The sequence below is a fragment of the Pseudomonas sp. 5C2 genome, from assembly GCF_034314155.1.
GTDB lineage: Bacteria > Pseudomonadota > Gammaproteobacteria > Pseudomonadales > Pseudomonadaceae > Aquipseudomonas.
This window is the reverse complement of sequence record NZ_JAVIWH010000002.1, coordinates 1,666,917-2,128,289: the sequence shown is the minus strand read 5'-3', so window position 1 is coordinate 2,128,289 and position 461,373 is coordinate 1,666,917. Positions and strand designations below refer to the sequence as shown.

At 57.6% G+C, this 461,373-nt stretch carries 416 protein-coding genes, 3 tRNA genes and 11 pseudogenes (1 of these 430 cut by a window edge); 234 read left to right on the top strand and 196 right to left on the bottom strand.

Annotated features, from left to right (window positions below; all coding sequences use genetic code 11):
• Positions 1-17: 17 nt before the first annotated feature.
• From RGU44_RS10485 to bkdR, 23 genes are all read right to left on the bottom strand, one after another.
• A complete protein-coding gene (locus RGU44_RS10485) occupies positions 18-1,097 on the bottom strand; it encodes an FUSC family protein (RefSeq protein ID WP_322178535.1) in 1,080 nt (359 codons plus the stop codon).
• A 74-nt stretch (positions 1,098-1,171) separates the two neighbouring features.
• A complete protein-coding gene (gene hypE, locus RGU44_RS10480; RefSeq protein WP_322178536.1) occupies positions 1,172-2,239 on the bottom strand; it encodes a hydrogenase expression/formation protein HypE in 1,068 nt (355 codons plus the stop codon).
• Positions 2,236-3,375 carry a hydrogenase formation protein HypD gene (hypD, locus tag RGU44_RS10475; protein WP_219063233.1) on the bottom strand — a complete coding sequence of 380 codons (1,140 nt, stop codon included), beginning with the start codon at positions 3,373-3,375 and terminating at the stop codon, positions 2,236-2,238. Before hypD ends, hypE begins: the two co-directional genes overlap by 4 nt.
• Entirely contained in the window at positions 3,372-3,605 is a 234-nt protein-coding gene (locus tag RGU44_RS10470; RefSeq protein ID WP_322178538.1) for a HypC/HybG/HupF family hydrogenase formation chaperone, read from the bottom strand. Before RGU44_RS10470 ends, hypD begins: the two co-directional genes overlap by 4 nt.
• Positions 3,596-4,759, bottom strand: coding sequence for a carbamoyltransferase HypF (locus RGU44_RS10465; protein ID WP_322217056.1), 1,164 nt, complete (start codon positions 4,757-4,759; stop codon positions 3,596-3,598). Before RGU44_RS10465 ends, RGU44_RS10470 begins: the two co-directional genes overlap by 10 nt.
• Before the next feature lies 1 nt (position 4,760).
• Positions 4,761-5,759 carry a hydrogenase nickel incorporation protein HypB gene (gene hypB / locus RGU44_RS10460; protein ID WP_322178540.1) on the bottom strand — a complete coding sequence of 333 codons (999 nt, stop codon included), beginning with the start codon at positions 5,757-5,759 and terminating at the stop codon, positions 4,761-4,763.
• Between the two features lie 35 nt (positions 5,760-5,794).
• Complete coding sequence (locus RGU44_RS10455; RefSeq protein WP_219063229.1) at positions 5,795-6,142, bottom strand: hydrogenase maturation nickel metallochaperone HypA; 348 nt, start codon at positions 6,140-6,142, stop codon at positions 5,795-5,797.
• Complete coding sequence (locus tag RGU44_RS10450; protein WP_322217054.1) at positions 6,135-7,220, bottom strand: nickel-dependent hydrogenase large subunit; 1,086 nt, start codon at positions 7,218-7,220, stop codon at positions 6,135-6,137. The genes RGU44_RS10455 and RGU44_RS10450 overlap by 8 nt, the downstream gene beginning before the upstream one ends.
• On the bottom strand, positions 7,217-7,723 hold the full coding sequence (gene hybE, locus RGU44_RS10445) for a [NiFe]-hydrogenase assembly chaperone HybE (protein WP_322217052.1): 507 nt from the start codon (positions 7,721-7,723) through the stop codon (positions 7,217-7,219). Before hybE ends, RGU44_RS10450 begins: the two co-directional genes overlap by 4 nt.
• Positions 7,710-7,940 carry a rubredoxin gene (locus RGU44_RS10440; protein ID WP_322178543.1) on the bottom strand — a complete coding sequence of 77 codons (231 nt, stop codon included), beginning with the start codon at positions 7,938-7,940 and terminating at the stop codon, positions 7,710-7,712. Before RGU44_RS10440 ends, hybE begins: the two co-directional genes overlap by 14 nt.
• Before the next feature lies 1 nt (position 7,941).
• Positions 7,942-8,784 carry a hydrogenase expression/formation protein gene (locus RGU44_RS10435; RefSeq protein WP_322178544.1) on the bottom strand — a complete coding sequence of 281 codons (843 nt, stop codon included), beginning with the start codon at positions 8,782-8,784 and terminating at the stop codon, positions 7,942-7,944.
• Between the two features lie 14 nt (positions 8,785-8,798).
• On the bottom strand, positions 8,799-9,281 hold the full coding sequence (locus tag RGU44_RS10430) for a hydrogenase (protein ID WP_322178545.1): 483 nt from the start codon (positions 9,279-9,281) through the stop codon (positions 8,799-8,801).
• Positions 9,278-9,637, bottom strand: coding sequence for a HypC/HybG/HupF family hydrogenase formation chaperone (gene hypC / locus RGU44_RS10425; RefSeq protein WP_322217048.1), 360 nt, complete (start codon positions 9,635-9,637; stop codon positions 9,278-9,280). Before hypC ends, RGU44_RS10430 begins: the two co-directional genes overlap by 4 nt.
• A gap of 1 nt (position 9,638) precedes the next feature.
• The gene (locus RGU44_RS10420; protein WP_322217045.1) at positions 9,639-10,274 is read right to left on the bottom strand and encodes a HyaD/HybD family hydrogenase maturation endopeptidase; all 636 of its coding nucleotides are present in this window, start codon (positions 10,272-10,274) and stop codon (positions 9,639-9,641) included.
• A 20-nt stretch (positions 10,275-10,294) separates the two neighbouring features.
• The gene (gene cybH, locus RGU44_RS10415) at positions 10,295-10,978 is read right to left on the bottom strand and encodes a Ni/Fe-hydrogenase, b-type cytochrome subunit (protein WP_322178548.1); all 684 of its coding nucleotides are present in this window, start codon (positions 10,976-10,978) and stop codon (positions 10,295-10,297) included.
• Between the two features lie 56 nt (positions 10,979-11,034).
• Positions 11,035-12,891 (bottom strand): nickel-dependent hydrogenase large subunit, encoded by a 1,857-nt coding sequence (locus tag RGU44_RS10410; RefSeq protein WP_219063220.1) that lies wholly within the window; start codon positions 12,889-12,891, stop codon positions 11,035-11,037.
• Between the two features lie 6 nt (positions 12,892-12,897).
• Positions 12,898-14,001, bottom strand: coding sequence for a hydrogenase small subunit (locus RGU44_RS10405; RefSeq protein ID WP_257604422.1), 1,104 nt, complete (start codon positions 13,999-14,001; stop codon positions 12,898-12,900).
• Between the two features lie 316 nt (positions 14,002-14,317).
• Complete coding sequence (locus tag RGU44_RS10400) at positions 14,318-15,388, bottom strand: HoxN/HupN/NixA family nickel/cobalt transporter (RefSeq protein WP_322178549.1); 1,071 nt, start codon at positions 15,386-15,388, stop codon at positions 14,318-14,320.
• 179 nt (positions 15,389-15,567) lie between these two features.
• A complete protein-coding gene (locus tag RGU44_RS10395) occupies positions 15,568-16,893 on the bottom strand; it encodes an ATP-binding protein (RefSeq protein WP_322217042.1) in 1,326 nt (441 codons plus the stop codon).
• Between the two features lie 14 nt (positions 16,894-16,907).
• The gene (locus RGU44_RS10390; RefSeq protein ID WP_322178551.1) at positions 16,908-18,365 is read right to left on the bottom strand and encodes a nickel-dependent hydrogenase large subunit; all 1,458 of its coding nucleotides are present in this window, start codon (positions 18,363-18,365) and stop codon (positions 16,908-16,910) included.
• 9 nt (positions 18,366-18,374) lie between these two features.
• On the bottom strand, positions 18,375-19,382 hold the full coding sequence (locus RGU44_RS10385; protein ID WP_322217041.1) for a HupU protein: 1,008 nt from the start codon (positions 19,380-19,382) through the stop codon (positions 18,375-18,377).
• Positions 19,382-20,845: a sigma-54 dependent transcriptional regulator gene (locus tag RGU44_RS10380; protein WP_322178553.1), complete on the bottom strand. Its 1,464-nt coding sequence runs from the start codon at positions 20,843-20,845 to the stop codon at positions 19,382-19,384. Before RGU44_RS10380 ends, RGU44_RS10385 begins: the two co-directional genes overlap by 1 nt.
• A 139-nt stretch (positions 20,846-20,984) precedes the next feature.
• Positions 20,985-21,473 (bottom strand): Bkd operon transcriptional regulator BkdR, encoded by a 489-nt coding sequence (bkdR, locus tag RGU44_RS10375; RefSeq protein WP_322178554.1) that lies wholly within the window; start codon positions 21,471-21,473, stop codon positions 20,985-20,987.
• A 209-nt stretch (positions 21,474-21,682) separates the two neighbouring features.
• Between bkdR and RGU44_RS10370 the strand changes: the two genes are divergently transcribed.
• From RGU44_RS10370 to lpdA, 4 genes and pseudogenes are all read left to right on the top strand, one after another.
• Positions 21,683-22,915 (top strand): 3-methyl-2-oxobutanoate dehydrogenase (2-methylpropanoyl-transferring) subunit alpha, encoded by a 1,233-nt coding sequence (locus RGU44_RS10370; RefSeq protein ID WP_322178555.1) that lies wholly within the window; start codon positions 21,683-21,685, stop codon positions 22,913-22,915.
• 1 nt (position 22,916) lies between these two features.
• Positions 22,917-23,975 (top strand): alpha-ketoacid dehydrogenase subunit beta, encoded by a 1,059-nt coding sequence (locus RGU44_RS10365; protein WP_322217038.1) that lies wholly within the window; start codon positions 22,917-22,919, stop codon positions 23,973-23,975.
• Positions 23,976-25,265, top strand: a complete 1,290-nt coding sequence (locus RGU44_RS10360; RefSeq protein ID WP_322178557.1) for a dihydrolipoamide acetyltransferase family protein — start codon at positions 23,976-23,978, stop codon at positions 25,263-25,265.
• Positions 25,266-25,267: 2 nt separating this feature from the next.
• Positions 25,268-26,667: pseudogene (lpdA, locus tag RGU44_RS10355) on the top strand (dihydrolipoyl dehydrogenase).
• A gap of 97 nt (positions 26,668-26,764) precedes the next feature.
• Here lpdA and RGU44_RS10350 read toward each other — a convergent pair.
• Positions 26,765-27,982 carry an MFS transporter gene (locus RGU44_RS10350; RefSeq protein WP_322217036.1) on the bottom strand — a complete coding sequence of 406 codons (1,218 nt, stop codon included), beginning with the start codon at positions 27,980-27,982 and terminating at the stop codon, positions 26,765-26,767.
• 324 nt (positions 27,983-28,306) lie between these two features.
• Positions 28,307-29,209, bottom strand: a complete 903-nt coding sequence (locus RGU44_RS10345) for a formate/nitrite transporter family protein (protein ID WP_322178560.1) — start codon at positions 29,207-29,209, stop codon at positions 28,307-28,309.
• Between the two features lie 152 nt (positions 29,210-29,361).
• Here RGU44_RS10345 and RGU44_RS10340 point away from each other — a divergent pair, with 152 nt between their 5' ends.
• A complete protein-coding gene (locus RGU44_RS10340) occupies positions 29,362-29,844 on the top strand; it encodes a GNAT family N-acetyltransferase (protein WP_322178561.1) in 483 nt (160 codons plus the stop codon).
• Positions 29,845-29,875: 31 nt separating this feature from the next.
• Here the strand turns inward: RGU44_RS10340 and RGU44_RS10335 are convergent, their stop codons facing one another.
• Both RGU44_RS10335 and RGU44_RS10330 read right to left on the bottom strand, forming a co-directional pair.
• Positions 29,876-30,841: a D-2-hydroxyacid dehydrogenase family protein gene (locus RGU44_RS10335; RefSeq protein WP_322217033.1), complete on the bottom strand. Its 966-nt coding sequence runs from the start codon at positions 30,839-30,841 to the stop codon at positions 29,876-29,878.
• Positions 30,842-30,928: 87 nt separating this feature from the next.
• Entirely contained in the window at positions 30,929-31,582 is a 654-nt protein-coding gene (locus tag RGU44_RS10330; RefSeq protein ID WP_322178563.1) for a DUF1345 domain-containing protein, read from the bottom strand.
• Between the two features lie 228 nt (positions 31,583-31,810).
• Here RGU44_RS10330 and RGU44_RS10325 point away from each other — a divergent pair, with 228 nt between their 5' ends.
• Both RGU44_RS10325 and RGU44_RS10320 read left to right on the top strand, forming a co-directional pair.
• Entirely contained in the window at positions 31,811-32,914 is a 1,104-nt protein-coding gene (locus tag RGU44_RS10325) for a sugar diacid recognition domain-containing protein (protein WP_322178564.1), read from the top strand.
• Between the two features lie 117 nt (positions 32,915-33,031).
• The gene (locus RGU44_RS10320) at positions 33,032-34,171 is read left to right on the top strand and encodes a glycerate kinase (protein ID WP_322217032.1); all 1,140 of its coding nucleotides are present in this window, start codon (positions 33,032-33,034) and stop codon (positions 34,169-34,171) included.
• A gap of 55 nt (positions 34,172-34,226) precedes the next feature.
• Here the strand turns inward: RGU44_RS10320 and RGU44_RS10315 are convergent, their stop codons facing one another.
• A complete protein-coding gene (locus tag RGU44_RS10315; RefSeq protein ID WP_322217030.1) occupies positions 34,227-35,756 on the bottom strand; it encodes an MFS transporter in 1,530 nt (509 codons plus the stop codon).
• Positions 35,757-35,875: 119 nt separating this feature from the next.
• On the opposite strand from RGU44_RS10315, the gene RGU44_RS10310 reads away from it, so the two are divergent.
• From RGU44_RS10310 to RGU44_RS10300, 3 genes are all read left to right on the top strand, one after another.
• Positions 35,876-36,760, top strand: coding sequence for a LysR family transcriptional regulator (locus RGU44_RS10310; RefSeq protein WP_322217027.1), 885 nt, complete (start codon positions 35,876-35,878; stop codon positions 36,758-36,760).
• 86 nt (positions 36,761-36,846) lie between these two features.
• Positions 36,847-37,125: a Fic family protein gene (locus RGU44_RS25020; protein WP_323565942.1), complete on the top strand. Its 279-nt coding sequence runs from the start codon at positions 36,847-36,849 to the stop codon at positions 37,123-37,125.
• A gap of 126 nt (positions 37,126-37,251) precedes the next feature.
• On the top strand, positions 37,252-37,629 hold the full coding sequence (locus tag RGU44_RS10300) for a VOC family protein (RefSeq protein ID WP_322217025.1): 378 nt from the start codon (positions 37,252-37,254) through the stop codon (positions 37,627-37,629).
• A gap of 55 nt (positions 37,630-37,684) precedes the next feature.
• Here RGU44_RS10300 and RGU44_RS10295 read toward each other — a convergent pair whose 3' ends face one another.
• The 5 genes and pseudogenes from RGU44_RS10295 to RGU44_RS10275 form a co-directional block, all read right to left on the bottom strand.
• A complete protein-coding gene (locus RGU44_RS10295) occupies positions 37,685-39,148 on the bottom strand; it encodes a mannose-1-phosphate guanylyltransferase/mannose-6-phosphate isomerase (protein WP_322217022.1) in 1,464 nt (487 codons plus the stop codon).
• Positions 39,148-39,486, bottom strand: a pseudogene (locus RGU44_RS10290) (sugar transferase); the annotation flags it as partial. The gene RGU44_RS10295 and the pseudogene RGU44_RS10290, both read right to left, overlap by 1 nt.
• An 844-nt stretch (positions 39,487-40,330) precedes the next feature.
• A complete protein-coding gene (locus tag RGU44_RS10285) occupies positions 40,331-40,987 on the bottom strand; it encodes a response regulator transcription factor (RefSeq protein WP_322217020.1) in 657 nt (218 codons plus the stop codon).
• On the bottom strand, positions 40,984-41,874 hold the full coding sequence (locus RGU44_RS10280; RefSeq protein ID WP_322217017.1) for a sensor histidine kinase: 891 nt from the start codon (positions 41,872-41,874) through the stop codon (positions 40,984-40,986). The genes RGU44_RS10285 and RGU44_RS10280 overlap by 4 nt, the downstream gene beginning before the upstream one ends.
• A gap of 481 nt (positions 41,875-42,355) precedes the next feature.
• Complete coding sequence (locus RGU44_RS10275; protein ID WP_322217015.1) at positions 42,356-42,859, bottom strand: hypothetical protein; 504 nt, start codon at positions 42,857-42,859, stop codon at positions 42,356-42,358.
• A 574-nt stretch (positions 42,860-43,433) separates the two neighbouring features.
• On the opposite strand from RGU44_RS10275, the gene RGU44_RS10270 reads away from it, so the two are divergent.
• Together RGU44_RS10270 and RGU44_RS10265 are read left to right on the top strand one after the other, a co-directional pair.
• A complete protein-coding gene (locus tag RGU44_RS10270) occupies positions 43,434-44,363 on the top strand; it encodes a chemotaxis protein CheV (protein WP_322178573.1) in 930 nt (309 codons plus the stop codon).
• A gap of 87 nt (positions 44,364-44,450) precedes the next feature.
• Positions 44,451-45,260 carry an MOSC domain-containing protein gene (locus RGU44_RS10265; RefSeq protein WP_322217012.1) on the top strand — a complete coding sequence of 270 codons (810 nt, stop codon included), beginning with the start codon at positions 44,451-44,453 and terminating at the stop codon, positions 45,258-45,260.
• Positions 45,261-45,363: 103 nt separating this feature from the next.
• On the opposite strand, the gene RGU44_RS10260 is transcribed toward RGU44_RS10265, so the two are convergent.
• A complete protein-coding gene (locus RGU44_RS10260; RefSeq protein ID WP_322217009.1) occupies positions 45,364-47,292 on the bottom strand; it encodes a transglycosylase SLT domain-containing protein in 1,929 nt (642 codons plus the stop codon).
• Positions 47,293-47,520: 228 nt separating this feature from the next.
• On the opposite strand from RGU44_RS10260, the gene RGU44_RS10255 reads away from it, so the two are divergent.
• A complete protein-coding gene (locus tag RGU44_RS10255) occupies positions 47,521-49,431 on the top strand; it encodes an ATP-binding cassette domain-containing protein (protein ID WP_322217007.1) in 1,911 nt (636 codons plus the stop codon).
• Between the two features lie 105 nt (positions 49,432-49,536).
• Here the strand turns inward: RGU44_RS10255 and RGU44_RS10250 are convergent, their stop codons facing one another.
• Positions 49,537-49,977 (bottom strand): universal stress protein, encoded by a 441-nt coding sequence (locus RGU44_RS10250; protein WP_322217004.1) that lies wholly within the window; start codon positions 49,975-49,977, stop codon positions 49,537-49,539.
• Between the two features lie 101 nt (positions 49,978-50,078).
• Here RGU44_RS10250 and RGU44_RS10245 point away from each other — a divergent pair, with 101 nt between their 5' ends.
• The 7 genes from RGU44_RS10245 (at position 50,079) to RGU44_RS10215 (ending at position 58,528) form a co-directional block, all read left to right on the top strand.
• Positions 50,079-50,516: a hypothetical protein gene (locus RGU44_RS10245; protein ID WP_322217001.1), complete on the top strand. Its 438-nt coding sequence runs from the start codon at positions 50,079-50,081 to the stop codon at positions 50,514-50,516.
• Between the two features lie 633 nt (positions 50,517-51,149).
• Positions 51,150-53,297 carry a fatty acid oxidation complex subunit alpha FadB gene (fadB, locus tag RGU44_RS10240; protein ID WP_322216998.1) on the top strand — a complete coding sequence of 716 codons (2,148 nt, stop codon included), beginning with the start codon at positions 51,150-51,152 and terminating at the stop codon, positions 53,295-53,297.
• A gap of 24 nt (positions 53,298-53,321) precedes the next feature.
• Entirely contained in the window at positions 53,322-54,497 is a 1,176-nt protein-coding gene (gene fadA, locus RGU44_RS10235) for an acetyl-CoA C-acyltransferase FadA (RefSeq protein ID WP_219063185.1), read from the top strand.
• 103 nt (positions 54,498-54,600) lie between these two features.
• Positions 54,601-54,837: a DUF1653 domain-containing protein gene (locus RGU44_RS10230; RefSeq protein WP_219063249.1), complete on the top strand. Its 237-nt coding sequence runs from the start codon at positions 54,601-54,603 to the stop codon at positions 54,835-54,837.
• A gap of 113 nt (positions 54,838-54,950) precedes the next feature.
• The gene (gene topA / locus RGU44_RS10225) at positions 54,951-57,563 is read left to right on the top strand and encodes a type I DNA topoisomerase (protein ID WP_219063184.1); all 2,613 of its coding nucleotides are present in this window, start codon (positions 54,951-54,953) and stop codon (positions 57,561-57,563) included.
• A 140-nt stretch (positions 57,564-57,703) separates the two neighbouring features.
• On the top strand, positions 57,704-58,225 hold the full coding sequence (locus RGU44_RS10220; RefSeq protein ID WP_322178579.1) for a DUF6586 family protein: 522 nt from the start codon (positions 57,704-57,706) through the stop codon (positions 58,223-58,225).
• A 69-nt stretch (positions 58,226-58,294) separates the two neighbouring features.
• The gene (locus RGU44_RS10215; protein WP_322216995.1) at positions 58,295-58,528 is read left to right on the top strand and encodes a hypothetical protein; all 234 of its coding nucleotides are present in this window, start codon (positions 58,295-58,297) and stop codon (positions 58,526-58,528) included.
• A 13-nt stretch (positions 58,529-58,541) separates the two neighbouring features.
• On the opposite strand, the gene sulA is transcribed toward RGU44_RS10215, so the two are convergent.
• Entirely contained in the window at positions 58,542-59,015 is a 474-nt protein-coding gene (gene sulA / locus RGU44_RS10210) for an SOS-induced cell division inhibitor SulA (RefSeq protein WP_322178581.1), read from the bottom strand.
• 10 nt (positions 59,016-59,025) lie between these two features.
• Positions 59,026-59,634: a transcriptional repressor LexA gene (gene lexA / locus RGU44_RS10205; protein WP_219063180.1), complete on the bottom strand. Its 609-nt coding sequence runs from the start codon at positions 59,632-59,634 to the stop codon at positions 59,026-59,028.
• 264 nt (positions 59,635-59,898) lie between these two features.
• Here lexA and RGU44_RS10200 point away from each other — a divergent pair, with 264 nt between their 5' ends.
• The 3 genes from RGU44_RS10200 to RGU44_RS10190 all read left to right on the top strand — a co-directional run bounded on the left by RGU44_RS10200 (position 59,899) and on the right by RGU44_RS10190 (position 62,569).
• Entirely contained in the window at positions 59,899-60,606 is a 708-nt protein-coding gene (locus tag RGU44_RS10200) for a TetR/AcrR family transcriptional regulator (protein WP_219063179.1), read from the top strand.
• Between the two features lie 212 nt (positions 60,607-60,818).
• Positions 60,819-61,817 carry a beta-N-acetylhexosaminidase gene (nagZ, locus tag RGU44_RS10195; RefSeq protein ID WP_322183090.1) on the top strand — a complete coding sequence of 333 codons (999 nt, stop codon included), beginning with the start codon at positions 60,819-60,821 and terminating at the stop codon, positions 61,815-61,817.
• 11 nt (positions 61,818-61,828) lie between these two features.
• The gene (locus tag RGU44_RS10190) at positions 61,829-62,569 is read left to right on the top strand and encodes an S-methyl-5'-thioinosine phosphorylase (protein ID WP_322178582.1); all 741 of its coding nucleotides are present in this window, start codon (positions 61,829-61,831) and stop codon (positions 62,567-62,569) included.
• 112 nt (positions 62,570-62,681) lie between these two features.
• Here the strand turns inward: RGU44_RS10190 and RGU44_RS25015 are convergent, their stop codons facing one another.
• The 4 genes and pseudogenes from RGU44_RS25015 to mfd form a co-directional block, all read right to left on the bottom strand.
• Entirely contained in the window at positions 62,682-64,211 is a 1,530-nt protein-coding gene (locus RGU44_RS25015; protein WP_416194639.1) for a DEAD/DEAH box helicase, read from the bottom strand.
• A gap of 642 nt (positions 64,212-64,853) precedes the next feature.
• Positions 64,854-65,375, bottom strand: a pseudogene (locus RGU44_RS25010) (SWIM zinc finger family protein); the annotation flags it as partial.
• Between the two features lie 67 nt (positions 65,376-65,442).
• On the bottom strand, positions 65,443-65,967 hold the full coding sequence (locus tag RGU44_RS10180) for a CsiV family protein (protein WP_322178584.1): 525 nt from the start codon (positions 65,965-65,967) through the stop codon (positions 65,443-65,445).
• Between the two features lie 10 nt (positions 65,968-65,977).
• Positions 65,978-69,430, bottom strand: coding sequence for a transcription-repair coupling factor (gene mfd / locus RGU44_RS10175; protein ID WP_322216990.1), 3,453 nt, complete (start codon positions 69,428-69,430; stop codon positions 65,978-65,980).
• A gap of 169 nt (positions 69,431-69,599) precedes the next feature.
• On the opposite strand from mfd, the gene RGU44_RS10170 reads away from it, so the two are divergent.
• Positions 69,600-71,063 (top strand): glyceraldehyde-3-phosphate dehydrogenase, encoded by a 1,464-nt coding sequence (locus tag RGU44_RS10170; protein WP_322178586.1) that lies wholly within the window; start codon positions 69,600-69,602, stop codon positions 71,061-71,063.
• A gap of 308 nt (positions 71,064-71,371) precedes the next feature.
• Positions 71,372-75,988 carry a dermonecrotic toxin domain-containing protein gene (locus tag RGU44_RS10165; protein WP_322216988.1) on the top strand — a complete coding sequence of 1,539 codons (4,617 nt, stop codon included), beginning with the start codon at positions 71,372-71,374 and terminating at the stop codon, positions 75,986-75,988.
• Positions 75,989-76,009: 21 nt separating this feature from the next.
• Here the strand turns inward: RGU44_RS10165 and RGU44_RS10160 are convergent, their stop codons facing one another.
• A complete protein-coding gene (locus tag RGU44_RS10160) occupies positions 76,010-76,570 on the bottom strand; it encodes a chalcone isomerase family protein (RefSeq protein ID WP_322216986.1) in 561 nt (186 codons plus the stop codon).
• 141 nt (positions 76,571-76,711) lie between these two features.
• Here RGU44_RS10160 and RGU44_RS10155 point away from each other — a divergent pair, with 141 nt between their 5' ends.
• Positions 76,712-77,707 (top strand): FAD:protein FMN transferase, encoded by a 996-nt coding sequence (locus RGU44_RS10155; RefSeq protein ID WP_322178589.1) that lies wholly within the window; start codon positions 76,712-76,714, stop codon positions 77,705-77,707.
• 196 nt (positions 77,708-77,903) lie between these two features.
• Positions 77,904-79,298 carry a Si-specific NAD(P)(+) transhydrogenase gene (gene sthA, locus RGU44_RS10150; protein WP_322178590.1) on the top strand — a complete coding sequence of 465 codons (1,395 nt, stop codon included), beginning with the start codon at positions 77,904-77,906 and terminating at the stop codon, positions 79,296-79,298.
• Between the two features lie 42 nt (positions 79,299-79,340).
• Here sthA and RGU44_RS10145 read toward each other — a convergent pair whose 3' ends face one another.
• Positions 79,341-80,063 (bottom strand): glycerophosphodiester phosphodiesterase, encoded by a 723-nt coding sequence (locus tag RGU44_RS10145; RefSeq protein ID WP_322178591.1) that lies wholly within the window; start codon positions 80,061-80,063, stop codon positions 79,341-79,343.
• 95 nt (positions 80,064-80,158) lie between these two features.
• Complete coding sequence (locus RGU44_RS10140) at positions 80,159-80,746, bottom strand: PilZ domain-containing protein (RefSeq protein WP_322178592.1); 588 nt, start codon at positions 80,744-80,746, stop codon at positions 80,159-80,161.
• A gap of 93 nt (positions 80,747-80,839) precedes the next feature.
• On the opposite strand from RGU44_RS10140, the gene RGU44_RS10135 reads away from it, so the two are divergent.
• The 3 genes from RGU44_RS10135 (at position 80,840) to RGU44_RS10125 (ending at position 84,091) form a co-directional block, all read left to right on the top strand.
• Positions 80,840-82,090 (top strand): lipoprotein-releasing ABC transporter permease subunit, encoded by a 1,251-nt coding sequence (locus tag RGU44_RS10135; RefSeq protein ID WP_219063169.1) that lies wholly within the window; start codon positions 80,840-80,842, stop codon positions 82,088-82,090.
• Positions 82,091-82,097: 7 nt separating this feature from the next.
• Positions 82,098-82,781, top strand: a complete 684-nt coding sequence (gene lolD / locus RGU44_RS10130; protein ID WP_322216983.1) for a lipoprotein-releasing ABC transporter ATP-binding protein LolD — start codon at positions 82,098-82,100, stop codon at positions 82,779-82,781.
• 65 nt (positions 82,782-82,846) lie between these two features.
• The gene (locus RGU44_RS10125) at positions 82,847-84,091 is read left to right on the top strand and encodes a lipoprotein-releasing ABC transporter permease subunit (RefSeq protein ID WP_322178593.1); all 1,245 of its coding nucleotides are present in this window, start codon (positions 82,847-82,849) and stop codon (positions 84,089-84,091) included.
• 27 nt (positions 84,092-84,118) lie between these two features.
• Here the strand turns inward: RGU44_RS10125 and RGU44_RS10120 are convergent, their stop codons facing one another.
• A complete protein-coding gene (locus RGU44_RS10120) occupies positions 84,119-85,474 on the bottom strand; it encodes a heavy metal sensor histidine kinase (RefSeq protein ID WP_322178594.1) in 1,356 nt (451 codons plus the stop codon).
• Positions 85,474-86,154 (bottom strand): heavy metal response regulator transcription factor, encoded by a 681-nt coding sequence (locus RGU44_RS10115; protein ID WP_322178595.1) that lies wholly within the window; start codon positions 86,152-86,154, stop codon positions 85,474-85,476. The genes RGU44_RS10120 and RGU44_RS10115 overlap by 1 nt, the downstream gene beginning before the upstream one ends.
• A gap of 165 nt (positions 86,155-86,319) precedes the next feature.
• On the opposite strand from RGU44_RS10115, the gene RGU44_RS10110 reads away from it, so the two are divergent.
• Together RGU44_RS10110 and queF are read left to right on the top strand one after the other, a co-directional pair.
• Positions 86,320-86,859 carry a cupredoxin family protein gene (locus tag RGU44_RS10110; protein WP_322216981.1) on the top strand — a complete coding sequence of 180 codons (540 nt, stop codon included), beginning with the start codon at positions 86,320-86,322 and terminating at the stop codon, positions 86,857-86,859.
• A 61-nt stretch (positions 86,860-86,920) separates the two neighbouring features.
• On the top strand, positions 86,921-87,751 hold the full coding sequence (queF, locus tag RGU44_RS10105) for an NADPH-dependent 7-cyano-7-deazaguanine reductase QueF (protein WP_322178597.1): 831 nt from the start codon (positions 86,921-86,923) through the stop codon (positions 87,749-87,751).
• Positions 87,752-87,817: 66 nt separating this feature from the next.
• On the opposite strand, the gene RGU44_RS10100 is transcribed toward queF, so the two are convergent.
• Both RGU44_RS10100 and RGU44_RS10095 read right to left on the bottom strand, forming a co-directional pair.
• A complete protein-coding gene (locus RGU44_RS10100) occupies positions 87,818-88,081 on the bottom strand; it encodes a DUF4404 family protein (protein WP_322178598.1) in 264 nt (87 codons plus the stop codon).
• Between the two features lie 121 nt (positions 88,082-88,202).
• Complete coding sequence (locus RGU44_RS10095; protein WP_322178599.1) at positions 88,203-88,871, bottom strand: HAD family phosphatase; 669 nt, start codon at positions 88,869-88,871, stop codon at positions 88,203-88,205.
• Between the two features lie 208 nt (positions 88,872-89,079).
• Between RGU44_RS10095 and RGU44_RS10090 the strand changes: the two genes are divergently transcribed.
• Positions 89,080-89,781 (top strand): VacJ family lipoprotein, encoded by a 702-nt coding sequence (locus RGU44_RS10090; protein WP_322178600.1) that lies wholly within the window; start codon positions 89,080-89,082, stop codon positions 89,779-89,781.
• A 72-nt stretch (positions 89,782-89,853) separates the two neighbouring features.
• On the opposite strand, the gene RGU44_RS10085 is transcribed toward RGU44_RS10090, so the two are convergent.
• Positions 89,854-90,153 (bottom strand): PilZ domain-containing protein, encoded by a 300-nt coding sequence (locus RGU44_RS10085; protein ID WP_322178601.1) that lies wholly within the window; start codon positions 90,151-90,153, stop codon positions 89,854-89,856.
• Between the two features lie 268 nt (positions 90,154-90,421).
• Between RGU44_RS10085 and rssB the strand changes: the two genes are divergently transcribed.
• Positions 90,422-91,603 carry a two-component system response regulator RssB gene (gene rssB / locus RGU44_RS10080; protein WP_322178602.1) on the top strand — a complete coding sequence of 394 codons (1,182 nt, stop codon included), beginning with the start codon at positions 90,422-90,424 and terminating at the stop codon, positions 91,601-91,603.
• Positions 91,603-92,085, top strand: coding sequence for an anti-sigma factor antagonist RssC (gene rssC, locus RGU44_RS10075; protein WP_219063157.1), 483 nt, complete (start codon positions 91,603-91,605; stop codon positions 92,083-92,085). Before rssB ends, rssC begins: the two co-directional genes overlap by 1 nt.
• 64 nt (positions 92,086-92,149) lie before the next feature.
• Here the strand turns inward: rssC and tal are convergent, their stop codons facing one another.
• The 3 genes from tal to RGU44_RS10060 form a co-directional block, all read right to left on the bottom strand.
• Positions 92,150-93,076 carry a transaldolase gene (tal, locus tag RGU44_RS10070; protein WP_322178603.1) on the bottom strand — a complete coding sequence of 309 codons (927 nt, stop codon included), beginning with the start codon at positions 93,074-93,076 and terminating at the stop codon, positions 92,150-92,152.
• 152 nt (positions 93,077-93,228) lie between these two features.
• A complete protein-coding gene (dusA, locus tag RGU44_RS10065; RefSeq protein WP_322216980.1) occupies positions 93,229-94,230 on the bottom strand; it encodes a tRNA dihydrouridine(20/20a) synthase DusA in 1,002 nt (333 codons plus the stop codon).
• Between the two features lie 465 nt (positions 94,231-94,695).
• Positions 94,696-95,457, bottom strand: coding sequence for a hypothetical protein (locus RGU44_RS10060; protein ID WP_322216978.1), 762 nt, complete (start codon positions 95,455-95,457; stop codon positions 94,696-94,698).
• 276 nt (positions 95,458-95,733) lie between these two features.
• Here RGU44_RS10060 and RGU44_RS10055 point away from each other — a divergent pair, with 276 nt between their 5' ends.
• From RGU44_RS10055 to RGU44_RS10040, 4 genes are all read left to right on the top strand, one after another.
• Positions 95,734-96,741 (top strand): NAD(P)-dependent alcohol dehydrogenase, encoded by a 1,008-nt coding sequence (locus RGU44_RS10055; protein WP_322178606.1) that lies wholly within the window; start codon positions 95,734-95,736, stop codon positions 96,739-96,741.
• 141 nt (positions 96,742-96,882) lie between these two features.
• Complete coding sequence (locus RGU44_RS10050; RefSeq protein WP_322216976.1) at positions 96,883-98,007, top strand: alkene reductase; 1,125 nt, start codon at positions 96,883-96,885, stop codon at positions 98,005-98,007.
• 83 nt (positions 98,008-98,090) lie between these two features.
• A complete protein-coding gene (locus tag RGU44_RS10045) occupies positions 98,091-98,396 on the top strand; it encodes an ArsR/SmtB family transcription factor (RefSeq protein WP_219063147.1) in 306 nt (101 codons plus the stop codon).
• Between the two features lie 156 nt (positions 98,397-98,552).
• Positions 98,553-99,500, top strand: coding sequence for a diguanylate cyclase domain-containing protein (locus tag RGU44_RS10040; protein WP_322178608.1), 948 nt, complete (start codon positions 98,553-98,555; stop codon positions 99,498-99,500).
• 129 nt (positions 99,501-99,629) lie between these two features.
• On the opposite strand, the gene RGU44_RS10035 is transcribed toward RGU44_RS10040, so the two are convergent.
• The 8 genes from RGU44_RS10035 to RGU44_RS10000 are packed head-to-tail and all read right to left on the bottom strand — an operon-like array spanning position 99,630 to position 108,554.
• A complete protein-coding gene (locus RGU44_RS10035) occupies positions 99,630-100,769 on the bottom strand; it encodes an FAD-dependent oxidoreductase (RefSeq protein ID WP_322178609.1) in 1,140 nt (379 codons plus the stop codon).
• Between the two features lies 1 nt (position 100,770).
• Positions 100,771-102,285, bottom strand: coding sequence for a M81 family metallopeptidase (locus tag RGU44_RS10030; protein ID WP_322216975.1), 1,515 nt, complete (start codon positions 102,283-102,285; stop codon positions 100,771-100,773).
• A complete protein-coding gene (locus tag RGU44_RS10025) occupies positions 102,286-103,266 on the bottom strand; it encodes an oligopeptide/dipeptide ABC transporter ATP-binding protein (RefSeq protein WP_322178611.1) in 981 nt (326 codons plus the stop codon).
• Positions 103,263-104,222: an ABC transporter ATP-binding protein gene (locus tag RGU44_RS10020; protein ID WP_322216973.1), complete on the bottom strand. Its 960-nt coding sequence runs from the start codon at positions 104,220-104,222 to the stop codon at positions 103,263-103,265. The genes RGU44_RS10025 and RGU44_RS10020 overlap by 4 nt, the downstream gene beginning before the upstream one ends.
• 4 nt (positions 104,223-104,226) lie before the next feature.
• Positions 104,227-105,087: an ABC transporter permease gene (locus RGU44_RS10015; protein ID WP_322216972.1), complete on the bottom strand. Its 861-nt coding sequence runs from the start codon at positions 105,085-105,087 to the stop codon at positions 104,227-104,229.
• The gene (locus tag RGU44_RS10010) at positions 105,084-106,013 is read right to left on the bottom strand and encodes an ABC transporter permease (RefSeq protein WP_322216971.1); all 930 of its coding nucleotides are present in this window, start codon (positions 106,011-106,013) and stop codon (positions 105,084-105,086) included. The genes RGU44_RS10015 and RGU44_RS10010 overlap by 4 nt, the downstream gene beginning before the upstream one ends.
• A gap of 33 nt (positions 106,014-106,046) precedes the next feature.
• Complete coding sequence (locus RGU44_RS10005) at positions 106,047-107,636, bottom strand: ABC transporter substrate-binding protein (RefSeq protein WP_322216969.1); 1,590 nt, start codon at positions 107,634-107,636, stop codon at positions 106,047-106,049.
• A 48-nt stretch (positions 107,637-107,684) separates the two neighbouring features.
• Positions 107,685-108,554 carry a MurR/RpiR family transcriptional regulator gene (locus RGU44_RS10000; protein ID WP_322216967.1) on the bottom strand — a complete coding sequence of 290 codons (870 nt, stop codon included), beginning with the start codon at positions 108,552-108,554 and terminating at the stop codon, positions 107,685-107,687.
• Between the two features lie 318 nt (positions 108,555-108,872).
• Here RGU44_RS10000 and RGU44_RS09995 point away from each other — a divergent pair, with 318 nt between their 5' ends.
• Positions 108,873-109,304, top strand: coding sequence for a universal stress protein (locus RGU44_RS09995; RefSeq protein WP_322216965.1), 432 nt, complete (start codon positions 108,873-108,875; stop codon positions 109,302-109,304).
• Between the two features lie 72 nt (positions 109,305-109,376).
• Here the strand turns inward: RGU44_RS09995 and RGU44_RS09990 are convergent, their stop codons facing one another.
• Entirely contained in the window at positions 109,377-110,084 is a 708-nt protein-coding gene (locus tag RGU44_RS09990) for a murein L,D-transpeptidase catalytic domain family protein (RefSeq protein ID WP_322178618.1), read from the bottom strand.
• An 84-nt stretch (positions 110,085-110,168) separates the two neighbouring features.
• On the opposite strand from RGU44_RS09990, the gene RGU44_RS09985 reads away from it, so the two are divergent.
• From RGU44_RS09985 to RGU44_RS09955, 7 genes are all read left to right on the top strand, one after another.
• Entirely contained in the window at positions 110,169-111,941 is a 1,773-nt protein-coding gene (locus tag RGU44_RS09985; protein WP_322178619.1) for a L,D-transpeptidase family protein, read from the top strand.
• Positions 111,942-112,095: 154 nt separating this feature from the next.
• Positions 112,096-112,809: a GntR family transcriptional regulator gene (locus RGU44_RS09980; protein ID WP_322178620.1), complete on the top strand. Its 714-nt coding sequence runs from the start codon at positions 112,096-112,098 to the stop codon at positions 112,807-112,809.
• On the top strand, positions 112,806-113,696 hold the full coding sequence (prpB, locus tag RGU44_RS09975; protein WP_322178621.1) for a methylisocitrate lyase: 891 nt from the start codon (positions 112,806-112,808) through the stop codon (positions 113,694-113,696). The genes RGU44_RS09980 and prpB overlap by 4 nt, the downstream gene beginning before the upstream one ends.
• Positions 113,697-113,774: 78 nt before the next feature.
• Positions 113,775-114,902: a 2-methylcitrate synthase gene (prpC, locus tag RGU44_RS09970; RefSeq protein ID WP_322178622.1), complete on the top strand. Its 1,128-nt coding sequence runs from the start codon at positions 113,775-113,777 to the stop codon at positions 114,900-114,902.
• A gap of 78 nt (positions 114,903-114,980) precedes the next feature.
• Positions 114,981-117,575, top strand: a complete 2,595-nt coding sequence (gene acnD, locus RGU44_RS09965) for a Fe/S-dependent 2-methylisocitrate dehydratase AcnD (RefSeq protein ID WP_322216961.1) — start codon at positions 114,981-114,983, stop codon at positions 117,573-117,575.
• A gap of 59 nt (positions 117,576-117,634) precedes the next feature.
• Positions 117,635-118,825: a 2-methylaconitate cis-trans isomerase PrpF gene (gene prpF, locus RGU44_RS09960; RefSeq protein WP_322216958.1), complete on the top strand. Its 1,191-nt coding sequence runs from the start codon at positions 117,635-117,637 to the stop codon at positions 118,823-118,825.
• Between the two features lie 220 nt (positions 118,826-119,045).
• Complete coding sequence (locus tag RGU44_RS09955) at positions 119,046-120,677, top strand: diguanylate cyclase domain-containing protein (protein WP_322216955.1); 1,632 nt, start codon at positions 119,046-119,048, stop codon at positions 120,675-120,677.
• An 86-nt stretch (positions 120,678-120,763) separates the two neighbouring features.
• Here RGU44_RS09955 and RGU44_RS09950 read toward each other — a convergent pair whose 3' ends face one another.
• From RGU44_RS09950 to RGU44_RS09925, 6 genes are all read right to left on the bottom strand, one after another.
• Complete coding sequence (locus RGU44_RS09950; protein ID WP_322216952.1) at positions 120,764-121,204, bottom strand: CBS domain-containing protein; 441 nt, start codon at positions 121,202-121,204, stop codon at positions 120,764-120,766.
• Between the two features lie 95 nt (positions 121,205-121,299).
• Positions 121,300-121,695 carry a nitrite reductase small subunit NirD gene (nirD, locus tag RGU44_RS09945; RefSeq protein WP_322178628.1) on the bottom strand — a complete coding sequence of 132 codons (396 nt, stop codon included), beginning with the start codon at positions 121,693-121,695 and terminating at the stop codon, positions 121,300-121,302.
• The gene (gene nirB, locus RGU44_RS09940; RefSeq protein WP_322216949.1) at positions 121,695-124,253 is read right to left on the bottom strand and encodes a nitrite reductase large subunit NirB; all 2,559 of its coding nucleotides are present in this window, start codon (positions 124,251-124,253) and stop codon (positions 121,695-121,697) included. The genes nirD and nirB overlap by 1 nt, the downstream gene beginning before the upstream one ends.
• A 526-nt stretch (positions 124,254-124,779) precedes the next feature.
• Entirely contained in the window at positions 124,780-125,484 is a 705-nt protein-coding gene (locus RGU44_RS09935) for a YoaK family protein (RefSeq protein ID WP_322178630.1), read from the bottom strand.
• 252 nt (positions 125,485-125,736) lie between these two features.
• Complete coding sequence (locus RGU44_RS09930; RefSeq protein ID WP_322178631.1) at positions 125,737-127,098, bottom strand: OprD family outer membrane porin; 1,362 nt, start codon at positions 127,096-127,098, stop codon at positions 125,737-125,739.
• Between the two features lie 273 nt (positions 127,099-127,371).
• On the bottom strand, positions 127,372-127,722 hold the full coding sequence (locus RGU44_RS09925; RefSeq protein WP_322178632.1) for a hypothetical protein: 351 nt from the start codon (positions 127,720-127,722) through the stop codon (positions 127,372-127,374).
• A 319-nt stretch (positions 127,723-128,041) separates the two neighbouring features.
• On the opposite strand from RGU44_RS09925, the gene RGU44_RS09920 reads away from it, so the two are divergent.
• Complete coding sequence (locus RGU44_RS09920; protein ID WP_322216946.1) at positions 128,042-130,663, top strand: cation-translocating P-type ATPase; 2,622 nt, start codon at positions 128,042-128,044, stop codon at positions 130,661-130,663.
• Here RGU44_RS09920 and RGU44_RS09915 read toward each other — a convergent pair.
• On the bottom strand, positions 130,641-131,573 hold the full coding sequence (locus tag RGU44_RS09915) for a universal stress protein (protein ID WP_322183093.1): 933 nt from the start codon (positions 131,571-131,573) through the stop codon (positions 130,641-130,643). The genes RGU44_RS09920 and RGU44_RS09915 overlap by 23 nt on opposite strands.
• A gap of 320 nt (positions 131,574-131,893) precedes the next feature.
• Here RGU44_RS09915 and RGU44_RS09910 point away from each other — a divergent pair, with 320 nt between their 5' ends.
• Entirely contained in the window at positions 131,894-133,831 is a 1,938-nt protein-coding gene (locus RGU44_RS09910) for a DNA topoisomerase III (protein WP_322216943.1), read from the top strand.
• Between the two features lie 213 nt (positions 133,832-134,044).
• On the top strand, positions 134,045-136,111 hold the full coding sequence (treS, locus tag RGU44_RS09905) for a maltose alpha-D-glucosyltransferase (protein WP_322178635.1): 2,067 nt from the start codon (positions 134,045-134,047) through the stop codon (positions 136,109-136,111).
• 46 nt (positions 136,112-136,157) lie between these two features.
• Here the strand turns inward: treS and RGU44_RS09900 are convergent, their stop codons facing one another.
• Together RGU44_RS09900 and RGU44_RS09895 are read right to left on the bottom strand one after the other, a co-directional pair.
• Positions 136,158-136,856, bottom strand: a complete 699-nt coding sequence (locus tag RGU44_RS09900; RefSeq protein WP_322216941.1) for a glutathione binding-like protein — start codon at positions 136,854-136,856, stop codon at positions 136,158-136,160.
• Positions 136,849-137,463 carry a TetR/AcrR family transcriptional regulator gene (locus tag RGU44_RS09895; RefSeq protein ID WP_322216939.1) on the bottom strand — a complete coding sequence of 205 codons (615 nt, stop codon included), beginning with the start codon at positions 137,461-137,463 and terminating at the stop codon, positions 136,849-136,851. The genes RGU44_RS09900 and RGU44_RS09895 overlap by 8 nt, the downstream gene beginning before the upstream one ends.
• A 334-nt stretch (positions 137,464-137,797) precedes the next feature.
• Here RGU44_RS09895 and RGU44_RS09890 point away from each other — a divergent pair, with 334 nt between their 5' ends.
• The gene (locus RGU44_RS09890; RefSeq protein WP_322216936.1) at positions 137,798-138,727 is read left to right on the top strand and encodes a LysR family transcriptional regulator; all 930 of its coding nucleotides are present in this window, start codon (positions 137,798-137,800) and stop codon (positions 138,725-138,727) included.
• Between the two features lie 12 nt (positions 138,728-138,739).
• Here the strand turns inward: RGU44_RS09890 and RGU44_RS09885 are convergent, their stop codons facing one another.
• From RGU44_RS09885 to pbpG, 5 genes are all read right to left on the bottom strand, one after another.
• Positions 138,740-139,468, bottom strand: a complete 729-nt coding sequence (locus RGU44_RS09885; RefSeq protein WP_416194638.1) for a substrate-binding domain-containing protein — start codon at positions 139,466-139,468, stop codon at positions 138,740-138,742.
• Between the two features lie 87 nt (positions 139,469-139,555).
• The gene (locus RGU44_RS09880; RefSeq protein WP_322178640.1) at positions 139,556-140,854 is read right to left on the bottom strand and encodes an MFS transporter; all 1,299 of its coding nucleotides are present in this window, start codon (positions 140,852-140,854) and stop codon (positions 139,556-139,558) included.
• A gap of 226 nt (positions 140,855-141,080) precedes the next feature.
• Positions 141,081-141,503, bottom strand: coding sequence for a DUF3010 family protein (locus RGU44_RS09875; RefSeq protein ID WP_322178641.1), 423 nt, complete (start codon positions 141,501-141,503; stop codon positions 141,081-141,083).
• 57 nt (positions 141,504-141,560) lie between these two features.
• Positions 141,561-142,019, bottom strand: a complete 459-nt coding sequence (locus RGU44_RS09870) for a DUF2214 family protein (RefSeq protein ID WP_322183095.1) — start codon at positions 142,017-142,019, stop codon at positions 141,561-141,563.
• A gap of 229 nt (positions 142,020-142,248) precedes the next feature.
• Positions 142,249-143,184, bottom strand: coding sequence for a D-alanyl-D-alanine endopeptidase (gene pbpG / locus RGU44_RS09865; protein WP_322178642.1), 936 nt, complete (start codon positions 143,182-143,184; stop codon positions 142,249-142,251).
• Between the two features lie 259 nt (positions 143,185-143,443).
• Here pbpG and RGU44_RS09860 point away from each other — a divergent pair, with 259 nt between their 5' ends.
• Positions 143,444-144,004, top strand: coding sequence for a hypothetical protein (locus tag RGU44_RS09860; protein ID WP_322178643.1), 561 nt, complete (start codon positions 143,444-143,446; stop codon positions 144,002-144,004).
• A 124-nt stretch (positions 144,005-144,128) separates the two neighbouring features.
• Here RGU44_RS09860 and RGU44_RS09855 read toward each other — a convergent pair whose 3' ends face one another.
• The 4 genes from RGU44_RS09855 to RGU44_RS09840 form a co-directional block, all read right to left on the bottom strand.
• Entirely contained in the window at positions 144,129-144,311 is a 183-nt protein-coding gene (locus tag RGU44_RS09855) for a hypothetical protein (protein WP_322178644.1), read from the bottom strand.
• A gap of 130 nt (positions 144,312-144,441) precedes the next feature.
• The gene (locus RGU44_RS09850; RefSeq protein WP_322178645.1) at positions 144,442-144,636 is read right to left on the bottom strand and encodes a hypothetical protein; all 195 of its coding nucleotides are present in this window, start codon (positions 144,634-144,636) and stop codon (positions 144,442-144,444) included.
• 193 nt (positions 144,637-144,829) lie between these two features.
• The gene (locus RGU44_RS09845) at positions 144,830-145,216 is read right to left on the bottom strand and encodes a hypothetical protein (RefSeq protein ID WP_322178646.1); all 387 of its coding nucleotides are present in this window, start codon (positions 145,214-145,216) and stop codon (positions 144,830-144,832) included.
• Between the two features lie 195 nt (positions 145,217-145,411).
• Positions 145,412-146,065, bottom strand: coding sequence for a YceH family protein (locus RGU44_RS09840; protein WP_322216929.1), 654 nt, complete (start codon positions 146,063-146,065; stop codon positions 145,412-145,414).
• A 118-nt stretch (positions 146,066-146,183) separates the two neighbouring features.
• Here RGU44_RS09840 and RGU44_RS09835 point away from each other — a divergent pair, with 118 nt between their 5' ends.
• Positions 146,184-146,693: a DUF1993 domain-containing protein gene (locus RGU44_RS09835; protein ID WP_322178648.1), complete on the top strand. Its 510-nt coding sequence runs from the start codon at positions 146,184-146,186 to the stop codon at positions 146,691-146,693.
• A 147-nt stretch (positions 146,694-146,840) separates the two neighbouring features.
• A complete protein-coding gene (locus RGU44_RS09830) occupies positions 146,841-147,995 on the top strand; it encodes an MFS transporter (RefSeq protein ID WP_322216927.1) in 1,155 nt (384 codons plus the stop codon).
• Here RGU44_RS09830 and nhaR read toward each other — a convergent pair.
• Positions 147,992-148,894, bottom strand: a complete 903-nt coding sequence (nhaR, locus tag RGU44_RS09825; RefSeq protein WP_322216925.1) for a transcriptional activator NhaR — start codon at positions 148,892-148,894, stop codon at positions 147,992-147,994. The genes RGU44_RS09830 and nhaR overlap by 4 nt on opposite strands.
• A gap of 151 nt (positions 148,895-149,045) precedes the next feature.
• Here nhaR and RGU44_RS09820 point away from each other — a divergent pair, with 151 nt between their 5' ends.
• Positions 149,046-149,801, top strand: coding sequence for a TerC family protein (locus RGU44_RS09820; protein WP_322216923.1), 756 nt, complete (start codon positions 149,046-149,048; stop codon positions 149,799-149,801).
• Between the two features lie 64 nt (positions 149,802-149,865).
• Here RGU44_RS09820 and RGU44_RS09815 read toward each other — a convergent pair whose 3' ends face one another.
• The gene (locus RGU44_RS09815; RefSeq protein WP_322216921.1) at positions 149,866-150,048 is read right to left on the bottom strand and encodes a hypothetical protein; all 183 of its coding nucleotides are present in this window, start codon (positions 150,046-150,048) and stop codon (positions 149,866-149,868) included.
• 219 nt (positions 150,049-150,267) lie between these two features.
• On the opposite strand from RGU44_RS09815, the gene RGU44_RS09810 reads away from it, so the two are divergent.
• A complete protein-coding gene (locus tag RGU44_RS09810; RefSeq protein WP_322216917.1) occupies positions 150,268-150,957 on the top strand; it encodes a PA2778 family cysteine peptidase in 690 nt (229 codons plus the stop codon).
• A gap of 59 nt (positions 150,958-151,016) precedes the next feature.
• On the opposite strand, the gene RGU44_RS09805 is transcribed toward RGU44_RS09810, so the two are convergent.
• Positions 151,017-152,300, bottom strand: a complete 1,284-nt coding sequence (locus tag RGU44_RS09805; protein WP_322216915.1) for an FAD-binding oxidoreductase — start codon at positions 152,298-152,300, stop codon at positions 151,017-151,019.
• A 183-nt stretch (positions 152,301-152,483) separates the two neighbouring features.
• On the opposite strand from RGU44_RS09805, the gene RGU44_RS09800 reads away from it, so the two are divergent.
• A tRNA-Val gene (locus tag RGU44_RS09800) sits at positions 152,484-152,560 on the top strand.
• A gap of 114 nt (positions 152,561-152,674) precedes the next feature.
• Here the strand turns inward: RGU44_RS09800 and RGU44_RS09795 are convergent.
• From RGU44_RS09795 to RGU44_RS09770, 6 genes and pseudogenes are all read right to left on the bottom strand, one after another.
• The gene (locus RGU44_RS09795; protein ID WP_322178655.1) at positions 152,675-152,965 is read right to left on the bottom strand and encodes a tyrosine-type recombinase/integrase; all 291 of its coding nucleotides are present in this window, start codon (positions 152,963-152,965) and stop codon (positions 152,675-152,677) included.
• A gap of 101 nt (positions 152,966-153,066) precedes the next feature.
• On the bottom strand, positions 153,067-153,255 hold the full coding sequence (locus tag RGU44_RS09790; protein WP_322178656.1) for a hypothetical protein: 189 nt from the start codon (positions 153,253-153,255) through the stop codon (positions 153,067-153,069).
• Positions 153,256-153,398: 143 nt separating this feature from the next.
• Positions 153,399-153,602, bottom strand: coding sequence for a hypothetical protein (locus RGU44_RS09785; protein ID WP_322216910.1), 204 nt, complete (start codon positions 153,600-153,602; stop codon positions 153,399-153,401).
• Between the two features lie 89 nt (positions 153,603-153,691).
• Entirely contained in the window at positions 153,692-153,919 is a 228-nt protein-coding gene (locus tag RGU44_RS09780) for a hypothetical protein (protein WP_219062022.1), read from the bottom strand.
• Positions 153,920-153,950: 31 nt separating this feature from the next.
• The gene (locus tag RGU44_RS09775) at positions 153,951-154,175 is read right to left on the bottom strand and encodes a hypothetical protein (protein ID WP_322216908.1); all 225 of its coding nucleotides are present in this window, start codon (positions 154,173-154,175) and stop codon (positions 153,951-153,953) included.
• 41 nt (positions 154,176-154,216) lie between these two features.
• Positions 154,217-154,444: pseudogene (locus tag RGU44_RS09770) on the bottom strand (NAD-dependent DNA ligase); the annotation flags it as partial.
• A gap of 76 nt (positions 154,445-154,520) precedes the next feature.
• Here RGU44_RS09770 and RGU44_RS09765 point away from each other — a divergent pair.
• From RGU44_RS09765 to RGU44_RS09755, 3 genes are all read left to right on the top strand, one after another.
• Positions 154,521-156,073 (top strand): IS3-like element ISPpu4 family transposase gene (locus tag RGU44_RS09765; RefSeq protein ID WP_250690811.1). Its coding sequence is split into 2 segments (ribosomal slippage): positions 154,521-154,983 and positions 154,983-156,073, totalling 1,554 coding nucleotides; the frame shifts between segments, so codons are not numbered across the junction.
• A 214-nt stretch (positions 156,074-156,287) separates the two neighbouring features.
• The gene (locus RGU44_RS09760; RefSeq protein ID WP_322216906.1) at positions 156,288-156,680 is read left to right on the top strand and encodes a helix-turn-helix transcriptional regulator; all 393 of its coding nucleotides are present in this window, start codon (positions 156,288-156,290) and stop codon (positions 156,678-156,680) included.
• 391 nt (positions 156,681-157,071) lie between these two features.
• Positions 157,072-157,140 (top strand) — tRNA-Ser (locus RGU44_RS09755).
• Between the two features lie 1,523 nt (positions 157,141-158,663).
• Here the strand turns inward: RGU44_RS09755 and RGU44_RS09750 are convergent.
• Both RGU44_RS09750 and RGU44_RS09745 read right to left on the bottom strand, forming a co-directional pair.
• Positions 158,664-158,810 (bottom strand): annotated as a pseudogene (locus RGU44_RS09750) (group II intron reverse transcriptase/maturase); the annotation flags it as partial.
• 899 nt (positions 158,811-159,709) lie between these two features.
• Positions 159,710-159,844: a hypothetical protein gene (locus tag RGU44_RS09745; protein WP_322178661.1), complete on the bottom strand. Its 135-nt coding sequence runs from the start codon at positions 159,842-159,844 to the stop codon at positions 159,710-159,712.
• A gap of 330 nt (positions 159,845-160,174) precedes the next feature.
• Here RGU44_RS09745 and RGU44_RS09740 point away from each other — a divergent pair, with 330 nt between their 5' ends.
• Both RGU44_RS09740 and RGU44_RS09735 read left to right on the top strand, forming a co-directional pair.
• Positions 160,175-160,531: a helix-turn-helix transcriptional regulator gene (locus RGU44_RS09740; protein WP_322216904.1), complete on the top strand. Its 357-nt coding sequence runs from the start codon at positions 160,175-160,177 to the stop codon at positions 160,529-160,531.
• Between the two features lie 329 nt (positions 160,532-160,860).
• Complete coding sequence (locus RGU44_RS09735; RefSeq protein WP_322178663.1) at positions 160,861-161,754, top strand: phosphohydrolase; 894 nt, start codon at positions 160,861-160,863, stop codon at positions 161,752-161,754.
• Positions 161,755-162,436: 682 nt separating this feature from the next.
• Here the strand turns inward: RGU44_RS09735 and RGU44_RS09730 are convergent.
• Together RGU44_RS09730 and RGU44_RS09725 are read right to left on the bottom strand one after the other, a co-directional pair.
• Entirely contained in the window at positions 162,437-162,676 is a 240-nt protein-coding gene (locus RGU44_RS09730) for a hypothetical protein (RefSeq protein WP_322178665.1), read from the bottom strand.
• 292 nt (positions 162,677-162,968) lie between these two features.
• Positions 162,969-164,521, bottom strand: a protein-coding gene (locus RGU44_RS09725; protein ID WP_250690811.1) for an IS3-like element ISPpu4 family transposase whose coding sequence is annotated in 2 segments (ribosomal slippage) — positions 162,969-164,059 and positions 164,059-164,521 — 1,554 coding nt in all. Because the reading frame shifts where the segments join, the coding sequence is not laid out codon by codon here.
• Positions 164,522-164,647: 126 nt separating this feature from the next.
• Here RGU44_RS09725 and RGU44_RS09720 point away from each other — a divergent pair.
• From RGU44_RS09720 to map, 5 genes and pseudogenes are all read left to right on the top strand, one after another.
• Positions 164,648-166,099: pseudogene (locus tag RGU44_RS09720) on the top strand (diguanylate cyclase); the annotation flags it as partial.
• Between the two features lie 307 nt (positions 166,100-166,406).
• Positions 166,407-167,141 carry a metallophosphoesterase gene (locus tag RGU44_RS09715; protein ID WP_322216901.1) on the top strand — a complete coding sequence of 245 codons (735 nt, stop codon included), beginning with the start codon at positions 166,407-166,409 and terminating at the stop codon, positions 167,139-167,141.
• Positions 167,142-167,449: 308 nt separating this feature from the next.
• A complete protein-coding gene (locus RGU44_RS09710; protein ID WP_322216899.1) occupies positions 167,450-167,779 on the top strand; it encodes a helix-turn-helix transcriptional regulator in 330 nt (109 codons plus the stop codon).
• A gap of 122 nt (positions 167,780-167,901) precedes the next feature.
• A complete protein-coding gene (locus RGU44_RS09705; protein WP_322178668.1) occupies positions 167,902-168,153 on the top strand; it encodes a ParD-like family protein in 252 nt (83 codons plus the stop codon).
• Positions 168,153-168,944 (top strand): type I methionyl aminopeptidase, encoded by a 792-nt coding sequence (gene map / locus RGU44_RS09700; protein ID WP_322216896.1) that lies wholly within the window; start codon positions 168,153-168,155, stop codon positions 168,942-168,944. The genes RGU44_RS09705 and map overlap by 1 nt, the downstream gene beginning before the upstream one ends.
• A 165-nt stretch (positions 168,945-169,109) precedes the next feature.
• On the opposite strand, the gene RGU44_RS09695 is transcribed toward map, so the two are convergent.
• The gene (locus RGU44_RS09695; protein WP_322178670.1) at positions 169,110-169,337 is read right to left on the bottom strand and encodes a DUF6555 family protein; all 228 of its coding nucleotides are present in this window, start codon (positions 169,335-169,337) and stop codon (positions 169,110-169,112) included.
• Between the two features lie 415 nt (positions 169,338-169,752).
• On the opposite strand from RGU44_RS09695, the gene RGU44_RS09690 reads away from it, so the two are divergent.
• Complete coding sequence (locus tag RGU44_RS09690) at positions 169,753-169,941, top strand: hypothetical protein (RefSeq protein ID WP_219062004.1); 189 nt, start codon at positions 169,753-169,755, stop codon at positions 169,939-169,941.
• Between the two features lie 59 nt (positions 169,942-170,000).
• Here RGU44_RS09690 and RGU44_RS09685 read toward each other — a convergent pair whose 3' ends face one another.
• The 3 genes from RGU44_RS09685 to RGU44_RS09675 all read right to left on the bottom strand — a co-directional run bounded on the left by RGU44_RS09685 (position 170,001) and on the right by RGU44_RS09675 (position 172,169).
• Positions 170,001-170,690, bottom strand: a complete 690-nt coding sequence (locus RGU44_RS09685; RefSeq protein WP_322216893.1) for an endonuclease I family protein — start codon at positions 170,688-170,690, stop codon at positions 170,001-170,003.
• A 4-nt stretch (positions 170,691-170,694) separates the two neighbouring features.
• The gene (locus RGU44_RS09680) at positions 170,695-170,946 is read right to left on the bottom strand and encodes a DUF1654 domain-containing protein (protein ID WP_322216891.1); all 252 of its coding nucleotides are present in this window, start codon (positions 170,944-170,946) and stop codon (positions 170,695-170,697) included.
• A 179-nt stretch (positions 170,947-171,125) separates the two neighbouring features.
• Positions 171,126-172,169: an asparaginase gene (locus RGU44_RS09675; protein ID WP_407074670.1), complete on the bottom strand. Its 1,044-nt coding sequence runs from the start codon at positions 172,167-172,169 to the stop codon at positions 171,126-171,128.
• A gap of 426 nt (positions 172,170-172,595) precedes the next feature.
• Here RGU44_RS09675 and RGU44_RS09670 point away from each other — a divergent pair, with 426 nt between their 5' ends.
• The 7 genes from RGU44_RS09670 to RGU44_RS09640 all read left to right on the top strand — a co-directional run bounded on the left by RGU44_RS09670 (position 172,596) and on the right by RGU44_RS09640 (position 179,574).
• Positions 172,596-173,555 carry a sugar ABC transporter substrate-binding protein gene (locus RGU44_RS09670; protein WP_322178674.1) on the top strand — a complete coding sequence of 320 codons (960 nt, stop codon included), beginning with the start codon at positions 172,596-172,598 and terminating at the stop codon, positions 173,553-173,555.
• 49 nt (positions 173,556-173,604) lie between these two features.
• On the top strand, positions 173,605-175,155 hold the full coding sequence (locus tag RGU44_RS09665; RefSeq protein WP_322178675.1) for a sugar ABC transporter ATP-binding protein: 1,551 nt from the start codon (positions 173,605-173,607) through the stop codon (positions 175,153-175,155).
• Positions 175,155-176,150: an ABC transporter permease gene (locus RGU44_RS09660; protein WP_322216888.1), complete on the top strand. Its 996-nt coding sequence runs from the start codon at positions 175,155-175,157 to the stop codon at positions 176,148-176,150. Before RGU44_RS09665 ends, RGU44_RS09660 begins: the two co-directional genes overlap by 1 nt.
• Before the next feature lies 1 nt (position 176,151).
• Positions 176,152-177,174 carry a LacI family DNA-binding transcriptional regulator gene (locus tag RGU44_RS09655; RefSeq protein WP_322216885.1) on the top strand — a complete coding sequence of 341 codons (1,023 nt, stop codon included), beginning with the start codon at positions 176,152-176,154 and terminating at the stop codon, positions 177,172-177,174.
• Positions 177,175-177,197: 23 nt separating this feature from the next.
• Entirely contained in the window at positions 177,198-178,118 is a 921-nt protein-coding gene (gene rbsK / locus RGU44_RS09650; protein WP_322216883.1) for a ribokinase, read from the top strand.
• Positions 178,115-178,519 (top strand): D-ribose pyranase, encoded by a 405-nt coding sequence (gene rbsD, locus RGU44_RS09645; protein ID WP_322216881.1) that lies wholly within the window; start codon positions 178,115-178,117, stop codon positions 178,517-178,519. The genes rbsK and rbsD overlap by 4 nt, the downstream gene beginning before the upstream one ends.
• Positions 178,520-178,590: 71 nt before the next feature.
• Entirely contained in the window at positions 178,591-179,574 is a 984-nt protein-coding gene (locus RGU44_RS09640) for a nucleoside hydrolase (protein WP_322216878.1), read from the top strand.
• Between the two features lie 25 nt (positions 179,575-179,599).
• Here the strand turns inward: RGU44_RS09640 and RGU44_RS09635 are convergent, their stop codons facing one another.
• Positions 179,600-179,806 carry a hypothetical protein gene (locus RGU44_RS09635; RefSeq protein ID WP_322178680.1) on the bottom strand — a complete coding sequence of 69 codons (207 nt, stop codon included), beginning with the start codon at positions 179,804-179,806 and terminating at the stop codon, positions 179,600-179,602.
• Positions 179,807-179,974: 168 nt separating this feature from the next.
• On the opposite strand from RGU44_RS09635, the gene RGU44_RS09630 reads away from it, so the two are divergent.
• Together RGU44_RS09630 and RGU44_RS09625 are read left to right on the top strand one after the other, a co-directional pair.
• Positions 179,975-180,280, top strand: a complete 306-nt coding sequence (locus RGU44_RS09630; protein WP_322216875.1) for a hypothetical protein — start codon at positions 179,975-179,977, stop codon at positions 180,278-180,280.
• 177 nt (positions 180,281-180,457) lie between these two features.
• Positions 180,458-180,775 carry an I78 family peptidase inhibitor gene (locus RGU44_RS09625; RefSeq protein WP_322178682.1) on the top strand — a complete coding sequence of 106 codons (318 nt, stop codon included), beginning with the start codon at positions 180,458-180,460 and terminating at the stop codon, positions 180,773-180,775.
• Between the two features lie 70 nt (positions 180,776-180,845).
• Here RGU44_RS09625 and RGU44_RS09620 read toward each other — a convergent pair whose 3' ends face one another.
• Genes RGU44_RS09620 through RGU44_RS09610 form a run of 3 tightly spaced genes read right to left on the bottom strand, consistent with a single transcriptional unit; the run spans position 180,846 to position 181,640 of the window.
• A complete protein-coding gene (locus RGU44_RS09620; RefSeq protein ID WP_322178683.1) occupies positions 180,846-181,058 on the bottom strand; it encodes a cold-shock protein in 213 nt (70 codons plus the stop codon).
• Positions 181,031-181,366: a hypothetical protein gene (locus tag RGU44_RS09615; protein WP_322178684.1), complete on the bottom strand. Its 336-nt coding sequence runs from the start codon at positions 181,364-181,366 to the stop codon at positions 181,031-181,033. The genes RGU44_RS09620 and RGU44_RS09615 overlap by 28 nt, the downstream gene beginning before the upstream one ends.
• Complete coding sequence (locus RGU44_RS09610) at positions 181,341-181,640, bottom strand: hypothetical protein (RefSeq protein ID WP_322178685.1); 300 nt, start codon at positions 181,638-181,640, stop codon at positions 181,341-181,343. The genes RGU44_RS09615 and RGU44_RS09610 overlap by 26 nt, the downstream gene beginning before the upstream one ends.
• 365 nt (positions 181,641-182,005) lie before the next feature.
• On the opposite strand from RGU44_RS09610, the gene thrS reads away from it, so the two are divergent.
• From thrS to RGU44_RS09565, 9 genes are all read left to right on the top strand, one after another.
• A complete protein-coding gene (gene thrS / locus RGU44_RS09605; protein ID WP_322216872.1) occupies positions 182,006-183,928 on the top strand; it encodes a threonine--tRNA ligase in 1,923 nt (640 codons plus the stop codon).
• Positions 183,928-184,479, top strand: coding sequence for a translation initiation factor IF-3 (gene infC / locus RGU44_RS09600; RefSeq protein WP_172668659.1), 552 nt, complete (start codon positions 183,928-183,930; stop codon positions 184,477-184,479). The genes thrS and infC overlap by 1 nt, the downstream gene beginning before the upstream one ends.
• Positions 184,480-184,538: 59 nt before the next feature.
• A complete protein-coding gene (gene rpmI / locus RGU44_RS09595; protein WP_003442181.1) occupies positions 184,539-184,733 on the top strand; it encodes a 50S ribosomal protein L35 in 195 nt (64 codons plus the stop codon).
• 28 nt (positions 184,734-184,761) lie between these two features.
• Positions 184,762-185,118 carry a 50S ribosomal protein L20 gene (gene rplT, locus RGU44_RS09590; protein WP_047275143.1) on the top strand — a complete coding sequence of 119 codons (357 nt, stop codon included), beginning with the start codon at positions 184,762-184,764 and terminating at the stop codon, positions 185,116-185,118.
• A gap of 105 nt (positions 185,119-185,223) precedes the next feature.
• Entirely contained in the window at positions 185,224-186,240 is a 1,017-nt protein-coding gene (gene pheS, locus RGU44_RS09585) for a phenylalanine--tRNA ligase subunit alpha (RefSeq protein ID WP_322178687.1), read from the top strand.
• A 36-nt stretch (positions 186,241-186,276) separates the two neighbouring features.
• Positions 186,277-188,655 (top strand): phenylalanine--tRNA ligase subunit beta, encoded by a 2,379-nt coding sequence (gene pheT / locus RGU44_RS09580; protein WP_322178688.1) that lies wholly within the window; start codon positions 186,277-186,279, stop codon positions 188,653-188,655.
• Positions 188,656-188,658: 3 nt separating this feature from the next.
• A complete protein-coding gene (gene ihfA, locus RGU44_RS09575; RefSeq protein ID WP_002553164.1) occupies positions 188,659-188,961 on the top strand; it encodes an integration host factor subunit alpha in 303 nt (100 codons plus the stop codon).
• Complete coding sequence (locus tag RGU44_RS09570; protein ID WP_219061984.1) at positions 188,942-189,298, top strand: MerR family transcriptional regulator; 357 nt, start codon at positions 188,942-188,944, stop codon at positions 189,296-189,298. The genes ihfA and RGU44_RS09570 overlap by 20 nt, the downstream gene beginning before the upstream one ends.
• A 90-nt stretch (positions 189,299-189,388) precedes the next feature.
• A tRNA-Pro gene (locus RGU44_RS09565) sits at positions 189,389-189,465 on the top strand.
• Between the two features lie 304 nt (positions 189,466-189,769).
• Here RGU44_RS09565 and RGU44_RS25005 read toward each other — a convergent pair.
• The 4 genes from RGU44_RS25005 to RGU44_RS09550 all read right to left on the bottom strand — a co-directional run bounded on the left by RGU44_RS25005 (position 189,770) and on the right by RGU44_RS09550 (position 191,748).
• Positions 189,770-189,919 carry an OprD family outer membrane porin gene (locus tag RGU44_RS25005; protein ID WP_416194637.1) on the bottom strand — a complete coding sequence of 50 codons (150 nt, stop codon included), beginning with the start codon at positions 189,917-189,919 and terminating at the stop codon, positions 189,770-189,772.
• 71 nt (positions 189,920-189,990) lie between these two features.
• A complete protein-coding gene (locus RGU44_RS25000; RefSeq protein WP_407074679.1) occupies positions 189,991-190,161 on the bottom strand; it encodes a hypothetical protein in 171 nt (56 codons plus the stop codon).
• 142 nt (positions 190,162-190,303) lie between these two features.
• A complete protein-coding gene (locus RGU44_RS09555; RefSeq protein ID WP_084317873.1) occupies positions 190,304-190,780 on the bottom strand; it encodes a MarR family winged helix-turn-helix transcriptional regulator in 477 nt (158 codons plus the stop codon).
• A gap of 110 nt (positions 190,781-190,890) precedes the next feature.
• Positions 190,891-191,748, bottom strand: coding sequence for an MFS transporter (locus RGU44_RS09550; RefSeq protein WP_322216869.1), 858 nt, complete (start codon positions 191,746-191,748; stop codon positions 190,891-190,893).
• Here RGU44_RS09550 and RGU44_RS09545 point away from each other — a divergent pair.
• A complete protein-coding gene (locus RGU44_RS09545) occupies positions 191,734-192,714 on the top strand; it encodes an AraC family transcriptional regulator (protein ID WP_322216867.1) in 981 nt (326 codons plus the stop codon). The genes RGU44_RS09550 and RGU44_RS09545 overlap by 15 nt on opposite strands.
• 18 nt (positions 192,715-192,732) lie before the next feature.
• Here RGU44_RS09545 and RGU44_RS09540 read toward each other — a convergent pair whose 3' ends face one another.
• The 7 genes from RGU44_RS09540 to RGU44_RS09510 all read right to left on the bottom strand — a co-directional run bounded on the left by RGU44_RS09540 (position 192,733) and on the right by RGU44_RS09510 (position 201,088).
• Positions 192,733-194,304 carry a methyl-accepting chemotaxis protein gene (locus tag RGU44_RS09540; RefSeq protein ID WP_322216865.1) on the bottom strand — a complete coding sequence of 524 codons (1,572 nt, stop codon included), beginning with the start codon at positions 194,302-194,304 and terminating at the stop codon, positions 192,733-192,735.
• A gap of 15 nt (positions 194,305-194,319) precedes the next feature.
• Positions 194,320-195,084 (bottom strand): class II aldolase/adducin family protein, encoded by a 765-nt coding sequence (locus RGU44_RS09535; RefSeq protein ID WP_322178795.1) that lies wholly within the window; start codon positions 195,082-195,084, stop codon positions 194,320-194,322.
• 23 nt (positions 195,085-195,107) lie between these two features.
• A complete protein-coding gene (locus RGU44_RS09530; RefSeq protein ID WP_322178796.1) occupies positions 195,108-196,094 on the bottom strand; it encodes a 2-dehydropantoate 2-reductase in 987 nt (328 codons plus the stop codon).
• 107 nt (positions 196,095-196,201) lie between these two features.
• Positions 196,202-196,996, bottom strand: a complete 795-nt coding sequence (locus RGU44_RS09525; protein WP_322178797.1) for an ABC transporter ATP-binding protein — start codon at positions 196,994-196,996, stop codon at positions 196,202-196,204.
• Entirely contained in the window at positions 196,993-198,795 is a 1,803-nt protein-coding gene (locus RGU44_RS09520; protein WP_322216862.1) for a branched-chain amino acid ABC transporter ATP-binding protein/permease, read from the bottom strand. Before RGU44_RS09520 ends, RGU44_RS09525 begins: the two co-directional genes overlap by 4 nt.
• On the bottom strand, positions 198,792-199,829 hold the full coding sequence (locus RGU44_RS09515) for a branched-chain amino acid ABC transporter permease (protein ID WP_322216859.1): 1,038 nt from the start codon (positions 199,827-199,829) through the stop codon (positions 198,792-198,794). The genes RGU44_RS09520 and RGU44_RS09515 overlap by 4 nt, the downstream gene beginning before the upstream one ends.
• 107 nt (positions 199,830-199,936) lie before the next feature.
• Positions 199,937-201,088 carry an ABC transporter substrate-binding protein gene (locus RGU44_RS09510; RefSeq protein ID WP_322178800.1) on the bottom strand — a complete coding sequence of 384 codons (1,152 nt, stop codon included), beginning with the start codon at positions 201,086-201,088 and terminating at the stop codon, positions 199,937-199,939.
• A gap of 777 nt (positions 201,089-201,865) precedes the next feature.
• Here RGU44_RS09510 and RGU44_RS09505 point away from each other — a divergent pair.
• The 14 genes from RGU44_RS09505 (at position 201,866) to RGU44_RS09440 (ending at position 215,147) form a co-directional block, all read left to right on the top strand.
• Positions 201,866-202,978, top strand: coding sequence for an amidase (locus tag RGU44_RS09505; protein ID WP_322216856.1), 1,113 nt, complete (start codon positions 201,866-201,868; stop codon positions 202,976-202,978).
• A gap of 26 nt (positions 202,979-203,004) precedes the next feature.
• Positions 203,005-204,177, top strand: a complete 1,173-nt coding sequence (locus tag RGU44_RS09500) for an acyl-CoA dehydrogenase family protein (RefSeq protein ID WP_322178802.1) — start codon at positions 203,005-203,007, stop codon at positions 204,175-204,177.
• A 26-nt stretch (positions 204,178-204,203) separates the two neighbouring features.
• A complete protein-coding gene (locus tag RGU44_RS09495) occupies positions 204,204-204,563 on the top strand; it encodes an IacB protein (protein ID WP_084317862.1) in 360 nt (119 codons plus the stop codon).
• Between the two features lie 16 nt (positions 204,564-204,579).
• Positions 204,580-205,113, top strand: coding sequence for a nuclear transport factor 2 family protein (locus RGU44_RS09490; RefSeq protein WP_322216854.1), 534 nt, complete (start codon positions 204,580-204,582; stop codon positions 205,111-205,113).
• A gap of 53 nt (positions 205,114-205,166) precedes the next feature.
• Positions 205,167-206,441 (top strand): aromatic ring-hydroxylating dioxygenase subunit alpha, encoded by a 1,275-nt coding sequence (locus RGU44_RS09485; protein WP_322216852.1) that lies wholly within the window; start codon positions 205,167-205,169, stop codon positions 206,439-206,441.
• 15 nt (positions 206,442-206,456) lie between these two features.
• The gene (locus tag RGU44_RS09480; RefSeq protein WP_322178805.1) at positions 206,457-206,936 is read left to right on the top strand and encodes an aromatic-ring-hydroxylating dioxygenase subunit beta; all 480 of its coding nucleotides are present in this window, start codon (positions 206,457-206,459) and stop codon (positions 206,934-206,936) included.
• Positions 206,937-206,946: 10 nt separating this feature from the next.
• A complete protein-coding gene (locus RGU44_RS09475; RefSeq protein ID WP_322216850.1) occupies positions 206,947-207,687 on the top strand; it encodes an SDR family NAD(P)-dependent oxidoreductase in 741 nt (246 codons plus the stop codon).
• Positions 207,688-207,766: 79 nt separating this feature from the next.
• Positions 207,767-208,726, top strand: coding sequence for a PDR/VanB family oxidoreductase (locus tag RGU44_RS09470; RefSeq protein WP_322216848.1), 960 nt, complete (start codon positions 207,767-207,769; stop codon positions 208,724-208,726).
• Between the two features lie 19 nt (positions 208,727-208,745).
• The gene (locus RGU44_RS09465; protein ID WP_150632634.1) at positions 208,746-209,246 is read left to right on the top strand and encodes a flavin reductase; all 501 of its coding nucleotides are present in this window, start codon (positions 208,746-208,748) and stop codon (positions 209,244-209,246) included.
• 225 nt (positions 209,247-209,471) lie between these two features.
• Positions 209,472-210,749 carry an OprD family porin gene (locus tag RGU44_RS09460; RefSeq protein ID WP_322178808.1) on the top strand — a complete coding sequence of 426 codons (1,278 nt, stop codon included), beginning with the start codon at positions 209,472-209,474 and terminating at the stop codon, positions 210,747-210,749.
• A gap of 140 nt (positions 210,750-210,889) precedes the next feature.
• Positions 210,890-212,071 carry an alpha-hydroxy acid oxidase gene (locus RGU44_RS09455; RefSeq protein WP_322216846.1) on the top strand — a complete coding sequence of 394 codons (1,182 nt, stop codon included), beginning with the start codon at positions 210,890-210,892 and terminating at the stop codon, positions 212,069-212,071.
• Positions 212,072-212,286: 215 nt separating this feature from the next.
• The gene (locus RGU44_RS09450) at positions 212,287-213,393 is read left to right on the top strand and encodes an NAD/NADP-dependent octopine/nopaline dehydrogenase family protein (protein ID WP_322216843.1); all 1,107 of its coding nucleotides are present in this window, start codon (positions 212,287-212,289) and stop codon (positions 213,391-213,393) included.
• Positions 213,390-214,388 (top strand): 3-hydroxybutyryl-CoA dehydrogenase, encoded by a 999-nt coding sequence (locus RGU44_RS09445; protein WP_322178810.1) that lies wholly within the window; start codon positions 213,390-213,392, stop codon positions 214,386-214,388. Before RGU44_RS09450 ends, RGU44_RS09445 begins: the two co-directional genes overlap by 4 nt.
• Positions 214,389-214,523: 135 nt before the next feature.
• Positions 214,524-215,147, top strand: coding sequence for an NIPSNAP family protein (locus RGU44_RS09440; protein WP_322216841.1), 624 nt, complete (start codon positions 214,524-214,526; stop codon positions 215,145-215,147).
• 70 nt (positions 215,148-215,217) lie between these two features.
• Here RGU44_RS09440 and RGU44_RS09435 read toward each other — a convergent pair whose 3' ends face one another.
• Positions 215,218-215,532, bottom strand: coding sequence for an ATP-binding cassette domain-containing protein (locus RGU44_RS09435; RefSeq protein ID WP_322216839.1), 315 nt, complete (start codon positions 215,530-215,532; stop codon positions 215,218-215,220).
• Between the two features lie 64 nt (positions 215,533-215,596).
• Positions 215,597-216,079: pseudogene (locus RGU44_RS09430) on the bottom strand (IS5 family transposase); the annotation flags it as partial.
• 335 nt (positions 216,080-216,414) lie between these two features.
• Here RGU44_RS09430 and RGU44_RS09425 point away from each other — a divergent pair.
• On the top strand, positions 216,415-218,097 hold the full coding sequence (locus tag RGU44_RS09425; protein ID WP_322216837.1) for a penicillin-binding protein 2: 1,683 nt from the start codon (positions 216,415-216,417) through the stop codon (positions 218,095-218,097).
• 390 nt (positions 218,098-218,487) lie between these two features.
• Here RGU44_RS09425 and RGU44_RS09420 read toward each other — a convergent pair whose 3' ends face one another.
• The 3 genes from RGU44_RS09420 to RGU44_RS09410 form a co-directional block, all read right to left on the bottom strand.
• Complete coding sequence (locus tag RGU44_RS09420; protein ID WP_322216835.1) at positions 218,488-219,429, bottom strand: IS5 family transposase; 942 nt, start codon at positions 219,427-219,429, stop codon at positions 218,488-218,490.
• 104 nt (positions 219,430-219,533) lie between these two features.
• Complete coding sequence (locus RGU44_RS09415; RefSeq protein ID WP_322178815.1) at positions 219,534-219,911, bottom strand: cupin domain-containing protein; 378 nt, start codon at positions 219,909-219,911, stop codon at positions 219,534-219,536.
• 29 nt (positions 219,912-219,940) lie between these two features.
• Positions 219,941-221,977, bottom strand: a complete 2,037-nt coding sequence (locus RGU44_RS09410; protein WP_322178816.1) for an NADH:flavin oxidoreductase — start codon at positions 221,975-221,977, stop codon at positions 219,941-219,943.
• A 135-nt stretch (positions 221,978-222,112) separates the two neighbouring features.
• Here RGU44_RS09410 and RGU44_RS09405 point away from each other — a divergent pair, with 135 nt between their 5' ends.
• From RGU44_RS09405 to RGU44_RS09380, 6 genes are all read left to right on the top strand, one after another.
• Complete coding sequence (locus RGU44_RS09405; protein WP_322178817.1) at positions 222,113-222,772, top strand: TetR/AcrR family transcriptional regulator; 660 nt, start codon at positions 222,113-222,115, stop codon at positions 222,770-222,772.
• A 33-nt stretch (positions 222,773-222,805) separates the two neighbouring features.
• Positions 222,806-223,645 carry a pyrroline-5-carboxylate reductase family protein gene (locus tag RGU44_RS09400; protein ID WP_322178818.1) on the top strand — a complete coding sequence of 280 codons (840 nt, stop codon included), beginning with the start codon at positions 222,806-222,808 and terminating at the stop codon, positions 223,643-223,645.
• Positions 223,646-223,686: 41 nt separating this feature from the next.
• Positions 223,687-224,385, top strand: a complete 699-nt coding sequence (locus tag RGU44_RS09395) for a glycine betaine ABC transporter substrate-binding protein (protein WP_322216832.1) — start codon at positions 223,687-223,689, stop codon at positions 224,383-224,385.
• Positions 224,382-224,600, top strand: coding sequence for a glycine betaine ABC transporter substrate-binding protein (locus RGU44_RS09390; protein WP_322216829.1), 219 nt, complete (start codon positions 224,382-224,384; stop codon positions 224,598-224,600). Before RGU44_RS09395 ends, RGU44_RS09390 begins: the two co-directional genes overlap by 4 nt.
• A 154-nt stretch (positions 224,601-224,754) precedes the next feature.
• Entirely contained in the window at positions 224,755-225,618 is an 864-nt protein-coding gene (locus tag RGU44_RS09385; RefSeq protein ID WP_407074621.1) for an ABC transporter permease, read from the top strand.
• Positions 225,608-226,717, top strand: a complete 1,110-nt coding sequence (locus RGU44_RS09380) for a glycine betaine/L-proline ABC transporter ATP-binding protein (RefSeq protein ID WP_322216825.1) — start codon at positions 225,608-225,610, stop codon at positions 226,715-226,717. The genes RGU44_RS09385 and RGU44_RS09380 overlap by 11 nt, the downstream gene beginning before the upstream one ends.
• A 746-nt stretch (positions 226,718-227,463) precedes the next feature.
• Here the strand turns inward: RGU44_RS09380 and RGU44_RS09375 are convergent.
• Positions 227,464-227,658 (bottom strand): LysR family transcriptional regulator, encoded by a 195-nt coding sequence (locus RGU44_RS09375; protein WP_322216821.1) that lies wholly within the window; start codon positions 227,656-227,658, stop codon positions 227,464-227,466.
• A gap of 21 nt (positions 227,659-227,679) precedes the next feature.
• On the opposite strand from RGU44_RS09375, the gene RGU44_RS09370 reads away from it, so the two are divergent.
• Entirely contained in the window at positions 227,680-228,183 is a 504-nt protein-coding gene (locus tag RGU44_RS09370; protein WP_322216818.1) for an ABC transporter permease, read from the top strand.
• Between the two features lie 155 nt (positions 228,184-228,338).
• Here the strand turns inward: RGU44_RS09370 and RGU44_RS09365 are convergent, their stop codons facing one another.
• The 3 genes from RGU44_RS09365 to RGU44_RS09355 are packed head-to-tail and all read right to left on the bottom strand — an operon-like array spanning position 228,339 to position 232,767.
• Positions 228,339-230,729, bottom strand: coding sequence for a serine hydrolase (locus RGU44_RS09365; RefSeq protein WP_322216816.1), 2,391 nt, complete (start codon positions 230,727-230,729; stop codon positions 228,339-228,341).
• Positions 230,681-231,952 carry a putative glycoside hydrolase gene (locus tag RGU44_RS09360; protein ID WP_322216814.1) on the bottom strand — a complete coding sequence of 424 codons (1,272 nt, stop codon included), beginning with the start codon at positions 231,950-231,952 and terminating at the stop codon, positions 230,681-230,683. Before RGU44_RS09360 ends, RGU44_RS09365 begins: the two co-directional genes overlap by 49 nt.
• Positions 231,949-232,767, bottom strand: coding sequence for a polysaccharide deacetylase family protein (locus tag RGU44_RS09355; RefSeq protein WP_322178825.1), 819 nt, complete (start codon positions 232,765-232,767; stop codon positions 231,949-231,951). Before RGU44_RS09355 ends, RGU44_RS09360 begins: the two co-directional genes overlap by 4 nt.
• Before the next feature lie 342 nt (positions 232,768-233,109).
• Here RGU44_RS09355 and RGU44_RS09350 point away from each other — a divergent pair, with 342 nt between their 5' ends.
• Positions 233,110-233,670, top strand: coding sequence for a nitroreductase family protein (locus tag RGU44_RS09350; protein WP_322216812.1), 561 nt, complete (start codon positions 233,110-233,112; stop codon positions 233,668-233,670).
• Positions 233,671-233,749: 79 nt separating this feature from the next.
• Here the strand turns inward: RGU44_RS09350 and RGU44_RS09345 are convergent, their stop codons facing one another.
• Complete coding sequence (locus RGU44_RS09345; protein ID WP_322178827.1) at positions 233,750-234,769, bottom strand: helix-turn-helix domain-containing protein; 1,020 nt, start codon at positions 234,767-234,769, stop codon at positions 233,750-233,752.
• Positions 234,770-235,406: 637 nt separating this feature from the next.
• Between RGU44_RS09345 and tssA the strand changes: the two genes are divergently transcribed.
• The 28 genes and pseudogenes from tssA to RGU44_RS09205 all read left to right on the top strand — a co-directional run bounded on the left by tssA (position 235,407) and on the right by RGU44_RS09205 (position 275,108).
• A complete protein-coding gene (gene tssA / locus RGU44_RS09340) occupies positions 235,407-236,960 on the top strand; it encodes a type VI secretion system protein TssA (protein ID WP_322216809.1) in 1,554 nt (517 codons plus the stop codon).
• A 99-nt stretch (positions 236,961-237,059) separates the two neighbouring features.
• A complete protein-coding gene (gene tssB / locus RGU44_RS09335) occupies positions 237,060-237,557 on the top strand; it encodes a type VI secretion system contractile sheath small subunit (RefSeq protein ID WP_219060056.1) in 498 nt (165 codons plus the stop codon).
• 3 nt (positions 237,558-237,560) lie between these two features.
• Complete coding sequence (gene tssC / locus RGU44_RS09330) at positions 237,561-239,045, top strand: type VI secretion system contractile sheath large subunit (RefSeq protein WP_322216807.1); 1,485 nt, start codon at positions 237,561-237,563, stop codon at positions 239,043-239,045.
• 160 nt (positions 239,046-239,205) lie between these two features.
• A complete protein-coding gene (locus RGU44_RS09325) occupies positions 239,206-239,694 on the top strand; it encodes an Hcp family type VI secretion system effector (RefSeq protein WP_322178830.1) in 489 nt (162 codons plus the stop codon).
• Positions 239,695-239,765: 71 nt separating this feature from the next.
• Positions 239,766-240,185: a type VI secretion system baseplate subunit TssE gene (gene tssE / locus RGU44_RS09320; protein ID WP_322178831.1), complete on the top strand. Its 420-nt coding sequence runs from the start codon at positions 239,766-239,768 to the stop codon at positions 240,183-240,185.
• Positions 240,186-240,188: 3 nt separating this feature from the next.
• Positions 240,189-241,904 carry a type VI secretion system baseplate subunit TssF gene (gene tssF, locus RGU44_RS09315; RefSeq protein ID WP_322178832.1) on the top strand — a complete coding sequence of 572 codons (1,716 nt, stop codon included), beginning with the start codon at positions 240,189-240,191 and terminating at the stop codon, positions 241,902-241,904.
• Positions 241,868-242,875, top strand: a complete 1,008-nt coding sequence (gene tssG, locus RGU44_RS09310) for a type VI secretion system baseplate subunit TssG (protein ID WP_322178833.1) — start codon at positions 241,868-241,870, stop codon at positions 242,873-242,875. Before tssF ends, tssG begins: the two co-directional genes overlap by 37 nt.
• Positions 242,876-245,608 carry a type VI secretion system ATPase TssH gene (tssH, locus tag RGU44_RS09305; RefSeq protein WP_322216805.1) on the top strand — a complete coding sequence of 911 codons (2,733 nt, stop codon included), beginning with the start codon at positions 242,876-242,878 and terminating at the stop codon, positions 245,606-245,608. It abuts the gene before it with no gap.
• A 36-nt stretch (positions 245,609-245,644) separates the two neighbouring features.
• Complete coding sequence (locus tag RGU44_RS09300; protein ID WP_322216803.1) at positions 245,645-248,224, top strand: type VI secretion system Vgr family protein; 2,580 nt, start codon at positions 245,645-245,647, stop codon at positions 248,222-248,224.
• A gap of 38 nt (positions 248,225-248,262) precedes the next feature.
• Entirely contained in the window at positions 248,263-250,857 is a 2,595-nt protein-coding gene (locus RGU44_RS09295; protein ID WP_322216800.1) for a DUF2169 family type VI secretion system accessory protein, read from the top strand.
• On the top strand, positions 250,850-251,812 hold the full coding sequence (locus RGU44_RS09290; protein ID WP_322216798.1) for a pentapeptide repeat-containing protein: 963 nt from the start codon (positions 250,850-250,852) through the stop codon (positions 251,810-251,812). The genes RGU44_RS09295 and RGU44_RS09290 overlap by 8 nt, the downstream gene beginning before the upstream one ends.
• Positions 251,809-252,456 carry a DUF3540 domain-containing protein gene (locus tag RGU44_RS09285; protein ID WP_322216796.1) on the top strand — a complete coding sequence of 216 codons (648 nt, stop codon included), beginning with the start codon at positions 251,809-251,811 and terminating at the stop codon, positions 252,454-252,456. Before RGU44_RS09290 ends, RGU44_RS09285 begins: the two co-directional genes overlap by 4 nt.
• Positions 252,457-252,464: 8 nt before the next feature.
• Positions 252,465-252,869 (top strand): DUF4150 domain-containing protein, encoded by a 405-nt coding sequence (locus tag RGU44_RS09280; protein ID WP_322216794.1) that lies wholly within the window; start codon positions 252,465-252,467, stop codon positions 252,867-252,869.
• Positions 252,870-252,910: 41 nt separating this feature from the next.
• A complete protein-coding gene (locus tag RGU44_RS09275) occupies positions 252,911-253,507 on the top strand; it encodes a type VI secretion lipoprotein TssJ (protein WP_322216791.1) in 597 nt (198 codons plus the stop codon).
• 63 nt (positions 253,508-253,570) lie between these two features.
• Positions 253,571-254,953 (top strand): type VI secretion system baseplate subunit TssK, encoded by a 1,383-nt coding sequence (gene tssK, locus RGU44_RS09270; protein ID WP_322216789.1) that lies wholly within the window; start codon positions 253,571-253,573, stop codon positions 254,951-254,953.
• Positions 254,950-255,618, top strand: a complete 669-nt coding sequence (locus RGU44_RS09265) for a DotU family type IV/VI secretion system protein (protein WP_322216786.1) — start codon at positions 254,950-254,952, stop codon at positions 255,616-255,618. Before tssK ends, RGU44_RS09265 begins: the two co-directional genes overlap by 4 nt.
• Positions 255,618-259,562 carry a type VI secretion protein IcmF/TssM N-terminal domain-containing protein gene (locus RGU44_RS09260; protein ID WP_322216784.1) on the top strand — a complete coding sequence of 1,315 codons (3,945 nt, stop codon included), beginning with the start codon at positions 255,618-255,620 and terminating at the stop codon, positions 259,560-259,562. The genes RGU44_RS09265 and RGU44_RS09260 overlap by 1 nt, the downstream gene beginning before the upstream one ends.
• Positions 259,559-262,744 carry a response regulator gene (locus RGU44_RS09255; protein ID WP_322216781.1) on the top strand — a complete coding sequence of 1,062 codons (3,186 nt, stop codon included), beginning with the start codon at positions 259,559-259,561 and terminating at the stop codon, positions 262,742-262,744. The genes RGU44_RS09260 and RGU44_RS09255 overlap by 4 nt, the downstream gene beginning before the upstream one ends.
• Positions 262,737-263,384 (top strand): response regulator, encoded by a 648-nt coding sequence (locus tag RGU44_RS09250; RefSeq protein ID WP_322216779.1) that lies wholly within the window; start codon positions 262,737-262,739, stop codon positions 263,382-263,384. Before RGU44_RS09255 ends, RGU44_RS09250 begins: the two co-directional genes overlap by 8 nt.
• A 156-nt stretch (positions 263,385-263,540) precedes the next feature.
• Positions 263,541-264,887 (top strand): coproporphyrinogen III oxidase, encoded by a 1,347-nt coding sequence (locus tag RGU44_RS09245; RefSeq protein WP_322178846.1) that lies wholly within the window; start codon positions 263,541-263,543, stop codon positions 264,885-264,887.
• Between the two features lie 22 nt (positions 264,888-264,909).
• Positions 264,910-266,298: an oxygen-independent coproporphyrinogen III oxidase gene (hemN, locus tag RGU44_RS09240; protein WP_322216777.1), complete on the top strand. Its 1,389-nt coding sequence runs from the start codon at positions 264,910-264,912 to the stop codon at positions 266,296-266,298.
• Between the two features lie 189 nt (positions 266,299-266,487).
• Entirely contained in the window at positions 266,488-268,593 is a 2,106-nt protein-coding gene (gene nosR / locus RGU44_RS09235) for a transcriptional regulator NosR (protein WP_416194636.1), read from the top strand.
• A 66-nt stretch (positions 268,594-268,659) separates the two neighbouring features.
• Positions 268,660-270,578 (top strand): annotated as a pseudogene (gene nosZ / locus RGU44_RS09230) (TAT-dependent nitrous-oxide reductase).
• A 27-nt stretch (positions 270,579-270,605) separates the two neighbouring features.
• Positions 270,606-271,913 carry a nitrous oxide reductase family maturation protein NosD gene (locus RGU44_RS09225; RefSeq protein WP_322216772.1) on the top strand — a complete coding sequence of 436 codons (1,308 nt, stop codon included), beginning with the start codon at positions 270,606-270,608 and terminating at the stop codon, positions 271,911-271,913.
• A complete protein-coding gene (locus tag RGU44_RS09220) occupies positions 271,910-272,848 on the top strand; it encodes an ABC transporter ATP-binding protein (RefSeq protein WP_322216771.1) in 939 nt (312 codons plus the stop codon). Before RGU44_RS09225 ends, RGU44_RS09220 begins: the two co-directional genes overlap by 4 nt.
• The gene (locus RGU44_RS09215; protein ID WP_322216769.1) at positions 272,845-273,675 is read left to right on the top strand and encodes an ABC transporter permease; all 831 of its coding nucleotides are present in this window, start codon (positions 272,845-272,847) and stop codon (positions 273,673-273,675) included. The genes RGU44_RS09220 and RGU44_RS09215 overlap by 4 nt, the downstream gene beginning before the upstream one ends.
• Before the next feature lie 33 nt (positions 273,676-273,708).
• Positions 273,709-274,236, top strand: a complete 528-nt coding sequence (locus tag RGU44_RS09210; RefSeq protein ID WP_322216767.1) for a nitrous oxide reductase accessory protein NosL — start codon at positions 273,709-273,711, stop codon at positions 274,234-274,236.
• Positions 274,237-274,364: 128 nt separating this feature from the next.
• Positions 274,365-275,108, top strand: a complete 744-nt coding sequence (locus tag RGU44_RS09205) for an SDR family oxidoreductase (protein ID WP_322216765.1) — start codon at positions 274,365-274,367, stop codon at positions 275,106-275,108.
• Positions 275,109-275,247: 139 nt separating this feature from the next.
• Here the strand turns inward: RGU44_RS09205 and RGU44_RS09200 are convergent, their stop codons facing one another.
• From RGU44_RS09200 to RGU44_RS09150, 11 genes and pseudogenes are all read right to left on the bottom strand, one after another.
• Entirely contained in the window at positions 275,248-276,753 is a 1,506-nt protein-coding gene (locus tag RGU44_RS09200; RefSeq protein WP_322216763.1) for a cytochrome D1 domain-containing protein, read from the bottom strand.
• 80 nt (positions 276,754-276,833) lie between these two features.
• Positions 276,834-277,589 (bottom strand): annotated as a pseudogene (gene cobA, locus RGU44_RS09195) (uroporphyrinogen-III C-methyltransferase); the annotation flags it as partial.
• Positions 277,590-277,659: 70 nt separating this feature from the next.
• Positions 277,660-278,838, bottom strand: a complete 1,179-nt coding sequence (gene nirJ, locus RGU44_RS09190; protein WP_322216758.1) for a heme d1 biosynthesis radical SAM protein NirJ — start codon at positions 278,836-278,838, stop codon at positions 277,660-277,662.
• A gap of 26 nt (positions 278,839-278,864) precedes the next feature.
• Complete coding sequence (locus RGU44_RS09185) at positions 278,865-279,368, bottom strand: nitrite reductase (protein WP_322216756.1); 504 nt, start codon at positions 279,366-279,368, stop codon at positions 278,865-278,867.
• The gene (locus RGU44_RS09180) at positions 279,343-279,786 is read right to left on the bottom strand and encodes an Lrp/AsnC family transcriptional regulator (protein WP_322216753.1); all 444 of its coding nucleotides are present in this window, start codon (positions 279,784-279,786) and stop codon (positions 279,343-279,345) included. Before RGU44_RS09180 ends, RGU44_RS09185 begins: the two co-directional genes overlap by 26 nt.
• The gene (locus tag RGU44_RS09175; RefSeq protein ID WP_322216750.1) at positions 279,779-280,294 is read right to left on the bottom strand and encodes an AsnC family protein; all 516 of its coding nucleotides are present in this window, start codon (positions 280,292-280,294) and stop codon (positions 279,779-279,781) included. Before RGU44_RS09175 ends, RGU44_RS09180 begins: the two co-directional genes overlap by 8 nt.
• Positions 280,291-280,749, bottom strand: a complete 459-nt coding sequence (locus RGU44_RS09170; protein ID WP_322216748.1) for an Lrp/AsnC family transcriptional regulator — start codon at positions 280,747-280,749, stop codon at positions 280,291-280,293. The genes RGU44_RS09175 and RGU44_RS09170 overlap by 4 nt, the downstream gene beginning before the upstream one ends.
• 1 nt (position 280,750) lies before the next feature.
• On the bottom strand, positions 280,751-281,929 hold the full coding sequence (locus tag RGU44_RS09165) for a cytochrome D1 domain-containing protein (RefSeq protein ID WP_322216747.1): 1,179 nt from the start codon (positions 281,927-281,929) through the stop codon (positions 280,751-280,753).
• A complete protein-coding gene (locus RGU44_RS09160; RefSeq protein ID WP_322216744.1) occupies positions 281,926-282,252 on the bottom strand; it encodes a cytochrome c in 327 nt (108 codons plus the stop codon). The genes RGU44_RS09165 and RGU44_RS09160 overlap by 4 nt, the downstream gene beginning before the upstream one ends.
• A 16-nt stretch (positions 282,253-282,268) precedes the next feature.
• The gene (locus RGU44_RS09155; RefSeq protein ID WP_322216742.1) at positions 282,269-282,583 is read right to left on the bottom strand and encodes a c-type cytochrome; all 315 of its coding nucleotides are present in this window, start codon (positions 282,581-282,583) and stop codon (positions 282,269-282,271) included.
• Positions 282,584-282,607: 24 nt separating this feature from the next.
• Positions 282,608-284,299, bottom strand: coding sequence for a cytochrome D1 domain-containing protein (locus RGU44_RS09150; protein ID WP_416194620.1), 1,692 nt, complete (start codon positions 284,297-284,299; stop codon positions 282,608-282,610).
• A 212-nt stretch (positions 284,300-284,511) separates the two neighbouring features.
• On the opposite strand from RGU44_RS09150, the gene RGU44_RS09145 reads away from it, so the two are divergent.
• Genes RGU44_RS09145 through RGU44_RS09135 form a run of 3 tightly spaced genes read left to right on the top strand, consistent with a single transcriptional unit; the run spans position 284,512 to position 286,154 of the window.
• Complete coding sequence (locus RGU44_RS09145; RefSeq protein WP_322216740.1) at positions 284,512-285,315, top strand: CbbQ/NirQ/NorQ/GpvN family protein; 804 nt, start codon at positions 284,512-284,514, stop codon at positions 285,313-285,315.
• Positions 285,299-285,886 carry a cytochrome c oxidase subunit 3 family protein gene (locus RGU44_RS09140; RefSeq protein ID WP_322216738.1) on the top strand — a complete coding sequence of 196 codons (588 nt, stop codon included), beginning with the start codon at positions 285,299-285,301 and terminating at the stop codon, positions 285,884-285,886. The genes RGU44_RS09145 and RGU44_RS09140 overlap by 17 nt, the downstream gene beginning before the upstream one ends.
• Before the next feature lie 10 nt (positions 285,887-285,896).
• Positions 285,897-286,154 (top strand): cytochrome C oxidase subunit IV family protein, encoded by a 258-nt coding sequence (locus tag RGU44_RS09135; protein WP_322216736.1) that lies wholly within the window; start codon positions 285,897-285,899, stop codon positions 286,152-286,154.
• 16 nt (positions 286,155-286,170) lie between these two features.
• Here the strand turns inward: RGU44_RS09135 and RGU44_RS09130 are convergent, their stop codons facing one another.
• Positions 286,171-286,431, bottom strand: coding sequence for a hypothetical protein (locus RGU44_RS09130; RefSeq protein WP_322216733.1), 261 nt, complete (start codon positions 286,429-286,431; stop codon positions 286,171-286,173).
• Here RGU44_RS09130 and RGU44_RS09125 point away from each other — a divergent pair.
• Complete coding sequence (locus RGU44_RS09125; RefSeq protein ID WP_322216731.1) at positions 286,415-287,131, top strand: hypothetical protein; 717 nt, start codon at positions 286,415-286,417, stop codon at positions 287,129-287,131. The genes RGU44_RS09130 and RGU44_RS09125 overlap by 17 nt on opposite strands.
• 576 nt (positions 287,132-287,707) lie before the next feature.
• Here the strand turns inward: RGU44_RS09125 and RGU44_RS09120 are convergent.
• Positions 287,708-288,085, bottom strand: a complete 378-nt coding sequence (locus RGU44_RS09120) for a helix-turn-helix domain-containing protein (RefSeq protein WP_322178851.1) — start codon at positions 288,083-288,085, stop codon at positions 287,708-287,710.
• Positions 288,086-288,133: 48 nt separating this feature from the next.
• On the opposite strand from RGU44_RS09120, the gene RGU44_RS09115 reads away from it, so the two are divergent.
• On the top strand, positions 288,134-288,949 hold the full coding sequence (locus RGU44_RS09115; RefSeq protein WP_322178852.1) for an SDR family NAD(P)-dependent oxidoreductase: 816 nt from the start codon (positions 288,134-288,136) through the stop codon (positions 288,947-288,949).
• A gap of 18 nt (positions 288,950-288,967) precedes the next feature.
• Here the strand turns inward: RGU44_RS09115 and RGU44_RS24995 are convergent.
• From RGU44_RS24995 to tnpB, 3 genes and pseudogenes are all read right to left on the bottom strand, one after another.
• Positions 288,968-289,447, bottom strand: a pseudogene (locus RGU44_RS24995) (IS66 family transposase); the annotation flags it as partial.
• A 15-nt stretch (positions 289,448-289,462) separates the two neighbouring features.
• Positions 289,463-289,618 (bottom strand): annotated as a pseudogene (locus RGU44_RS24990) (transposase domain-containing protein); the annotation flags it as partial.
• 187 nt (positions 289,619-289,805) lie between these two features.
• Positions 289,806-290,141: an IS66 family insertion sequence element accessory protein TnpB gene (tnpB, locus tag RGU44_RS09105; protein WP_322178854.1), complete on the bottom strand. Its 336-nt coding sequence runs from the start codon at positions 290,139-290,141 to the stop codon at positions 289,806-289,808.
• A gap of 559 nt (positions 290,142-290,700) precedes the next feature.
• On the opposite strand from tnpB, the gene RGU44_RS09100 reads away from it, so the two are divergent.
• From RGU44_RS09100 to RGU44_RS09090, 3 genes are all read left to right on the top strand, one after another.
• On the top strand, positions 290,701-291,141 hold the full coding sequence (locus tag RGU44_RS09100) for a cytochrome c (RefSeq protein ID WP_322178855.1): 441 nt from the start codon (positions 290,701-290,703) through the stop codon (positions 291,139-291,141).
• A 3-nt stretch (positions 291,142-291,144) separates the two neighbouring features.
• Entirely contained in the window at positions 291,145-292,572 is a 1,428-nt protein-coding gene (locus RGU44_RS09095) for a cbb3-type cytochrome c oxidase subunit I (RefSeq protein ID WP_322216726.1), read from the top strand.
• 78 nt (positions 292,573-292,650) lie between these two features.
• Positions 292,651-294,492 (top strand): nitric oxide reductase activation protein NorD, encoded by a 1,842-nt coding sequence (locus RGU44_RS09090; RefSeq protein ID WP_322178857.1) that lies wholly within the window; start codon positions 292,651-292,653, stop codon positions 294,490-294,492.
• A gap of 27 nt (positions 294,493-294,519) precedes the next feature.
• Here the strand turns inward: RGU44_RS09090 and RGU44_RS09085 are convergent, their stop codons facing one another.
• Positions 294,520-294,711: a protein DnrP gene (locus RGU44_RS09085; protein ID WP_322217798.1), complete on the bottom strand. Its 192-nt coding sequence runs from the start codon at positions 294,709-294,711 to the stop codon at positions 294,520-294,522.
• Between the two features lie 5 nt (positions 294,712-294,716).
• Positions 294,717-295,400, bottom strand: a complete 684-nt coding sequence (locus RGU44_RS09080; RefSeq protein ID WP_322178858.1) for a Crp/Fnr family transcriptional regulator — start codon at positions 295,398-295,400, stop codon at positions 294,717-294,719.
• 532 nt (positions 295,401-295,932) lie between these two features.
• On the opposite strand from RGU44_RS09080, the gene RGU44_RS09075 reads away from it, so the two are divergent.
• Together RGU44_RS09075 and RGU44_RS09070 are read left to right on the top strand one after the other, a co-directional pair.
• Positions 295,933-297,123 (top strand): NnrS family protein, encoded by a 1,191-nt coding sequence (locus tag RGU44_RS09075; protein ID WP_322178859.1) that lies wholly within the window; start codon positions 295,933-295,935, stop codon positions 297,121-297,123.
• Positions 297,124-297,151: 28 nt separating this feature from the next.
• Complete coding sequence (locus RGU44_RS09070) at positions 297,152-297,589, top strand: hypothetical protein (protein ID WP_322217796.1); 438 nt, start codon at positions 297,152-297,154, stop codon at positions 297,587-297,589.
• An 87-nt stretch (positions 297,590-297,676) separates the two neighbouring features.
• Here RGU44_RS09070 and ytfE read toward each other — a convergent pair whose 3' ends face one another.
• A complete protein-coding gene (gene ytfE / locus RGU44_RS09065) occupies positions 297,677-298,351 on the bottom strand; it encodes an iron-sulfur cluster repair protein YtfE (RefSeq protein ID WP_322178860.1) in 675 nt (224 codons plus the stop codon).
• Positions 298,352-298,502: 151 nt separating this feature from the next.
• Between ytfE and norR the strand changes: the two genes are divergently transcribed.
• The 7 genes from norR (at position 298,503) to ubiT (ending at position 305,194) form a co-directional block, all read left to right on the top strand.
• Complete coding sequence (gene norR / locus RGU44_RS09060; protein WP_322216723.1) at positions 298,503-300,032, top strand: nitric oxide reductase transcriptional regulator NorR; 1,530 nt, start codon at positions 298,503-298,505, stop codon at positions 300,030-300,032.
• Positions 300,033-300,131: 99 nt separating this feature from the next.
• The gene (gene pdxH / locus RGU44_RS09055; RefSeq protein ID WP_322178862.1) at positions 300,132-300,779 is read left to right on the top strand and encodes a pyridoxamine 5'-phosphate oxidase; all 648 of its coding nucleotides are present in this window, start codon (positions 300,132-300,134) and stop codon (positions 300,777-300,779) included.
• 136 nt (positions 300,780-300,915) lie between these two features.
• Positions 300,916-301,470, top strand: a complete 555-nt coding sequence (gene moaB / locus RGU44_RS09050; protein WP_322178863.1) for a molybdenum cofactor biosynthesis protein B — start codon at positions 300,916-300,918, stop codon at positions 301,468-301,470.
• Positions 301,467-302,702: a gephyrin-like molybdotransferase Glp gene (glp, locus tag RGU44_RS09045; protein WP_322178864.1), complete on the top strand. Its 1,236-nt coding sequence runs from the start codon at positions 301,467-301,469 to the stop codon at positions 302,700-302,702. The genes moaB and glp overlap by 4 nt, the downstream gene beginning before the upstream one ends.
• 131 nt (positions 302,703-302,833) lie before the next feature.
• Positions 302,834-303,829 carry a ubiquinone anaerobic biosynthesis protein UbiU gene (gene ubiU, locus RGU44_RS09040; protein WP_219060025.1) on the top strand — a complete coding sequence of 332 codons (996 nt, stop codon included), beginning with the start codon at positions 302,834-302,836 and terminating at the stop codon, positions 303,827-303,829.
• A gap of 10 nt (positions 303,830-303,839) precedes the next feature.
• Positions 303,840-304,730, top strand: coding sequence for a U32 family peptidase (locus RGU44_RS09035; protein WP_322178865.1), 891 nt, complete (start codon positions 303,840-303,842; stop codon positions 304,728-304,730).
• The gene (gene ubiT, locus RGU44_RS09030; RefSeq protein WP_322178866.1) at positions 304,724-305,194 is read left to right on the top strand and encodes a ubiquinone anaerobic biosynthesis accessory factor UbiT; all 471 of its coding nucleotides are present in this window, start codon (positions 304,724-304,726) and stop codon (positions 305,192-305,194) included. Before RGU44_RS09035 ends, ubiT begins: the two co-directional genes overlap by 7 nt.
• Before the next feature lie 137 nt (positions 305,195-305,331).
• Here the strand turns inward: ubiT and RGU44_RS09025 are convergent, their stop codons facing one another.
• From RGU44_RS09025 to RGU44_RS09010, 4 genes are all read right to left on the bottom strand, one after another.
• Positions 305,332-305,742 (bottom strand): putative zinc-binding protein, encoded by a 411-nt coding sequence (locus tag RGU44_RS09025; protein ID WP_322178867.1) that lies wholly within the window; start codon positions 305,740-305,742, stop codon positions 305,332-305,334.
• Positions 305,743-305,822: 80 nt separating this feature from the next.
• On the bottom strand, positions 305,823-306,500 hold the full coding sequence (locus RGU44_RS09020) for a Crp/Fnr family transcriptional regulator (RefSeq protein WP_322178868.1): 678 nt from the start codon (positions 306,498-306,500) through the stop codon (positions 305,823-305,825).
• An 86-nt stretch (positions 306,501-306,586) separates the two neighbouring features.
• The gene (narL, locus tag RGU44_RS09015; protein ID WP_322178869.1) at positions 306,587-307,234 is read right to left on the bottom strand and encodes a two-component system response regulator NarL; all 648 of its coding nucleotides are present in this window, start codon (positions 307,232-307,234) and stop codon (positions 306,587-306,589) included.
• On the bottom strand, positions 307,231-309,033 hold the full coding sequence (locus RGU44_RS09010) for a HAMP domain-containing protein (protein ID WP_322178870.1): 1,803 nt from the start codon (positions 309,031-309,033) through the stop codon (positions 307,231-307,233). The genes narL and RGU44_RS09010 overlap by 4 nt, the downstream gene beginning before the upstream one ends.
• A gap of 314 nt (positions 309,034-309,347) precedes the next feature.
• Between RGU44_RS09010 and RGU44_RS09005 the strand changes: the two genes are divergently transcribed.
• The 11 genes from RGU44_RS09005 (at position 309,348) to RGU44_RS08955 (ending at position 323,917) form a co-directional block, all read left to right on the top strand.
• Positions 309,348-310,652: a nitrate/nitrite transporter gene (locus RGU44_RS09005; RefSeq protein ID WP_322216720.1), complete on the top strand. Its 1,305-nt coding sequence runs from the start codon at positions 309,348-309,350 to the stop codon at positions 310,650-310,652.
• Complete coding sequence (locus RGU44_RS09000) at positions 310,630-312,027, top strand: NarK family nitrate/nitrite MFS transporter (protein WP_322178872.1); 1,398 nt, start codon at positions 310,630-310,632, stop codon at positions 312,025-312,027. Before RGU44_RS09005 ends, RGU44_RS09000 begins: the two co-directional genes overlap by 23 nt.
• A 68-nt stretch (positions 312,028-312,095) precedes the next feature.
• Complete coding sequence (locus RGU44_RS08995) at positions 312,096-315,869, top strand: nitrate reductase subunit alpha (RefSeq protein ID WP_322178873.1); 3,774 nt, start codon at positions 312,096-312,098, stop codon at positions 315,867-315,869.
• A 1-nt stretch (position 315,870) separates the two neighbouring features.
• A complete protein-coding gene (narH, locus tag RGU44_RS08990) occupies positions 315,871-317,409 on the top strand; it encodes a nitrate reductase subunit beta (RefSeq protein WP_322216717.1) in 1,539 nt (512 codons plus the stop codon).
• A gap of 2 nt (positions 317,410-317,411) precedes the next feature.
• Positions 317,412-318,167, top strand: a complete 756-nt coding sequence (narJ, locus tag RGU44_RS08985) for a nitrate reductase molybdenum cofactor assembly chaperone (RefSeq protein ID WP_219060015.1) — start codon at positions 317,412-317,414, stop codon at positions 318,165-318,167.
• Positions 318,160-318,840: a respiratory nitrate reductase subunit gamma gene (gene narI / locus RGU44_RS08980; protein ID WP_322178875.1), complete on the top strand. Its 681-nt coding sequence runs from the start codon at positions 318,160-318,162 to the stop codon at positions 318,838-318,840. Before narJ ends, narI begins: the two co-directional genes overlap by 8 nt.
• Positions 318,841-318,850: 10 nt before the next feature.
• Positions 318,851-319,837, top strand: a complete 987-nt coding sequence (locus RGU44_RS08975) for a peptidylprolyl isomerase (RefSeq protein WP_322216714.1) — start codon at positions 318,851-318,853, stop codon at positions 319,835-319,837.
• 23 nt (positions 319,838-319,860) lie between these two features.
• Positions 319,861-320,853: a GTP 3',8-cyclase MoaA gene (moaA, locus tag RGU44_RS08970; RefSeq protein WP_322178877.1), complete on the top strand. Its 993-nt coding sequence runs from the start codon at positions 319,861-319,863 to the stop codon at positions 320,851-320,853.
• A gap of 151 nt (positions 320,854-321,004) precedes the next feature.
• Positions 321,005-323,023 (top strand): ribonucleoside triphosphate reductase, encoded by a 2,019-nt coding sequence (locus RGU44_RS08965; RefSeq protein WP_322178878.1) that lies wholly within the window; start codon positions 321,005-321,007, stop codon positions 323,021-323,023.
• 31 nt (positions 323,024-323,054) lie between these two features.
• Complete coding sequence (gene nrdD / locus RGU44_RS08960) at positions 323,055-323,222, top strand: anaerobic ribonucleoside-triphosphate reductase (RefSeq protein ID WP_219060010.1); 168 nt, start codon at positions 323,055-323,057, stop codon at positions 323,220-323,222.
• On the top strand, positions 323,219-323,917 hold the full coding sequence (locus tag RGU44_RS08955; protein ID WP_322216711.1) for an anaerobic ribonucleoside-triphosphate reductase activating protein: 699 nt from the start codon (positions 323,219-323,221) through the stop codon (positions 323,915-323,917). The genes nrdD and RGU44_RS08955 overlap by 4 nt, the downstream gene beginning before the upstream one ends.
• 28 nt (positions 323,918-323,945) lie before the next feature.
• Here the strand turns inward: RGU44_RS08955 and RGU44_RS08950 are convergent, their stop codons facing one another.
• The 5 genes from RGU44_RS08950 to RGU44_RS08930 form a co-directional block, all read right to left on the bottom strand.
• Positions 323,946-325,322: a 4Fe-4S binding protein gene (locus RGU44_RS08950; protein WP_322216709.1), complete on the bottom strand. Its 1,377-nt coding sequence runs from the start codon at positions 325,320-325,322 to the stop codon at positions 323,946-323,948.
• On the bottom strand, positions 325,310-326,164 hold the full coding sequence (locus RGU44_RS08945) for an FTR1 family iron permease (RefSeq protein ID WP_322216707.1): 855 nt from the start codon (positions 326,162-326,164) through the stop codon (positions 325,310-325,312). The genes RGU44_RS08950 and RGU44_RS08945 overlap by 13 nt, the downstream gene beginning before the upstream one ends.
• A 23-nt stretch (positions 326,165-326,187) precedes the next feature.
• A complete protein-coding gene (locus tag RGU44_RS08940) occupies positions 326,188-326,565 on the bottom strand; it encodes a cupredoxin domain-containing protein (RefSeq protein WP_322216705.1) in 378 nt (125 codons plus the stop codon).
• Positions 326,566-327,096, bottom strand: a complete 531-nt coding sequence (locus RGU44_RS08935; protein WP_322178882.1) for an iron transporter — start codon at positions 327,094-327,096, stop codon at positions 326,566-326,568.
• Between the two features lie 96 nt (positions 327,097-327,192).
• Positions 327,193-327,546: a hypothetical protein gene (locus tag RGU44_RS08930; RefSeq protein ID WP_322178883.1), complete on the bottom strand. Its 354-nt coding sequence runs from the start codon at positions 327,544-327,546 to the stop codon at positions 327,193-327,195.
• 218 nt (positions 327,547-327,764) lie between these two features.
• Between RGU44_RS08930 and RGU44_RS08925 the strand changes: the two genes are divergently transcribed.
• The 14 genes from RGU44_RS08925 (at position 327,765) to RGU44_RS08860 (ending at position 340,420) form a co-directional block, all read left to right on the top strand.
• On the top strand, positions 327,765-327,980 hold the full coding sequence (locus tag RGU44_RS08925; RefSeq protein ID WP_322178884.1) for a DUF3079 domain-containing protein: 216 nt from the start codon (positions 327,765-327,767) through the stop codon (positions 327,978-327,980).
• A 98-nt stretch (positions 327,981-328,078) separates the two neighbouring features.
• Positions 328,079-328,378 carry a hypothetical protein gene (locus tag RGU44_RS08920; RefSeq protein WP_322178885.1) on the top strand — a complete coding sequence of 100 codons (300 nt, stop codon included), beginning with the start codon at positions 328,079-328,081 and terminating at the stop codon, positions 328,376-328,378.
• 152 nt (positions 328,379-328,530) lie between these two features.
• Positions 328,531-328,983 carry a hypothetical protein gene (locus RGU44_RS08915; protein WP_322178886.1) on the top strand — a complete coding sequence of 151 codons (453 nt, stop codon included), beginning with the start codon at positions 328,531-328,533 and terminating at the stop codon, positions 328,981-328,983.
• A gap of 221 nt (positions 328,984-329,204) precedes the next feature.
• Entirely contained in the window at positions 329,205-329,690 is a 486-nt protein-coding gene (locus tag RGU44_RS08910) for a hypothetical protein (protein ID WP_322178887.1), read from the top strand.
• Positions 329,691-329,738: 48 nt separating this feature from the next.
• Positions 329,739-330,722 carry a zinc-dependent alcohol dehydrogenase family protein gene (locus RGU44_RS08905; protein WP_322216702.1) on the top strand — a complete coding sequence of 328 codons (984 nt, stop codon included), beginning with the start codon at positions 329,739-329,741 and terminating at the stop codon, positions 330,720-330,722.
• Positions 330,723-330,838: 116 nt separating this feature from the next.
• Positions 330,839-332,455: a chaperonin GroEL gene (gene groL, locus RGU44_RS08900; RefSeq protein WP_322216700.1), complete on the top strand. Its 1,617-nt coding sequence runs from the start codon at positions 330,839-330,841 to the stop codon at positions 332,453-332,455.
• 259 nt (positions 332,456-332,714) lie between these two features.
• Positions 332,715-333,605, top strand: coding sequence for a universal stress protein (locus tag RGU44_RS08895; RefSeq protein WP_322216698.1), 891 nt, complete (start codon positions 332,715-332,717; stop codon positions 333,603-333,605).
• Between the two features lie 89 nt (positions 333,606-333,694).
• Complete coding sequence (gene acsA / locus RGU44_RS08890; protein ID WP_322216696.1) at positions 333,695-335,458, top strand: acetate--CoA ligase; 1,764 nt, start codon at positions 333,695-333,697, stop codon at positions 335,456-335,458.
• Positions 335,455-336,444: a pyruvate dehydrogenase (acetyl-transferring) E1 component subunit alpha gene (gene pdhA / locus RGU44_RS08885; RefSeq protein ID WP_322178892.1), complete on the top strand. Its 990-nt coding sequence runs from the start codon at positions 335,455-335,457 to the stop codon at positions 336,442-336,444. Before acsA ends, pdhA begins: the two co-directional genes overlap by 4 nt.
• Positions 336,441-337,421 carry an alpha-ketoacid dehydrogenase subunit beta gene (locus tag RGU44_RS08880; protein WP_322216694.1) on the top strand — a complete coding sequence of 327 codons (981 nt, stop codon included), beginning with the start codon at positions 336,441-336,443 and terminating at the stop codon, positions 337,419-337,421. The genes pdhA and RGU44_RS08880 overlap by 4 nt, the downstream gene beginning before the upstream one ends.
• Before the next feature lie 46 nt (positions 337,422-337,467).
• Complete coding sequence (locus tag RGU44_RS08875) at positions 337,468-338,604, top strand: dihydrolipoamide acetyltransferase family protein (RefSeq protein ID WP_322216692.1); 1,137 nt, start codon at positions 337,468-337,470, stop codon at positions 338,602-338,604.
• Positions 338,605-338,630: 26 nt separating this feature from the next.
• The gene (locus RGU44_RS08870) at positions 338,631-338,906 is read left to right on the top strand and encodes an acyl carrier protein (RefSeq protein WP_322216689.1); all 276 of its coding nucleotides are present in this window, start codon (positions 338,631-338,633) and stop codon (positions 338,904-338,906) included.
• 137 nt (positions 338,907-339,043) lie between these two features.
• The gene (locus tag RGU44_RS08865; protein ID WP_322216687.1) at positions 339,044-339,727 is read left to right on the top strand and encodes a phosphoribosyltransferase; all 684 of its coding nucleotides are present in this window, start codon (positions 339,044-339,046) and stop codon (positions 339,725-339,727) included.
• Between the two features lie 18 nt (positions 339,728-339,745).
• Positions 339,746-340,420, top strand: coding sequence for an alpha/beta hydrolase (locus RGU44_RS08860; protein WP_322178896.1), 675 nt, complete (start codon positions 339,746-339,748; stop codon positions 340,418-340,420).
• A 23-nt stretch (positions 340,421-340,443) separates the two neighbouring features.
• Here the strand turns inward: RGU44_RS08860 and RGU44_RS08855 are convergent, their stop codons facing one another.
• The gene (locus RGU44_RS08855) at positions 340,444-341,811 is read right to left on the bottom strand and encodes an erythromycin esterase family protein (protein ID WP_322178897.1); all 1,368 of its coding nucleotides are present in this window, start codon (positions 341,809-341,811) and stop codon (positions 340,444-340,446) included.
• A gap of 235 nt (positions 341,812-342,046) precedes the next feature.
• On the opposite strand from RGU44_RS08855, the gene polX reads away from it, so the two are divergent.
• The 3 genes from polX (at position 342,047) to RGU44_RS08840 (ending at position 344,846) form a co-directional block, all read left to right on the top strand.
• Positions 342,047-343,897, top strand: a complete 1,851-nt coding sequence (gene polX / locus RGU44_RS08850) for a DNA polymerase/3'-5' exonuclease PolX (protein WP_322216684.1) — start codon at positions 342,047-342,049, stop codon at positions 343,895-343,897.
• Between the two features lie 97 nt (positions 343,898-343,994).
• A complete protein-coding gene (locus RGU44_RS08845) occupies positions 343,995-344,237 on the top strand; it encodes a hypothetical protein (protein ID WP_322178899.1) in 243 nt (80 codons plus the stop codon).
• A 69-nt stretch (positions 344,238-344,306) separates the two neighbouring features.
• Positions 344,307-344,846 carry a flavin reductase family protein gene (locus tag RGU44_RS08840; RefSeq protein ID WP_322178900.1) on the top strand — a complete coding sequence of 180 codons (540 nt, stop codon included), beginning with the start codon at positions 344,307-344,309 and terminating at the stop codon, positions 344,844-344,846.
• A 51-nt stretch (positions 344,847-344,897) separates the two neighbouring features.
• Here the strand turns inward: RGU44_RS08840 and ftsH are convergent, their stop codons facing one another.
• Positions 344,898-346,739, bottom strand: coding sequence for an ATP-dependent zinc metalloprotease FtsH (ftsH, locus tag RGU44_RS08835; RefSeq protein WP_322178901.1), 1,842 nt, complete (start codon positions 346,737-346,739; stop codon positions 344,898-344,900).
• A 351-nt stretch (positions 346,740-347,090) separates the two neighbouring features.
• Here ftsH and RGU44_RS08830 point away from each other — a divergent pair, with 351 nt between their 5' ends.
• The 5 genes from RGU44_RS08830 to RGU44_RS08810 all read left to right on the top strand — a co-directional run bounded on the left by RGU44_RS08830 (position 347,091) and on the right by RGU44_RS08810 (position 351,982).
• Positions 347,091-347,810: an ABC transporter ATP-binding protein gene (locus RGU44_RS08830; RefSeq protein WP_322178902.1), complete on the top strand. Its 720-nt coding sequence runs from the start codon at positions 347,091-347,093 to the stop codon at positions 347,808-347,810.
• On the top strand, positions 347,807-348,694 hold the full coding sequence (locus tag RGU44_RS08825) for an efflux RND transporter periplasmic adaptor subunit (protein ID WP_322178903.1): 888 nt from the start codon (positions 347,807-347,809) through the stop codon (positions 348,692-348,694). The genes RGU44_RS08830 and RGU44_RS08825 overlap by 4 nt, the downstream gene beginning before the upstream one ends.
• Positions 348,694-350,199, top strand: a complete 1,506-nt coding sequence (locus RGU44_RS08820; protein ID WP_322216681.1) for an efflux transporter outer membrane subunit — start codon at positions 348,694-348,696, stop codon at positions 350,197-350,199. The genes RGU44_RS08825 and RGU44_RS08820 overlap by 1 nt, the downstream gene beginning before the upstream one ends.
• Positions 350,196-351,338 carry an ABC transporter permease gene (locus RGU44_RS08815; protein WP_322178905.1) on the top strand — a complete coding sequence of 381 codons (1,143 nt, stop codon included), beginning with the start codon at positions 350,196-350,198 and terminating at the stop codon, positions 351,336-351,338. Before RGU44_RS08820 ends, RGU44_RS08815 begins: the two co-directional genes overlap by 4 nt.
• Before the next feature lie 149 nt (positions 351,339-351,487).
• On the top strand, positions 351,488-351,982 hold the full coding sequence (locus tag RGU44_RS08810) for a BCAM0308 family protein (RefSeq protein WP_322178906.1): 495 nt from the start codon (positions 351,488-351,490) through the stop codon (positions 351,980-351,982).
• Between the two features lie 51 nt (positions 351,983-352,033).
• Here the strand turns inward: RGU44_RS08810 and glgA are convergent, their stop codons facing one another.
• A complete protein-coding gene (gene glgA / locus RGU44_RS08805; protein ID WP_416194619.1) occupies positions 352,034-353,614 on the bottom strand; it encodes a glycogen synthase GlgA in 1,581 nt (526 codons plus the stop codon).
• Between the two features lie 228 nt (positions 353,615-353,842).
• The gene (locus RGU44_RS08800; protein ID WP_322178907.1) at positions 353,843-354,184 is read right to left on the bottom strand and encodes a c-type cytochrome; all 342 of its coding nucleotides are present in this window, start codon (positions 354,182-354,184) and stop codon (positions 353,843-353,845) included.
• 325 nt (positions 354,185-354,509) lie between these two features.
• Between RGU44_RS08800 and RGU44_RS08795 the strand changes: the two genes are divergently transcribed.
• From RGU44_RS08795 to RGU44_RS08780, 4 genes are all read left to right on the top strand, one after another.
• Positions 354,510-355,097: an Hsp20/alpha crystallin family protein gene (locus tag RGU44_RS08795; RefSeq protein WP_416194635.1), complete on the top strand. Its 588-nt coding sequence runs from the start codon at positions 354,510-354,512 to the stop codon at positions 355,095-355,097.
• A gap of 118 nt (positions 355,098-355,215) precedes the next feature.
• Positions 355,216-356,175: a universal stress protein gene (locus RGU44_RS08790; RefSeq protein WP_322178909.1), complete on the top strand. Its 960-nt coding sequence runs from the start codon at positions 355,216-355,218 to the stop codon at positions 356,173-356,175.
• A gap of 113 nt (positions 356,176-356,288) precedes the next feature.
• The gene (mgtA, locus tag RGU44_RS08785) at positions 356,289-359,885 is read left to right on the top strand and encodes a magnesium-translocating P-type ATPase (RefSeq protein WP_322216675.1); all 3,597 of its coding nucleotides are present in this window, start codon (positions 356,289-356,291) and stop codon (positions 359,883-359,885) included.
• Between the two features lie 159 nt (positions 359,886-360,044).
• Positions 360,045-360,953 carry a universal stress protein gene (locus tag RGU44_RS08780; RefSeq protein WP_322178911.1) on the top strand — a complete coding sequence of 303 codons (909 nt, stop codon included), beginning with the start codon at positions 360,045-360,047 and terminating at the stop codon, positions 360,951-360,953.
• A gap of 19 nt (positions 360,954-360,972) precedes the next feature.
• Here RGU44_RS08780 and fnr read toward each other — a convergent pair whose 3' ends face one another.
• The gene (gene fnr / locus RGU44_RS08775) at positions 360,973-361,716 is read right to left on the bottom strand and encodes a fumarate/nitrate reduction transcriptional regulator Fnr (protein WP_322178912.1); all 744 of its coding nucleotides are present in this window, start codon (positions 361,714-361,716) and stop codon (positions 360,973-360,975) included.
• A gap of 544 nt (positions 361,717-362,260) precedes the next feature.
• Here fnr and RGU44_RS08770 point away from each other — a divergent pair.
• Both RGU44_RS08770 and RGU44_RS08765 read left to right on the top strand, forming a co-directional pair.
• Positions 362,261-363,175 (top strand): universal stress protein, encoded by a 915-nt coding sequence (locus RGU44_RS08770; protein WP_322216673.1) that lies wholly within the window; start codon positions 362,261-362,263, stop codon positions 363,173-363,175.
• Between the two features lie 202 nt (positions 363,176-363,377).
• Positions 363,378-363,632: an Lpp/OprI family alanine-zipper lipoprotein gene (locus RGU44_RS08765; RefSeq protein ID WP_322178914.1), complete on the top strand. Its 255-nt coding sequence runs from the start codon at positions 363,378-363,380 to the stop codon at positions 363,630-363,632.
• A 120-nt stretch (positions 363,633-363,752) separates the two neighbouring features.
• On the opposite strand, the gene RGU44_RS08760 is transcribed toward RGU44_RS08765, so the two are convergent.
• Together RGU44_RS08760 and RGU44_RS08755 are read right to left on the bottom strand one after the other, a co-directional pair.
• On the bottom strand, positions 363,753-364,949 hold the full coding sequence (locus RGU44_RS08760) for an MFS transporter (protein ID WP_322178915.1): 1,197 nt from the start codon (positions 364,947-364,949) through the stop codon (positions 363,753-363,755).
• An 84-nt stretch (positions 364,950-365,033) separates the two neighbouring features.
• Positions 365,034-365,579: a cytochrome b gene (locus RGU44_RS08755; RefSeq protein ID WP_322178916.1), complete on the bottom strand. Its 546-nt coding sequence runs from the start codon at positions 365,577-365,579 to the stop codon at positions 365,034-365,036.
• 176 nt (positions 365,580-365,755) lie between these two features.
• Between RGU44_RS08755 and RGU44_RS08750 the strand changes: the two genes are divergently transcribed.
• The 5 genes from RGU44_RS08750 to arsJ all read left to right on the top strand — a co-directional run bounded on the left by RGU44_RS08750 (position 365,756) and on the right by arsJ (position 370,301).
• Entirely contained in the window at positions 365,756-366,112 is a 357-nt protein-coding gene (locus RGU44_RS08750) for a metalloregulator ArsR/SmtB family transcription factor (RefSeq protein WP_322178917.1), read from the top strand.
• 78 nt (positions 366,113-366,190) lie between these two features.
• On the top strand, positions 366,191-367,264 hold the full coding sequence (gene arsB, locus RGU44_RS08745; protein ID WP_322178918.1) for an ACR3 family arsenite efflux transporter: 1,074 nt from the start codon (positions 366,191-366,193) through the stop codon (positions 367,262-367,264).
• Positions 367,257-367,973, top strand: a complete 717-nt coding sequence (gene arsH, locus RGU44_RS08740) for an arsenical resistance protein ArsH (protein WP_322178919.1) — start codon at positions 367,257-367,259, stop codon at positions 367,971-367,973. The genes arsB and arsH overlap by 8 nt, the downstream gene beginning before the upstream one ends.
• 90 nt (positions 367,974-368,063) lie before the next feature.
• Positions 368,064-369,068, top strand: a complete 1,005-nt coding sequence (locus RGU44_RS08735; protein ID WP_322178920.1) for an ArsJ-associated glyceraldehyde-3-phosphate dehydrogenase — start codon at positions 368,064-368,066, stop codon at positions 369,066-369,068.
• Positions 369,069-369,080: 12 nt separating this feature from the next.
• Positions 369,081-370,301 carry an organoarsenical effux MFS transporter ArsJ gene (gene arsJ, locus RGU44_RS08730; protein WP_322216671.1) on the top strand — a complete coding sequence of 407 codons (1,221 nt, stop codon included), beginning with the start codon at positions 369,081-369,083 and terminating at the stop codon, positions 370,299-370,301.
• Between the two features lie 22 nt (positions 370,302-370,323).
• Here arsJ and RGU44_RS08725 read toward each other — a convergent pair whose 3' ends face one another.
• The 6 genes from RGU44_RS08725 to RGU44_RS08700 all read right to left on the bottom strand — a co-directional run bounded on the left by RGU44_RS08725 (position 370,324) and on the right by RGU44_RS08700 (position 377,539).
• Positions 370,324-372,807, bottom strand: a complete 2,484-nt coding sequence (locus RGU44_RS08725; RefSeq protein WP_322216669.1) for an arsenate reductase (azurin) large subunit — start codon at positions 372,805-372,807, stop codon at positions 370,324-370,326.
• Between the two features lie 13 nt (positions 372,808-372,820).
• On the bottom strand, positions 372,821-373,318 hold the full coding sequence (locus RGU44_RS08720) for an arsenate reductase (azurin) small subunit (protein ID WP_322178923.1): 498 nt from the start codon (positions 373,316-373,318) through the stop codon (positions 372,821-372,823).
• Positions 373,319-373,627: 309 nt separating this feature from the next.
• On the bottom strand, positions 373,628-374,989 hold the full coding sequence (locus tag RGU44_RS08715; protein ID WP_322216667.1) for a hypothetical protein: 1,362 nt from the start codon (positions 374,987-374,989) through the stop codon (positions 373,628-373,630).
• Positions 374,990-375,120: 131 nt separating this feature from the next.
• A complete protein-coding gene (locus tag RGU44_RS08710; RefSeq protein WP_322178925.1) occupies positions 375,121-375,357 on the bottom strand; it encodes a thioredoxin family protein in 237 nt (78 codons plus the stop codon).
• A 20-nt stretch (positions 375,358-375,377) separates the two neighbouring features.
• Positions 375,378-376,415, bottom strand: a complete 1,038-nt coding sequence (locus tag RGU44_RS08705; RefSeq protein ID WP_322216664.1) for a permease — start codon at positions 376,413-376,415, stop codon at positions 375,378-375,380.
• Positions 376,416-376,447: 32 nt separating this feature from the next.
• The gene (locus tag RGU44_RS08700; protein WP_322216661.1) at positions 376,448-377,539 is read right to left on the bottom strand and encodes an ArsO family NAD(P)H-dependent flavin-containing monooxygenase; all 1,092 of its coding nucleotides are present in this window, start codon (positions 377,537-377,539) and stop codon (positions 376,448-376,450) included.
• A gap of 252 nt (positions 377,540-377,791) precedes the next feature.
• On the opposite strand from RGU44_RS08700, the gene RGU44_RS08695 reads away from it, so the two are divergent.
• Together RGU44_RS08695 and RGU44_RS08690 are read left to right on the top strand one after the other, a co-directional pair.
• A complete protein-coding gene (locus RGU44_RS08695; protein ID WP_322178928.1) occupies positions 377,792-378,472 on the top strand; it encodes a class I SAM-dependent methyltransferase in 681 nt (226 codons plus the stop codon).
• Positions 378,473-378,640: 168 nt separating this feature from the next.
• Positions 378,641-378,826: a hypothetical protein gene (locus RGU44_RS08690; protein WP_322178929.1), complete on the top strand. Its 186-nt coding sequence runs from the start codon at positions 378,641-378,643 to the stop codon at positions 378,824-378,826.
• Positions 378,827-378,911: 85 nt separating this feature from the next.
• On the opposite strand, the gene RGU44_RS08685 is transcribed toward RGU44_RS08690, so the two are convergent.
• From RGU44_RS08685 to RGU44_RS08670, 4 genes are all read right to left on the bottom strand, one after another.
• Positions 378,912-379,613 carry a VIT family protein gene (locus RGU44_RS08685; protein ID WP_322178930.1) on the bottom strand — a complete coding sequence of 234 codons (702 nt, stop codon included), beginning with the start codon at positions 379,611-379,613 and terminating at the stop codon, positions 378,912-378,914.
• 76 nt (positions 379,614-379,689) lie between these two features.
• On the bottom strand, positions 379,690-380,673 hold the full coding sequence (locus tag RGU44_RS08680) for an FAD:protein FMN transferase (protein ID WP_322217793.1): 984 nt from the start codon (positions 380,671-380,673) through the stop codon (positions 379,690-379,692).
• Positions 380,663-382,888 (bottom strand): PepSY domain-containing protein, encoded by a 2,226-nt coding sequence (locus tag RGU44_RS08675; RefSeq protein WP_322216657.1) that lies wholly within the window; start codon positions 382,886-382,888, stop codon positions 380,663-380,665. The genes RGU44_RS08680 and RGU44_RS08675 overlap by 11 nt, the downstream gene beginning before the upstream one ends.
• Positions 382,889-382,913: 25 nt before the next feature.
• The gene (locus RGU44_RS08670; RefSeq protein WP_322216654.1) at positions 382,914-383,384 is read right to left on the bottom strand and encodes a DUF2271 domain-containing protein; all 471 of its coding nucleotides are present in this window, start codon (positions 383,382-383,384) and stop codon (positions 382,914-382,916) included.
• A gap of 275 nt (positions 383,385-383,659) precedes the next feature.
• Here RGU44_RS08670 and RGU44_RS08665 point away from each other — a divergent pair, with 275 nt between their 5' ends.
• The 3 genes from RGU44_RS08665 to RGU44_RS08655 all read left to right on the top strand — a co-directional run bounded on the left by RGU44_RS08665 (position 383,660) and on the right by RGU44_RS08655 (position 387,802).
• Complete coding sequence (locus tag RGU44_RS08665; RefSeq protein WP_322178933.1) at positions 383,660-384,319, top strand: response regulator transcription factor; 660 nt, start codon at positions 383,660-383,662, stop codon at positions 384,317-384,319.
• Positions 384,316-385,650 carry a HAMP domain-containing sensor histidine kinase gene (locus RGU44_RS08660; protein WP_322178934.1) on the top strand — a complete coding sequence of 445 codons (1,335 nt, stop codon included), beginning with the start codon at positions 384,316-384,318 and terminating at the stop codon, positions 385,648-385,650. The genes RGU44_RS08665 and RGU44_RS08660 overlap by 4 nt, the downstream gene beginning before the upstream one ends.
• 526 nt (positions 385,651-386,176) lie before the next feature.
• Entirely contained in the window at positions 386,177-387,802 is a 1,626-nt protein-coding gene (locus tag RGU44_RS08655) for a sensor domain-containing diguanylate cyclase (protein WP_322216650.1), read from the top strand.
• A gap of 27 nt (positions 387,803-387,829) precedes the next feature.
• Here RGU44_RS08655 and RGU44_RS08650 read toward each other — a convergent pair whose 3' ends face one another.
• The 6 genes from RGU44_RS08650 to RGU44_RS08625 form a co-directional block, all read right to left on the bottom strand.
• Positions 387,830-388,954 carry an HDOD domain-containing protein gene (locus RGU44_RS08650; RefSeq protein ID WP_322178936.1) on the bottom strand — a complete coding sequence of 375 codons (1,125 nt, stop codon included), beginning with the start codon at positions 388,952-388,954 and terminating at the stop codon, positions 387,830-387,832.
• A gap of 123 nt (positions 388,955-389,077) precedes the next feature.
• The gene (locus RGU44_RS08645) at positions 389,078-389,503 is read right to left on the bottom strand and encodes a potassium channel family protein (protein WP_322178937.1); all 426 of its coding nucleotides are present in this window, start codon (positions 389,501-389,503) and stop codon (positions 389,078-389,080) included.
• A gap of 314 nt (positions 389,504-389,817) precedes the next feature.
• Positions 389,818-391,521 (bottom strand): class I poly(R)-hydroxyalkanoic acid synthase, encoded by a 1,704-nt coding sequence (gene phaC / locus RGU44_RS08640; RefSeq protein ID WP_322216647.1) that lies wholly within the window; start codon positions 391,519-391,521, stop codon positions 389,818-389,820.
• A gap of 88 nt (positions 391,522-391,609) precedes the next feature.
• On the bottom strand, positions 391,610-392,788 hold the full coding sequence (locus tag RGU44_RS08635) for an acetyl-CoA C-acetyltransferase (RefSeq protein WP_322216644.1): 1,179 nt from the start codon (positions 392,786-392,788) through the stop codon (positions 391,610-391,612).
• Between the two features lie 64 nt (positions 392,789-392,852).
• Positions 392,853-393,599, bottom strand: a complete 747-nt coding sequence (gene phbB, locus RGU44_RS08630; RefSeq protein ID WP_322178938.1) for an acetoacetyl-CoA reductase — start codon at positions 393,597-393,599, stop codon at positions 392,853-392,855.
• Positions 393,600-394,017: 418 nt separating this feature from the next.
• Positions 394,018-396,426: a DUF3141 domain-containing protein gene (locus RGU44_RS08625; RefSeq protein WP_322178939.1), complete on the bottom strand. Its 2,409-nt coding sequence runs from the start codon at positions 396,424-396,426 to the stop codon at positions 394,018-394,020.
• 263 nt (positions 396,427-396,689) lie between these two features.
• Here RGU44_RS08625 and RGU44_RS08620 point away from each other — a divergent pair, with 263 nt between their 5' ends.
• On the top strand, positions 396,690-397,250 hold the full coding sequence (locus RGU44_RS08620) for a phasin family protein (protein WP_322178940.1): 561 nt from the start codon (positions 396,690-396,692) through the stop codon (positions 397,248-397,250).
• A 41-nt stretch (positions 397,251-397,291) separates the two neighbouring features.
• Here RGU44_RS08620 and phaR read toward each other — a convergent pair whose 3' ends face one another.
• The 5 genes from phaR to RGU44_RS08595 form a co-directional block, all read right to left on the bottom strand.
• The gene (phaR, locus tag RGU44_RS08615) at positions 397,292-397,825 is read right to left on the bottom strand and encodes a polyhydroxyalkanoate synthesis repressor PhaR (RefSeq protein ID WP_322178941.1); all 534 of its coding nucleotides are present in this window, start codon (positions 397,823-397,825) and stop codon (positions 397,292-397,294) included.
• Positions 397,826-397,996: 171 nt separating this feature from the next.
• On the bottom strand, positions 397,997-399,169 hold the full coding sequence (locus RGU44_RS08610; RefSeq protein ID WP_322216642.1) for an AraC family transcriptional regulator: 1,173 nt from the start codon (positions 399,167-399,169) through the stop codon (positions 397,997-397,999).
• Between the two features lie 554 nt (positions 399,170-399,723).
• The gene (locus RGU44_RS08605; protein WP_322178943.1) at positions 399,724-401,397 is read right to left on the bottom strand and encodes a cation acetate symporter; all 1,674 of its coding nucleotides are present in this window, start codon (positions 401,395-401,397) and stop codon (positions 399,724-399,726) included.
• Complete coding sequence (locus RGU44_RS08600) at positions 401,397-401,723, bottom strand: DUF485 domain-containing protein (protein ID WP_322178944.1); 327 nt, start codon at positions 401,721-401,723, stop codon at positions 401,397-401,399. Before RGU44_RS08600 ends, RGU44_RS08605 begins: the two co-directional genes overlap by 1 nt.
• Before the next feature lie 161 nt (positions 401,724-401,884).
• Complete coding sequence (locus tag RGU44_RS08595; protein WP_322178945.1) at positions 401,885-403,507, bottom strand: acyl-CoA synthetase; 1,623 nt, start codon at positions 403,505-403,507, stop codon at positions 401,885-401,887.
• 226 nt (positions 403,508-403,733) lie between these two features.
• On the opposite strand from RGU44_RS08595, the gene RGU44_RS08590 reads away from it, so the two are divergent.
• The 3 genes from RGU44_RS08590 (at position 403,734) to RGU44_RS08580 (ending at position 407,221) form a co-directional block, all read left to right on the top strand.
• The gene (locus RGU44_RS08590; protein ID WP_322216639.1) at positions 403,734-406,019 is read left to right on the top strand and encodes a PAS domain S-box protein; all 2,286 of its coding nucleotides are present in this window, start codon (positions 403,734-403,736) and stop codon (positions 406,017-406,019) included.
• Positions 406,016-406,651: a response regulator transcription factor gene (locus RGU44_RS08585; RefSeq protein ID WP_219059954.1), complete on the top strand. Its 636-nt coding sequence runs from the start codon at positions 406,016-406,018 to the stop codon at positions 406,649-406,651. Before RGU44_RS08590 ends, RGU44_RS08585 begins: the two co-directional genes overlap by 4 nt.
• 126 nt (positions 406,652-406,777) lie before the next feature.
• Entirely contained in the window at positions 406,778-407,221 is a 444-nt protein-coding gene (locus RGU44_RS08580; protein ID WP_322178947.1) for a hypothetical protein, read from the top strand.
• A 38-nt stretch (positions 407,222-407,259) separates the two neighbouring features.
• Here RGU44_RS08580 and RGU44_RS08575 read toward each other — a convergent pair whose 3' ends face one another.
• Positions 407,260-407,892 carry a response regulator transcription factor gene (locus tag RGU44_RS08575; protein ID WP_322178948.1) on the bottom strand — a complete coding sequence of 211 codons (633 nt, stop codon included), beginning with the start codon at positions 407,890-407,892 and terminating at the stop codon, positions 407,260-407,262.
• A gap of 51 nt (positions 407,893-407,943) precedes the next feature.
• Complete coding sequence (locus tag RGU44_RS08570; RefSeq protein WP_322178949.1) at positions 407,944-409,302, bottom strand: cache domain-containing protein; 1,359 nt, start codon at positions 409,300-409,302, stop codon at positions 407,944-407,946.
• A 245-nt stretch (positions 409,303-409,547) separates the two neighbouring features.
• Here RGU44_RS08570 and RGU44_RS08565 point away from each other — a divergent pair, with 245 nt between their 5' ends.
• The 10 genes from RGU44_RS08565 to RGU44_RS08520 all read left to right on the top strand — a co-directional run bounded on the left by RGU44_RS08565 (position 409,548) and on the right by RGU44_RS08520 (position 426,348).
• A complete protein-coding gene (locus tag RGU44_RS08565; protein ID WP_322178950.1) occupies positions 409,548-411,608 on the top strand; it encodes a carbon starvation CstA family protein in 2,061 nt (686 codons plus the stop codon).
• A 27-nt stretch (positions 411,609-411,635) separates the two neighbouring features.
• The gene (locus RGU44_RS08560; RefSeq protein ID WP_322178951.1) at positions 411,636-411,839 is read left to right on the top strand and encodes a YbdD/YjiX family protein; all 204 of its coding nucleotides are present in this window, start codon (positions 411,636-411,638) and stop codon (positions 411,837-411,839) included.
• 369 nt (positions 411,840-412,208) lie between these two features.
• Complete coding sequence (locus RGU44_RS08555) at positions 412,209-413,246, top strand: zinc-dependent alcohol dehydrogenase family protein (protein WP_322178952.1); 1,038 nt, start codon at positions 412,209-412,211, stop codon at positions 413,244-413,246.
• A gap of 37 nt (positions 413,247-413,283) precedes the next feature.
• Positions 413,284-414,552 (top strand): acetate/propionate family kinase, encoded by a 1,269-nt coding sequence (locus RGU44_RS08550; RefSeq protein WP_322178953.1) that lies wholly within the window; start codon positions 413,284-413,286, stop codon positions 414,550-414,552.
• A gap of 102 nt (positions 414,553-414,654) precedes the next feature.
• On the top strand, positions 414,655-416,838 hold the full coding sequence (locus RGU44_RS08545) for an ornithine decarboxylase (RefSeq protein WP_322178954.1): 2,184 nt from the start codon (positions 414,655-414,657) through the stop codon (positions 416,836-416,838).
• A gap of 84 nt (positions 416,839-416,922) precedes the next feature.
• Positions 416,923-418,263 (top strand): putrescine-ornithine antiporter, encoded by a 1,341-nt coding sequence (gene potE / locus RGU44_RS08540; RefSeq protein ID WP_322216638.1) that lies wholly within the window; start codon positions 416,923-416,925, stop codon positions 418,261-418,263.
• Positions 418,264-418,393: 130 nt separating this feature from the next.
• Positions 418,394-420,895 carry a phosphoketolase family protein gene (locus tag RGU44_RS08535; protein ID WP_322216637.1) on the top strand — a complete coding sequence of 834 codons (2,502 nt, stop codon included), beginning with the start codon at positions 418,394-418,396 and terminating at the stop codon, positions 420,893-420,895.
• Between the two features lie 75 nt (positions 420,896-420,970).
• Positions 420,971-423,487, top strand: coding sequence for an alpha-glucan family phosphorylase (gene glgP / locus RGU44_RS08530; RefSeq protein WP_322178957.1), 2,517 nt, complete (start codon positions 420,971-420,973; stop codon positions 423,485-423,487).
• Positions 423,488-423,588: 101 nt separating this feature from the next.
• A complete protein-coding gene (locus tag RGU44_RS08525) occupies positions 423,589-425,883 on the top strand; it encodes an Orn/Lys/Arg decarboxylase N-terminal domain-containing protein (RefSeq protein WP_416194618.1) in 2,295 nt (764 codons plus the stop codon).
• A gap of 129 nt (positions 425,884-426,012) precedes the next feature.
• On the top strand, positions 426,013-426,348 hold the full coding sequence (locus RGU44_RS08520) for a DUF190 domain-containing protein (RefSeq protein ID WP_322178958.1): 336 nt from the start codon (positions 426,013-426,015) through the stop codon (positions 426,346-426,348).
• On the opposite strand, the gene RGU44_RS08515 is transcribed toward RGU44_RS08520, so the two are convergent.
• The 7 genes from RGU44_RS08515 to RGU44_RS08485 are packed head-to-tail and all read right to left on the bottom strand — an operon-like array spanning position 426,341 to position 432,642.
• Positions 426,341-427,708: an ATP-binding protein gene (locus RGU44_RS08515; protein ID WP_322216635.1), complete on the bottom strand. Its 1,368-nt coding sequence runs from the start codon at positions 427,706-427,708 to the stop codon at positions 426,341-426,343. The two genes, RGU44_RS08520 and RGU44_RS08515, sit on opposite strands and share 8 nt — an antisense overlap.
• Positions 427,705-428,367 carry a response regulator gene (locus tag RGU44_RS08510; protein WP_322178960.1) on the bottom strand — a complete coding sequence of 221 codons (663 nt, stop codon included), beginning with the start codon at positions 428,365-428,367 and terminating at the stop codon, positions 427,705-427,707. The genes RGU44_RS08515 and RGU44_RS08510 overlap by 4 nt, the downstream gene beginning before the upstream one ends.
• 12 nt (positions 428,368-428,379) lie before the next feature.
• Positions 428,380-429,024 carry a tetratricopeptide repeat protein gene (locus RGU44_RS08505; RefSeq protein ID WP_322178961.1) on the bottom strand — a complete coding sequence of 215 codons (645 nt, stop codon included), beginning with the start codon at positions 429,022-429,024 and terminating at the stop codon, positions 428,380-428,382.
• Between the two features lie 5 nt (positions 429,025-429,029).
• Positions 429,030-429,830: an SDR family oxidoreductase gene (locus RGU44_RS08500; RefSeq protein ID WP_322178962.1), complete on the bottom strand. Its 801-nt coding sequence runs from the start codon at positions 429,828-429,830 to the stop codon at positions 429,030-429,032.
• Positions 429,817-430,497 carry an iron-containing redox enzyme family protein gene (locus RGU44_RS08495; protein WP_322178963.1) on the bottom strand — a complete coding sequence of 227 codons (681 nt, stop codon included), beginning with the start codon at positions 430,495-430,497 and terminating at the stop codon, positions 429,817-429,819. Before RGU44_RS08495 ends, RGU44_RS08500 begins: the two co-directional genes overlap by 14 nt.
• Entirely contained in the window at positions 430,494-431,975 is a 1,482-nt protein-coding gene (locus tag RGU44_RS08490) for an AMP-binding protein (protein WP_322178964.1), read from the bottom strand. The genes RGU44_RS08495 and RGU44_RS08490 overlap by 4 nt, the downstream gene beginning before the upstream one ends.
• Positions 431,965-432,642 carry a thermostable hemolysin gene (locus RGU44_RS08485; RefSeq protein ID WP_322216634.1) on the bottom strand — a complete coding sequence of 226 codons (678 nt, stop codon included), beginning with the start codon at positions 432,640-432,642 and terminating at the stop codon, positions 431,965-431,967. Before RGU44_RS08485 ends, RGU44_RS08490 begins: the two co-directional genes overlap by 11 nt.
• A 191-nt stretch (positions 432,643-432,833) precedes the next feature.
• Between RGU44_RS08485 and RGU44_RS08480 the strand changes: the two genes are divergently transcribed.
• On the top strand, positions 432,834-433,385 hold the full coding sequence (locus RGU44_RS08480) for a cytochrome b (protein WP_322178966.1): 552 nt from the start codon (positions 432,834-432,836) through the stop codon (positions 433,383-433,385).
• 57 nt (positions 433,386-433,442) lie between these two features.
• On the opposite strand, the gene RGU44_RS08475 is transcribed toward RGU44_RS08480, so the two are convergent.
• The gene (locus tag RGU44_RS08475) at positions 433,443-434,705 is read right to left on the bottom strand and encodes an arsenic transporter (protein WP_322216633.1); all 1,263 of its coding nucleotides are present in this window, start codon (positions 434,703-434,705) and stop codon (positions 433,443-433,445) included.
• A gap of 510 nt (positions 434,706-435,215) precedes the next feature.
• Here RGU44_RS08475 and RGU44_RS08470 point away from each other — a divergent pair.
• The 3 genes from RGU44_RS08470 (at position 435,216) to nahK (ending at position 440,311) form a co-directional block, all read left to right on the top strand.
• A complete protein-coding gene (locus RGU44_RS08470) occupies positions 435,216-436,400 on the top strand; it encodes a porin (protein ID WP_322178968.1) in 1,185 nt (394 codons plus the stop codon).
• Positions 436,401-436,575: 175 nt separating this feature from the next.
• Positions 436,576-437,742 (top strand): nitric oxide-sensing protein NosP, encoded by a 1,167-nt coding sequence (nosP, locus tag RGU44_RS08465; RefSeq protein WP_322178969.1) that lies wholly within the window; start codon positions 436,576-436,578, stop codon positions 437,740-437,742.
• Positions 437,669-440,311: a hybrid sensor histidine kinase/response regulator NahK/ErcS' gene (nahK, locus tag RGU44_RS08460; protein WP_322216632.1), complete on the top strand. Its 2,643-nt coding sequence runs from the start codon at positions 437,669-437,671 to the stop codon at positions 440,309-440,311. Before nosP ends, nahK begins: the two co-directional genes overlap by 74 nt.
• On the opposite strand, the gene RGU44_RS08455 is transcribed toward nahK, so the two are convergent.
• From RGU44_RS08455 to RGU44_RS08430, 6 genes are all read right to left on the bottom strand, one after another.
• On the bottom strand, positions 440,312-440,977 hold the full coding sequence (locus RGU44_RS08455) for a response regulator transcription factor (RefSeq protein WP_322178971.1): 666 nt from the start codon (positions 440,975-440,977) through the stop codon (positions 440,312-440,314). It lies immediately after the preceding gene.
• Positions 440,978-441,031: 54 nt separating this feature from the next.
• Positions 441,032-441,595 carry a PQQ-dependent catabolism-associated CXXCW motif protein gene (locus tag RGU44_RS08450; protein ID WP_322216630.1) on the bottom strand — a complete coding sequence of 188 codons (564 nt, stop codon included), beginning with the start codon at positions 441,593-441,595 and terminating at the stop codon, positions 441,032-441,034.
• Positions 441,596-441,716: 121 nt separating this feature from the next.
• Positions 441,717-442,508 (bottom strand): ABC transporter permease, encoded by a 792-nt coding sequence (locus RGU44_RS08445; RefSeq protein ID WP_322216628.1) that lies wholly within the window; start codon positions 442,506-442,508, stop codon positions 441,717-441,719.
• Complete coding sequence (locus RGU44_RS08440) at positions 442,505-443,263, bottom strand: ABC transporter ATP-binding protein (protein WP_322216626.1); 759 nt, start codon at positions 443,261-443,263, stop codon at positions 442,505-442,507. Before RGU44_RS08440 ends, RGU44_RS08445 begins: the two co-directional genes overlap by 4 nt.
• Complete coding sequence (locus RGU44_RS08435; protein ID WP_322216624.1) at positions 443,260-444,219, bottom strand: YVTN family beta-propeller repeat protein; 960 nt, start codon at positions 444,217-444,219, stop codon at positions 443,260-443,262. The genes RGU44_RS08440 and RGU44_RS08435 overlap by 4 nt, the downstream gene beginning before the upstream one ends.
• A 35-nt stretch (positions 444,220-444,254) precedes the next feature.
• The gene (locus RGU44_RS08430) at positions 444,255-445,439 is read right to left on the bottom strand and encodes an ABC transporter substrate-binding protein (protein ID WP_322216621.1); all 1,185 of its coding nucleotides are present in this window, start codon (positions 445,437-445,439) and stop codon (positions 444,255-444,257) included.
• A gap of 314 nt (positions 445,440-445,753) precedes the next feature.
• Here RGU44_RS08430 and pedF point away from each other — a divergent pair, with 314 nt between their 5' ends.
• The 12 genes from pedF (at position 445,754) to RGU44_RS08370 (ending at position 458,449) form a co-directional block, all read left to right on the top strand.
• Entirely contained in the window at positions 445,754-446,191 is a 438-nt protein-coding gene (gene pedF, locus RGU44_RS08425; protein ID WP_322178976.1) for a cytochrome c-550 PedF, read from the top strand.
• Positions 446,192-446,196: 5 nt separating this feature from the next.
• Positions 446,197-447,072, top strand: a complete 876-nt coding sequence (locus RGU44_RS08420) for a substrate-binding periplasmic protein (RefSeq protein ID WP_322216619.1) — start codon at positions 446,197-446,199, stop codon at positions 447,070-447,072.
• A gap of 40 nt (positions 447,073-447,112) precedes the next feature.
• On the top strand, positions 447,113-447,898 hold the full coding sequence (locus RGU44_RS08415; RefSeq protein ID WP_322216617.1) for a quinoprotein dehydrogenase-associated SoxYZ-like carrier: 786 nt from the start codon (positions 447,113-447,115) through the stop codon (positions 447,896-447,898).
• Between the two features lie 29 nt (positions 447,899-447,927).
• Positions 447,928-448,866, top strand: a complete 939-nt coding sequence (locus RGU44_RS08410) for a quinoprotein relay system zinc metallohydrolase 1 (protein WP_322178979.1) — start codon at positions 447,928-447,930, stop codon at positions 448,864-448,866.
• 132 nt (positions 448,867-448,998) lie between these two features.
• Complete coding sequence (locus RGU44_RS08405) at positions 448,999-450,774, top strand: PQQ-dependent methanol/ethanol family dehydrogenase (RefSeq protein WP_322178980.1); 1,776 nt, start codon at positions 448,999-449,001, stop codon at positions 450,772-450,774.
• Between the two features lie 210 nt (positions 450,775-450,984).
• A complete protein-coding gene (locus tag RGU44_RS08400; RefSeq protein WP_322178981.1) occupies positions 450,985-452,505 on the top strand; it encodes an aldehyde dehydrogenase family protein in 1,521 nt (506 codons plus the stop codon).
• Between the two features lie 229 nt (positions 452,506-452,734).
• Complete coding sequence (gene pqqA / locus RGU44_RS08395) at positions 452,735-452,806, top strand: pyrroloquinoline quinone precursor peptide PqqA (RefSeq protein WP_010209364.1); 72 nt, start codon at positions 452,735-452,737, stop codon at positions 452,804-452,806.
• Positions 452,807-452,918: 112 nt separating this feature from the next.
• Complete coding sequence (gene pqqD / locus RGU44_RS08390) at positions 452,919-453,245, top strand: pyrroloquinoline quinone biosynthesis peptide chaperone PqqD (RefSeq protein ID WP_407074671.1); 327 nt, start codon at positions 452,919-452,921, stop codon at positions 453,243-453,245.
• A 175-nt stretch (positions 453,246-453,420) separates the two neighbouring features.
• A complete protein-coding gene (gene ercA / locus RGU44_RS08385; protein WP_322178982.1) occupies positions 453,421-454,584 on the top strand; it encodes an alcohol dehydrogenase-like regulatory protein ErcA in 1,164 nt (387 codons plus the stop codon).
• A complete protein-coding gene (locus RGU44_RS08380; RefSeq protein WP_322216614.1) occupies positions 454,568-456,298 on the top strand; it encodes a NahK/ErcS family hybrid sensor histidine kinase/response regulator in 1,731 nt (576 codons plus the stop codon). Before ercA ends, RGU44_RS08380 begins: the two co-directional genes overlap by 17 nt.
• Before the next feature lie 195 nt (positions 456,299-456,493).
• Positions 456,494-457,492, top strand: a complete 999-nt coding sequence (locus tag RGU44_RS08375; protein WP_322216612.1) for a response regulator — start codon at positions 456,494-456,496, stop codon at positions 457,490-457,492.
• Between the two features lie 3 nt (positions 457,493-457,495).
• Complete coding sequence (locus RGU44_RS08370) at positions 457,496-458,449, top strand: diguanylate cyclase (protein ID WP_322178985.1); 954 nt, start codon at positions 457,496-457,498, stop codon at positions 458,447-458,449.
• Positions 458,450-458,514: 65 nt separating this feature from the next.
• Here the strand turns inward: RGU44_RS08370 and RGU44_RS08365 are convergent, their stop codons facing one another.
• From RGU44_RS08365 to RGU44_RS08355, 3 genes are all read right to left on the bottom strand, one after another.
• Positions 458,515-459,558 carry an LLM class flavin-dependent oxidoreductase gene (locus tag RGU44_RS08365; RefSeq protein WP_322178986.1) on the bottom strand — a complete coding sequence of 348 codons (1,044 nt, stop codon included), beginning with the start codon at positions 459,556-459,558 and terminating at the stop codon, positions 458,515-458,517.
• Positions 459,559-459,618: 60 nt separating this feature from the next.
• Entirely contained in the window at positions 459,619-460,104 is a 486-nt protein-coding gene (locus tag RGU44_RS08360; protein WP_322178987.1) for a flavin reductase family protein, read from the bottom strand.
• Positions 460,105-460,276: 172 nt separating this feature from the next.
• On the bottom strand, positions 460,277-461,373 hold the 3' portion of the coding sequence (locus tag RGU44_RS08355; RefSeq protein WP_322178988.1) for an ABC transporter ATP-binding protein. The gene runs 58 nt beyond the window's last position; 1,097 of the gene's 1,155 nt are visible here — the last part of the coding sequence; its start codon lies off the right edge, out of view; the stop codon is at positions 460,277-460,279.

Here is a 461,373-nt window from a genome sequence, read left to right as displayed (position 1 = left end):
GGTCCAATGAGTAACAGTCAGATCTTCCATTTCCTTGCAGTGTTCGCCAGTTGCTGGCGCAGATCGTCGACGGTGGCGGCAAGTTGCAGGGTCAACAGTCGGTAGCCGTCCAGTGCCGAGTAGACCGGGGCACTCAACGCGGCCGTATTGTCTGCCCCGCCGACAGGGCGCTCGATCCGCTCCGAGACACCGGTTTGCAGTGCGCGCGCCATTGCAATCAGCTGTACGCGTATCTGTTTGTGTTCGGCGTTGAGGGACAGCTGCAACACGGCCATGGCCTGTTCGTCGTTGGCGGTGGGCCGGGTGTTGGCGAGGATCTCCAGGGTGCTGATGCACAGCCGCAGATTGCGCTGGATGGCGTCGAGTTTATTGAGTGATATCCGCACCTCCTTGGACACGGAGGGCATCAACGAACGCAGTTGCACCATGGCGCCGGTCAGTCGGTTCATCAGCTTGAGGTACTCGTCGTCGCTGACCGATTGGCCACTGATGATGCGGCTGTGGATCGCGGCACAGTCACGCAGTGCGCTCGCCAGGTTGTAGCGCCAGGAAAAGACCGCGTACAGGGGCAGCGCGAAAGAGAACGCCAGGGCCAGGACGATGCCAATGAGGATATCGACAGTGCGCCAAAGGCCATCGGATATCGGGTTATCGCCATGACCGGCGACGATGAACACGGTGATTGCCGACAGCAGCGCCGTGTAGCCGCCTTTGCCGATCGCGTGATAAGCAAAAAAGCCGCATACCGCAGACATGCCCAGGTACGTGAGCAACGGTATGCCCAAGTACGCTTGCTGGGCGACCAGCAACAGGCCAACGGCGGCGCCTATCAGCGTTCCATACGCCCGCTCGGCCGCTTTTTTGCCGATATTACCATGGTGCTGAAGTCCGCCGATTACCACCAGCATGGTGACCGAGGCCCATTCCCCGTGGGGCAGGTTGATGCCGGTGGTCAACAAGATCGACGCGAGCAACCCCAGCGATACGCGCACGGCGTGGATAAGCCTGGCGTTACGGTAGCGTCGATAGGGATCCAGCAGCGGTCGCAGGAATTTGCGTAGAAGCGGGGGGAGTCGCGATGATCGAAGGTCATACATCGGTTCAATGAGACTCTTGGTCTGTGGGTCGAGGCCGTTCAGTCACGGGCTGTCCGGCAGCTCGAACCCTATGATCAACAGATTCTAGGCAACTGCTCTCCGGTCAGCCAGTCTACTATTCTGCGCCCACCGAAACGGGTCTGCATTTGCACGAAGCCGTGCGAGTCATCCAATACGGTGCCGATGCGCACCGCGTCTTTCCCCTGCGGGTGTTGGCGCATGGCGTGCAGCAACGGTTCAGCGTCGGCCTCGGAACAGATGGCGATCAACTTGCCTTCGTTGGCGATGTACAGCGGGTCGAGGCCGAGCAGTTCGCACGCGGCTTCGACCTGTGGTAGCACCGGGATCATGGCTTCGTCGAGGAGCATGCCAACCCCGGATTGACCGGCAATCTCGTTCAGCGTTGTCGCCAAGCCACCACGTGTCGGGTCGCGGAGCACGCGCAAACCGGGGGCGGTCGCGAGCATATGGGCAACCAGTTCGTGCAGGGCGATGCTGTCGGAGATGATCTCGGTGTCGAATTCCAGCGCCTCACGCTTGGACATGATTGCCACGCCGTGTTCGCCAATGCTCCCGGACAGCAAAATGGCATCGCCAGGGCGAGCACGATGGCCGCTGGTATTCACCCCGGCGGCGACCACGCCAATCCCGGTGGTACTGATGAATACGCCGTCGCCCTTGCCGCGCTCGACCACCTTGGTGTCGCCGGTGACGATGGGGACGCCCGCCTGACGGGAGGCACGGGCCATGGAGTCGACAATGCGTTTCAGGTCTGCGAGTGGGAAACCTTCCTCAATGATGAAGCTGGCGGCGAGGTACAGCGGTCGCGCACCGGTCATGGCGACGTCGTTGACGGTGCCATGCACGGACAGGCTGCCGATGTCGCCGCCGGGGAAGAATAGCGGCGAAACCACATGCGCGTCCGTCGCCATAACCATGCGCTCGCCGGGGGCGAGTTCGGGTGTGAAGACCGCGCCGTCGTTGCCCTCACGCAGCCAGGTGTTATCGAAGGCGGCGACGAACAGTTCTTCGATCAATTGCGCCGAAGCACGGCCGCCAGCGCCGTGACTCATGTCGATGCGTCCTTCTCGCAGGTTCAGGGGGCGGACATAGCCGCGCTTGACGGGGGAACCAGCGTTCATAAAGCCACTACCTCAATGTCTTTGTAGCGCCCGTAGGCGTAATGCGCGGCGCAGGCGCCTTCGTTGGACACCATGCACGAGCCCATTGGATTTTCGGGTGTGCACACGGTGCCGAACAGGCGGCAATCCGTGGGTTTTTTCTGCCCGCGGAGGATGGCGCCACATTCGCAGGCCTTGTGATCCGGCACCGCCTGGTACTCCAAGTCGAAGCGCACTTCGGCGTCGTAGCGGGCGAAGGCCGGACGAATGCGCAGGGCGCTGAGGGGGACTTCACCGAGCCCGCGCCATTCGAAGCTGGGGCGCAACTCGAAGACCTCATCCATCAGCGCCTGGGCGCCCGTATTGCCATAGCGTCCGACAGCGCGGATGAACTCGTTCTCGACTTCAGCCCGACCTTCATTGACCTGGCGCACCAGCATCAAGATCGCCTGCATCACGTCCAGCGGCTCGAAACCGGCGATGACCACTGGCTTGTGGTATTGGCGGGCGAAGGCTTCGTAAGGCGCCGAGCCGATGACGATGCTGACATGCGCCGGGCCGACAAAACCATCCAGTTCCACCGCCGACGCGGCGTCCTTTTCCGGCGCGGCGAGGATGTGCGAAATCGCAGCCGGAGTCAGGACATGGCAGCAGAGCACGCTGAAATTATCCAGGCCACGTGCCGCCGCTTCGCGAATGATCAGTGCCGTGGGCGGTGTGGTGGTTTCGAAACCGATGGCGAAGAACACCACCTGCCGTTCCGGGTTCGCTTCGGCGATTTTCAGTGCATCCAGCGGCGAATAAATCATGCGGATATCGGCGCCGTGGGCCTTGGCGCGGAGCAAGGAAAGCCCTTCAGACGCGGGCACACGCAAGGTGTCGCCGTAGCTGCAAAGGATTGCTCCGTGTTCCAGGGCCAGCTTCACCGCCAGGTCGATACGTCCAATCGGCAGCACGCAGACCGGGCAGCCGGGGCCGTGGATCATGCGCACGTTGTCGGGCAGTAGCTCGCTGACGCCGTAGCGGGAAATCGCGTGGGTGTGGCCGCCGCAGAACTCCATAAACCGATAGGATCGGTCGGGATGGGCTTCTTCGCGGATGCGTGCGGCGATGCGTTGAGCCAGCTCGCCGTCGCGGTATTCGTCGATGTACTTCATGAGGCTTCCCGTTGCGTGCGGTTCAACTCGTCGAACATGTCCAGCGTGCGCTGGGCTTCTTCTGGATCAATCAGGCCCAGGGCATAGCCGACGTGGATAATCACGTAATCGCCGACCTGTGCCTCGGGCACCAGCGCTATAGAGATTTCTTTGCGGATGCCGCCGAGATCGACCAGTGCGGTGTCGCCACTGCGCAGTTCGACCACACGGGCGGGAATAGCTAGGCACATGACAGAGGTTCCTCCAGCGGCAACGCCGCTTGGCTTTCAAGTTCGGGCCAGTGGGCGGCGATCCAGCCTTGGCCGAGGGCCAGTCCGGCATCGCCGCAGGACACGCTCTGTGCGCTGAAGACCGGCACGCCGTGGGTGCCGAGCAGATGGCTGAGGCGCGCACTGAGCAGACGGTTGGCGAAGCAGCCACCGCCGAGCAGTACCGGCAGTTTTGCAGGCTGTTGCAGCACCCAGTCAGTCAGGGCCGCCGCGAGTGTCAGGTGGAACAGTGCGGCACCTTCGGCGCTACGGCCATGATCGGCCAAGTCGAATAGACGTGTGAGCAGCGGCCGTAGATCAAGCACGCCGTCAGCGCGGATGCGCCATAGGCCTTCGACCGTTGGCTCGGCATTCGCTGCCAGATAGTCGCTGGCCAGACGTTCCAGGGCGATGGCGGCTTCTGCCTCGGCTTGCTGGCGCACACTGATCCCGAGAATACCGGCGGCGGCATCGAACCAGCGTCCCGCGCCACTGCTGGGTGGGCAGTTGAGGTTACGGCGGAGCATGCCTGCAACGGTGCCAGCGCTTTGCTCGCCGACCAGCGCGCCGAGGCGAGTAATGATTTCTTCATTGCGGCCCAGTAGATGCAACGCGGCTGCGGCCAGACGCCAAGGCTCACGGGCGGCGATGTCGCCGCCCGGCAGTGGCAGTGGCAGCAGATGCCCGAGTCGGCGCCAGGCGTGGGGCGCGACCCATAGCAACTCACCCCCCCAGGCGGCGCCGTCACTGCCGAGGCCGACGCCGTCCAGCGCCAGACCCAGCACCGGGCCGTCGAGCCCATGTTCGGCCATGAGTGCGCCGATATGCGCATGGTGGTGCTGGACCGCCAGCGCGGGCACGTCCAGCCGAGCGGCCAGGCTCACGGCCAGTTGGGAGCTGTAGAAGTCCGGGTGCAGGTCATGGACGATTGCCTGCGGGGTAGCGTCGGCATGCGCGAGCAAACGCTCCAGCGAGGCTTCGAGGTCCAGACAACTTTGTGGATCGCCCAAATCGCCATGCACTGGGGACCACAGCACTTGATCGCGTTGCAGCAGACAGGCTGCGTTTTTCAGCCAGGCACCGCAGGCCAGTACGGGCGGCCAGACGTTCGCGTTGGGGAGTTTTTGGCTATGCACGTCAGGCCCCCTTGGCCGGCGCTTTCAGCGCTGCCAGTTCGGCTTCGAGTGCGGCGATGCGTGCAGCCTTGCGGTCACTCTCCGGCGCACCCGCCAGTAGCCAGTCGAGCCAGGCGTCCAGGCCGGTGCCGTCACGGGCACTGAGCTGAATGATCTGCAACTGCGGATTGACCTGATGGGCATAGTCCAGGCAGCGCTGCACGTCGAAGTCCAGATGAGGCAGCAGGTCGATCTTGTTGAGGATCATCAGCTTTGCAGCGGCGAACATGTCCGGGTATTTGAGCGGCTTGTCCTCGCCCTCGGTGACTGACAGGATCGCCACTTTACCGGCCTCGCCGAGGTCCCAAAGTGCCGGGCACACCAGGTTGCCGACGTTCTCGATAAACAGAATGCCCGCCGGTTCGCCTGCGCCGTGTGCATGATGATCGTGGGCGGCGTGGTGATGATGGTGGTTGGAGAGCAGCGGGGCCTTTGGGTGGTGATGCTCATGCCCTGCGGCATGCAATGCGTCGTGCAGCGGCAGGCGCGCGTAAGCTTCGGTGATCATCCGTGCGTCCAGGTGGCAACCCTTGCCGGTGTTTATCTGGATCGCCGGCACCCCTGTTGCGCGGATGCGCTCGGCGTCGTTGCGGGTCTGCTGGTCGCCTTCAATCACCGCGATTGGCAACCCGGCTCGGCGCTCGCGCAGGGCGAGGAGGGTGGCACACAGCAGGGTGGTTTTGCCGGAGCCGGGGCTGGACACCAGATTGAGGGCCAGCACGCCGTGGGCGATGAAATTCTCTCGGTTGCGTGCGGCGTGGCGGTCGTTCTCGCCGAGCACATCTTGCTCGATGCGGATCGTCCTTGCCTGGCTCAGGCCGGGCACCGAGACCCGCGCTTCGCCCGCGCCGTAATGCAGATCGCCCGTGGCGTCGACCCGCGCTTCGCTATCGGTGGTTGACTCGTTGCTTGGGTGTTGCTCGTGTGAATGGCCGGTACCGCAGCCGCAAACGACGCACATGGCGTTCCTCCAGATTTCAAATCAGAAATCAACTATCAGTGATCCTCGACCTGCAGGTCGAGGATGCGTAATTCGGTGCCGCCGGTAGGTTGCAGCCAGAAACCGCCGCAGGTCGGGCACGGTGCGCCGCGCTCGACTAATGGCACAGTGGCGGCGCAGTCCAGGCACCAGGCCTGTCCGTGCGGTTCTTCGATGTCGATCTGCGCACCGGCCAGCAAGGTGCCCGGTGCCAGCGCTTCCAAGGCGAAACGCAGCGCGTGTACCTCGACCCCTGCCAACTTTCCGGCTTCCAGGCGCAAACGGCTGACGCGCACGAACGGATCAGCGGCAGCCGCTGCTTCCACGGCGCTGAGAATTCCGCCCGCCAGACTCAGTTCATGCATGGCTTGATTGTCCTTGGTGGTTGTCTTTGTCTGTTTCCAGCGTAAAAGCGATGCAGGGATCGAAGGCTGCCATCAACAGTTCAGCCTGGCGCTGGCTGCGTGGATCGGCGCTCGGCAGCGATGACAGCGCCAGGGCCAGAGCACCCTGCGGATGAAGGTTCCACTCGGTGGGGGCGACGATCTGATAGTCGGCTATCTGCACGGTGCCGCCGCTGCGTTCCAGACATACCCGATGCAGCAACAGACCGCGAGCGGTTTCGCTCCAGGCCAGGGCTTCGTTCTGACCCAACGCTATCACCCCAAGCGCCGGTGGGCGGGCATCGGGCAGTGACAGTCGTGCCAATTCGGCGACCCGCGCCCCCAACCTCAGCCAGGCGCTGGTGTAGCGTTCCGGATGTGTTTCGCCGAACCGGGTCCAACTGCCGGTTTCGCACGGCTGTCCATTCAGCTCAGGGCGCAGGGCAAAGTCGGTGGAACGGCGCAGGTGATCTGCCACGGCGTGCAGCGCCGGGGTATCGGTGATCAGTTGCAGTGCATGCACCGGCAATTGCAGGGCGTCTGCGTCTCTGCGGCAGTTGGCAAGTATGCGGCTCAGCCAGTGTTCGTTGCGCTGGGTCCATTCCAGCAACGCGTGATGAGGGTCGTCTTCCCACTGCTGTAGCCAGGCGCGTACCGGGCCGCCAAGCCAGAAAGTCATGGCCGCTTCGGGTGCCTGATCCCACGCGCGCATTTCCCCTGGAGAGGGGCGCGGAGCGCCTGGGTCGAGTAGCGGCGGCCAGTCCAGCAAGACGCGTCGCAAGTGTTCACGGCGAGTTTCGGCCAGCAACGCCTGGCTGGCGGCCACGAGGGTGTTCGTCTGGCCCTGCAGTGCTGCGCGGATGGCCAGTTGTGCAGTCAAACGATGGGCCTGACCGCACAGGCTGTAGAGCAGGGGCAGTCGTTGCGCGGCGGCCTCGGGTGGCTGGCCTCGCAATATCCGAGCCGCCAGTAATGGCCGACCGCCAATGATCGCCGGTTGCTGACCGGGACGCACTCTCAGCGATCCACCGAGTGGCGACAAACTGCTTGAGGCATTCATTCCGAGGCACCAGGCCGACGCCCGAACAGCAGGGCGCGACGACTGAGCGCCGGGTGTTGCGGCTCTTCCTCTTTGGGGGTGTCGCGCAACAGGCTGAGCACCTGTTCGGCGGTAGCGCGGGCCGCCGCTTGATCGGCGAACTCGAACATCGGGGAAAACAACGAACAGCTTTGGTAAACGCCGAACGCCTCGTCGACTGCGCCTATGAATGTCAGACGCTGGCCACCGAAAAAATGCTCTCGGGAGGCACCTTGGGCCAGCGGTGCACTCAAGGCGGGCGCGAGCCACATCAGGTTCATGAACCAGGGCGTGATCAGAATGCCGAGTACGCCAGAGGTCGCATCTTCACCCGCAATCTGCACGGCGAAGCCTACCGCCTCGACGTCCAGCCTTGGGTTGAGAAAGGGCAGGCCGCGCATGCGGGTGTCGGCGATGTCTCTGAAGTGGGCAGCCAGCGCCTCACCCCGCAGGGTCGGGGAGGGTGGCGATTCAGACTGTGTCATTGATCACCATGAACTGCTCGGCGGCACCATCGCAGTTCGGGCAGCACCAATGGTCCGGCAGCGCTGAAAACGGCGTGCCGGGCTCGATTTGCCAGACCGGGTCGCCCTCGCTCGGGTCGTACACCCACCAGCAGATTTTGCACTCCAGACGGGTGGTATCGCTGATGCGCGCGGAGTCGCCCCTGTAGCTGCCTTCGAAGCTGGGTCTGTCGGTCATGTTACTGCCCTTCGAACCATTGGATGACATCCTCGAAGCGTTCCAGCGAATCGCTGAGGTCTTCCGGCGCAGCACAAATCACTTCTGGCAAGTCGGTGATCTCGATGGTGTCGAGGATTTGCGCGTCCTGGGAATTGAAGTAGGTGACGCGCCAGCAATTGTGCACCAGTGTGCTGCTGATCCGGCAATTGCCGTAACCGCGAGCCAGTGCCCGCACCGGGCCGACCGGCAAATAAGCGTCGAGGAAGGCAATGTCTTGTTCGGACAGCGGCAGCAGTGTCAGGTTGATCACGTGCGCGGGGCTACCGGTTTGCCAGTGCCGGGTCTGGTCTTCCACCTCGGTGAGAATCGCCGGAGCGTTCATCACGCCAGGCGGTAGTTGTGACGGCAGGTCAAACGCGGCTGGTCGGGCCGCGGCATGGGCGGTAGTGCGCAGTTGCACAGGTGCGGCGCCGACTTCGACATAGTCGTGGCCCTCACCGTAAATTCGCCAGACCCCGGCGAAGATCGATTCCTGGATGCGCAACGGGGTTTGCACGACAACGCGTACGCTGACTTCGCCCTCACCGAGCAGTTGATCGAGCAGCGTGCGGTCGCCGGCTTCAAGTCCGCTGAGGTCGAGGCTCCGGGTCACTTCACCGCGATTGCAGGTGTGGAGCATTTGCAGCAGGTCCTGCAAGGCTTGGCGGGCGCCTGGCAGCGTGTCCAGTTCTTCCGGTTCGGGCAGTATCGGGGCGCTGTGGGTGTACATACCTTGCGGCATGCTGATGTATTCGAGGACCTCGTCTTCCACTTGAGAGCCTGGGCCTAGATCGACCACCGGGATGTACATTTGCGGGGCCATGGGCGTTCCTCTGTTCACTGGCAGCCGCCGGTAGCGCCGCTGGGCGTTTCGGCGAACAAGGGGATGCGGGCGTTGCTCAGGTTCAAGGCCTTGTCGGCCAGGCTGAGGTATTCGTCCCAGTCATGCATGCCGTCGATGGTGGTGACGTAGCCACCGTCGCGCAGCCAGACTAGGGTTGGCCAGCGACGCAGGGCAAAGCGTGCCGCGATGGCTTCTTCCTCGGCGCGATGAACCACGCCCAACCGCAGGGTGCAGCCATGGCGCCTGGCAACTTCCTGGCGCAGTTCGGGCAACACCACCGCCACATCCAGGGATTCAGGGTGGCGCACCGGGTCACCGCACAGCAGTAACAGACAGTCACCGCTTTCAGCGAGCCAGGCGTCGAGGTTGTCGCTGCCAATCCAGGTGGCATCGAATTGCTCTACCAGACGGGTGATCAGTGGCGGGATAGCAGGGGTGGCGGGAATGGGCGCCATGAAGGCGGCGGATTCACTCATATGGGTTCCTTGAGGTTAGGCCGCGTACGCGCAGCAACGGGTGGCATCTGGCCCAGCAGGGCGGCGAGCTGTTCGGCGTTCATCGCGGAGGGCAGACTGAAACCGGGCGCGCTGTCGGGTGTTGGCGGGGTGCCGTACAGTGCGGCTTCGAGCATGGCGAGGGTCGAGTCGATCTCCGCTGCCCGTCGTGCATCGAGGTGTTCGCGCGCTGCGTCGAGGAAGATCAGCAACCAGTCACCGACGGTGCAGGTATCGACCAGCGCCGTATCGATGAGCCGTTCCTCGCCGTGTCGGTCACGGCACAGCGCTGAGCCAGGGTTTACGGCAACCACTTGCATGGGCAGTCCGATGCACATATCAGGCGCGCCTGGCGAGGATGCGTTCGTCACCGATCCGGCAGGCGGTCTGCGCGGACGGGCGTTCGCCTTCGTAGCGTTGCAATTCCAGGTGCGGCAGGGTCACAGCGTCGTCCCCGTTAAGCGGCGAAGCACGTTTGCGCGGCTCGGCACCCCAGGTTTCAAGCACCCGAACGGCTTCGTCCAGCGCGCCTTCCATGGCTGCCTTGACGCTGGGTCGTAAGCTGCCGCCATAGTCCATCATCTGCTCTGGCTGGCAACCAATCAGCAGGACTCGTTGAGGATAGTGAGCAGTCAGTTGGGCCAGCATCAGCACTTCCTGAAAGCCGGTCTGGTGCAGACTGAGCTTTTTGATCCCGAGAAACTTGGGCACTTCGTCATCGGCGATGAATTTCAATTCACCGGGGGCGAGGTTGTAGTCGACGGCGTCGAAAATCAGCAGGTAATCGGCTTCCTGTACATGCTGGATCAGGTACAGACCCTGGGTTCCGCCATCGATCAGCGCGACGTTGTCGGCGAACTCATAGCGTTGTTGCAAGGCCTCGACACAGCGCACGCCGAAGCCTTCGTCGGCCCACAGCAGGTTGCCGATTCCCAATACGGTGATGCGCGGACGGGGCGATTCTGAGGTGATCATGTGCGACTCTGTCGGTGTGTTCATTTTTTGAAGGTCTTGTAGCCGGAGATCATCCCGCCTATTAGGCTGAGGCGACCGTTGATTTCTTCGCGCACAGCGGCGTACACATGCAGGATGATGAACACCACGATGACCCACATGCCCACGTGATGCAGGGTGTGGACTTGTTGGGATTGCCCGAGCAATGGCAGTACCCAGCCGAACATCCGTTCCTGCCATGAGCCCATTTGCGAGCCTTCGCCGTAGAGGGCGAAACCGGTCAGTACCATGAACAGCGAGCTCAGCAGGAAGACAAAAAACATTGCAAAGCGCGACAGTGGGTTGTGCCCGAATGTGGGCTCCGGCGTAGGGCCAATGAACAGGTAATAGCGCAGCCAACTGAGGAAATCGGTCCAGTAGGCTTTGCTCAACACCGGAACCGAGAACAGCTCGCGGGCGTGATGGTTGCCCACCAGCGCCCAATAGGCGCGGCCCAGGATGCCAATGGCAAACACATACCCTGCGCTGAAGTGCGCAAAACGGATGTAGCCCATCAGGAAGTGTGCGCTGGCCTCGCCTGGCTGGGTAGCCAATGGGGAGCCGATCAAGTACCCGGTTACCGCCAGTACCAGAATGCAGGCGGCGTTGATCCAATGCCACAGGCGCACCGGTGCCTCGTAAACGTACTCCGGCAGGCCCATGGGTGTTTCGGTCTGGAGGGTCATATCTTCACCTTTGGAAGGGCAGGTGCCTTTTCGCACCTGCCGGATGCCTTGATTACTCAGCTCACCTTGACGGTGCTCAGCTCTGCGCCGTCCTCGCTCATCACGTGGGTCGCGCAGGCCATGCAAGGGTCGAAGGAGTGCAGGGTGCGCAGGATTTCCACTGGCTGATCGGGAATGGCCACGGGGGTGTTCATCAAGGCGGCTTCGAAAGCCCCGATCTGTCCCTTGGCGTCACGCGGGCTGCCGTTCCAGGTGCTCGGCACGACGCACTGGTAGTTTTCGATGCGACCGTCCTTGATGCGTATCCAGTGGCCCAGCGCGCCACGCGGTGCGGCGACGATGCCGACACCTTTGGCTTCGGACGGCCAGGTGGCAGGGTCCCATTTCTCGACGTTGGCGGTGGAACGGTCGCCGTTGCGGATGTTGGTCATCAGCTCGTTCCAGTCGTCGACCATCATCTCCGCGCAGTATTCGGCCTCCAGCGCGCGGGTCAGGGTGCGGCCGATGGTACTCGGCAACAATATCTTGGCGCTGTAGTCGGTCTCAGGCATGCCGAGGGTCTTGGGCAGGCTGTGGTTGACCGCCTGCAACGCGCCCTCAAGTTGCTCTTTGACTCGCTGACAGTGCGGGTTGCCTTTGAGTGCGTGGGCATACCCAAGGATGTAGCGAGCCAGTGGCCCGACCTCCATGGCATGCCCACGCCAGCGAGGCGATTTGACCCAAGAGTACTTCGCGCTTTCGTCGACTTCTTCGATGGCAGTCCGTGTGCCCTTGGTCTTCGCCCCCAGCTCGTAATTGGCTTCGGTGATGCCGTCCCACGGGTGCAGGCCTTTATCGTTGTCCGGGTAGTTGTACCAAGAGTGGGTGACGAACTCCTGCACTTGCTCCGGATCGCGAGGATCAACCGGAAGGATCTCGTCCCAGTTGCCATTGAGAATCGCGCCGCCCGGCAACTGGTTGGTACTGTCGTCGTAATTGACCTTGGCGTAAGTGCCATAGTCCATCACGTTGGTCGCGGCCAGACCGCCGCCATGCAGCCAGCCTTTCTGTTTGTAGATGGTGCCGATGGCCAGCACGTCCGGTACATAAACGTTGCGGCAGAAGGTCAGCGCTTCATCGATGCGGGCGCGGACGAAGTTCAGCCGTTCCATGTTCAGCGGGGCACCGGCGGCCAGGTCGCCGTCGATATTGATCGCGCAGGGCACGCCGCCCACCAGGTAGTTCGGGTGCGGGTTCTTGCCACCGAAAATGGTGTGGATCTTCACCCATTCTTTTTGCAGGTCGAGGGCTTCGAGGTAATGGGTGACCGCCATCAGGTTGGCTTCAGGCGGCAATTGGTAGGCAGGGTTGCCCCAATAGCCATTCATGAACGGCCCGAGCTGGCCGCTTTCGAAAAACTTCTTCAGCCGATTCTGTACGTCGCGGAAATAGCCGGGCGACGACAACGGGTGAGACGGCGAGACTTGTTGCTGCAATTCCGAAGTACGCTTGGGGTCCGCCTTGAGTGCGGACACCACGTCCACCCAGTCCAGCGCATGCAGGTGATAGAAGTGCACTGCGTGGTCGTGGATCTGCAGGGTCTTGGCCATCATTTCGCGTATCAGGTGCGCGTTCGGCGGAATGCGGATGCCCAGTGCATCTTCGACTGAACGTACCGAGGCCAGCGCGTGGCAGCCGGTGCACACGCCGCAGATGCGCTCGACGAACGCCCAGGCGTCACGCGGGTCGCGGCCCTTGAGAATGACTTCGAGGCCGCGCCACATGGTGCCGGTGGAGACCGCGTTGCGAATGATGTTGTTGGCGTCGAGGTTGACCTCTACGCGCATATGGCCTTCGATGCGAGTGACAGGGTCAACGACGATGCGTCGGCCAGTGTTGTTCAGGTCGAAACCCTGGGTCGAATAGTTGCTCATCGATGGTTATTCCTGTCTTGTCGCTGGGGCGTCATGCGGTGCAGTGGGCGTTTTGCCGTTGCTGGCGCGTTTGAGGGCGGTCACTGCGGCATGGGCAGTGACCGCAGCGCCGACCGTGACACCTGCGGCAAGACCGATTTGATCGGCATTGGCCTCCACACCAAAGGCGTTGACGTCAGTCAGGTGTTGGTAGAACGAACCTTTGTCCCAGAACCCTTCCTCGGAACAGCCAATACAGCCGTGCCCGGATTGAATCGGGAAGCTGGTGCCGCCATTCCAGCGCACGGTCGAGCAGGCGTTGTAGGTGGTCGGGCCCTTGCAGCCTACTTTGTAAAGGCAGTAGCCCTTGCGTGCGGCATCATCGTCCCAGGCCTCGACGAACTGGCCGGCGTCGAAGTTCGGACGGCGATAGCACTTGTCGTGGATACGCTGGCTGTAAAACATTTTCGGCCGACCCTGACGGTCCAGTTCAGGCAAACGGTCGAAGGTCAGCATGTAGGTGATCACCCCGGTCATGACTTCGGCGATCGGCGGGCAACCCGGCACTTTGATAATCGGTTTGTCGGTGATGACCTTGTGGATCGGCACCGCTTGGGTCGGGTTGGGTTTGGCCGCTTGCACGCAGCCCCAACTGGCGCAGGAGCCCCAGGAAATGATCGCCTTGGCATCGCGGGAAACGCGCTTCAATTGTTCGATGAACGGCTTGCCACCGATGATGCAGCTCATGCCGTCCTGATTCAGCGGCGGGTTGCCCTCAACGGCGAGGATGTAGTTGCCTTTGTATTTGGTCATGACCTCGTCGAGGATGGCTTCGGCCTGGTGCCCGGCAGCAGCCATCAGGGTGTCGTCGTAATCCAGGGAGATCATCGACAGCACCACGTCCTTGGCCAGCGGGTGCGCGGAGCGGATGAACGACTCGGAACAACAGGTGCATTCCAGGCCATGCAGCCAGAGCACCGGCGTGCGCGGCTTGTTCTCCATCGCCCAGGCGATTTTGGGCATGAACGCCGGGCCGAGCCCCAGTGACGTCGCGGTTAGGGAGCAGAACTTGAGAAAGCTCCGACGTGAGATGCCCTGTCTGCGCATCACTTCATAAAATGTTTCGGTCACCTGTTTTCTCCTCCCCAGGAATATTCTTCGAGTGGGGTTGCACGCCACGTACTGAAAGTAATGCCTGGTAACTACAAGACCTGTGCCATTTCGTCGCGGCCTTGCCGGGTAGCGCTTAATTTCATGTATATGGTTGTTTTTTAAGGAGTTTTTAATCGTATTCGAGCGTTGCGCTTTAGGGTCGAACGCGCAGTAGTGGATACTTGGTTTCCACTGGTCTTCTTTACTGGTAACGGGCTGATCGGTGAGGGCAGCGCTGTCGCTCAGCCAACGCTGCCCCGAAGGCTCCGACCTGTTTGTCAGGCGGGGACCCGCTTTAAGCCGCGGGGTAGTCGAGGTCCAGCCGGTCGTAGCCTTTAAGGCGGTAGAACAGCAGGGAGAGGGTCCACGTGAGGATGAAGAGCCCGATGATCAGGTAGCCGATCAAGCCGAAGTCGTCGTTCAGGGACGCGATAACGTCCCATGCGCCACCTTCCAGACCCAGGCGCGAGGCAATCAGGTGCAGCACTTCCAGGCCACCCACCAGCAGCGCCACCAACACCGAGACCGAGGTGATGGTCAGGTTGTAGTAGAGCTTGCGCGCAGGTTTGATCAGCGCCCAGTGGTAGGCGCCGGTCATCATCACGCTGTCGGCGGTATCGACCAGCGCCATGCCAGCGGTGAACAGCGCGGGGAAGACCAGGATCGACCAGATGGGCAAGTCCTGCGAAGCCTGTGCCGCTGAAATGCCCAGCAAACCTATTTCCGTGGCGGTATCGAAGCCCAGGCCAAACAGAAAGCCCAGTGGGTAAAGGTGCCAGCTGCGGCTGATCAGGCCGAACAGTGGGCGTACCAGTCGCGCAATCAGGCCGCCGCCCGCCAGCATTGCATTCATCTCTTGTTCGCCGACCCGCTCGCCGCGCCGAACCCGGCGAAAAGCCAGGTACACCGAGCGCAGGATGATCAGGTTGATCAGCGCCACCAATAGCAGGAAGACGGCGGAAACCGAGGTGCCAATCAGGCCACCGATACCGTGGAACGCCTCAATGTCCGCCTTGAACGTCGAGGCGGTCAAGGCGATGACCAAGGTCGCGAGGATCACGATGGTGCTGTGTCCCAAGGAAAAGAACAGGCCCACGGTGGCGGTCTGTTGACCCTCTTGAATCAGCTTGCGAGTGACATTATCGATGGCGGCGATATGGTCCGCATCGACGGCATGACGCAGGCCGAAGCTGTAGGCGAGGAACGCGGTGCCGAGCAGCAACGGGTAGTCGCGGAAGGCAATGAAGGCCCAGAGCCAGGCCATAAGATTGACGGCGAGCAGGCCACCGAAAATCATCACCACGTGGCGCTTGAAGATCAAAGGTGCCGCGCTTTTGGCGGTTCCGGCGGCGTTGGATACAGGCATGGGTACTCCGCAAGGAAGGGGGGCTGGCTGGAAATCAAAGAGAATGTCATACAAACCCTGTGCCAGCCCTGTTCGAACGCGCTGCAGCCGTGTTTGTGTGCCGTGCGCTGGACACTGTTCTTGCACTGTTCGTGGGTAAACGGATACTCGCTTTGCAGTGGCGCTAGGCGCGTCTGCGCTTAGTCAGCGGACTGGCTGGGGATGATCAGGGTGAACTCGGCCCCGCCTTTAGGATGATTGCCTGCGATCAGACGGCCACCGCAGCGTTCGACAATGCTGTAGCTGATCGACAGCCCCAGGCCTGTGCCCTTGCCAACCGGTTTGGTGCTGAAGAAGGGGTCGAACACTTGGGTCAGATGTTCTGCGGCAATGCCGCTGCCGTTGTCGCGCAGGCGCAGGGTGACCCAGCCGGGTTCCTGTTCGACGCTTATCCACACTTCCGGTGTTTCGCGCTCGGCAGCCTGGGCGGCGTCGTAGGCGTTTTGCATCAGGTTCATCAGCACTTGCAGCAACTGCCCGCTGTTGCCGTGCACACAAGGTGCACCTTCGGGGTGCCAGTGCACGCGCAGATCTGGTGCGATGCCGCGGGTGATCCAGTGAATGGCCCGCTCGATTACTTCGTTCAGCGCAACCTCGCCCAGCGTCTCGCGATCCACCGCCGAAAAGCGCTTCAGCGCGCTGACAATGTCGGCGGTCCGTTGCGCGCCTTCCAGCGTACCTTCGATCAGCGACGGCAGGTCGGCCAGCAGTGGGTCAATGCGCAACTGTCGGCGCAGGGCTTCACGTATCTCCCGTGGTTCGTCGGCGTTGACCGCCTCCAGATACTGCTCAAGACGCTCTCGGTAACCCCCCAAAACATGGGCATTGGCGAGTACGAAGCTGATTGGGTTGTTCAGTTCGTGGGCGACCCCGGCGACCAACCGACCGAGGGAGGCCATTTTCTCCGCATGCAGCAGTTGTTGCTGGGTGCGCTTAAGGGCTTCGTGGGCTTCGTGCAACTGGCGGTAGGCGTGTTTCAGCTCACCCAGCGGGCGCCCCACCAGCACGTGACCGATGCAGCGTCCGTTGCCAGTACTGCGCACGGTGCAACTGATATCCACTGGCACCGGCGCGCCGAGGCTGTCTTTGAAATTCAGTTCGAGGCTGGCGCTGGCATTGGGTCTGCGCAGGCCGGCCAATGTCTTGCGCAGCTGTTCGTCACTTCGCGCGTCGGCCAGCAAGGCGTAGACCGGGCTGCCGAGGAGTGTCTGTTCGTCGCGTCCTACCAGTGTGCGCAGGGCATTGTTGGATTCTTCGATGCGTCCGTCCGGGTCGCAGGCCAGTAGCACGTCGGACATGGACGACAGCAGCCCGGCGATGAATTGCTGCGACTGCTCCAGCTCGGCATTTTTTTCTTCCAGGGCGATTTCGTCCTGCACCAGCTGTGAATAGACTTCATCCATCTTGCCGATCACTTCCAGCCAGGCGTCCTCGTCGAGGTTGCCTGGCGCTGCTTTGCGCGCCATGACGTTCTCCAGGTTCAATGCACCGTGCAAACCATGCACGGGTCGAAAGAACGAACGATATGCTGCACCGCAACCGGCGTTTTCTCGCCGGGCAGCACGGGTGCGCCCTCCAGGGCTTGCTCCAGTGCACCGGGCCGACCCTGAGCGTCACGCGGGGAAAAATTCCAGGTGGTCGGCGCGATGATCTGGTAGCTGGCGATGCGTCCGTGCTCGACCCGAAGCCAATGGCCGAGGGCGCCGCGCGCCGCTTCAGTGAGGCCCACGGCGCTGCCGTTGTCGGGCAGTTCTGCGGCGCGATAATAGGGTTCGCCGGGGCGCAGGGCCATCAGCCACTGCTCCATCAGCGGCACTACACGGGCCAGTTCCACCAGCCGAGCCAGTACACGGGTGTAGACGGTTGCCCCGCAGCGGGCGACAGCGTCGCGCAGCAACGGTTGACCCGCGATCAGTTGACGGGCCAAGGCGCCGGTTTCGAGCACGGCGCCTGCCAGTCGTGGGGCCTTGTTCCAGGTATAGGCGGCAAGTTTTTCTGCCAGCGGCTCGGTTTGGCCTTGGGCCGGATGCAGCGGGCCGCCGCTGTCATCCAGCCAGGCGTGGGCGGCGTCCTCGCTGATATCCGCCAGCTCCAGGCTTTCTACCCGCTGCTTAGCAGCGTTCCACAGGCCTTGTGGGAACACCATATGTCCGTCGGGCTGCGGATAGGCGCCATAGGACAGGTAGAGCCCCGGTCCCGGACCGAGATGCTCCAGACCGCTGTCCAGCGTGATATCGAGGAACTGGCGCAGATCGCCTTGGCCTGGCGCTTCTGCCTGCCAGGCCCAAAGTTCGTTTTCGCTGCCAAGCCCGACGATGCGCTCCAGTGGGGTGGCGAACAGCTCGGTTTCGAGAAATTGGCGGAACTCGCGCACCCGTGTCAGCAAACGCAGGCGTTCGGCCGCATCAATGGCACGGGTCGAGCCGCCGGGCTGGATGGAGCCAGTGTGCGGCCACTTTCCGCCCAGGGTGCCGATCAGATCCAGCCAGCGTTTGCGGGCGGACACCGCCAGACGTTGCTGGCTGCCCTGGCCCGGCGTAAAGCGCGCCTGAGCCGCCGCGTACCACGGTCGTTCTGCATACGCCGGGCGCACGAAGTCGGGCATGAAAAATAAATAGAAATGAGTCAGGTGGTCAGCGAGATTCTCTGTCGCCGCCATGAGATTAATCGTCAGCAGACCGTTGTCAGGCGGTTGCACGCCAGCCAGTGAGGCCAGTGCACGGGCGGCGGCAATCGACTGCGATACCGAGCAAATCCCACAGATACGTGGGGCATAGACCAGCGCATCAAGCGGGGCGTGTTGTAGCAGTATTTGCTCGAAGCCGCGAAACATGGTGGCGTTGACCTGCGCCGAACGCACGCGGCCGTCTTCCACCTCAAGCTGCACTTCGAGGTCACCTTCGACACGATTGAAAGGACCCACCACCAGACGTGACATAAGGCTTTCCTAACGCCGTGGGATAAGCACAACGGGCGCGATGAGTTGATGGTCGGACGTAGCGTTCTGCTTGACCCGCTTGGGCGTTGCCGATTTGGACAGCGCTGACAGGGCGACAAACCAGGCTTTGGGCATGTCGGTTGGCAGGCCGATGGGAATGCCTGCCACCTTGGGCGTGAGGTTGAACGCATGCCCCGGTTCTTCGAAACCAGGGGCGGTGCAGTTGATGCAGGCATAGCCGCCACGGGTGCAGGAGCCTTCGCCGTTCCACAAGCGCGTATTGCAATCAGCGTGGGCCTGGGTGCCCTTGCAGCCGAGGTTTTCCATCATGCAGCCGAGGTCCGAAGGTTTCTCGGCGCTGGCCTTGTATTCGTAGAACTCGTTACGCGTGCAGCCGTGGTGAACCAACTGATCGGCGTAGAAGCGCGGCCGCCCCAGGATGTCCAGGTCGGGCTCGGCGAACAGGCCGGCGGCCAGTGACATGAGGGTGTCGGTGACCCAGCCAGGGTGAGTCGGGCATCCGGCAACGTTGATCACCGGCAGGCCGCGACGTGAATGGTAATCGGCACCCAGCAAGCCGCCCAGGCGATGGCCGTCGTATTGCAAGCCGCAGGCGTCCGTCGGGTTATTACCGGCAGCGGTGATGCCGCCATACGCGGCGCAGGTACCGATGCCCAAGGTGTATTCGGCTACTTCGGCCAGGTCCCGAACCCAGTCGATCATTGCCCGACCCGTGCCGGCCAGCATGTGAAAGCGCCCGGTGCCGTTGGGGCCGCGAAGCATGGAGCCTTCGATACACAGCGCGTCGAGACGGGTACGTCCCTGCAAGCAGTCGTTGAGGATACTGACCATTTCGTCGCCGGTTTCCAGCGACAGCGACGGGTGCCAGAGCAGTTCGATTCCGGCACTGCGCCACATGCCTGCGAAGTCCTGAGTGTCGGCGCACAGCAGCGACATCGTGCAGCCCCCACAGCCACCCGATTGCAGCCAAAGCACGTTGAACGCGTTGTCTTTCATCAGGACTCCTCCAAACCGAAGCGGCGCAGTTTCTGCCGCAAGCCTACGCGGGACAGGCCCAACTCACGGGCCGCGTGGGTCTTGTTCCAGCGATGACGCAACAGCGACTCTTTTAACAGGGTTGCCTCGATGGCGTCGAGTTGCTCTTGCAATGTCCCGCTTGGGCTTGAGGTCGGTGTACTGGTGGACAGGGCAAGTCTGGCCTGGCCTTGCAATACGCGCCAGGAGAAGGCCCGCGCGTTGATTTGCGCGCCATCGGACAAGGCGGCGGCGCGGTAAATCTCGTTGCGCAGTTCGCGGATATTACCGGGCCAGGAATAGCCGATCAGGCTGGCCAAGGCATCGTTGGCGAAGTTCAATTCGGGCAGATCGAGTTCCTGGCGGGCGTCATCCAGCAACTTGTTGGCAATCGGTAATACGTCAGCGCTGCGTTCGCGCAGTGGCGGCAGCGCCAGGCTGACGCCCGCCAGCCGGTAATAAAGATCGCTACGGAAACGTCCGGCGCGCACGTCCTCTTCAAGGTCGCGGTGGGTCGCGGCAATGACCCGAACGTCGACTCGCACTGTGCTGGACGCGCCGACCGGACGCAGCTCGCCTTCTTGCAGAACCCGCAATAACTTGACCTGAAACGCCGGTGAAGTATCACCGATCTCGTCGAGCAGCAGGGTGCCGCCGTTTGCCCTCTGGAACAGGCCGATGTGATCCTGGTGGGCGCCGGTGAAGGCGCCACGCTTGTGACCGAAAAGCTCGGACTCAAGCAGGGTGTCGGGCAGCGCCGCGCAGTTCTCCATGACAAACGCGTTGGCCGCTCGCGGGCTGGCATAGTGAATGCCGCGAGCGAGCAGTTCCTTGCCGGTGCCCGACTCACCCAGCAGCAGCACTGGAAGGTCGTAGCGGGCAACGCGCGCGGCCATTTCACAGAGCGCATCCAGCGGTCCGCCAACGGCGCGCACAATGCGTGAAAAGTCGAAGGTTTCACGGACCCTGGAAAGGGTCTCCTGGTTGCGCCGTCGCAACACTGGCGTGCCGGCGCGCAGCTCCAGATCCAGTCGTTGCATATGATTTTGTAGGGCCTGGCTTTCCACCGCGTTGCGTACGGTGCTCAGCAAGTGCTCCGGTAACCAGGGTTTGAGCAGATACTGATAGATCCCGGCGAGGTTGATGCCGTTGATGATGTCTTCCGAATCGGTGTAGCCGGAAAGAACAATACGCACGACTTCCGGCCAGCGCTCGCGAGCTTCCTGGAGGAACTCGATGCCACTCATGCCGGGCATGCGCTGGTCGCAGATAATCACCGAGACCGGGTGCTCTTCGAGCAGCTTGCGGGCCTCGATCGCCGAGTCGGCCAGGAGCACTTCAAACTCTTGATTCAGCACCCGACACAGCGACTCCCGCGAGCGCAACTCGTCATCGACAACAAGAATTGTCGGCAAGTCGGGTTGGGTATCGGACGTCGAGGTCATGGGCAAAAAAAGAAGAGAAGAGAAGATTTCACGACGATGCCAGACGGCTGCGAATGAGGGGCGATAGTAACACGGCCGTGGCTGACGGGCGGTTCGTTTGCAGCGGGTCAGACGCTGACAAGCGTCCGTACCAGGCTCACTAACGCTCCAGACTCAGCCCATTGGCTGGCAATGGCAACGCCGTTTTGTAGCGCACCTGCTTGAGCGCGAAGTTGGAGCGAATGTTGGCCACTCCTGGCACTTTGGTCAGGAAATCCAGCAAAAAACGCTCCAGTGCCTGAATGGTCGGCACCAGCACCCGGATCAAATAATCTGGGTCGCCCGCCATCAAATAGCACTCCATCACTTCGGGACGATTGGCGATGGCCTCTTCGAACTCGTGCAAGGCTTCCTCAACCTGCTTTTCCAGGCTGACATGGATAAACACGTTGACGTGCAGTCCTAATAGTTCCGGGTCCAGCAGGGTGACTTGTTGCCGGATGAGCCCCAGGTCTTCCATTGCCTTGACCCGATTGAAGCAGGGGGTAGGGGAGAGATTGACGGAGCGTGCGAGGTCGGCATTGGTGATTCTGGCATTCTCTTGAAGACTGTTGAGAATCCCTATGTCAGTACGATCAAGCTTTCTCATGAGACAAATACGCCTGTTTATTCTATTTATTCAGAATAAATATCTTTAAATGGCTCTGCACGCAACGAAGTTGAGAAAAATATTCTCCACGCTCAGGCCTATGATTTGTGTAGGACAAGATTTTCCAAAGGGGATATCGGCGTCCAATGATTGAACAAGCTCCAGCGCCCAACAAAAACACATGACAAAAGCGAGCGTAGAGAAAGCCCATGAACGAATACGAACCCCTGCGCCTGCACGTTCCTGAACCTTCTGGCCGTCCAGGCTGTAAAACCGATTTTTCGTACCTGCATCTGAACGATGCCGGTCTCGTCCGCAAGCCCCCGATTGATGTCGAACCCTCCGATACCGCTGACCTCGCCAAAGGCCTGATTCGGGTGCTCGACGATCAAGGTCAGGCACTCGGCCCATGGGCTGAAGGCGTTTCTGTCGAAATCCTGCGTAAAGGCATGCGTGCCATGCTCAAGACGCGGATTTTCGACAACCGCATGGTCGTTGCCCAGCGCCAGAAGAAAATGTCGTTCTACATGCAGAGTCTTGGCGAAGAGGCCATTGGCAGCGCCCAGGCTTTGGCATTGAACGTAACCGACATGTGTTTTCCAACCTATCGTCAGCAAAGCATCCTGATGGCCCGCGAAGTGCCGTTGGTGGATCTGATTTGCCAACTGCTGTCCAACGAACGCGACCCCCTCAAAGGACGGCAGCTGCCGATCATGTACTCAGTACGTGACTTCGGATTTTTCTCCATCTCCGGCAATCTGGCCACCCAATTCGTCCAGGCGGTTGGCTGGGGCATGGCGTCGGCGATCAAGGGCGATACTAAAATCGCGTCGGCCTGGATCGGCGATGGCGCCACCGCCGAATCGGATTTCCACACCGCCCTCACGTTCGCCCACGTCTACCGTGCGCCAGTAATCCTCAACGTGGTCAACAATCAATGGGCCATCTCTACCTTCCAGGCCATTGCCGGCGGCGAAGCAACGACTTTTGCCGGTCGCGGTGTGGGCTGCGGTATTGCCTCGTTGCGGGTGGATGGCAACGATTTCGTGGCGGTCTACGCGGCCTCGGCCTGGGCGGCTGAACGCGCACGACGCAACCTGGGCCCGACTCTGATCGAGTGGGTGACCTACCGTGCCGGCCCGCACTCGACGTCGGATGATCCGTCCAAATACCGTCCGGCCGATGACTGGAGTCACTTCCCGTTGGGCGACCCGATCATGCGCCTCAAGCAACACCTGATCCGCATCGGCCAATGGTCCGAAGAGGAGCACGCGGCCACCAGCGCCGAGCTCGAAGCCGAAATCATCGCTGCGCAGAAAGAAGCCGAACGCTACGGCACCTTGGCGGGCGGGCAAATGCCCAGCGCCGCGACCATCTTCGAAGACGTCTATAAAGAGATGCCGGAGCACCTACGCCTGCAGCGCCAGCAACTGGGGATCTGACATGAACGATCACAACAATAATATTCAGTTGGAAACCGCCATGACCACAACCACCATGACCATGATCCAGGCCTTGCGCTCGGCCATGGACATCATGCTTGAGCGTGACAATAACGTGGTTGTGTTCGGCCAGGACGTGGGCTATTTCGGCGGCGTTTTTCGCTGCACCGAAGGCCTGCAAGGCAAATATGGCACCTCGCGAGTGTTCGATGCGCCGATCTCCGAAAGCGGGATCGTCGGCGTCGCGGTGGGCATGGGGGCTTACGGATTGCGGCCAGTGGTCGAGATTCAGTTCGCCGATTACGTTTACCCGGCGTCGGATCAGATCATTTCTGAAGCCGCACGTTTGCGCTATCGCTCGGCCGGCGAGTTCACCGCCCCATTGACCCTGCGCATGCCCTGCGGTGGCGGCATTTATGGCGGTCAGACTCACAGCCAAAGCATTGAGGCGATGTTCACCCAAGTCTGCGGTTTGCGCACGGTCATGCCGTCCAACCCCTATGACGCCAAGGGCCTGTTGATCGCCTCCATCGAGAATGATGATCCGGTGATTTTTCTTGAACCCAAACGCCTGTATAACGGCCCGTTCGATGGTCACCACGACCGCCCGGTAACGCCGTGGTCGAAACACCCGGCGAGTGCCGTGCCTGACGGTTATTACAAAGTGCCGCTGGACGTGGCGGCGATTGCCCACCCCGGCAACGACGTCACCGTGCTGACCTATGGCACCACTGTGTATGTGTCTCAAGTGGCGGCCGAGGAAACCGGCATTGACGCTGAAGTCATCGATCTGCGCAGCCTCTGGCCGCTGGACCTGGAAACCATTGTCAATTCGGTGAAGAAAACCGGTCGCTGTGTGGTGGTTCACGAAGCCACGCGCACCTGCGGCTTTGGCGCTGAACTGGTGGCGTTGGTGCAAGAACACTGCTTCCACTATCTGGAAGCACCTATCGAGCGCGTCACCGGATGGGATACCCCTTATCCTCATGCTCAAGAGTGGGCGTATTTCCCCGGTCCATCCCGAGTGGGTGCGGCTTTGAAACGGGTCATGGAGGTCTGAATGGGCACGCACGTTATTAAAATGCCGGACATTGGTGAAGGCATTGCAGAAGTTGAATTGTCTCAGTGGCACGTCAAGGTCGGCGATATGGTCGTTGAAGACCAGGTGCTGGCCGATGTCATGACCGACAAGGCGATGGTCGATATCCCGTCCCCGGTACATGGCAAGGTGATCGCCCTCGGCGGGCAGCCCGGTGAAGTCATGGCCGTAGGCAGTGAGCTGATTCGGATCGAAGTCGAAGGCGCCGGTAACCTCAAGGAGACCGCCTCGGGTGCCGTGGCCGAATCCGCCCGTGAGCCCGTGCTTGTCGCCCCGCCCAAGGTCGATGTCAGCGTCGTGGCTGAAGCCAAACCTCAAGCCGCGCCTGTCCCCGGTGTAAAACGCTCGCTGGAAGCCCGGTCTACTCGGCAGGCCAATGATCGTCCGTTAGCCTCGCCAGCCGTGCGCAAGCGTGCCCTGGATGCCGGTATTGAATTGCGTTTTGTGCAGGGCAGTGGTCCGGCCGGCATTATTCGGCATGAAGATCTGGACGCGTATATCGAGCAGAGCCAGCAGGCCAGTGCAGCCCCCGCAGCCGCTTACGCCGAGCGCAATGACGAACAGCAGATCCCGGTGATCGGCCTGCGGCGCAAAATCGCCCAACGTATGCAAGACGCCACCCGCCGTGCGGCGCACTTCAGTTATGTCGAAGAAGTGGACGTCACCGCGCTCGAAGAACTGCGTGTCCACCTCAACGAAAAATGGGGCGCCAGTCGCGGCAAACTGACGTTGTTGCCATTTCTTGTACGCGCCATGGTGGTGGCCCTGCGCGACTTCCCGCAGATCAACGCTCGCTACGACGATGAAGCGCAAATCATCACTCGTCACGGCGCGGTGCATGTCGGTGTTGCGACCCAAAGCGATAACGGTCTGATGGTGCCGGTAATCCGTCACGCCGAAGCCCGGAGTCTGTGGGCCAACGCTGAGGAGATCTCCCGGCTCGCCAGCGCTGCACGTACAGGCAAAGCCAGTCGCGACGAGATGTCCGGCTCCACGATTACCTTGACCAGTCTCGGCGCATTGGGCGGCATCGTCAGTACGCCGGTACTTAATCTGCCGGAAGTGGCCATCGTCGGGGTTAATCGCATCGTCGAGCGGCCGATGGTGATTAAAGGCCAGATCGTGATTCGAAAAATGATGAATCTCTCCAGCTCCTTCGACCATCGCGTGGTCGATGGCATGGACGCGGCGCAATTCATCCAGGCCATTCGCGGCTTGCTCGAACAACCCGCCACCCTGTTTGTGGAGTAATCATGCAGCAGACTCTGAGCACCACCTTGCTGATCATCGGCGGCGGCCCCGGCGGTTATGTCGCGGCGATCCGTGCCGGGCAGTTGGGCATACCGACTATTTTGATCGAAGGCCAGACACTGGGTGGCACCTGCCTGAACGTCGGCTGCATACCGTCCAAGGCGCTGATCCACGTCGCGGAACAGTTCCATCAGACCACGCGCTTCAGTCAAGGCTCGGCGCTGGGTATCAGTGTCCAGCCGCCCACCCTGGACATTGGCCAAAGCGTGAACTGGAAGAACGGCATCGTTGACCGCTTGACCGCTTGACCTCGGGCGTCGCGGCGTTGCTGAAGAAAAACAAGGTTCAGGTCATTCACGGCTGGGCGCGGATCATTGACGGCAAGACCGTCGAGGTTGAAGGCGCTGGCATGCGTATTCAGTGCGAGCACCTGCTGCTGGCCACCGGATCGACCTCGGTCAATCTGCCGATGCTGCCCCTCGGTGGGCCGATCATTTCGTCCACTGAAGCGCTGACACCCAGCGCCATCCCCAAGCGTTTGATCGTGGTCGGTGCCGGTTATATTGGCCTGGAGTTGGGCATTGCCTACAGCAAGCTGGGCGCGGACGTCAGCGTGGTCGAGGCTCGCGACCGGATCTTGCCGGCTTACGATCAGGAACTGACCCAGCCGATTGCCGAGACCCTGAAAACCCTGGGTGTGAAGCTGTACCTGCAACACAGCGTCGAAGGTTTCGACCCCGTCACGCAGACCTTGCAGGTGCGTAATCCAGAGGGCGAGACCCTCGAGCTGGAAGCTGATCAGGTGTTGGTCGCTGTCGGTCGTCGTCCGCACACCCAAGGCTGGAACCTTGAAGCCCTGGCGTTGGACATGCACGGCGCGGCGATCAAGATCGACGAGCGTTGTCAGACCAGAATGCGTAATGTCTGGGCCATTGGCGACTTGGCGGGGGAGCCGATGCTCGCTCACCGCGCCATGGCTCAAGGCGAAATGGTCGCGGAGCTGGTCGCGGGCAAACACCGAGAGTTCAATCCGCTGGCGATTGCCGCCGTGTGCTTTACCGACCCGGAGCTGGTGGTGGTCGGCAAGACGCCTCAGGAGGCCAAGGCCGAAGGACTGGACGTGCTGGTCGCCAACTTCCCGTTCGCTGCCAACGGCCGGGCGATGACCCTGGAATCGAAAAGCGGTTTCGTGCGGGTGGTCGCGCGAAGTGACAATCACCTGATTCTCGGCTGGCAAGCCGTCGGGGTCGGCGTGTCGGAACTGTCTACGGCCTTTGCCCAATCCCTGGAAATGGGCGCTCGCCTGGAAGACATCGCAGGCACCATCCACGCCCACCCGACACTCGGCGAAGCGGTTCAGGAAGCGGCGCTACGTGCGCTGGGGCATGCGTTGCATTTCTGACGATCTGAACCTGTGGGGCACCCCGGCACGCGCAGTGTAGTGCGCGAAGGCATTCGAGCCGGGCGCCCCTCATGTTCCGGACGGGTCAATGCGCTGATCAGCCAGCGATGACAGCGTCGCGCCGTTCGCCTGACGCGTCTTTCAGAAAACTGAGCAACGCAACCACCGGGAACGCGCTGCCGGCAACGACGATCCATAGCCAGCCGCCGCGGTCGTACAGCACGCTGGCAATCGCCGAACCGAAGGCTCCTCCGATGAAAATACTGGTCATGTACAGCGCGTTCAGGCGGCTGCGGCTGGCGGCATCCAGGGCGTAGACCGCACGCTGCCCCAACACCATGTTCATCTGCACGCAGAAGTCCAGGACCACACCGGTCACGGCCAGTCCGATCACGCTGTAAATCGGGTGAATCAGCGCCGGCAAGAAACTCAGCGCAGCCAGAACCAATGCCCCGAGGCTGGCAATGCGGGTGTGTCCGGCATCGGCCAGACGCCCACTGATGGGCGCTGCGATCGCGCCGATGGCACCGACCAGCGCGAACAAGGCGATCTGTGTCTGCGACAGGCCATGGTTGCGTGCCAGCTCCAGCGGTACGGCGGTCCAGAACAAGCTGAACGCAGCAAACATCAGCCCTTGGTAGAACGCCCGCTGACGTAACACGGGTTGCGTACGCAGCAAGGTCCACAGTGAAAACAGCAGTTGCCCGTACGAGGCGCTATGGTCAGGTTGGCGTTTGGGCATGGTGGTGGCAAGCACCACACTGATGATCATCATTAGTACCGATGCCGAGACAAACACCGCGCGCCAGCCGAAGTGGTCGGCGATCACGCTGGACAGTGGCCGTGCCAGCAGAATCCCCAGCAGTAACCCGCCCATGATCCCGCCAACGACCCGCCCCCGAGATTCCTCAGGTGCTAGATGCGCCGCCAGCGGAATCAGGATTTGCACCGACACTGAACTGAACCCCACCAACAACGACGCGAGCAAAAACACATTCGGTTGTTGACTGAACGCTGCGCCCAACAAGCTGATGATGGCCAACAGGGAGGTCATGATCATCAACCGTCGGTTCTCCAGCAGGTCGCCCAACGGCACCAGGAAGAACAGCCCAAGCGCGTAGCCGATCTGAGTCAGCGACACGATCACGCTGGCCATGGTGCTGGACAGGCCGATGTCGGGCGCAATCAGCTCGATGATTGGCTGGGCGTAATAGATATTGCCGACAATAGCGCCACAGCAAAACGCGAACAGCATTACCATGCCTCGCGTCATCGTGGGGGCCTCGGCGTGGCGGGTTTGGGTCGTGGTACTCATAAGAAAAGCGTTCTCGGGCGGACAAGTGAACCAAACACGCCTGCAACATGCGCGCGAAAGGCTGTCTGGTAATAGATTGCGCGCAGGCTAATTGTTCTGCCGCGAGGTGAGAAGGGGGGTGAGGGTGATAGCGACTATTCCTGAAAATAATGATGGGGTGCTTACCCTTTATTTCCGCCTTCCAACTCAATGTCCAACCGCTTCAACCTTGAAGCCAGGGTTGTAGGTTTAAGCCCCAACAGCTCCGCCGCGCCGCCTTTGCCGAACAGTTTTCCGTTGGCGGCGTTGAGGCGCGACGCTCCGTTTCCAGATAGGCGCGCGCTCTTATCCGCGCTTTATCTCTTCATTCTTGTGTTTGTCAGGCTGACCCAGGTCCTTGCTTCCTCGTTGCTTGGGTGGACCGCTTTCGCTGCGGATTTGGGCATGGCTGATCAGGGCGAAAATAAAACTGCCGCCGATAATGTTGCCAGCCAGGGTCGGCCCGGCAAAGGTCAGCCAGAAGTCTTTCCACGGCAGTTGGCCGGCGAACACCAGGTATGAAACCTCGGCCGAACCGACGACGATGTGGGTGAAATCGCCCAGCGCCATCAGGTAGGTGATGAGGAGGATGATCCAGATTTTTGCGCTCTCCATGGACGGGATCATCCAGACCATGGTGGCGATCATCCAGCCGGAAATGATGCCCTTGGAGAACATCTGGCTGACGTTGTTTTCCATGACCTTACGGCCAATATCGAGAAACGCTGCATCGGTTTTTGCATCGAAAATCGGCAAGTGCAGCATGACGTAGGCCACCAACAGGGTGCCGGTCAGGTTGCCGATCAATACCACGCCCCACAAACGCAAGAGCCGGCCGAAGTTGCCCAGCGTTGGTTTGGTCATCACCGGCAGCACGGCGGTCAGGGTGTTTTCGGTGAACAACTGCTGACGTGCCAGAATTACCGCAAGAAACCCCGCCGAATAACCCAGGCTGGCGATTACTTTGCTGGTATCGCCTTCGGGCAGTCGAGCATCGAGCAGGCCCATGGCCATCAGCGATAAGCCCATGGTCAGACCAGCAGCGAGGGCCGACCACCAAAGAGCGGCGATGCTGCGCTCAAGCTCCTGATCACCCTGGAGGCGAATGGTTTCGTGCAGCACGGCGGCACGTGGGGGCTGGTTTTTGTCGACCTCTCTTTCTTCTTCAGCGGACAGACCAGGGGTCTTGCCATCTTTTTCACTGTCCATAAGCGCCTCGGGTCGAATTTAGTAATGTCGCTAAGTCGTGCATCGAATGCTGCACGGCACTGATGGTTGAGACACAATTCGCTGCTGAGCGTTCGCCCTCCGGGGTGAGAGCATTTCGTTAAGTAAAACCGTTCAAATTCAGGAGCGTGACCGTGAGCATCCATATCCGCGAAGCGACCAGGGCCGATGCCAGGGTTATTCTGGGTTTTATCACCGAACTGGCGATCTACGAAAAGGCCGAGCATGAAGTGTTGGCCAGTGTGGCGGACATCGAGCGCAGCCTGTTCGACGAGCCGTCGCCAGCACGGGCGCTGATCTGCCTGCAGAATGATGAACCGATTGGTTTCGCCGTGTACTTCTTGAGCTATTCCACCTGGCAGGGGCGCAAGGGTTTGTACCTGGAAGACCTGTTCATCTCGGCCAGCCATCGCGGCGGCGGGGCGGGCAAGAAAATGCTCCGGCATCTGGCGAAGCTGGCATACGACAGCGGTTGTGGTCGTTTCGAATGGAGCGTGCTGGACTGGAACACACCGGCTATCGATTTTTATAAAGCCATCGGCGCCGCGCCGCAGGATGAGTGGGTGCGCTACCGGCTGGACGGCGAAACCCTGAAGAGCTTTGCGTTAGGCGAGTAGGTGCTGCGCACGCTTGCCCCGCCGGTCATGATCAGCCAAGCACCCGAATCGGTGTGCCACCGTGCCATGCCTGGATGTCTTCGATCATTTGGCTGAAGAATGTCCGGTAGTTGTTCTCGGTGACATAACCGATGTGTGGTGTCGCCAGCACGTTGTCCATGTGCCGGAATGGATGGTCAGCGGGCAGGGGTTCAGGTTCGTAGACATCCAGAGCCGCTCCGGCGATTCGGCGTTGTTGCAGTGCATTGATCAATGCCGCTTCGTCGATGATCGGGCCGCGTGCGGTGTTGATCAGGTACGCGGAGGGCTTCATCCAGCTCAGTGCCTGTGCATCGACCATCCCGCGACTGCGGTCGCTGAGCACCAGGTGCACCGACAATACATCCGCCTGTTCAAACAGCGCTTGCTTGCTGACGTACGTCACGCCCGATTCCGCGGCACGCTCGGGCGTGAGGTTTTCGCTCCAGGCGATCACCCGCATGCCAAAGGCCTGGCCATAGCGTGCAATCCAATTACCAATGCTGCCCAGACCGAGAATCCCCAAGGTCTTGCCGTATAAATCGCCGCCCAGGCCGACCTGCCAGCCGCCATTGCGCAACGAGTTGGCTTCGCCTACCAGATTGCGGGTAATCCCCATGATCAGGGCCCAGGTCATTTCCGGGGCGGCATGCTTGTAGCTGTCAGTGCCGCACACCTGAATGCCTAGTCGTGCAGCCGCCGGAAGGTCGATTGCGGCATTGCGCATGCCACCGGTGACCAACAATTTCAGGCGCGGCAACTGGCTCAATAAGGCTTCGTTGAACAGGGTGCGCTCACGCATGACACACACCACGTCAAACGACTCCAGGCGCGCCACCATGCTGGCGGTATCTGCCGGGAACTCGTGCAGAAAACTGACTTCGCCGATCAGGTCGAGAACGGTCCAGTCCACCACGTTACTCGCCACCGACTGCCAGTCATCGAGCACGGCGATCTGTAAGAGGGAATGTTCAGCCATTGTGGTTTTCCTCGCCAAAAACACAGTGAAATTATTCGTGAGACTAACAGTGCCGCCAGGTAGCTTGCGATTGAAGCAGGGTCCCGCTCAACCAAACAGCCCCGCAGCGATGTTGATCGAGAACCCCAGGATCGCGGTGTTGAACACAAAACCAATCAGTGATTGGGCCAGTACGGTTTTGCGCAGGTCTCGGCTTGCGACCCCTACGTCTGCTGTCTGTACCGCGACACTGATGGTGAATGAGAAGTAAAGAAAGTCCCAATAGTTCGGGTTCTTCTCGCCATCGGCGAAGCGCAGAGGGGGTTTACTGGTAGTGGCGGTGTAGAACAGGCGAGCGTAATGCAGGCTGAATATTACACCGGTGAGCAGCCAGGAACCGACAATGGTCAGGCCGGTAAAACCGTAATGCAGCAACCTGATGTGGACGCTCAGGTCTTTACTGCCAGCCAGTTCCAGGGTAATCGCTGCAAGGCTGGCAATCGCCGCCACGCATACTGTCGCCAACACCAGTCCGGCATTTTCGTCCTCGATCATAGCGAAGCGTTTGACGTCCTCGGCTTGTGCGCGAAACGTCAGCCAGATCATCAGGATCAGGTAGGTCCACACCCCAACGTTCCAGCCAATCAATATTTGGGTGGTGGGCGCGAGATCGGGAACAACGTAGCTGGAAAGAAAACCACCGACACAACCGAGCAGTGCCGCAGCGGTCAGGCGAGGGTGGGTGTGGGCGAGATGGGGCATTTGAGGGCATCGTGGTCAGAGTCTTGGCGAACCTTAGCACGGCCTCTGCGCCAGAAGAAAAAACGGCGCGGAAGTGATTCCGCGCCGCGCGCCACGTTGGGAATAGCCTTACCGCATTTGCAACTTATAGGCTCTGCAACTTACCGAACCAGGCAGACTCCTCACCATCTAATTTAAAAGTGTTTCTATAAACACCTTCACCGCAACCCACCTTCTCCGGAGTCCACCATGTTTGCTCTTGATCACGACCTTGCGCAGGACATCGTCGACCGTGCCATGGCGATCCTGCCGTGCAACGTCAATGTGATGGACTGTCTGGGCATCATTATTGGTAGTGGCGAGGCTGATCGGTTGTATACCCGGCATGAAGGTGCTCAGTTGGTGTTGGCCAACAGCCGGGTGGTGGAGATTGATTCGCAGACGGCCAAGCATCTGAATGGTGTGCGTCCGGGGGTCAATCTGCCGCTGATGCTTGACCAGAAATTGATGGGCGTACTGGGGATTACCGGTGAGCCGGACGAGGTCCGGGTCTATGGCGAGCTGGTGAAGATGACCGCCGAGATGCTCATGGAGCACCGGCGCCAGCAGGCGGATCAACAGTGGAGGCATCAGCGCAGCGAGGACCTGCTTTCGCGGTTGTTGCTGGTCGACTGCCCCGACAGCCAGGTCGACGAAGCCGAGCATTTGGGGCTGCAACCGCAATTGCCGCGTCAGTCGGTATTGATCGAGCTGCCTGCGCAAACGCCTGCGGCCAGCCAGATTGCCACTTGGTTGAACGCCCGTTATGCCCATAGTTGGTGTGTGGTGCGCGAGCCGACGTTGTTGCACTGGTGCCGCGCCGCAGGCAAGGAACGCGACGATACGCTGCTGCTGGAGCAGTTCGACGAGCAGGGCTGGCCCGTGGTGCGGATGGTCACGGTCGAGCAATCGGCCGATCTGGCGACGTTGCAACAGGCCTGTGCTGCGGGGCGTGATTTGCTCGATTACGCCCGCCATGTCCATCCGCAGCGGCGGCTGTTGCGTCTGGCCGTTCATCGTCCGGCCGTGCTGTTCTGGCGTTATCGCAACGATTGGCTCGCCCAAGGCGTGGCCGCCCCGATCATCCGGCTGCAAGAAAGCAACAGCGGGCAGTTGCTGGAAACCCTGCGCAGCTGGTTCGACTACAGCGGCGAAAGTCAGGCCTGTGCAGACGCGCTGGGCATTCACCGCAACAGCCTGCGTTATCGACTGGAAAAGGTCGCGGAGCTCAGCGGTTGCGACCCCTACAAAACTGACGACTTGTTGCGCCTGTATCTGGGCGTACAAATGACGCCTCGAATCACTGCGGACTAAAATCCAGTATGTTGTTTTGGTCCAATGACCAATAACTGCCTACGTTTCTTGGGCGAAGGTCAGGCGGAAAACGTCGATTAGGGTGAGAACATCTACTCATTACGGATAGGAGCCTCCATGAAAATCGTCATCGCACCCGACTCTTTCAAGGACAGCCTGAGTGCCCAGGCTGTCGCCAATGCTATTGCCGGGGGCCTGGCCGAAGTCTGGCCTGACGCCGAGTTAGTTCAATGCCCGATGGCCGATGGCGGTGAGGGCACCATCGAAGCGGTTCTGGCCGCCTGTGATGGGCAGTGGATGAGCACCACTGTCAGCGGACCGTTGGGCGTTGCGGTCGAGGCTCAGTGGGGCTGGCTGGAACAGACCCGGACCGCAATCATTGAAATGGCCATGGCCAGCGGCTTGCAGTTACTGACCCTTGAGCAAAGGGACGCTTGCCTGAGTAGCACGCATGGCACGGGCGAGTTGATTCGTGCGGCGCTGGACGCTGGCGCGCAACGTATCATCCTGGCGATTGGCGGCAGCGCGACCAATGATGCGGGCAGTGGCATGCTGTCGGCGTTGGGTGCGCGTTTTCTCGACGGTAATGATCAGCCTCTGATTCCGAGTGGTCAGGCTTTGGCGCAGGTACAGCGGATCGAACTGGGCGGTCTTGATGCACGTTTGCGTGACGTGCGCTTTGAGGTTGCGGCGGATGTCGACAACCCATTGTGCGGTCCGCAGGGTGCCTCTCATATTTTTGGCCCACAAAAGGGGGCATCTCCGCAGCAAGTTCTGGAGCTGGACGCCGCGTTGGGGCATTTCGCCGACCATTCGGCTCAGGTTCTGGGTCATGACGTGCGCGACCAACCCGGTTGCGGGGCGGCAGGGGGCATGGGCTTCGCTGCCAAGGCTTACCTGAACGCGACTTTTCGCCCTGGCGTAGAGGTGGTGGCCGACCTTGTGGGCCTGGCCTATGCACTGGACGGTGCCGATTTGGTGATCACCGGCGAAGGCTGTTTTGATGCTCAGACGCTGCGTGGCAAAACGCCGTTCGGTGTCGCCCGCATTGCCCGGCGCAAGGGGGTGCCGGTGATCGTGTTGGCCGGGACGTTGGGTGAGGGCTATGCCGATCTGTACGCGCATGGCATCAGTGCGGCGTTTGCGTTGACCAGTGGCCCAATGACGCTCGGTTATGCCTGTCGCAACGCCGCGAGCTTGTTGCATGATCGAGCTCGTGATCTGGCGCGGGTCTGGCGGCTGGCTGTGTCGCGCTGATGCGTGTTCCTTCCCCGACCGAGTTCGCTGCGCGACAGAGTGGTGTCATGAGGGTTTATGCAGCACTCAACTGAACCGCGGGTATCGGGTTGCGCATAAGGGTGCCCACCAGCAGGGCTCCAAGCAGCGCCATCAATCCGGCCACCCACAGGACCGTGCTGAAGCCTGAAACAAATGCCTGTTGCGCCAGCGGCTGGACGATCAGCCGCGCATTCTCCGTCAGCGGCTGCATCGCCGCGACCATGTCACCGGCTACCACGCGGGACACGATGTGATCAGTCTGAGCCAGCCAGCCGGGAGCATTGAGTTGCAGGCTACGGGTCAAGACCTGTTGTGAGTGGCTGGCCAACAAGGCGCCGAACACACCGATGGCGAGCATGATCGCGCTGAAACGCATCGTGGTGCTCATTCCTGACGCCATGCCTGCGCGGTCACGCGGTACGCACGCCATGATGTTCTTCTGGGTATCGCCATTGAGTAGTCCTGCGCCAGCCCCGGTGACGGCGATGGCGCAGGCAAAGCTCAGGTAGCCGCCCATCGACACCGCCCAGGCGCTTAGCAGGTTGCCGCAACCGACCAGAATCAGCCCGAGGGCCATCATGCTGGCTGGCGATAACAGGCGAGATAACCGCGTGCCGATCTTCGGGAAGGTGAGCATGGTCAGCGCGAACGGCAACATGCCCAGCCCGGAGGCGATGGCAGTGAACCCTAGGCCATTCTGCAAGTAGAACGGTAATAGCGTCATCATCACTTGGGCACAACCTGCGTAAGCGAACATGCCCAGGAGCGCACCAACGAACCGCGGGTGTTTGAACAATTGCAGATCGACCATAGGCCGAAGCTGTAGCCGCTGAACCACCACGAACAGGACCATCAACAGTACGCCGGCCAGCAAGCGCAGTGTGGTCAATGAAGTGTCCCAGCCAATGCGATTGGCCTCGATCAGGCCCCAGATAAGACACAGCAGACTGCCGCTAAACGCCAGACTGCCCCAAGGGTCGAGCCGCGCTGATTGTTCGTTGCGCGACTCGTCGATGTTGCGCCATACCATGCTCACCAGCAGCAAGCCCAGCGGCAGGTTCAGGTAGAAAATCCAGCGCCAGCCCACGAATGAGGCAATCAGACCACCCACGGTGGGCGCGGCGGTCATGGCTACGCCCATGCAGGCCCCCCAGAACGCCCAGGCTTTGGCCCGTTCGGTCTCGTCATGGAACGCATGGCCGATAGTCGCCAGTGCCGAGGTCAATAACAGCGCGGCCCCTACACCTTTGATCGCTCGAGCAATGTCGAGGAAGAGGATGTTTGGCGCCGCGCCACAGCCCAGTGAGGCCAGAATGAACAGCGCCAGGCCGCAGAGTAGGGTCTTCTTCCTGCCAAAACGATCAGCAATGCTGCCTGCGGGCAATAGCAGTGCGGCGAAGGCCAGCATGTAGGCGCTGACCACCCATTCGATGTCGGCGAAATTGGCCCCCAGGTCACGGGCAATACTGGGCAAGGTCACGGCGACAATATTGGTGTCAAGAACGATAAGCGAGCAGACCGCCGAGGCGGCCAACAGAGTCATGCGCGGGCTGGGCGTTTTCATGTCATTCCTCGCAGATACACGATTGCTTTATGGGTAACGTGCTAGCAAGCTTATTGCAATGCCTTAGGCGCTTTGTTACTTGGGCTTGAGCACTTCATTACCTTTGAGCTAATGCAGTCATGGAAATACGCCACTTTCGTTACTTTCTGGCTGTCGCCAAGCACAGGAATTTCAGCCGTGCCGCAGCACAACTGGGCATTGCTCCGCCGACGCTTACCCGACAGATTCAGGACATGGAAAGCGCCTTGGGCACGCGCTTGTTCCTGCGCCTGCAACGCGAGGTCAGCCTGACGGATGCGGGCAGGGCCTTGCAGGCAGAGGCGGAGCCGACCGTGCGTCAGTTCGAAGCCGCGCAGCTCAATGCGCAACGTGCGGGGCGCGGTGAGACGGGTCACATCGAGCTGGGTTATGTGGCTTCGGCGGTGTTTTCCGGGGTGCTGCAAAAACAGGTCAGCAGCTTTCGCCTGCGTTATCCGGACATTGGCTTCACCATCAGCGAGAACCTGATGTCGGCCTTGCCAGAAATGATCGAGGAGGGGCGGCTGGATGTCGGTTATGTTCGCTCGCCCATGCATTTACCCGAAGCCCTGAGCACCGTCAGTCTGTTGGTAGAAGGCTTTGCGCTGGCGCTGCCAGGCAGCTCATGGCTGTGTCGTCTGAAAGAAATCAATGCGGCGCATTTGCAGAATGAAATCTTCATTCTCCCCGAACAGATCTCTGGCACCTTGCAGGTCGCCGCGCAAGGCGGCTATGCGCCAACGCTTGGGCCTCAACCGGGTGGGTTAGTTGCTGTTGTGGCGCTGGTGTCTCTCGGCCAGGGTGTGGCCGTGGTGCCGGAGTCAATGGTGGACCACATCAAGTTGCCCAATGTGGTGTACCGGCGTATTCAAGACTGCCAACCTTCGTCATTCTTGTCGCTGGTTTATCGCCGTTTTGAAAAGGCTCCGGCGGTGGCGCGCTTCATCGAACACGTAAAGGATTTCAGCGAGAAACCCACTCTGTAACATGAAGATTGATCATGGACTTTAGTAAATGAAGAAATACCAGCCACCGTTGACACTGACTTCACGGATGCTCGCCCTCGTCGCAGATATCAGCGAAGAGGTCGGTCGCTTGTCGTCGTTGCGGGAAACGACAAACCGACCCGGTAAAAAAACTACTCAAGGTTCTCGCAAGCCATCCTTCGTTCAAGTCCGGCGAGCTGATGGATCAATTGGGCCTCGCGCATCGGCAATCATTTCGTCGCACGTACCTCAACCCGGCATTGGCGGCAGGGCTGGTAGAAATGACCGATCCCGACTCGCCCCGCAGCCCTGTGCAGATGTATCGGTTGACTGAGCGTGGCCATTCAATGCTTAAACATCCCTAAAGTCGTCAGTCGACTTCGCCAGCCTCTGCAAGGCATTCGGGACATTGTGCTCGGGCACCTGATTCCCGCCCGTGTCACTGGCATGCACCAGCAAGTGCCTTCGACCCTATTCAAGGAGCTCACCCCATGATCGATCATCTTGACCATTTGGTCCTGACCGCCAGCGATGCCGATGCCACCCGGGATTTCTACACCCGCGTGCTCGGCATGCAACTGGAGACCTTTGGTGCCGGACGTATGGCGTTCACGTTTGGCAACCAGAAAATCAACCTGCACATTCGCGGGCACGAATTCGAGCCCAAGGCGCATCTGCCGGTTCCGGGCGCGCTGGACTTGTGCTTTATTGCGTCGATCCCGCTGGAACAGGTGATTGAGCGCCTGGCTGAGGCCCGCTGGCCAATTGTCGAAGGCCCGATCATGCGCACGTGCGCCACCGGGCCGATTCGCTCGGTATACGTGCGTGACCCGGACCTGAACTTGATCGAGATTTCCGAACAGACCTGAGCGGGTACAGCCGTCGCTACAGGCCTGCTGTTCTCTCAAGGGTGATGTCGACCTTCTAGGTATTGAGCGTTTCCACGGGCACGCGACCATAAACGTCGGTGAAACGAACAATGTCGTCTTCACCCAGGTATTCGCCGCTCTGTACTTCGATCATGACCAAATCGACCACGCCGGGGTTGATCAGACGATGAGTGCGGCCAGGTTTGATAAACGTCGACTCATTGGTATCGAGTAGAAACTCACTGTCGCCGTTGGTCACCCGCGCCATGCCGCTGACCACAATCCAGTGTTCGCTGCGGTGATGGTGCATTTGCAGTGACAACGATGCCTGAGGGCGGACCATGATGCGTTTGATCTTGAAGCGCTTGCCTTCTTCGAGCACGGTGTAGGTCCCCCACGGGCGGGTGACGGTACGGTGCAGGCGATAAGCATCATGTCCCTGGCGCTTGAGCTCCTTGGCAATGATTCTGACGTCCTGGCTACGATTGGCGTCGGCAATCAGCAGCGCGTCGGGGGTATCGATGATGATCAGGTTATCCAGGCCGACGCCGCCCACCAGGCGTCGTGGCGAGTCGATGTAGCAATTGGTCACCTCATGCAAGACGGTCTGGCCGTTGCATTGGTTGCCATCGGTGTCGGCCGGGCTCAGTTCGCGCATGGCCTGCCATGAGCCGATGTCGCTCCAGCCCAGCTGGCATGGCACCACCGCGACTTTTTGCGAGGGTTCCATCACGGCGTAGTCGATGGAAATGTCCGGGGCCAGCGCAAACAGTTCACTGTCCAGTTCCAGCTGCAATTCGTGATTGCCTTCCTTACTCGGGCTTCGCTCCAGGCAAGCTTTGACCGAGGCCAATACCTGCGGCGCGTGCTCTTGCAGCTCGCGCAAGATCGTGTCGGCGCGCATGCAGAACATGCCGCCGTTCCACAGGTGCAATCCACCGTCGAGGTAACCCTGAGCAGTATCAGCGTCTGGTTTTTCGACAAAACGGGCCACTTGATAGGCTGTGGCTGTCGAATTCAAGGACTGACCTTTTTCGATATAACCAAACCCGGTTTCAGCCTTGGTCGGCACAATGCCGAATGTCACAATCCAGCCTTGGTCGGCCAGTTCTCGAGCGGTGCTCACGGCTTGAGCGAACGCCTCCACATCCTTGATCAAATGATCGGCTGGAAGAATCAATAGGTGAGCATCGTCGCCGTACAAACGAGCGACATGCAGCGCCGCAGCCGCGATGGCCGGGGCAGTATTGCGCCCGAACGGTTCGAGGATAAAGTCCAGGCTTACGTGGTTCTTATTGAGTTGGCGGTAGTCGTCCACCGTCCGGAAATACACGTCACGGTTGGTCACGGTCAAGATTCGGTCGACGTCGGCCAACCCGACGGCCCGAACGAAGGTTTTTTGCAGCAGGCTTTCTCCATCGGGAAGACGCATGAAGGGCTTGGGCATGGCTTCGCGGGAAACCGGCCACAGTCGGGTGCCAGCGCCGCCAGCGATAATGCAAGGGATGAGAGTGCTCATCAATAGGCCTCACGAGTGAACAGCACTGCAGGAGCAGTGCGGAAAAGGATGTACAAATCGAACCAGACCGACCAGTTTTCTATGTATTCAAGGTCGAATTCGACGCGCTTTTCGATTTTTTCCAACGTGTCCGTTTCACCACGATAGCCGTTGATTTGCGCCAAGCCAGTAATGCCTGGTTTGACCCGATGGCGAGCCGTGTATTCTTTGACCGCTTCTTCAAAAAGAATGCCCGCAGCTTTGGTTGCCGTGGCGCGGGGGGGGCGCGGCACGACCATGGACATACTGCCGGTGAAGACGTTGAGCAGTTGTGGCGGCTCGTCAAGGCTGGTCTTGCGTTAGGCATGCGTCCGATACGGTCGTTGATAAGCTCGGAAACGCCGGAACGGATGTCCTGACTCTTCGCCAGGTACTCGGCCAGGCGCTGACCGTTTTCAGTTGCACCGGGAATGATCGCGTTCTGCAGGAAAAAGCCTTTTTGCATGAGACGCTGGAACATCAGCACCGTTAAATAGCTCTGCAGTGCAATGGGGCGGTCAGTTTGCCAGAGCGCCAGAATCAATAATCCCGGGAAAATGCAGGTCATACCGTGCACGAGGCGAATATCGAACAAAAAATATTCGACCAAGCTGGAACGCGTAAGCAGAAGACTGTCAACAGGTTGCAAGCGCATAACTGTCCATTCCTCGAGCCATGAATTCAGTGCCAAATCCCGCGGTACTGAGATGGATATTCATGAGTAAAGTCAATAAAATGACTTATGTGAATTCCTTTTTCGATATAGCCAATATTCTGTCGAATTAAACACAGCCCTTGATAGCATTTCAATGGCAATTTGTATTTAGGCAGTGTTTTTTCTACAAAATATTTCAGACCTCTCTGTTTTATCTCCAGGGTCAATTCAACTGGATTGATTTTATGGCGTAAGGCGGCTGAAACAGAGGGTGTCGTTTTGTGATGGCGTTAAGGGATTAACCATTTTTTTTGGTCGAAGGAGCCTTTTTGCCTGCCGCATGGTCAATAGTCTGCGCAAGCCACATGGGTATTGAGTCCCGAGAGGGAGAAGACAGTAATGAGATTGCGCAAGACATCTTGGTTTTGCGCGGTAAGCAGGCCCTCAACGAAGAGGTTCGTTCCGCTGTGAGGGCTGCGCTCGTCAAGGCTCGGTACGGCGGAGACGAATCAGTCGTCGAGGCTGATGATCCGCTCTCGTACGCAGAACAACACCAGGCCAGCGACATCGTAAATGTGCAAGCGTTTCATGATTTGCGAGCGATGGGCCTCCACCGTCTTGATACTCAGGCCCAGACCGCCAGCGATCTCGCGCGTGGATTTACCGCGCACTATCAACCTCAGAATTTCCAGTTGGCGTGCTGTCAGGTTGTGATTTTCAATCCGCTCGGGTCTGTTCGCCTGTACGCTGATCAGGGCCTGATCGATCACGGTGTGGGCGATTGCGGGGCTCAGGTAGCGTTCATTATTGTGTAGCGCATTCAGGGCCTGCTCCAGCTCAGTGCCGGTGGCGTCCTTGAGCAGATAGCCATGGGCGCCCATCTCAAGCGCTCGCATGATCAGTTCGGGGTCTGTGTGCATCGACAGGATAAGCACTTTGCTGTGGGGCAGCTTCAGGAGCAGCGTTTCTAGTGCGTCCAGGCCACTGGTCTCCTTCATGGAGATATCCAGAAGAATGATGTCAGGGCGCAGTTGCTGTGCAAGATCGAGCAACTGCGCGCCATCGTTGGCCTCGCCGATCACGGCATAACCAGGGATGTCTGAGACCAGTGCACGTACGCCGGCCCTGATGAGCGCGTGGTCATCGACCAGAAGCAGGTTGATCATAAGCCCTTACTTTTGTTGGCTCGTTCGCGGACACGTGGTGCCCAAGGGAAAAGTGCTTCTATCTGGGTGCCTTTGCCGGGTTCGCTATGGACTGTCAGTGCGCCTCCCAGCAATGCTATCCGTTCGGCCATGCCAGCCATACCACGCTGGCCTTCCTGGCCCGGATTTTCTGCCGGAGTAAAGCCAAGGCCATCGTCTGCGATATGCAGCAGCAAGCCCTCGGACGAGCGTTCCAGACGCACTAATACATTATCGGCCTGAGCATGACGCAACATGTTGGTGACGGCTTCCTGAGTGATCCGATACGCGGCGACTGCCATGTCGTCCGGGATACCCGCCAGGCGTTGATGGCATTCCATACTCCAGCTCACTGTTGTGTTCCCCAGTGTGCGCACTAAATGCGCACGCAAGCTGGCTTCCAGCCCCAGGCTGGCCAATTGGCGAGGATTGAGAATGGCAGACACGTCGCGCACTTTGGCCAGGGTTTCATCCAGCGTGCTGCACAGTACCGCGCATTGCTTATGCCACTCGGGCGCCACGCGACGCTGGAGCCAGTCACTTTGCATCTTGGCGGCGGTGAGCATCTGGCCGATGTCGTCGTGCAATTCACGACTGAGCCGATGGCGCTCGGTTTCTTGCACCTCAAGCATGCGTTCGGCCAGCTCTCGAGGCTGGAATTTGATCGAGTTGCCAGATTGTCGCTGAACGTGCCAAACGCTGGCGATGGTTGCAAGGTTCAGTGCAAGCAAGCCGGCTGGTAATGCCATGCCGTTGAAATAGACCGTAAGGTTGCCCGCGACTGAACCCATGCAAAGTAAGGCGGTAAGCCGACGGGTGCTTTTTTTGCTGAGGGGCCAAAGTTTGAATGACTTGATGCTGGCATGCATAGCTGATGGAGCTATTGGATGTTCGCTGCGGATAACCTGTTTCGGCTGCTATCAGGTCAGTGTGAGGGAGCTCGACGGTGCCGACGCATCACCTTCGGATCATCATTCGTCCAGCCAGTGGCTGGTCAGGTGACGATGGAGTTTATGCCTCTCTGGATAAAAAACTTCGACCGTCAATTCGAACGCGTGGAGCTTACCTCAATTGTTTGAATAATTAATTGTTTTGGGTGTTGTCGGCAGAAAAACCCGGTCAATGCATGTCTGGCTGGTCAGTAATATGCCTGTCGAACGCAGTCGCTCAGTTCGTCCTTCAGCGGGAAGACAGGCAATCAGTGCAGCGCTTGAAACATCGTGGTGCACGACGAAGTTGATGCTTTTATGTGGCTAATTGATCCACAGGGTTGTTATTGATACAGGCAACCCTGTGTCGCACCGCAGGGGACCGTACAGTTGACCAGGCGCTTATTTCCAGCTCGCGGCGTCAGGCAATCCTTGAGGCGGCGATGCTTTCTGGTGCTACTTCGGATTTCAGTGTCAGGGCAGCAGGCCAGCGCGTGGGCGATATAGCACTTGCCAATTGATCTTCAAATCCTACGATAGTCGCGAATGTGTTCAGTAGTTCCAATTGTTCGCTGTCGTCGAGTAATAGTATTCCTGTGTCGGTATCGACCAGTTCCAGTTGCCAGGCGAGAAGAGCGAAACAGTCCCTGAGGGTGGACAATGCATCGCCCTGAAGGCTGGTGTGTGGGGAGGCGAGAGCCAGGAGGTGACGAATCTGCCGGGAGAAGTCAGCAATACTCTCAAGGGACAGCGCGTCAGCCTCGTGGGAGAGGGTGAACAGGGTGCTGAGCAGGCATTCGATAGCGTCCTTATCGTTAATGAACAGCTCCAGATGACACAGGCACTCTTCGGACTTGGCGAGAAGCGCCTGCGATGTGATCAAAAAATCAGGGAGCGAATGTTGCCACTCGTTGCCGTTCAACATGTTTTATCTCCACAACTCATGGACAGCGATCGTAGGTCGCGCTCGGCGAGTGGCTTCAAGTTAATGTTGAAAGCAAACAGATGTCTGTAGTCTATTTCCGAATATTGTTTTTTGATCGCGTTCTGCGACACCGCCTCCCGCTTTTGCGAATGCGTTGCAAAGTACCGGGCGAGTTGTTTTTGGCCTGTGACATACCTTGATACGCGATCAAGGAAGGCCGAGACCCTTATGGTGTTGTCTGAACGTGGTCCTGCGATAGCAAACAAGAGCCTGACTCCATTCATGCAATGAGAATGGCGTCACAATAATGGCTATTAGATATTACTCATATCAGGTTGGGCCTGATTGCCACTCAGGGTTTCCCCTAGAGAATGATTTGGGAGTCAGTTGCCATCGCTGGATAAGCACCGTCGTGACCGAAAGTTCGATCGTTGGAAATGCAAATTGAGTAAACCATGATATCAATATGACATCAATTGCTTTGCGCCTCATTTTGTTGCAATTAAGGTCCTGCTCACTTCGGCCGATAACGGGTTGAGCGCTCTCAATACGAACTATCCCCCAGGAGTCATTAATGGCTGGCATTCTCGACACGGTAGATCAACGCACGCAGCTGGTGGGTGAGAATCGCCTGGAAATTCTGATGTTTCGTCTGGCCGGGCGACAACTGTTCGCGATCAACGTTTTCAAAGTTCAGGAGGTTTTGCAACTGCCCAAACTGACCTTGATGCCGCAGCGTCATCCCTTTGTCTGTGGTGTGGTCAACCTGCGTGGTCAGACGCTCCCGGTCATCGATCTTTCCCAGGCAATTGGTATGCGTCCGCTGATACCAGGGCCCACCAGTACAATCATCGTCACTGAGTACAATCGGTCGGTGCAGGCGTTTTTGGTCGGGGGGGTGGATCGCATCGTCAACATGAACTGGGAGGCGATCCTGCCACCGCCTGCCAGTGCTGGCCGCCAGCATTACCTGACCGCCATCAGCAAGGTCGATGATCAGTTGGTGGAGATTATCGACGTCGAAAAAGTCCTTGCTGAAATCGTGCCTTACAACGCCAAAGTGTCTCGTGACAAATTGCAGGATCCCGTCCTGGAGCTTGCCCGTGGTCGCGAAGTGCTGTTGGTGGATGATTCGAATGTGGCATTGGCGCAACTGCGTGACACCTTGTCCCAGCTTGGGGTGAAGATGCACATCGCTCGTGATGGTCTGAAGGCGTTGAATATGCTCAAGGCATGGGCTGATACCGGCGAAGTCATGACTGACAAACTGTTGATGGTATTCACCGACGCCGAGATGCCGGAGATGGATGGTTATCGCCTGACCACCGAGATCCGCAACGATCCGCGCTTGCGCGGTCTGTATGTGGTGCTGCACACCTCGTTGTCGGGCAGCTTCAACGAATCAATGGTGAAGAAGGTCGGTTGCGACAATTTCCTCTCCAAGTTCCAGCCGGACAAATTGGTCGACGTGGTGCGTGAGCGTCTGATGCTGGATCAGGCCTGACGGATTTTTGGTTTCGAGGTGGGTTTGGGGTGTCGTACGGGGTGTTAACTCGTATAGATTAACGCTTTGCCCATTACGGAGCTGACCATGTTGCGTCTCAGCGCGCTTTATCGATTTCCACTCAAATCTGGCATGGCCGAACCTCTGCAACAAGCCCGGTTCGATGGGCTGGGCCTGGCTGGGGATCGACGCTGGATGTTGGTGGAAGAGGCTTCTGGGCGTTTCTTTACTCAGCGAGCCATGCCGCACATGTCACAGTTGTCGGTGTTGTGGAATGCCGACGGTGGGGTGACCCTCAATGCTCCTGGCTTCCAGGCCCTTGATGTGCCCCTGCCTGAAGACACTGAGGCGTCGCTGCGTGGCGTGACCGTGTGGCGCGACACCCTGCGTGTGCCCGATGCGGGGGATGAGGCGGCCCGCTGGCTCAGCGAGTTCATGGGCAAGCCTACGCGCATGGTTCACGTGCCCGACAACCGGGCTCGCTGGTTGCCCAGCGGTTACGGCACGGTTGAAGACAGGGTGGGTTTTGCCGACGGCTTCCCCTTGCTGCTGATCGGTCAGGCTTCGCTGGATGATTTGTCGGCAAAGGTCGGCTGGCCACTGGAGATGCTCCGGTTCAGGCCCAATCTGGTGGTCGAGGGCAGTGAAGCGTTTGCCGAGGATGGCTGGAAGCGCATCCGTATAGGCGACATCGAGTTTCGTCTGCTAAAGGGCTGCTCGCGTTGCATACTCACGACCATCGACCCCAAGACCGGTGAGCGCACCCAGGATCGCGAACCACTGACCACCCTCAAGACCTATCGCGAGCGCGAAGGGGAGGTGTGGTTTGGACAGAACATGGTCAGCGACGGTCTTGGCACTCTCGACGTCGGGATGCCGGTGACAGTGTTGGAGTAGGGCGAAAGCGGGTGCGCATATCTACTGTGTGCCCATCATTCACACGCGCGCGAAGAGAAGATAAGGTGTCAGGCAGCGAAGAGCCGCCTGACACCATCAGTGCTCACTGATCGTCGAAAAACCGCTCATGCCAATCCACTAGAGGCTGCGGGGAGTTGAGTTTTTCGCCGTAGATCACCGAATAAGACAGTACGTTCTGCACATACTGGCGGGTCTCATCGAAGGGGATGCTTTCAACCCACACATCGAATGCCAGGTGGTTCGCGCCCTTGAGCCATTGGCGAACGCGGGCGGGGCCTGCGTTATAGGCGGCCGATGCGAGTACGCGGTTGCCGTTGAACTGGCTGTGTACCTGGCTCAGATAGGCAGCGCCCAGCTGGATGTTTTTATCCGGATCGAGCACTTGCTGGGGCGATGCCAGCGGGATGCTGAACTTGCGAGCGGTCTCCTTGGCAGTGGTTGGCATAAGTTGCATCAGGCCACTGGCGCCGACGCCGGAACGCGCGTCGTCCATGAAGGCGCTTTCCTGACGCGTAATGGCAAACACCCAGCTGGAGTGCAGGCCGCGGACATTGGCTTCACGTACCAACGTGTCGCGGTGGGCCATCGGGAAGCGAATATCCAGATCGTCCCAGTATTGCGCCTGACTGATGGTGCGGATGGCCGGAAAGTACCAGTGCATGTCGTAGGCCAGTTTGGCCTGAGCGACCATTTCATCGCGGCTGAACAGGCGGCTGACGTGGTACCACTCGCGCCGACCGTCGACCACCTGACCACGATCGTGAAACTCCAGTGCCCGACGTACGCCAGGCGTGGTGCGGACCTTGTTGATGAGCTGCTGACTGAGCATCAGCGGCTTGTTGTTCAGCTGATAAGCGGTCTGCGTACGATCGGCGGCAAGGAAGCCATAGAAGTCGCGCTCCTTGGCGACCGCTTTGTAGAGCGTTGGCACCAGCGGGCTAGTCGGTTGTGACAGCTCCAGAGAGCGCGCTTGCCAGTAACGCCAGCGATTGGTGATCGCCAGGTCCTGCGGCAGTTTGCGGGTCAACTGGTACGCATCGTCCCAACGGCCCAGGCGCAGCAGCAGGCGCAAACGCCATTCGGTGACCGTGTTGTCGCGCAAGTCCGGGTCATATTTGGTCATGACCTCGAGCGCCCGGCCATCGAAGCGGCGGGCCAGCGTCAGACCGATCTCCTTGGCGATTTCCACTTGCTCATCGCGTGAGAAATGCATCTTCGCCGAGTAGCTGTCGAGCATGTCCATGGCTTTCTGCGGGTCCAGCTTGGCCAGACGTCGCAGGCCAAGACCGACCACATCGGACATGGCTTCATCGACCGGCATGAAGCGGGAAGGGTCGTTGAGCAGTTCGGGTTTCTGTGCGACCGCGATTAGCAGCTTGCCTTGCGGGGCCAGTGTAACGAGGCTGTCGACCAGGGAATTGGCCAGGTTGTAATTGCGTGCTTGTGCGGCCAGCTTGGCACGCTGCCAGCGTTTCTCTTCCGGTAACTGGCCCTCTGCTGCCCAGCGCGAGAATAATGCATCGCACGCGGCAGGCTGAGTCTTACCAGTCATCCACAGCTTCTCGGCGTTGGCATAGCCTTCTGCGCGCAGGTTATGGCTCAGTTGGTATTGGCCGTAGAGGCAGTCGAGTTCGGTGAAATTGAGCTTTGGGTCGTAATACTGGGCGAATGTCTGCCAATCGCCACGTTCTGCCAGCCAGCGCAACCAGCGTAGCTTCATCCAGTTGGCCTGAGGCAGGTCGCCGTGAGCCGAGAGAAATCGTTCAATTTCCGGGTTGGTCGCGGTCTTGAGTCGTGCGGTCAGCTCGTCATAGGCCAGATAAGGTTCCAGCGGATAATCGGCGAGCGCCTGGCTATAACGCACGTAGGGGCCGGAATCACCTTTGGCCAGTGCGCGCTTTGCCTCGTCGTAATACTGACGCTGAAGGGTGAGATCTGCTGCTTGGGCCGACTGCGCAGCGGTCGCAGAGAGAAGCAGGCAGGATAAAAAACTGAACAAACGACTGCGCATGAGACTTCCGTGCAGATGAACCGTGAAAGGTACTACTAGCTTAGCCCTTTGCCAGCTCTGGGTGAAAGCATTGCCGACTATGCGACGTGCGACAGAAATATTCATCCGCGTCTGTTCCAGGGCGAAAATCAGGAATTTGCGTTCAGCCGCGGCGGGTTGTTCGTCATTGAATGCCGACATAGCCTGGGTATCTCAGGTAGAATGCGCGCCCAGTTTTTGGAGAAACTCATGACCCTGCTCAAATTCAGCGATGTGTCCCTTGCTTTCGGCGCTATGCCGTTGTTGGACAAGGTGTCCTGGCAGATCGCCCGTGGTGAGCGGGTGTGCATCATCGGCCGCAATGGCACTGGCAAGTCCAGTATGTTGAAACTCGTCAAGGGCGTGCAAAAGCCTGACGATGGTTCTGTGTGGCGTGCCCCGGGCCTGAAAATCGGCGAGTTGCCGCAGGAATTGCCGGTGGCCGACGATCGGACAGTATTCGATGTGGTTGCTGAAGGCCTGGATGGCGTCGGCGCATTGCTTGCCGAATACCACCACCTGAGCCAGAACATCGTCACCGCCGAGGATCTGGACAAGCTGATGCATGTCCAGCACGACCTTGAGTCCCGCGACGGCTGGCGTCTGCAGCAATTGGTCGACAGCACCTTGAGCCGCCTGCAATTGCCGGCCGACAAAACCCTGGCTGAGCTGTCCGGTGGCTGGCGTCGTCGGGTCTTGCTGGCCCAGGCGTTGGTCTCCGAGCCCGATCTGCTGCTGCTCGACGAACCGACCAACCACTTGGATATCGGCGCGATCGCTTGGCTCGAAGAGGCCTTGATGGGCTTCCAGGGCGCGGTTCTGTTCATTACCCACGACCGGTCCTTTTTGCAGAACCTGGCCACTCGCATTCTTGAGCTGGACCGTGGCGGTCTGATCGACTGGGATGGCGACTACGCCAGCTTCCTGGTCCATAAGGAAGCCCAGTTGTCGGCTGAAGAAACCGCCAACGCGTTGTTCGACAAGCGCCTGGCGCAAGAAGAAGTCTGGATTCGTCAGGGCATCAAGGCTCGTCGTACCCGTAACGAAGGTCGCGTACGCGCCTTGAAAGAGTTGCGTGTGGAACGTGGCGAGCGTCGTGAGCGCACGGGCAAGGCCAACATTCAGCTGGATACATCCGACAAGTCCGGCAAGCAAGTGATGGTTCTGGACAACGTCAGCTTCGCTCACCCGGGCGGCCCGTTCCTGATCAAGGATTTTTCCATGGTCCTGCAGCGCGAGGACCGTATCGGACTGTTGGGCGCCAACGGTACCGGCAAGACCACCTTGCTCAAGCTGATGCTCGATAACCTGCAACCCTCCAGCGGCACCGTGGAAGTGGGGACGCGTCTGGAAGTGGCCTATTTCGACCAGTTGCGTCACCAGCTCGATCTGGAAAAAACCGTTATCGACAACGTGGCCGAAGGTCGGGACTTCATCGATATCGACGGTCAAAGCCGGCATGTACTGAGCTATCTGGGCGACTTCCTGTTCAGCCCGCAACGTGCCCGTACGCCAGTGAAGGCATTGTCCGGTGGCGAGCGTGCGCGTCTGTTGCTGGCCAAACTGTTCAGCAAGCCAGCCAACCTGCTGGTACTCGACGAACCTACCAACGACCTCGATGTGGAAACCCTCGAGTTGCTTGAAGAAGTGCTGTTGACCTTCAAAGGCACCGTGTTGATGGTCAGTCACGACCGGGCATTCCTCGATAACGTCGTGACCAGCACCTTGGTGTTCGAAGGTGAAGGCAAGGTTCGTGAGTACGTCGGTGGTTATCAGGACTGGCTGCGTCAGGGCGGCTCGCCGCGCCTGCTGGGTGTGACCGAGAATAAATCCGGTAAAGCCGAACTGGCGACTGCGGTTGTTGCTGCGACGCCGGTGGCTGCGCAGGAAATGCCAGTGGCCAAGAAGAAGCTCAGCTATAAGCTGCAACGCGAGCTGGAAGGGCTGCCTGCGCAAATCGACGAAGTCGAGGCGCAGATGGCTGCTCTGACGGCTGAAATGGCTCATGCCGGTTTCTATCAGCGTCCAGCCGAACAGACTGCGGCAGTGCTGGCGCAAATGGAAAACCAGCAAGCGCAACTCGATGCATTGCTGGAGCGCTGGGCCGAGCTGGACGCGTAATGCGTTTTGCTTTGCTGAGCTGAATAAAAAAGCCCGGGCCATTTTGCAAATGGCCCGGGCTTTTTACTGAAGGCTGGTCGCACCGGCCTTCAATTTACATCCCGGTTACTCAGGGCGCTTCAGGCGCACGGCAAGAACGTCGCACGGCGCACCGTGGAGGACGTCGTTGGCGGTCGAGCCGAGCAGCAACGCCAAGCCATGCCGGCCATGGCTGCCGACAACGATCAGGTCGCAGCCCTGTGTCTTGGCCAGTTGATGGATCTCCTGTCGTGGCTGGCCATAGGTGAGATGGCTGTCGCCGATCCGGACTTCCGGGTACTTCAGCTTCAAGGCTTCGAGTTTCTCTTTGGCCTGGTCGAACTGCTGCTGTTGCAGTTGGGAAAGGTCCATCGGTACATCGCCACCAAAGGCCATGGCCATGGGTTCAACGATATGCACCAGGGACAATTTGGCGCCATTGCTGACGGCGAGTTCGCGAGCGCGGCGGATAACAGGATCGCACTCTTCAGTGAGGTCTATAGCGACCAAAATGTGTTCGTATGGCATGAGGAGTTCCTCTTTAGGATTGCGATAACTGTAAGTATGGCTCTTTTCACCCTGGGCTGGGTGCGCGGTTAAATTGATAATTACTTCTGGGAATAAGAAATATGACGGTCTGGATAGTGTTGTCAATCCTTGCGCTGGTCCTGAGCCCTTTGGCGTGGCTGCGACCTTCGCGCCACCAGAGCGGCAAGATGGCCCTGCGCATGGAGGCACGGCGTATTGGACTTGGCATGCAGCTGGCCCCTCAAGAATGGCCGCACTGGCTGCCAGAAGAGCCGCCAAGCCCCTGCGCGCAATACCACCGACCGCGCCGTAGCGAACGGGCCGCGTGCTGGGTCTATTGGCAAACCACGCCGGGCGTCTGGCTCAACCAATGGCGTGAGCCCTGCGAGGATGCGCAACTGATGGCCCAGTTCAGTACGCTTCCAGCCAACGTGTTCAAGGTCGAGGCGGGTCAGCAGATGATCGCCTTGTACTGGGGCGAGCGCGGCGAACCCGAAATACTGCAACGCATTTCCGTCGTGCTTAAGGCGCTGGCTTGATGATTCTGCCGGTATTGGTAATCAGCCACACCTCAAAATTCAGGCAATAAAAAGCCCGACAACAACATCGGGCTGGGGGTGGCCAGGCAGGCCGATAATCTGTAGCGATCCCTGTGACGAGACTGGGAAGGCACTGTGCTGCGCGATGTTTCGGCCGGACGTGTTTGGCCTGAAACGTTCGGTGCGCTGAATGTAGTCGCTCCCGAAGCGTTTGTCGCTGTCGCTTCCATCATTTTATTCGCAAAAGATGCCCGTCACCTCAAGCGTGCAGGGTTTGCCTGACACTTTGCGTCAGTCTGTTCGTCATAACGGGCATGAATACTTCCCCATTAAGCATGCATCAAACCTGTGATGGGTGCTGATGAATGATCATGTGCCCCCATAATTCGCCGTTTTTATTGGTGTTTTGTTGATTTGACAATTGCCAGGATTTCCGTGAAGGTGTGTTACCCAAATCAAACGGGCGTATGAATTGAGCGTTTGCATTGTCAGAAGGCTCTTACAGAATCCCGACTAACACGTCGGCGGGTGTGTCTGGCGGTTTGGCGTTAGCATTGACGGAAACGTCGTAGTCACGCCGGCCTCCAGTGTCCGACGTGTATTGTTCAGCTTCCATATCGTGGAGATCAGTTGATGATTTACGAAGGTAAAGCCATCACGGTTAAGGCTCTTGAAAGTGGCATCGTCGAATTGAATTTCGATCTCAAGGGTGAGTCCGTCAACAAGTTCAACCGTCTAACCCTCAACGACCTGCGTCAGGCCGTTGACACCATCAAGGCAGATGGTTCGATCAAGGGCGTGATTGTCACCAGCGGCAAGGACGTCTTCATCGTCGGCGCCGACATCACCGAGTTCGTCGACAACTTCAAGTTGCCGGATGCAGAGCTGGTGGCGGGTAACCTCGAAGCCAACAAAATCTTCAGCGATTTTGAAGACCTCAGCGTTCCAACCGTCGTGGCCATCAATGGCATCGCCCTGGGCGGTGGTTTCGAGATGTGCCTGGCAGCGGATTTCCGCGTGATGTCCAGCAGCGCCAAGGTCGGTCTGCCTGAAGTCAAACTGGGCCTCTACCCAGGTTTCGGCGGCACCGTGCGTCTGCCACGCATCATCGGTGCCGACAACGCTATAGAGTGGATCGCGTCAGGCAAAGAAAACCGTGCTGAAGATGCTCTGAAAGTCGGTGCTGTCGATGCGGTGGTTGCCCCTGAAAAACTGCGTGAAGCCGCGCTGGATCTGATCAAACGCGCCATTTCCGGCGAGTTCGATTTCAAGGTCAAGCGTCAGCCGAAACTGGACAAGCTCAAGCTCAATGCCATCGAACAGATGATGGCATTCGAAACCGCCAAGGGCTTCGTTGCAGGCCAGGCTGGCCCGAACTACCCGGCGCCGGTCGAAGCGATCAAGACCATCCAGAAAGCCGCCAACTTTGGCCGGGACAAAGCGCTGGAAATCGAAGCTGCCGGCTTCGTCAAAATGGCCAAAACCTCGGCTGCGCATAGTCTGATCGGTCTGTTCCTGAATGATCAGGAACTGAAGAAAAAAGCCAAGATCTACGATGAAGTCGCAAAAGACGTGAAGCAGGCGGCGGTACTCGGTGCAGGCATCATGGGCGGCGGCATTGCCTATCAGTCGGCGGTAAAAGGCACGCCGATCCTGATGAAGGACATCCGCGAAGACGCCATTCAACTGGGTCTGAACGAAGCGTCCAAGCTGCTGGGCAACCGTGTCGACAAAGGTCGCCTGACCTCGGCGAAGATGGCTGTGGCCCTCAACGCAATTCGTCCGACCCTGTCCTACGGTGATTTCGGCACCGTCGACTTCGTCGTCGAAGCCGTGGTCGAAAACCCTAAGGTCAAGCAAGCTGTACTGGCTGAAGTCGAAGCTCAGGTCAAGGAAGGCACCATTCTGGCGTCTAACACCTCGACCATTTCCATCAGTTTGTTGGCCAAGGCCCTCAAGCGTCCGGAAGACTTCGTCGGTATGCACTTCTTCAACCCGGTGCACATGATGCCGCTGGTCGAAGTGATTCGTGGTGAGAAATCCAGTGAAGTCGCGGTTGCGACGGCTGTGGCTTATGCCAAGAAAATCGGCAAGAACCCGATCGTGGTCAATGACTGCCCGGGCTTCCTGGTCAACCGTGTCCTGTTCCCGTACTTCGGCGGTTTTGCCAAATTGGTCAGCGCCGGTGTGGACTTCGTTCGCATCGACAAGGTCATGGAAAAATTCGGTTGGCCAATGGGCCCGGCCTACCTGATGGACGTAGTCGGTATCGACACCGGCCACCACGGCCGCGATGTCATGGCTGAAGGTTTCCCTGATCGCATGAAGGATGATCGTCGTTCGGCTATAGACGTGCTTTACGAAGCCAATCGTCTGGGGCAGAAGAACGGCAAGGGTTTCTACGCCTACGAAATGGACAAGAAGGGCAAGCCGAAGAAAGTCGCCGATGCCGCCGTGCTTGAAGTACTCAAGCCGATTGTCTACGAGCAGCGCGAAGTGTCCGACGACGACATCATCAACTGGTTGATGATTCCGTTGTGCCTGGAAACCGTACGCTGCCTGGAAGACGGCATTGTTGAAACGGCCGCCGAAGCTGATATGGGCTTGATTTACGGCATCGGTTTCCCTCCATTCCGTGGCGGTGCGCTGCGTTACATCGACTCCGTGGGTGTCGCTGAATTCGTCGCGCTGGCTGACAAGTACGCTTATCTGGGCGCCTTGTACCAACCCACCGCGAAGCTGCGTGAGATGGCCAAGAATGGCCAGAGCTTCTTCGGTTAAGCGCCCAACGATTGAGAGGAATTTATGAGCTTGAATCCGAGAGATGTCGTGATTGTTGACTTCGGTCGCACTCCGATGGGCCGCTCCAAGGGTGGCATGCACCGTAATACCCGCGCTGAAGATATGTCCGCGCACCTGATCACCAAGCTGCTGGAACGTAACGTCAAGGTCGATCCTGCGGAAGTCGAAGACGTAATCTGGGGGTGTGTGAACCAGACCCTGGAGCAGGGCTGGAACATCGCTCGCATGGTGTCGCTGCTGACGCCGATCCCGCACACCTCGGCGGCACAGACAGTCAGCCGCCTGTGTGGCTCGTCCATGAGCGCTCTGCACACTGCTGCGCAAGCGATCATGACCGGCAACGGTGATGTGTTCGTGATCGGCGGTGTCGAGCACATGGGCCACGTCAGCATGATGCATGGCGTGGATCCGAACCCGCATATGTCACTGCACGCGGCCAAGGCTTCCGGCATGATGGGCCTGACTGCAGAAATGCTCGGCAAAATGCACGGCATCACCCGCGAAGCGCAAGACGCTTTCGGTGTGCGCTCGCATCAGCTGGCACACAAGGCCACGATTGAAGGCAAGTTCAAGGACGAAATCATCCCGATGCAAGGGTATGACGAGAACGGCTTCCTGAAAATGTTCGACTACGACGAGACCATTCGTCCAGAAACGACATTGGAAAGCCTGGCCGCCTTGAAGCCTGCGTTCAACCCGAAAGGCGGTACCGTGACGGCGGGGACTTCCTCGCAAATCACCGACGGTGCATCGTGCATGATCGTCATGTCCGCACAACGCGCTCAAGACCTTGGCATCCAGCCTATGGCGGTTATCCGCTCGATGGCAGTGGCAGGTGTTGATCCGGCGATCATGGGCTATGGTCCAGTACCGGCAACGCAAAAAGCGTTGAAACGTGCCGGTCTGAGCATTGCCGATATCGACTTCTTCGAGCTCAACGAAGCTTTCGCTGCACAGGCCCTGCCAGTGCTGAAAGATTTGAAAGTTCTCGACAAGATGAACGAGAAGGTTAACCTGCACGGCGGCGCGATCGCTCTGGGTCATCCATTTGGGTGTTCTGGCGCGCGGATCTCCGGCACGTTGCTGAACGTCATGAAGCAAAATGGCGGTAACCTTGGGGTTGCTACCATGTGCATCGGCCTCGGTCAGGGCATTGCCACCGTCTTCGAACGCGTCTAAACGGTTCGAGTGATGGACGCCGGGGCCTTGTGCCCCGGCTTTTGTTTTTCTGAAAAATTGTTTTTGAAATCTTTTATTTCGGATTTTTTACGAGGGCAGCAGCATGCAGTTACAGCCAGGACTCTATCGCCATTACAAGGGCCCTGAGTACCGTGTATTCAGCGTTGCCCGACACTCTGAAACCGAAGAGGAAGTGGTGTTCTACCAAGCACTCTATGGCGATTACGGCCTGTGGGTGCGGCCTTTGAGCATGTTCCTTGAATCCGTCGAAGTTGACGGTGAACAGGTGCCTCGCTTTGCTTTGGTTCAGGTTGAACCCAGTCTGTTTTCAAGGCCTTGAGCTGAGATCGCGCAGTAACCTGTGCTTGACCTCACCTGATTGCCACTATATATAGCGGGCCTCGACAGGCACCAACCGCCTTTCATTTCTAGAATTCAGGAATTTTCTGATCCATGGGCAAATCGCTGGTCATTGTGGAATCCCCGGCTAAGGCCAAGACCATCAACAAGTACTTGGGTAACCAATACGTGGTGAAGTCGAGTATCGGCCATATCCGAGACTTGCCCACTAGCGGTTCCGCTAGCGCCAGCAAAGAGCCCGCTGCCAAGCGTGGCAAGGCTGCCGCTGGTGATGCGCCTGTGCTTACGCCAAAGGAAAAAGCCAAGCGCCAGCTCGTCTCGCGCATGGGTGTCGATCCTGATCATGGCTGGAAAGCCAAGTACGAAATCCTTCCTGGTAAAGAGAAGGTGGTCGAGGAGCTGCGCCGGCTCGCCAAGGATGCTGACATCATCTATCTCGCAACCGACTTGGACCGCGAGGGGGAAGCCATTGCCTGGCACCTGCGCGAAGCCATCGGTGGTGACGACAGCCGCTACAAGCGCGTGGTGTTTAACGAAATCACCAAGAAAGCGATTCAGGAAGCGTTCTCCAAGCCGGGCGAGCTGGATATCAATCGGGTCAATGCCCAGCAGGCACGTCGCTTCCTCGATCGTGTCGTGGGTTACATGGTGTCGCCGCTGCTCTGGCAGAAAGTCGCCCGTGGCTTGTCGGCAGGCCGTGTGCAATCGGTTGCCGTGAAGCTGGTGGTGGAGCGTGAGCGCGAGATTCGTGCGTTCAACCCCGAAGAATATTGGGAAATCCACGCTGATCTGGGCACCACCAAAGGCGCCAACGTACGCTTTGAAGTGGCTCGCGAAAACGGCGAAGCTTTTAAGCCGTTGAATGAAACCCATGCCATGGCTGCGCTGGAGAAGCTTAAAGCGTCCAGCTATAGCATCGTCAAGCGTGAAGACAAGCCGACCAGCAGCAAACCTTCTGCGCCGTTCATCACGTCGACCCTGCAACAGGCGGGGAGCAACCGCCTGGGCTTTGGCGTGAAAAAAACCATGATGATGGCCCAGCGTTTGTATGAAGCGGGCTATATCACGTACATGCGTACCGATTCGACTAACTTGTCAGTCGATGCGGTCACCATGGCGCGCAGCTACATCGAAACCGAGTTCGGCAAGAAGTACCTGCCTGAATCGCCAAACGTCTACAGCAGCAAAGAAGGCGCACAAGAGGCGCACGAAGCGATTCGTCCGTCCGATGTCAACACCCACCCGAGCAAGTTGACGGGTATGGAGCGTGACGCTGAGCGCCTCTACGAGCTGATCTGGCGTCAATTCGTCGCGTGCCAGATGCCACCGGCGCAATACCTGTCGACTACCGTCAGCGTCGCTGCTGGCACCTTTGAGCTGCGCGCCAAAGGCCGCATCCTCAAGTTCGACGGTTACACCCGTGTCATGCCGCAGATGGCCAAGCCGGGTGACGACGATGTGTTGCCGGACATGGCTCAGGGCGACAATCTGAAGCTGAACAAGCTCGATCCAAGCCAGCACTTCACCAAGCCGCCTGCGCGCTACTCTGAAGCGAGCCTGGTCAAGGAAATGGAAAAACGCGGTATCGGTCGTCCATCGACGTACGCCGCGATTATTTCGACTATTCAGGATCGTGGTTACGTCGCGTTGCATAACCGCCGTTTCTACTCCGAAAAAATGGGCGATATCGTCACCGGGCGCTTGTCTGAAAGCTTCTCGAACCTGATGGACTACGGCTTCACCGCCGGCATGGAAGAGAACCTCGATGACGTCGCTCAAGGTCAGCGCGACTGGAAAAACGTGCTCGACGAGTTCTACGGTGACTTCAAGAAGAAGCTCGAAGTAGCCGAAGCGCCAGACAGCGGCATGCGTTCCAACCAGCCGGTGATGACGGACATCCCCTGCAAGCTCTGCGGTCGCCCGATGCAGATTCGTACGGCGTCGACCGGAGTGTTTCTCGGTTGCTCCGGGTACAGCCTGCCGCCTAAAGAGCGCTGCAAGGCGACCGTCAACCTCACACCCGGCGACGAAATTGCCGAGGATGACGAGGGTGAGTCCGAGTCGCGCGTATTGCGTGGCAAGCACCGTTGCCATATTTGCAGTACGGCCATGGATGCGTACTTGCTGGACGAGAAGCACAAGCTGCACATCTGCGGCAATAACCCCGATTGCGTGGGTTATGAGATCGAAGAGGGCACCTACCGGATCAAGGGTTATGAAGGCCCGAGCCTGGAGTGCGACAAGTGTGGTTCCGAGATGCAGCTCAAGACGGGTCGTTTCGGCAAGTTCTTCGGTTGCACCAACCCTGACTGCAAGAACACCCGCAAGCTGCTGAAAAGCGGTGAAGCGGCCGGGCCGAAAATGGACCCGGTGAAAATGCCCGAACTCAAATGCGAGAAGGTCACCGACACGTACATTCTGCGTGACGGTGCTTCCGGCCTGTTTCTGGCGGCCAGTCAGTTCCCGAAAAACCGCGAGACCCGCGCTCCGCTGGTGATCGAGATCGTGCCGCACAAGGATGAAATCGATCCGAAGTACCACTTCCTCTGCGAAGCACCGAAGAAAGATCCCGACGGGCACCCTGCGGTGATTCGTTACAGCCGCAAAACCAAAGAGCAATATGTGCAGACCGAAGTGGAAGGCAAGCCGACAGGCTGGCGCGCGTTCTACGATGGCAAGGCCTGGAAGGTCGAAGACAAACGTTGATCTATTGCGCCTGACGCTACGCGTCAGGCGCCCATCGATTGTCTGATGCTGGCTCGCCCGGTGCGCCCAAAGCGTATTGCGCGAGCCAGATTTGCTTTGAGTCGAGCCGTTCTTTTTTGTTTGTGATGGAGAATGCCACCATGGCCCATGAACTCTATACCCGTACCAACCAGAAAATTTACTTTGCAGGGCTCGCTCTTGAGGCGCTGGGCAAGGCCCAGGAGAGCCGGGCTATGAATGCTATCGCGCTGGTTCAGGCTGAGCGTGAGTCCGTACTGTTTCACCTGTATGGCGCGTTGCTCGGTTTGTGCCATGAAATCGCAGGATTTTACCGTTTGCCCCAAGCCAATGCGCCGCGCGCAGAGCTGCTGCTGACCAAGGACGTGCTGGACGCTATCGCGATCCCTGAAATGGCCGAGCTGATCGAGCTGGCACAAAACCGGGAAACCTGGCTTGCGCAGTTGCTAGCAGCCTACAACGCGCTGTTCCTGCCGCCACGTGCGCCAAGGAAAGCCAAGGGTGACGTTACGCAGCCAATGATTATCGCTGTCAGCCTGGATGACGAGCCTGAGCCTGAGTTGGGCCGCGAGGAAATGGAAAGTTGGCGTCAGCAGCTCAAGAGCTTGACGATTCGTTTTCGCGAAGGGCTGAGCGAGTGCTGATTGATCGATGGGCTAGGGGCTGAGTCGACAGGCTGATACAATGCTGGCCTTTCGTGGAGAACAGATCCTATGCCAACGTCCTTTTTAGAAATTGTCGAGTTGCCCGACGGCCGTATCGAACTGCGCCGTGCTGAGGACGAGGGCTCCTTGGTTACCCTGGATTTCTCCGCTGATGCCAAAGTTTTTTTGCAAGGTCAGCACGTAGAAATCGCTAAAGCCATGCTGAGCGTCGGCGTTCAGATGGCTGGGCGCCTTGCGGAAGGCGACCTTGATAAGCACGATGGCCCGCGCGTTCTTCATTGATCACGGGCTGATTTCAGCCCAGCCGAATATTCAAACTTTGTGCATCACCCGTTCTGGCAGCGCTGACCAGCTGTTGGCGCGCCCCGGTATTAATCGGGTTGAGCCAGCTGACAACCGTGTGGCTGCGACCCAGTCGCAGAGCTTCGCAGGTCAATTGCAACGCGCTTTGTGTGCCGCGTGGTTGCAGTAGAAGAATCCGTTCACGATTAAGCCCCGCATCACGCAGCCAGGTCTGAGTCAGGCTCGCAGGCGGCGCGATCAATGTCAGCCAGCGTGCATCCTGGTCCTGACTCAGCTCCCGCAAAATCGGCGCCAGAAGGTTCAGACAGTTCCCGGCTGCGCCGCGCAATGACAGTTCACTAAAAGCGTCTGGCTCTGTGTTCCAGGGCGTGTCGACCACTTCTTTAAGGAGCGGGGCGATGGGCTGAGCCATGAATGCCTCGAACAGTGGTAGTTGTGCTTGCTGTGGTGTTTGGGGGAACTGCATAACGTCTCCTTTAGCGGCGAATGACGCCGACACTCAAGCCTTCGATCACCAATTCCTGATCTTTGAGGTTCACTTCAATAGGGGCGAAATCCGGGTTCTCGGCGAGTAGCCAGACCTTGCTGCCTTCACGCTTGAAGCGTTTAACCGTCACTTCATCACCAATTCGCGCCACGACGATTTGACCGTTGCGGGCTTCGCGGCAGGTGTGAACGGCAATCAAGTCGCCATCGAGGATGCCGACGTCTTTCATGCTCATGCCATGTACGCGCAACAAATAGTCTGCGCTCGGATGGAAGAAAGACGGGTTGATGTTGCAGGACTCTTCGACATGTTGCTGCGCCAGAATCGGTGCGCCAGCGGCAACGCGACCGATGATTGGCAGGCTGCGCTCTTCGGACTTGGCCTCGAAGCCTGGAATACGAATACCCCGCGAGGCGCCTGGCGTCATTTCGATAGCGCCTTTGCGCGCCAGAGCCTTGAGGTGTTCTTCCGCCGCATTGGGCGACTTGAAGCCCAGTTCCTGAGCGATTTCCGCACGGGTCGGCGGGTAGCCGTTGTCTTCAAGGCAGCGTTTGATGAAACCCAGAATCTCAGCTTGGCGTGGCGTCAGTTTTATCATGATGATCGCTCTGTCTTTTTATACAGTGACTGGGATTATATACAGTGATTGCGTCTTGGCAATCGTCCTTTTTACTCAGGCCGCTGGACGGTGTGCAGAAGGGTGTTGGCAGGTGATCCGAGGCAATAAATCACGCAATGGCTACAGGCCCCGGGTTATATGATTAAATGCATGACTGGTCAGCCAGAAAACGAACGGACAGACTTGACAAATAGCCCGGCTGAAACGTATGTTTCAAACGAGTGTTTGTCAGGCAGAAAAACCATGGCCCAGTCGGAAACAGTTGAACGTATCCTTGATGCTGCTGAGCAGCTGTTCGCGGAAAAAGGCTTTGCCGAAACATCGTTGCGGTTGATCACCAGCAAAGCCTCGGTCAACCTGGCCGCGGTGAATTATCACTTTGGTTCGAAGAAGGCCCTGATTCAGGCGGTTTTCTCGCGCTTCCTCGGTCCGTTCTGTATCAGTCTCGATCGAGAGCTGGAGCGTCGTCAGGCCAAGCCTGAACACAAGCCGACACTTGAAGAGCTGCTGGAAATCCTCGTCGAACAAGCGTTGGTGGTGCAGCCGCGGAGCGGTAACGACCTGTCGATTTTTATGCGCTTGCTGGGCCTGGCCTTTAGTCAGAGCCAAGGGCACCTGCGTCGTTACCTGGAAGACATGTACGGCAAGGTGTTTCGCCGCTACATGCTACTGGTCAATGAAGCCGCCCCGAATATTCCACCGATCGAACTGTTCTGGCGCGTGCATTTCATGCTCGGCGCTGCGGCGTTCAGCATGTCCGGGATCAAAGCGTTGCGAGCGATCGCCGAGACTGATTTCGGGGTCAATACCTCCATTGAACAAGTCATGCGTCTGATGGTGCCGTTCCTGGCAGCCGGCATGCGCGCCGAAACAGGCGTGACCGACGCGGCCATGGTTTCTGCACAACTCAAGCCACGTAGCAAAAGTACGGTCGCCGTCGCCAAGGTTTGACTGTTGATGGGTGGGCGCGGCAGCTTTCATCGGCTAAGCTAGCCGCCCATGCGTACCCTCGATTTATTCATGTCTCCCACGCCACTCCGTATGTGTCCGGCTTCGCCGATGGGCAGCGGTGTGTGCGTCTGGCTGTCTTCACTGCGCTTTGATGCCACGCCCGGATCGGGTGTCGGCTGCGTTGAGTTAAGGAATTGCATATGAGTTCTGGCCTGCAAGGCTCGTTGATGGTGGATGTCGCCGGTACTTGGCTGACCGCTGAGGATCGCCAGTTTTTGCGTCAGCCCGAAGTTGGTGGCCTGATTATTTTCGCGCGCAATATTGAGCATCCACGCCAGGTTCGTGAACTCAGTGCCGCTGTCCGTGCGATACGGCCTGAGTTGTTGTTGGCGGTCGATCAGGAGGGCGGGCGGGTACAGCGCCTGCGTCAGGGATTCGTCCGATTGCCCGCAATGCGGGCGATTGCCGACAACCTGAATGCCGAATCTCTGGCCGAGCATTGCGGATGGCTGATGGCCACTGAAGTGTTGGCGGTCGGGCTGGATTTGAGTTTTGCGCCAGTCCTCGATCTGGATTATCAGCGCAGTGCCGTGGTCGGCAGCCGGGCTTTTGACGGTGATCCTGAACGTGTGGCGTTGCTGGCGGGCGCCTTTATTCGTGGCATGAACGCCGCGGGCATGGCGGCAACCGGGAAACATTTTCCTGGCCATGGCTGGGCTGAAGCCGACTCCCATGTCGCGATTCCAACGGACGAGCGCAGCCTGGATGAAATCCGCGCCAAGGACCTTGTGCCGTTCGCTCGCCTGAGCAAGCAACTGGCTGCCGTGATGCCGGCCCACGTCATTTATCCGCAAGTCGATGCCCAGCCTGCTGGTTTCTCCCGGCGTTGGTTGCAAGATATCCTGCGCGGCGAGTTGCAGTTCGATGGGGTGATTTTCAGCGATGATCTGTCCATGGCCGGCGCACATGTGGTCGGTGATGCTGCAAGTCGTATCGAGGCTGCTTTGAGCGCCGGGTGTGACATGGGCCTGGTCTGCAATGATCGGGCTGCTGCCGAGCTGGCACTCGGTGCTGCGCAACGGCTGAAGGTTAAGCCGTCGCCACGCATTGCGAGGATGCGAGGCCAGGCGTACGCCACTACTGAATATCGTCAGCACCCACGCTGGCTGGCGGCCCTTGATGCACTGCGTGCCGCCCAACTGATCGACTGAAGGATGTATTAATGACTGTTTACGCGATTATCGGCGGCACTGGCCTGACCCAACTTGAGGGCTTGAATATCCGTCAGTCCCTGCCGATGAATACGCCTTATGGTGCGCCGTCGGCCGAGATTCAGATTGGCGAATATGCAGGCCGCGAGGTGCTGTTTCTGGCGCGCCATGGTCACCCCCATCGCCTACCGCCGCATCAGGTCAACTACCGCGCTAATCTGTGGGCATTGAAGCAGGCCGGGGCAGAGGCGATTCTGGCCGTGAATGCTGTGGGCGGGATTCATCCGGCGATGGGCACTGGGCATTTCTGCGTACCGCATCAGTTAATCGACTACACCAGCGGTCGCGAGCACACCTATTTTGCCGATGATCTGGAGCAGGTGACCCACATCGACTTCAGCTACCCCTACAGCGAAGTGCTACGCACGCGACTTATTGCAGCGCTGGCGGCTGAAGGCTGTGCTTACAGCGACCAGGGCGTGTATGCCTGTACTCAGGGCCCGCGCCTTGAAACCGTGGCGGAGATCATCCGCCTGGAGCGTGATGGTTGCGATATCGTCGGTATGACCGGTATGCCTGAAGCGGCACTGGCCCGCGAAATAGAACTGGATTACGCCTGTCTGGCGCTGGTGGTCAACCCTGCGGCAGGCAAGTCGTCGGCAGTGATTACCATGGCCGAAATTGAACAGGCACTGCATGACGGAATGGGCAAGGTGAAGGCAACTTTGGCGCGGGTGCTTGCTGCTGGCTGAAGGCTGCGCTGGGGACGGACATGGGCAAGCCCGCTCCTGCATCTATTGTTACCCCTCGCTTACCCAGTGAACGCTCACTCAGCTTTCACAGGGTAAGTTAGGGGTGGCTGACTCAATGCTTTATCTTTTTGACCGGCGCTGGCAATGGCGCGAACAGGGCGGCGATGTCTTCGCTTCCCAGCTTCCAGTCACCTGCGGTCCTGCCATCCAGTACGCCTGACGCCAGCGCTGATTTTTCCTGCTGTAAACGCTGGATTTTCTCTTCCACGGTGCCGCGCGCGATCATCTTGTAGACGAACACCGGTTTCTCCTGGCCGATGCGGTACGCGCGGTCGGTGGCCTGATTTTCGGCCGCCGGGTTCCACCAGGGATCGTAATGGATCACCGTGTCGGCTGCGGTCAGGTTCAGGCCGGTGCCACCGGCTTTGAGGCTGATCAGGAAAACCGGAAGCTTGCCGCTCTGAAAATCCTGCACCGGTGTGCGACGGTCTCTGGTTGCCCCGGTGAGCAATGCGTATTCGATGCCGCGCTGTTTCAGCTCGGCTTCGATCAGGGTCAGCATTGAGGTGAACTGCGAGAACAACAGGATTTTTCGACCTTCTGCCAGCAACTCTTCAAACATTTCCATCAGACTGTGCAGCTTGGCCGAGCTGCCATGGCGCCCCGTTGCAGGTGCGCTGTTGACCAGCCGTAAATCACAGCAGACCTGGCGCAGTTTGAGCAGCGCCTCAAGTACGATGATCTGACTGCGACCAACGCCTTTGCGGGCGATTTCGTCGCGCACCTTTTTGTCCATGGCTAGGCGCACCGTCTCATACACATCGCGCTGGGCGTCGTTGAGCTCGACCCAATGGATGATTTCGGTCTTGGGCGGCAGTTCGGTTGCGACTTGCTCCTTGGTACGGCGCAGCAAAAACGGCTTGATTCGCGCGTTCAAGTGCTGCAGGCGTTCTTCGTTGCCCTGCTTCTCGATGGCGGTGCGGTAGTTGCTGTTGAACTGCTTGCTGTCGCCCAGCCAGCCGGGCATCAGGAAGTGGAACAGCGACCAGAGTTCGCCCAGATGGTTTTCCAGCGGCGTACCACTCAGGCACAGGCGCTGTCGGGCGTTTAGACTGCGCGCGGCCTCAGCGGCCTTGCTGTTGGGGTTCTTGATGTACTGCGCTTCGTCGAGGATCAGCACATGCAGCGGTTGCTGCGCCAACAATTCTACATCGCGCGGCAGCAATGCATAGGTGGTGAGAATCAGGTCGTAATCCTGCAGGTTGGCAAAGTCCTGGCGCCGACCTGGCCCATACAACGCCAATACACGTAGTTGAGGTGCGAAGCGTTCAGCTTCATCCATCCAGTTGGGAATCAGGCTGGTGGGCATCACGGCCAGGGACGGGCGATCAAGGCGACCGGCCTGTTTTTCCACCAGCAGGTGGGCCAGGGTTTGCAGGGTTTTACCCAGGCCCATGTCATCGGCCAGGATGCCGCCCACTTCCAGTTCGCGCAGCGATTGCATCCAGCTCAGGCCTTCGAGCTGATAGGGTCGCAGGGTCGCATTCAAGCCATCGGGGACACTTACTGAAAAATTCTTGATGTCCGCCAGGCGCTCGCCGAATTGGCGCAGGCGTTCACCGCCTTCCCATGTCAGCGGCATATCGTCCAGCTGGGTCAAGCGTGCGGCGTCTGCAGTATTGAGGCGCAGCGCGGTATTGCCGTCTTCGCGCCAATAGAAGTCACCCAGGGTTGCCAGTACTGGTTTTAGACGGCCGTAGGGCAGGGCGACTTGCACCGGGCCGCCACCTCGCTGGGTGAAGTGGTTGAGCTGGACCAAGAGTTGCTCATCATCCCGACGCTTGGCGATCCCGGCCGGGCTCATCAGTTCGGGGTGGCTGCGCAGTAGATTGATCAGAATCGGCAGCAGGCTCAGGCGCTCACCATTGACGATGATGCCCAGCTCCAGGTCGAACCAGTCGTGCTCAGGCTGCTCATCAATGACTGCATACCAGTCGTCTACGGGGGTGACGTCAAACGCGAAATCCTCCGCGACGTCGATCTCCCAGCCTTGCTCACGCAACTGCGGCAGGTCGTGGGTCATGAAATTCAGCCAGGCCTTGTCGCTCGGCAGTTCGAACATGTCCCCAGCGCTATCGGGCAAGGCCTTGCTTTGCCGAGTCGCCAGCCTGAAACCGAGGTCCTGAATAACCTGTCGCCAGTGCTTTTCTGCCTCTGGATAGCGGCGTATGCGCACGGTTTCAGTATCGAAGTGCTCCAGGACGTCGGTGGTTTTGCTTCCCGTCGCGTAATACTCACCGTAGCCAAACGCCAGCGCGGCGCGATGCTGGATATGGCGCTGCATACGGCCATTGCGCGGTTCGTAAGCGCTGAACTCGAAGCTGGCGAGAATCAGCCGAGGCCGAGGCTGGGTGTCGATCAAGCGTTCTGGCAATGCGGGCTTGGGCTCGGCTCGTACTGGCGCAGGCGCACGGTCTGGCGCACCCAGCGCGGTGAGGATCGAGGCCTTGTTTTCCGGGTCCTGCAGAAAGAAAAGAGCGGCAGCGCAATGTTTGCAATTGTTGCGCACGGGGCAGGTGCATTTACACGCCACGAATTGTTTATGCTCGGCTGGGTCCTTGAGGGTGAGGGTTTGCGTGTAGATTTCCAGGCCCGAGCCTTTGCACACTGTCCTGACCAGCTCGGGACTCAGGTGCTGCAACTTGATGCGTTGCTGCTGGGCGTAGTCGCGCCCTCGCTCAAGGCTTTGAGCTTTGAAGACTTGTGCCCATGAAGAGGCTAGAACTTTTTCAAGAATGGACGACACAGTTCAGTACAGCCCGACGCCGCAGCGATGCTCAAAGGGCAAGGAGCGCAACGCGCTCCCTGGATGCTTAAAGAGGTGAAACCTTGATCAGCATGGCCAGGCTGCCATTGTCCATATAGGTCAATTCGCCATTCTTCACCCGGGTCGTCTGGGTCATTCGCTCGCTGGTGCGCACCACGCCATAGGCATCGAGCTGATTGACCCAAAAGTCTGCCGTGATATCAGTAAACCGCGCCAGGCTCAAGGTGACGGTGCCTTCAATGGGAAAGTGACCAAACTGCTCCTGACCACTGCTGACCGCCATTTTGCTCGGGTCAGCGCTCAGGTTTTGCTGCCAGGCCCGATGCAGCAGCACGTTATAGTTGCCGCTCGCCTCCAGTTTGCTGGCCATTCCGGTCAGCGCCGGGCTGCGTTCATTCTCGGGGCTGATTTTCTGCGCCCCGGCGGCCCAGGCTTCGGGGGAGGGCTGGTTGGTCGTGGCTGGTTGGCCAATCTGCCGGAACAGGATCATTTCGACCTGATACAGGCCGTCGGCAAACGCTGCCGGTGTGACCAGTGTCAGCAGCAGAATCAATGAGTGGAGCACACGCATGGGTGAATCCTTAAGCCGTTTTTGGAGTCAGGCGCTCGAACAGCGCTTCTAAAATATTGAATCGCTCTTCCGGGCGCTCCATCGGCACCATAAACTTGAACAGCGTGGCACCCTCGAACTTGTAGCGGTTGGGCTGGCCCTGAATCAGTTTGATCAGCACCAGCGGATCAACTTGGGTATCGGCGCTGAACTCAATTCGTCCACCCTGCGGTCCGGCGTCGACTTTTTTGATGCCCAGCTGCTCGGCCTGCAATTTGAGCAGCGTCAGGCGTACCAGGTTTTTGGTCGGTTCGGGCAGCAGGCCGAAGCGGTCGATCATCTCGACCTGGAGGTCCTTGAGGCCCTCTTCGTCGGCGGCATTGGCGATGCGTTTGTACAGAATCAGGCGGGTATGAACATCGGGCAGGTAGGCTTCAGGGATCAACGCTGGCAAGCGCAGGTTGATTTCCGGGCCGCCGCCCAGGGGTTGGTCGAGGTTTGGCTGCTCGCCCTTGCGAATGGCCTTGACCGCGCGTTCAAGCATTTCCATGTACAGGGTGAAGCCCACGGCCTGGATCTGTCCGCTCTGCCCGTCGCCCAGCAGTTCGCCAGCACCACGGATCTCCAGATCGTTGGTCGCGAGCACGAAGCCCGCACCGAGGTCCTGGGTGTTGGCGATGGCTTCCAGGCGCTTCTCTGCGTCTGGAGTGATCTGTTTCCGGGGTGGGGTCAGCAGGTAGGCGTAAGCCTGGTGGTGACTGCGGCCGACCCGGCCACGTAATTGGTGCAATTGCGCCAGACCGAATTTGTCGGCACGTTCGATGATGATGGTGTTCGCGCTGGGCACGTCAATACCCGTCTCGATGATGGTCGAGGCGATCAGGACGTTGAAGCGCTTGTGATAGAAGTCGCTCATCACCTGTTCGAGATCGCGTTCGCGCATCTGTCCATGGCCGATGCCGATACGGGCTTCAGGCACCAGTTCGGCCAGGTCGGCGGCGCATTTCTCGATGGTTTTCACGTCGTTGTGCAGGTAGTAAACCTGGCCACCACGCAGCAGTTCACGGAGCAGTGCTTCCTTGACCGTACTTTTGTTCTCTTCCATGACAAAAGTGCGCACGGACAAGCGGCGAGCTGGCGGTGTGGCAATGATCGATAAATCACGCATGCCCGAAACCGCCATATTCAGCGTGCGCGGGATCGGGGTCGCGGTCAGGGTGAGAATGTCGACTTCACTGCGCAGGGCCTTGAGTTGCTCCTTCTGACGCACGCCGAAACGGTGCTCTTCGTCGATGATGACCAGGCCCAGATTCTTGATCTTCACATCGTCCTGCAACAGCTTGTGCGTGCCGATGACGATATCAATCTTGCCTTCTGCCAGGTCCGCGACTGCTGCGTTGATTTCTTTGGCAGACTTGAAGCGGCTCATGACTTCCACGCTTACTGGCCAATCGGCAAAGCGATCGCGGAAACTGTTGTAGTGCTGCTGGGCGAGGAGGGTGGTCGGCACCAGAATGGCCACCTGACGTCCGCCATGTACGGCAATAAAGGCTGCGCGCATTGCCACTTCGGTTTTGCCGAAGCCCACGTCGCCGCACACCAGGCGGTCCATCGGCTTGGGCGCGAGCATGTCGGCACGTACGGCATCAATGGTGGTTTGCTGGTCCGGGGTTTCTTCGAATGGGAAGCCGGCGCTGAACGTCGCGTAGTCGGCTTTTGGGTCGGCGAAGGCATACCCTTCACGGGCGGCCCGTCGCGCGTAGATGTCCAATAGCTCGGCGGCGACATCGCGCACTTGCTCGGCCGCTTTGCGTTTGGCTTTCTGCCAGGTTTCCGAACCCAGTCGGTGCAGCGGCGCAAGGGCGTCATCGCTGCCAGTGTAGCGGGCGATCAGGTGCAGGTTGGCAACCGGGACATATAGCTTGGCGTCTTCGGCATAGGCCAGCATCAGGAATTCGGCGACCTGATTCTCCACTTCCAGCGTGGCCAGGCCCAGGTAGCGGCCAACGCCATGGTCGATATGCACCACCGGTGCGCCTTCGCGCAGTTCAGTGAGGTTTTTGATGACTGCGTCATTGTTGCCGCCGTCGGTGCGTTTTTCCCGGCGCCGGCGCTGCATGACCCGCTGACCGAACAGTGGGCTTTCGGCTACCAGTGCCAGGGAGGGGTGTTCCAGCAGCAGACCCTCATCCAGTGGTGCGATGGTGATCGACAGGCGCTCGCTGCCACTGACGAAGTCCGGCCAGTTGTCCACGGTTTTCGGCCGCAGCTTCAGGCGTTCAAGCAGTTCCAGCAGGACTTCCCGGCGCCCGGCGGATTCAGCAGTGAACAGCACACGGCCCGGGAATCCTTCGAGAAATGTCGACAGCGCCGCCAACGGTTGCGTGGCCTTGGATTGAATCGCCAAGTCCGGCAACGGCAGCGCCGGGAAGCGCTCGCGACCAGCGCTGGGCTCGACGTCCTGCTGGCTGACAACCACGCGTGGCCAGCTTTTCAGGCGAGCAAAGCAGTCTTCCACCGGCAGGAACAATTCATTGGGCGGTAATAAAGGTCGCTCAGGGTCGACGCGACGCTCCTCATAACGGTTGCGGACGTCGTTCCAGAAATTTTCCGCCGCTTGTTCGATGCCGGGCAGGGAGAACACCTGGGTGTCCTGGGGCAGATAATCGAACAGGGTTGAGGTTTCGTCGAAGAACAACGGCAGGTAGTACTCGATACCGGCCGGTGTGATGCCGCTGCTCAGGTCCTGAAAGATCGGGCAGCGACGGAAGTCCACGTCGAAGCGCTCGCGAAAGCGGGCCTTGAAGCGGGTGACAGCATCTTTTTGCAGCGGAAACTCTCGCGCCGGCAGCAGGCGAACCGATTCGACCTTGTCGATGGAGCGCTGGTTTTCCGGGTCGAAGGTGCGCAGGGTTTCGATTTCGTCGTCGAACAGGTCGATCCGGTACGGCAGTTTGCTGCCCATCGGGAACAGATCGATCAGGGCGCCACGGACCGCGAACTCGCCGTGCTCATACACCGTATCGACGCAGCGATAGCCGCTGGCCTCAAGCCGGGTACGCATCTGCTCGACATCAAGCTTCTGGCCGATGTCCAGCACCAGGCTGCTGCCGAGCAGGAATTTGGTGGGTGCCAGTCTGTGTAGCGCCGTCGTGATCGGTACTACCAAAACGCCATGCGCGAGTTCCGGCAACCGATAAAGGCTGGCGATGCGCTGGGAAATAATGTCCTGGTGCGGCGAGAACAAATCGTAGGGCAGGGTTTCCCAATCCGGAAAATGCAGAACCGGCAGGGTGGGCGCAAAGAAGCTAAGCTCTTGCTCAAGACGTTCGGCACTCTGGCTGTCGGCGGTCAACAGCAGCGTGAAGCGCTTGGCGGCGCTGGCAGCCTCGGCGATGGCCAGGCTCAGGGCGGCACCAGGCAAATTGCCCCAGTGTTGTTTACCTGCAGCGGCAGGGAGTAGCGGTAGGCGCAGGACAGGCACGGGAGGTTGAGCTCCAAGCGTTGCAACAGGGGGTGCGATTGTAGCGGGAGGAGGTAGGTGCTGTCAGTTTTCAGCGCGCCGGGAAATGTAGTGCCATGTAATCTGATAGCCGTGCATTGCTCATAAACAAAGGCGGCGGCATAATGTAGCCCCTTTTTTCAGCCCCTACATGTGGAAGGTTCCCGTGACTCAGAAGCCCGACCAGTGTCTTGGTGAATGGATCGATCGTGAAGCCCTCGCCGAGGCGATGATCCCCCTCATCGGTCAGCTCTACCGCAATAACAATGTGGTGAGCTCGATCTATGGCCGCAGTCTGATCAACCGTTCAGTCATCGCGATTCTCAAAGCCCATCGCTTTGCTCGTCATCGCCAGGCCGATGGCAGTGAGCTGTCCGTACACGAAACATTCCCGCTTATAAAAGCGATGAGCGAACTCAAGCTGGGTGCCGCTTCGGTGGACCTGGGCAAGTTGGCCGTGAAATTCAAGGCAGAAGGCCAAGGCCGTACTGCCGAGCAGTTCGTGCGTGCAGAGCTGGCTGACGTCGTCGGTCAACAAAGCGCCACTGCTCGTAAAGGCAAGGACGTCGTGCTGTACGGTTTCGGCCGGATCGGTCGCCTGCTGGCGCGGATTCTGATCGAGAAAACCGGTGGGGGCGATGGCCTGCGTCTGCGCGCCATTGTCGTGCGCAAAGGCGCCGACAATGACTTGGTCAAGCGTGCCAGTCTGCTGCGTCGTGACTCGGTACATGGCCCGTTCAATGGCACCATCACTATCGATGAAGCCAACAGCACCATCACCGCCAACGGCAACATGATCAAGGTGATCTACGCGAAGAACCCGACCGAGGTGGATTACACCCAGTACGGCATCAAGGACGCATTGCTGGTGGATAACACCGGCGTATGGCGTGATGCCGAGGGTCTGGGCCAGCATTTGACCTGCGCAGGCATCGAGCGTGTGGTTCTCACCGCGCCAGGCAAAGGCAAACTGAAGAATATCGTGCATGGCATCAACCATGATCAGATCACGGCTGAAGACCTGATCGTTTCGGCGGCCTCCTGCACCACCAACGCCATCGTGCCGGTGTTGAAAGCCGTCAACGACAAGTTCGGTATCGTCAATGGTCACGTTGAAACAGTTCACTCGTACACCAACGACCAGAACCTGATCGACAACTTCCACAAGGGTGATCGTCGTGGCCGTAGCGCTGCGTTGAACATGGTTATCACTGAAACCGGTGCTGCCACCGCCGCTGCCAAGGCCCTGCCTGAACTGGCTGGCAAATTGACCGGCAACGCGATCCGTGTTCCAACGCCAAACGTGTCCATGGCTATTCTCAACCTGACCCTTGAGAAGCCAACCAGCCGCGACGAAATCAACGAGTACCTGCGCTACATGGCCATGCACTCGGACCTGCACAAGCAGATCGATTTCGTGCATTCGCAGGAGGTGGTTTCCACCGACTTCGTGGGTTCGCGTCACGCCGGTGTAGTGGATGCTGAAGCGACCATCTGCAATGACAACCGTGTTGTTCTGTACGTCTGGTATGACAACGAATTCGGTTACAGCTGCCAGGTTGTTCGCGTGATGGAAGACATGTCCGGGGTCAACCCGCCTGCTTTCCCGCGTTAAGTAACCACTAGGCCAAGTAAAAGGTAGAAAGGTGCCCCGACTCAGTTCGGGGCATTTTTTGGACGCGATTTGGCTATCAGCCGTTTACCGGCGCCGCCAGAGGTGACTGCCAGTGTGGTGGCGGTCGGTTTCACACCTGCAGAACAATCCATACGACTACCGATATCGAAAGCTTATTCAGGCATCACTACTTATGTATGTCACTCGGCTCAGAGGCGCACCCTTAACTCACTCGGCCGTGCCCCCTCAAACATAGCAATGGCTACGTTTGGGGGCGAACAACCCAACTGAGTGAGTAAACCTGCGAGATGACAATCAAAATCGATGTGGTCGAACAATTTTTGACCCGCCCAACACTGCGTGACGTGGCAACCGCAATGCTCCGTGACGCCCTAAGCGAAAAATACCCTGCGCTGAGCATTGAACCCGAGGTGGCGGTTGTGTCCGAACCGCCATTGAGTCGCGAGTACGCAAACACGGCAGGCCGCCTCATGACACTGACGGACTGTCTGCTGGATAATTTCTCTAGCCAGAGACCGTGGCACTTCACGCAAGGACAGCATGTGCTTGTGGCTCAGCCATCGGCTGGCGAATGGATGCCGCTGGCCGTCGATATGGCAGACATCAGCGCCCTGCTCGACAGGTTGTCGCTGGTGTTGATCGAAGGTTTTGAACAGGCTACTGCGGACTATTGGTGTCAGCCAAGCACCACGGGTATCAGTCGCTGGGAATGGTTGTCCAGCAGGCTGAAGCAGCAGCTCAGCGACAAGGTCATAGCGGGGGCTTTTCCGCAGCAGACTGACGCGCAACGCTCAGCCCTGAGTGCTGTTGCCATGTTTGCGGATAAGGCTCAACGCAACGCCTTGCTCGGTGCGATCCCTGGCAAGGCCGACGATGACCTGCGCGCGTGCATCGCTTACCTCAATATGGGCAAAGAGGGCGAATCCAACGACGAGCCACTGCCTGCGATTGTGTTGGTCGGGCACACGGCTGGAGACGAGATCGTGATGGTGTGCTGGCCTTCGGGGAAGGTCGAATCCTGTTCATCCCAGGATCAGTTAGGCGTAAGCCTGGGTGCGAGGCTCGGCAGAGAGTGGGACGTCGATCAGCTCCAATGGACGCTGTATGAGCCCGAGGGCAATATTTTCGAGGCGTTGACTCAGGTCCTTCTGGAGACGCAGTTGAACACCCTGCAGGCGCTGAAAGGTGCTGATTCGTATGACCTTGAGTCTCTAGAGCAACACCTGGCCTCGGTCACAGACCTGTGCAGCATGTTCGACGCGCCGGCCTCTGCCGATACCCGGGTTCCGACACTGGCCCTCGAGACGCTTCCCGAATGGCTTCAGCATGCCTCGATAACTGACCGTTTGGATTACAGCCGATATCTGACTGCGTTAGCGGTAGAGCAGAAACACTCGAACGGCCAATCGTTTAATGACGATTTGCCGTCGATCACCGATTTTACGCTTCAGACCTTGCGCCTGAATGTGCTGGAAGACCATCCCGGTGCCAGCGACTTGTCGCTGGACGACATCGAGATCGTGATCGACAAAGTGACGGCTGCAGCGTTGCCATCGGGCGGGCAGATCGTGTCGGTAGGCGGGGTTGAACGGGTGCGTATGACACTGAGCGAGTTCGCACTGGAAAACCTGTCGAGTCTGCCCTATGGAAGCATTACCCTGCATCGTGCCGGCGCTCAGCCAATACCCGACTGGTTCTCGGTGGACTACCTTAAAGCGCTGACTGCACGCGCGAACATTGGCCAGGCCTATCCTCATCTGCTTGAGCGGTCTCTGATTACCGATACCGAGGAAGCCGGGCGGCGTCAGGTATTGTTTGCCCGACAATTGCGGATTCAGTTGCCGCTCAAGGCGCTGGAACAGAAGATCAAGGGAGAGGGCGGGTTCAGCGAGGCGGGTTATCGCAATGTCGCCGCGCTCATGAAAGCGTCAGGCGAACGAAAGGTCGGGACTCACGGCATCGTCATCCGGCCCTTGGCATTCTTCTCGCACCCAGGCGCAAGCGCTGACGTGGTCAGCAATATGTTCGTGATTGGCCCTGAAAAAGTGGCTGCCGGGCCGCATGTGCTTTACCGGCCGTTCGCCAGTCAGTCGTTGACTGAATTTGGCTCATGGTCAGCGCTGCTGGCTGCCATACAACAACCGGGCGACATGCAGGAGACCGTTCTGGTTTGGCTGGGTGACCGGGCGCGATTGAACTACGCCAACGGCGGCTTTCAGGAACCGCATAGTGTGCGCTTCGGTCTGGGCTCCGAGTTTGCGCCGCTGGAGCGCCCGCAACCAGCTGTGCTGAGTGTCGACACGGTTGATGGCGACCCATTGCTCGTCCTTTTTGCCGCCAATGCCCGGGCGCTGGTTGATCTGGCTGACCGAAACTCAGTCTCTAACACCGAAAGTCGCTGGGCGAGGCTCAAGCAAGGTGGCTGGTTGCTGCTCAATGTCCTGCTGCCTTTTGTCAGTGGTCCGGTGGCCAATGCCGTGTGGCTTGCACAGTTGATGGTCAGCGTTGATCAGGCGCTGAAGGCTCAAGGCAGCACTGATGCCAGCGTCCAGGCCACCGCGCTGGCCGATTTTTTGCTGAATATTTCTCTGATTCTCATGCACCAAGGTCTCTCTGTCAGCGGGTCAGCCATTCGTACATCAGGGCTGAGCCGCAGAGACGAGGCAGCCCCATCGGTTGTGGCTGAAATGGTTATTCGGCAATCCGAGCCGCTGGCGATGCAGCCGATTGGCGCCGGACGAACTGTGCTCGATTTCACTTGGTCGAATCCGAGGAATCAATTGACCGCGACTCAACGAGGGATTTTGGACACCTTTAAGGTCTCGCTTGCGTCGACCCTGGGGGCTCCTGCGGCTGCCGGTCCTCATGAGGGTTTGTATGAGGTTGAGGGAGCATGGTATGCCAGGGTCGATTCAGACCTTTACCGGGTGATGCTTGAGGAGGACGGCGTCGTCGTTGTCGACTTGAATGATTCACTGCGAACCGGGCCATGGCTCAAGCATGATGGTCCGGTCTGGGATCTGGACCTGAGGCTGAGATTACGCGGTGGAGGCCCCAAGAAAAAAGCTGGAAAAATGATTGAGGAAAACGCCGCCAAGCTCAAACAAATCACGGAAAGCAGGATGCAGTCACAGTCGCGTTTAGACGCACTGTATAAAAAAATCATGGCTTACGACACGCAGCTCCGGACCGCGACCGGCGAGCTTCGCTCATTGTTTTTCCTGCGTTATGAAAAAGATTTGCAGGAAGTCGTTGAAGTTGTCGAGCAAAAAATCAAGCAGGGCCAAGCGTTGAGGTCCGCAGATCGTCCTTTAGAGCAGGTGACTGCGGCTGATCTTCGGGGCGCTGCCAGGCACGTGTGTTATTTCGAAGGGCTTTTGCTTCAGGATATTCAACGCATGACGCGGCATGACATCGCGATCCTGCAAGAATCATCCTCGGATGGTGTGGTGGTCCCCGCTAATGTCGATGCATACCTGAATTTATTCAGGAAGCTTCTGGTGCAGCAGGAAATGGGCGCGAAATGGGCAGATGCCAGGGAATTACTTTGGCAGCAGTTGCGTGCGGTTCCCAAGGTGGGAGAGTCGCTTTGGCGCGTCGAGGTATTGGAATTGCACAAGAATAATATGTTCACCCGTCTGGAGTGGAAAGTGACGCGCCTGTTCTCTTTGCTTGAACTGTGTTTCAGCAAAGAACAAATGCTCATGGATCAAAGCTTGAAGCAGCTCAAGGCGTTGCGTAACGACGACGGCCTTCACGGTGCACTCAGTTCTCACGCCGAGCTGGACAAGCCTAACGACTACTCGCTGATCGAGCAGATCAACGTGCTTGAAAGTGCATTTCGCGAATATGGCAGGGCCGTTGATATTGCGGTTTATGCGCAGTCCTTTGAAATTGACTCTGTTCAGAGTGAGTACCTGAAGCGATTTTTGGCTGAGATGGTTGCCATACGTGACAGCGCGGAAACCCGTTTGTCTGCGCTGATTCAAGAGGAAACAGACTCGTCTGCACTGCCGTCTGAATATGTACCCAAGGTTGAGCAGCCCAGGAAAAAAATAATCAGGACACGAGGTCAGCGCTCGCTGGTGGGGCAGGTTCGCTCGGAAGAACCGGATTTTCCCGGCGAGGTTGTAGATGTGACCGACCTGATCACCCATCGAGTCATCGGCTCCTATCACCAGCATGCCGACGGGGAATGGGTGGGCATCGAGACTGCTCAGCCACCCACGCCCACCCCGAAAGTCAAAAACGTGCCATTGAATGAGTTGCAACGCGATGCGCTTGAGTCGCTCAGTCAAGTGGAGCGAACAGTCAGCAGCGCCTGGCGTCAGTCCAAGAGGGCCAGTGAACCTGAAGATATGCAAGATATTCTGGTGCAAAAGGCCGGAAAGCTGAGCGAGCTTGCGGACCGGCTCGACGTGTACAGCAATGATGCAATGCTGGCTGAATCGGTTTATGCGCAGGTGGTCAGCGTGCTCAAAGACCTTCGGGCGGCAGCGGCCCGATTGACCAAAGAGGGGCGCAGCATTCGTATCAGTATGATCAAGGCTCGGCCGCCGACGGCGGCACGAATCAACTACCTGGATAGGCAAGGGGAGGTCAATATTTCACGCTTCGACGGTAGAAAGAACTTGTCGGGTGCCCGGCGTGACGACTTTCTGCAGGAGTACGCGATTCGCGACAAGGACAACCAGATCTTATGGTGGGCGCATTTTCATTACGCCACAGAAAGCGCCAGTTCCGAGGCCTTCACGGCTGCACATCTGAAGTTACCTGAACAGAGACGTCTGGGTTATAAGGCTTTGCTTAGAGCCGCCAGTGACAATAAAGAAGTCGTGAGCATTTACCGCAGTGTAATTGGCAAGGAGCTGGCGCAACGCTTGTTCCTGGTGTTAGCTCGCTGATACGAAGCACAACAGCCTTGCTCAATTCTGCGTGAGCAAGGCTTCTCGCAAGTCGTCTGAGACCCCCTGAGTCCCCAGCCAGATCGAGAAATATACCTGGGCCAATTCGCTGTCCCGGCTGCTGAAGATGACCTTGCTGTTGCATTCCATCTTCAGTCCCTGGCCAGGCTGCCAGGTCAAGGCGTACCTGTCTCCGCGACGAATACTCTGGATGCTCTGATTGATCTGATCCAGTTGTGGTTGCAGGCGGGCGAGGGTTGCGGTGTTTTGCTGGCGTTCGAGCGTAGCACTGGCGGCTTTGATCACGTCCTGACGATCAATGTCGCGAAAATAATACAATTCGAGGCGCTGCGTTTTTTGGGCGGAAACCGCCTGTTGGACGCTGGTCGAAGGTTCAGCAAACAGGGCTGCAGCGTATACGTCGACCCATAAATACGTCAGTACCGCCTGGCTCTTGCGTTCAAGCACAGGTGAGTGGTCGCTGAGTTGCGCGGGGAAGTTTGCTTCCTTGAGGCGCTCTGCTTGATTAGCCAGTGCCAATGGACTGAATGTCAGCAGCAGGTAAATCATCAGATGTCGCATAATGGCCGCGCTTCGTTGAATGCCTACTGACAGGTTAAGTCAATTTTTGCTCGATGCCGGGCTTGCGAGGAATAAATGTGTTCCGATTGGATAGCAGAATCGCGCGCGCTCAATTGCAGCGTTTGGCTCGTCAAGTTTTGGATGCCCTTACTGCTGATGGGCTCCATGGCCGCATGCGGTTCGGGTGATGGCCTGGAACGCTTTGGCGGTCCGACCATGGGCAGTACGTATTCGGTGAAATACATCCGCGGCCCCTCCGGGCCAGACGTTGCGCACGTCCAGCCGGAGGTGGAAGCGATTCTGGCTGAAGTCGATCAGCAGATGTCGACCTACCGCAGTGATTCCGACATTGAGCGGTTCAATGGGCTGCCAGCGAACAGTTGTCAGACGATGCCCGCAGGGGTGTTGGCGTTGGTGCGGGTGGGGGAGCAATTGTCCATCGACAGCGACGGCTCATATGATCTGACGGTGGAACCCTTGCTCGATTTGTGGGGTTTTGGCCCGCAGGCCCGGGTCGAGCAAGTGCCGACGCCTGAGCAGTTGGCCGTGGTGCGCCAGCGGGTGGGGTATGGTCACTTGCATATCGACGGCGATCAGTTGTGCAAGGATGCGCCGGTGGAGGTGGACTTCAATAGCATCGCAGCCGGTTATGCGGTGGACCGCATCAGCGCGCGGATGCAGGCGTTGGGTATCGGCAGTTTTTTGGTCGAGGCGACAGGTGAACTCAAGGCGGTTGGGAAAAAAGCTGATGGTTCGCCCTGGCGTGTAGCGCTCGAAGCGCCCCGGGACGATGAGCGGGTCGTCGAAAAAACCATCGAACTCGATGGTTATGGCGTCTCCACCTCTGGCGACTACCGTAACTATTTCGAACAGGATGGGCACCGTTACTCCCATACCCTTGATGCGTTGACCGGTGCGCCCATTGATCATGCGCTGGCATCGGTCACCGTTATTGATCACTCGACGTTGATGGCTGATGGTTTATCCACTCTGCTGCTGATTCTCGGACCGGAACGGGGTTGGGCTTTTGCAGAGCAGCATAAAATTGCCGCTTTTTTTGTGATTCGTGTCGACAAGCGTTTTATCATCCGCAGCAATCCGGAGTTTGACAGGCTGTTTGCCGGGAAATCGCAGTAGTCCGACAGCGATTTATCACCCAGGCGTGTGATGTAGTGCAGACAGTATTAGCCTACGACGCGACCAAGGGTTAATGTTCGCCGCTTGCGCGCTTGGTTAGACTGCGCACCAGTTTCGATCCTTCATGCCGCTGGCCGCGGCATGATTTAGCCAGAGACGCCAGAGTGGTGCCTCGGCCTGTTCTAAAGGAGTACGCATGGCTGTCTACAACTACGACGTAGTAGTGCTGGGTTCAGGCCCGGCGGGAGAAGGCGCGGCAATGAACGCCGCTAAAGCAGGACGCAAAGTAGCGATGGTCGATAGCCGTCGTCAGGTCGGCGGCAACTGCACTCACCTTGGCACCATCCCGTCCAAGGCGCTGCGTCACTCGGTCAAGCAAATCATCCACTTCAACACCAACCCTATGTTCAGGGCCATTGGTGAGCCGCGCTGGTTCTCGTTCCCGGACGTACTTAAAAACGCTGAAAAAGTCATCGCCAAGCAAGTGACATCGCGTACCGGCTATTACGCCCGTAACCGTGTCGACGTGTTTTTAGGCACGGGCAGTTTTGCCGATGAGCACAGCATCGACGTGGTGTGCCCCAACGGTACGCTGGAAAAGTTGGTGGCCAATCAGATCATCATCGCCACCGGCTCGCGTCCCTATCGCCCGGTCGATATCGATTTCACCCACCAACGAATTTATGACAGCGACACCATCCTCAGCCTCGGGCATACCCCGCGCAAGCTGATCATCTACGGTGCCGGTGTTATCGGTTGCGAATACGCCTCGATCTTCAGCGGTCTTGGGGTGATGGTCGAACTGGTGGACAACCGTGAGCAACTGCTGAGCTTCCTTGATTCGGAAATCTCTCAGGCGTTGAGCTATCACTTCAGCAACAACAACGTAATGGTTCGCCACAACGAAGATTACGAGAAGGTCGAAGGCCTGGATCATGGTGTGATCCTGCACCTCAAGTCCGGTAAAAAGATCAAGGCCGACGCCTTGCTCTGGTGTAACGGCCGGACCGGCAACACCGACAAACTCGGGTTGGAAAACGTCGGGATCAAGGCCAACAGCCGTGGTCAGATTGAAGTCGACGAGAGCTACCGCACCAGCGTACCGACCATCTATGGTGCGGGCGATGTGATCGGTTGGCCTAGCCTGGCCAGTGCGGCTTATGACCAGGGTCGTTCAGCGGCGGGCAGTCTCGTCGACAATGGCAGCTGGCGTTTCGTCAACGATGTACCAACCGGGATCTACACCATTCCGGAGATTAGTTCGATCGGCAAGAATGAACACGAACTGACCCAGGCGAAAATACCGTACGAAGTTGGCAAGGCGTTCTTCAAGGGCATGGCCCGGGCGCAGATCTCCGGCGAGCCGGTCGGCATGCTGAAGATCCTGTTCCATCGCGAGACGCTGCAAGTGCTGGGCGTGCATTGCTTTGGTGACCAGGCGTCAGAGATCGTGCATATCGGTCAGGCAATCATGAACCAGCCGGGTGAGGCCAATACCCTCAAGTACTTCGTCAACACCACCTTTAACTACCCGACCATGGCAGAAGCTTATCGGGTAGCTGCTTACGATGGCCTCAACCGGCTTTTTTGAGCGGCTCCGGCCGGTGGCCTGAGCCGGCCGGGGAGACCGATTTCAGCAATTCCCGAGAGTGGCAGTGGCCAAACCGGGAAAGTCTGTAATCAGGCTATCTACGCCGAAGTCGGCGAGCCTGCGCATCAGCGCGGGTTCGTTGACGGTCCAAACAGATACGTGCAATCCCTGACGCTGGGCTTTCTGCAAGCGCTCGGGGGTGCACAGTGTCCAGTTCAACGCCAGAATCTTGCAGTCATAACTTTGCGCGACCTTCAGTGGGTCGAGCCAGGCGTATTCAGCCACCAGTCCGCGTGACAGGTCGGGTGTCAGGTCCAGCGCTGCGCGCAATACTTCCCGCGAACTCGACGTAACGGTGACCTTGTCCAGCAAGCCGTGACGCTGGGCCAACTCCCGAATTGCCAGCACGGTGGTCGCAGCGCGTGTGCGTGATGCGCTTTTGACTTCCAGTTGCCAATGATCGAAGGCGCATTGCTCGAACAATTCTTCCAGGCGTGGAATCGGGCAGGGATGAATCCAGCCGGGGCCGCCTTTGCGCGCATCAAAAGTCACCAAGTCAGCAGCGTCTTGCTCAATGACTTTGCCGCGCCGATCCGTGGTGCGTTTTAGCGTCGGGTCATGGATCACCATCAATTCGCCATCACGGGACAGGTGCAGATCCAACTCGCAGCGGCGAACGCCGTGCTTGAGGCATTCCTGGAAGCTGGTCAGGGTGTTTTCCGGTGCTTCGCCTTTAGCGCCGCGGTGGCCGTAAATAAGGGTCACGTTTACTCCTTGTGGGTTTTTGCGCTGCTTATTGCCTAAGCGTCTTCGTTACCTGGGTTCAGATGTTTTCACGGGATAGCCGAATTTGTCAGGTATCAAGTCTCTGAGCCATTGTTTTGCTCTCGCGCCAGGCGGCGTTGCTGGGATTGTCGTTGCAAAATATAACGGGCGAGCAGCTGTCGCTGGGCATCCGGCAGGTCCTCGAACTCAGTGCCGATTTCGAAATTTCCGATTTCGCGAGCGTCGCAGTGCGTGACCTTGGCGTTCATCATCAAGCCCAGTGCTTGTGGCATCAGCACCATCTTGATGGACAGTTTTGTGCCTGTGGGAATCGGCAGTGGATGATGAAACAGCACGCCGCCTTCGGAGAGAATCACCAGCTGTGGCTCGCCGATCTTGCCCAGGACGGTGTGTGCCACGACTTGGCCGAGCAAATCGATACGCTTGTTCAGGGCCTTTAGATAACTGCCTAGCGCGCGGTCGTGATCGCCTAACTGGCGTAGCAGATGTTGAGACTCGAACTCGCTGATGTGCAGCTCGCTGAGCAGGTTGAACAGCGTGGACGTGTCCTGCGCTGGCGCCTGATGGGGCGCGTGAGTGTCGGACAAGTGGTTAATTTCCAGTGCGATCGTGTCCTCGATACGGTAGTATTCGCGGCGATCTTCTTCATTTAATGTCGACATGGCGAACCCATGGTAGCGGCGGTGTTCTGAGTGTAAAGCTGCTCGCTGAGCCCCGCCACAAGGACGTTCCCTTTCCTCCGAACAAGCCCCGACATGTTCAGACCTCTTTTTGTATTTATTGGCACGCGTTATACCCGTGCAAAACGCCGCAATCACTTTGTCTCCTTCATTTCCCTGACGTCGATGATCGGCCTCGCCCTTGGCGTCGTCGTGATGATCGTCGTGTTATCGGTCATGAATGGTTTCGATCATGAGATGCGCACCCGTGTGCTGGGCATGGTGCCCCACGCGACCATCGAGTCCGATCAGCCGATCAGTGACTGGCAAAGCCTGGGCGACAAGGTCAAGGCGAACCCCAAGGTTGTCGCGGTTGCGCCGTTTACCCAGATGCAGGGTTTGCTGACCAGCAACGGTCAGGTGCAGAAGGTGCTGCTCAACGCGATTGATCCGGCGCAGGAGCGCAAGGTTTCGATCATCGATAACTTCATGCTGAAGGGGCGTCTGGATGATCTGGCACCCGGTAGCTTTGGGATCGTTATCGGCGACAAGGCCGCCACGAAACTGGGTGTAGGCCTCGGTGACAAACTGACCTTCGTCGCTCCGGAAGTGACGGTCACCCCCGCCGGAATATTTCCGCGGATGAAGCGCTTTACCGTCGTCGGCATCTTTCACGTCGGCGCTGGCGAGCTGGACGGCTACCTCGGCCTGACCAATCTTACCGATCTGGCGCGTCTGCATCGCTGGAAACCGGATCAGGTGCAAGGGCTGCGTCTGAAGTTCGACGACCTGTTCGAGGCGCCCCGGGTGTCGTGGGAAATCGCGCAGACGTTGGGTGATCATAATTTCTATGCCCGTGACTGGACCCGGACCCAAGGCAATCTGTATCAGGCGATCCGTATGGAAAAAGCCATGATCGGCTTGCTGTTGTTACTGATCGTTGCGGTCGCTGCCTTCAATATCATTTCCACGTTGGTGATGGTGGTCAACGACAAGAAGGGCGATATCGCGATCCTGCGGACCCTGGGCGCTACACCTGGGCAGATCATGGCTATCTTTATGGTGCAGGGCACTGTCATCGGTGTGGTCGGGACGCTGATCGGTGCCGTGGTGGGGATTTTCGCCGCGCTCAACGTCAGCGCTGCGATCTCCGCGCTGGAAGGTTTGCTCGGGCACAAGTTTCTCAATGCGGACGTCTACTTCATCGACTACCTGCCGTCGCAATTGATGGCCGAAGACGTACTGCTGGTCTGCGGTGCTGCATTGATTCTGAGTTTTCTCGCCACCCTGTATCCAGCCTGGCGTGCTGCGCGCACCCAGCCTGCGGAGGCGCTACGTTATGAGTGAGTCGGGCATGAGTGATAAAGCAGTACTGAGTTGCCGCAATCTGGGCAAATCCTACGAGGAAGGCCCAGAATCGGTGGTGGTCCTTTCGGGCTTGCAACTGGAGTTGCACCCCGGCGAGCGCGTCGCCATTGTCGGCAGTTCCGGTTCCGGTAAAAGTACCTTGCTCAATCTGCTTGGCGGTCTGGATACGCCTTCGCAAGGCAGCGTGTGGCTGGCGGGTGAAGAATTGTCGGCGTTGGGCGAAAAAGCCCGGGGTCTGTTGCGTAACCGGGCGCTGGGGTTTGTGTATCAATTCCACCACCTGTTGCCTGAGTTCACCGCTCTGGAGAACGTCTGCATGCCGCTGTTGATCGGCCGGACGGCGATCCCGGAAGCCCGTCAGCGTGCCACCGAGTTGCTGCAGCGGGTAGGGCTGGGGCATCGCCTGGCGCATAAGCCATCGGAATTGTCTGGCGGCGAGCGTCAGCGCGTGGCGATTGCCCGGGCGCTGGTCAACCGGCCGGGACTGGTGATGCTCGACGAACCTACCGGTAATCTCGATCATCACACGGCGCAGGGCATTCAGGATTTGATGCTGGAGCTCAGTACCTCATCGCAAACGGCGTTTCTGGTCGTGACCCACGACATGGCTCTGGCCCGGCAGATGAATCGGGTGTTGCGTCTAGAAGATGGTCATTTGGTCGCTGATTGATTCAATCAACCCGGCGCCGGTTGTCACAGCGTCGGGGTTTTCATTTTTTCTACGGTGCTCCGCGAATGTTCAGACCGTTATCAATTTTTATTGGCGCGCGCTATACCCGCGCCAAGCGCCGTAATCACTTTATTTCGTTTATTTCGATGACCTCGATGATTGGCCTCGCGCTGGGCGTGTTGGCGATGATCGTGGTGCTGTCGGTGATGAATGGTTTTCAGCGTGAAATGAGTTCGCGGATTCTGGGCATGGTGCCCCACGCCGTTATCGCTGGCGTAACGCCGCTTGACGACTGGAAGCCCGCAGCCGCTGCGGCGATGAAGAACCCCGAGGTGACCGCTGCCGTTCCGTTCACTGAAATGGAGGGCATGTTCTCCTATAAGGGTTCGATGCAGCCGATCCAGATCAGCGGCGTTGACCCCGCGCTGGAGCACAAGGTTTCGATTGTTGCTCAGCACATCACTCAGGGGCGCCTGGAAGACCTCAAGGCTGGCGAATTCGGTGTGGTGGTCGGTGAGATCACCGCTCGACGTTTTCGCCTGAACGTCGGCGACAAGCTGACCCTGATCGTCCCGGAAGCCAGTAACGCGCCCGGCGGCATTACCCCGCGCCTGCAGCGGCTGACGGTGGTCGGCGTGTTCAAGGTGGGTGCCGAACTGGACGGTTCCATGGCTCTGATCAACGTCGCCGACGCTGCGCAAATGCAGCGCTGGCAGCCTGATCAAGTGCAAGGCGTACGTCTGGCGCTGAAGGATCTGTACACCGCGCCGCAAGTCTCGGCTGCCATTGTTGCCGGCCTCGGTGCTGATTACCGCGCCGATGACTGGACTCACACTCAGGGCAGCCTGTTCAGTGCGATGAAAATGGAAAAAACCATGATCGGCCTGCTGCTGTTGATGATTGTCGCGGTGGCGGCGTTCAACATCATTGCCACCTTGATCATGGTGGTTAACGACAAAGGTGCTGACATCGCCATCTTGCGCACCATTGGTGCCACGCCAGGGCAGATCATGATGATTTTCATGGTTCAAGGCACAGTCATCGGGATCGTCGGTACCCTTATCGGCGGCGTTCTCGGTGTGATCGCGGCGTTCAATGTCAGCGAGATGGTGGGTTGGCTGGAGCGCGTCACGGGGCAGCACATCTTCAGTTCCGATGTGTACTTCGTCAACAATCTGCCATCCCAGCTGCAGTGGGCAGACGTTGCGCTGATCTGCAGCGCCGGGTTTATCCTGAGTTTTCTCGCGACGCTCTACCCAGCCTGGCGTGCGGCACAGATTCAGCCGGCGTATGCGCTGCGTTACGAGTGATTGCTGTGCAGTGATTCACGCTTGAACTCAAGCCGGCAACTCAATCACAAAGCGCGTCCAGTCGTCCGCCGATTCGCAGCGAATCTGTCCGCCGTGGGCGCGGATGATTGACTGAGTGATCGCCAGCCCCAATCCCGCGTGCTCACTGCTGCCTTCGCTGCGTGCAGGGTCCGCACGAAAAAACCGATCGAACACATGGGGTAACGCTCGTGCCGGAATAGTTGCGCCGTTGTTTTCGATGCTCAGTTGCACCCCTTGATCCGAGTGGGATATGCGCATTGCGACCTGTCCGCCCGCCGGGGTGAAGCGCAGCGCGTTGTCCAGTAGGTTGGAGATAGCGCGGCGCAGCATGTTGCGATCACCGGCCAGTGTGGCGTTGCCTTCGCGTGACAGCCGCACCTGTGCGTCCTCGGCCAAGGGTGCGAAGAACTCCAGCACTGCGTCCGCTTCGTCTTCCAGTTGCAGGGTTTCCCGCATCGGGTTGAGCAAACCGTGTTCGGCCTTGGCCAGATACAGCATGTCGTTGATCATCTGCGCCATCCATTGCAGCTCCTCAAGATTACCGAGCAAGGCTTCGCGATAATCTTCGGTCGAGCGCGGGCGGGTGAGGGTGACTTGGGTGTGGGTCAGCAGGTTGGACAGCGGTGTGCGCAGCTCATGGGCGATGTCCGCAGAGAATGCCGAGAGCCGCTGAAAGGCGTCGTCGAGGCGCCCAAGCATGGCGTTGAAGGCGTGCGTCAGTTCCGCCAGTTCAGCGGGCATTTCCGTCTGCGGCAGCCGTGTGGTCAGCGAACTGGCTGAGACGCTGGCGGCGATTTCGCTCATCTGTCTGAGTGGGCGCAGGCCACTGCGTGCCGCCCATGCGCCCAGCAGTGCGGTGGCCAGAGCGGAAAAACCGACCGTGAGCCAGATCAAGTGCTGCATGCGCTGAAGAAAGTGTTGGTGATGAGTCACGTCCAGCAACAGCGTCAGCTGCGGTGAATTAACGGCCTCTGGCTCCAGCAAGGCGTGATACGTTCGATACTCAGTCTCTGCGCTGTGCAAGGTGTGCAGGCCGTGCGGAACGGACAATGTTGCCGGGAGCGTCGGCAGGCTGTCGAACCAGATGCCTCCGTCACTGCCGCTGATACGCAGCGCCAAGTCAGGCTGACGGCCGAGTTCGCTTTGCAGCGCCGCTTGTCGACCGATGAGATCGGTTTGGCTTGCAACACCCTTCAATACCGAGCGAAATGTCTGCAACTTGCTGTCGAGTGATTGTTGGTCCAGCTCGATGAAGTGTGCTTCGCTGGCTCGATTGAACAGTACGCCCGCGGTCAACGAAACCACGGCAGTGCAGGCTGCGAACAGCAGTGCCAAACGACTGCTGAGGGACAGGCGAGCCATCACAGGGGGCGCTCTTCAAGGACATAGCCCATGCCGCGCACGGTATGGATCAGTTTGTTTGGGTAATCATCATCGACCTTCAAGCGCAAGCGGCGGATGGCGACTTCGATCACGTTGGTGTCGCTGTCGAAATTCATGTCCCAGACCTGTGATGCGATCAGCGATTTAGGTAGCACTTCACCCTGGCGCCGCAACAGCAGTTCCAGCAGCGAAAACTCCTTGGCCGTCAGGTCGATGCGGTGTCCATTGCGCTCGACACGTCGACGCAGCAGGTCAAGGCGCAAATCCGCCAGTTGCAGATGGGTTTCCTGCGCGACGCTGCTGCCACGACGAAGCAGGCTGCGGACCCGGGCGAGCAGTTCAGAGAAGGCGAAGGGTTTGACCAGGTAATCATCTGCACCCAGCTCAAGGCCTCGAACCCGATCCTCCACTGCATCACGGGCTGTGAGAAATAGCACAGGCGTCTCCAGTCCGGCGCTGCGCACGGCCTGGAGTATCTGCCAGCCGTCGCGGCCGGGCAGCATCACATCGAGGATCAGCAGCGCGTAGTCACCGCTCAACGCCAAGTGCTGGCCCGTGGTGCCATCGGCCACCAGTTCAGTGATGAAACCGGCCTCGTTCAGGCCTTGGCGCAGGTAATGGCCGGTTTTCGGTTGATCTTCGACAATTAGTAATTTCATGGGCGACTCGTGGCGACCGAGGAGGAGCTTATGCAGCGGTACTTTATAACGCGAACCGCAGGTTCAAGGCCGAAGCTGACAAAGTTGTAATCTCTCGGTCAGCTAACTGCCAGCGCAGCCTCTCTACAGTAGGGTGATTGATTGTCGCTTATTTGGAGAAGTCTTATGGTTTCGCTTGTTCGTATTGCTGTTATCGCCGGGTTGTTGGGGTTGAGCCTGCCGCTAATGGCGTCGTCTGCCCATACACTTAGCTTCGGTCACGCTGCGCCGGCGTCTCAGGCTACCCGCACAGTCGAGTTGACCTTGGGCGATATGTTTTTCGAAGACAAGACTATTCAGGTCAAAGCGGGCGAGACGGTGCGCTTCGTCCTCGTCAATAAGGGGCAACTGCTGCACGAGTTCAACCTTGGCGACGCAGCCATGCGCGCTGAGCATCAGAAGGAAATGCTCGCTATGCAGCAAGGCGGCATGCTCTCGCCGACGGGTATGAGTCATGAGGCGATGGATCACGGCAGCATGATGCAAGGCGCCATGAGCAATGATAAACCCATGAAACACGACGCCCCCAACAGCGTGCTGGTCGAGCCGGGCAAAACCGCCGAATTGACCTGGACCTTCAGCAAGGCCAGCAACCTGGAATTTGCCTGCAACATTCCCGGGCATTATCAGGCGGGTATGGTCGGCAAGATCAACGTCGTCGACTAGGCGCTGAAAGCTGCGGGCAAACCCTATAAACTTGCGGGGATTATTTAGCCAGGTCCCCGCCATGCATCCCGCAGCCGAACATTCGCCGCTGGGCAAGTCCAGTGAATACATTGCTACCTACACGCCGTCCCTGCTGTTCCCGATCCCGCGCGCGGCGAAATGGGCCGAGCTTGGGCTCACAGCTGAAACGCTGCCCTATCAAGGTGTAGACTTCTGGAACTGTTTCGAGTTGTCCTGGTTGCTGCCGTCGGGCAAGCCGGTGGTAGCTATTGGTGAATTCACCATCCCGGCAGACTCGCCGAATATTATTGAGTCTAAATCTTTCAAGCTCTACCTTAACTCGCTGAACCAGACCGAGTTCCCGGATCGCGCCAGCCTGGTCTCGACGTTGCAGGCGGATCTGTCTGCCGCCGCTGGCAAGCCGGTGGGCGTACGCATTCGCAGCCTGAGTGACGTTGAAGCAGAGGGTGTCGCGGCATTGCCGGGCGTTTGCATCGATGAGCTGGACGTGAGCATCAACAGCTATGAAACGCCGCGCCCAGAGCTGCTGCGTTGCGATGAATCGCGGGTGATCGAAGAAAGCCTGCACAGCCATCTGCTCAAGTCTAATTGTCCGGTCACTAGCCAACCTGACTGGGGTAGCGTTGCTGTGGAATATCGCGGTTCCGCTCTGGATCACGCCAGTTTGTTGGCCTATATCGTCAGCTTTCGTCAGCACTCCGATTTTCACGAGCAATGCGTCGAGCGGATTTTTCTCGATCTGCAACGCTTGCTCAAGCCAGAGAAGTTAACGGTCTACGCACGTTACGTGCGACGCGGCGGGTTGGACATCAACCCTTATCGCAGTACCGAGGCGATCAGTCTGGAAAACCGCAGGCTGGCACGTCAGTAAACGAAAAAACCCGTCTAAATCAGACGGGTTTTTGTGGTGCGTAACCGATGTGTTTCGCGGGTGGGCTTAAATCCCGATATTACCCAAGGTCTGAACAATGCTACGCAATGTTCCGGCAATGGCTGGATGTTCCAGCTCAAAGCGTTCGACGGCAAGATTGACGTTGTCAGCCAAGCTCGAATCCTGAGTCACGGTTTCCAGTTGCAGCTCCAGTTCGATCTTCTGCATCAGATCATGCAGGTGCTCGCGTTCCGATTCGGACAGCGGCGGGTTCTGCTCCAGTTGCTCGCGCAGGGTATTGAGTTGTTCTTGCAGTTCGCGGGCAGGCATAGCGTGCTCCCTTTATGGATAGTCTCTGGCATGGACCTTAGCGCTGAGCTAAAGGTCCTTGATAAGTATAAGACTAATCCACTCCGAAGCTGCATGCATGATCTTGATCAACGGGTCGCGATCAGGGTTTCTCACCCTTGGTGCGGCGCAAGCTGATATCGGCGAGGCAGGAAGCGAGTTCCCCAAGGTGATCGATCACTGAATGCACACCAAGGCCATACAGTTGTAGGGTCGCTTGGCCGCGTCGGTATTCGCGTTCAGTACTGTTCAGCGCTCGCCATTCACTAGGCGACAATCCGCAGAGGGGGCCGCAAGATGCCAGGCCGACGGTCCAGAGTCCGGCATTGAGCCCGGACTGCAGCAGGCGTGGTTCACCGCTGACGAGCACGCAGCCATCGAGTTGTTTCACCTTCAAGGCCATTAACGCCTGCCAGCAGGCATCGGGTGCGGGCCAGGCTGCGCAGGAGGGAGTGGCATGATCGGCCGGTTGAACCCATTCCAGCAGTGGCGCCGCCAAGCGCTGGCTGACCGTGGAGGGGAGATCATCCAGCCATACGCAAGGTACGCCTTGTCGGCTTAGAGTTTGCAGAATATCCAGAGCGCCCGGTGTGACGCGGGCCTGCTCGCTCATCTCGAATTGAATATCCTGCGGCTGTGCGTCGAGTGCGTTTCGGGCCGACACCGCTCGGGCGCGAGCACCAAAGTCGACCAGGCAGCCACTGAGGCCAAAGAGCAGGGCAGTGAAGGTCGGCGAAGGAGAGGGGGCTGGTGTGGCGCGTGGCGCAGGCATGGTGACGTCCCTGAAGTATCCTCACACGCTACGGGTGATAGATGACAGTCGCATGACGACTTAGTCACGAGGGTGGGCCGTTGATTTTGTGCTTTGTCAGCCTCTGGATCCACTAAGCTGCCTAAATAGTCGTGGAAGGCTTTATACTGCGCGTCTTGAGTTGCAGGGCGTAGCGCCCGTCCCATTACTGTCTCTAGGAGTGTCTGCTATGCCCGTGACTGGTGCAGGCTTTATCGATCGTCTGGCTCAATTGTGTATTTGTGCCGGTGTTGCGCTGGTTCCCATGGTTGCTCAGGCCGCTGATGAAGACCCTTGGGAAGGCGTCAACCGAGTCATTTTCCGCTTCAATGACACGCTCGATACCTATGCGCTGAAGCCATTGGCGCAGGGTTATCAGTACATCACGCCGCAGTTCCTTGAAGACGGCATCCACAACATGTTCAATAACATCGGTGACGTTCGCAACTTCGCCAATGATGTATTGCAGGCCAAGCCGTACGCTGCGGGCGTCGACACAACGCGTCTGCTCTTGAATACCACGCTTGGTGTGGCCGGCTTCTTCGACGTCGGTACCAAAATGGGTTTGCAGCGTAACGATGAAGACTTTGGTCAGACCTTGGGTTATTGGGGTTTGCCGAGCGGCCCATATGTGGTGCTGCCGTTGCTCGGTCCTAGCAACGTGCGCGATGGCCTCGCCCTGTACCCTGATACTTACGATGCACCGTACCATTACATGAATGACATACCGGCCCGTAACACCACGTGGGGTGTGGATATTATTGACACCCGTGCGAGCCTGCTGTCAGCTGAGAAGTTGATCCGCGGCGACAAATACACGTTCATCCGTAACGCCTACTTGCAAAACCGTGAGTTCAAGGTGAAAGACGGCAAGGTCAAAGACGATTTCTAGTCTTCCGGCCAGTAAAAAAGGCGACCTTCTGGTCGCCTTTTTTGTTTGATTTTCCCTTCGAAAAAAATCGATTCAATTCATTGAGAGAATAGTCAGGCCTAGCTTCTGACCCCCTTCTTCTTGATCGGTTAGCCACACGACTTCGGTATCTGCTTCCAGCCCCTTGAGCGCCGTATGGTCGGAATCGATCCGCACACTCAGCTTGTCTCCGACCTTGAACACGCGAGGCGTCTCCACTTGCATGCCCGAGCTTGACAGGTCCACGCAGACTGCTGGAATGATCTGGCCGGCGTACAACAGGGTCACGTCGGCATCCACACGCATGCGGATGTAATCTCTCTTTTCCGCGTAGTTCCGATCATTTTGGCTCATGACATGTCCTTCGATTTCGTTGCTGATTTACCTGTTCTTATAACTCCGGGTGATTTGCGATGTAAAGACATCCAGTGACCATCGGCGTGAGCTTGAAACGCCCGGCGTATGGGAGTACCGTCTGCGCCTTGAAGGGCACCTTTGAACAGCGCTGCGCACGACCAAAAGTCTGTCGTTACTGTTCAGAGAGGCTAGAAGCGAATCCAGTACGCGAGTCCGGTAAAAACCGAGCCGCCTACGCCAACCTACTCTGGCGCCGTTTGCCCACATGCAGAAAACCAGTGCCACGCTGCTGATAATCGATGACGACGAAGTAGTGCGAGCTAGCATCGCCGCCTATTTGGAAGACAGTGGTTTCAGCGTCCTGCAAGCGAGCAATGGCTTGCAGGGTCTTCAGGTCTTTGAGCAAAAAAAGCCCGACCTTGTGATCTGCGACCTGCGTATGCCTCAGGTGGGCGGCCTCGAGCTGATCCGTCAGGTAACTACCCTCTCGCCTGAAACGCCAGTGATAGTCGTATCCGGGGCAGGAGTCATGAGCGACGCCGTCGAGGCCTTGCGCCTGGGTGCTGCCGATTACTTGGTCAAGCCTCTAGAAGATCTAGCGGTGCTTGAGCACTCAGTGCGTCGAGCCCTGGATCGTGCGCGGCTGCTTCTGGAAAACCAGCGCTATCGTCAGAAGCTCGAAACGGCCAACCGCGAACTCGAAGCCAGCCTGCATTTGCTCCAGGAAGACCAGAACGCCGGTCGACAGGTGCAGATGAACATGTTGCCGGTCAATCCATGGGCGGTCGATCAGTTCCAGTTCGCTCACGAGATCATCCCGTCGCTATACCTGTCGGGCGACTTCGTGGATTACTTTCGGGTCGACGAGCGCCGCGTGGCGTTTTACCTCGCCGACGTGTCCGGGCATGGTGCTTCTTCAGCCTTTGTCACGGTGCTGCTGAAGTTCATGACCACGCGCCTGTTGTTCGAATTCAAACGTAGCGGTACATTGCCGGAGTTCAAACCTTCGGAGGTGCTGGGTCATATCAACCGTGGACTGATCAACTGCAACCTGGGCAAGCATGTGACCATGGTGGGTGGTGTGATCGACGAAGAAACCGGGAAATTGACCTACAGCATCGGTGGCCATTTACCGCTACCGATCTTGTACACGCCCACGGATGTCCATTATCTGGAAGGCCGTGGCCTGCCGGTCGGGCTGTTCAATGAGGCGACCTATCAGGATCACGTACTGGACTTGCCTGAGACCTTCAGCCTGACTTTACTCTCCGATGGGATTTTGGACCTTTTGCCCGGTGATACACTCAAAGAGAAAGAGGCCATTTTACCTCAGCTGGTAAAAAAGGCCGGCGGCAGCCTGGATGGTCTGCGTCAAGTTTTTGGATTGGCCACGCTAGGAGAGATGCCGGATGATATCGCCTTGTTGGTGTTGAGCAGGAACCTTTAATGAGTACCGGTAGAATCCAGTTCGCTGAGCAAGCAGGCACTTTTGTCCTCAAGTTTGTTGGCGAAGTGCGCCTTACGCTCTGTTCGGCTTTGGATGCAACTATTGAACGTATCTTCACTGCGCGGAATTTTTCGGCAATCGTCATCGATTTGACCGAAACCCGTAGCATTGACAGCACGACGCTCGGCTTGCTGGCCAAGTTGTCCATCTTGTCGCGCCAAAAAGTGGGGTTATTGCCGACGGTCGTCACCACCCACGAAGACATCACTCGACTGTTGCAGTCGATGGGCTTTGATCAAGTGTTCAACATAGTAGATCGGCCGATCCCATGTCCTGAGTGCCTGACCGACTTACCGTCGCAGGATCAGTCCGAAGAAGTAGTGAAGGCCAAAGTGCTGGAAGCGCACAAGATACTGATGGGCTTGAACGACTCTAATCGCGAAGCGTTTCACGACTTGGTCAATGCGCTAGAGCGGCACTGATAGCGGCACTGTTGCGCGGGAATTAAAAAGGGCGGACCTGTGAAGGTGCCGCCCTTTGATGTATTCAGGCCTTGGCGGCGAGTAATGCTTCGAGTTTTTCCTGATCCCGTGCGAACTGACGAATGCCTTCTGCCAGTTTTTCGGTGGCCATCGCATCTTCGTTCGAGGCCCAGCGGAACTGGTTCTCGCTCAAGCTCTGACGTTTCTCACCGGCATTGCCCGGTGCCAGTTTTCGCTCCAGCTTACCGTTGTCATTCGACAGCTGCTCCAGCAAGTCCGGGCTGATGGTCAGACGATCACACCCGGCCAGTAGCTCGATCTGGCTGAGGTTGCGGAAGCTCGCGCCCATGACCACGGTCTTGTAGTCATTGGACTTGTAGTAGTTGTAGATCCGGGTGACCGATTGCACGCCTGGGTCTTCAGCGCCAAAAAAATCACGACCAGCCGATTTTTTGTACCAGTCGTAAATCCGCCCTACGAACGGCGAAATCAAGAACACGCCAGCCTCGGCGCAGGCAATTGCTTGAGCAAACGAGAACAGCAGCGTGAGGTTGGTCTGAATGCCATCGCGTTCGAGCTTCTCGGCGGCACGAATGCCTTCCCAGGTCGACGCCAGTTTGATCAGTATCCGGTCGCGGCCAATGCCGGCATCATCGTAAAGGCCAACCAGACGCTCGGCGCGATTGATCATGGCATCAGTGTCGAATGACAACCGGGAGTCCACTTCAGTGGAAACGCGGCCAGGTACCACGTTGAGAATTTTTTGCCCGATCGCGACGGCAAACCGGTCGCAAGCGAGTCCAATATCGTTTTTGCTACCGCTAAACGCATCGGCGAGCAGTTCGGCGTTGTTCGAACTGGACGCGGCCTTGAGCAGCAGGGAAGGGTTGGTCGTCGCATCCACCGGCTTGAGGCGGGCGATGGCATCAAAATCGCCAGTATCAGCGACCACAGTAGTCATTTGCTTGAGTTGATCCAGCTTGGAAGTCATGAGCGTGCTCTGTCCTGTGCGGTTAGAAGACATTACCCGAGCGCTGCCAGCCACTCAAGGGCGCATCCTTATCGGCACTCCAAGAGGCGGATAAGCGATCCAGAATCCTTTGAACCCGATCCGTACCGGTTGTTCCCCAAGCGACGCGGTAACTACCGACCTTCGAGTAGCTGCGCCGCCTGATCCAGCAACGCCAGCGGGTCTTTCGCCTTATGGATATCGACCGACAGCAATTGCCGAAACCGCCGAGCTCCCGGAAAACCCGTACCCAGCCCCAGCACATGCCGAGTGATGTGATGCATCGAACCGCCGTTGGCAATATGAGCCGCTATATAAGGCCGTAACGTCGCCAGCGACTCCGCCCGGGAAATCACCGGCGCGGTACTGCCAAATAGCTGCTGATCGACCTCGGCCAACACATAAGGGTTGTGATAAGCCTCACGCCCCAACATCACGCCATCGAACACCTGCAAATGTTCACGGCATTGCTCGAGCGTCTTGATCCCTCCGTTGAGAATGATTTCCAGGTCAGGAAAATCCGCCTTCAACTGCGCAGCTATGTCATAGCGCAGCGGCGGAATATCGCGGTTCTCCTTAGGCGACAACCCCTCAAGAATCGCAATCCGCGCATGCACGGTAAAACTCGTGCAACCCGCCTCACTCACCTGTCCGACAAAGTCACACAACTGCGCGTAACTGTCCCGACCATTGATCCCTATCCGATGCTTCACCGTCACCGGTATCGACACTGCATCCAGCATCGCCTTGACACAATCCGCCACCAACCCCGGATGCGCCATCAACACCGCGCCAATCAAATTGTTCTGCACCCGATCACTCGGACAGCCCACATTCAGATTGACCTCGTCATAGCCTAGGGCTTCAGCCATACGCGCGCAGGCCGCCAAGTCGGCAGGAACGCTCCCGCCCAGTTGAAGAGCCAGTGGGTGCTCTGCTTCATCGTGCTGCAGGAAACGAGCGTGATCCCCATTGAGAAGCGCGCCGGTCGTGACCATTTCCGTGTAGAGCAGCGCGTTTTTCGACAACAGCCGCAGGAAAAAGCGGCAATGGTGATCGGTCCAATCCATCATCGGCGCAACGCTGAAGCGGCGGGAGAAGGATTGGGGTGGTGCCGTGGCGAGATTTAGGGGCATTGGGTATCTAGGTGGGTGAGGCGGGAGATGAAAGTTTATCAGGAATGGCGTCGGAAGGTGGGTAGGCAGATCCGTGCAGCCGGGTAGCTATCTATACAAACGGGCCCACTGCATTTAAACAATCAATCCAACCCGAAGATTTCGTAGGCATCAAGGTTTAGGGCTGGCCAACGGAATACCGGCAGCGCTCAGTCTCTTGAGTATTTCAAAGAGGAGGTCACTCTTGGTCGCGCTAACAATTCTAGGGCTACTGACATAACCGGTGATGGTTAGCGTGATGCCATCAGGTGTCAGTTTGCTGAATCTTACCCTGGCGCTACACATAACTTGGTTATTTCCTTGCTCAGTCAAACGTACTGTTTATAGCGCTGTCGGTCATGGGCCATTGATTCAGATCAGCTTAAAAGCGAATTTGAAAAACTATAGGCGCCTCTATCTCACACCCGTGCTCGCCCTGGAATTTGGCTACTGACCGAGTCTGCCTAGTGTGTCGCGTATAGGCTCAAGTGATACACCGATCAAACCATCGAGCGGCCTGTTCAGTTCCTCGACCAGAAGAATCGCCGCGGAGGTTGATAGTGCGCACATCATTAGCACGGCCAAAATGGTGCCGTTACGAGGCGCGAACAAGCCAAAGGTGCCGAAGATAATGCACAGCCACGACACCAGAATCGCAAGCATCGTAAGCGGGATCGAGCCATTTGCCTGAAGGAGTGCCAGCCAGCGGGTAGCAAACACTTCATCCATAACCAGCAAGGCACGTGCCTTGAGCGCGCTCTGAGCATCATTGCCAGGGGAAAGGGCTTCCACCTTGCGCTGCAGCTCTTCAGACCGGTTTATTGCCTCGGGGCTGTCGAGCTTTGCGATCTGTGTCGCATCGCGTGATGCAAGCACTTGCATGACGCCTGCGTAGTTATGCTTGAGCAGGCTGCGGATTTCTTGGGTGTCCGGCCCATATCGGGACAACACTCGGTCGAATTGAACGACCTTGGCCGCCGTTCCCACGAGCTCGGCGCTGGTCGTATCGAAAGTGCCTTTGGCTGACGAGACAAGAAGACCAAGCACCAGGGCGGCCATTGTCGCGATCAGGCCTGTGGCGAGTTTCACTACGCTGATGGATTCATCGCTCAGGTGTTGAGAGGGCAGCCGCCCGCGTAGATACGAACCCAGCAGCGCGCTACCGAACAGACAGATGAAAACGACTGCCGCGATCACCAGATGATTCAAGTTCAACCTCCGTTGTCGTTGTCTTCAGGCTGTTTGGTAGATTCATGATAGTAGACGGCCTGGCTGTTAAGGCGTCGGATAGCGTTTGAATATTCAGCCACCGACAGCCCCGACAGCCACAGCTCAGCGATACCGCCAGCGCTAGAGCGGGGTGCTATTCTCGGTTTTTCGGGGTGAAGGTCGAATTTCTTCTGCTGCTCGGGTGTCTGTCTTGTCAGTGTTGGCTTTTCGCGGCGCGCGAGCCTTATCGAAGCCTCTTTTTTGGAGAATTGCTCAATGAAAGCTATCAAGATCACGCTGCCTGCGTCACTGAAAAACCTTCAACTGGTTGAGCTGCCCGATCCTGGAAAACCCGCTGCCGGGCAGATTCGTGTGCGCATTCATGCGTGCTCATTGAATTTTCACGATTACGCGGTAGTGACCGGCATGATGCCGACCGCCGATGGGCGTATCCCTATGGCCGATGGCGCGGGTGTGGTGGAAGCAGTGGGTGAGGGTGTCAGTGAGTTCAAGGTCGGCGACCATGTCGTCTCGTGTTTTTTTCCGCACTGGGAAACCGGCGGTGCCGTGATCGCTGACTTCAGCACGACACCCGGCGATGGCGTGGATGGTTATGCCCGCGAGGTAGTGGTCAAGCCAAGTCACTGGTTCACGCTGGCGCCTGCGGGTTACAGCCATGTGCAAGCCGCCACATTGACCACGGCAGGGCTTACCGCCTGGCGGGCACTTGTCGTCGATGGCGGGCTCAAAGCGGGTGACAGTGTGTTGGTGTTGGGGACCGGAGGCGTGTCGATTTTCGCCTTGCAAATAGCTAAGGCGATGGGCGCGACAGTGATTGCCACCTCGTCATCGGACGCCAAGCTGGCCAAGGTTCGAGAGCTGGGTGCAGACCACACGATCAACTACCGCCAACAGCCCGAGTGGGGCAACGAAGTGCTCAAACTGACCGGCGGCCGAGGAGTTGACCACGTCATCGAAGTCGGCGGTCCGGGCACGCTGCCTCAATCAATAATCGCGTGCCGTATCGGTGGGCATATCGCCCTGATCGGCGTCCTTACAGGATGGGAAGGTCCGGTGCCGACGGCGGCATTGATGGCCAAACAACAACGTCTGCAGGGGTTGATCGTGGGTAGCCGGCAGAACCAGCGGGACATGGTGCGCGGGCTTGAAGCGACGGGCATCAAACCGGTGATCGACAGTACCTTCGTGCTGACTGATATCGGTAGGGCCTTTGCCCATGAAGCGTCGGGTGCTCACCTGGGGAAAATCTGTCTCGCGTTCTAAGTACCGCTGATCTGACGCGAAAATTCGGGAGAGCCACCCTGGCAGGTGGTCTTTTCGGATATACATATTGAGATATATCAATATGCAGATTATAGTGGCCGCTGTCATTAATCAGTACCCGTGATCCACAAGGATTCTACGTTGAAACACTCGACTCTATTCAGCAGCACCGAACTCGGCCCCTATACCCTGAAAAACCGGGTGGTCCTGCCACCATTGACCCGCTCTCGTAGCTCGCAGCCAGGCAATGTACCGAATGACCTCATGGCGACCTACTATTCCCAGCGCAGTGGTGCGGGCTTCATGGTCACTGAAGGTACCCAGATTGAACCAAGAGGGCAGGGTTACGCCTGGACACCGGGTATCCACACTGCAGAGCAAATCGAGGGCTGGCGCAAGGTGACAACCAAAGTGCACGCCGATGGCGGAGTCATCTTCGCCCAACTCTGGCATGTCGGCAGGGTCTCGCATGTTTCGCTACAACCTGATGGTGGCGCGCCGGTAGCGCCCTCGGCAATTGCCGCACAAGGGGTCAGCGTATTCATCGAAACAGGACCGGGCACGGGTGAGTTAAGCGCGCCGTCCCAGCCACGAGCGCTGACACGCGAAGAGATCGCAGAGCTGGTTTCGTTCTATGCGCAAGCTGCACAGAACGCGATGGATGCGGGCTTTGATGGCGTTGAGATCCACAGCGCCAATGGCTATCTGATCAACCAGTTCATCTCTCGGCACAGCAACCAGCGTGAGGATGAATACGGCGGCAGCCTGGACAACCGCTTGCGCTTTCTCAGGGAAGTGACCCAGGCTGTAGCTGATCGCGTGGGCAAAGATCGTGTAGGGGTGCGTTTCTCGCCGCTGTTTCAAAGCACCGACGAAGCGCGCGTCTACCTCGGGCTGGTTGAAGACGACCCCCATGCAACCTACATCGCAGCGATCAAGGTTCTGGAGGACATCGGTATCGCCTACTTGTCGCTGGCCGAGGCTGACTGGGACGACGCACCGCAGCTGCCGGAGAGTTTTCGTCACGCTGCTCGCGCTGCGTTCAGTGGGCGCATCATCTACGCAGGCAAATACACGGCAGTGCGCGGTGAGAAAGCCATTGGCGAGGGCTGGAGTGATCTGATCGCATTCGGACGCCCCTTCATCGCCAACCCGGATTTGCCGCAACGCATCGCCAACGGCTGGCCACTGAATCTGGCTGATCCCGCCAGTCTTTATGGCGGCACTGCGATGGGGTATACCGACTATCCTTTCCACGGCATCTAAGCATCGGATGCGCCACGAGGGGCGGCGCGCTGTATTTTCGGCGTAGATATCGTAATATCTCGAAAAGCAGATGCGAATGACCTATGAGTATTGATATCAGCGAAGCCCTGAAGGCCTTGGACAACCCCACTCGGTTGTCCATTCTTGCGTGGCTCAAAGAGCCTCGTAAAAATTTCCCCGAACAAGAGGTCAATGCCGATGAGGTTGGTGTTTGCGTGAGCATTATCCAGGCGCGGGCCAACTTGTCGCAATCAACGGTTTCGCTTTACCTCGCCGCGCTGCAAAGGGCTCAACTGGTAACGTCGCAGCGCATTGGCCCGTGGACGTATTACAAACGCCACGAGCAGAACATCGAACAATTCCAGCAAGCACTTAAAGCGCTTATTTGAGTGTGCTCTTGGGCCGTTGATATTACCTGTAATTGGCCCTGGAGCGTTCAGCGAACACTGTGGAGCTCCGCGCATCGCTTCAATGGATTCGACCTTGATTCGCCGCGACGGTGGCAACATGCTATTGCGCACTTCCTTCATTGAGGCCTGGTCGATATGAACACCGCCAAACTCCCTCCTGAAACCGATAGTGCTGTTTATAAAACCCTGCTTGAGTCGACCAAGGCAATCCCTTGGCGGATTGACTGGAAAACAATGACGTTCAGCTACATAGGACCGCAGATCGAAGGGCTGCTCGGGTGGACGCCGGACAGCTGGATCGGGGTTGATGACTGGGTTGCGCGCATGCACCCGGATGATCGTGACTATGTGGTTAACTTCTGCGTATCGCAGTCCAGGGCCGGCGTTGATCATGAGGCGGATTATCGAGCATTGACCAAGGATGGCGGCTACGTCTGGATACGCGATGTGGTGCACGTTGTGCGCAAGGGTAGTGAAGTTGAAGCCTTGGTCGGCTTCATGTTTGACATTAGCGAACGCAAGAGGACCGAAGATCATCTGATTCGTCTGCAAAAACAACTTGAAGAATTTTCCTTCCAGGATGGGCTGACCGGGATAGCCAACCGACGCATGTTCGACAGGGTGCTCGAACGCGAGTGGAGCAGTGCACAACGGGATCAACGCCCGCTGTCTTTGATTATTTTGGATATCGATTACTTCAAGCAGTACAACGATCACTACGGGCATGTGAAGGGCGATGAAGCCTTGCGGCGAGTAGCCCAGACCTTGTCGCAGGCAGCGAACCGTCCAGGGGATTTCATTGCGCGTATCGGGGGCGAAGAGTTCGTTTGGTTACTGCCTGAAACCACTGCTGAAAAGGCCAGGGATGTGGCGGAGAAATGCCTGCAACTGATCCGCCAACAGCAGATCAGCCATCCAACGTCCGAAGTTTCAGCACTCTTGACCCTGAGCCTCGGAGTTGGCACCACGACCCCCAAGCATGATGACACTGCGCTGCAATTTGTCGAGAAAGTCGACGGGCTGCTCTATCAAGTCAAGCGTAGCGGCAGGATGGGAGCCGAGTACGCTGACTTCAGTGATTGATGCCGCCTTTTGGAGATGGCCGTCCTGTTCCTCGCGGATGTCCATCTTGACCAAGGCCGTTTGAATCCATCGGGTCGTTGAAGAAGCACCAATGCCGCGACACATCCTGTTGTCGGAGTCGGACAATTTCTATTGTTTGAGGGTTGACAGGCGAGCGGGTGAAAAGAAGTCTGGTCGTATCCCGGCCTTACATAGGTCGGCTGGCGGCGCACCCTCCAGAAACAAGCCGGCAGCCCATGCGGAAAGGGCTGGAGACGTTAGAATTCCACTACCGCCTTGGCCTGCCAGCCAGAAGAAATCCGCGTCCTGCGGACTAAAACCGACGACCTGCCGTTTGTCTGGGGCAAAGCTGCGCAGCCCCGCCCATTTGTGAGTGATTCGGTTGACGGGTAGCGTCGTCGACTCTGACAGAAAGTGTGCGGCGTAGGCGACGTCCAGTTCATCGGGCTGTGCGTCGCAAGCCTCGCTCGGCGTTGCATCTGCGGGTGAGACCATGATCCGCCCAGATTCAGGTTTGAAGTAAAACGCCTCTTCGACTTCGTTCACACCTGGCATGGCGGAAATGTCCATGCCTTCAGGCCCATCGACAGTGATTGCCGTGCGGCGGTAGGGCACGATGCCCAGCCGTTCAAGGCCTGCCAGCGCGGCGAAATCATCCGCCCAGGCGCCCGCCGCATTGACGATTTTTCGGCAGAGTATCTCGCCACCCGGCGTTTGCAGACGATAGACACCGTGCTCACGATGGACCGAGGTGACCGGGCTTGCGACCTGCACCTGCGCCCCGGCTTGTCGTGCCAGGCGAAGGTAGCCTTGCAGCAGGCTGTCTACCTCCATATCCCAACTCAACGGATCGTAGAAGGCAGCAGCAACATAGTCCGCCTTCAAAAACGGCACCATCGCCAAAGCGTCGTCTGGATGCAACATGCGTGACTCGGGTGAAGTAGACAGGGCGTGACGAAATGCTGACTCGATCAAAGGCGCCCGCGCGCTCGCCGCAATGATGAGGTTGCCGCGCGGGATTAGAAGATCGATATCTGTGAAGCCGGTTGGGGGGTTGACCAGGAAGTCGTAGGAGTTTTCGGCGAGGGTGCCGACCCATGGACTTTGGAACTGACTGGAAAACTCCGCAGCCGAGCGGCCAGTGGAGTGATAGCCGACATGATTTTCGCGTTCGAGCAGGATCAGCGAGCGCTGACCCGCAACCCGATAGGCGAAAGAAGCACCGGCAATTCCGCCACCGATGACGGCAACGTCAAAAATCTGAGACATATTAAACTCCGGAGCGCGGTGGTGTAGTGCGGATCATTTCGCGGTCTAGCGGGTAGATCGGACGCGGTATTTTGCTGAAGGGCAGGCGTCCATAATCCAATGTGCAGAGTGCACCGCTGTCGCAGATCAGCACGCTGCTGGCAATCGGCTCAAAAGCGGCTCGGAAATGCTGCATCGACTTCAGCGCGACGACACGCTTTGCTGCCGGGTCGATGCCAAAGGCGCGAAATTGCTGGAGATCCAGCATTTGCAATGCAGCACTGGTGACCAGAATTTCGATGCCGTCGACCACCAGCACCGCGCTCGGTCCGAAGCTCTGTTCCAGGCCGCCGATCATCGGTCCATCGCCGATGAAATCACCATTGCTGACCAGCAGGATACGTCCGGTCACGGTCAGCGGTTCGCCGCCGAAACGGGCATCGCTCTTTCCTCCGACTGTTACCGTGACCGTGGTTCCTACACCCTTTTCGCACAGAGTCGCGGCGACCTCTGGATCGACCATCGGGCCGAAGCAGGCGTCCTCTACCCCGGCAGCCAGCAGGGCACGCAGCAGCTCAGTGGAGTCGCCATAAGCACCCGCTCCCGGATTGTCGGCATAGTCAGCGACAATCAATGGACCGTTTTGACGGGGGTAAGCGTGGGCGATCTTCGCCACTTCGTCCACGGTGTAATAGGTATTGATCACTTCGTCGCGGCGGTTCCAGATGTCATCTGCCAGGTTTTGGGCAAAGGCGCGATGCAGGCGCTCATTGCCTTCATAGGTGACGAGCACGGTAGGCCCGACTTCGGCAATATCGGCTTCTGGAAATGCGCCGTTTATGCTGACTGCGAACGCCCCAGGCTGTTCTGCTTCCCAGGCTCGGGCCTTGGCGATGCGCTCGACCATCGGTCCCGTGTCAGTACGCCCGCCATTGGCCTCTTCGAGCATTGGCAGATGAATACGCAGAGTCCGCGGCTTGATTTCGCCCGTCATGGTTCGCTGCAGCAGGTTTCCAGCGTGGCAGGCGGTCTCCTTAAGGTCGATATGCGGATAAGTCTTGTAGGAAACGAGAATTTGCGCCAATGCGCACATGCGTTCGGTCACATTGGCGTGCAGGTCCAGTGTAAGAGCAATAGGTAGATCAGGGCCGACCACTGCGCGCAATCGCGCCAGAAGCTCACCGTCGCCATCGTCGGTATGTTCGGCAACCATGGCGCCATGCAGGCACAACAGAATACCGTCGAATTTTTGCGCCCTGGAGGCGTCGACAATCAACCTCGTCAGGTATTCATAAGCCTCGACTGTTACCGGGCCTGAGGGCTCGCTCCAGGCGCTGACGACATGGTGCATGTCCCAATTGAATTCGGCAGCGCAACTAAGCGCACCCGCCAGTCCGGTATTGGATTCGCCACGTTTCTTCACAGCTTCCTCGCCCAGCATCAAGGTCTCGCGCCGAAACTCTGGCAGACCGGTCTTACGGGTGCTGAAGGTGTTCGATTCGTGCATGAATTCGGCGGTGAGGACTTTGAATGACATTTAGAGCTCCGGGGCAAGGAAAGTCGATTCATGAACGTGGCACGCCACGGCATGGTCGCCAGTCTGGGTTCGAAGGATGGGCAGGCTTTCTCGGCAACGCGGTTGTACTTTTGGACAGCGCCCAGCAAAGGCGCAACCGAGTGGTACATCGTAGCCACTCGGGATTTCGCCGGTGATCCGCACGATCTCGTGTCGCTGGTGCGGGTCGGGAACCAGAACGCTGGCCATCAGCGCCTTGGTATAGGGGTGGATCGGTGTGGCGCCCCGAGGGAGGACCTCGACCACGCGGCCGAGGTACATCACCAGGGTGCGATCGCAGAAATACTGCACCAGCGCCAGGTCATGGGAAATGAACATGTAGGTGAGATCGAGTCGATCGCGCAGATCCTGCAGTAGACGGATCACTTGCGCCTGGATCGACACGTCAAGGGAGGCTGTCGACTCATCGAGCACGATCAGCGATGGATCGAGCGCCAGCGCCCGGGCGATGCCTACCCGTTGCTTCTGTCCACCGGACATCTGATGTTGATAGCTGCCAGCCAGGTGCAGCGGCAGGGCGACCATCGTCAAGAGCGCATCGACTTTGGCGCTGGCCTGTGCAGACGACAGGTGGATGCCCTGCACCTGAAACGGTTCAAGCAACGTATCGCGCACTTTCTGGCGTGGGTCGATCGAGGAATAAGGGTCCTGGAAAACCATCTGGAATTGACGCCGCAGTGGCCGTAAGGCCCGTACCGTAAGGCTGGCGATATCCGTGCCGTCAAACAGCACTTCGCCGCAGGTGGGCGTCAAAAGTCGCATGATGAGGCGGGCAAGGGTCGACTTTCCACAACCGGACTCGCCGACGACGCCCAGGATTTCCCCGCGTTGCACGTCGAACGAGACATCGCTGACGGCGCGAAAGTGACGTCGGGGCTTGAGAATGCCTCCGCCGCTGGTAAAGGTTCGTCCGAGACCGCGTACTGAGAGGATCGGCTTCATGGCAACTGTCCTGCGGTGTGCAGGAAGCAAGAGACGCTGCGTCCGGCCTCATTCATGGGTGTGGGCATTGATTGGCGACATACATCCATAACCCTGTTACAGCGGGTATTAAAGCGGCAACCATTAGGCATGTTGCCGGCCGAAGGCACCACGCCAGGGATTCCCGTCAGGGTTCCAGGCAGCATGCCTGGCCGAGGAATACAGCCGATCAACGCGCCGGTGTAAGGGTGTCGCGGGTGATCGAAAATGGTCGTCACCGCGCCGTATTCGATCACTTGCCCGCAGTACATCACGGCGACCCGGTCGCAGGTTTGCGCCACGACTCCCATGTCGTGGGTGATCAACACCAGCCCAAGGCCGCGTTCGCGAACGAGCTGGACCAGAAGCTGGATGATCTGGGCCTGGACGGTCACATCCAGCGCGGTGGTCGGCTCATCGGCGATCAGCAGCTCTGGATCACCGGCCAAGGCCATGGCGATTACGATTCTCTGGCGCATTCCGCCAGACAGTTGGTGTGGAAACAAATCGTAGGCAAGCGCCGGGTCCGGGATGCGCATGCGCTCCATCAACTCGACCGATCGGGCTTTGGCTTCTTTACGGTCGAGGTGCAGATGCAGTTGCGCCACTTGGTCGATTTGCCTGCCGACGCGAACCACGGGGTCTAGTGAAGTCATGGGGTTTTGCGTGATGAGGGCGATCCGCCCGCCACGCAATGCGCGATAGCTACGTTCGTCCAGGGTAGTGAGTTCCGTGCCATCAAACCGGATACTGCCGGCCTTGACCCGTCCCCCCATCAGCGGCAATAGCCCCATGATGCTCATCGCAGTCATCGATTTGCCAGAGCCGGATTCACCGACGAGCCCAAGAATCTCACCTTTGTCGAGGTCCAGGTCTACTCCAGACAGCGGTTCGAACGGACCGAAACCAATTTTCAGATTTTCAATGGTCAATAGCATGGGCCTAGTGACTCCTCGCTTGAGCCTTGATATCCAAGGCATGCAAGACACCCTCTCCAAAAAGATTGATGAAAATGACAGAGAGGGCGATGAACGCACCGGGCAACAGAATGACCCACGGCGCGCTAAACAATTGCGCCGATCCAGTGCTCATCATGGCTCCCCAGCTGGGCACCGGCGGTTGAACGCCCATGCCGAAAAAGCCAAGGGTCGCTTCCAGGAGAATGGCGTTGCCGGTCGACAACATGGCTACGACGATGACCGGGGCCACCACGTTCGGCAGCAGCCGACGCAGGATGATATGCGTCGGTCCCGCGCCCAGACTCAAGCTTGCCTCCACGAACGTTTGACGTTTCAGGCTTCTGATCTGGGTGCGGGTAAGACGTGTGAACTGCGCCAGGTAGGCGATGCTGATGGCAAGGATCGTACTGGACGAGCCGGGACCGATGATTGCAACGATCAAAAGTGCCAGCACGATTTCTGGAAAGCTCCACGTCAGGTCGACGACAGACATCACCGCGCGATCCACTCGCCCGCCTACGTAGCCGCAAATGGCGCCGATCAGAATGCCAACCGTCACCGAAAGACTAATGGCAATCAGTGACACGCTGAGTGAGGTCCGGGCGCCGAAGATGACGCGCGACAGTACGTCCCGGCCGAACTCGTCGGTGCCGAACCAATGGGCGGTAGACGGAGCCTGGGTGGCGATGGCGAGATGTTGCAGGTCGTAGGGGTAGGGCGCCACCCAGGGCGCAGCGCAGGCAATGAGGATCAGAATCAGCAGAGCGACAGCCGAGATGGCCGAGCTGAACGTCGGCATCAACACCGTGATGCTCCTCCAGACGGCGGAAGAATGGGCGGTCATTGGGCGGCTTCCTCACGTTGACGCGGGTCCATCGCCGCTTGCAGCAGATCACCCAGCAGCGTGCCCAGCATGACGGCGATGGCGAGGAACAGCAGGCAGCCCTGTATCAGCGGGTAGTCGCGCTGCGCCAGGGCCCGGATTAAAAGTGAGCCCAGCCCTGGCCGGGCAAATACATACTCCACTGTCACCGAGCCGCCGACGATCAGACCGATGCGTAAACTCAGGATCGTGACCACTGGAATGAGGGCGTGACGCAGGATGTGGCGTATCTGGATCGTCCAGCGAGACAGGCCCTTGGCATGTAGCAGCATTACGAAGTCCTCGCGGGCAATTTCAATCATGGAAATGCGTGTCACCCTCGCAACCAGCGCCATGCCGCTTAGCCCAACGGTAATCGCGGGCAAAATCAACGAGGTCCAGTGACGTGCGCCAGACACCGGCACCCAACCGAGTTCGACGGCAAACAGCATGATCATCAAGAGGCCAAGCCAGAAAGTGGGCATCGTCGAACCCAGCAACGACACCCCCATCAGGCTGTGATCAATCCAGCGATTCTGAAAAGATGCGGCAATCGTTCCCGCCAGCACTCCTGCCACTGCCGAGAACATTAATGCCCAGCCACCCAGCGCCAGGCTGTAGCCGAGATTGCTCATGATGAGGTCGGCCACCGGGCGACGCATGACGATTGCCATCCCCAGGTCGCCGTGAACGATATTGTTCAGCCAGGTGAAGTATTGCTCGGTCAGACTGCGGTCCAGGCCGTAGCGAGCGATGATTTCCGCTCGCTGGGTTACCGACGCTCCCACGCTCATCATGTTGTCGACCGGGTCTCCCGGCACCAGATGAACGATCAGGAAGACGATGCCGGAAACGATGAAAAAGACCGGAATCATCGCCAGCAGCCTCCGAATGAAATAGCTCACCATGTCAGTCGTCTCTGCACCGTCATGTTCTGATCCTTATTTCTTGATGGCGATATCAAGCACGCTCTGGGCTGAAAATTGTGGCCCATCGATCTTCCCCGGCAGTACCAAGTGTTCCTTGTCGAAGACCAAACTCTGTTCCGGCTCGTAGATAGGGGCGAAGGGATATTGGCTGAGCACATATTCGTGATAAGCAAGAAAATTAGCGGTTCGCTCTTCTTGTGTGCGCGAACCGGTCAACGCCTTGGTTCGCAGCTCCTCCGCCTTGGCGTCCTTCCACATCGAAACATTGGGGTAGCCGAGGCGTTCGGCGCTGAAGAACCAATCGAGGATGTCTGCGTTGTTCCAGCCATAGCTGCGCACCGCCAGTTGTTGTGTGCCCTTCTTGTATTCGGCGCGAATCGAACTGGTATCGAAAACCGAGATTTTTGCGTTGATGCCTACGGCTTTCAGTTGTGCCTGGATGACTTCTGTCAGGCGTTTGAACTCGGTATCGCTTTGCGTCACTAACGTCACGCTCAAGGGCGTGCCATTTTTTATACGGATTCCGTCAGATCCGACCTTCCAGCCTGCCTCTTCGAGCAAGGCCTTGGCTTGTGCAGGCTCATGGGAAATATTGAACTTGGGATCGACCTTTGATTCCGGCAGTGAAGAAATCAGAAAGTTGTGCGCGGCTCGTCCCTTGCCGCCGAACAGATTGTCGACGATCTCCTGTTGGTTGATGGCGAGGGCCGCAGCCTTGCGTACCCTGAGATCGGTAAAAGGCTCGACGGTGGTGTTGATTGGCATGTAGTAAATGCCGAAGCCGGACTGGCTTTCAATCGTTGCGTTGTCCAATGTTTTGTACTGCGCCAGGATGTCACTTGGGACATCAATCACCAGGTCAACTCCTCCGGTCTTGAACTCGAGGAAGGCCGTCGAGGAGTCGGCAATTTCACGCAAGGTCAGTTTGTCTATTTTTGCCGGTCCTTTGTTCGCGGAAAGGGCGCCGCCCCACGTGTAGGCGGGGTTACGAACCACTACCGCTTCGGAACCGATAGCAAAACTTTCAAGCCTGTACGGACCCGTGCCGACGGCAACCGTCACGCCGTAATCAGTGCCCGCCTTGTCATAGGCCTTGGGGCTGGGAACCCCCATAAAACCGCTCGACAGGTTGTAGAGGAGGTTGGCGTCGGGATGCTTCATGACGAAATGCACAGTGTGGTCATCGACGACTTCAACTTTGTCGATGGCGCTGACCAGGTAAGCATTTTCGGTTCCGGAAAATTTCGGAATCCACCAGGCAATGGTCTGAGCGTTGAAGGGCTCACCGTCGTGGAACGTGACGCCCTCGCGCAAGTGGAAGACCCAACTCATGCCATCTGCCGTGGTTTCCCAACTTGTCGCCAGATGCGGATGAAATTGCTGATCCGCGCCCTGGTCCACTAAACGGTCATAGATCAGGCCATCGACCAGCGTTACCAGGGAGCTCCGGATCGGGTCCAGAGATGGCGCACCCGCTTGGGAAGATGGCAGCACAAAGGTCGCTTCGGTGTCTGCCGAAGCGGCATTTGATAGCAGTCCTCCGGCGCAGATGAAGCTGAGAGCGAACAGCGACCCGTAAAACTTGCCTTTGATTACATTCATGATGTGCGCTCCCCGCGTTGACCCGTCGGTGGGTTGGTTTACTCGGTATTAGTCTTCCTGAGGCGTTCCTACGTATCCGGTGAACGTGTTGTAGCAGGTAAAAATCTGGCTCAAGCGATCCTCGACGGTGGCGCCCAATTGCCCGAAGACACCATTTATCGCCAACTGCACCAGAGAGACGAGTGGGCCCAGAGAGTCCCAAAAGTGGTTGAGCTCAGTCGGTACGGCGAAAACCTCGCTGGCAACCGACGGCCCCCAATCGCAAAAGGTGTCGGTAATGATGGTCACCGGTATGCCGCGAGCCTGAGCTGCAGTCGCCAATAAAAGGCTTTGGCGCGAATATCGACGAGTGTCGATGATGACCAACATGATTTTGGAAGGATCGGTTAGCAGCACGTCGACGAAATTGCCAGCGGCCTGATCGACCAGATGCACGCCGTCGCGTAGATATTGCAACTGATGTGCAAGAATCGATGCAACGCCCCGCTCTGTTTGAAATCCCGCGCAGTAGACGGTTTCTTGGGTCGCCAGACGCTTTACGAAGCGTTCGAACTCGGGGCTTTGAGCCATCTCGTAAACGCGAACCATTGTGCTGATTTCAAACTCCAGGCTGGAGGCGAGCTGGTCGTTCCCTGACTGTGCTCGTGTGGCGAACTCTCTGAGCCGATCACCAACCAGCCAAGGGCTGTCGCCGATATTGCCTTTAAGATCGGCTTTCAGCTCTTTGAAGTGGATATAGCCGATATAGCGACAAAACCGGCCCACAGACATTTCGCCGACGCCAACCTTGGTCGCGATGCTCGCGGCCGTCTCGAATGGCAACTCGTTTAAATTAGCCAGCATGTAGTTGGCGATAGCTCGCCCGGAGGCGGTTGATTGTTCGAGGCTATCGAGCAAACGTTGTTTCACTGTCTTCATTGAGCAATCCGTAAAAATGGTACATTTCTATCTGTACTCACGATGATAATATTTTTATATCATGGATTGGCGGGCAGCTGTCAATTTATTGCGCAATCCATTTGTGGGCGGGAATTTGGTCTTGCCAGTGCTCATGTGCAACGCAGGTACTCATAGAGACTTTCTACCCCCGACACACACGTCAGCCCTGGCCGGGTGGCCTGGAATTTCTGTGTCGAAGATCGGTGTCAGGGTTTCATCCGTTCAAGTCGTCTTGGTGTGGATCTGTCGCTGAGGGAAATGGTCTATGGTTGTTTCACACATTAAGGGAGATTTGAAATGCATAAAATTCTGGTTGCTTTTGATGGCTCGGAGCCTTCGAAACGTGCTCTGCAGTACGTGATTGATCTCTTTCGCGACAGTGCTCGGCCCTTGGAGATTCATGTTCTTAACGCACAATATGGGCCGGTTATCTACGGGGACTACTTTACGAGCCGAATGGTCGAAGACGTCAACGAAGGGCTCTTGACCCAGGCCAACAGTGTGCTTGACGAGGCCGCGATTTTACTGTCGGCTGCTGGCGTTGCCCATGAAACCCACGCGGCCCTCGGCAATGTGGCGGAGCAGGTCAATGAGGCAGTCAAACAGTTGGGGTGCGATACCGTGGTCATGGGGACGCGAGGCTTGGGCAGCTTCGGCGGATTGCTGCTGGGTTCGGTAGCGAACCGGGTCATTCACGAGGTATCGGTTCCGGTGGTGCTGGTGAAGTAGCACGCAGGCTGTTGTGGCATACGCGGGGTAGGGCGGGGATGGCAGTACTGTCCCACGCTGTCCCGCGTCAACTTATTGAAACGTTCTAACCGGTTTTGACGCTTCCGCCACGGTGGCGTTATCGCAATTGATAAACAAGGACGAGTTAAGCCAGCGCGGATCGGGGTAATAAGAAAATAGTAACTGGCCATCTTTCATCGAGTCGATGAGTTGATGAGCAATCGCTGGCCGCACGGCCGGGCAACCTAAGCTTCTGCCAATACGGCCGTTCGAACGCGCCAGATCGCCGCTGACATACGGTGCCCCATGAATCACAATCGCTCGGTCAAGGGCATTATCATTGAAGCCGGGTTCTAACCCTTCCATGCGCAATGAGTAACCGTTATGGCCGAGGTAGGTCGCACGCGTTCTGTACAGCCCCAGGCTGGTGGCCATGCTTTGATTCTGGTTGGAAAATTGACGGGCCATGTTTTCGCCGCTGTTTCGGCCGTGCGCAACCAGTTCATGAAACAGTAATGTGCGGCGTTGCAGGTCAAACACCCACAGTCGCTGTTCGGTGGAGGGCAGCGAGTAATCTATGACGGCGAGTCTTTGCGCAGGCGATTCGCCTTGTGCCCGTCTGCACTGAGAGGCATGGACAGCCAACGCAATAACCTTGGCGTTAGCGTCGGGCGCGGCTTTGACCAGCGCGACCTCAAGCGAATCGGCGTACGCTACCTCGGCAGAGAGGGATATCAGAAGCATGAAGGCCATTAAACAGCCAAAGCGGTCGAGCGTCATGTGGGTTGTCTCATGGCTATTTATACGAGCCTAGCAGTGTTAGGAATGCTAGCTTTCCATTGATACGAGAAACTAAGGACGTCCATGCTGCAACTATCAAACTTATCCATGTTAAGCCGCGTCTTTTTTATGGGAGTCCTGATAAGCAACTCAGCGACGGCAGAGCCTTTGCCTGTTTCGGCGACAACCTTAGCACACAGCGTCAGTGACGTTGCGCCAGCCGACGAGGTGGCACAGACGATCCAGGCCGCGCTCGCCCCGTCGGGCGTAACGCCTTCTTCCCCTCTGCCCGTCACCCCACCCCGTCACCAACGGCTGGAGGTCGGTCGTGCGGTCATCGATTTTTATGCTCAACGAAGCTTTCGTGCGGCCTGGACGAACGTTAGCGACGTCGCGCAGCTGTTGAAAAGTCTGAACGACATTCAGGCAGACGGCCTGGATCCCCGTGATTTCCGTATTGATGAGCTATCCAGGGCAGCCGCGTCGATGCATGCAGCGACGCCGTCCCCAACGCAACGCGCGATGTTTGATATTGCGGCTACCCGTGCCTACATCGCAGCGCTGCTCCAGTTGCGGCGCGGCAAAGTCGACCCCTCGCGTTTGGAAATACACTGGAACTTCGACCCGGTCGGTGTCGACCCTCGTGACGATCTCAAAGAGTTGTTTGTTGCCGTCGAAAACCATGACGTTGCACGCGCATTCAAACAGGCGCCGCCACAAAATGCGATTTACAGCCGGCTGCGAGAGGGGTTGGCGCAACTGCGCCGGCTTCGAGACTCAGGTGGCTGGTCACTGATTCCTGTCGGGCAGGCACTTAAGCCAGGCGTTGCCGGTGCTTCAGTCTTGGCGTTGCGGGCCCGTTTGGCGGCAGGGGGTTATCTGGACAAGCAAGTGGCAACCCGGACTGACTACGACGACGTCGTTAAAGCGGCGGTTAAACGGTTTCAGTCCGAGCACTACCTTCCCGTGGATGGCATTGCCGGTGCGGCGACACTTGCGGCGCTGAATATACCCATAGGTGCGCGTATAGACCAAGTCCGCGTGAACATGGAACGCGCGCGTTGGCTATTGTATAAACTTCAGGGCACGTTCGTCGTTGTTGATATCGCCGGGTACAAGATTGCATTCTACCGTGACGGCAAGGTTATCTGGCGTTCTCGTGTGCAGGTCGGTAAACCCTTCCGCAGCACGCCGGTATTTCAATCCGAAATTACGCACATAACGTTTAACCCCACCTGGACAGTTCCACCGACCATTCTCACTAATGATGTTCTTCCCAAGATTCTAAAGGACCCTCATTACCTTGACGCAAACCGTATTCGTGTCCTTGACCGTCAAGGGACTGTCTTGAATCCATCAACCGTTGATTGGCATAACCCTGGCGGCATCACACTGCGCCAGGATGCAGGCCCGGACAGCTCTCTTGGTCAGGTTGCCATACGGTTTCCAAATGAGTATTCGGTGTATCTCCACGACACGCCGCATCGCGAGTTATTTGCCCAGGCACGCCGCGCGACGAGTTCAGGCTGTATCCGGGTTGAAAACCCGCTTCAGTTGGTCGAGTTGTTGTTTAACGACCCGGGTCGCTGGAACGCCGCCGGTATTCAGGCTCAACTGGCCAACGGCATTACAGAAAATATCAGGCTCCCCGTGAAGGTGCCTGTGCTGCTGGCCTATTGGACAGTGGGCCTGAGTGATGATGGTCGAGTGACGTTTAAACCTGACGTATACGGGTACGACTCTCCAGTGCTGCGGGCGCTGAATCAACCTGTAGATCCGTCCGTTTTGGCGTTGCCCCGTGTAGGGTTTTCTGAGGCGGCGACGTTGCAAAACGAAGCCCCGAAGCCCTCTCGATAACCGTCGGCACGGCCTTGACTGAAGTCGGTGCATGATCTAGGTCAGGTCTCGGTGTTGGTGTGGCGCATTGTCGACAATAGTCTAATGACATTTGACATTTATGGGGATTGGTCGTAGTTTTCCGCCATCTAATTGCCAATGTGTCGACAATGTAATGGAAGTTCTTGCAGAAACCCAGGTTGTAGGCGAGGAGTCCGGTACCCTCTCCGAGCATGTGTTCCGGCGTATCCAGTCGGCCATCGTGCGTGGAGAGATCGCACCCGGCAGCAAGATTTCCGAGCCAGAGCTGGCGCGCGCCTACGGCATCAGCCGCGGACCGCTGCGTGAAGCGATCCATCGCCTCGAAGGGCAACGCTTGTTGGTGCGTATCCCCCATGTGGGCGCTCGTGTGGTTTCCCTGAGCCACGCCGAGCTCATCGAGTTGTATGAAATTCGCGAATCGCTGGAGGGCATGGCTTGTCGTCTGGCCGCCGAACGCATGACCGTCGAAGAGATCGACGAATTGCGCCGCGTCCTCGATACCCATGAACAAGATGCCGCTTTTAAGGCCGGTGTGGGCTACTACCAGCAAGAAGGCGATTTCGATTTCCATTACAGGATCATTCAAGGCAGCGGCAACCGCACGCTGACCCAAATGCTCTGTGGCGAGCTTTATCAACTGGTGCGCATGTACCGCATCCAGTTCTCTGCGACGCCCAATCGTCCGCGTCAGGCGTTTGCCGAACACCACCGTATTCTTGATGCCATTGCCGAGCGTGACGGCGAACTGGCCGAACTGTTAATGCGCCGCCATATCAGCGCATCCAAACGCAACATCGAGCGCCATTATCAGGCCGCTCCCCAACCGACAGCCCGAGGTGAAAAATGAGTACCGCCAAAACTACTCCCGGTCAACGTTTCCGTGATGCCGTCGCCAGCGAACATCCATTGCAAGTGGTAGGCGCGATCAATGCCAACCACGCACTGCTGGCCAAGCGCGCCGGTTTCAAAGCCATCTATCTCTCGGGTGGCGGCGTGGCAGCAGGTTCGCTCGGCTTGCCGGACCTGGGCATCACTGGCCTGGATGACGTGCTGACCGACGTGCGTCGTATCACCGACGTCTGCGACCTGCCATTGCTGGTGGACGTAGACACCGGTTTCGGCTCTTCCGCGTTCAACGTGGCGCGTACGGTCAAGTCGATGATCAAGTTCGGCGCAGCGGCGATCCATATCGAAGATCAGGTCGGCGCCAAGCGTTGCGGCCATCGCCCGAACAAAGAAATCGTGTCCCTGCAAGAGATGGTCGACCGTATCAAGGCCGCCGTCGATGCGCGCACCGATGATAGCTTCGTGATCATGGCGCGTACCGATGCACTGGCCGTCGAAGGGCTGGAGTCGGCACTGGAAAGGGCTGCGGCCTGCGTTGAAGCGGGCGCTGACATGGTGTTCCCGGAAGCTATCACCGAGCTGGCGATGTACAAGCTGTTTGCTGCCCAAGTTGGCGCGCCGATCCTGGCCAACATCACCGAGTTCGGTGCTACACCGTTGTATACCACTGATGAGCTGGCGTCGGCCGATGTCTCTCTGGTGCTCTACCCGTTGTCAGCGTTCCGCGCCATGAACAAGGCTGCAGAGAACGTCTACACCGCGATTCGCCGCGACGGCACGCAGAAGAATGTCATCGACACCATGCAGACCCGTATGGAGCTCTACGACGCCATTGATTACCACATCTTCGAGCAGAAACTCGATGCGTTGTTCGCGCAGAAGAAGTGATTCTGGGTGCCGGTCCAGGCGTAACGTCGTCTGGACCGGATTGCCGATTCCCAAATAAATTCAAGATTGGAGAAAGCAATGGCTGAAGCAAAAGTGTTGAGTGGGGCTGGCCTGCGAGGCCAGGTGGCGGGGCAGACCGCATTGTCCACTGTTGGGCAGGCCGGAGCCGGCCTGACCTACCGTGGTTACGACGTGCGTGAATTGGCCGCCGAGGCGCGTTTTGAAGAAGTGGCTTACCTGCTGCTTTACGGCGAGCTGCCGACCAAGACCGAACTTTCGGCGTACATGAACAAGCTGCAAGGCTTGCGTGATCTGCCGCAAGCCTTGAAGGAAGTGCTTGAGCGCATTCCTGCCGAGACCCACCCAATGGACGTCATGCGTACCGGTGCTTCGATGCTCGGCACCCTGGAGCCAGAAGCGAGTTTTGCGCAGCAGCATGACGTCACGGATCGCCTGCTGGCGGCGTTCCCAGCCATCATGTGCTACTGGTATCGGTTCAGTCATGACGGCGTACGCCTTAATTGCGTGACGGACGAAGAGTCCATCGGCGGGCATTTCCTGCACCTGCTGCTGGATAAAAAACCGAGCGAACTGCACCGCAAGGTGATGGACGTTTCGTTGATTTTGTACGCCGAGCATGAATTCAATGCCTCGACTTTTACCGCACGGGTTTGTGCCTCGACGCTGTCGGACCTGTATTCCTGCATCACCGCAGCCATTGGTTCATTGCGCGGCCCGCTGCATGGCGGCGCCAACGAAGCAGCGATGGAAATGATCGAGCGCTTCGGTTCTGCCGAAGAAGCCGTTAAAGGCACGCTGGGCATGCTTGAGCGCAAGGACAAGATCATGGGCTTCGGTCACGCGATCTATAAAGAGTCCGACCCGCGTAACGAAGTGATCAAGGGTTGGTCGAAAAAACTGGCCGATGAGGTGGGCGACACCGTGCTGTACCCCGTGTCCGAAGCCATCGACAAAACCATGTGGGAACAGAAAAAACTGTTTCCGAACGCTGACTTCTACCATGCCTCGGCCTACCACTTCATGGGTATCCCGACCAAGCTGTTCACGCCGATCTTTGTTTGCTCACGCCTGACCGGCTGGGCCGCTCACGTGTTCGAACAGCGTGGCAATAACCGCATCATCCGCCCGAGTGCCGAATACATCGGCGTCGAACAGCGCAAGTTCGTGCCCATCGAACAACGCTGATTGGGAAAAGGGGAGTGGACCGTGATCTTCGGTGCTCCCCGCCCATCCCTGAACATTCCGTGATTGAGTCCCAACGCCATGAACACTGAATACCGCAAATCTTTACCCGGCACCCGATTGGATTATTTCGACACGCGCGCGGCGGTGGACGGAATCAAGCCTGGGGCCTTCGACACACTTCCTTATACATCGCGCGTGCTGGCCGAGAACCTGGTACGCCGTTGCGACCCGGCTACGTTGACCGCATCGCTGAACCAGCTTATCGAGCGCAAGCGCGATCTCGACTTTCCGTGGTTCCCGGCCCGTGTGGTGTGTCACGACATTCTCGGTCAGACGGCGCTGGTCGACCTCGCCGGCCTGCGTGATGCGATCGCCTCCCAAGGCGGCGATCCCGCGCTGGTCAACCCGGTCGTGCCGACCCAATTGATCGTCGACCACTCCCTGGCCGTTGAGTCCGGCGGCTTCGATCCCAAGGCGTTCGAAAAGAACCGCGCCATCGAAGATCGTCGCAATGAAGACCGCTTCCACTTCATCAACTGGACCAAAAAAGCCTTCAAGAATGTCGACGTGATCCCGCCGGGCAATGGGATCATGCACCAGATCAACCTGGAGAAAATGTCTCCAGTGATCCAAGTGCGTGATGGCGTGGCGTTCCCCGACACCTGCGTCGGCACCGACAGCCACACCCCGCACGTCGATGCGTTGGGCGTGATCGCCATCGGTGTCGGTGGCCTTGAAGCCGAAAGCGTCATGCTCGGCCGTGCCTCCTGGATGCGCCTGCCTGAAATTGTCGGCGTCGAACTCACCGGCAAATTGCAACCGGGCATCACCGCCACTGACATGGTGCTGGCGTTGACTCAGTTCCTGCGCCAGCAAAAGGTAGTCGGCGCCTGGCTGGAGTTCTTCGGTGAAGGGGCATCAAAGCTGACTCTTGGTGATCGCGCGACCATCTCCAACATGGCCCCGGAATACGGCGCCACCGCAGCGATGTTCTATATTGACCAGCAGACCATTGACTACCTCAAGCTCACCGGCCGTGAAGACGAGCAGGTGAAACTGGTCGAGAGTTACGCAAAACTGACCGGCCTTTGGGGCGACAGCCTGAAGGGCGCCCAATACGAACGTGGGCTGACCTTTGATCTGTCCTCGGTGGTTCGCAACATGGCGGGCCCGAGCAACCCCCACGCCCGTGTGGCCACCTCGGACCTCGCGGCCCGAGGCATCGCCGGCCATTGGGATGAGGTGCCTGGGCAAATGCCGGATGGTGCGGTAATCATCGCGGCGATCACCAGTTGCACCAACACCAGCAACCCACGCAACGTCATCGCCGCTGGCCTGCTGGCGCGTAACGCCAACAAGCTGGGGCTGACCCGTAAACCTTGGGTCAAGTCTTCCCTGGCGCCCGGTTCGAAGACCGTTGCGTTGTACCTGGATGAAGCCGGCCTGACTAGCGAACTGGAGCAATTAGGCTTCGGTATCGTGGCTTTCGCTTGCACCACCTGTAACGGCATGTCTGGCGCGCTGGATCCGGTGATCCAGCAGGAAATCATCGATCGCGACCTGTATGCCACCGCGGTACTCTCGGGTAACCGTAACTTTGACGGGCGGATCCATCCGTACGCCAAGCAGGCATTCTTGGCTTCGCCGCCGCTGGTGGTGGCTTACGCGATTGCCGGGACCATCCGCTTTGACATCGAGAAGGATGTGCTGGGCCTGGATGCCAACGGCAAGGAAATTCGCCTGAAGGACATTTGGCCGACCGACGAAGAGATCGACGCAGTGGTCAAGGCCTCGGTAAAACCGGAGCAGTTCCGCCAGGTCTACATCCCGATGTTCGCTATCCAGGAAGACACCGGTCCCAAAGTAAAACCGCTGTACGACTGGCGCGAAATGAGCACCTATATCCGCCGTCCGCCGTACTGGGAAGGTGCGTTGGCTGGCGCTCGTCCACTCAAGGGTATGCGCCCGCTGGCGGTGCTGCCGGACAACATCACCACCGACCACTTGTCGCCGTCGAACGCCATCATGCTCGACAGCGCGGCCGGTGAGTACCTGGCCAAGATGGGCCTGCCAGAGGTGGACTTCAACTCCTACGCGACTCATAGGGGTGACCACTTGACCGCGCAACGCGCCACGTTCGCCAACCCGAAGCTGTTCAACGAGATGGTTCAGGAAAACGGCAAGGTCAAACAGGGTTCGCTGGCCCGCGTCGAGCCAGAAGGCAAGGTCGTGCGCATGTGGGAAGCTATCGAGACCTACATGGAGCGCAAGCAGCCGCTGATCATCATCGCCGGTGCTGACTACGGTCAGGGCTCTTCCCGTGACTGGGCTGCCAAGGGCGTACGTCTGGCTGGCGTGGAAGCCATCGCGGCTGAAGGCTTCGAGCGCATTCACCGCACCAATCTGGTCGGCATGGGCGTGTTGCCACTGGAGTTCAAGGCGGGCGTTGATCGCAAGACACTGGGCATCGACGGCACCGAAACCTTCGACGTCATCGGCGAGCGTACCCCGCGTAACACGCTGACCCTGGTGATCAATCGCAAGAACGGCGAGCGTGTCGAGGTGCCGGTCACCTGCCGTCTCGACACCGCCGAAGAAGTGTCGATCTACGAGGCTGGCGGTGTCCTGCAGCGTTTCGCTCAGGACTTCCTTGAATCGACGGCGGCTGTCTAAGCAACATACTCAGGCGCGACGGCAACGTTGCGCCTGAGTCTTATCAGGACACTATTTCCATGGCTTACGTACCCCAGATCAAGATCCCCGCCACCTACATGCGTGGCGGTACCAGCAAAGGTGTGTTTTTCAACCTGCAAGACCTTCCCGTCTCCGCACAGGTCCCCGGCGCGGCGCGCGATGCACTGTTGTTGCGCGTGATTGGCAGCCCGGATCCTTACGGCAAACAGATCGACGGCATGGGCGGGGCAACCTCGAGCACCAGCAAAACGGTCATCCTGTCCAAGAGCAAAAAACCCGATCACGATGTCGATTACCTGTTCGGTCAGGTGTCCATCGATAAGCCGTTCGTTGACTGGAGCGGCAACTGCGGCAACCTGTCTGCCGCCGTCGGCGCGTTCGCCATCAGCAGCGGTCTGGTTGACGCCAGTCGCATCCCGCACAACGGCATGGCGACCGTGCGCATCTGGCAGGCCAATATCGGCAAGACCATCATCGCGCACCTGTCTATCACCGATGGTGCTGTCCAGGAAACCGGTGACTTCGAACTCGATGGCGTGACCTTTCCCGCTGCCGAAGTGCAGGTGGAATTCATGGACCCGGCAGCCGACGAAGAGGGCGCGGGCGGCTCGATGTTCCCCACCGGTAACCTCGTGGACGATCTTGAAGTGCCGGGTGTTGGCACATTCAAGGCCACGATGATCAATGCTGGCATCCCGACTATCTTCGTTAACGCGCAAGACATCGGCTATACGGGCACCGAGCTGCAGGACGCGATTAACGGCGATTCCAAGGCACTGGCGATGTTCGAGACGATTCGCGCTTATGGCGCGTTGCGTATGGGCCTCATTCAGGATATTGCTGAAGCCGCCAAGCGCCAGCACACACCGAAGATCGCCTTCGTCGCCAAGCCAGCCGAATACGTGTCGTCCAGCGGCAAACGGGTGACTGCCGGTGACGCCGACCTGCTCGTGCGTGCGCTCTCAATGGGCAAACTGCATCACGCCATGATGGGCACGGCCGCCGTGGCCATTGGTGCCGCTGCGGCGATTCCGGGCACGCTGGTGAACCTGGCAGCTGGCGGTGGTGCACGTAGCGCTGTGCGCTTCGGTCACCCCTCGGGCACCCTGCGCGTGGGTGCTGAAGCCAGCCAGGTCAATGGTGAGTGGACGGTGACCAAGGCCATCATGAGCCGCAGTGCTCGCGTATTGATGGAAGGATGGGTCCGTGTACCCGGTGATGCGTTCTAATGTGCGCCATCGCTGAATTCTGGGCACCTGTCAACGGTTGAACAATGCTATCGCGCCGGTTCTCTTTGGCGCGATACATTGCCACATCGCAGCCTCTGTTTTCGATCCAGGCCGTCATAGGGCATAAGTCCTGGATAGTTAATGGCGAACTGATAGCAAACTCTGCCTTTGCGCCTGTTCCAGTGCACAAAAAACGCGGCTCCTCGGGTAAACTCCCAAGATGCCAAAAAAATATTATGTGCGCACAAGCCTTCCCCGCATTTTCAATAGCATCGTTACTCGGCTGTTGGTACTGGCGCTGTGCATTGTGATCTCTGGTGCAGTCGTTCGCTATTTCGTGCTGACTCATTTTTTGCGTGAGGATTTGAGCGCGGTAGTGGAAAACCAACAATTAGCGTTGGCGACTTATGTTGCCCACGATATTGATGGGAAGATTGTTCAGCGCCAGGTCTTGCTTGGACGCCTTGCCGCCGCCTTGCCGACGCGTTTGCTTGCGCAGCCTGAGCAACTACATGCATGGCTGAAAGAGCACTTCGACTACCAAACGTTGTTCTCGGCAGGTCTATTCGTGGTAACGCCTAATGGCGTTCCAATCGCGGATTATCCTGTTCTGCGTGATCCACTGACGATCAACTATTCTGACCGTGACTATATTAAAGCTGGATTAGGCGGTGCTTCGTTTGTCGGTCGTCCTGTGGTTGGCCGTTCTGCAAAAGAACCGGTTCTGCCGATCTCTGCTCCGGTCAGAAGCGAAAGCGGTGAGGTTCAAGCTGTTTTGGTGGGCGTTACGGCACTGGCTGCCCCCGGGTTTCTTGATTCGTTACTCCAGAGTCGAATTGGTAATGCAACGGGTGGGTTCTTGCTTGTCTCCCCGAGAGATAAGTTATTTGTCGCCTCCTCTGAACTTGATAGTGTGCTCAAACCCACACCGCCCCCCGGCGTCAATGTGCTTCATGATCGGGCCATGGCGGGCTTTCGCGGTACCGGGATAACGGTCAACGAGCAGGGTGTTGAAGAGGTCGCTGCGATGGTGTCTGTCCCGAGCACGGGCTGGTTTGTCGTCGGCCGAGTGCCGAGCAGTGAGGCGTTTGCGACGGTGGGGCGGATGCAGCATTTTTTGATTAAAAATGCAGTCTTCGCTATTTTGGTATTCGCTATTCTCTCCACTACCGGGCTGTATTTCGTCCTCCGCCATTTGTTTTATGCGGCAGAGCATGCCGACCGCATGACGCGGGACGAGTTGCCGCTCGAACCCTTGCCTGTCGTCCGCGATGATGAAGTTGGGCACTTGATATCGGCGTTCAATCGTTTATTGATCAAACTCAACGACCATCAAACTGAACTTACCCGCATGGCTCATCACGACACGCTGACGGGGTTGCCCAATAGAGCGCATCTTTCTGAGCGGCTTCGTCAGGTATTAGCGCGCGCGCGCCGTGATGAAACACAGGTCGGCCTATTATTCATGGACCTTGATGGTTTCAAGAATATCAACGACACGCTCGGCCACGAGGCTGGTGACGAGGTGTTGCGGCAGGTTGCGAAGCGCTTCGCCAGTACTCTGCGAGAGTCCGATACCCTGGCGCGTATTGGTGGTGACGAGTTTTTTTTGCTGCTCAGTGACCTTGAGGACAATGCCGAAGAGGCTGTCAGCACCATCGCCGCTAAATGTATCGATGCACTGAAAACTCCATTTTTTATTTTCGGCACATCGTGCATCGTGGACGTTTCGATCGGGATAGCACTGTGGGACAGGGAAAGCTCTGCGGATAATCTCCTGCGCGCCGCAGACAGAGTGATGTATCAAGCTAAAAAGACCGGGCGCGGCAAATATATGATCTACAAACATTAGCCAATGATGACCTGAGGCCCAATACGGCTCTGTCGTCAGTTGGGTCCGGTTGTATTCTTTTTTGATCGGTCGGAATAACGGTCAGTTTAATGCCCGCGAATATACTGTTCCAGTTTCCGGATCAGGTCAGCCTGCTCGGCTATCGCCTCTTTAATCAAGTCACCAATGGACAGCAGGCCGAGCAGTTGTCCGTCTTCCACGACGGGTAAATGGCGCAGGTGGCTATCGGTCATAACCCCCATGCACGTCTCGATACTTTGGTGGGAGTTCACCGTCACCACGGGCGAGCTCATGATGGCTCTGACAGACGTGCCGATGGAGGAGCGGCCCTGGAGAACGATCTTGCGTGCGTAGTCTCGCTCGCTGATTACGCCCACCACTTGACCGTCTTCTATCACCGGTAGAGCGCCGATATTTTTCTCGGCCATCACCCGCAGCGCCTCTAGCACCATCTGGTTTGGAGCGATGGTATGGACATGTTGATTGTGGATGGCTTTTAACTTGAGCAGTTGCGCAACGGTCTTCATGCGGGTTTCTCCACTACCATTCTTATAGGTGGCCGCGAACCGCCCTGACGCTGCGGCACAGGTCGTAGGGTCAGGACTGTTTCCACTGTTTAAAGCTAGCGCGCTGCGCTTACTCCGATCTCTACGGCATCCCCGTTCAAACGCACGGGCCAGACACGCAGGCTCTGCTCTGGATATTCCAGGCAGCTGCCGTCTTCGAGACGAAAGTGCTGTTTGTACAGGGGTGAGGCAATCACCAACTCGCCCTTAAGGTTGCCGACGATGCCACGGCCAATGACGTTGGCGCCTGACTTTGGGTCGAGGTTGTCGATGGCGTAGAGGGTCTTGCCCAGACTGTCAGGCAGGTGAAATAACGCGACCTGGGCGCCATCGAGCCAGGCGACGACGCCGGAATTGGCCACCAGGTCTTGGCGGCTGCACAGCATCTGCCATTGCGCAGGGCTTTCAATAGCGTGGCGGGGTTCGATACGGACGACGTTTGACTGGCTCATCAGAGCACCTCCTGGGTAACGGGAATCAGGTGGAGTTCGTTAGCATGCACCGGGCGGCGCTGGCCTCGTTCTTTGACGAAATGGATATCCGGGTCACCGCGCTCATCGTTGACGAAGGTCCGGAAGCGCTTGAGCTTTTCCGGGTCATTGATAGCGTTTGCCCATTCGCATTCGTACCGGTCAATGACCAGTTGCATTTGCGATTCCAGCTCAGCCCCAAGCCCCAGACTGTCGTTGATGATGACGTCTTTGAGGTAGTCCAGGCCGCCGTCCAGGCTTTCGCGCCAGACAGAGGTGCGTTGCAGTTTGTCGGCAGTACGGATGTAGAACATCAGGAACCGGTCGACATAGCGCAATAGGGTTTGGTCATCCAGGTCCGTGGCTAGTAATTCGGCGTGACGCGGGCGCATGCCTCCGTTGCCACAGACATAGAGATTCCAGCCTTTCTCGGTAGCGATCACCCCAACGTCCTTGCTCTGCGCCTCGGCGCATTCGCGGGTGCAGCCGGAAACCGCAAGCTTGAATTTATGCGGTGCGCGCAGGCCCTTGTAGCGGTTCTCCAGGAGCAGCGCCATGCTCACGCTGTCCTGAACGCCATAACGACACCATGTGCTGCCGACGCAGGATTTGACCGTACGCAATGACTTGCCGTAGCCGTGTCCGGTCTCGAAACCGGCCTCGATCAGTTCGCCCCAGATGTCCGGCAACTGATGCAATTGAGCGCCGAACAGATCGATGCGCTGGCCGCCAGTGATCTTGGTGTAGAGGTCGTATTTCTTCGCGACAGCGCCCAGGGCGATCAACTTGTCCGGGGTGATTTCGCCGGCGGCGATGCGCGGGATGATCGAATAGGTGCCGTTCTTTTGCATGTTGGCCATGAATGTGTCGTTGGTGTCCTGCAGGTGCACCAACGATGGGTCCATGATCGGCTGGTTCCAGCATGAGGCGAGAATCGAGCCCACAGCGGGTTTGCAGATATCGCAGCCGGTGTGGCCGCGTCCATGTTTGGCGAGCATTTCGTCGAAGCTGATGATGCCTTCCACCCGTACCAGGGCGTACAGTTCCTGACGGGTATGGGCGAAGTGCTCGCAGAGGCTTTTGTCGACGGCGACGCCACGGGCACTGAGCTCGTGCTCGAAGACCTGCTTGAGCAGTGCGCTGCAACCGCCGCAGCCAGTGCCTGCCTTGGTCTTGCCCTTGAGTTCGCCGAGGTCGGTGCAACCTGCGTCGACCGCACAGCACACCGCGCCCTTGGTAACGTTATGGCAGGAGCAAATAGTGGCGGTGTCCGGCAGCGCATCGGCACCGAGTGTCGGTGCGCCGTCTGACAGCGGCAGGATCAGGCTGGACGGGTCCTTGGGCAGCGCTATGCCGTTCTGCGCGTATTGCAGCAAGGTGTCGTAATAGCTGTTATCGCCGATCAGTACCGCGCCCAGCACATGCTTGCCATCGGCAGAGACCACCAGGCGGCGATAGCTGGCGCTGGCCTCGTCGATAAAGCGGTAGCTCTTGGCGCCGGGAGTCGCCGCGTGAGCGTCGCCGATAGAACCGACATCAACGCCCAGCAGCTTGAGCTTGGTCGACATGTCTGCGCCGGTAAAGGGGTCGTAATGCTGACCCGCGAGTTGCGCGGCAACGTTACGCGCCATGCTGTAGCCCGGCGCGACCAGACCAAAGATGCTGCCGTTCCAGGACGCACACTCGCCGATGGCGAAGATGTAGGGGTCGCTGGTGCGGCAATGATTGTCCACGACCAGGCCGCCACGCGGTGCCACGTCCAGCCCGGCGCTACGGCCGATAGCGTCCTGCGGGCGGATCCCGGCAGAGAATACGATCAGGTCGGTTTCAAGGAATTCGCCACCGTTGAAGTTCATGCGGTAGGCATACTCTTCACCGATAACGATCTCCTGGGTCGCTCGCGAAAGGTGCACACCGACGCCCAGGGCCTCGATCCGTGCCCGCAGTGCTTCGCCACCTGAGGCGTCCAGTTGCACCGGCATCAGTTGTGGGGCGAATTCAACGACATGGGCTTCCAGCCCCAGGGACTTCAGTGCATTGGCGGCTTCAAGGCCGAGCAGGCCGCCACCTACCACCACGCCACGTCGGGCATTGGTAGCCGCCTCGCGGATGGCGTCTAGGTCGTCCAGAGTACGGTAGACCAACCGGGAGCGGCCTTCGGCACCGGGGATCGGCGGCACAAAGGGATAGGAGCCGGTGGCCAGCACCAATCGGTCATAAGCCTGGCGTCCGGCGCTGGTGACTACTTCCTTGCGCTCGCGGTCGATGTCGAGCACTTGCACGCCGAGGTGCAGCTGCACACCGTGGCGGGCATACAGATCGGCCTCACCAAGTGCGAGGGACTCTGCATCACGACCGCCGAAGTACTCTGAGAGGTGGACGCGGTCGTAGGCACGCTGCCGCTCCTCACCGAACACATGCACGTGATAGTGGGCGAGCGCGCCATGCTCGATCAACTGCTCGACGCAATGATGGCCGACCATGCCGTTGCCGATGACGACCAGTGTTTCGCTCTTGATCGGGGTGGCGGTTGCGTTCATAACCTTTCCTCAGTCGAAGCCGCTGCCGTGGCATGGCCAGAAAAAAAAGCAAAAAAAACGCCTGGAGCCGTGTGACGGCTCCAGGCGTCTTTGCCTGGTATTCATGGATGTGTGGTGGGGTGATTAACCGAAGCCGCGCTGCCTGGTTCACCCGTCCTGCGCCAGTACTGGCAGGTGGTCGTCGGTGACCACGCCTGGACGTCCTATAGGAGATTTCTACAGGTTTGTCAGGACTAAAGCAGGTTTCATGCCAGTGTCGGATGGACGTCTTTCGATCCAGGGATCGCTAAGCGGGGGAGGGTTGAAGCGCTACACAGCGGGTCTTTTTCAGGTGCTCTCTACGCACCGGGAAACATGATCGGGTCATATGCTAATGAGTACATTGAACCAGAAGGGTGCGGATAAGTTTCCCGGTTCCCTTATTTGGGGCAATGTAGGTCGTGGGCAATAGAGTCGTCATGGTATGACCATGCCCCCTGCAAGACTGCTGCGCAGTCTGGAAAAGCGGGGGGAGTGCTGATTACCCTTATTTAGGCATATAAGCCAGTTGCCAGCGGCGTGGGATTTTCAGTGCGGCAAACCCCAAAACGGCAGAAAGCAAGCCGCTGAACAATAGAGCTTTCATACCCAGTTGCTGCTCAAGCAGGGCGCCGATCACCGCACCTGCAAACATGCCGGTCCAGGGTATCAACTGAACTCGCCATCCATTTCTTCGCTCTCCCAGCATCCACCGGCCTAATCCTCTGCCGAATCGTGAGAGTGCGCCTGTCACGTAAGTCAGGCCAATAGGGAAGCCATTGACCTCTTCGACGGCGGCGTTGAGCATGCCCATGGCGATAATAGCGGCCAACAGTGCTGGCAGTTGAGCGGTCAATGGCAAGGCTGCCGCAGCGGATAACAACGCAGCGATGCACAGCAGCAAGGGAAGGGCGCGTCGCCCCGTCATTCGGCTTACGACAATGCCCAGTGTATTGCCGCCGATAAACGTGGCAACGACGATAAGCAGTCGCAGCATAAGCCCGAAGTCGCCTTCGCTTATGGCCACGGCCAGGCGGGTGGTGTTGCCGCTCATGAACGATACGAAGTCACCGGTTGCCATAAAACCGATCGCATCCGTCATGCCTGCCAATACCGAGAGACCGGCAACCAGGCACAGGCCAACGCGCCCACGCCATTTCTGTGTGTGCAGCCGCGCGGGATTGGTAAGGATTTTAAGGGGGGAAGGCAGCATCAGCGTATCGGGCTCCTTGGGGGGATTCGTGAGGTCAAGGTGCTGGTATCGTCATATCTCAGCGCAGAGTATGAGGCAAAGCCCAGTGGATTTGAATTCGACGAATGCCTCTTCAAGGATTCCTTGCTTTTCGAGCGGGAGTTTTCGCGGTTGCGCCAACAGTCAACCTGTTCATTTTAAGGCGGCTTACCCACGCGAAGCATGGGTAAGCCGGATTACGTCGCCTTGACAGCGTTCATGCCTGGCTGTGTATTACCACAGCGGTACGATATAGCTCACGTAGAAGCGATTTTCGTCCTGCAGGGTCTGCCCGGTAATACTCGGGTTGGCCCTGGCGTTCTTCCAGGTAACACCCAGGCCCTTCAGTTTCCCCTCAGGCACTTGGTAGCTCAACGCAAGGTTGCGTTCCCATTCGCTGTCACCACCGCTGGCCACTCTGATCTGATCACCATGGGCATAAGTGGCTGCGAAGCCCAATCCTTTGACGCCCAACTGGCCAAAATCATACTTGTACTGCGCAAGCCAAGTACGCTCGCCGGCGTGTTGGAACTTGTTCAATTGCATGTTGGTCAGCGCTGGGGTGTCAGCGCCCGCACCCGGTCCCTGACGGGCGTCACCGCTGTTCAGGCCTGAGTCCAGGTAAGGGAAGTCGCTGTCGCCGGTGTTTTTCTGAAGGCCCAAACCTAAGGTGTGGCCTGCCAGGCTATAGCTTTCCATCAAGCTAATAGTCGACTGGTTGATCCGCCCTTTGCTCAGGCCATTACCGTAGTAGCCATTGGTTGCAAAGTCACTGTCGCCATTGGCGTTGCCGCCTATGCCCAGGCTGCGGTAACCACGGAAATCACTGGCGAGGCTACCGACGGGTAGTTGAGTGATGTGCTTGGCACCGATAAAGGCTTGCTGATAGTAATCCTGCAGGTTGGAGTACCACAGGCTCAATGTGGTGTCGGCAATGCCCGTGTAATCGGCGCCGCCATAGAGGAAGCGATCACTGAGTTTGGCGCCGCCACCGGTGATCATGCCACTGTCGTTGGTTTCGTTGCGGATTTTCGTCCGAATTATATCGCCACCGGTAAAGGTGAAGTCTGACAAATCCTTGGAAACCAACTGCGCCCCGGTATTGGTCTGGTGGTACAGACGCCCATCGGTATTGGCCAGCATCGGGTTGTTTTGATACAGCCCGCCCACACGCAACTCATCTTTAAGGAAGCGCATTTTGAGGGTAGGGGTCAGCACGGCGAAGTCGTTGGCGGACTTGCCGTTATCCAGCGGGAACATGCTACCAGGGTAACGGCTTTGATTGCTCTTGTCGTTCAGGTCGCCGCCGGAGTCGAGTTTGAGGCCATAGAAGCCCTCAACATCCAGACCAACGCCAACGGCGCCTTCGGTGTAGCCAGACTTGAAGTTGAGCTGAAAGCCCTGCCCCCAGTCACGGTAGCTTTTGGCTGCTTTACTAGGATTGTTATTGCCATCTATACCGCGACCCTGCTGATTAAGGTAGCGATTGAGCAACGTAAGGTCGGCATGGCTGTCGTCGATAAAATCCGCTTGAGCAGACATCACTACGCTGCCCAATATGGCGCCGACAATGGGTTTGTGCAGTTTCTTGATCATCATGGGTCTCGTTCACAGGGGTATTCAAACTGCCGATCAGCTACTCAAACGGCAGTATTGCGATGCTGGCGGTCAACGCCTTTATCTGTGCAATATTTTGAAACGCATTAGGAAACAATGACATGACAATCATGTGACAGGACGCTAAGAGGAATGTCGCATTGACCGATGCCTGAAAATCGAGGTTGGTAGGGGTAAAGCGGAGGGCGTTCTTTTAATTTTTCTTGCAGGGGATCTGATGTAACTAAATCCCCTTTAACCTGACGTCAATGTTTAGAGGCAGGTCGCCAGCGCGCTAAGCCTGCGCTCTGCAATCGAATTACTCAGTGCCTGGTAATAATTGACAGTTGTGCCGGACGCTCCACTGAGCACATCAACGAAGTACTCCGAACCCCTTGTGTAGACCGTGAGTTCTTTCTGGCTACCGGAATGTATAAACGCATCACCCTCTACGCCAAAAACTGACTCATCCTGCCAGGCGAACTGGATACATTGGGCGACGAGCTCGCCTGACTTCTGAGATAAAAACGTCTTGTACGGGCCTTGGGATCTGGCCTCATTCATGGCCGGCGCTGTACATCCCGCCAACATCCCCAAGGTCAGGGCAGCTATGAGCATCCGCATTATGCTTCCTCGTTCTGAAAGTGCCGACTTTAGCACTCCGCAGTCATGAGTCCACTTACTCCATGCACCCTTGCTTTTTTTGACCCAAATCAAGCCACTCACGGTCACCCGATATATGTTCACGTGACGCACGGACGCAAACTCTGAACACGAGTAGAGTCAAGCGGATGGTCAGATCAAGCACGACAACTACCCCCCACAGACACCCGCGTTTCGAGACCGCCGCACGGCTGACTTCGGGTGTGTTTATTGTCGTGAGTGTCGATCCGTGTTCCCGACCCGACCTTAATCATGAAAGGCCTGTTAAACAGGACATACGATGAAAGATTTCTCGCCTCTGGAGGCGAACGCCACTGCTGAGGTGGGCCTGAGCGAGTGTGAGGCCCAACTTCGTCTTGGCCGGGATGGCCCGAACGAGATGCCGGTTTCGCAACCACGAAGCGTGCTGCGTCTGGTTCGCCAGGTCGCGACTGAGCCGATGTTTCTGCTGTTGCTGGCGTGTGGGGCGCTCTACATGGTGCTGGGGGATGCCCAGGAAGCCTTGATGCTTCTGGGCTTCGTCTTTGTGGTCATGGGCATGAGCTTTGTCCAGCAGCGGCGCAGCGAGCGCTCGCTGGACGCTCTGCGCGATCTGTCCAGCCCGCAAGCCCAGGTCCAGCGCGACGGCCTAATACGCCGGATCGCGGCCAGAGAGCTGGTGCTGGGCGACATCGTGCTTCTCGCTGAAGGCGACCGGGTGCCTGCCGACCTGCAACTCATCGACGCACCGAACTTCGCGGTCGACGAGTCACTGCTGACAGGAGAGTCGGCATCGGTGGACAAGCATGCGTCGCCTTTGAACGTGATCGATGACGATAGGGCCATCGCACAGGATACAGCGGATCTGTCGCGGGCCTTTTCGGGCACGCTGGTCACGCGCGGCACTGCGCGTGGGCGGGTTATCGCTACTGGCGAGCGCAGCGCGCTGGGGCGCATCGGCCAATCGCTCGCGGGGATCGTAGTCGAGGCCACACCGATCCAGCAGGAGACGCGTTGGGTTGTCAAACGCGTGGCGCTCGTCGGCCTGGCACTGGCCGCTTCCCTCGCCGTTACCCACGCACTTATCCTCGGTAGCTGGTTGCAGGGTTTATTGGCCGGACTTACGTTGGCGATGGCCATCCTGCCCGAGGAGCTGCCGGTCGTGCTGACGCTCTTTCTGGGGCTGGGTGCCTGGCGTCTGGCTCGCGAGAAGGTACTGGCGCGTAGCATTCCCGCCATTGAATTGCTGGGGGCGACGACGGTGTTGTGCGTTGACAAGACTGGCACGCTGACCGAAAACCGAATGACGGTGCGGCGTCTGTGGTCCGAAGAGGCAATTTATGACACCTCGCAGGCGGGGGGAGCGGCACCGCTGCAGGACGAGTTGCATGGCCTGCTGGAGTACGCGGTGCTGGCGAGTCATCGCCGTGCGTTTGATCCGATGGAGTTGGCCATTGGTGAAGCCGGCCAGCGCCTGTTGGCGAATACCGAACACCTGCATGGCAACTGGACGCTCGTCGACGACTATCCGTTATCACCCGAAATGCTGGCAATGTCTCGGGTATGGCAAAGTCCGGACAAGGGCTCACCTGCCCGACTCATTGCGGCCAAAGGCGCGCCGGAGGCCATCGTCGATCTATGTCACCTGGATGCCACGCGCAGTGCTGTGATCGCCAGGCAGGTCTTGGCGATGGCGAGCGACGGCCTGCGCGTGCTGGGTGTCGCGCAGGCCACGTTTGATACAGAGGCGCTGCCGAAACTGCAGCACGACTTCGATTTCCAGTTCCTCGGGCTGGTTGCTCTGGAGGACCCGGTGCGGCCCGATGTGCCGCAGGCCATTGCGGAGTGCAAAGCCGCAGGCATACGCGTCGTGATGATGACGGGCGACCACCCGGCCACTGCGATCTCGATAGCGCGGCAGGCGGGCTTGAGTGCTGAGGCGCCAGTCATCACCGGGACTGAAATCGCTACATTGAGCGATGAGGCTCTGACTGCGCGCCTTGCCGACACGCACATCTTCTGCCGTGTGCAGCCCGATCAGAAGCTGCGCCTCGTGCGGGCATTCCGCGCTCGGGGCGATGTGGTCGCGATGACGGGCGACGGTGTCAACGACGCCCCGGCGCTGAAGGCCGCCGACATCGGCGTTGCCATGGGCGCGCGAGGCACCGAGGTCGCGCGCGAGGCCGCTGCACTGGTTTTATTGAACGACGACTTTGCCTCACTCGTGACGGCCGTTCGTTATGGTCGCCGGGTGTTCGCCAACCTGCGCAAAGCGATTGCCTTCGTGGTGGCGGCGCATGTCCCCATCGTCGGGTTGTCGATCCTGCCTGTATTGATCGGCTTGCCGATGCTGCTGATGCCGGTGCACATCCTCTTCCTGCAACTCATTATCGACCCCGCGTGTTCGGTAGTGTTCGAAGCCGAGGCGCTGGAGGCGGACGCGATGAAGGTTGCGCCACGGCGGACGGATCAGCGCCTGTTCGACAGGGCCTTGATGGTGCGTGGATTGTGGCAGGGGGGCGGTTTGCTGGTGTTGTTGCTGGGGACTTACGCGAGTGCGCACTTAATAGTGCCTTCTGATGCCGGTCGTGATGACATGGCGCGGGCGCTGACATTTGTCGTGCTGGTGCTATCGAACCTCGCCCTGATACAGGCCAATCGCTCTTGGGTCCATACCTCGTGGCACAGCAGCAGTGCCTCCAATCGGCAATTCGGCTGGATCGCGGCGGGAACGATCGCCATGTTGTGTGGGGTGCTTTTCGTACCCGCCATTAGCCGGCTGTTTTCGTTCGTGACGCCAACGCCTGTGTTGCTCGCGGCGGCACTCGGCGTCTCGATCGTGAGCCTGATCTGGTTCGAATGCGTCAAGTGGGGCCTTCGTGCCCGTTCAACCAACGCCGTTAAACCGAGCTGTCTGGATTGAGTATCAATACACTGCCGGGCATCTTGTAAAGAATGCGCTCTGCCGTGCTTCCGAGCAGATGCCCCAAGCTTCGGTGGTGTATCCGGCCCATAACGATAACGTCGATGTCTTGGCTCTCGGCAAAGCGGGCTAACACCTTGGAAGGGCTTCCCAACATAAAGTGACGGTTCTCCACCGGAACACCGTTGCGTTCAGCCAATGTATCGAAGGCTACGTTTTCCAGTTCGTACAATGTCGGTGTGGTCGGTGTCAGGTTTGAATCGAACATCATCGAGGCACTGGCGTAGCTATAATCCGCCGCATCAATCATCGACAGGTCATAGGCATACACCACATCAACTTGAGCGTTGCATTGAATGCCCAGTTTTAACGCTTCGTGAATGATCGTGTCATTGAACCCCGAATACTGATCATCGGGATGGAGTAGATCAACCGCTGCAACGATTCTGCGAGGCGTAGGGTTATGGCTCTTTGCAACGAAGTGCAAAGGGTAGGGACACTCGTGAAGCAACTGCAGGTCCAGGGTGGTAAATACAGCACGCTTTAATAACGACTCGTGTTGCAAATCCTTGATCACCAGATCAACAGGCATCTCGTGCAGGTATGTAAGCATTTCCTTCAGGGGATGTTCAGCCCACACCACTTCTGTCGTGACCTCTATGCCCAGATGACGTAGCGGATGCGCTTGCTCTTCCAGCCATTGACGATGGCGCTCGACATAGCTGTAGCGCATTTCTTCCAGTGCCCGTTCGTTGACCAGTCCGGCGGTCGCCAAGCCTTCCAGATAATCAAAGGCAACAATGTGCAGCGCAGCACCTTTAGCTTTTGCCAATGCTGTGGCGCGCTCAAACGCCGGGGTTTTATCCAGCAAAGGAGGAACAATGAGCATGAGTCGCTGTTGGTTGGTCATGATGCACCCCGGCGAAAAAGTCGTTAGTTGCCAGCGATAATAGCCGTTTAACGCAAGCATGTTCCGAGTCGTGGCGCAGTATTTGATGTGGATCAACCTTAATATAGCCAGTTGCGCAATCAACCTGATGTTCGCGGCGCTGATGATCCCGAACAGGCTCCAGGCCAACGGGCGCGTGGGCAGGCGAGGCTCGTCAGACATGCGCCAAGGGCAAGGCCCAATTTGGATAAGGCTGTATATCCATACAGATAAAGGTTGCTTCAACCCCCAACACTGCGCATGCTGCACCTCACCCCTCGACGCAATGAACGATGACGACCATGCGGCTCTTCCTGTGTGAAAAACCTTCCCAGGCCAAAGACATTGCCAAGGTGCTGGGCGCTAACAGGCGCGGCGATGGCTGCTGGGTGGGATCAAACGTCACGGTGACTTGGTGCATCGGTCATCTATTGGAGACCGCACCGCCAGACGCCTATGACGCCCGGTACAAACGTTGGGTCCTGGCCGATCTGCCGATCATACCCAAAGAGTGGAGAATGCTGGTCAAGCCGAAGACCGCAAGCCAGTTCAAGGCTGTCAAACGTTTGCTCGGTGAGGCCCGCGAGCTGGTCATTGCGACGGATGCCGATCGTGAAGGTGAAATGATTGCCCGCGAGTTGGTGGAGTACTGTCGGTATCGCGGGCCGATTCAACGGCTCTGGTTATCAGCCCTCGACGATGCGTCGATCCACAAGGCGCTGGCGGCGCTCAAGCCCGGTGCCGAGACATTTAGTCTCTATCATTCGGCGCTGGGCCGCTCGCGCGCTGACTGGTTGATTGGGATGAACATGAGTCGGTTATTCACCCTGCTTGGGCGCCAGTCCGGCTATCAGGGCGTGCTGCCGGTAGGGCGGGTACAGACACCGACCCTGCGTCTGGTGGTGGACCGCGACCGCAGCATTGCCGCTTTTGTGCCGGTTCCGTATTGGGCGATTGATGTGCAGCTACTCTGCGACGGCACGTATTTAACCGCCCAGTGGCGCGCGCACGAAGACACATGTGACGAGCACGGTCGCTGCTTGAACCAGGTACTGGCTCAAGAGGCTGCAGCCGCCATGACCAATGCCGCCAGCGCACGGGTGATCAAGTTGCGCACCGAGCGTATGCGCGAAGCACCGCCGTTGCTGTTCGATTTGGGTACTCTTCAGGAGGTGTGCTCCAAGAAACTGGGCTTTGGCGCTCAAGAAACCCTGGATATCGCCCAGGCACTTTATGAAACCCATAAAGTCATTACCTACCCGCGCAGTGATTGCGGCTATCTGCCGCTGAGCCAGCACAGCGAAGCGCCAGCGATCCTGGCAGCCTTGGGCCGTGCCGATCCGGGCTTGGTGGACCTGCTGAAACACGTAGACCCCAAGCGCCGCTCGCGGGCGTGGAACGACGCGAAGGTCAGTGCTCACCACGGCATCATCCCGACTGCCGCAACGATAGACCTTGGGCGCTTGGTAGGTAAGCATCGGGCGGTCTACTCCTTGATCCGGGCGCGCTATCTGGCGCAGTTTCTGCCGAACCACGCATACGACCGAACCCAAGCCGATTTTGATTGCGCCGAGCAGGCGTTGCGCGCGGTGGGCAAGGTGATCGTGGAGCCCGGTTGGCGGCGTGCACTTCCGCAAGCCGTGGCCCCCGCCAAAGGCCGCGAAGCGCCTCCCGCCCAAATTCTGCCGGCCCTGACCGAAGGGCAAGAGTGTGACGTAGCGGACGTGACGCTGAAAGACCTCTGGACCCAGCCGCCCAAGCCCTTCACCGAAGGCGATCTGATCAAGGGGATGAAGAACGTCGCCAAACTGGTAGACGATCCCCGTCTCAAGCAGAAACTCAAGGACACCACCGGCATCGGTACCGAGGCGACGCGCGCCGGGATCATTCAGGGATTGCTCAATCGGGGCTATCTGATCAAGCAGGGCAAGGCATTAGCCGCCACCCCGGCAGCCTTCAGCCTGATCGACGCCGTGCCCCGAGCCATCGCCGATCCCGGAACCACCGCCATCTGGGAGCAGGCGCTGGATATGGTTCAGAGCGGCGAGATGAGCCTGGAGGACTTTGTGGCCAAACAGTCAGCCTGGATGAGCAAACAAGTGGATCGTTGTGCTGGCTTGGGCCTGAGCATTGCCGGACCTGCGAGCCCGGCGGGTCGCGGCACTACGCCCTGGAAGAAGAAGCGCAGTGCAGCCGCACCCAAGACCGCGACCGCCAGTAAGCGCCGCAAAGCCAAATAGCCTGGCTTGATTGAGACGCGGGTCCCAAAAAACGGGTGATGGAGCGACCTCACCGAATCCACTGCGACGGGAGAAATAGGCAAAAGATGCAACGTTTGCCGCTGCAGGCGCTCATAGAAGTAGGCAACAGCGCAGACAGGATTGGTTCAAGGATGTTCATATCGCTTTAGGCATTCTTCTCCAATCCACCTTAAAGAGGGAGTGACTGAACAGATGACAACCCCGGACAAGCAGTATGTGGAGTGGCTGGTTGAGCAGTCGATGCTCAATGCCGCCAAGCAGCGCGCCAAATTGTATTCGGGGCAGGGCAGGCTCTGGCAGAGGCCTTATGCGCAGACTCGTCCCCGAGATGCTTCGGCCATTGCATCGGTCTGGTTCACCGCTTACCCGGCATCGATTGTGACCCGTGAGGGCGGCTCTGTGTTGGAGGCGCTTGCCGATGAGACGCTGTGGCACGCCTTGTCCGAAATCGGTATTGAAGGCATTCACAACGGCCCACTCAAAACCTCCGGTGGTTTGCAAGGGCGTCTTCGTACACCCAGCATTGATGGCAACTTCGACAGGATCAGTTTCGAGATCGATCCAGAGTTGGGCACCGACGCGCAATTTCAAAGTTTGAGCCGCATCGCCGCTGCGCACAACGCCGTCATCATCGACGATGTGATCCCCTCTCACACGGGCAAAGGCGCTGATTTTCGTCTGGCTGAAATGGCTTACGAAGACTATCCAGGCCTCTACCACATGGTCGAGATCAGGGAAGAGGACTGGCACCTGTTACCTGACATTCCGCAAGGTCGGGATGCGGTGAATCTCACGCCGGAAATCGTCGATTGTCTCAGAGACAAGCATTACATCGTGGGGCAATTGCAGCGGGTTATTTTCTTCGAGCCGGGTATCAAGGATACCGATTGGAGTGCCACGTCGGTGGTTCAGGGCGTGGACGGAAAGGACCGGCGCTGGGTGTATCTGCACTATTTCAAAGAAGGCCAGCCATCACTCAATTGGCTGGACCCAAGCTTTGCCGCACAACAGATGATCATCGGCGATGCGTTGCATGCCATCGATGTCATGGGCGCACGGGTCTTGCGTCTCGACGCCAATGGTTTTCTCGGGGTCGAGCGCAAGGCTGAAGGCAATGCCTGGTCAGAGAGTCACCCGTTGTCGATCACCGGTAATCAACTGCTGGGCGGGGCCATTCGCAAAGCCGGAGGGTTCAGCTTTCAGGAGCTGAACCTGACCCTGGATGACATCGCCGCCATGTCCCACGGCGGTGCCGATCTGTCCTACGACTTCATTACCCGACCGGCTTATCAGCACGCGTTACTGACCGGCAATACTGAGTTCTTGCGCCTGATGCTGCGTCAGGTCCATGTGTTCGGGATTGATCCTGCGTCGCTGATTCACGCGCTGCAAAACCATGATGAGTTGACCCTTGAACTGGTGCACTTCTGGACGCTGCACGCCCACGATACTTATCACTATCAGGGGCAGACCTTCCCCGGAAACATCTTGCGCGAACACATCCGCGAAGAAATGTACGAACGGCTGGCAGGGGAGCACGCGCCCTACAATCTCAAGTTCGTCACTAACGGCGTGTCCTGCACCACGGCCAGTATCATCACGGCCGCCTTGGGCATTCGGGACCTTGAGGCCATCACTGAGGCAGACATTCAGCGGATCCAGCACATTCATGTGCTGTTGGTGATGTACAACGCGATGCAGCCGGGGGTTTTCGCCTTGTCCGGCTGGGACTTGGTGGGCGCGCTGACACTGCCGGCCGAACAGGTTCAACATTTGATGCAGGACGGCGATACGCGCTGGATTCATCGGGGGGCTTACGATCTGGTCGACCTCGACCCTGACGCGGAGTTTTCGGCCGGCAACATGCCGCGTCCGAAGACCCTATACGGCAGCCTGGTCGATCAATTGCAGCGGCCGGACTCCTTTGTTTCTCTGCTCAAGAAAATACTGGCTGTGCGGCGCGCGTATGACATCGCCGCCAGTCGCCAGATTTTGATCCCTGACGTGCAGCATCCAGGTCTGCTGATCATGGTTCACGAACTGCCAGCCGGGAAGGGCACCCAGATCACCGCACTGAACTTCAGTGCTGAACCCGTCGTCGAGACCTTGCATCTGCCCGACATCGCCCCCGGCCCGGTCGTTGACATCATCAATGAACGAGTCGAGGGGGATCTGACCGAGCAAGGCGAATTCACCATCACCCTGGACGCTTATGAAGGCCTCGCGTTACGGGTGGTGAGTACATCGCCGATGGTTTGAGGATAACCGGCTGGCTTCGCTCCTATGGTCCATAGGTTTACTGACCCTAGGGGCGCTCTGGGGCCGTTTGCCCAAACAGGATTTTCTTGCCGTCCTCGGTGACGGCAGGGCGGCTAGAGAAGGGTTCGCCTTTGGCGTAAGCCCGTATCGTCGCCGGACGGGCTTGCACGGCTTCAAACCAGCGACGCAGGTTGGGGAAGTCTTCAAGGTTCTGTTGCTGTTGTTTCCATGGGACAACCCAAGGGTAAGATGCCATGTCCGCGATGGTGTAGTGCTCGCCGGCAATAAACTCCCGACCGGCCAGCCGACGGTCGAGCACGCCGTACAGTCGCTTCGTCTCGTTGACGTAGCGATTGATCGCGTAAGGGATTTTTTCGGGCGCATAGAGGCCGAAGTGATGGTTTTGTCCAGCCATGGGGCCCAAGCCGCCTACTTGCCAGAACAGCCACTCAGACACGGTTTTACGACCGCGAACATCGCTGGGCAGGAATAGCCCGGTCTTCTCCGCGAGGTACATCAGGATGGCGCCAGATTCAAAAATCGTTATTGGCTCACCGCCGTCCGCCGGTGCAGTGTCGATGATGGCGGGCATTCTGTTGTTGGGCGAGAAAGCCAGAAACTCTGGTTTGAACTGATCGCCCGCACTGATATCGACCGGGTGGAGGGTGTAATCCAGCCCGGCCTCTTCGAGAAATAGGGTGATTTTATGGCCATTGGGGGTGGGCCAGTAATAGAGCTCAATCATGGCGGATGCTTCCCATTGCAGTGGTGTGATGGTCGAGTAGGGCGAGGGCTGGACGCACCAAGCCTTCCAGCAGGTCGCGCTCTGGCCGTGCGCGGGCGAGGACGCGAATGCCCAGTAGGACGCCCAGAAGAAGGCGCGCCAAGTCATCGGCAGGCTGTGAGGTGGAAATTGCCCCGGTGTGCTGACCCGTTACCACGCACCGGCGAAAAAAAGCCTCCATCTGTGTGAAGACTTCGGCAATGGCGCGTTGGAACTCCGGGTCAAGGGGGGAGGCTTCGAGCGCCCCGTTCACCAGCATGCAGCCTTTGTTCTGCGGGTCGTTCAGGGACCGTTCGATGATTTCGCTAAAGAATGCACCAATCGCTTCACGCGGGGGCAGCTTCTCCAGACGATTGATGCGCTCAACCAGGCGTTGCTCCAGATAGTGGTCCAGCGCGCGTCGATACAGTAAACGCTTATCACCGAACGCGTTGTAAAGGCTGGCGCCCGTGATCCCCATTTTCTGGGCAAGGTCGCGAATCGAGGTCGCTTCATACCCTCGTACCCAGAAGCATTGCACGGCTGCATCGAGCACTGCGGCTTCATCAAATTCTCTTGGTCGAGCCATCTCGCGGTTCCTCAGCATGCGGCAGACAAAGCTGTTGCCCCTTTGTCGTTTCCAAACTATTCTAAATCAATCGTTCTAGAACGCAAAGGCGAGCAGCACCCCCGAGTTCCGCGCCATCTTGCTCTACCTCAGTGAGAAAACCGGACGCTTTATCGGCACGCCTGTTGATCTTCCCGAGCTGCTGTCGTGGCTGTTGTTCATCTGCACGGGCCAGGCCTTGCATTTCCAATACGCAGCGCCAAGATGCTAGTCTCGGATTTAACCATGCATCCATGACCCTATTCCCTGTCGCGACGTATTCAACCTATTAATTGCCCCTTGGCGTGCGTTATCCATGGCTATCAATTTCGACCTGAACGATCTCCAGGCTTTCCGCGCCGTGGTGGAAAAAGGCAGCTTTGGAAAAGCTGCCGAAGCGATTCATATTTCTCAGCCCGCCCTGAGCCGACGTATCGAAAAGCTTGAGGGTGCATTGGGCGTCAAGCTGTTTGAACGCACCACTCGCCGTGTCAGTCTGACCATGGTCGGGCGTGCGTTCGCACCGCGTGCCGAACGTTTGCTCGACGACCTCGACGACGCATTACTGGGTATCAGCGATGTCGCGTCGACACGCCTGGGCCATGTCACGATCGCATGTGTGCCGTCGGCGGCCTATTACTTCATGCCGCGGGTGGTCGCTCGCTATCATCAGCTCTACCCAAAAATCAGAGTAAGGGTGCTTGATGCCAGCGCTCACGATGTACACGACGCGGTGGTCAGTGGCGAAGCCGATCTGGGCCTCAGTTTCATGGGTAATCTGGATGTCGGGCTTGAGTTTGAGTTATTGGTACAGGATACCTATGTGCTGGCCTGCCGCCGTGACCATGCACTGGCGAGTCGGGAGGCCGTGACGTGGAGCGAGTTTTTTGAGCACGACTACATTGCGGTAGATAAAACGTCAGGCAATCGCTTCCTGCTCGATCAGGCGCTGATTCACATTAAACCGGCGCGGCCGAGTGTCTGCGAAACACGGCATGTGGTGACGATGCTGGGGTTGGTCGAGGCGGGCCTGGGGATTGCTGCCGCGCCAGCGATGGCGGTGCCGACCGCCGGACATCCGATTTTAATGAGTGTGCCGCTGACCGCGCCGCAGGTGATACGTAGCGTTGGCTTGATCAAGCGCCGGGGGCGCACGTTGACGCCGGCGGCGCTGGAGCTGGAGCGACTGATTGTCGAGATGAAAGCGCTGCCGCCGTCAGTCCAGGGGCCGACGGCGGTGCATTAAGACTGCGTGCCGTCAGTTATGGCTGACGGAATCGAGTCCGGTCGCACGCACCTCCGATTGGACGCCAGGTGATGCAAGGTAATCGAGCAAGGCCTTTGCTTGCTGTGGATTCTGGGCATCGACAGGGATCCCTGCGGCGAAGCGCGTGACCGACTGCAGCGACTCCGGGATCTTGCCAATGAAGATTACGCCGGAAACCGGTAGCAGTTCGCTGACCTGCTGGAAGCCCAGTTCGTAGTCGCCTGTTGCGACCACGGAGGCGACTGGGGTTTTCACAATCATCTTGGATTTTGGCTGCAATTGGCTTTCGACTCCCAGGCGCTTGAACAGTTGATCCTGGATATATACTCCGCTGGCGCTGTCGGAGTAAGCGACTGAGCGAGCCTTGAGTAAGGCCGCTTTGAGTTGGTCTTCGGACGCGATTTTCGGCGTGTCCGCCCCTGCACGTACGACGGCACCGATTCTCGAATCTGCAAGCTCGACCCGTGAGCCAGGTATCACTTTGCCTTGCTTGATCAGATCGTCGAGTGCATACCCGACCATGATCACCACGTCAGCTTTTTCACCGCGCTCAAGCCTATTGGGAATGGCTTCAGGCGCCTTGCCCATGGATGGACCCAGCGTGGTATCCAGCGTATTGCCGGTGTCTGCGGCGAATTTTGGGCTAAGTGCCTTATAAGCAGCGGTAAAGCCGCCGGACGTCATCACGTGGATTTCGGCGGCGTGCACTGCCGCCGTCATGCTCAGGCTGCCGAGCAATACCCATGCGGCAAATCTCAAACATTGTGCTTTCATAAACTGTTTCTCCACGCCGGGAAGTAAGGCTTATTACACTGCAAGGCGCAGTTGCACGGCTTTGCTGCGGTACAGAAACAGAGTCGCGGACAACGCGCAGACGGCGGCAAAACTCATCCAGTAGCCGGGTGCTGCCTTGTCACCGGTGAGGTGGATAAGTGCCGTGGAAATGGCCGGTGTGAAACCGCCGAACACCGCAGTGGCAAGGCTGTAGGCCAAGGAAAAACCAGCGACGCGAACTTCAACGGGCATAATTTCGGTCAGGGCCGCGATCATTGCCCCGTTGTACATGCCGTATAGAAAGGACAACCACAACAGCGTTTCCAGCATATGGCCGAAGCTGGGTGCCTGGGCCAGAAATGACAGGGCAGGGTAGGACGTAACAATGGCCAGCGCGGCCATGGTCACAAGCACTGGTCGCCGCCCGACGCGGTCAGACAGCGCGCCGCCGATAGGCAGCCAGATGAAGTTAGAGACCCCCACCAACAGCGTCACCATCAAGGCATCGGCGGTGCTCAGGTTGAGTACGGTCTTGCCGAAAGTCGGCGCATAGACAGTGATCAGGTAAAAAGCCGTGGTGGTCATCGCGACCATCAGCATGCCTGCGACGACGATCCCCCAGTTCTGCATCAAGGTATTGAACACTTCACGCATGGTCGGGCGGTGCGTGCGCGCAGAAAACTCTTCGGTTTCCTCAAGTTTGCTGCGCAGGACGAAGATGAACGGGACGATCAGGCAACCTATCAGGAAGGGCACGCGCCAGCCCCAATCGGCGATCATCGATGAAGGCATCCACTGGTTCAAGGCGAAGCCTAGCCCGGCAGCGACGATGATCGCGACCTGCTGGCTTGCCGACTGCCAACTGGTGAAAAAGCCCTTTTTACCGGGAGTCGCCATCTCGGCCAGGTACACCGAAACGCCCCCCAATTCTGCGCCTGCAGAGAAACCTTGAAGCAAGCGCCCGATCAGCACCAGGGCCGGAGCCAGCAGGCCGATGCTCTCGTAGCCCGGTACCAACACGATCAGAATGGTGCCGCTGGCCATGATTGATAGCGTGACGATTAGTCCCTTGCGGCGGCCGACGTCATCGATATAGGCACCTAGAATGACTGCGCCCAGCGGGCGCATGAGAAACCCTGCACCGAACACGGCGAAGGTCATCATCAACGATGCAAATTCGCTGCTCGCCGGGAAAAAGGCGGCTGCGATATAGGTGGCATAAAAACCGAAGAGGAAGAAATCGAACTGCTCGAGAAAGTTACCTGACGTTACCCGGAAAACCGCACTTGCTTTGGAACGGGCGGACGCTGTTACGCTTTGAGTTGAGCCCATCTACTTGTCTCCCGACACTTTTATGCATGCACCTGGCGTGCACGATTGTTATAGGAGCGAATAGTGTCTGAGAGGGGCTGAGTTGAGAAATGCATAGTTCGCATTCATTGATGCGTCATACGTATAAATAATCGGGATAAGCTTGGCGCTGGCAGTCCGGTCCGGCATGCCTTGAGTGGCAGGGGGTGCAGTGTCGGCACGGCCCCGCACAATCAAAAAAATCTGCTCAAACCGCTGCTTTCATCAGTGCCGCACACGCGGTTTTATAGGCCTCGTGCTGATATTTGTTTAGCGAGGTGGCCAGTGCAAAGTCATGTTTTTTATGTTGAGCGCTGACGGTTTGCGGCGAAACGAGGGACACCTCGCACTGACTCAGGAGCTGTAAAATCCCTTCGATTTTGAAGGTGGTCGGGCCGCCCGCGAATTCGCCTTTTTTGCTGCGTTTCTTGATCGCGATGTGGTCGATACCGTGATCACGAACAAACGCCTCGACGAGGGCCGCGAACGCTTTGACGTTCGCCGACTCGTCATCGTCCTCAAGGGTGATTTTTTTTGTGGTCAGAGGCAGATGTTCAAACGCGTTATTTTGACGCGTGGCGACAGCGAAAATGGCTTCGCTGCCTTTGATTTCGATACCGCAGATTTTCATGTGGCTGCCTTGCGCAAGTTAAAAGGCAGTCATTTTCTTCTCTTTTTTCATCGATGGCTAACTGATAAACACTCCGCGCGCCATGCCTGCGGCTGCCACGAGTATGACGATGATCAGACCCACTTCGATGTGGCTGATTTTGGAGTACAGCTGGGCGCGCCGGGTATCGATCGGGGTGCCATTTTTAAACGCGTTGCGCCACTTGATCAGGGCAACCATAGGCGCGATTTCAAGCAGGATGATCGCAATGAACGCCGTCATCTTCAGGTGAAACAGCGGTTGATGCAGATAGTAGAAGGTTCCCTTCTCAAGCCCGCCAAATGCACGCAACACCCCGGTTACCAGCAGCACTGCTACAGCAATACCCCAGAAGTTGTCGGCCACAAACACATCCCTAAGCTTGGAGGGGTTGGTGCGGCTCAGCCGCCGCAAAGATCTTCCACGGCTGAGTACCGCCCCCAGTGCAACGCCGTATGCCAATAGATGCAGTGTTGCCAGGAACCATTTGAAGAGCATGGTTGTGAATCTCCATTCATGACGATAAAAAAACAATCTATCCAGCAGCCGGTATTCAAGTCGTAGTGTACTGTTCGACATTTTGCCCGAACCTCACACTGTTCCGGGCTTTCATTGACGAGCAGCTCTTGCTGCGGTTTGCAGGAACATTGCATCGGAGCGCCGTCCGTTGACCCGGGCTTTCAGGAGAGGAAACAAACACGGTCGGCAAGTCCGAAAGTATCCTTGATTACTCTTTCGGCTGAATCCCTGCCTGCCTCATGGTCAGGTTTTTCTGAATCTTGTATTGCACGGCAACTTGCGGGGCCGGGTTGCTTTTCCCTGTTTCCATCCAATTGCGCAAACGAGTCGCATCGGCGAAGTGAGTGTATTTGCCGAATGCATCGAGAATCACCACCGACACCGGCCGATTGGCCATCGTGGTCAACAACACCAGGCAGTGGCCCGCTTGATTGGTGAACCCGGTCTTGGTCAGGGTGATGTTCCAGTTGGATTTTCTGATCAGGTGGTCGGTGTTGCTAAAGCCCAGGCTGTAGGTGGGCTTATGGAATGTCACGGTTTTTTCGGGGGTGGTGCTCAGTTCGCTCAGCATGGGGTATTTGCGCGAGGCGAGTACCAGTTTGGTCAGGTCGCGGGCGGTGGACACGTTGTAGATGGACAAACCGGTGGGCTCGACATAGACCGTATGCTTCATACCCAGCGCCTTGGCCTTGGCATTCATCGCCAGGATGAACGCGTTATAGCCACCCGGATAACTGTGAGCGAGGCTCGCCGCGGCCCGGTTTTCCGAGGACATCAGGGAAATCAATAGCATGTTCTTGCGGTCTAGCTGACTGCCTAGCTTGACCCTGGAGAACACACCTTTCATTTCCTTGGTGTTGGTGATCGACACTGGAATCATTTCGTCCATGGGCAGTTTCGCGTCCAGCGTCACCATGGCCGTCATCAGCTTGGTCACCGAGGCGATAGGGACGACGATGTCCGGGTTGCTCGAATACAATACTTTGTCGGTTTGCAGGTCAACCACCATGGAGCTGCCCGAGGCCAGGTGAAGTTGTGAAGGGTCGCGATTAAGAGGGGCGGGTTCATTTGCCAACGCGCTCTGAGAGAGTGCGGCGCCTGTATATACAAATAATAGGCTCAGAATGGAATGACGAATTTTCACGAGCTGGGCTCACTAATAATGGAATATGCCGTTTAACACGGGGTCTCTACGCAAACACTTCATTTTATGAGCACGCTCCGGGCGCTGTCGATGGGTCTTGTCGGTTGAATTCAGGTTTAGAGCAGCAATGCGCTTTTATAGGTGAAAAAACCACGATTGCTAACCAAAACCAGCAATAGACATGGTGTCTGACGAGCACACCGATTAGCATCCTGTGCGGTTAATGCCACGTGTTCTCAAACGACTCAGGAGTCGCGCAATGCCCAAGAGTTTTATCAGCAAGGATTACCTCGCACTGGTAATAGTAGCGGCTGTGGTTGCAGTGCTCTTGCTTGGGGTTGGTTTTTTTCAGAAATCTGCGGATTGGGCGGGCTGGATTCAGGCGACCGGTCTTATTGTTGGCTTGATGGTCGCGATAGCGGTGCCGGGCATTCAGAAAAAGCAGGACGCTGCGAGCCAGCACAAACTAATGCGTGAGCGGGAGGTGGGGTACGCTCGCCGACTGCAATACTTGTGCGGTGAGCTCAATGAGCTGCTGGCAAAAATCAATATTAACCTGACGCATCTTCGCGCCACCGACAGGCATCGGCTGCAGCATACCCTTCAGGATTTCCTGCATCGCTTGTTCGAATCGCATAAGCGTGATCTGAATGATGACCGTGTGGTGATTGCTCACGAACTGCGGCAGGTGGCTAACGAGTTGGTCGATGAGCTTGAGAGCGGCCGTGCAGATCGAGTGGTCATGATGAATCTGGATAAGCGCCTGCAAAAACTGGCGCACCGGACTCAGGTCAATGCGGCAATGGCTGAGCGTCTCTGATCAGACTTTTTGCTGCGCATAAAAAAGCCCACATCAGAGATGCGGGCAAGGGGATGTGCGGAGCAACGCACGATGTCAGGGCAACACGATTCGCTAGAACGGGTATTTAATCAGTCAGCCCGCGTCAGGCGTTCATCTGGCACGTGTCGAACTTCTTGGACAAGGCCTGGGCCGCTGGCAGGGAGGCGAAGGGGCCGCTTATGGGCTCGCCTTCCTGTACCAGGTACCAGCAGGCAAGCAGGCCACACGCTCTGAGCTGGGCTGGAACTGCGCTACCGACTACCGACATGATCTGAACCTTGGTCATAAGTACCTCCATCAATCAATGCCGCTACTCTACGGCGCCCTGCGAGCGAGTGATAATCACTGCTCTCGATAGTGGATATTGATGATAATGGGGTTCGTTGCGGTTATTGCCGTTGCGTGTCCAGGGCTGATCAGTCGACGACCTGATCGAGCATTGCCATCACTTCATGATTGTTCAGAAGACCTTTTTCAACCAGGTTCTGTGCCAGCAAGGACAAAAACTTTGCGCTACGATGGCCTTCCAGACTCTTGAGTTCGGTCAGTGCGCGATACACTTTGTCCGATGTGCACAATCCCTCCGCATGGTGGGGATGCTGAGTCGGCATAGGGGCGTCCTTATTGTTATGAAGGCTGATGTCGTTGAGTAAGCGTTGCTGAAGAGCACCGTACTCACAACGATGACGTCAATAATGACGGACTCAAGCAAACACGCTGTCCCCCCAGCGACCTCCATCGAACTGATGTAGACGCTAAAAAAACAGCCCCGCCTTTTTGGGGGCAGGGCTATTTTTCAGAATGTTACCAGCGCCCAGGGCCGTCACCCCGGTAGCCTCGTTCATCCCTGTCATGACCATAATAGCCATGTGGACGACCGTAGTAGCCTGGCGGTGGGCCGTAATACCCAGGACGATAATAAACCGGGGCTGGAGCCACTACGACCGGCTGGTAGTACACCGGTGGCGGCGGTGCCTGATAGTAAACCGGTTGTGGTGCATAGACCGGTTGCGGTTCCACATAGACTGTCCGGGGTTGGTTGGATGACATCACGGCACCCGCCACGACGGCCCCGACCACGGCGCCTACCACTAGACCTGGACCACCCCAACCTCGCCCGTCTGCTGACGCTTGGCTTGCGATGGCTAGGGCACCTAACAACAAGGCAACCTTGGGGATGTGACGAATCATGAGTATTCCTCGGCTTTCAACCCCGTTGTCGCGAGCCTGCGTTACGCTCAGGCACTGCCACGGGATACTACTAAGACAGCGGTTTCGGAGAAATCTGCGAATCGCGTGAGTAAAGATTGTGTAAGTGTGTCCGGCGGCTATTATCGCGGACTTGGCCGCGTTGGCAAAGGCCATTCTGTGCGCCGCAGGGCGAGGTTATTCAAGCTTTGCCAAACGCTCTTCCAGCGCCGTAATCCGCGCTTCGAGTTCGTCCAGACGCTCTGTCGAGGCCGACCCGCCACCGGCGCGTTCGGGCTGATTTTGTCGGGCCGCGAGAATAGCCTCGATGTCTTCCGGGTCACCGAGTGAGTGCATATATCGATCTTCACGCTGGCCGGATTGACGCGGCAACAACGTCGCCAGCCCTCGGGCGATCAAGCGTTCCAGTTGATGGGCGACTTGCTCGATATCTTCAAAGTCGTGCATGCGGTTGCTTCGAGTGAGCAATTCATTGACCGTTTGCGGGCCTCGCAGGAACAACAAACCACTCAAGATAACTTGTGCAGGCACTAATTCCAGGGCTTTATCAGCGCGATGCTCCCAGCGATCAGCACGGCTGCCCATCACCAACCGTGTTAAGCCACGGCCTTCGAGGGCGCGTAGACTTTGGCCGACCTGGCCCTGAGTCAGGCTCGTCACCGGTTCGCGGCTGGTTTTTTGATTGCAGGCAGTGACCAGCGCATTAAGGGTCAAGGGATAGGTTTCGGGGTTGGTGGCCTTTTTTTCGATCAGGCAGCCGAGGATGCGAACTTCCACATTGTTGAGTTGCAGCTTATCGGCGGAGTCGGTAGACACGGGCTCGGTAGACATGGCGCTTTCCCTGGGCGTTTGAAGGCAACTAGCCTAGGGGCTCAGTGATATAAAAGACAAGCCGCTTTCGTGCGCCCTCCATGACTATAATCACGTCACCTTCAATTCAGGATCTGCCATGACTATTTCCTTGTACGCCGCTTCCGTCCCGGTTTTCAAACAAATGCTCACTGCTTTGAGTGACGTACTGGCCAAGGCTGAAGCCCATGCCACTTCAAAAAACATTGAACCTGACGCCTTGCTGCAAGCTCGCCTGTTCCCGGACATGTTCCAACTAATCCGTCAGGTACAAATCGCAGCTGATTTCGCCAAAGGCGTATCCGCCCGTCTGGCGGGTATAGAGCCACCGAAGTTTGACGACACCGAAAAAACCTTCGCCGACCTGCAAGCCTTGATCGCCAAGACCCTGGCCTTCATCGGTAGCATCAGCCCTGAGCTAATCAATGGCCAGGAAGGTCGCGAGATCGTCACGCGTCAGGGCACTCCTAAAGAGAAGCGCTTCGACGCTCAGACCTACCTGTTGGGTTATGGTCTGCCGCAGTTCTTCTTCCACATCACCACGACCTACGCCATCCTGCGCCACAACGGCGTTGAAGTCGGCAAGCGCGATTACATGGGCGCGTACTGATTCGTTGAGCGACCTGTTGGATTGACGCCAAGCCGTTGCACGAGATGTTTCGTGCAGCGGCTTTTTTATGCCCCGTGTCACGTGTAGATGTATTTACTGACAGATCGGTCCTTATGGCTTGATCTGCTTCGTTGTTCTGGAGTGTTCATGTTGTTGCCTATTTTGCTGTTGTCGGCTGCCGGTTTTACGGTACTGACCACAGAGTTCATCATCGTCGGCCTGTTGCCTGCGATAGCCCGTGACCTGGATATCTCGGTGTCTCAGGCCGGTTTGTTGGTGACGTTGTTTGCTTTCACCGTGGCCGCTTTCGGGCCCTTCCTCACGGCGTATTTTTCGCGCTTTGAGCGCAAACGTCTGTTTATCACCATTTTGATCATGTTCGGTTTTTCCAACCTGTTGGCGGCATTGGCACCCAACATTGCCGTGATGGCGGTGGCGCGACTGATTCCCGCGCTCGGGCTGCCAGTGTTTTGGGCGCTGGCCAGTGAGACAGCAGTGGATATTGTGGGTCCGGAATACGCCGGGCGAGCCATTTCAAAGATTGGTTTCGGCATCGTCTGTGCGACGGTATTCGGCATTCCGGTCGGGACATTGATTTCTGATGCCTGGGGGTGGCGTAGCGCGTTCGCCATCCTGGCGGTGGTAGCGTTCGCCAAAGCATTGCTGTTGTTGATCTACCTGCCCACGACGAATAAGCACAAAGAGCCGGTTTCATTGCTCGCGCAGTTCAAGATTTTACGTAGCCCATTGATGCTCGGTCATGTGCTGTTGTCGGTGCTGGTGTTCAGTGGCATGTTCACAGCCTATACCTATCTGGCGGACATGCTGGAACGTCTGGCCGGGTTCAATGGCACGGTGGTGGGCTGGTGTCTGATGGGATTTGGCGCGGTCGGCTTGCTGGGTAACTCGTTGGGTGGGCGCATGGTTGACCACCACCCATTGATTGCCAGCCTGTTCTTCAGTGCGTTCATGATCACCGGCATGGTGGCCGTGGTGCCTAGCATGCATTCGACGCTTGGTCTTGGTCTGGCGTTAGCCGTCTGGGGCATCACGCAGGCAGCGTTGTTCCTCGTCAGCCACGTTCGGTTGATGAAGGCGGCTCCCCATGCGCCCGCTTTTGCGGCTTCGTTGAACATTGCCGGGGCGAATCTGGGGATTGGCATTGGCGCGATCATCGGTGGGCAGGTAATCGACAACTTCGGTCTGGGCAGTCTGGGGGTTGCGGCGGCGGGGATTATCCTGCTGTCGATTCTGCTGGCGCTGCTGTTGATGTCCGCCAAGCCCGTACCTGTTTGGGCTTAATCAGACTGGATGAATAATCCGCGTCGAGCGCCCTCGGTAATGGCAACAATGCCTGGGTGCTTGACCTTGCGTTCGACTGAGATCGCGTAGAAAGACTCGGTTACGGCGTTGGTCTGACCGATCATTTGCACCCCGTACTGCACCTGAACTTCATCGGCAATCACGCTCGGGGCGATGAAAATCCCACTGCCGGATTTTCCGAAAGCCTTCATCAGCGCGCTGTCGTCGAACTCGCCGATAATCCGTGGTTGCACATTTTGCTCGGCAAACCAACGCATGAGGCGGTTGCGGATTACGGTTTCCTGTCCCGGAATCAATAGTGGCGCGCCTTGCAAGCCGTGAGGGAAATTCGGCCCATAGCGCTTGGCCAGCGCCTGAGTCGCGAAAAAGCTGATCCCGCATTCGCCCAGCTTCTGGCTATAGCCTTTGATGTCCATGTGCGAAGGCATTGGACTGTCGGAGATCACAAGGTCCAAGCGCTGAATGGCCAGATCGGCCAGCAAGCGCTCAAGTTTGTCTTCGCGGCAGGTGATGCGGATTGGCTCGGCCAGCTGCATGGTCGGCGAAATCAGGCGGTACACAATCGACTTGGGCACCACATCTGCAACCCCGATGCGAAACAGGATTTGCTGCTCATTGGGCTGGGCGCGAAGCAGCGCTTCCAGTTCACCTCCAAGCTGAAACATTTGCTCGGCATAGGGCAGGGTAAGGCGACCTGCCTCTGTTAACTCCAATTGCCTACCCACCCGGCGAAACAAGTCGATACCGAAGGTTTGCTCCAGCAAACTGATCTGTCCGCTGATGGTCTGCGGCGTCAGGTTCAACTGCTCGCTAGCCCTTACGATGCTGCCGGTTTTGGCCACGACCCAGAAGTAATGCAGCTGTCGATAATTAAGCATGAGCAGCCCGATTCGTAAAAACCGAAGTATACACGGTAAAAATACGAATTTTTCTGATGTGTTTGTCTCCCTAGAATGCAGCGCAATCGCCGGGTCTACTTACGCCCCGGAAATTCATTCAATTTTTCAGCCTGAATCAGGGTTCACTCACATGGAATATCTATTACAACTGGCTGCAAGCCCTACCGCCTGGATCGCTTTGGCGACGCTGGTGGTGATGGAAATCGTGCTGGGCATCGATAACCTGATCTTCATCTCGATCCTGACCAACAAGCTGCCAGAGCATCAACGTGCCAAAGCTCGGCGTCTGGGGATCGGCATGGCCCTGTTCCTGCGTCTGGGCTTGCTCAGCACCATCGCCTATATCGTGCAATTGACTGAGCCGGTGATCGAGCTGTTTGGGCAGGTGTTCTCCTGGAAAGACATGATTCTGATTGCCGGTGGTCTGTTCCTGTTGTGGAAAGCGACTACCGAAATTCACCACAACGTCGAAGCCAGGCATGAAGACGAGAAGGCGGCCTCTTCAGGCGTCACACTAGGCTTGGCTGCCGCCATCGGCCAGATTTTGATACTCGATATGGTGTTTTCCATCGACAGCATCATCACTGCCGTGGGCATGACCGAACACTTGCCAATCATGGTCATCGCTGTGGTGGCTGCCGTTGTGGTAATGCTGGTCGCTGCAGAGCCGTTGGCCAAGTTCATCAATGACAATCCGACCGTGGTGATGCTGGCGCTGGGCTTCTTGATCATGATCGGCATGACACTGATCGCCGAGGGCTTTGGTGCGCACGTTCCGAAGGGCTATGTCTACGCGGCGATGACGTTCTCAGCGGTAATCGAAGGTCTGAATATGCTGTCGCGCAGGTCGAAGCTCAAGGCGAAGTCGAAGGCCGTGGCTGTCTGAGAGTGAGGGTTTGTTGCGGGTGAAGTTCAAGGGGCGGTGTGGAGTTTTCCATTACCGGCCTTTTTCAACGCAAGCGGAAGGAGTTTGAAGTGGAGTGATCGTGCCGGGGCTCGATATTCACAGGGTTTTCGTGTTCGATTTCACGGTGATGATGCCGTCGAGAAATGCGCATCACCCCCCACAGCATGGCTGCGGCGACTGCCAGCCAAGCGGCTATCAGCATTGCAATTGTTATTTCCGGGCCCATACGTGCCTCTGCTGTTTTCAGCGTCTCTGTGCATCTGAGTGACAGTCTAGTACTGCGCATGTTTCCAACAATTGACTAATGGTCTGCAATGCATGATCGATTTGATCTATGTAAGGCAAAAGTCCGCACTAAATGAACTATGCTGAAGGCTTGAGCCGACCTATGATCAGGGTCCGAGCCGGGTCGCGGATTGCCCGGCGCTTGTTGAAGTGAGTGAAAATGCTGCTGGTATTACCTCGAATTCTTGCCGCTCGCTCGAAGCGGATGTACCTGGCCCTTGCCCTTCTATCGACCCTGACTGCCTGCGCTGGCAGCGTGGCCCCTGGGATCCAGCGTTTACCTGATCGGGTTGAGCTCAATTCGGTACCGTTCTTCAAAGGCAACGTTTACCAAAGCGGGCCAGGGGTATTGGCCAGCATGTTGTCGCAACAAGGGGTGATTATCACGCCTGGATTGCTGGACAAGCCCCTGCATTTGCCAGGTGGCGAAGCCAAGCTCGAGCAAAATATGCAGGCCGTGGCGCGTGGGTACGGATTTATGGTCTATCCCCTCGATGGGGAATTACAGGACCTGCTGACTCAGGTGTCGGCGGGATACCCCGTCATGCTGCGTTACACCGATGGCTCGGCCTGGTGGGCGGAGCCCCGTTACGCGGTGCTGATAGGCTACAACCGCAACAAACAGACGGTCCTGCTGCACTCGGGCATGAACCGTCGTCAGTTGATGAGTTTCAGCAGATTTACTTCTGCCTGGAAAGACGCAGGCAGTTGGGCTGTACTGGTGCAAGGTCCACGGCAGATCCCGGCGCAAGTCGACCAGCCGCGCTGGCTGAACGCGGCGAATGATTTGACCCAGGCTGGACAAGCGCAAGCGGCAGGCGAAGCGACCAAGGCATTAAAGGCGCGATAAATAGCACCGACTGAAATAATAAAACGGCGCCCTCGGCGCCGTTTTTATTGGAAGGCTGCTCAAAAGCCAAACTTGTCCCGCAGGGCGTAGTACCAAGCGCCCAGCGCCGTCAACGGTGTACGCAACAACTGGCCGCCAGGGAAGGGATAGTGGGGCAGGTCGGCAAAGGCATCAAAACGCTCTGCCTGCCCACGCAACGCTTCGGCCAATACCTTGCCGGCCAGGTGGGTATAGGTCACACCGTGACCGCTACAGCCTTGCGAGTAATAGATGTTGTCGCCCAGACGACCGACTTGTGGCAAACGCGACAGCGTCAGCAGGAAATTTCCGGTCCAGGCGTAATCAATTATTACGTCCTTAAGCTGCGGAAAGGCTTTAAGCATCTTCGGCCGGATGATCGCTTCAATATTGGCCGGGTCCCGCGCGCCGTACACCACGCCGCCGCCAAAAATAAGGCGTTTGTCAGCGGACAGTCGATAGTAGTCGAGCAGGTAATTACAGTCTTCAACACAATAGTCCTGCGGCAACAGCGTCCTCGCCAGCGCCTCACCCAGCGGCTCGGTGGTGATCACCTGAGTACCGCAAGGCATCGACTTGGCCGCCAGCTCCGGCACCAGATTACCCAGGTAAGCGTTGCCGGCTACGATGACAAACCTGGCTCGGACTCGACCGTGTTCGGTATACACGACTGGATTGGCGCCGCGCTCGATTCGAATCGCCGCCGACTGCTCATGAATCACACCGCCCAGCGACTCCACCGCAGCAGCCTCACCCAACGCGAGGTTCAAGGGATGGACATGACCGCCGCTCATGTCGAGCATGCCGCCGATATACTCATCACAGGCCACCACCTCGCGAATACGGCGCTTGTCCATCAGTTCCAGCTGAGTGTGTCCGTATCGCTCCCAGAGCTTCTTCTGTGCTTCCAGGTGGCCCATCTGCTTGTTGGTGATGGCTGCAAACACGCCGCCATCCTTCAGGTCGCATTGAATCTGATACTTGGCCACCCGATCACGAATGATCGCGGCACCTTCAAATGCCATTTGCCCCAGCAGTTGCGCCTGCTTGGGCCCGACTGTTCGCTCGATCACGTCGATGTCGCGGCTATAGCTGTTGACGAGCTGTCCGCCATTACGCCCCGATGCACCAAAGCCGACTTTGGCAGCCTCAAGCACCGTCACACGAAACCCGTGCTCCAGCAAAAACAGCGCACTGGAAAGCCCGGTATAACCTGCGCCAATCACGCAGACATCGGTTTCCACCTCACCTTCCAGTCGAGGGCGCTCAGGCACCGCGTTCGCAGACGCTGCGTAATAAGACTGTGGGTAAGGAGTGTTCGCCATCCTGCAACCTCTGTTTTATATTTTTTACGGATGCCGAGATGCTACCTGAGAAAAAAAACCTCGACCAGTGAGCGGTGAGATCACAGGCAGAGGACGATCCGTAAAAAATACGCATATTCATGGAGTTAGCGCGAAAAAGGTGTTGACACGAATCCATATATCCGTAGAATGCCGACCCACAGCAGGCGCGTAGCTCAGTTGGTTAGAGCACCACCTTGACATGGTGGGGGTCGCTGGTTCGAGTCCAGTCGCGCCTACCAAACAAAATCCGCTCCTGCTGGCGGTCTAGAAGGGTCAACCGAAAGGTTGGCCCTTTTTTGTTGTTGGCGTTTGGAAAAACTTTGGAAATATTTTGGAAAAACGAACCAGCGGTATCAGTATTTCAAGTCTGCTCCGACGGTCTGGTATTCGATAGTCTTCTCGGTGTGTCCCTCCTGATAATGCCGCGTCATCTTCGCATCCGAATGCCCTAGACGTGCCTGGACGTATTCCTCAGGAAACTCTTGCTGCTCGTAAAGCCATGAGCCCAAAGCGCGAACTTCGTGGAAAGTGGGTCGCTCAGCCGGCCCAATGTGATCGTAAGCATGCGCGGCGTCTCTTGCCTTGGTGAACTCCTTGGTCAGATAGTCAGGCGTGACTGATGACCAATGCTCCTTGGCTTCCACTTGTTCGCGCCGCCGGGACTTCGTTTTGTAATGGATGAGAAATGGAGAGACGATAGGAGATCGTAGGCACTCCAGTACAACCTCCCTCAACGACTGCCCCATTACAATTTCAAGGTGTATCGGGTTTTCGTAACCTTGGGTTTTACCGGGGGATATACGTGGCTCACGCGGGTGCGCTGCTTGTACGCAAGCTCGCTCGGCTCGTCTTTGTCGATCCAGACACCAGCGAATATCGATGGGGCAATTTCTACCAGGCGCTTGCTGAGCTTCTTCTCGATGCGGGCCTTCATCACTGCAATCCCGAGTAGATGCGCCATGCCATTCAGGCGAGGGCGATCACGGTGTCACTACCCAAGCAGCACGTCCTCGGCATCATTGAAGCTTTGAACCAGCTTCAGGATCGCCTTAGCCTTAGCCTCAACGCCAGCCTCGCTCAATGGAGAATCCTTCGACTCTCTCCAATCCTGATTCGATCAAACGCCCGGTTTAATGCGTCCAAGGCGTCGAGGAGAGCTTTCGCCTCAGCCTCTCGACCATCTCCCCAAAGGCGTTCCGCCATTTTGTTCAGGGCCTGGATAGAGCGCTCAATTTCAGCAGCAGTCGCTGCAACTTTACTTTCCGGTTGTTTCTTCGGCATTCAGTAACCCTTCTGCAGGGTATTGCTTTGTCTTTCAATTTTTAGCGCGAATACGTCGCCCACCAAAATGCTTGGGCTAGGATCGCGAGCTATTCAGCCTTCCCCCGCACAATCCTTCCCGCCTTCACCTCATCCGCAAGCGCCGCCAGCCGATCTGCTTCCTCATATAGCTTCGCAATTAGCTTTAGCGCAGCGACAACATCGGCATCCCCGCAGCTCTTGGTAATTTCGAGTACTTCAGACGCTGCCTGCTCCAGGCTCAGCGCTGCGTCTTTGAGTTCGCGATTCAGCTCTTGCGTTGGTCTGTTGAGTCCCATTTCGACCTCCTACAAATCCCCAGCGCGCCAACTACTCAGCCTTGCCCTGATCCTCGCTGCCCTTTTCGGCGGCATCAGCAAGAGCCCTCAGTTGGGAGGAGGTGTAAAGAAGTTGGTTTATCAGGTCTGTTGATTCTGTATCAATTAACCCTTCAGCTTTCCTTCGCTCGCTCAAGCCTTTTGCAGAAAACTCGAACTCTTCCGCGAGCCTAGAAAGCTCGGAAATCATGTGTACTCTGGCAATCTCGGTGCTCACAACCACGCTCCTGATTTTACAAATCGCCACACCGCTCGCGCTTATTTGAACAGGGCGCGCTGCCATTGGTGTTCGCCGATGATAGCTATAGGGGAGCCGGCTTGGCGTAGCTCTGCAGCTTTCATGATTTTCACCCCATAATTACTGTGACGCCACTGCTCATTCCCGATACTTCCGACAACCAGAGAGTGGATTTTCTTGCTAACGCCACCTCCAATAATTCCGCCGCGCTCCTCTACCAGTGTCTGACAGTCTTTCCGTGGACCGTAGCCCCCGGTGTCAGGCTAGTTGTCGCCTGAGCTGATTTATCAAAACGATAGATCGGGGGCGCCAAAGAGAGCTGTAATGTCGAGCTATTCACCTGAGCGTAAAGCGGCCCTTATCAACAAATTGCTGCCGCCTCAAAACATGTCCGTGGCCGAGTTGTCGCGTCAAGAAGGCATCTCTCAAGCCACCCTGTATGCTTGGCGAACCAAGCTCAAAGCAGGAGGCGCAGTGGTGCCCGGAGATAAAAGCAGTGCCGATAACTGGTCGGCTGAAGCCAAGTTCGCAGCGGTGTTGCACACGGCCACGTTGAGCGAGATCGAGCTTAGCGAATACTGTCGCAGCAAGGGTTTGTACCCCGAGCAAATCGGCGCTTGGCGACAGGCCTGCATCAGTGGCCAGCTAACAGCCCAGGCACAGCGCCAGGCCGAGCGAGAACAGGCGCGCGCCGACAAAAAACGCATCGCCGAGTTGGAGCGTGAACTGCGGCGCAAGGACAAGGCGCTCGCAGAAACCGCCGCGATTCTGGTGCTGCGAAAAAAGATGAATGCCTTCTGGGGAAACGACAGCGAGGACGTCTGACCTCGCTGCCAGAACGGCAACAACTCGTTGAACGTTTTAACCAAGCCGTTGCTTCTGGTGCACGCAAAACTATTGCCAGCGCGGAGATCGGGCTGTCGCTGCGCAGCCTGCAACGCTGGGCGCTGACGCCTGTGATGCAGGCCGACGTGCGCACCACCACGTCACGTCCGCGACCACTTAATGCCCTGAGTGAACAGGAGCGTTGCGCTATTTTAGAGGTCTGCAACAGTCCGCCATTCGTCAGCCTGCCGCCCAGCCAGATCGTCCCGATACTGGCCGATCAAGGTCGTTATCTGGCCTCAGAGGCAACCTTTTACCGCGTCCTGAAGGAAGCTGATCAGCAGCACCGACGTGGCCGCAGCCATGCACCGCACAAGCATGCTGCGCCGACAACTCACAGCGCAACCACAGCCAATAAGGTCTGGTCTTGGGACATCACCTACTTGCCATCGCCAGTGCGTGGGAAGTACTACTATCTGTATTTGATCGAGGACATCTACAGCCGAAAGGCCGTGGGCTGGGAAGTTTACGAGCAAGAAAGTGGCGAGCTGGCGGCCGAACTGATGCAGCGCACCGTGCTCACCGAACGCTGCGCCGGACGGCCCCTAGTGCTGCACTCGGACAACGGTGCACCGATGAAATCGGTGACGTTGCTGAGCAAACTGTACGAACTCGGCATCACCCCGTCACGCGGACGACCACGGGTGAGTAACGATAATCCCTACTCAGAATCGCTGTTTAGAACCCTGAAATATTGCCCGCAATGGCCTCCTGGTGGTTTTGCAGATTTGGACGCGGCACGCAGCTGGGTGCGCGATTTTATCCGCTGGTACAACCACCAACACCGCCACAGCCGCATCCGCTTCGTGACCCCGGCGCAGCGTCATCGAGGAGATGATCAAGAGATCTTGGCCAAGCGTCATGCCCTGTATCAGCAAGCTCGTAATCAACATCCACATCGCTGGTCAGGTGCGACACGCAATTGGCAGCCCATCGGCGCGGTCACACTCAATCCGGAAAGGGAGTTACCGACACTGAAAATAGCCGCATAAAACACAGCTGACGCGACAACTACCTTGCAAAACGCCGGTAGGCGCGGCGTTCAGGGAACGACCTAGATACCCATGCAGCATCTCACTACGAACCCTATACCGTTATAGGTGCTCCATTTCTTGGCTGCTCAACTGATCTGATATGTGCAGTTATTATTGCATTCAAATGGATATTTATTTTCTCTTGGTTAATCCAAATGGATATTGATCAGTGATGTCATTGCGCCACTATAATGGCGCCATTGTTATATCCAAGGGAATGGCGTTGATGAATCTGGGCATGCGATTAAAACTCGAGCGTGAAGCGTGTAGCCTGACCCAGAGCGCCGTTGCTGCCATTGGTGGCATACAACCCAATGCGCAATTACTCTATGAAAGCGGAATGAGGTGTCCGAGGGCTGACTACCTGAGCCGATTGTCTACTACGGCTATCGATGTGCTGTTCGTCGTGACGGGCAAACGAACGCCGTATGCTGTTGCTGAACTTTCTGTTGATGAATATGCACTTATTAAGTTTTTACGGACTGCGGACTTTTCCGATAAACACGCCGTAGAATATATTATAAATAGATTAGCCGTGACCTTGCGAAATAAGAGTCATGACTAATTTTAAGTTTCACATGTTCCTGGTGTTATTGGCTGGGTCGTTCCTGGCTTTGCTGTGGGCTATGGCCAATTTCCTTTAGAAACCCTCAGAACTGACTTCAAGGTCAGCGATGGGGCTCATTGATGGCTTTATGCGTTGGCGACACGGATTCAGATGCCCCGAACAGCATATCGGGCGTGGGCATCATGTTTCCGGCGCTTTGGATCTGTGTCATGCGCTTACAATAACCTTTTCCGAGTGCCTATAAAAAATAGGGGTTGTGTTCGGTCGGCAGAACGCCGGTGAGGGGCTACTACTGTATGAAAATACAACGCTAAGCTATTGATTCTTATAGCGTATATTTGGGCTTTTTAGCCAGTTGATACAATAGATATTTTCTTTTATATTCAATAGGTTAGGTGTTGCTAGAAGTCACCTTGACATGGTGGGGTCGCTGGTTCGAGTCCAGTCGTACCTACCAAACAAAATCCGCTCCTGCTGGCGGTCTAGAAGGGTCAACCGAAAGGTTGGCCCTTTTTTGTTGTTTGCGATTTGCAAAACTGTTGCAAAGCCCCGCCTCAAAATGCCAATCCGCGCCCACATAATCAATCACCTTGTCGGTATGGTCTTCCTGAACTCCTTCGTCAGGTAGTTCGGTGTAACGGACGTCCAATGAGGGGAGGCAGTAGGGGGCGCGCACTCGCTCACTGTCCACTTCCTGCAAGTCTAGGCCCATCTTTATGCGCAGGTGTGCCGGATTTCCGTACCCCTCTGCATCTTCCCAGTCGGCACCGAAGCCGCCGCACAGTTGCCGTGACAAATGTCGATCGTTGGGTGCTGGTTTGCTGGCATGAGTGATCCTCGGTGGTCGGTACCTGCAGCGTAAATTTTAAGGGAATGTCCCGCCGTGTTGGTAAGTGGCGTGTGGATAAGAGGAAGGAGCGGTAAGTGGTTATGACCGATTGTCACTTTAAGCATTGAACAATGCGTTGCTATTTGTATGGTATGCAAAAGGGGGGGTTAAATGCTGCTTTTGGAACCCAAACGAATTGTTTTGTTCGGGGGGTTTGTAAGGTGGTTCTGTAAGCCACTAAGGGAGCTGATATGACAATCCGATCAGAAAGCGTTTACGCGCAAACGCTTGTGGCAATATTCGGTGCGGCGTTTGAGCTCGGATTTGACCCATATGCCTTGGCTCTGCAAGCCAAACTCGATGTGGACACTTACGACAAGTGGGAGCCTTTAAGGCGCACTGAGAGCGTTCAGCAGGTTATCGACGAGTCCTTATTGGCGGCCAAGCTCCTTCGCAGTAGTTGAAGCAATGAAGGCCCATCCTGTAGGGGGCACGTGTTCTCTGTTTGAATTCGACGACCCAGCCCCGATTTTTATTGTTTACATTCCATGGAGTAATTTCCGGGCACAACTGCGTGATACATCGCGATCTGGGCTAGGCATTCTTCAAGCGTGGGCCATTGACTGAGCGGCTTGGTTTCGCAACCTTGGGCTGTGCAGTAGTGGATATACAAGGTAAACAGGACGGCTACCATAGTCGACCTCCAGGAACGCTGAGTAAGCGAGCAGCTTGGCGATCAGGTGCCAAAAAGGTTAATTGTGCCGCCACCTACTGCTATTCCTGGCGCAGAGCCGACTGTATTGCTGCGATGATCCGGCACATATAACGGTAGTCAGGGTTTGATACCTCTGCACGACCTTTCGCAACCGTCCCGGTGTACAGATCAGTCAAAGCTATAGCCATATCGAAGATAGCCGCGTGTCCGGGGTTTGCATAGGACGTGCCTGGGCATATTCCTCTGGAAACTCTTTTTGCTCGTAAAACCATGAGTCGAATGCGCGACCTTCGCCGAAGGTGGGCCGCATCATGGGTGCGGGGCTGCATGGGGGTGAATTACTGGCGGATACGAATTTGATCGCAATGGCTTTCAACGATGACGGCACTGTGACGCTGAAGTGGATATAGCGACCGAAGATAACGAGGTGGTCGAGAAGAAGGCGGTTTATCCGCCTGATGACGCTCGCCATCTTGTGGTCCCGAGCACTGCGTAGCAGGTCCCTGAGACGGTCGCGCAAGCGATGCAGGCTCATCCTCGCCACCCTTAGCCTCGGCGGTTGATGCCAGCTCATCCCGTCGCCTCGGGACGCTCGGTAGTACAGTGGCAAACGTTCAGATATCCCAAGGTAATTTGCCTCGGGCTTCCTTCCGGTTCGCAATCGCCCGCGACACCCTTGCCTTTGGCTAACACTTCCCTTTGCCGGGTGTGTAGAGGACTTTCATCTCCAAGTCACCCGCGTGGTCACCACAGCCAAACTGGTTACGCTTGCGCGCAACGTGTCATGCCTGACGCACCCACAAAAAAGCCCGCGCTGGGCGGGCTCTCTATTTCACACATGGGTACTGATCCTTCAGTAGGATCAGTGTGCGCAGCGGGGTGACGCGAAATCAATGTCGAGGCGACGAAGGGGGGGGGCTAGTACAGACGGCCCGATCAATGGCGGGCCATCTAATCGTTTCGGAGTAGGTGAGGGTGATTCGTTGCGTACAGATAGCTCGAAAGCTACATTCAGTCATGAGCGAATTTTGGCGCAGTGGCCGCGGCCAGTAGAATGGGAAACTTTACAGTCCTGCGGTGGAAACTGATGCGAAGAGAAATAGGTTACTGGGATCGAGAGGGACGTGAGCTGTTTTACTACTTGGAATTCAGGGCAGAAACCGCAGAGTTCTTTATCACCTGCGAGCATACGCCTCTTGGTGGTGAGGGAAGCGTCAGGTCTATACCGCTAAGTGAGGCTCGCGGTGAGCGTTATTACGATGACGCGTTGCTGATTATCAAAGAGGAGCTTTTCAGGGATTATACAGTCTGAACATGCATCCAGATGCTCAACTATATTTCTGCGGCCATAGGTACCCGGGAGGCCTATGGATCATCCGGTGGAAGTGGAAGTCTCTCGGTTAACCCGACTGGCACCTACCCGGATTGCAGCCGCCAGAAGCCTTTGCGGGATACTGGGACGGACAGCAAAACGGGTTCGCGCTATTGGAGCAGCTTACCGGCGATAATCCTGGTCTCCACCATCGCGATCACGCCCGCGGTCATGGTCATATCCCCGATCATCGCCACGGTCATTACCACGTTCGTGATCATGACCGCGGTCATGATCACGACCACGTCCTCCTCCATCCTCCCAGTACGGCCAGCAGCCTCCTAGCAGAAGGGAGCCCGAAATCACCAAGATAAATATAGCTGTTCGTTTCATTTTATCGTCCGATAAAGCAAGGACAGAACCCCTGCGAAGAGTTGTCGCTGCCAGTGACTTTTAGTCATGGGGCGATCAACAAGTAATACGACCATTAAATAGATCAATGATTCACTGTGTGACACTGTCAGCCTGGAGGCTGCGCCCATCGCTTGTACCTGCGTCAGACAAGCTATGCATGTAATGCTGAGGTTTGCGCTAACCTCCTATGAATGTTTGCTTCGGCTTCAAAAGGAGGTCACATGAATGGCATTGGTTTGCGACTAAAAGAAGAACGAAAAAGACTCGGTCTTTCTCAAGCCGGCCTGGGCGCCGCTGGCGGAATTGAAGCCAATGCGCAAGGTGCGTACGAAAGAGGCAAGCGCTTCCCGAACGCGACCTATCTCTCCTTGATCGCAGCCGTGGGCGTAGACATATTGTTCGTGGTGACCGGCGTCAGGAAAGCCAGGTCGATCGACAGCATCACTGCGTTGGATGCCAAGGTTCTGGAAGAGTTGGACGGTTTGCCAGAAGACGTCCAGAACGACATCAATCGTTTGATTAGCACGCTTTTTGACTCCGATGAGAAAGAGACGAAAGGTAACGCCGAATCCTCCTGATCCATTCTGTTTACATCACCACCTGCCCTGTCCGCTCTATCATAGCGTCAGGCTTTTATTTTTGGTTGCCATCCCGAAAGCTTCACAGTCATTGGAGCCACATAGGTGAAAAATCAAGCCCAATGCAGTTGAACCATCAAGAGAGCATCACCGAGTAGCGGACTACCGGGAGGCCCCCTTAACGCAGGTGGCCACATCAAGCTTGGCTTATAGTGCCAGAGCATACGGATCAAATCCGAGCTCAAACGCCGCACCGAACACCACACGTCATCACTGCAGGGTATTCACTTACAATACGTGCAGCCGGTGCCGCCAGACGAGAATTCTCCATGCCCGATAATCAGCGCCCCATCCTTTGCATTTACCACGGTCACTGTGCAGACGGTTTTGGCGCCGCCTGGGTTGTCCGTAAAGCCTTGGGCGCCGACATCGAGTTTCATGCTGGCATTTACGGCAAGCCGGTGCCGGACGTTGCGGGCAAGCATGTCGTGATTGTGGATTTTTCGTACCCTGCCGAGGTATTGATAGCGATGGGCGAAGCTGCGGCTTCTGTTTTGATCCTGGATCATCACAAGACGGCACAGGACGATCTCAAGTCCCTACCGTTTGCTGGCAACACCTATGCGCAGTTCCAAACGGATTGCCGGAGCAAATGCATCAGCTCAGGTTCCCCCCACATAGGCGCACTGTTTGATATGAACCGCTCGGGCGCAGGCATTGCCTGGGACTTCTTTTTTCCAGAAACACCTCGCCCCGCGCTAATCAATCACATCGAGGATCGGGACTTGTGGCTGTTCAAGCTGGACGGCACCCGCGAGATACAGGCCAGCGTCTTCAGTTACCCCTATGACTTCGACGTCTGGGACAGGCTGATCGAGTCTGATCTAGCCATGCTTCGATCAGACGGCATCGCTATCGAGCGTAAGCTGCAAAAGGATGTCGCGGAATTGGTTGGCGTGACCAAGCGCCGGATGGTGATCGGCGGCCATGACGTGCCGGTGGCAAACCTCCCGTATACGCTGACCAGCGATGCAGGGCACCTGATGTGTGCGGGCGAGCCTTTCGCCGCCTGCTACTGGGACACCCCGGACGGCCGATTCTTCAGCCTGCGTAGCTCAGACGCAGGCGAGGATGTCTCGGTAATCGCTCAGCATTACGGTGGCGGTGGCCACCGTAATGCGGCTGGCTTCAGCGTTCCGTTCGGCCATCCGCTCACACGTTAATCCCCATGTGCAACAGCATCGCTGACATGAACGAATTCACTTTTTGTGCTTCTCAAGAGTGAGCATGACCCTTACTCGGTGTGCAGTCTGCGCACCTCTTGTCGATCTCTTTTTTTAAGCAACTTTGGCGCGACTTTATTTCTGTACCATGCAGAGGTTCAGACAAATATTATTAAGTGTATAAAATGGCTCAATAAGGTTCAGAAGTGTTTATATGTGTATGTGAGAGCGCAACTATCATGGCTCACGAGTAGGACTGCATAGAGGGGCGCGCGGTTTAAGCAGGGGCGAACAATGTACGAATCTGAAGATCCGATTAAAGCGCAGAGGCTGATTGAAATCGCCAGAGCCGCAGATACGGACTGTGAACTGTTCCTGTAGCAAGAATCCTCGATGGATACACGATGCAAGCAGGTAGAGCTCAAGCTTCTTCAGCGGAGGGCAAGCCTGGCAGATTCCAATGTCACCAGCTTCTGCATCAACCAGCGCAAGCGACATCCGATTTGAGCCTCCATTTGAGTCGTCGGGTATGCAGTCAATTGTCAGGTTGGAGCGTAGACCCCGGCGACATGCTGGGGTCGATCAATGGGCGCTGAATGTCTGGAATATCGAGCCTGAAAACGATGGACGCTCGTAAGTGAGGCAAGCGGGCTCCAACCCCGGAGAGGCCCGTGCGGCGGGACTATTTGTTTTTGGTTTTAACCTCGGCCACAAGACACTCAAGGGCGAACTGCTCTGTATAGGTCATCTGAATAGGGCTGGTTACCCCTTTGACGGTTCGTGAGCCATCAAGGATGTAGCGTATGCGCCTGTCGGTGACGCCGATGCGTTTTGCGATCCATGCAGGGGTCTGCCCGATGCGTGTGACCAGTTTGTCGGCATATTCGGTGGATGGATTGTAGAGTTCTGCGTTGGGGATCATTTGACGTCCAGATGAAAAAATTAGGCCGCGATGCGTTCGCGGTTGTGCAATAGATTGCGCGAATCATCGAAGGGTGTCGCGACATAATTTTCTTTTCGGCTTACTCACGGTACCGAGGTCTCAAAAAAAATTCGCATCATGCAGCTGATGGCCACACAAGCCTATAATTGATCCGGAATCAGGCGGGCTGGTTCCACTGTTACAGGCTTATTTTTCATTAAACGGCAACACCGTATTATCAGGATTAGTCAGTGCCGGCGTTTTGCAAGGTAGTTGTCGCGTCAGCTGTGTTTTATGCGGCTATTTTCAGTGTCGGTAACTCCCTTTCCGGATTGAGTGTGACCGCGCCGATGGGCTGCCAATTGCGTGTCGCACCTGACCAGCGATGTGGATGTTGATTACGAGCTTGCTGATACAGGGCATGACGCTTGGCCAAGATCTCTTGATCATCTCCTCGATGACGCTGCGCCGGGGTCACGAAGCGGATGCGGCTGTGGCGGTGTTGGTGGTTGTACCAGCGGATAAAATCGCGCACCCAGCTGCGTGCCGCGTCCAAATCTGCAAAACCACCAGGAGGCCATTGCGGGCAATATTTCAGGGTTCTAAACAGCGATTCTGAGTAGGGATTATCGTTACTCACCCGTGGTCGTCCGCGTGACGGGGTGATGCCGAGTTCGTACAGTTTGCTCAGCAACGTCACCGATTTCATCGGTGCACCGTTGTCCGAGTGCAGCACTAGGGGCCGTCCGGCGCAGCGTTCGGTGAGCACGGTGCGCTGCATCAGTTCGGCCGCCAGCTCGCCACTTTCTTGCTCGTAAACTTCCCAGCCCACGGCCTTTCGGCTGTAGATGTCCTCGATCAAATACAGATAGTAGTACTTCCCACGCACTGGCGATGGCAAGTAGGTGATGTCCCAAGACCAGACCTTATTGGCTGTGGTTGCGCTGTGAGTTGTCGGCGCAGCATGCTTGTGCGGTGCATGGCTGCGGCCACGTCGGTGCTGCTGATCAGCTTCCTTCAGGACGCGGTAAAAGGTTGCCTCTGAGGCCAGATAACGACCTTGATCGGCCAGTATCGGGACGATCTGGCTGGGCGGCAGGCTGACGAATGGCGGACTGTTGCAGACCTCTAAAATAGCGCAACGCTCCTGTTCACTCAGGGCATTAAGTGGTCGCGGACGTGACGTGGTGGTGCGCACGTCGGCCTGCATCACAGGCGTCAGCGCCCAGCGTTGCAGGCTGCGCAGCGACAGCCCGATCTCCGCGCTGGCAATAGTTTTGCGTGCACCAGAAGCAACGGCTTGGTTAAAACGTTCAACGAGTTGTTGCCGTTCTGGCAGCGAGGTCAGACGTCCTCGCTGTCGTTTCCCCAGAAGGCATTCATCTTTTTTCGCAGCACCAGAATCGCGGCGGTTTCTGCGAGCGCCTTGTCCTTGCGCCGCAGTTCACGCTCCAACTCGGCGATGCGTTTTTTGTCGGCGCGCGCCTGTTCTCGCTCGGCCTGGCGCTGTGCCTGGGCTGTTAGCTGGCCACTGATGCAGGCCTGTCGCCAAGCGCCGATTTGCTCGGGGTACAAACCCTTGCTGCGACAGTATTCGCTAAGCTCGATCTCGCTCAACGTGGCCGTGTGCAACACCGCTGCGAACTTGGCTTCAGCCGACCAGTTATCGGCACTGCTTTTATCTCCGGGCACCACTGCGCCTCCTGCTTTGAGCTTGGTTCGCCAAGCATACAGGGTGGCTTGAGAGATGCCTTCTTGACGCGACAACTCGGCCACGGACATGTTTTGAGGCGGCAGCAATTTGTTGATAAGGGCCGCTTTACGCTCAGGTGAATAGCTCGACATTACAGCTCTCTTTGGCGCCCCCGATCTATCGTTTTGATAAATCAGCTCAGGCGACAACTAGCCTGACACCGGGGGGTGCCTCCACTCATCAATGCTTTGCCCGCTGAAGAATTAAAACGCATACCTATGCTGAAATGCGCGGTGGTATTCATCATCGTGGTCTGTTCATCCATCATCGGTTTGTCTTTGCTTCAACTGCAGCAGTCCAAGGTCCACGAGCTGGCGCAAGCTGAGATATCTTCTTCAAACCTTGCGCGCTCGATGGCGCAGGAGGCGGAGGACACCTTTGACGAAGCCGATATTGTACTGGCCGGATTGGTAGGATGGCTGCAAGCTGACGGTTATGGCCCCGGTCAAATAGACCGTTTGCATGAGGTTTTTGTCGATCGTGTGAGTGCGATTGAACAGCTGCATGGACTATTCTTTTTTGATAAGCATGGTCAATGGGTCGTGACTTCGTTTACTGGCATCCCTGCTGAGATGAACAGCTCTGATCGAGACTATTTCATCTATCATCAAAATAATGATGATCCAAACCCGCGGATCGGCCATGCGATCCGCAGTCGAGCGACGGGCGAGTGGGTTGTTACTATCTCCCGTCGGGTGAATGACCGAGAAGGTCATTTTAACGGTGTGGTGTTGGCGGCCATCAAGATGTCTTATTTCGATAAGTTCTTTGAAGGTTTTGATATCAACAAAAACGGTGCGATGTTTATTGCGCTAACCGATGGGACGCTCTTGGCCAGACGTCCGTTCAACGACGCGTTGATCGGGACGTCTGTCGCGCAAGGGGATATATTTAAAAACTATCTGCCACGGTCCAGTTCCGGCACCGCAATGATAACGTCAGTGGTTGACCAGACCGTAAGGCTCTGTGGATACCAACAGTTGAAAACCTATCCGCTGGTAGTGGTAGCCGCCATCTCTAGAGATTCTATCCTTAACGAATGGCAAAAAAATGTGTACAAATCTGCCGCGATCATTGGGGCCGTGCTCATTATCAATTGCCTGTTCGGGGTGTTATTCATACAGCAGTTGCGGAACGGTCAGCGTGTCGAAACCGATTTACGCAGCGCGAAAGACGATTTGCAGATTATGGCAACGCACGACGGTCTGACAGGTCTTGCGAACCGTAGGCTTTTTCAGGAAACCTTAAACGCTGAGTTTAAGCGAGGCGCACGGACGACCCTCCCAATGAGCCTTATCATGTTAGATATCGATTATTTTAAAAGCTTCAATGATGCCTATGGTCACGTTGCTGGCGATCACTGCATTGCCGCAGTAGCACGTGTTGTCCGTGAGTCTTTGCAGCGGGAAGCAGACCTTGCTGTGCGCTATGGGGGCGAGGAAATCGCGGTGCTTCTGCCTGATACGGATTAGAAGGGCGCATTTGTCATCGCGGAAAAAATCAGACTGGGGGTTATGAGTGAACATATTATTCATCAACGTAACCCGCTCGGTAACCTCACCATAAGCCTTGGATGCTATACCTGCTTTCCAGGCGTCGATGGGAATATTGAGCAGTTTATTGAGCGTGCTGATTCAGCGCTTTATTCTGCTAAAGAATCGGGGCGCAATGTGTCAGTGTCTTTTGGCGAAGCGACGACCGTGGGTTCGTTCTATAGCGAGGTGCATATGAACACTGATCAAAAAAACAAAGAGGCGATCACTCTCCTGATTCCGGATCGGGAATGCCTGATCCGGACAACAGCCTCCCTGTCGAAGACGAAACTCCTCCTTCGCAAGACTGGAAGCATCCCGATGACGGGAAAAGCTTGTCAGAACAGGACGAAGAGTTTCCGCTTAAGCCCTGACCGGTCATTCTGAGCGTTGAGGAATTGCCTGGCGAAGAGGGCATTTTGATCGACGAAGGGGAGGGCGCGGCGTGAGCAGGTTCAAACACTTTGAAAGAAACACGCAGGGCCGTGACTTCGTCGTGGGTGATATCCATGGGCATTTCACTCGGTTGCAAGCCGCGTTAGAAGCAGTTGGTTTCGCTCCGGAGGTCGATCGCTTGTTTAGCGTGGGAGACGTGGTTGATCGTGGCCCTGAAAGTGAACGGGTTCTCGATTGGCTGGCCCAGCCTTGGTTTTTTGCGGTGCAGGGCAATCATGAAGCGTTGGCTATCAAGCATGTGCAGCACAGCGATCTTGATTATCCGATGTATCGGGCAAGCGGGGGCGCCTGGTTTCTCAGGCTTGCCCCTAGCGAGCAGCAGAAGTTCGTCGCATATTTTAAGCAGATGCCCATCGCTATTGAAGTCGATACCCCGTCAGGGTTGATAGGCATGGTGCATGCCGACTGTCCGACACCTACCTGGGCATTGCTTCGTGGCGCGCTTTTGGGGCATCTGCCGGATTCGGGGCGTCTCGAGGAATACTGCCAATGGTCACGTGAGCGCCTTCGCCTCAGAGATTCCAGTGGAATACCCGATGTGCGCGCCCTGTTTGTCGGTCATTCTCCCTTGAGCCGACCCGAACTGTTGGGCAACGTTTTCCACATTGATACGGGTGGCTGGCGTTTTAATGGCAGCGGTTATTTCACGCTGGTGAATCTGGCTACACTCGAAATTATTTCGCCGCGGCCCACGAAACCCGACGAAGACTTGGTCATGCGCTGACGAGTGAGCCTCCGTGTAGTCGCTTCAAAACGCCAGCGGCCCCGATAACACCTCTGAAAATTGATTATTGCCAGGCCTGAATTGTTCAGACCATGGAATTAGAATCTCCATTGGTCGGGCTGTTTTGATGGGGGTATTCGGGGGCTGACCGCACGCCGCTACCGAAGCGTCCAGCGATTGCCCTGTGTTCTGATGGAGGAAGGCGGCCGACTGCCAGGTAGCTGCATGCCGTGCTCGCCTGATTATTCAACGTCGCAAGTAAAGTGAGCGTATCGTTATGAGTGACATTCCTCTTTAGGTAAACCCAAATGAATCATCTTGGTTCGCGGTTGAAGGAAGAGCGAAAGACTCTAGGGCTTTCTCAGCAGGAATTTGCTGCAATTGGCGGTGTAGAGGCCAATGCACAAGGCAAGTATGAAAGTGGCGAGCGTACCCCGCGCTCGGACTATTTGGCGGCGCTGGGTGTCAAGGGTGTCGATGTGCTCTATCTCCTCTCCGGGTGCCGAACACCGTTGCGCATCGACAGTCTCAGTGATGCGGAACGAAATGTAATCATTCACTACCGCACACTGACCGACCTGGACCAGGATGCGATCAGCCAGTTGGCGCTGTCGCTATCGGAATGCCTGACTGAATAGCAGTGTCTCACTGTGTTGCTACATCCTGTTTCATCTGCAACGCGTCCTCTACCGCTCCTCGCTCTTGATCGTTGATATATGAATCGTATATGATTCATATATTATTTTCCTGAGGTGATCCTGTGGGCCTGGTAAAAATTTCGGAACACATGCATGCCAATGCTCGGACCGCGAGCGCAGCGTTAAGCCGCTCTATCAACGCTCAAGCTGAGCATTGGATGAAGATCGGCATGATGGCTGAACTGCATCCTGCACTCAATTACAGCGACATCTGCCAATTGCTCATTCGTGCCGAAAATGCTGGTGGCACGGTCCTGTCGGTAACCCCGTTCGGTCTCTCTCCGTCGATGGAAAATTTGCAGGAGGCGTTGTAATGAGTGCGGCTGTCAGCATTAAGACTGAAGATGATCTGGTCAGGCTTCGGGTTGCCGGAAGGTTGGCTGCAGATGTGCTCGCGATGATTGGCAGTCATGTCAAAGCGGGTGTCAGCACTGAAGCGCTGGATAAGATTTGTCACGCGTATATCGTTGATGAGTTAAAGGTTATTCCAGCGAACATCGGCTATCACGGCTTTACCAAATCCACCTGTATCTCGCCGAACACTGTGGTATGCCACGGAATCCCATCGGCGTCGGATATTCTCAAAGATGGGGATATCGTCAATATTGATGTGGCTGTGATCAAGGACGGTTGGTTTGGTGATACCAGTCGGATGTATTTCGTGGGAGACGTCAGCCCGACCGCGAAGCGCTTGGTGCATACCACTTATGAGGCAACCCTTGCCGGGATTCACGCTGTCCGACCGGGAGCGACCTTGGGCGATATCGGTCATGCCATTCAGACGGTAGCGCACCGCGAGGGCTTCAGTGTTGTGCGCGAATACTGCGGACACGGCATTGGTCGTAACTACCATGAAGAACCGCAGGTGCTGCATTACGGTAGCTCACGGCAAGGGCTCAAGCTCAAGGTGGGCATGGTGTTTACCATTGAGCCGATGATTAATGTCGGCAAGCCTGGGACCAAGGTGCTGCCCGATGGCTGGACCGTACTGACCCGCGATCAATCCCTCTCCGCTCAATGGGAGCATATGGTTGCTGTCACTGAGACCGGTTTTGAACTGCTGACACCATGGCCCGAGGGCACCGGTGAATATGCGCCTGTTTGACCGTCCTGCGGCTCCACGCACATGGGCAGACCAATAAAGTCACAGTTGTCGGGATGACGAGTATTAGACACCCGCTGTAACCTGCTTCCCGTTCCCCTGATGCGATGCAGTTCTGACCGGCTCATAGATGATCAGAGCACGCATCGTGCAGGGAGGACACCAAGTCTACGTGGCTCGCCGCCATTGAACTTCGGTTACACCAAGACCTTCAGCCTGGCGGAGTGCCAGCCGAACGGGTCCTGCCGCTACATTGTCGTTGACGCTTCCTACCCCCGCATGCAGCGTAGCGAAGTGCAATGCATCGCTTTCGCACAGGTGCAGGGCCTCATGAAAAAAATGCCGACACTGCCCCTTGAAATGATAATTAATCTCGAACGCTTTCAACTGATCCATATCGCCCCTCCGCTCGTTAGACGTATCACGTCTCTGAAAATATGCACGTTCCCTTGTACCCGTAGGGCATCCACGCAGAAGGCGTAATGCACTACTTTTCATTTCTACGTCGATGTAGGCATGCAAACAATTTCAAGCGGCTACGGCGCGGATGCCATTGCTTGGTGAAGTGTGTATCCCCGATATCGGGCTCAGGATTGCCGTACTTTAGTGGGGATTAACCCCGCAAAAATAATTACACCGTTTTGCACTACTTTGTATCAATTAGAATGCCTATCCGATCAGTGGCACTCTGCCTGCGCAAAGCTGAAACGGTTGAGTGGCTTATGGCTCTTGGTGATTCTGAGGGGAAGTCGGACGGTGAAGTCAGCATCTGGTGTTACAGTGCCGTCTACATTCAAATGAGGAAGTACACATGTCACTGCTTGATGATGAACAAGACATTTGGGATATGTTTGCGGCCTCTGCCTTGACCGGGTTGATCAGTCGTGGTGCCATCGAACCGCTTGATGCTGCCGAGCTGGCCGCTGATTACGCCTCGGAGTTGATGATCCAGCGTTCTCTGCGCATTCAGGCGGAAGAGGATGCGGCTGAGGCGCCATAAAATCTGGTCCAGCCGCGAAAAAAGCTCGACACTTTCACACGTGCCGGGCTTTTTTGCTGTTATGTGCAGGCTTTCAGGTTAACGGGGCCAACGAAGGCATTGCCTCGGCCCATCACACACGCCACGCGTTGATTGCGCTGAATTTCCCACGCATCGACAGGATAAGTCTTGTTCCAGGCCTCATAGAGTCGGCGATCCTGTTTGGACAAGGGCAGGCTGTATTGCTTGCTCATATAAAAATACGTTCTGGCGATCATTCCGCGAACTGACGGACGAGGCATCACTTTCTTTGCTTTGAAATCCACCTGCGTCAGGCAAGACCCGTACTGCCCTGCCTGAACCGGAAGCCAGCCGAAGCTGAAGTTATTTCGGTCACCGTTCACCTCGCCAATACTGGGCACCAGATTATGCAGATCAGCTTCGGCGCGTTGGTAAACAGGGTCGTTTTTTGTGCAGTTTCCCCGGCCGCCGTTTTGCCAACATTGACGTAAATGGCCAATTTGCCAGGCAGGTACAATGTGCTCCCATTCGATCCGCTTGGCGCGGTTGGCATTTTTGCGCGGAACATAACCGCAAGCGGCGAGATTGACCCGGTTACCGCTGTATTTACAGCCGCAATAGAACTCTGTCGACTGCGGGGCATACAGGCCCGAGGCGATCTTTTTTGCTTCACTGAAGGTGCGAGGTGCGTCGGCATGGGCAGCGATGCAGAAACTTAGGGTCAGCAGGGCAATTATTCGAACAATCATGCCGTTAATCTTCCTTCGGCACGGTCCAGAATATCTGCACGCCACCGTCATCGCGGTAGGCGAGGGTGACGTTGTCGTTCTCCGTTATTTCTTCAAGTAACTGATTCCACTCGTCTTCTACCTCGTCGGTCAATCGGTATATCAGTGCTGCCCGGGCCTTTTGCGCGGTTGGTGAGTTGATCACTTTCTGAACCCGGATGCCGAGTCGTTCGTAGGAGCTGGGGGCTGAAGGTGCTGCTGCAGAATTTTTTGCCACGGAGGAGATCCTTGGTTAGCTGTATGCGCATACAGTATTTCAGCGTAAGAATTTTCGCAACTGTTTGTCGAGTCTCTGTCTTGAAGTGTAGGAACAAAGCGCGCTAAGGTCTGGCGGCAAGATGCAGTCGCACCTGCCCGCTCTGCGCGGTGCCGCAGAGCGGGCAGGTGCAGGAATGATCAATACTCCCAGAAAATCCGTTGCAGCTCTTTGCTGTCGTTGGTCTTGGTCAGCGCGACCATTGCAAGAATGCGGGCTTTTTGAGGGTTCAGGTCGTGGGCGACGACCCAGTCGTATTTGTCATCAGGTTGTTCCGCATTGCGCAGTACGAAACCGCCAGCGTTAACGTGGGATGAGCGGATGATCTGGATCCCGTCTTTACGCAAGGCCTGCAAGGTCGGCACAACGTTGGACGATACTGAACCGTTGCCAGTGCCTGCGTGGATGATCGCTTTTGCGCCGGCCTGGGCCAGTGCCTTGTAAGCAGTGTCCGAGACATTTCCATAGGAGTAGGCAATATCGACTTTAGGCAGCGTGCTGATTTGCTTGATGTCGAATTCCGAATCCATGGTGTGACGCTTGGCGGGCAAGCGGAACCAGTAGGACTTGCCTTCGACTACCATGCCTAACGGACCCCATGCGCTTTTAAAGGCTTCGGTCTTGATATTGATCATTTTGCTGACGTCGCGACCCGACTGAATCTCGTCGTTCATCGTCACTAGAACACCCTTGCCACGTGCCTCTTTGCTGCCCGCAACGGCAACCGCGTTGTACAGGTTCAACATGCCATCCGCAGACATCGCTGTCCCTGGACGCATGGAGCCTACGACAACGATGGGCTTGTCGGTCTTCTCTACCAGATTGAGAAAATAGGCCGTTTCTTCCAGGGTATCGGTGCCGTGGGTGATTACGATGCCGTCCACATCTTTGCTGTCGGCCAGTTCGGCGACACGTCTACCCAGTTGCAGCAGGTTTTCGTTGGTGATGCTTTCCGAGGCGATTTGCATGACTTGTTCGCCGCGCACATTGGCCAGTGCGCTCAGCTCCGGCACACCCGCAATCAATTTATCAATACCGACCTTGGCCGCCTGGTAAGTCGCGCTGTTGGCAGCGCTCGCGCCAGCGCCAGCGATGGTGCCGCCAGTGGCAAGAATGACGACGTTAGCGAGCTTTTGTTGTTGTTCTGCTTCTTTGGCTGAAACGCCTGTCGGCAACAGCAGCATCAGCGCAAGGGCGCTCGGTACAAAGCTATGGAATATAGTTTTCAATTTTTATTTCTCTTGTTATGGGAGTGCTTGATTCATGAGCCTTGCGAACCTGATGCAGGCTCACCTGACCCGGGCCGCACTAGACAAGAGCATGATCTATACCAACAGAATTGATCATTATGTATTGATCTAAGATACTGATTTATAACTATTTATTTTTATAGGTGGGTGTGTTGGTATTCGGCTTTCCGAACATTGGAGACTTTGCTGTTCGGCTATCCGAAAGCAGAATGGAGGAATAGCGCTCTGCAACTTTATTATCCCGTATGGCGGCGCGCCGTGGCGGTTGACAAAAATGGCCGCCGTTCTCATAGTCCGGCAAAGCAAACGTTTGCGTGCGCGCAATCGATGCAAAAATAATCATAAGATCGGAGTGAACTCATGAAGCTGCCATTCGCTGCACGTCTTCTCGCTGTCGCTATGCTCACCGCAGCCTCTGCCATCCTGCCGCTTTCTGCTGCGCATGCTCAAACCACGGAAAAGCCCAAAGTCGCGCTGGTGATGAAGTCGTTGGCCAATGAGTTCTTCCTGACCATGGAAGACGGCGCCAAGGCCTACCAGAAAGAGCATTCGGCTGATTTTGATCTCATCTCCAATGGCATCAAAAATGAGTCGGACACCAGTGCCCAGATCGCTATCGTCGACCAGATGATCGTGCAGAAAGTCAATGCGCTGGTCATTGCTCCTGCGGACTCCAAGGCGCTGGTGACGGTGATCAAGAGGGCTAGGGATGCCGGTATTATCGTGGTTAACATTGATAACCAACTGGATGTCGATGTGCTGAAAAGCAAAGGCATCAGCGTGCCGTTCGTAGGCCCGGACAACCACAAAGGTGCACGTCTGGTGGGTGACTACCTGGCCAAGCAGTTAGCAGCTGGCGATGAAGTCGGCATTATCGAAGGCGTTTCGACCACCACTAATGCCCAGCAACGCACAGCGGGTTTCAAGGATGCCATGGATGCCGCGCAGATGAATATTGTCTCCACGCAATCGGGTAACTGGGAAATCGATAAAGGCAACGCCGTAGCTTCGGCCATGCTCAACGAGTACCCGAATCTCAAGGCATTGCTGGCCGGTAACGACAGCATGGCGCTGGGCGCGGTCTCGGCGATTCGGGCGGCAGGTAAGGCAGGTAAAGTAAAAGTGGTTGGTTACGACAACATCAACGCCATCAAGCCCATGCTGCAGGACGGCCGCATATTGGCCACTGCCGATCAGTTCGCGGCCAGACAGGCGGTGTTCGGTATCCAGACTGCGCTGAAAATGCTCAAGGGTGAAACTGTCGAGGGCGCCGCCAATGGCGTGATCGAAACGCCAGTTGAACTGATCACCAAGAAGTAGTTTCCCGCATGCAGCGTTCGCTCATCGTGGCGGGCGCGTGGAGAGTGTTATGTCTGTGTCTGCTCAGGCGGCTGTTCTATCTGTCAGCGGCGTCGGTAAAACCTACGCCCAACCGGTTCTCAGCGACATCGACCTGACGCTTCTGCGCGGGGAAGTGCTGGCCCTGACGGGCGAAAATGGCGCCGGTAAAAGTACCCTGTCGAAGATTATCGGCGGGCTGGTCTCGCCCACAACCGGGCAGATGCAATTTCAGGGACAGGCCTACGAACCCGGCAGTCGAACCCAGGCGGAAAAGCTGGGTATTCGCATGGTCATGCAGGAGTTGAATCTGCTGCCCACGTTGTCCGTGGCGGAAAATCTATTCTTGGACAACCTGCCGAGTCGCGCGGGCTGGATCAATCGCAAGCAACTGCGCGCTGATGCTATTCAGGCCATGGCTCAGGTCGGGCTGGATGCTATCGACCCAGACACTCTGGTCGGCGAGTTGGGGATTGGGCATCAACAGATGATCGAGATTGCCCGTAACCTGATCGGTGACTGCCATGTCCTGATTCTCGACGAACCCACCGCGATGTTGACGTCTCGAGAAGTCGAGATGCTGTTCGAGCAGATCACTCGCCTGCAAGCCCGCGGGGTGTCGATCATTTATATCTCTCATCGGCTGGAAGAACTGGCCCAGGTTGCACAGCGTATTGCCGTGCTGCGTGACGGCCGGTTGGTGTGTATCGAACCGATGGCTGACTACAGCAGCGAGCAACTGGTCACGCTGATGGTCGGGCGTGAACTGGGTGAGCAGATCGACCTCGGTCCACGTCAGATTGGCGACGTTGCCCTGGCGGTTAAAGGCCTGGGTCGCGCGGACAAGGTGCGTGATGTCTCTTTCGAGGTGCGTAGCGGCGAGATTTTCGGTATTTCCGGATTGATCGGCGCCGGGCGCACCGAGCTTCTGCGCCTGATCTACGGTGCTGACATCGCCGACACGGGCGGTATCGAGATTGGCAGTCCCCTGCAGTCGGTGACCATCCATTCGCCAGTCGATGCCGTCAAGCAGGGTATTGCGCTGATTACCGAGGATCGCAAGGGCGAAGGTCTGCTACTGACCCAATCGATCAGCGCCAATATCGCGCTGGGCAATATGCCGGCAATTTCCAAAGCCGGCGTGGTCAATCGTCATGATGAACTGCGTCTGGCCCAGCGTCAGGTCGATGCCATGCGCATTCGCAGCGCCAGTCCGATGCAATGTGTCTCCGAGTTGTCTGGTGGCAATCAGCAAAAAGTCGTCATCGGTCGCTGGCTTGAGCGTGACTGCACAGTGATGCTGTTCGATGAGCCGACCCGAGGCATTGATGTTGGCGCCAAATTCGATATCTATGCGTTGCTGGGAGAGTTGACACGCCAGGGCAGGGCGCTGGTCGTCGTGTCGAGTGATCTGCGTGAGTTGATGCTGATCTGTGATCGTATCGGGGTGCTATCGGCCGGGCGTTTGATCGATACCTTCGAACGCGACACTTGGACCCAGGATGAATTGCTTGCCGCCGCGTTTGCCGGCTACCCAAAACGTGATACGCGGCTCACTGAAGTCGCTCCCAGGAATAACTGATGAAAACTTCAGCCGCACCCCAAACATTGCCTTCGTCGGGCAAGCGCAGCGGTCATTATTTCGGACTCGGCACCTACCTGGGACTGGCCGGTGCGTTATTCGCAATGATTGCGTTGTTTTCCGTGCTCAGTGATCACTTCCTGTCTTATGAGACTTTCAGCACCCTGGCCAACCAGATACCGGACTTGATGGTGCTGGCGGTGGGCATGACTTTCATCCTGATCATCGGCGGCATCGACTTGTCGGTGGGATCTGTTCTGGCACTTGCAGCTTCTGCAGTCAGTGTGGCAATCCTCGGCTGGGGCTGGGGCGTCGTGCCAGCAGCCTTGCTGGGCATGACCTGCGCGGCCGTCGCGGGCACCATCACCGGTTCGATCACGGTGGCTTGGCGCATTCCATCGTTTATCGTTTCCCTCGGCGTGCTGGAAATGGCCCGTGGTGTGGCCTACCAGATGACGGGGTCGCGAACCGCTTATATCGGTGATGCATTCGCGTGGCTATCGAACCCGGTCGCTTTCGGGATCTCTCCGTCCTTCATCATTGCGCTGCTGATCATCTTCATCGCCCAAGCCGTGCTGACCCGCACCGTGTTCGGCCGTTACCTGATCGGTATTGGCACTAATGAAGAAGCGGTTCGTCTGGCCGGCATCAATCCAAAACCCTACAAGATTATGGTGTTTTCGCTGATGGGGCTGCTGGCCGGGGTCGCAGCGTTGTTCCAGATCTCGCGTCTGGAAGCCGCAGACCCTAACGCTGGCTCCGGTCTGGAATTGCAGGTGATCGCGGCGGTCGTTATTGGGGGCACCAGCCTGATGGGTGGGCGCGGCTCCGTGATCAGTACGTTCTTCGGGGTCCTGATTATCTCGGTACTTGCTGCTGGATTGGCACAGATCGGAGTGACCCAACCGACCAAACGCATCATCACGGGCGCGGTAATCGTTGTCGCCGTGGTGCTTGATACTTATCGCAGCAATCGCGCACGTCGGAAGGCTTGATATGTCCACGATCAAAGATGTAGCCGCGCTGGCAGGAATTTCCTACACGACGGTGTCCCATGTGCTGAACAAGTCGCGCCCGGTCAGCGACGACGTCCGCCGGAAGGTCGAGGCGGCGATCATTCAACTCGACTATGTGCCGAGTGCCGTGGCTCGATCCCTTAAAGCCAGGGCGACGTCGACCATCGGCCTGCTGATTCCTAACGGTATCAACCCGTACTTTGCCGAGTTGGCGCGGGGGATTGAGGACTACTGCGAGCGCAACGGGTTTTGCGTGATCTTGTGCAACTCCGATGACAACCCGGAAAAACAACGCAGTTACCTGCGCGTACTCCTGGAAAAACGTGTCGATGGTTTGATTGTCTCGTCGGTGGGTGGCGATCCAGGATTGGCGGCTGGATTAGCCGCCGTGCGTACGCCGATGGTTATTGTCGACCGAGATCTGGAAGGCATTGTTGCCGATCTGGTGCGCATCGATCATGAGCTGGGCGCGTACCTGGCGACCTGCCACTTGCTTGAGCTCGGTCATCGGCATATTGCCTGCATTTGTGGGCCAGCGGAAACGAGCGTCGCCCAGATGCGCCTGGCGGGTTACCGTCGCGCCATGCATGAAGCTCAGGTGCCCATACCGAACGAGTGGGTGGTGGAAAGCGACTTCACCAGTCCCGCTGGTTATCAGGCTGCAGTGGGACTCCTGACGCAAAATTCGCCGACCGCGATATTTGCCGGTAACGACATGATTGGCATCGGCGTTTTGCGCGCTGCCGCCGAGCGCAACATTCGCGTCCCCTGTGATTTGTCGGTTATTGGGTTCGACGATATTCAGATGAGTCGCTACGTGTATCCAGCGCTGACCACTGTTGGGCAGTCGATCCTGAAATTGGGTGAAATGGCCGCCGAGATATTGTTGCGGCGTATCGCTGCGCCCGCTGCCACGGCTGTCGAGCATCGGATCGTGAAGCCCGACATTGTCCTTCGCGAGTCCACGGCACCCCCAGCCAATATCTTCAACGCCTTTCGCTGAAACAGATTAGAGAGTGCTGACGCATGCAAGCAAAAGTAGTGGTAGTGGGCAGCTTGAATATGGACCTGGTCACCCGTGCCGAGCGCCTGCCTCGTGCTGGGGAAACATTAGCGGGTGACTCGTTCGCGATTGTGCCGGGAGGCAAGGGCGCTAATCAAGCCGTAGCCGCTGCGCGCCTGGGGGCGAGTGTCGCCATGATAGGTTGCGTTGGCGATGACGCCTATGGCGAGCAACTGCGTGCAGTCCTGTTGGTCGAGCGCATCGATTGTCAGGCCGTAACCACGGTGACCGGCGTTTCCAGTGGTGTTGCGCTGATCGTGGTAGATGCCAGCAGTCAGAACGCCATTGTCATCGTGGCCGGGGGCAATGGTCGGCTCTCGCCGGATATCGTTGCAGCATTTGATGCGAAGCTGGCTGAAGCCGATGTGATCATCTGTCAGCTTGAAGTGCCGATGGACACGGTTGCCTACGCCCTCAAACGCGGCCGTGAGTTGGGCAAAATCGTCATCCTTAACCCTGCGCCGGCCAGCGCGCCGTTGCCTGCTGACTGGTATTCGCTGATCGATTATCTGATTCCCAACGAAAGCGAGGCGGCTGCGTTGAGCGGTTTACCGGTTGATTCGCTGGCATCGGCAGAAGCTGCCGCGACCCGGCTTCTGGCAGCTGGCGCCACAAAAGTCATCATTACGCTGGGCGCCCAAGGCTCACTGTTCGCCGACGGTCAGCACGTCGAGCATTTTCCTGCACCCAGAGTTCAAGCGGTGGATACCACCGCCGCTGGCGACACCTTTGTGGGTGGGTTTGCTGCGGCATTGGCGCAAGGAAAAAGCGAGGTCGAAGCGATTCGGTTTGGTCAGATTGCAGGGGCGTTATCGGTCACTCGTGCCGGTGCTCAGCCCTCTATTCCTACTCTTAATGACGTGCAGGGTTTCCATCAGTCATGAAAAAAACACCTTTGCTAAACATCGCCTTGTCGCGGTTGATTGCCTCCCTCGGCCATGGTGACATTGTCATGATCGTCGACGTCGGAATGCCGGTGCCGCCGGGTGTCGAGCTTATTGATCTTGCACTCACACAAGGAACCCCGGACTTTGTCAGCGTGTTGCGCGTCGTGCTGACGGAAATGCAGGTCGAGAGACATGTACTGGCTGAGGAAATGCTGCTCAAACAGCCACCGGCATTGGTGGTCATTGAAGGTTTGAGTTTGCAGGGCGAACTGGGCCAGCAGTGCCTTGTCAGCCATGACGAACTGAAGAACCTGAGTCGCAAGGCCCGGGCCATCGTCCGTACGGGCGAATGTCGGCCCTACACCAACATTGCTTTGGTCGCTGGCGTGACGTTCTAAGTGCATCACTTTCGGAACCGGAAGTTTCCTGTGCGCTGCGATGCCATTACCTGCACCTGCTTCGGAGCGTGATGTTCGTGTCTTTACTACGTGCCGCTGTCGTTCAAATTGTCGAAAGGCATGACCTGATTATTGACACCGATCCTGGGGCCGACGATGTGGTAGCGCTGCTGCTGGCCCTTGCATCGCCTGATGAGCTGAACGTACTGGCAATCACAACTGTGGCGGGTAATGTGCGTCTTGATAAAACCTCGCGCAATGCCCGGCTTGCGCGTGAATGGGCTGGGCGCGAAGAGGTGCCGGTATACGCCGGGGCGTCAAAACCGCTGGTGCGGACACCGATTTATGCCGAGAACATGCACGGTAAGGAGGGGTTGCCGGGTGTTGCTGTGCATGAGCCGAAGGTGGGCATGGCCAAGGGCAATGCGGTGGATTACCTGATCGAAACCTTGAGCAAGGCAGCCCCGCACAGCATCACCCTCGCAATGCTTGGACCGCAGACCAACATGGCGTTGGCTCTGATGCAGGCGCCGGAAATCACGCAAGGTATCAAAGAAATAGTGGTCATGGGGGGCGCGCATTTCAATGGCGGCAACATGAGTCCGGTGGCCGAGTTCAATATCTATGCCGACCCTCATGCCGCACAAATCGTACTTGCCAGCGGCGTAAAACTGACCTACATCCCGCTGGACGTGACCCATAAAATCCTCACCAGCGAACAAAGGCTCAATCAGATCGCGGGATTGAATAATCAGGCGGGCAAGCTGGTCTGCGGCATTCTCAATGAGTATGTCAAAGCGGACATGGCGCATTACGGTTTGCCCGGTGGGCCGGTACATGACGCCAGTGTGATCGCTTACTTGCTAAAACCGGAGTTGTTTACCGGGAAGCAGATCAATGTGGTCATCGATAATCGCGAAGGCATCACCTTCGGTCAGACGCTTGCCGATTGGTACGACACGCTCAAGCAAGATAAGAACGTGTTCTGGGTCAAAAATGGCGACGCCCAAGGGTTCTTCAACCTGCTGACCGCGCGTCTGGGTCGCTTGAAGTAAGTCCCGCTCAGGTCGCCGCAAGTCCTCACTCGCTGCTATCGGCAGCGGAATGGTCGTGCGGGTATTTTTCGAAGACCTGGCTGACGAATGCCTGGGCGGCTGCGGTGCCCAATGCTTTGAACAGCAAGTCTATCGCTATGATTGCCAGTTCTTCCGGGCTGCCCGGACTGTAAGAACATTGCCCTTGGGGCCATTTGGCCTTGATGTCAGCGTCGATTGATACGATTGCCATTTGTGTCCCGTATTGTCCGAAAAAAAGCCATTGCGCGTGTGGCACCCATCGGTGAGCTGTTGCGCAGCGGCGGGCAAGTAAACCATTTCCGACATCATTTGGCACTGCGACTTAGGCATGGGCCGACGCTCATGCCAAACTTGTCGACAAATTTCCGAGGACGCCGACGTGCAAATTGATCTGAACAACCCCGTTAGCTTTACCCTTGATGCTGTGCGCCAGCTTATTGCTGCAGCCAACGATGATGTCCACAACCAGCTGCGTGTGAGCAAGGCGGGTATTGCCTGGATTTCATCTTCCCATGTGGGTGGCGTAGCCATTGACGGGCTGCTGTTTCGTTTGGAGACCTGGTCGGCAGGCTCCGGGTGCGTTGGTCCGGTGGCGGCCAGTGATAGTGTCTGGGTCATGCAGATATTCAATGCACTCAAAGACAACTGGGCTAACCCACGTTTTGATTATGTAGACGTGTACTGAAAACGTTTTGACATGATTTGGCTGCGCGCCTGTTTGTCGACTGGGGCAGACTTCCACTGATCCACTGATCCACTGATCCACTGTCGGAGCGGGGTCGCGGGTAACCGTTGCAACAAACGCATCGCAACCGTTGTCGCACATGTTCTGGTTAATATTTATTTAGTGAGGAGGTCGCATATGCCTTGGAAGTTCGCATCATTGGGTTCCGTTATCGCTGCGCTCGTGCTGTCTGGGTGCAGCAGTATGTCCGAGCCCAAAGAGCCTGTGGTTTCGGCGGCTGAAGCAGGGGCTGGCCGATGCAATGCAGCTGCAGCAGAATTTGCCATTGGTCAGAAGGCCTCCGCGGAACTGCTGGAGCAGGCTCGCGTCAAGTCGGGTGCGCAGAATGCCCGCGTGCTTAAGCCCAGTGACATGGTCACGCTGGAATACAGGTCGGATCGCTTGAATCTGAACGCAGATGACCGCTCGATAATCACTCGAGTCAACTGCGGCTGAATGCACGAGACCTTTGTCTTGCCCATAAAAAACCCCGTCACATGGACGGGGTTTTTTTAGTCCGGGGAAATTACTCCGCGCGAACCTGAGCAGCTTGCATGCCCTTCTGGCCTTTTTCAGGTACGAAGGAAACGGCTTGGCCTTCTTTCAGGCTTTTGAAACCGTCGCTTTCGATAGCTTTGAAGTGTACGAACAGGTCGTCACCGCCGTTTGCAGGAGTGATAAAGCCGAAGCCTTTTTCATCGTTGAACCATTTTACGGTGCCGTTTTGGCGATTAGACATGGTGTATCTCCAAGAACATAATTTTTCAGTAGTGCTGTGCTGCTCAGGCCAACTGGGCACACCGGGCTATCATAGTCGAAATGTTTGGATGTAGAAGTCTTTCGCAAAACAGTTTGCGAAAGCAATACGCTCCGCTCATTGGCTAATGCGCCCGGAGGCCTTGATTTATCTTGCTTGCGGCCAATTTCAGTCACCCGTAAAAAAAATCCATTTTTGCTGTTTGGACTGTCGGGAAATGGCTGAAATTGGCCGGGGATTTCCAGTTTTGCCAAGCTGTCACGTTTATTTTTTGGCTGTGCAGGACGCATCGATTTCTTTTAGCAATCTCGCACGTAACGCCCCGCCTTCGGCAGTCTGGCTGTTTAACTCCTTCGTCTCTGCCGTACTGAATTTTTTCTCGATGACGTTCGCGCCGCAGGTGCAATGCGTCTGGGCGGTGGCCTTATCGACACTTTGAGTGGCGGTGGCGATGCACTCGTTCATGTACTGATCGCGCGCGCCAGGGGGCCAGGCGGCTTGGGCGCTCAGGGGCAACAACATGGCGATAGGGGCGGCGAGAGTGAGTAAGCGATAAAGACGCATGGTTGAATGCTCCTTGTAATGAGGGGGCTGTGTCACAACATCCACTCATTATTTGAGGGGTGTTGGTCGCCTCAAGTTCACCGGATCATTTCATTTGTTCGCGGCAACCGATTGGGCTCAAGTTGAAGTGCTGTTGTCAAACATGTGTGATAGCATGCGGCGCCTGAACATCCGCGACGTCTCAAGGGTTTCTCGACAGGTCGCACCTGTAGCTATTTTATTTTCACTCCAGTCACTCTGGTTCGGTTAAACGGTTGGCCCTAGGGCTCCTGCCACTGTGAGGCAGGCATACCACCGGATCTTGTACTGGCTCATCCCAACCCACGTGACCTTTGGTAGGGGTCACCACTAGGAGAGGAGGCGCCATGCCCACCATTACTCTTCCCGACGGCAGTCAGCGTTCATTCGATCATCCGGTTTCCGTAGCCGAAGTCGCGCTATCCATTGGCGCTGGCCTGGCTAAAGCCACCGTGGCTGGCAAGGTCAATGGCCAGCTGGTCGATGCCAGCGATCTAATCGACGGCGACGTCAGCCTGCAGATCATCACGCCCAAGGATCAAGAGGGGCTTGAGATCATTCGCCACTCTTGCGCTCACTTGGTCGGTCATGCAGTCAAGCAGTTGTTCCCGACGGCCAAAATGGTCATCGGTCCGGTAATCGACGAAGGCTTTTATTACGATATCGCTTATGAGCGTCCGTTCACGCTCGACGATTTGTCGGCGATTGAGCAGCGTATGCAGCAGCTGATCGAAAAAGATTACGACGTCATCAAGAAAGTCACTCCGCGCGCCGAAGTGATCGAAGTGTTCACTGCTCGCGATGAAGACTACAAGCTGCGTCTCATCGAAGACATGCCCGATCAACAGACCATGGGTCTGTACTATCACGAAGAATACGTCGACATGTGCCGTGGTCCGCACGTGCCGAATACGCGCTTCCTGAAATCGTTCAAGCTGACCAAGCTGTCTGGCGCCTACTGGCGCGGTGATGCCAAGAACGAGCAGTTGCAGCGAATCTATGGCACGGCCTGGGCAGACAAGAAGCAATTGGCTGCCTATGTCCAGCGGATCGAAGAAGCTGAAAAGCGCGATCATCGCAAGCTTGGCAAGCGTTTGGGGTTGTTCCACACCCAGGAAGAAGCGCCGGGTATGGTATTCTGGCATCCGAACGGCTGGACCCTGTACCAGGTTCTTGAGCAATACATGCGCAAGGTTCAGCACGAGAACGGTTATCTGGAGATCAAAACTCCACAAGTGGTCGATCGTTCCCTGTGGGAAAAGTCCGGTCACTGGGCTAACTATGCCGACAACATGTTCACCACCGAGTCCGAGAACCGCGACTACGCCATCAAACCGATGAACTGCCCGTGCCACGTACAGGTGTTCAATCAGGGCTTGAAAAGCTATCGCGAGTTGCCGATGCGTCTGGCGGAGTTCGGTGCTTGCCACCGCAATGAGCCATCAGGTGCATTGCACGGTATCATGCGTGTGCGTGCTTTCACTCAGGATGATGCTCACATCTTCTGTACTGAAGAGCAGATGCAGGCAGAATCCGCCGCGTTCATCAAATTGACGCTGGACGTGTACGCTGACTTTGGCTTCAAGGACATCGAGCTCAAGCTGTCCACGCGTCCCGAGAAGCGCGTAGGTTCCGACGAGTTGTGGGATCGCGCCGAAAGCGCATTGGCGGCCGCACTCGACAGCGCTGGTTTGCCGTATGATCTGCAGCCGGGCGAGGGTGCCTTTTATGGCCCCAAGATTGAATTTTCGCTAAAAGATTGTCTGGGTCGGGTATGGCAATGCGGTACATTGCAACTCGATTTCAACTTGCCGATCCGTTTGGGCGCCGAGTATGTCTCGGAAGATAACAGTCGCAAGCAGCCGGTCATGTTGCACCGTGCGATACTCGGTTCCTTCGAGCGTTTCATCGGTATTTTGATCGAGCATTACGAAGGCGCTTTCCCGGCCTGGTTGGCACCCACTCAAGCAGTGATCCTCAATATCACTGATAAACAGGCAGATTTTGCCCTTGAAGTGGAAAAAACTCTCGCTCAAAGCGGGTTTCGTGCCAAGTCTGACTTGAGAAATGAAAAGATCGGCTTTAAAATCCGCGAGCATACTTTGCTCAAGGTTCCTTATCTCTTGGTGATTGGAGATCGGGAAGTCGAAATGCAAACTGTCGCTGTGCGGACACGTGAAGGTGCTGACCTAGGCTCGATGCCGGTCGCACAATTCGCTGAATTTCTCGCTCAAGCGGTTTCCCGGCGTGGTCGCCATGATTCGGAGTAATTATTATTAAGCGTGAAATGAGACAAGATAAACGAGCTGCACCGAAGGCCCCGATCAACGAGAATATCTCGGCACGCGAGGTTCGGTTAATTGGGGCTGAGGGTGAGCAGCTTGGGATTGTGTCAATTGAAGACGCGCTTCTTAAGGCTGAAGAGGCCAAACTGGATTTGGTGGAAATTTCCGCCGATGCAGTACCCCCTGTTTGTAAGCTGATGGACTACGGCAAATCGATCTTCGAGAAGAAGAAACAGGTTGCCGCTGCGAAGAAAAACCAGAAGCAGATTCAGGTTAAAGAAATCAAGTTTCGTCCAGGGACGGAGGAAGGGGATTACCAGGTAAAACTGCGCAACCTGGTACGTTTCCTGAGTGATGGGGACAGGGCCAAGGTATCGTTAAGATTCCGTGGTCGTGAGATGGCCCACCAGGAGCTGGGGATGGAACTGTTGAAGCGGGTTGAAGGTGACTTGCTTGAATACGGTTCGGTCGAACAGCATCCTAAGATGGAAGGACGCCAACTGATCATGGTCATCGCCCCGAAAAAGAAGAAGTAACCACCAGGGCACGGCAGGCCTTGCGGTTATGTTTATCAACTGAATGCGGAGTACCGAACATGCCAAAGATGAAAACGAAGAGTGGTGCAGCTAAGCGGTTCTTGAAAACCGCTAATGGCATCAAGCACAAGCATGCTTTCAAAAGCCACATTCTGACCAAAATGTCCACCAAGCGTAAGCGTCAATTGCGCGGTAGCAGCTTGCTGCATCCGTCTGACGTGGCAAAAGTGAAGCGCATGCTGCGCCTTTGCTAATTTTGGTCAAGAATAGAGGAAATAGATCATGGCTCGTGTAAAGCGTGGCGTAGTCGCCCGTAAACGTCACAAAAAAATTCTGAAACTGGCTAAAGGTTACTACGGCGCGCGTTCACGCGTATTCCGTGTAGCCAAGCAAGCGGTAATCAAGGCAGGCCAGTACGCCTACCGTGACCGTCGTCAGAAAAAACGTCAGTTCCGCGCTTTGTGGATCGCTCGTATCAACGCTGGTGCTCGTATTAACGGTCTGTCCTACAGCCGTTTCATCGCCGGTCTGAAAAAAGCGTCCATTGAGATCGACCGTAAGGTTCTGGCTGATCTGGCAGTGAACGAAAAAGCGGCGTTTGCTGCGATTGTCGAGAAAGCTAAAGCCACTTTGGCCTAAGTCCCCGACAATCACCGGGCCCGGTTTCCGGGTTCGGTGTTAAACGTCATAAATAGGGGAAGAGCCTTTTAAGCTCTTCCCCTATTTCGTATCTGGAGTCTGTAAATGGAAAACCTGGATGCGCTGGTCTCTCAAGCACTTGAGGCCGTGCAACACGCTGAAGATATCAATGCCCTGGAGCAAATCCGGGTTCACTTCCTTGGTAAAAAGGGTGAGTTGACTCAGGTGATGAAGACCCTGGGTAATTTGCCTGCTGAAGAGCGTCCGCAAGTCGGCGCACTCATCAATCTCGCCAAGGAGCGTGTCACAGAGGTTCTCAATGCGCGTAAAGCGTCGTTGGAGCAGGCGGAACTGACCGCCAGGCTCGCGGCGGAGTGCATTGACGTGACCCTGCCGGGACGTGGTCAGACCTCGGGTGGGCTGCATCCGATTACCCGAACGCTGGAGCGGATCGAGCAATTCTTCACTCATATTGGCTACGGCATCGCCGAAGGCCCCGAGGTCGAAGACGATCACCACAATTTCGAAGCGCTCAACATCCCTGGCCACCATCCGGCGCGGGCGATGCATGACACCTTCTATTTCAATGCGAGCATGCTGCTGCGCACCCACACCTCTCCGGTGCAAGTGCGGACCATGGAAACGCAACAACCGCCTATTCGCATCGTTTGCCCGGGCCGGGTTTATCGCTGTGATTCGGATATCACCCATTCGCCGATGTTCCATCAGGTCGAAGGCTTGCTGATTGATCGCGATATCAACTTCGCTGATCTCAAGGGCACGATCGAAGAGTTCTTGCGAGTGTTCTTCGAAAAAGAACTGGCGGTGCGTTTCCGTCCGTCCTTTTTCCCGTTCACCGAGCCATCAGCTGAGGTCGATATCCAGTGCGTCATGTGCAGCGGCAAAGGCTGCCGTGTGTGCAAGCAAACTGGCTGGCTGGAAGTCCTGGGTTGCGGGATGGTCCATCCGAACGTACTGCGTATGTCCGGCATAGATCCTGAAGAATTCCAGGGATTCGCTTTCGGTATGGGTGTTGAACGTTTGGCCATGCTGCGTTACGGCGTCAATGATTTGCGTCTGTTCTTCGACAACGACTTGCGGTTCCTCGCGCAATTTCGCTAGGTCGCACGCCCGTAACGAATCTATTTGGAGAGCAGGATGAAATTCAGTGAACAATGGCTGCGTGGCTGGGTAAGCCCGCCAGTTTCCCGCGACGAGCTGGTCGCTCGTCTGTCTATGGCCGGTCTTGAGGTTGACAGCGTTACGCTGGCCGCCGGTGAATTCACTGGCGTGGTGGTAGGCGAGGTGCTGAGCACCGAACAGCATCCAGACGCCGACAAGCTGCGTGTGTGCCAAGTAAGCAATGGCGCAGAGACCTTTCAGGTCGTGTGTGGCGCGCCCAACGTGCGTCCTGGTTTGAAAATTCCGTTTGCCATGATTGGGGCTCAACTGCCCGGCGATTTCAAGATCAAGAAAGCCAAGCTGCGTGGCGTTGAGTCGAACGGCATGCTGTGCTCCGCAGCCGAGCTGCAAGTGGGCGAGGGCAACGATGGCTTGATGGAGCTGCCTGCCGATGCGCCAGTGGGTCAGGATATTCGTGTTTACCTTGAGTTGGACGATGCGAGCATTGAAGTCGATCTGACGCCTAATCGCGGCGATTGTCTGTCGGTAGCCGGTCTGGCACGGGAAGTGGGCGCGTTGTACGCCACTGAAGTCAAACGTCCTCAGGTGGCTGTAGTGCCGGTTGTGCACGACGAAGTGCGTCCTATCGAGGTGCTGGCGCCTGCTGCTTGCCCACGTTATCTGGGCCGCGTGGTGCGCAACGTGGATCTGTCCCGTCCGACGCCGCTGTGGATGGTGGAGCGTCTGCGTCGTTCCGATGTGCGCAGCATTGATGCCGCAGTCGATATCACTAACTATGTGATGCTCGAACTGGGTCAGCCGCTGCACGCATTCGACCTGGCTGAAATCAACGGCGGCATACGCGTCCGCATGGCAGAAGATGGCGAGAAGCTTGTTCTGCTCGACGGTCAGGAAGTCAGCCTGCGTGCCGACACCCTGGTGATCGCGGACCATCAGCGCGCTTTGGCCATTGCCGGCGTTATGGGGGGCGAACACAGTGGCGTCAGCGCCAAGACTCACGATATTTTTCTGGAGAGCGCGTTCTTCGACACCATTATGGTCGCTGGCAAAGCGCGCTCTTATGGCTTGCACACGGATGCTTCTCACCGTTACGAGCGCGGTGTGGACTGGCAGCTTGCACGCGAAGCCATGGAGCGGGCGACAGGCTTGTTGCTGGAAATAACTGGCGGCGAAGCGGGTCCGATCGTAGAAGCTGTCAGCGAACAGTATCTGCCTTCGGTTGCTCCGGTCATTCTTCGCGCTGAACGGATCAGCCAGATGCTGGGCATGGAAATGGATTCGGCTGAGGTCGAGCGCCTGCTCACCGGTCTTGATCTGAAGGTTTCCTCTGAATCAGCTGGGCAATGGCGGGTAGAAGTACCAAGCCATCGCTTCGATATCAGTCTGGAAGTCGACTTGATCGAAGAGCTGGCGCGGCTGTATGGCTACAACCGCCTGCCGGTTCGTTACCCGCAGGCACGCCTGGCGCCTCAAGCCAAGGCGGAAGCGCAGGGTGATCTGCCTGCGCTTCGTCGCTTGTTGGTTGCCCGTGGTTATCAGGAAGCGATCACCTACAGCTTTATTGATCCAAAATGGTTCGCGCTGTTCAATCCGGGCGTAGAGCCTCTGCTCTTGGCCAACCCGATTTCGGTCGACATGGCCGCCATGCGTTCTTCTTTGTGGCCAGGTCTGGTCAAGGCCCTGCAGTACAACCTCAATCGCCAGCAAGATCGTGTGCGCATGTTTGAAAGCGGTCTGCGGTTTGTCGGTCAATTGGAAGGTTTGAAGCAAGAGCCAATGCTTGCTGGTGTCATTTGTGGCAGCCGACTGCCTGAAGGTTGGGCACAAGGCCATGATGCGATTGATTTCTTTGATGTCAAAGCCGACGTCGAAGCAGTGCTCGGTTTCGCCGGTGCGCTGGAAGCGTTCAGCTTCACGCCGGGGCATCATCCCGCGCTGCACCCAGGCCAGACCGCTCGCATTGAGCGTGATGGTCGGGAAGTTGGGTATGTGGGTGCGCTCCATCCAGAATTGGTGAAAACCTTGGGTCTGGACCGTCCGGTTTTCGTTTTTGAGCTGGTGCTGGCGGAAGTGGCTCAAGGTCGTTTGCCGAAATTCCAGGAGCTTTCGCGCTTCCCGGAAGTTCGTCGGGACCTTGCTTTAGTAGCTGATCGTGATGTTCCGGCAGCGGCGGTGCTGGATGTTATTCGTGAAAACGCAGGCGAATGGCTCACGGACCTCAGGCTATTTGACGTGTATCAGGGTAAAGGCATTGATCCGCATAGAAAAAGCCTAGCAGTTGGCTTGACCTGGCAGCATCCATCGCGCACTCTTAATGACGATGAGGTAAATGCGACGACGCATAAAATCCTCACCTCGCTCGAGGAAAGGTTAAACGCCACGTTAAGGAAGTAGCGTATGGGGGCTCTGACGAAAGCTGAGATGGCCGAACGTCTGTATGAAGAGCTAGGCCTGAACAAACGAGAAGCCAAGGAACTGGTAGAGCTTTTCTTTGAGGAAATCAGGCACGCTCTGGAAGATAACGAGCAGGTCAAATTGTCCGGTTTTGGCAATTTCGATCTGCGCGATAAACGACAGCGGCCTGGTAGAAATCCAAAGACGGGAGAAGAAATCCCGATTACGGCTCGCCGTGTGGTCACCTTTCGTCCAGGGCAGAAGTTGAAGGCCCGAGTTGAGGCTTATGCTGGAACCAAGTCATAACGACGAGCTACCGCCCATTCCAGGCAAACGCTACTTCACCATCGGTGAAGTCAGTGAGCTCTGCGCGGTAAAACCGCACGTTCTGCGTTATTGGGAGCAGGAGTTTCCTCAACTCAATCCGGTCAAGCGACGCGGAAACCGCCGGTATTATCAGCGACAGGATGTGCTGATGATCCGACAGATCCGCGCTTTGCTCTATGAGCAGGGCTTCACCATCGGCGGTGCGCGTTTGCGCATGTCCAGTGATGAGGCAAAGGACGACACCACGCAATACAAGCAAATGATCCACCAGATGATTTCAGAGCTGGAAGATGTATTGGTGGTATTGCGCAAGTGAATCGGTTGTCCAGATACTTCCATAATTCAAACGGTTAGGGTATATTTCTAATCGTTTTTCGCAGGTTGCGATAATAGATTCACGCCTAGTCGGGGCGTAGCGCAGTCCGGTAGCGCACTAGCATGGGGTGCTAGGGGTCGAGTGTTCGAATCACTCCGTCCCGACCATATAATTCAAAGGGTTGCGAGATTTTATCTCGCGACCCTTTTTTATTTGCCTGCGTTTTTACCCCTACAAATCGGCTGGCTCTGGGTGGAATCCTCAGCTGATTCCAAGGTCGGTGTTTGTTCCGGGCAGGGCTTTGGTCCAGCTTGATAAGTGAGCTGGATCGACGATTTCGACCACGCTAATGCAGCGCGATCCAGCGGTAAGAGCCTCCTCAGAAGCGATGCTCATCGCTGTCCCGTTGCGTGGACACTCCGGTGCGCAGTGAGGCGTGGCGCAGGGCAATCTCAGGTCCTTCAGCGGGCCCTACTGGACCACGTAGCTCACGGTCAGGTTACGTTCCCACTCACTTTTGTCGCCAGTGGGAGTACGTATGTTTGAGTCGCTCTCGTACATGCCCAGGAAACTCAGGCCGGGAATCCCGACTTTCGCAAAGTCATAGTTATGGCGAGCCAGCCAAGTGGTTTCCCCGGCGCGCTGGAACTTGCCGATCTGAAGCAGGCGGTCGAGCCGTCGCCCTGGCTCAATCAGACTGCATCGCTGTCGCCGCTGACTTGTTGCAGGCCGGCGGCGAAGGTGGGGCCGTTCACCAGGTAGGTGAATTGCGCGCTGCTCAGGCGACTGTCGACCTTGCCTTTGGTGACGCCGTCGCCGTAGTAGTACTGCAAGGTCATGTCTTTGGTCGCTCTGTAATTCACGCACTGCGCGATTGCCTGTAAAGGGATCAGCTATCGATGGTGAATGCTGTGCCCATAAAAAGCAGAAATCTAAATCATCGGATTTCTGCTGTACACGGCCGCTATTCAAGGCGTGCAAACTATCGCCAATGCCCATCGCGGGTCAGTCTTCCGGCAGGTTATTGAATATTTTTTCCAGCGTTCCGTTCAGTTTGGTGATCTGGGCTTCGGTCAGGCCTTTGAAACTGGTGCGGAAGATATCGCTGGTGCCGTGCTGGATTTCTTCAATGGTATGGCGGCCGACATCGGTGAGTGAGACCTGAGTCACGCGTCCGTCGCTGGCGCTGGTGTTGGTTTCTACCAGGCCGTCGGCTTTCATGCGATAGACAATTTTGGTGATGGTCGAGAGCTTCGCGATGGCGTGGATGGAGATTTCCGAAATGCTCGACTCGCCATTTTCCTTGAGGATGAACAGAATCCGCCAGCGCGGTATGTCCATATCGATTTTTTTCAGCGCTTTCTCCATGGCCATGGAGTAGCGACCGTGCAGGCGAGCCAGCCAGTAGAAGGGAAACTCTTCCTTCTTGAAGTCTTCGCTGGCGGGGTTGTATCGGCTCAGGCGCTTTTTCGGGGTGGTCATAAAGGTTGGCGTAGTCTTTCAGGTGAGCGGGTTTGATAGCGGGCGTCATTGTCGCGCCGCCCGCGGCAAAAAACCAGCAGACACGCCGTAGCGTGCCTCAGGTGAGGACGTCAGGCCAGGCCTTCGTGTTTGAGGCTCTCACGGAAGTGGCGGCACCCCTTGATCAGCAAGAGCAGGGTGAGTGCGACGGCGAAGGCATTTAGCAGGGAAATCGATGAGCCGACCATGGCCGGATTTTTGAATAGCCGGTCGGTGAGCAGCGCGACCAGCGTGGTACCAAGACCCAGGCCGATCAGATTGGAAATCAGCAGGAACAGCGCGCTGATCTGCGCTCGCATCTGATTCGGCGGCAGGATTTGCATGGCCGCGGTCGAGGCCGGCATTGGGAACGAAGCGAAGAACATCGCCGGTGCCAGCAACGCCACGGACATCCACAGTTCGCTGACCTTGGTGAACGCGATGGCGGGCACGGCCATGCCGATCGCTCCGATGACTCCCGCACGGATCGGCGCATCGCTGTAGCCTTTTTTCGCCAGCCAGTCGATCAGCCAACCGCCACAAAACACGCCACTGGTATTGGCCAGCAGCACCACGATCCCGAGCATGTAGCCGGTATCGCTAGGGGCGAGGCCGAATTTGCGCATATAGAAGGCCGGGGTCCAGCTGAGCATGCAGAACAGTGTCATCGCGTAGAACGAAAACCCCAGGTAGTGGCAGAAAAAGGTCTTGCGGTGCACTGTCAGGAACTTGAATGCCTGTTTCATGCTGGGCGCGTGGACATTACCCGCCGCATCCAGCTTCAAGCCCTTGTTTGCCTTGACTCTATGCATCAGGCGCAGAGGCTGTTCCGGGCGCGCAGAAAGCGTTTGCGTGGCGTGAAAATTGCTTCCCATTTCCACTAAATTATCGACGTGCCTGCGGGTAACGGTGTCATTTTCTGGAGGTGCTTCAGCATGTTCGATCAACACTCTTCGCTCCGTCATCATTGCCTTCTGAGTTCCGGCGGGTTTGGCGAGGTCAAGGATCGGGTCAGTCATTACCTGTGGCCCCACCAGATGAAAATGCAGCAGGGCGGCGCCCTGCAATCGCAGCTGTATGGCGTGTTTTTCGGCAGCTCGGCGTTGTTCGATCTGCACTACGGTGCACCGGTGGAAATCGACGCCGGGGATATCAGTGGCTACTACCTGATTCGGGTCACCCTGGAAGGCAGCGGCATGGTCAGCCTGGGCAAGCAGAGCGCGATTTTGCGCAAGGGTGGGCTGACCATTTCTTCGCCTTCTGAACGCAGTTTTATTCGTATCGACAAGGACTGCCGCAACCTGATTTTGCGCGTCGATCGCCAAGCCCTCGAGCGTCAGCTGCAAGTGTTGCTCAACCGGCGTTTGCGTCAGCCGTTGCTGTTCGACATTCAGGTCGACGCCGAGCATCAGGGCATGGCGACGGTAAGGACCACCCTGGATTACATCTGCCAGCTCTATGGCGACGCCAGCCAGACGCTGCTGACCTCGACCATGGGCGGGAGCCTGTCGGACTATCTGCTGTCGGTGCTGCTGACGCAGTTGCCGCACAATTATTCGGTCGATCTGCTGCAAGACCAGCGCCAACCAATGCCTCACCACGTCAAGAAGGCCCGCGACTTCATCGAACAGCACCTGGCCGAACCGATTGCGCTGGCGGGCCTGGCGCAGTTCTGCGACGTGTCGATCCGCACCTTGCAAAATGGCTTCACGCGGTTTCTTCAGCAAACCCCCAGCGACTATGTCCGCACTCGTCGGCTGGCTTTGGTTCACGTAGCCCTGCAGCAGGCTGGCCCGACCGACAGCGTGACGGATATCCTGTTGCGTCACGCTGTCGCCAGCTTCGGTCATTTCGCCATGCAGTACCGCAAACAGTACGGCTGCCTGCCTTCCGAGACCCTGCGACGTCAGGCCTGATGCATGAGGATGAATCGTTCAGCCCTGTAGAAACCGCTGGGCCAGGTCGAGTTGGGAGTTGGCCAGTTGATGCAGCTCCTCGCCGATCTGGGTACTGCGTCGGGACTGATCGCTGCTGGTTTGCGCCAAATTCACGATCTGGGAAATCTGGCCGTTGATCTCTTGCGCGACTTGACCTTGCTGTTCGATGGCCGAGGCCATTTGCAAACTCATGCCGGAGATCTGTCCGACTTCCTCGCAGATGCGCCGCAACGCGGTTTGGACCTGCGATACGTCTTCGCTTGACTCCCGCGCGGCCGATTCGCCGCGTTGCGCTGTGGCGAGGGCCAGGGCGCTGCCTTCACGCAACTGCTCGATGGAGCGCTGGATTTGTTCAGTGGATTCGCGGGTGCGGGTCGCGAGGCTGCGTACCTCATCGGCGACCACTGCGAAACCGCGTCCGGTCTCGCCGGCGCGTGCCGCTTCGATGGCCGCGTTCAGCGCCAGCAAATTGGTCTGTTCGGCGATACTGCGAATCACATGCGCGACGCCGCTGATTGATTCGATCGATTCCGCGAGGCGGCTGACGGCTTGGCCAATTTCCTCGACCGAGGTGCACAGGCCGGTCATCGAACGCTGGCTTTGCCCAGACATCCGGTCACCATCGCGAGCCAGGCGGTCGACGGCTTGGGTGGCTTCGGCCGCGTGTTGCAGGTTGCGCGACAGCTCTTGGATCGTGGCACTCATTTGATGGACCGCCGCGGCGGACTGCTCGGCTTCTTCAAGTTGCCGTTGCAGGTGCCCGGATTGGGTCTGCACCAGTGTCGACGATTCTTGCGCGCGTTGACGCACGGTCTCGCCGTTGATCCGGATGCGCGACATGACCGTGCGCATCCGCGTGTTCTGGCTGTTAAGGGCCATGTCAAAACGGTTGGCAACGCTGGCGCTGCCTTCCTGAAGCGGGGCCAGCAACGCGTCGCTGTAGACCTGATCGTGCCGGGCCATGATCCGGCGGACGTCCGCATGTTGTCTGGCTCGCCATTGCCAGCTCGCGGCGAATACTCCGCCGAGCACCAGAAGGCCGGGTGCCAGGTCGATCTGTCCGACAACCATGGCGCCCGTGACACCAAACCCCAGCAGCCAGGCGATGCCCTGAGTGCTGGCATGCTCCTGCACGCGCCGGGCAAAAGTCAGTGGGCCGTGGCCGTCATTCAAGCGTCGATAGAGTTTTTCCGCTCGCAGGCTTTGGGCGGCGTCCATCGGGTGATACGCCGTACCCAGCGCATTCAGCTGACCGCCCTCCAGCAGTGGCACCACATAGAGATTGCACCAGAACGTCGTGCCCTGTTTATCGCGACCCATCATGGGCGCTGTCCAGGGCACGCCGCTGCGCAAGGTCTCCCACATACGATCAATGACTCGCTTGGGCATCAGCGGATGATTGATCAGTTCGTGCGGTTGGTTCAGCAGCTCCTCTCGGGCGTAACCACTGAGCGCCACATAGGCATCGTTGCAGGCCATCAGATGGCCGAGAGTATCCAGGCGCGAGATCGGGATTTCTGGCTGCGCCGCAACGATGACCGGTGGCGTGTATTCCTTTGACTTAGCCACTGAATGCTCCCGCGATTACCAGCACTGGCCGCGTTCGGCGCGCATTTTGCGAACCATGGCGTCGAAAAATTTTACAGCGAAGCCGCTGTCCCGAATGAGCATGGCCGTGAGTTCGGCACACTTCTGGCTGATCGCTTCAGGCAGCGGATTGTCCTCACCGCCCAGAGCGCCGGCCTGGCACTGGATTTCGGCGGCGCGCTGCACTGTCCACAGCAGGAAGAACGCCTTGGCAATGCTGCTTTCGCCGACGGCAATGCCGTGATTGCGCAGCACCAGGATGTGCTTGTCACCAAGGCTGTCGATCATCCGCGCCTTTTCGTCGTCGAACAGCGTGATGCCTTCGAAGGTGTGGTAACCGATCCGTCCGTAGAGTTGCGCACCGTAAAAGTCGTTATGGGCAAAACCGGCCTTCTTCATGACGATGGCCGATATCGGCGTGGTGTGCGTATGGATCAGGCACTGGATGTCCGAACGGGCACCGTGCACCGCGCTGTGCAGGGCGAAACCGGCTGGGTTACCGTCGTAGGGCGAGTCCTCGAGCTTCTTGCCGTGCAGGTCGACTTTAAGCAGGTTCTCTGGCGTCACTTCGGTGTAATTGAGGCCGAACGGGTTGACCAGATAATGGTGCGCCGGGCCAGGAAGGCGTGCGGAAATATGGTTGAAGATCGTCTCGGTCCAGCCGAAGAAATCCACCAGGTGGTAGCAGTGCGCAAGTTGCACGCGCAGTGCCCATTCCTCGTCGCTGTACGCATGCGGTTTTGCCATTAGGGTGTGGTCCATGTCGGAGTCCTTGTCGTAGTGAGTCAGTGACGGGCCTGTTCGCCGCGAAAGCGTGCCAGGGCAATGAGGTGTCGAGTAACGGGCATCGGGATCGCCATGCCATCGGCCAACTCCAGCACTGCGTCGCCGATGGCGGCCAACTCCAGAGGGCGACCTTTTTCATAGTCCTGCAGCATCGAGGTGCGCACCGCGCCCATGCCGGCGCCGAGTTCGAGAAAGGTCCGTGGATCGATGCTCACGCGCGCGCCGTACGCGGCGGCCGTGAGCAAGGCTTCGTGCAGGCAACTGCTGACCAGGTCGCGCAACTCCGGCAGGCTGTAAAGTTGATCAAGCGTCGCGCCGGTAATCACTGAGAGCGGGTTGGAGGTGAGGTTGGCGATGATCTTGGTCCACAGATTGTCGCGAATGCGGTCGGTGGCTCGTGCTTCTATGCCGACACTTTCGATCAGTGCGCGCACACGCTCCAGCCGGGCGCTAAGGCGGTTGTCAGGCTCACCGAAAATCATCAGGTGCGGGGTGTTCGATTCAGCCACGGCGTTGGCCGGGCAGTGCGCGGTGATGAACACCACGCAGCCGATCACGTGGCGCAGGTCCAGGGCCTGGTTGAGTGTCGACTGCGGATCAACCGCGCTCACCCGTTGCCCTTCGTAGCGTCCACCTTCACCGTGGAAGTACCACCACGGCACGCCGTTGATCACCGGGATCACCGCCGTCTCGGCGCCGATCATCGGTTGCAGTTGTGGCAGCAGGCTGGCCAGGGCTTGTGCCTTGGTGCAGAGAAAAATCAGGTCTTGCACGCCAAGGCTGGCAGCGTTGTCGCTGGCCTCGACTCGCACATGATGATGACCGTCCAGATCGGATAAGTGGATGCCGTCACGGCGGATGGCGGTCAGGGTTTCACCTCGGGCCAGTACGTTGACCGTATGGCCGTTACCCGCAAGACGGGCCGCTAGGGTGCAGCCGATGGCACCGGCGCCGGCGATGCCGATGCGCAAGGAGGAAGCGTTCATCGTGACTCCGGATTATTCACAAGGGGGCGATAGGTTGTTGAACACAACAACAGTCCCCTGTAGGAAGGCCGGCTTGCTAGTAAGCCAGCTCCTGCAAGGGCGCGGTGTCAGTTGGCGAGCATTTCCTGATGCTTGCTGGCCAGGCCGAGATAGGCTTCGATCACGCGTGGGTCATCAGCCAGTTTCTGCGCCGGGCCTTGCATGGCGATCTGACCGGTTTCCAATACATAGGCGTAATCGGCTACCCGCAGGGCGGCACGCGCGTTCTGCTCGACCAGCAGAATCGATACCCCTTGCTCACGCAGCGCGGTGATGATGCGGAAGATCTCCCGGGTAATCAGCGGCGCCAGGCCCAGGCTCGGCTCGTCGAGCATCAGCAGCTTGGGCTTGGCCATCAGCGCCCGGCCCACGGCGAGCATCTGCCGTTCACCGCCGGACAACGTCGCCGCCAATTGCTCGCGGCGCTCCCACAGGCGCGGGAACAGTTCGTAGATTTCGCCAAGCGTTTCTCTGTAGCGACGGTCGCCCCGGCGATGGCGTTGAAAAGCGCCGAGCAGCAAGTTGTCGGCCACGCTCATGCTGGTGAACAATTCGCGTTTTTCCGGCACCAGGCCAAGGCCCCGCGAGACCATCACTTCCACTTCCGGCAAGGTTTCCAGGCTGCCGTCGAAATGCACCTGACCCCGGGAGCCAAGCACGCCCATGATGGCCGAAAGCAGGGTGGTCTTGCCGGCGCCGTTGGGGCCGATCACCGTCACAATCTGGCCCTTGCCGACGGTCAGGCTGGCGTCGCTCAGCGCTTCGACCTTGCCGTAGGCCACGCTCAGGCCTTTGATCTCCAGCACGGCGTCGTCGACCTGGTTGCGCGGTGCGAGGTGCGGTTCCACTTGCATGTTCATCATTCAACTCCTCCCAGATAGGCTTCCAGCACGGCCGGATCCTTCTGTACGTCTTCGGGCAAGCCCTGGGCGATCCGCTGACCGAACTCCATGACCACCACGCGATCGACCAGGCCCATGACGAAGTCCATGTCGTGCTCGACCAGCAGAATCGCCATCCCTTCGCTGCGCAGGCGACTGAGCAGGATGCCAAGGGCTTCTTTTTCTTTCAGTCGCAGGCCAGCGGCGGGTTCGTCGAGCAGCAGCAGGCACGGATCGGCGCACAAGGCGCGGGCGATTTCTAGAATCCGCTGTTGGCCGAGTGCCAGGCTCCCTGCCTCTTCATACAAATAGTCGCCCAGGCCTACGCGCTCAAGCTGACGTCTGGCTTCGCCGAGCAGTTCGGCTTCCTCGCGACGATCAAGGTGCAGGGCCGCCGCCAGCACGCCTTGTTGGCCACGCAAATGCGCGCCAATGGCGACGTTCTCTAACACGCTCATGTTGCCCAGCAGCTTCACGTGCTGAAAGGTGCGACTCATGCCCATGCGCGCCACTTGCCGGGAGTTCAGGCCGTTGATCTTTTGACCCATGAACAGCACATCGCCGCTGCTCGGTGTATCGACGCCGGAGAGCTGGTTGAACATGGTGCTTTTGCCGGCACCGTTGGGACCGATCAGCGCGAGGATTTCACCCGAACGGATTTCCAGGCTCATGTCGTTGTTGGCCACCAGTCCGCCGAAGCGCTTGGTCACATTCCGCGCCTCAAGGATCAGCTCGCCATGTTTGGGCAGTTGCCGGAGGGGAAGGGGTGCAGCCTTGGCGTCGACATTCAGGACCTTGGCGCGGACCTTGAACCGGGCCGGTATCAGGCGCGTCAACAAGGGCCACAGACCACACGGTGCGCGCTGCATAAGCACCACGATCAGGATGCCGAATACGATGATTTCGTAGTTGCCGGTGTTACCCAGCAAGTGCGGCAACCAGTCCTGCAACCATTGTTTGAGCATGGTCAGGACGCCCGCGCCGAGCAGGGCGCCCCACACGCTGCCGACACCACCGATCAGGGCCATGAACAGGTAATCGATGCCCATGTTCAAACCGAACGGCGTCGGGTTGACGAAGCGTTGGGTGTGCGCATAGAGCCAGCCGGAAATGGCCGCGAACACCGCAGAGATGACGAAGATCACCATCTTCGAGCGGAAGGTGTTGACCCCCATCGACTCGGCCATTACCTGGCCTCCCTTAAGTGCGCGAATGGCGCGGCCTTCGCGAGAATTCAGGAGGTTCTGCGTGACGACGATTGCCAGCAACAGCAGGGCCCAGATCAGGTAGAAAATATTCTCGCCCTTATCCAGCTTCAGGCCGAACAATGAAATCGATGGCAAGCCGCCGACGCCGGTATGACCGCCGAGGGATTCCAGGGTGCCGAACAAGTAGTACAGCGAAAGGCCCCAGGCAATGGTTCCCAGCGGCAGGTAATGCCCTGACAACTTGAGTGTCAGGGCGCCGAGAATCAGTGCCACTGAGGCGGTGAGCACCACGCCCGCCAGCAGCGTCAGCCACGGTGACGCTCCGGCCCAGGCCAACCATGCCGGCAGTTGTTCAGTGGTGGTCAGGTAGGCTGAGGTGTAGGCGCCCAGCCCGACGAACGCGGCCTGACCGAAACTGGTCATGCCGCCGACACCCGTGAGCAGCACCAACCCCAATACGACCATGGCGTACATGCCGATGTAATTGAGCAGGGTGACGTAGTACGGCGGCAACAGCAGCGGCGCGACGCCCACCACCAGTAACAGGGCAAGCAACAGATAGCGCGAATTCATTCTTCTTCCTCCACATGACGACTGGTGAACGAACGCCAAAGCAGGAACGGAATAATCAGCGTGAACACGATGATCTCTTTGTAGATACTGGCCCAGAACATCGAGAATGCTTCGATCAGGCCCACCGCCAGAGCGCCGAGCGCGGCGACCGGATAGCTAACCAGTCCGCCGATGATCGCGCCGACAAAGCCTTTGAGGCTGATGACGAAACCGGAATCGAAATACAGCGTGGTGATCGGCGCGATCAGGATCCCCGACAGCGTGCCGATCAGCGCGGCGAGCAGGAAGGTCGACTTGCCCGCGAGGGTCGGCGAAATACCCATCAGCCGGGCACCCATGCGGTTGACCGCGGTGGCACGCAGGGCTTTGCCATACAGCGTGCGCTCGAAGAACAGGTACAGCCCGACGATCAGCCCCAGGGACACGGCCAGCACCCAGAGCGTCTGGCTGTTGAAGGTGACCGGGCCCAGTTCCAGGCTAGCTTCGGAGAACGGTTGGGTGCGGGCGCCTTCAGGGCCGAACAGCAACAGCGCAATACCGACCATGCTGACGTGCACGGCGATCGATACAATCAGCAAGACCAATGAGCTGGCCGAGGCGATCGGCTGGAACACCAGTCGGTAGATTTGCGGGCCCAGCGGAACAACCAACGCCAGCGTCAACAAAGCCTGGACCGCCATCGGCAATTCGGCCAACGGCAAGGTGTTGATCAACACCGCCAGCAGGCCTGTATAGCCAAGCTTGAAGAGAATGCGCACGGGGAACCGAAAGGCCTGGCTTGAACGTGCCGCGCCCCATACATCGAGTGCACAGTCGATCAGCGTCAGGCCGAGCAGCAGCCAGACCAGAGCAGTCGGGTGACCGCTCTGCAACGTGGCCATGGTCAAGGCGCCGTAGGTCACGAATTCACCCTGGGGAATCAACAGGATCCGGGTCACGGTGAACACCAGGAGGATCGACAGGGCCAACAGCGCATAGATCGCGCCGTTGGTCATACCGTCCTGGCCCAGCAGCATGGCTATCTGGAAATTCATAATGAGAGCTCTTTTCTACAGATTGAATATCAGGCCCGATTGCCGGCGCGGGTTGACTCGCCGGCAATCGGGCAGGGCGCGCAGTGGGCTGTGCGCCCGGGTTTCGATCAGTTGTCGTGCAACAACATCCAGTTGCCGTTCTTCACCACGATCAATTCGCGACCGCGCTCGTCGAAGCCGCTGTGGTCCTGAGGCGTCATGTTGTAAACGCCTTGGGTGCCGGCCAGTTCGTGGCTTTGCTCAAGCGCATCACGCAGGGCTGCACGAAATTCGGGAGTGCCCGGTGCCGCTTTTTTGGCTGCAATCGGGATCGCCTGCTGTAGCAGCAGACCGGCATCGAAGGTGTTCCCGCCGAAGGTCGCCGGCTTGCTGCCGTTGAGCTTTTCGTAGGCCGTGGTGTAGTTGCTGGCGATTTTCTTCGAAGGATGGCTGTCCGGGATTTCATCCAGTACCAGCATCAGGCTGGCCGCCAGAATGGTGCCCTCGACTTTCTTGCCGCCCAGCTTGAGGAAGTCTTGCAGCGCCGCGCCGTGGGTCTGGTAGACCTGGCCGCGATAGCCCTGATCGAACAGGGTGGTCTGCGGCATCACCGCCGAACTGCCCGGCGCTGCGACCAGCACTGCATCGGGGCGGGTGGCGAGAATTTTCAGGCTCTGCCCGGTGACCGAAGTGTCCTGGCGCTGAAAGCGCTCGTTGGCCACGACCTTGATATTCTGCTGCGCTGCCAGGCCGGCCATGACCTTGGCCCAGTTCTCGCCATAAGGGTCGCCGGTGCCGATGAAGCCGAGAGTTTTCACGCCTTTTTTAGCCATGTGTTCGAACAGCGCCTTGGCGATCAGGTCATCGTTCTGCGTGGTCTTGAATACCCATTTCTTCTGCTCGGTCATTGGCAGCACCACTGCAGCGGTGCCGACCGGTGCCAGCAATGGCACGCCTGCCTCGGCGACGAACTGGATCACGCCCATGGCGTTGGGCGAGCCGCTCGGGCCGATGATGGCATCGACATTTTCTTCGTCGATCAGCTTCTTCAGCGCCTTCACCGTAGCGGTCGGGTCGCTCGCATCATCCAGAGAAATGTATTTCACCACCTGGTCGCCGGCCTGGGTCGGCAGCAACGGCACGGTGTTTTTCTGTGGTAGTCCGACCAGTGCGATCGGTCCGGTGGAGGAGGTAATGACACCGACTTTCACATCCGCCTGCGCAGCGGCGGCGCAGGCGGCACTCAACAACAACGTGGGCACGGCTTTTCTGAAAAGCATGACTTTCTCCGAAGAGTTGCAACGCTGCAAAAGGCTAATGGCCAGCCTTCCCGACCACGACGTGGTGCGAGTACGGCCCTGTTTTAGTTATCGAACTGTGGCGACACCCATGGTTTGTTACCGAGCCATCAGGGTGCTGCTCGACCATGAGCGATCGGTCGAAGGCGAAGAGGGCAAAAGCAGATTGCATGCCAGAAATTTTTCGGTGCAAGGCAGAAAGCCGTTACTGCGATGCCTGATGCGAACGCTTTGAGGCGGGCCGGCCAAGGTGATCCGAAGGGCTGGCAGTGGGGCATGTTAAGGGCGGGAAAAACCCGCAGCACGCCATATCAAACAAAGCTTTGATCTGGATCAAGGAAGCGCTCAAATGACCAAAAACCACCTGATAATAAAATCAAAAAACAGTGATTTTTTACGCTGTTTTTGGCTGTAATTTTTGGGCTGATTTATTTTTTCCTGTTTGCTTTTTCAGCGAGGCCTCTGCTCAATATTTTTCTGAATGTTTCGATGCTTTCTGTTCGTTAAATACAATTAACTAACTGATTTATAAGGTAAAAATATAAAATATTCAGGATTTTTCGTTTTTACGGCAGTGTTACCAAACTGCACGCCGTTGGTGCGAAAAGAGAAAGTCTGCACCGAAAATACACACTCTTTTATTTGGTAAAATTCAATTGACATTTCACGTAAATATTACGATTTTAGATTTAAGCGTTTTCCCCGGCCCTCGTGCCGAGGTCATCCGTTCTGGTGACACATAACGAGCAGGTAAAGAACATGTCGATCGTTGTTGAGGATTTAGCCTTAGGAGGGAATGGCCTTTCGGTCATGGTGAAAGACACCATCGATATCGCCGGCTATCCGACCCGCGCTTCAAGCAGCGCCCTGGCCGATGCGCCGGCGGCAGGCGAACATGCACGCGTGGTCCAGTCTGTTCTGGATGCGGGCTGCCGGATCACCGGTAAAACCAGCCTGCATGAATTGGCATTCGGCACCACCGGCCTCAACGCATGGACTGGCACGGCCTCCAATCCGCGCTATCCGGGCTATATACCGGGCGGCTCTTCCAGTGGTTCGGCAGCTGCGGTGGCGGCAGGCCTTTGCGACTTCGCGCTGGGCACCGATACCGGCGGTTCGGTACGGATTCCAGCGGCGTGCTGTGGTGTATTTGGTCTCAAGCCAACCTTTGGTCGTGTCAGCCGTCAGGGTGTGATGCCTGCGCGCAGTACCCTCGATTGCGTAGGTCCCCTGGCACGGGATATGGAACGCTTGATTGAAGCGATGCACATCATTGATCCCTCGTTCGCCTCCATCCCGGTGCCTGAGCATCTTGCTATCGGCGTGGTCGCGGTAGAGGCCAACGAACAAATCCACTCGGTGGTGAACCAGGCGCTGGGCCGTTCGCGCTTCAAGTTACTTGAGCAGAAGCTGCCTGGCATGGCCGCCGCGTATGACGCCGGCATGGTGATCATCAACGCCGAAACCTGGGCAGCGTGTGGCCATCTTCTGCAAACCGGTCGGGTTGGCAGCGATGTCGCCGACCGTCTGCGCGCGGCCAGTCTGACCACGGCCGAGTCCGTTGAAGAAGCCGAAATCATCCGTCGCGCGTTTATCGCAGAAGTGGACGCAGCCTTGGCCATCACCCCGATTCTGGCCATGCCGACCATGCCCGACTTCCCGTTGCTGGTCGCCGACGCGGCCGACACTCGCGCCGCCCTGGGCATGACCTCCCTGGTGCGTGCTTTCAACCTTTCCGGTCATCCGGCTCTGAGCATTCCTCTGGAAAGCGCCTCGGGACTTCCGGTCGGCCTTCAACTCATTGCCGCCCATGGCGCGGACGAACTGCTGTGTGCAGTCGCCCGCGAACTGGTCCGGCGCCTGGAAGAGTAATCGTGATGCTTACTATGGAGAAACCCATGACTGCGCCAAGCGAGCTGAATCACCAGCGCTGCGTGCCGATCACGGCGAATGAAGCGTTTCAGAAACTGCTGGTCGAGATTCGTGCGCGTGCTCGAAGCGAAGAATTCGACCAACAAAAATTCATCTCGCAGGACGTTATCGAGCAGTTCCGCAAGCTCGGCGTCTATCGGGCTCTGGTGCCCAAACGCTTCGGCGGCGACGAGCGTTCGCCGGCCGAGTTTTGCCAGATGGTGGAAGATATCTCGTTCGCCGATGGCTCCGCCGGTTGGGTCGCCAGCTTCGGTATGAGCCCGGTTTACCTGGCGGCGTTGCCGCTGGAAACCATCAAGAAAATCTATGCCGATTCGCCTGACGTGGTGTTCGCCGGCGGGATCTTCCCTCCGCAGCCTGCATCCTTTGTTGACGGTGGCCTGGAGGTCAATGGGCGCTGGAAATTTTCCAGCGGTTGCATGGGCGCGTCGCTCATCGGCGTGGGTATCAGCCCGAAAAATGGCGAGATGCTCGGCCTGCCACGACTGGCGGTGATGCCTCGGGAAAAGGTCAGAATCGAGGAAACCTGGAATGTCGTCGGCCTGGTCGGCACTGGTAGCCATGATGTCGTCGTCGAAGGCGTGGTGGTGCCGGAGGAGTGGACCTTCGTACGCGGCGGTCCATCGAGTCTTGACGAGCCGTTCTTCCGCTATCCGTCACTGTCGTTCGCCACACAGGTGTTGTCTGTGGTTGGCCTGGGCGTTGCTCGTGCGGCACTTGATGAGTTGAGCGGCATGGCCAGTGGCCGAATCTCCGTGACCGGTGCGCCGTCGTTGTCCGACCGGCCGCTGGCCCAGGTCGAGATGGCCAAGGCCGAAGCGTCGCTGCGCGCTGCACGTTCGTGGTTCTACCAGTCCATCGACGATGCCTGGACCAGCGTTCTGGCCGGCGACCCGGTGAGCGTCGAGCAGACCAATATGCTGCGCTTGTCTTCGACCCACGCCACGCGTGTCGCCGCCGATGTTGCGCGCACCGCGCAAATGCTATCGGGAATGAGCGGGGTGTACCGCACCAGTCCTCTGTCGCGTTTTGTCAACGACACCCAAGTCATTACCCAGCACGCCTTCATGGGCGATATGACCTACCAGAACGCGGGCGCGATCTTCTTCGGCAATAAGCCGCTGCCTGGCTACCTGTAATTTTTTCCTACTGATTGGTGAACCCCATGACCGATAAAAAAGCCCTGCGAGTTTTGTTCTGCATAGGCATCAACCAAAACTTTTTCGATGCTCCGCGTCCTGAAGCGCTGGAAGTCTGGGCCGCTTTCGGCGCCATGTGGAACGGCATCGCCGACCTGCCAGGCGTCACCGTGCTGGGCAACATGGACGACGATCAGAGCATGGTCGGCCCGTCTGCCGGCTGGCCCTGGACGACTTACTTGCTGGCCGATGTACCCGACATCGAAACCGTCCACGCCGCCTGCAATCTGTTTCGCACCACGGATGTCGGCAATGGCCCTTACAAACTCTGGAAGTATTGCAAGGTCGAGGCCCGTACCGGTCGCGAACTGATCATCCAGCGCTGAGTCGAGAGAAGTCGCCATGTCATCACAAGAGCATTTGCGCGCACTGGAACAGCGGCTCGAGCAGTTGGAAAGCGAGAACGCGATCCGCGCCTGCATGAATCGCTACATGTCTTTGTGCGACGAGCTGGGCGTGGATTCCCCGCTCGAGGAACTGGCCGGGTTGTTCACCGAGCAGGCGATCTGGGAAGGTAAGGGTGCCAAGTACCAGAATAGCTTTGGCGGTTACCACGGGCGTGAGGCGATCAAAGCGATGTTCGCAACCTACATGGTCGAACCGGCGCACTTTTCGCTGAACGTGCACTTCCTGACCTCGGAACTGATCCGGGTCAGCGGTGAGACCGCAGATGCCAGTTGGGTGATGTTGCAGACTTCGACCTTTGCCTCGGGTGCCTCGCACCTCAACAGCGCCCGCCTGACCGTGCGGTTCGCCCAGAAAAAAGGGCAGTGGCACATGGCGCATTTTCAGACCGAGAACCTGTTCAGCCGACCGGTAGACACCTGGAACAATGCCGCGCACCTGCCCGTACCTGGTAAGTCCGGCCAGTCCTGAAAGTAACACCCAGAATTCTTAGAGTCGGCGAATAATGCCGACGAGGAGTGATCGTGAGTAACCTGATAAACACCGTAACGCTCGACGCCAGTCCTTCCGATCTGGTCCTGCATGACCGCGTTCACACGTCGCTGTACACCGACGGCAAGATCTTCGATCAGGAGCTGGACAAGATTTTCTACAGCACCTGGATCTGGGTCGCTCACGGGAGTGAGATCCCGGAGTCCGGCAGCTACAAGAGCACCTATATCGGCAAGCAGCCGGTGATCGTCGTGCGCGACCGCAAGAAAGAAGTGCATGTGTTGCTCAACCGCTGCCGCCATCGTGGCGCAACGGTGTGCGAACACAAGAAGGGTAAGACCAACAGTTTTGTCTGCCCTTATCACGGCTGGAGCTATGCCCTGGATGGCAGCTTGCGCGGTGTGCCGCACCCGGAAAGCTACGCCGATTGCCTGGACAAGGGCGAACTGCCTTTGGTCAGCCTGCGTGTCGAGCAATACAACGGCATGATCTTCGCCACCTTCAAGGATGACATCGAGCCCCTCGCTGACTTCCTCGGCCCGGCAAAGAAGTGGATCGACCTGTTCATGAAGCAGGGCGCCGGCTACCCGGTCAAAGTGGGTGGAGAGCACCGCTTCCGCTTCCCCGGCAACTGGAAGATCCAGCTGGAAAACACCACCGACGCCTACCACTTCCCGCTGGTGCACAAGTCGTTCCTGTCGTCCGTGGATGAACAGACTCTGGAGCTCTTCGACTTCGTCGAAGGACCGGGCTACGTCGAAGACCTCGGCAACGGACACAGCGTGATGGTGATGATCCCTGACCTGGTCGACCTGGAAGCCAACCTCGACTTGCCGATCCCTGAGCGTTTCGAAGACCTGGCCGCGCAGTTGCGCGCCGAAGGCCAGGACGAAGAATCGGTCCGTCGCATCGTGCGTGCGGTCGGCGGTTCGGGCTTCAACCTCAACCTGTTCCCGAACATCGCTTGTTCCATGGCGTTCTTCCGGGTGTTGCAACCGATCGCGGTGAACGAAACCGAAATCCATCACGCCGTCATCACCATGGACGGTGGCCCGGCGGTGGCCAACCGTTATCGTCTGCGTCTGCATGAGCACTTCCAGGGCCCGATGGGTTTTGGTACTCCGGACGATTCCGAAGCCTGGGAGCGCGTACAGCGCGGCGCCAGTGCCGGCACTGATCTGTGGATCATGCTCAACCGCGGCTTGCCGGGTGAAAAGGCATCCGAAGATGGGCGGGTGAGCGATGTGAGCGCCGAGACCGGCATGCGCGCTGGTTACCAGCAGTGGAAAAAGATGATGTCGGCCTGAGTGACGGAGAACACCATGAACAACCTGCAATTGCTCAACCAAGTCAGCGCTTTCATCTGGCAGGAAGCGGACATGCTCGATCACGGCGATTTCGTCGACTGGCTCGATCTGTGGACCGAGAACGCGACCTACATCATCCCGATCGATCCGCTGGAAACCGACTTCGAGAACACCCTGAACTACGCCTACGATGATCACCACATGCGTCAGTTGCGTGTCACCCGATTGACCAGCGGCGAATCGATTTCGACCACCCCGCGGGCACGCACCGTGCGCAGTCAGTCGCGCTTTCGCGTGCTTTCAGATGAAGACGGAATTGTCACCGTGCGTTGTGCGCAGAACCTGCGTGAGTTCCGCAAGGATGTGCTCAAGCAGTACACCGCCGATGTCACGTTTGAACTGGTGCGCAGCGGTGACAGTTTCAAGATTCAGCGCAAGGTGATCCAGCTGATCAACTCCACCGATACCCTCGCCGGTATCGGCTACATCCTCTGAGGACGTTGCCATGACACAGGTTGCATTGGTCACCGGCGCGGCCCTGGGGCTGGGCAAAAGTATTGCCGAGCAACTGCTGAACGCCGGCTATCGGGTCGTGATCAGCGACCGTTCGCTGGAATCAGCACAGGTCACCGCCACTGAACTCGATGCCACGGGTGAACGGGTCCTGGCGCTTAAGCTCGATGTATCGAGGAAGGCCGATTTCGAAGACGCGCTGGCGGCCGTCGTGGCGCATTGGGGTGAATTGCAGGTGGTGGTGAACAACGCTGCGATGACCATGACCACACCGGTGATGCAGATCAGCCCGGAAGAGTTCGACCGTGTTGTGAGCGTCAATCAGCGCGGCACTTTTGTCGGCTGCCAGGTGTTCGGCAGCTATCTGGCGGCCCAGGGTTACGGGAGGATCATCAACATGGCTTCCCTGGCCGGGCAGAACGGCGGCACCGCAACCGGCGCGCATTACGCCGCATCCAAGGGCGCCATCATTACCTTGACCAAGATCTTCGCCAAGGAGCTGGCGGCGTCCGGTGTCACGGTCAACGCTATCGCCCCGGGCCCTATCGAATCGCCGGCGGTGCGCGCCGCCGTGCCGCCCGAGCGCCTGGAAAAACTGATAGAGGCGATCCCGGTCAAGCAATTGGGTAACGCCGCGTTCATCGGCAAGCTGATCGTGCAACTGGCCAGCGAAGACGCCTACTTCACCACCGGGGCGACCTGGGATGTGAACGGCGGGATCTTCATGCGCTGAGTCCACGGTTACACGGTTTGAAAAAGCAGTCGGGGGTGCCCAGATGCGCCCCCTTACAACGAAATCGGGATGGTCCTGTATGAGCGATCAATTATTGAAAGTCGTCGTGCGCAAGCGCGAAGAACAGGGCGAAGGTGTTGTCGTACTGGATCTGAGTGATCCGACGGGACAGCCTTTGCCCGCCTTCGAGGCGGGCGCGCATATCGATATCCACCTCAAGACCGGTCTGGTTCGCCAGTATTCGCTGTGCGGTGATCCGGCCAACGCAGGCGCCTATCGCTTGGGCGTACTCAAGGATCCCGCCTCGCGTGGCGGTTCGGTGGCGGTGCATGAACTGCTACAGGAAGGTCGTGAAATCGAGATCAGCCTGCCACGCAATCACTTTCCGCTGTCCAGCGATGCCAGGCGTTCGATCCTGATCGGCGGCGGTATCGGCATCACCCCGATGGTGGCCATGGCTTACGCGCTGAATGCCCGCGACAGCGATTTCGAACTGCATTATTGCGGTCGTTCACGCAGCCGCAGCGCCTTTCTCGAGGAGCTGGGTAACGCTGCGTTTGCGTCGCGGTTGAACACCCACTTTGACGACGAAGCCGCCGACCAGAAACTCGACCTACCAAAAGTGCTGGGCACTCCACAAGCTGGCGTACACGTGTATGTCTGCGGACCGGCCGGTTTCATGGACTGGGTCATTGCCCAGGTCCTGGAAGCGGGGTACGCCGACGATCATGTGCACCGCGAATACTTCCAGGTCGAAGTCGACGCTTCGGGCGCCGGTTTCGAAGTGGTCGCCCAGCGCAGCGGCAAGACCGTACAGGTTGCCGAGGGCCAGAGCATCGTCGATGCGCTGACTGCCGTGGGCATCAAGATTGAAGTGTCGTGTGAGCAAGGCGTTTGCGGCACGTGCTTGTGCGACGTTATCGAAGGCGAACCGGATCATCGCGACATCTATCTCACGGATGACGAAAAATCTGCCAATGACCAGATTCTGGTTTGCTGTTCCCGGGCCAAGTCCAAGAAACTGGTGCTGGATATCTGATAGACCGGAGGGTAAGACCATGGTCGATACAACTGGATTTCGTAACTCAATGGCAATGCTTGGTGGCGCGGTTTCGGTCATCACCACCGATGGTCCTGCGGGTCGTTTCGGGTTTACCGCTTCGGCGGTGTGCAGCGTGACTGACCAGCCACCGACGCTGTTGGTGTGCATGAATCGCTCGTCGTTTTCCAACGTGCATTTCAAGAGCAACGGTGTGCTGAGCGTCAACGTGCTGACCCCTGGGCATCAGGAGGTGTCGGGGGCTTTTTCCAACCGCAATCTCGATACCGAACAGCGCTTTTCCTGCGCATCATGGAGCACCCTGGAGAGCGGTGCGCCGTTGCTTGATGAGTCACTGGTCAGTTTCGACTGCCGTATCGCCCAGGCTCATGAAGTGGGATCGCACACAATTTTCTATTGCGAAGTATTGGGCATCCGTAATGGCGACAGCCAGGAAGGCCTGGTGTATTTCAATCGCGCCTACCACCGTTTGGGGGATGCCTCTAAAGCAACTTCCTGATGTTGAATTGCCCCAAAAAAACGATAAGACTTTCCATGATCGTTGAGTGTTTAAAATAACTATAAAGCGGTTTTCGCTGTTCTGGCGAACGACTGAGTTACGACTTTTTTGCAGTAAGTGGTTATAAAAACAATACTGCGGATTGACTGCCAAAGTTACATTTTGCTGAATTGATCTGCTTCCACTAGTCGTGCCTTCGTGCATGTAAAAAAGAAGGAAAGTTTGATGTTCCAGAAGAGCTGGGTAAGCCGTGGCGTCACCACCGCGGCCGTGATGGGGATCTTCACACCTGTGGTTGCGCAGGCTGACTTCGTAGACGACAGCCAAGTCAGTCTGGGGATGCGCAACTTCTATATCGACCGCGATTTCAAACAGCATGATGCGCCGCAATCGCGGATCGGCAGTTGGACCCAAGGCTTCGATTTTCGGGCGATCTCGGGTTACACCGAAGGCACGCTACAGTTTGGCCTGGACCTCTCGGCGCAGTACGCCTATCGCCTGGACGGCGGCGGTGGCCGTGGTCCGGACAGCATCATTCCGTACGACACCAGCAAGGGCGAACAAGTCCGGGACTATGGCCGTGCGGCGCTGACCGGCAAGGTTCGTTACAACAAAACCGAACTCAAGATAGGTGAACTTCGACCGACGTTGCCGGTGGCTTACATCGACGACTCCCGGCAATTAATCACCACCTATCACGGCGTGCAGCTCGAATCGAAAGACGTGGACAACCTGACGCTGACCGGTGGCCGTTTTACCGAGATCAGCTCCCGGGAGTCTTCCAATACCGAGAAGATGTACTTGTTCAATGGGCCCGACGTTAAACGTCGCAGTGACGGTTTGAACTTTGGGGGCGCCACGTATGCGTTTACGCCGAACTTGTCCGGCACTTACTTCTTCGGCCAGTTGGAAGATATCTACAAACAACACTATCTCGGTTTGACTTATAACCATGATCTGGGGGCCGGTTACGGCGTGAAGACCGACCTCCGTTACTTCAATAACAGCGAGGACGGCAAGGCGTTATACGGCGACATCGACAACAGGTCCTACGGGATCATGACGACCCTGAAGAAGGGTGCCCATGCTTTCGGTGTCGGCTATCAGCGCATGCTTGGCGAGTCGACATTCCCGACGCTCAACGGCTATGCACCGCAGCCTTACTTGGTGAACTGGTCGACAGTGGCGTTCGTCAAGCCGAACGAAAGCTCCTGGCAATTGCGTTATGACTACAACTTCGCGGGCATCGGTTTGCCGGGTCTGAAATTGATGACGCGTTACATGCGCGGCACGGGTGTCGACCGGGGCAACAATGCCCTCGACCAAAACGTCGAAAGCGAACGCAACATCGTGCTCGGCTATGTGGTGCAAAGCGGTCCGCTCAAAGATGTGGGTTTCGAATGGCGCCGCATTGACGTTAAGACGCGTTATGGCAATGGCAGTGCGTCGGGTGCGGACTATCAGGAGAACCGCCTGATCACCACCTACACCTGGAAGTTCTGAAATCCCCCGGGAGCCGTTCGCGGCTTCCGGGTTGCCCGCGCATCGGGCAAAGGTTTTTCAACACTGGTTTTCCTTTGCCCGGATCGCTCCTTCCGGGCTTTTTTTCGCAGCGGTTTTTATCCGCCCTACGAGGATGACCTATGCGTCGTTTCTATACCGGTTCTGACTTGAATCGTGTGCACAGCATTGCCGAACTGGCCGACATGGCTCGGCGACGCGTGCCTTACTTCGTCTGGGAATACCTCAGCGGCGGCGCGGAAGCCGAATTGACGCTCAAGGATAATCTCGACGCGTTCAGTGCTTATGGCCTGCACGCCAGAGCCATGGTGCCCTGCCATGCGCCCGACACGTCTCGCGCGTTGTTCGGCAAGGTGCTGCCAATGCCGATGCTGATCGGGCCGACGGGCTACAACGGTCTGTTGCACCGCGATGCCGACATTCACTTGGCCAAGGCTGCAACGGCACGTGGTTTGCCGTTCAGCCTGAGCACCGCGTCCAACACTTCACTTGAAGACCTCGTCGCGGCGGCGCCTGATGTCGACCTGTGGTTTCAGCTGTACGCCATGCGCGATCCGGCGGTGCAAAAAAACCTGTTGCAGCGCGCCGCCGCTGTCGGTTGCCGGACTCTGGTGTTGACCTGTGATGCGATGGTGCTAGGCAATCGCGAGTGGGACCGACGCAGTTTCGCCAGGCCGCGACAGCTGACATGGCGCAACAAGTTTGACGTTGTCCGTCACCCGCGTTGGCTCAAGCAAGTGATGTGGCCATCGGGGCTGCCTGGCATGGGCAACCTTGAACCTTACTTGCCGCCGAGTGAGCGCAATCCCTTGGGATCAATGGCGTTTGTCGGCAAGCAGATGGACACCTTGCTCGATTGGGACATGCTGGCGCGTTTGCGTGATCAATGGGGCGAGCGGCTGTTGCTCAAGGGCGTGTTGCATCCGGCCGATGTGGAGCGAGCCATCGCCCTCGGGCTTGACGGTGTGGTGGTGTCCAATCACGGCGGCCGCCAACTGGACGGTGCCCTCGGCAGCCTCGATGCACTGGCGGCCATCGCGCCTCAGGCGAAAGGCAAACTCAGCCTGCTGCTGGATGGCGGGATCCGGCGTGGCAGCGACATCGTCAAAGCGCTCGCGCTGGGGGCCGATGCCGTGCTGCTAGGGCGCTCCACCCTTTACGGCGTGGCGGTGGCAGGTGAAGACGGTGCTGGCCGGGCGCTGGACGTATTGACGGAAGAACTGGCGCGGACCATGAACCTGATGGGCTGCACCCACCTAAACCACCTTGACGGCGACAGCGTGTTCGAGCGACGACGCGCTTGAGCATTTGTGGGCGCGAGCTTACTCGATGGCGGCGTGTCAGACGAAATCAATGTTGAATGTACCGGCCCCTTCGCGAGCAAGCCCGCTCCCACACTGATCGTGGTCGCACTCGACCAGTCTATTGCGTTGCAGAATCGGAATGACGCTTGCGCGTTTCGCGCAGTGGCTCGCCGGGGCCGTTGCTAGGATCGAGGCTCTTCTACAGGAGTGCTTTCATGAATATCAGTGTTATCGGCGGCGGTCACGGTTGCTACGCGGCAGCGATAGAGTTGGCGGAGAAAGGCCATTCGGTGCGGTTGTGGCGCCGAGACAGTGCCGCGCTGGAAAAACTGCAAGGCCTCGGCCATCTGCTCGTGCGCGACTTTCGTGGCGAACGACGCTTGAGCCTGGGGCAGGTCGGGGATGCCCTGACCTTGACGGCCGATCTGGCACAGGCCGTGGCCGATGCTCAGTTGTTGGTCATTGCCTTGCCGTCGACCTCCCACGAAGCCCTTGCCAGCGAACTGGCTCCCTTGTTGCGCGACGGGCAAGTGGTGTTCCTGCCGCCGGGGACGTTTGGCAGCATGATGTTCGCCCAGGCAATGGCGAAGGCGGGGAATCACAGCGAGGTGGCGTTTGCGGAGACCGGCACCTTGCCCTATCTGGCGCGTAAGCATGGCGATAACCAGGTGGTGATCAGCGGCTACGCGACCCGTCTGCCGACCGGAGTTTTTCCGAGTCGTTTGAGCGAGTCGGCGTTCGCCGTATTGCGCGAGGCTTACCCCAGCGTCGAACCGATCGAAGATGCACTCAGCGGCGCGCTGATGAACGCCGGGCCAATCATTCATCCGCCGTTGATCCTTATGAACGCGGGTCCACTTGAGCATTTCGAGACGTGGGGCATTCACAACGAAGGGACTGTACCTTCGATTCGTCGCGTGACCAATGCCCTCGACGCCGAGCGTATCGCCGTTCGTGAAGCACTGGGCTATGGCGCACCGCATTTCCCGCTGGCTGATCATTACGCCACCGACGGCGATGAGTGGATGTACGGTCGCGGCGCTCACGGCAAACTGACCGATAGCGGCGATTGGCGTGAAGACATCGACCTGCAAAAGCACCGCTACATGCTTGAAGACACACGACTGGGCTTGTCGTTTCTAGTGTCGGTTGGGCGCTGGGCCGGCGTGCCGACACCGGTCGCTCAGGGCCTGTTGAACCTGGCCGCCGTGGTCAGTGGCATCGACCTGTACGCCGAGGGTCGAACCCTGGAAAACCTCGGGCTGGATCAACTGAGCCGCAGCGAAATGGCGCAGTGCATGAACCAGGGGTTGCAGGCATGAGCGCCGATCCGCAACGCATCTGTATCGTCGGCGCGGGGCGCATGGGCGAGGGCATTGCTTTAGCGTTCATGTTCGCCGGACTGCCGGTGACCCTGATCGATATCAAACAACGCGAGCCCGTGGCGCAGGACCGCTACTTCCGCCAGATCGAGGGCCACTTGCGCGGCGAACTGGCAACGCTTGCGCGTTTGGGATCACTCGATCCGGCACAAGTCGAACAGGCGATGAGCCATTTACGCTTGAGTGATCGCGAAGGCAGTGGCGACGATTTGCACAGTGCCGCTGTCGTGTTCGAAGCCGTGCCTGAAGTGCTTGAACTCAAGGCCCTGACGTTCGCTTGGCTGAGTGCTGCGTGTGGCGATGAAACGATGATTGCATCGACGACATCGACCTTTCTGGTGACGCAGCTGGCGGCATTGGTCACGCACCCGCAACGCTTCGTCAATGCCCATTGGCTGAACCCGGCGCTCCTGATGCCGCTGGTCGAAGTCAGCCGCAGCAAGGACACTTGCCCGCAGGTGGTGCAACGCCTGATGGCATTGCTCAAGCGCATCGGCAAAGTGCCCGTGCAATGCTCCCCGGCAGCCGGTTACATCGTGCCGAGAATCCAGGCACTGGCGATGAATGAAGCGGCGCGAATGGTCGAGGAGGGGGTGGCCAGTGCCGAGGACATCGACACCGCGATTCGCGTTGGTTTCGGTCTGCGTTTCTCCGTGCTGGGGATGCTTGAGTTTATCGACTGGGGCGGCGGCGACATTCTGTTCTATGCCTCCCATTACCTGGCTGAAGCCATCGATCCACGTTTCCTGCCACCCAAAGTCATTGCCGAGAACATGGCGCAAGGGCGGAACGGGCTGCGCGAAGGTCAGGGTTTTTATGATTACCAGGACGTTGACTTGGAGGCCTACAAACTGCAGAGGCTGGGTGAGTTCACCCGCAAGCTTGAGTTGATGGGGCTGTCGCCGGTGTTCAACGGTGGCGTGGCAACGTCCTGAGCGCGGAAGCTGACGTGTGATCGCGACAGCTTCACGACTTGGTTGCACAACCGGCGCGCCGTTATGGCTGCGTCGGTTTTTCCGTGGTGGATGCAGGTCATCCATGCATTTGTCTGGTCCTGAATCGAGGTTGTCATGAAACTGTACGAATTGATCACGTTCACCGTGCGGGTGCGCACTGTTGCCACTGCCATGGCTTGTCTGGAGCAGCGACTGGCCGTCGATGACGCCGCAGTGAAACTGGTCGGCTGCTGGGCGTCGGAAATCGGCCCGCTGAATCAGATCGCGGTGTTGCGTGGTTTTGTCGACGAGGCGTCTCGCCAGGCTGAGCGCGAACGTTATCTGTCGAGTGCCGACGTGTTTGGCATCGAGGCGTATCTGACGGACATGCGCGTGGAAAGCTACACGTTGTTTCCCTTTATCCAGCCACTGTCTGCCGGGTGCCACGGGCCGTTCTATGAACTTCGCGTCTACGACCTCATGCCATCGGGCCTGGCTCCCACGCTCAAGGGCTGGGAAAAAGCCGTAGGGCCACGAACAGACGCGCAGTACTCCCAGGTGTATGCCGCCTTCTACGCCACTGACGGTCAACTGCCGCGTTACCTGCACATCTGGCCTTACGCCTCACTCGAACAACGACTGGACGTGCGCGCACGTGCCGTACAGGACGGCGTCTGGCCGCCGGAAAATTCAGGCCCGCAACTGCGCGACATGCATTCGACGATCTACCTGCCTGCGGGCTTTTCGCCACTACAATGAGATTTGCCGAACCCTTTGTGAGCAAGGCCGTTCCCCCAGAAGGGGAACGTCGCACCACGAGCCTTGGGTTTCAGACGCCCAAGTAGCGCCAGGATAATTCTGGTGTTTCGGCCAGTTGCACTTGCGTACCGTGCCAAACCTGTCGGCCCTTTTCGATGATGTGATGGCAGTCGACCGCCCGGGCCATTTCCTTGAGGTTCTTGTAGGTGACCAGAATCGCCTCGCCTTCGGCTTTCAAGCTCGCCAGGCAACTCCAGATGGTTCCGCGAATGATCGGCGCCAAGCCTTCGGTTGTCTCGTCGAAAATCAACAATTGCGGGTTGGTCAACAGGGCGCGGGCGACCACCATGATCTGCTGTTCGTCACCAGAGAGGGTTTTCGACAACTGATCCTGGCGTTCCTATAACCGTGGAAACAACTGGTAGATTCGTGCCAGGTCCTACTTACCCTGGGTCGCGTTTGCCTTCCTCGTTTTTGGTCGAGCCGGGCGCGTGAATAATCGAGGCGTTGACAATAGTGCCCTGACGCAGGGAAAGACCTTTTTCCTGCAAATAACCGTTGATGACGGCTAGAATCGCAGGCGTCAGCGGGTGTTTCTCCAGCAGGTGCCGGAAGTTCATGATCGCAGTGTCTTCAGGGATCGGCGCACTCAGCGTGAGATGGGCAAACTGGCGCATGGGGGTGATTTCATAGAGCGCTTCTTCCATGGTCGGGTCGCTCAGGGCGAAACAGTTTTGCAGCAGATGAATGCGCAGCATGGTCTCCAGCGGATACGGTTTACGGCCACCACCAGCCTTCGGGTAATACGGTTCGATCAACCCCAACAAACCACTCCAGAGCACCACCTGATCCATTTCGGCAAGGAAGCGTTCACGACGGGTTTGCTTGCGCTTGCCTGCATATTTGAAATCGGAAAAGCCCATCTGACTCATGCGAGGCTCAGGTCAGGTGGTGAGGGTGTATTCCAGCACATTTGAGGACTTGTTCGGAGAATCCCTAGCATGCTGTGGGGTACTTGCCACGTCGCAAATAGGCCTCATGGTAGGTCGGACGCAAATGCTCAACATCCGGCTAGCCACCAATTGTTATGTTTTTTTGGAGAGAGAGCAAAAAAACATAACATCAAAACTTCAACATAGAGATCAACAAAAAATAAACCTTTTACATGGATATTAATATACGAAGCTGTTTCTGGATATTACAAAGCAAAAAAACCACAAGTTCGTTAGGCTGATTTGCCGTCGCACGAATAAATCAGGAAACCTACATGAGCCTCCTAACGCGAAATCCGAGATTTATGACGGTTTTAGTTATTTTTTGCTCTCTAGCGATAGTCCTTATGGCGAGAATTACCTATCTTTCTATTTTTTCTCATGAGTTTCTAAACGACGAAGGCCGCAAACGATCTACGCGCCTAATTGAGACAATTCCAGTTCGCGGCACCATTTTTGACCGATTCAATCAGCCCATGGCGGTCTCTACCCCCGTAAGCACAATATGGGTTAACCCTAAACAATTTTCTCCAACAAAACAGCAAGTAGAATTATTAAGCGAGCATCTTAATATTGATGCTTCACGAATTAGCTATTTGAAATTGAATACCCAAGGAAAATCGTTCGCCTATTTAGCAAGAAGGGTTTCTCCAGAGACCGCGAAAAAGGTAGAAGCCTTGTCTATTTTCGGAGTTTATGAGCGAAAAGAGTACAAGCGATTCTACCCCCAATCATCGATGTTAGCTCAGACGTTAGGCTTTACCAATATTGACCAGAAAGGCATCGAAGGCATTGAGCTAATGTATGATCAGCGACTTTCAGGAGCGTTTGGCCTTGAAGAGCTCACCTTGAACTTACACAAGCGCGTCACAAGAGAAATCCTTGTTCACAAGCCCCTGACTCCTGGAAAAAATGTATACCTGACAATAGACTCCACCCTGCAATACTACGTTGAAAAAGCGCTATGGAAAGCACTTGTATATAATAAAGCCCAGTCTGTGAGCGCAATTCTTATACACGCAAAAACAGGAGAGATACTGGCGATATCCACAGTGCCTTCATTCAATCCTAATTCTCGAAAAAGCTTTAGCCCGAATGTGATTCGAAATCGTGTATTTACTGATGTGTATGAGCCGGGTTCAGTAATAAAACCATTCAGCATGGCCGCCGTGTTAACGGCAGGTATCGTTGACAAAAACGCTATGATTCAGATAGCGCCAGGTTTTGTTAAGATCAATGGCTATACTATTCGTGATGTGGGAAGGGATGATCAGTTAGATCTAGCAGGTATCATTCGTCGATCCTCTAATGTTGGCATGAGTAAAATCGCAATACCAACAGGTGGAAAAATCATCTCTCAAATGCTACTTGACCTGGGATTCGGAAATAGCACCTCCGTCTTTTTTCCTGGAGAAAGTGTTGGTTCTGTTCCAACTAGGACAGCATGGTCGGATATAGCCACTGCGAGCCTTTCATACGGATACAGTTTGTCGGTCAATTTGGCTCAATTGGTTCAGGCCTATACCGTTTTTGCAAATAATGGAGACCTGATTCCATTATCGATAATAAAAAACGAAGCTCATCCACCCCGAAACGTCATGAAACCGGAGGTCGCGAACATGATTCTGGAAATGCTGGTGCACGCAGTTGATGGGCCTGGGGCAGGAGGAAAGCGCGCAGCAATCAAAGGTTATGTAATTGCCGGAAAAAGCGGAACATCACGCAAGGCGTCCAGAGGCGGATATCAAAACAACGCATACAGAGCCATGTTCGTGGGTATTGCACCGGCCAATGCACCTGAGTTCATCATGGCTGTTTTGGTGGATGAGCCCACCGCTAAAGGTTACTTCGGAGGAGCTATTGCAGCACCTATTTTCAAGGAGGTTTTAGAGGACGTGCTTCGCATCAGAAATGTACAGAGTGATCAAAGCCAGACTCTACCAGCAGTCCAGGGTTGATTTGACACAGAACGTTTTGCGACGGCCTGACATTAGGTAGAAGCGAACATACCCGACGTTCATCAGGGTGGCACTTTTTTATCAATGAAAGTCATTCGTTGAGATCTATCACAGCCTTATATCTGTTGAGCTTTTGAGTGCGTAGGGCATCACAATACATGATCCATGGGCCTCAATCCGCGACACCAAAGGCCCCATGAGGGACTCATGCCCCGGGCTGACAAAATCAGCTGCCAACTAGGGAGGGTCTGAAGTAAGCAGCCGTTTTTAACGGCCTCGCTGTTTGAGGTTCAAAAAACGGCGACTGAATCGAAAATCAGACCTTTCCTCCTCTCAGTTCAGTTCGCTGTTTTTTGCTGAATAACACCTTTTCAGGGCTAATTGTCCGCATCACAGGCGCACCTCGCCTGCATTCAACAGCCGTTTTCGCATCATCCACAGGTTCGATAAGGCAAACAGTGTGGTCTGTTGTACGGTGTTTTTCACCACGCCTCGGAAGCGGACTTTCGTATAACCAAACTGGCGCTTAATCACCTGGAATGGATGCTCAACTTTGGCCCGGACTTGAGCTTTCGCGTATTCGATTTTTCGGCGTATGCGACCGATCAGGCTCTTTTTTGCATGCTTCTTATAGCTACTGGGTCGCGCTGCGATCGACCAGATCATCTGCCGGTATTGATGCTCCGGACGCTTCTCCACGCCGGTGTAACCGGCATCGCCAGAGACGTAAGTTTCCTCGCCATGCAGCAACTGATCGACCTGAGTCACGTCCGCCACATTCGCCGCCGTACCCACTACGCTATGCACCAGACCGGATTCAGCATCGACACCGATGTGCGATTTCATCCCGAAATAGTACTGATTTCCTTTCTTTGTCTGGTGTATTTCGGGGTCGCGTTTACCATCCTTGTTCTTGGTCGAACTGGGCGCATGAATGATCGTCGCATCGACCACAGTACCTTGGCGTAGCAGCAAACCTCGGTCGCCCAAATAGCCGTTGATGACCTGCAAAATTCCACCGGCCAGCTCATGTTTTTCCAACCGCCAGCGGAAGTTGAGGATCGTGGTTTCATCCGGAATCCGATCCAAATGCAGCCCGGCAAACTGGCGCAGAATCGTGGTTTCGTAGAGGGACTCTTCCATCGCCGGGTCGCTGTAGCCGAACCAGTTTTGCATCAGATGAACCCGCAGCATGGCCATCAACGGATACGCCGGACGACCGCCTTCGCCCTTCGGATAATGCGGCTCGATCAATGCAATCAGGAAACGCTCGCGGCGGGTTTGCTTACGTTTGCCAGCGTATTCGGCATCAGCGAAGGACATTTGCTTCATCGGGGCTCAACCGTTCAGTTCGTGGGACAGGCGTTTTTCACCAGATTTGGAAGTCTTTTTCAGAGTTTCCCTAACGCTTTCTGTCCTTCGTATGCAGCTCCTGTTCACCGGCGGGTATAAATCACCATCAAAATAGCCCCTTGTACCGACCCTGCACTGTGTGCCGCGTCCGGAGCCCGGCAACAGTAGTCGCCGACGTTCAGTGTTCTATCCTGATCATAAAGTGAGCCTTGCAGTACGAACAGTTGTTCAAGCTCCCCTTTATGGGTATGGCTGGCGACATGAGCGCCTGCGTCGACTTTCATCAATAGGGTCTTTTCACCGCGTTCGGTGTCCTCGAACAGCGGTTTGATCCAGAAACCTTCAGCCGTTGTCGGCAGCCAATCATCAGCCGAAGACGAGTAATAGGTAGAGCCTTCGACCGGCCCGTGAGTGCCGTGTTTTCCAGCGATTCTCCAGAATGGTGTTTCATTTTTTGACATGTTTGTCTTCACTTGGGCAGCGGGTTCGTTTACAAGTCCTTGACCAGTCTCAACGCATCGTAGATCGCTGCGTGGGTGTTACGCGCAGCCACCGCATCGCCAATGCGAAACAACTGGAATCTGCCCTCCGGGTTGGTCACTAGCTGTTGCGGGTTGCCGACGATCAGGTCCTGATGTTCAACCACGCCACCGTTGCTCGAGGCGGATTTCAATTCGAAGTACAGTTCGTCCAGCGGTCGGGTGCCGTGGTTGACCACCACTTGATCGACCCGCCGGACCTTGCGTGCACTGCCGTAGTCACTGTCGATCATCGCCAGCAGATATTGACCTTCGCGCTCGACGGCGAGCAGTCGGAAGGTGACGGTGAAGGTGGTGTCCAGCGCTTGCAGTGAGCGCATGTAGGGCACCAGGTTCATCGCCATGACTTCCGGTGCGAAGGTCCGGTCCGGTGTCATGATCTCGATTTTTGCGCCACTTCGGGCGATGAACTCGGCCGCCTGCAGGCCCGCATGATCACCGGCGTCGTCGAACAGCAGGACATTGCGCCCGGGTTTCACATCCCCGGAGATAATGTCCCAGGCCGAGACCACCAGCTCATTGCCTGCCGAGAGAATCTCGGTGTGGGGCAGGCCGCCGGTGGCGATTATCACCACGTCCGGGTTTTCGTCGTGGACAGTGCTGGCCTCGGCCCAGGTATTGAAACGAAAGCTGACACCTCGGGCCATGCACTGGGCCATGCGCCACTCGACGATGCTGATCATTTCCCGCCGCCGCTCCGATTGCGCAGTGAGCCGAACCTGGCCGCCGGCCTGGTTGGTGGCTTCGAATACCACTACCTCATGACCGCGCTCGGCCGCCACTCGCGCCGCTTCCAGCCCGGCGACACCAGCACCGACAATCACGATTTTGCGTTTTCTCGCCGCCTTGGGGATGTCATGAGGCATAGTGGTTTCACGGCCGGTGGCCGGGTTGTGGATGCAATAGGCCGCACCGCCCTGGTAGATCCGGTCCAGGCAATAGTTGGCTCCGACACAGGGGCGAATATCCTCTTCGCGTCCCTCGATAATTTTGCGCACGATATGTGGATCGGTCATGTGCGCGCGGGTCATGCCAACCATGTCGATCTTTCCCGAGGCGATGGCATGGCGGGCGGTGGCGACGTCCGGAATTTTCGCCGCATGAAAGGTGGGGAAGTCGGTGGCGGCGCGAATCTCTCCGGCGAAGTCCAGGTGCGGCGAGTTGCGCATGCCCTGGATCGGAATTACGTCGGTCAGGCCGGCGTCGGTGTCGATATGGCCGCGGATAACGTTGAGAAAGTCCACCATGCCGCTGTCTTTCAGGCGCCTGGAGATGTCCAGACCGTCGGCCGGGGTCAGTCCGCCGGGCATTTGCTCGTCGCCGGTATAACGCACGCCGACGATGAACTCATGGCCGACGCGCTGGCGAATGGCGCGGAGGATGTCGAAGGTAAAACGCAGCCGGTTGTCGATGGAACCGCCATACGGGGCATCGAGGTCGTTGGTCAGCGGCGACCAGAACTGATCCATCAGATGCCCGTAGGCCTGCAGTTCGATGCCATCCAGGCCCGCAGCTTTCATCCGCTCGGCGGCGTCCGCATAGTCCTTGATGATTCGTTCCACATCCCAGTTTTCCATCTTCTTCGGGAAAGAGCGATGGGAGGCTTCGCGCTCGAATGACGGTGACACCACGGGCAACCAGTCCCCCTTGTCCCAGCGTGTGCGCCGACCGAGGTGGGTCAACTGGATCATGACCGCCGCGCCATGTTCGTGGCAGGCGTCGGTGAGGTCTCTCATCCAGCCGACCACCTCATCCTTGTAGGCCAGGATGTTGTTGAACACCGGTGGGCTGTCTCGCGAAACCGCAGCAGACCCCGCCGTCATGGTCAGGGCCACGCCAGCCTTCGCCCGTTCAACGTGGTAGGCGCGATAGAGGTCCTTGGGCATGCCATCTACGGGATAGGCCGGCTCGTGGGCGGTGGTCATGATGCGGTTTCTGAGAATCAGGTGCTTCAACTGATAGGGCTGGAGGAGCGGATCATTCAGCATCGTCAAGACTCTCCGGAAGAGGGCAAGGACCTAAGTTGAAATTACGTTAGGGTGAAATGTACACCTGTGTCAACAAGATAGACATAGGTGTACATTTTACTTGCGCGGTATCGGGTGAGCGACTAGGATCTAGTCATGAACGAACAAACCAAAGCGGTAGAAACAGGCTGGAGAGGGTCCCTGGAAGGGTGGCTCGATGCAGCGTATGAAAGCCTGACCGAGTGCGGTGTCGACACGGTGCGGGTGATGCCACTGGCCAAAAAACTGGGGCTGTCGAGAACCAGTTTTTACTGGTTTTTCAAGGATCGTGAAGAGCTGCTCGTCGCATTGATCGAGCGCTGGCGGGTGAAGAATACTGGCAATCTGATCGCCCAGACCGAGTGTTATGCCGAAAGCATTGCTGAGGCGATGCTCAACGTTTTCGACTGTTGGCTGAACCCGGACCTGTTCGATTCTCAGTTTGAATTTGCCATGCGCAGCTGGGCCTTGCAGTCCGCCGAAGTGGCCGAACATATCCGGGTGGCCGACATTGCCCGGCGCGAAGCCCTTATCCGGATGTTCGTGCGTTTCGACTATGCATTTGACGCCGCCGATGTGCGGGCTCGAACGATTTACCTGACGCAGATTGGCTATATCAGCACCAACACCCGAGAGGATGTCGGGGAGCGAATGCGGCGGATTCCAGAGTACGTGAAGATATTCACCGGCCAGGAACCACTGGATCGCGAATTGAAACGCTTCTACTCCCGCCATGGGTATGTGATGGATGAAGTTTCACCGCCAACCCCTGACTGACCGCAACTTCTGACTGACGAAGGCAGGTTCAAAATGTTCGACGAGCCCACGATAGGTATTATCGGCGGATCGGGATGGCTTGGCCGCTCGATAGCCCAGGCGATGCTCGACAGGGCTTTTATCCAGCCCGGTGCGTTGGTGCTTTCGAACCGCTCCGCAAGCAATCCATTATCGAGTCCCAAGTGGTCGCAGGTGATGGTAACGCGCAACAATCAGGAACTGGTGGAACGTTGTGATGTGGTCATCGTGTCCGTACGCCCCGAGCAGTTTGTCGATGTAAAGATTTTTGCTGAAAACCGACTGGTGATTTCGTTGATGGCCGGCGTGTCCCTGGAAGACGTGATGCAGCGTACTGGCAGTCGGCAGGTGATTCGCGCCATGGTCAATGCCGCCGCAGAGATCGGCAGGTCCTATACGCCCTGGTTGGTCACGCAAGAGGTCACCGACGAGCAGAAAGCGTTCGCCCAGCGGCTGTTCGAAATCTTCGGCAGCGCCGATGAAGTCTTCACCGAACACCAGTTGAATTACCTGACAGCGCTGGTGGGAACAGGGCCTGCTTACCCGGCGTTGCTGGCTCGCAGCCTGTTCCAACATGCCGTGAACAGTGGCTTGCCTCCCGCCATTGCCCGACGCGCAGCCAATGCGGTGGTGGTGGATGCCAGCCAACTGATCGGCAATGGACACTCCGTCGATGAACTCCTGCAAGCGTTCGTCAGCTATCGCGGCGTCACAGCTGCGGGCCTCGAAGCCATGATTGCAAACGGCTTCGATAAAACAATAAAAGCAGGTCTGGATTCGGCGACCTCAGTCGCCAGTTCGATGAGTCCAATTGCCCATTCTGCTGACACGAAAGAAGGTCCAATGACGCGGTAGTTGGCCCTCCTTAACTCTGGCCGCAATCGAGGTTAGCGTTTATGAATATAAAGTTTTTCTCGAAGACAGGACTTGCACTAGGGATCATGGCCTTCAGTGGTTGGGTATCAGCGTCTGAGTGTGGTGATGTGACGATCGCCAACATGAACTGGCAATCGGCTGAAGTGATGGCCAACGTTGACAAGCTGATTCTCAATGCAGGCTACGGTTGTAATGCCGATCTGGTGACGGGGGATACAGTACCAACCATCACCTCAATGGTCGAAAAAGGTCGGCCCGATATCGCCCCTGAAGGTTGGATCGACCTGGTTCCTGAGGTCGCCAAGACGGGTATTCAAAGCGGTAATCTGGTTCAGGCAGCGAGCTCGTTATCCGACGGTGGCTCTCAAGGCTGGTGGATTCCGAAATACATCGCCGATGCCCATCCGGACATCAAGAGTTTCGACGATGTGAAGAAGCATCCCGAACTCTTCCCGGCCCCTGACGACGTAAAAAAAGGCGCGATCTACAACGGCCCGCAAGGTTGGGGCGGCACCGTGGTAACGGCCCAGTTCTACAAAGCCTACGGGTTTGAAAAGGCCGGTTTTGTGCTGGTTGACACCGGTTCGGCGGCGGCGCTGGACGGGTCCATTGCCAAAGCCTACGAGCGCAAGGCGCCTTGGCTGGGGTTTTATTGGGCACCCACCGCCTTGTTGGGCAAGTACCCAATGGCTGGCCGATCGATCGGGTATTTACCTTGACCACCAAGTCCTTCTCCACTCGTTCGCCAAACGTCATGGCGTACCTGAACAAGCGCGCCTGGTCCAACGAAACGGTGAACAAACTGATTGCCTGGATGACCGATAACCAGGCCACCGGCGAGGAAGGGGCCAAGTACTTCCTGAAAAACAACGAAGCACTCTGGCGTCAGTGGGTCACTCCCGAAGCGTCTGGCAAGATCAAGGCTGCGCTTTAAACCCTCGGGTCAATGCAGCCCGTTGCGGCATGCTGCATTGCCCCTTGCGCGCCGATAAAAATAAAAACACCCGTGTATTGAAATGACCTGCCAGCGTTCTTACGGTCTTCTACAAAAGGGGAATGTTATGGAGTGGCTATTAGGCTTTCCACATATGGAGGACGAAAGACTTCGGGCTTTGAAAAAGGCCATCGACGGTGCCTTTCGCAATTTCACCAGCACCTACGGCGATAGCTTCGAAGTTTTTTTCCAGCCGTTGCAAACTTTCCTCAATCAGTCCGAAAGGTTCATGACCACGACGCCATGGCCGATTATCATTTTGCTGGTTGCCTTGATTGCCTGGTTCGCCAGCCGCAGCTGGAAAATTGTCCTGGGTTGCGTGCTCACGCTGATGGCGATCGGGTATCTGGACATGTGGACCGACACGATGAAAACTCTGTCGATGATCTTCGTTTGCACCGTGATATCCATTGTCATCGGCTTGCCGACCGGCATTGCCATGGCCCGCTCTAATCGTCTGCAGAACCTGGTCAGCCCGGTACTCGACGTAATGCAGACTCTGCCGAGTTTTGTCTACCTGATTCCGGTGGTGATGTTACTGGGCATCGGCAAGGTCGCGGGGCTGATTGCGGTGGTGGTCTATGCTTTGCCACCGATGATTCGTCTGACCAATCTCGGCATCCGCCACGTCGATGCCGAGATGCTGGAGTGCGCCGACGCTTTTGGTTCGTCCGGTTGGCAGAAACTGAAAAACGTCCAGTTACCTCTGGCATTGCCATCGATCATGGCTGGCATCAACCAGACGATTATGATGGCGCTGGCCATGGTGGTCATCGCGTCGATGATCGGGGTTCAGGGGCTCGGGCAACCGGTGCTCAAAGCCATTTCCAACCAATACTTCACCTTGGGCATGTTCAACGGCCTGGCCATTGTAGGCATTGCGGTGATCTTCGACCGGGTCAGCCAAGCCTACGGCAGAAGATTGCAAAAGCATCTGGAGATGGTTCATGGCCACTAATCTGACCAACGATTTCGGCATCGAAATCAAGCATCTCTATAAGATTTTCGGTTACCAGGCGCAAGCCAGTATCGAGCGGGTCAAACAGGGCATGAGCAAGGCTGAGTTGCTGAGCAATCACAGTCATGTGCTGGGTTTGAAGGACATCAATATCAACATGCCCTCTGGAGGCATTCAGGTGATCATGGGGCTTTCCGGGTCGGGCAAATCGACCTTGATCCGCCACATCAACCGATTGATCGAACCCACGGCCGGCGAAGTCATCGTCGGTGGCGTGAATGTGCTCAAGATGAGCCCGAGCGACCTACGGGAATTTCGCCGGCATAGCATTTCCATGGTGTTTCAGAAGTTCGCGCTACTACCGAACCGGACCGTGCTCGACAACGCAGTCTATGGTCTGGAGATCCAGGGATTGCCTCGTGGCAGGCAAGTAGAGATCGCCAGGGGCTGGCTGGATCGGGTTGGGCTCAACGGTTACGAGGGGCGCTATCCCAATCAGCTGTCCGGAGGCATGCAGCAACGTGTCGGCCTGGCCCGGGCACTGGCCAGCGATGCGCCGATCCTGTTGATGGATGAAGCGTTCTCGGCACTTGATCCGTTAATCCGCATGGACATGCAATCGGTGCTTCTGGATCTGCAAAAAGAGATCAGGAAGACCATCGTGTTCATTACCCATGATCTTGATGAGGCGCTGCGCATAGGTGATCGTATCGCGATCTTGCGTGACGGTGAGGTGGTGCAACAAGGCACCCGGCAGGAGATCGTCATGAGTCCTGCCGACGATTACATTGCTAACTTCGTCAAGGAAGTGAACCGTGGCCGGGTGATCAGCGTCGAGGCAATCATGCGTCCTTTTGTTAGGGTGAAGGCCGGAACAATGCTTGCAGTGCCCATGGGGACGTCACTCGAGTCTGCGGTCAAACGACTGGTTGAAGCGGGACTCGATGAATTGGTGGTCACTGACAGCCAGGGTCGGCCTGTGGGGCAGTTGGCGCTGAAGTCGATTATTGCGACGATGGTCACCTCGACAGTGAGTGAGGAATCGCAGGTGGTTCAGCTACGAACCGCGGCGAAAGCGACACGGCTCGCCGAAGAGTAATTATCTTCGTTTTTGCCCAGTCGGTAACATTGTGCCTGGGTTTTGTCTGACGAGTTCGTGTCCCAGGCGTTGGTAAAAAATCGTGCGTCATGCACCACGTTCGATGCGATACCGTAGTAATAGTGGGACACCTGCATACGTAAATCAGGAAACAGACAACGAAGGTGGCCCGAAGCTGCAAACGGAGCCTTACACCATCCGTTGAGCGTTGTCGGTGGTGCGTGTGTCGGGGGATTTTCATGTTCAAGGTTCCTTGTGTAATACAGTCTGCTTTGGCCTGTTGTGTTTACAAAGTCGGACCGATCAAACTGCTCGGATATTGGCTGGTGAAAACGCCATTTTTGCACGCTGCTATGTGAAATCTGAGCCCGGGTAGCCTCTGCCCAAAGTAAGGATTTCAATCTCAGGCGCGTATTTTCTACCGTGGAAGCCAAGGTTGGCGTTTTAACAGAATCGGCCGGTTGCTGCCGGTCGCGACAAGTTGCTAACAACCCGAACCAACTTTGGCAACAGGACTGTGAGGAAATGCCCGTGACCTAGGAAGCGCAGGGGAAGGGCGAAGAAGAGGAGAATGAAGAGGGTGGTTGATGGAAGGTGCTTAGTGTGCCGAGGGTGGGGGCGATTGGCTCCATGTTCAACGGAATAAAAGCCGGCAGGTTTTTACCGTCAACATCGCGGTAAAGTGGTATCCATTTGCGCACGAGATTGGCGTTGATGCCGTGGCCAGACGCTTACGCACGGCCGACTCAGCATGAGTTTGGGCTGCACCAGTACCGACTCTTCCGAAGCCGATACATCGTCTTCGCGCAGGAGTGATTGAATAGCTTCACTCCCCATTCACGTTCCAGTTGGGAAATATGACGGCTGATCATTGATTGCGGTACGTCGATTGCCACGGCCGCTTGGTTCAGTGACTTTTCACCCTTGGGTTCTCCACCCAAGCAGCCCAGGTTGACGGCTTTATGTCCGATGCAGCCTTGACAGACAAAGGCTATGACTCCGCCGCCTTCGTCAAGGCTTTTGCCGCCGGTCTCCGCGGGCTGGTGCAAGCTATCGTGGTCTATCTGATAGCTATCGCTTTGCAGGTGGAAATCAGATGGGAGTTGCTGCCGATTTTCACCGTTGCCGCGGGTGTGTTCGTCGGCTCCTGTATTTTTTCGACCTTTTCTCTGGTCATTGCTTGCATCGTCAAAACCCGTGAGCGTTTTATGGGGATCGGCCAGGTATTGACCATGCCGTTTTTTTTTGCGTCGAATGCTATTTATCCATTGGAACTGATGCCTGGTTGGTTGAAAGTCATTGCGGTGTGCAACCCGCTGACCTATTTGGTGGACGCGTTGCGCGGGGCCATGATTGTCGGCGGCAACAGTGTTTATGCTGTGAGTACGAGTTTTTCGGTGATGCTGTTTGTTTTTGCCATTCTTTTGCTGCTGGCCTCCAGGCTCTACCCAGGGTTGGCTCGCTAGCCTTGGTGGGTAAACCTCTCAGTATTGATTTCGAGCCGGTCGAGCCAATGTGGTTCGCTTGATCTACGGACTGGGCATACGCGTTGCGAGTGCACCGCTATTGCTAGGGTGTCGACGTTGACTACAGGCTGCACGGGTTGCGCACAGTGTCGAAGTCAATAACGCAAATTTTCCTGCCGTAGTCGCGCGAAGCGCTCAAGCGGTGCTGAGTCGAGCGCTTGCGCGGCGTCAGGCGCAGCACCGTCACGAATCGCTTGCCACACTGTTTGCGAGCCGATCGAATCGCGGGTCGCAGTAAGATTGAACGTGTCGGGATAGAGCGCGTGCAGTGTGGCAAGCAGCGCCAATCCCAGGCTCGCTATGGGACGTCGCGCTGGCACTGCGTCACGAGCGATGCTCACGCCATGGCAGAGCTGACCGTGCCAGGTTGACTCGGTGGGGACGAAGTCGAGCGGCTCGAAATGCGCGCCGACGTCAAGCGCATTCAGCGTGTGTGCGAGCCGAGTCGCGTCGATCCACGGTGCGCCGATCCACTCGAACGGATGCGGTGTGCCACGACCCACACTCAGATTCGCGCCTTCGAGCAAACCGACATCCGGGTATAGATCGAGCTGGGGCAGCGTGCGCAGGTTCGGCGATAGCGGCACCCAACCGAGACCGGTGTCTGCGAAGGCCATCGTGCGTCGGTACCCCTGCATCGGCACGACGCGCAGATCTGCACCAATGTGCTTGTTGCGGTTGAAAAGACTCGCCAGCTCGCCGATCGTCATGCCGGGCTGCAGCGGTGCAGGGAAATAGCCGGTGAACGATTCGTGGCGGCTGTCCAGTACCGGTCCGCCGAATCGCTGCGCACCGAGCGGATCGGGCCGATCCAGCACGAACAGCGGAATGCCACGCGCCGCTGCGGCCTCGAGAGCGTAGCCAAGTGTCGTCTCATAGGTGAAGAAGCGCACGCCGGCATCCTGAATGTCGAAGATCAGCGCATCCAGTCCGTACAGCGAACTGGTCGGGAAGCGCCGCGCCGCGCCATAGAGACTGTGTACGGTAAGGCCCGTCGCCGTGTCGAGTGTGTCGCCGACTCGCTCGTCCATGTCGATGTTCAGCCCATGTTCAGGCGAGAACAGCGCTGCCAGCCTGACGCCTGGCGCGTGCGCGAGTACGTCGATGGTGCGCCTGCCCTCGGCGTCGAAGCCGCTGCGATTGGTGATCAAGCCCACGCGCATGCCAGCGAGCGGTGCAAACCGCTGCGCCTCGAGCACATCGATGCCGGTCTGCACCGGCCCCGTCGAGGTTGGCAGGCGATCGGCGGCACGCAGCGCTGGCAATGCCGACGGCAGCAACCGGCCGATTTGCGCGACGTTCGCCGACGCGGCCCGGCTTGCCAGCAGCGCAAGCAACTGCGCACGAAGCGGGCGCGCGTCGCCGCTGTCGTCGGGGTATACGCGGTTGGTCAGGATGACGATGAATTGGCGCGTCACCAGATCGATCCACAGGCCCGTGCCGGTGTATCCGGTGTGGCCGATGATGCCAATCGGCGGCAGGCGGTCATGGTTCGGCGCGAACGGTGCCGCCAGATCCCAGCCGAGGCCGCGCCACGGCGCGGTCGCGAGTGGCGAGGCGGCAGCCGCGAGCGCGGCGATGCTCGCTGGTCGCAGAATCTGCTGGGTACCCGCGCGCCCCTCGTTCAGCATCATCTGCGCGAAGCGGGCGAGGTCGTCCGCCGTGGAAAACAGCCCGGCGTTGCCGGATACGCCGCCCATCCATTGGGCCGTCGGATCGTGCACGCGGCCGCGGCGGATGCCGGCCTTGTTGGCGATCGTCGGCGCACTGCGTGCCACTTGCCCTGCGTTCGGCACAAAGACCGTGTCGCGCATACCGAGCGGTCCGAAGATGTGAGCCCGGCAATACGCGTCGAGCGGAAGGTGGGTGATGCGCTCGACCAGTTCGCCGAGCACCACGAAATTCAGATCACTGTAGATGACGCGTTCGCCTGGTGCGCTGCGTAGACGCTGCGCAGCGATAGCGCTCAATACGCCTTCGCGGCCCGGATGCCGTGGCCGCGCAGGCAGGTCTGGCAGCAGCCCTGAGGTGTGCGCAAGCAGGTGACGCACCGTCACCGCGTCTTTGCCGTTCGCCGCAAAAGCGGGCCAATACTGCACAACAGGTACGTCTAGGTCGATGCGGTGTGCTTCGGCCAGTTGCATGATTGCCGTGGTGGTCGCGATGACCTTGGTCAGCGACGCGAGATCGAATTCGGTGCTCAGCGTCATCGGCTCGGGGTCGGGCCTCGTCGCGCGTTGTCCAAAGGCTTGGCGATAGAGCACGTGCGTGGCGTCCCCAATCAGGACGACGGCACCCGGAACGCGTCCGGCGGCGATCTGTCCCTCGACGATCTGTGCGGCTTGCAGACGCGCCGCCGTATCGAAATCGGCGGCGCTCGCGATCTGCACCGCCGTCGCCATTCCAACCAGTATCGCCCAGCGCTTCAGCGCACCGATCAACGGAGCGGCAAATCGGCGGCGTCGTAGTGATTGCGCGGGTTCCATAACATCCATCCATTGGTGCCAGCTGCGTCGGCAGCGGTTATCTGGGCACTGATCGCCGCCGCGTCAAACAGGCGATGGTCGAACGCATAGTCGCGAAAGGCCTGTAGCCACGGACGAAAACGCACGCCCGGTAGATGGGTGCGATGCACCGCCTCCGCCAGGGAGCGCCTGACGATCTGACCGGGATCAGTGATCGGGTTGGTTAAGCCCGGCAGCCCCCAGGTGAAACCGGACGGGTACAGTATTGGCGAAATATAGTCGAGCGGCTCGCCTAGCAATTCGATTTGCTGGCCGATCGCGGTATCGTCGAGATTCCAGCAGACGTAGCCGAAGATGTCTGCGGAAACGAATACGTTGTAGGGCGCTAGCCGTGTGCGTGCGGCCTGCAGGAAGCCGACGATTGCCGCAGTCCGGTTGGCCCGAGTGTTCGGCAGGGCAAAGCGTAGCCCGCTCTTGTCGGGAAAGCGCACATAGTCGAACTGGACCTCGTCGAAGCCCATCCGTGCCGCCTCCTCGGCGACATCGAGATTGTGCTGCCATACGTCGTGCGAAAACGGATCCATCCATTGCAGGTTCTCGCGATCACGCCACGGCGTGCCTTCTGCGGTGTGCACGCTCCACTCCGGATGCGCGTCGGCCAGTGGGTCGTCCTTGAGTACCACGATGCGTGCGATCAAATACAGGTGTTGCGTATGCAGCCTGGCAAGCAGCGCCGGAAAGTCCTGTTCCTGTGCTGCGCGCGTGGTTACTCGGGCCGCCGCGCCAATTGCCTCGCGCGCCGCACTGCGATAGGGCGTCAGGCCGCGGTCGCCCTTGACGTCGATGACGAGTGCATTGATCACGGTGCTGTCAGCAAGGCTGACGGCCTTGTTGCGCAGAGTCGCGCTGGTCACGCCGAACACCGACAGATAGACCGCTTTCGGGCGAAACGGGGTCAGCGTGAGCATCACGGGCGTTTCACCGGACACTTTGGCCTCGGTACGCAGATACCCTGGGGCGCGGGCCGCGACGCTCTCGGCCGAGTGAGCGGTCTCGAACCGGCCGTGTTCGTCGGTTCGCGTCACACCGGCCGACGTCGTGATGATCGCGCCGGCAAGTGGATTTCGCGTACTCGAGTCGAGCACGACACCGGTGACGGCCAGGGCGCCTTGCTCGGTCAGCAGGGCAGTGACGGCCAGCAGCGCCGGGATCGCGTGTCGCCTGAATACGCGGATGAAGGTCATCGTGCGTTCCCCGCTGCGGGCATCGGCAGTGAGTCCGGTTCGCCGAGCAAGTGCGCGAACGCCCTTGTGCCGTAGGCATCGGTCATCAGAAAACGTGGCAATGCGAGCAGCCGCGCGTGCCGGTCTGCCTTGTGCGCCTCCAGTGTGACGGCGACTGTGTAACCCTCTTCGGAGGCGAGCGCGATCAACTCGTCGTCGTAGATGCCGAACGGCCACGCGAGCATGTCGACATGGGCACCGGTTTGCGACTCGATACGTTGACGCGATTTGTCGAGTTGTGTGCGGACGAATTGCTGGAAATCCGCCGGCGTACGGTGTCGGCGCTCGACGTTGAAATTGGGATGCCAGAACGTATGCGACTGGATGTCAATGAGCCCGGTCTGTCTCAATGTACGCAATTGCTCCCAGGTCAGCGCATAGGACGCGTTCGAGATCGCCGATGGATAGATAAACAGCGTGACCGGAAACCGCTCGCGCAACACGACGGGCAGCAGTTTGTCGAATACCGAACGATGCCCGTCGTCGACGGTGATCGCCACTGGCTTCGGCGGTAACGTCGCATTGGGATCCCGCAGCCAGCCGACCACCTCGCGCAGCGGCACGATGTGGTAGCCATGCTCGCGCAGGACACGTAACTGGGTTTCGAAGGTGCTCATGCGGACGGTCATGGAGTCGTCCGCCGTCTCCGAAAAACGGTGGTAAACGAGGATTGTGACGCGCGATTCGGCGCTCTGAGCAGCTTCGTCCGATCCCCAGGCAAGCTCGCAGATGCACACCAGCACGGTGTACACCAAAAGCCGGATCAAGCGGCTCATATAAGCAACCCGGGGTCCGTGGTTGGCGCCAGCAGGATCGGGCGGAACGCGGGGCTACCGTCGATACACGCCATGGTTTTTTCGTACATATCTGTACTCCTGCGTGAGTCATTTTCACCCGCGTTGCGTGTCTCGCGAGAGCGAGGCGTATCCAGTGTGCGTTGAACGCGCATCGTCCTTCTGATGCAGATCAATGTCGCGCAACGTGGAGCCGCTCAGGTTGGCGCGAGTGCTAGACGAAACGAGGGGAGAGGCTGGTCCCGCCTTGATTTGATCTAAATCAATGTTGAATCGTCGTTGGCGGGCGACGTTGTGAAACGACACTATTTGAGGCTTGCCAACATGAATATCAACGACGCGATTTTGGGGCGCCGCTCGACACGGGAGTACACGACAGAACCCGTTGGTGAACAAATCATTCGTCGATTGATTAACGCCGCAGCCCATGCGCCCAGCGCGGTAAACCAACAACCGTGGACGTTCACGGTGATACGCGATCAAGGACTGCTGGATCGAGTCTCGCGCGAAGCGAAGGCCTGCATGCTCGCGACGATGCCCGCAGCAACCCAGTCCGAGCACTTTCATTCAATGCTCAATGATCCAAATTTCCAGATCTTCTACCACGCGCCGGCACTCATCTTGATTTCGGGGAACACGCAAGGTCAGTGGGTCGTCGAAGACTGCGCATTGGCTGCCGAGAATCTGATGCTCGCCGCGTACGCTGAAGGGCTAGGCACCTGTTGGATCGGTTTCGCCCAAAGTTTTCTTAATACACCGGAGGGGAAGCATGCACTTGGTCTTCCCGCCGAGTGGAAGCCGGTTGCGCCAATCATTGTTGGCCACCCGAAATCCGTGCCTGTCCCCGTTAAGCACAAGGAGCCAGAGGTCCGCTGGATTGGCTGACCAGGGCGACGCGTTATGGGGTCGTTCCCGTCAATAGGTCGCATCACTAAGTGCTTCAGGCAGTGGCTATGCTGCTGCCTTATACAGGCTCACACTTTCGCTGTGCAGCCATGATGCGATGGTCCTGCGGGGACATGCCATAACTGCGGCTGAAAGCGCGGGTAAAGTCCGAGGCGCTTTTGAAGCCCAGGCTGTAAGCGATTTCAATAACCTGCCGATTGGGGTATCGCACCAATTCGTCTGCTGCTTCACGCAGTCGGCAATTACGGATGTAGCGGCCCAATCCGCCCTCATGCTGGAACAGCCGATACAGCGTATGGCGTTGCAATTGTACCGCCGACAGAACGCTCTCCGGTGTCAACCAGGGTTGATACAGGTTGTCTTGCACATAGCGTCTGGCTTTGTCGAACATTGCGCTACGCGCCGCCGCCCTGACGTTGCCCCCCAGTTTGGCCTGTTTGGCAAATGCGCCGAGCATTAACTGAATGCCGATATCGAACGCTGTCGTTGCTTGATTTGGATTCATGTTTGGCAGACGTTTCGAGAGTGTCGCGACATGCTCGATCATCAGTTGGGTAAGTGGTGTTGTATTGGCGAAGACGCGGCCATGGATCGACTCTGCGTGTGGTAGCGCGGCGTCCACTATCGGTCGCGGTACGAAGAATGTCAGTACCCGACAATGGCTTCGGTGCATTCTTATCGGTTGGTTCATGTCCATGGCGACAATGCTGGCCTGAACGGGGTTGCGGCTTTCAAGGCCCCCGCCCTGAATAGAGTCAATACCGCCCTCGGTGAACACTTGGAAAACGTAATCCCGGACGCTGTCCGTCGAGATGCGTGCGACCGAGCGATCAAGCAGCAAGGCGTCACTCGAGCAATCGGTGAACAGTCGAGCCCCTAACGTATAACGATCGATACAGCCGTTAAAAGGTGACTCGACTGACTTGGACGAGGGCAGTGCGTCAATGACGTGCCCAACCCGACGGCGCCAGGCCAAAAACTGATTGGAGACTGGCTCCGCGCTGACATTGAAGTGATCGGGAGCCTGGCGTGCACCGAATGGGAGTTGAAGCGATTGAGTTGACGCGAGACTGTTCATAACTTCACTGCTGACCAGTAGATCAAGGTTTGCATCGATAACCGGACCGGAATGGCGCCCACTGAATGTAGGCCGAGGTTTCATTTAGGCAGCCATTATCGCTGTACGGACCCGTGCGTACCTGCTTTTTTTCAGCGCTATGAAAGTTTTTCCGCTTTCGCTACAGGAACCCCATGCTACTCATACGGTATAGGGGATACCGCATAGGCTAAAAATAGTTCAAAAACTGCAACGCACGGTCAAGCCGTACAAAAAAAGCCTGATAAGTTCCGTGCAGGTTCGTATTTTAAAACAGTTATTTTTATTTGAGTTTGTCAGGTGTTTTTTTGCACTGAATAAGGGCGACAGTCTTTTTTTGCTCTTCGGTGGTGCGCTGTTAAAGACGCGGCGCAGATCAATTCAGGTGTTCACCTGATGTTGCCGACGGGGGTGTCAGCGCATTCTTGTCCGGCGGTTTAGTCGGCGGCCATCGCACGCTCTTAATGGGGCGTTGGGTCGAGTGAGTTGACATCTATTTGATTAATTAGTCATTGGAAATAATGCCTTAAGTGCAGCAGTGATCTGGGCATCGACAGCAAAGTTCTTTTGCGTGCATGACGGTGTATCAAGCGGCATATCGATGTAGCAGGAATGACGGATGAGTTGTCTCGATCAGGAGTTGGGTTCGTTTGCGATCAGCGTGGCCAGTCCGGCTGGCGCCAATCCTCGAGAAGGCGCTGCCTTTTCGCTGGCGCAAATTGAAGTTGAAAAGCTGACCAATATTCATGCCGAATCCGGAGTGGACTGGCAGAAAGTGGCTGACACCTGCGCAAAAGTTCTTCGCGAGGAAGGCAAGGATTTCAATGCCGCGGTCTGGTTGTTGTGTGCCTGGACCACGCTCAACGGTATAGCTGGCCTTGCGACCGGGGTACACGTACTGCGCGAAATGCTCGAGCAGTACTGGGACACGTTGACGCCACCACCAGCCCGATTGCGTGCTCGGCGTAACCAGGCCGAATGGATGCTCGAATGGCTCACGGCGAAGGTCGAAGAAAGCTTCGAACCGGTGCCTGGCGATCAGTTGGCTGTCTTGCTCGAAAACTGGGACGCCATCGATCGTTTTTGGCGCGACAAGGACGCTGATGGTCCGAGTTTCTTTGCGTTGCGTCGACGGTTGTCACAACTGCCCGTGCAGGCCAGCGCCGAGCCAGCATTTGTTGCGCCTGAGCCTGTTCAGCCGGTCGAGTCTATCGCCGTGGCAGTACCGGTTCCGCAGTCTACTTCGGTACCCGGCAAGGCACCGCCGACGCTTGCTCCGGTCCATGTATTGGACAGCTTTGAAAACGATGAGGCGATTGAGAGCGCCGTAGACGCTGTGTTTGCGTCGTTAACGCCGCTGGTAGCATTTTGTCTCGACGCTCGTCCGACGTTGCCGTTGCTGTTTCGCCTGAACCGACAGTCGGCCTGGACCACCTTGCAGCAGGCTCCGCCCGCGCAAGGCAACACCACACGTATTCCTCCACCTTCGGAAGCCGAACTGCAGAGTTTCAGCCGGTTGCAGAGCGCTGGCGAGCCGCTGGATATTGTGCGTTTTTGCGAAGGCCGGCTGAACACGTATCCATTTTGGCTTGACCTTAATCGAGCCAGTCATGCAGCGCTTTCGCGCCTCGGCTCAGGCTCCCTGGCCGGGCTTGCGAGCCTTTCCCTGGAGACTCGGCATTTTCTGGCACGCCTGCCGTCGCTGGTCGAACTCACCTTCGCCGACGGTCAGCCGTTCGCCGATGGGGCAACGCGTAGCTGGCTCGAAGGGTTGGCCCCGGCGGTCAGCGCTGGGGCTGGGGATGCTGTGCAAACGCTGATTGACGGTGCAGGGCGAGAAGCCGCTGACGGACGTCTGAACGATGCATTGGCCAGCCTGCAAGCGAGCCTGCGCGAGGCCGGCAGTGGCCGCGACCGGTTCCGTTTGCGCCGTGCCCAATGCGAGTTGCTGCACCGTTTCGAGCCCCGTGCCCAGTTGCGAGTGGCCCTGGATGTATTGCTGCAAGAAGCAACGGAGCAGGGGTTGGATCGTTGGGAACCGGATCTGGTTCGGCCTTTATTGGAACTGGCGTTGGTTCAAGAGGATGGCGGTTCAAAAACGGTATGGGCGCAGCAGTTGGCCGCCATGGATTTGCCCGCTTTCTGGCGTCTGGCCAGTCCACAGGCAAGTTGAGTTCAGCAATACGCGATACCTGACAGACATACGCATATCAATGCCATGGGTTTTCTAACGGCTGCGTTGAGCGAGCCCGCTAAACAGGAGTGAGATTAAATGGCTAGTGAAGGTTCAGTCGCGCCTAAAGAACGCGTCAACATTGTGTACAGCTCCGACACCGGTGGCGCCCAAGAGCAGGTTGAGCTGCCTCTGAAGCAACTGGTTATCGGTGACTTCACCTTGCGTGAAGACGACACGCCGGTTGAAGACCTCAAGCCGATCCGCGTTGACAAAGACAACTTCACCGATGTGCTCAAGGGGCAAAACCTGAGCCTGCAGTTGGCGGTGCCCAATCGTCTGGCGGAGAACGCCCCGGAAGACGAGCAGATTCCTGTGTCGCTCACTTTCCAGTCCATTCGCGACTTCGAGCCCGATGCCATCGTTGCCCAGGTTCCTGAGCTGCAGCAGCTGATTGCCCTGCGTGACTCGCTCAAGGCGCTCAAAGGCCCGATGGGCAACCTGCCGGAATTTCGCAAGCAACTTCAGGCCCTGATGAACGATGACGGTGCCCGCGAGCGCCTGCTCTCGGAACTCGGCGTAAAGGACAAGGAATAACCCATGAGTGAAGAAAAAAGTCAGGCCGCGAGCAGCACTGGTCAAGCGGTCGAGTCCGTTTCGTTGCTGGATCAGTTGGTAGAAGCCGCCCGCGTCAAGCCGGGCGATGAAGCTTATGCGGTTACCCGTCAGGGACTCGAAGCCTTCGTCACCGAGCTGCTCGAACCGGCAAGGCAGACCGAGAAAGTCAGCGCGGGGCTGATCGACGACATGATCGCCACACTGGACGCCAAGCTTTGCCGTCAGGTCGACGCCATCATTCACAACGAGAAGTTTCAGAAGCTTGAGTCGTCATGGCGCTCGCTGAAGTTTCTGGTCGACCGTACGGATTTCCGTGAGAACAACAAGCTGGAGATTCTTAGCGTCTCCAAGGAAAAGTTGCTCGAAGATTTCGAAGATGCTCCTGAAATCACCCGCTCGGGTCTGTACAAGGCGGTGTACACCGTTGAGTTTGGCCAGTTCGGTGGTCAGCCGTTCGGCTCCATCATCGGTAACTACGAGTTCAATCCCGGCGCGCAGGACATGAAGCTCCTGCAATCGGTCGCCTCCATTTCGGCCATGTCCCATACGCCATTCATTGCCTCGGCTGGCCCACAGTTCTTTGGTATCGACAGCTTTGCGGACTTGCCCAATCTGAAGGATCTGCAAGCGGTCTTTGAAGGCCCGCAGTTCACCAAGTGGAACGCGTTCCGTGAAAGCGATGATGCCCGTTTTGTCGGTCTGACCTTGCCGCACTTTTTGCTGCGCACGCCTTACGGCGAGGACACTGTTCCGGCCAAGACCTTCCGTTACAACGAAAGCGTCAGTGGTGGTAACAACGATTTCCTGTGGGGCAACGCCGCGTTTGCGTTTGCCAGCCGCTTGTCTGACAGCTTTGCCCAGTACCGTTGGTGCGCCAACGTGATCGGTCCGCAGGGCGGGGGCACGGTCGGCGACTTGCCGATCTACAACTATGAAGCCATGGGTGAAACCCAGACCAAAATTCCGACCGAAGTGCTCATCTCCGAGCGCCGCGAGTTCGAGCTGGCCGAGCAAGGTTTCATCGCGCTGACCATGCGCAAGAACACCGATAACGCGGCGTTCTTTTCCGCCAACTCGTGCCAGAAGCCCAAGTTTTTCGGCAATGACAAAGAAGGCAAGGAAGCTGAGCTGAACTACAAGCTCGGCACCCAGCTGCCATACATCTTCGTGGTCAGCCGCCTGGCGCACTACATCAAGGTCATTCAGCGCGAAAACATCGGTACCTGGAAAGAGCGTGGTGACTTGGAATCTGAACTCAACACCTGGATTCGTCAGTACGTGGCCGACATGGATAACCCTGCGGCCGGTGTACGCAGCCGCCGTCCATTGCGTCAGGCCGACATTACCGTCAGCGACGTTGACGGCGATCCAGGCTGGTACCGCGTAGGTTTGAAGGTTCGTCCGCACTTCAAGTACATGGGCGCTTCTTTCACGTTGTCGCTGGTCGGCAAGCTCGACAAGAGCTGATTTGGCAGAGCGAACGAATGACTTAAATGTCGTTCGTTCAGGTGTTCACCCGAGGGTCATCGCCTCGGGGGTTCCATAAGATGGATTCAACGCAACGACACAGGGCCACACGTTCTGATCGGTGCCTGAAAACTAACTGATTAAACCCGGAGTACACGTTATGCCAATGCCATGCTACCTGAGTATCGAAGGCCAGAACCAAGGCAAGATCGAAGGTTCAAGCAGTGTTACCGGCCACGAAGGGATGATCCTCGTACAAGCCGTTGAACACCTGATCGATATTCCCAAGAACCCGCAGACCGGCTTGCCCGCAGGCAAGCGTGTTCACCAGGGCATGACCCTGACCAAAGAGATCGACAAGGCTTCGCCGAAGCTGCTGCAAGCCCTGACCTCCGGCGAACAACTCAAGTCCGTTGTGCTTGAGTTCTATCGCATCTCGCCCAAAGGCACGGAAGAAAAGTACTACACCATCACCCTGAGCAACGCAGTGCTTGTTTCGGCCCGTACCTGGGTACCCAACGTATTGAGCCCTGAGTTCAAGCAAATGGGCCACATGGAAGACATCGGCATCACTTACGAAAAAATCGTCTGGACCTGGGTGCCGGACGGCATCGAAGCCGAAGATTCGTGGCTGGCGCCAAAAGCGTAAGCAAAGCCTGAGTCATCCTTCACCGCCCTGGTTCAGGGCGGTGTTCTTTCAATTTCAGAAGGTACACGGCGTTGAGAGAAAAACGATTGCTGGAACGCATCACGGGCTTGCAGGTTGAAACCGGCCGCACGCACCTGACCCAGGCGGAAGTGCTTACGCAGTCAATCGTTCAGCACCTGCAACGCATCTTGAACACCCGGCGCGGCAGCGTGCCAATCGACGCCGATTTTGGCGTACCCGATTTCACCAATCTGGCCGGTTCGTTTGCGACCGGCGAGACCACGCAAATAATTGAGAACATGACTCGCATGATCGCCCGCTACGAGCCTCGGTTGAAGTCGCCGCGCATTCTGGTCGCCGAAGGCGCTCAGGAAGTGTTGTCGCTGAGCTTCAGCCTTGAAGGCCTGGTGGCGATTGATGATCGGGACATTCCCATTCACCTGGCAACGCGCGTGTCTTCGGACGGCCGCGTTTCCCTGGCGATGCACTAAGTCATGCTCAACAACCATTATCAAAGTGAACTCAACCACCTGCGCCGCCTGGCCGATGAGTTTGCCCGTAGCAACCCGGCCCTGGCACCGCTGTTGGGTGTGGACTCGGCCAATGATCCGGATGTCGAGCGCTTGCTCGAAGGTGTCGCCTTTCTCACCGGGATGGTTCGCCAACGGCTGGACGACGAGTTTCCCGAGTTCATTCAAGAGCTGGCGCAGCTGCTTTATCCACATTATCTGCAGCCATTGCCCTGCCTGACACTGCTTCAATTCCAGCCCCGCGGGCCGTTACAACAAGCCACGCGTATCGATGCCGGATGCGAGGTCGCCTCGGTGCCTGTCGATGGACAGCGGGTGCGCTTTCGCAGCACTTCGGCGGTAGACCTCGAACCGCTGCAACTGATCGGTACACGCTGGGATGGCGGTGCCGGTGAAGAACGCAGTCTGGTCCTGGATTTCGCTTTCACCACCGCCGATCCAGATGACTGGCACGCTGACACCCTGCGTTTCTATCTCGGCGATGGCTTGGTGGATGGCTGCAAGTTGTTGCGTCTGCTGCAGCTCAACCTGCGTGAGATTCGTATCTGTGCGCAAGGGCAGCCCATGACGTTGCTGCCAGCCAGGCATTTACGTGGCCTGGGGTTCGATGCGAGCAATGTCTTGCTGCCTTTTCCCGACACCGCCCATCCTGCCTATCGCTGCTTGCAGGAGTACTTCGCGCTGCCCGAGAAGTTTCTTTTCGTCGAGCTTTCCGGTTTCAAACAGTGGCGTGTCAGGGGCAAGGACGGCCGATTCAGCGTACGTCTGATGTTCGAGAGCTTGCCGGACTGGACGCCGAATCTGTCCGCCAACAGTTTCATGATGGGGGTAACCCCAGCGATCAACCTGTTTGCCCAGGAAGCGCACCCGTTGCGCATCGACCACAAGCAAGTCGACTACCGCATCCAGCCCGCCGATCATGGCCAACGCATGAGCATGCGAATTCATTCGGTGCTCAAGGTCAGCGCTTATTCTGCCGCAGGGGGCGAGCGGCAGTTGGAGCCGTTCAATACGTTCTCGCAGCGTGATACCTACAACTTGCGAATCCGACAGTCGACTATCGACGCTCACGGCTATGACCATTATTTGAGCCTGCCCTACCGCGAAGGCAAAGTGCCTGGCGAGATGACGCTGTCCATCGGTTTGCTGTGTACCAATGGCAAGTTGCCGGAAAGCTTGCGTCTGGGTGATTTGAATCAGCCCACCGACAACACGCCACCCAGGGTCGAATTCAAGAGCATTCGCAGTATTACTCCGTGCCAGCCTCCCAAGTTCGACGACAAACTGTTGTGGCGCATGCTTTCGCAGCTCAATGCCAATCACTTCCGCCTGGCTGATCGCGACTACCTGCGAGGCCTGCTGTCGCTCTATCTGCCTAGCGTCGGCGAAGGCGCCCAGGACGCCAACGAGCGGCGAATCGATGCTATCGAAAACGTCACGGTTACCCACGAGCGCCGTTTCATTCGCGGGCTGCCCATTGAAGGCAGCGTGGTCCGGGTCGAGTGCCGGGGCGACCACTTCCTGAGTCCAGGCAATTTCTACATGTTCGGTTGCGTGCTCGATGAATTTTTCGCTGGCTGTACAGCTATTAATAGCTTTACCGCTTTCACGCTGTTCGACAGCGTCAACCATGAGACCTTGAAATGGCCAGCGAAGATCGGGCACCAACGCCTGCTGTGATCGATCCGCTGCTCGATGACGGCGGCGACTATGGTTTTTTCCAGGCCTTGCGCCTGTTGCGATTGCGTTTCCCGAGCGAAAAAGATTTCGTCGAGAACGTGCGGGTCCGGCCACGGCTAGGGCTTGGATTTCCCCAACGGGATATCGAGCGTATCGAGCAAAGCGAAGATGGCCGCTATCGGATAGAGGCCAACTTTTTTGGCCTGTATGGCGTCACCTCGCCGTTGCCGACGTTTTACACCGAAGACCTGATCGACGAGCAACTGCAGGGCCATTCAGCGGGGCGCGACTTTCTCGACATCCTGCATGCCGCGCTTTACCCACTGCTGTTTCGGGCTTGGGAAAAGCACCGGATCTGGATTGATATTACCGAGCGACGGGACGTCAAGAGCCTGCGCCAGCTACAGGCATTGATCGGCATTGCGGATGCGCGTCCCGAGCAACGGGATCAATCCGTCGATCTGCTGCGTTATGCCGGTTTATTCAACCAGCACCCGCGCTCGGCCCTCGGCCTGCAACAGTTGGTCAAGGCGGTGCTCGAAGATGTGCCGGTGGAAGTGGTGCCCTGTGTCGAGACGCGTCTGCGCATTGACCGTCCGGCGCGCACTTACCTGGGAATGCAGTGCGGTGTATTAGGCGAAAACAGCCTGCTCGGTCGAGAGGTCATGGACCGCAGTGGCACGCTGGATATCCGCCTGGACTCACTGAGTGCCGAGCGTTTTCACGGGTTGCTGCCAGGGCAAGCGCTTTATCAAAAGCTCGAACGGTTGGTGGCGTTGTACCTGCAGACGCCGCTACGCAGCCGATTGGTCATGCGTCTTGCTGCAGATGAGCAGCAATGCGCTTCGCTGGGGGGCGGCTGGCAGCGGCTCGGCCTCGATACCTGGCTGGGTGACGGCGACACACAGGACGACGTTGTATTCATGCTTACGGCCGAACACGGACCAATGCTCGAAGAGAGGGCTCGATAGATGATTCAGGTAGAACTCAAACCGCTGTTCGCAAGGCTCAATGTTTACAGCACCAAGGCCCTGGAGAACGCGGCGGGCCTGACCCTGGCGCGCACTCATTACGAGATTTCCCTGGAGCACATGCTGCGTCAGTTGCTGGAAGATCCGAATGCCGATGTGACGCGCATCCTTACGCGATTCGAAATCGATCCGATGCGCCTGCGCGCGCTGCTTGACGACGGCCTGGCGCAGCTGAAAAACGGTAATCCCGGGCGGCCGGTGTTCGCCAGCCTGCTCACTGAGTGGATTCAGGATGCCTGGCTGATTGCCTCGCTGGTGGTCGGCACCGGGCGGATTCGCGGTGGCTCGCTGCTGCTGGCGCTGATTTCCCGTCTGGGTTACTACACCGCCGGCACTCGTTACGGCGAAATGCTCAAGCCCATTTCCGCCGATGCCCTGACGGCTGAATTTTCCCACCTGTTGGGCGGCTCCAGTGAAGGTCCGCTGGACAGTCTGCAATCCGGCTTGGGGTCTTCTTCGGTCGCCAGTGCAGGCGGTATCGCGCCCGCCGCTGAAGACAATATCGGTCGCTTTTGCGAAGACCTTACCGCCAAGGCAGCGGCGGGGCGCATCGACCCGATTTTCGGCCGCGATGATGAGATTCGTCAGATGATCGACATCCTTGCCCGACGCCGTAAAAACAACCCTATCGCCGTGGGCGAACCCGGTGTGGGCAAGTCCGCCGTGGTCGAAGGCCTGGCGTTATTGATCAGCCAGAACGAAGTGCCGGACTTTCTTAAAAATACCCGCCTGCTGAGCCTCGATCTGGGTGCGCTGGAAGCGGGCGCCAGCGTCAAGGGCGAGTTCGAAAACCGCCTGCGTGGCGTCATCGAAGAGATAAAGGCATCTACCACGCCGGTGATCCTGTTCATCGACGAAGCACACATGCTGATCGGTGCTGGCGGCGCGGCAGGGGGGTCCGATGCGGCCAACCTGCTCAAGCCCGCATTGGCCCGTGGCGAGTTGCGCACCATCGCCGCCACGACCTGGTCGGAATACAAAAAGTACTTCGAGAAAGACCCAGCCTTGGCGCGCCGTTTTCAACTGGTCAAACTGGATGAGCCGAGTGTCAAAACCGCCGTGCTGATCTTGCGTGGTCTCAAGGGTCATTACGAAAAAGTCCACGGTGTCAGCGTGCGTGATGACGCTATCGTTGCCGCCGCCGAATTGTCGGATCGCTACATCACCGGGCGCTTGCTACCGGACAAGGCCGTAGACTTGCTCGACACCGCCAGCGCTCGGGTGCGGATCGGCCTGGGCATCAAGCCTGCCGAGTTGGAGCGCATGGAGCGGCAGTTGTCCGGTCTGGCTCGCGAGCTGAACGCACTGGAGCGCGACCGCGCCAACGGTTTCCCTGTGGAAGACCTGCGCCTGTCAGATATCGCAGACGAACAGGCTGACATTGACGACAGGCGTGCCGTGCTGGAAGCCCGCTGGCTGGCCGAGCGTGATGCAGCGGTACGCGTTCTCGAAGCCCGTAAGCAGCTGACCCTGAAAGAACAGGATCTGCCGACACTGGCTGAGGGCGAAGCTGCTCAGGTACTGGCATCGCTGGGCGAACGTCAGGCCGAGCTGGATCAGGCCCGCGAGGCGCTGGCTGCGCTGCAAGGTGACGAACCGCTGCTGTTCACCGAAGTCAATCCGGATGCGATTGCCAAGGTCGTCTCCGACTGGACCGGCGTGCCGCTGGGCAAAGTGCTGCGCGACGCTGCGGGTGGTGTGCTGGCCTTGGCCGATAACATCAAGACGCGCATTCGCGGTCAGGACACTGCCGTCGAACAGATCGCGGAAATCCTTAAGGCCGCGCAATCCGGCCTGCGCGATCCGCAACAGCCTTTGGGAGTATTCCTGCTGGTCGGTCCATCGGGTGTCGGCAAGACCGAAACCGCCTTGGCCGTGGCCGAACACTTGTTCGGCGGCGAGCAGGCGATGATCTCGGTAAATATGAGCGAGTACCAGGAGAAGCACACCGTCAGCCGTCTGGTGGGTTCGCCTGCCGGTTATGTCGGTTTCGGCGAAGGCGGCATGTTGACTGAGGCGGTGCGCAAGCGTCCGTATTCGGTGGTGCTGCTCGATGAAGTGGAGAAAGCCCACCTGGACGTGGTGAACATTTTCTATCAGGTCTTCGACAAGGGCAGCCTGTCCGACGGCGAAGGACGGCAGATCGACTTCTCCAACACGGTGGTGCTGCTGACCAGTAACCTGGCCACCGAAGAAATCCAGAACCTGTGCATCGATGGGCGTCCAGACCCGGACACCCTGGCGGAAAAGATCCGTCCGACCCTGTCCCGCCATTTCAAACCTGCGTTGTTGGCGCGCATGACCATCGTGCCGTTTTTCACCTTGGGCAGCGAGCAACTGGCAGGCATCGTGCGCCTCAAGCTGGGCCGGCTCAGCGAGCGCCTGCTGGCCTCGTCGAAAGTACGCCTGACGTTTTCGGAGGAGGTCGCCGACGCCATCGCCGCACGCTGCACAGAAGTGGAGAGCGGAGCGCGCAACATCGACTTCATTCTGCGCAAAAGCCTGACGCCGCGTTTGTCCGACGTGTTGCTGGGGGCGATTGCCGATCAGCGCCCGCTGGCCGGGCTACATGTGGCGGTGGGTGGTGGCGGGGAGTGGGTGATTACCCAGGTAGAGGCCGATGCGATCAGGTCTTTACCCGAGGGTGAAGCGCTGCTTGAAACCCTAGAGTGACCGCTCGTTTACCTACTGAAGAACAAGGATTGATTGATGGCTCTCAATGATCACGCGCTCTGTACTTTCGCCAGCCTTGCACCCTCGCTGTTGCTAGAAACGTTGTGGGTGCAGCAGTGGCAGGGCGAGGAAAAGCTCTCTCAGCCGTATCGTTTCGAGGTTCGGCTGGCCACGATCAATCCCTTGTTCGATGACGAAGCGCTACTTGGCAACCGAGCGGTATTGACCCTGAGTGATGCATTGGGTTTGCCGCACCCCTATCAGGGCATGGTAACGGAGGTCGATTATCTCGACGCCGATTCCCTTTATTACTACTACCGTGTGGTGCTGGAACCGCGCTTTGTGCAGTTGCGTCATTTCCGCTTTTCCGAAATCTGGCTGGACAAAAGCCTGCCGGAACTGATTCGCGACGTGCTCAAGCTGGCTGATCTGAATGTCGAAGGGCCGGGTATCAACGGTTTGCCCGGTTCGGCTTATGACTTCGATATCCGCCTGCCTCTGGCTGATGATCCGCTGACACAGGCGACTTTTACCTGCCAGTTCGAAGAAACGAGTTTCGCCTTTATTTCACGTCTTCTTGAATATTTCGGTGTGTATTACTTCTTTGAACAAGGGCCTGACGGAGAGGCGCTGGTGCTGTGTGGCGACAGGCTTTACCAGCCGCAACTCCCCAGTCTTCTGACCTATCGTCGTCAAGATTCGGAACTGGATGTAGGCCGGGTCCTGGCGGTAGCCCGTAGCTTCGAGCGCAAGCTGGTCCGGCAAGCGGCGGGAGTCACGCTACAGGACTTTTCCGCGACCAACGCGCAGTTGAAGTTAGAGGTCAACGCCTCGGTGGCAAGTGCCAGCCTTGGGGCAGATGCCTCACTCGAACAACGCACGGCGGTATCGAGTTCGCCTGTATTTATCGGCGGGCAAGGGCTATATGGCGAGCACTTCGGTTCCCTCGAACAGGGGCAATGGTTGGCCAATCGACGCGCCCAGGCCATCGGTTGTCGTCAACGGGAGTTTCATGGCGCCGGTCGAGCCACGGGGTTGCGCGCAGGCTATCCGATGCTGTTAGTGGGCCATCCGCGTCCGATGTTCAATGCCGGTTATCAAGTTATTGAAGTTCACCATGAGGGTTATCAGCCGTTGCCGGGCCTGGGCTCGGAGGGTGAAGGTCCGGGGCAGGGCATCAACACCCGTTTTATCGCCTTGCCCGGCGATGTGCAATTCCGTGCACTCTGTGTCACGCCCCGGCCTTATGTGCAGGGTGTGCTCAGTGCGGTAGTGGATGGTGATGAAGACACCGGTCGCCCACTGCTTAACGATAAGGGTTGCTACAAAGTCAGCTTTCCGTTTATTCGCGGCGCAAAGAACGCCACCCGTGGCTCGGCCTGGCTGCGCATGGCCACGTTGTCCAGCGGTTCGAGCCATGGCATGAATTTCCCGCTGTTAAAAGGCACGGAAGTGCTGGTGTCGTTTTTAGGCGGCGACCCAGACCGCCCGGTAATCACCGGTAGCGTGCCCAACTCCGAGAACCCTAATGTGGTCACCGGCGATAACGCGACCCAAAGTGGCTTGAGCACTCCCGGTGGGCATTTGTTTGCCATGGAAGACAGCCCGTCCGGGCCCATGATGAAGATGGGCGCTTCTACCGGTTGTAGTTTTACGTTGGGCGAAGGCGATATCAGTGGGGCGCATTTGCGAACGGACAAGCATATGCAACTGGCGTCCAGTTCGTATAAGCATGAGGTGCCGGGTGTCTATACGCTGTCTATCGGTGGGGGGAGTGCGCCGAAGTCGCCGATGGACGCCAACTCCAAAGAAACAGGGTTGAGCAGAAAGTTCACAAGTGAACCGGGTGGTGTAGATTCACCAGAGGAGGGTGGTGCCAGTAGCTATGCGTATGTAAGTAATAGAACCAAGAAAAGCACGGCGACCATTGACTTGGCGGCGAGTTTTTCCGCAGTTAAAGGTTCTATTGTTGCTAACGGTTTAAACTTGAATGTCGCGCTCAATGGCGTGAGTGCGGATATCAAACTAGGTATCGCAGCGTTTTCATATGAGTGGGTTCCCTTAAAGGTTAATATTGGCGAGATTTACAAGAAGGTCAATAAAGCCAAAAGTGATAAATCGTTTTATAACGGCAGTTCGGTTGTCGTCGGCTCCGAGAGGCATGAAGTAAAACTGGAAAAGTCTGCCTATTTTATGCATTTATCCACCATGTCTCACGAGATTACGGTGGGCGCTAATACTATTGTATTGACCCAGGATGGCGTGGTTATCAAATCGGACGGCATTGTCCATGTTGATGCTGATCTACATGTTTCCGGAAACGTCCTACTTGGCGGCGCACTGTCAGTTGTCGAAAGTATTTATGTGGGCGACTCAGCAGTGATAGGCAATCGGATTACGGATACTTTAATTAACACGCCGGTCCCGATTCCTCCAAGTTTGGCGATACAAGCGTTAACAAGTAGAGCCTCGATAGAACTGAAAAAAATCATCCTCGAAACCGCAGTCAATCAGGTCAATGTAGAAGCTCAGGCAGCAGCAGGTGCCGCCAGTGTGGAGGCGGCCGAAGTCGCTGGTGACGGTGCCGGCGCCGCTGGCGGCGCTCCCGCAGTTTGACAGGCGACGGTTGCTCTAAAACATGTGCGGAGAGTCTGATGCAACTCAAATGTGAACACGCCAGCCTTGTATTGCTTGCTACTTCCAAGCTGCGGGATACCCATGTCCTGGTGGTTACTTTCGGCCTATTAGTGGATGCCGAAGGCAAGATCATGCCCGCCGGGCAAACCTGGAGCTGGCTCGCCGAGCGCATGGGCAAGCAGGCGCTGGACAGCGGTTTGAAAAAAAGCCGTGGCACCTTCGCAGTGCAGGGGCAAGCCTATGCCCTGACCGATGCACAGCGCGCTGGAATGGCAGTGCGGGTACGTCTGGGAACGCTTGAGAAAACACTGCATGTGTTCCCGCCCCGTCAATGGAACAAGGGCCTCTTGGGCTGGATGCCTGTTACAACTGGACAGATCGATTGCCTGCCGTTGAGCCTGGAAAACGCCTACGGTGGTTCCCGATGGGCGGATAACCCAGTGGGCAAAGGTCATTGTCCGGATACTGATACCGCAGGCGGAGCTGCACTCGCGCAACTGGAAGTCGCGAACCTGAGTGTTTGCGATCCCGAGGATCGCCCGGCAACTGCCAGCTTCATGCCGTTACCACCGCAAAGCGCTGCGCGCAGTGCCTTTATGGGCACCCTTGACGAGGACTGGGCCGCCTATCGTGCACCGTTCCTGCCGCTGGACACCGATGCCCGCTGGTTCGATGAAGTGGCGCAGGACCAATGCAGTGCCGGGTTTTGGCGAGGTGATGAAGCTTGGTCGGTGACGGGTATGCACCCCACCCAGGCACAAGTGTCCGGGCGCCTGCCTGGCCTGCGACCACGACTTTTTGTCGAGCGCACTGATAAGCACCTTGCGATCACCGAGGCGCCAATGGACCTCGATACGGTATGGCTGTTCCCCGAGGCGCAGAGTGTGCTTTTGCTATACCGGGCAGAGGTGTCTGTACTCGATATCGATGCGCAGGATATCGCCACACTGGCGATGGCCCTTGAGCGTGTCGGGGATGCCGAGCGGGACAAGCAGACATGGATTGATCGGCTTTGGCCGCGTCCTCCGGTCGAACCGGTCGAGATACCGCCCACCGAGCCGCAGGTGTTCGACTCCGGGCCCATGATTGCCAGTGTGCGGGCTGCTGCGGACGCAATACACGCCGAATTATCCGTGGCGCATGAGCAGAGTCTTCAGGTCGCCCAGGACATGGCGACAGGCATGGGCATGCCTTTCAACCGTGCAGATTATCCGCCGTTGGCCAAACTGGATTTTTCGGCGTTCATGCGAGAGCCACAGCCGCCTGCCAAGCCCTTCGATCCAGGGGCGCTACGAGCCGAAATCGAGACGGAATTCGCTAAGGCCAAGGCCGATAGCATGCGCCATGCCCGGAGTGCGATCACTCGATTGGATCTGGATGTCGAGAAGACCCTGGCGTTGGCAAGGCAACCAGTACCCGAGGTTGACCTCATGGGTTTGCTGGCCCGATTGGACCTGCCTCTAGCACAGCAGGCGGATATGGTTCAAAAAGTGGCAGCGGGATTTTCCCGTGCACAAGCGATCGAGACCACCATCGATCAGAAACTCGCGGCTGTCGACAAGGCACTGGCGGCTGATCGAATCAAATTCGGCCCCGTACCAACGCCTGCCGAATACTGCAATCTGACCCGCGAATCGCTGCAAGCCTTACACGTGGCGGGTAAGTCGTTGCAGAACCTCAGCCTCAATGGCCTTGATCTTTCAGGGATAGATCTGGGTCAAGCAGACCTGAAAAGAACGCTGTTTGAAAACTGTCAGCTCAAAGGTGCTTGTCTGGCAAATGCGGATCTGAGCCAGAGTCAATTTGTCGGTTGTGATTTGAGTGCTGCGAGTCTGGATAAGGCGTCCTTGCAAGAAACAGTCTTTCAACGGGTTCTATGCCAAGGAGCGTCGTTCAAGGGGGCCAACCTTTTGGGTATTCGAGCCAGTAAAAGTGATTTCTCCGGTGCTGATTTCACCGAGGCTAGCCTGCAACAAGCTCAACTCAACGAATGCAGCCTCGATAAGGCTCAACTGAGCAACGCCAGTCTAAGCAAACTGCGCCTCAATAAATGCGACCTGAGTGGCGCAATACTCGCGGACAGCAACCTTCACAAAGCCACGTTCTACGACTGCACACTGGACGCGACGGACATGCGCCGCGCCACTCTCAGCAAAGCCGATTTCGCCAAGGTTGTGGGGCGCAATCTGGACCTGCGCGAGTGCAATCTGCAAAACCTGCGTGTGGCCGATCACTGCGTCTTGCCGGGTGTGCGCCTGGACGATGCCGACCTGACTGATGCCAGCGTTCAGGACGCCGATCTGAATCACGCCAGCCTGCGCGGCACACGGCTTAACGACGCGCTGCTGACCCGTTGCGACCTGAGTGATTCCGATGGTATTGAGCTGATCGCGCAAGGTGTCTATCTGTCGGGATGTGACTTGAGTCGCGCTGATTGGTCTGGCGCCAACCTGCTTAACGGCCGCTTGCGCAAGGTGTGCCTGGAGCAGACCAACTTCAGTGGCAGCAACTTGCATGGTTTGGCCAGTGACGCTGTGCATGGCAATGGCGTGCGCCTGGAGCAGGCATTGATGACCCGTTGCCGACTCAAGGAGAGCTTGACTCATGCTTGAGGTATTAAGTGCAGAGCGTCTAAGGGAATTGCTGGCGGATTGGCAGCCCTTGCGAGCGTTGAATCTGGCGGGTGGCGACTATCGTGGCGTTAATTTGAGCAACGCGCGGCTGGAAAAAGTTGATGCGCGTGGCGCGCAATTTACCGGGGCGATTCTGACCCAAAGCAATTGGAAAGACTGCCGCCTGGACGGCGCCAATTTCTCCGACAGTACTGCGGATTCGTTGCACATGAACGCGTGTTCATTGCAGGGCGCGCTGTTCAAGAATGTGCGTTGGAACAAGGCCTACTGGGCGCAATGCCACGGCGAGGATCTGGAACTGTCGGGTGCGCAGCTACAGGCTTTCACGCTCTTGGAGTGCCGCGTACCGCGCATCAGACTGGCAGCCACCCAATTGAGCCAATCCCAATGGAGCCGGTGCGATCTGAAGGGTCTTGACGCACAGTCGGCGCATTTCGAGAAGGCTCGGCTGATCGACTGCCAACTCGATCAGGCGCGCTTCGGTCTGGCGTCCTTGCAGCAGTGTGCCTTCGATGAGTCGTCCTTGAGCGGGGCCGATTTTCATGGCGTGCAGGCGGAGGGCGCCTCGTTCTATCGCAGTACGGGCGAGTCCCCGGCTTTTCTCGGCGCGAACCTCAAGGGCGCTCTGTTCAATGCCAGCCATTTTGACTCGGTCGATTTCAGTGATGCAGTTCTGGAGATGGCCATTCTGGCAGACGCCCAGATGCCAGGCGCGCGGTTTGACCGCGCACTGTTGCGTTATGCCGATTGCACAGCGCTGCATGCCTCGCGGGCCTCGTTCGTCGCGGCCGACGTGACAGGCATGAATGCCCATGCCGCCGATTTTACCCAGGCCGACTGGCAGCAGAGCAACCCTCAGGCCATCCAACCCGTTGATACCGAACGCCTCGCCGCCGAGCAATGGCGGCCTGCCTCTTTAGGAAATTCGAGATGAATGAAGCCCCGCAGTATTGCGATGCCGCTGCTGAATTATGCCATGCACAGGTCAACGCACTGGATGGCGAGCGTTTCGGTGTGGTCAGCAGCGATGGCCGCCGCTATTGGCTAAAACCCGCATTCGGTTGTCTGGTGCGTCCGGCAGTGGGGGACAAGGTGTTGGTCAGCCTGGACGCGCAAGGAGGTTACATCCTTAGCGTGCTTGAACGCGTCATCGCTCAACCGGCGCGTATGCATCTGGACGGCGACCTGCATTTGAGCCTGCCCGCTGGCGCGCTGAGCATTCAGGCTCGCGACGGCGTGAGCCTTGACGCCGGTATTGCATTACGGGTGTGTGCCGAGCAGGGCAGTGTGCAGATGCAACGCGCCAGCCTGACTGTCGGCACCCTGGCCATGAGTGGCGAGCACCTTGAGAACCATTGGGTCGAGCGGCACGACAACAGCGTTTATCACCGCGAAAAGGCCGTGCGCCACGAGGCGGATTTTGGTGATAGCCGCCGTCGAGTCGAAGGCCATGAAGAATTCCATGCAGGTTCCTTGCGCCAGCGCGTGCTCGACGACTGGAGCGTGCAGGCCGACACGCTGGATCTGAATGCACAACGTAGCGTTGCCATTGATGGCGACAGCATCAAGCTGGGGTGAGATCGATTATGTACATGCTCAATAATGGCGGTGCGATGGCGATGTCCACGGTGCCCGATATCTGCAAAACACCGGTCCCGCCAGCCGGGCCAGTGCCTTTGCCTTATCCCAATACTGCCGATACCAGCGCTGCAGATCCGGGTGGATTGGTGATGGAAGTGCTGGTGGATGGCATGCCAGCGATGAACATGTCCAGCAAGGTGTTGATGACCAGTGGTGATGAGGCGGGCGTGGCCGGTGGCGTCACCAGCGGCAAGGTCAAGGGCGAAATGATTTTCATCGATGGCAGCAGCAAAGTGATGGTCGGTGGCAAGCCCGCCGTGCGCGTCACTTGCCAGACCATGCACAACGCCAACAACACCATGGGTACGGTTTCGCAGCCAAGCCAGACCGCTGTCCTGGTGATGGCGTGAGCACCTTGATGAATGGGTCATCCATGAAGTGTTTTGGGGCAATGCTCAGTCTTTGTCTGCTGCTCACCGCCTGCAGCAGCCAGGAACTCACCCCCGAGCAAAAGGCCCTCACCGAACTCAAATGGGACTACACCGAGAATGCCATCGAGCTGAGCTTTACCGCCGATAACGACCTCAATCAGTACGACGGCCAGGCGCATAACCTGTTGGTGGTGGTCACGCAGTTCGATCAGATCAGTGCGTTTTCGGCCTACACCGGCAGTTCCCAGCAATTGAGCAGTCTGTTGCTGATGAACAGCGCGCCGACCGGAATGATCGGCCTCACGCGGCTGTTCATCGAGCCGGGTCAGAGCAAGCAGTTGAGTCTGCCTCGGCTCGAGGGCGCGAAGATGGTCGGCATCTCGGCAGGCTACGCCCACCTGGACCCGATGCGCAGCGCCAAGCTGTATCAGATCGGCGTCGACGTTACTTCCACTGGTTTCTTCAGCAAAACCTGGACCGCCACGCCGCGCCCCATCGCCATTGACCTGCTCGTAGGGTCCGAGGCTCTGCTGCGTGGCAAGGAAAGTCGTCTTGCGCTGCCCAAGCCTGTGCAACCCAGAGAAGGCGAGGTGCGCCTGCCGGGCGCACAGGACTGACTTTTTTATCGTGAGCGTTGCAGTCGCCACTTTTTTTCAATCTTTTGCCCGAACGCGAGCCCTATGAATATCGATCAGTTGTTGTATTGGCACCAGGGCTTGTTTCTCCAGCCTCAGCATTTTCAACAGAACGATGCCCGTATCGAGCATCGTCTGACCCGCACCACGGAGTTGAACCATCCTTACCCGTGGGGCTTGATCTCCCTGAAGATCAACGAATCTGCATTGGTTGCCAAACAGTGCCTGCTGGATCAATTGTCGGTGCGCTTCCCCGAAGGCACGTTGGCTGAGTATCCAGGTAATGCGGTGCTGGAGTCGCGTACCCTGGACTTGGGCGACTTCAGTGGCGGCCGCACGCTGTTTGTGGGTCTGCGCCGCTTACTGCCAGGCGATGCCAACGCGCAAGTGTTCGAGACACTGTCCGACGGTTCTCGGGCGGAAGCGCGCTTTGTCGTGGCCGCTGACCCGGAAGTGATCGGTGACCGTCTCGGCAATTCCCCGGAAGCGCGGGTGCGCCCAATGTCTTACGTGTTGCGGCTGTTCTGGGAAGACGAGCTGGAGCATCTGAGCGCGTATGAATTGTTGCCGATTGCCCGTCTTGACCTCGACGGCGACCGCGTGCGACCTGCGCAGCGCTATGTGCCGCCGTCGGTCAACCTGGCAGCGTCACCGATGTTGCTGCAAACCCTGCGCGAAGTTCGCGACGAATTGGTCGGCCGGGCGCGACAGCTGTCGGTGTACAAGCAGCCGGGTGAATCGCGTCGGGGCGATTTCGACGGTGCTCAGGTCAACCATCTGATGGCCCTGGCAGTACTGAACCGTTATGGCCCATTGCTGACCCACATGCTGGAAACGCCGCAGGTTTCGCCGTGGCAGCTTTACGGCACCCTGCGCCAGTTGGTCGGTGAGTTGAGCCTGTTTTCCGACGTCTGCGACATGCTCGGTGAAACCCCTGATGGCCGCTTGCTGGTGCCGCCTTACAAGCATGAAGAGGCCGGGGTCGCGACCATTGCCCTGGTGGCCCTGATCGGCCAGCAACTCAATGAAATAAGTATCGGCTCCGAGTTGCTTGTGCGCCTGCAATTGCAGGAAGGTCTCTATCAAGCCGAGTTGCCGGACGCCTTTTTCGGCCCGCGTCATCGTTATTTCCTGGTGGCTCGCAGCGCGGTCGACCCTGTGTGGCTGGCCGAGGGCTTACCGCTGGATGGCAAGCTGGGGGCGGTCAGCGTCATGGAAGGGTTGGTCAATCGCGCGTTACCCGGTATTGAACTGATCTACCTCCAGGTGCCCCCACAAGGTCTGCCGAGGGTAGCGGGGGCATTGTACTTCCGCCTGGAGACACTCAGTGATGGCTGGGAAGCGCTGCAGCACGAGCGTCAGGCTGCGTTTTTCCTGCCCCAGCCGCCGGCTGACTTGATCATCGATCTGGTGGTGGTGCGTACATGATCAATCCCCGCCTGGCTGAATGCTGGATGTCGATATTTGACGCTGCCAAAAGTGGCGTCATCGATCCTGCGCAATCCTACGAAACCCTCGCGCCGGGGCTGATCGTGCTGCTCGACGCCGCTGCCAATCGTGCCCGCGAATTGCACTTTACCGAGGCTGATGTGCGCGAGGCACTGTTCGCTGTGGTGGCCTGGGTCGACGAAACAGCCATGTCTCGTGATTGGCCAGGCGCTGCACAATGGCGTCGTGCGCCGTTGCAACGTCATTACTTTTCAACCAGTCGTGCCGGCGTTGAGTTCTTTCAGCGCCTGGAGGCGTTGCCCGAAGCGGCGGTGGGTGCCCGTGAGGTTTTTGGTCTGGCGTTGTTGAGCGGCTTTCAGGGCCGCTACGCGACACGTCCGGGTGGCGAGCTGGCTCAGTACCGCCGGTTGTGCCTGGAACGGATCATCCTCGATAACAAAATGGTGCCGCTGGATGCCACCAGCCACCTCTTTGAACAACCCGAAGACCAGCTACCGAAACGGGTTCGTGTGGTACGCCGTGGCTTGCCCGGTATTTCGCTGCTTCTGCTGATTGGGATTCCCTTGATTGTGTTGACCGTGCTTTACATCAGTTTCGACCTCTCGCTGGGTCGACAAGTCAGCCAATTGCTGGAGATGCGCTGATGTTGAAGAAAGCGGGGGTCTTGTTGCTCTGGGTGTTGCTGCTGGCAAGTTTTGCGTTGGTGCTTTGGGGGCTGGCACTCTATGAGGATTGGCCGCTGTGGTACGTGCCGGCCATTTTTATCGGGACCATTCTGTTGGCGCTGGTCGCCCGTTGGATCGGGCGACGCTGGTACGCCTGGCGCTTGCGTGCGCGAATGAAAAGCGAGTTGCCACAGAGTCGTCGCGATGAGGCTCCCAACCTGGATCAGGACTGGAACAGCGGTGTGCGCATGCTGCGCCATTCGCGTCTGAGTCGACTGGGTTCACCGCTGTACGTGCTGCCCTGGTTCCTGATGCTGGGTGAGAGTGGCAGTGGCAAAAGCAGCGTGTTGGTCAACAGTGGATTGACTTCGGCATTGCGCTCGACCAGTCGTGGCAAGCAGGCAATGCCTACTGGAACGCTCGACTGGTGGTTCCTCGAACGGGGTGTGATCATCGATCCTGCAGGCCGCTTGGCTGAAGGGAATAGCGACGCTGGCCCGGAATGGCGGCGTTTGCTTTACTGGCTGCTGCGTTCGCGGCGTCGCGAGCCGCTCAACGGTGTGTTGCTGGTGATCGACAGCAAACGCCTGTTGACCGATTCTGATGAGCGTTTGGCCGAACAGGGACACAATCTGCGTCGCCGTCTGGATGACTTGGTGAAGGTTTTCGGTGCCAGGCTACCGGTGTATTTCATCATTACGGGTGCCGAAGCCGTGCCTGGTTTCGCCCAGTGGGGTGCCGCATTGACACCGCCACAGCGTGAGCAACCCTTTGGTTTGCTCAGCCAGCACCGTGCTGGCGGGGCGGGCGCGTTTCTCGATGAAATGTTTGGCGGACTTGGCCAGCGGTTGTTCGATCTACGCATAGAACTGGGCGTGCGCGGCGTGCCTGACCCAGATGCTTTTAGCCTGCCGGAACGCATCGGCGATTTGCGGCCGCGTCTAGAAAAGCTTTTGTTGCCGGCCTTTGACGCTAATCCCTACAGCGAGCCGCCTCTGCTGTGCGGGCTATTCCTTACCGGTCAAGGGCTGGATGCCGACGCTCAGCATGAAGGCTGGTTCAGCCATGATCTGCTGGGGCAACTGTTGCCAGGGCAACGTTATGCTTATCAGTCCATCGATAGCTGGCATCGTTGGCGGCGTCTGCTTGCTCATGCCGCAGTCATTGGCTGGCTGGGGCTTTGCTTCGGGTTCGGCGCATTAATGGTTTATGCCGACCGTCATACCCAGGCGGTGCTCACCGAAGCGCTTAACGAGCCTCCCGCGACTGAAGACTTTGCAGGCGGGATGGAAACCGATCTGGATGCGTTGCGCCGTTTCCGGCAGGCGCTGATCAACCTGTCTAACGAGCAGCAGGGTGGCTGGCGTAGTTTGCTACCGTTCTCACGCCACATCGAGCGAGTACAGGAACACTATCGTTCTGACTACGTAAGGCTCTTCGACAGCGAAATACGCACCCCCGTATTCGATGGTTTCATTTCGCAAAACCTGCGCAACGCATTGAACAGCGGTGATCCTCGATTGATTGCCGCTTACGCAGAGTTTCTCGTGCGTCGGATCAATCTGCTCGACGCACGCCTGAATAATCAGTCCATGGACGAACTGCCGGTGCCGGGGTCGGAGGTAGGTTTTTTGAATCTGATCTACGGCTCTAAAACCCCGATCAGCGCTGGGCAACTGGTGACCCTGGGAACCAGCTATCGCTCTTATCTGGAATGGCAAACCGATATGGCGCAGATGCAGAGCCAGCGGGCTGCCTTGCTGGGCCAGCTCGAAAACATGGGGCTTGAGGGTCGTCCCTTGACGTGGCTGACGGCGTGGGCGGACTTTCAGGGCAATCTACAGCCGATCCTGCTCAGCGAATACTGGGCCGACACCGACAACCCAGGTTTGAGCCTTTCCGGGGCCTTTACCTTGCAAGGGCACAGTGCGATTCTGGGTTTTATCGATGAACTGGGTCGGGCCAGTCGCGATCAGAATGTGTGGAAGGCGCAAAGGATACGGTTTTTGGATCAGTATCAGAGCGATACCCAGGATGCCTGGTATCGCTTTATCCAGGGCAGCCTGCTGAGCGCGCAAACGCGATTGAAAACCCGTAGCGACTGGCAGCAAACCCTGAGTGTGGTCGGTACTCCCAATGATCCGTTCTTCAAGCTGCTGCACCGCAGTGCGGAGCGGTTTGCGCTGATTCCGATTGAACATCGGGCTCCATGGGCCAGTCGGGCGGTGGCGATGGATCGTCTGCTCAAACTGGCCAGTAACGACGATCTGCATGCCGATGCTGGCGCGCTGGGCAGCTTGAAAGTCACCAACGCCCTGGGCGGCGATGTGCTCAAGGGCATGGCCAGTGGAGGTTCTGTCAAAACGGGCGTGAATGTCGTGCGTGACGAGCTGACACAGGCCCGAACCCTGGCGAAATTTCAGCAGTTGATGAAAGGTGTTGTCATCGACCTGCAGAAAAGCGATGCGCAAGCTTTCCAGGTCGCGCTCGATACCTGGGGCTTTGGTGCCGATCCTGCAGTCAAATCTGCGCCGCTTTGGGATGCCGATACTATTCGTGTCGATTTGATTCAGTCACTCAAAGGTCCTGATCCGCGAGAGGATGTGGTCTGGTCGCTGCTAACGGGGCAGCTTGATTTCGCCTCGCACTACGCGTCCGAAGTGGCGGCCTGCCGTCTGCAAAGTGACTGGAGTGGCCAGTTGCTCAGCTCAATCCAGGGTGTGCGTGATCCGGTCATGCTCAATGAATTGCTTTATGGCGATCGTGGGCAGCTGCCGGTTTTCATGAATGGTTCGGTGAAAGCCTTCCTGCAGCGCGATGTACAGCGCTACAGCGGGCGTGAAGCACTGGGCGTTCAGATTCCATTGACTGGGGCTTTCTATGCGTATGTCAGTCGCATGCAACATGCCCAGAACGATCTCGTCAGTGCTCAGCGGCAAAGCCAGGCTCAACTAGCTACCGAGCAGCAAAGCAAGCAGGCTCTGGATGCCGAGCAGAAGACCCTGGCCGCGCAACGGGCCGAGCTCAAGCAGAGTATTGCGACGCTGCAGGCCACCGCGGCGGTGGTTGAGCTATCCGCTACGCCGTCTCAGGTCAATATCAGCGCCCGTTCGCTGCCGCAGCAGACGCGTCTGACGATGCAGTGCAGTGGTCGTTCAACGGTACTGGATAACTTCAACTTCCCGACCAGCGCCAGTTTTGTCTGGGCGCCGGGAGCCTGTTCGGACGTCGCTCTGGAAATCAGCTTCGCCAACTTCAAGCTGACCAAACACTGGACCGGAGACCGCGCGTTCGTGGATTTCCTGCGGCTGTTCAACGGCGGGCAACACACCTTTACCGTCAATGACTTCCCGAGCCAGCGCAATGTGATGGGCAGCGAGAACTTGATCGGCATTCAGCTGACCTACCGTCAGGAGGGAGGGCAGGCTTTGCTGGACAAGTATCGCCAGGCCGATCAGTTGCAGATCCAGGTCAACGTTATCAATGAACGATTGAACAGCATCGCAGGGCAGCTCACAGCCATGGACACTCAGGCAGCAGCGATGAATGTCAGTCTGGCAGCCCAGGGTTCGCCGGTTCAGCAAAGTCTTGCGAGTATTCAGCCGCCAACGCAAATCGCCTGGTGCTGGACGCCGAGGCCGGTTGATACAGGTTTTGCAGCGGGTGAAGGCCTGCGTCTGGATATTGGGATCTATGACAACGAGAAGCGCTTGAGAAACCTTGAAGCACAATTGCGCACGCTCGGTTTCGCTACCCAACGCGAGCCGCTGCAAACGGGGGCTGGTGGGACAGGGCAGAGGCTGCTGGTGGTGTCGCTGCGCGACGATGCGGCCGCACAACGGGCTATTCGTGACATTGCTAACAAGATGGGGGTTGCTGCAAAGCTTGACAGTACTGCCTCTAGCACAGTCGGCATGCGATGAAGGGCTGGCGAAATTCTCTGGCGTTGCGCATTACCTGCGTACTGGCGCTTGTTCTGGCCTTGAGCTGGTGTGTGGCCGCCGGGCTCAGCGCCTGGCGGACTTATCAGCAGTTGCAAAGCGAGGCGCTGGATGATCTCAGTCAGCGCCTGCGCCTGCTCTCCAGCGTGGATAACGATGATTTTCGAGACGCGGAGGAGGGCGCCAAGCGGCTCATGACGCGTTGGAACAATGGCGCGGCCAAAGAGTTTGGCAGCAACATTTTTCAGCGCAGCACCATGCATTGGGTACTCAACCAGGCGCAGCAAAGCGATGCTGACAGCGCCGCCAGCATCGACATGTTGGCTCGCGCAGCCTCTGCGGCTGAAGCGTTTGGTACGGCCGGTCAGTCGATGACCGTGGATACGTTTTTCTATTTTCCAGAGGTCGGCGCGGCTTTCTCTACCGAAGTCGACATCCCTTCAGGTTTTGTGCAGGCCCGCACCGCTCATTTGCGGGAGCTGTTTGAACGTCTGACACCCGGCGGTCCCGATGTCGTCTGGGATGGGCCGAATTACGACCCACTGCTGAATCGACAGTTAATCAGTGTTGCTGTGGTATCGAGGGATACGTCAGGCAAGCCATTGTTCATGACGGGTTATGAGTTGAAGCTTGATGAACGTCTGGCGCGTATTGAGCAGTTGCTCAACGGCTACCCAAGTCTGCTTCTGGATGCACACGGTCGACGGGTTGCCGACCTTTCCGGCAAGTCGATGGACGCGGTATCTCCGGATGCGCTGAAACATCTGGTCGCGGGCTTTTCTGTCAAGACCGATTTCCCGCAGATCGGTCGTTTCGATGACGACACACCTATGGTCATCGCTCGACTGAATCAACCGAACTGGTATCTGTTGACGCTCTATCCTCAAGCGCAATTACGCGCTGGTGCGCTGGGGCTGATTCTCAGAGAAGTGCCTTTTGCGGTGATCGGTTTCATCTTGCTGACCCTCGGTTTGCTCCTGGTATTGCGTCGGGAGTTGGCACGACCATTGGCCCTGTTCGCCCGGGAAATTGAACTCACAGTTCGCGGTGACGACCTGTCGCGCCGTTTGCCAGTGGTTCGAGAAGACGAACTCGGGCGCTTCGCCAAGGCCTATAACGGGTTGCTCGATGCGTTGCAGGCCCAGCAAGCCGGTCTGGAAAATCTGGTCGAAGTACGCACTCACGAGCTGCAAACCGCCCGTAGAACGGCAGACCAGGCGAATCAGCTCAAGGGGCAATTCCTGGCCAATATGAGTCACGAAATTCGTACGCCGATGAACGCTGTCATTGGCATGAACCATCTATTGGCGGATACGCCGCTGGCGCCTCAGCAGCGGCATTTCGTCAAGGCCATACGCGAAAATTCCGAGGCCCTGCTGGCGTTGATCAGCGACATTCTGGATTTCTCCAAAATTGAGTCAGGTAATCTGAATATCGAGCGGATTGAGTTCGATCTGACTGAGGTGGTGGAAGAGGTCACGGAGCTATTGGCACCGCGCGCCGCTGAAAAGGGCGTGCGAATGATCTGCCAGATCGCTACCAATGTGCCGGGGCAGGTGCTGGGAGATCCGTGGCGACTGCGGCAGATTTTGCTTAACCTCTTGAGTAATGCCGTCAAATTCACGGCCTGCGGTTCGATCCAGCTGGCGGTTTGGCGGGGTGACGATGACATGCTCGGGTTTCAGGTCGTCGACACCGGTATCGGTATTGCGCCGTCTGCACAGGCTGCCGTGTTCGACGCTTTTTTGCAGGCGGATGCATCCACCACTAGGAAGTACGGCGGCACCGGCCTTGGTTTGTCGATCAGCCAACGTCTGGCGGGGCTCATGGGCGGTGTTATCGAGCTGAAGAGTCAGCCAGGTGTGGGGTCGACATTCAGCCTGATGTTGCCATTGCCCAACTGCCCGGCCCGGGCGGCCGACGCCCCGAGGTTGTGGGGTTTGCGGACCTTGGTAGTCGATGAGCACGCTGATGAGCGTGAGGCGTTGATGGGGATCCTCGGCCAGTGGCAGATGCTGTGCCAAGGGGCCGCGTCTGCTGAAGATGCATTGAAGATGATGCGTGAGCAAGCACAGCTGGGCGTCATGTTCGATCTGGTATTGGTGAATTGGCGTCTGCCTTTCGTCGATGGTGTGGCGTTCGCCAGCCTGTGCCGTGCTGATCCGCAGCTGGCATCCGCGCGCATCGTGCTGATGGCTTCGCATGTCGAGTCGTTGATGTCTGCCGATGAACTGCGCGCCCATGGTCTGGCAGCGTGCGTCGTCAGGCCGCTGCGTCGCCAGCATTTCTATCGGAGCTTGTGCGAGGTCCAGAGCGGCGCCACTCCGACGCTCAACGAAGCGCTCTCTCCTTTACGGACCCTTGAGCGTCATGAATACGGTCTTGATGTGTTGGTCGTCGATGATATCGCCACCAATCGGGAAATCACGCAGCTGTTCCTGGAACGTTTCGGCCATCGAGTCAGCGTGGCCCGTGACGGGGTCGAGGCCCTGGAAATACTCGCCCGCAAGGTTTTCGATGCAGTGTTGATGGACGGGCAAATGCCGCGAATGGACGGTATGGAAGCGGTCCGTCAACTGCGCTCCGGGCAGTCGGGTGCGCTGGATGAGGAGGTTTACGTCATCGCCCTGACAGCCAACGCCATGAGCGGTGATCGTGAGCGTTTTATTGAGGCCGGTGCCGATGACTACCTGGCCAAGCCGGTGCTGCCTATGCAGTTGTTCGATGCGATCACGCGCGTGATTGTGCGACAGCTGGAGCGCGGGATGGAGTTGCGCACTGTCGCACCCTCGCTGCCCCCGACAGTGACGGCATCCATTGCACCCACCTTATCGATAGTTGATGAACAGGATCCGTTGCGCACGCCACGTTTACAGCGCTTGTTCATCGAAGATTGCCTGGCATTGTTGGCTCAGCTAAACGATGCCGTTGTACGGTCCGATCATGGGGCAGTCGCGGGTATCGCTCACAGCCTCAAGGGTAGCGCCGGACAATTCGGAGAGCAGGGTCTTGAAACAAGTGCTGCTCTGATGGAGCAAGCTGCCTCGCAATCAAACGTTCCGGCGATGACCGCCGCAATGCTGCAACTGGACAGACACCGTTCGATCCTTGCTGCCCGCCAGCCTGTTGCCCCTTCCGAGACTGGATATCCAAACAATGCCTGACTGCCGTTTATTGATCGTCGACGATCACGGGATGATCCGCGAAGGCTTGCACGCCTTGCTTACCGATGCTCCTGGAATAGTTGTGGTGGGTGAGGCGCAAGATGGTCATGAGGCCATTGCCCTGTGTCGCAGCTTGCAGCCCGATGTGGTCCTGATGGACCTGAAGATGCCACTGCTCGACGGGGTGTCGGCACTGACCCTGATTTGCAGACGCTGGCCGAAAATATTGATCATAGCCCTGACATCCGACGTCTCCGAGCACAATGCGGCTCTGGCGCTGGAAGCCGGCGCGGTCGGTTATGTACTCAAGCGCAGTCGCAGAGATGACCTGCTGCAAGCGATCACCCAGGTTCGTGCAGGGAAGATCTTTATTGATGCTGGCCTCGACGCCTCCCAGGTCATTGCTCTGCGCAACAGCGGTGAAACCGCCAGCGGCATTACACTGACCGAGCGCGAGCGCCAGGTCCTCAAATTGGTCGCCGAAGGGTCCCGTAATCGCGATGTTGCCGAAATCTTGTGTATCAGTCTCAAGACCGTGGAGACCCATCGACTCAATGTCATGAAAAAGCTGGACGCACACAACGCTGCAGATATGACGCAATGGGCTTATCGGCTTGGTCTTCTTGGAGAGGGTCAATAGCGTGCGTCGGATAGAGGTGTGAGGGGGCGAATTCGCTTTGCAGCCCCGTCATCATTCTTTTCACGTTACGCAAAAGGCAGGTGCTTGATACAAAACAAGGAGCATCGACCGGTAAACCCTGACACTGGCGACCCGCAGCCAGTCTCGGAGACCGTCATGCTCGATTTATTTCACACCCCCAGCGAGCTGAACATTCGGCGCGATCACGGCGTGCTCGACCCAAACTGTCATGCTGACACTCAAAAATTTCATGGCGGTATCGGCTCTCTGGATTTGCTTCGTGCATTGCGCGGCAGTCGTCAGAAACAACGCCCGCTGTCCCTGAACGTGCAGTTACCCTCCAGCCTGAAGCCTTCGGTGTGTTCCCCGCGCGATATCGCGTGTGAGCGCAGCAGTATCGAACAGTACCTTCAACGTCTGGAGCATGAGATCGATCTGGTCGGTTGCCACCTGGGTGCCGAGCAACGGGTCGAGCAGTTTCATCTGGCCGGCGGTACACCCGCGATTGCCGATGTGCAGCGGCTGATGAGACATCTGCGCAACAGGTTCAACTTTCTCGACCATGATTGCGGCGACTACAGCATTGAGGTGGATCTTCACCATACTGACTGGGCGACTATGGGTTTGCTGCGCGATCAGGGCTTCAATCACGTCAGTATCGGTGTTCCAGACATCGGTATTGACAGTGAAATGTCAGTTGCCTGTTATCAGAACCCGGCTCCGATCCAGTCGCTTATCGATGCCGCGCGCACCTTCGGCTATCGATCCATCAATGTTGATCTCGGTTATGGTCATGCATGGCAGACGCCCGAGAGCTTCGCGCTGAAGCTGGCGACCATTATCGCGCTGGAGCCGGACAGGCTCCAGGTGTTCGACTATGCCCAGCCGCCACAACGCTATCGGCCGGTGATCGGGGACAACGTCGGAGCGCCGTGCAGCCAGGACGATAAAAGTGCGATGCGCCAGATATGTTTTGAGCAACTGGGTGCTGCAGGCTACCACTACATCGGCTTGGGGCAATTTGTCAGGCCCGATGATGATCTGGCGATCGCTCAGGAAAGAGGCCGGTTACGCCGTAACTGTCAGGGCTTCACCAGCCACGGCTATTGCGATCACGTCGGCTTCGGGATAGGCGCCATCAGTCAGATTGATGATTTGTACGCGCAAAACACTGACGATCTGCAGCACTACCAGCGACAACTGGACCGGGGGCAGCTGACAACCTGTCGTGGCTGGCGCTGTGAGGCCGGTGATCAGGTTAGAGAAATGGTCATGGAGCGCCTGGCGTGTGACCTTGAGCTGCATATCCATGCCATCGAAACGCGTTATGGACTTATTTTTCGCCAGTACTTTTCATCCGCCTGGCCTTTGCTGGAGCAATTGAGTCGGGATGGGTTGATTGAGCTGTCAGACCGTTTTATTTGCATTCTTCCTGCCGGTCGGCCGGAAGTGGATGCCATCTGCAACCTGTTTGAAAAGGATTTGGGCGATGCAAGGCATTAACCCAACTGAGAGTTGATTGATCATGAATTCTGCGTTTGATTTCAATCGAGCCCTGGTCGAAAAGTATGACCGCCCAGGGCCGCGCTATACCTCTTATCCCACCGCGCCACAGTTTCATCAGGCGTTTGCCGTTGACGACTACCAGCGCGCTGCCCGGGACAGTAATCAGGCGGCCGTTCCCAAGTCGCTGTCGGTGTATATCCACATTCCGTTCTGCAAGAGTCTTTGCTACTACTGTGCCTGCAACAAAATCATCACCCAGAAAACTCATCGCGCCGTCGAATACCTGACGTACCTCAAACGTGAAATTGTCATGCAGGCGGCCTTGTTCGACAGCACCCGCAAACTCACGCAACTGCACCTGGGCGGTGGCACGCCGACGTATTTGACCGACGAGCAGTTGGCTGACCTGATGGACTGCCTGCATCAAGCCTTTGATATGGATGACAGTGATGATCACGAGTTCTCCATTGAAGTCGACCCGCGCACCATCAGCACCGAGCAGATTCAATCGCTGCGCCAGTTGGGCTTCAATCGCCTGAGCTTCGGCGTGCAGGACTTCGACCCCGACGTGCAAGCTGCAGTTAATCGGCAGCAAAGCGAAGAACAGATTTATGCGCTGGTCGCGGCCGCTCGTCAGGCTCGATTCAAGTCGGTCAGTGTCGACCTGATTTACGGCCTCCCGTTGCAAACCGTAAAGAGTTTCGATGTCACCCTCGGTAAGATCATCGCACTGCGTCCGGACCGGATTGCCGCCTACAGCTATGCTCATCTACCGGAACTGGTGCGCGCGCAACGGCTGATTCGCCCAGCGGACATGCCGCCACCTGAGCGCAAGCTGGAATTGCTTGAACTGACCATCCGCCGTCTGACCGAGGCCGGTTATGTCTATATCGGCATGGATCATTTCGCCTTACCGGAAGATGAGCTGGCGTTAGCCCGCGCAAACGGCACCCTGCAACGCAATTTTCAGGGCTATTCAACCCATGCCGACTGCGATTTGATCGGCCTTGGCGTATCCGCTATCGGTAAGGTCGGTGACAGCTACAGCCAGAGTGTCAAGGAGCTTTCCCAGTACTACGCGCGTCTGGATCAGGGGTTGTTGCCGGTGCATCGGGGTTACCGTTTGAGCGCCGACGACCTGCTGCGTCGTGAGGTAATCAACGACCTGATGTGTCATGGGCGGATCGAATTCGGCAAGTTCGAAGTGCGGCATGGCATCCGCTTTTCCGACTACTTTGCCGAAGCACTGGCGCAACTTGAGGAACATGTTCGCGACCGCTTGCTGGAGATTCACGACGATGCTCTGGTGCTGTTACCTCAAGGGCATTTGATGATGCGCAGTGCCGCGATGGTGTTTGACGCCTATTTGGGTGGCGAGCAAAAAGGGCAGTTTTCCCGCACCGTTTGACCGGGCAAAACGAGCGCGAGAGGGAAAATTTCTCAAGTTGATTTCAATCAAGGGCAGGGGGCGCAACGCTCCCTAACATGATCGCAAGATCCCGCCGTTGAAGTCAGTCAATCCATGAAGATCCATCAACCTTCGATACATGGCAACCTGCGCTCCTTGAGCGCCGGGTTGGTGATCATAATCGCGCTGATGTTCGTGACCTTCGAGGCGGTGCAGGCAAAGCAATACGGTGACATCGAGCAGCAGCGCATCGAGAAAACCTTCCCTCAAACCGATTCGGTTTCCGCGCCCGAAGGCCGATTCAAAGTGCGCACGCTGTCTGCTGCCGGCAAGGTGCTTGGTTATGTATTTCAGAGCCTGGACGTCGTCGATATTCCGGCCTACTCAGGCAAGCCGATCAATACTCAGGTGATCCTCGACACCGCAGGCGTGATTCAGGATGCCTATGTACTGGAGCACCATGAGCCCATTCTGCTGATCGGTATTCCCGAAGCAAAGCTTCACGCTTTCAGCGCCAAATACAAAGGGATCAAGGTTAATCAGCGGGTCGTCGTCGGCCATTCCAGTGACCCAAACGCGGTCACGGTGGATGCGATCGCAGGCGCGACCGTCACCGTCATGGTGGTCAATGAGATCATCATGCGCGCCGCCCATGAGGTCGCCGTATCGCTCAAGCTGATTGAGGACAAGGGCGGCGTTGCGCGCAAGCCTGCCACTGTGCGCCAGGACTTTTTCGAGCCTGCCAGCTGGGAGCAGCTGACCGGTAACGGCGCCATCCGCCGGTTGAACCTGACCCGCGGCCAGGTGGACACCGCTTTCAAGGGTACCGAGGCCGAGGGAGTCGACAACGCTGGCCCCGATCAAATCAATGACACCTTTATCGAACTGTACACCGCCGACTTGAATCCGCCGACCATCGGCCGGGCCCTGCTGGGCGACAATCAGTACCGCTTCCTCATGCAAGATCTCAAGCCCGGTGAGCAGGCTATCGTCGTCCTGGGTCGCGGCCTGTTTTCTTATAAAGGCTCGGGTTATGTTCGCGGAGGGATCTTCGACCGGGTGCAATTGCGCCAGTTCGGCAACATCATCAGCTTTCGCGATATGGATCATCAGCGACTCTCCGACGTATTTGCCAAGGGCATGCCCGAGTTCAATGAAATGTCGATTTTCATTGTTCGCGAGCCGGCCAGATTCGATCCGGGATCGCCCTGGTCCCTGGAGTTGTTGGTGCGACGTCAGACCGGCCCGGTCAGCGGCACATTCAGCAGCTTCGAACTGCCTTACCAACTGCCTGAGCAATACCTTGAACGGCCACCGCTCAGCGCCGAAGAACTGGCTGCCATCGAGGAAGCCAATCGGCCGATGTGGATGACTATCTGGTATCAGAAATACTTCCAGATTGGCGTACTCGGCGCCGCCTTGCTGCTGCTCACGACGATCCTGTTCCTGCAGGACAAACTCGCCCGCCGGCCACGGTTTCTGCACTGGCTGCGCCGTGGGTATCTGCTCTTTACCGTGGTGTTCCTCGGCTGGTATGCCCTGGGGCAGCTGTCAGTGGTCAACGTCCTGACTTTCGTGCATGCACTGTTCCAGAACTTCCACTGGGAGCTTTTTCTCACCGATCCGCTGATCTTCATACTTTGGGTCTTCGCTGCCGCGAGCATTCTGCTCTGGGGGCGCGGGGTGTTCTGCGGTTGGTTGTGCCCGTTCGGTGCCTTGCAAGAACTGATCAACGAAGCCGCACGCAAGCTGAAGATTCGCCAGTACGAATTGCCGTTCGCGGTCCATGAGCGGCTGTGGGCGATCAAGTACATCATTTTGCTGTTGCTCTTCGGTATCTCTCTGGAATCAATGTCCACCGCCGAGCTGTTCGCCGAGGTGGAGCCGTTCAAGACCGCCATCACCCTCAAGTTCGATCGCCAGTGGTGGTTCGTGCTCTACGCGGTGGTCCTGCTGGTCATCAACCTCTTCACCCGTAAGGTCTATTGCCGTTACATCTGCCCATTGGGCGCGGCGCTGGCGATTCCCACCAAACTGCGCCTGTTCGACTGGCTCAAACGGCGCAAGGAGTGCGGCAGTCCCTGCCAACTGTGCGCCAAAGAGTGCGAGATCCAGGCGATTCATCCCAATGGCCGAATCAATGCCAACGAGTGCCATTACTGCCTCGATTGCCAGATGACCTACCACAACGACAACAAATGCCCGCCGCTGATCAACAAGCGCAAGAAGCGCGGCAAGCTGGCACCCGCCGACGCACAACTGATACCTGTCGTGGAAGTGACCGCTCTTGAATGAACCCCGCGAGCGCACTTCCCCAGTCTGGTTTAGAGACCGTATTTATCCCTTCAAGGAACACACGTCATGAACGACACAGAATCCAAAAAACCAACTGAAGTGCCGGAACCGACCGGCCTCAGCAGGCGCGGCTTTCTCGGTACCGGCGCAGTGGCCAGCATTGCGCTGGCCGGTGCCACGGCGCTTGGCGGCGCGGTGTTCAGCCGTGAGTCCTGGGCGGCAGCGGCCAAGGACGCACAATCGAAAATCCATGTAGCACCGGGCGAGCTGGACCAGTACTACGGTTTCTGGAGTGGCGGCCATCAGGGCGAAGTCCGGATCATGGGCATTCCGTCGATGCGTGAGTTGTTGCGCATCCCGGTGTTTAACGTCGATTCCGCCACCGGCTGGGGCCTGACCAACGAAAGCAAACGAATACTGGGCGATAGCGCCAGGTTTCAGAACGGCGATTGTCACCACCCACACTTGTCCATGATCGACGGCAAGTACGATGGCAAATACCTGTTCATCAACGACAAGGCCAACAGCCGTGTTGCGCGTATCCGTCTGGATATCATGAAGTGCGACAAGATGCTCACCGTGCCGAATGTGCAAGCCATTCACGGCCTGCGTCTGCAGAAAGTGCCGTACACAAAGTACGTGTTCGCCAATGCCGAATTTGTCATTCCGCACCCCAATGATGGCAGTACCTTCGACCTGCAGGACAAGAACAGCTACACGATGTTCAACGCCATCGATGCCGAGAAGATGGAGATGGCTTTCCAGGTCATCGTCGACGGTAACCTGGATAACACCGATGCCGACTACACCGGCAAGTACGCAGCTTCGACCTGTTACAACTCGGAAAAGGCTTACGACCTGGGCGGCATGATGCGCAATGAGCGCGACTGGGTGGTGGTGTTCAACATTCCGCGCATCGAAGCGGCGATCAAGGCCGGCAAATCCTTCACCGTGGGTGACTCCAAGGTGCGCGTGGTCGACGGTCGCAAAAGCGATGGCAAAGATAGCGAATTCACCCGCTATATCCCGGTGCCGAAGAACCCCCACGGCCTCAATACTTCACCCGATGGCAAGTACTTCATTGCCAACGGCAAGCTCTCGCCGACGGTATCGATGATCGCCATCGATCGTCTGGACGACCTGTTCGCCGACAAATTCAAGGATCCGCGCGAGGTCATCGTCGCTGAGCCGGAACTGGGACTGGGGCCGTTGCACACTACGTTCGACGGCCGCGGCAACGCCTACACCACCTTGTTTATCGACAGTCAGGTGGTGAAGTGGAACATGGAAGAAGCGGTACGGGCCTACAAGGGCGAGAAAGTCAATTACATCAAGCAAAAGCTCGACGTGCAGTACCAGCCAGGTCACAACCACGCTTCGTTGACCGAAACCAGCGAGGCCGACGGCCAATGGCTGGTGGTGCTGTGCAAGTTCTCCAAAGACCGCTTCCTGCCGACAGGCCCCTTGCACCCGGAAAACGATCAACTGATTGATATTTCCGGCGATGAAATGAAACTGGTGCACGACGGCCCGGCTTTCGCCGAGCCGCACGATTGCGTCATGGCCCGTCGCGACCAGATCAAGACCAAGAAGATTTGGGATCGCAACGACGCTTTTTCGCCGAAACCGTTGCGATCGCCACCAAGGACGGGATCAAGCTGGAGACCGACAACAAAGTCATTCGCGACGGCAACCAGGTGCGCGTCTATATGACCTCGATGGCGCCGGCCTATGGCCTCAACGAATTCACCGTCAAACAGGGCAACGAAGTCACGGTGACCATCACCAACATCGACCAGATTGAAGACGTGACCCACGGCTTTGTCATGACCAACCATGGCGCGAGCATGGAGATTAGCCCGCAGCAGACCTCGTCCATTACCTTCACCGCCGACAAGGCGGGTCTGCATTGGTACTACTGCAGCTGGTTCTGTCATGCGTTGCACATGGAAATGGTCGGCCGCATGAAGGTCGAGCGGGCCTGACGGCTGCAAGTCGACAGGAGCGGTCCAATGGCCGATATCAAGGAAAACCCAGTGCGTGGATCCCGGATAAACGCCATTGCACTGGTGCTCCTGATGCTCTCAGGCACCGCTCTGGCGGCGGTGCAACCCATCACCGCATTGCCGTTGCAGGCTGACGGTGATCAACGCTGGCATCTGCCCGCTGGGGAGTACCGTGGCTCGTTCAGCGTCGATCAATCGATGCAGATTTTCTGCGAGCCGGGAGCGGTATTCCAGGGGCAAGGGCAGGGCAACGGTTTGATCATCAGCGCGCCCGAAGTCAGGATCGAAGGCTGCACTTTTTTGGACTGGGGGCACGACCTCACGGCCATGAATGCGGCGGTGTTCATCCAGCCCAAGGCCAGTGGCGCGGTGATCAAAGGCAACCGTTTGCATGGCCAGGGTTTTGGTATCTGGGTCGACGGTACTCAGGATGTGAGCCTGATCGACAACCGTATTCAGGGTGATCCGCTGATGCGCTCGCAGGATCGCGGCAATGGCATTCATCTGTATGCGGTGCACGGCGCCCGGGTCATCGGCAACCATGTGCGCGATACCCGCGATGGCATTTACATCGACACCTCGAACGGCAACTTGCTGCAGGGCAATACCCTGGAAGACCTGCGCTACGGGGTGCACTACATGTTTGCCAACGACAATCAGTTGCTCGGCAACACCACCCGCCGCACCCGTACCGGCTACGCCTTGATGCAAAGCCGCAAGCTCACAGTGATCGGCAATCGCTCCGAACAGGATCAGAACTACGGGATCCTGATGAACTACATCACCTATTCAACCTTGCGCGACAATTTTGTTACTGGCGTACGCGATGGCTCGACTGGCGACAGCATGATCAGCGGCGCCGAAGGCAAGGCGCTATTCATTTACAACTCGCTGTTCAACAGCATCGACCACAACCACTTCGAACACAGCACGGTGGGCATTCATCTCACCGCAGGTTCGGAAGACAACCGCATCTGCGAGAACGCTTTTGTCGGTAATCAACGCCAGGTCAAGTACGTCGCCACCCGCTTGCAGGAGTGGTCTGTGGATGGCCGTGGCAATTACTGGAGCGACTACCTGGGTTGGGACCGCAACGGCGATGGCCTGGGCGATATCGCCTACGAACCCAATGACAACGTCGACCGCTTGCTGTGGCTATACCCGCAGGTGCGGCTGTTGATGAACAGCCCCGGGATCGAGTTGCTGCGCTGGGTGCAACGGGCCTTTCCGGTGATGAAGTCTCCGGGGGTACTGGACAGCCATCCGCTGATGAAGCCACCCACTCAAACGCTGACCAAGGAGCCCACCTCATGAATGTTGTCGATATCGAAGGCGTCAGTCAGTGCTATGGGCCGACCACCGTGTTGCATGAGCTGAACCTGAGTCTGGCTGAAGGTGAAGTGCTGGGCTTGTTCGGGCACAACGGCGCGGGCAAGACCACCAGCATGAAGCTGGTACTCGGTTTGCTTGAGCCCGATGAAGGGCAGGTCCGGGTGTTTGGCCGGTTGCCCAGTGATCCGCAGGTGCGGCGATTACTCGGCTACTTGCCGGAGAACGTGACCTTTTACCCGCAGCTGAGCGGTCTGGAGACCTTGCGCCATTTCGCGCGGCTTAAAGGTGCGCCTTTCGCCCAGGTGGATAGGCTGCTCGAAGAGGTCGGCCTGGCGGGCGCGGCGCAGCGTCGGGTCAAGACCTACTCCAAGGGCATGCGTCAACGCCTGGGGTTGGCTCAGGCCTTGCTCGGCGAGCCGCGCTTGCTGCTGCTCGATGAGCCGACCGTCGGCCTCGATCCTATCGCCACCCAGGACCTTTACAGGTTGCTCGACCGCCTGCGCGGCCAGGGCACCAGCATCATTCTCTGTTCTCACGTGCTGCCGGGCGTCGAGGCACATATCAACCGTGCAGCGATTCTTACCCAGGGCCGCCTGCTGGCGCTCGGCAGTCTGCGCACTCTGCGGGAGGACGCGGGCCTGCCAACGCTGATTCGCGCCAATGGGCTCAAGCGCGCCGGCCCCTTGCAGCAGCGCTGGAATAACGCCGGGCATGTCACCCAACGCTGGGGAGTAGAAGGTCTTGAAGTGGCCGCGTTCAATAGCAGCAAACTCGGGTTGTTGCGCCAATTGTTGAATGAAGACGAACCGGCAGACGTGGAAATTCATCAGCCCTCTCTGGAAGATATTTACCGTTATTACATGAGCCGGGCTGTTGCGATGCCGAATGCTGCGATGCCGAAAAGCGAGGCCGTATGAACCCGATCTGGAACATGGCCCGCAAGGAGTTCAGTGACGGTTTGCGCAATCGCTGGTTGTTGGCGATCAGCCTGTTATTCGCGATGTTGGCGATCGGCATCGCCTGGCTGGGTGCCGCGGCTTCCGGGCAGTTGGGTTTCACCTCGGTGCCGGCAACTGTCGCCAGCCTGGCCAGTCTGGCGACTTTTCTGATGCCGCTGATCGCCTTGCTACTGGCCTATGACGCCATCGTCGGCGAGGACGAGAGTGGCACCTTGCTGCTGTTACTGACCTATCCCTTGGGGCGCGGGCAGATCCTGCTCGGCAAGTTTCTCGGCCACGGGCTGATCCTGGCCCTGGCGACGCTGATCGGTTTCGGTTGCGCAATGCTGGCGATCGCGGTGCTGGTGGAGGATGTCGAGCTGAGCTTGCTGCTCTGGGCCTTTGGTCGTTTCATGCTGTCTTCGACCCTGCTGGGCTGGGGGTTTCTTGGCCTAGCCTATGTGCTGAGCAGCATTTCGGCCGAGAAGTCCACCGCGGCCGGTCTGGCACTGGGGGTGTGGTTCTTCTTCGTACTGGTGTTCGATCTGGCATTGCTGGCGCTGCTGGTACTCAGCGAAGGCCAGTTCAGCCCGAAAGTGTTGCCCTGGTTGCTGCTGCTCAATCCTGCCGATGTCTATCGCCTGATCAATCTCTCGGGTTTTGAGTCCAGCGCCAACACCACGGGCGTGCTGGCGCTTGGCAATGATTTACCGATGCCGGGCTCGATGCTCTGGCTCTGTCTGTTGCTGTGGGTCGCGCTGCCGTTATGGCTGGCCTACCTGCTGTTTCGTCGGCGCTCGGCGTGATGTTCAACTTTGATATTTCTGGAGCAGTTGACGATGAAAAACCTGTATCTGAATTCCACGCGGGCACTGGCGGGGCTGATGGTTTGTCTGCTGCTGGCAGCCTGTGACAAACCCGCGCAAGTCACCTACAGCGACGCTGCGGCAGCCTTTCATCCCAGTGATGAATGCCATGTCTGCGGGATGATCATCGACGGGTTTCCCGGGCCCAAGGGTCAAGTGGTTGAGCCTGGCGGAAACAAAAAGTTCTGCTCTCCGGCGGAAATGATCGGTTGGTGGCTGCAGCCGGAAAATCATCATGGTGATGCCAGACTCTTTGTTCACGACATGGGCCACAGCCCTTGGAACGCACCGGATGACTCCCATCTGATCGATGCGAAAACTGCGTTTTATGTGATCGGCACCCAACTCAAAGGCGCCATGGGCGTGGTGTTGGCGTCTTTCTCCAGCCAGCAGGCCGCCGAAAAACTCGCCGCTGATCAGGGCGGCCGGGTGCTGCGCTTCAGCGACATCGATCTGGCGCTGCTCCAGCAGCAATCCGCCATGTCGCACATGACTCATTGATCCGGCTGATCATCCAAAACTCCATCGAGAAAATCTGATCGCCGTCAAGTCGGTATTTCTTCGCCTACTCAAAGATAGGGGCCTGTTATGTCCCCAATGTTTGGCATCGGCGAGCCCAGGAGGAAATGATGAAAACCGAGTTTCAGGATCGTTTGGCGGTGGTCACGGGGGCCAGTTCCGGGATCGGCCTGGCGTTGTGCGCCGCGCTATTGCCTCGGGGGGTCAAGGTGTTGGCGATGTCACGTTCTGTCGGTGAGCTGCCGGCATTGCAGCAGATCTACGGTGATCGACTGCACTGGCATGCCGGAGACGTTACTTGTCGGGAGGATCTGCACAGTCTCGCCCGGCGCGCGGCGGCACTGGGTCCGGTGGATTATCTGGTGCCCAACGCCGGTATTGCCGAACTGGCTGACAGCCTGGATATGCACGCATTCCAGCGCCAGTGGGCAGTCAACGGTGCGGGGGCATTGAACACCCTGGCGGCGTTGCGCGGTGAACTGGCCAACCCGGCTTCGGTGGTGTTTGTCGGCAGTTTTCTGACCGGATCGAGCTTTCCCGGACTGGCCGCCTGCATCGCCAGTAAGGCCGCACTGGCGGCTCAGGCGCGGACCCTGGCGGTGGAGTTTGCGCGCGTTGATGTGCGAATCAATCTGGTTTCGCCGGGGCCGACTGCGACCTCGATGTGGGACAGCCTGGGCTTGAGCGAGGAGCAACTGGACGACGTCGCCGACAACCTGACCAAACGCTTGCTGCCCGGTCATTTTCTCGACGCGGCAGCGGTGGCGAGCGTGATTGTCTTTCAGCTGTCCCAAGGTGCGCGGGGTGTCTATGGTCAGGACTGGAAAGTCGATAGCGGTTATACCTTGGGCTGAAGTTGTAGGAGCAGCCGGTCGACGCTCGATTGCTCGCGAAGGTGGCCTGACTCTTGATGGTGTACATATCCGTTACCGCAGGAATGGATATGTACACAATCAAGAAATACGTCGGCTGTCAGGCCGCCTTCCCACAGGTCTAGTGCGAAGTGCCTTCCGCAAACTCGATTTTGTTGCCGACGTTGTACTTGCCTGAGGGCTTGTTCATCGGGATGCGTTTGATCTCCTGAAGGGTGTTGCTGTCGTAAACGATCAGCGCACCGTCGGTGTCCCAGATACTCAATATCAGATAGCGGCCGTCGTGGGTGAACTCGACATGGGCGGCCGTTTTGCCAGGCATCGGACGCAGGGTGTGGGCGATTTCCAGGGTCTGTTTGTCGATCAGGTGGATCGCGTCGTTGTCGGGCCCGAAGAACACGTCCGTCCAGGCATACCGTGAGTTGACGTGGCTGCGCATAAAGAAGCCCGGCCCCAATGTCGGAATTTCCTTGATCAGCTTCCAGGTCTTGAAGTCGATAACCGAGATCAGCCCTTTGCTGATATTCGGTGTGGCAAACACCCATTGGCCGTTGCGTTTCCAGTAGGTGCCCGAGCCCAGATGCGGCATGCCCGGCAGCGGTATGTCGGTGACCACCTTGCCGCTGTCGAGGTCGATTACCTGACCGCCCTGGGCCTTGCGTGAAGTGGCCAGCAACTGTCGGTAATCTGGCGAGAAGGAGAAATCGTCCAGATAATCCTGAGCGGGGATGCGTCGTGGTTCGAAATCCGGTTTGCCAGCGTAGGACAGCTCCCAAACTTCCTTCACGTCCTTGAGCGCGACGATGAAACTGTCGCGCGGCGGTGCGGTGTAGACCGCGCTGACCCGTGACGCTGTACCGTCCTGGCCGATCACCGGGATGGTTTTGACCAGTGACAGATCTCGGGCATCGAGCAGCACCAGGCTGCCAGGCAGATAGTTACCCACCAGCACCCAGCGTCCATCCTTGCTCACCGCCAGGTTGCGGGTGTTGAGCCCGGCGCGGACTTCGGCGATCAGCTTGAGGTTGTGCAGGTCATACAGACTGATCCAGCCGTCCCGGGAGGCGAAGTAGACGAAGCGTCCGTCTGGCGAGAACTTCGGCCCGCCATGCACGGCAAAGTGCGACGCAAACCGCGCCAGCACCTCAAAACGATCGCCGTCGAGGATGTTGATGTGATGGTTGCCGGCTTCCACCACCACAAACAGGTTCAGCGGATCGGCGCCATGTTGAGGGGTGGTGGGCAGCTTGCTGACATCCGCGAGAATCGTGTGACTGCTGCGAATGTCTTCGCTATTCCAGGTGGGTGGGGTGGCGGGCGGTTGCTGAAGATAGTCCACCAACGCGTCGATCTGGACCGGACTGAACAGGCTGGAGTACGCCGCCATCTGGCTGGCCGGGCGGCCGTTCTGAATCACCCTGCGAATTTCGTCGGGCTTGATCCTGCTGAGACTCTCCGGTAACAACGCCGGCCCCACGCCGCCGGAGCGGTTGACGCCATGGCAGCTCTGGCAATGCTGCTCGTAGTTGTGCGCGGCTTGTTCAAGCGCGGCACCGGAGAGCGGAACCGGCACGGCGCCATGGGCTGCACCTATCCATAACAATTGGGCAAGGATCATGCGCCTCATATCGCCACCTTGTCGTGGCGTTGCTGCGCCTGAGCGGGGTAAAAGCGCGCCGGGTATTCCAGCGGCTGAGCGGCGAACAGATCGACCACTTTGCCAATCACCGTCAGCGTCGGTATGCCTTGGGGGCAGTCCAGCGCCAGGGTCGGCAGCTGGTGCAGCATCCCTCGGGCGATGTGCTGATCGGGGCGGGCACCATTGCTGATCAACGCAGCGGGTGTGTCGGCGGCCAGGCCTGCTTCAATCAAGCGCTGAGAGATGAGTGCAAGGTTCGATACCCCCATGTAAAACACTAGCGTCTGGCTGCTATCTGCGAGGCTGCTCCAAGGTAATTTCAACTCGCCATCACGTTGTAAATGGCCGGTGATGAAACGGCAGGAGTTGACCAAGTCACGGTGTGTCAGCGGAATGCCCGCGTAAGCGGCACAGCCTGCGGCGGCGGTAATGCCCGGGACCACCTGGCAGTCAATGCCGCGCTGGAGCAGATATTCCAGCTCCTCGGCGCCACGGCCGAAAATGAACGGATCGCCACCCTTGAGACGAACCACGCGCTGTCCCTGATCGGCGAGCTCGGCGAGCAGTTCGTTGATCTGTTCCTGAGGCAGGCTGTGGCAGCCGCTGGCCTTGCCGACGTAATGCCGGGCGCAGGTGAGGGGGATCAGCGTCAGCAGCTCGGGGCTGATCAGACGGTCATAAACCACGGCGTCTGCCTGCATCAACAGGCTCCAGGCGCGCAAGGTCAGCAGGCGTGGGTCACCTGGGCCGGCGCCGACCAGGGCGACTTCGCCCGGTCTGAACGGGGACTCAAGGGCGGCAGGTAAAACAATCGATGAGGGCATGGGACTTCCTTGGTTCTGCATCAGGTTTGCCGGCCCCATCGTTTGCCAGAGGGTTTGCCGGCCAGTCTATTCAGCGCATCGCGCAAGGGATTGTCGGTAACGGCTGCACACCGATTTCCTCGTCGCTGAGGTGGCAACCGGGGTCCTGGCCCCAGAGATCGCCCACGGCCCAGGCGCGGGTGCGGGTATTGCCGTTGCAGATGCTCAGCCAGCGGCATTGCGCACAGCGGCCGCCGACGGCCCGTGGATGTTCACGCAGTTTCTGCAGCAATAGGTCAGGTTGATCCAGCCAAAGGGTGCGAAACGGTGTGTGCCGGACATTGCCCACCGAGTGCTGCCACCAGTAGGTGTCCGGGTGCACCTCGCCGGTGTTGTCGATGTTGGCGATGCCGCTGCCCGAGGCGTTGCCGCCCCAGGCGCGCAGCATCTGTTCCAGCCGGGCGTAATGCGCTGGAAGGCGCAGACCAGCCCATTGCAGCAAGAGAATGGCATCGGCGTCGTTGTTGCCACTGACAAAATCGCTGTCGCAGCCCCGCTCGATGTCCTCCCAGGCTCGGTCGAAAATCAGCGTCATCGCCTCGCGACTCATCTGCTGCCGGGCGTCGAGCTTGCGACTGCGTTTGCCGCGACCGCTGTAGTTGAGGTGCGACAGATAGAACTTCTGCACGTCGTACTCACGCATCAGCGCCAGTAACTGGGGAAGCTGCGTATGGTTCTCTTGGGTCAGGGTGGTGCGCAGGCCGACGCGGATCCCTTGTTCACGGCAGAGCCGGATCGCCTGCATGGAGCTGGCGAAGCTGCCTTTGAGCTGGCGGAACGCGTCATGGGTTGCTTGCAGGCCGTCGATGCTGATCCCGACATAATCGAAATTCGCCGCGCTGATCTGCGCGATATTCTGCTCATTGATCAGTGTGCCGTTGGTCGACAACGCGACAAAGAAACCCTTGTCTGTGGCGTGGGCGCTGAGCTGGAAAAGATCGTCGCGTAACAGCGGCTCGCCACCGGAAAGGATCAAGACCCGAACGCCGGCGTCGTGCAGGTCGTCGATCACCTTCAGCGCGGCAGCGGTATCCAGCTCGTCGCGAAAGACACTGTCGGCCGAGGTGGCGTAGCAGTGTTTGCAGGTCAGGTTGCAACGCCTGAGCAGATTCCAGATCACCACCGGTGCACGCTTGCTGCCCGGCGGGCTGGTTCTGGGGGCGGGACACTGGCCGGCCAGGGCGCGCAGGTAATGGCTGATCCTCAACATGCAAATCTCCTTGAGTGCAGGCTTGTTCAGCGTGGCGCTGGCGGTAGCCGCAAACCGGTTTTTTTCAGGATGCGGCTGCTGACCAGCATCTCGTCGGCCGCACAGGCATCCCCCAACAAAAAGCGCAGGTGTTCGCGGTAGCTGTCGATTTCGTCACTGCTGCGGCCATGGACCATGGCGAACAGGTTGTAGCGCCAGGCGGTTCGGCGCGGGCGGCGATAGCAGTGGCTGACGAAGGGTTGCGCGCCGATCAGCGCACCGAGGCGAGGCATGTCCGCGTCAAGCACATCCCAGACCGTCATGCCGTTGTAGCGATAGCCCAGGCGATAGTGATTGGGTACCGCGGCGATGCGCCGGATAGCGCCTTCGGCCTGTAGCCGCTTGAGCAAATCCAGGGTGGACTCGATGCTGATCCCAAGTTGTTCGGCGAGCCAGGCCCATGGATCGTCCAGCAATGGCAGGCCGGCCTGGGTCAGCTCAATCAGGCGGTAGGCCAGAACGTCTTCAGACCGGGAAATACAGACCGACATGGTAAGTCTCCTCTTTGGGCAGGTTGAGCACTGGCAGGCCGGTCAGGGTTTCGATGCGCTGCAGGGTCTCGGCGATGCCTTGTTCGGTCGCGCAGCCGAGCACGAACCACATGTTCCAGTCGTGTTCGCGACGGTAGTTGTGGGCCACTTCCGGCATGCCATGCAGCAGCTCGACGATGTCCTCGAAGCGATCTTCCGGAACCGCCAGCGCGGCGAGGGTGAAGGCGCCGCCGAGCCGGTCGATGTCGAACATCGGGCCGAAGCGTGTGAGGACGCCGTCATCCAGCAATTCATAGAGTCGGTCGAGCAGCTCGGTGCTGTTGCTATCGAGTTCTACGGCCAGTACCCGCCAGGGGTGGCGCACCAGTGGCAGGCCCAGTTGCAAACGATTGATCAGCCGACGGTCGAGGTCATCCATGGGCGCACACTCCTGTCGGCGAAGGCGCAAAGCGTCCGCCGCATTGCTTGAAGACTTGAGTGCTGAACAGCAGTTGGTGGGGTAGATCGCTCAGCAGGTGCTTTTCGAGCAACGCCTGGATCTGTGCCTTAACCCGATCACGTTGACGACCATGAACCATGCAGAACAGGTTGTATCGCCATTGCGGCAACCGCCGTGGCCGTTGATAGCAGAGGGTAATACCGGGTACCCGGCCCAGGCGATGGCCGACTTCGTCGATCAGGCCGTCTGGAACGTCCAGTACCAGCATGGCGTTGGCGGTAAAGCCGAGCGCGCGATGGTTGAGTACCAGGCCCACCCGGCGAAAAAGCCCTTGCTCGCCCCACTGGCGCATTTGCTCGAGCACCTGGCTTTCATCCGCATTTATCTGTTGGGCAAGGGCCTGATAGGGACGCGGCACCAATGGCAATCCGGTTTCCAGCCGCCGGCGTAGCGCCAGCGCTTGTTCCGCGTTAAGGCCAACGTTCATGAAACGTCCCCCAGGGCAAAACCCAGGTCGATGCGGTAGGCGGTCAGCATCGGCAGGTCCAGCGGCGTGAGGCCGGTGTCTTGCTCCAGATCGGCGAGGATTCGCTCTAGGTGTTGGCGATTGGGGCCGGTCAGCACGAACCAGAGGTTGTAGTGATGTTCCCGTGCATAGTTGTGATTGACCTCAGGATAGTGACTGACGCGCTCGGCGACCTGTTGCAGACGTTCGGTGGGCACGGCCAGGGCAGCGAGGGTACTGGCTCCGGCGCGGCTGTGTTCGAACACCGGGCCGATCCGTGACAGGGTGCCCGCCAGTTCCAGGTGTTGCAGGCAGGCCATCACTTCAGCTTCGGTGCACCCCAGGGTGTGCGCCATCTCCCGATAAGGTTCCGGGCACAGCGGCATGCCGTGCTGGAAGCGGTCGATCAGCCGGCGACTAAGCGGGTCCAGGTTCATTTCAATACCCCATCTTATGCGCGCGGCTGCTGAAGAAAATGCCGCTCGGCGCGGCTGCCGGCAGGCTGGTCAGGCGCTTCAGGCTGTAGGGGTCCCAGACCTGAACCTGATCGCCGTCGCGTGACGACAACCACAGCTGGTCGCCACGGGAGGTAAATTCCATATGCAGCACCGCCGGCCCCGGTCGCAGATCGGCGACTACGGCGTGGGTCTCGGTGTCGATGACCTGAACCCGATCATTGTCCGGATACGCGAAATTGACCCAGAGCTGCCGACCGTCGGGCCGCGACGTGACGAACACCGGTTGCCCGGCCACTGGGATGACGGCGGTCTGCTGCCAGGTGCGAGAATCCATCACCAGCACTTGATGGCGGCCGACGGCGGGTACGAAAGCCTGGTTGTCGGCGACCGCCCAGCCTTCCAGATGCGGCATCTTGTACACCGGGAGTTTCGCCTGGCCTTGACCGTAGTCACCGAGCACCCGCCGCACCCCGCGCTCCGGATGCCAGAGGTCGAGTTGAGCCATGCCGTCTTCGCCGAACAACCCGGCCATGTAGTAGCGCCCATCCGGGGTGATCAAGGCGTCGTAAGGTTGCTGGCCGATGTTCTTGAAGCGACTGATCCGCGGAGCGTTGCCCTGACTGAAGTCGGCGGTCCAGATCTCGCCGGTATCGAACAGGCTGAACACAAAACGTTGCCCGGGCGCATCCACCAGGCCGACCACCCGCGAACGTTTGGTTCCATCGGGCAGTGGCGTGGCGGGAATATCAGCCACTTGTTGCAGGGTCTGGGCATCGAACACCTTGACGCCGCCGGGCACGTAATTGGACACAGCAATCAGCTTGCCGTCCTGACTGATGGCGCCGCCGATGCTGTTGCCACCCTGGATAATCCGATGGTCGATACGCCGGGTCAGCAGGTCGACTTTGCTCAGCCCACCGTCGCGGCCAAACACGTAGGCGTAGCGCTGGTCGCGGGAGAACACCACCGAGGCATGGGACAGGTCGCCGAAGCCTTCGAGGCGGGCTAGGGCAGTCTGGGTGTCGCTTTCGATGATCTGTACGCTACCGGAGGCGCGCTCCACCACCACGCCCAGATCGCCAGTGCCACGCAACGGTGGCTGAACACACGCGGACAACAATAGACCGGTCGCCGCTGACAGCAGGATTGAACGGATCATGGTGCGGGATATCCTTGGAGAAGAAGATCGACCAGCCAGCGGATGTCGCCAGGGCTGAGCAACGGGCCCCAACCGGGCATGGCGGTACCGGGGCGACCCTGGGTGACGGTGGCAATCAGGCTGTCCCTGGACTTGCCGGCCAGCGCTGCACGGGTCAGTTCGGGGCCGAGCCCGCCGGTCATGCGCAGGCCATGGCAAGCGCCGCAATCCTGGGCCAGCAGGTGTTCGAGCTGTGCCTGACGCTTGACGTCGGGCGACGCAACCGCAGTTGTGCAAATCAGGAGGAGGGCCGCCAAAATCACAGCCTGTCGGTAAACCTTCATGACGCCCTCCTGGTGGTTATTTGAGTGTCAGTACCCAGGTCGCAAGAGTCTTGGCTTCTTCCTCGGTCACCGGGTTTGCCGGCATCGGCATCGGCCCCCAATTGCCTTGCGTGCCGTTCTTGATATGGCTCGCCAAGGTGTCTACGGCACCGGCAACGCCGGCGTTCTTGGCCGCGACATCCTTCAGCGCAGGGCCGACCACCTTGGTGTCGATGGAATGGCAGGCTGCGCAGGGCTTGCTCTTGAACAGCTCCTGCGCGTCTTGGGCCACTGCCGGCTGCAGACTCAGCGCAGCGGTCAGGGCGAACAGTGAAATCAGGGTGTTTTTCATGAGGTTTCCTTGCATTGATGGAGCTCAATAAATGTCGTGTTGGGTGTTGTAGACGTTGAATTTTCCGGTCGGCGTAATCAGTCGTTTGTCCTTGATCACCGATTTGAGCTTGAGGGTCTTGTCGTCGATCACCACCAGTGCCGATTCGTCTGCCTGGCCGCTCCAGACGGAGAACCAGACTTCATCGCCAGCCTTGTTGTATTCCGGTTGCACGACCCGCATGGCGCCCTGCTTGATACCGGCGTACTCGGCGATGGGCAGCACGGTGTAGCCGGCGTCGAGTTTGTCGATATCGAATACCGCCACGGACTGGCTGAGTTTGGCGTCCGGGTTGAGGGTGGTATCGACATACAGGTGATGGGAGTTGGGGTGGGTTTTGATAAACAGCGATCCGCCGCCCTGGCCCTTGAGTGAGGCGACCTGTTTCCAGGCGTATTGCAGGTGTTTGATCGGGTCGGTGCCGATCAGCGAGATACCGTCATCACCCAGATGGCTGGTGGCCCAGACAGGACCGTAGAGGGGGTGATTGAAGTTGGCGCCGCGACCTGGGTGAGGGGTTTTGCCGACGTCCACCAGCGCGGTCAATTTGCGTTCTTTGGAGTCGATCACGGCGACTTTGTTGGAGTTGTTGGCAGCGGTCATGAAGTAGCGGTGGCTGCTGTCCCAACCGCCGTCATGCAGGAAGGGCGCGGCATCGATGTAGGTGATAGTGAGGTTTTTGATGTCTTGGTAATTGACCAGCATGACCTTGCCGGTTTCCTTGACGTTGACGATGAACTCCGGCCATTCGTGGGAGGCGATGATCGCCGCAACCCGGGGTTCGGGGTGGTATTGCTGGGTATCGACGGTCATACCGCGAGTCGAAACGATCTGCTTGGGCTCCAGAGTCTCGCCGTCCATGATGGTGAACTGTGGCGGCCAGTAGGAACCGGCGATGGTGTACTTGTCTTCGTAGCCCTTGAACTTGGAGGTCTCCACCGAACGCGCTTCGATGCCCACTTTGACTTCGGCGACCTTGGTCGGCTCCAGCGGCCAGAGGTCGATCATGTCGATCCTGGCGTCTCGACCGATCACCAGCAGATAGCGTCCGGAGGCGGAGATACGGGAGATATGCACCGCATAGCCGGTCTCGATGAGTTTGACGATCTTCTTGCTGTCACCGTCGATCAGGGCGATCTTGCCGTCATCACGCAGAATCACCGAAAACAGGTTTTGCAGGTTGAGTGTGTTCAACTGTTTTTTCGGTCGGTCTTCGGGTTTGACCAGTAATTTCCAGGTTTTCAGCGTCTCGGCCATGCCCCATTCCGGCGGCGTCGGGGGCGTGTGCTGAATGAACTTGGCCATCACCGTGATCTGATCCTTGGTCAGCGCATTGGACGTCCCCCAGTTCGGCATGCCCGCCGCCGAACCATAAGTAATCAAGGCTTCCAGATAAGCCTGACCGCGGGCCTGGGTGATGTCCGGGGTCAGCGGCTTGCCGGTGGCCCCTTTGCGCAGTACGCCGTGACAGCCTGCGCAGCGCTGGAAATAGATTTCCTTGGATGAGTCGAACTCGGCCTGGCTCAGGTCGGGGGCTCCCGCCGTTTTGACCATGAGCGGGTTTGCCGCAGCCACGGCAGATTCGTCCGCTCTGGCGGCGTGAGACACCGCCAACGCCAGTGCCGAGCACAGGGTGGCGACGGTCAGAGCAAACGTTTTTCTATTGCTGATCAGCATTCCATTTCTCCTCAGGCAAGACCTTTGCGATGTGCTGAAACGGCAGTACAGAGCGCAGGTTCTTAGTGCCGTGCAAGGCTATGCCCGAGCAGGCCAATGCTCGCTTGACGGCGATCAAGTTTGCCGGCCATCTCGCTTGCCAGGTTGTCGCAGGCGCCCGTAGCGTGGTCTTCAAACCCGCTATTGAACCCCGCTCTTGCATCAGGTATCCCATGGACCGTACGCATTCTTTCGAACACAAGGTCGAACCCTTCTACCAACCGCTGAACAATGAAGAGGCGTTGTTCGAGCAAGCCTGGCGACACGGCATGCCGGTCCTGATCAAAGGCCCTACTGGCTGTGGCAAGACCCGTTTCGTCCAGCACATGGCCCATCGGCTGAAACTGCCGCTGTACACCGTGGCATGCCACGACGACCTGAGCGCCGCCGACCTGATCGGCCGTCATCTGATCGGTGCCCAGGGCACCTGGTGGCAGGACGGGCCGCTGACTCGTGCGGTGCGTGAAGGTGGCATCTGTTACCTCGACGAAGTGGTCGAGGCGCGTCAGGACACAGTGGTGGTGCTACATCCGCTGGCCGATGATCGTCGAGAGCTGTTCCTGGAACGCACCGGGGAGGTGCTACAGGCGCCGCCGTCCTTCATGTTGGTGGTGTCTTACAACCCCGGTTACCAGAACCTGCTCAAAGGCATGAAACCCAGCACCCGACAGCGTTTCGTGGCGATGCGTTTCGGCTATCCGCCGGTGGCCGATGAAGAGCGCATTGTCGCTAGAGAGGCCCAGGTGGACGTCGCGCTGGCGGCTCAGGTGGTCAGGCTGGGACAGGCCCTGAGACGGCTGGATCAACATGATCTGGAAGAAGTCGCATCCACCCGGTTGCTGATTTTCACAGCAAGAATGATCCGCTCCGGCATGAGTCCCCGCGAGGCGTGCACGGCCTGTCTGGCTGAGCCGCTGAGCGATGATCCGCTGACCGTTGCCGCACTGATGGACGTGGTTGATGTCCACTTCGCCTGAAACCGCTGCCGCGTCTCAGGGACGTTTGCCGGGCGATCTGGCGATGTGGTTTTTCATCCTGGCCGAGCTCTCGGTGTTCGCGATTCTGATCCTCGTGTTCGCGGTGACCCAGATGCTGAAACCCCAGATGTTTAGCGAAAGTCGCCATTTGCTAAACAGCTCCACCGGGTTGGCGATGACCTTGAGTCTGCTCACTGCCGGGTTGTTCGCCGCGCTGGCTCAGGAACACGTCAGGCAATCCCGGGCCCGTCACGGCGCCCTGTTTCTGCTGGCAGCCTTGCTGGCCGCCAGTGTCTACGTGGTGTTGAAACTCACTGAATACCGGCATCTTCTGGCTTCAGGGCTGGGCATGGAGCACAACACCTTTTTCACCCTGTACTGGATCCTCACCGGATTTCATTTCCTCCACGTGCTGCTTGGCATGCTGATTCTAGGCTGGCTGGCCGAGCGCTGCCGGCGTCGTCTGTACAGCGCCAACAACCTCAGCGGACTGGAATCCGGCGTGCTCTATTGGCACATGGTCGATCTGATCTGGGTGGTGCTTTTTCCGCTGGTCTACGTTCTGAACTGACGAGGTTCTCATGTCTGCTTCCAGAGTTTTGGTCGCCTGCTGGGCAGGGCTGGCTACGCTGAGCGTGTGCACCGTGGTGCTGGGGCATGCCGGAGCCACACTGCTGCTGTCCATTGCCATCTTGCTGGTTGCAATCGGCAAGGCCTGGCTGATCGCCGACGGCTTCATGGAAATGCGCCACGCGCCGCGACTGTGGCGTAGGTTGATGCTGAGCTGGGCGGTGGCACTGGCCGCTGGGGTCGGGCTGACCCTGGTGTCAGTCGCATAACCAACCTGAGAAAAACTCATGCACAACGTTTGTCGGTCAGGTTCAAACGCTGCACCTCGGCACAAATCTCGGTGATCTGGCGTCGCGGCTGCCGTTTATGCAGGGCGCGAACCTGCGCGCTCAGGCGCAGCAGTTTTTCACTTGGCCTGGTCCATTGTTCCTTCGGCAGTGGTTCCGGCCATCGACGCATTGCCTCGGGCAACGCCTGTTGGCCCTTTTCCTTGAAGCGGCAGATTTCCCATTCGGTTAGGTAGTTGGGAATGGCCCACAGCGTCATTTCGCGGCGTTGGCGGTTGAAGCGGGTAGGGATGATGGCGGCGCGTTTGTTGTGGTTATGGCGCCAGACGCCGAGGCCGATGAATAGGGTTAAAAAGCAGGTGTATAGGGCCGCAGAAAAAATTCGGATTTATCCTACATCAAAAGTTGGGCTCTCCTGCATTTTTAGCTGGGTTGGCTTGGCAAAGTCGCCGTTTTTAAGAGCGAAGATCGGCATGAGCAAATCCAGAACACTGCAGCCCATGTACTTGTCAAAACTTACAGGTTTGAGTGCAAGACTCTCTGTTGTACTGATTTTCTCTTCTTTGTTGGTCGGATGCGGCGGGGACGACAAAGCACCTACGGTTGAATGGTTTGTCGACAATCCATCCGAGATATATCGAACCCTACGTCGCTGCGACCACCCAACAAAGTACAATCCTATGCCGCACTACACGCGGTGTACTAATGCACGATCTGCATTTTACACTACGAGTATGAGTCAAAGGAAACTTGAAGAAGAAAAGAACTTGGCTGCTGCAAGAGATACTCCTGAAGATCTTAAAACGATTGAATGGTACGAATATAATCGCCACGCACTAATCGCGAAAGTTAAGGCGTGCAAGGAGAATACGGGGAACGTAACTGTTGAGTTTCACGTCGGATGCTTAAAGGCTAATCGAGCAGCAATGAATAGGTACATGCGTGGGCAGTTTTGGTAGACAAAAAACCTGTTCCAGTACCCTTGGTCAGTCAATTAAAGCTAAATGTCTGGTGGGATTATTCCCGATCCAGCTCTATCGGACGGCCATTGGTATCGACCGAAGCGCTGATATCCGCTACGCGGAGCTGATGACGAGATTTGAAATCGCTGAGGCTAAAAAAACTTGCTAATGGTGCCTGCTGATCAACTTCTAACGCAGAACTTCGGCAAAAATTTCGGTCGTCGCGCGCGTGGGCTGACATGTGTACAACGTTTGAACTTGCTCGATCATACGCGGCAGTTCTTCACTCGGTTTAGCCCATTGCGAAGACCACACACCCTGGTCGGTCATGCACTCCGCGCCGCATGGCCTTCGCAGTCAGTACCGATACAAAACTGACCCAGCTTCTGGCCGTTAGGTCGTAGGAGCTGACTTGTCTGCGAAGACCATACATGCGGTCCGCCTGGCACACCCTTGGCCCGCCAGGGACAACATACAACGAGCAAAGGCGACAGATCGCGATGGGAATAAACGCCTTGAGCCGATAAGTCGAGGTAAGCGTCTGCGGACCACACCTTGCTTTTCGATTGCAGTTTAGGACGGATGGCTTACCGAAAACCTACGCGTAGCTATGAGAACGGGAAGAAGCTGCCTACCCATTTTCGACAGTTGATATTCAACCCTCCGAGGTAACTCACCGAAATCAACCCGCTCAATCAGACCATCATTAGCCAGCTGCCGCAGTTGCTCCGTCAGTACTTTTTGCGTGACGCCTGGCAAATCCCGCTTTAGCTGCAACGTGCGCATTGAGGGATCGGCGTAGAGCCTGAAAAGAATGGGTAATTTCCAGCGCCCCTGGATCATCTGAATCACACGAACCACGTGCGCGACTGAACCCTCGGCCCCAAGACAGATTTCACGCTCCTCCTGAGGGATAGGCACATAAAGGTGCGTACTGGTTTTGTCCATCATCTAGCCCTACCTTACGAAGTTAACAGCATTGTAAAAGGGAACTGGCACGTGGACTTGAGTTTGAGCGGTAAGAAGGCGCTGATCACCGGCAGCAGCAGAGGGATTGGCGAAGCAATCGCCAGGAAACTCGCCCTTGAGAAAGCCGTCGTCATCGTCCATGGTCGCGACGAAGCGCAAGCAGAAAAAGTGGCCAATGAGATCATTGCCTTGGGCGGATGTGCTCATGTTGTGCTGGGTGATCTTACACACGATGACGAGGTGCAGCAGTTGGTAGAGGCGGCGGAAAAGCTCGCCGGATCGATAGACATATTGATCAATAACGCTGGCGGCTCGGGTGGCGTGAAAGAAAGCTGGCATGATACGCAGCCTGCCTCATGGGCGTCCGCCTATGATCGAAATGTTCTTGCTGCTCTAAGGGTCACGACGCGCTTATTGCCCAAAATGCAGGAAGCGAAATGGGGGCGGGTGATCAATATTTCCAGCCTTGCTGCAACGATGCCACCACCCACTGCGCCAGATTATTCGGCTTGCAAGGCCGCGATCAACGCAATGACTGCATCCATGGCAAAAGCAGTAGCGGCTGATGGAGTGACAGTCAATGCTATCTCTCCCGGTACGATACACAGCTCGACACTTGACGCACGATTTCGCGAGGTAGCCGATGAGCGAGGCCTATGCAGCAAAGATGCGCCATGGGAAGAAATCGAACGCCTTGTCCTGCCAATGTTTGCTCAAGTTCCCGTAGGTCGAGTCGGCCAGTTGGATGAAATCGCAGCGGCCGTTGCATTCCTTGCCAGCCCAATCGCGGGGTACATTACGGGCATCAATTTAAGGGTCGATGGCGGTCTTTCCCCCGTTCTCTAGTTCTCTTGCCGGGTGATGTTAAGCGGGCGCCCACTTATGCGGCAGCAATTTCGCAATCTCACTTGCCCGCTGCGTCGGCAGGCGCGTGAGAACATCCCTCAAATAGGCATACGGAGCATGCCCGTTGAGCCGCGCAGACTGGATCAAGCTCATGATCGCCGCCGCCCGTTTTCCACTGCGTAACGACCCTGCGAAGAGCCAGTTCTTGCGCCCCAACGCCCAAGGCCGGATTTGGTTCTCCGCCCAATTGTTGTCTATGGGTACGGCCCCGTCATTGAGGTAGCGCGACAGCGCTACCCAGCGTTTCAGGCTGTAATCCAAAGCTTTGGCGATGGCTGACCCTTCGGGCACAAGCTGGCGCTGGGCGCTCATCCAGGCATGTAGCACATCGATAATCGGTGCCGCTTTTTCCTGCCGTATTCGTTGTTGGATGTCCGGTTCCAACTCTTTTACTTCACGCTCTATTTCGTACAGCGCGGCGATGTAGTGCAGGGCTTCAAGTTCGGCTTCGATGGCGGCGATATCTGTATCGATCAGGTCATCGAGCAAGCTGACCTGTGCCGGGCTCAGTTGTTCGCTGCGCTTGGCAAAATTGAAGCGCTTGAGCAGTGCAATCTCGTGGGCCAGTATCTCGTTGACTGCCTTGTGATGGTGGATCTGCTTGTCCATCGTCTCGACTTTTTGATCAAGACTCACGACGCGCTGTATCAACTGCGCAGCCAAGGCGCGCAGTTGCTCAGGGTCTAATTGGTCAAGTTTCGCAAGAGAAGTCATACCGCTGATTTTGCCAGAGGAGACTTTGGGTGACGATAGACTGATTGGACAATTGTGCTGGCGAGTCGGCCATGACAGGGCTCTAAAGCACGGTTATAACACCGCCGGAACCGACTCTTTGCCACGGTAATCCGAGCACCAGCGCCTGGAGTTGTTCAGCGTCCAATTCAAGTTCTGAGCCGTGTCGGACACCAGGCCAGAAAAACCGTCCCTGGTGTAGTCGTCGTGCTGCGAGCCAGATGTCTACGCCGTCATGCACCAGCACTTTCAGCCGATTAGCGCGGCGGTTGGCAAACAGATAAGCAGAGTGCGGCTGCGCCGCACCGAACACCGCCACCACCCGCGCCAGAGCGGTTTCGGTACCGGTGCGCATGTCCATCGGCGCGGTGGCGAGCCAGATGGAGTCGATGCGGATCATCGCAGCAGGTCTCGAAGAAAGGTCGCGCAGGCTGCCGCGCTTTCGGTCGGCCAGTTCACTTTGACCGTGCCACGCGGGTGTGGGATTTCAACGCAGATATTCGGTGATGCCGCTTGCGAACTTGCTCCGGCCAGCGGCATGGGTAACGGAATAAAAGCAGGTTGCAGCTCCGTGTTTTTTTGCGTTTGCACCCGAATCCATTTGTGGACGAGGTTCGCGTTGAGGCTATGGCTCAGCGCAGCGCGACGCTGGCAATCGAGGCTCCGGGCTGGGCGCACTCTTGAATGACTTGGGCTTTGAAGGATTTGGAGTAGGAACGGCATTGTGGCTGCATGAAATACCCGCTTAAAAGGCTAGAGCTGGTGCCCACTTAAATTTAAGTGCACACCATGTCTTGGCTTTGCAGGGCTGGGTAGATGACTTGGCTGGACGGATACAAGTCGAGCGACTTTTTGATGTGAATACCCGACTAAAACCATCTGACTTTCTTGATCGCCATCAAGCAGGTTTCAGCCCTTAGCTTCCTATCATGGACAGGCCAAGCAAAGAGGAAGCGGCTATGTCAGAGACCTTCACAAAAGGCATGGCCAGGAATATCTATTTCGGGGGAAGCGTGTTCTTTTTCCTGATATTTCTGGCCTTGACCTATCACACGGAACAGACCTTTCCAGAGCGCAGCAATGAAGCGCAATTAAGCGAGTCGGTGGTACGCGGCAAGTTGGTCTGGGAGCAAAACAACTGCATCGGATGCCACACATTACTGGGCGAGGGCGCTTACTTCGCGCCTGAGCTGGGCAACGTGTTCCAACGGCGCGGTGGAGAGGAGGGCTTCAAACCCTTTCTGCATGCCTGGATGAAAATGCAGCCGCTGGGCGTACCAGGTCGGCGAGCGATGCCTCAGTTCAACCTGAGCGATCAGGAAGTGGACGACATCTCCGAGTTCCTCAAATGGAGCTCGAAAATCAATACCAATGGCTGGCCGCCAAACAAGGAGGGCTGAGAGATGAGTATTGCTAATCCACATCTGAAATTCGCCTCGCAAGCCGTGGCCAAACCTTACTTCGTGTTTGCCCTGATTCTGTTTCTCGGTCAGGTGGTGTTCGGTTTGATCATGGGCCTGCAATACGTGGTGGGGGACTTTCTGTTTCCGGCCATTCCCTTCAACGTGGCGCGGATGGTACACACCAACCTGCTGATCGTCTGGATACTGTTCGGCTTCATGGGCGCCGCCTACTACCTGATTCCGGAAGAGGCCGACCGCGAACTGCACAGTCCCAAGCTTGCGATCATCCTGTTCTGGGTATTCGCCGCCGCGGGTGTGCTGACGATTCTGGGCTATCTGCTGGTGCCTTATGCGGGCTTGGCCAGGCTGGCCCATAACGAGCTGCTGCCGACCATGGGCCGGGAGTTTCTGGAGCAGCCGACCATCACCAAGATGGGCATTGTGGTGGTGTGTCTGGGCTTCCTCTACAACATCGGGATGACCCTGCTCAAAGGTCGCAAGACCACCATCAGCATGGTCATGATGACCGGGTTGATCGGTCTCGCGGTGTTCTTCCTGTTCTCCTTCTACAACCCCGGAAACCTGGCTCGCGACAAGTTCTACTGGTGGTGGGTGGTGCATCTTTGGGTCGAAGGCGTGTGGGAGCTGATCATGGGCTCAATGCTGGCCTTCGTGCTGATCAAGATCACCGGTGTGGATCGGGAAGTGGTCGAGAAATGGCTCTATGTGATCATCGCCATGGCGCTGATTACCGGGATCATCGGCACCGGTCACCACTTCTTCTGGATCGGTGCGCCTGAGGTTTGGTTGTGGGTCGGTTCAATCTTCTCTGCACTGGAGCCGCTGCCCTTCCTGGCCATGGTGATATTCGCCTTCAGCATGGTGAAGAAACGTCGTCGGCAACACCCGAACCGCGCGGCGACGCTGTGGGCCAAGGGCACCACGGTGACGGCCTTCTTCGGCGCTGGCGTCTGGGGTTTTCTGCATACCCTGGCACCGGTCAACTTCTACACCCATGGCTCGCAACTGACGGCGGCTCACGCCCACCTGGCCTTCTACGGTGCTTACGCGATGATCGTGATGACCTTGATCAGCTACGCCATGCCACGCTTGCGCGGGCTCGGTGAAGCAGCGGACGAGCGCTCGCAGACCCTCGAGATCTGGGGCTTCTGGTTGATGACCCTATCGATGGTGATGATCACGCTGTTCCTCACCGCTGCCGGGGCTGTCCAGATCTACCTGCAACGCTGGCCGGTCGATGGGGTCGCGTTGCCGTTCATGGCCACTGTCGATCATCTGCAAGTGCTGTTCTGGGCCCGTCTGGCCAGCGGTGTTGGTTTCCTCGCAGGGCTGCTCTGTTATCTGTTCAGTTTCAAGCAGCGTGGTCGCGCAGCCATGCGCGCCCCGGCCGCTGTTGTCCCTTCATGAGCCGGTACAACGGCTAGAAAAGGTCGGCCCGGCTGATACAGCGGGCCGTTTTTTTGGTGTCCAAAAAGGACGAATCCCATGGCCTTTACCGTCGAACTGGAAGAGTGGGTAGGCAGTGTCTGGCATCGCTTCATCACGCGGCGCGCCAGCCCGGATTTCCCGGAAGCGCGGGTTGAGCTGGTCAGTCAGCAACGACCGCTGGCGCTGTTGTTTCGCGCCATGGGCGGCGCCAGTGGCATAGGTTTGGAAGCCGCCAGCGACCGTGATCTGTTGCTGCGCCGCAACGTGCTGCAGCAGATCGCCGGTACCTGCAAGCAAGTGCCATTGGCCTGGTGCGACGAGAATAATCTTCGTCTACCGTCGAGCCTCGCGGTCTTCCCTGAGGTCGCATTGAATGAGGAGCTCTATCGTTGGCTGGCGCTGCTGGCGGCACAGGCCGGCCAGATGCGTCACTGGGGTCGGGACAATCAGCGTTGGACGCAGATGCTGCTGCAGCGCTACCCCGCGTTGCATTCTCGCTATAAACGCTTGGTCGATGCCCATCTGCAATTGCGCCCGGATCCGGCATCGTTGTGCGCCGGCGAAGCGGCACTGGAGCGGGCGCTATGCCAGGCGTTGCGCGTACCGGGCAGTGTCGAACATTTTCCGCGCTGTGAACGGGCGGCTTGGCCGCTGCCGTTGTGGCTATACCCACCGCAGCACCTCGCAAGTCCGCAGGCCGCCGATCTGAGCGAAGAGTCGGAAGAGTATCTGGCTACGCCTCCCGGCGAGCAGAAAGGCGGACGCAAGCGCGCCAAGCGGATTGACGAGAGCACTAGCAAAGGCGGGCTGTTGGTGGTGCGTCTGGAGAACCTGTTCAGCTGGACCGAACACGTGGATCTGGATCGTTGGTCGGACGACAGCGAAGACCCGGACGCCGCCAGAATCGCCGAGGACCTGGATGAGTTGACCCTGTCGCGTACGCGTCTGCGCAAAGGTGGCGGCCTGAAGCTGCACCTGGACTTGCCCCCGGCCGATGTCGACGATATTCCGCTGGGCGAGGGCATCAAGTTGCCGGAATGGGACTACCGCAAGCAGCAGATGCAGGACGGCTTCGTCAATCTGCAAATGATGCTGCCGCGCGATGGCGAGGCGCAACCGTTGCCGTCACGGCTGAAGGCCTCGGCGCACCGTTTGCGGCGTCAGTTCGAGCACTTGCGCAATGACCGCCAATGGTTACGCCAGCAACCCCAGGGCTCAGAGCTGGACATGCAGGCCTGGCTGGATTTTCACGTTGAACGTGAGCATGGTCAGTGCGCCGAACGGGGGCTGTTTATGGAGCAGCGGCAAACGCGTCGCGACTTGGCATGTCTTTTGCTGGCCGATGTGTCGATGTCCACCGATGCCCACCTGAACGATGAGCATCGCGTGATCGATGTGGTCAGGGACAGCCTGCTGCTGTTTGGTGAAACCTTGTCGGTGCTGGGGGATGATTTCGCCCTGTACGGATTTTCCTCGCTGCGTCGTCAGCAGGTGCGCATGCAGGAGCTCAAATCGTTCACCCAACGTTATGACGACAACACTCGCGGCCGAATTCAGGGGCTTAAACCAGGCTATTACACGCGTATGGGCGCAGCCATTCGCCAGGCCACGCAACTGCTGAGTGGCTGCAAGCGGCGGCGCAAACTGTTGCTGCTACTGACTGATGGCAAGCCCAATGATCTGGATCTCTACGAAGGTCGCTACGGTGTTGAAGACACTCGCGAGGCGGTGTTGGAGGCGCGGCGTCAGGGATTGACGCCGTTCTGTATCACCATTGACCGCGAGGCCGGCGATTACTTGCCGTATATGTTTGGCGCCAATGGCTACACTTTGATCCGCCAGCCTGAACAACTCCCCCTGCGTTTGCCGCAGCTGTATCGCCAGCTGACTCAGCCTTGAGCCCAGGCTTGAACATCGCGGTGCGGCTCAATTGATGCTGCGCGGCAGCCAGAAAAACATCGTCACGCAAAAGATCGTCAGGCCGATGCAGAACCACATGAATCGGCGCTGCCGACGTTCTGAGGCGTGTTCGGCCAGCGCCGGCAGGGGCATGCCGCACTGGTGGCATTCGGACTCCTGTGAAGGGTTCGCGTGTTGGCAATACAGACATATGGGCATGTCACTCACTCGAATTGTTCCAGGCGCAGGCGATCAAGAATCTCGATCTGACGACCGTCTTGAGTGATGATTTTTTCGTCGATCAAGCGGCGGATGATTCGTGAAAACGTCTCCGGCTGGATCGAGAGATGCCCGGCAATCAGTTGTTTGGCCATTGGCAGTTCGAATTGGCTGTCAATGGTTTGCAGGCGCATCAGTTGCGTCAGCAGATACCGTACGACCCGGTGGGTCGCATTTCTCAGCGACAGGGTTTCGATCTCGTTGACCCGTTGGTGCAGGCGTACACACAACTTGCCGAGCAAGGCGAAGGTCAATCGACTATTGCTCTGCAGCAGGTGCATGTAGGTGTTGTTGGAGATTCGGTAGAGCTGAGTGGGGCAGACCGCTTCGGCCGATGCTACATAATTTGGGGTATCCATCAGCATCATCGCTTCGGCGAAGGTTTGCCGATCGCCGATGACTTCAAACACCTTCTCCTGCCCGTCGGGCGTCAGGCGGTAGATCTTCACCGCTCCGGCAATCACGAAATAGAACGAGTCCGCCAGCTCACCCTGGCGAAACAGCGGCTCGCCTTTGTCGATGCTCAGCAAGTGGCTGGTACTCATTAATTCATCCATCTGTTCTTCATTCAATGGCTCGAACAAATGATGACTGCGCAGAATTTGGTGGTGGACGCGATGAAGCACCATAAAAATTCATCCTGAAGGTTGGGGAGAGGGACGGCTATCAGGTCAAATGAGGCCTAGAGACACACCGCTGGCCACGGCCACGATCGAGGTCAAAACCACAAACCATGCCAGTGGCTGAATGACTTTTTTCATGACGACTCCGGGTAATCGAGTGGGGGGGAAGTTTCTTTGAAAGCTTTCATGCTTGAGCAAGACGCGGGCCATGCCCGGAGGCCCTTATTTACGGCGGGTATCAAAGACCGAGGTTAAAAACACCCTGTGCTTTATGGTTAAAAAAACCATTAAATGGTCAATTTTACCCTGCATGATTCAGCTGTCATGGTGAGAGTGCTTGTCTCACTCGCCGCAGGCGGGGCGGCTCGGCCCTGATTGGCTTTAGGGCACGCCCTTTGCAGACTCGTATTGGGCTACAGACGGTCAATCTAACCCCCCGACAGTTTGCAAGCTTGATGTGTGACAAATATCGCTCATCGTTAATACCAATGATTGAACTGGGATTTACCCGCTGGCAGTAAGGTAGAGGAGTGGCTTTATGCAAGTACTTGACCGCCGTACAGCGATGGCGATTGTGCCGCTGTTACGCCTGGCCTTCAGGCCATTTTTCCTGGTCGGCTGTCTTCTGGCGTTGCTGGCCATACCGCTCTGGCTGGCAGCCTTGAGTGGCGCGATATCCAGTTGGCAGCCTGCAGGCGGTTGGCTGGCGTGGCATCGGCATGAGCTGCTGTTCGGCTTTGCGTTGGCAATTATCGCGGGTTTTCTGCTGACTGCCGTGCAGACCTGGACCGGTCGTCCTGGCATCAGCGGCAGACCGCTGGCGGCTCTGGCGCTGGTGTGGTTGTTCGCACGACTGGCCTGGTTGGCGAATGTGCCGTGGCCACTGCTCGCTGTTCTGGAGCTGGCTTTCCCGCTGGCGGTGGCGGCGCTCATGGGCTTCACCCTCTGGAAGGTGCGGCAGAAACGGAACTACCCGATTGTGTTGGTGTTGCTGCTGTTGACCGCGGCTGACGGGTTGTCTGTGTACGGCCTGGTTGACGGCCATGAAGGCTGGCAGCGTCAAGGCGTTCTGACTGGCATCTGGCTGGTGGCGGCGATGATGGGTTTGATCGGCGGGCGAATCATTCCGTTTTTCACCCAGCGCGGCCTCGGTCGGGTCAATGGCGTTGCCGCCTGGCCCTGGCTTGATCGCTTGTTGTTGGTGGGCTCACCGTTGGTGGCGCTGTTGTATGCCGCCGGACCTGCGCTTAACCCCAATGTATGGGTCGGCCTGCTGTTTGCAGTGTTGGCAGCAGGGCATTTGCTGCGTCTGGTTCGCTGGCATGATCGGGCGCTCTGGCGCGTGCCGTTGCTGTGGTCGTTGCACCTGGCCTATGGCTGGTTGGCGGTGGCCTGCGTGGGCATGGCGTTGTGGCATTTCGGTGTGCCGGTGAACCCGAGTCTGGCGGTGCATTGCCTGACGATAGGTGCCATGGGCGGCTTGATTCTGGCGATGATCGCGCGGGTCACTCTGGGGCATACCGGTCGTGCGCTGGAGCCGCCGTCAGGCATGACCCTGGCGTTTATTTTGCTGAACCTGGCATGTCTGAGTCGGGTGGCGCTGGTGCTGTTGTTTCCGTTGGGGGCGTTATGGCTGGCGGGGCTGTGCTGGGCGTTGGCGTTTGCGCTCTATGCCTGGCGCTATGGACCGATGCTGCTACGGACCCGGGTTGATGGCCATCCAGGATGAGCAGACGAACTGACGGAGGTTGCCAATGATGTATCCCTTTTTGCTGGTCACTCATCTGCTGGCGGCCATCGCCTTTATCGGCACGCTGTTTTTCGAGGTGTTCATCTGGCATTCCGCCCGCCAGCAGTTGGCGAACGGTGGGCAACTGATGGCGGATCAGGCGATTGCGGTGCGCTCGCGCAAGGTGCTGCATGGGGTGGTGTTGCTGTTGTATGGCGCTGGCATCGGGCTGGCGTGGCAGCACCGTGGTGTATTGAGTCAGCCGCTGGCCAGCAGTTTTGGCACGCTATTGAGCCTGAAAATAGTTCTGGCCTTGAGCATCATCGGGCATTACTTGCTACTGGCGTATTGGCTGAAAAGCGCACGGATGACGTCGGTCCGCGCCAACTGGATTCGCCGCAGCATTCTTGGACACATGCTGTTGATCGTGATCCTGGCCAAGGCCATGTTCTATTGGCACGGTTGATCATCTCATCATCGTAGCTTCATCCAACCCAGGAAAAACCCGCGTCAACCGGTTGGCCGACGCGGGTTTTGTAGTGCAGGCAAGTGATCAATGGCGAGGGTTCAGGGCCTTGACGAACAGCACGTTGTTTTCCAGATGGATGTGCTGCATCAGGTCGTCTCGAAATTCCAGCAGCCCGCGATAAAGGGCGCGCCAGGTATTGCAGGCATCGGCAGGCGGGGTGATGTTGTCGGTAAGGGCGAGCATTTTTTCCAGGGCTTCACCGTGTTGATCATGTTCAAAGCGCAGCACCTGGATCGGTGGTGCGGCCCGGGGGCCCATTCCCTGTTGCAGCATCGGGAAGAGCACTTGTTCTTCCTTGAGCATGTGGCCTTCGAGTTCTTGCTGCATGTCCCGCAGGTGGTCGGCCAGCCCATTGGGGCAACTGCTGCGTGCACCATGGACCTGCTCGACACGGCGGGCCAGGCGGATCAGTTCCGGCAGTTGCTCGCGGTGGCGGGCGTGGTAGCGCGCCAGGATATGGGCGATCAACAGTTCCTCGGTTTCGTTGCGCCAGTCATGTTGGGTTTCACCGGCGTCTTGCAAGGCGTGGAGCGCGTCTGCAATCAGCAGGGGATCGAGGCCTTTGCCGAGGGCTGCTTCACGCAGGCTTTTTTGCCCGCCGCAACAGAAGTCCAGATTGAAGGCGTGAAAAGTCCGGGTGGCGCCGGGAATGTCGCAGGCCAGTTGGCCGAGACTTTGGTCCAGAAGGGTCAGGCTCATCGGGTTTCCTTTTAGGTTTCACAGGTTACCAACCCTTTTGCATCCGGCATGCCATAGTTAACCTATTGAAAATACTCGATTAATTTTTTGTTGTGGTGATAAGTACCCTGGCAGCCTAGGGTGAACAGAACCATAAAGGGTGATTATTACCATGCTGCGTGAAAGCCTGGCTGCTGACTTGATCGTCGAGCTGCCGAATGCCGTGCGTTTGCAACGGCTTGTCCACACCCTGCGCGAGTACTTCCACAGTGGCGCCGTGGGGTTGCTGCGTCTGGACGATGACAGCCTCAGGCCAGTCGCGACGGTAGGACTGGTTCACGAAGCGCTGGGGCGGCGGTTTGTCATCGCCCAGCATCCTCGACTCGCGGCGATCATGGCCTCACGCGAGCCCACCTGGTTCGAGCCCGACAGCCGCCTGCCGGATCCCTATGACGGCTTGCTCGACGGCCATGTCGGAGAACCGTTGCCAGTGCATGACTGCATGGGCGTGAGTCTGTATGTGGAAGGGCGGATATGGGGGGCGATCACTCTCGATGCGTTGCATGCAGGGACCTTCGACAGCCACGCGCGGGAGGAGCTCAAACGCTGTACGTTGCAGATCGAGGCCGCCGTGCGGGTAACCCGGCTCGAGCAGGAAAATCGCAGCTTGCGCTTGTCGCGCAGCGATAATCAGGACGTGCGGATGCCCGCTGAAGAAGGTGAAATTCTCGGTCAGAGCGACGTGTTGCGCCAGTTGCTCAATGAGCTGGAGGTGTTGGCCGATTCCGAACTACCGGTATTGCTACTGGGTGAAACCGGGGTCGGTAAAGAACTGTTTGCCCGGCGTTTGCACCGTCTTTCACGTCGGCGTCACAAGCCTCTGGTGCATGTCAATTGTGCCGCCTTGCCGGAATCACTGGCGGAGAGCGAGTTGTTCGGGCATGTCAAAGGAGCTTTTTCCGGGGCGACCAGTGATCGCGCCGGACGTTTTGATGCGGCCAACGGCGGCACGCTGTTTCTCGACGAGGTCGGGGAGTTGCCATTGAGCGTGCAGGCAAAATTGCTGCGCACGTTGCAAAACGGCGAGATCCAGAGGCTGGGCGCCGACAAGCCGCTGCATGTCGATGTACGGATCATCGCCGCGACTAACCGACACTTGCCGGACAGCATTCGCGACGGCTTGTTTCGTGCCGATCTGTATCACCGTCTCTCGGTGTACCCAGTGCCCATTCCGGCCCTGCGCGAGCGCGGTAGCGATGTGTTGATGCTGGCTGGGCATTTCCTTGAACTCAATCGGGCGCGGCTCGGCCTGCGCGGTTTGCGTCTGTCGCCGGCGGCCGAGCGCGCGCTACTGGGCTATGCCTGGCCGGGCAATGTGCGTGAACTGGAACATGTGATCAGTCGAGCCGCGTTGAAGCAGTTAAGCCGCGGCACCAGTCGTAACCTGATCATGACGCTGGAGCCCGAGATCCTGGATCTCGACAGCGCGATGGGGTCACAGGGCTCGGTTGCCAAGTTGCCGCTGGATGCTGCGCCTGACGTGCCATTCCAGCCCTTGGGCGAGGCTGTGGACGATTACCAGCGACAAAAAATTCTCCACGCCTTGAGCGTGTCTGGGGGAAACTGGGCCAGTGCCGCACGGCTTCTGGAGGTCGATCCCAGCAATTTGCACAAACTGGCCCGGCGTTTGCGGCTCAAGTGAGGGACGGCTGCTGGGTGTCGTTGCTCTGTGTTGATGGTGGTCAAGGTAGTGTCGCGCAGTGGCTTGCACACTGGGCAGAACCTTCTGGAGATCACCACCATGCCCCTTTCCCTGGCTGAAATGCGCCGTAGTTACACCCGTGATGGCCTGCAAGACGATCTGGCGATAGACGATCCTTTGGCCTTGTTCCGACAGTGGATGCAACAAGCCCGTGAGACCGAGAGTGCCCCCGTCGAGGCTAATAGCATGGCCTTGGCGACGGTTGACAGCGCGGGGCGACCACATTGCCGGATTCTGCTGCTCAAGGGTTTCAGCGATGAAGGCTTTACGTTTTTCGGCCATTACCAGAGTGACAAGGGGCTGCAACTGGCGAGCAATCCCTGTGCTGCCATGACTTTTTTCTGGCCCGGTCTTGAACGTCAGGTTCGTATTGAAGGCCAGGTGTCCAGGCTCGACCCGCAGCTCTCGGATGCTTACTTCGACTCCCGCCCGCTGGCCAGCCGTCTGGGTGCCTTGGCTTCACCGCAAAGCCGTCCAGTGGCGAGTCGGGCAGCGCTGGAATCCTTATTGGCAGAAACCGAACAGCACCTCGTCGGCCAGACGTTGCCGCGACCCGAGCATTGGGGCGGTTACTGCCTGCATCCTGAACGGCTTGAATTCTGGCAGGGGCGTGCTGATCGCCTGCATGATCGTCTCGACTACCGTTTGCAGAATGGCGTGTGGCAACGAAATCGTTTGGCGCCTTGAGCCCAAAAGATCGTCCGGATACTTGGCCGGCCGGCACTGACCCGTTGCCCTGTCGAGGTACCTCCTTGGAGGAATAGGCTCGATCTGGATTCCGGTTCAGGCTGGGCCATACCCTCATCTACGGGAAGGCTTGGATATGGCCCATCTGGCGCAACGCACGTTTCAACCGCTGAACATCGCCGTACTGACCATCAGCGATACGCGAACCTTTGAGACCGACACCTCGGGACAGACGCTGACGGATTTGTTGCAAACGGCCGGGCATGTATTGATCGACCGTGATCTGGTCAAGGACGACATTTATCAGATCCGCGCAAAACTCTCCCACTGGATCGCCGACCCCAAGGTGCAAGTGGTACTGATGACCGGCGGCACCGGATTCACTCCACGTGACAACACGCCGCAAGCGGTCCTGCCCTTGCTGGATAAACATGTGGAAGGCTTCGGTGAACTGTTCCGTCAGGTGTCTCTGGCGGAAATCGGCATGTCCAGTCTGCAGTCGCGGGCATTGGCCGGGATGAGCAATGGGGTGCTGGTGTGCTGCGTACCGGGCTCACCGGGCGCGTGCCGAACTGCCTGGGACAAGATCCTGCTCGGGCAACTGGACAGTCGCACCGGCCCATGTAATTTCGCGCCACATTTGAAGCAGCAGGCGCAGCAGGTGATTGACGCCTGCGAGGCACGCTCATGACCGGCCCGGTGTGCGACAGCGGCAACTTGATGCCTGTGGACGAGGCCATCAGCCGCCTGCTGAGCCAGGTACGGCCGCCGCCACCGGTGCAAAAGATTCCCCTGGATCAAGCCTTGGGGCGAGTGTTGGCAAGTGACATCCATTCCCCGGTAAACCTGCCGGCCTGGGACAACAGTGCCATGGACGGTTATGCCCTCAAGGCGTCTGACCTGCCACCGGCGGGCGGTTATCTGTCGGTGATTGGACGGATTGCCGCAGGGGCCAGCGACAGCTCGCCATTGTTGCCGCAACAGGCGGTGCGGATTTTTACCGGAGCGCCATTGCCACCGGGAGCCGATACCGTGGTGCCGCAAGAACGTTGCCGGGTCGAGGGCGCGCAAGTCTGGTGCCCACCGGTAAGCGTTGGCGAGCATGTGCGCAAGGAGGGCGAGGAAGTACGCCAAGGGCATCTGTTGCTTAAGGCGGGCAAGCGTTTGCGCGCACAAGAGCTAGGGTTTCTGGCGGGTGCCGGAATCGCGCAGGTCGAGGTCTACCGACCGTTGCAGGTGTGCCTGCTCAGCAGCGGAGATGAATTGCGAGAGCCAGGCGAACCGTTGGCGCCGGGGCAGATATACAACAGCAATCGTTACAGCCTCGCCGCGTTGTTGCGCGGTTGGGGCGTGGAAGTGCATGACTATGGTGTCATGGCCGATGAGTTAGCGACCAGCCGGCATGCCTTGAGCCTGGCTTCGTCGGAGTGCGACCTGCTGCTGACCTCTGGCGGCGTATCGGTGGGTGAGGAAGACCATCTCAAACAGGCCATCGAAGCGCTGGGCAGCGTCGATTTTTGGCGACTGGCAATCCAGCCGGGTAAACCGCTGGCGTTTGGCGAAGTCGCTGGAAAACCCTGGATAGGCATGCCGGGCAACCCATCGGCGGCGCTGATTACCGCGCTGGTGGTCGTGCGTCCGTTTCTGCTCAGGGCACAGGGGGTCACTGAGGTGATGCCTGTGCCATTGGCCGTGCCGGCCGGGTTCGATTGGCTGCAGCGCAACAAGCGTCGGCAGTATCTGCGGGCAAAGCTGACCCCAGGCGCTGATGGGCAATTGAGCGTGGAGCTGCACCCTCAGCAAAGTTCGGCCATGTTGAGCGCCGCCTGCTGGGCCGACGGCCTTGCCGTGATCGAGTGCGGGCAGCAGGTTCTCAAGCATGACAACGTCATGTTCCTGTCCTTCGCCGACCTGATGCATTGATAGCAATTGATCACCGTCAATGCCCTGTCTACCGGTCTCGCTAGACTGGCAGCGCATTTTCGACTGCTCTGAGTCTGCGGACGGCAGGTATCCGCCGAGGGTCGAGACGAGTTCTTTCATGAGGATTACCCATGCAACTGGTCTGCCCGGCAGGGAACCTGCCTGCGCTTAAAGCGGCGGTGCGCCAAGGCGCCGATGCCGTCTACGTCGGTTTTCGTGATGACACCAATGCCCGGCATTTCGCCGGGTTGAATATGGACGACAAACAGTTCGACGCCGCAGTCGCGTTCATTCGCCAACATCAACGCAAACTCTACGTCGCGGTTAATACTTACCCTCAGCCCAAGGGCTGGGAGCGCTGGCAGCGGGCGGTGGATCGCGCCGCCGACTTCGGCGTGGATGCGCTGATCGCCGCCGACCCTGGCGTGCTCAACTATGCCAGTCAGCGTCACCCGCAACTGGCGCTGCACTTGTCTGTTCAGGGTTCGGCAACCCATGCCGCGGCGCTGACGTTCTATGCGCAGCGCTACGGTATTCGCCGCGCCGTGCTGCCTCGGGTGCTGTCGTTGACGCAAGTGCGCCAGGTTGCCGCCAGCAGTCCGGTGCCCATTGAAGTCTTTGGCTTCGGCAGCTTGTGCATCATGGCCGAAGGGCGTTGCCACCTTTCCTCCTACGTCACGGGCGAATCGCCGAACCTGTGTGGCGTCTGTTCGCCGGCCAAGGCAGTACGCTGGAGCGAAGACGCCCAAGGCCTGAGCGCACGCCTCAGTGAAGTCCTGATCGATCGCTACACCCCTGACGAACCCGCCGGTTATCCGACCTTGTGCAAAGGCCGTTTTCTGGTGGGTGGCAAGCGCTTTCATGCGCTGGAGGAACCTACCAGTCTCGATACCCTGGATCTGCTGCCGGAACTGGCGGCTATCGGCGTCGAAGCGGTAAAAATCGAGGGTCGCCAACGCAGCCCCGCCTATGTGGAACAAGTCACCCGCGTCTGGCGCGCCGCCCTGGATGCCCATCGCGGCTCGCCGGGCAGCTTTCGGGTCAAGGATGAATGGCGTCAGGTGCTGGCCGGTTTGTCCGAAGGCAGCCAGACCACATTGGGTGCTTATCATCGATCATGGCAATGAGGGACTGGACATGAAGCTCAGCTTGGGACCGGTCCTGTTTTATTGGGACAAAGAGCAACTCAGTAACTTTTACGCCGAGATGTCGGCCTTGCCTCTGGATGTGATTTATCTGGGGGAAACCGTGTGTTCGAAACGCCGGGCATTTTCATTGGATCAATGGCTGGGCCTGGGGCGCGAGTTGCACGAGTGCAGCCAGGCGCAGATGGTGCTTTCCAGCCTGACGCTGATCGAAGCAGCCTCCGAGCTCTCCAGCCTGCGCCGCCTGTGCGACAACGGCCAGTTGCTGGTGGAAGCCAACGACATGGGCGCGGTGCAGTTTCTGGCCGAGCGCAAGCTGCCCTTTGTTGGTGGCCCGGCACTCAATCTGTACAACGGCCATGCGCTGACGCAACTGCTGGACTGCGGAATGACCCGCTGGGTGCCACCGGTGGAGTGTTCGGCGGCGCTGATTGGCGATGTGATCGAGCAGGTGCGCGAGTTGGGACGTGAGGTGCCGGAAGTTGAAATCTTTGCCTATGGGCATTTGCCCCTGGCCTATTCCGCACGCTGCTTTACCGCCAGGGCGGAAAACCGACCCAAGGACGACTGTCAGTTTTGCTGCATCAACTACCCCGACGGCCTGGCCTTGAGCAGTCAGGAAGGCCAGCCGTTGTTCACCATCAACGGCATTCAAACAATGTCGGCCGACGTGACCAACCTGCTGGCTGATTATTCCGGACTGGTGGCCTGCGGTGCCGATCTGTTGCGCCTGAGCCCGCGAGCCCAGGGCATGGAGGAAGTGATTGCCGCCTATCAACGGGTTCGCCTGGGCGAGACGCCGCCGCTGTTCGTTGAGGGCTGTAATGGTTATTGGCATGGCCAGGCTGGCATGTTGCGCGTCGAGGAGGCAGGCCTGTGTTGAACCGAAAAAAATGGTTATTGAAAGGTGCTGATCGGTTGTTGCCGCTGGCGCACCGAGTGCCTTTTGCCGTACAGCGGTTGGTGTTGCAGCAAGCGCTCAATCGCTGCCTCGCCGAGCCGCTGCGCGACGGCAGTTTTGAACTGCTACGGGGTCGTTGGATGTGCCTGCGGATTCCAGATCTGAGCTTGTCTTGGTACCTGACCCTGGGGCGTGAGGGATTGCAGATCGCCGAGCGAGCAAAGGCGCAAGTGACCATCAGTGGCAACTGGCGGGAGTTTTTACTCCTGGCCAGTCGTCAGGAGGACCCTGACACCCTGTTTTTTCGCAGGCGTCTGGTGATTGAGGGGGATACCGAATTGGGGTTGGCGTTGAAGAACCTGATCGATAGCCTGGACCCTGATGTATTGCCTGTTTGGTTGTGGCGCAATCTGGAGCGGGCAGGGAAGGGGTTGGCGGCGGGGTGAGAATCTGCATTGCTGTGACCTACGCAGATTCGGTGTGTGGCTTGCCTGCGATGAAGGCGGCCTTACAGCCGGCTATCTTTCGCAGATGTACACTCTCCCACATTGGATTTTCATTGCATCAAGACCCTGCCAGATCCTCAAACCATCGTCTCGGCGGCTACGATTATCCGGTTTTTCTCCTCACAATCCTCCCCGACGATCAACCGTTTGATCTCCTCGAATAACTCATCACTCTGCTCCTCGGTGCAGTCCTCGCCATAGCGTTTGCGCAGGCCGTGATGGCTGAGGATCAGGTGCACATTGGCGTGTAGGCCGTGCTGATTCAGGCAGGCTTCGACGCATTGCAGCGGGCAGCCGTCCAGCGCGAGGATCCGCCGTCCCGAGCGCGCTTTGTTGACCAGCGGCGCGACATGGCCGCCGACACCGACGATGCAGGACATTTCGGCCAGGCCTGCGCGATCCAGGCGCAAGGCCAAGGTGTTGGCCAGTTGTGCGACATTCGAACAGCCGGAGCAGGAGTAGACCAAAGGCAGGGTTGAATCGGGCATGAACATTCTCCACTGATGGACTCTGCCAGTGTGCAAGGCTGGCAGCATTGTGCCTTGACCATGGTCAAATCCGGGGGCGGCTACTGTTGGTAGGCGGCCAGATCCTCTTCGGCGAGGATGCGGATATTGCGGCGCTCCATGGTGATCAGGCCGCTCTCGACCAGACGATGCAAAATGCGCGAGAAGGTTTCCGGCTGGATCCCCAGTTTCGACGCCACCAGACGCTTGGACACCTGCAAGACGATCTGGCCGTTGACCGGGTCCCGTTCCTGGAACAGGAAATTGATGACCCGTCGGCTGGCGTTGGCGAGGGTCAGGGTGTCAATGTCCTTGAGGCGCTGGTGCAGGTGAATGCTCATGCTCGCCAGGATCGCCAGGCAGATCTTCGGCTGATCTTCCAGGGCGTTGCGGTAATGGCTGCCCTCAATGCTGACCAGCACGCAGTCCTTCAGCGCCGTGGCACTCACCGGGTAGAGTCTGGCCTGGCTGAACAGCAAGGCTTCGGCGAAGGTTTGCCCGGCATGGATGATCTCCACCAGGTTTTCCTGACCTTCACCCGTGACCCGGTGCAGCTTGATCTGACCGCTGACCAGCAAAAAAAAACGTTTGGCCGGATCGCCTTGGTGCATGAGTGTGGCGTGACAGCCCAAATGTTTGAGATTGGCCAGATTGCAGACGTCCTGAAAGACCCTTTCCGGCAATTGGCTGAACAGGTGGTGACGGCGCAAGATTAAAACGATTGAAGGGTGGGTCAGCATGGCGTACCTCCGCTGGCGGTCATGGTAGAGCTCGCGGACCCTTCGGCCTATGCCTCCGCAGGTCTACCTCCAAAGAGGGATGTCCGTCAGCTGGTGCTGCGCAGATGCTCCATGGCCCACACGGCCGCCTCTACCCGCGAGCGCAAGCCGAGCTTGTGCAGCAGGTTTTTGACGTGAACCTTGACCGTACCTTCGGTGATGCCCAGCTTGTGCCCGATGACCTTGTTGCTAAAGCCGCTGGCAATGGTTTTCAGTACCTGGCGTTCGCGCTCGGTCAGTTCCACCACAGTCTGGCGTGGTGGTGAACGCAGTGCTTGGGCCATGACCCGAGTCAGACCGGGGCTGATGACCAGTGCACCGTTCAATGCATCACGAATGTATTGAATCAACAGTTCGGGCTCCATGTCCTTGAGCAGGTAGCCATCGGCATCCAGGCGCAGCGCGTCACGAATATCATCTTCGGCGTCCGACACCGTAAACAGCAGCACCTTTCCCGTGTAGTGCGTGGCCCTTAACCGCCGCAGGGTTTCAATGCCATTCATCTGCGGCATGTTGTTATCGAGCAATATCAGATCGGGTTGCAACGGCTCTATGAGCGCGAGTGCTTCCTCACCGTTTCCGGCTTCACCGACGATCTCGAAATCATCCTCGAGTTCGAGCATTTGGCGGATGCCATGACGCATCATCGGATGATCGTCCACCAGCAGGATTCTGTGTCGCAGGGGCAAATTCATGAAACGCTACCTTCTGTTTGCTGCCCGAGAAACTCCGGTTGGAATTCCAGTTGGACGAGGGTGCCTTGCGGCACTCGGGAACATATTTGCAGTTGACCGTGCAAGCTGCGGGCGCGTTCTTCCATGATGGTCAGGCCGTGGTGTTCACGCTTGTCGGTATTGCCGCTGAAGCCCCGACCATCGTCTTCGACCGAGAGCCTGACGGTTTCGCCATCCTGACGCAGTTGCAGCCAGGCGTTTTGCGCATGGGCGTGGCGCGAGCAGTTGGACAGCGCTTCGCGAGTAATTTGCAGAATGTGGATTTGCTCACTGGCCGACAGTTGAAAGGCCAGGGTATCGACGTGCAGGTGCACCAGGAAATCCCCACGGCGGGAGAACTCCAGGGCGGTGTCCTTGAGTTCTTGCACCAGCCCTTCGTCGTGAATCTGCAAGCGAAAGGTGGTCAACAGTTCGCGTAACTGGCGGTAGGCATTGTTCAGCCCTTCGCGCAGTTCGGCGGTGACTGTTTCCAGGGTTTCGACCGGTTCGCCACGGCGCATCAGGGTTTGCATGCGGCTGACCTGGAGCTTCATGTACGACAGCGCCTGGGCCAGTGAGTCGTGCAGCTCGCGGGCGATGATGGTGCGTTCTTCGAGCAGCAGCAGGCGATGATCCTGTTCGCGCTGACGTTTGAGCGAGAGCGAGGTGCCAATCAGGTTGGCCAACGCCTGGATCAGTTGGGACTCCCAACTCTGTGCCCGATGCCCGTCGTCAAAATACGCTTTGAGCTCACCCAGTTCGTTGCCCTGGTTGCTGATGCTGAAAGTTTTCGGACTCGATTTAGTGTGTTTCTGGCAGGTGGCGCATTCACTGCTGGCACAGACTTCCCGCTGGTTTTCGCCATGCAGGGCGAGCATGTGCGAGGCGGGTGCCTGTACCGCGCCGCGTAAACACAGCGATAGACGCAAGCCAGGCAGGCGTTGCTGGAAGCGACGGATCAGTTCATCCAGCCCTTCGGCATTGGCCAGGCGCGTAGCCAGGCTGCGGCTGCTTTGGTACAGCAGTTCCAGGGCAGCATTGGCTTGTTGCAGGTTCAGGGTCTTCTGTTGGACCTGACTCTCCAGAGTACGGTGCGACTCTTCGATTGTTTCGGCCATGGCGTTGAAACTCATGGCCAACTGGCCCAGCTCATCTTGCGACTGATGGTTGACCCTCACTTTGAAGTCAGCGTCGCGAAAGCGCTTGGTGGCATCCACCAATTCTTGCAAGGGCTTTACGACGCCGTACTGCAACTCGTACAGACCGATCAGCAGGATGAAGATGGTGGTGAACAAGGCCATGCCCTGGATTGCCTGCTGCCAGCCTTGTTTGTGTTCGCTTTGTTGCTGCAACAGGCTGACGAACTGGTTCAGCTGCTCGACGAAAGGCAAGGCGTTGGCCTGGAAAAACGCCGAGTCGCCACGCTCCAGCGCCGGACGTAAATCGGCGTTCCATCGTTGCTGGATTTGTTGGTAACTGGTCTGCAGCGCGGTTGCCGGGCCATCTTCCAGCACAGCCTTGAGTGACTGGCTGTCCAGCCGTTGTTGCAGGCTGTCGGTGATGCTCGAGATTTCTTCGGCGGTTGCGCCAGAGGCCAGTTTCCAGCTCAGGTGGTAGGTCTCCATGCGCACGGAACCGGCGGTGTTGATGGCCGCCGCATCGCCTTGACTGAACCAGGCGATAAGCCCGGCGCTCAGGGAGCTGGCGAGGGCCAGGATGGCGATCAGTATTACCGCTAGCGCCGCACGAGCGGGCAGGGAGCTGCGCAACCAGCGCAGCATCAGCGCCGATCCAGAAATAAGATGAGGAAACCTGGCATGTAGAACTCCAAATGGTGGCTGCGGGTGGTTTTGCAGCCGATCCCGGGCGCACTACCTCTAAAGAGTTGTCGGCCGCTCCCAGTCGGTTAAAACGTCTGAAGGCGAAGTTAATATATTGATAAATATAGGGTTTTATTGTCTTTTTGGACTACCTCCTTGGAGGTAGCGCCCATCAGCATAGGCTTATACCGCCATGGGCTTCGTTGATGTGGGTCAATTTTCTGCAGGGTGCGCCTCACTAGTCTCCAGCCATGGATAACTGACTGGAGAGCGTTGTGACCCAACCGCGTGTGCAACAAGGGCTAGTGCTGGGTATGAGTACGCTGGCCTTCACCGTGTGTTTTATGGTCTGGATGATGTTTGCCGTGCTCGGCGTGCCGATCAAGGAGCTTCTCCAGCTCAACGAAACCCAATTCGGCCTGCTCGCCGCAACCCCGGTGCTGACCGGCTCGCTGGTACGTTTGCCGTTGGGCCTGCTGACCGACCGCTTCGGCGGGCGCAGCGTGTTCTTCCTGCTGATGCTGGCCTGCGTGGCGCCACTGTATCTGATCAGCCACGCCACCGCCTACTGGCAGTTCTTGGCGTTGGGCTTGTTCGTTGGCCTCGCCGGCGGCTCGTTTTCAGTGGGGATTGCCTACGTCGCCAAATGGTTCGACAAGGAGAATCAGGGCTTCGCCATGGGCATCTTCGGTGCAGGGAATGCCGGGGCTGCGGTGACCAAGTTTCTGGCTCCTGCGCTTATCGCTGCCGGCAGCTGGCAGTTGGTGCCGAAAGTCTACAGCGCAATCCTGTTCATCACTGCACTGCTGTTCTGGTTCTTGAGCTCAGAAAACAAAGGCCATCGCAGCGCCACCGGCGCCAGCTTGCGTGAACAACTAAGCGCGTTGAAGGACCCGGCGGTGTGGCGTTACTGCCAGTACTACTCGATCGTTTTCGGCGGCTACGTCGGCCTCGCGCTGTGGATGACCAAATACTACGTGCAGGAATACGGCTTCAACTTGCAAAGCGCGGCTCTGTTGGCAGCCTGCTTTTCCCTGCCCGGCGGCGTACTGCGCGCCGTCGGCGGCTGGATGTCGGATCGCTGGGGGCCTCAGAGCGTCACCTGGTGGGTGTTGTGGGTCAGCTGGATCTGCTTGTTCCTGCTCTCGTATCCCCAGACCCAATTGCAGGTGCAGACCATCAACGGCCCGCTGAACCTTCATATCGGCTTGAGCCCCACGCTATTCACTGTGCTGCTGTTCGTCATGGGCATCGCCTTCGCGTTCGGCAAGGCGTCGGTTTTCAAATACATCGCCAACGATTACCCGGAAAACATGGGGGCGGTGTCCGGCATTGTCGGCCTCGCCGGCGGCTTGGGCGGTTTCGTGTTGCCGATTCTGTTCGGCGCGCTGGTGGACCTGACCGGCGTGCGCTCCTCCTGCTTCATGTTGATGTATGGCGTGGTCTGGGTCTCTCTCACCTGGATGTATTTCAGCGAAATCCGCAAACGTCCGTGGCTCGGTAAGCAGCCGCCAGTGACCCCATTCCCGTTTTCCAGCATTGCCCAAGGAGAAGAACATGTCCGTTCTGCAAAAGCCTGATTCAGGCCCGGTCATTCACGACTGGCGCCCGGAAGACCCCGCGTTCTGGGGGCGTACCGGCAAACAAACCGCTACACGTAATCTGTGGATCTCCATTCCCGCGCTGTTGTTGGCCTTTGCAGTGTGGATGGTCTGGAGCACGGTGATTGTGCGTTTGAACGCCATTGGCTTCAGCTTCAGCACCGATCAGCTTTTTTGGCTGGCGGCATTGCCTGGGCTCTCTGGCGCAACCTTGCGGGTCTTCTACTCCTTTATGGTGCCGATCTTCGGCGGCCGCCGCTGGACCGCCCTGAGTACCGCGTCGCTGTTGCTGCCATCGATCTGGATGGGCTTTGCCGTGCAGGACCCGAGCACCTCCTACAGCGTGTTTGTCCTGATTGCGTTGCTCTGCGGTTTCGGCGGCGGCAACTTTGCTTCGAGCATGTCCAACATCAGCTTCTTCTATCCCAAGTCCCAGCAGGGTACGGCCTTGGGCCTCAACGCCGGGCTGGGCAACCTGGGCGTCTCGGTGATGCAGTTCTGTGTGCCGCTGGTGATTACCTTTGGTGTGTTCGGCTTCATGGGCGGGGCACCGCAAGTCCTGCCAGACGGCAGCCAGTTGTGGCTGCAGAACGCAGGGTTTATCTGGGTGCCGTTCATTGTCGCGGTGACGCTGATTGCCTGGTTCGGCATGAATGACTTGTCCAGCGCCAGAGCCTCGTTCAGCGAGCAGGCAGTGATCTTCAAGCGCAAGCACAACTGGCTGATGTGCTGGTTGTACCTGGCAACCTTCGGTTCGTTCATCGGCTTCTCCGCAGCTTTTCCGCTGCTGATCAAAACTTCCTTCCCGGATGTCATCGCCTTGAAATTCGCCTTCCTCGGCCCCTTGGTCGGTGCCTTGGTGCGCCCATTGGGCGGCTGGTTGGCGGACAAGCTCGGCGGCGCGAAAGTGACCTTGTGGAACTTCGTCCTGATGATCGTCATGGTCTTCGGCGTATTGCACTTTCTGCCGCAGAACGGTTCGGGTGGCAACTTCTACGGCTTCCTCGGCATGTTCATGCTGCTGTTTATCACCACGGGCGTGGGCAACGGCTCCACCTTCCGGATGATCCCGGTGATCTTCCGCACCCTTCATGAAAAGTTCTCCGCCGGGCAAGCGCCTGCCATCCGCGAACAAGCGATGAAAAATGCCGGCAAGGAGTCGGCTGCAGTGCTCGGCTTCAGTTCTGCGATGGGCGCCTTCGGTGCGTTCTTCATTCCCAAATCCTTCGGCACTTCGATGGCGCAGACCGGCGGCCCGGAGATGGCCTTCTACATGTTCGTCGGCTTTTACCTGAGTTGCATTGTGGTGACTTGGTGGTGGTACGCCCGCAAGGGCGCCGCGACGCCCTGCTGACACGACCCGAATCCAACCATTGCGTGGGCGGGGCACAGACCCCGCGGCAAGCCTGAGAGGAATACACCTTGAGTCATTTACTGGATCAACTGCGGTTTTTCAATCGCAAGCAAAACGAGTTTTCCGACGGTCATGGAGAAACCCGCAAGGAGTCCCGCGACTGGGAAAACGTCTACCGTTCGCGGTGGCAGTACGACAAGATCGTGCGTTCCACCCACGGGGTGAACTGCACGGGATCCTGTTCCTGGAAAATTTACGTCAAAAACGGTCTGATCACGTGGGAAACCCAACAGACGGACTACCCGCGCACCCGCAATGATCTGCCCAACCATGAGCCCCGTGGCTGCCCGCGTGGTGCCAGCTACAGCTGGTACATCTACAGCGCCAACCGGCTCAAGTACCCGAAAATTCGCAAGCCGTTGCTCAAACTCTGGCGCGATGCGCGGCAGACTATGGCACCGGTCGAAGCCTGGGCCAGTATCGTCGAGGACAAGGTCAAGGCCGACTCCTATAAAAGCAAACGCGGCATGGGTGGTTTCATTCGTTCCAACTGGGAGGAAGTCAACGAGATCATCGCGGCTTCCAATGTCTACACCATTAAGCAATATGGCCCTGACCGGATCGTCGGTTTCTCGCCGATCCCGGCCATGTCGATGGTCAGCTATGCCGCAGGTTCGCGTTACCTGTCGCTGATAGGTGGCGCGTGCCTGAGCTTCTATGACTGGTACTGCGACTTGCCACCGGCGTCGCCAATGGTCTGGGGCGAGCAGACCGACGTGCCGGAATCGGCCGACTGGTACAACTCCAACTACATCATTGCCTGGGGTTCCAACGTTCCTCAGACCCGTACCCCGGATGCGCACTTTTTCACCGAAGTCCGTTACAAGGGCACCAAAACGGTCGCTATCACTCCCGATTACTCGGAAGTGGCCAAGCTCACCGATCTGTGGCTCAACCCCAAGCAAGGCACCGATGCGGCGCTGGCCCAGGCGTTCAACCATGTAATTTTCAAAGAATTCCACCTGGACAAGCCAAGCGCCTATTTCACTGACTACGCCAAGCGCTTTACCGATCTGCCGGTGCTGGTGCTGCTCAAGCAAATGGTCGACAAGGCGCCGGGCGCCGGTTACCAGCCGGACCGCTTCTTGCGCGCCAGTGACCTGACCGACAATCTCGGCCAGGAAAACAACCCGGAATGGAAAACCATCGCCCTGGATGTCAGCGGCGAATTGGTGTCCCCTCAGGGTTCCATCGGCTATCGCTGGGGCGAGAAGGGCAAGTGGAACATCCTTCCCCGTGAAGGCGGCGAAGGCCGTGAGATCGATCTGAAACTGAGCCTGATCGGTGATGACGTAGCCGAAGTGGCGTTCCCGTATTTTGCCGGCGAGTCCCACGAACACTTCCAGCACGTGGCAGGCGATGCGGTGCAATACCGGCGTGTGCCGGTGCATAACGTGGTTCTGGCGGACGGCAGCGTGGCGAAAGTCGCCACCGTGTTCGACCTGTCGGCGGCCAATCTGGCGATCGATCGAGGCCTCGGTGGCGCTAACGTGGCCAAGGACTACGACGACGCCAGCGTACCCGGCACTCCGGCTTGGCAGGAGCAGATCACCGGCGTCAGCCGTGAGAAAGCCATCCAGATCGCCCGTGAATTTGCCGACAACGCCGACAAGACCAAGGGTCGCTCGATGATCATCGTCGGCGCGGCGATGAATCACTGGTACCACATGGACATGAACTACCGTGGGCTGATCAATATGCTCATGCTGTGTGGTTGTGTCGGCCAGACCGGTGGCGGTTGGGCGCACTACGTCGGTCAGGAAAAACTCCGTCCGCAATGCGGCTGGCTGCCACTGGCATTCGGCCTGGACTGGAATCGTCCGCCACGGCAAATGAACGGCACCAGTTTCTTCTACGCCCATAGCTCGCAATGGCGTCACGAGAAAATGAGCATGCACGACGTGCTCTCGCCGCTGGCCGATAAAAGTCAGTTCCCCGAACATGCCCTGGATTACAACATCCGCGCCGAACGCGCCGGTTGGCTGCCCAGCGCGCCACAATTGAACACCAACCCGCTGCATATTTGCCGTGACGCTGCTGCGGCTGGCATGGACCCCAAAGACTACGTGGTCAAGTCGTTGCAGGACGGTTCCCTGCGGTTCTCCTGCGAACAGCCGGACAGCCCGGTGAACTTCCCGCGCATCATGTTCATCTGGCGCTCCAACCTGCTGGGCTCCTCGGGCAAAGGCCACGAGTACATGCTCAAGTACCTGCTCGGCACCAAAAACGGTGTGATGAACGAAGATATCGGCAAGGTTGGCGACTGCAAGCCGGAAGAGGCGGAATGGGTGGACGAGGGCGCTATCGGCAAACTCGATCTGGTCACCACGCTGGACTTCCGCATGTCCTCGACCTGCGTCTACTCGGACATCGTGTTGCCGACGGCAACCTGGTACGAAAAAGACGACATGAACACCTCGGACATGCACCCGTTCATTCACCCGTTGTCGGCAGCCATCGACCCGGCCTGGGAATCGCGTTCGGACTGGGAAATCTACAAAGGCATCGCCAAGGCGTTCTCCAGCATGTCCGAAGGGCATCTGGGCGTTGAAAAGGACTTGGTGACCATCCCGCTGATGCACGACAGCGTCGGCGAACTGGCCCAGCCATTCGGCGGTACCGACTGGAAAAGTGCCGGCGTGGCCCCGGAACCAGGCAAAAACGCCCCGAACTTGCACGTGGTGGAGCGTGACTACCCGAACATTTACAAACAGTTCACGTCCCTTGGGCCATTGCTTGAGAAGAACGGCAACGGTGGCAAGGGCATCAATTGGAACACCGACGATGAAGTGAAATTCCTCGGTGAGCTCAATCACCACGAAGGCGCAGCCGGTATCAGCCAGGGTCGGCCGAAAATCGACACGGCGATCGATGCCGCTGAAGTGATCCTGTCCCTGGCGCCGGAAACCAACGGCCAGGTGGCGGTCAAGGCCTGGGCCGCGCTGTCGGAATTCACCGGGATCGACCACAGCCATCTGGCGCTGTCCAAGGCTCACGAGGCGATTCGTTTCCGCGACATTCAGGCGCAGCCGCGCAAGATCATTTCCAGCCCGACCTGGTCGGGACTCGAAGACGATCACGTCAGCTACAACGCCGGTTACACCAACGTTCACGAAGGGATTCCATGGCGCACCATCACCGGTCGCCAGCAGTTCTATCAGGATCACCCGTGGATGCAGGCGTTCGGTGAGCAACTGATGAGTTATCGGCCGCCGGTCAACACCCGCACCATTGAAGGGGTGAAAGGCAAGCGCAGCAATGGCGAAACCGAAATCGTCCTGAACTGGATCACTCCGCACCAGAAATGGGGCATCCACAGCACTTACAGCGACAACCTGCTGATGCTCACCCTCAGCCGTGGTGGGCCGATTGTCTGGCTCTCCGAGATCGACGCGAAACGCGCCGGTATCGAAGACAACGACTGGATCGAGTGCTTCAACATCAACGGTGCGCTGACTGCCCGGGCGGTGGTCAGTCAGCGGGTCAAGGAAGGCATGGTGATGATGTACCACGCCCAGGAACGGATCGTGAACGTACCCGGTTCCGAAACCACCAAGACCCGTGGCGGTCATCACAACTCGGTCACCCGCGTTGTGCTCAAGCCAACCCACATGATCGGTGGCTACGCCCAGCAAGCCTACGGTTTCAACTATTACGGCACGGTCGGTTGCAACCGCGATGAATTCGTCGTGGTGCGCAAGATGGCCAAAGTCGACTGGCTCGATGGTTCGACAGGCGATGACCTGCCGCGTCCCCTGCCGACCGAAATCGAGGAGAACTGAGATGAAGATTCGCTCACAAATCGGCATGATTCTGAACCTGGACAAATGCATCGGTTGCCACACGTGCTCAATCACCTGCAAAAACGTCTGGACCAGTCGCGAAGGCATGGAATACGCCTGGTTCAACAACGTCGAATCGAAACCCGGGATCGGTTACCCGAAAGAATGGGAAAACCAGGACAAGTGGAAGGGCGGCTGGATCCGCAATGCCAACGGCACGATTAACCCGCGCATTGGCGGTAAATTCCGCGTGTTGGCGAACATTTTTGCCAACCCGGATCTGCCGAGCCTTGATGATTACTACGAACCCTTCGACTTCGATTACCAGCATCTGCACACCGCACCGCTGGGCGAGCACCAGCCAACGGCACGGCCGCGCTCGCTGATTTCTGGCAAGCGTATGGAAAAAATCGAGTGGGGCCCGAACTGGGAGGAAATCCTCGGTACCGAATTCGCCAAACGGCGCAAAGACAAGAACTTCGACAAGATCCAGGCCGACATCTACGGCGAGTATGAAAATACATTCATGATGTATTTGCCGCGTCTGTGCGAGCACTGCCTCAACCCTACGTGCGCAGCGGCCTGCCCGAGCGGGGCGATCTACAAGCGCGAAGAAGACGGGATTGTCCTGATCGACCAGGAAAAATGCCGTGGCTGGCGGATGTGCATCAGCGGCTGCCCGTACAAGAAGATCTACTTCAACTGGAAAAGCGGTAAATCCGAGAAGTGCATCTTCTGCTACCCGCGTATCGAAGCCGGGATGCCGACGGTCTGTGCCGAAACTTGCGTCGGGCGGATTCGCTACCTCGGTGTGCTGCTGTATGACGCCGACCGCATCAGCGAAGTGGCGAGCACGGCGAATGAGCAGGATCTGTACGAAAAACAACTGGAGATCTTCCTCGACCCGAACGACCCGGCAGTGATTCGCCAGGCCCTGGCCGACGGTGTGCCGCAGTCGGTGATCGATTCCGCACAACGTTCGCCGGTCTACAAAATGGCCGTGGACTGGAAGCTGGCGCTGCCGCTGCACCCGGAATACCGCACCTTGCCAATGGTCTGGTACGTACCGCCGCTGTCACCGATCCAGAACGCCGCCACTGCCGGCACCGTGGGCATGAACGGGGTGATCCCGGACGTTGACAGCCTGCGTATTCCACTGAAGTACCTGGCCAACCTGCTGACCGCAGGCGATGAAAAACCGGTCAAGCGTGCGCTTAAACGCTTGCTGGCAATGCGTGCCTACAAACGTTCCGAACAAGTCGATGGCGTTCAGGACTTGCAAGTGCTCGCGGATGTCGGCTTGAGCGTGGCCCAGGTCGAGGAGATGTATCGCTACCTGGCGATTGCCAACTACGAAGACCGTTTCGTGGTGCCCAGTGCCCACCGTGAAGATGCCATGAGCGATGCCTTTGCCGAGCGCTCGGGCTGCGGCTTCAGTTTCGGCAGCGGCTGCAGTGGCAGTTCCGACACCAATATGTTTGGCGCGAAGAAAGCCAACCGCCGCGACATCCTGAAAACCGTTCAGTTGTGGGAGGAATGAGCATGCGCATTCTCAAAGTGATTTCGCTTCTGCTCGATTATCCGACCGAGACATTGATCGCCGGCCGTGAAGAACTGGAACAGGCGATTATCCAGGCCCGGGAAATCAGCCCCAAGCAGCGCGGCGCGTTGTTCGAATTGCTTGAGCTGATCTGCGCCAATGACCTGATGGACGGGCAGGAGCACTACGGTGCGCTGTTTGGTCGGGGTCGCTCGCTGTCGCTGCTGCTGTTCGAGCATGTGCACGGCGAATCCCGTGACCGGGGTCAAGCCATGGTCGACATGATGGCGCAATACGAGGAGGCCGGTTTTGCCATCGGCGTCAAAGAGCTGCCGGACTACATCCCGCTGTATCTGGAGTTCCTCTCCACCCGCGAAGACATCGAGGCTCGCGAGGGCCTGGCCGATGTGTCGCATCTGTTGGCCTTGCTGGCGGCGCGTCTGGAAGAGCGTGAGAGTGCGTATGCCAGTTGCTTCCGGGCGCTGCTGCAGATCGCCGGAGCCGAGCCCCATCAGGCGGTGGCCGATCTGCGCGCACAGGTTGCAGCGGAACCCCGCGACGACTCCCTCGAAGCCCTCGACAAGATATGGGAAGAAGAGGCTGTGGACTTTCTCCAGGCTGAACAGCAGGACCGTTGTGGCTCCCTGCCGAGTGCGCCGGGCAAGGCCCGTGAGGAAAGCGCAGTCCCGCTGCACTGGGTCGATTTTCAGCATGAAGGGTTGGCCGCCGTGCCAGCCGGGGAGGTAGGTAATGTCTAAATGGAATCTGTTGTTGTTCGGGGTGTACCCCTATGTCGCCTTGGCGATCTGCCTGTTAGGCAGTTGGGCACGCTTCGATCTCTCGCAGTACACCTGGAAGGCTGGTTCCAGCCAGATGCTCAACAAGCGCGGGATGCGCGTGGCGAGCAACTTCTTCCATATTGGTGTGTTGTTTGTATTGGCTGGGCACTTTGTCGGCCTGCTGACGCCCGCGTCGGTTTATCACCATGTGATCAGCACTGAGAACAAGCAGTTGCTGGCGATGGTCTCCGGCGGGGTTTTTGGCCTGTTGTGCCTGATTGGTCTGCTGATGCTGGTCAATCGACGGCTCACTGATCCACGGGTCCGCGCCACTTCCAGCCCTTCAGATATTTTAATTCTGCTGGTGTTGCTGGCGCAGTTGGTACTCGGTCTGCTGACGATCGTGGCGTCCACTTCGCACATGGACGGCTCGGTGATGGTGATGCTCGCCGAATGGGCGCAGAACACCGTGCTGTTGCGTCCGATGGAAGCGGCAGCGGCCATCGAACCGGTCGGTTTGACCTACAAACTGCACGTGTTTCTCGGCTTGACCCTGTTCGTGCTGTTCCCCTTCACCCGTCTTGTACACATGATCAGTGCACCGATCTGGTACCTGGGACGGCGTTATCAAATCGTTCGGCAGAAAATCTGAGGAGGCAATCATGTCAGGTGGATGTGGATGTGGCGGCGGTAACGGCGGCAGCGGTGGCTGCGGATCTTCAAAGCAAGCGGAGTCCTCGGCGCCCGGCGTCGTCGATATCGCGTCAGGCGGGGCGGTGCAGTTTGAGCCCCTCCCGGTTGAATCAGGCGCAACTGAACCGGCGGCTGCCGACGGCGCCCCGGTGCAGTTGATCGCCAGCAGCGAACAGGAATGGCCGATCATCAGCGTCAACGATGTATCGATCACCCCAGAAATGATGGCTCTGGAGCTGCAATATCACCCGGCCGAAAGCCGCGAGGAGGCGGTCTATCTGGCCGCCAGGGCGCTGGTGATCCGCGAATTGTTGCAGCAGCGGATCGCCGAACTCGACCTGTCGTTGCAGATAGGTGCCGGTGAGAACGAAGAGGAAGCGGCCACCCGTTTGTTGCTCGAACGTGAGGTGCAGGTGCCTCAGTGTGATGAGGAAACCAGCCTTCGTTATTACGAAAACAATCGCGGACGCTTCCACAGCGCGCCGCTGTTAGCGGTGCGGCACATTCTGCTTGAGTGCGCCCCGGACGATGCCGAGGCCCGCGGCCTGGCGCACGATCAGGCAGAAGTACTGCTACAGCGCCTGGAGGATTTCCCCGGCAGCTTCTCCGAGGTGGCGCAGAAGTATTCGGCCTGTCCGTCGAAAGCCCAAGGGGGCTCGCTGGGGCAGATCAGCAAAGGGCAAACCGTGCCCGAGCTGGAACGCCAGCTGTTTACCCTTGCGCCGGGACTGGCCAGTAAACCGTTGGAGAGTCGCTACGGCTGGCACGTGATCAGTGTCGATCAACGGATCGAAGGCATGCCGTTGCCCTATGAGGTGGTTTCGACAGCGATTCGCACGCAGCTGCAGCAAGGTGTCTGGCAGAAAGCCTTGGTGCAGTACCTGCAAACCCTGATCGGTGCCGCGGATATTCGCGGTATTCACCTGCAGGGCGCCGACTCACCGCTGGTGCAGTAACCTTTGGCAAACCGGGAGATGTAATGAGCGCTGTCATGCAGGATGGTTTTGGGCGGCAGATCGATTATTTGCGGATGTCGGTGACAGATCGTTGTGATTTTCGCTGTGTGTATTGCATGGCGAAAAATATGACCTTCTTGCCGCGTCAGCAGGTCCTTACGCTCGAAGAGTTGCAGCGCCTGGCGACGCTGTTTGTCGGTCTGGGAGTGCGCAAAATCCGCCTGACCGGCGGCGAGCCGCTGATTCGCCCCGGTATTGTCGGCCTGTGCCGCAACATCGCCGCTTTGCCCGGTCTGCGCGAATTGGTGATGACCAGCAACGGCTCGCAACTGGGCCGTTTGGCCCGGCCGTTGGCGGAGGCCGGGGTCAAGCGGATGAATATCAGCCTCGATAGCCTGGACGGGGAGAAATTTCGCGCCATCACCCGCAACGGCGATCTCGATCAGGTGCTCAGCGGCATCGAAGCGGCTCGCGGTGCGGGCTTTGAGCGGATCAAGCTCAATTGCGTGGTCATGAAAGGGCGCAACTTCGATGAAGTCTTGGGGTTGGTGCAGTACGCCATCGAGCAACACATCGATATCAGTTTCATTGAAGAGATGCCCTTGGGCGACGTCGGACGTTCGCGGGGCGAGACATTCTGTTCCAGCGACGAGGTACGTGCACTGATCGCGAGTCGTCATCGGTTACTCGACAGCACCGAAAACAGCGGCGGACCTGCACGTTATGTGCGCCTGGAGCGCTACCCCGATACCCGGATCGGTTTCATTTCACCCAACAGCCACAACTTCTGTGGCAGCTGCAACCGGGTGCGGATGACGGTTGAAGGGCGGCTGTTGCTTTGCCTGGGTCAGGACGATGCCCTTGATTTGCGCGGTTTGCTGCGCCGCTATCCGCTGGAGGACCAACCGGTGATCAACGCAGTGCGCCAAGCCTTGCTCGGCAAGCCGTTGCGTCACGATTTCAACCCCGAAGGTGAGGTGCAGATTCTGCGCTTCATGAGCATGAGTGGCGGTTGATCTTTCGTGTTTTCTGGCCGCCGTGGGCGGCCTTTTTTTTGCTGACGATTCTTGACGTCGATCAATTGCAGATGAGTCCTTTGTCCGTAGTCTTAACTGCATGTTGTGTTTTTAACAGTTAAAACATCTATATGTAGTGTTTGGAGGCCAAATGCAGAGCACGCTGATCACAGTAGGGTGTAACCGCTTGCACAAACGCGATGGCAGTCAGGTCGCCTTTGATGCAGACAAAATCCGTCAGGCGATCATCGCCACCGGTCGCGCCAGCGATGATTTCGTCGATGCGGCCATGGCCGAGGAGTTGCTCGACGCTGTGCTGGTCCATCTGGAGGATTTACCGGAGTTGCATGTCGAGCAGATCCAGGATCGGGTCGAGCGGGTCTTGATGGATGCCGGTTTCTTTCAGGCCCTGCGTGCCTACATCGTCTATCGGGAGCAGCATGGACGCCTGCGTCGTGACCGCAAGGCGATCGTCGAGGTGGCTGCTTCGATGAACGAGTACCTGTCTCGCGAAGACTGGCGGGTGCAGGCCAACGCCAATCAGGGGTATTCGCTCGGTGGGCTGGTGCTTAATGTCTCCGGCAAGGTCACTGCCAATTACTGGCTGGATGAGGTGTACAGCGAGGCCATTGGTCAGGCCCACCGCGAGGCCGATCTGCATATCCATGACTTGGACATGCTCGCTGGATATTGCGCCGGTTGGTCGCTGCGCACGTTGCTGCATGAAGGCCTCAATGGTGTGCCGGGCCGTGTCGAAGCAGGGCCGCCCCAGCACCTGAGTAGCGCCTTGGGGCAGATGGTGAACTTCCTCGGCACCCTGCAAAACGAATGGGCCGGGGCTCAGGCGTTCAGCTCATTCGACACCTATATGGCGCCTTATGTGCGCAACGACGAATTGAGCTACAAGGACGTCCGCCAGGCGCTGCAAGAGTTCATCTACAACCTCAATGTGCCCTCGCGCTGGGGGACCCAGACACCGTTCACCAACCTGACGTTCGACTGGGTATGCCCGGAGGATCTACGTGAACAGATTCCCGTTGTCGGCGGAGTGGAAATGCCTTATGCCTACGGCGATTTGCAGGCTGAGATGGACCTGCTCAACCGTGCCTATATCGAGGTGATGCAAGCCGGGGATGCCAAGGGGCGCGTGTTCACCTTCCCGATTCCGACCTACAACATTACCCATGATTTCCCCTGGGACAGTGAGAATGCCGATCGCCTGTTCGAGATGACGGCACGTTACGGGCTGCCGTACTTCCAGAACTTTCTCAACTCGGACTTGCTACCCAATCAGGTGCGCTCGATGTGTTGTCGCTTGCAGCTGGATGTTCGCGAGTTGCTCAAGCGCGGCGGCGGCTTGTTCGGCTCGGCGGAACAGACTGGCTCACTGGGCGTCGTTACCCTCAACTGCGCGCGTCTGGGCTATGTGTTCAAGGGCGATATCAGCGGCCTGCTGCGCCGTCTGGACACCCTGATGGAACTGGCGATGGAAAGCCTGGAGGTCAAGCGCAAGGTGATCCAGCACCACATGGACGCAGGTTTGTACCCTTACACCAAGCGTTATCTGGGCACCTTGCGCAACCATTTTTCCACCATAGGCCTCAACGGCCTGCATGAAATGCTGCGCAACTTCACCGGAGACGAGCAGGGCATGCACACCGAGCAGGGCCGGGAGTTTGCCCTGAAGCTGCTGGACCATGTACGTGCCACTTTGCTGCGTTTTCAGGAGGAAACCGGGCACCTCTACAACCTCGAAGCGACCCCGGCCGAGGGCACCACTTACCGTTTCGCCAAGGAAGACCGCAAACGTTATCCGGATATTCTTCAGGCTGGTAGCGTTGAAGCGCCGTATTACACCAACTCTTCGCAACTGCCAGTGGGCTATACCGACGATCCTTTCGAGGCGCTGGAGCTTCAGGACGAACTGCAATGCAAATACACCGGCGGCACGGTGCTGCATTTATACATGGCCGAACGGATTTCCTCGACCGAGGCCTGCAAACAGCTGGTGCGCAAGGCACTCGGACGTTTCCGCCTGCCTTACCTGACCGTGACCCCAACGTTTTCCATCTGTCCGGTACATGGCTACCTCGATGGTGAACATGAGTTCTGCCCCAAATGCGACGAGGCATTGCTGCTCAAGGAACAGCAAACCGGCACCGTTCATTGATTTCGATTCACTCACCGCAAGGAACTTCACCATGAATGCATCGCAAACCCTGCCTCAGGCTCAACGTCAACGCTGCGAAGTCTGGACCCGAGTGATGGGCTATCACCGTCCGGTATCGGCGTTCAATCCGGGCAAGCAGTCCGAGCATCGCGAACGGGTCCATTTCACTGAAAGTGCGGCGCTGGCCGGGCGCCAATGAGTCGAACGCTTCGGGTCGGGGGCATGGTGCCCCTGACCACTCTCGACTATCCGGGACAGCTAGCCTGCGTGTTGTTTTGCCAGGGTTGCGCCTGGCGCTGTCGTTATTGCCATAACCCGCAATTGATCCCGCCTCGCGGCAGTGAAGAAGTGGATTGGTGTCAGGTGCTGGCGTTTCTGCGACGTCGTCAGGGCTTGCTCGATGCCGTGGTGTTCAGCGGCGGAGAGCCAACGCTGCAGGACGGCTTGCCTGGCGCTATGGAACAAGTGCGAGAGATGGGATTTCGTATCGGTTTGCACAGCGCCGGAATCAAACCGGCCGCCTTTGCCAAGGCCGTTAGAGGGGCCGATTGGGTCGGTTTCGATATCAAGGCGTTGCCTGAGGATTGTCAAACCATTACCCGGGTCGGGGGCAGCGGTGCCGCCAACTGGCTGAGCCTGGAGCATCTGTTGGCCAGCGGTGTCGACTATGAGTGTCGGACTACGGTGCATTGGCACTTGTTCGACCCGACACAGTTGTTGACTCTGGCCCGGCGTTTGAGTGCTCAAGGGGTCAAATGTTTTGCCGTGCAGTTGGTCAGGACTGCGCGGATGCTTGATCCGCACCTGTCGAGCGTTTCGGCACAGGCTGAGCAAGCCGATCTTTGGGCTGTCATGCGTGAGTTGTTTCCGCAGTTTGTGTTGCGTGGGGGATGAACACCTCCACAGTTTCACTTTGAGACGGCTACCAACCCCAAAATTGCAGCCACCAGCCATACCCCACCAACCCATTAGCCAATAACAGGCACCCGCTGCCTGCGACGCGCCGAGGCAATGAAACCTGCTCGTGGCCCAGTAGTTTCCAGCCCAGCGACAAACTCCAACCCATCGCCGCCATCAACAGCGATGCCCTTGTCGGCTGCACCCATTCCACCAGCAGACCTTCATAGCGCAGCAATTTTACGGTAGTTGCCGACAGCCCCAGAAACAGCCCGGCGCCGCCAAGGGGCGTGAGGGTCAGGGCCAGGGGCGAATACAGTGCCGGATTTCCTGCCAGTCGCGCGGTGAAACGCAACAGAATCAGCAAGGCCGTACCCAGCAGCATCGAACTCAAGGCCAGATAAGTAATAATGCTGAAGCCGTCTAGCCAACTGAAGCTGTCGTTGAGCTGCGGATAATGCGTGAGTAGCCACCAGGGGGCGTTGTCCTGCAAGGGCCAGAGCAGGTCCTGTTCCACCAACCATGAGGCGAGCTGTTGTTTGAGGGAGACGAACCACGGGCTGACTGTCCACTGAAAAGCGCCCATGGCCAGACCGATCACGCCGAAGAGCAGTAGTCGTGCATCCCAGGGCGATAGTCTGTGTTTCGTTGATTGAAGAATTTCCTGATTGCTGGAGCGGGCGATCAACCGAACCGCGCCGCGTTGCCCGCTACAGCGTCCGCAGGCATGGCAGTCACTGGCCCCTTGCAGGCGACGGATATCGAGCAAGGGGGCGCAATTGGGCGGCGGCAGGCGTGGTTCGGCATTTTCCATCCAGCGTTGTTCGTCTACCTTGAAATGCACGGGTGCCAGTCGGGCGAGGAGGGCAAAGACCCCACTGACCGGGCACAGGTATCGGCACCAGACCCGCTTGCCACGGGCGAACAGCAAGCCGACGATGACTGCTGCGACCGTCGAACCCCCTAGAATCAACAGCGCCGCTTGAGCGTAGTCATAAACGCTGATCAATTGGCCGTAGAGGGTGGTCAGGCAAAACGCCAACGTTGGCCAGCCGCTCCAGCGTAACCAGCGCGGCACGCCCAAGCCTTTGCCGTAGCGGCTGGCCCACTCGGTCAGAGACCCTTCCGGACACAGAACACCACACCACAGCCGGCCGAACAGCACCATCGACAACAGTACGAATGGCCACCAGATGCCCCAGAACAGGAATTGCGCGAGCAAGGTCAGGTTGTCGAGGAACCGTGCCTGGCTGTCCGGTAGCGGTAACATCGCGGGTATCACTAAAAGCAAGGCATAGAAAAGTACAACGGCCCATTGCACGGCGCGAATCACTGGCGCGTGGCGGCGCATTCCGTGACCCAGGCGCTGGAGCCATTGATTGCAGCGACTCAGGTCAGGCATGGGGTTTTTCCCGTAGGGTGTTGCCGCAACCAGCCGCCGACGGCCAGCCAGTAGCCGACCAACACCAGCAAGGTCACACAACTGGGGGTTGCCCTATAACCTGTAAAGCCAGCGAGGAAGCCACCCAGCCCGCGGCTGTCACTCAGCAACGCGCTGCTGTCCCAGAGGGCTTCACCAACGCCTCTATAAACCACTTCCGGCAGATCCAGGGCGAGCAGTTGGCCGCCAATCCGCTCGGTGCCGCTGACCAACAAGGCTGCGCCGAGCATGAGCAAAAGGATTTCGCTGATCACAAAGAACCTATGCCATGAAATGAATCGGCGGCTGCTGTGCAGCAGGGCGATGGTCAACGTTGCCAGCACCAGTCCCGACACCCCATCGACTGCGAACAGTCCGAGCTGCGGGCCGCGCAACTGAGCTCCAGCGCCGTAGAGGAAAACTACGGTTTCGCTGCTTTCGCGACTGACCGCGAGCATTGCCAGCAACAACAGACCAAGGCCACCTTGCCGAGCCAGGTGGCTATCGGCATGGCGCCGTAGATCATGCTTGAGGGTGCGTCCATGACGATGCATCCAGCCGACCATTTTCACAATCAGCAGGCTGGCAATCAATGCCAGTGCGGCTTGGAACCATTCGTTGGCCGATCCACTCATGGCTTCTCCGGCAAACAGAATCAGCGCTGCCAACAATCCCGACAGCAACAATCCCAGAGTCACCCCGGTCCATAAGTATCTGGCCAGACGATTGCCTTGGCTTTGTTGGCTGACCCAGGCCTGGAGAATGCCGATCACCAGCAGCGCCTCGACGCTTTCACGCCAGACGATGAACATTGATTGATTCATGAAAAACCCCGTGTGCGGCCTGGTTATTTGGCGAGGATGCCGCCCTCTGGCAATTGCGGATTGAACTCGTCGAAGAACGGATAGTGACCGGGTCTGAGGGGGTGAATGACGACGAAGGTTGTCACCCCCGGCGACAGGACCTTTTCAACCCGCAACGGCGTGCTCTCGAATTCTGCTGGACCGTTACCTATGTTTTTCAGAACGATCTTGAAGCGCTGACCGGCAGGCACCTCTAATAAGGCAGGGATAAAGTGCCCGTCGTTCAGGCTCAGCTCGTAGCTGGGTAACTCTGCGTAGGCGGTCAATGGCGTGGTCATCCAGGCCAGAATCAACCAGACAACGCGCGGGTGAACCCAGGCGAACCTCCTTGGGCCGCGCGGTGCGGGCTGTGGGCGGTTCATTCAATAGCCACCTTTTTTGCCAATGCCGGCATAGATGAACGTGTAGTGCAGTTCGCAGCGTTCAAACCAGGGCTCCACACCTGTTTCCTTGTCGGTATGACGCCCGAGGGACGCATGACCGCTGGGTGGCAGCACGGTGAGCGTCAAGTGGTATTTACCAGGGCCGAGCAGCTTTACATTGTCGCCATAGTGCGGACCGTCATTGGCCACCATCGCATGGAAGTCACCGTTGATTTCCGACTCGCTGCCCTGTTTTTTCAGATTGAAAGAGACGCTGAGGTAGGGCATGAAACTGCCTTCCTGAAAGCCTTGGCGATTGTCAGCGGTGGCCCGAATGTCGGCTTCCAGGTGAACATCGGAATCCGCAGTGGCCCGCATCATCCCGGCAGGAGCCATCTCGATTGGCTGCAAATACACCGCTCCGACTTCCAGCCCCGGGCATGACTGAGGTTCCCCGATCGGGTATTCCTTGGCGTGGGCAAGCGGTGCAAGCAAGATCAGGGCGAATGACAGCAAAAAAGGGGCACGCATGAGGTCTTCCTGAGGGCACTGAGGAGTAAGGGCCCTAGTCTAGGAGGCTTTCTTGCGAATAATAATGATTAGCGTCAATTTTTGGAGCGATCAGGTTTATAACGCGGAGAGTTTTCGAAAACGCACGGCGCGGTCGACGCTGTCGAACATGTGGGAGGCCGCATGAACCGTTAGCGGGTGTTGGGTGAAACCCGGTCTCGGCGAGATGTAGGAGGCCATTTCGCGGGCTACAGCAAGTTGTTGATCCGGCCCTTGCGCTAGCAAAGCGATAACCAGATTTTCCAGGGCTATCACACGGACACGAAGATGAACCAGTTCGGCATTCGATAATTCAGGTGTTCGGTCAAACGCCTCGACATGGCGTGATCCTGCTGCATCTTCATCGTCCCATTTTGAGAGTGCGCTCTGGGGTTGTTCCGAAGGCACTGATGAAGCGGTCTTTTCAGGCATAAGAAAGATCTCCAGGTAAAGGTATGTGCTGTCCGAGGGGGCCGGAAATCGCTGACGCTGACCATCCTGCGAGCACATTCAATACAGAGAAGCTTAGCTTCATCAGTGTCACGGTGTGACGCACGCATCTTAATGCGTGGTTCTTGATTTGTATCAAGCGCATTTTCGCCCAAGCGCTATAGGTTGAAGGCACTCCTATACGTTATCTGGGGATAGGCATGGCCAAGAATTTTCCCATCCACCCGAAACATCCCGAGCGCATTTGCTGGGGGTGCGATAGATACTGTCCGACGAGTTCCATGGCGTGCGGGAACGGTTCCGATCGCACAATGCATCCGGCCGAGATGATCGGAGACGATTGGTATTTACACGGTGACTGGGGCATCGACCCGCTAATCGCGACAGATAAAGTGTCGGATGATTCGCGTAGCTGAGTGCAGATGATGATGGCGGCGGTCGCGTCGACTGGCGTTATGGATGGTTATGGACTATTGCATGAGCGTCCGGCATGGGGCTGGATCGAGGAGATCTGATGAAAGACAAACTGGTTGATCATCAATGGACGAAAATTATTGAGCGAGATTCTTTCGCCAAGGACATCCTCAGGGAAAAGATCAAGCAAATAACGCAACTTGAGGAAGTGATTCGCTCAGAAGATGGCGAAGAGGCTGCACGTATCGTTTTCGATGATGGACGCATAAAACACGCACTGACGAGATGCCTGGAGAATCTTGAGGGCTCAAATTCAGTCAACGAACACGACTTTTGGATCTGCTACGAATACGCAACCGCCGCAGCGAAGAAAGCTCAGGTGATCATTGATGATCAATAGGTAGGCCTTATTTTGCGCACCTGCCCTTTTCTCTGCATTCAGCGCATGAGGCGAGGGTGGGTGAGGGCGTGATCGGGTCGAGATTAGATATGGCTAACTATTTCTAGGATTGTGTCGATACGCTGGAAACCTCTTTTTAAAGTTGAGACGTAATGGTCAGTATCAGCAGCGTAACGATCAACTATGCGACAGCGACTACCAGCACAGCCAAGACGTCGTCTGCTGAAAGCAGCGAAACAACCGACAAAAGCGGCGCTGCAGCGTCAGTTTCGGGCGGTACTGCTGCCAAAGGCGCCACTAAGGCAGGCGGCGCCAGTGCAAGCAGTAGCACCGGCAGCACCGGCAGCACTGAATCCGACATTGTAAAACAACTGAAAAAGCAGATTGCCCAGCTGCAAAAGCAGCTGGAAGTACAAATGAAGGCTCTCGCTGCGGCGCAAAAAGGCAACGAGTCTTCAGACGCCAAGGCCGCTGCAGTCGCTCAGGCACAGTCCCAAGTGGCGGCGACCAATAGCCAGTTGGTGGCAGCTACCAGCGCATTGGTACAGGCTATCAAGAGCGCAAGCGGCAGTGCCTCGGGCTCGTTGGTCAATACCAGCGCCTGACATAAGGTCACTTGGGTTAGCGCTGGGTGGGGAGAGACAAGCCGTCTTTCTGATTTTTATCAAGTCCACTCCATTACTCACAGCATAGTCTGGCTCAAAGCCAGTCCCACGCGGAACGTCGTAGTCGTACATGCACGTCATCGCTGGCTGACGCACCCAAGGGTCGAGTGCTCTGGACCCTCACAGTCTCTGTTCAATCGAGTCCATGTAAGGGGGTCACCATGACATCATCGAGCAATCCATCGGTGTATATTTTTGACAGCCACGCCGCTGCGGAAGAGGCTATTCGCCTTTTGAGCCAGTCCGGTTTCGATGTCAAGAAGCTGTCTCTCGTCGGCAAGGGTTATCACAGCGAGGAGCACCCGGTAGGTTTCTATACGTTGGGGGATCGTGTGAAAACCTGGGGTGGGATCGGCGCTTTTTGGGGGAGCATCTGGGGCATGCTGATCGGTCCCGCGGTTTTTCTTTTGCCGGGCCTGGGAGTTGTCGCATTGGCCGGGCCGGTGGTTTCATTGCTGGTGGGAGCACTGGAAGGCGCTTTGGTGGTCGGGGGACTTTCGGCGTTGGGCGCGGCCTTGTCCCGGGTCGGGGTGCCCAATGATGAGATCATCAAATACGAGACTGCCCTCAAGGCTGACAAGTACCTGTTGATGGTGCACGGCACGACTGCTGAAATCGCAGAGGCGCAGACGGTGCTGGGGCACTGAATGCAGCTCACGCAATAACGCAGGTTAAAGGACCGTCGAGGTAACCCGATGCACGCTATGGTGTTGAAGACGCTAGGTGCCGCACTGGAATGGACCGAGCTTCCGGATCGGCTACCCGGTCAAGGTCAGATACGGATCAAGGTAACCGCGTGTGGTGTATGTCGTACCGACCTGCATGTCGTTGACGGAGAGTTACCCAATCCGCACCTGCCTATCATTCCGGGCCATGAAATCGTCGGGCGGATCGATGCTATCGGCCCCGGCGTGATCGGGTTATCGATGGGCGAGCGGGTTGGGGTGCCGTGGCTGGGCCATACCTGTGGCGTGTGTCCTTATTGCATCGGACACCGCGAGAATCTGTGTGATCACCCACTGTTTACCGGTTATACGCTTGACGGCGGCTTTGCTACTTCGGTCATCGCCGAGGCGCACTATGTATTTCCGTTGGGCGAGACAGGGAGCGACGAATCGCTTGCACCCCTGCTGTGCGCGGGCCTGATCGGATGGCGAGCGTTAGTGATGGGGGGCGAAGGCGAGCGGGTCGGTTTGTATGGGTTCGGCGCTGCGGCACACATTCTGGCGCAGGTCGTCAAATGGCAGGGCCGCTCGGTATACGCCTTCACGCGTCCGGGCGATACCGCTACACAGGACTTTGCCAGACAGCTGGGTGCGACATGGGCCGGTAATGCGGATCAATCCCCTCCAGACTTACTGGATGTAGCGATCATTTTTGCTCCGGTCGGTGCGCTCGTACCCCTTGCCCTAAAGGCTGTGCGCAAGGGTGGGCGCGTGGTGTGCGCAGGCATTCACATGAGCGATATCCCGAGCTTTCCTTACGCACTGCTCTGGGAAGAGCGGGTCTTGCTGTCAGTCGCCAATCTGACTCGCCGTGACGGTCTGGATTTCCTGCAACGGGTGCCAGAAATCGGCATTGTCACGCGTACTCATCGCTACCCTCTGACTGACGCTAATCAAGCGCTGGAAGACCTTCGTGAAGGCCGGTTCGAAGGGGCTGCGGTACTGGTGCCCTGAGCCAATGACCGCGTGCCGGGGTTGGGTCTTTATTGATAAAAGTCAAAAGGTAGCGAGCTGTTTCATAGAGGCTGAAAGCAATCGTCAGTCACTGGACAGCAGAGGAGATTACCCCGATGGCTCACAGCAAAATTTTGTTCCGCGCCGCTGCTCGCGAGAAAATCCTGTGTGGCGCGACTCAACTCGCGGACGCCATCCGCGTGACACTCGGACCCAAGTCGAAATCGGTATTGATTCAGAAAAAATGGGGCACGCCTATCGTCTGTAACGATGGGGTGACCATTGCCAAGCAGGTGGACCTGCAGGACCCGGAGGAAAACCTCGGTGCGCAAATGTTGCGCCAGGCGGCTGAACGTACCGGTGAAGCGGTGGGGGATGGCACCAGTACCTCAACGGTCCTGGCCCATGCGATCTTTGCTGACGGTGTGCGCAATGTGGTCGCAGGTGCCAGTGCCATAGACCTCAAACGTGGATTGGACCGGGGCCTGTTGCTGGCGGTGCAATCACTGGCGGCACAATCTCGTCCGGTCAGCACGCTCAAGGAAAAGGCCCAGGTAGCGACCCTTTCAGCCCACAACGATGCCACTATTGGCGAACTGGTTGCTAACGCTCTGGAGAAGGTCGGTGTTGAGGGCGTGGTCAGCGTCGAGGAATCCAAGACCACCGAAACAGTGGTCGAGGTGGTTGAGGGGATGCGTTTTGATAGAGGTTATGTCTCACCCTATTTCGTGACGGATGCCGACAAGATGCAGGTTGAGCTCGAAGATGCTTACCTGCTGCTCTGTGACCACAAGATTGGCTTACTTAAAGACCTTATCCCGTTGCTTGAAATGATCGCAAAAAGCGGCCAGCCGCTGGTCTTGATCGCCGACGACATTGAAGGCGAGGCGTTGACTACTTTGGTCGTCAACCAGATTCGCGGCGTATTGCGCGCGGTGGCGATCAAGGCGCCCGGCTTCGGCGACCGTCGTAAAGAGATGCTGCAGGATATTGCCATTCTAACGGGGGGCACGGTGATTTCCAGCGAGCTGGGTATTAGCCTGGAGCACGTGGAGTTGAGCCAACTGGGGCGAGCTCATCGCGTGGTGGTGCAAAAAGACAACACCACCCTGATTGGTGGCGCGGGCACGCACAAGGCGATTGAAACCCGGCTGCAACAGATCCGCCAGCAAGTCGACGCGACGACCAGCGACTACGACCGTGAGAAATTGCTGGAGCGCTTGGCCAAGTTGTCTGGCGGTGTCGCGGTGATCCGGGTGGGCGCACCCACCGAAGCTGAAATGAAGGCGCGCAAGGATGCTCTGGACGACGCTATTTCAGCGACCAAGGCGGCGATTGCCGAAGGCACCGTCCCCGGTGGCGGCTTGGCACTGCTCAAGGCCGTGCCGATTATCGTGGCAGAGGAGGCCCTCTATGAGGGTGACGTAAAAACCGGGTTACAGGTTCTTCGTCGGGCTTTGGAAGCGCCCGCCCGAGTCATCGCGGAAAATTCGGCGGTGGACGCCGGGGTCGTCGTTGCCCGGATGCTAGCGGAGCCTGGAAATGTCGGCTTCGACGCGTCGGCCAATTGTTACGTGGATATGTATGAAGCCGGGATCATCGATCCGACAAAAGTCGTGCGTATTGCGTTGGAAAACGCCGTCTCGGTCGCCAGCATCCTGCTACTGACAGAGGCGACCATGACCGAGATTCCGGAAAAGGACACGCCAGCGGAACCTCCGTATCCAGGATGATCCGGACCTTCCCGTACGGTTGATCGGCACATAACCCGGCGTTGCGCTGTCACAGGCAACGTCGAATGTTTGCAAACGCCCGAGTATGGCGGGCGCGTTGAAAACCCAAGGAAGAGATTTGATGTAAATCAAGTTAACGGGCATTGCATGGGAGCAGTGTGGACCTGTGCTGGTACTCAATCCGGCATTGGCGCATGGGCTGGCAACAGGTGATTGATCAGCTGCAGGCGTCGAAGCCCACTCTTTCTGGAGGCAGACCATGAGCCAGTATCAACGGCTGTTGCTGATCATCGACCCGGCGTTACGCCACTCCCCCGCTATAAACCGTGCTGCCGCCTTGGCCAAGGCCAGTGGCGCGACCTTACATATCGCCGCGTTGATAAAACCTGTGGAAACCCTCTTGTTGCTCGAAAAGAGCATTCAGGAGAAGGTCCGCGAAAGTTACTTCAAGGATCACAGTGAGTGGCTCAAAGATGAAGCCACAAGAATGCGCGTGAGAGGCATCGACGTCACTACCGAGGTGACGTGGGCTGACGACACAGAGTACGAAATCCTCCAGCACGTCACGAAAATACAGCCCGACTTGCTGATCAAGGATGTGCAGCATGAACCGGCTATCAAGCGGGCCTTCATCACTCCGATGGATTGGCACCTGCTTCGCGAGTGTCCGGTCCCGGTCTATCTGGTCGGTGCGACCGGTCACACGTTGCCGCACAAAATCGTCGCCGCTGTTGATCCTTCACGACCTGAGTTGCAGGAAAGCGGCCTCAATGACCGGATTATTCAGGAAGCGAACAGCCTGGCGCTCCAGTGCGACGCGGAACTGCACCTGCTGCATGCCTATGACGTGTCATCGGTTTATCTGGGCGATGCGGGCGGTGGTGGCCTGGCGCTGACGAATCTGACCAAGGAGCTGAGAAACGTGCTGGAGAAGTCTTTTCTCACGCTTGCGGACCACTACGGCGTGCCACCTGATCGGCGGCACTTCATCCTTGGACAACCGGTCTCGGTGCTCGCCGAATTCGCTAGCCAGCATCAGGTGGATGTCATCGTGATGGGGCGAATCCACCGCCACGGGCTGGAGAAGTTGATCGGCAGTACGACCGAACATATTTTGTACCAGACGTCCTGCAGCATTCTCGCGGTTTAGGCCGGGGCCAACATTGATGCACGGCGCTCCGAGCATTTCGACGACCTGTTCCGCGACGGGTAACTCGACACCGTGCTGTGAGGTAAATCATGCATTCGCCGACTATCAAGAAAACGCCGGTCGACTGCCCGGTGGTACCTAACTGGCTCGACAGCGCGCAAGCCCGTGAGGCTTTTTCCTGGCAGACGGAAGCCGGCGAGTTGGCCGGATTGCCGGGGGGTGGATTGAATCTCGCGTATGAGGCGGTCGACAGGCATGCCATGGGAGCGCACAGGAAGCATACGGCCTTGCGTATTATTGATCGCAACGGTGGGCCCAGAGAAATCAGCTTCGCCCAATTGAGCAGCATGACCAACCGTTTCGCCAATGTCCTGAAAACACTGGGCGTTGGTCCGGGCGACCGCCTGTTCGTGCTCAGTGGCAGAGGGCTGGAACTGTACCTGAGCGTACTCGGTGGTCTGAAGAATGGCTGCGTGGTTTCGCCGCTATTTTGTGCGTTCGGTCCAGAGCCGATTGAGACTCGCTTGCGCCTCGGTGAGGGCGGTGTGCTGATCACCAGCGAGACACTTTACCAACGCAAGGTCGCAGGTATCCGTGAACGTTTACCGGCACTCAAACATGTGTTGCTGTACGACGAAAATGGCGGCAACACCACACCTGTGGAAGGGACGCTCAGTTTGCACCGATTGCTGGCTGAGGCAGGCGAAGACTTCAACATTGCACAGACCACGGCCGATACCCCCGCGCTTTTACACTTCACCAGCGGTACCACGGGGACCCCGAAAGGTGTGCTGCATGTACACGGTGCAGCACTGACCCACCGGGTTACCGGAAAATACGCCCTGGACCTGCACCCTGAGGATATTTATTGGTGCAGTGCCGATCCCGGCTGGGTCACCGGCACCTCATACGGCATATTCGCCCCCCTGCTGCTGGGCGTGACCAGTGTGGTCGACAGCGGCGAGTTCGATGCAGAACGCTGGTATCGCCTGCTCGAAAAACAGCAAGTCACTGTCTGGTACACCGCCCCGACGGCGATCCGCCTGCTCATGAAAGCCGGCGCAGAATTGGCGCGTGACCATCACTTTCCGCATCTGCGTTTTATTGCCAGTGTCGGTGAACCGCTCAATCCCGAGGCCGTCTGGTGGGGCCTGGAGGTACTGGGCTTACCGATCCATGACAACTGGTGGCAGACCGAAACCGGCGGCATCATGATTGCCAATACAGTGTCCATTGACATCAAACCGGGTTCTATGGGCAAACCGCTGCCGGGCGTTGAGGCGGCCATTGTTGCACGCGGCAAAGACGGAGCATTGGCGTTTCTCGGTGATGAGGAGGTTGGCGACCTGGCCCTGAAAAAACCATGGCCCGCCATGTTCCGTTCCTATCTGGGACAAGAGGCGCGTTACAGCCAGTGCTTTGTCGGCGACTGGTACTTGAGTGGCGATCTGGCGCGTCGTGATGCTGATGGCTATTACTGGTTCATTGGTCGCAGCGACGATGTGATCAAGTCGGCCGGGCACCTGATCGGTCCTTTCGAGGTTGAAAGTTCGCTGATGGAACACCCGGCCGTGGCGGAGGCTGCAGTGATCGGCAAGCCCGATCCTTTGCTGGGTGAAACGGTGAAGGCCTTTGTCTCACTCAAGAGCGGTTTCACTCCCAGCCAGGCCCTGCACGATGAGCTGATGGGCCATGCGCGTAAACGCCTAGGTGCCGTGGTGGCGCCCAAGGAGCTGACGTTTCTGCCGGACCTCCCGCACACGCGCAGCGGCAAACTCATGCGGCGTCTGCTCAAGGCACGGGAGCTGGGGCTGCCTGAAGGCGATACCTCCAGCCTGGAGAACCCGGGATGAGCATTGAGCCGCTGCCTTATACGCGAGATTTTGCTCTCGATCTGCTGCGCGACATGCTGCGAATTCGTCGGCTTGAGGAGCGCGCCGCCGAACTGTACGGGGAGGGAAAAATCCGAGGCTTCCTGCACCTGTATATCGGCGAAGAAGCCGTGGCAGTTGGCGCTCTGCATGCGCTCGCGGCGAACGATGCGGTGGTCGCTACCTATCGCGAACATGGGCATGCGTTGATCAAGGGTGTGCCCATGACGGCGATCATGGCCGAGATGTATGGCCGGCAGGAGGGATGCTCGCGAGGACACGGCGGTTCGATGCACCTGTTCGACGCCAGGACACGCTTCTTCGGTGGCAATGCCATCGTTGCCGGCGGTTTGCCGCTGACGGTGGGGCTGGCCCTGGCCGAAAAACTGCAGAGTGGTTCACGGATTGCCGCGTGCTTCTTTGGGGAAGGGGCGATGGCGGAAGGAGCCTTTCATGAGTCAATCAATCTGGCGGCACTGTGGAAATTGCCGATGCTGTTCTGCTGTGAGAACAACCTCTATGCCATGGGCACTGCGCTTGAACGTTCGCAGTCGCAAACTGATTTGTGCGCCAAGGCCTCGGCGTACAAGGTTGCCACTCAATCGGTCGACGGTATGGACGTGGTCGCGGTGTACGAGGCTACCCGTGCAGCGGTGGAACAGATTCGAGCAGGGCACGGGCCGTTTTTCCTGGAGTTCCGGACCTATAGATTTCGGGCCCACTCGATGTTCGACCCAGAGTTGTACCGGGACAAGGCAGAGGTTGAGCAATGGAAAGCGCGCGGGCCGATTCATACCTACAGTGCGCGGCTCAAGGCCCAGGGCTTGCTGGACGAAGCGGGCTTTCTCGCCATCACCGTCCAGGTAGAGGCTGAGGTAGAGGCTGCCGTCGTGTATGCCGAGGCTGGCAGCCTGGAGCCGGTTGAGGACCTGTGTCGAGATGTTTATACACCGGAGTCGGCCTCGTGAGCCGCCGCACGACGTACCGCGAGGCACTGCGCGAGGCGATGCGCGAAGCCCTGCAGCGCGATGCCCGGGTATTTTTGATGGGTGAGGACGTCGCTCGTTACGGTGGCAGTTATGCCGTCTCCAAGGGGATGCTGGCTGAGTTTGGCCCGGAGCGCATACGCGACACGCCATTGTCCGAATTAGGCTTCGTCGGTGCCGGCATTGGTGCCGCGCTGGGGGGGATGCGGCCAATCGTCGAAATCATGACCGTGAACTTCAGTCTGCTCGCCCTCGACGCGCTGATGAACACGGCGGCAACCCTGAGGCATATGTCTGGCGGGCAGTTCTCTGTACCCCTTGTCCTGCGAATGGCTACGGGGGCCGGACGCCAGCTCGCGGCGCAGCACTCCCATAGCCTGGAAGGCTGGTACGCGCACATTCCCGGGCTGAAAATCCTCGCCCCGGCCACCCTCGAAGACGCCCGCGGAATGCTCTGGCCCGCACTCCTCGATCCCGATCCGGTTCTGATTTTCGAGCATGCCCAGCTCTACAACCAGGAAGGTGAGCTGAGTGAGGGCGCGGAAGTGGACATACGCTCCGCCAAGGTCCGTCGGGAGGGTAGCGATCTGTCATTGATCACCTACGGCGGTACCCTCGGCAAGGCGCTGGCGGCTGCCGAGCAACTGGCCGATGAGGGTCTTGACGTCGAAGTCATTGACCTGCGCGTCCTGCGCCCGCTGGACGACGCGACGATCATGGCTTCGGTCTGCAAAACCCGTCGAGCGTTGGTGGTCGACGAAGGTTGGCGCAGTGGCAGCCTTGCCGCCGAGATTATTGCGCGGATCGTCGAACAGGCGTTTTTCGAACTGGATGCGCCGCCCTTACGTGTCTGCGGCGCCGAAGTGCCGACGCCGTATCCCCGGCATCTGGAAGAGGCGGCGCTGCCACAAGTGTCGACGATCGTTGCCGCCGCACAAAGCTTGTGCCGAGGGCCATGACCATGACCATGATTGCAACAGCTGACCCGGGGCGGGAGTACCCATCATGATCGAATTCGACCTGCCATCTCTGGGTGCCGATATGGACGAAGGCACCTTGCTGGAGTGGAAGATCCATCCCGGCGACAAGGTCCATCGCGGACAGGTGATCGCTGTCGTCGATACTGCCAAGGCCGCCGTGGAGGTGGAGTGCTGGCATGATGGCACGGTCTTTGAGCTGCTTATTGGCGTCGGGGCCAAGGTTCCGGTAGGGACACCGATTGCCACGTTGCTGGAGCCCGGGGAGACCTTGCCAAGCGTGCGACCCACACCAACGCCTGCACCTGTTGCAACGCCCGTCACCGCGCTGATTGAGGGAACAATGGCATCAGCCAGCCGCCCACGGGTATCGCCAGCGGCGCGCAAGCGGGCGGCCGAACTGAGTATCAACGTCGATGAGTTGAAAGGCAGCGGCCCACAGGGCGTGGTCACCCTGGAGGACGTTGAGGATGCTGGCCGTAAAGCTGAGCCGACCGATCGCAATCGGGCCATGCGGCATGCCATTGCTGTGGCCATGAGCCGCTCGAAACGTGAGATTCCCCATTACTACCTGTTTGAGACCATCCCCTTGGGAAATGCCATGGCTTGGCTGCAGGCACACAATGCTCAAAGCAAGCCGCAGCAACGCATATTGCCCAGTGCCTTGTTGCTCAAGGCTGTCGCCGTGGCCCTGCGTGAGCTGCCGCAACTCAATGGCTTCTGGAAAAACAATGCTTTCCAGCCGGCAACCGGGATCCATCTGGGCGTAGCGATCACCCTGCGCCAAGGTGGTTTGGTCGCTCCAGCACTGCACGATGTCGCCGACAAGACACTGACACAGGTGATGAGTGAACTCGCCAGTCTGGTGGAACGCGCGCGCAACGGCTCCCTGCGCAGTTCAGAACTGAGCGACGCAAGTGTGACAGTCACTCAACTCGGCGACCAGGGTGTGGACAGTGTGCTTGGCGTGATCTATCCGCCCCAAGTGGCGCTGATCGGCTTTGGTCGCATCTGCGAGCGGCCTTGGGTTCGGGACGGCCAACTGTGTGTGATGCCTACCGTTGTCACTAGCTTGGCGGCCGACCACCGTGCCAGCGATGGGCACTATGGCGCACGCTTCCTGGGTGAAGTTCGTCGCGTATTGCAAACGCCAGAGAATCTTTGAGCCAGAGCTTCTATGAGGAGTAGACAGTGGACCAGCAACTCATCCGTAGCCATGTGCTGATCGCCCTGAAGAGCATTGCTCCAGAAGTCGAAGCGGAGCGTTTACGCAATGACCGGCCACTTCGCGAGGAGGTCGATCTGGACTCGATGGACTGGTTGCGCTTTATCGCAGCCGTGTATCAGCGGGTAGGGGTCAACATTCCTGAAGTCGATTACCAACGTGTGAACACGCTGGATGCGCTTGTCGCTTATCTGGCACAACACGGGGCATCAGACGCAGAGCATCCGTTGGCCCGGAATTGATGAAAGTCAAAGTAACAGGGGATCGCGCGGTGCAAGCTGAACTGCAGTTATCGGCCGGCGGGCCAGCAACTCAGGCTGTCAGCCAAGAACCGTCCGGCGCTATTTGGCGAGGCATACCACCTATAGGAGGTTGTCAAATGACTCATTATCCCTCTATGCAAACCACGTTGCGTGACAGGACTGCTGCGGGCCAAAGCTTGGTGGAGCCACTGCTGAAATACCGTCGAAGGCCCGATGTGATTGTCCTTGCGTTGCCTCGTGGCGGGGTTCCGGTCGCGTATGAAATCGCCACTGCACTGGAAGTCCGTCTGGACCTGATGCTGGTCCGCAAGCTCGGCGTTCCGTTCCACGAGGAATATGCAATGGGCGCCATTGCCAGTGGCTCCATACGGATAATCAACGAAGACGTCGTTCGGACTAACCATATCGATCAACGCACAATCGAGAGTGTGGTCGCGCGGGAAACGACGGAGCTGCTGCGTCGTGAGCGCGTCTACCGTGGAGCACGTCCTGCTTTGGATCTGCAGGGCCAAGTGGTGATTCTGGTCGATGATGGCTTGGCCACAGGCGCTTCCATGCGGGCGGCGATACAAGCCGTACTTCTGCAAAAGCCCTCACGGATCGTCGTTGCGGTACCGGTGGCGTCGTTTGATACCGCAGAGGTACTGCGTGGCGAAGTGGATGAGGTCGTTTGCCCGATGGAACCCGAGTGGCTGGTATCGATCGGCAATTGGTACATGGACTTTTCCCAGACCTCGGACGAGGACGTCATCAACCTGTTGCAGCAGGCCTGGAGCAGAGAATCCAAGTCAGCACACTGACCCCTCTGGAGAATCCCGATGTTTAAGCCGCAGTATCGAAAACTGGACTTGGCAGATGTGGACTTATCAGCCGATTTGCGCCTGCCGAAAAACGCTATCGGGTTGGTGGTGTTCGTTCATGGCAGCGGCAGCAGTCGTACAAGCCCGCGTAACCAGCAGGTTGCGCAGTACCTGTCCGAGCGAGGTTTGGGCACGTTGCTGTTCGATTTACTGACCGACGAGGAGCAAGTCCTGGACCGCCTGACACGGGAACTGCGCTTTGATATCCCGCTGCTGACCAGACGGCTGGTGGGTGTGATCGACTGGATAGAAGGCAGTGCTGAACTGAGACCCTTGCGTATCGGCCTGTTCGGGGCGAGCACCGGAGCTGCGGCAGCGCTGTTGGCGGCGGTAGAGCGGCCTGACGTGGTGCATGCCGTGGTCAGCCGAGGAGGGCGGACTGACCTGGCCGGGCCGGCGCTGGGGCGGGTAAAGGCGCCAACCTTACAGATCGTTGGTGGTGAGGACCTGCAGGTGCTCGATATGAACCGCGAAAGCGCCGATGCCCTGCAGTGTGAGCAGCGCCTGGAAGTCGTCGCGGGCGCCACCCACCTGTTTGAAGAACCCGGAACTCTTGAGGAAGTCGCCAGACTGGCTGGCGACTGGTTTGAAGTGCATCTGCGCACGCCGGTAACAAAAACACCGTCCCGATAAAGCTTTTCATCCGTTGATGGGGATCACACACCAAAGGGAAACATGTCGTCTTCCGGTTCCACGCTTTGGCTTGACGGCAGTGGAATCGCGGTCACTGCTTGCGTCTGTTCAATCCAGACCATGGCGTCGAATTGCTCGGCCAGCACGGCCTTGAAATAATGGCTGCTGCGCTCGCTCTCAGGTCGGTAGATCACACCGATGGCCCGCTCAAGCAGTGGCGTGGACAGCGCCTGGCGCAAATCTTCGCGCAGGGGATCGCGCCAGTCGGTCAATGACGCGGCGACGCCCGCTTCAAGAAACTGATGCTCCCAACTGTCCGCACGCGAAGGGCGGACGTCCTTGATGTGCATGTCGCCGTCCCAGTCATCGGCTGCGGCCACCTGGCCACGGTCTGTGCTCATGCCTATAAGCACAACGTCGCGTCCATAAGCGGTGCGGCACAGTTGGCCGATATTGAACTGGCCCTCCCAGCCCATTTCCGTGGCGGCTGCGTTGCCAATATGAGAGTTGTGCGCCCACACCACAGCCTTGGCTTCAGGTCCTCGATGCTTGAGCAGCGCGCGCAAGGTATCGAACATGTGCCTGTCACGCAGATTCCAGGAGGCTGACGTCCCGCGATAAATGGCGCGGTAATATTGTTCCGCCGCCTGAACGACCGTGGCATTTTGTGTGGCATTGAAGAATGCTTCGTCGTCTTTGATAAACCCGGCCAATTGCTCGGCCAGCATGGCATTGAGTTGCTCGACCACGGGTTGCTCACAGGGCATTACGCCACCACGTTCGACAAAGTGGCCGTACAGCGCAGGATCATCTTGCCAAGGTGTCAGGCAGCCATAACGTCGCCGTGCTTCGTGCGCAAGCTGAGGGTCGACCCGGTCCAGGTAGTTCAAGACCTCGCGAATGGAGTTGCGCAAACTGTAAACATCCAGTCCGCGGAATTCGACGCGCAGTTCGGGCGCCTTCTGATGATTGTGATGATGTAGCCAGCGGGCGAACGCCTGCACATCGGTATTACGCCACATCCAGACCGGGAATCGACTGAACACGTGGCGTTTCCAGGCTGAGGGCGCCAGCCCGCGAACATAACGGTCGACATGGCCCGCGTCCGGCCAATCCGCTTCGACAGCAACGATAGTGAACCCATGCCGTTCAATCAGACGTTTCGTGATGGCGGCTCGGGTTCGGTAAAAGTCGGAGGTGCCATGGCTGGCTTCACCGATCATCACTACGCGAGCGTCGGCATAACGGTCGAACATTTCGCCGAAGTCCTCTGAATCCAGCGCGGGTAGCGGTTCTGCGCATTGGCGCAATAGGGGCGCAATGGGGGGCTGGGTACCGCTGCCATGGGGGCCTGTGAATGTCTTCAGTATGTTCTGCAAAGGTGAGTTCATGACCGTCATCCCGATGAGTGTGGGTTACTCGACGTGCAGCGCTTTTTTTGAATCTTGCGTTGATCCTCCGCTTCAGGCGCTGCCTCTTTGCTCATTCCTACGCCTGGATTCAGGCGATTGTTTGAGTTGCATCAACAACGGGCGCAATAAAACCCATGATCTGCTCTGCGGCCATTCACTACGGGTGCTTTCATGAACTCTGATCTACATCAAGGAGCGGCTGGCAGGATAGGCAATGCTCGTTATTACGCCCATTGCCACGCCCACGTGTCGGTACCGCGCCATGACGCCCACCGGAGTACCCCTCAAGAGCCTGTTGCCAGACCCGGAGTCGTCACCGGCAACACTCGGACACGTGGTCAGTAATGATCAGATTGCGGCGATTTTCGATGATATTGCCGACCTGCTGGAAATCGAGGATGCCAATCCTTTTCGTATCCGGGCCTACCGCAATGCGGCGCGGACCCTAAGGGCTCTGGCGCTTGAGCTTGCGCGGGTGATCGGACGGGGTGAGGAGCCGCCCAAGTTGCCAGGTATCGGGGTTGATCTTGCGGGCAAGATCAAAGAAATCGTAGCCACAGGCGACTGTGTGCTGCGCCAACGGTTACGTCTGACGTTACCGTCCGGGCTGGTTGAATTACTGTCTGTCGCCGGTCTGGGCCCTAAACGGGTGAAGCACCTCTATCACGATCTGGGCATCGAAACCGTGCAGCAGCTGTGCCAGGCGGCCAAAGAGGGGCGCATTCGTCATCTGCATGGCTTCGGTGCAAAGATGGAGGCTCGACTGTTGGAGGCTGCGCAGAAGGGGATCGGCGTAGACCGGCGTCTGCCGTTGGCCTTTGTCGCCCCCATCGCGCAAACGCTGATCGATTATCTGCAGAAAATCCCCGGCGTGGTTTCAGCCACAGTGGCCGGGAGCTTGCGGCGCATGCGCGATACCGTCGGCGATATCGATATTCTGGTTGCTGCCGAGCCCTCGGTTGAGGTCATGACCTCTTTTCTCAAACATCCGGACATAGCGACCGTACTGGTTCACGGTCCTACTCGCGCCAGTGTGGTGCTGAGCACCCGGTTGCAAGTTGACCTGCGCGTGGTCAAACCGTCGGCCTACGGCTCAGCCCTGGTGTATTTCACCGGCAGCAAAGCGCATAACATCGAAATTCGCCAATGGGCGCAGAAGCAAGGTCTGAAACTTAGCGAATATGGCGTGTTCAAGGAAAAAAAGCGCATAGCCGGCGTCACCGAGTCTTCCGTGTACCAGGCCTTGGGGCTGGAATGGATCGAGCCGGAATTACGCGAAGCCCGTGGCGAAGTGGCTGCGGCTCAAGCAGGTCGACTGCCCAAGCTGATTGAGTTGCGCGATCTGAAAGGGGACCTGCATGCCCACACGTCGGCGTCCGACGGCGGCAGTAGTCTCGAAGACATGGCGCTTGCCGCGCGTGCGGCCGGGTTGGAATATTTGGCAATCACCGATCACTCACAACACCTCAGGATCGCCCACGGTCTGGATGCCGACCGATTACTGAGGCAAATCGACCAGATCGATGCACTCAACGAACGCTTGTCGGGCATTACCTTGCTCAAGGGGGTTGAGGTGGACATTCTCGAGGAGGGCGATCTGGACCTCCCGGATGACATTTTGCGGCGTCTGGACCTGGTGGTCGGTGCTGTGCACAGCCATTTCGGCCTGACGCTACGCCAACAGACTCGCCGCTTGCTGCGTGCGATGGAGCATCGTTATTTCACGATTCTGGCGCATCCTTTGTGCCGCTTGATCAACGAGCGAGAAGCACTGGTCATTGACCTGCCCGAGGTCATCAAGGCAGCAAAACAGCGTGGTTGCTGCCTGGAGCTGAACGCGCAGCCGCAACGCATGGACATGATCGACCTGCAGTGCCATTACGCCAAGGATCAAGGCGTGATGATTTGCATCAACTCGGATGCGCACCGGACCGCTGACTTCGCTAACTTGCAGTATGGCGTCGGTCAGGCACGACGCGCCTGGCTGGAGAAACACGATGTCCTCAATACACGTTCGCTGGTCGAACTGAGAGGGTATCTGACGTCATGTTCTGGCAAGGGATAAGCCTGTTTGCGGGCGACTCGGTGCGATTTTAAACAGTGGTTTATTGGTTTACGCCTCGGCATGCAGCCGAATCAAGGGGGCTGAGATGAGGGCGCGCGTGGATCAGGTCTCGACGGTTGATTACGTTCACCCGGACGGCGTGACGGCAAAGATTCATTTTATATGGGGTGCAACAGATGACCTGGTCCCGAAGGGGCTGCGTATCACCGTGAAATTCGCCGATAGAAAAATCCATATCCTCCGGGAAAAGGCTGTTTACCGGAGCTTCGACGAAGCCAAAAAGCAGGGGATAAAACTGGCTGCCGGCGTTATTGACCTGCTCGGCGAGCCGCTAGGTTGAATACAGCCCCGGAGAGGATGGCAAGCAGACTTTCGCCGTCTCTATGAAAGACATCACGAGCCAGGAACCATGACTACGATGAAAGTGCTTTCTCTGTCCAAGGTATACCAGCTGCTTGAACCGGGCCCGGTGGTCTTGCTGACGACCGCGAGCGGTGGGTGTAGCAACGTCATGACTTTGTCATGGCACATGATGGTCGAGTTCGCGCCGCCATTGGTGGCCTGCATCGTGAGCAGCGCCGATTACAGTTTCACGGCATTGCGCGCGACCAAGGAGTGCGTCATCGCCATCCCGGCGCTGGAGCTGGCACCCAAGGTGGTTGAGGTCGGCAATTGCTCTGGGCGTAATGTCGACAAGTTTACGAAGTTCGGACTCACGCCGATACCCGCGCATGAGGTTGCGGCGCCTCTGGTTGCAGAGTGCTTCGCCAATCTCGAATGCAAGGTGGTGGATACGAGGCTGGTGAACAAATTCAATCTATTTGTGCTCGAGGTGGTAAAGGCGTGGATCGATCCAGAGCAGAAGGCCCCCAAGACGATCCATCATCAGGGCTACGGTCGGTTCGTGGTTGACGGAGAGACGATCACATTGGACTCGAAAATGCCCTGACAATGACTAAACACCTGACAGATCCGGGATATGGATCGGCAGCCGATGAGTCTATTTGCGAGCAACCATCAACCGTGGCCCGGCCCCCGCGGGGTTGAGGGACATTAGCGCCGGAAACTCTTCAGGCGTCAGTGTTTCTTTTTCCATCAGGAGTTTGGCGCCAGTATCCAAGTCAGCCCGTCGACTCTCAAGCAACTCCTTGGCGCGACTGTAGGCTTCATCGAGTAAGGCCCTGATGCCGAGGTCTATTTCCCGTGCAGTTTGCTCTGAGTAGTCCTTCTGGCCCAATCCCGGTATATGGTCGCTCAGGTACGTGGGATTTTGCCGCTCCAGTACCGACTGACCAAGCTCTGCGCTCATGCCGAAGCGGGTAATCAGTTGTCGGGCTATATCAGTGGCCCGGGTCAGGTCGTCAGCGGCGCCTGTCGAGATCTGACCATAGGCGATGAACTCGGCAGCACGACCGGCCATCAACACTGCGATACGATCCTTGAGCATCTGGCAACTGATGAGGAAGTGATCCTCTGTCGGGCGTTGCAGGGTATAGCCCAGCGAGCCGATGGAGCGGGGGATAATCGAGACTTTATGCACTGGGTCCATTCCCGGCAAGGTTCCGGCAGCCAAGGCATGGCCCATTTCGTGGTAGGCGACTACCAGGCGTTCCGCGGGCTGCAGCAAGCTGCTCTTGCGCTCCACGCCGGCGACGATACGCTCCACCGCCGCCGTAAAGTCATCCAGACTGACCGCCTGGGCCCCGCGACGGGTTGCGACAATCGCGGCTTCGTTGATCAGGTTTGCCAAGTCTGCGCCGGTGAAACCGGTGGTGATCTCGGCAATGCGTTCACAGTCGGCGCTGGGCTCGGCGGTGATGTTTTTGATGTGCACTTTGAGAATAGCGACTCGCCCCTTGCGATCCGGGCGGTCGATGAGAACTTGACGATCAAAGCGGCCGGCCCGCAGCAGTGCCGGGTCGAGAATTTCCGGGCGATTGGTGGCCGCCAGCAGTACCACGCCTTCGCGAGGATCGAAGCCGTCCAGTTCTGCCAATAGCTGGTTTAGCGTCTGTTCTTTTTCGTCGTTGCCCCCAAACGCGCCAACGCCCCGCATCTTTCCCAGCGCGTCCAGCTCGTCGATGAATATGATGCACGGCGCAGCCTGTCGAGCTTGCTCGAACAGGTCGCGCACCCTGGCTGCGCCGACGCCGACGAACATCTCGACGAATTCGGAGCCCGAGATGGAAAAAAATGGCACCCCGGCTTCTCCTGCGACGGCCTTGGCGACCAGGGTCTTGCCGGTACCTGGAGGGCCGACCAGCAAAATGCCCTTCGGTATGTGGGCGCCCAAGCGGGCGTACTTGGCTTTATCCTTCAAAAAGGACACCACCTCCACAAGCTCTGCCTTGGCTTCGTCGATGCCCGCCACATCAGCGAAGGTGATCCCTGTATCGCGCTCGACGAATATTTTCGCCCTGGATTTACCGACGTTCATCATGCCACCGATGCCTTGTTTATCGGCGAGGCCGCGAAACAGAAAGTGCCAGACCACCATGATCATGACGAAGGGCAGAAGCCAGCCCAACAGCGCATTCAGAAGTGTATTTTCGTTGACACCGGAGAAGCTGACATTGGATTGAGCAAGCTCTGTGGCCAAGGTGGAGTCAACCCGGACCGTCGAGAACTGGTTGTGCCCATTGATCGGTTCTTGCAGTTTTCCGCTGATATGATCCTTCTCGACGCTCAGCTCGCTAACTTTGTGTTCATTGAGCAACTGAAGGAATTGGCTGTAAGGAATCGACTCCACTGCCGCCCGTCCGGCAAACAAGAACTGGACCAGTGTCAGCGCAACAAAGGCAATAAAAAAATATGAAATATTCAACTGATGGTTCTTCTTCATGGCCTTCGCTCAAGGGTGAACAACGAATGTGGACATCAGCCCGTTACAACGCAACATAAGGTCATTCAGCCGCTTTTGGGCGAACGTGGATACCGTTCAACTTTAGACCCGCAGCCACCGATCAGCTTGATGTAAATCAACGTGGCCCTTTGTCTTGAGTTTGTTCAATTCGAGTAAGCCGTGCCGGGGCATGACACAGGTCGAGGGCGGTGGACAGATCGTCGTACCGATTGATATATATCAACGCGATCAGCCGCGAAGAGGAAGAACATAATTTTTTGAGTGCTTTGCCCCATCGTTATGGAGTGTTCGGATCTGTTTTTTGGCGTTTATGAGTGCTCAGGAAGGTCTATGAACGCTGATCATTTAGAAAAATCCGAGAGTCAGGCCATCGTCTCGACAGGTCTGAGCAAGTGGTTTGGCGAAGGCGATGTGCGAATGACGGCCGTGGACAACGTTGAATTTGTCGCGCATTTTGGCGAAATGGTGTTCATCGTTGGTCCCTCTGGCAGTGGAAAGACCACCTTCTTGAGCATGATTTCTGGCATTTTGCGTCCCAACACCGGGACGGTGACGGTCAACGGCGCAGACATCTGGGCGTTGAGCAGCGATCAATTGGCTGACTTTCGCCTGAACACCATTGGCTTCGTATTCCAGGACTATCACCTGTTTCCGCGACTGACGGCTGCCGAAAATGTCGCGATCCCGCTGATCCTCAAACATCACGATTGGGATGACTCCATCGCTCAGGCTACGAAAAGCCTGGAAGTGGTCGGCCTCAAGGGTCGGGGGGATGTGCTACCGGTAAAACTTTCAGGAGGAGAGCAGCAGCGGGTCGCCATTGCTCGTGCCATTGTCAGCAGCCCGCAGATACTTATTCTTGATGAGCCGACAGCCTCGCTCGACGGTGACACCGGCAGGATGATCATCGCCTTTGTGAAGGAGAAGGTCCTCAACAAAAGCCGTTGCATCCTGATCGTCACCCATGACGCGCGGATCAACGAGTATGCGGACCGCATCATCCATATGGAGGATGGTCGCATTAAGGATGTCGATGGGGGTACTGAATGAGGAACAAGATTCTGTTCGCACTTGCTGTGCTGGGTGTGTTGGCCGGGCTTACAGCCGCTTACATTCTTGGCAGAGAGGCAAAAGCGTTACCCCCCGTGTTCAAGCCAGCCAGCAGCCCCTATGAGACTGCCATTTTTGCCAATGGCATCATTGAAGGCGAGCAGTCGGGTGGTTCGAACATTGTGATTTACCCGCAAGTGTCTGGGCCTGTCACCCAGGTATTTGTGCATGAAGGTCAGGTCGTGTCGACCAGGATGCCATTGCTGAGCATCGACGACTCAGTGCCCAGAGCCAACCTTGAGTTGGCTGAGTCCAATTTGAAAACGGCCCGTGACCAATACCAAAAGCGTCTTGCCTCTTACACGATTGATCCCAAGTCGATCAGTAAGGACACGCTGGATACGGCAAAAGACCTTGAGGGACAAGCAAGTGCAGCCCTGAAAGCCTCCAGTGCATTACTCCAGCAATATACAGTCAGGGCGCCAGTGGAGGGTGTGATATTGGCCGTCAATACCACTGTTGGCAGCTATGTATCGTCTCAGGGCGCATACGACACGTACATCCAGGGGTTCAGTCCGCTGGTGGTCATGAGCGCTTCTGTGGCTACCCTGGCTGTGCGCTGTTATGTGGACGAGATACTGATTTCGCGTTTACCTGCTCCGGACCATATTCGTGCGCAAATGTCTATTCGCGGCACGGACATAAAAGTCCCCCTGGAATTCGTTCGCGTTCAGCCTTATGTGTCGCCGAAAATCGAGCTGTCTAATCAACGTCAGGAGAAAGTTGATCTCCGGGTGTTACCGGTCATTTTCAGGTTCCAGAAAAAAGACTTTCCGGGGCTGTATCCGGGGCAACTGGTAGATGTCTTCATAGGGCAGAAATAATGCGCAAGCCCTGCAGTTCATTGCCTCGCAAACCTCTGGGTTTACTCAAGGGCATTGCATGGCCGATCATCAGTATTGTGTTCATGAATGCCTGTACGGTCGGTCCTGATTTCTCACGCCCGGAACCGCCTGCGCTGAGCCGCTACACGCAGGATCCGATGACCCGCACCGTCACGGCAGAAGGGCAGGCGCAACACTTTCTGTCGGGCTCCGAAGTGCCCCACGATTGGTGGCGACTGTTCAAATCCGAGCCGTTGAATGCGACTGTCCGTCAGTCGATCTCCCACAACCTTACCCTTCAGGCGGCGGAAGCAAGCTTGCGTCAAAGCCAGGACAATCTCCGCGCCGGGTATGGTGTGTTCTACCCGCATGTTGACGCCCGTTTTGGTGCTTCTCGTGAATTAAGCGCCCCGATACAACAGGGTTCGACGGTGCCCGGTTCGATTTTTAACGTGGTGACCCTGAGTGGAACCATCAGTTATGCGCTCGATGTCTTTGGTGGCGAGCGGCGAACAGTCGAGGGCTTGCAAGCCCAGGTCGACCGTCAGTTGTACCTGAACAAGGCGGCGTACCTGACCTTGACCGCGAATGTCGTCAACACCTCCATTGCTCGCGCCGCTTATGCCGCACAAGTGCGTGCGACCGAGCAGCTTATTGCGCTTGAAAACGAACAACTTCAGACCACCGATGTCCAGGTTCGCGCCGGTACAGCGCCTTACTCGTCCGTGCTGAGCCTGCGCAGCCTGATCGCCACGAATGAAGCGGCGCTACCGGCGCTAAAACAGAAAATCAGTCAAACCGAACATTTACTGGCGACGCTTGAAGGCGTGGTGCCGACTGACGTCATATTGCCCGACATTGATTTGGCGGGACTTGCATTGCCCCAGGATTTGCCTGTCAGTTTGCCGTCCGCGCTGGTCCGTCAACGCCCGGACATCCTGTCCTCCGAAGCACAATTGCACGTGGCTAGCGCCAACATCGGGGTTGCAACGGCCGCCCTTTTTCCCAGCTTCAGCTTGAGCGGAACCTACGGGACCGGCAGCTCCAGCCTGGGCTCACTGATTGGCGGGGGAAACAGATTCTGGAGCATAGGGCCTGCGGTTGATGCGCCTTTGTTTCAAGGCGGCAGCTTATGGTATGGCCGCCAAGCGGCGATAGAGGCGTATCAGCAAGCCGCCGCAACCTATCGACAAATCGTCTTGGAGTCGTTTGCACAGGTCGCCGACGCACTGCGGGCGCTGGAGTTCGATGCGCAAGCCCTGCAAAAACAAGGGGAGGCGCAGGCGACGGCCGAAGAGGCGCTTCAGGTGTTGCAAGTCAGCTATCGGTCGGGGCTGGTGACCTACCTGGACTTGCTGGTGGCGGACATACAGCTTCATGAAGTAAATATTGCTTATCTTCAAGCACTCGCCCAACGCCATCAGGACACGGTTGCGCTGTTCGTCGCGCTGGGGGGCGGCTGGTGGAATACGCCGGGTTCTGTCAGCCATGAGCAAGCGCCATGAAGTACGCCGGCATCTTGCGAATCGGTTTCAAGCTGTTGGTGAATGACAAGGCCAAGTTTTCTGCCTTGCTGATAGGGATCACCTTTTCTGTATTTCTAATGATGCAAATGACCGCCATGTTCGCGGGCATCCTGAACCGCGCTTACTCGACCGTGACCAACATTGGGGCGACGATGTGGGTCATGGACCCGGCGGTCAATACCCCGACCAGTACCATCCCGCTCCCAGACTATTTGCTCGACGCCGTACGCAGCATGGATGAGGTCAGTTACGCGGTCCCCATCTTTATTGGTGGCGCGCAGGTCAGGCTGGACAGCGGAACCTATCAATCTGTCAGCGTTATCGGTCTGGACGACTCCAGTCTATTCGGCCGTCCTGAACTTGAAGAGGGACACATCGAAGACATCTATGCTGACAACGCCTTCATCATGGTGCATGACGCTGAGTTTTCCAAACTGGAGAATCCGAAGGTGGGTACCTCATTCGAACTTAATGACCATCGTGGCACGATCGTAGCTATCGCCAAGGTTGCTGCCAGTGGGCTGACGGGCGTACCGACGCTCTACACAACCTATCGACGTGCCATCGAATACATCCCGACCACGCGGTTCACCGTTTCTTACATATTGCTTCAACCAAAGAACACAGAGGACGTGGCGAGTATTCAAAAGCAAGTGGATCAATTGGGTTATGTCGCGCTGACCAAGGACGAGTTCAACCAGCACATTACCCATTTTTACATCTACCAGACGGGGGTGGGCGTCAACATCTTGATGATGACCATTATCAGTTTTCTCGTCGGACTGTCGATCTCCGGGCAGACCTTCTACACCTTTATCCTGGAAAATCTGGACAAATTTGCTGCCTTGAAAGCTATCGGTGCGAAGGGGCGCGAGCTGATTTATATGATCCTGTTTATGGCGACGTTTACGGCGATGACCGGTTATGGACTGGGCATTGGCCTGGTCACGTTAATGATTTCTATCGCACGATCCAATGTGCCGAACTATGCGGCCATCATCACCTTCTGGAACCTGGGGCTTGCGTTCGGCATGGTGCTATTGATCGCCGGAGTTTCCAGTTATGTGGGGATACGCAAGGTCCTCAGAATCGAGCCTTTCGATATTTTCAGGGGATAACAGCCTTGAAAAAAGTGCGGAAAAGATTGAAGTGGAGGAAGGTGCAGTCTGTCCGCGTCAGGTTTGACAAATATCAAGATGCCCAAGGGTAGAACGGAGGCACATTGAAGCTCGTATGCAGCAATAGCTCACTCTCGGGGGGCAAGACGATGGACAAGTATCAGCAGAGTCAGAAGAACAAAATTTTCAAAGAAGGCACCCATGATCCCTACCGGATGGAACATGTCAGCGGCACGGCGCTCTGCCCACAGTGCGGCGCACTCTATCAGGAAGGCAACTGGACGTGGCATATCCCGGAAAGCACTATCGTCGGGGATGCAGAAGAGACTGTTTGCCCTGCGTGTCGGCGCATTGCAGACGACAGGCCCGCTGGCACGTTGAAGCTCTCTGGAAAATTTTTGCACGACCACCAAGAGGAGATTTTGAACCTGATCCACCACACGGAGGAGGTGGAGAAAGCCGAACACGCTCAGGAAAGAATCATTAAAGTGGTTGAAGTGGATGATACGCTCGAAGTGACTACCACAGGCATCCACCTTGCCAGCCGTATAGGTCATGCACTTAATGCAGCTTATAAAGGCAACTCTCACTACCACTACAGTGATGATGAAACCCACCTCACGGTAAATTGGGAGCGGCTATAACGTAGTCACGTGCCGACCGCCAGGGTCCAGGGTCATGGCGGTCCGCCCCGTTTAGCTCCGACGCGCTGCACGCTCAGCCGCCAGCAGTTCCACATAGAGTTCGGCATAGGGTTCTATCGCCTTATGCCAATTGAACGGAGCGGCCATGGCGCGGCAACGCATGGCATTGAGCAGCTCAGAATTGGCGAAGACCTTGATCGCCCGCGTCAGCGCTTCGGCGTAGCTTTCCACGGTCGATTCTTCGAACAGAAAACCAGTCACGCCATCTTCAATGGTGTCGGCCAACCCCCCTGTTTTACGGGCCACCGGCAAGGAGCCAAAACGCTGGGCGTACATCTGGCTCAAGCCACAAGGCTCATAACGCGAAGGCATCAGCAAGAAATCGCTGCCGGCAAACATGCGTCGGGCATCCGTTTCGTTGAACCCGATGCGCACCCCGATCTGGCCCGGGAAACGCAGGGCCAGTGCGCGCATGGCATCCTCTTCCTCCGGTTCGCCGCGACCGATGATCGCAATTTGCCCGCCTTGATTGACGATATGCTCGGCAACACCGATGGTCAGGTCCAGGCCTTTCTGGAAGACCAGGCGCGATACCACAGCGAACAAAGGACCCGTGGAAGGCTCAAGCTCGAACAACTCACGTACATGGTCGGCGTTGATTTCCTTGCGCTGCCATTCGTTTGGGGCAAACCGGCAAATCAAGTGTTCATCGGTTTCCGAATCCCAACTGGCGTCGATGCCATTTGGAATCCCGCTGAGCAGTCCTTGCCTGGCCTTGCTTTGCAGAAAGCCTTCCAGACCACAGCCAAAGGCCGGCGTGGTGATTTCCTTGGCGTAAGTCGCACTCACGGTGGTAATGTGGCTGGCATAAGCCATGCCTGCCTTGATGAATGAGAGCTTGCCGTAGAACTCCATGCCGTCGGCGCCCAACGCCTGGTCAGGAATACCCAGTTCGCGGCTGGAGCCGGTGCTGACCGTGCCTTGATACGCCAGGTTGTGGATGGTGAAGATGCTCGGTGTGGCCTGACCCCGCCAGCGCATATACGCCGGCGCCAATCCGGCAGGCCAATCGTGGGCATGCACCAGTTCCGGGCACCACTGGGTTTTTACCGCGCCGGCGGCGAAGTCGGCTGCGGCCAGGCCGAGGCGGGCAAAGCGGATATGGTTGTCAGGCCAGTCACGGCCGTTGTTATCACCGTATGGCGTGCCTTCACGTTCGTACAGTTCGGGGCAGATCAGCACATAAATGACCAGACCGTCTTTCATGTCCATGCGCCCGATCTTGCACGGTGGCAGGGCTGCATGACCGCCCAGCTCGCTGATGACATGGATCGGGTTACCACTGTTGAGCACTTGCGGGTAGCCGGGAATCAGCACGCGTACATCGTGCAGGTGGCGCATGGCTCGCGGCAGTGCGGCAGACACATCGCCCAAACCTCCGGTTTTCACCAGATCAGCCAACTCTGAGGTCACGAACAGAACTTTTCTTCTGTGGGTCAGGGTAATACTTGGCTGTGAAGTCGGCAGTTGCAGCAGTGGAACGCTGGTCGAAGCGAAGGCCTGTGGAGCGACCTGCTCGCTGGCTGGCGGGTTAAAACGCGCTCCCTTCTGGGGGATGACGGCAACGCCCATAATCTTTTCCTTTCACTATCAAGTCGAGGGAGCATTGATGCACTTTTGTTAATGATGCAAACGCTTGATGGTAAACAGGGCGATCAAAGGGTCTCTGTGTTCGAAAACCGTAACCGTGTGTTTTTTCAATCAAGCAGGATAAAAGAGCGTGCATTGGTTATATCGGTGGTCGGAGAAACGCACCGTTATTCCTATAGATAATTAACAAATAATCTCATCCCTAACACCTCAACGAATGCTCAATACGTAATCGATCAACTGTTCGGCTTCTTCCTGACTAACAGGTGTGCGCGCATTGGCAGAGGGCATTTTTATAGATCCCCAATGGTAGGGAGCAGAGGCGGTGTCCGTGCCGGTTTGGACGACACGAACAAGCATGGGCTTGGCATTTTTAAGCCCATGAAAACGGCGGGAAATATCGCGAAAAGATGGCCCTATCGCTTCAGTCTTCACGCTATGGCAAGCAGTGCATCCCTTGGCGTCTGCCAGCGCCGCCCCTTCAGTAGCATAGGCGGTACCGACCTGGGCGAAAATGATAATCGACGCTATGCACCATGGCTTATTGATCATGATAAATCCCTCTCTCGCGCACTCGCGCTGTGCACTACTCCCGCCTACCACTGTCATGAAAGGAGTACCCAATTGTTGGCAGATTTGCATGGGCCTGTTCTGCGGGTGTTGATCTAGATCAATTAGCGCCCTTTGAATATTGAGACCCGTGAATCGGGGCATGTAGGTGCGCCGTCTCTGACGCGGGGTCAAGATTTTGTCCCCGTGTGGAGGTCATCCAAATTGTCCATGAGCGCCATCTTTGACTTCGATCAAGCGCCGTTGGCGAGTAAGGGCAACAGTACTGACTGTGGCGCGATTGAGCGCCGTTGTTCAGTGTCGAAAAATGTCTTTTCCTATCAGCGCAACAACCGTCAGAAGAGGATTTTGTCATGGCTCATTCCCTAAAAAAAAACCTGCCCAGGCCAATGAACCGAACCGGGACGTTGCGATCAGTACGAATGCATCGCATCCGTTTGAACAGCTTCGTCGTCAATTCGACCACCTGTTCCAGGACTTCAATAATCTGCCTTCGTTGCTGTCTTCGAGGCGCAGTGGATTTGACCTTGATCCGCTCTTCTCGGGCGATTTCGTCGGGCTGCAATCGCCCGCTGTCGACATTGTTGAAAACGAAAAAGATTTTGAAATCACCGCAGAAGTACCTGGCGTGGACGAAAAAAATCTGACCGTGAAAGTCGTCAACGGCAATTTGCAGATCAAAGGCGAAAAAAGAGAGAACAAGGAAGACAAATCCGGGAGCTACCACCTGACCGAGCGCCGTTACGGTTATTTTGAACGGACCTTCAGCCTGCCCAAAGGGGTGGACGCAGATAAAATTCAGGCACGTTTCAGTAAGGGCGTGTTGACCGTCAATCTGCCGAAGAAACCCGAAGCGATGAAGCCTGAGAAAAACATCAACATTGAGCTGGACTGACGTTTTTGGCGCTTGTCCATGATCTAGCCGGCGGGCGATACCTGTGCTTTTGCGGCATTGAGTATCGTCCAGCCGGTGATCCTCGACGTTAACAGGGCTCCGCCCATTGAGGTGTGAAATGGCACAGCGTCAACGTCTACTGTTGATTGCGCCTTGTAAAATGACTCACAGCCCGGCGTTTGAAAGGGCTGCGGCCTTGGCCGAGGCAATGGATGCATCACTCTCCATCGTCGCTTTTGCCTATTTCGAGACGATGGAAACGTTTAATTTGTTAGACACGCAGGGACGTGAAGCAGCCCGCGAGAGCCGTCTCAAACTATTCCATAACTGGTTGGACAGCGAAACGGCGCAGCTAAGGCACCAAGGGCTGGAGACGTCTTTCGAGGTTGTCTGGGCTCCGCGCTCGGCGCTTGATATATGCCGATACATCAGCGTTTCCAACGTCGATTTCGTACTCAAGGATTTGTATGCCGAGTCAGCGGTCAGGCCCTTGAGTCTTTCAGACCTGGATTGGCAGTTGTTGCGCGGAAGTCCAGCGCCGGTTCTTCTTGTGACGGATGCCAGGCACCCCCATCCTCGGAAAATTCTGGCAGCTGTCGATATTCTTCATGAAGATCCTCATGTTCAACAGTTGAACGACTCGATCATTGAAACTGCGGGACGTCTAGCGCAAGCATGCCACGCATGTTTGCACCTGTTATCCGTGTATGACCGGTCGGTCCAGCCTTTAGCGGACATTGATGAGCCACATGTAGCGACGCCCCCCAGTTACGAGGAAGAGGAAGCGCTGTTCAACGCGCTTGCCGATAAATACGCAATCGACGAGGAACATCGGCATTTCATCGCAGGGGCGGCTGCCAATGTGATCAACACTTATGTCGCTCGGTGCAACTACGACATCTTGGTCATGGGAACGGCGAACCATCGCCCTCTCGACATGCTATTAGGGCGTACGGCTGACATAGTTCTCGATCATCCGCCTTGTAACGTTCTTGTATTAAAGCCTTTTGCCGTGGGGCGACCGAACGACCAGGACGTGTCGGCAACAACGCCCAATACGTTGTCGATGAAAAAATAAGGGCTGCTAAATGAGGCCTCGCAGGCGTTGGCCTGACTTGATTTAAATCAAGCGACAGCGATGGCATTCACTGAGAATTCAGCCAGTTTTCCCAAACTGGCCGGGAGTTCCTTATGTCGTTCGAATCGCCTATCCCGAACGACCCGCTTCAATCTTCGCTCGACATCGACCCGCGAGTGACCTCATCCCTGCTGTGGGTGTCCTGGCTGGTGGGCACTGCGATGCTCGCCGCTGTGATCGCTGTCGCCTTGCACCTGAGCGATGTCGAGGCATTTGGCACGTTGTTGGAGCGGGCAGAACCTCTATGGTTGATTGTGGCCATCGTGTTGCAAGCGCTGACGTACCTGGCTCAAGGGCAGGTCTTCCGGGGCGTGTTAAAAGCAGGGCACGCACAGCTGTCTTTGTGGGATTCAAGCAAGCTCAGTCTGATGAAGTTGTTTGTCGATCAGGCGCTACCCTCTTCGGGTATCAGCGGAGCTTTTGCGGTCATCGCTTTCCTCATTAAAAAAGGGGTCGCCCGGCCATTGGCACTGGCTTGTCTGGTCCTTGACCTTTCCGCCTATTTTTTTGCGTATGTGCTGACCGTCGGGGTCGCACTGTTCATCGTCATGCTGCAAGGACATGCCACGACGTCCCTCATTGCGACCTGCCTGGTATTCGCTGCGGTGAGTCTGGCAGCCGCGATTATTGTACCGCGCCTTTCTGGCCATTCAGAGCTGCAGCGGCGCTTCTCTGTGAAGCACCATGCACTGGTAGGTAAAGGACTGGCCTTGTTGACGGGGGCCGACAGCCAACTGGCGCGCAACCGTTCTTTGTTGTGGCGCACCACGTTTTTAGAGTTGGTCATCATCCTGCTCGACTGTTTGACGCTGTGGGTGCTGGTGCGTTCGTTGGGGGTGTCCGCACAGCTGCCTGGGTTGTTCGCCGGGTTCATGCTGGCCAGCGTACTTCGCAGTGTTGGAATTGTGCCGGGCGGGCTAGGGGCGTTCGAAGCGGCCGCAGTGGTCACGTTGCATTGGATTGGCATCGAGATTCCGGTTGCGCTGTCTGCCACCTTGTTGTTCCGCGGGCTGACCTTCTGGTTGCCCATGCTGCCGGGCATGTGGCTGGCGCGCAGTGGGCTGGGAACCCCCTCCATCAAGGGGGATGTGCCCATCAGCGAGGTCTGGTGGCAGACACCTGCTGAAGAGCTGCTCCGCTCATTTGGAAGTTCTGTTGAAGGACTGAGCAGTGAGCAGGCAAAAGCGCGTCTGCGACCTGCCGCGCCGGTGGGGCGGAGTCGACCGCATGGTCTGCTCAGGCTGACGATAGAGCAGATGCGTAGCCCGCTGGTCATCATTCTGATCGTGGGTGCTTTGGTGGCGCTGTTAGTCGGGGACTGGATCAACGCGGCCATTGTGTTGTTGATCGTGCTGATCAGCGCCTTGCTGAGTGCCTGGTATGAAAATCGCGCGAGCACGGCAGTCGAGCAGTTACGTCGGAAAATCGCTACGCTCGCCGTCGTTCGTCGTGCAGGCAAGATTCTGCAAGTTCCTGCGTCTGACGTCGTCCCCGGTGATATTTTTTTGCTCAGCGCGGGCAGTCTGATTGCCGCTGACGGCCGAGTGTTGAGTGCGCGCGATTGCTTCATCAGTCAGAGTCTGCTCACCGGCGAGACGTACCCTGTAGAAAAACTGCCGGGAGACGTTCCTGCGGAGGCGTCTCTGATTCAACGCAGCAACTGCGTATTCATGGGCACCTCCGTTCGCAGTGGAACTGCCGAGGTACTTGCCACCCGTTACGGCGATGAGAGCGAGTTCGGTCAGATTGCCAAATCGCTGTCGTTGCGGCCACCGGAAACCGAATTCGAACGTGGTCTGCGGCATTTTGGCGGACTGCTGCTGCGCGTCATGCTGGTCATCACGTTCCTTGTTTTCGGTATCAATATTCTGTTGCATCGACCGACTCTCGACACACTGCTATTTGCCATCGCCTTGTCCGTCGGTTTATCGCCAGAGCTGCTACCTGCCATCCTGAGCCTCACCTTGGCCAAAGGTGCGCAGCGTATGGCCGCCCGTGGCGTCATCGTGCGCCATCTCAGCGCTATCGAAAATCTGGGGGCGATGGACATCTTGTGTACTGACAAGACCGGAACCTTGACGCGCGGTGTGGTTGCGCTGAATGCCGCAGTGAATGTCGAGGGTGAGGAGGAGGTCAATGTTCTGCAATTAGCCCTGTTCAACGCGCATTTCCAGACAGGGATGAGTAACGCGATGGACGATGCCATCACAACCAAGGCGCAGGCCAGTGCTGTCGACGTCGGCCACGTCAGCAAGCTCGATGAGATTCCATACGATTTTGGGCGCAAGCGTCTGAGTGTGGTGGTTGCCGGCAGCGTGGAAGCCCCCATCCTGCTAGTGACCAAAGGAGCGGTCGAAAACGTCCTGGAGGTCTGTACTCATCTTTGTTGCGGTAACGGTACGCAGGTTCTGGATGAAACGGCGTTGGCGGCGATCCGTAAACGGTTTGCTGCGTGGAGTGAGCAAGGATTTCGCGTGCTTGGAATAGCCACTCGTTCGCTGCCTGCACAGGCTCGATACAGCCGTAACGAGGAAGTGGACCTGACCTTCCGCGGCTTTCTGTTGTTTTTCGATCCTCCCGAACCGGGAGTAAAGGCCACGATGGCCGCGCTGGCAAAGCTGGGTGTTCAGGTCAAGATCATCAGTGGTGACAGTCATCTGGTTGCCCGCTATGTCGCCTCTGCCGTAGGGCTCAATGCGCAACGGATCATCACCGGTTCTGAGTTGGCGCTGTTGAAAGACGAGGTGCTGATGCACCTGGCGCCGACAGTTACGCTATTTGCCGAGGTCGATCCCAATCAAAAAGAGCGAATTATTCGTGCCCTGCAGAAGACCGGTCATGTGGTAGGTTTTCTCGGTGATGGAATAAACGACGCACCTGCACTGCAGGCGGCCGACATTGGGATTTCTGTGCAGAACGCTGCTGATGTTGCAAAGCAGGCCGCTGATTTTGTCTTGCTTGAGCATGACCTGAATGTGTTGCGCGAAGGCATTGATGAAGGTCGCCACACGTTTGCCAATACACTGAAGTACATTTTCATCGTGTCCAGTGCGAACTTCGGAAACATGATCAGCATGGCGCTGGCTTCATTGTTCCTGCCCTTTCTACCTCTGCTCGCGAAGCAAATTTTGCTGAACAATTTTCTGTCTGACATTCCAGCGTTGGGCATCGCCAGCGATAACGTCGATCGAGAGTGGGAACAGACGCCTCATCGCTGGAACCTCGCTGAAGTCCGCAACTTCATGGTGGTATTCGGACTCGTCAGCTCACTCTTCGATGTCTTCACCTTTGGTGCGTTGTATTGGCTGGTAGGTATTGCGCCAGATCTGTTTCGCAGCGGCTGGTTTGTCGAATCATTACTGACTCAGTTGTTGACCATTTTCATCGTTCGCACGTACAAACCTTTCCATAAAAGTCATCCGGGTCGAATGCTTCTGGTCAGCGCATCCGTGATCGGGGCTCTGACCGTTTTACTGCCCTACAGCCCCGCTGCCGCGTGGTTTGGACTTGTCCCTTTACCGCTTGGCCTGCTCGCCGTGGTGCTGTCCATCAGCCTGCTTTACGTGGCAGCCGCCGAATGGGTAAAGCGGGGGTTCTATCGAAAGCGACCTATCAAACCGAGGCCACTTCGTCGCCGTGGCGACTCTTGAAGTTGTCCGTTTGTGGCGCGGGCAGAGGCTATTTTCGGTCGGTCAGCGCAGGTGGCATGGTTCAATGTTTCGGGTCCTGATGACGACTTCTGATTTAAGTCAATGCCGCTCATGTCATGACGTTCAACATTGAACCCTGCCCGAATTGCGGAGAACGCTATGGCAAATTTCCAGCATCTACTGTTGATCGCTTCCCCGCAAATGCATCGTACTTCTGCATTTGAGCGCGCGGTGGCATTGGCAAAGGTCAGTAACGCCGCACTCCATATCGTTGCGTTTGATTATATGGAAACGCTCGCAATCGTTGGGGTTTTCAACCAAGGGGCCATGGCGGAACTGCGTGAGGGCTACTTGCAGATGCATCGCCACTGGTTAGAGCAAGAGGCCGAATATGAGAGAAAAAACGGGCTTGAGGTCACCACCCAACTGTTCTGGACGCAGCATGTCGTTGACGAAATTCGGCAATATGTCGACACCCAACAAGCGGAGATGGTGATAAAGGATGTTCACCAGGAATCAACGCTCAAACGCATTTTTTTTACACCGCTGGACTGGCAGCTACTGCGTGATTGCCCTGTGCCAGTCCACGTGGTGATCGATTCGGCAAACCCGTTACCGCACAAAATAGTGGCGGCGGTTAATCTTTTTCGTTCTGCTGATGCAGACCTTCAGCTCAACGACATCATTATCGAAACGGCTTCCCGATTGGCAACACAGTGCGATGGCGTTCTACAGATGCTGTATGTCTTCGATGGGGCCGCTGTCTATGCTTCAGGCTTTACGATCATGGGGGCGATGCCCATCGAAGCAGACTTTGTCGATGCGCTTGGTGATGCGCACCTTGAAGCGTTTGTTGCGCTGGCGGAATACTATGGTATCGCGAAGGAGAACGCTTATTACCTGAAAGGGACTCCGCTCCCGGCCATCAAAAAGTTCGCGGCCGATAACGCGGTTGATGTACTGGTGATGGGCACACGTCCTCATCACAATCTGGACTTGGTGTTGGGCGACACCGCGGAGAATATTCTCCAACACGCCCCCTGCAGTGTTCTTGTGGTCAAGGCATAGATAAGGGCGGGGTCTACTTTCAATCAGCTCGGCGGCACCCTGACACCAGCGAATGTAAGGCTGCTAAATCAAGGATCTCTACGGCTCTGCCCGAAATGCGCACAATCTCAAGTTCACGAAGGCGCGCAATAGCCCGGCAGACTGTTTCCAGGCGCAAACCAAGATAAGACCCGATATCTTCCCGGGTCATTCTCAGGACGAACGCTTTGGATGAATAGCCGCGCGTGACCATTCGATGCGACAAATTCAGCAAAAAAGCGGCTAGACGCTCATCAGCATTGAGGTTTCCCAATAACAAAAGCATTTCATGATCACGGACTATTTCTCGACTCAGCAGCCTGTGCAGGTTGTGTTGGAGCGAAGGCAACTCATGAGACAGTCGTTCCAGTTGCATGAAATGAATCGGGCACGCTTCGCTGTCTTCCAGTGCGATTGCATTACACACATGTCGGTCATTGCTGATGGCGTCTATGCCCAGCATTTCTCCCGCCATTTGAAAGCCTGTCAGCTGTTCGCGGCCATCCTCCGAAATGACGGTCGTCTTGAAAAATCCATACCGGACGGCATACAGCGAACGCAAAGGATCCCCCGCATGATACAGCGTCTCGCCTTTTTTGATTTTGACCCGTTGCTGAATGAGGGTGGACAGAAGATCGACTTCTGAACTGTTCAGGCCAGCAGATAAACACAGCCCTCGCACACCGCACCCTGAACAGGCCGCCTTTATTTGTTGCACAGGGCTAAGCATTACCGGAAGCGTCATGAGAGATCTCCTGTTGTTTTTTCAGCGTAGCCAATGGACCCGCTTCATGACAGAGCGAGTGATCAGTTATAGATGAATGGCGGGCGAAGCAGGGAGGACTTTATTAGCATTTTTTGTTGTATGGAATTCCCTGTCAGGGAATAACTATCGCGCACTCACACTCAAATGAGTGGCCTATTTTATATTTTAAATCAAGGTGGATTGTTTTGCGGGTTGCCAACTAACGGCTTATGGAAAGCGTGCGTAAAATTGTTAAGTAGAAGTTACATCTTGATGGGGATTTCCTTGCGCATGTGCGCAAGCATAACGCCATTTTTTCGCACCATCATTTTTTTGGTTAGAGGGGGTTATTCAATAAAGATTGCGCGGGGCAGGTTTTTTATCGCGCGTTGATCTAACGTATTTGGGTTCTGGCGGGGTGGCTCTGATGTAGATCAATGTGTGGGCCGCTTGATCGTCAAGAATGTGAAACACATAGACCCTGTCGGGAGGAGGTCACCTATTCTCCCCAGCCGTTGACCCTTTCCGTAAGTGGAGGTGTTACATGTCGGACTCTGAGCGTTTATTGTTAGTGGCTTCACCCTTGATGCACCGAACTCCGGCTTTTGACCGAGCGGCAGCACTGGCTAAAGCTAAAGGGGTTCCCTTGCATATCGTGGCCTTTGACTATGTTGAAGGCTTGGCAACGGCTGGCCTGGTCAATGAACAAGCGCTCTCTGAAATGCGCGAGGGTTACTTACTGCGGCATCGTCAGTGGCTTGAAGAGCAAGCTGTTTCCCTGCGCAATCTCAAAATAATGGTAACAACGGAAGTGGTGTGGGTTCAGCGTCCGCTGGAGGAGATTTTGCGCCACGTCAAAGAGTTAAACCCTTCCATGCTTATCAAAGACCTCGAGCATGAATCTCTGCTGATGCGTACCTTGTTTACACCTCTGGACCTGCGTTTATTGAGGGACTGTTCATCCTCCGTGCACCTTGTTGCGAACGTCCAGCACGCCACGCCGAGAAAAATTCTGGCCGCGGTAGATCCGTTTAAGCCGGAAGAGCAGTTCGAACAGTTTAATGATCAGATTATCCTGGCGGCAGAGAAGTTGGCGGCACAGTGCAATGCTGAACTGCATCTGCTTTACGCGTATGACCTTTCATATATGTATGCGTCGGAGGGCATGGGTTCGACATTGTTTTCAGCGGGCATGGGCGAAGAGGTGTATGAGGCTGAAGGAAAAGCGTTTACTGAATTGGCTGATCGATATCGGGTGCCGCCAGAGTGCCGCCACTTCATCATGGGTGTCCCGGCGAAAGTCATTACTGCTTATGCTGAAGAAGAAAATATTGATGTTGTCGTGCTGGGCACGGTGCACCGTAGAGGGTTGAGCAAACTCTTGGGTAGCACCGCCGAACAAGTGGTTTATCACATGCACAGCAGTCTGTTGGCGATCAAGCCGTCACCGCTTGAGTAGCGACATAGACTGAGTATCTGGGTGAATTTAAAGGCTCAGGATCAAGTCGTTTGTTGCGAGTTTGACGCAGATCAAACTGGGCATGGATATACAATTCACACTGTGCAGGCGGGTGCGAAGCGGGGGGGTGATCCGTACTTCTTCGTGTCGCTAAACAGGTAGTCAATTTTTATTAACGATGCCGTAATGTGAGAGGTTAAAAATGAGAAACCTGACTCTGACTGTTCCACTGATATTGGTCCTGGCCATGGCGGCGGGTTGCAGCAATCAAAAAGCCAAGGAGTTTGACGCGAGATTGACGGGGGCTGAAAACTCGGCTGCCGCAGCCCGGGTCAGAGCTGATGATGCTTACTCCAAGGCGGAGCAAGCGCTTTCAGCCGCTAACCAGGCTCAACAAACTGCCGACAAGGCCAATGAGAGTGCCAGCCGTATGCTCCAAAAAGCCACGCGCAAATAGCAAATAAATACGCTGGGATTAGCGTTGATTGTTTGCCTGAGTCGGCTCGAAAGTGGGGGATACGCTCCGCCCAGAGCCGACACGTTTCGTTGCGATGTCCTGTGTCGCAATACGCGGTGCTTACTTCATGTGATCGTTACCCTGACGCTGCATCAACAGAAGTATGAACGCGACTGCAGAAATAGCAGCACCGGCATAGAAGGTCATTGCTGATCCATAGGTTTGCCACAGCAGACCTGCAAGAGCACTTGCCAGGAGCATGGAGAAACCACTCACCAGATTGAAAACCCCAAAGGCGGTTCCTTTGAGCCCTTCCGGTGTCGTGTCGGCCACAAGAGCGGCCAGCAGCCCCTCACTGAATCCCATATGAAGCCCCCACAATGTAACGCCGAGCATCAGCATTGTGATGGATTCTGCGTTGGCTAGCACGAGATCGGACAGGATAAGCAATATCAGACCCACGCCGAGAAGCGCTTTGCGGCTGACTCGGTCAGAGAGTTTCCCCGCGGGGTAGGCAGAAAGTGTGTAGAACAAAGCCATCACCACCATCACGATGGGTACCCAGGTCGCGGAGAGTCCTGCTTGCTGGCCGCGCAATACCAGAAATGCCTCGCTAAAGCGCGCCAGGGTGAACAGTGCTCCCACAATCACCACCCGCCAATACGCTGGCGAAAAGCTGTAGAGCAGCTGTAGGCGTATCGGCGACCGAAAGTGCTGAGTTCGCTGCTCGTGTGCAGGTTCATTGACGCCAACAAAAATCAGGCTGACGGCTACCAGCGCGGGTATCACGGCGATCCATAAGACGAGAGGAATATCTCCACTGAATATAAACATCAGGCCGATGGCCACTGCAGGTCCAAAAAAGGCCCCTACGGTGTCCATGGACTGACGTAAGCCGAAGCACGCGCCACGGATCTCTGGTGGTGATATATCGGCGACCAGAGCATCGCGTGGCGCTCCGCGGATCCCTTTGCCAATCCGGTCCAGAAAGCGTGCGGTAAATACCATTTCTGCGGAATGAGCCAGGGGGAAGAGTGGCTTGGTGAGTGCTGCAAGCCCATAGCCCACCAGCAAGAGGCTCTTGCGTTTACCGAAGTAGTCACTGATCGCGCCGGAAAAAACTTTCACGATCAGGGCCGTAGCTTCCGCAACGCCCTCGATAAAACCTAGCGTGATCATGCTGACGCCGAGCGTGCCGACCAAAAATACCGGCAGCAGCGCATGAACCATTTCTGACGACAAGTCCATGAACAGACTGACGAACCCCAGTGCCCAGACCGTACGTGGGATGTTGCGGGTGGTTACCGTCTCGGGCATAGGTCAGATTCCAGGAGGGTCAGCCGATTTCCCGCAGTGCTGATCGTGCATGTCGCTCGACAGCCTGCGGGTACCGGGTAGAGCTTACCGCCCAGGCAACATGCGGGTCAGGGTATTGTCGCGACTTATGTAATGGTGAAACAGGCCGGCCGCTGCGTGCAGGCCTATCAGCCAATAGCCGGTTGTTCCGGCCAGTTCATGCCATTCTTTAATTGATTTAGCCAGCGCCTCATTCGTGCCGATCAGGGGCGGCAGTTCAATTCCGAAGAAGGGAACAGGTTTGCCGGCCGCACTCAGTACCAGCCAACCGGCGAGCGGCGCGCCTATCATTAGCGCATACAGGGCGAGATGCATCAGCTTGGCGGGGATTGCCTGCCACTGCGGGAGGGCGGGTACGACGGTAGGTGTCGGCGCAATCAAGCGGGCCAGAAGACGTAGCCACACCAGTGCGAAGATTGCCAGACCCAGCATGAAGTGCCATTGCTTGAGCAACTCACGAAAGTCGCTGCCTTTGGGGAAGTTCCCTTTTAGTTCAATACAGGCGTAGACGCCGATGATCAAGGCCAGCATCAGCCAATGCAGCCCGATGGAGAGAATGCCATAACGTTGTTTTGTGTTTTTCCAGCCCATAACGATGTCCTTGTTGTGCCGTGGTACTTGGTAAGTGACGATTATTCTGAGGCTCAAAGCTTAAACCAAACTGAACGCGGTGCGTGTTTAACGGAAGGGGATCACGCTGTTTTTCCTTTACTTCACATATGGAAAAACATATATTCGAAAAACCGTATATGAGCTGAAACCCCGTCATGACCGATCCTCTGACACCCACCGCCGTTTTTAAATGCCTGGCTGACGACAATCGAGTGCGCATGATGCTGCTGGTTGCCCATGAGGGTGAACTCTGTGTCTGCGAGCTGACCTGCGCGCTCAACGAGAGTCAGCCCAAGGTATCCCGGCACTTGGCGCAACTGCGCAATTGCGGACTTCTGGCAGATCGTCGGCAAGGTCAATGGGTGTATTACCGCCTGCACCCGAACCTGCCTGATTGGGTGCATGGCGTTCTGACCACCGTATTGGAGGCCAACAAACACTGGTTGAGCCCTGACGCGAAACGTCTTGATGAAATGGGCGACCGCCCGGCGCGCGCCGCAGCCTGCTGCTGATCCAGCCACGTTGAGCGCCGAGCAGCTCAAGGCCGAGCTAGCCCTGGTCGGTACGCTCTGACAACAGGAGATATGAACATGAGCAAAAGCCGCCTTTCCTTTCTGGACCGCTACCTGACCTTGTGGATTTTCTTGGCCATGGCGTTCGGCATCGGGCTGGGAAGCCTGTTCGAAGGCTGGCCGCAGTGGCTCAACAGTCTCTCTGTGGGTAGCACCAACATCCCGATCGCCATCGGTTTGATCGTGATGATGTATCCGCCCCTGGCCAAGGTTCGTTATGAGGAGCTGCCAGAGGTCTTCAAAGACAAGCGCATCCTTGCGTTGTCTCTGATCCAGAACTGGGTCATCGGGCCGATATTGATGTTCGTTTTGGCGATTGTCTTCCTGAGCGACAAGCCGGAATACATGACCGGATTGATCCTCATCGGCCTCGCCCGTTGCATTGCCATGGTGCTGGTCTGGAATCAGATCGCGGGAGGCAATAATCAATATGTCGCCGGGTTGGTAGCGTTCAACAGCATCTTCCAGATATTGTTTTTCAGCCTGTACGCCTGGATTTTCCTGGGGCTATTGCCGCCACTGTTTGGACTGGAAGGCAGCGTTATCGAGACCAGCTTCATCAGCATCGCCGGGTCAGTTCTGATCTACCTGGGTGTGCCATTCATGGCCGGTTTTCTGACCCGAAAGATCCTGATCGCCCGTAAAGGAAACGACTGGTATCAAGAGCGCTTCATTCCTAAGATCAGCCCGCTGACCCTGGTGGCATTGCTATTGACCATCGTCGCCATGTTCAGCCTCAAGGGCGACAAGGTGCTGCAACTGCCATTGGATGTATTGCGCATCGCGATCCCGCTGACGATCTACTTCGTCGTGATGTTCTTCCTTAGTTTCTGCATGGGCAAGCTGCTCAAGGCGGATTATCCGCGTACCACGGCTCTGGCTTTTACTGCTGCGAGCAACAACTTCGAACTCGCGATTGCGGTGGCCATCGCTACCTTCGGCCTGGCGTCCCCGGTCGCTTTCGCCACGGTGATTGGTCCGCTGGTGGAAGTACCGGTGCTGATTTCTTTAGTGGGTGTAGCGCTGTGGCTTAAACGCCGCTGGTTCGATGAATCCAAGAGCGCAGTTGCGCAGGACAACGACTATGTATGACGACCACATCCCCCAACTCGACGTCGAACTGGTTGAATTACCTTCGGCAGACAAACTGGGGATCGAACTGAAGTCCACCCATAAACCACGCATCCTGCTGCTGTATGGATCGACGCGTGAGCGCTCCTTCAGCCGCTTGCTGGTAGAGGAAGCGGCTCGCCTGCTGCAATGCATGGGCGCCGAAACACGGATTTTCAATCCGTCAGGCTTGCCATTGCCCGATGACGTCGCCGATGACCATCCGCAGGTTCAACAGCTGCGCGAGCTGATGCTGTGGTCGGAAGGGCAAGTGTGGTGCTCACCCGAGCGTCACGGCTCGATGAGCGCCGTGTTCAAGGCACAGATCGACTGGGTGCCGTTGGCCATGGGCGCAGTCCGCCCGACCCAGGGTAAAACCCTGGCGGTCATGCAGGTGTGTGGCGGGTCGCAGTCGTTCAACGTGGTCAATCAACTGCGGGTACTCGGGCGCTGGATGCGGATGTTCACCATCCCCAATCAATCGTCCGTACCGAAGGCCTATCTGGAGTTCGACGAGCACGGTCGGATGAAACCCTCTCCTTTCTATGACCGGGTCGTCGACGTGATGGAAGAATTGGTGAAGTTCACATTGCTGCTGCGCGACCGCCAGGACTATCTGGTCGATCGTTATTCCGAGCGCAAAGAATCGGCGGAAGCACTCATGGACCGGGTTAATCAGCGTTCTATCTGAGGACAGTTTCACCGTGTAATAACCGATGTTTGGCCTGTCCGGCGCGCGTAGGTCGGACTCCCACTGACAGCAGAGACGAGGAACAAAGACATGGCTATCAAAGTTGGCATCAATGGTTTCGGTCGGATCGGTCGCCTCGCGCTGCGAGCAGCCTGGCGCTGGCCAGAGTTTGAATTCGTGCAGATCAATGACCCGGCCGGTGATGCAGCGACCCATGCGCACCTGCTCAACTTCGACTCCGTGCATGGCCGCTGGCAGTATCAGGCCGACTCCGAAGGCGAGTGCATTGTCATCGACGGCAAGCGGATCAAGGTCAGTGCCAATAGGGCAATCGCCGATACCGACTGGTCGGGCTGCGATCTGGTGATCGAAGCCAGCGGCAAAATGAAGACGGTTGCGGTTCTCCAGGGCTATCTTGACCAAGGCGTGAAGCGCGTTGTGGTCAGCGCTCCGGTGAAGGAGAGCGGGGCGTTGAACATTGTGATGGGGGTCAATCACCACCTGTTCAACTCTGCGCAACATCGCATTGTGACTGCCGCTTCGTGCACCACTAACTGCCTGGCTCCGGTGGTCAAAGTGATCCACGAAAAGCTGAGGATTCGTCATGGTTCGATCACCACCATTCATGACCTGACCAACACCCAGAGCATCCTCGATCAGCCGCACAAGGATCTACGCCGTGCGCGTGCTTCCGGTATGAGCTTGATTCCGACCAGCACCGGCTCGGCCACGGCCATCGCCGAAATTTTCCCGGAATTGCGCGGGCGTCTGAATGGTCACGCCGTGCGTGTTCCGTTGGCCAACGCCTCGCTGACTGACTGTGTGTTTGAAGTTGAACGCGCCACGACTGCAGAGGAAGTTAATCAACTGCTGAAAGACGCTTCCGAGAATGAATTGAAAGACATTCTCGGCTATGAGGAGCGTCCGCTGGTGTCCATCGACTACCGTACCGATCCGCGCTCTTCAATTATCGATGCGTTGTCGACCATGGTCATCAATGGCACTCAGGTAAAAATCTACGCGTGGTACGACAACGAATGGGGCTATGCCAACCGTACGGTCGAACTGGCAAAAATGGTCGGTCTGGCCGTCTGACAGGGAATCATCATGAACGCGTTGTCAGCCCTTGCTCCAGAAGTGCGGCAGTATCTGCTCGTCACGGGTAATTACTGGGCCTTCACCCTCACCGATGGTGCGTTGCGCATGTTGGTGGTACTGCACTTTCACGCATTGGGCTACAGCCCGCTTCAGATTGCGGCGCTGTTTTTGTTTTATGAGTTCTTTGGCGTGGTCACCAACCTCGTGGGTGGCTACCTTGGGGCCCGCTTGGGCCTGAACCGGACCATGAATATTGGTTTGGCCATTCAGGTCGTGGCACTGCTGATGCTGACAGTGCCCTCGGTCTGGCTGACGATTCCTTGGGTAATGGGCGCCCAGGCGTTGTCGGGGATCGCCAAAGATCTGAACAAGATGAGTGCCAAAAGCTCGATCAAGCTGCTGGTGCCCGATGGACAACAAGGCAAGCTGTACCAGTGGATCGCGATCCTAACCGGCTCGAAAAATGCGCTCAAGGGCGTCGGTTTCTTTCTGGGCGGTGCACTGCTGGCTGCCATCGGATTTAAGGGCGCCGTGCTGGCCATGGCCATCGTATTGGGGCTGATCTGGATCAGCAGTCTGATCTTGCTCAAGAAGGACCTGGGCAAAGCTAAAGCCAAACCCAAGTTCCGGGAGATCCTTTCCAAGAGCCGTGCGATCAACATCCTGTCGGCAGCACGGATGTTTTTGTTTGGCGCTCGGGATGTCTGGTTTGTCGTCGCATTGCCGGTCTATCTCAGTACAGCCTTTGGCTGGGACGTCTGGAAAGTCGGTGGTTTTCTTGCTGCGTGGGTGATCGGCTACGGCATAGTGCAGTCGTTCGCGCCCAGCATTACGGGCAAGAAAAACGGGCGTGTGCCTGATGGTCGAGCGGCTTTTCTCTGGGCACTTCCGCTGGCGCTTCTGCCAGGGGCTATTGCCTTGGGGTTGAACACTGGGTTGTCCGAGCACGTCGTTCTCTTGGGTGGGCTGATGGTCTTTGGCGTCCTGTTCGCCGTGAACTCATCGCTGCACAGTTACCTGATCGTCTCCTACGCCAAGGAAGACGGCGTCTCACTGGATGTAGGTTTTTACTACATGTCCAACGCGATGGGCCGGTTGATCGGCACCGTGCTCTCCGGATGGATTTACCAGATGTACGGGTTGAGTGCGTGCTTGTGGATATCGAGCGCTTTTGTGTTGCTCGCCGCGCTGATTTCCATTGCTTTGCCCAGGCATGCCACGGCGATATGAAGCACTGCCTGGACAATCGTCATTACGTCATGAATCTGCGCGACTTGAAGCTGATCGTCTCTTTAAACGCCTCCACTTTCCCGATACGACGGATATTTGCCCATGTCCCTTTGTAATAGGGCACTACGTTTCGGTCGGTCCATGCCGTGGTTAAATCGCCCATAACACCGTTGAAGTGGCCGAACTGCATAAAGGTCTGATTCCGCTTTATATCAGGCTCCAGGTAGGCCAGCGCGTAAGACGAGCCGTAGTCGTTAAATACTTCAACCACGTCCCCGGATGCAATCGCCAAGGATTTTGCATCGTCGGGGTTGATTTCCAGATACGCCATGGGTACGCGCGCCTTCACGAACTCGTTGTATTGGTCGTGATAGAGCGTTTGCCACACCTCATTGATACGTCCATTGTTGATCCAGAACTTATATTTCTCCTTCTGCTCCGCGACCGGTTTTGGCAGCCCAGGCCACGTTGCTGGCTTGAACTCGGCTTTACCGTCCGGCGTGTCGAACGTGTAGTCGGTGTAGAGCATTTCGGTGCCGATCAGTTTGCCATCCCGGTACTCCTTGACGGGTAGCTGGACTCCATTGTTACCCATCGCAATCAGTCGCTCGTAGGTGACAAGATTGCCTGTGTTACCGCCCTGACTATCGATAGGGCCGACGCCCGGCTGACCGGCCATACGAGAGCCGTCATTGAAAGCATCTTCCTCTGTTTTCCAGTCGAAGCCCGCAAATCGCGCCGCCATGTCCTGCTTTCCTTCGGCGCTATACATCTGCCGAAGGGTGTTGGCGATAGCGGCCGCAATCAGGCAATCGGCTTTCGCTGAACCGGGGGGATCCATGAACTTTTGCGACAGACGCATCCTCCGCTCTCCATTCATCGAGGTGAGATTTATCTCGCCCGGATGAGCTGCTGGCAGCATCACATGCGCGGCTTCTGCCAGCTTGGTGGGATAGAGGTTGATATTGGCTAAAAAGAGACCGCCTTTATTTTTCACCGCATCGTAGATCGCGTCCACCCTCTGCGCGGTTGAGCCGCCGCGCACCGTCGCCATGGCCTCCCTAACAATATTGGCGCGCTTCAGAATGACGGTACGGTGTTGCTCTGCATTGAGGGTGGTCTGGAATGGATTGGCCCCCCATGCCGTGTACATCATGCCCTTGCCATTGATGATCTCCTGATCCACATAGATCTTGGTGGTGCCTGGATAAGGGGGGCGCGTGTAACCTTCCTGGTGGCCGCCCATGCGCACCACCCCGGTACCCCGACGTCCTACGTTATGAGTCGCAAGTACCAAGTCGACCAAGGCAGACTGGATCAGGTAGTTGTCATTGCCCCAGATGATTCCTTTTTCGTAGGCGTGCATGGTGTGTGGCCGGTGGCCAGAAGCTTTGGGCTTGTAGGCCCATTCGGCTGCAAGCTTGAGCTTGTCCGCCGAAACACCGGTGATACGGCTGGTTTCCTCAATCGATAACCTATTGGCTTGAAGCGTCTGGTCAAACCCTTTGGTATGGGCCGAGATAAACTCCTGGTCATGCCATTTTTGTTCAACCACGTAGGTCAACAGACCGTTGAATAAAGCGATATCCGTTCCCGGTTCGATATCCAGGTGAAGGACGTTGTCCTTGCCTGCCGCTTGCTCGGCCACAGCGATAGTAGGCGTCCTGCGCGGGTCAACAAAAATCACTTTCGCCGGGGCAACGGTTTCCCCAGGAAAACGCTGTTTGCGTTTGATGACGGTCTGCCCTTGTAAATTGGGGAGCCAGTGGGCCAGGAAGTAGTTGGTTTGGGTCTCGTATGAATTGCAGCCGATGGCCATAATAACGTCAGCCAGCTCGGCGTCTTCATAGCTGTTATTGAGTTCACCAATGCCCATCTCGCGTGTGGCGTGGCACTCGGAGTTATAAGCAGGGCGGTTGTGGATACGTACCAGCGGTGTCTTCAGCGCCGTGAACATCAACTTGCCGGTGCCCCAGGTATTCTCAAATCCTCCTCCGGCGCCTCCGTGGTCGAAGCAGTCAAAGGCGAGGGCGGCTGGCCCGTCATTATCAAGAATCTTCTTGGTAACGCCCGCATAAAGTGCCAGCGCATCATCCCAGCTGGTGTCTAGCCACTGGTCAGCCACATAAATCCGTGGGCTGCGCAGACGCTCCTTGCCCACACCGTCGGAGTTATACATGACCTTGGCCAGTTGACCGCCTCGCGTGGACGAGAGCCCTTTATTAACGTCGCACTGCTTGTCGGGCACAATCATGAGGTTGTAACGCTTGCCGTCTTTGTCAGTGATCGTGTTCTGCATCGCAGGGGTCATGATCACAGCCAGAGGAGGTAGCTGTTTACGAAAGTCGAGCCCTAACGCATTTTCATCGGGTGCCCGTCCACCTTCCAGGTTCTCTGGCCATTTGTAGACGTGGTAGCCACAACCCACGATGCAGAAGTGACAGGCAAGGTTGGTTTTCTGGGCCTCTGGAGGGGGGAGCGCCATCCGATCTTTATTGGTTGCCATTTTAAGCCTCTTATCAAAGGAGGTTGGACTGACGCCCGTAGATCAACCCTTCGACGGCCACTGCACGTACCGAATCGTCATTGGAGTTGTATTCGAGCACTATGCTGGGCAGATTCTCGGTCGCCTGGCCGGAAACCATTTGACCCGTATTTTCAGGATCGAAAATGCTGAAATGGCACGGGCATTTAAACACCCGCGGCCCTGCGTCATAGGTGACCGGGCACCCCATGTGCGTGCATAGCGTGCTGTAGGCAACGATGTCGCGCTCCGGGCCAATGCCACCCGGAACGGGAGCGCCCATCTTGATCAATGCGCAAGGTGAGGAGGCATCGGGATAGAAAAACGAGACAGGGGTGTTGACCTGTAATTTCTGCGCGTTGATGATCGCTTTCATTGGGTAGGGAAGGTTGACCCGCCCTATCACCTGCGGCTCAGGCGTGGTTGCCGCCGCTTGGGTAAAATGGGGTACTCCGATGACTGCGCCCGCAGCAATCCCGCCTCCAACCTTCAAGAAGACTCTTCTGGAAATCGATATCATCTCTGCCTCCGCATGACGCTTGCGATGCAGTTGACTTCGTCTGTGTCGTAAGCGGATTTTTATTTTTGACCCAGTCAGCATAGGATAAAAAAACGATTGTTGCGCTGCCCGTAAAAGCAGCCAATTGACGCTCCTATGTCAACCGATGCGCCCCGATTCATTCAAATCGGCCACAGCCAGAGGGTACAAGTCGCTGCATGTGCTGTTCGACGGCGTTCTCGACCACATCGATTTACCGGAGGTGCGTCAATTTTTGACGACCCAATCAAGCGTCTGCGATGCTTAGGCCTCTGGCGCGGGCCCTGGATATACGGGGGCGAAACCGCCGCCCAACGTCCGGAAGTTGGTGGTCTGGCCTTGATACAGGCGCGCCGCCACCCACTGCACCACGCCGTTGTAGGCATAGTCGCGCACGTCAAATTTCAGCATGTGAGCCGGAATCGTGGCCGACAGGGTCCGCAGTCCAGGGAGAACCAGGGCTTGGGCCACGTAATCGGCAGCAAGAATTTCCTGCCACACCCGCTGGGTTAGCTTGTCGCCGCGATAGGCGGCGCGACTCCCGAATCCTGCACAAGGCTTGAAGAACAGCCGTCGACGCTCGCGCCACAGGCGTTCGGCACTTTCCGGGGTCACCACCTCAGTATGTGGAATGCTGGCGAGTAGCAGGTTTTGGGTGGCTTGCGGCAGGCCCGACGCCTGCAACCATTGGGCATCGCAGAGCAAAGCCAGGTTACGTTTGTCCGCGTACAAGGCATGGGCTTGTGGGTGAGGCGTGAGCAGCGTGGCACGTTCAAGGTAAGCTTGACGCAACGTCGCATTGGCGGGCGCATCGAGAGCAAAGTCGGTCAGGCGGTTATAGACAATATCGATGACCAACTCGTTATGCCGAAGTGCACCACCTCTCAGACTTAGCTCGGAGGGATCGACTATCACCGCTTCCAATCCATGGCGCTGGAACAGTTGCTGGAACAGCAAAAATTCGGGGTATAGATACTGCTGCTCGGGAGCATCGTCGACAATCGCAATGCTGCGCAGCGGCCTATCCAGCCCGTGCAGCGCCCACTCATGGCGAAACATCTCGATTATTCCTGCCTCAAGCGTCTCGGCCCTGCCCGAGGGTGGCAGCAATTGCTCTATGGCCGGGCAACACGCGTGTTGCGCTCGCGCCAGCGCTGCATTGAGCATGGCCCCACCTGCATTGGTGTTGATCTCGATCAGGCCGAAACCACCCTCAGTGACATGGAAGTCATAACCGAAGAACACTCCCTTGGCCCCACCAAGATCATGTCGCGCAATAGTGGGCGAACGAGCCAGCACTTCCTCGCGGTAAGCCGGGAGCGCGATGACCGACTCGACAGCCCGCACGACCTGCGCCATGCGCTCCAAATGGGCCGGGTTGATAAAGACTGGATGCCCGGCGAACAGATAAGGGCAACGTTGCTGTACCAGCTCGAACAGGCCGGGTTGACCGAGCGTCGACTCCAACGCTTCACGCAGTGCCTTGGTGTCCAGGCTGATGCAGAAGCACTGACTGTTGAGGGTCTCTATCGAGATTCCGGCCAGGGACGCAGCGGCGGCGGCCGTCGACAGGAAGGACGTATCGTGATCGAACAAGGGCATAACTGGCATGACTGGCTTAGGCATCTTCGTCTCCGCATGGGCCCATGCGCCAATCGAACCGGGTCTCTTACCCTGAGTCGACAGCGCCTGAGAGGTCGAGAGTCAGGCGGCTCGTCGCTGAGATTGGCGGTGTATATCGATGATGTCGTCCCGGTCTAGGCGCTAAGCCACAGCTCGACCTTATCTCGGCTCGGGATGCCACCGGAATGAACGACCTTGCCATCAATGACGACGCTGGGTGTCGACATAACCCCATAGCTCATGATGTCACGCAGCTCTTCCACTTTTTCCAGCTTCACAGGTACGCCTTTAGCGTTAGCGACTTGCTCGATGATGGCTATCGTCGACTTACAGTTGGAACAGCCGGTACCTAGTACTTTGATGTCTTTCATAAAAACCTCAACGGGTGGATTTACAGAGTTAAGTTGAAGACATAGCCAACGATGAGAATGCCAACGGCCACGACACCAATAAATGTGGCTATCAAGCGAACCTTCAACACCTTGCGCAAAATCACCATCTCTGGGAGGGAGAGCGCAATGACACTCATCATGAAGGCCAGGACGGTGCCCAGCGCCGCACCTTTCGCGAGTAGCGCCTGCACAATAGGAATGATCCCCGCCGCATTTGTATACATTGGTATGCCTATCAGCACCGCGAGCGGGACAGACCACCACGCTTCTTTGCCCATGAAGCTGGCCATGAAGTCTTCCGGCACATACCCATGAATACCTGCGCCAATAGCGATACCGGCAAGGATGTAAGGCCATACTTTCCCGACGATTTCGCGCACGCTGCCAAACCCGGCATTTATCCGCTCATGCAGCGGCATGCTCGTGTCCCCAGCGGTTGCGTGGACCTTGGGCATGTCACGAACCCAGTCCTCTAGATAGGCCTCCATTTTCAAGCGCCCAATGACCCAGCCCGCAACAATCGCAATAAACAAACCCAGACTCAGGTACAGCAGTGCAACTTTCCAGCCGAACAAGCCAAGCAGCAAGGTCAACGCGACCTCATTCACCATGGGGGCGGAAATCAGAAATGAGAAGGTCACCCCTAATGGCACGCCTGCCTGAACAAAACCTATAAACAGAGGCACAGCAGAGCAGGAACAAAACGGGGTAAACACACCCAGAGACGCCGCCATGACATTGGCCATGCCCTCGCTTCGACCCGCCAACATTGCGCGGGTGCGTTCAGGTGTGAAGTGGGAGTTGATCATGCCCATCAAAAACACGATGCCGGTCAGCAGCATCAGCACCTTGGGCGTGTCATAGAGAAAAAACTGTAATGCGCCCCCCAAGTGGCTGTCACGATCAACGGGCAGCGCTGCGACCAAAGCCTCCGACACTGGAATCAGGGCCTCATACAAACCGAACCAAAAAAGCACTGCCACTACCAGAAAAAGGCGGGGGTTACGCTGCGGCCAGCGCACAATCATTTCATTCATGTGTAAAAATCTCGACTTGATCTGACACACTATCAAAGTCCATCGCCTGCTCCAGGCAATGGACCGTTCAGGAACGTATCAATTTCGCTGACCGTGCTGCGCGCTGTCCGTGTCACCCCAATCAAGGTAGCTGAAGCGGCGCCTGTCCACTCGCCGTAACCCACCAGCCACAACCTGGGCTCTCTGATTGAGTGAGTGCCATCGACATCAACGCGGCCTTCATCGTTGAGGACACCCAGCCGGTCCAGATGATCCAGAGCAGGCTTGAACCCTGTACACCAGATCACTGCGTCTACCTCTGATTCTGAACCATCTGCCCAGATAACACCTTTATGGGTAAATCGTTTGAAGGGCCTTACTGTCCCGAGGACGCCACGCTCGCGGGCCTCGACCACGGGGGGCACCATGACAATATCTCCCAATCCACCGACCGGCTGTTCGATCACTCGACCTTCCTGCTGAGCCTTCCAGCGTTCAGTTGCACGTTCGAAAAGCACCCGGCCATCAACCTCGTCGGCAAGGAAAACAGGCTCCTGTGGTGTCACCCAAACGGTGTCAGCCACTTTAGAAACCTCGGCCAGAATTTGCGCTCCGGAGTTTCCGCCGCCTACGACCAGTACGGTCTTGCCCGCAAAAGGTTGCGCCTCGACATACTGCGCCGAATGCCGTTGCTGACCCGAAAACCGGGACGCACCTGGATAGCTCGGTATGAAAGGGTTGCTCAATGTGCCAGTGGCACTCACGACGACTTTCGCATCCCAATACTGGTCACCTGCGTGCACGCGCAGCCCAGTTTCGCTGCGCTCTACTGCCGTGACTCGGATTGGGCGTTCCACTGGAAATTGGTAGCGCTGCTCGTACTGAGTCAGATAACTGATCACGTGGTCTCGCGTCGGATAACCATCCTCCACGGGAGGCATCATCCAGCCGGCAATGGAACTCCAGGTCGACGGCGAGAAAAGATAAAGCGAATTCCAACCATGATTCCAAGCGCCGCCAGGTGTTTTTTCAGCGTCGAGGATCAGAAATGAACGCTTGGTGCGGCGAAGAAAATAGCCGACTGCCAGTGCTGACTGACCGCCGCCGATGATCAAAACATCTACCGAATTGGAATGGTTGGACATGTTGATAAAGGCCTGGGGTCATGAAATTTTTACAAATATATAGGGAGTGAAAAATCTCGTTTTGATCTTGATCAGTCCCCAGTCTGGACAATCAATCTTGACAGCGCTGCGCGGCACGCACGCAACATGGCGGCTTTTGGTCGTGGATAAAACGTTGATGTCACAGGGGTCTCACAAATCTTTCACACGTGTTTGACCTCGCTGCGACTAATGCTTAAGTAGCGTACGACTCATGAGCAATTGGAGAGCACCATGAGCGACCCCATCAAACTGAAGTTTTCTGAAAAGTACGATCAGGAGCAGGTGTCGCAGTATTTTTTGAAACATCAGGATGGGCTTGCTCGCAGGCTGTTTCACCTGCGCAATGAGCACCTCGCGCGCAAGGCACTTTCCCTGGCCGGTGAGCCGGGACTGGTTCTTGATCTTCCGTGCGGAGCGGGGCGGTTCTGGCCTCTGTTGGCGGAAAAGTCTAATCGAGTCATTATCGGTGCGGATCACTCTGCGGACATGATCGAGACCGCATGCAAATCGCAATCGGCGGAGGTGGTCAAGCGAGTACGCGCCTTGCAAATGTCAGCGTTTGAGATCGACTTGCCCGACAATTCGGTAGACAGCATTTTCTGCATGCGTTTGCTGCACCATATAGGTGAACGACAACACCGCTTGACTGTGCTCAAGGAGTTCTATCGGGCTACTCGGGAAACACTAATCATTTCCTTGTGGGTGGACGGCAACTTCAAATCCTGGAAGCGTAAACGTCAAGAGGCATGTCGGCGCGCAGGGGGAGATAAGAGCGATTACCAAAAGCGGTTCGTCATCCCACGGGAAACTGCCGAGCGCGAGTTCAAAGAGGCGGGGTTTCGTATTCAGAAACGCCTCGACTTTATTCCCTTGTATGACATGTGGAGGGTCTACGTTCTACGCAAGGATTGATAAAGTCATCTAGACAACATCGAACTGCGGGCCAAAGCTCACAATTGCGGTGCATGAATGATCGGTTTGAAAAAAAGTGTGGCCAATTGACATAAATTTCACTCAAATTGAGTTACATTTAGTAGCAATTAAATTATTGCACTCACTTGATAGTTATCGGAGATGTATATGACATCTGCAATTGGAAGTTCGACGAGTACGCCGATCATTAGAACTGCTCCTGTGTCCGCTCAACAGGTCAAAACGGTTGCCATGGACAGTGACGGCGATCACGACGGTAGCAAAGCAGGCGAAGTAGAGATGCCTAAAGCAACCTCTGGCAGTGTGGGCACGAGAATCAATACCACGGCATGATACCTGACTGACAGATTACGACTATCTGGCATATCAGTCGTTTAAGAAAGGGAGCCTAGGCTCCCTTTTTTTTGCGCATGAATTATTAGACAACTGCACCGAATGAGGTGCCCACCAGCGCGGTAATAGCCATGGCAAGTGCCCCCCAAAAGGTCACTCGCCACGCGCCTGTTGGAACGCTGGCGCCTCCGGCTTTCGCCGCTATACCGCCGAGCGTTGCCAGAAATAGAAGTGACATCCCTGATATCCACGGGATAACGCTTTGAGCGGGTGCAATAAACGTAACGATCAGTGGCAAGGCTGCGCCGACAAAAAAACTGGCCGCCGATGCCAATGCTGCCTGCAGTGGTTTTGCGCTGAGCGCGTCAGAAATCCCGAGCTCGTCGCGCGCGTGTGAACCCAGAGCGTCGTGTGCCATTAATTGCGTTGCCACTGTCCTGGCGAGATCAGGTTCAATACCACGAGCCATGTAAATGGACGCCAACTCAGAATGTTCAGCAAGCGGATCCTTTTCAAGCTCGGTTTGCTCGCGCACTAGATCCGCTCGCTCGGTATCGGCCTGAGAGTGCACAGAAACATATTCTCCAGCGGCCATGGACATGGCGCCTGCGACCAGTCCTGCAATACCGGTCACCAGTAAAGTACTGTGTGTGGCGTGGGCGGCGGCCACCCCGATTAAAAGGCTGGCGGTCGACACAATACCGTCGTTGGCACCCAATACAGCTGCGCGAAGCCAACCAATTCGCTCACTTCTATGGGCCTCGGAATGTTTGCGCATGAATTTCATTTATGAATTACGCTCGCAGAGAAGGCGTCAATGCTAAAGATAACGTAGCGCATAAAGAGCGTGAAGGGGCTATGTTTTATTCGCGAGTTTCAAGGGTCGTCTGAAGACGCCCGGCAACAATGGATATTTCCCTGAATGCTTCCCCGTCGCGCAATACAAATAATGCGTCCATGCCCCGTGCTTGGGCCAGTTCAGGACCTGCCTCTTCGCCGAGTACCATCAGTGCAGTGGCCCATGCATCGGCGAGCATGCAACTTGATGCGACCACGGTCACTGCAGCTAGTTTGTTGGTCAGGGGTGTTCCGCGCGAGGGGTGCATGGTGTGCGAGTACAGCTGTCCATCAACTTCGACCCAATGCCGATAGTCTCCGGAGGTAGCAATGGCCGCATCGCTGAGTTCCATGATGCCCATGACTTCACGAGTTCCCCGGCGGGGCCGTTCAATCGCAACCACCCAGGGCTGTCCATCAGGTTTGAGCCCGCGTGAGCGCATTTCGCCGTCAATCCCCACCAGATAGTTTGTTATTCCCCAGCTGTCGAGGCAGCGTGCCAGTTCATCCACGGCAAAGCCTTTGGCAATGCCTGAGAGATCAAGCGTCGTCGCTGCACGTTTACGGGCCTGGCCACGAAGCGTATCTATCTCGAGTGCTTGCGTTGCAGGCAGTCGCACCCGGTGTTTTAGCGCGCTGATCTGTTGTGCAGTGGGTTGATGCTCGCCGGGACCAAAGCCCCAGGCATTCACCAGATCGCCCACTGCGATATCAAATGCACCGTTGGATTGTTGGCTGATACGTAAAGCTGTTGTCAGTACGGTGGTCAGCTCTTTGGGCAGGGCACACCATTCATTCTCGGGTGCAGCGTTTAGCAGGTTGAGGTCAGACTCCGGCTTCCACGTCGACATCTGCCTGTCCACGTTGTCGACAGCCTCGAACAGACCTTTGCCAATGGCAGTCTCGTCCACCTCTGGCTTGGCATAGAACAGCGCTGTGTAGCGCGTGCCCATGGTCTCTCCGCTGAGACTGTGTCGGTCGGCAGGGGAGGGCTGATAGTCAGTAGACATCTTCACGGTAGCGTCCTTGTGCCTTGAGTGTCAGCACGGTCAGGTTAAGCGGTGCCAGGACTTCATCGAGCGCGCGCATCACGCTTTTCGCCATTTCCCGACTGCCGCATACCAACACCTGAGCGCCTTTTTCAATCAAACGGCGCATCTGCAGGGCGTCGCCGATGATCCGGTCTTGTACATAGCTGCGGTCGTGTACCTGTGAAAAAGCCGCTTGCAACTTGGTGAGTCGCTGGTCCGCCAGGTAGCCATTGAGCTGTGGCTCATAGAGGAAGTCCGATGCCGGGTGGCGGCCACCCCAATATAGGTGCATCGGGTGTCTGGCGGTGTTGTTACGGATGAAGCCTGCTAAAGGACCGATACCGGTGCCGGCACCAATGAGAATCACCGGAGCGCTCCCGGAGGCAGGGCGGAAGTCTGGGTTGGGCTGTATGAATGCTTCAATTTGCGAGCCAATTGGTAAGTCATGGAGGAGGCTGGAACACACGCCGTCAGGATGCTTGCGCACGCAGATTTCCAGAATGCCATCGGTTGACCCACTGGCCAGTGAGTAGAACCGCGGCAGCACGCTTCCAGGCGGCAGAATCCCGACCAGATCACCTGCTTCGAAATGAGGCAGCCCATCCCCCTTGCGCAGGCGCGCCAGCCAACCCGGTGCGAGCAAGGGCGCTACGGCTTTGAAACGCAGGATGTGCGTGGGTGCCTTGACCTGTTCGCCGTACTCCACGCGTTCCACCAGGTGCAAGGTGCGGGTTTTCGGCTGAACGGGCGTGTGCACCAGCGTCAGATCATGGCCGATCAATTGGCCGACGGCATGCCCCCAACGTGTGAACTCCTGGCTTGATTGTCGATTGATGGTTTCAAGTTCAAGCAGTTGCTGCCAGCCGTGTGAAAGCATGGCGGCTTGCGTATCCTTGGCGAACTGACAAAAGCTCGGAAACTGCTTGTCGCCAAAGCCTAGTACGGCAAAGCCAAGGCCCGGTTTTACAGGTGCGTTCGCCAGTCGTTTGAAAAACTGTCTGGCGGAGGCTGGTGCGTCGCCGTCACCGGTAGTCGCTGTCAGAATAAACAGGCGCTCGGCACTGCGGTACTCAGTCGCCAGTTGGTTCATGGTAGCGGTATGTACACGGTGACCCGCTTGGCTCAAGGCCTCATGTAACGTTTTCGCAAATCCCCAGGTGCTGTTGTTTTCACTGCCCACCAAAATCACCGTGTCAGCGGACTGTGCGCCACTGTTGTGACTGATGTGTGGCATCGACTGACGGCGGCGCCACCAGAGCAGGGCGCCTGTGACGCTCATCAACGGCACGCTCAACGCGCAAATGCCAAGTAACAGGCCAAGCCACCAGAAGCCTTCGCCGGTATGCAACTGGTAGATGAATTCATAGGCATCACGGGCGTTGTCATGAGCCTGGTAAGACAGCAGCGCGCCACTGGCTTGATCAACAAAACCGTCGCCCTGGGCAGTGTGCAGCGAGAACACATCAGTCGGGTTGCCGGGACTGGGGTAGTTTAGCTCGCGCAGATCATTAAGGTCGGTCGCCAGCAGCGCAGGCAACGTCTCGACAGGTGCTGCCCGACCGCCACTCATGGTGCTCGGGAAAGCCGACTCCTGCTGGGTTCCGTCAGGGATGAACTCGAACATCACCGCTGACATATACATACCCGTCAACGCGGATAGCAGCAGACCGAGGATCGCGAAACGCCCGACTTCAGCGTGCCAGCGTTGGCTGAAACTGCCCTGCAGCGGGCGCAGGATCTGTCTCCAGCCGCCCAGTCGTCTTGCCAGCAATGCAGCGCCGGAGGCTGACAGGATCAGTATCACCAAGGCTCCAATACCTGACATCGCATGGCCGGGCGTGCCCAGCAGCAATGACCTGTGCAAGTCTTTCACCCAGCGTGAGAAGGCTGACGGTGCATAGGGCGCAATGCCTTGTCCGGTCATGGGGTCGACAAGCTCGGCGCCCGCCTGACCGTCCTGGTTGTAGTAAACGATGATCGAGCCAGAAGCGCTGCGCCGAATTTGTTCAACCGCTGGATAGGTATGCGCCACCCGGCCCGCCAACTCGGCAACGTTCAATTGGCCGACTGCGGGCACAGTTGCGTTCATTCGTTCTATGGCTGGATCAATTGACAGGATCGCGCCGCTGATGGCCAACACCATAACCAGCAGGGCAGCGATAAGGCCGGGCAGTGAATGAAACTGGCGAAGCATGTTCAGCCTCCAATAGGTGCCGAAGTCACATGTCGTAGGTAAAGGTTTCTACATAACCGTTGCCGGTTGCAGGCTTGCCCGCACCTTTAGTCGTCAGCGGTACGACAACGTCAGCGCGAACCTCGCGTTTGTTCTCGACAGCGCTGTCGATGCGGATCTGATAGCCCGCATCAATCAGGGTGTCAGCCAGTTCTACACTGACTTTCAGGGTGCGCCCGCTACCGACGCTGGCACCACTGACCCCGTCAAACTCACTGGACTTCAACCCGCTGCCGCGAGCCCAGTCAGGAAGGTGTTTGTAATACTTGGCTTTCCTTCCGGCGACCCAGAGGGTTTTCTGATAGTTGCCATTGGCATCGGTGACATAAAACGCCAGATAAGCATCGTTGCCGTTGTAGTTTTTTAACTGGGTGGTCAAGGTCACTTCGCGCGCCTGGGCTAACCCTGGCAGGGCGACGGCACCGGCGAGACACATTGCAGCAGCAATCTTTTTCATGGTGGGGTTTCCTGTTAGAGCGTTGTGGCGGAATACTGGCCTTGCTAGCTGAATGCAACCTGAAGGCGTGAAAAAAGTTGATCAGGTAGTTTTCAGCTGCGGGGCAAGGACGCTTGAGTGACTGAACATGATTTCTCTCCCGCTTGAGTCTCTGTGGCATACCCTAGCGGGAGTCCCTGACAGCAACCTGAATCGTGCTCGAAGCGGTACTTCAGGTTTTATTCAGGTGCAGCCGCTAACGTGCAGCGCTGGGAACGAACACAGAAGGGGTTGATATGCGGGTTTTGTTGGTTGAGGACGCGGTGGGGCTTGGGGACGCAGTGCGTGAGCAAATTGCCGATGACGGCCATGCGGTGGACTGGGTGCAACGGCTTGACCACGCCGAGGCGAGCGTACGCACGACAGCCTATGACCTGATTTTGCTGGATCTGATGCTCCCGGACGGGCGCGGGCTGGACTTTCTGCGCAAGCGGCGGTCGGCTGGCGATGTAACGCCCGTGATCATCCTCACGGCTCAAGACCAGATATCCGAGCGCATCGCCGGTTTGAATGCGGGGGCCGACGACTACCTGGTAAAACCCTTCGATCTGTTTGAATTGTCTGCCCGAGTCGCCGCCGTCGCACGGCGGTACAGTGGTAATCCCAATCCACAGCTGAAAGTGGGAGAGCTGGTCATCGACATGACTGCTCGCACCGTTCAGCGTGTCGGTACTATTGTGGATTTGACTGCTCGCGAATGGGCTCTGCTGGAAGCATTCGTTCAGCGCCCGAGTGCGCTGCTGTCGAAATCGCAGCTCGAAGAGCGTCTGTATGCGTTCGGTGCCGAGATCGAAAGCAACACTATCGAGGTGTACATCAGTCGTTTGCGCAAGAAATTGGGGCGCGATTTGATTGAAACCGTCCGTGGTATGGGTTACCGGTTGATGCCCCTATGAAGACTACTTTCAGTTTGCAAAAACGTCTGGGGCTTGGGCTGACGCTGGGGATGACATTGCTTTGGCTCGGGGGCACGGCGGGCGCTTGGCTGGTCGTACAACATGAGCTGAATGAGGCCTTCGACAGTGCTCTGGAAGAAACGGCTCAACGGATTTTGCCCTTGGCCGTACTCGAAATCAGTAATCGTGGCGAGTCTCGCGAGTCGAAACATATCGAGGGGCTGAGAGAGCATAAGGAATACCTCACCTATCTGGTGCGGGATGCCAAGGGCAATACGTTGTTGCAGTCTCACGATGCCGACCCGAGTGTATTCAATGCCCAGCCGATTGAGGGCTTTGCCACCACTGGCAAGTACCGTCTGTATGCCGTTAGCGCCCTGCGCGAAGCAGTGTTTATCGAAGTCGCGGAGCCATTGGCGCATCGCCGCGAAGCTGCACAGGAAGCGTTACTCGCCTTGCTCTTGCCATTGCTGATACTCATCCCGATCAGCCTGTTGGGAACCTGGCTATTGGTTCACTTCAGTCTGCGCAGCGTCCTGGCTTACCGTCGCGCAATCGAGACCCGCGGGGTAGGCGATCTATCCCCCATTAAGGTGTCTCAATTGCCCGCAGAAATTGATCCGCTGGCCGAAGCGGTCAATCATCTGATGGAGCGGCTTCGTCGGGCGCTGGAGGCTGAGCGCAGCTTTACTGCCAATAGCGCCCATGAGCTACGCACCCCGTTGGCGGCGGCATTGGCGCAGATGCAGCGGTTACGTCGCGAGGCGCCTGACGGACCATTGCAGGTGCGCGCGGCAAAGATCGAGACTTCGCTTCGTGAGTTGGCACGGCTCTCGGAAAAGCTCATGCAACTGGCCAAGGCCGAAGGGGGCGGGCTTCTATCTGAAGCCCCGCAAGACCTTATCCCGCTGCTGGCCCATGTAGCGGAAGAGTTGAACGCTACTGCCGGGCAGCGGATTCATTTAACCCTGCCTGCGGAGGGGGACGTGTTATCAACGATTGACCCGGATGCCTTTGCCATCCTTTTACGCAATCTGATCGAGAACGCGTTGAAGCATGGCGCGCCGGATCAGCCGGTAGAGGTGAGCTTGTCGAGTCAGGCGCTTCTAACAGTCGTGAATGCGGGCTCGACAGTGCCTGCGCAGGTTCTGGAGCGGCTCACCGAGCGCTTCGTGCGAGGTAACAGCGAGGCCAACGGCTCCGGTCTTGGGCTGGCAATCGCACAAACGATTGTTCGAGGCGTTGAGGCGACAATGAGCCTCGCATCCCCCGCAACAGACAAACAGGATGGCTTTGAAGTTAGGGTGCAGTTTGTGCTTGCGCGGCCATGAAGAAGTCTGACCTTACCGGGCGTTCTCTGATAACGTTAATAAAATAAAGAGGGGGCTTAAACGTTTCATTGGAGGCGGGTTTGATACTTAGTCGGGTGACAAGTTGCCACACTCGTATAACTTCCGTGAATAGCACTTGGTTCGCTGAATGCATATTGATTGCGGCGGCGAGACGGAATTGGATCCGATTATTGCGTCTTAATCATTGGCGTCAAAATGCAGTCGGCGGGGCATGTGTAATGATGATATGTGAAGTATGAAATAGGTATAACCCGGCGCAGTATAGTGATATCGTAAAGCCATCCCAAGGAACGCTGGCTACAATTATTTATACGCGCTAACCACGTGCTACACGCGTAAAAAGTTACGACTAAAGTGCTATTCAAGAACCGCTTCGGCGGCGGCGAGTATCAACAGCTCTGATGTGCTCAGTCGGGACCAATACACAGTGGAAGATGAGTGTTTTCTGTCGTAAATAATTTGAGGGTGCAACGTTTAAACGGGGTGCCCGCTCGAGCGCTGGCGTATGTCAATCAAGCACCTTTTTCGCATTAACTTAAGACGACTGATTCTCTTTCTGGCGTTTTTCAGTGCCATTCTCACGCTCACCAACAGTCTGTATGCAAGCTATTGTGTACAGCGCCAGTTGCTCATTGATAGCACGCTGGAATCCAACCGTGTGTATGCAGCCAAGCTGGCCAATAGCACCGAAGTGTTTCTTACTACCGTGACGCAGCAGTTGGCCTACAGCGCCGGGTTATTGAGTGAGCAGCTTGATAATCCGCAAGCGTTGCAAAGCGAGGCCACCCGGTTACGGCTACAAACCAATAGTTTCAACTCGATAGCGATTACGGATGCAGAGGGTTGGTTACGTGCGGTCTCGCCCGAAACATTGCCAATCAAAGGGCGAAGGCTGAACACACCCGGTGCTGTCGAGGCGTTGAGTAAGCGCCGTCCACTCATCAGCCAACCTTACATCTCCGTTGCGGGTAATCTGGTGGTGTTCATTTCTCATCCGATCATTGATCGTGAAGGTCATTACCTGGGTTACATCGGCGGTACAATTTATCTCAAACACAAGAGCATTTTGGACGATTTGCTGGGCGAGCAGTATTATCACGATGGCTCTTATATTTACGTGGTAGATCAGAACCAGCGACTGCTGTATCACCCTGATCAGATGCGGGTGGGTCAAGTGGTGCGTGACAACCCGGCTATTGAGGCCGTGATCCGTGGAGAAAGCGGGAAGCAACGCCTTATTAATAGTCAGGGCATTGACGTACTCGCCGGTTATGCGAACGTACCCTCAGCGCATTGGGGCATTGTGGCGCAACAGCAGACGGATACAACACTGACCGCACTTAATAATCTAATGTTGGATGTGCTTCTCAATACGCTGCCGCTCAGCGTGCTGGGCTTTCTCGTCATTTGGTGGCTCGCGCGCCTGATTTCCCGCCCCCTGTTGCAACTGGCCGACAGTGCCCAAGAGATGGAAACGCCCGGTGCGGCAGAGCGCATTGCGCGCGTGAAGTCGTGGTACTACGAATCGACACAACTCAAGCACGTGATGCTCGTCGGAATTCGGCTATTACATGCAAAGATCGGCAAACTTACTAGCGATGCACAAACAGACTCGCTCACCGGGCTGCATAACCGTCGCGTGCTTGATATTGCATTAGAGCGATTGGAGCGCGAACGTCGTCCTTTCGCGGTCGTGGCACTCGATATCGATCACTTCAAGCGAGTCAATAATAGTTATGGCCATGATGCAGGTGATGAAGTACTCAGGCGGTTGGGGGCGTTGATGCGTGTCAATACTCGAGAGGGTGATGTGCTCTGCCGAGTCGGTGGTGAGGAATTTCTTATTCTCTTGCCGGCTACTTCACCTGAGGTAGCTCACCGAGTGTCAGAGCGTCTGCGACAGCAAGTAGAAGATGCGCGGATGGACCCGGTTGGGCCTATCACTATCTCTCTGGGTGTTGCGCACTGGCCGCTAAGCTCTGGCAGCGTCGACGACGTTTTGAAGATGGCAGACAACATGCTTTACACGGCAAAACAAACGGGTCGTAATCGGGTCGTTTTAGCCGGTGCGCTGCATCCGCCGGAACAGGTCCCCGCTGCGCTATCAAACGCGTTATCTGCCGATCAGTGAGGGTCGAAGACAAGCCCATGAGTTGTTTCAGGCAAGACCGGCAAGGCGGCGCAGGCGCTCCAGGCTGCGCGGCTCCTCGCCATTGATTTCTGCTGCGGCCAAACGCATAAGCACTTTCTCTCGACGAAATTGCGCTGGCGGCAGAACGTAGACTGCGCCAATAAGGTCCCGCAGAGCCATGGGCAGCCCCCAGTGAGCTTTAAGGCTGATAGCAAAGGGGTTGCTGAATTCGCGCATGGCTTGCGTCAGTGCGCTCTCGCTGAGGCTGTGCCCTTTGTGCTCCCAGGCTTGAGCCTGATAGATCACGCAGAGTTCTCCTATGCGGTGCAACAAGGCTGCGCACTGAAGCGGCGCGGGATCAACCCCGCATTCCCGCGCCAAGCGCGTGACTCGATTACTGAGAGCTTCTGCGTCGTTCAGATGAGCTTGGGCCAGCGTCTGCACCAAAGGACTGCTCTGCTCGTTAGCTTGACGCAATGCCAGACACAAGGCCATGTTGAGGCTGGTCGGTCCGCCCAGCCGCTGCAAAGCCTCGGGCAGGCTCATATAGGGGTGGCCAACGCCGATATAGGCGCTGCTATTGGATGCGGCGACCAGATGGGCGCTCAAGGCCGGGTCATACTGCCAGCTCTCTACAAGTTCGCGCAGATCCAGTTCTTCACCTTTGAGGATCAGCTGAAGTGTGTCTTTGACGTTGCTCAGCAGTGGTATATCCAGTTCCGCGGCGGACAGGCGACCAAGGAAGGCAATGAAGTCTTGCTCCGTTAGCGGTTCGAGTGAGCGTTCTGCACTGTCGGGTAACAGCTTTTTCAGGCGAGCCACCACACTCGGTACCTGGAAGGGCTTACTAATAAAGGTACTGATCCCCAGCGAGCGCGCAGACAGCACATTCTCACGATCGGCGCGGCCGGTAACCACAACCAGGGGGGCGGGGCGATTATTTTTTAGAAGGGTGTGAAGCAGGCGGACACCGGTCGAATCGGAGAGGTTCCAGTCTGCGAGTACTAATTGATAAGACGTTCGCTTGCACGCTTCGTCGGCAGCCAGTACCTCGTGAAAGATGTCTATTGCCGCGTCCGGGCAAAGATTCAAGACAATCTGCTTAAGCATGTCAGCGATCCAGGGGTCATCTTCCAGAATCATCACTTGCATGTTGCGTCCTTCGGGGTGGCGGTGCATGAAGGAATGACGACTGAAGAGATCATGATGTGCCGGATTTCATTAAGGAGTTTGCCCTGCCGTGTGGAAAATAACGACACCGAACGTATGTTCGGACTACGCAGTCTTCCAGTACTTCTGCATCTCGATAAAAAGAAAGGAGGCCGTCCATGTAATCAGCACCAAGCCGGTCAGCGCTTCAAGTCCCGTCAGAAACTTAAGAACCCCTTGGGGTTCAATGTCACCAAAGCCGAGCGTGGTGAAGGTGGTGAACGAGAAATAAACACAGTCCATCAGGCTACCATCAAAATCTCCCCTTAACGTACCCCAATGACCTGACTCGATCATAAAGTAATAGGCCAGGGCGAAAATCCACACTTCGACGGCGTGCGCTGTGAGTGCGCCCAGTACGCCAAAGACTATCCTGAAACGGTGCCAGACCTTCAGCCTCGGCATGAGAGAGTTGAGGCGAAGCAGCAGTTCATAGTGGATGAAGACGGACACCATGACGATAAAGGTGTTCAGCGCTGTAAGGGCTATCATCGTCATCTCTGCATTTAAAACGCCTATTTGAACAGGGCTGCTGTTAAATTGCCATACGGCAGGCCTGAAGTTGTCGGGCGTTTAGACAGCGGTTCTCCAGTCGTGCGGACAATTCAATTGTCGGGCGCGGTTTGGATATCAGGAATGCGGGTGCAATCCGAGCCCCCTGTTTTGAAGAGTTCGCTGTTGGGTCAGGGTCTTGTCGAGGCGTGAGGTTGTGGCTTGATGCGCCCTGATAGAGGCGGAACCGGGCTCCACCTCTTGTTGTGCAATATCGATTCAGGCAGCGTGGTCCCGGTTGCCAGAGCAATCTGTTATTGCATTACATAACGGCCTGGTGCCGGTTCCAGTGGCGGGTGTTGCGCATTGCCCATGTCTGCCACTGCAGTCTGGCGTTCGCCGGCGTGTTTGGCCAGCCAGACGAACCAGTCATTCCACCAACTTCCCGATTGCTGTTCGGCGCCTTTGAACCAGGTGTCGGGGTTTTTAGTGACTCGGCTGTTTGTCCAATAATGGCGTTTCTGTTTTGCGGGTGGATTGATGACGCCAGCGATGTGCCCGGAGGCGCCCAGTACAAAGCGTTTGGTTCCGGAAAGCACGGCGGTACTGGCGTAGGCGCTCCTCCATGGCACGATATGATCATCATGGGTTGCAAGAATGTAGGCGGGTGCATCGACGGCCTGCAAGTCGAGTTTGACTCCGCAACACTCCAGTTCGCCTGACTTCAGGTCATTCTGCAGATAGGTGTGGCGCAGGTACCAACAGTACATTGGGCCGGGGAGGTTGGTGCTGTCGTTATTCCAGAACAGCAAATCCAGTGGGACAGGCTTGTTGCCTTTGAGGTATTTGTCGACGTTGTAGTTCCACCACAGGTCGTTGGGGCGAAGCATGGAGAAAGTGTTGCCCATGTCCTTGCCATGAAACACTCCGAATGGACCGTCCATGCCGCCGATAGTGCGCTCGCGGTAGGCCACCAGCTTTTCGTCGACGAACACACTGATCGGTCCGGTATCGAGGTAGTCGAGGAACGTCGTCAAGAGGCTCACGCTGCCGATGTCGTGATCACCACGCGCCGCGAGTACTGCCAGGGCGGTACTCAGCAATGTGCCGCCTATGCAGAAGCCCACGCAGTTGGGCCGCTGCTCTCCGCTGATCTCTCGCGTCAACTGCAAGGCCTTGAGCACGCCATGCTCGATCAGGTCGTCCCAGGTTATTTCCGCGTGTTCCAGACCGAAGTTGCGCCAGGACATTATGAACACTGGATGCCCTTGTTCCAATAGATGCTTAACGACAGAGTTGTCTGGGCGCAGGTCGAGGATGTAGTACTTGTTAATGGATGGCGGCACGATGAAAACAGGACGCGAGTACTGCGTTTCACTCTGCGGGTAGTACTGAATGAGCTGGAAAATCTCATTCTCGAAGATAACTTCGCCTGGGGTGGTGGCGAGGTCGACACCGACCGTGAAGGCACCACTGTCACACTGGCGCATCTTGCCTTCCTGCAGATCGCTGGCCAAGTGCATCATGCCTGTGAACAGGCTGGCACCCTGGGTTTCAACTACACGCTGGAGAGCATCAGGGTTGCTGGTCAGGAAATTGCTGGGCGCATTGGCGGCAATGGCTTGTTCTACCAGGTAGCGTAGGCGTTGGCGCGGTTTTTCTTCTTCGATCGGAAGCCTGTCGAGCAGCCTCAAGAGAAAGTTGGAATTGAGTAAATAAAAGGCGGCAAGGGAACCGAACAGTGGCTCGTTCCAGTTTCCGCTGGAGAAGCGGCGATCATCAAAGTTGAAGGGTTGGCCGGTCAGCAGTTGTTGGCCTAGTTGCCCCCATTGACGCTGGTAGTCCATCTGAAGGTTGTCCAGTGTTTCACGAGGCACCTCGAACCAGGGAGTGTGGTCGTGCCCGGAAAACCAGTCATTGCTGCTGACCCACTGGCGTAATTGTTGCATCGCAAAAGAGGCGATAAAGGGAACTTGTCCAGACCAATAGGTGTTGAACGCATGCGAATTATTGTTCATAGAGCTCCTTGCCCAGGGCGGTGAATCGGGCAGAAAGTAAACCGGACTCTGCCTGAGTCCGGTGCAGCAACAGGAGTGGGAGTGCGGGCTAGCGCTCGATGGCCAGGCCGACGCCTTGACCTCCGCCGATGCATAAGGTGGCCAGGCCTTTCTTGCCGTCGCGGCGGATCAGTTCGTGTACCAGCGATACCAGTATCCGAGCTCCAGACGCGCCAATCGGGTGGCCGAGCGCAATAGCCCCGCCGTTGACGTTGACTTTGCTGGTGTCCCAGCCCAACTCTTGACCCACTGCCAGCGACTGGGCTGCAAAGGCTTCATTGGCCTCGATCAGATCAAGGTCGTCCACGCTCCAGCCGGCTTTTTCCAGTGTGCGACGTGTGGCCGGCACGGGACCGATACCCATGATTGCCGGGTCCACGCCCGCGCTGGCATAGGCTTTGATCCGTGCCAGGATCGGTAGACCCAGGGCCTGCGCTTTAGCGGCACTGGCCAGTAACAAAACGGCAGCGCCATCGTTGAGGGTCGAGGAGTTGCCAGCGGTCACAGAGCCTTCTTTCAGGAAGGCGGGTTTGAGTGTTGCCAGGGCTTGTGCGGTGCTATCGACGCGCGGCTGTTCGTCGGTATCGAAGATGAGCGGGTTGCCCTTGCGCTGGGGAATCAGAATCGGGGTGATTTCGCTCTTGAAGCGCCCGGACTCAATGGCCGCTGCCGCCTTCTGTTGTGAGGCTGCGGCGAAGGCATCCTGTTTCTCACGTCCAATGCTGTACTTTAGCGCCAGGTTTTCGGCGGTAATACCCATGTGATAGTCGTTGAAGGCATCCCATAGGCCATCCTGGATCATGCTGTCGAGTAGTTGCGCATGACCCATGCGCAGGCCTGTGCGTGCCTTGGGCAGGACGTAAGGAGCCAGACTCATATTTTCCTGACCGCCAGCGATCACCAGTTCCGCGTCACCGCAACGGATCGCCTGGACGGCGAGTTGGACAGCCTTGAGGCCGGAGCCGCAGACCTTGTTCAAGGTCAGGGCGGGCGTGGTGTGTGGCAAGCCTGCCTTGATTGCCGTCTGGCGTGCCGGGTTTTGTCCGGCGCCAGCACTGAGCACCTGTCCGAGGATTACCTCATCTATCTGGGCCGCATTAACACCGGTCTGTTCTAGCAGGTGGCGAATCACGGCGGCACCCAGTTCGGTGGCGGGAATTCCGGCAAGAGCACCCTGGAAGCTGCCTATAGCGGTACGAGTGGCAGCAACAATTACGACTTCGTTCATGCATGACCTCATTGGTAAGGCAAAATTCGTCGAGCAGGATCAGCGCATCCATGCGCTGACGGGACTACTGCATATTCATGCCGCCGTTTACCGAGAAGTCGGCACCGGTGCTGTAAGCGGACTCTTCGGAGGCCAGCCAGGCAACGATTGATGCGATTTCTGCGGGCAGGCCAAGGCGGCCGACTGGGGTTGCCGCGATCATGGCGTCGAGAATGTCCGGGCGTATCGCCGCCGTCATATTGGTCTGGATGTAGCCTGGGGATACGGTGTTGACCGTCACACCCTTGCCTGAGACTTCACGGGCCAACGCCATGGTGAAACCATGGGTTCCGGCCTTGGCTGCGGAGTAGTTGGTCTGGCCGAATTGGCCGCGCTGGCCGTTGATGGAGGAGATGTTGATGACCCGGCCCCAGCCCTTCGCCAACATCCCTTCAATAACCTGTTTGGTGGTATTGAATAGTCCGCTCAGGTTCGTCCCGATAACGGCGTTCCAGTCTTCGGGAGTGAGCTTGCGAAAGGATGCGTCGCGCGTAATGCCCGCATTATTGACCAGTACGTCGATCGGGCCGCACATCTCGCGCACCAGTTCGAACGTTTTGCGGGTTGATTCCCAGTCGGTGATGTCTGTGTCAACGCAGTCGAAGTGATAACCGCCTTCGAGTTGACTTGCTATCCAATCATTTTTTCGGCTGGAATTAGGGCTGCAGCCAACAATGACCCTAAATCCATCCTGGTACAGACGCTGACTGATAGCTGTACCAATACCGCCCATCCCACCTGTTACTACTGCAATACGGCTACGTGATTCCATACAAGAACTTCCTTCTCTATTTTTGCGCTGCAATACGTGAATTGTTCTGTATTGACAGGGCATGAGGAAGTGTTTGGCGGTGACTGCTTAGTGTCCAACGGTGCCAAACTGGCGTTTGGGTCATTTGGTTGAGATTGCGTGGTATCTGTGTTTGAAGTTTGATGAATAATGACTATCATTTTCAATAATAACTGGTAATTATTCCGTGCTTGTTTTGGATCCAAAGATCATTCATGGCGCTATAGATGGTGCAAGTTCCGGCTGTGCCGAGCGCTGATAAGTTTGTTCTTGTGCTACACGATAATGTCCGGCTTTAAGCTGGAGAAGGCGCTCTCACGTTGGGCTTGTTTCACTCCGCAGGGTCGGTCTGATGCAAGACCGACGCGGCGCATGAGTTGCCTCTGTCAATAACCCCGCGTTATTCCGGCTTGGTCCGTTTTGTTACTCCCCTTCCTGGTTTGCGCGCTGGACTTGCATCCGTGGTAGCGAGTGTCGGCGCCGGCTGTGTCGCTACAGGAGGGGCTACCAGCTTGACTGCATCTGCTTCACTTGGCTGCGGGGCCAGACTAGGGCCTGGCAGGGGGATGTCGAGTAGCGAGTGCAGTTCACACCAGAGTTTTCCTTCAGCACCGATAGTCGTTAGCAACTCAGGTACTAATAGCGCCACGGCCGCCAGGATCTGCTGGCGTGCTTCGGTTTCCGGGAGCAGCAAGGGCAGGCTGCGCAAGCTTTCTTCCGGGTGAACAAAGACCAGCAGGTTCTGCAGTCGTATGGTTTCGCGCAGAACAATGGGGTCGATGTAGTGCTCGACTGGAACAGGGCCCTGCTGGATCAGTTGCTCGACGCGGCGCTTGTCGATTTTCTTGCTGTCACGGCCGATCAGGAAAAGTATTCGTACCAGCGCTTCCAGTCTACCGCCGAGGGCTAGAGCCTCATGCAGACGCTCGATCAGGACCTTGTCTTGCTGCTCGGCATGCTCCTGAAGATTCCGCGCAGGCTGCTTGTCAACAAGGGCGCTTAACCCTCCATACACACTGTAGAAACACAGTTCAAGGGATGCGTCACGCACATCACGATAAGCATTCAGGACGTCCTGCATCTGGTTGGAGAACAGGTCCTGCCACGCCAGCAGTGGGTTGTCTTTGCGGGCGGGGCGGCGATCGCTGTGCACTTGAGCGGCGGTGCCAGCGAGCCACCACAGTGCCGGATTCAGACTGCTCCATACCACCTGTTGTTGATGGAACGGGTGCGTCTTGCGCAACAGTTCTGCGATGGGCTCATTGATCATCTGGCGCATCCAGGGGCGTACGAACCCGTCGTAAAGCGAGCTATTGATTTCGGAGGCGCGCTCTACCAGCGCGAATTCGCGATCGTCATCACGCGCCGGCTCGCCTTCATCATGGATATCGGCGATTCGCCTGGGTTCGAAACGTACGCGATAGCGTGCATCATCGCTGCCCGATGGGTCAGGGATATCCTCGATCAGCATTTCATACAGCCCCGAGGGCAGCGCATTGATTGCGTCGACAGCCCCGAGCAGTTCACGGTGTTCGCGCCGGGCGACCTTGCCGGATACGAAGATGCCCAGATGGCCGATACTGGCGTGCTGCAGGTAGACGATGGTGCGTCCAGCACACTGCAAAGCGAGATCGCTGGGATAGACATCGGTTATCCAGTTCAGTGCTTGTTGTGGGGATGTGATGTTGTCTCCGTACGAGCAGAACACCACCACCGGTGCTTCGATCTGTTTCAGGTCAAGCCCGAGGGTCTTGCGTCCGAGCCCTCCAGACAGATGGTTGCCGATGAAAAGGTTGTCGACAATCATTTCGATTTCTTCGCTATTCAGCAGGCTCGGGCTGCCCCACCAGCGTTCGAAATCGAGAAAGCGCGGAGCCTCGCTGTCGACTTGACTGAACAGCTGGTAGTACTTGTTCCAATAGGTATTGGCGGGGTCCAGGTTCTCGAAGTTGCTGACCAGCCAGGTGCCGTCGAAACGGTCGTTGCCCAAATCGCTGGCCAGGCGAGTCGTCCAGCCCCCGCCCAGCAGGCCGCCGGTATAACGCATTGGATTGCGTCCATTGACACCGGCCCAGTACGACAAAGGAGCACCGTTGATGATGATCAATCCCGGCAGCTCCGGGTGTGTTGCAGCCAACCCCATTAACGCCCAGCCGGCTTGGCAGTTGCCGACCACAACAGGTTTGCTGCCGTCAGGATGGAGGGCGCTGACGGCTTCGATGAAATGGGCTTCGGCTTCGACGATATCCATCAGCGTTTGCCCTGGCATGGGCGCGTGACTGAAGGCGATGAAGTAGGTGGGATGGCCCGCTCTGAGGCTCTCGCCTATTACCGAATCTTGTTTGAAGCCGCCAATGCCCGAGCCATGACCACCGCGCGGATCAATGATGATTACTGGCTGGCTGCTGCTGTCGATGTTTTGCTCTGCTCCAGGGAGGATTCGTAATAGCGAGTAGTTGACGGGGCGGGGGAGATCCGAGCCAGCGATCAGCGTTTCATGATTGAACTTGAGCAGCAACGGATACCCGGCGCGCTGGTGGACCAGTGTGTTGTCGCCGCGCTGGCGCAGGGTGTCCCAGAACAGCAGGCTGCGTTGACTGAGGTCGGCGAAGTACTCCTGCCAGTCATCAAGGGTGGGTTGCGTTAGCTGGCCCTGGATGAGTGGTGTAAACGTTTTTTCCTGACGCTGGCGCGAGGCGTCGAGGACGTTCGAGGTATTCATGTGTTGCAGTCGACTTAGATTTTCGAGTACATCATGTTTTACGAAAAGCCCTTTATCCTGCGACGCAACAATATAGTCATTATCCATGATGCTCTCCTGGCCGTATGCATGAGAAGCGGCTTGCCTCAGCCTTCATTGCTCAGGAAGGGATTTGGTTTGGCCGATCTATTCTGTTTATGGAGGAGTTATAACGAATAGCTGCAGAAGGGGCAAAGCTTTTTTGCGGTGCACAAAAAAAGGTTGCCAAATAAAATTGTGCACTGCAATATTAAGCCTAACGCGATGACTCAGCAGGATCGCTATCGCGTCCTCAGGCCCATGTCGGCCTTCCAGTACTAGGAGATTCAAGCATGTCTTTGTTTAATACTGAAAAATTGCAAAACGCTCAGAAAGCTAACCTCGACCTCCTGCAGCAAATCAGCGGCAAAGTTTTCGCGAGTGTTGAGCAGCTTAGCCAACTGCAGTTCAAGACTCTGCGTGCTTCCACCGAGGAATACTTCGATGGTTTTCGCAAGCTGCTGGCGGTACGTGATCCTCAAGGCTTTGCGGAGCTGCAAGCATCCTTTATCCAGCCGCATGTACAGGCCGAACGCCTTGCTGAGTTCAATCGTCAAATGCAAGAATTGATTGTCGGCACACAGTCGGAAATCGCCAAGTTGACTGAGGGTCAAGTCGAGGCGGGCACTCAACAAGTGCAAGAATTCATTGAAGTGATGAGCAAAAATGCGCCGGCTGGCTCTGAGCCTGTCGTGGCCGCGTTCAAATCGACGCTGGCGAATGCCGGTAGCGTTTATGAAAACGCACAGAAAGCTGCCAAGCAGGCTGCTGACATTGCCCAGAGCGGCTTCGCCGCAGCGACCACCGCAGCTGGCAAAGCCGCACCGGGCAAGGCAGCGGGCGGTAGCAAGTAAGTCAAATCAAAGCTGGAACAGCTTTGCGGATGGCGACGGGTTCACTCCCCGTCGCCATTTTTTTTTCGTCCGGCGCTTGGTCCAGTCTGGCCTGGCGGTGTGCCGCCGAACAAACCGAAGAGGTTTTGAGTGTTTAGGTAGAGCGCCTTCGATTGGTCGACATATTGGCGCATCAAATCCTGCATGACCGGTGCCTGCTGGTGCATGAACTCGCTCCACGCCTCAGAGGACTGCGCACCCGTTTGCGACTGGATGTCGATAACTGTCTGGATGCTTTTATCCAGGTAGCTGCCGAGGACGCCCTGGAAGGGGCCGTAGAACTGGATAATCCCCATGAGCATCTCGCTGGAGAAGATCGGTTCACCGCCACTTTCGGCTTCTAGAATCACCTGAAGCAAGATGCTTCGAGTCAGATCCTCGCCAGTCTTGGCGTCGACCACCTGGAACGGGATTTTATCGACGACCAGTTGGCGTATATCCGCAAGCGTCAAATGACTGCTGGTGTACGTGTCATACAGGCGGCGATTGGGGTATTTCTTGATCAGGCGGGTGTTGCTCCGACTGTTATCTGTCATGCGGGGCTTCTCATTGCGAGCCTAGTTCGCAAGCATCTTATCCTACTATGGCTACTGCCGCGGATCGGAGTGGTGCCAAGGGTTAAACCCTAAGGTACTGAGGCCTGCGTACGGAGCGGGTTCACCTGCCTTGATGAGCTTGATCCATTCAGTACGGATTAAACGCAGTGTTTACTTATCGAGAAGCCCGGTGAAGGTAGAGCGCTGCACTGCATAATCACCCCCCATCAGGAACCCTGGCCACGCGTACGCACTCTCTTGCCTGTCGGGTTCTCGTGCTTTCTCTAATGTCCTGCCAGAGGGGCGCTTTTCTTCCTCGACCTTGAGCGGCGATCCATCGGTCCGGTACTGGCCAGGCGGCATGTCGAACCAGCGACAGCACGCTTTATGGAAGCTGCTGTGGTCGTGGAAGCCAAGGAGATAGGCCACATGCTTCATATTGTAATGAGAGTGGCGCAGATAGAAGTCAGCCATTTGCCTGCGCAGATCGCTCAAGACATCCTTGTATTGCACGCCATCCTTCTCAAGCGCTCGTTGAAGTGTTCGTTTGCTGATGTGGAGCGCTGCAGCCATTGACTCCATGTCGAAGAATCCAGGTCCCAGCCCTTGGCTCAAGCGCTGAGTGATCATCGCGCGAACCCGGCCAAGAATAGAGAAACCGAACAACAGGTCCAGCTGAGCCTCGGCAAAACTGTCATGGAGAGTGGCTAATGCCTCATTCGCCATACTCAAGGGACGCAGCAGTTCCTGCCCATCGAACACGATGCTGTCATAAGCCGCCCCGAAAATTAACGGACAAGCAAAGAGTTGCTGATGTTCCAGGATGCTCTCGGGCTCTGGATAGGAGAACTCTATACTCAGGGGTTGCGGAAGATGTCCACCCGTAAGCCAGCGGCAAAAACCGAGCAGCGAAGCAAGTCCTGCATCGGTGTACTGCCGGGGTTTAACCGAGTCGGGTTGCTGGAGGTCAAGCCCGGACAGGCGATAATTCTGCCCTTCCTGAACAAAGAACAGGCTGAATCCAGTACCAATCAACGCGCTGAAACGAACTAAACGCTCCAGGGCGCGTTTCAGGTTCAGGCTGGACATCATCGTGTAACCCACGATCTGGAAACTGCCCGGTTGTACGTGTCCGTAGGCTTTCAGGCCGATATCTGGATTGCCCGAGACCTGCGTCGCCAGGTCCCATAGACGGTACATAATTCTTCGCCGACAAAAGGTAGCCGGCTGGCCCAAGATTTCCATGTCCAGCCCGGCGTCCTGGCACAGGTTGGCGACATCCAAACCTTGGGCCGAAAGTGTATTCACCAACACACTGGCGTAGCCCGTACTCACTCTATACATGACGGCCTCGTCTATCCGTGGAATTGAACATCCTTTGTGGTGAACTCGGAGAGCCCGTTAGCTCCAGCGGGCCAGCCGTACGACGAAATTTTTCTCCTTGAATCATTCCATATGAGGAATGGGAACTTGTTTAACGTTAGCATCATATGATTCAAGATATTACACAGATATGAACAAAGTTGAACATTTTTAGCCAGTTTTACGACGGCAGGTTTTGTCGCTCCGCGCGTCCTTTTCGCGCCGTTCGACGAGAGGTTGGGTGTGCGGGAAATAATTGAGAGATTGAGGAAATGAGGAGATGGCTGGGCTGTATTGCCAAGGCGGCCCAGCAATTAGGGTGGGGATTAAGATTCATGTGATGCCGGAGAATAACTCCGGCATTTTTTTGCGTGCCAGGACTTTTTGGGGTTTTGCTGGCGAAGTCGCAAATCTTTACGAAGTGCGCCAGGCGCGCATTCGCTTTTCAGTGGCTACCCAGGTGCTACCGACAACACGTGCTTCAGGTTCACGGAACGGTTGGCACGGCCACGCTTGAGCGCGCCGTGCCCCGTCTATCAATGGCTGGAAGCGCTGGCGGCTCCGAGGCCGGTCTGTGCACGCACAAACTGGTCGGCGTAGGCGTCCCGTTCATTGTCTGCCCGGACACTGCGGTCGAGTTTGGATACCACGACGATCACCAGGAAGGCCAGCGGCATGGAGAACAGTGCCGGGTGGTCGTAGGGGAAGATCGCCTTGGCGTGGCCGAGTACGGTTACCCATACTGCTGGCGACAGGATCACCAGCACCAGCGCGCAGATCAGACCGGCAAAGCCACCGAGGATTGCGCCTTTAGTTGTCAGGCCTTTCCAGTACATGGCCATGATCAGGACAGGGAAGTTGGTCGAAGCGGCAATGCCGAAGGTCAGACCGACCAGGAAAGCGACGTTCATCTTCTCGAACAGAATGCCCAGCAGAATGGCGATGATGCCGAGGCCGACAGTGGCCATGCGGGTCACGCGCATTTCTTGCTTCTCGGTGGCCTTGCCTTTCTTCAGTACGGTGGCATAGAGGTCGTGGGAAATGGCTGAAGCACCGGCCAGGGCCAGACCGGAAACCACTGCGAGGATGGTGGCGAAGGCCACGGCCGAGAGGAAGCCGAAGAACAGGTTGCCGCCCACTGCTTTAGCCAAATGCATTGCGACCATGTTGCCGCCGCCGATCAACGTACCGCCTACCTGGCCATTGACGTAGTACTGCGGGTCGGTGCCAATGATCACCATCGCGGCAAAGCCCAAGGTACAGACCACAAGGAAGAAGAAACCGATGAAACCTGTAGCGTAGAACACCGATTTGCGTGCTTCCTTAGCGTTCGGCACGGTGAAGAAACGCATCAGGATGTGTGGCAGACCGGCGATGCCGAATACCAGGCCGAGAGACATGGAGGCCGTATTGATCGGATCGGCGAGCATGGCGCCGGGGCCCATGATGTTCCAGCCGCTGGCATGAGCTTCGATGGCTTTGGTCGCCAACATCTCATAGCTGAAATCAAACTGGGACATAGCCATCACCGCGAGCGTGGTGCCACCCGCGAGCAATAGCACGGCTTTGATGATCTGCACCCAAGTGGTCGCGATCATGCCGCCAAAGATGACGTAGACCAACATTAGTGCGCCGACGATCACTACCGCCACCGGGTAGTCGAGGCCGAATAACAGCTTGATTAACTGACCCGCGCCGACCATTTGCACGATCAGGTAGCAGCACACCACCGTCAACGAACCAAAGGCGGCGAAGATGCGTACCTTGTTTTGGTCAAGGCGATACGAAACGATGTCGGCGAAGGTATAGCGCCCCAGGTTGCGTAGGCGCTCGGCCATCAGGAAGGTGATGATCGGCCAGCCCACGAAGAAGCCAATGGTATAGATGAAGCCATCGTAGCCTTTGGCGAACACCAGGCTCGAAAGGCCCAGCAGGGTTGCCGCAGACATGTAGTCGCCGGCAATTGCCAGACCGTTCTGGAACCCTGTGATGCCACCGCCAGCGGTGTAGAAATCGGAGGTGGAGTGAGTTTGTCGCGCTGCCCACCAGGTAATGAGGAGAGTGCCCAGGACGAAAACGAAAAACATGCCGATGGCATGCAGATTGAGTGGCTGTTTTTCCACTGCGCCGGCCAGCGAGGGCCCTGCGAGTACAAGTGAAGCAGGCAGAAGGCCGAGGCCGGCAAGGATCACATTACGCAGAGTAGTCATCACTTGCTCTCCTCGAGAACTTCAGCGCCCAAGGTGTCAAAGCGGGTGTTGGCTTTGTAGACATACCAGCCGGTGAGCAGCCAGGAGAAGATGATGATCGCTGCGCCCACGGGCATGCCCACGGTCATCATGCGATTCTCGGCCAGTGGTGCATGCAGCCACTGAGGGGCAAAAGCCACCACCAGCATGAACGAGTAGTAAGTGCCCAGTACGGCAGCGCTCAGCGACCACGCCAGGCGCGAACGGCTCTGCACTAATTTGATGAATTTCGGATTGGCCCGAATGCGTTCGCAGCGCTGGGTGTCGGTTGCATGGATATTGCTCATTTTTTGCTCCCTGTATTATTTTTTTTGTCGGTGCTGTCGGTGCTGTCGGTGCTTGAAGTTGCGGTATGGCTATCAGGTCGATTTCGGCGTGCACAATCCCGAAGCGACAGGTCAGGCCTGTCGCTTGTTTGGGGCTTTGTCGAGGGTTAAAGGGGCAAGGACTAAAGGTTCTTGGCCATGTCCCGCAGGAGGAACTTCTGAATCTTCCCGGTAGAAGTCTTCGGCAGCAGTGTGAACACCACGGTGCGCGGCACCTTGAACCCTGCCAGATGCTCGCGGCAAAAGCTGATAATGTCGGCTTCGCGAACGTTCTGGTGGTCGGCCTTGAGGGTGATGAACGCGCAAGGCGTTTCTCCCCACTTCTCATCGGGGCGTGCAACCACGGCCGCTTCCAGCACACCCGAGTGGCGGTAGAGCACGCCTTCAAGCTCGATGGTGGAGATGTTCTCGCCACCCGAGATGATGATGTCTTTGAGCCGGTCCTTGATCTCTACATAACCATCGGGATGACAGACCGCCAGGTCGCCGGTATGGAACCAGCCGCCTTCGAAAGCTTCTGCGGTGGCGGTCGGGTTCTTCAGATAGCCCTTCATCACCGTGTTGCCGCGCATGAAGATCTCGCCGATGGTCTGGCCGTCGCGTGGTGTAGGTTCCAGGGTTTTCGGGTCGGCCACCATCACGCCTTCCAGCGTCGGGTAGCGCACACCCTGGCGGGATTTGACCTGGGCACGCTCATCGAGCGGCAGTTCATCCCACTCGGCATGCCAGGCACAAATCGTGACCGGGCCGTAGGTCTCGGTCAGGCCGTAGACGTGGGTGACCTTGATGCCCATCTCTTCCACGGCGCCGATCACTTTGGCCGGTGGCGCGGCGCCTGCGACCATGGCATTGATAGGGTGATCAATGGCAGCCTTCGCCGACTCAGGCATGTTGACCAGAGCGTTGAGCACGATCGGTGCACCACAGAAGTGGGTGACCTGATGCTCGCGGATCAGGGTCAGAATCTTCTGCGGGTCGACGCGGCGCAAGAACACATGCACGCCAGCCATCGCAGTGACGATCCACGGGTAGCACCAGCCGTTGCAGTGAAACATCGGCAAGGTCCACAGAAAAACCGGGTGGTGCCCGATGTTCCAGATCATCTGGTTGCCCAGCGAGTTCAGGTAAGCGCCCCGATGGTGGTAGACCACGCCTTTCGGGTTACCGGTGGTGCCGGAAGTGTAGTTCAGTGCAATCGCCTGCCACTCGTCGTCCGGCCATTGCCAGGCGAACGCGGGATCACCTTCGGCCAGCAGCGCTTCGTAATCGAGGTCGCTGACGGCCTGGCCTTCGCCATACTCCGGGTCATCGACGTCAATCACCAGCGGCGGGTGGTCCAGCATGCCGATGGCGGCGCGGATCACGTCATGGAACTCGCGGTCAGTGATCAGCACCTTGGCCTCGCCGTGCTGGAGCATGAAGGCAATCGCTTCGGCATCCAGGCGCACATTGAGCGGGTTGAGCACCGCGCCGATCATTGGCACTGCAAAGTGAACCTCAAGCATGGCTGGGATGTTAGGCAACATCACGGCCACGGTATCGTTCTTGCCAATGCCGCGACCGGCCAGCGCCGAGGCCAGACGACGGCATCGCGCATAGGTTTGCGCCCAGGTACGACGAATCGAACCGTGGATCACGGCGGGGTAGTCAGGGTAGACGCTGGCAGTGCGCTCAATGAAGCTGAGCGGCGACAAAGCAATATGATTGACAGCCGAAGGGGCTAACCCCTGCTCGAAGATCGACATGTGGCGGGTACTCGGTGGCTGATTATTAGCTCTATATCTGACCGTTCAGATTGCTCGTAGGGTCAGTTGATTATCCGACGCACCTTATATGCTAATTGCCATCTGATATGGAAGTACTACCTGAGTAGTATAGTAAAAATACTATACGTTTTTCATCTTGCACTAAATGGATACAGCCCTGCTAGTAAGGCGCGTATATGCTTGGCGTCCGCTACAAGGAGCTGCGATGACCTCAACCCCCGTTCGATTACACAGTTGGTTGCGCCTGCAATGTGAGGGCGTGCCTCTGGCTGCCCGTGCCGACTCATTGTGCCGCGCGTTTCAGGACTGTCCCGAAGTGCGTCAGGCGGTGTATTTGAGTTGGCAGCCACAGGCGCGAATTTATAGCCATGAAGGCGCCGCTCAGCATTTGCCACCGGGTCTGGGAGACCCATTGTTGGCCAGTGACCAGTTATTATTCGAGCGTCTGGCCGACGAAGGGCGGCTCGATCTGGATCAGGTCCGTCAACTCGATTGCTGGCTGTCTGGCCGTCTGCGCCGTGCGGCTATCAGCTATGGCCAGGTATTTGATCTGGCGCTGGAGCCGGGGCAGGCGGGGCTGCTGTTGGTGGAAGTGTGCGAAGGGGTGAGCCTGGACTGGCTGGGCTGGGTGCAGGATCTGCTGACGACACTGCTGAGTACCGTCAACGGGGTGCTGCGTGGCTCGCCGCTACTGGGCCATGACCCGCAACCGAGTCTGCTGCTGGATGCGCAGGGTCGGCCGCTGGAGTTGAATGCGGCTCTGTTGGCATTGCTCGCCGAGCGGCCTTTGACCGACGTGTCGGGTTTTTTGCCGGTAAACCAACAGGTGCTGGTCCGCGCCTGTCTCGAACAGCAGCGTGCCATTGAAGGGGTCGAGGCACAGTTTGAAGAGCGAATATTGATCTGGACATTTATTCCCGACTTACAGGAAAACCGCGTGTTGGCACGCTGTCGGGAAGCTACCGCGCAAGTGTTGGCGGAACGTGAGGCAGCCAAGGCGCGGCGGTTGTACAGGTTGATTATCGAGAACACCACTGATCTTATTTCCCGGCACACACCGGAGGGATACTTTCTCGACGCCTCGCCGGCTTCCTGGACCTTGCTCGGGTATTGGCCTGAAGAGTTGCGTGGGCTGCCTGCCCACGGTCTATTCCATGCCCAGAATCTGGCCAGTCTGGTGCAGCGCGCGCGGGACGCCCTGGAGCAGGATGGTTATCACACCATGACGTACCGCATCCGCCACCGTGCCGGGCATTACCTTTGGTTCGAGACCGCCTGCCGTGCGATTCGAGAGACTTACACCGGTACGGTGGTCGAGGTAGTCAGCGTTTCGCGTGACATCACCTCTCGGGTCGAGGCTGAAGAGAACAAGCGAAGACTGGCTGAAGTGGTAGAGGCCAATACTGACCCGGTCCTGTTTATCGATCCGAGTGGTCAGGTCACTTACCTCAACCCTGCTGCACGACGTATTTTGCGTCTGGGCGAGCAGCAGCCGATGCCGGCCCTGAGCGAGTTCTTTGCCAGCGATGACCTGGAGCGTCTGCAACGGGAGGGCTGGAGCACCGCCGAGCGCGACGGTTCCTGGAACCTGGAAACACGGCTTCAGCCACCCAGCGGCGGCCCTTCGGTGCCAGTATCGCTGGTGCTCCTGGCTCACCGGCCGGCCGGGGGCGAGCGTTATTACTCACTGGTAGCGCGGGACATGACCGAGCGTGAGCTGCGCGACGTGCAACAGCGTCACCACCAAGACGAACTCGCGCACACCGCGCGTTTGGTGACACTGGGTGAGCTGGCCTCGGGCATTGCCCACGAAATCAACCAGCCGTTGGCGGCGGTGGTCAACTATGCCAATGCCAGCCAGCGTTATTTACAGGCACTGGGTACCAACCCTCAGGCTGCCGAACGGGTAGCCCAGGGTCTGGAACGGATTACCCTGCACGCCAATCACGCGTCGGAAGTGATCAAGCGTCTGCGCGCCTTCCTGCGCAAGGGCCAGCGGCGTATGCAGGCCCTTGATGTCGCCGAGGTCGCTCGGGAGGCGGTGCGCATGTGTGCGTGGGAGGCGAGCAATTGCCAAGTGACTATCGAGGAGCAACTGCCGGATAATCTGCCGCCCGTTTATGCCGACCGGGTACTGCTGGAGCAAGTGCTGCTCAATCTGCTGCGCAATGCCATCGACGCCAATCGTGAGTCTCATCGGGGGCAGCCTTCGATGATTGTGCTCGCTGCGGACCTGGCCAGTGACGGGCGGGTGGAGATCAGTGTGCACGACCAGGGCCCAGGCGTGAGCGAGGCCGAGCTGGAGAAGATATTCACCCCTTTTTACACCAGCAAAGTCGATGGGCTGGGGCTGGGGCTGTCCATGAGTCGCAGCATTATTGAAGGTTTCGGCGGTGAATTGCAGGCCCGGCGCGTATCGGTCGGACTACTGATGCGCTGCTACTTGCCGCTTGTTGGTCCCCTAAAAATAATATCAGGAGTGAATGAATGACGAGTGTCGCGGAGCAGGTGGTCTATGTGGTCGATGACGATCAGGGCATGCTCGACTCGACCGTCTGGTTGCTGGAGTCGGTGGGCCTCAAAGCACTGCCGTTTACCAGTGGCCTCGCTTTCCTGGACGCGTGTGACGCCCAACTCAACGCCTGCGTGCTGCTGGATGTGCGCATGCCCGGCATGGGCGGGTTGAATGTGCAGGAAGAAATGCGCGCGCGTGAACTGAACCTGCCGGTCATTTTCGTCAGTGGCCATGCAGACGTGCCGATTGTGGTGCGCGCATTCAAAGCCGGCGCTCATGACTTTATCGAAAAACCATACAACGAACAGTTGTTGCTGGACAGTGTGCAGCAGGCCTTGGGCAGCTTCGATGCAAGCCGCTCCGGCAGCCAGGGTCATGCACAATTGCAGGCGCGCTTGCTCACGCTGACGCCCCGCGAGCGCGATGTGTTGCTGCCGTTGGTGCAGGGTTACACCACCCGCGAAATCGCCGAGCAACTGGGTGTGAGCGCAAAAACTGTGGATCTGTACCGGTCTCGGGTCATGAAGCGCATGCAGGCCGACCACCTGCCAGATCTGGTGGGCATGGCCATAGTGGCCGGGATCGTGGACCCGCTGAAGCTGCGTTGAGCGCAGAACTCTTGACTCAGGACAGGACGCTATCGTGCCTGGGGAGAGATCCTGTATTTGTTTTTGCGGGCGGCACCACCCGTCGTGGGCCACGTGAAATTCTGCCGACCTGAACCCGAGAAGACCATGAGCTATCCCATCCTGCTGACCCTGCACCTGTTCGCTGCTCTGATCTTCATTGGCACGGTGTTTTTCGAAGTGTTGATCCTCGAGAGCGTCCTCAAGAAGATACCGGCCAAGGCGATGATTCTGGTCGAGCGAGGCATTGCTCTGCGCGCTCGAAAGCTGATGCCATGGGTCTTGCTGACGCTGTTCGGCGCCGGGCTGGGCATGGTCTGGCAGCGCTATTTGCCACTTCTGGCCACGCCGCTGGCGTCTTCTTTCGGTACCTTGCTTGCGCTGAAAATTCTGCTTGCCATCAGCGTATTGGGGCACTTTCTCACGGCCATGTTTTTGCTGAGAAGCGGGCGTATGAATGCACGTTACTCGCGCGTTATTCATATCAGTCTGTTCTGCCACATGGTCGGGATCGTGATCCTGGCCAAGGCAATGTTCTATTGGCAGGGCTGATCGTCTTGCGCACGGTTACGATGGACTGACGCACAGGTTCAGCGGGACAGCAGGCCGTGCTCCATCGCGTATTTAACCAGACCTGCCGGTTTGTCGACCTTGAGCTTGCGCCTGATGCTCAAACGATGGGTTTCGACCGTGCGCACGCTGATAGCAAGTTCCCGGGCAATAGTCTTGTTGTTCAAACCCTGCGCCAGACCGATGAGCACTTGGCTTTCCCTCGGAGTGAGTTCGGTTTCATCTGGTTTCCTGGTGGCCAGTTTGAGGGCCACTTCGGCGCTGTAAAACGTCCCGCCTGTGGCGATCGCCTCGATGGCCGCAATGATTTCCTTTGAGGGGGCGTTTTTCAGCACATAACCACTGGCGCCTGCTCGAATGGAGGTCGCGATGTACTCATGGTTGTCATACATGCTCAGAATGAGGATTTTGATGTCCGGGTACTGAATGCGCAGCAGTCGTGTCAGTTCCAGGCCATTCATGTCTTTCAAACCGATGTCGACCAGCAGAATGTCGGGTGAAACACGGCCGCAAAGATCGAGTGCCTGGGCCCCATTCTCGGCCTCGCCGACCACGTCGAAGGAAGGCCGGACACCCAGCAATGCGCGTATGCCATCACGCACTAAAGAGTGATCGTCCACCAACGCAATACGGATGGGGTATGAGGTGTTCATGATCGCGCTCTGGTTGTTTTCAGGGTTGTTTTTGGCTTGTTGTTATGAGCACTACGCGAGTGAGCGAAGGCGGGTGGGGAGGGTAATGATCAATTCACTTCTGCCAGGGATCGACGACAGACTGAAGTGGCCGTTGAAGTGATCGACGCGCTCGCGAATGTTGCGCAAGCCGATCCCACCGTGGATCTCTTCAAGCCGATTGATATTGAACCCGACGCCATCATCGCATACCGATAGCCTGACCTGGGCCGGATCACCCTCCAGATCAATGTATACGTTATTGGCTTTGGCGTGACGTTCGATGTTGGTCAGCGCCTCCTGCAGGATCCTGAAAAGTGCCACGGGGGCGCCATCGACCAGTTGGACGTCGCCGAGGTTGTTTTCATAGTGAAGGGTCAAACCGCTTCGCAGTTCGAACTCTGTCACCAACTGGGCGACGGCGGCGGCCAGCCCCAGCGTGTCAAGCAACGAAGGGCGAAGATCATGAGAAATGCTCCGAACTTCGCCGATTGCATCCGCAAGCCGACCTATTCCTTGACGAAGGATGTCCTGGCCTTTTTCGCGTCCGGCCTCGAGTTCAAGGGCGGCCAGTTCAAACTGAAATTTGATTGAAACCAACACCTGGCTGATGCCGTCGTGCAGTTCACGCGAGAGCCGTGATCGCTCTTCTTCTTGAAGACTCACAATGCGTTGAGTCAAACCTTGCAGCTTTTTATCGGCTAGACGATGTTCGCTGGCGTTCAAGGTCAGCCCGCACGCAAAGACCAGCAACACGGCGACGAGGGCTACGACACCAATAGCGAGCATGGTGGTGTAGATGCCTCGGGCGACTTCTTCGCGAGCCTGATGGGTGGCGCGCTCGACGTCCTCAAGATAAATCCCGGTGCCGAGCATCCAGCCCCAGCGGTCGAGCATCACGACGTACGCCAGTTTGTCGGTGACCTGTCCGGTCGAGGGCTTTTCCCATGCGTAATGTTGAAACCCGTCGCCGGACTGCGCGCTTTTTAGTAACGCCTGAATCACCGGTAACCCATGGGGGTCGGTCATGCTCCACAAGTCTTGGCCCACCAGCGCGGCCTGACGGGGGTGCATCAGACTGCGGCCGTTATGGTCATAGACGAAGAAATAGCCGTTGATGCCAAAACTTAGCTTTGCCAGCTCATCAAGGACTTTTTGCTTGGTTTGCTCATCGTCCCGACCACTCTCATACACCGGGGCAAGCGCGCTCATCGCCATTTCTACGTAGTTTTTCAGCTCCGCACGTTTACTGGCCAGAATACTGTCTTCAATCAGCTGCGCCTGCTGTTCACCCAGACGCTGGTTTTGGAATATGACCAGCGCGCTGATGACCCCAACGGCCAATATCAGGGGCAGGATGCCGAGGGCGACGATTTTGTATTTGAGTTGCATGACGAGTGAAATCCAGGCTGACGGGTTTGCCTAAAGAGGGCTAGACACCGATTGTCGAACGACTTGACGGCACATGGTAGCCGCGTAAGGCGGCAATTGACCCGCGTAGTTCTACGTAGAAGTCTTAGTAGTACTGCGGATGTTTATACCCGCGTAGTGCGCGGATAGTAGTTAAGCCCTTTTTTACGGGGCATAACAATAACAACTATCGCCGCAGGGCTATGTTCCTCGGCAGGAGACCCACAATGACTCGACTGACCAAACATCTTGCTTGGTTCGCCGTTGCCTGCTTGGGGGCAATTGCATTGGGTGTCGTCGCGCTGCGCCGCGGTGAAGCCATCAACGCACTCTGGATCGTGGTCGCCGCCGTGGCGATTTATCTGGTTGCCTACCGTTATTACAGCTTGTTCATCGCCACCAAAGTGATGCAGCTGGACCCTAATCGCGCCACCCCTGCGGTCGTCAATAACGATGGTCTGGACTATGTGCCGACCAACAAACATATCCTTTTTGGTCACCACTTTGCCGCCATCGCTGGCGCCGGCCCTCTGGTCGGCCCGGTGCTTGCGGCGCAGATGGGGTATCTGCCCGGTACGCTCTGGCTGATTGCCGGTGTGGTGTTCGCCGGTGCGGTGCAGGATTTCATGATTCTGTTCCTGTCCACCCGGCGCAACGGTCGCTCCCTGGGCGAGATGGTGCGTGAAGAAATGGGCCGTGTGCCCGGCACCATTGCCTTGTTCGGTTGCTTCCTGATCATGATCATCATCCTTGCGGTGTTGGCGCTGATCGTGGTTAAAGCGTTGGCGGACAGCCCATGGGGCATGTTCACGGTGCTGGCGACGATCCCGCTTGCGATGTTCATGGGCGTCTACATGCGCTACATCCGTCCGGGTCGCATTGGCGAAATCTCGCTGATCGGTGTGATTTTGCTGCTGGCGTCGATCTGGACCGGCGGGCAGATTGCTGCGGACCCGGTCTGGTCCAAGGCCTTCACCTTCACCGGCATACAAATCACTTGGATGCTGGTCGGTTACGGCTTCGTCGCGGCGGTATTGCCGGTCTGGCTGTTGTTGGCACCCCGGGATTACCTGTCGACGTTCCTGAAAATCGGCACCATCGTTGCGTTGGCAATTGGCATCCTGATCATTGCGCCTGAGCTGAAAATGCCCGCGCTGACTCAGTTCACCGACGGCACCGGTCCGGTTTGGAAAGGCGCGCTGTTCCCCTTCCTATTCATCACCATTGCCTGCGGTGCGGTGTCCGGGTTCCACTCGTTGATCGCGTCGGGTACCACGCCGAAGCTGCTCGACAGTGAAGCCAACTCCCGTTACATCGGCTACGGCGCGATGCTCATGGAGTCCTTCGTGGCGATCATGGCCATGGTGGCGGCTTCGGTGATTGATCCGGGCGTGTATTTCGCGATGAACAGCCCTGCAGCGATTGTCGGCAGCGACGCGGTCACGGTTGCGCAAACCGTCAGCAGTTGGGGCTTTGCCATCACTCCAGACGCGCTGATTGCGGTGGCTAAAGACATCGGTGAAACCACTGTGCTGGCCCGTGCTGGCGGTGCGCCGACCCTGGCGGTCGGTATCGCGCAGATACTGCACCAGGTACTGCCGGGCAAAGACACCATGGCGTTCTGGTACCACTTCGCGATTCTGTTCGAGGCGCTGTTCATCCTCACCGCCGTGGATGCGGGGACCCGAGCCGGTCGTTTCATGCTCCAGGATTTGCTGGGTACCTTTGTACCGGCGCTTAAACGTACTGAATCCTGGACTGCCAACCTGATCGCGACTGGCGGTTGCGTCGCGATGTGGGGCTACTTGCTTTATCAAGGCGTGATCGACCCGTTGGGCGGGATCAACACCTTGTGGCCGCTGTTCGGCATCTCCAACCAGATGCTGGCCGGTATCGCGCTGATGCTCGCGACCGTCGTGCTGATCAAAATGAAGCGCCAACGCTACATATGGGTCACCCTGCTGCCAGCGGTGTGGCTGCTGATCTGCACCACCATGGCCGGCTACATCAAGCTGTTCGATCCGAGCCCGGCGGTTGGCTTTCTGGCTTTGGCGACCAAGTACCGCACGGCGCTGGATGCGGGTCAGGTATTGGCCCCGGCCAAGACTATCGATCAGATGCAGCACGTGATTTTCAACGCGTACACCAACGCTACCCTGACTGCGCTGTTCCTGTTCGTGGTGTTCAGCATCCTGTTCTATGCGATCAAGGTCGGTGTGGCGGCGTGGGGCACCAAAGAGCGTACGGATAAAGAAGCGCCATTCCAGGCGCTGCCAGACGCACGATGAGCCTGGGTTTCAACGGAGGAGCTGCCTATGTTCAATGACCTGAGTCGACTCGGGAAATACCTCGGCCAGGCCGCCCGCCTGATGGTGGGCATGCCTGACTACGATAATTACGTCGAGCATATGCAGATCACCCACCCCGATAAGCCGGTGATGACCTACGAAGCGTTCTTTCGTGAACGTCAGGAGGCGCGTTACGGCGGCGGCAACGGGCAGTCTCCCCGCTGCTGTTGATCGTCTATCTTGATAGAGCAACGCGCCACGCCTTGTCGTGGCGCGTTGCGTTTGGGCACAAACCGAGGCCTGCGTTTAGTCTTGGCCAACGCTACAAACATCCCGCAGACGATAGTGGACCCGGTGCAACGCCGCGAGCAGTCCGGTTTTTGGAGGCGGGCGGTTCACTGACCCAGATCAACCGACGCAAAATTCAGCCTGTTATAAATATCAGCCTATGCTGCACATGAAATTCGGGTTTCGGGTCGACAAAAGGGGTGAGGTTTGCCCCGTTAATGGCGTTGACGTTTAGAAAGTGCCAGCCCCGGTTGACGTGCCGACAGGGAGCCCAATGTGATGGTTTACGCCTTAGCTGAGGAGTGACATTAAGTGAAAGCTCTCGTTTATCAAGGTCCTGGCCAGAAATCCTGGGAGGACAAAGCAAACCCTATCATCGAAAAGCCTACTGATGCTGTTGTGCGAATCCTGCACACCACCATCTGCGGTACTGATCTGCACATCCTTAAAGGTGATGTTCCTGCCGTCACAAAAGGACGGACGCTGGGCCATGAGGGCGTGGGCGTCGTGGAGGCGGTTGGTTCGGCTGTCCGTAACTTCAAGAAGGGCGATCACGTACTGATTTCGTGTGTCACCTCATGCGGCAGTTGCGCCAACTGTAAGCGTCAGCTGTATTCGCACTGTGCTGATGGCGGCTGGATTCTCGGCCACTTGATTGACGGTACCCAGGCACAACAGGTACGCATTCCGCACGCAGACAACAGCCTGTACCCGATTCCTGCTGGCGCCGATGAAGAAGCGTTGGTGATGTTGAGCGATATTTTGCCCACCGGTTTTGAGATCGGTGTGCTGTCGGGCAAGGTCAAACCGGGCGATTCAGTCGTCATCGTGGGCGCGGGTCCGGTCGGATTGGCGGCATTGCTCACTGCCCAGTTTTATTCTCCTGCCACCCTGATTGTGGTGGATGCCGATCCAAATCGGCTCGAAGTTGCCAAGCGATTCGGCGCCACTCACACCATTGACATCAACGTGGAGAATGCTGTCGATCGAATCTTCGCATTGACCGATGGGGTGGGTGTGGATGTTGCCATCGAAGCCGTGGGCATTCCTGCCTCCTTCGATACCTGTCAGCAAGTGATTGCTCCGGGCGGGCATATTGCCAACGTGGGTGTGCATGGCAAAAGTGTCGAGCTGCACCTGGAAAAACTGTGGATTCAAAACATCAATATCTCCACCGGCCTAGTCAACACCAATACCACGCCGATGTTATTGAAAACGGTGCAATCCGGAAAAATCGAGCCGGGCCAGCTCATCACTCATCGCTTCAAACTAGACAACATTCTTGAGGCATATGAGGTGTTTGCCAACGCGGCCAAAGAAAAGGCTATAAAAGTGATTCTGTCTCAATAAAGCGTCTTCGATCACTGCCCGATACTAAGGAAATCGTATGGATGATCAGGCACGCGTCTCATTGGGCCCGTCCACCGAGGGCTTGTTGCTTGTGATGAACGCAGGTTCTTCAAGCATCAAGTTTTCCATCTACCCATCCAGGCTGGATGATCAAGGGCAGCCCGTGGCCCGCGGTCATGGCAGCCTGGAGAGGCAGGGCAACGTATACCGGTTACGCTTTCGCGAGGTCGCCAGTGACGTGAATGTCGAGGAGCAGTGGCCGCAGACGGATGAGTCGGTCACCGACGAGACGTTGGGTCGTTTGGTTGAATGGATCGAACGCTACACCGGTGACACGCTTGCTGCCGCGGGCCACCGAATCGTTCACGGAGGCGAACGAAAGCAGGTCGCCGCCTTGATCGATGCGACGGTATTGAGCGAAATGGAAGCGCTGATACCGATCGCACCCTTGCATCAGCCTCTGTGTCTGGCCCCGGTGCGGTACTTGGCGCGCGAACACCCTCGACTGCCGCAAGTGGCGTGTTTCGATACTGCGTTTCACCACTCTCTGGATCGCCTGGAAACACTGTATGGACTGCCTCGTGCCTTGAGCGAGGAGGGCATACGTCGTTATGGGTTCCACGGTCTTTCCTACGAATACATTGCCAGTGTCTTGCCGGGCTACGATTCGCGTGCGGCGGCGGGTCGGACCATCGTCGCCCACCTCGGTAATGGCGCAAGTTTGTGTGCCTTGCACGGGGGACTCAGCCGCGCCACCAGCATGGGTTTTACCACGCTGGACGGCATCCTTATGGGCACTCGCCCAGGCCATCTGGATCCCGGCATCCTGCTGTACCTCTTGCGCGAGCGAGGCATGACGGTCCAGGCGCTTGAGCATTTGCTTTATCACGAGTGTGGTGTGTTAGGCGTCTCTGGCGGAATTTCCAGCGACATGCGTGAACTGTCTGCCAGCCAAGCCCCTGAAGCCAAAGAGGCCATTGATGTCTATGTGCGTACCATCGTGCGCGAAATAGGGGCGTTTTCTGCCGTATTGGGCGGGCTTGACGCGCTGGTATTTACCGGCGGCATTGGCGAACACGCGGTCGCCGTGCGAGCCGCCATTCTAAAGGGCTGCGCCTGGCTTGGGCTGGACATGGATGAACCTGCAAACCAAAAGCACGGCCCTCGCCTGTCGCACCCTGACAGCCGGGTGGCAGCTTGGGTAATTCCCACCGATGAAGACAACGTAATTGCACGTCATACCTTGCAATTGCTGCACGCCAGCGCCGAATTCCGGGCGGCAAATAAGAAAACTGAAAGTTATTGAATTAACCACTCCCTGTACGTTCCATTCCTGAGTTGCCGAGCGGTTGTCTGTCAGCCCGCGGATACGAATGGATTGACAACACAACGGTATAAGGAGAAAGCGATGAAGCAGTTGAAAGTGGCTTCCAGCGTTGCTGCACAGGCCTGTTTTCTGACCTCGCGACAGGTTGTGGGTTTTGATCAAACCGATTTGACCGACATTGCCGCCGCCGTTCTCACGACGGAAGACGTGCGCAATGGAATGATCGAGGTGATTAGTAATTCCGGGTTCGATATTCCTGTTTTTTTTGCAGTTACCGCGCAGGACAAGTTCTCTCGTAACACGCTCCCCGGCATTGAAGATGTGTTGTTACAGATCAGTGGCGTATTCGATTTGGGCAGTGACAAGGCCGAGTTCTATGGCGACAAGCTGGAAACCGCTGCCCGGCGGTATGAGGACAATCTGCTTCCCCCCTTTTTCGGTGCACTCAAACGCTATGAGGAGCGTGGCAACTCAACGTTTGCTTGCCCAGGGCACCAAGGCGGACAGTTCTTTCGCAAGCACCCTGCCGGGCGTCAGTTCTTTGAGTTTTTTGGGGAGACGCTGTTTCGCTCCGACCGCTGTAACGCCGATGTGGAGATGGGGGATCTGTTGATCCACGAAGGCGTGGCGCTGGCCGCCCAACAACGTGCGGCTCAGATTTACAACGCGGATAAAACTTACTTTGTCCTCAATGGCACCTCGGCGTCGAACAAGGTCGTGACCAATGCGCTGCTGACGCCTGGGGATGTGGTGCTGTTCGATCGAAATAACCACAAGTCGGTGCATCAAGGCGCTTTATTCCAGGCGGGCGCCACGCCGCTTTATCTGGAAACAGCACGCAACCCCTACGGCTTTATCGGCGGTATCGACGCGCACTGTTTTGACGAAACGTACCTGCGTGAGCGTCTGCAGGAAATCATGCCCGAAAAAGCCGCTGCACCAAGGCCGTTCCGGCTGGCGGTGATTCAGTTGGGGACCTACGACGGTACGATTTATAACGCCCGTCAGGTAGTCGACAAGATAGGCCATCTCTGCGACTACATTCTGTTCGACTCGGCATGGGTGGGCTATGAGCAATTCATTCCCATGATGCGCGACTGTTCGCCAATGTTGCTGGAGCTGGGTCCTGATGACCCCGGCATTTTTGTGACGCAATCGATTCACAAACAACAGGCCGGTTTCTCTCAAGCATCGCAAATCCACAAAAAAGACCGTCACATTAAAGGGCAGGATCGCTACTGCAATCACCATCGCCTGAATAACTCGTTCATGGCGCAGGCGTCGACCAGTCCGTTCTATCCACTGTTTGCCTCGCTCGATGTCAATGCCCGCATGCACAGCGGCCGCAGCGGCCTGCGTTTGTGGAGCGAGTGCGTACGCGCCGGTATTGAGGCGCGCAAAATGGTGATGGACAACTGCACATTGATCAGGCCGTTCGTGCCGCCGACTATCGATGGCAAATACTGGCAGGATTATTCCACCGACGAGATTGCCAGCAACCTCAAGTTTTTCATGTTTCACCCCGATGAACGCTGGCATGCGTTCGAAGGGTATAACGAGCAGCAATACTTCATTGACCCGTGCAAGTTGTTGTTCACCACGCCGGGCATTGATGCAGTCACCGGCCAATACACAAGCTTCGGGATCCATGCCGGCATCCTGGCGACCTTCCTGCGTCAGAACGGGATCGTGCCGGAAAAAAGCGACCTGAACTCGATTCTGTTTCTGCTTACGCCCGCCGAAGACAAGGCCAAGATGCACCACTTGGTGGCTCAGATCGCCCGGTTCGAGCGGTTTATCAAAGACGACGCGCCGTTGAGCAGCGTATTGCCCGGTATTTATGCCGCGCACGAAGCCCGTTATAAAGACTACACCATCGTTCAGTTGTGTCAGGAAATGCACAACCTGTATGCGCAGCATGACGTCAAACAGTTGCAGAAAGAGATGTTCCGGCAGTCGCACATGCCCGCAATCGCAATGGGCCCGCGCGACGCCAACCTGGAGTTCATCCGTGGCAACGTTGAGCTCATTCCTCTGGAAAGTGCGCAAGGGCGTATCGCCACAGAGGGCGCGTTGCCTTATCCGCCAGGCGTACTGTGCGTGGTGCCCGGTGAGGTCTGGGACGGTGCGGCGCTGAAGTACTTCCTCGCACTCCAGGACGCTATTAATCAGTTCCCGGGGTTCACCCCAGAATTGCAGGGCGTGTACCTGAAACAAGAAGACGATGGCCGCCTGCGGGCTTATGGCTACGTGCTCAAGCAGTAACGACTCATCACCGTGGACGCCCACCAACCGGTGAGGCGTATCGATTAAACATGTCGTCGTTTCGGGCTGTAAAAGGGGTGGAACATGGGAACTGCAGTTAAAAAGATGAGTGTGGTGCAGCTGACCGTGCTGACGGCTGTCAACATGCTTGGGTCGGGCATTGTCATGCTGCCGAGCAAACTGGCGCAGGTCGGGACGATATCGATTTTCTCCTGGATCGTGACCGCGCTGGGCTCATTGGCACTGGCTTATGCGTTTGCCAAGTGCGGGCGCTTCAGCCGTAAGGCTGGCGGTATGGGCGGGTATGCGGAGTACGCGTTCGGGCGTTCGGGCAACTTCATGTCCAACTACACGTATGGCGTGTCGCTGCTGATCGCCAACATTGCAATCGCTATTACGGCAGTGGGCTATTCAGTCGTCCTGTTCAAAACATCGCTATCACCGGTTGCCACTGCAATGGCCGCTGTCGCGCTGCTCTGGGTCACGATGTTTGCCAACTTCGGGGGGGCAAGGATCACTGGTCGGATTGGTAACGTCACCATTTGGGGGGTCATCCTGCCGGTTGTCGTCCTTTCGATAATCGGCTGGTTCTGGTTCGACTTCTCAACCTATCGAGCGGCCTGGAACCCCCATAACATGCCGTTTATGCAAGCAGTAGGGGCCTCGATCTCGATCACCTTGTGGGCTTTCCTGGGGCTCGAGTCCGCATGCGCCAACACCGATGCCGTCGAGAACCCGGAGCGTAATGTGCCGATCGCCGTGCTGGGGGGAACCTTGGCTTCAGCAGTGATCTACATCGTCTCGACCAACGTGATTGCGGGGATGATTCCCAATGCTGAGCTGGTCAGCTCGACGGCACCCTTTGGTCTGGCGTTTGCCACGATGTTTACGCCTCTGGTGGGCAACATTGTCATGGGCCTGATGATTGTGGCCTGTATTGGTTCGTTATTGGGGTGGCAGTTCACCATTGGCCAAGTGTTCAAGAGCTCGGCGGATGTCGGGTACTTCATGAAAATCTTCGGCAAGGTGACCAAGACCGATACGCCTGTCGCCGGTATGCTCGTCTTGTTGGCATGCCAGACAGCGTTGTCGTTGATGACCATCAGCCCGGACCTGAGTGGGCAGTTCGACCGACTCGTTAATCTGGCGGTGGTGACCAATCTGGTCCCCTATCTGATGTCCATGGCGGCCTTGATGACGATTCAACAAGCCGCAAACGTAACCCCGCGCCAGGCGTTACTGGCTAATATTGTCGCTTACATTGCCGCAGCCTACAGTTACTACGCACTCTTCAGCGCCGGTGCAGACGCGATGATGCTGGGTGGCATTGTGACGATGTTGGGTTGGACATTGTACGGTACTGTTTCCCGACGTTTTATGAAGGACGGAAGCCCTCAGCCAGTCGGCGAAAAGCTATCGGTTTGATAATCAAGGAACACTGAAGGGTAGTAGACAATGTGCAACTGTCTTCTACAGTCAGACGGCTCCCGGGCAGTCTGTTTGCAATCGACCTGCTGTTGCGGAAACGTCTACAACGCCGTCCTATGGAGTCGTTATGTATATTTTCAACCCGCTGCTGTCCAGCGCTGATAACCCGTCAGCCGTACCGATCGCGTCGCCTGAACTTAACGACGTCGGTCCACTCTCCGCCGACCTGCTTGATCGTATGCATCGTTACTGGCTCGCCGCCAATTACCTGTGTGTCGGGCAGATCTACCTCAAGGCCAACGCGCTGTTGCGCGAGCCCCTGACTGCCGAGCACATCAAGCCGCGCCTGCTGGGACATTGGGGAACATCGGCGGGGCAGAACTTCATCTACGTGCATTTGAACAGGCTCATCAGCGAGCAGCATGTCGAGATGGTCTATATCTCTGGACCCGGGCATGGCGGCCCTACGCTCAATGCCTGCGCCTGGCTGGAGGGCACTTACAGCGAGGTGCACGCTGAGATAACGCCGGACGAGGCGGGCATGTTGCGGTTTTTCCGCAGTTTCTCCACGCCAGGTGGCGTGCCCAGCCACTGTGGTCCGCACACGCCCAATTCCCTGCATGAGGGCGGCGAACTGGGTTATTCGCTGGTGCATGCCTTCGGCGCTGCGTTTGACAATCCCGAGTTGCTGGTGACCTGCGTGATTGGTGATGGCGAGGCCGAGACATGTCCACTGGAGGGCAGCTGGAAGAGCATCCGTTTTCTCAATCCCCGCGACGATGGTGCGGTGTTGCCGATTTTGCACCTCAATGGTTACAAAATCTCCGGCCCCACCGTGGAAGCGCGCACAGACGATGCCGACCTTGTCGAGCTGTACCGTGGACGCGGTTATGAACCGATTATTGTCGCGGGCGACGATTTGCCAGGCATGCATCAACGTTTTGCGGCGGCCCTGGATGCGTCTTACGCCAGCATACGTGACATCCAGCGTCGTGCGCGGAACGAGGGGCTGGTCGAGCGTTTGCGTTGGCCGATGATTATTTTGCGCAGCCCTAAAGGCTGGACCGGGCCGAAGGTGGTCGACGGTCTGCCGGTCGAAGGCACATTCCGCGCGCATCAGGTGCCACTGGCCAATGTGATCCAGAATCCACAACACTTGGCCCAGCTCGAGGCCTGGATGCGCAGCTATTCGCCACAGACGTTGTTTGATGACAACGGTGCGCTGGTGCCTGAACTGCAGGCACTGACCCCGCCGGCCGCGTTGCGTATGGGCGCTGTTCCTCACGTCAACGGCGGGCGAGTGCTGACCGCGCTAGACCTGCCAGACTTTGCCGACTATGGCCTGGAAGTGCCGGGGCCAGGCGAAGTGATCGCTGAGGCGCCGCGCAAGCTGGGCGAATACCTGCGTGACGTGATTCGCTTCAACCCCACCAACTTCCGCGTGTTCGGGCCGGATGAAACCAATTCCAACCGACTCAATGCGGTGTTTGAAGCCACCAACCGAACGGCTACGGGACCGGTACTCGAGATCGACGATCACCTCGCGCCCAATGGCCGGGTGATGGAGGTGCTCAGCGAGCATTTGTGCGAGGGCTGGCTGGAGGGTTATTTGCTTACGGGGCGCCACGGCATGTGGTCGACCTATGAGGCTTTCGCCCAAGTCGTCGACTCCATGGTGACGCAACATGCCAAATGGTTGCAGCAGAGTCGCGAGTTTCAGTGGCGCCGCCCATTGGCCTCGCTCAATGTGCTGCTCACCAGCCATGCCTGGCGCAACGACCATAATGGTTTCAGTCATCAGTCCACGGGCTTTGTCGACAATGTGTTGCAACGTCGTTCCGACGTGGTGCGGGTGTACTACCCGCCGGACTCCAACTGCCTGGTCAACGTGTTCGATCACTGCTTGCGCAGCCGCAATTACGTGAACGTGGTGACCTGCGGCAAGCAGCCGGATTTCCAGTGGCTGGATTTCGACGCTGCGCTGAAACACTGCTCTCAAGGCGCATCGATCTGGAATTTCGCCAGCAGCGATGAGGGTGACGATCCCGATGTGGTGTTAGCGTGCGCTGGCGATGTACCGACCACCGAGGCGGTGGCGGCGGCATGGCTGCTGCAGAAATATGTCCCCGGCATCCGCGTACGGCTGGTCAATGTCGTGGACCTGTGCATTCTCAGCAACCCGGAAACGCGCCCCCACGGTATGGATCATGGGTCGTTTGAGGCCTTGTTCACCCGTGATGCACCGGTGATGTTCGCCTTCCATGGTTCTACCTGGGTCATCCACTCCATGGTGCATGGCCGGGCCAACGAAGCCCGCTTCCATGTTCGTGGTTTCTCTGATCGGGGCACCACGACCACACCGTTTGACATGGTGGTGCTTAATCAGATGAGTCGCTACCAACTCGCTATCGACGCATTGAGCCATGTGCCGCGCCTGTGTGCTCATAGCCAGGATGCGGTGAGTTATTTCGAAAGCCAGTTGCGCAAGCATCACACGTACATTCGCGAGCACTTCGAGGACCTTCCAGAGATACGCAATTGGCACTGGACCGCTGACTTCAGCCAGCCTGACAGCCCGCCGCCATTAGCCAAGGGGCATGTAAGAGGCCAGCTCTTTACCGATGCCTGAGCGGTTTCGACATCCGGTTACGCTTGAGGTGTGGCCGGACCCCAGTTTGTCCCCAGTTCGTATAAGGGCCAGTCCATGCAGTCTCCTTGCAACGATCTTGATCCGAGCTTTCAAACCCTGCGCCAACTGGCGTTTGATCAGTCCATCCGTTGGTCGTGTCTGAATGATGATATCTGGCGCAGTCTCGACCATGAATTATGGGAACTGACCCATAATCCCTGTGTGGTGCTCAATGCGGTTTCCGACCAGAAGATCAACCTCCTGCTGGGCAACAGTCATTTTCATGCGCGGGTTACCCGCATCGCCGAGATCCATCGGGATATCCTCGCTCAGCCCTCATGGTTCGAGCGCGAACAGCCTGACGCTGATTTGCATCAAGTGGCCTACTTCTCCATGGAGTACATGCTCAGCGAGGCACTGCCGATTTACTCGGGAGGGTTGGGCAATGTCGCGGGCGATCAGTTGAAAGCCGCCAGCGACCTGGGTGTTCCGGTGGTGGCTGTTGGCATGCTTTGGCAGCAAGGGTATTTTCGTCAGGAAATCGGTTTTCAGGGTGACCAGCAAGCGTTGTACCCGGTCAATGACACGCGCCAATTGCCGGTGGAGCCCTTGTTGCGCCCCGATGGCAGTTTGTTACGTCTGTCCGTGCAACTGCCAGGTCTGACGGTCTGGGTGCGGGGTTGGCAGGCAACGGTGGGCCGTAATAAATTGTTGCTGCTCGACAGTAACGACCCGGCCAATCCACCCCCGTTCCGGCTGATCACCGGTGAGCTGTATGGCGGCGATGTGGAGATGCGTCTTCGCCAGGAGGTGGTGTTGGGTATTGGTGGATGGCGTTTACTGGAGGCCGCAGGTTACACGCCGGATGTCTGTCATCTAAACGACGGCCACGCCGCTTTCGCGGTGCTTGAACGGGCCCGCAGCTACATGCAGGCGAACAAGGTCGGGTTCGATGTCGCGATGACCGCCACCCGTGCCGGTAATGTGTTCACCACCCATACACCGGTCGAGGCCGGTTTCGACCGTTTCCCCTCGGAGCTGATCAGCAAATACATGGGGCGCTATGTCGAAACTGAGCTGGGTCAGCCTTTGTCGGCCATTCTGGCGCTGGGACGGCAGAACGCTGATGATGCGCAAGAACCCTTCAATATGGCGTTCCTGGCGATGCGTTGTGCAGGTGCGGTCAATGCAGTGAGCCGTCTGCATGGGGCAACCTGCCGCCACATTTTCCAGAGTCTGTTTCCACGCTGGCCCCGCGATGCCGTGCCGGTCGGGTACGTGACCAATGGCGTTCATCTGCCGACATGGGTATCACTCGAGGCCGAGTCGCATTGGCAAGCCTTGCACGGGGGCGATCTGCCTTGGCGCGGCACCAGTGAGTCGCGGGTCAGCGAGTTACTGGAGCAGGTCGACGACGGGCAGATCTGGCGTTTGCGCCAGCAGGCCAGGACGCTGTTGTTCGAGTTCGTCCGCACGAGTCTGGCGCGCAGCGAGGCCATTCACGGAGCCTCGCTGGAGGCCATTGAGTCGGCGGGTGCCCTGTTCAACCCGCAGGTTTTGACGCTGGGCTTTGCCAGGCGCTTTGCCTCGTATAAACGGCCTAACCTGTTGTTACAGGACCCCGACAGGCTGCTGCGTATTCTCAATCATCCAACCCGGCCAGTGCAGTTACTGATCGCCGGCAAGGCGCATCCGGCCGACATCGTCGGGCAGCAGATGATTCGTGACTGGCATGCGTTTATTCGCCGTCCGGAGGTTAACGGGCGTGTGGCGTTCCTCGAAGACTACGATATGCGCGTAGCACGCCATTTGGTGCAAGGGGTCGATGTTTGGGTCAATACCCCACGCCGTCCGTGGGAAGCCAGCGGCACCAGTGGGATGAAAGTCCTGGCCAACGGCGGGCTGAACCTGTCCCAGCTCGATGGCTGGTGGGCCGAAGCATGCTCAGAGGAGGTGGGCTGGGGGATTGGCGATGGTGCCGAGCATGCTGACGATTACGACAGTGTCGACGCTACCCAGCTTTATTCGTTGCTTGAGGATGAGGTGGTGCCTGCTTTTTATGAGCGCGATGCAGAGGGCATTCCCAGGCAATGGATCCGGCGCATGCGCTGCAGCATGGGAGCGCTGGTGACACAGTTTTCCGCCGACCGGGCCGTGCGCGACTACACCCAACATTATTATCTGCCCGCCGCCACGGGCTACCGGGCGCGCGCGGCTGATGAAAGCCGACTGGCCGTGCAACTCACTCGTGAACGCGAGGATCTGAATGTTCGTTGGGCTCATATCCGCTTTCTGCATCTGGACATGCACCAGCAGATGGGCCACTACGCTGCAACGTTACACATGGACCTTGATGGACTGTCCCCGGGCCAACTACGCGTGCAGCTGTATGCCGAAGGTCTGGAGGGCGCGCCCGCTGATATTCAGGACATGGTGATCGACCCGATGGCACTGTCCGGAGGTGTTTTGATCTATCGCGCCGAGGTACCTGATGATCGTCCTGCCCAGGCTTATACCGCGCGCGTGATCGTCAATGGCGCCACTGGGCTGGAGGTCCCGCTGGAGGTCGGTCTCATTGCCTGGCAGCGTTAACGTGCCTTTTCACAGCGCTAGGCTATAGACGCTGAACATCTCATGCCGAGGCCTGCGGTTGCGGGCCTCGAGTTACCCTTTTTATCTGTCTGGAAGACACTATGTCCTTTGATCAGCAAAATCGTCTTGGCATGAAAGCACTGCTTATCCATGAAGATCTTGCTGCCAATACGGCGGCGGGCCGCGCCGTCAGGCAACTGGCGCAAGAGCTGGAAAAACGCCAGGTTGAGGTCCTGCTGGCACAGTCGGCGCTGGATGCCACTGTTCTGATTCACTCAGACCCTATGGTGCAATGCGTGTTACTCGATTGGGAGTTGGCCCTCGACGACAGTCATGCAATAGCCAACAGCGTATTGGATGCTGTGCGTGAGCGCAGCGAGACGCTGCCGATTTTTCTGCTGGCTGATCGCAACAGTGCAGCAACCATCCCGCTTGACGCCATGCAGAAATCAGACGACTTCATCTGGTTGCTGGAAGACACCACCGCGTTTATCAGCGGGCGCATCGTCGCTGCCATTCAGCGTTACCGTGAGGCCGTGCTGCCACCGATGTTTGGTGCGCTGGTACGCTTCTCGCAAGTGTACGAATACTCTTGGCACACGCCCGGACATACCGGCGGTACAGCGTTTCTGAGGTCGACGGTAGGACGGGCTTTTTTCGATTTTTTCGGTGAAAACCTGTTCCGCTCGGACTTGTCGATTTCAGTGGGCGAGCTGGGTTCGTTACTCGATCATTCTGGGCCCATCGGTGCCAGCGAAGTGTACGCAGCGAAGGTCTTCGGGGCTCATCGCACGTATCACGTCACCAATGGTTCATCGACCTCCAATCGGGTGATCCTGATGGCCAGCGTCACACGTGACCAAGTGGCATTGTGTGATCGCAACTGCCATAAGTCGGTCGAGCACGCGATGACCATGTCCGGGGCGATTCCGACCTACCTGATTCCCTCGCGAAATCACTACGGTCTGATCGGGCCGATACCTCCCCAGCGCCTGAGCCCCGAGGCCGTGCGCGACGCCGTGGCGAGCAATCCATTGGTGCGTGACGGGTTCGACCCGACGCCGATGCACGCGATCGTCACCAACTCCACCTACGACGGACTTTGTTACAACGTCACCCAGGTCGAGAAGCTGCTCGGTCAAAGCGTCGACCGCCTGCATTTCGACGAAGCCTGGTTCGGTTATGCGCGCTTCAACCCGATCTACCGAGAGCGTTTCGCCATGCATGGCGAGCCAGCAGACTACAGCGCGGACAGGCCGACTGTGTTTGCGACCCAATCCACACACAAGTTGCTGGCGGCGCTGTCCCAGGCTTCGATGATCCATGTGCGCGATGGTCGCCGGCCTATCGAACATGCGCGGTTCAATGAAGCGTTCATGATGCATGCTTCGACTTCGCCGAACTACGCAATCATCGCCTCCAACGATGTCAGTGCGGCAATGATGGACGGCCCTGGTGGCAAAGCCCTGACGGGCGATGCAATTCGCGAGGCGATTGCTTTTCGACGCATGGTGCCGCGACTCAACGAAGAGTTCCAGGCCCGGGGCGAATGGTTTTTCAATGTCTGGCAGCCTGACACTGTCATCGATCCCGAGAGTGGCGAAGTGGTGCCGTTCCATACTGCCGATGAGGCTCTGCTGGCGAGTGAGCCTGAGTGTTGGGGGCTAAAACCCAATGCTGCCTGGCATGGCTTCGGTGACATCGAAGACGGCTACTGCATGCTTGACCCGATCAAGGTGTCGATCACCACGCCCGGGATTTTGCCCGGTGGCGGCATGAGCCAGCAGGGCATTCCTGCGGTGGTGCTCAGTGCCTACCTGGACCGGCAGGGCATCGTGGTGGAGAAAACCACCGACTTTACGATTCTGTTCCTGTTCTCTATCGGTGTGACCAAAGGCAAGTGGGGTACATTGGTCAGCACCTTGCTGGACTTCAAACGTGACTACGACGCCAACGCGCCACTGGACAGCGTGTTGCCGCCCCTGATCGCCGCGCACCCGCAACGCTACCGTGGCATGGGGTTGCGCACACTGTGCGACACCATGTTCCAGGCCATGTCCGAACTGCGCACCACTGAATCCATGTCTCGGGCGTTCTCTACCTTGCCGGTGCCCCAACTCAGTCCGGTCGCGGCATACGAGCAACTGGTGCGCGGCAATATCGAAGTCCTTACCCTCGAACAAATGGCGGGCCGCACCGTGGCGACCGGGGTGGTGCCATATCCGCCAGGCATCCCGCTACTGATGCCCGGCGAGAGCGCAGGGGCGGCGGATGGTCCAATTCTCGACTACCTCAAGGCGCTGCAAGAGTACGACCGGCGCTTCCCGGGCTTCACCCATGACACCCATGGCGTCGAGGTGGAGGATGGGCGTTATTTAGTCCGATGCATTAAATAAACCCCAGGACGGTCCGGGCGACGGGGAGGACGGCGGCTATGCTGAAATCATGGCTGCTCATCGCTATCGGCGCGTTGCTCGGTGCCGGCTTCGTTTCAGCTGATTAGCGCACGCTAAAGGAGTTGGATCATGAAAGGTTTTCTGGTGATTTTCTTCACTCAGCAGAATCGTCGCTATCGCGGAAAAATGCTCGGTGACTGGGTCGTCGACCTGGCCAAAGAACTGGGGCTACGCGGCGCCACGCTATCGACGGGCATAGAGGGATTTGGCCATACAGGCCAGCTGCATTCCACGCACGTCTTTGAACTTGCCGATCAACCTACCGAAATTCGTATGGCGATTAGCGAAGACGAGTGCGCGCGCCTGTTCGAGCGCCTGGAGGCCGAAGACATCTCCTTGTTCTACATAAAAGCGCCGATCGAGCTGGGGACTGTCGGCAAAAAAGCCGACAAGCCCCTTAGTTGACCGGGAGTTCCAGTGTTGCGCAGAGACCGCCGTCTGGAAGGTTATCCAGATGTATCCGACCTTTCAGGCGAACCGCAATCGTTTGTACAATCGTCAGTCCAAGCCCTGCGCCCTGGTCGTTACCTCGACTGTAAAAACGCTCAAAGAGCCGCTCACGCTCTGCCTCGTTGATACCCGGCCCCTGATCTTCGACAGTCAGCTGGAAGTGTCCATTGATTTTTGTCAGGCGGACAGTGATCAGGCCATGTTCTGGAGAAAAGTTCGCGGCGTTGGTCACCAGGTTATTAAGCGCGATGTTAATCGCTACTGGGTCGGTATGGGTGATGTAAGGGACATCACTGACGTCGAAAGTCAGCTCAAGGCCCTTGCTCAGCAACCAGGGCGTAAGCTGAACGAGACCCTCTCGAACAGTCGCCGTCAGGTCAACGGTTTGCAGGGGCGGTGCTATCGACTGGGGTTCGAGCCTGGCCATGGTCAGCAACTGGTTAACCAAACGGCTGGTGCGGTCTACACCGACGATCAGGTATTCGAGTGACTCTCGTTTTTCTGCCTCGGTGCCCGCTTCCAGTAAATTCTGCGCATGCACCCGAAGTACCGCCAACGGTGTCCGCATTTCATGGGCCGCATCGGCAATGAAGCGTCGCTCTCGCCCCAGCACCTCCTGGATTTGCGAAAGCATTCGATTCAGCGCGGCCTGCATGGGTTCGAGTTCGCTGGGCAGCGGCTCGATTTGCAGGGGCTCCAGGGAGCCGGAGTGTCGAGCGCGCAGGGTCGCGGCCAAGTCGGCCAGAGGCTTGAGCCCCCAACCAATCGCCAGCCACATCACCGTGACCAGGATCAGGCTGCCCAACAGATTTGGCCAAAGGGTATGCTGAACGATACGGTCAACCAGATCCGTTCGCACATCGTTACGCTCGCCGACCCAGATATGCAGGCCGTACTGCACGTCGTCGAGAATGAATGTCCGCCACTGATGATTTTTCAGGTCAACGACATCGCTGAAACCTGTCTGGGAGGGGGGCAGGGTAAAGGTGGGGGCGCTGGCAGTGTGTACCAGCAGTTCGCCTTGATGATTCCATACCTGAAAAGCAATTTTGCTCTCATAGGGATGGCCATCGAGCTTGGGCGAGGCTTGGCTGAGGGCCTGATTGAAGGCCTGGTACAGTGCTGAATGGTCCTTGCTGGCCATTGGCATGCGCATGACGCCTTGCAGCAGGCGAGCGTTTTGGGCCAGTTGCGCGTCATAGACTTCGGCAATTTCATGATTACTGTCATGCAGGTTGAAGAAACTCATGATCAGCAGGCCGACAAGCAACAGGCCGAGAATCAGGGTCATGGTGCGCTTTCTGATTGACGTCATCGGCGCTCTTCAACCAGGTAACCGACACCGCGAATGGTCCGGATTAACTCAGAACTGAATTTTTTCCGCAGATTGTGGATGTGCACCTCGAGGGTGTTGCTTTCCGCTTCTTCGTTCCAGCCATAAAGCAGCTGGATCAATCGCTCGCGGGTCATCACCCGTCCTGGGGGAGAAAGCAGTTCATAGAGCAACTGGTACTCCTTGGGTGTCAGCGCAATCGGTGCGCCATGGTAAGTCACCTGTTGGGTACTCGGGTCCAGGCTGATATCGGCATGCTCGATCAGCACCCGGGCGCGTCCCGCACTTCGACGCAGCAGCGCGCGCAGGCGGGCTTTCAATTCGGCAAGGTCGAAAGGTTTGACCAGATAGTCATCGGCGCCTGCATCCAGACCGGCAATCCGGTCTTCGGTGGCATCGCGCGCGGTGAGGATCAGCACGGGCAGCGTGGAGCCGCTCTGGCGTAACTGGCGCAGCACTTCGAGACCGTCCATGCGTGGCAGCCCCAGGTCGAGCACGGCCAGATCAAAGGTTTCGGTGAGCAGCGAATGCAGAGCGCTGCTACCGTCTTTAAGCCAGTCAACGGTGTAACCCTCTCGGCTCAAGGCCTGATGAACACCTTCGCCCAGAGCGATGTCATCTTCGATAAGCAGTAGACGCATAGCTGACTCCTGTCAGTTAATTTTCTTGTTTACCTCGCCAAGCAACGCCTGGATCTCCTGGCGGCGACCTGTATCGGCGGTTTCCCGGCCAGGACGCGGTGGCGCTTGCAAGGCTTTGAGCAAGGCTGCCTTGGCTTCGACATAACGACCTTGACGATAAAGGTGGTCCCCCCAAAAGTACAGGCTGTCTATGCCAGTCGGGTTGAGTTGCAAGCCTTGTTTCAAGAGCTGTTCGGCTTTTTTTGCGTCGCCGAAGCCGATGGGCCAGCCGGGAACCCGATCATAGAGTGCGGCGAGGCTGGTATAAGCGGAGCCTTGCAGCGCATTCGGGTCCAGCGCTATCGCTTTTTCGAGATCGATACGCGCCGACTTGACCTTGCTCAATGCCCCCAGTCCGCCTTGAGCTCCGGCCCAACTGCTGGTAACGATACCGGACCAGACCCAGGCCTCGGCAACGGTTCCCCGGGACTGAGTGAACGCTGACGCTTGTGCTGCAAGCTTTTCAAACGCAGCCACACGTTGCTCAGCTGGCAATTCGTATTGGATATGGGCCCAGCTTTGCTGAATGGCAATCAGGCGTTCCTGATCCGCGCTTTCCAAGGCCCAGGCAGGGCTGCTCAAAACGCCGAGAAGCAGGTAGATGCAGAGCTTTTTCATGGTTTTTATTTCTCTTTTTCTTGCCGGACACTGAGTCGCCGGATCAAGGGCAGTTGTTTACGCAGGCTGCGGTCCACAAGGTTAGGCAGCAGGCTGTTCAAACGGACGAAGAAGCGTTCAGGCCAGCCCAGGTAGAGCTCGCGACGATCACCCGCAATCGCATGGATAACCGCCTGAGCGACGATGTGTGGGTCGTCGACGTTTGATTTCAGTGCGTCGGTCAAGGCCTGTGCGGCGGGGCTGTTCATAGAGGTGCGCGTCGCACGGGGCGCCACGTACAGCACGCCAACCCGGGTATCGGCCAGCTCGCGACGCAGGGCTTCGGAGAAACCGCGTAGCGCGAATTTGCTCGCACAATAGCTGGCGTAACCCGGAAAACCAATGGAGCCGTAGGTGGACCCCACATTAACGACCATGGCATTTTCAGCGTCTTTCAATAGAGGCAGAAACGTGCGCGTCAGGCAGATAGGGACGCTGATGTTCAACGTCAGCATGGCGTTGATTTCTGCATCGTCCAGCTGTTCGAGCATGGCGAAGTGGTTGACCCCGGCGGCATTGATCAGCAGGTTCACACCACCCATTTCCTCGGCCGTGGTGAAGACCTTTCTGCGGTCAGTGGCGGTCGTCAGGTCAGCTGATATCCAGCGCAGATTGTGCGGATAAAGCGCGAGTAGCCGCTCAAGTGGCGCTTTATGTCGGGCCACCGCCAACACCAGGGCGCCCTTCGCGCACAGGGCATCGGCAATGGCCAGGCCGATCCCGCCGCTAGCACCGGTCAGGACGACTCTTGCTTCAGAGAGCTGCATGCAAGGTCTCCTCGGCCGTAGCGCCCGGGAGGGCACGGAACATGTCGGCGTACAGTTTGTAGACGACTTTCGAGGCGTGGATGACGGCGGCTTGGTCGGTCGGGTCTTCCAGGCGATCCATCAACCGGCGATAGGTCTGCATGTGCGCCACGTCCAACTCCCCGTGAGAGCTCAAATAGCTGAAGGCAGTGGTGGGGAGTTCAAGGTGCTCGCGAATACTGTCGGCGGCATGTGTGGCCAGCGCAATGCTGGTGCCCTCGAGTACGTTGACCATCCCGAACAGGCCGACGGGATTGTCCCGCGCGATCAAGTCATAGAGGAAACCGACCATCAACTCGATCGGCAGTTCTGGGCGTCCTTCACGAACAGTATCGACGTCGCCACCGCAGGCCGAAATGTCATTCAGGATCCACTGTTCATGGCCGTACTCTTCGTCGATGTACTCACAGACGGCCCCTCGCAGCCATTCCAGGCGGATGGGCAGACGGGCGCCGCACGCCATCATCAATGGGACCGTGTGTCGAACGTGGTAATAGGCCTGGGTCAGAAAAGCGCGATAGCTTTCCAGGCTGACCCGACCGGCAAGGGCTTGGCGAATGATCGGTAAGTTAAATAATTCCTGGCGTTCGTGCTGGGTGGCTTCTTGCAGTGTGTCGAAGAAACTCATGATGCTGATACCTCAGGGTAAACCGATGAGATGAGTTGATGCCGGTAGCGTTCGAGGATGGCTTCGCGCCGTGGTCGACCATTGGCGGTGAGCAGGCCATTGGTCGGAGTAAAAGGTTGCTCCAGACGTGTCCATTGATGAACTTGGGCGTAGTCGGGCAAGTTTTCGTTTGCGAGGGCGACTGCGGCGGTGATTTCCTCGTCGGTGCAGTCCGGCTTGTGGGGCCACAGCAGCGCGTGGTTACGCGGCATTGCTTCGCCATACACAAAAGCCTGGGCGATATGGCTGCGTTGTGTCAGCTCGGCCTCGACCCATTCGGGATTGACGTTGCGCCCAAAACTGGTCACGAATTGATGTTTCTTGCGGCCGTTGAGGTAGAGATAACCCTCTGCGTCAAATTCGCCCAGGTCACCGCTGTGCCACCAACCCGTGGCCTCGGGCGATTCGCCCAGATAACCGAGCATTGGAGCGCCGCCAATCAACACTTCACCGTCCTCAGCCAAGCGGACCTTCACATGGGGCAAGGGCTTGCCGACACTGCCCAGGCGGTTGGCGCCGGGATGGTTCAGGCACACCACCGACGCGCATTCTGACAAGCCATAGCCCTCAAAGACCGGCAGGCCGATCCGTTGTGCGCGTAGCAACAACTCAACCGACACCCTGGCCCCGCCCACGGCGGCGAAGCGCAGTGTCGAGGCGTTGAATGCGCCGAGCTCGGCCGCGTTGACTAACAGCAGAAGCAGTTGCGGCACTAGGATCAGACTTTCGGGACGTCGTTCGGCAAGTGTGCCGAGCAGCCGGGGGATATCCACGCCACTGGCGCCCTGGATCCCGAGTTTTTTCTGACTCGGCAGGCTTAGCGTCGCACCCGCATAAAGCGCGGCATAGCACCCCAGGTTTTCCAGGAGAATGGCCAGAGGAAGCAGGGCGAGATGATGGTGAGACTCGGTAGCACGTGTGGCCAGGTCCAGTTCCCTGGCCACCCTTAGCAGGCTGTCGGCACTCAGGCATACGCCTTTGGGGGTTCCAGTGGTGCCTGAGGTGAACGTCAGCTTGGCTGTGCCTTGAGGCATGCGCGTTGTGCCGGAAAATGACCGGCGCCAGAACTCTCCGACCTGTGTATAGCCAGCCGTTGTCAGTTCAGGGGCCTGATCGGTGTCGGCGATGACCAGCTCGGCCTGGCTTTGCTCCAGGCAATGGTTACGTTGCGCGGGGCTGAAAAAAGGCGGTAACGTCAGGCAGGTAAGACCTTCGAACAGTGCCGCAAGGTCCCAAAGCAGTGCGTTCGGACCGTTCTCCAGGGCCAAGGCGACCACACTGATGCGTTCTTCGCGCAAGCGCTGTTGCCGATAGACGACTTCTGCGTACAGGGTGGCGTAATCCAGCCGCTGCGCATCTCCCCATAATGCCAGGACGTCAGGTTTTTCTTCGGCATGTTGACGAAGAATCTGTTTGAACCCTTCCAGTTCAGGCGACATGGTTGATCATCTCGGACGTCGATGGCAAACCGAGGCGATTGAATAGCCCCACGTTGCGTAAATGAATGAAGCCAGCACGGATATTGCCGACATGCACGGACGGCTGACTTTGGTAATAACTGCCCCAGGCATGTTGGTCTTCACCCAGTCGCTGCGGGTCGGCGGCACAGAGGGTCACGGGGCGCAATCCCAAGCGATGGAAGCTGTTGACCAGCCCAGCGTTACCGGTAAACGCCACCCACTCCAGCCCGCCCATCGCCAGTAGCCAGGTGAGGGTGATGATGCTCAGGCGTGCACTGCCGGTATCGCTTGCGGCGAGATTGCCGACCTCGACAATACCGATTCGGTCAACCGGGCGGCCAGCGGCCGCACAGATCAATGGTTCGATGGGTTCATCCAGATAATGCTCGAGAAACAGCGGCCCTGAAGCTCCCAGCCGCACTCCGGCAACGGCGCTCAGCCCTCCTGCGGAATGACTCAACCCGAACAGTTCAGGCATGAATTGGCGTATCTCGGCCCCGTGAGCCAGGTGGAAGCGTTGTTGAATATAAGCTTCGAACTCTGAGCGTTTTGGTTCACCTGGCAGGGCCCTGACCAAGCTCATGTCAGGTGCGTCGGTGTTGCCGAAATGCAGGGGTAACCGGATGTTCCAGTCGAAACCGGGCATTGAGAGGACTCCTCCCGTGGGTAGTCAGGTTCAGAGTATCAGCGCCAATTCTTAGCGAAGTCTGAAGGTTCGTCCAAGTACGTCTAAGGTCGTATCGGGTCAGTCTTCAGACTGGCTTAAGACTCGTCAGCCAAGGTGCTGATAGCCCAAATGACTCGGGCAGCACATCACGACACTTGAGAGGTCCGCTCATGAACAACAGCGCAGTGCCGCAACGTTATGGAAAACTATCGATCACTCTGCACTGGCTGATGCTGGCGCTATTCGTCGGTGTCTACAGTTGTATTGAAATCAAGGGGCTCTTGCCGCGAGGGCATGCGCTGAAGGGGATGTTTCTTGGGCTGCATTCACTGTTCGGGCTGGCGATCTTCGCGCTGGTGTGGGTCCGGTTGCTGGCCCGTTTGAAACCCAGTCCGCCCATTTTGCCGCGTCCACCAGGCTGGCAGATCGGCCTGTCGCACCTGACGCATCTGGCGCTTTACGGGTTGATGATCGCTACGCCGATATTCGCCTGGTTGATGTTAGGTGCCGGGGATAAACCGATCCCTTATTTCGATTTCGTGCTGCCTGCTCCGGTCAGCGTCGATCCAGCATTGGCGCGTCAGTTCAAGGACTGGCATGAGTTGCTCGGCAGTGCCGGTTACTGGCTGATCGGGTTGCATGCAGCGGCAGGGCTTTTTCACCATTACTGGGTGGGCGACAACACCCTGAAGCGGATTTTGCCCGGGCAGCGATCTGAGTAGTTGCCGTGTCCTGGATAGGTGACGGAATCGTCCTGTCGGCTGAGGCCTTGCCGGGCCTCAGACGCCACTGAGTGACAACGCCGCCAATGCGCCGATCAACGCGGGCGGCATCACCAGAATGCCCAGACGCAGGAAGTCGATAGCACTGACGTGTTCGCCTTCGCGGCGCACGGCAATAAGCCACAGCAGCGTAGCCAGCGAGCCGGTAATCGACAGGTTTGGCCCTAGGTCGACACCGATCAATAGTGCACTCGTGATGGCCGTGGGCAGATGATCGATCTGACCCACCGACCCGGCGATCAGGCCTGCTGGAAGGTTGTTGACCACGTTGCTGGCGATAGCCACGATGATCCCGGCACCCCAGGTCGCCTGGAGGGTGGAGTTTTCGGCCAGGGACGCCAATGCATGCGCCAGGGTATTGATCACGCCTGTCTGCGCCAGCCCCTCGACCAATACAAACAAGCCTGCCACCAGCGGCAGTACGCCCCAGGAAACGCCCTTGAGCACCGGTAGCGGGTTCAGACGCTGGCGTAAGTGGATGAGGCTCGCCGTCGCGAGCCCGGCACAGAAGGTCGGCAGACCCAATTGCAGGTCAAGCGCCGATGCCAACAGCAACAGCACCGCAGTCAGCACGATGCCGAATGCGGTCAGGCGTGCGCCACTCGACAGGGGTTGTAGGGTGATGACGGTTTCCAACGGCTTGCGAAGATGATTGCGCTGGGTGAAGCGCAGCACAATATAGGTCAGGCCGATCGCCGCGATGGAGGGCAGGGTGAACTGCCACAGCCAGGTCATCAGTGGTGGCATGTGGCTGCCAAAAACCACCAGGTTGGCAGGGTTGGAGATGGGCAATACAAAGCTTGCTGCGTTAGCGATGAAGGCGCAAACGAACAGATAAGGCAGAGGCTCTGCCTTGGCCGCTTTGGCCGCTGCGTAAACGGCAGGGGTCAGCACCACGGCAGTGGCGTCGTTAGATAGAAATATCGTCACCAGCGTGCCGACCAGGAACACCAAGTCGAACAGTCGTTGTCCCGACCCCCGGGCGTGTTGCGCTGCATACATGGCCAGCCAGTCGAAGAGTCCCTCCTGACGCGCCAGTTCAGCCAGCACCATCATGCCAATCAGAAACAGATAAACATCGCTGCCTTTAGCCATCGCCGCCAGGGCCGAGTGGAGCGGAATGAACCCCAGACCCGTCAGTAATACGGCGGCACACACCGCCCAGACATACTCAGGTACTCGCCATGGGCGCAGGATGATCCCGCAGGTTGCCAGGGCGGCCACTGTCCAGATGACCGCAGTTGGATCGAATGCAGGCATTGTTTTTACTCAAGCGTGAGGCTAAAGGCGAGATAACGGAAATTGAGCATCGCGAGGTAATCGGGATGACTTTATCGGCAGGCTGGAGGGGCTGTTCCGAGCCCAATTCAACGTTTCGGGCATGGCAGCCATAGTAAAAGAAATGCCACTGCGGCAATAGCGGTGAGTATCAGGAAAGCAGCGCTGTAACCCGATTGCTGTATCACCAGCCCTGCCAGGCTGGCGTTGTGAAAACTCAGACTCAATGACGCAACTGACGACTATCAATGACCCGTCGTGCCCCGGTTTGGTTTCATCGAGCCGCACTTATAGCCGAGAACCGACCGGGTGGGGCGCGAGGTGCAGTACTTAAGTTTAGATCCCGGTTGTAACGGTAGTCTTACACCGTGATGGGCGGGCTCTACCCGCCAATCTAAAGCACTGACACATTGCGGCCAAGGCAGCGTATGGCTGTGGGCCAGACCTTTTGATAATCGCCTCCGACATCTCGTCCCTGTTGCGGAGCGCGCCATGCACAACAATAAGAATTCTCAACGTCGATTCCTGCCTGTGCTTATTGCCGGCCTGTCCACCCTCAGTTTGAGCCAACTGGCCAACGCCGAGATCATGTTATATGACAAGGACCAGACGACATTTTCCACTGACGGTTACGTCAACACCTTCTACGTGAACAGCAAAGTTGACCGGCCTGGCGATCAATACGACCGCAGTCAGGCCCGAGTGAAGATGGGCTTCCTGCCCAACTACATTGGTTTCAACATGGGCAAGCAAGTGGATGATCTGAAGTTGGGCGCACGGGCGTCGCTTTGGGTCACCATTAACGACAGCCAGACCAATGGCACGGCTACGGCTATCGACGTTCGTCAATTCTACGGCACCGTCGCCAAACCAGAGTGGGGGGAGGTCCTGATTGGTAAGGATTTTGGCCTGTTTGCGCGTTCCAATATCCTCCTGGACGAAATGCTTTCCGGCTATGGTCAGGTCAGCGATACCCTGGGTCTGGTAGACGGTGGCGGGGTGTCTTTCGGCAACATCGGCACCGGCTACCCCTATCCGTTTCCCACTTCGCAGATCACCTACCGTTCGCCGATCATGGACGGGCTGCGAGTAGCTGTAGGCATCATGGATCCGGTGGATACCAATAACAGCAGCGCACTGGGTAAGGCTTACCAGAATAATCCGCGGACCGAGAGCGAGGTCACTTACCAGTTCGATGCGGCCGGGGCAAAGGTGTACAGCTGGGTCAACGGTAGCTATCAAACCTCTGACAATACCGATTCGACCGTTGCTTCGGTGACGTCAAAAGGGTTGGGTTATGGGGTTCAGGCGAAGATGGGTGGCGTGACGCTCACCGGTTCTGGGTTTCGGGCCAAGGGTATCAACCCGTTCTTCACCAATAACGCTGGCGAGGCGACTTTGCGTGAAGTAGACAGCGTTGGCTACCTGATGCAGGGCTCCTACAAACTTGGCAAAAACCGACTGGCACTGTCATACGGCAAGACCAATGACGATGGCAACGGCGTAGTAGGCTCCGGCGCCAATTACGACACGCGTGGTATCGCGCTGTTTCACGACGTCAATAGCAGCCTCCAACTGGTCGTCGAGTACAACCAGTTTGAAATCAGAGGGCATGAAACCACCGCCCTGAACGAAACCACCAACACCTTTGCCGTGGGCGCTGTCTTGACCTGGTAGTGGTTACGGTGTGCCAACTCCCACAGTGTACGTCCACTCTACTGTGGGAGTGAGTGCCTGAATGTCGCGGTCTCATCCTATCGGAGTGGCTACCCACTACCCAAGTAGGATACGGGGCCGGGTCCAGTATTCGTAGACTGGCCTATCAGACAACGCACTTTCGGGAGGCGACTATATGCAGCAAGCCCAAACCGACGGCGTAGTGAGCGCGATGTCGATGGCAACCGGGGCGCAAGAGGTCGCGCAGGAACTGGCGCGACAGCTGTTGCATCCGCACTTGGGCTTCGTGTTGTTCTTCTGCTCGGCTGAATACGATTTACAGGCCTTGGGTGCCGCCTTGCAGCAAAGCTTTGGAGGTATTCGCGTGGTCGGCTGTACCAGCGCCGGCGAAATCACTCCCGAGGGCTACGGCCGTGGTTGTGTGACGGCGATAGGCTTTGATCATCGGCATTTCTCTATTGCCGCCGAATTGATTGATGAAATGGAACGCTTCAGCCTGATCGACGCTCAGCAAATGGTCGAGCGACTGGTTGGCGACTGTCGCAGCAATACCCTGGCGCCGATCAAAGGCAACAGTTTCGCCCTGACGTTGCTCGACGGCCTGTCCAGCCGCGAGGAGATGGTCCTCGCCGCGCTGAGTGCAGCCTTGGGCGATATCCCGCACTTCGGTGGTTCTGCCGGAGACGATAATTACCTGACCCACACTCACGTATATTTCGGCGGCGAATTCCACAGCGGCGCCGCCGTGGTGCTGTTGGTCAATACCTGGCTGGACTTCGAAGTTTTCACCACGCACCACATTTTGCCGCGTGCGGAAAAGCTCGTGGTCACCCGTGCCGACAGCACCATGCGCCGGGTTTACGAGCTTAATGCCGAGCCTGCGGCTGAGGAGTATGCGCAGATCATCGGGGTACCGGTGGCCGAGCTCAATCACCGGATATTTGCTGCGCACCCACTGGCCGTTCGGATCAACGATCAGTACTACGTCAGGGCGATTCAACAGGTCAACCATGACCTGAGCCTGAGTTTTTACTGCGCGGTGGAGAACGGCATTGTGCTCACTGCCATGACCCCAGGTCCGTTGTTGCCCAATCTGCAGGGCCTGTTCGATGGCTTGCAGGATCGCTTGGGTTCGTTGTTGCTGACTATTGGCTGCGACTGTTTTCTGCGGCGCATGGAGCTGGAGGCCGATGGCAGCGTCCAGCAGATTGGCGACTTCCTGCGCGAGCATCGGGTGATAGGTTTCAACACCTACGGAGAACAGTTCAATGGCATGCACATCAACCAGACCTTCACCGGCGTTGCCATCGGACGGAACCGTGCAGCCTCCTTCCCCCGCTGAATTGCTCGAGCACATCGCACAACTGCAACGGGATAATCAAAAGCTGCGGCGGATCAACACGGCCCTGATTGAACGGGTCGAGTCCGGCACCGCGCGTGGCAATGATTCCTATGCGGCCTTTCAGCATTCGGTGGTCCTGGCCGAACAGGTCAGGGAACGCACCGATGCATTGAACCACGCGATGGCCGAACTCAAGGCCAGTAATTACCTGCTGAGCGAGGCCCGCCTGCGTGCTGAAACGGCCCACCAGCACTTGGTGGATGCGATCGAAAGTATTTCCGATGCGTTCGTGCTGTTTGATGAGGACCAGCGCATCGTCCTGTTCAACAGCCGATTCAAAGCGTTCTGGGTCAACAGTCGGGTGCGGATCATCGGTGGTATGCGTTTGGCCGAGGTCAAGCGTCTGATGGCCAGTACCGGGCTGTTTATCGAAGAACCTCGGCACAGCGCTGACGAGCATCTGTTGTATCGTCTGAACGACGGCCGCTGGTTGCAGGTCAGTGAGCGACCTACCCGAGAGGGCGGCCGGGTGATCCTGTTTACCGACATCACCGAAGTCAAAGTCAACGAAACCGTGCGCCGCGAACAGGCCGTCGCGCAGAAGTCGCACCTGCTGCAGAGGGCTGTCGATAACCTGTCTCAGGGGGTGGCGATGGTCAACGCCGATGGGGTTCTGGAACTGTGGAATCGTCGCTTTCTGGAATTGAGCGGGCTGGCTCCGGTCGCCGCGCATCGGCCTTTTGCCGAGGTGATCGCTGACAGCGAGCTGGATCTGCTGACACCGGCCAGCCGTGACGCCAACGGTCGAGTGATCCATGAGCGGGAACAGCGGTTGTTCGACGGGCGGGTCCTTGAAATCCGCACGCATCCATTGCCGACTGGCGGTTTCGTCAACACCTTCACCGACATCACCGAACGCTATCAGCATGCTGAAGCCCTCAGCGAAAGCGAGCGCTGGATTCGCCTGATCACTGACCACGTTCCCGCGCTCATTGCTTACCTGAACGCCGACCTGGTCTATGAGTTCACCAACAAGGTATATGAGGAGTGGTACTGCTGGCCGCGCGGCGTGATGCTCGGACAGAGCCTGCGCGAGGTTCACAGCGAAGAGCATTATCAGCGCCTGGAAACCTATGTTGAACGCGCCCTTGCGGGGGAGAGCGTGACCTTTGAATGCCCAGAGATCAACATCAACAATCAGGAGCGATACATGCTGCGCTCCTACGTGCCCAACCGTTTGGCCAGTGGCGAAGTGGTCGGTATTTTTGTGTTGATCCGGGATATCACCGAGCGCCGCCGTACCGCCGAAGCCCTGCACCAGGCCTACCAGAACCTTGAACTACGCGTTCGCGAACGCACGGCCGAGCTGACCACCCTCAACAGTCAGCTCCTGCGCGAGATCGACGAACGCAGTCGCGTAGAGTTACGCCTGCGTGAAGCCAAGCTCGAAGCCGAACAGGCCAACCTGTCGAAAACCAAGTTTCTGGCTGCCGTCAGCCATGATCTGCTTCAGCCACTCAACGCCGCACGCCTGTTTACCAGTGCCTTGCTGGAGCGACGCGAGCCGGTGGCCAATGCGATTCTGGTGCGTAATGTCAGCAATTCGCTGGAAGACGTGGAAAATTTGCTCTGCACACTGGTAGACATCTCAAAGCTCGATGCTGGTGTAATCAAGGCCGATATCGCACCGTTTGCTCTGAGCGAACTGCTGGACAACCTGGCCGTCGAGTACGCGCAAATTGCCAGCAGCGAGGGCCTGGTTTTAGAATTCGTGCCCTGCTCGGTGCTTGTACGCAGCGATATTCAATTGCTGGCGCGGATTCTGCGCAACCTGCTGAGCAACGCCATCCGATACACCACCACCGGCCGCGTGGTGCTGGGGTGCCGTCGGCATCGCCAGCGCCTGTCTATCGAGGTATGGGACACGGGCATCGGTATTGCCGAGAACAAGCTGGAGGAGATTTTCCAGGAGTTCAAACGCGGCGATGTGCAACGGCCGAATCAGGATCGCGGGCTCGGGCTCGGGTTGGCGATTGTCGAAAAAATCGCGGGCATACTGGGGCACAAGGTCAGCGTGCGTTCCTGGCCCGGCAAGGGCTCGATGTTCTCCATCGAGGTGCCAGTGACCCTAAGTGCACCTAAGGCGCTCGAGCAGGCGTGCATTACCGAACCGATGATGGAGCGCCTGCGAGGTGCGCGTATCTGGGTATTGGACAACGATGCGGCAATTTGCGCCGGCATGCGCACGTTGCTCGAAAGCTGGGGCTGCCAGGTGGTGACCGCACTCTCTGAGCAGGACCTGGCTCGGCAGGTAGAGAATTACCATACCGACGCGGACTTGCTGATTGCCGATTACCACCTGGACGATGACAAGAATGGCGTCGATGCGGTGGCAACGATCAACGCTCGACGCGGCTCACCTTTGCCAGCGCTGATGATCACTGCCAACTACAGTAATGAACTTAAGCTGCAAATGCGTGAGCTGGGCCACACCCTGATGCACAAACCGGTGCGGCCGATGAAGCTCAAAACCGCGATCAGCCATCTACTGGGCCGATCGACAGTTTGATCAGCGTCGTAGATAGGCCGCGAAATCGATATCCCCGGCGCTGAGAATCGCCTGGACGCGGTTATGCACGTTAAGTTTGCGCAGGATCGCCGAGACATGGGCCTTGACCGTGGTTTCGGCAATTTCCAGGGTATAGGCGATCTGTTTGTTCGATTCGCCTTTGGTCATGCGTTCCAGTACCAGCAATTGCTTGCGGGTCAGGGCTTGTAGCAACTCAGGTGGGAAGCTGGGTGTGTTGTTCATGCTGCGCCGGGTGCCGGGCCTCTGTGCTCGAATGATGTCCGAGGGCAGGTAGACATTGCCGTTAAGAATCTGCTCTATCGCTTCGGTCATTTGCGCCCGTGGCGAAGACTTGGTGATAAAGCCCACCGCACCGTAGGTAATGGCTTGCAGCACAATTTGTTTGTCTTGTTCGGCGGACACGATCACCACCGGAATTGTGGGCGCCTCGTTGCGTAGATTGATCAGGCCATTGAGACCGTGCATGCCAGGCATATTCAAATCGAGCAGAATCAGGTCGAGGTCGTCATGGGTCTGGGTCAGTGCCAGCGCGCTGTCCAGATCGGCCGTTTCCATCACTTCGCTGCCCGGAAACCCGTCGCTGATGACATTGGCGATGGCTTCGCGAAATAGAGGGTGATCGTCTGCAATCAGAATTTTATACATAGCCTTTCACCTCGTTATTTTGATTATGGTGTGGCGCGGGGGCGGGCCTGTTGCTCAGGGAAAGGGTTCGGGTTGGGCCAGCTGTACGGGTAAATTGGCCGCCTGCCAGGCATCGAGACCATCGCGGTACCAATAGAGATCGCTGTAGCCCAATGCAGAAGCTCGTTTTACCGCGTTCCAGCTCAGCCAGCAATCGGCGCGGCAATAGAACACCAAAGGCTGATCCTTGCGTCCAGCCGTTGCTTTTTGCAAGTTTCGCGAAAAATAGTCCTGCCATCGCGGGGTGAGTTCGCCGTCGCCGCTGTTGGCCAGCCAATGGCTGCCGGGGAGGTTGGCGTGGGGTTCGTCGTCGATAAACCGACCTTCCAGCCATTGTCTGCGATAGACGTCGATCAGCACCGGTCTGGAAGCTTGCTGCAGTAGTGTCTGCAAGTGTTCAGTGTCGATGATATGAGCACCCTCTACGTGATCGGGAGTAGGGCTGCGATACAACGTGAGGCGATACCCGTCGGCTGAAAACAACGGGGTCTGTGCCTGGGCGACACTTAGACCCAGGCTTAACGTCAAAATAAGCGCCGCCAGGGAAGGGTGGAGTACAGGGCGTAGAACGCACGGCATAGGGTGTTTCCTTTCTTGTTATCGTGGCATTACATGTCACCGAAGGTGCTTTGTGAATGCGACGATAGACAGGTAAACCAGTACTAAAGTACTGGTTTACCTGTATTTGAACGCTGTCGGCTCAGGTTGCCCGACGCAACGCCGCGTGCTGAGGATTGAAGGTCAGCACTGCCAGCAGCGAAAACAGCAGGCACAGACCCACGCATACCCCAAACGCTAGCGGGTTGAAGCGCTCATACAAGGCAAAGCGCACCAGCTCTACCGCATGGGTGAACGGGTTGAGCGCACATAGCCAATACAGCCACTCGCTGGCTTCGCGCATTTTCCACAGTGGGTAAAGGGCCGAGGACAGGAAAAACAGCGGGAATATCACGAAATTCATGACCCCGGCGAAGTTCTCCAATTGGCGGATCGCGTTGGACAGCAGCAGTCCCAGCGCGCTTAGCATCAGCGCTACCAGCAACATCGCCGGCAAGGCCGCCAGCAAGCCCCAGGCGGGGGGGTGCACGCCGTAGATCCAGGCGATGGCGAGAAAGGCATAGACCTGGAGCAAGGAAATCAACGATGTGGCGAGCAGCTTGCTGGCCAGCAGAAAGGCGCGCGGCAGAGGGCTGGTCAACAATACGCGCATGCTCCCCATTTCCCTGTCATAGACCATCGACAGCGAACCTTGCATACCATTGAACAGCAGGATCATGCAGGACAGCCCCGGAACGATGTACACCTCATACGGGATGTAGGTGTCATAGGGCTCGATGATCGCGATGCCCAGCGCGGCGCGAAAGCCCGCAGCGAATACCAGCAACCAGAGCAGGGGGCGTACCAGCGCACTGAGAAAGCGCGTGCGTTGCAGAATGAACCGCAGCCATTCGCGCAGAACGATGCCGCTGAAACAGTGCCAGTAAACGCTCATCGATTTGCTCCTGTCGCGGGCGCGGCGTGTAACGAAGGTGCCGTAGTCAGCCGGTGAAACGCGTCGCCAAGGTCGCCGCCATGCTCCGCGCTTACCGCCGCAGCCTGTCCCGACGCTACCAGACGCCCTTGGTGCAAAATCAACAAGTCATCCTCTTCCTGGACCTCATCGAGTAAATGAGTGGTCCAGAGCACGCTGATTCCGTGTTCGCGACACAGGCTACGCACATGGCGATTGAGCGCCAGGCGACTGGCCGGATCGAGGCCGACGCTGGCTTCATCGAGTAATAGCAGGCGCGGTTCATGCAACAGCGCGCGAGCGATTTCTATCCTGCGGCGGTGACCGCCATTGAGTTCACGGACCCGCTCACCACGCCGTTCAGTCAGCTGTTGGCGGGCCAATTCCTCGTCGATCCGACCGCTCGCCTGACGCCGGGACATCCCGTGTAGTGCGGCGTGGTACCGCAGGTTCTGTTCGACACTCAAGTCCAGATCCAGGGTGCTTTGCTGAAACACCACACCCAACTGGCGCAAGGCCGGGCGCGGGGCCTGACGAAGCGAGCAGCCGCCCACACGGATTTCGCCGCGTTGCAGGTCGTAGAGCCGGGTCAGTAACGCGATCAAGGTCGACTTGCCAGCCCCGTTGGGGCCAAGCAGCGCCGCGAAATGTCCGGGCGCGACACTGAACGCCACATGCCGCAGTGCTTCTCTGGCGCCATAGGCGAAGCTGACATCATCCACTTCAAGGGCATTCATGGGGCGACAACTACGCCCCACGGATAACGGCCGACTTTGATCGACTTGGTCACCTTGAGGCTGTTCACATCAATGACGGATACATCGCCGCTCACGCCATTGGTGGCGAGTAACTGACTCTGGTCTGGCGTAAAGGCCAGCTGCCAGACCCTGCGGCCCACCAGCAAGTAATCGAGAATCTCAAGCGTCTTGGCGTCGACCACGGCTATGTGATTGGCCGGGCCCAGTGCGACGAAGGCATAGCGGCCATCGGCACTGAGCTTGATGCCCACAGGTTGAACCTTATCCGGATGCACGCCCTTGATCTGGAAGGTCAGCGTCTTGAGGATCTTGCGGGTGGACACATCAACCACACTGACCGTGCCGCCGACCTCCGCCGAGGCCCACAGGCGGGAGCCGTCCTTGTTGAATTCGACGAACCGTGGTCGCTGATCCACCAGGGTGCTGTCCTTCAGGGTTTGGGTGCTGGTGTCGATCCAATGCAGCATGTTCGTGGTTTCACTGGTGTTGACCGCCCACTTGCCGTCAGGGCTGACAGCCATGCCTTCAGGTTCGACGCCGACATCGACTTGCGCCAGGACCTTGGAGGTTTCGGTGTCGATGACCGTGACTAAAGCATCATCTTCGTTGGAGACATACAGCCAGCGATCATTGGGGTGCAGGGCGAATTGCTCAGGGTCTTTGCCGGAGGGCAATTCTTTGATGATCTTGTGCGTGGCGACGTCTATGACTTGCACGCGGTCCGAGTCGCTGGCGCAGATATACAGCAGCTTATTGTCATGGGAAAGCAGTAACCCTCTGGGCCGCAGCCCCACGGGCAGGGTTTGGGTGACCTGCAGGGTCTCCATATCGATCAGGCTCAGGGTGTTGTCCTTTTCGTTGGAGATAAAGGCTGTGGCCGCCAGGCTTTGTCCCATGACAAGGAGCAGGGCGGAGGCAATCAGGGTGCGACGCATGGCGAGGTCCTTTTTTTGGAATTATTAGAGGCAAGTCACTGGAAATGGCAGGTTACTTCGGGCTTGTCGTAGCCCAAGGTGTCGAGTTCGGTGACGGGGTGCAGAAAGCCGTCCTGGGGTGAAGTGCTGACCAGCGCCCGGGGTTGAACAATAGGGATTGGCTGCCGCAGCTGACCGTTCCAGGCGCGATAGCTGAGTTTGCGGCCCTTGAAGCCGTCCAGCGGCAACTGGTCGCTCAGTTCTGCCTGGCGAATGACCATGGGGTCGGTCTGGTGCAGTTTGTTCACTGCGCTGGCGATACTGCGCACGGCCATCCATGCGGCAAAATCCCGATCATTCATCCAGCGCCCGGCGAGGGCTTCGAAGCGTTTTTGCAGCTGCGCTGCACCGTAGGTTTCCACAGACTTGTGCCAGCCTACGGGCGTCAGCCCTTGGGTGCCAGCCACCGGGCGTGGATACCAGGTTTGATAAGGCACGTACTCACCAAAGTCGCCACGCTCATCGGCGACCAGAACCACATCGTATTCGGTGGTCTGGGTGAACAGCGGCATATCGGCCTGTGCGCTGCGGCGCTGGTCGTTGTCAAAGCTCCAGGCTTTCTCGGCGACGATGGTGTGGCCGAACCGTTTGGCTGCGCGGCGCAGGGCGGCTGCATAGGCTTGGTCGTCCGGGGTCTGGCCGACGATCAACAGCCAGCGGTTCCAGCGCCTCACGGTCAGAAACTGGGCCAAGGCGTCGGTCAGCATGGCCCGGCTCGGCAGGGTGTGCAGCACGTTGTTCAGGCACGCAGTGCTGCGCAGGCTGTCATCGGCGCTACCGGCATTAAACAGAAGGCTGTCGGGCAGGGCGGCACTGAGCTGGCGCAGGGTGTCGGCGGGGGCGTTGACGACAAACAGCCGCAGGCCTTGCTGGTGAAGCGCTTGCGCGGCATCGAGCAAGGCTTGCGGGCTGTCGGCGTTGGCGGTTTGCAGGGTGTAGCTGTGATTGAGAAAGCGCCCGGTGCTATTGCTGTCGATGATCGCCAGTTCAGCGCCGCGCAGTCCGGCGTCACGGGGTTCGGGGATAATGTTCGACAGCACCGGGCCTAGGTCTGGGATGAAAGCCAGGTAGCCGATTTGAACCTTCATCTCCTCATTGGCGGCATGGCTTTGGGGCGCCAGCAAGGTCGCTGCGGCGAGGGTTAGCAGATAGATCAATCCGTAACGGACACGCTGACGCATAAGGCACTCCATACAGGTAGTGCCAGCATAGAAACCGATCGGAGGGAGGGGAATATGTAGAAAGTACCAGTCAGCCAGTACCAAGGTAGTAGGTTTGCGGGGTCGCATTGGCTTGGTCGGGCACTACCCCGTCTGGTGCAGGAAATCTTCTGTGTTGCGGGAATGGTTCTCTTGGCCCGCTCATCAAGGCAATCGCCACATGCCCTACTACCAAGGGAGGAGATGGCGGCCACCAAAGCAGCATTCGGTTGCGCTGACTGGGTTCATAAGATGGCGGCATAGCTTTTTTTGCGTGCAATCTCGAGGGCATAACAATGACAACAAAACGCAACGCCTTACTGATAGTGGGTTTGCTGGCTGGCTTGGTCGGCAGCGGCCTTGCTTCGGCGCATGGCGACGTCGTACCACAACCGGTGGCTACCGATGGTTTGACCCCGCTAGGTCCTGAATGGCGCACCGAAAACCCCTATCGCACTTCCAAGGATCATGACCGGGCGCTGGAAATCGGTTCGTCTGCCTATAACCAGAACTGCGCTGCCTGCCATGGCCTGGAAGTCATCTCCGGCGGTATCGCCCCAGACCTTCGCATGCTGGAGCCTGGCGCTGCTGGCGACGAATGGTTCGTAGAGCGGGTGAGAAACGGCGCCGTGCGCGATGGTCGGGTCTATATGCCGAAAATGGCCGACTACCTGAGCCAGGAAGCACTCTGGGCCGTCCGTACCTATCTGGACAGTGTGCACGTCGAGGAGTGACGGCTATGCGTTTTTATGCGCTGTTGTTGAGCGGCTTGCTGTTGTGTTGCCAGGCAGTGCAGGCGCAAGTTCGTAGCTACGACACCATGATCGAATCCGGAGTGCTCAAGGTGGCGGTCTACGAAGACTTCGCGCCTTACAGTTTCCAGGACAATAAAAAGCCACGCGGTGTCGATGTTGACCTCGCAGCTGCATTGGCCAAGGCCTTGGGTGTACGTCTGGAATTGCTCTGGGCGCCACCGGGGGAAAAGCTTGACGACGATTTGCGTGACTCCATTTGGCGCGGTAGCGAATTGCGTCATCAACAACTGGCCGATTTGATGATGCGAGTGCCCTATGACCGGGACTACTCGCTCAAGCGCGACGATCAGGGTGAACTGGCAAACGGTCATGTGGTGATGTTTGGACCTTACCAGACTGAATGTTGGCAGGTCGCTTACGACCGTCGGCGAATGGACGCCGTGCCCAGTGTTGCTGTGTTTCAGGAACACCCTATCGGTGTTGAAGTGGACAGCATCCCTTCGTTCTACCTGACGTCCGTGTTCAACGGCATGCTCAGCGCCAAGACGCATCACTACCCAAGTGTGCAGCAGGCTTTTGTCGCCATGAAGGACGCCGAGGTCGATGCGGTGATGGGCATGCGCGGGGAAATCGACTGGCAAGTGCACCAGGCCAATGATAAGAACCTGGCTCTGGGGGAAAACGCTTACCCAAATATGGGCCGGCAACGCTGGGAAATCGGCATGGCGGTGCACGAGAGCAATCACCAGATGGCCTATGCCATAGAGGAAGCGCTGGAGGCCCTTATTCGTGACGGCAGTGTGCAAAAAATCTATGCCAGTTACGGTCTGCGTTATGACATTCCGGAGATGTATCAATAAGCGTGACTCTACAAAAACAAGTCATCAGGAGCGATGCGCGATGAACTGGCGAGTGACCTGTTTGCTGGCGGCCTGCCTGCCGATGTGGGTGCTGGCGGCGGGTGCCGACCCGGACACATCGCTGGAGAGGGCGCAGGGCAAGGATCCAGTCACCTCGGTGATGTGGGATTTCTATCACCAGAAAATGCTCAAGGGCGCGCCCTACGTTTTCGACCAGCAGGTGATCCTGCGGGCGCCACCGTTCGCTGAGGATTCGCGTCAGGTGCCTATCGAAATCGATGCCAGGGCCTTCAAAGGCCAAGTGGTGCGCATCCTGGCTTGGGCCGAACTCAATCCGCTGCCACAGATCGTTGACTTCCAGCCGGGGGATCAGATTTTGCCGTGGCTGGCGATTCGTATTCGCATCGAGCAGTCCACACCCATGCGCGCGGCGGTGCTGACCCGCGATGGCGTATGGCACGTCGGCTCCACCGAGATATCCGCTGCCGGAGGCGGGTGTACGGCACCCAGTGTGGTGCGTACCCAGGCAGGCTGGGAAGAGCATATCGGCGAGGTCTTGGGAGGACGCTATCCCCGCAGTGATTTCAGTCGTTTAAGGCTGCAGATTGCCCATCCGATGGATAACGGAATGGTCAGTGGCATTCCCGAGTTCTACATCAATCACGCTGAATTACGTGACGCCAACAACAAGACCCTGGCGACACTTGAGCTGTTTCCAGCGGTCAGTGAAAACCCGACCCTGGGGTTTGACGTGCAAGGTGCCGGGCAAACCCGGCTGTTGCTGCGCGACAACAGCGGCAACGAATTTAATGCGGTCGTCAATTAACGGCTGCGGGCTGCCGTGCGGAGAGCGCCATGCGTGTGTTGATCTTGTTATGCCTGTGCCTGAGCCTGAGTCAGCCGGCACTGGCCGATCTGGACTATGCTCTGCAGCCTCGACAAATTGCCGAAGGTACCTGGTTGCTGGAGGGCAGCACCGATAATTTTACCAAGGCCAATGGCGGCAATATCGTCAATACAGGCTTCATTGTCACTGACAGCGGGGTGGTGGTGATCGACACGGGGCCGTCGCGACGCTATGGCGAAGCCCTGCGCAAGGCGATTGCCGCCACCACCGACAAACCGGTGATTCAGGTGCTGCTGACCCATCATCACCCTGACCATATGCTGGGTAATCAGGCGTTTGCCGATGTGCCCATCGGCGCGTTGCCAGGGACCATCGAGTTGATGCGCCAGCAGGGCGATGGCTTGGCTGAAAACATGTACCGCATGGTTGGTGACTGGATGCGCGGCACCGAGCTGCGGCTGCCGACCCAGACCCTGGAGAGCGGTACGCTGACGATTGGTGGTCATCCTTTGCGGTTGCTGGCCCTGAGTGGGCACACCGGTTCGGACTTGGCGATTCTCGATGAGAAAACCGGCGTTTTGTTTGCCGGGGATCTGATTTTTTATCAGCGGGCCCTGACCACGCCCAATACACCGGGCCTTGGCGTATGGCTGGCAGATATCGACCAACTGGAGGCTTTGCCGTGGACGGTCATCGTGCCCGGTCATGGCCCATTGGCCGAGGACCATCGACCCTTCGTCCAGATGCGAGACTACCTTGTTTGGCTGGACACACTGATGACGGAAGGTGCTGCCACTGGCGCAGACATGTCCGAGTTGATCCGCAGTCCGATACCTGAGCGCTTTGCCAGTATCAACCTGAGTCGCTACGAATTGATTCGTAGCGTCAGCCACCTGTATCCGCGTTATGAAAAGCACGACATGAAGCGGCTCGACGTCCGTCAATAAACCGCTCTACCTACTAAGGGATTAGAAAACTCCATATTGCGGGCAATTGTTGTCGAGGCGCCTGCCGCGAAGAATCTGCAACAGACCGGGAGGCTCTCCCGAACAAACAAAAAAACCGCAAAGGTAGCCGTCATGACCCAACCCGCACGTCGCCAACCCTTCGCTCTGAGCCTGCTCTTGAGCGCCATGCTGTTGTCAGGTAGCGCCCTGGCAGCCGTGACCGATCAGGATATTCTCAACGATCCCAAGAACCCTGAGCAGGTCGTTACCAACGGTCTTGGCGTTCAGGGCCAGCGCTACAGCCCGCTGGACATCATCAATAGCGACAACGTCAAGGATTTGCGCCCTGTCTGGGCCTTCTCCTTCGGTGGTGAAAAACAACGCGGCCAGGAAGCGCAGCCGCTGATCAAAGACGGCGTGATGTACATGACCGGCTCCTACTCGCGGGTGTTCGCGGTAGATGCTCGCACTGGCAAGAAGCTGTGGCAATACGATGCACGTCTGCCCGATGACATCCGTCCTTGCTGCGACGTGATCAACCGTGGTGTCGCGCTGTATGGCGACTTGGTGTTTTTTGGCACACTCGACGCCAAGCTGGTGGCCTTGAACAAGACCACCGGCAAGGTGGTCTGGAGCAAGGAAGTCGCCGATCACAAGGCCGGTTATTCAATCAGTGCCGCACCGCTGGTGGTCAATGGCAAATTGATTACCGGGGTCGCCGGCGGCGAGTTCGGCGTGGTCGGCAAAATCGAGGCTTACGATCCGAAGAACGGTGACCTGCTCTGGACCCGACCTACCGTGGAAGGTCATATGGGTTATATCTACAAAGACGGCAAGGCCATTGAAACCGGCATTTCCGGCGGCGAGGCGGGCAAGACCTGGCCCGGCGATCTTTGGAAAACCGGTGGCGCGGCGCCTTGGCTGGGCGGCTACTACGACCCGGAAACCAATCAATTGTTCTTCGGTACCGGCAACCCGTCGCCTTGGAACTCGCACCTGCGCCCTGGCGACAACCTGTTCTCTTCCTCGCGTCTGTCGCTCAATCCGGACGACGGCACCATCAAATGGCATTTCCAGAGCACGCCGCATGATGGTTGGGACTATGACGGTGTTAACGAGCTGGTCTCGTTCAACTATCAGGAAAATGGCAAAACCGTTCAGGCCGCGGCCACCGCTGACCGTAACGGCTTTTTCTACGTGCTTAACCGTACCAACGGCAAGTTCATCCGTGGCTTCCCGTTTGTCGACAAAATCACCTGGGCAACCGGCCTGGACGCAAACGGCCGTCCGCTCTATAACGAAGCCAGCCGTCCCGGCGCGCCAGGTGGCGCAACCAAAGGTACTTCAGTATTCGTAGCGCCAGCCTTCCTCGGTGCTAAAAACTGGATGCCTATGGCCTACAGCCAAGACACCAAGCTGTTCTATGTGCCGTCCAACGAGTGGGGCATGGAAATCTGGAACGAAGACATCACCTACAAGAAAGGCGCGGCGTACATCGGTGCAGGCTTTACCATCAAACCGCTTAACGAGGACTACATCGGCGTACTGCGTGCGATCGATCCGGTCACCGGTAAAGAGGTCTGGCGTCATAAGAACTTCGCGCCGCTGTGGGGTGGCGTAATGGCCACCAAGGGTAATCTGGTGTTCACCGGCAACCCTGAAGGCTTCCTTCAGGCGTTCAATGCCAAGACGGGTGAAAAAGTCTGGGAATTCCAGACCGGCTCGGGCGTATTGGGCTCTCCAATTACATGGGAAATGGATGGCGAGCAGTACGTCTCCGTATTGTCCGGTTGGGGCGGCGCGGTTCCATTGTGGGGCGGCGAAGTGGCCAAGCGAATCAAGGATTTCAACCAGGGCGGCATGCTTTGGACCTTCAAGTTGCCGAAGGAGTTAGTGGCCAAGCACTGACTTTAATCAGAGGCAGCTGGTTACTCTGCGAGTGCGCGTGATGCGGTGTGTCTGATCACGCGCCTACGCAGGGTTCCAGCACCCTCTAATTACGACCAAAGAACGAGACTCCCCCTGCCAACGGCGCATTCGTTTGGCGCCTGCGGCTGTCTACCATCGGATCATCGCTTGTTCGACCGACAGGCAACGACCCGTACAGAGGCCACAATAATGATCTACGCACAACCCGGAACCCCAGGCGCTGTTGTTACGTTCAAACCGCGCTATGGCAATTACATTGGCGGTGAGTTCGTGGCACCGATTAACGGCGAATACTTCACCAACACATCGCCTGTCAACGGTGAAGTCATCGCCGAATTCCCGCGTTCCACCGCCGCTGATGTCGAACGCGCGCTGGACGCCGCTCACGCCGCTGCCGATGCCTGGGGCAAGACCTCGGCTCAGGATCGTTCGCTGGTGCTGCTGAAAATTGCTGATCGTATCGAGCAGAACCTTGAAATGCTCGCCGTTACCGAAACCTGGGACAATGGCAAGGCTGTACGCGAAACACTGAACGCCGACGTCCCGCTGGCTGCTGATCATTTCCGTTATTTCGCTGGGTGCATCCGGGCTCAGGAAGGCGGCGCTGCAGAAATCAACGAACTGACAACTGCTTACCACTTCCACGAGCCTCTGGGCGTGGTCGGGCAAATCATTCCCTGGAACTTCCCGCTGCTGATGGCCGCCTGGAAACTGGCGCCGGCGTTGGCGGCAGGCAACTGCGTGGTGCTCAAACCTGCTGAGCAAACGCCGCTGTCTATCATGGTGTTTGCCGAACTGATCAACGACTTGCTACCGCCGGGCGTTTTGAACATCGTTCAAGGCTTTGGCCGTGAAGCCGGTGAAGCCCTGGCAACCAGCAAGCGTATCGCCAAGATCGCTTTCACCGGCTCCACTCCGGTAGGCGCGCACATCATGAAATGTGCGGCCGAGAACATCATTCCGAGCACCGTGGAACTGGGTGGCAAGTCGCCGAATATCTTCTTCGAAGACATCATGCAGGCCGAACCGCAGTTTATCGAGAAGGCCGCTGAAGGCCTGGTGTTGGCGTTTTTCAACCAGGGCGAAGTCTGCACCTGTCCATCGCGTGCCCTGGTCCAGGAATCGATCTACGACGCGTTCATGGTCGAAGTGATGAAGAAAGTCGTCAAGATCAAACGCGGCGACCCACTGGACACCGAGACCATGGTCGGCGCTCAGGCGTCCGAGCAGCAATATGACAAGATCCTTTCGTACCTGAAAATTGCCCAGGAAGAGGGTGCTGAGCTGTTGACTGGCGGCGCGGCGGAACGTCTGGAAGGCGATCTGTCTACTGGCTACTACATTCAGCCGACGCTGCTTAAAGGCAACAATAAAATGCGCGTGTTTCAGGAGGAGATCTTCGGCCCAGTGGTCGGTATCACCACCTTCAAGGACGAAGCCGAAGCCCTGGCGATTGCCAACGACAGCGAGTTTGGCCTGGGTGCCGGTCTCTGGACCCGCGACATCAACCGTGCGTACCGCATGGGCCGGGCGATCAAGGCCGGTCGCGTCTGGACCAACTGCTATCACCTGTACCCGGCGCACGCCGCGTTCGGTGGCTACAAAAAGTCCGGTGTCGGCCGTGAAAACCACAAGATGATGCTTGATCACTACCAGCAGACGAAGAACCTGCTGGTCAGCTACGACATCAATCCGATGGGCTTTTTCTAATCTAAAGCTTCAAAGCGGGACGCGCAGTTGCATGCCTGCTGCCACGGGATTCGCAAGGATCCGTGGCAGCAGGTTTGCCTGGGAAAAGCCATGACGGTGTCTCTGGCAGCGTCATGACCCCCTACCAACGCACCCCACAAACACCCCCCAAAGTAGCATTCGAACCTATACCCCTCACGTGTATTAATTGACTTACCGGAATTGACCGGCCCAAGAAGAGGATTGACCTATGTGGACCAAACCCGCGTTTACCGATCTGCGCATTGGCTTTGAAGTGACCATGTATTTCGCCAGCCGTTGATCAATCAAGTCCCGGCCTATCGTTGCGTTGGCCGGGGCGTTTCTTGTTCGCTGGAGCACTCAATATGCTCACCCAGAATTTCGGGTCTGCCGCCGGTGGCGGATGCCCTCCAATGACACAGTCCCCCCTCAATGGCGCGAGCGTCCTGCTCGACAGCACGATGAGTGCCAGCAAACGTGAGCGCATCCCGGCCCTCAGACACGGTTTTCGTCTGCAATGGGAGCCGCACCAGCGCTGTTGGGTTCTGCTTTACCCTGACGGCGTGGTCAAACTCAGCGACAGCGCCGGGGTCATTCTTCGCAAGGTCGATGGGCTGCGAAGCACGAACGTGATTATCGAGCAGCTGTGCGAAGGATTTCCCGCTACGCCGGGGGTCGATGACGACATCCTGGTCTTTTTAGAAATTGCCTATGCCCAGCACTGGATTGAGTTCCATTAACCGGTCTGGCCCGCTGCTCTGGCTGTGGGTGGATTGACTTACCGCTGCCCGTCTGTGCTCGCAAATGAAAGGCTTCTCGACTGATCTTCAAGGCATGAGCAATGGTCTGATTGCATTCGCCCAGAGATGGTTTAGGCTGGCGCCCATCTCCGATAACAACAAAAACAGGCTTTGTATGAGCCCTAGCATCAGCCAATTGCGTAAATTCGTTTCTCCAGAAATAATTTTCGGTGCCGGCAGTCGGCACAATGCGGGCAACTACGCCAAAACCTTCGGTGCCCGTAAAGTGTTAGTGGTGACCGATCCCGGCGTAATCGCTGCGGGTTGGGTCGCTGACATCGAGGCCAGCCTGCGAGCGCTGGACATCGAATACTGCCTGTACAGCGATGTATCTCCTAACCCGCGGGTTGAGGAAGTGATGCGTGGTGCCGAGCTTTACCGTGAGAATCATTGCGACGTGATTATTGCTGTAGGCGGCGGTAGCCCTATGGACTGCGGCAAGGCCATTGGCATCGTTGTCGCCCATGGGCGGAGCATCCTCGAGTTCGAAGGTGTGGACATGATTCGGGTGCCAAGTCCGCCGCTGATCCTGATCCCGACCACCGCAGGGACCTCCGCTGACGTTTCGCAATTCGTGATCATCTCCAACCAGCAGGAACGGATGAAGTTCTCCATCGTCAGTAAGGCTGTGGTGCCGGACGTCTCGCTTATTGATCCGGAAACAACACTGAGCATGGATCCGTTCCTCTCGGCCTGTACCGGCATCGATGCGTTGGTGCACGCGATTGAAGCCTTCGTTTCTACCGGTCACGGGCCGCTGACCGATCCTCATGCGTTGGAAGCCATGCGTCTGATCAATGGCAATCTGGTGCAGATGATTGCCAATCCTGGCGACATTGCATTGCGCGAAAAAATCATGCTCGGCAGCATGCAAGCCGGGCTGGCGTTCTCTAATGCGATCCTTGGTGCGGTGCATGCGATGTCGCACAGCCTGGGCGGTTTCCTCGATCTGCCCCATGGCCTGTGTAACGCCGTGCTGGTCGAGCACGTGGTGGCGTTCAACTACAATTCAGCGCCGGATCGTTTCAAGGTGATTGCCGAGACCTTTGGCATTGATTGCCGGGGCCTCAATCACCGGCAGATCTGCCAGCGCCTGGTGGAGCATCTGATCGCTCTCAAACGTTCTATCGGCTTCCATGAAACCCTTGGCCTGCATGGCGTCAGCATGGCGGACATTCCGTTTCTTTCGCAGCACGCGATGGATGATCCCTGCATTCTCACCAACCCGCGGGCGTCCAGCCAGCGCGATGTTGAGGTGGTCTATGGCGAAGCCCTCTGAGGACCAGCAGCGCGCCCTCGCGGGGTTGCTGGGGCTGGGTAATCATTCGACGCGCAAGAGCCACTACCCGGAGCTGGCGGTACGTCTGGATGAACTCGAAAAAGAGCGCAATCGCTATAAATGGCTGTTCGAGCATGCGGTGCACGGGATTTTTCAGGCAAGCCTGAAAGAAGGCCTGCGCGCGGCCAACCCCGCTTTAGCGCGAATGCTGGGCTACGACGATCCGCAAGAGGTGTTGTTTTCCCTGGCCGACCTTGCCGGCAACTTGTTTGCGGGCGGTGCAGCGGAGTTGGAGACCATCGGCGACATACTGCTGCGCGAGCGTAGCCTGTTGGGCTATGAAACCCAGTTGCAACGCAAAGACGGTAGCCATGTCGATGTGCTGATGAACCTGCTGCTCAAACCTGATCAGGATGGCCTGGTCGAAGGCTTTGTTGCTGACATCACTGAACGCAAGTTGGCCCAGCAGCACCTGCAGCAGCTCAACGATGAGCTGGAGCAGCGCGTGATTGCGCGCACCAATGAGTTGCTGGACGTGAACCGCAACTTGCAGCAACAGATCGTCCAGCGGGCGGAAATCGAGCGGGCATTGCGCGAAGCTCGTGACGCCGCTCAGGCTGCCAATCGCAGTAAAGACAAATACCTCGCGGCCGCCAGCCATGATCTGTTGCAGCCACTTAATGCTGCTCGGTTGCTGATCTCGACCTTGCGCGAGCGGCAATTGCCTACGGCTGAGCAGGTATTGGTGGAGCGGACCCATCAGGCGCTGGAAGGCGCGGAAGACTTGCTGACGGATTTGCTGGATATTTCCAGGCTGGATCAGGCCGCGATCAAGCCCGACATCGAATTGTATCGACTCGACGAGCTGCTGGCGCCGCTGGCCTCGGAGTTCCAGTTGGTGGCCGAAGCGGCAGGATTGAACCTGCGCGTGCGCATAGGGGACTTCGCAGTACGTACCGATCTGCGCTTGCTGACGCGGATTATGCGTAATTTTCTCAGCAATGCCTGCCGTTATACCGCGCAGGGCAACATTTTGCTGGGCGCACGGCGGCGGGGCGATTATTTGCGCCTTGAAGTCTGGGACACCGGGCGAGGCATTGCCGAAGACCGCCTCGATTCGATTTTCCTGGAGTTCAATCAACTGGATGTTGGCCGTGCAGCCGACCGCAAGGGGGTGGGCCTGGGCCTGGCAATCGTCGAACGCATCGCGAAGATTCTGGGTTATCGGGTTCTGGTGCACTCACGACCGGGACGGGGTTCGATGTTCGCCATTGAAGTGCCTCTGTCGCACGACGTTCCGCTACCGGCCAATGTCGTGGTGCAGCAGCATCCTGTTGCGGGCAATCCTCTGCCGGGGTGCCGCCTGTTGGTGGTGGACAACGAACTGAGCATTCTCGAAAGCATGGCTGCGTTGTTGGGACAGTGGGGCTGTGAGGTCCTGACGGCCACCGATCAGGACAGCGCGCTGGAGGTACTGCAAGGGCAACCACCGGAGTTGATTCTGGTGGACTTCCACCTGGATCATGGGGTGATAGGTTGCGACGTGGTAACGCATCTGCGCGAGCATTTCGCGGTGATCATTCCTGCCGTAATGATCACCGCTGACCGCAGTGATCAATGTCGTCGTTCACTGCAAAAGCTGGGGGCACCGCTGCTGAATAAGCCGGTAAAACCCGGAAAACTGCGGGCGGTGTTAAGTCAATTGCTGGGTTAGGCTCCTGAATACAGCATAAGCACAAAGATTGCATAAGCACGGAGCGCGGGTTAATAAGGGGGTCTTTATACCCATTGGCTCTAAGAATGCTTCAGGCATTTTGGCGGCGGCGATCTGATTGGTTTTCTTGTGTCACAAATAGCATCCGTACTTGGGTCTAAACCCTGAAACTCTTTTGCAGTGAGAAAGAACACAATGCCCGTGATCCCTTTGCTGATATGCGACGACTCCAGTATGGCGCGCAAGCAGCTATTGAGGGCTTTACCCGCCGACTGGGGCGTATCGGTCACCATGGCGGCCAATGGCCAAGAGGGACTCGAAGCCATTCGTCAGGGGTTGGGGCAGGTGGTGTTGCTCGATCTGACGATGCCGGAAATGGACGGGTATCAGGTCCTGGCCGCTGTCCGTGAGGAAAACCTGCAAGCGAAGATTATCGTGGTTTCCGGCGATGTGCAGACGGAAGCGATACGACGTGTGCTCGAACTGGGCGCCTTGGCCTTCCTGAAAAAGCCTGCCGATCCAGACGAGCTCAAAAGAACGCTCGCAAGCCTTGGTCTGCTGGGCGAGCCTCAAACGGCTGTCGCCATCGCGCGGGAAGTTCCTGAGACGCAGACCAGCTTTCAGGATGCGTTTCGTGAAACCATCAACGTCGCCATGGGGCGTGCCGGGGCGTTGCTGGCCCGAGTGCTGGGTGTGTTCGTCCAGTTGCCGGTGCCGAATGTGAGCATGCTGGAGGTGGGGGAATTACACATGGCGTTAGCCGACGCACAGAACGGTGACCGGTTGACAGCAGTCTGTCAGGGGTATATCGGCTGTGGTATCGCCGGCGAAGCGTTGCTGATTTTTCACGGCTCTGAAATTGCTGATATGGCGAAATTGATGCAGCGGGACTCGGTCGAGTATTCGGACATGGAAATGCTCCTGGACTTGTCGACGATTCTGATTGGAGCCTGTTTGAGCGGGATAGCCGAACAAATTGACGTGGTATTTTCCCAGGGCCACCCGCAAGTACTCGGTGAGCAGGGAGGCATCGAAGAGTTGATCCGGGTTAATAAGCAGCGCTGGAAGAAAACCCTGGCAGTGGAAATCAGCTACAGCCTTGAGGGCCACAATATTCATTTCGATTTGTTGATGTTGTTCACCGAAGACTCGGTAGAGCGGCTTTCAAAAAAACTCGCCTACGTGATGAGCTGAGCCATGAACGATCACATCGATATCAAAGAGCTTCACTGGTTGCTAACCATCGTGCAGTGCATCGACGTGGGTGTCGTAGTCTTCGACCGGGATTTCCGGGTCCAAGTCTGGAATACTTTTATGGAGAACCGTTCCGGCGTTGTGCCGAACGAGGCCAGCGGCCAATCGTTTTTCACCCTGTTTCCCGAAATCAATGAGGCCTGGTTTCGCAAAAAGGTCGATAACGTGATCACCCTCGGTACGCCTGCGTTCACCATCTGGGAGCAACGACCATATCTGGTGCATTTCAAGAACTACCAGCCGATCACCGGCCAGGAGGACTTCATGTACCAGAACACCACTCTGTTTCCGCTGCGCTCGATCAACAACGAGATTGGTCACATTTGCCTGGTGATCTATGACGTGACAGACGTGGCCACCCACTCACATCAGTTGCAAGCGGCCAATAGTCAGTTGCAGACGCTGTCCAACACCGACCGACTGACCGGCTTGTACAATCGTGGACACTGGGAGGAGGCCCTTAAACTCGAATACGCCCGCTATCTTCGGTACGACACGGCCACAACGTTGGTCATGTTCGATATCGATCACTTCAAACGTGTCAATGACACCTACGGCCACCAAGCGGGCGACAAGGTGATTCAGCTCGTTGCCGAAACCGTACGTCAGCACATCCGCGATGTTGATATTGCAGGTCGTTATGGCGGTGAAGAGTTCGCAGTCTTGTTGCCCGACACCAATAAAGCAGGGGGCGCGGTGTTTGCCGAACGTTTGCGCAAGGCGATCGAAGCACAAGAGGTCATCCACGACGGCCATTCAATCCGTTGCACCGTCAGCCTTGGCGTTGCAGACATGAGCCAGCCTACGTCCGACTACAAACACCTGATCGAATCGGCCGACCAGGCGCTGTACGTTTCCAAGACCAATGGCCGTAACCTGGTGTCGGTGCATGAGTAAGGGCTGAGTCGCTGATCGTGCACAGTCGGCCCCCTACAGGTACGACGGTGCACAGAACTGCCAGCTTATTCGAACGCCGGCATGACCTGCTTGATGAACAGTTCCAGCGATTTCTTTTTCTCGGCGTGGGGCAAGCTGTTGTCACACCAGAAGCTGAACTCATCAACGCCCAGTTCCTGGTAGTACTTGATCCGGGCAATGACCTCTTCCGGGGTGCCAATCATGGTGTTCTTGTGGATGTTTTCAAGTTCGAACTCCGGGCGATCCGCAAATTTCTCTTCCGGGCTCGGCGCAAGGAAGCCATTGACGGGCACTTGCTTGTTGCCGAACCAGGCGTCGAACGTGCGGTAGAAACGCGAGATGGCCTTGGCGCCGACTTTCCAGCCTTCGGGGTCGTCGACACTGTGGACGTGGGTGTGGCGCAGTACCATCAGTTGAGGGCGCGGAACCTCTGGATTATTGGCCAGCGCGGTTTCGAACTTGTTCTTCAAGTCGAGCACTTCTTCGTCGCCTTTCATCAGCGGCGTGACCATGACGTTGCAGCCGTTTTTCACTGCGAAGTTATGTGAGTCAGGATCGCGGGCGGCAATCCACATGGGAGGATGCGGTTTCTGGATTGGCTTTGGCACGCTGGTGGAGGTGGGGAATTTCCAGATATCACCGTCATGGGCATAGTCGCCTTCCCACAGCTTGCGCACCACCGGGACCATTTCACGCAGGTGATTACCCCCTGAAGCAGCGGGCATGCCACCGGCCATACGGTCGAACTCGATCTGATAAGCGCCACGAGCCAGTCCGACTTCCATCCGTCCATTGCTGATCACGTCAAGCAGGGCGCATTCACCCGCGACGCGTAACGGATGCCAGAACGGCGCGATGATCGTACCGGCGCCCAAGTGGATGGTGGTCGTACGGGCTGCGAGGTAAGCCAGCAGCGGCATCGGACTCGGGGAGATGGTGTATTCCATGGCGTGATGTTCGCCGATCCAGACCGTACGGAAGCCACCGGCCTCGGCCATCAGGGTCAATTCGGTCAGGTCTTCGAACAATTGGCGATGGCTGACTTCCTCATTCCAGCGCTCCATATGCACGAACAAAGAAAATTTCATGACACATTCCTCAAGTCTTTTTAGTGGGCCTGTCAGGTGCAGGCGTGCGACGGTTTCGGATCAAGCAAAGGCTGGCAGTGCGCCCATCTTGCCGCGGCAGTACACCAACGGGCTGGTCTGTTGCTGAGGGACGATAAGGTTTTTCACCGCACCGACCATGATGGCGTGATCGCCGCCTTCGTACTCACGCCACAGTTCACACTCAATGATCGCGGTGGCATTGTTCAGCAGCGGATTACCCAGCTCGCTGAGCGTCCACTCGATACCTTGCGCCTTGTCTTTGCCTTTGCGGGCAAAGGCAAAGGCTTCAGTTTGCTGTTCGCCGGAGAGAAAGTGGATAGCGAAGCGTTTGTTCTTGATCAGTACCGGGTAAGAGTCTGAACTGTAGTTGGGGCAGAACAGCACCAAGGCCGGCTCCATCGACAGCGAACTGAAGGCGCTGGCCGTCAAACCGACGATTTCGCCATTGTCATCCAGCGTGGTTATCACCGTCACCCCGGAGGGGAAGGAACCCATGACTAATTTGTAGACATTTGCATCGATCATTGGATTTTCCTCAGGTGACGGTGGCACCAGGCCTAATTGTATGGATTGTGTGTCTGATGGTATACCGTAATACCTTCTTTGCAAGTGGTATTTTTCCCGTGCGACGAAGACGATATTTCAGGCATAAAAAAGCCGACGCCTGGGTAGAAGCGTCGGCTTGGTGGGGAGTGGATCAGTGTGCGCCAGCCGCCTTGTTCAGGTCGCTTTCGGTCCATTGGGTATAGATACATGCATCGGCGGCGGCCCAGCGCACGCGCACCGGGTCCCCATCGTGGAGCGGCATTCCAGAGGCCGACAGCGCCTTGACGGTCATTACGGTGCCGCCTGCGGTGACAACGCTGCAGGTCTGACTCTCTCCGAGGAACAGGACTTCAGTCACCTTGGCAGCCACTTCGTTCCAGCCTGCTGCGAGAGGCTCGTTCCGGGCCTGTTCTACGCTCAGGGCCTGGGCTTTTTCCGGACGTACCATCAGCAGCAGGTCCTGCTCGGTCTGAAGCCCGGAGGTCAGGCGGATCGACAAGGGTTGGCCTTCAAAGACGCCCACGGCATTGCCCTGAGCCTTGAGCTTGAGGAAGTTCGAGTTGCCGAGGAATGACGCAACGAACGCATTTGGCGGGTTCTGGTACAGGTCATAACCGCTGCCCAGACCAACGATCTTGCCATGGCTGAAGATCGCTATGCGTTGCGACAGGCGCATGGCTTCCTCTTGATCGTGGGTTACGTAAACGATGGTGATGCCCAGCCGACGATGCAACTGACGCAGTTCATCCTGCAAATCCTCCCGCAGCTTTTTATCCAGCGCGCCGAGGGGTTCGTCCATCAACAGGATGCGCGGTTCGTAGACTAGGGCCCGGGCAATCGCCACGCGTTGCTGCTGGCCACCTGACAGTTGTGAAGGGCGGCGATGGGCGAACTGCTCGAGCTGAACCAGCTTGAGCATGGCGTCGACCCGGCGTTCGCGCTCGGCGCTGGCGAGTTTGCGGATGACCAGCGGGAAACCGATGTTGTCGCGTACCGACAGGTGCGGGAACAATGAGTAGCGCTGGAACACCATGCCAATATCGCGCTTGTGCGGCGGTACGTTGACCAGAGACTGACCATTGACCAGGATCTCCCCGGAACTGGGTGTCTCGAAACCGGCCAGCATCGACAGGGTGGTACTTTTGCCGGAGCCGCTGGAGCCGAGGAAGGTTAGGAATTCACCGTCCTGGATATCCAGCGAGATGTTGTCCACGGCGGCAAAGTCGCCGTAGTGCTTGTTCAGGTTGC

Excerpts from the sequence above, each read along its gene's own strand:
- RGU44_RS10485 (WP_322178535.1), bottom strand. The coding sequence starts at position 1,097 with ATGTATGACCTTCGATCATCGCGACTCCCCCCGCTTCTACGCAAATTC.
- hypE (WP_322178536.1), bottom strand. The coding sequence starts at position 2,239 with ATGAACGCTGGTTCCCCCGTCAAGCGCGGCTATGTCCGCCCCCTGAAC.
- hypD (WP_219063233.1), bottom strand. The coding sequence starts at position 3,375 with ATGAAGTACATCGACGAATACCGCGACGGCGAGCTGGCTCAACGCATC.
- RGU44_RS10470 (WP_322178538.1), bottom strand. The coding sequence starts at position 3,605 with ATGTGCCTAGCTATTCCCGCCCGTGTGGTCGAACTGCGCAGTGGCGAC.
- hypB (WP_322178540.1), bottom strand. The coding sequence starts at position 5,759 with ATGTGCGTCGTTTGCGGCTGCGGTACCGGCCATTCACACGAGCAACAC.
- RGU44_RS10455 (WP_219063229.1), bottom strand. The coding sequence starts at position 6,142 with ATGCATGAACTGAGTCTGGCGGGCGGAATTCTCAGCGCCGTGGAAGCA.
- RGU44_RS10450 (WP_322217054.1), bottom strand. The coding sequence starts at position 7,220 with ATGAATGCCTCAAGCAGTTTGTCGCCACTCGGTGGATCGCTGAGAGTG.
- hybE (WP_322217052.1), bottom strand. The coding sequence starts at position 7,723 with ATGACACAGTCTGAATCGCCACCCTCCCCGACCCTGCGGGGTGAGGCG.
- RGU44_RS10440 (WP_322178543.1), bottom strand. The coding sequence starts at position 7,940 with ATGACCGACAGACCCAGCTTCGAAGGCAGCTACAGGGGCGACTCCGCG.
- RGU44_RS10435 (WP_322178544.1), bottom strand. The coding sequence starts at position 8,784 with ATGGCCCCGCAAATGTACATCCCGGTGGTCGATCTAGGCCCAGGCTCT.
- RGU44_RS10430 (WP_322178545.1), bottom strand. The coding sequence starts at position 9,281 with ATGAGTGAATCCGCCGCCTTCATGGCGCCCATTCCCGCCACCCCTGCT.
- hypC (WP_322217048.1), bottom strand. The coding sequence starts at position 9,637 with ATGTGCATCGGACTGCCCATGCAAGTGGTTGCCGTAAACCCTGGCTCA.
- RGU44_RS10420 (WP_322217045.1), bottom strand. The coding sequence starts at position 10,274 with ATGATCACCTCAGAATCGCCCCGTCCGCGCATCACCGTATTGGGAATC.
- cybH (WP_322178548.1), bottom strand. The coding sequence starts at position 10,978 with ATGACCCTCCAGACCGAAACACCCATGGGCCTGCCGGAGTACGTTTAC.
- RGU44_RS10410 (WP_219063220.1), bottom strand. The coding sequence starts at position 12,891 with ATGAGCAACTATTCGACCCAGGGTTTCGACCTGAACAACACTGGCCGA.
- RGU44_RS10400 (WP_322178549.1), bottom strand. The coding sequence starts at position 15,388 with ATGCCTGTATCCAACGCCGCCGGAACCGCCAAAAGCGCGGCACCTTTG.
- RGU44_RS10395 (WP_322217042.1), bottom strand. The coding sequence starts at position 16,893 with ATGGCGCGCAAAGCAGCGCCAGGCAACCTCGACGAGGACGCCTGGCTG.
- RGU44_RS10390 (WP_322178551.1), bottom strand. The coding sequence starts at position 18,365 with ATGTCACGTCTGGTGGTGGGTCCTTTCAATCGTGTCGAAGGTGACCTC.
- RGU44_RS10385 (WP_322217041.1), bottom strand. The coding sequence starts at position 19,382 with ATGAAAGACAACGCGTTCAACGTGCTTTGGCTGCAATCGGGTGGCTGT.
- RGU44_RS10380 (WP_322178553.1), bottom strand. The coding sequence starts at position 20,845 with ATGACCTCGACGTCCGATACCCAACCCGACTTGCCGACAATTCTTGTT.
- bkdR (WP_322178554.1), bottom strand. The coding sequence starts at position 21,473 with ATGAGAAAGCTTGATCGTACTGACATAGGGATTCTCAACAGTCTTCAA.
- RGU44_RS10370 (WP_322178555.1), top strand. The coding sequence starts at position 21,683 with ATGAACGAATACGAACCCCTGCGCCTGCACGTTCCTGAACCTTCTGGC.
- RGU44_RS10365 (WP_322217038.1), top strand. The coding sequence starts at position 22,917 with ATGAACGATCACAACAATAATATTCAGTTGGAAACCGCCATGACCACA.
- RGU44_RS10360 (WP_322178557.1), top strand. The coding sequence starts at position 23,976 with ATGGGCACGCACGTTATTAAAATGCCGGACATTGGTGAAGGCATTGCA.
- RGU44_RS10350 (WP_322217036.1), bottom strand. The coding sequence starts at position 27,982 with ATGAGTACCACGACCCAAACCCGCCACGCCGAGGCCCCCACGATGACG.
- RGU44_RS10345 (WP_322178560.1), bottom strand. The coding sequence starts at position 29,209 with ATGGACAGTGAAAAAGATGGCAAGACCCCTGGTCTGTCCGCTGAAGAA.
- RGU44_RS10335 (WP_322217033.1), bottom strand. The coding sequence starts at position 30,841 with ATGGCTGAACATTCCCTCTTACAGATCGCCGTGCTCGATGACTGGCAG.
- RGU44_RS10330 (WP_322178563.1), bottom strand. The coding sequence starts at position 31,582 with ATGCCCCATCTCGCCCACACCCACCCTCGCCTGACCGCTGCGGCACTG.
- RGU44_RS10325 (WP_322178564.1), top strand. The coding sequence starts at position 31,811 with ATGTTTGCTCTTGATCACGACCTTGCGCAGGACATCGTCGACCGTGCC.
- RGU44_RS10320 (WP_322217032.1), top strand. The coding sequence starts at position 33,032 with ATGAAAATCGTCATCGCACCCGACTCTTTCAAGGACAGCCTGAGTGCC.
- RGU44_RS10315 (WP_322217030.1), bottom strand. The coding sequence starts at position 35,756 with ATGAAAACGCCCAGCCCGCGCATGACTCTGTTGGCCGCCTCGGCGGTC.
- RGU44_RS10310 (WP_322217027.1), top strand. The coding sequence starts at position 35,876 with ATGGAAATACGCCACTTTCGTTACTTTCTGGCTGTCGCCAAGCACAGG.
- RGU44_RS10300 (WP_322217025.1), top strand. The coding sequence starts at position 37,252 with ATGATCGATCATCTTGACCATTTGGTCCTGACCGCCAGCGATGCCGAT.
- RGU44_RS10295 (WP_322217022.1), bottom strand. The coding sequence starts at position 39,148 with ATGAGCACTCTCATCCCTTGCATTATCGCTGGCGGCGCTGGCACCCGA.
- RGU44_RS10285 (WP_322217020.1), bottom strand. The coding sequence starts at position 40,987 with ATGATCAACCTGCTTCTGGTCGATGACCACGCGCTCATCAGGGCCGGC.
- RGU44_RS10280 (WP_322217017.1), bottom strand. The coding sequence starts at position 41,874 with ATGCATGCCAGCATCAAGTCATTCAAACTTTGGCCCCTCAGCAAAAAA.
- RGU44_RS10275 (WP_322217015.1), bottom strand. The coding sequence starts at position 42,859 with ATGTTGAACGGCAACGAGTGGCAACATTCGCTCCCTGATTTTTTGATC.
- RGU44_RS10270 (WP_322178573.1), top strand. The coding sequence starts at position 43,434 with ATGGCTGGCATTCTCGACACGGTAGATCAACGCACGCAGCTGGTGGGT.
- RGU44_RS10265 (WP_322217012.1), top strand. The coding sequence starts at position 44,451 with ATGTTGCGTCTCAGCGCGCTTTATCGATTTCCACTCAAATCTGGCATG.
- RGU44_RS10260 (WP_322217009.1), bottom strand. The coding sequence starts at position 47,292 with ATGCGCAGTCGTTTGTTCAGTTTTTTATCCTGCCTGCTTCTCTCTGCG.
- RGU44_RS10255 (WP_322217007.1), top strand. The coding sequence starts at position 47,521 with ATGACCCTGCTCAAATTCAGCGATGTGTCCCTTGCTTTCGGCGCTATG.
- RGU44_RS10250 (WP_322217004.1), bottom strand. The coding sequence starts at position 49,977 with ATGCCATACGAACACATTTTGGTCGCTATAGACCTCACTGAAGAGTGC.
- RGU44_RS10245 (WP_322217001.1), top strand. The coding sequence starts at position 50,079 with ATGACGGTCTGGATAGTGTTGTCAATCCTTGCGCTGGTCCTGAGCCCT.
- fadB (WP_322216998.1), top strand. The coding sequence starts at position 51,150 with ATGATTTACGAAGGTAAAGCCATCACGGTTAAGGCTCTTGAAAGTGGC.
- fadA (WP_219063185.1), top strand. The coding sequence starts at position 53,322 with ATGAGCTTGAATCCGAGAGATGTCGTGATTGTTGACTTCGGTCGCACT.
- RGU44_RS10230 (WP_219063249.1), top strand. The coding sequence starts at position 54,601 with ATGCAGTTACAGCCAGGACTCTATCGCCATTACAAGGGCCCTGAGTAC.
- topA (WP_219063184.1), top strand. The coding sequence starts at position 54,951 with ATGGGCAAATCGCTGGTCATTGTGGAATCCCCGGCTAAGGCCAAGACC.
- RGU44_RS10220 (WP_322178579.1), top strand. The coding sequence starts at position 57,704 with ATGGCCCATGAACTCTATACCCGTACCAACCAGAAAATTTACTTTGCA.
- RGU44_RS10215 (WP_322216995.1), top strand. The coding sequence starts at position 58,295 with ATGCCAACGTCCTTTTTAGAAATTGTCGAGTTGCCCGACGGCCGTATC.
- sulA (WP_322178581.1), bottom strand. The coding sequence starts at position 59,015 with ATGCAGTTCCCCCAAACACCACAGCAAGCACAACTACCACTGTTCGAG.
- lexA (WP_219063180.1), bottom strand. The coding sequence starts at position 59,634 with ATGATAAAACTGACGCCACGCCAAGCTGAGATTCTGGGTTTCATCAAA.
- RGU44_RS10200 (WP_219063179.1), top strand. The coding sequence starts at position 59,899 with ATGGCCCAGTCGGAAACAGTTGAACGTATCCTTGATGCTGCTGAGCAG.
- RGU44_RS10190 (WP_322178582.1), top strand. The coding sequence starts at position 61,829 with ATGACTGTTTACGCGATTATCGGCGGCACTGGCCTGACCCAACTTGAG.
- RGU44_RS25015 (WP_416194639.1), bottom strand. The coding sequence starts at position 64,211 with ATGCCGCTGACATGGGAAGGCGGTGAACGCCTGCGCCAATTCGGCGAG.
- RGU44_RS10180 (WP_322178584.1), bottom strand. The coding sequence starts at position 65,967 with ATGCGTGTGCTCCACTCATTGATTCTGCTGCTGACACTGGTCACACCG.
- RGU44_RS10170 (WP_322178586.1), top strand. The coding sequence starts at position 69,600 with ATGTGGAAGGTTCCCGTGACTCAGAAGCCCGACCAGTGTCTTGGTGAA.
- RGU44_RS10165 (WP_322216988.1), top strand. The coding sequence starts at position 71,372 with ATGACAATCAAAATCGATGTGGTCGAACAATTTTTGACCCGCCCAACA.
- RGU44_RS10160 (WP_322216986.1), bottom strand. The coding sequence starts at position 76,570 with ATGCGACATCTGATGATTTACCTGCTGCTGACATTCAGTCCATTGGCA.
- RGU44_RS10155 (WP_322178589.1), top strand. The coding sequence starts at position 76,712 with ATGCCCTTACTGCTGATGGGCTCCATGGCCGCATGCGGTTCGGGTGAT.
- sthA (WP_322178590.1), top strand. The coding sequence starts at position 77,904 with ATGGCTGTCTACAACTACGACGTAGTAGTGCTGGGTTCAGGCCCGGCG.
- RGU44_RS10140 (WP_322178592.1), bottom strand. The coding sequence starts at position 80,746 with ATGTCGACATTAAATGAAGAAGATCGCCGCGAATACTACCGTATCGAG.
- RGU44_RS10135 (WP_219063169.1), top strand. The coding sequence starts at position 80,840 with ATGTTCAGACCTCTTTTTGTATTTATTGGCACGCGTTATACCCGTGCA.
- lolD (WP_322216983.1), top strand. The coding sequence starts at position 82,098 with ATGAGTGATAAAGCAGTACTGAGTTGCCGCAATCTGGGCAAATCCTAC.
- RGU44_RS10125 (WP_322178593.1), top strand. The coding sequence starts at position 82,847 with ATGTTCAGACCGTTATCAATTTTTATTGGCGCGCGCTATACCCGCGCC.
- RGU44_RS10120 (WP_322178594.1), bottom strand. The coding sequence starts at position 85,474 with ATGGCTCGCCTGTCCCTCAGCAGTCGTTTGGCACTGCTGTTCGCAGCC.
- RGU44_RS10115 (WP_322178595.1), bottom strand. The coding sequence starts at position 86,154 with ATGAAATTACTAATTGTCGAAGATCAACCGAAAACCGGCCATTACCTG.
- RGU44_RS10110 (WP_322216981.1), top strand. The coding sequence starts at position 86,320 with ATGGTTTCGCTTGTTCGTATTGCTGTTATCGCCGGGTTGTTGGGGTTG.
- queF (WP_322178597.1), top strand. The coding sequence starts at position 86,921 with ATGCATCCCGCAGCCGAACATTCGCCGCTGGGCAAGTCCAGTGAATAC.
- RGU44_RS10100 (WP_322178598.1), bottom strand. The coding sequence starts at position 88,081 with ATGCCTGCCCGCGAACTGCAAGAACAACTCAATACCCTGCGCGAGCAA.
- RGU44_RS10095 (WP_322178599.1), bottom strand. The coding sequence starts at position 88,871 with ATGCCTGCGCCACGCGCCACACCAGCCCCCTCTCCTTCGCCGACCTTC.
- RGU44_RS10090 (WP_322178600.1), top strand. The coding sequence starts at position 89,080 with ATGCCCGTGACTGGTGCAGGCTTTATCGATCGTCTGGCTCAATTGTGT.
- RGU44_RS10085 (WP_322178601.1), bottom strand. The coding sequence starts at position 90,153 with ATGAGCCAAAATGATCGGAACTACGCGGAAAAGAGAGATTACATCCGC.
- rssB (WP_322178602.1), top strand. The coding sequence starts at position 90,422 with ATGCAGAAAACCAGTGCCACGCTGCTGATAATCGATGACGACGAAGTA.
- rssC (WP_219063157.1), top strand. The coding sequence starts at position 91,603 with ATGAGTACCGGTAGAATCCAGTTCGCTGAGCAAGCAGGCACTTTTGTC.
- tal (WP_322178603.1), bottom strand. The coding sequence starts at position 93,076 with ATGACTTCCAAGCTGGATCAACTCAAGCAAATGACTACTGTGGTCGCT.
- dusA (WP_322216980.1), bottom strand. The coding sequence starts at position 94,230 with ATGCCCCTAAATCTCGCCACGGCACCACCCCAATCCTTCTCCCGCCGC.
- RGU44_RS10055 (WP_322178606.1), top strand. The coding sequence starts at position 95,734 with ATGAAAGCTATCAAGATCACGCTGCCTGCGTCACTGAAAAACCTTCAA.
- RGU44_RS10045 (WP_219063147.1), top strand. The coding sequence starts at position 98,091 with ATGAGTATTGATATCAGCGAAGCCCTGAAGGCCTTGGACAACCCCACT.
- RGU44_RS10040 (WP_322178608.1), top strand. The coding sequence starts at position 98,553 with ATGAACACCGCCAAACTCCCTCCTGAAACCGATAGTGCTGTTTATAAA.
- RGU44_RS10035 (WP_322178609.1), bottom strand. The coding sequence starts at position 100,769 with ATGTCTCAGATTTTTGACGTTGCCGTCATCGGTGGCGGAATTGCCGGT.
- RGU44_RS10030 (WP_322216975.1), bottom strand. The coding sequence starts at position 102,285 with ATGTCATTCAAAGTCCTCACCGCCGAATTCATGCACGAATCGAACACC.
- RGU44_RS10025 (WP_322178611.1), bottom strand. The coding sequence starts at position 103,266 with ATGAAGCCGATCCTCTCAGTACGCGGTCTCGGACGAACCTTTACCAGC.
- RGU44_RS10020 (WP_322216973.1), bottom strand. The coding sequence starts at position 104,222 with ATGCTATTGACCATTGAAAATCTGAAAATTGGTTTCGGTCCGTTCGAA.
- RGU44_RS10015 (WP_322216972.1), bottom strand. The coding sequence starts at position 105,087 with ATGACCGCCCATTCTTCCGCCGTCTGGAGGAGCATCACGGTGTTGATG.
- RGU44_RS10010 (WP_322216971.1), bottom strand. The coding sequence starts at position 106,013 with ATGGTGAGCTATTTCATTCGGAGGCTGCTGGCGATGATTCCGGTCTTT.
- RGU44_RS10005 (WP_322216969.1), bottom strand. The coding sequence starts at position 107,636 with ATGAATGTAATCAAAGGCAAGTTTTACGGGTCGCTGTTCGCTCTCAGC.
- RGU44_RS10000 (WP_322216967.1), bottom strand. The coding sequence starts at position 108,554 with ATGAAGACAGTGAAACAACGTTTGCTCGATAGCCTCGAACAATCAACC.
- RGU44_RS09995 (WP_322216965.1), top strand. The coding sequence starts at position 108,873 with ATGCATAAAATTCTGGTTGCTTTTGATGGCTCGGAGCCTTCGAAACGT.
- RGU44_RS09990 (WP_322178618.1), bottom strand. The coding sequence starts at position 110,084 with ATGACGCTCGACCGCTTTGGCTGTTTAATGGCCTTCATGCTTCTGATA.
- RGU44_RS09985 (WP_322178619.1), top strand. The coding sequence starts at position 110,169 with ATGCTGCAACTATCAAACTTATCCATGTTAAGCCGCGTCTTTTTTATG.
- RGU44_RS09980 (WP_322178620.1), top strand. The coding sequence starts at position 112,096 with ATGGAAGTTCTTGCAGAAACCCAGGTTGTAGGCGAGGAGTCCGGTACC.
- prpB (WP_322178621.1), top strand. The coding sequence starts at position 112,806 with ATGAGTACCGCCAAAACTACTCCCGGTCAACGTTTCCGTGATGCCGTC.
- prpC (WP_322178622.1), top strand. The coding sequence starts at position 113,775 with ATGGCTGAAGCAAAAGTGTTGAGTGGGGCTGGCCTGCGAGGCCAGGTG.
- acnD (WP_322216961.1), top strand. The coding sequence starts at position 114,981 with ATGAACACTGAATACCGCAAATCTTTACCCGGCACCCGATTGGATTAT.
- prpF (WP_322216958.1), top strand. The coding sequence starts at position 117,635 with ATGGCTTACGTACCCCAGATCAAGATCCCCGCCACCTACATGCGTGGC.
- RGU44_RS09955 (WP_322216955.1), top strand. The coding sequence starts at position 119,046 with ATGCCAAAAAAATATTATGTGCGCACAAGCCTTCCCCGCATTTTCAAT.
- RGU44_RS09950 (WP_322216952.1), bottom strand. The coding sequence starts at position 121,204 with ATGAAGACCGTTGCGCAACTGCTCAAGTTAAAAGCCATCCACAATCAA.
- nirD (WP_322178628.1), bottom strand. The coding sequence starts at position 121,695 with ATGAGCCAGTCAAACGTCGTCCGTATCGAACCCCGCCACGCTATTGAA.
- nirB (WP_322216949.1), bottom strand. The coding sequence starts at position 124,253 with ATGAACGCAACCGCCACCCCGATCAAGAGCGAAACACTGGTCGTCATC.
- RGU44_RS09935 (WP_322178630.1), bottom strand. The coding sequence starts at position 125,484 with ATGCTGCCTTCCCCCCTTAAAATCCTTACCAATCCCGCGCGGCTGCAC.
- RGU44_RS09930 (WP_322178631.1), bottom strand. The coding sequence starts at position 127,098 with ATGATCAAGAAACTGCACAAACCCATTGTCGGCGCCATATTGGGCAGC.
- RGU44_RS09925 (WP_322178632.1), bottom strand. The coding sequence starts at position 127,722 with ATGCGGATGCTCATAGCTGCCCTGACCTTGGGGATGTTGGCGGGATGT.
- RGU44_RS09920 (WP_322216946.1), top strand. The coding sequence starts at position 128,042 with ATGAAAGATTTCTCGCCTCTGGAGGCGAACGCCACTGCTGAGGTGGGC.
- RGU44_RS09915 (WP_322183093.1), bottom strand. The coding sequence starts at position 131,573 with ATGACCAACCAACAGCGACTCATGCTCATTGTTCCTCCTTTGCTGGAT.
- RGU44_RS09910 (WP_322216943.1), top strand. The coding sequence starts at position 131,894 with ATGCGGCTCTTCCTGTGTGAAAAACCTTCCCAGGCCAAAGACATTGCC.
- treS (WP_322178635.1), top strand. The coding sequence starts at position 134,045 with ATGACAACCCCGGACAAGCAGTATGTGGAGTGGCTGGTTGAGCAGTCG.
- RGU44_RS09900 (WP_322216941.1), bottom strand. The coding sequence starts at position 136,856 with ATGATTGAGCTCTATTACTGGCCCACCCCCAATGGCCATAAAATCACC.
- RGU44_RS09895 (WP_322216939.1), bottom strand. The coding sequence starts at position 137,463 with ATGGCTCGACCAAGAGAATTTGATGAAGCCGCAGTGCTCGATGCAGCC.
- RGU44_RS09890 (WP_322216936.1), top strand. The coding sequence starts at position 137,798 with ATGGCTATCAATTTCGACCTGAACGATCTCCAGGCTTTCCGCGCCGTG.
- RGU44_RS09885 (WP_416194638.1), bottom strand. The coding sequence starts at position 139,468 with ATGACGGCGGCAGTGCACGCCGCCGAAATCCACGTGATGACGTCCGGC.
- RGU44_RS09880 (WP_322178640.1), bottom strand. The coding sequence starts at position 140,854 with ATGGGCTCAACTCAAAGCGTAACAGCGTCCGCCCGTTCCAAAGCAAGT.
- RGU44_RS09875 (WP_322178641.1), bottom strand. The coding sequence starts at position 141,503 with ATGAAAATCTGCGGTATCGAAATCAAAGGCAGCGAAGCCATTTTCGCT.
- RGU44_RS09870 (WP_322183095.1), bottom strand. The coding sequence starts at position 142,019 with ATGCTCTTCAAATGGTTCCTGGCAACACTGCATCTATTGGCATACGGC.
- RGU44_RS09860 (WP_322178643.1), top strand. The coding sequence starts at position 143,444 with ATGCCCAAGAGTTTTATCAGCAAGGATTACCTCGCACTGGTAATAGTA.
- RGU44_RS09855 (WP_322178644.1), bottom strand. The coding sequence starts at position 144,311 with ATGACCAAGGTTCAGATCATGTCGGTAGTCGGTAGCGCAGTTCCAGCC.
- RGU44_RS09850 (WP_322178645.1), bottom strand. The coding sequence starts at position 144,636 with ATGCCGACTCAGCATCCCCACCATGCGGAGGGATTGTGCACATCGGAC.
- RGU44_RS09845 (WP_322178646.1), bottom strand. The coding sequence starts at position 145,216 with ATGATTCGTCACATCCCCAAGGTTGCCTTGTTGTTAGGTGCCCTAGCC.
- RGU44_RS09840 (WP_322216929.1), bottom strand. The coding sequence starts at position 146,065 with ATGTCTACCGAGCCCGTGTCTACCGACTCCGCCGATAAGCTGCAACTC.
- RGU44_RS09835 (WP_322178648.1), top strand. The coding sequence starts at position 146,184 with ATGACTATTTCCTTGTACGCCGCTTCCGTCCCGGTTTTCAAACAAATG.
- RGU44_RS09830 (WP_322216927.1), top strand. The coding sequence starts at position 146,841 with ATGTTGTTGCCTATTTTGCTGTTGTCGGCTGCCGGTTTTACGGTACTG.
- nhaR (WP_322216925.1), bottom strand. The coding sequence starts at position 148,894 with ATGCTTAATTATCGACAGCTGCATTACTTCTGGGTCGTGGCCAAAACC.
- RGU44_RS09820 (WP_322216923.1), top strand. The coding sequence starts at position 149,046 with ATGGAATATCTATTACAACTGGCTGCAAGCCCTACCGCCTGGATCGCT.
- RGU44_RS09815 (WP_322216921.1), bottom strand. The coding sequence starts at position 150,048 with ATGGGCCCGGAAATAACAATTGCAATGCTGATAGCCGCTTGGCTGGCA.
- RGU44_RS09810 (WP_322216917.1), top strand. The coding sequence starts at position 150,268 with ATGCTGCTGGTATTACCTCGAATTCTTGCCGCTCGCTCGAAGCGGATG.
- RGU44_RS09805 (WP_322216915.1), bottom strand. The coding sequence starts at position 152,300 with ATGGCGAACACTCCTTACCCACAGTCTTATTACGCAGCGTCTGCGAAC.
- RGU44_RS09790 (WP_322178656.1), bottom strand. The coding sequence starts at position 153,255 with ATGAAGGCCCGCATCGAGAAGAAGCTCAGCAAGCGCCTGGTAGAAATT.
- RGU44_RS09785 (WP_322216910.1), bottom strand. The coding sequence starts at position 153,602 with ATGCCGAAGAAACAACCGGAAAGTAAAGTTGCAGCGACTGCTGCTGAA.
- RGU44_RS09780 (WP_219062022.1), bottom strand. The coding sequence starts at position 153,919 with ATGGGACTCAACAGACCAACGCAAGAGCTGAATCGCGAACTCAAAGAC.
- RGU44_RS09760 (WP_322216906.1), top strand. The coding sequence starts at position 156,288 with ATGTCATTGCGCCACTATAATGGCGCCATTGTTATATCCAAGGGAATG.
- RGU44_RS09740 (WP_322216904.1), top strand. The coding sequence starts at position 160,175 with ATGAATGGCATTGGTTTGCGACTAAAAGAAGAACGAAAAAGACTCGGT.
- RGU44_RS09735 (WP_322178663.1), top strand. The coding sequence starts at position 160,861 with ATGCCCGATAATCAGCGCCCCATCCTTTGCATTTACCACGGTCACTGT.
- RGU44_RS09730 (WP_322178665.1), bottom strand. The coding sequence starts at position 162,676 with ATGATCCCCAACGCAGAACTCTACAATCCATCCACCGAATATGCCGAC.
- RGU44_RS09710 (WP_322216899.1), top strand. The coding sequence starts at position 167,450 with ATGAATCATCTTGGTTCGCGGTTGAAGGAAGAGCGAAAGACTCTAGGG.
- map (WP_322216896.1), top strand. The coding sequence starts at position 168,153 with ATGAGTGCGGCTGTCAGCATTAAGACTGAAGATGATCTGGTCAGGCTT.
- RGU44_RS09695 (WP_322178670.1), bottom strand. The coding sequence starts at position 169,337 with ATGGATCAGTTGAAAGCGTTCGAGATTAATTATCATTTCAAGGGGCAG.
- RGU44_RS09690 (WP_219062004.1), top strand. The coding sequence starts at position 169,753 with ATGTCACTGCTTGATGATGAACAAGACATTTGGGATATGTTTGCGGCC.
- RGU44_RS09685 (WP_322216893.1), bottom strand. The coding sequence starts at position 170,690 with ATGATTGTTCGAATAATTGCCCTGCTGACCCTAAGTTTCTGCATCGCT.
- RGU44_RS09675 (WP_407074670.1), bottom strand. The coding sequence starts at position 172,169 with ATGCTGCTGTTGCCGACAGGCGTTTCAGCCAAAGAAGCAGAACAACAA.
- RGU44_RS09670 (WP_322178674.1), top strand. The coding sequence starts at position 172,596 with ATGAAGCTGCCATTCGCTGCACGTCTTCTCGCTGTCGCTATGCTCACC.
- RGU44_RS09665 (WP_322178675.1), top strand. The coding sequence starts at position 173,605 with ATGTCTGTGTCTGCTCAGGCGGCTGTTCTATCTGTCAGCGGCGTCGGT.
- RGU44_RS09660 (WP_322216888.1), top strand. The coding sequence starts at position 175,155 with ATGAAAACTTCAGCCGCACCCCAAACATTGCCTTCGTCGGGCAAGCGC.
- RGU44_RS09655 (WP_322216885.1), top strand. The coding sequence starts at position 176,152 with ATGTCCACGATCAAAGATGTAGCCGCGCTGGCAGGAATTTCCTACACG.
- rbsK (WP_322216883.1), top strand. The coding sequence starts at position 177,198 with ATGCAAGCAAAAGTAGTGGTAGTGGGCAGCTTGAATATGGACCTGGTC.
- rbsD (WP_322216881.1), top strand. The coding sequence starts at position 178,115 with ATGAAAAAAACACCTTTGCTAAACATCGCCTTGTCGCGGTTGATTGCC.
- RGU44_RS09640 (WP_322216878.1), top strand. The coding sequence starts at position 178,591 with ATGTTCGTGTCTTTACTACGTGCCGCTGTCGTTCAAATTGTCGAAAGG.
- RGU44_RS09635 (WP_322178680.1), bottom strand. The coding sequence starts at position 179,806 with ATGGCAATCGTATCAATCGACGCTGACATCAAGGCCAAATGGCCCCAA.
- RGU44_RS09625 (WP_322178682.1), top strand. The coding sequence starts at position 180,458 with ATGCCTTGGAAGTTCGCATCATTGGGTTCCGTTATCGCTGCGCTCGTG.
- RGU44_RS09620 (WP_322178683.1), bottom strand. The coding sequence starts at position 181,058 with ATGTCTAATCGCCAAAACGGCACCGTAAAATGGTTCAACGATGAAAAA.
- RGU44_RS09615 (WP_322178684.1), bottom strand. The coding sequence starts at position 181,366 with ATGCGTCCTGCACAGCCAAAAAATAAACGTGACAGCTTGGCAAAACTG.
- RGU44_RS09610 (WP_322178685.1), bottom strand. The coding sequence starts at position 181,640 with ATGCGTCTTTATCGCTTACTCACTCTCGCCGCCCCTATCGCCATGTTG.
- thrS (WP_322216872.1), top strand. The coding sequence starts at position 182,006 with ATGCCCACCATTACTCTTCCCGACGGCAGTCAGCGTTCATTCGATCAT.
- rpmI (WP_003442181.1), top strand. The coding sequence starts at position 184,539 with ATGCCAAAGATGAAAACGAAGAGTGGTGCAGCTAAGCGGTTCTTGAAA.
- rplT (WP_047275143.1), top strand. The coding sequence starts at position 184,762 with ATGGCTCGTGTAAAGCGTGGCGTAGTCGCCCGTAAACGTCACAAAAAA.
- pheS (WP_322178687.1), top strand. The coding sequence starts at position 185,224 with ATGGAAAACCTGGATGCGCTGGTCTCTCAAGCACTTGAGGCCGTGCAA.
- pheT (WP_322178688.1), top strand. The coding sequence starts at position 186,277 with ATGAAATTCAGTGAACAATGGCTGCGTGGCTGGGTAAGCCCGCCAGTT.
- ihfA (WP_002553164.1), top strand. The coding sequence starts at position 188,659 with ATGGGGGCTCTGACGAAAGCTGAGATGGCCGAACGTCTGTATGAAGAG.
- RGU44_RS09570 (WP_219061984.1), top strand. The coding sequence starts at position 188,942 with ATGCTGGAACCAAGTCATAACGACGAGCTACCGCCCATTCCAGGCAAA.
- RGU44_RS09555 (WP_084317873.1), bottom strand. The coding sequence starts at position 190,780 with ATGACCACCCCGAAAAAGCGCCTGAGCCGATACAACCCCGCCAGCGAA.
- RGU44_RS09545 (WP_322216867.1), top strand. The coding sequence starts at position 191,734 with ATGTTCGATCAACACTCTTCGCTCCGTCATCATTGCCTTCTGAGTTCC.
- RGU44_RS09535 (WP_322178795.1), bottom strand. The coding sequence starts at position 195,084 with ATGGACCACACCCTAATGGCAAAACCGCATGCGTACAGCGACGAGGAA.
- RGU44_RS09530 (WP_322178796.1), bottom strand. The coding sequence starts at position 196,094 with ATGAACGCTTCCTCCTTGCGCATCGGCATCGCCGGCGCCGGTGCCATC.
- RGU44_RS09525 (WP_322178797.1), bottom strand. The coding sequence starts at position 196,996 with ATGATGAACATGCAAGTGGAACCGCACCTCGCACCGCGCAACCAGGTC.
- RGU44_RS09520 (WP_322216862.1), bottom strand. The coding sequence starts at position 198,795 with ATGAATTCGCGCTATCTGTTGCTTGCCCTGTTACTGGTGGTGGGCGTC.
- RGU44_RS09515 (WP_322216859.1), bottom strand. The coding sequence starts at position 199,829 with ATGAATTTCCAGATAGCCATGCTGCTGGGCCAGGACGGTATGACCAAC.
- RGU44_RS09510 (WP_322178800.1), bottom strand. The coding sequence starts at position 201,088 with ATGCTTTTCAGAAAAGCCGTGCCCACGTTGTTGTTGAGTGCCGCCTGC.
- RGU44_RS09505 (WP_322216856.1), top strand. The coding sequence starts at position 201,866 with ATGTCGATCGTTGTTGAGGATTTAGCCTTAGGAGGGAATGGCCTTTCG.
- RGU44_RS09500 (WP_322178802.1), top strand. The coding sequence starts at position 203,005 with ATGACTGCGCCAAGCGAGCTGAATCACCAGCGCTGCGTGCCGATCACG.
- RGU44_RS09495 (WP_084317862.1), top strand. The coding sequence starts at position 204,204 with ATGACCGATAAAAAAGCCCTGCGAGTTTTGTTCTGCATAGGCATCAAC.
- RGU44_RS09490 (WP_322216854.1), top strand. The coding sequence starts at position 204,580 with ATGTCATCACAAGAGCATTTGCGCGCACTGGAACAGCGGCTCGAGCAG.
- RGU44_RS09480 (WP_322178805.1), top strand. The coding sequence starts at position 206,457 with ATGAACAACCTGCAATTGCTCAACCAAGTCAGCGCTTTCATCTGGCAG.
- RGU44_RS09475 (WP_322216850.1), top strand. The coding sequence starts at position 206,947 with ATGACACAGGTTGCATTGGTCACCGGCGCGGCCCTGGGGCTGGGCAAA.
- RGU44_RS09470 (WP_322216848.1), top strand. The coding sequence starts at position 207,767 with ATGAGCGATCAATTATTGAAAGTCGTCGTGCGCAAGCGCGAAGAACAG.
- RGU44_RS09465 (WP_150632634.1), top strand. The coding sequence starts at position 208,746 with ATGGTCGATACAACTGGATTTCGTAACTCAATGGCAATGCTTGGTGGC.
- RGU44_RS09460 (WP_322178808.1), top strand. The coding sequence starts at position 209,472 with ATGTTCCAGAAGAGCTGGGTAAGCCGTGGCGTCACCACCGCGGCCGTG.
- RGU44_RS09455 (WP_322216846.1), top strand. The coding sequence starts at position 210,890 with ATGCGTCGTTTCTATACCGGTTCTGACTTGAATCGTGTGCACAGCATT.
- RGU44_RS09450 (WP_322216843.1), top strand. The coding sequence starts at position 212,287 with ATGAATATCAGTGTTATCGGCGGCGGTCACGGTTGCTACGCGGCAGCG.
- RGU44_RS09445 (WP_322178810.1), top strand. The coding sequence starts at position 213,390 with ATGAGCGCCGATCCGCAACGCATCTGTATCGTCGGCGCGGGGCGCATG.
- RGU44_RS09440 (WP_322216841.1), top strand. The coding sequence starts at position 214,524 with ATGAAACTGTACGAATTGATCACGTTCACCGTGCGGGTGCGCACTGTT.
- RGU44_RS09425 (WP_322216837.1), top strand. The coding sequence starts at position 216,415 with ATGAGCCTCCTAACGCGAAATCCGAGATTTATGACGGTTTTAGTTATT.
- RGU44_RS09420 (WP_322216835.1), bottom strand. The coding sequence starts at position 219,429 with ATGAAGCAAATGTCCTTCGCTGATGCCGAATACGCTGGCAAACGTAAG.
- RGU44_RS09415 (WP_322178815.1), bottom strand. The coding sequence starts at position 219,911 with ATGTCAAAAAATGAAACACCATTCTGGAGAATCGCTGGAAAACACGGC.
- RGU44_RS09410 (WP_322178816.1), bottom strand. The coding sequence starts at position 221,977 with ATGCTGAATGATCCGCTCCTCCAGCCCTATCAGTTGAAGCACCTGATT.
- RGU44_RS09405 (WP_322178817.1), top strand. The coding sequence starts at position 222,113 with ATGAACGAACAAACCAAAGCGGTAGAAACAGGCTGGAGAGGGTCCCTG.
- RGU44_RS09400 (WP_322178818.1), top strand. The coding sequence starts at position 222,806 with ATGTTCGACGAGCCCACGATAGGTATTATCGGCGGATCGGGATGGCTT.
- RGU44_RS09395 (WP_322216832.1), top strand. The coding sequence starts at position 223,687 with ATGAATATAAAGTTTTTCTCGAAGACAGGACTTGCACTAGGGATCATG.
- RGU44_RS09385 (WP_407074621.1), top strand. The coding sequence starts at position 224,755 with ATGGAGGACGAAAGACTTCGGGCTTTGAAAAAGGCCATCGACGGTGCC.
- RGU44_RS09380 (WP_322216825.1), top strand. The coding sequence starts at position 225,608 with ATGGCCACTAATCTGACCAACGATTTCGGCATCGAAATCAAGCATCTC.
- RGU44_RS09370 (WP_322216818.1), top strand. The coding sequence starts at position 227,680 with ATGTCCGATGCAGCCTTGACAGACAAAGGCTATGACTCCGCCGCCTTC.
- RGU44_RS09365 (WP_322216816.1), bottom strand. The coding sequence starts at position 230,729 with ATGGAACCCGCGCAATCACTACGACGCCGCCGATTTGCCGCTCCGTTG.
- RGU44_RS09360 (WP_322216814.1), bottom strand. The coding sequence starts at position 231,952 with ATGACCTTCATCCGCGTATTCAGGCGACACGCGATCCCGGCGCTGCTG.
- RGU44_RS09355 (WP_322178825.1), bottom strand. The coding sequence starts at position 232,767 with ATGAGCCGCTTGATCCGGCTTTTGGTGTACACCGTGCTGGTGTGCATC.
- RGU44_RS09350 (WP_322216812.1), top strand. The coding sequence starts at position 233,110 with ATGAATATCAACGACGCGATTTTGGGGCGCCGCTCGACACGGGAGTAC.
- RGU44_RS09345 (WP_322178827.1), bottom strand. The coding sequence starts at position 234,769 with ATGAACAGTCTCGCGTCAACTCAATCGCTTCAACTCCCATTCGGTGCA.
- tssA (WP_322216809.1), top strand. The coding sequence starts at position 235,407 with ATGAGTTGTCTCGATCAGGAGTTGGGTTCGTTTGCGATCAGCGTGGCC.
- tssB (WP_219060056.1), top strand. The coding sequence starts at position 237,060 with ATGGCTAGTGAAGGTTCAGTCGCGCCTAAAGAACGCGTCAACATTGTG.
- tssC (WP_322216807.1), top strand. The coding sequence starts at position 237,561 with ATGAGTGAAGAAAAAAGTCAGGCCGCGAGCAGCACTGGTCAAGCGGTC.
- RGU44_RS09325 (WP_322178830.1), top strand. The coding sequence starts at position 239,206 with ATGCCAATGCCATGCTACCTGAGTATCGAAGGCCAGAACCAAGGCAAG.
- tssF (WP_322178832.1), top strand. The coding sequence starts at position 240,189 with ATGCTCAACAACCATTATCAAAGTGAACTCAACCACCTGCGCCGCCTG.
- tssG (WP_322178833.1), top strand. The coding sequence starts at position 241,868 with ATGGCCAGCGAAGATCGGGCACCAACGCCTGCTGTGATCGATCCGCTG.
- tssH (WP_322216805.1), top strand. The coding sequence starts at position 242,876 with ATGATTCAGGTAGAACTCAAACCGCTGTTCGCAAGGCTCAATGTTTAC.
- RGU44_RS09300 (WP_322216803.1), top strand. The coding sequence starts at position 245,645 with ATGGCTCTCAATGATCACGCGCTCTGTACTTTCGCCAGCCTTGCACCC.
- RGU44_RS09295 (WP_322216800.1), top strand. The coding sequence starts at position 248,263 with ATGCAACTCAAATGTGAACACGCCAGCCTTGTATTGCTTGCTACTTCC.
- RGU44_RS09290 (WP_322216798.1), top strand. The coding sequence starts at position 250,850 with ATGCTTGAGGTATTAAGTGCAGAGCGTCTAAGGGAATTGCTGGCGGAT.
- RGU44_RS09285 (WP_322216796.1), top strand. The coding sequence starts at position 251,809 with ATGAATGAAGCCCCGCAGTATTGCGATGCCGCTGCTGAATTATGCCAT.
- RGU44_RS09280 (WP_322216794.1), top strand. The coding sequence starts at position 252,465 with ATGTACATGCTCAATAATGGCGGTGCGATGGCGATGTCCACGGTGCCC.
- RGU44_RS09275 (WP_322216791.1), top strand. The coding sequence starts at position 252,911 with ATGCTCAGTCTTTGTCTGCTGCTCACCGCCTGCAGCAGCCAGGAACTC.
- tssK (WP_322216789.1), top strand. The coding sequence starts at position 253,571 with ATGAATATCGATCAGTTGTTGTATTGGCACCAGGGCTTGTTTCTCCAG.
- RGU44_RS09265 (WP_322216786.1), top strand. The coding sequence starts at position 254,950 with ATGATCAATCCCCGCCTGGCTGAATGCTGGATGTCGATATTTGACGCT.
- RGU44_RS09260 (WP_322216784.1), top strand. The coding sequence starts at position 255,618 with ATGTTGAAGAAAGCGGGGGTCTTGTTGCTCTGGGTGTTGCTGCTGGCA.
- RGU44_RS09255 (WP_322216781.1), top strand. The coding sequence starts at position 259,559 with ATGAAGGGCTGGCGAAATTCTCTGGCGTTGCGCATTACCTGCGTACTG.
- RGU44_RS09250 (WP_322216779.1), top strand. The coding sequence starts at position 262,737 with ATGCCTGACTGCCGTTTATTGATCGTCGACGATCACGGGATGATCCGC.
- RGU44_RS09245 (WP_322178846.1), top strand. The coding sequence starts at position 263,541 with ATGCTCGATTTATTTCACACCCCCAGCGAGCTGAACATTCGGCGCGAT.
- hemN (WP_322216777.1), top strand. The coding sequence starts at position 264,910 with ATGAATTCTGCGTTTGATTTCAATCGAGCCCTGGTCGAAAAGTATGAC.
- nosR (WP_416194636.1), top strand. The coding sequence starts at position 266,488 with ATGTTCGTGACCTTCGAGGCGGTGCAGGCAAAGCAATACGGTGACATC.
- RGU44_RS09225 (WP_322216772.1), top strand. The coding sequence starts at position 270,606 with ATGGCCGATATCAAGGAAAACCCAGTGCGTGGATCCCGGATAAACGCC.
- RGU44_RS09220 (WP_322216771.1), top strand. The coding sequence starts at position 271,910 with ATGAATGTTGTCGATATCGAAGGCGTCAGTCAGTGCTATGGGCCGACC.
- RGU44_RS09215 (WP_322216769.1), top strand. The coding sequence starts at position 272,845 with ATGAACCCGATCTGGAACATGGCCCGCAAGGAGTTCAGTGACGGTTTG.
- RGU44_RS09210 (WP_322216767.1), top strand. The coding sequence starts at position 273,709 with ATGAAAAACCTGTATCTGAATTCCACGCGGGCACTGGCGGGGCTGATG.
- RGU44_RS09205 (WP_322216765.1), top strand. The coding sequence starts at position 274,365 with ATGAAAACCGAGTTTCAGGATCGTTTGGCGGTGGTCACGGGGGCCAGT.
- RGU44_RS09200 (WP_322216763.1), bottom strand. The coding sequence starts at position 276,753 with ATGAGGCGCATGATCCTTGCCCAATTGTTATGGATAGGTGCAGCCCAT.
- nirJ (WP_322216758.1), bottom strand. The coding sequence starts at position 278,838 with ATGTTGAGGATCAGCCATTACCTGCGCGCCCTGGCCGGCCAGTGTCCC.
- RGU44_RS09185 (WP_322216756.1), bottom strand. The coding sequence starts at position 279,368 with ATGTCGGTCTGTATTTCCCGGTCTGAAGACGTTCTGGCCTACCGCCTG.
- RGU44_RS09180 (WP_322216753.1), bottom strand. The coding sequence starts at position 279,786 with ATGGATGACCTCGACCGTCGGCTGATCAATCGTTTGCAACTGGGCCTG.
- RGU44_RS09175 (WP_322216750.1), bottom strand. The coding sequence starts at position 280,294 with ATGAACGTTGGCCTTAACGCGGAACAAGCGCTGGCGCTACGCCGGCGG.
- RGU44_RS09170 (WP_322216748.1), bottom strand. The coding sequence starts at position 280,749 with ATGAACCTGGACCCGCTTAGTCGCCGGCTGATCGACCGCTTCCAGCAC.
- RGU44_RS09165 (WP_322216747.1), bottom strand. The coding sequence starts at position 281,929 with ATGATCCGTTCAATCCTGCTGTCAGCGGCGACCGGTCTATTGTTGTCC.
- RGU44_RS09160 (WP_322216744.1), bottom strand. The coding sequence starts at position 282,252 with ATGAAGGTTTACCGACAGGCTGTGATTTTGGCGGCCCTCCTCCTGATT.
- RGU44_RS09155 (WP_322216742.1), bottom strand. The coding sequence starts at position 282,583 with ATGAAAAACACCCTGATTTCACTGTTCGCCCTGACCGCTGCGCTGAGT.
- RGU44_RS09150 (WP_416194620.1), bottom strand. The coding sequence starts at position 284,299 with ATGCTGATCAGCAATAGAAAAACGTTTGCTCTGACCGTCGCCACCCTG.
- RGU44_RS09145 (WP_322216740.1), top strand. The coding sequence starts at position 284,512 with ATGGACCGTACGCATTCTTTCGAACACAAGGTCGAACCCTTCTACCAA.
- RGU44_RS09140 (WP_322216738.1), top strand. The coding sequence starts at position 285,299 with ATGTCCACTTCGCCTGAAACCGCTGCCGCGTCTCAGGGACGTTTGCCG.
- RGU44_RS09135 (WP_322216736.1), top strand. The coding sequence starts at position 285,897 with ATGTCTGCTTCCAGAGTTTTGGTCGCCTGCTGGGCAGGGCTGGCTACG.
- RGU44_RS09125 (WP_322216731.1), top strand. The coding sequence starts at position 286,415 with ATGGCCCACAGCGTCATTTCGCGGCGTTGGCGGTTGAAGCGGGTAGGG.
- RGU44_RS09130 (WP_322216733.1), bottom strand. The coding sequence starts at position 286,431 with ATGACGCTGTGGGCCATTCCCAACTACCTAACCGAATGGGAAATCTGC.
- RGU44_RS09120 (WP_322178851.1), bottom strand. The coding sequence starts at position 288,085 with ATGATGGACAAAACCAGTACGCACCTTTATGTGCCTATCCCTCAGGAG.
- tnpB (WP_322178854.1), bottom strand. The coding sequence starts at position 290,141 with ATGATCCGCATCGACTCCATCTGGCTCGCCACCGCGCCGATGGACATG.
- RGU44_RS09100 (WP_322178855.1), top strand. The coding sequence starts at position 290,701 with ATGTCAGAGACCTTCACAAAAGGCATGGCCAGGAATATCTATTTCGGG.
- RGU44_RS09095 (WP_322216726.1), top strand. The coding sequence starts at position 291,145 with ATGAGTATTGCTAATCCACATCTGAAATTCGCCTCGCAAGCCGTGGCC.
- RGU44_RS09090 (WP_322178857.1), top strand. The coding sequence starts at position 292,651 with ATGGCCTTTACCGTCGAACTGGAAGAGTGGGTAGGCAGTGTCTGGCAT.
- RGU44_RS09085 (WP_322217798.1), bottom strand. The coding sequence starts at position 294,711 with ATGCCCATATGTCTGTATTGCCAACACGCGAACCCTTCACAGGAGTCC.
- RGU44_RS09080 (WP_322178858.1), bottom strand. The coding sequence starts at position 295,400 with ATGGTGCTTCATCGCGTCCACCACCAAATTCTGCGCAGTCATCATTTG.
- RGU44_RS09075 (WP_322178859.1), top strand. The coding sequence starts at position 295,933 with ATGCAAGTACTTGACCGCCGTACAGCGATGGCGATTGTGCCGCTGTTA.
- RGU44_RS09070 (WP_322217796.1), top strand. The coding sequence starts at position 297,152 with ATGTATCCCTTTTTGCTGGTCACTCATCTGCTGGCGGCCATCGCCTTT.
- ytfE (WP_322178860.1), bottom strand. The coding sequence starts at position 298,351 with ATGAGCCTGACCCTTCTGGACCAAAGTCTCGGCCAACTGGCCTGCGAC.
- norR (WP_322216723.1), top strand. The coding sequence starts at position 298,503 with ATGCTGCGTGAAAGCCTGGCTGCTGACTTGATCGTCGAGCTGCCGAAT.
- pdxH (WP_322178862.1), top strand. The coding sequence starts at position 300,132 with ATGCCCCTTTCCCTGGCTGAAATGCGCCGTAGTTACACCCGTGATGGC.
- moaB (WP_322178863.1), top strand. The coding sequence starts at position 300,916 with ATGGCCCATCTGGCGCAACGCACGTTTCAACCGCTGAACATCGCCGTA.
- glp (WP_322178864.1), top strand. The coding sequence starts at position 301,467 with ATGACCGGCCCGGTGTGCGACAGCGGCAACTTGATGCCTGTGGACGAG.
- ubiU (WP_219060025.1), top strand. The coding sequence starts at position 302,834 with ATGCAACTGGTCTGCCCGGCAGGGAACCTGCCTGCGCTTAAAGCGGCG.
- RGU44_RS09035 (WP_322178865.1), top strand. The coding sequence starts at position 303,840 with ATGAAGCTCAGCTTGGGACCGGTCCTGTTTTATTGGGACAAAGAGCAA.
- RGU44_RS09025 (WP_322178867.1), bottom strand. The coding sequence starts at position 305,742 with ATGCCCGATTCAACCCTGCCTTTGGTCTACTCCTGCTCCGGCTGTTCG.
- RGU44_RS09020 (WP_322178868.1), bottom strand. The coding sequence starts at position 306,500 with ATGCTGACCCACCCTTCAATCGTTTTAATCTTGCGCCGTCACCACCTG.
- narL (WP_322178869.1), bottom strand. The coding sequence starts at position 307,234 with ATGAATTTGCCCCTGCGACACAGAATCCTGCTGGTGGACGATCATCCG.
- RGU44_RS09010 (WP_322178870.1), bottom strand. The coding sequence starts at position 309,033 with ATGCTGCGCTGGTTGCGCAGCTCCCTGCCCGCTCGTGCGGCGCTAGCG.
- RGU44_RS09000 (WP_322178872.1), top strand. The coding sequence starts at position 310,630 with ATGTCCGTTCTGCAAAAGCCTGATTCAGGCCCGGTCATTCACGACTGG.
- narH (WP_322216717.1), top strand. The coding sequence starts at position 315,871 with ATGAAGATTCGCTCACAAATCGGCATGATTCTGAACCTGGACAAATGC.
- narJ (WP_219060015.1), top strand. The coding sequence starts at position 317,412 with ATGCGCATTCTCAAAGTGATTTCGCTTCTGCTCGATTATCCGACCGAG.
- narI (WP_322178875.1), top strand. The coding sequence starts at position 318,160 with ATGTCTAAATGGAATCTGTTGTTGTTCGGGGTGTACCCCTATGTCGCC.
- RGU44_RS08975 (WP_322216714.1), top strand. The coding sequence starts at position 318,851 with ATGTCAGGTGGATGTGGATGTGGCGGCGGTAACGGCGGCAGCGGTGGC.
- moaA (WP_322178877.1), top strand. The coding sequence starts at position 319,861 with ATGAGCGCTGTCATGCAGGATGGTTTTGGGCGGCAGATCGATTATTTG.
- RGU44_RS08965 (WP_322178878.1), top strand. The coding sequence starts at position 321,005 with ATGCAGAGCACGCTGATCACAGTAGGGTGTAACCGCTTGCACAAACGC.
- nrdD (WP_219060010.1), top strand. The coding sequence starts at position 323,055 with ATGAATGCATCGCAAACCCTGCCTCAGGCTCAACGTCAACGCTGCGAA.
- RGU44_RS08955 (WP_322216711.1), top strand. The coding sequence starts at position 323,219 with ATGAGTCGAACGCTTCGGGTCGGGGGCATGGTGCCCCTGACCACTCTC.
- RGU44_RS08950 (WP_322216709.1), bottom strand. The coding sequence starts at position 325,322 with ATGCCTGACCTGAGTCGCTGCAATCAATGGCTCCAGCGCCTGGGTCAC.
- RGU44_RS08945 (WP_322216707.1), bottom strand. The coding sequence starts at position 326,164 with ATGAATCAATCAATGTTCATCGTCTGGCGTGAAAGCGTCGAGGCGCTG.
- RGU44_RS08940 (WP_322216705.1), bottom strand. The coding sequence starts at position 326,565 with ATGAACCGCCCACAGCCCGCACCGCGCGGCCCAAGGAGGTTCGCCTGG.
- RGU44_RS08935 (WP_322178882.1), bottom strand. The coding sequence starts at position 327,096 with ATGCGTGCCCCTTTTTTGCTGTCATTCGCCCTGATCTTGCTTGCACCG.
- RGU44_RS08930 (WP_322178883.1), bottom strand. The coding sequence starts at position 327,546 with ATGCCTGAAAAGACCGCTTCATCAGTGCCTTCGGAACAACCCCAGAGC.
- RGU44_RS08925 (WP_322178884.1), top strand. The coding sequence starts at position 327,765 with ATGGCCAAGAATTTTCCCATCCACCCGAAACATCCCGAGCGCATTTGC.
- RGU44_RS08920 (WP_322178885.1), top strand. The coding sequence starts at position 328,079 with ATGAAAGACAAACTGGTTGATCATCAATGGACGAAAATTATTGAGCGA.
- RGU44_RS08915 (WP_322178886.1), top strand. The coding sequence starts at position 328,531 with ATGGTCAGTATCAGCAGCGTAACGATCAACTATGCGACAGCGACTACC.
- RGU44_RS08910 (WP_322178887.1), top strand. The coding sequence starts at position 329,205 with ATGACATCATCGAGCAATCCATCGGTGTATATTTTTGACAGCCACGCC.
- RGU44_RS08905 (WP_322216702.1), top strand. The coding sequence starts at position 329,739 with ATGCACGCTATGGTGTTGAAGACGCTAGGTGCCGCACTGGAATGGACC.
- groL (WP_322216700.1), top strand. The coding sequence starts at position 330,839 with ATGGCTCACAGCAAAATTTTGTTCCGCGCCGCTGCTCGCGAGAAAATC.
- RGU44_RS08895 (WP_322216698.1), top strand. The coding sequence starts at position 332,715 with ATGAGCCAGTATCAACGGCTGTTGCTGATCATCGACCCGGCGTTACGC.
- acsA (WP_322216696.1), top strand. The coding sequence starts at position 333,695 with ATGCATTCGCCGACTATCAAGAAAACGCCGGTCGACTGCCCGGTGGTA.
- pdhA (WP_322178892.1), top strand. The coding sequence starts at position 335,455 with ATGAGCATTGAGCCGCTGCCTTATACGCGAGATTTTGCTCTCGATCTG.
- RGU44_RS08875 (WP_322216692.1), top strand. The coding sequence starts at position 337,468 with ATGATCGAATTCGACCTGCCATCTCTGGGTGCCGATATGGACGAAGGC.
- RGU44_RS08865 (WP_322216687.1), top strand. The coding sequence starts at position 339,044 with ATGACTCATTATCCCTCTATGCAAACCACGTTGCGTGACAGGACTGCT.
- RGU44_RS08860 (WP_322178896.1), top strand. The coding sequence starts at position 339,746 with ATGTTTAAGCCGCAGTATCGAAAACTGGACTTGGCAGATGTGGACTTA.
- RGU44_RS08855 (WP_322178897.1), bottom strand. The coding sequence starts at position 341,811 with ATGAACTCACCTTTGCAGAACATACTGAAGACATTCACAGGCCCCCAT.
- polX (WP_322216684.1), top strand. The coding sequence starts at position 342,047 with ATGCTCGTTATTACGCCCATTGCCACGCCCACGTGTCGGTACCGCGCC.
- RGU44_RS08840 (WP_322178900.1), top strand. The coding sequence starts at position 344,307 with ATGACTACGATGAAAGTGCTTTCTCTGTCCAAGGTATACCAGCTGCTT.
- ftsH (WP_322178901.1), bottom strand. The coding sequence starts at position 346,739 with ATGAAGAAGAACCATCAGTTGAATATTTCATATTTTTTTATTGCCTTT.
- RGU44_RS08830 (WP_322178902.1), top strand. The coding sequence starts at position 347,091 with ATGAACGCTGATCATTTAGAAAAATCCGAGAGTCAGGCCATCGTCTCG.
- RGU44_RS08825 (WP_322178903.1), top strand. The coding sequence starts at position 347,807 with ATGAGGAACAAGATTCTGTTCGCACTTGCTGTGCTGGGTGTGTTGGCC.
- RGU44_RS08820 (WP_322216681.1), top strand. The coding sequence starts at position 348,694 with ATGCGCAAGCCCTGCAGTTCATTGCCTCGCAAACCTCTGGGTTTACTC.
- RGU44_RS08815 (WP_322178905.1), top strand. The coding sequence starts at position 350,196 with ATGAAGTACGCCGGCATCTTGCGAATCGGTTTCAAGCTGTTGGTGAAT.
- RGU44_RS08810 (WP_322178906.1), top strand. The coding sequence starts at position 351,488 with ATGGACAAGTATCAGCAGAGTCAGAAGAACAAAATTTTCAAAGAAGGC.
- glgA (WP_416194619.1), bottom strand. The coding sequence starts at position 353,614 with ATGGGCGTTGCCGTCATCCCCCAGAAGGGAGCGCGTTTTAACCCGCCA.
- RGU44_RS08800 (WP_322178907.1), bottom strand. The coding sequence starts at position 354,184 with ATGATCAATAAGCCATGGTGCATAGCGTCGATTATCATTTTCGCCCAG.
- RGU44_RS08795 (WP_416194635.1), top strand. The coding sequence starts at position 354,510 with ATGTCTTTTCCTATCAGCGCAACAACCGTCAGAAGAGGATTTTGTCAT.
- RGU44_RS08790 (WP_322178909.1), top strand. The coding sequence starts at position 355,216 with ATGGCACAGCGTCAACGTCTACTGTTGATTGCGCCTTGTAAAATGACT.
- mgtA (WP_322216675.1), top strand. The coding sequence starts at position 356,289 with ATGTCGTTCGAATCGCCTATCCCGAACGACCCGCTTCAATCTTCGCTC.
- RGU44_RS08780 (WP_322178911.1), top strand. The coding sequence starts at position 360,045 with ATGGCAAATTTCCAGCATCTACTGTTGATCGCTTCCCCGCAAATGCAT.
- fnr (WP_322178912.1), bottom strand. The coding sequence starts at position 361,716 with ATGACGCTTCCGGTAATGCTTAGCCCTGTGCAACAAATAAAGGCGGCC.
- RGU44_RS08770 (WP_322216673.1), top strand. The coding sequence starts at position 362,261 with ATGTCGGACTCTGAGCGTTTATTGTTAGTGGCTTCACCCTTGATGCAC.
- RGU44_RS08765 (WP_322178914.1), top strand. The coding sequence starts at position 363,378 with ATGAGAAACCTGACTCTGACTGTTCCACTGATATTGGTCCTGGCCATG.
- RGU44_RS08760 (WP_322178915.1), bottom strand. The coding sequence starts at position 364,949 with ATGCCCGAGACGGTAACCACCCGCAACATCCCACGTACGGTCTGGGCA.
- RGU44_RS08755 (WP_322178916.1), bottom strand. The coding sequence starts at position 365,579 with ATGGGCTGGAAAAACACAAAACAACGTTATGGCATTCTCTCCATCGGG.
- RGU44_RS08750 (WP_322178917.1), top strand. The coding sequence starts at position 365,756 with ATGACCGATCCTCTGACACCCACCGCCGTTTTTAAATGCCTGGCTGAC.
- arsB (WP_322178918.1), top strand. The coding sequence starts at position 366,191 with ATGAGCAAAAGCCGCCTTTCCTTTCTGGACCGCTACCTGACCTTGTGG.
- arsH (WP_322178919.1), top strand. The coding sequence starts at position 367,257 with ATGTATGACGACCACATCCCCCAACTCGACGTCGAACTGGTTGAATTA.
- RGU44_RS08735 (WP_322178920.1), top strand. The coding sequence starts at position 368,064 with ATGGCTATCAAAGTTGGCATCAATGGTTTCGGTCGGATCGGTCGCCTC.
- arsJ (WP_322216671.1), top strand. The coding sequence starts at position 369,081 with ATGAACGCGTTGTCAGCCCTTGCTCCAGAAGTGCGGCAGTATCTGCTC.
- RGU44_RS08725 (WP_322216669.1), bottom strand. The coding sequence starts at position 372,807 with ATGGCAACCAATAAAGATCGGATGGCGCTCCCCCCTCCAGAGGCCCAG.
- RGU44_RS08715 (WP_322216667.1), bottom strand. The coding sequence starts at position 374,989 with ATGCCTAAGCCAGTCATGCCAGTTATGCCCTTGTTCGATCACGATACG.
- RGU44_RS08710 (WP_322178925.1), bottom strand. The coding sequence starts at position 375,357 with ATGAAAGACATCAAAGTACTAGGTACCGGCTGTTCCAACTGTAAGTCG.
- RGU44_RS08705 (WP_322216664.1), bottom strand. The coding sequence starts at position 376,415 with ATGAATGAAATGATTGTGCGCTGGCCGCAGCGTAACCCCCGCCTTTTT.
- RGU44_RS08700 (WP_322216661.1), bottom strand. The coding sequence starts at position 377,539 with ATGTCCAACCATTCCAATTCGGTAGATGTTTTGATCATCGGCGGCGGT.
- RGU44_RS08695 (WP_322178928.1), top strand. The coding sequence starts at position 377,792 with ATGAGCGACCCCATCAAACTGAAGTTTTCTGAAAAGTACGATCAGGAG.
- RGU44_RS08690 (WP_322178929.1), top strand. The coding sequence starts at position 378,641 with ATGACATCTGCAATTGGAAGTTCGACGAGTACGCCGATCATTAGAACT.
- RGU44_RS08685 (WP_322178930.1), bottom strand. The coding sequence starts at position 379,613 with ATGAAATTCATGCGCAAACATTCCGAGGCCCATAGAAGTGAGCGAATT.
- RGU44_RS08680 (WP_322217793.1), bottom strand. The coding sequence starts at position 380,673 with ATGTCTACTGACTATCAGCCCTCCCCTGCCGACCGACACAGTCTCAGC.
- RGU44_RS08675 (WP_322216657.1), bottom strand. The coding sequence starts at position 382,888 with ATGCTTCGCCAGTTTCATTCACTGCCCGGCCTTATCGCTGCCCTGCTG.
- RGU44_RS08670 (WP_322216654.1), bottom strand. The coding sequence starts at position 383,384 with ATGAAAAAGATTGCTGCTGCAATGTGTCTCGCCGGTGCCGTCGCCCTG.
- RGU44_RS08665 (WP_322178933.1), top strand. The coding sequence starts at position 383,660 with ATGCGGGTTTTGTTGGTTGAGGACGCGGTGGGGCTTGGGGACGCAGTG.
- RGU44_RS08660 (WP_322178934.1), top strand. The coding sequence starts at position 384,316 with ATGAAGACTACTTTCAGTTTGCAAAAACGTCTGGGGCTTGGGCTGACG.
- RGU44_RS08655 (WP_322216650.1), top strand. The coding sequence starts at position 386,177 with ATGTCAATCAAGCACCTTTTTCGCATTAACTTAAGACGACTGATTCTC.
- RGU44_RS08650 (WP_322178936.1), bottom strand. The coding sequence starts at position 388,954 with ATGCAAGTGATGATTCTGGAAGATGACCCCTGGATCGCTGACATGCTT.
- RGU44_RS08645 (WP_322178937.1), bottom strand. The coding sequence starts at position 389,503 with ATGATAGCCCTTACAGCGCTGAACACCTTTATCGTCATGGTGTCCGTC.
- phaC (WP_322216647.1), bottom strand. The coding sequence starts at position 391,521 with ATGAACAATAATTCGCATGCGTTCAACACCTATTGGTCTGGACAAGTT.
- RGU44_RS08635 (WP_322216644.1), bottom strand. The coding sequence starts at position 392,788 with ATGAACGAAGTCGTAATTGTTGCTGCCACTCGTACCGCTATAGGCAGC.
- phbB (WP_322178938.1), bottom strand. The coding sequence starts at position 393,599 with ATGGAATCACGTAGCCGTATTGCAGTAGTAACAGGTGGGATGGGCGGT.
- RGU44_RS08625 (WP_322178939.1), bottom strand. The coding sequence starts at position 396,426 with ATGGATAATGACTATATTGTTGCGTCGCAGGATAAAGGGCTTTTCGTA.
- RGU44_RS08620 (WP_322178940.1), top strand. The coding sequence starts at position 396,690 with ATGTCTTTGTTTAATACTGAAAAATTGCAAAACGCTCAGAAAGCTAAC.
- phaR (WP_322178941.1), bottom strand. The coding sequence starts at position 397,825 with ATGACAGATAACAGTCGGAGCAACACCCGCCTGATCAAGAAATACCCC.
- RGU44_RS08610 (WP_322216642.1), bottom strand. The coding sequence starts at position 399,169 with ATGTATAGAGTGAGTACGGGCTACGCCAGTGTGTTGGTGAATACACTT.
- RGU44_RS08605 (WP_322178943.1), bottom strand. The coding sequence starts at position 401,397 with ATGACTACTCTGCGTAATGTGATCCTTGCCGGCCTCGGCCTTCTGCCT.
- RGU44_RS08600 (WP_322178944.1), bottom strand. The coding sequence starts at position 401,723 with ATGAGCAATATCCATGCAACCGACACCCAGCGCTGCGAACGCATTCGG.
- RGU44_RS08595 (WP_322178945.1), bottom strand. The coding sequence starts at position 403,507 with ATGTCGATCTTCGAGCAGGGGTTAGCCCCTTCGGCTGTCAATCATATT.
- RGU44_RS08590 (WP_322216639.1), top strand. The coding sequence starts at position 403,734 with ATGACCTCAACCCCCGTTCGATTACACAGTTGGTTGCGCCTGCAATGT.
- RGU44_RS08585 (WP_219059954.1), top strand. The coding sequence starts at position 406,016 with ATGACGAGTGTCGCGGAGCAGGTGGTCTATGTGGTCGATGACGATCAG.
- RGU44_RS08580 (WP_322178947.1), top strand. The coding sequence starts at position 406,778 with ATGAGCTATCCCATCCTGCTGACCCTGCACCTGTTCGCTGCTCTGATC.
- RGU44_RS08575 (WP_322178948.1), bottom strand. The coding sequence starts at position 407,892 with ATGAACACCTCATACCCCATCCGTATTGCGTTGGTGGACGATCACTCT.
- RGU44_RS08570 (WP_322178949.1), bottom strand. The coding sequence starts at position 409,302 with ATGCAACTCAAATACAAAATCGTCGCCCTCGGCATCCTGCCCCTGATA.
- RGU44_RS08565 (WP_322178950.1), top strand. The coding sequence starts at position 409,548 with ATGACTCGACTGACCAAACATCTTGCTTGGTTCGCCGTTGCCTGCTTG.
- RGU44_RS08560 (WP_322178951.1), top strand. The coding sequence starts at position 411,636 with ATGTTCAATGACCTGAGTCGACTCGGGAAATACCTCGGCCAGGCCGCC.
- RGU44_RS08550 (WP_322178953.1), top strand. The coding sequence starts at position 413,284 with ATGGATGATCAGGCACGCGTCTCATTGGGCCCGTCCACCGAGGGCTTG.
- RGU44_RS08545 (WP_322178954.1), top strand. The coding sequence starts at position 414,655 with ATGAAGCAGTTGAAAGTGGCTTCCAGCGTTGCTGCACAGGCCTGTTTT.
- potE (WP_322216638.1), top strand. The coding sequence starts at position 416,923 with ATGGGAACTGCAGTTAAAAAGATGAGTGTGGTGCAGCTGACCGTGCTG.
- RGU44_RS08535 (WP_322216637.1), top strand. The coding sequence starts at position 418,394 with ATGTATATTTTCAACCCGCTGCTGTCCAGCGCTGATAACCCGTCAGCC.
- glgP (WP_322178957.1), top strand. The coding sequence starts at position 420,971 with ATGCAGTCTCCTTGCAACGATCTTGATCCGAGCTTTCAAACCCTGCGC.
- RGU44_RS08525 (WP_416194618.1), top strand. The coding sequence starts at position 423,589 with ATGTCCTTTGATCAGCAAAATCGTCTTGGCATGAAAGCACTGCTTATC.
- RGU44_RS08520 (WP_322178958.1), top strand. The coding sequence starts at position 426,013 with ATGAAAGGTTTTCTGGTGATTTTCTTCACTCAGCAGAATCGTCGCTAT.
- RGU44_RS08515 (WP_322216635.1), bottom strand. The coding sequence starts at position 427,708 with ATGACGTCAATCAGAAAGCGCACCATGACCCTGATTCTCGGCCTGTTG.
- RGU44_RS08510 (WP_322178960.1), bottom strand. The coding sequence starts at position 428,367 with ATGCGTCTACTGCTTATCGAAGATGACATCGCTCTGGGCGAAGGTGTT.
- RGU44_RS08505 (WP_322178961.1), bottom strand. The coding sequence starts at position 429,024 with ATGAAAAAGCTCTGCATCTACCTGCTTCTCGGCGTTTTGAGCAGCCCT.
- RGU44_RS08500 (WP_322178962.1), bottom strand. The coding sequence starts at position 429,830 with ATGCAGCTCTCTGAAGCAAGAGTCGTCCTGACCGGTGCTAGCGGCGGG.
- RGU44_RS08495 (WP_322178963.1), bottom strand. The coding sequence starts at position 430,497 with ATGAGTTTCTTCGACACACTGCAAGAAGCCACCCAGCACGAACGCCAG.
- RGU44_RS08490 (WP_322178964.1), bottom strand. The coding sequence starts at position 431,975 with ATGTCGCCTGAACTGGAAGGGTTCAAACAGATTCTTCGTCAACATGCC.
- RGU44_RS08485 (WP_322216634.1), bottom strand. The coding sequence starts at position 432,642 with ATGCCCGGTTTCGACTGGAACATCCGGTTACCCCTGCATTTCGGCAAC.
- RGU44_RS08480 (WP_322178966.1), top strand. The coding sequence starts at position 432,834 with ATGAACAACAGCGCAGTGCCGCAACGTTATGGAAAACTATCGATCACT.
- RGU44_RS08475 (WP_322216633.1), bottom strand. The coding sequence starts at position 434,705 with ATGCCTGCATTCGATCCAACTGCGGTCATCTGGACAGTGGCCGCCCTG.
- RGU44_RS08470 (WP_322178968.1), top strand. The coding sequence starts at position 435,216 with ATGCACAACAATAAGAATTCTCAACGTCGATTCCTGCCTGTGCTTATT.
- nosP (WP_322178969.1), top strand. The coding sequence starts at position 436,576 with ATGCAGCAAGCCCAAACCGACGGCGTAGTGAGCGCGATGTCGATGGCA.
- nahK (WP_322216632.1), top strand. The coding sequence starts at position 437,669 with ATGGCATGCACATCAACCAGACCTTCACCGGCGTTGCCATCGGACGGA.
- RGU44_RS08455 (WP_322178971.1), bottom strand. The coding sequence starts at position 440,977 with ATGTATAAAATTCTGATTGCAGACGATCACCCTCTATTTCGCGAAGCC.
- RGU44_RS08450 (WP_322216630.1), bottom strand. The coding sequence starts at position 441,595 with ATGCCGTGCGTTCTACGCCCTGTACTCCACCCTTCCCTGGCGGCGCTT.
- RGU44_RS08445 (WP_322216628.1), bottom strand. The coding sequence starts at position 442,508 with ATGAGCGTTTACTGGCACTGTTTCAGCGGCATCGTTCTGCGCGAATGG.
- RGU44_RS08440 (WP_322216626.1), bottom strand. The coding sequence starts at position 443,263 with ATGAATGCCCTTGAAGTGGATGATGTCAGCTTCGCCTATGGCGCCAGA.
- RGU44_RS08435 (WP_322216624.1), bottom strand. The coding sequence starts at position 444,219 with ATGCGTCGCACCCTGATTGCCTCCGCCCTGCTCCTTGTCATGGGACAA.
- RGU44_RS08430 (WP_322216621.1), bottom strand. The coding sequence starts at position 445,439 with ATGCGTCAGCGTGTCCGTTACGGATTGATCTATCTGCTAACCCTCGCC.
- pedF (WP_322178976.1), top strand. The coding sequence starts at position 445,754 with ATGACAACAAAACGCAACGCCTTACTGATAGTGGGTTTGCTGGCTGGC.
- RGU44_RS08420 (WP_322216619.1), top strand. The coding sequence starts at position 446,197 with ATGCGTTTTTATGCGCTGTTGTTGAGCGGCTTGCTGTTGTGTTGCCAG.
- RGU44_RS08415 (WP_322216617.1), top strand. The coding sequence starts at position 447,113 with ATGAACTGGCGAGTGACCTGTTTGCTGGCGGCCTGCCTGCCGATGTGG.
- RGU44_RS08410 (WP_322178979.1), top strand. The coding sequence starts at position 447,928 with ATGCGTGTGTTGATCTTGTTATGCCTGTGCCTGAGCCTGAGTCAGCCG.
- RGU44_RS08405 (WP_322178980.1), top strand. The coding sequence starts at position 448,999 with ATGACCCAACCCGCACGTCGCCAACCCTTCGCTCTGAGCCTGCTCTTG.
- RGU44_RS08400 (WP_322178981.1), top strand. The coding sequence starts at position 450,985 with ATGATCTACGCACAACCCGGAACCCCAGGCGCTGTTGTTACGTTCAAA.
- pqqD (WP_407074671.1), top strand. The coding sequence starts at position 452,919 with ATGACACAGTCCCCCCTCAATGGCGCGAGCGTCCTGCTCGACAGCACG.
- ercA (WP_322178982.1), top strand. The coding sequence starts at position 453,421 with ATGAGCCCTAGCATCAGCCAATTGCGTAAATTCGTTTCTCCAGAAATA.
- RGU44_RS08380 (WP_322216614.1), top strand. The coding sequence starts at position 454,568 with ATGGCGAAGCCCTCTGAGGACCAGCAGCGCGCCCTCGCGGGGTTGCTG.
- RGU44_RS08375 (WP_322216612.1), top strand. The coding sequence starts at position 456,494 with ATGCCCGTGATCCCTTTGCTGATATGCGACGACTCCAGTATGGCGCGC.
- RGU44_RS08370 (WP_322178985.1), top strand. The coding sequence starts at position 457,496 with ATGAACGATCACATCGATATCAAAGAGCTTCACTGGTTGCTAACCATC.
- RGU44_RS08365 (WP_322178986.1), bottom strand. The coding sequence starts at position 459,558 with ATGAAATTTTCTTTGTTCGTGCATATGGAGCGCTGGAATGAGGAAGTC.
- RGU44_RS08360 (WP_322178987.1), bottom strand. The coding sequence starts at position 460,104 with ATGATCGATGCAAATGTCTACAAATTAGTCATGGGTTCCTTCCCCTCC.